At 42.8% G+C, this 461,373-nt stretch carries 400 protein-coding genes, 4 tRNA genes, 3 rRNA genes, 1 other RNA gene, 11 pseudogenes, 1 riboswitch and 2 other annotated features (2 of these 422 cut by a window edge); of the genes and pseudogenes, 266 read left to right on the forward strand and 153 right to left on the reverse strand.

Annotated features, from left to right (window positions below; translation table 11 throughout):
- On the forward strand, positions 1-283 hold the 3' portion of the coding sequence (gene orn / locus I6L24_RS06180; protein ID WP_044109923.1) for an oligoribonuclease. The gene continues 275 nt to the left of window position 1, outside the view; 283 of the gene's 558 nt are visible here — the last part of the coding sequence; its start codon lies beyond the left edge, outside the window; the stop codon is at positions 281-283.
- A 36-nt stretch (positions 284-319) separates the two neighbouring features.
- On the opposite strand, the gene I6L24_RS06185 is transcribed toward orn, so the two are convergent.
- Positions 320-571 (reverse strand): hypothetical protein, encoded by a 252-nt coding sequence (locus I6L24_RS06185; protein WP_004733081.1) that lies wholly within the window; start codon positions 569-571, stop codon positions 320-322.
- Between the two features lie 182 nt (positions 572-753).
- Between I6L24_RS06185 and I6L24_RS06190 the strand changes: the two genes are divergently transcribed.
- Positions 754-1,524, forward strand: coding sequence for a tRNA threonylcarbamoyladenosine dehydratase (locus tag I6L24_RS06190; protein WP_114542006.1), 771 nt, complete (start codon positions 754-756; stop codon positions 1,522-1,524).
- 98 nt (positions 1,525-1,622) lie between these two features.
- A complete protein-coding gene (locus I6L24_RS06195) occupies positions 1,623-3,458 on the forward strand; it encodes a tetratricopeptide repeat protein (protein ID WP_153567031.1) in 1,836 nt (611 codons plus the stop codon).
- A 67-nt stretch (positions 3,459-3,525) separates the two neighbouring features.
- Here I6L24_RS06195 and I6L24_RS06200 read toward each other — a convergent pair whose 3' ends face one another.
- The 8 genes from I6L24_RS06200 to I6L24_RS06235 all read right to left on the reverse strand — a co-directional run bounded on the left by I6L24_RS06200 (position 3,526) and on the right by I6L24_RS06235 (position 14,634).
- Complete coding sequence (locus tag I6L24_RS06200) at positions 3,526-4,944, reverse strand: efflux transporter outer membrane subunit (protein WP_153567030.1); 1,419 nt, start codon at positions 4,942-4,944, stop codon at positions 3,526-3,528.
- A 10-nt stretch (positions 4,945-4,954) separates the two neighbouring features.
- Positions 4,955-6,931: a MacB family efflux pump subunit gene (locus I6L24_RS06205; RefSeq protein ID WP_153567029.1), complete on the reverse strand. Its 1,977-nt coding sequence runs from the start codon at positions 6,929-6,931 to the stop codon at positions 4,955-4,957.
- A 2-nt stretch (positions 6,932-6,933) separates the two neighbouring features.
- Complete coding sequence (locus I6L24_RS06210; protein ID WP_216986529.1) at positions 6,934-8,295, reverse strand: MacA family efflux pump subunit; 1,362 nt, start codon at positions 8,293-8,295, stop codon at positions 6,934-6,936.
- 124 nt (positions 8,296-8,419) lie between these two features.
- Positions 8,420-9,406, reverse strand: a complete 987-nt coding sequence (gene holA / locus I6L24_RS06215; protein WP_004733070.1) for a DNA polymerase III subunit delta — start codon at positions 9,404-9,406, stop codon at positions 8,420-8,422.
- A 9-nt stretch (positions 9,407-9,415) separates the two neighbouring features.
- Positions 9,416-9,949, reverse strand: coding sequence for an LPS-assembly lipoprotein LptE (locus tag I6L24_RS06220; protein ID WP_153567027.1), 534 nt, complete (start codon positions 9,947-9,949; stop codon positions 9,416-9,418).
- Between the two features lie 207 nt (positions 9,950-10,156).
- Positions 10,157-11,389 carry a transposase gene (locus I6L24_RS06225; protein WP_004730312.1) on the reverse strand — a complete coding sequence of 411 codons (1,233 nt, stop codon included), beginning with the start codon at positions 11,387-11,389 and terminating at the stop codon, positions 10,157-10,159.
- Between the two features lie 146 nt (positions 11,390-11,535).
- The gene (gene leuS, locus I6L24_RS06230) at positions 11,536-14,157 is read right to left on the reverse strand and encodes a leucine--tRNA ligase (protein ID WP_153567167.1); all 2,622 of its coding nucleotides are present in this window, start codon (positions 14,155-14,157) and stop codon (positions 11,536-11,538) included.
- 123 nt (positions 14,158-14,280) lie between these two features.
- Positions 14,281-14,634 carry a DUF4124 domain-containing protein gene (locus I6L24_RS06235; RefSeq protein WP_153567166.1) on the reverse strand — a complete coding sequence of 118 codons (354 nt, stop codon included), beginning with the start codon at positions 14,632-14,634 and terminating at the stop codon, positions 14,281-14,283.
- A gap of 686 nt (positions 14,635-15,320) precedes the next feature.
- Here I6L24_RS06235 and I6L24_RS06240 point away from each other — a divergent pair.
- From I6L24_RS06240 to I6L24_RS06255, 4 genes are all read left to right on the forward strand, one after another.
- A complete protein-coding gene (locus I6L24_RS06240) occupies positions 15,321-17,048 on the forward strand; it encodes an acetolactate synthase 3 large subunit (RefSeq protein WP_005107884.1) in 1,728 nt (575 codons plus the stop codon).
- Positions 17,045-17,536, forward strand: a complete 492-nt coding sequence (gene ilvN, locus I6L24_RS06245) for an acetolactate synthase small subunit (RefSeq protein WP_004278369.1) — start codon at positions 17,045-17,047, stop codon at positions 17,534-17,536. Before I6L24_RS06240 ends, ilvN begins: the two co-directional genes overlap by 4 nt.
- A gap of 106 nt (positions 17,537-17,642) precedes the next feature.
- A complete protein-coding gene (gene ilvC / locus I6L24_RS06250) occupies positions 17,643-18,659 on the forward strand; it encodes a ketol-acid reductoisomerase (RefSeq protein ID WP_004278368.1) in 1,017 nt (338 codons plus the stop codon).
- A gap of 1,128 nt (positions 18,660-19,787) precedes the next feature.
- The gene (locus tag I6L24_RS06255) at positions 19,788-20,312 is read left to right on the forward strand and encodes a hypothetical protein (RefSeq protein WP_005103231.1); all 525 of its coding nucleotides are present in this window, start codon (positions 19,788-19,790) and stop codon (positions 20,310-20,312) included.
- 147 nt (positions 20,313-20,459) lie between these two features.
- Here the strand turns inward: I6L24_RS06255 and I6L24_RS06260 are convergent, their stop codons facing one another.
- Positions 20,460-21,488, reverse strand: a complete 1,029-nt coding sequence (locus I6L24_RS06260; RefSeq protein ID WP_080591875.1) for an IS701 family transposase — start codon at positions 21,486-21,488, stop codon at positions 20,460-20,462.
- Positions 21,489-21,600: 112 nt separating this feature from the next.
- On the opposite strand from I6L24_RS06260, the gene I6L24_RS06265 reads away from it, so the two are divergent.
- Entirely contained in the window at positions 21,601-22,218 is a 618-nt protein-coding gene (locus I6L24_RS06265; RefSeq protein WP_228733340.1) for a fimbrial biogenesis chaperone, read from the forward strand.
- 33 nt (positions 22,219-22,251) lie between these two features.
- Positions 22,252-22,995, forward strand: a complete 744-nt coding sequence (locus I6L24_RS06270; protein ID WP_228733341.1) for a fimbria/pilus outer membrane usher protein — start codon at positions 22,252-22,254, stop codon at positions 22,993-22,995.
- A gap of 21 nt (positions 22,996-23,016) precedes the next feature.
- Here the strand turns inward: I6L24_RS06270 and I6L24_RS06275 are convergent, their stop codons facing one another.
- The gene (locus I6L24_RS06275) at positions 23,017-23,949 is read right to left on the reverse strand and encodes an IS5 family transposase (protein ID WP_216986530.1); all 933 of its coding nucleotides are present in this window, start codon (positions 23,947-23,949) and stop codon (positions 23,017-23,019) included.
- Positions 23,950-24,004: 55 nt separating this feature from the next.
- On the opposite strand from I6L24_RS06275, the pseudogene I6L24_RS16535 reads away from it, so the two are divergent.
- Positions 24,005-24,268 (forward strand): annotated as a pseudogene (locus I6L24_RS16535) (fimbria/pilus outer membrane usher protein); the annotation flags it as partial.
- 1 nt (position 24,269) lies between these two features.
- Here the strand turns inward: I6L24_RS16535 and I6L24_RS06280 are convergent.
- A protein-coding gene (locus tag I6L24_RS06280; protein ID WP_085064288.1) for an IS5 family transposase occupies positions 24,270-25,092 on the reverse strand; the annotation gives its coding sequence in 2 pieces (ribosomal slippage) (positions 24,270-24,710 and positions 24,712-25,092; 822 coding nt in all).
- 197 nt (positions 25,093-25,289) lie between these two features.
- On the opposite strand from I6L24_RS06280, the gene I6L24_RS16540 reads away from it, so the two are divergent.
- The 17 genes from I6L24_RS16540 (at position 25,290) to I6L24_RS06360 (ending at position 40,804) form a co-directional block, all read left to right on the forward strand.
- Positions 25,290-26,120, forward strand: coding sequence for a fimbria/pilus outer membrane usher protein (locus I6L24_RS16540; protein WP_228733342.1), 831 nt, complete (start codon positions 25,290-25,292; stop codon positions 26,118-26,120).
- Positions 26,102-26,464: a hypothetical protein gene (locus I6L24_RS16545; protein WP_228733343.1), complete on the forward strand. Its 363-nt coding sequence runs from the start codon at positions 26,102-26,104 to the stop codon at positions 26,462-26,464. Before I6L24_RS16540 ends, I6L24_RS16545 begins: the two co-directional genes overlap by 19 nt.
- Before the next feature lie 12 nt (positions 26,465-26,476).
- A protein-coding gene (locus tag I6L24_RS06290; RefSeq protein ID WP_148335363.1) for an IS3 family transposase occupies positions 26,477-27,696 on the forward strand; the annotation gives its coding sequence in 2 pieces (ribosomal slippage) (positions 26,477-26,753 and positions 26,753-27,696; 1,221 coding nt in all).
- Positions 26,752-26,868, forward strand: a sequence feature (AL1L pseudoknot). Its footprint overlaps the gene before it by 117 nt.
- Before the next feature lie 140 nt (positions 27,697-27,836).
- Entirely contained in the window at positions 27,837-28,247 is a 411-nt protein-coding gene (locus I6L24_RS06295) for a hypothetical protein (RefSeq protein WP_005103244.1), read from the forward strand.
- A gap of 241 nt (positions 28,248-28,488) precedes the next feature.
- Positions 28,489-29,769 carry a glycosyltransferase family 4 protein gene (locus I6L24_RS06300; protein ID WP_005103246.1) on the forward strand — a complete coding sequence of 427 codons (1,281 nt, stop codon included), beginning with the start codon at positions 28,489-28,491 and terminating at the stop codon, positions 29,767-29,769.
- A 20-nt stretch (positions 29,770-29,789) separates the two neighbouring features.
- On the forward strand, positions 29,790-30,341 hold the full coding sequence (locus I6L24_RS06305) for a phosphatase PAP2 family protein (protein ID WP_004278361.1): 552 nt from the start codon (positions 29,790-29,792) through the stop codon (positions 30,339-30,341).
- An 87-nt stretch (positions 30,342-30,428) separates the two neighbouring features.
- The gene (gene iscX / locus I6L24_RS06310) at positions 30,429-30,629 is read left to right on the forward strand and encodes a Fe-S cluster assembly protein IscX (protein WP_004278360.1); all 201 of its coding nucleotides are present in this window, start codon (positions 30,429-30,431) and stop codon (positions 30,627-30,629) included.
- Between the two features lie 110 nt (positions 30,630-30,739).
- Positions 30,740-31,171 carry a nucleoside-diphosphate kinase gene (ndk, locus tag I6L24_RS06315; protein ID WP_004647460.1) on the forward strand — a complete coding sequence of 144 codons (432 nt, stop codon included), beginning with the start codon at positions 30,740-30,742 and terminating at the stop codon, positions 31,169-31,171.
- 122 nt (positions 31,172-31,293) lie between these two features.
- A complete protein-coding gene (rlmN, locus tag I6L24_RS06320; protein WP_004278358.1) occupies positions 31,294-32,529 on the forward strand; it encodes a 23S rRNA (adenine(2503)-C(2))-methyltransferase RlmN in 1,236 nt (411 codons plus the stop codon).
- Between the two features lie 14 nt (positions 32,530-32,543).
- Positions 32,544-33,344, forward strand: coding sequence for a type IV pilus biogenesis/stability protein PilW (gene pilW, locus I6L24_RS06325; RefSeq protein ID WP_005103248.1), 801 nt, complete (start codon positions 32,544-32,546; stop codon positions 33,342-33,344).
- Positions 33,335-34,126 carry a helix-turn-helix domain-containing protein gene (locus I6L24_RS06330; protein WP_004647463.1) on the forward strand — a complete coding sequence of 264 codons (792 nt, stop codon included), beginning with the start codon at positions 33,335-33,337 and terminating at the stop codon, positions 34,124-34,126. The genes pilW and I6L24_RS06330 overlap by 10 nt, the downstream gene beginning before the upstream one ends.
- Positions 34,127-34,149: 23 nt before the next feature.
- Positions 34,150-35,271: a flavodoxin-dependent (E)-4-hydroxy-3-methylbut-2-enyl-diphosphate synthase gene (gene ispG, locus I6L24_RS06335; RefSeq protein WP_004278355.1), complete on the forward strand. Its 1,122-nt coding sequence runs from the start codon at positions 34,150-34,152 to the stop codon at positions 35,269-35,271.
- A gap of 3 nt (positions 35,272-35,274) precedes the next feature.
- The gene (hisS, locus tag I6L24_RS06340; protein WP_005103249.1) at positions 35,275-36,570 is read left to right on the forward strand and encodes a histidine--tRNA ligase; all 1,296 of its coding nucleotides are present in this window, start codon (positions 35,275-35,277) and stop codon (positions 36,568-36,570) included.
- Positions 36,571-36,600: 30 nt separating this feature from the next.
- Positions 36,601-37,299 (forward strand): YfgM family protein, encoded by a 699-nt coding sequence (locus tag I6L24_RS06345; RefSeq protein WP_005103250.1) that lies wholly within the window; start codon positions 36,601-36,603, stop codon positions 37,297-37,299.
- A complete protein-coding gene (gene bamB / locus I6L24_RS06350; RefSeq protein WP_005103251.1) occupies positions 37,296-38,444 on the forward strand; it encodes an outer membrane protein assembly factor BamB in 1,149 nt (382 codons plus the stop codon). The genes I6L24_RS06345 and bamB overlap by 4 nt, the downstream gene beginning before the upstream one ends.
- A gap of 167 nt (positions 38,445-38,611) precedes the next feature.
- Positions 38,612-40,021 (forward strand): ribosome biogenesis GTPase Der, encoded by a 1,410-nt coding sequence (gene der, locus I6L24_RS06355; protein WP_004278348.1) that lies wholly within the window; start codon positions 38,612-38,614, stop codon positions 40,019-40,021.
- Positions 40,022-40,159: 138 nt separating this feature from the next.
- Positions 40,160-40,804 carry a 4'-phosphopantetheinyl transferase family protein gene (locus tag I6L24_RS06360; RefSeq protein WP_005103255.1) on the forward strand — a complete coding sequence of 215 codons (645 nt, stop codon included), beginning with the start codon at positions 40,160-40,162 and terminating at the stop codon, positions 40,802-40,804.
- A gap of 23 nt (positions 40,805-40,827) precedes the next feature.
- Here I6L24_RS06360 and I6L24_RS06365 read toward each other — a convergent pair whose 3' ends face one another.
- Complete coding sequence (locus I6L24_RS06365; RefSeq protein WP_005250754.1) at positions 40,828-41,598, reverse strand: SDR family oxidoreductase; 771 nt, start codon at positions 41,596-41,598, stop codon at positions 40,828-40,830.
- A gap of 89 nt (positions 41,599-41,687) precedes the next feature.
- Here I6L24_RS06365 and mazG point away from each other — a divergent pair, with 89 nt between their 5' ends.
- The 17 genes and pseudogenes from mazG (at position 41,688) to I6L24_RS06450 (ending at position 59,265) form a co-directional block, all read left to right on the forward strand.
- Positions 41,688-42,500 (forward strand): nucleoside triphosphate pyrophosphohydrolase, encoded by an 813-nt coding sequence (gene mazG / locus I6L24_RS06370; RefSeq protein WP_005103258.1) that lies wholly within the window; start codon positions 41,688-41,690, stop codon positions 42,498-42,500.
- The gene (locus tag I6L24_RS06375; protein WP_005103262.1) at positions 42,460-42,882 is read left to right on the forward strand and encodes a ComEA family DNA-binding protein; all 423 of its coding nucleotides are present in this window, start codon (positions 42,460-42,462) and stop codon (positions 42,880-42,882) included. The genes mazG and I6L24_RS06375 overlap by 41 nt, the downstream gene beginning before the upstream one ends.
- A 136-nt stretch (positions 42,883-43,018) precedes the next feature.
- A complete protein-coding gene (gene pcnB / locus I6L24_RS06380) occupies positions 43,019-44,491 on the forward strand; it encodes a polynucleotide adenylyltransferase PcnB (protein WP_004647477.1) in 1,473 nt (490 codons plus the stop codon).
- On the forward strand, positions 44,488-44,973 hold the full coding sequence (gene folK, locus I6L24_RS06385) for a 2-amino-4-hydroxy-6-hydroxymethyldihydropteridine diphosphokinase (RefSeq protein ID WP_005103266.1): 486 nt from the start codon (positions 44,488-44,490) through the stop codon (positions 44,971-44,973). The genes pcnB and folK overlap by 4 nt, the downstream gene beginning before the upstream one ends.
- A 53-nt stretch (positions 44,974-45,026) precedes the next feature.
- Entirely contained in the window at positions 45,027-45,836 is an 810-nt protein-coding gene (gene panB, locus I6L24_RS06390; protein WP_004278337.1) for a 3-methyl-2-oxobutanoate hydroxymethyltransferase, read from the forward strand.
- A gap of 1 nt (position 45,837) precedes the next feature.
- Positions 45,838-46,686, forward strand: coding sequence for a pantoate--beta-alanine ligase (gene panC / locus I6L24_RS06395; RefSeq protein ID WP_004647479.1), 849 nt, complete (start codon positions 45,838-45,840; stop codon positions 46,684-46,686).
- Positions 46,687-46,704: 18 nt separating this feature from the next.
- A complete protein-coding gene (gene rapZ / locus I6L24_RS06400) occupies positions 46,705-47,556 on the forward strand; it encodes an RNase adapter RapZ (protein ID WP_004278335.1) in 852 nt (283 codons plus the stop codon).
- Positions 47,553-47,822, forward strand: coding sequence for an HPr family phosphocarrier protein (locus I6L24_RS06405; protein WP_216986531.1), 270 nt, complete (start codon positions 47,553-47,555; stop codon positions 47,820-47,822). Before rapZ ends, I6L24_RS06405 begins: the two co-directional genes overlap by 4 nt.
- Positions 47,823-47,824: 2 nt before the next feature.
- A complete protein-coding gene (gene yjgA, locus I6L24_RS06410; protein WP_004278333.1) occupies positions 47,825-48,358 on the forward strand; it encodes a ribosome biogenesis factor YjgA in 534 nt (177 codons plus the stop codon).
- A 713-nt stretch (positions 48,359-49,071) separates the two neighbouring features.
- On the forward strand, positions 49,072-50,340 hold the full coding sequence (locus I6L24_RS06415; protein WP_004733022.1) for a sensor histidine kinase: 1,269 nt from the start codon (positions 49,072-49,074) through the stop codon (positions 50,338-50,340).
- Between the two features lie 173 nt (positions 50,341-50,513).
- Positions 50,514-51,819: pseudogene (locus I6L24_RS06420) on the forward strand (RNA-guided endonuclease InsQ/TnpB family protein).
- A gap of 94 nt (positions 51,820-51,913) precedes the next feature.
- The gene (gene glnE, locus I6L24_RS06425; RefSeq protein WP_005103272.1) at positions 51,914-54,664 is read left to right on the forward strand and encodes a bifunctional [glutamate--ammonia ligase]-adenylyl-L-tyrosine phosphorylase/[glutamate--ammonia-ligase] adenylyltransferase; all 2,751 of its coding nucleotides are present in this window, start codon (positions 51,914-51,916) and stop codon (positions 54,662-54,664) included.
- A gap of 24 nt (positions 54,665-54,688) precedes the next feature.
- Entirely contained in the window at positions 54,689-55,615 is a 927-nt protein-coding gene (locus I6L24_RS06430) for a branched-chain amino acid transaminase (protein ID WP_004278329.1), read from the forward strand.
- 128 nt (positions 55,616-55,743) lie between these two features.
- Positions 55,744-56,466, forward strand: coding sequence for a glycosyl transferase (locus I6L24_RS06435; RefSeq protein WP_004278328.1), 723 nt, complete (start codon positions 55,744-55,746; stop codon positions 56,464-56,466).
- 41 nt (positions 56,467-56,507) lie between these two features.
- Positions 56,508-57,479: a Stealth CR1 domain-containing protein gene (locus tag I6L24_RS06440; RefSeq protein WP_004278327.1), complete on the forward strand. Its 972-nt coding sequence runs from the start codon at positions 56,508-56,510 to the stop codon at positions 57,477-57,479.
- 9 nt (positions 57,480-57,488) lie between these two features.
- Complete coding sequence (locus I6L24_RS06445; RefSeq protein WP_004278326.1) at positions 57,489-58,250, forward strand: glycosyltransferase family 25 protein; 762 nt, start codon at positions 57,489-57,491, stop codon at positions 58,248-58,250.
- Positions 58,251-58,326: 76 nt separating this feature from the next.
- Positions 58,327-59,265, forward strand: a complete 939-nt coding sequence (locus tag I6L24_RS06450; protein WP_004278324.1) for a glycosyltransferase family 32 protein — start codon at positions 58,327-58,329, stop codon at positions 59,263-59,265.
- Positions 59,266-59,295: 30 nt separating this feature from the next.
- Here the strand turns inward: I6L24_RS06450 and I6L24_RS06455 are convergent, their stop codons facing one another.
- Both I6L24_RS06455 and I6L24_RS06460 read right to left on the reverse strand, forming a co-directional pair.
- Positions 59,296-60,198 carry a hypothetical protein gene (locus tag I6L24_RS06455; RefSeq protein WP_004782138.1) on the reverse strand — a complete coding sequence of 301 codons (903 nt, stop codon included), beginning with the start codon at positions 60,196-60,198 and terminating at the stop codon, positions 59,296-59,298.
- 92 nt (positions 60,199-60,290) lie between these two features.
- The gene (locus tag I6L24_RS06460; protein ID WP_004278322.1) at positions 60,291-61,190 is read right to left on the reverse strand and encodes a glycosyltransferase; all 900 of its coding nucleotides are present in this window, start codon (positions 61,188-61,190) and stop codon (positions 60,291-60,293) included.
- 288 nt (positions 61,191-61,478) lie between these two features.
- Here I6L24_RS06460 and I6L24_RS06465 point away from each other — a divergent pair, with 288 nt between their 5' ends.
- Positions 61,479-62,201, forward strand: a complete 723-nt coding sequence (locus I6L24_RS06465) for a putative nucleotide-diphospho-sugar transferase (protein ID WP_004278321.1) — start codon at positions 61,479-61,481, stop codon at positions 62,199-62,201.
- Positions 62,202-62,208: 7 nt separating this feature from the next.
- Here I6L24_RS06465 and I6L24_RS06470 read toward each other — a convergent pair whose 3' ends face one another.
- From I6L24_RS06470 to I6L24_RS06485, 4 genes are all read right to left on the reverse strand, one after another.
- The gene (locus tag I6L24_RS06470) at positions 62,209-63,072 is read right to left on the reverse strand and encodes a lysophospholipid acyltransferase family protein (RefSeq protein ID WP_004782143.1); all 864 of its coding nucleotides are present in this window, start codon (positions 63,070-63,072) and stop codon (positions 62,209-62,211) included.
- Between the two features lie 18 nt (positions 63,073-63,090).
- On the reverse strand, positions 63,091-63,312 hold the full coding sequence (locus I6L24_RS06475; RefSeq protein WP_004278319.1) for a hypothetical protein: 222 nt from the start codon (positions 63,310-63,312) through the stop codon (positions 63,091-63,093).
- A 115-nt stretch (positions 63,313-63,427) separates the two neighbouring features.
- Positions 63,428-65,212 carry an aspartate--tRNA ligase gene (aspS, locus tag I6L24_RS06480; RefSeq protein WP_005103279.1) on the reverse strand — a complete coding sequence of 595 codons (1,785 nt, stop codon included), beginning with the start codon at positions 65,210-65,212 and terminating at the stop codon, positions 63,428-63,430.
- Between the two features lie 162 nt (positions 65,213-65,374).
- Positions 65,375-66,139, reverse strand: coding sequence for a DUF4184 family protein (locus I6L24_RS06485; protein WP_216986532.1), 765 nt, complete (start codon positions 66,137-66,139; stop codon positions 65,375-65,377).
- A gap of 140 nt (positions 66,140-66,279) precedes the next feature.
- On the opposite strand from I6L24_RS06485, the gene znuD reads away from it, so the two are divergent.
- Together znuD and I6L24_RS06495 are read left to right on the forward strand one after the other, a co-directional pair.
- A complete protein-coding gene (znuD, locus tag I6L24_RS06490; RefSeq protein ID WP_216986533.1) occupies positions 66,280-68,394 on the forward strand; it encodes a zinc piracy TonB-dependent receptor ZnuD in 2,115 nt (704 codons plus the stop codon).
- A 106-nt stretch (positions 68,395-68,500) separates the two neighbouring features.
- Positions 68,501-69,964, forward strand: coding sequence for a phospholipase D-like domain-containing protein (locus I6L24_RS06495; protein ID WP_216986534.1), 1,464 nt, complete (start codon positions 68,501-68,503; stop codon positions 69,962-69,964).
- An 84-nt stretch (positions 69,965-70,048) separates the two neighbouring features.
- On the opposite strand, the gene I6L24_RS06500 is transcribed toward I6L24_RS06495, so the two are convergent.
- Positions 70,049-70,507, reverse strand: coding sequence for a hypothetical protein (locus I6L24_RS06500; RefSeq protein ID WP_004278314.1), 459 nt, complete (start codon positions 70,505-70,507; stop codon positions 70,049-70,051).
- A 179-nt stretch (positions 70,508-70,686) separates the two neighbouring features.
- On the opposite strand from I6L24_RS06500, the gene I6L24_RS06505 reads away from it, so the two are divergent.
- A complete protein-coding gene (locus tag I6L24_RS06505; RefSeq protein ID WP_216986535.1) occupies positions 70,687-71,139 on the forward strand; it encodes an RcnB family protein in 453 nt (150 codons plus the stop codon).
- A gap of 182 nt (positions 71,140-71,321) precedes the next feature.
- Here the strand turns inward: I6L24_RS06505 and I6L24_RS06510 are convergent, their stop codons facing one another.
- Both I6L24_RS06510 and I6L24_RS06515 read right to left on the reverse strand, forming a co-directional pair.
- Positions 71,322-71,819 (reverse strand): phosphate-starvation-inducible protein PsiE, encoded by a 498-nt coding sequence (locus tag I6L24_RS06510; protein WP_004647497.1) that lies wholly within the window; start codon positions 71,817-71,819, stop codon positions 71,322-71,324.
- Between the two features lie 129 nt (positions 71,820-71,948).
- The gene (locus I6L24_RS06515) at positions 71,949-72,650 is read right to left on the reverse strand and encodes an IS1 family transposase (protein WP_004282341.1); all 702 of its coding nucleotides are present in this window, start codon (positions 72,648-72,650) and stop codon (positions 71,949-71,951) included.
- Between the two features lie 139 nt (positions 72,651-72,789).
- Here I6L24_RS06515 and I6L24_RS06520 point away from each other — a divergent pair, with 139 nt between their 5' ends.
- On the forward strand, positions 72,790-72,996 hold the full coding sequence (locus I6L24_RS06520; protein ID WP_004278311.1) for a hypothetical protein: 207 nt from the start codon (positions 72,790-72,792) through the stop codon (positions 72,994-72,996).
- A 62-nt stretch (positions 72,997-73,058) separates the two neighbouring features.
- Here I6L24_RS06520 and I6L24_RS06525 read toward each other — a convergent pair whose 3' ends face one another.
- The 3 genes from I6L24_RS06525 to I6L24_RS06535 form a co-directional block, all read right to left on the reverse strand.
- Positions 73,059-74,840 carry an acyl-CoA dehydrogenase C-terminal domain-containing protein gene (locus tag I6L24_RS06525; RefSeq protein WP_216986536.1) on the reverse strand — a complete coding sequence of 594 codons (1,782 nt, stop codon included), beginning with the start codon at positions 74,838-74,840 and terminating at the stop codon, positions 73,059-73,061.
- A 168-nt stretch (positions 74,841-75,008) separates the two neighbouring features.
- A complete protein-coding gene (locus tag I6L24_RS06530) occupies positions 75,009-76,811 on the reverse strand; it encodes an acyl-CoA dehydrogenase C-terminal domain-containing protein (protein ID WP_216986537.1) in 1,803 nt (600 codons plus the stop codon).
- A gap of 301 nt (positions 76,812-77,112) precedes the next feature.
- The gene (locus I6L24_RS06535) at positions 77,113-77,718 is read right to left on the reverse strand and encodes a hypothetical protein (RefSeq protein ID WP_216986538.1); all 606 of its coding nucleotides are present in this window, start codon (positions 77,716-77,718) and stop codon (positions 77,113-77,115) included.
- A 135-nt stretch (positions 77,719-77,853) separates the two neighbouring features.
- On the opposite strand from I6L24_RS06535, the gene baeS reads away from it, so the two are divergent.
- The 3 genes from baeS (at position 77,854) to I6L24_RS06550 (ending at position 80,805) form a co-directional block, all read left to right on the forward strand.
- Positions 77,854-79,506, forward strand: coding sequence for a sensor histidine kinase efflux regulator BaeS (gene baeS, locus I6L24_RS06540; protein WP_216986539.1), 1,653 nt, complete (start codon positions 77,854-77,856; stop codon positions 79,504-79,506).
- A 13-nt stretch (positions 79,507-79,519) separates the two neighbouring features.
- Entirely contained in the window at positions 79,520-80,206 is a 687-nt protein-coding gene (locus I6L24_RS06545; protein ID WP_004278304.1) for a response regulator, read from the forward strand.
- A gap of 92 nt (positions 80,207-80,298) precedes the next feature.
- Positions 80,299-80,805 carry a GNAT family N-acetyltransferase gene (locus I6L24_RS06550; RefSeq protein WP_216986540.1) on the forward strand — a complete coding sequence of 169 codons (507 nt, stop codon included), beginning with the start codon at positions 80,299-80,301 and terminating at the stop codon, positions 80,803-80,805.
- 77 nt (positions 80,806-80,882) lie between these two features.
- Here the strand turns inward: I6L24_RS06550 and I6L24_RS06555 are convergent, their stop codons facing one another.
- The 6 genes from I6L24_RS06555 to I6L24_RS06580 form a co-directional block, all read right to left on the reverse strand.
- Positions 80,883-81,254, reverse strand: a complete 372-nt coding sequence (locus I6L24_RS06555; protein ID WP_216986541.1) for an MmcQ/YjbR family DNA-binding protein — start codon at positions 81,252-81,254, stop codon at positions 80,883-80,885.
- A gap of 76 nt (positions 81,255-81,330) precedes the next feature.
- The gene (locus tag I6L24_RS06560) at positions 81,331-82,776 is read right to left on the reverse strand and encodes a protein adenylyltransferase SelO (RefSeq protein WP_005103296.1); all 1,446 of its coding nucleotides are present in this window, start codon (positions 82,774-82,776) and stop codon (positions 81,331-81,333) included.
- Between the two features lie 132 nt (positions 82,777-82,908).
- Positions 82,909-84,075 (reverse strand): acyl-CoA desaturase, encoded by a 1,167-nt coding sequence (locus I6L24_RS06565; RefSeq protein WP_216986542.1) that lies wholly within the window; start codon positions 84,073-84,075, stop codon positions 82,909-82,911.
- Between the two features lie 440 nt (positions 84,076-84,515).
- Entirely contained in the window at positions 84,516-85,229 is a 714-nt protein-coding gene (locus I6L24_RS06570; protein WP_216986543.1) for a glycerophosphodiester phosphodiesterase, read from the reverse strand.
- A 142-nt stretch (positions 85,230-85,371) separates the two neighbouring features.
- Entirely contained in the window at positions 85,372-85,956 is a 585-nt protein-coding gene (locus I6L24_RS06575) for a cob(I)yrinic acid a,c-diamide adenosyltransferase (protein WP_216986544.1), read from the reverse strand.
- Between the two features lie 104 nt (positions 85,957-86,060).
- Positions 86,061-87,923 carry a TonB-dependent receptor plug domain-containing protein gene (locus tag I6L24_RS06580; RefSeq protein WP_216986545.1) on the reverse strand — a complete coding sequence of 621 codons (1,863 nt, stop codon included), beginning with the start codon at positions 87,921-87,923 and terminating at the stop codon, positions 86,061-86,063.
- A 36-nt stretch (positions 87,924-87,959) separates the two neighbouring features.
- Positions 87,960-88,183: riboswitch (cobalamin riboswitch) on the reverse strand.
- Positions 88,184-88,375: 192 nt separating this feature from the next.
- Here I6L24_RS06580 and I6L24_RS06585 point away from each other — a divergent pair.
- Both I6L24_RS06585 and trpB read left to right on the forward strand, forming a co-directional pair.
- Positions 88,376-89,020, forward strand: coding sequence for a phosphoribosylanthranilate isomerase (locus I6L24_RS06585; protein WP_216986546.1), 645 nt, complete (start codon positions 88,376-88,378; stop codon positions 89,018-89,020).
- The gene (gene trpB / locus I6L24_RS06590) at positions 89,001-90,245 is read left to right on the forward strand and encodes a tryptophan synthase subunit beta (protein ID WP_138743083.1); all 1,245 of its coding nucleotides are present in this window, start codon (positions 89,001-89,003) and stop codon (positions 90,243-90,245) included. The genes I6L24_RS06585 and trpB overlap by 20 nt, the downstream gene beginning before the upstream one ends.
- A 122-nt stretch (positions 90,246-90,367) precedes the next feature.
- Here trpB and I6L24_RS06595 read toward each other — a convergent pair whose 3' ends face one another.
- Positions 90,368-92,008, reverse strand: a complete 1,641-nt coding sequence (locus tag I6L24_RS06595) for an acyl-CoA synthetase (protein WP_216986547.1) — start codon at positions 92,006-92,008, stop codon at positions 90,368-90,370.
- Between the two features lie 233 nt (positions 92,009-92,241).
- On the opposite strand from I6L24_RS06595, the gene I6L24_RS06600 reads away from it, so the two are divergent.
- The 5 genes and pseudogenes from I6L24_RS06600 to I6L24_RS06620 all read left to right on the forward strand — a co-directional run bounded on the left by I6L24_RS06600 (position 92,242) and on the right by I6L24_RS06620 (position 98,741).
- A complete protein-coding gene (locus I6L24_RS06600) occupies positions 92,242-93,528 on the forward strand; it encodes a D-arabinono-1,4-lactone oxidase (protein ID WP_216986548.1) in 1,287 nt (428 codons plus the stop codon).
- Between the two features lie 10 nt (positions 93,529-93,538).
- Positions 93,539-94,708, forward strand: a pseudogene (locus I6L24_RS06605) (alanine racemase).
- A gap of 231 nt (positions 94,709-94,939) precedes the next feature.
- Positions 94,940-96,862 (forward strand): threonine--tRNA ligase, encoded by a 1,923-nt coding sequence (thrS, locus tag I6L24_RS06610; RefSeq protein WP_216986549.1) that lies wholly within the window; start codon positions 94,940-94,942, stop codon positions 96,860-96,862.
- Between the two features lie 5 nt (positions 96,863-96,867).
- The gene (gene infC / locus I6L24_RS06615; protein ID WP_071850398.1) at positions 96,868-97,419 is read left to right on the forward strand and encodes a translation initiation factor IF-3; all 552 of its coding nucleotides are present in this window, start codon (positions 96,868-96,870) and stop codon (positions 97,417-97,419) included.
- Between the two features lie 99 nt (positions 97,420-97,518).
- A protein-coding gene (locus tag I6L24_RS06620) for an IS3 family transposase (RefSeq protein WP_148335412.1) occupies positions 97,519-98,741 on the forward strand; the annotation gives its coding sequence in 2 pieces (ribosomal slippage) (positions 97,519-97,855 and positions 97,855-98,741; 1,224 coding nt in all).
- Between the two features lie 32 nt (positions 98,742-98,773).
- Here I6L24_RS06620 and I6L24_RS06625 read toward each other — a convergent pair.
- Together I6L24_RS06625 and I6L24_RS06630 are read right to left on the reverse strand one after the other, a co-directional pair.
- Entirely contained in the window at positions 98,774-99,328 is a 555-nt protein-coding gene (locus I6L24_RS06625) for a hypothetical protein (RefSeq protein WP_216986550.1), read from the reverse strand.
- 104 nt (positions 99,329-99,432) lie between these two features.
- The gene (locus tag I6L24_RS06630) at positions 99,433-99,888 is read right to left on the reverse strand and encodes an Hsp20 family protein (protein WP_004732955.1); all 456 of its coding nucleotides are present in this window, start codon (positions 99,886-99,888) and stop codon (positions 99,433-99,435) included.
- 283 nt (positions 99,889-100,171) lie between these two features.
- Between I6L24_RS06630 and I6L24_RS06635 the strand changes: the two genes are divergently transcribed.
- The 6 genes from I6L24_RS06635 to I6L24_RS06660 all read left to right on the forward strand — a co-directional run bounded on the left by I6L24_RS06635 (position 100,172) and on the right by I6L24_RS06660 (position 102,977).
- Positions 100,172-100,792 carry a glutathione S-transferase family protein gene (locus I6L24_RS06635; protein ID WP_004732952.1) on the forward strand — a complete coding sequence of 207 codons (621 nt, stop codon included), beginning with the start codon at positions 100,172-100,174 and terminating at the stop codon, positions 100,790-100,792.
- A 74-nt stretch (positions 100,793-100,866) separates the two neighbouring features.
- Positions 100,867-101,157, forward strand: coding sequence for a hypothetical protein (locus I6L24_RS06640; protein ID WP_004647523.1), 291 nt, complete (start codon positions 100,867-100,869; stop codon positions 101,155-101,157).
- A gap of 7 nt (positions 101,158-101,164) precedes the next feature.
- Positions 101,165-101,587, forward strand: coding sequence for a YqaA family protein (locus I6L24_RS06645; RefSeq protein ID WP_216986551.1), 423 nt, complete (start codon positions 101,165-101,167; stop codon positions 101,585-101,587).
- A gap of 186 nt (positions 101,588-101,773) precedes the next feature.
- Positions 101,774-101,968, forward strand: coding sequence for a 50S ribosomal protein L35 (gene rpmI, locus I6L24_RS06650; RefSeq protein WP_004278281.1), 195 nt, complete (start codon positions 101,774-101,776; stop codon positions 101,966-101,968).
- 11 nt (positions 101,969-101,979) lie between these two features.
- Complete coding sequence (gene rplT, locus I6L24_RS06655) at positions 101,980-102,339, forward strand: 50S ribosomal protein L20 (protein ID WP_004647525.1); 360 nt, start codon at positions 101,980-101,982, stop codon at positions 102,337-102,339.
- 155 nt (positions 102,340-102,494) lie between these two features.
- A complete protein-coding gene (locus I6L24_RS06660; protein ID WP_004647526.1) occupies positions 102,495-102,977 on the forward strand; it encodes a GNAT family N-acetyltransferase in 483 nt (160 codons plus the stop codon).
- 360 nt (positions 102,978-103,337) lie between these two features.
- Here I6L24_RS06660 and I6L24_RS06665 read toward each other — a convergent pair whose 3' ends face one another.
- A complete protein-coding gene (locus I6L24_RS06665) occupies positions 103,338-104,363 on the reverse strand; it encodes a hypothetical protein (protein WP_004647528.1) in 1,026 nt (341 codons plus the stop codon).
- Positions 104,364-104,522: 159 nt separating this feature from the next.
- On the opposite strand from I6L24_RS06665, the gene pheS reads away from it, so the two are divergent.
- The 3 genes from pheS (at position 104,523) to I6L24_RS06680 (ending at position 108,311) form a co-directional block, all read left to right on the forward strand.
- A complete protein-coding gene (gene pheS, locus I6L24_RS06670) occupies positions 104,523-105,503 on the forward strand; it encodes a phenylalanine--tRNA ligase subunit alpha (protein ID WP_216986552.1) in 981 nt (326 codons plus the stop codon).
- A 133-nt stretch (positions 105,504-105,636) separates the two neighbouring features.
- A complete protein-coding gene (pheT, locus tag I6L24_RS06675; RefSeq protein ID WP_153566423.1) occupies positions 105,637-108,018 on the forward strand; it encodes a phenylalanine--tRNA ligase subunit beta in 2,382 nt (793 codons plus the stop codon).
- Positions 108,015-108,311: an integration host factor subunit alpha gene (locus tag I6L24_RS06680; RefSeq protein WP_004278269.1), complete on the forward strand. Its 297-nt coding sequence runs from the start codon at positions 108,015-108,017 to the stop codon at positions 108,309-108,311. The genes pheT and I6L24_RS06680 overlap by 4 nt, the downstream gene beginning before the upstream one ends.
- A 107-nt stretch (positions 108,312-108,418) precedes the next feature.
- Here the strand turns inward: I6L24_RS06680 and I6L24_RS06685 are convergent, their stop codons facing one another.
- The 3 genes from I6L24_RS06685 to trxA all read right to left on the reverse strand — a co-directional run bounded on the left by I6L24_RS06685 (position 108,419) and on the right by trxA (position 111,025).
- The gene (locus tag I6L24_RS06685; protein WP_004647530.1) at positions 108,419-108,706 is read right to left on the reverse strand and encodes a hypothetical protein; all 288 of its coding nucleotides are present in this window, start codon (positions 108,704-108,706) and stop codon (positions 108,419-108,421) included.
- Positions 108,707-109,107: 401 nt separating this feature from the next.
- Positions 109,108-110,376, reverse strand: a complete 1,269-nt coding sequence (rho, locus tag I6L24_RS06690) for a transcription termination factor Rho (RefSeq protein WP_004278267.1) — start codon at positions 110,374-110,376, stop codon at positions 109,108-109,110.
- Positions 110,377-110,698: 322 nt separating this feature from the next.
- The gene (gene trxA / locus I6L24_RS06695) at positions 110,699-111,025 is read right to left on the reverse strand and encodes a thioredoxin (protein WP_004278266.1); all 327 of its coding nucleotides are present in this window, start codon (positions 111,023-111,025) and stop codon (positions 110,699-110,701) included.
- A gap of 259 nt (positions 111,026-111,284) precedes the next feature.
- On the opposite strand from trxA, the gene ppx reads away from it, so the two are divergent.
- Genes ppx through I6L24_RS06720 form a run of 5 tightly spaced genes read left to right on the forward strand, consistent with a single transcriptional unit; the run spans position 111,285 to position 116,404 of the window.
- Positions 111,285-112,805 carry an exopolyphosphatase gene (gene ppx, locus I6L24_RS06700; protein ID WP_216986553.1) on the forward strand — a complete coding sequence of 507 codons (1,521 nt, stop codon included), beginning with the start codon at positions 111,285-111,287 and terminating at the stop codon, positions 112,803-112,805.
- A 30-nt stretch (positions 112,806-112,835) separates the two neighbouring features.
- Positions 112,836-113,660: an acetyl-CoA carboxylase carboxyltransferase subunit alpha gene (locus tag I6L24_RS06705; RefSeq protein WP_004278263.1), complete on the forward strand. Its 825-nt coding sequence runs from the start codon at positions 112,836-112,838 to the stop codon at positions 113,658-113,660.
- On the forward strand, positions 113,597-114,973 hold the full coding sequence (gene tilS / locus I6L24_RS06710; protein ID WP_216986554.1) for a tRNA lysidine(34) synthetase TilS: 1,377 nt from the start codon (positions 113,597-113,599) through the stop codon (positions 114,971-114,973). Before I6L24_RS06705 ends, tilS begins: the two co-directional genes overlap by 64 nt.
- Before the next feature lie 2 nt (positions 114,974-114,975).
- Positions 114,976-115,815 carry a pyrroline-5-carboxylate reductase gene (gene proC / locus I6L24_RS06715; RefSeq protein WP_004647533.1) on the forward strand — a complete coding sequence of 280 codons (840 nt, stop codon included), beginning with the start codon at positions 114,976-114,978 and terminating at the stop codon, positions 115,813-115,815.
- 19 nt (positions 115,816-115,834) lie between these two features.
- The gene (locus I6L24_RS06720; protein ID WP_064094707.1) at positions 115,835-116,404 is read left to right on the forward strand and encodes a YggT family protein; all 570 of its coding nucleotides are present in this window, start codon (positions 115,835-115,837) and stop codon (positions 116,402-116,404) included.
- A 361-nt stretch (positions 116,405-116,765) separates the two neighbouring features.
- Here I6L24_RS06720 and polA read toward each other — a convergent pair whose 3' ends face one another.
- Positions 116,766-119,528: a DNA polymerase I gene (polA, locus tag I6L24_RS06725; RefSeq protein ID WP_216986555.1), complete on the reverse strand. Its 2,763-nt coding sequence runs from the start codon at positions 119,526-119,528 to the stop codon at positions 116,766-116,768.
- 161 nt (positions 119,529-119,689) lie between these two features.
- Here polA and I6L24_RS06730 point away from each other — a divergent pair, with 161 nt between their 5' ends.
- Complete coding sequence (locus tag I6L24_RS06730) at positions 119,690-122,398, forward strand: DUF2339 domain-containing protein (RefSeq protein ID WP_216986556.1); 2,709 nt, start codon at positions 119,690-119,692, stop codon at positions 122,396-122,398.
- A 46-nt stretch (positions 122,399-122,444) separates the two neighbouring features.
- On the opposite strand, the gene I6L24_RS06735 is transcribed toward I6L24_RS06730, so the two are convergent.
- Together I6L24_RS06735 and I6L24_RS06740 are read right to left on the reverse strand one after the other, a co-directional pair.
- Complete coding sequence (locus I6L24_RS06735; protein ID WP_216986557.1) at positions 122,445-123,368, reverse strand: mechanosensitive ion channel family protein; 924 nt, start codon at positions 123,366-123,368, stop codon at positions 122,445-122,447.
- A 9-nt stretch (positions 123,369-123,377) separates the two neighbouring features.
- On the reverse strand, positions 123,378-124,157 hold the full coding sequence (locus I6L24_RS06740) for a hypothetical protein (protein ID WP_216986619.1): 780 nt from the start codon (positions 124,155-124,157) through the stop codon (positions 123,378-123,380).
- 144 nt (positions 124,158-124,301) lie between these two features.
- On the opposite strand from I6L24_RS06740, the gene gspE reads away from it, so the two are divergent.
- Positions 124,302-125,789, forward strand: coding sequence for a type II secretion system ATPase GspE (gene gspE / locus I6L24_RS06745; RefSeq protein WP_216986558.1), 1,488 nt, complete (start codon positions 124,302-124,304; stop codon positions 125,787-125,789).
- A gap of 50 nt (positions 125,790-125,839) precedes the next feature.
- Here gspE and I6L24_RS06750 read toward each other — a convergent pair whose 3' ends face one another.
- From I6L24_RS06750 to I6L24_RS06775, 6 genes are all read right to left on the reverse strand, one after another.
- A complete protein-coding gene (locus tag I6L24_RS06750; RefSeq protein ID WP_216986559.1) occupies positions 125,840-126,232 on the reverse strand; it encodes a DUF4951 domain-containing protein in 393 nt (130 codons plus the stop codon).
- Between the two features lie 183 nt (positions 126,233-126,415).
- Positions 126,416-126,841, reverse strand: coding sequence for an organic hydroperoxide resistance protein (locus I6L24_RS06755; RefSeq protein WP_004732917.1), 426 nt, complete (start codon positions 126,839-126,841; stop codon positions 126,416-126,418).
- 102 nt (positions 126,842-126,943) lie between these two features.
- Complete coding sequence (locus I6L24_RS06760; RefSeq protein ID WP_216986560.1) at positions 126,944-127,771, reverse strand: carbon-nitrogen hydrolase family protein; 828 nt, start codon at positions 127,769-127,771, stop codon at positions 126,944-126,946.
- A 20-nt stretch (positions 127,772-127,791) separates the two neighbouring features.
- Positions 127,792-128,310, reverse strand: a complete 519-nt coding sequence (gene gigB / locus I6L24_RS06765; RefSeq protein ID WP_216986561.1) for an anti-anti-sigma factor GigB — start codon at positions 128,308-128,310, stop codon at positions 127,792-127,794.
- Between the two features lie 112 nt (positions 128,311-128,422).
- Entirely contained in the window at positions 128,423-129,391 is a 969-nt protein-coding gene (gene gigA, locus I6L24_RS06770; RefSeq protein WP_004732911.1) for an RsbU family protein phosphatase GigA, read from the reverse strand.
- Positions 129,392-129,494: 103 nt separating this feature from the next.
- A complete protein-coding gene (locus tag I6L24_RS06775; RefSeq protein WP_216986562.1) occupies positions 129,495-130,394 on the reverse strand; it encodes an MlaA family lipoprotein in 900 nt (299 codons plus the stop codon).
- A 541-nt stretch (positions 130,395-130,935) separates the two neighbouring features.
- Here I6L24_RS06775 and I6L24_RS06780 point away from each other — a divergent pair.
- The 12 genes from I6L24_RS06780 to hisC all read left to right on the forward strand — a co-directional run bounded on the left by I6L24_RS06780 (position 130,936) and on the right by hisC (position 143,694).
- Positions 130,936-132,473, forward strand: a 16S ribosomal RNA gene (locus I6L24_RS06780).
- Positions 132,474-132,533: 60 nt separating this feature from the next.
- Positions 132,534-132,610 (forward strand) — tRNA-Ile (locus I6L24_RS06785).
- A gap of 71 nt (positions 132,611-132,681) precedes the next feature.
- Positions 132,682-132,757, forward strand: a tRNA-Ala gene (locus tag I6L24_RS06790).
- A gap of 465 nt (positions 132,758-133,222) precedes the next feature.
- Positions 133,223-136,117: ribosomal RNA gene (locus I6L24_RS06795) — 23S ribosomal RNA — on the forward strand.
- A 218-nt stretch (positions 136,118-136,335) separates the two neighbouring features.
- Positions 136,336-136,450, forward strand: a 5S ribosomal RNA gene (gene rrf / locus I6L24_RS06800).
- Together the 16S, 23S and 5S rRNA genes with 2 tRNA genes alongside form the textbook arrangement of a ribosomal RNA operon.
- 198 nt (positions 136,451-136,648) lie before the next feature.
- Positions 136,649-138,100, forward strand: coding sequence for an RNA polymerase factor sigma-54 (locus I6L24_RS06805; RefSeq protein ID WP_004646021.1), 1,452 nt, complete (start codon positions 136,649-136,651; stop codon positions 138,098-138,100).
- A 183-nt stretch (positions 138,101-138,283) separates the two neighbouring features.
- Positions 138,284-138,616 (forward strand): ribosome hibernation-promoting factor, HPF/YfiA family, encoded by a 333-nt coding sequence (hpf, locus tag I6L24_RS06810; RefSeq protein WP_004646022.1) that lies wholly within the window; start codon positions 138,284-138,286, stop codon positions 138,614-138,616.
- Between the two features lie 133 nt (positions 138,617-138,749).
- Complete coding sequence (gene ibaG / locus I6L24_RS06815) at positions 138,750-139,001, forward strand: BolA family iron metabolism protein IbaG (protein WP_004646023.1); 252 nt, start codon at positions 138,750-138,752, stop codon at positions 138,999-139,001.
- A 7-nt stretch (positions 139,002-139,008) separates the two neighbouring features.
- Positions 139,009-140,265 (forward strand): UDP-N-acetylglucosamine 1-carboxyvinyltransferase, encoded by a 1,257-nt coding sequence (gene murA, locus I6L24_RS06820; protein WP_216986563.1) that lies wholly within the window; start codon positions 139,009-139,011, stop codon positions 140,263-140,265.
- Complete coding sequence (hisG, locus tag I6L24_RS06825; RefSeq protein ID WP_004646025.1) at positions 140,265-140,966, forward strand: ATP phosphoribosyltransferase; 702 nt, start codon at positions 140,265-140,267, stop codon at positions 140,964-140,966. Before murA ends, hisG begins: the two co-directional genes overlap by 1 nt.
- A 186-nt stretch (positions 140,967-141,152) precedes the next feature.
- Complete coding sequence (gene hisD / locus I6L24_RS06830; protein ID WP_216986564.1) at positions 141,153-142,457, forward strand: histidinol dehydrogenase; 1,305 nt, start codon at positions 141,153-141,155, stop codon at positions 142,455-142,457.
- 148 nt (positions 142,458-142,605) lie between these two features.
- Positions 142,606-143,694, forward strand: a complete 1,089-nt coding sequence (gene hisC, locus I6L24_RS06835; protein WP_216986565.1) for a histidinol-phosphate transaminase — start codon at positions 142,606-142,608, stop codon at positions 143,692-143,694.
- Positions 143,695-143,804: 110 nt separating this feature from the next.
- Here the strand turns inward: hisC and I6L24_RS06840 are convergent, their stop codons facing one another.
- The gene (locus tag I6L24_RS06840) at positions 143,805-145,136 is read right to left on the reverse strand and encodes an anthranilate synthase component I family protein (RefSeq protein WP_216986566.1); all 1,332 of its coding nucleotides are present in this window, start codon (positions 145,134-145,136) and stop codon (positions 143,805-143,807) included.
- A 259-nt stretch (positions 145,137-145,395) separates the two neighbouring features.
- Between I6L24_RS06840 and filA the strand changes: the two genes are divergently transcribed.
- The 7 genes and pseudogenes from filA to filF all read left to right on the forward strand — a co-directional run bounded on the left by filA (position 145,396) and on the right by filF (position 154,368).
- Positions 145,396-146,460, forward strand: coding sequence for a putative pilus system protein FilA (filA, locus tag I6L24_RS06845; protein WP_216986567.1), 1,065 nt, complete (start codon positions 145,396-145,398; stop codon positions 146,458-146,460).
- Positions 146,461-146,537: 77 nt separating this feature from the next.
- A pseudogene (locus tag I6L24_RS06850) lies at positions 146,538-147,303 on the forward strand (IS5-like element ISAba31 family transposase).
- 205 nt (positions 147,304-147,508) lie between these two features.
- Positions 147,509-148,342 (forward strand): putative pilus system C39 family peptidase FilB, encoded by an 834-nt coding sequence (filB, locus tag I6L24_RS06855; RefSeq protein WP_004730731.1) that lies wholly within the window; start codon positions 147,509-147,511, stop codon positions 148,340-148,342.
- 34 nt (positions 148,343-148,376) lie between these two features.
- On the forward strand, positions 148,377-149,582 hold the full coding sequence (filC, locus tag I6L24_RS06860; RefSeq protein ID WP_039901948.1) for a putative pilus system protein FilC: 1,206 nt from the start codon (positions 148,377-148,379) through the stop codon (positions 149,580-149,582).
- Between the two features lie 12 nt (positions 149,583-149,594).
- Positions 149,595-151,259, forward strand: a complete 1,665-nt coding sequence (gene filD, locus I6L24_RS06865; protein ID WP_005107779.1) for a putative pilus system OmpP1/FadL family transporter FilD — start codon at positions 149,595-149,597, stop codon at positions 151,257-151,259.
- Positions 151,260-151,266: 7 nt separating this feature from the next.
- On the forward strand, positions 151,267-152,415 hold the full coding sequence (filE, locus tag I6L24_RS06870) for a putative pilus assembly protein FilE (protein ID WP_216986569.1): 1,149 nt from the start codon (positions 151,267-151,269) through the stop codon (positions 152,413-152,415).
- A gap of 21 nt (positions 152,416-152,436) precedes the next feature.
- Positions 152,437-154,368, forward strand: a complete 1,932-nt coding sequence (filF, locus tag I6L24_RS06875) for a putative pilus system protein FilF (protein WP_004730724.1) — start codon at positions 152,437-152,439, stop codon at positions 154,366-154,368.
- 58 nt (positions 154,369-154,426) lie between these two features.
- Here filF and I6L24_RS06880 read toward each other — a convergent pair whose 3' ends face one another.
- The gene (locus I6L24_RS06880) at positions 154,427-154,975 is read right to left on the reverse strand and encodes an NUDIX hydrolase (RefSeq protein ID WP_161785319.1); all 549 of its coding nucleotides are present in this window, start codon (positions 154,973-154,975) and stop codon (positions 154,427-154,429) included.
- A 123-nt stretch (positions 154,976-155,098) separates the two neighbouring features.
- On the opposite strand from I6L24_RS06880, the gene I6L24_RS06885 reads away from it, so the two are divergent.
- The 11 genes from I6L24_RS06885 to I6L24_RS06935 all read left to right on the forward strand — a co-directional run bounded on the left by I6L24_RS06885 (position 155,099) and on the right by I6L24_RS06935 (position 164,308).
- A complete protein-coding gene (locus I6L24_RS06885) occupies positions 155,099-155,707 on the forward strand; it encodes an NUDIX hydrolase (RefSeq protein ID WP_004730721.1) in 609 nt (202 codons plus the stop codon).
- 24 nt (positions 155,708-155,731) lie between these two features.
- Positions 155,732-156,259, forward strand: coding sequence for a gamma carbonic anhydrase family protein (locus I6L24_RS06890; protein WP_171064261.1), 528 nt, complete (start codon positions 155,732-155,734; stop codon positions 156,257-156,259).
- A gap of 136 nt (positions 156,260-156,395) precedes the next feature.
- The gene (gene tsaB, locus I6L24_RS06895; protein ID WP_004730716.1) at positions 156,396-157,061 is read left to right on the forward strand and encodes a tRNA (adenosine(37)-N6)-threonylcarbamoyltransferase complex dimerization subunit type 1 TsaB; all 666 of its coding nucleotides are present in this window, start codon (positions 156,396-156,398) and stop codon (positions 157,059-157,061) included.
- 16 nt (positions 157,062-157,077) lie between these two features.
- Entirely contained in the window at positions 157,078-157,902 is an 825-nt protein-coding gene (locus tag I6L24_RS06900; protein ID WP_004279167.1) for an undecaprenyl-diphosphate phosphatase, read from the forward strand.
- The gene (locus tag I6L24_RS06905; protein WP_004730714.1) at positions 157,896-158,714 is read left to right on the forward strand and encodes a class I SAM-dependent methyltransferase; all 819 of its coding nucleotides are present in this window, start codon (positions 157,896-157,898) and stop codon (positions 158,712-158,714) included. The genes I6L24_RS06900 and I6L24_RS06905 overlap by 7 nt, the downstream gene beginning before the upstream one ends.
- Positions 158,715-158,834: 120 nt before the next feature.
- Complete coding sequence (locus tag I6L24_RS06910) at positions 158,835-160,217, forward strand: C13 family peptidase (protein WP_004730713.1); 1,383 nt, start codon at positions 158,835-158,837, stop codon at positions 160,215-160,217.
- 43 nt (positions 160,218-160,260) lie between these two features.
- Entirely contained in the window at positions 160,261-161,097 is an 837-nt protein-coding gene (gene fghA, locus I6L24_RS06915) for an S-formylglutathione hydrolase (protein WP_004730710.1), read from the forward strand.
- A gap of 120 nt (positions 161,098-161,217) precedes the next feature.
- Positions 161,218-162,315, forward strand: coding sequence for a YjgN family protein (locus I6L24_RS06920; protein ID WP_004730707.1), 1,098 nt, complete (start codon positions 161,218-161,220; stop codon positions 162,313-162,315).
- A gap of 11 nt (positions 162,316-162,326) precedes the next feature.
- Positions 162,327-162,692, forward strand: a complete 366-nt coding sequence (locus tag I6L24_RS06925; RefSeq protein WP_228733344.1) for a hypothetical protein — start codon at positions 162,327-162,329, stop codon at positions 162,690-162,692.
- A 61-nt stretch (positions 162,693-162,753) separates the two neighbouring features.
- Positions 162,754-163,505 (forward strand): IS5 family transposase gene (locus I6L24_RS06930; protein ID WP_370981754.1). Its coding sequence is split into 2 segments (ribosomal slippage): positions 162,754-162,988 and positions 162,988-163,505, totalling 753 coding nucleotides; the frame shifts between segments, so codons are not numbered across the junction.
- A 176-nt stretch (positions 163,506-163,681) separates the two neighbouring features.
- A complete protein-coding gene (locus tag I6L24_RS06935; protein WP_228129703.1) occupies positions 163,682-164,308 on the forward strand; it encodes a M48 family metallopeptidase in 627 nt (208 codons plus the stop codon).
- A gap of 44 nt (positions 164,309-164,352) precedes the next feature.
- Here I6L24_RS06935 and I6L24_RS06940 read toward each other — a convergent pair whose 3' ends face one another.
- Positions 164,353-164,631, reverse strand: a complete 279-nt coding sequence (locus tag I6L24_RS06940; protein WP_004730701.1) for a DUF2218 domain-containing protein — start codon at positions 164,629-164,631, stop codon at positions 164,353-164,355.
- 168 nt (positions 164,632-164,799) lie between these two features.
- On the opposite strand from I6L24_RS06940, the gene rpe reads away from it, so the two are divergent.
- The 5 genes from rpe to I6L24_RS06965 all read left to right on the forward strand — a co-directional run bounded on the left by rpe (position 164,800) and on the right by I6L24_RS06965 (position 169,453).
- Entirely contained in the window at positions 164,800-165,486 is a 687-nt protein-coding gene (gene rpe, locus I6L24_RS06945) for a ribulose-phosphate 3-epimerase (RefSeq protein ID WP_004730699.1), read from the forward strand.
- Positions 165,487-166,121: 635 nt separating this feature from the next.
- Positions 166,122-166,439 carry a DMT family transporter gene (locus I6L24_RS06950; protein WP_004279177.1) on the forward strand — a complete coding sequence of 106 codons (318 nt, stop codon included), beginning with the start codon at positions 166,122-166,124 and terminating at the stop codon, positions 166,437-166,439.
- Between the two features lie 73 nt (positions 166,440-166,512).
- The gene (locus tag I6L24_RS06955; RefSeq protein WP_216986570.1) at positions 166,513-166,998 is read left to right on the forward strand and encodes a methylated-DNA--[protein]-cysteine S-methyltransferase; all 486 of its coding nucleotides are present in this window, start codon (positions 166,513-166,515) and stop codon (positions 166,996-166,998) included.
- 261 nt (positions 166,999-167,259) lie between these two features.
- Entirely contained in the window at positions 167,260-168,492 is a 1,233-nt protein-coding gene (locus I6L24_RS06960) for a transposase (RefSeq protein WP_004730312.1), read from the forward strand.
- 209 nt (positions 168,493-168,701) lie between these two features.
- Positions 168,702-169,453, forward strand: a protein-coding gene (locus tag I6L24_RS06965) for an IS5 family transposase (protein WP_370981754.1) whose coding sequence is annotated in 2 segments (ribosomal slippage) — positions 168,702-168,936 and positions 168,936-169,453 — 753 coding nt in all. Because the reading frame shifts where the segments join, the coding sequence is not laid out codon by codon here.
- A 139-nt stretch (positions 169,454-169,592) separates the two neighbouring features.
- Here the strand turns inward: I6L24_RS06965 and I6L24_RS06970 are convergent.
- The 3 genes from I6L24_RS06970 to paaZ form a co-directional block, all read right to left on the reverse strand.
- A complete protein-coding gene (locus I6L24_RS06970) occupies positions 169,593-170,528 on the reverse strand; it encodes a tRNA dihydrouridine synthase (protein ID WP_004730696.1) in 936 nt (311 codons plus the stop codon).
- 185 nt (positions 170,529-170,713) lie between these two features.
- Entirely contained in the window at positions 170,714-172,153 is a 1,440-nt protein-coding gene (locus I6L24_RS06975; protein ID WP_216986571.1) for a spinster family MFS transporter, read from the reverse strand.
- Positions 172,154-172,344: 191 nt separating this feature from the next.
- Positions 172,345-174,456 carry a phenylacetic acid degradation bifunctional protein PaaZ gene (gene paaZ, locus I6L24_RS06980; protein WP_004730692.1) on the reverse strand — a complete coding sequence of 704 codons (2,112 nt, stop codon included), beginning with the start codon at positions 174,454-174,456 and terminating at the stop codon, positions 172,345-172,347.
- A gap of 262 nt (positions 174,457-174,718) precedes the next feature.
- Here paaZ and paaA point away from each other — a divergent pair, with 262 nt between their 5' ends.
- The 13 genes from paaA to I6L24_RS07045 all read left to right on the forward strand — a co-directional run bounded on the left by paaA (position 174,719) and on the right by I6L24_RS07045 (position 186,695).
- A complete protein-coding gene (paaA, locus tag I6L24_RS06985; RefSeq protein ID WP_004646055.1) occupies positions 174,719-175,663 on the forward strand; it encodes a 1,2-phenylacetyl-CoA epoxidase subunit PaaA in 945 nt (314 codons plus the stop codon).
- Positions 175,664-175,696: 33 nt separating this feature from the next.
- On the forward strand, positions 175,697-175,987 hold the full coding sequence (gene paaB / locus I6L24_RS06990) for a 1,2-phenylacetyl-CoA epoxidase subunit PaaB (RefSeq protein ID WP_004279183.1): 291 nt from the start codon (positions 175,697-175,699) through the stop codon (positions 175,985-175,987).
- 17 nt (positions 175,988-176,004) lie between these two features.
- The gene (gene paaC, locus I6L24_RS06995; protein ID WP_216986572.1) at positions 176,005-176,760 is read left to right on the forward strand and encodes a 1,2-phenylacetyl-CoA epoxidase subunit PaaC; all 756 of its coding nucleotides are present in this window, start codon (positions 176,005-176,007) and stop codon (positions 176,758-176,760) included.
- Between the two features lie 28 nt (positions 176,761-176,788).
- Positions 176,789-177,289: a 1,2-phenylacetyl-CoA epoxidase subunit PaaD gene (gene paaD, locus I6L24_RS07000; RefSeq protein ID WP_004730687.1), complete on the forward strand. Its 501-nt coding sequence runs from the start codon at positions 176,789-176,791 to the stop codon at positions 177,287-177,289.
- Positions 177,290-177,364: 75 nt separating this feature from the next.
- The gene (gene paaE, locus I6L24_RS07005) at positions 177,365-178,423 is read left to right on the forward strand and encodes a 1,2-phenylacetyl-CoA epoxidase subunit PaaE (protein WP_004730685.1); all 1,059 of its coding nucleotides are present in this window, start codon (positions 177,365-177,367) and stop codon (positions 178,421-178,423) included.
- A 42-nt stretch (positions 178,424-178,465) separates the two neighbouring features.
- Positions 178,466-179,236: an enoyl-CoA hydratase-related protein gene (locus I6L24_RS07010; RefSeq protein WP_004279187.1), complete on the forward strand. Its 771-nt coding sequence runs from the start codon at positions 178,466-178,468 to the stop codon at positions 179,234-179,236.
- Positions 179,236-180,027: a 2-(1,2-epoxy-1,2-dihydrophenyl)acetyl-CoA isomerase PaaG gene (gene paaG / locus I6L24_RS07015; RefSeq protein WP_004279188.1), complete on the forward strand. Its 792-nt coding sequence runs from the start codon at positions 179,236-179,238 to the stop codon at positions 180,025-180,027. Before I6L24_RS07010 ends, paaG begins: the two co-directional genes overlap by 1 nt.
- Positions 180,028-180,030: 3 nt before the next feature.
- Positions 180,031-181,584 (forward strand): 3-hydroxyacyl-CoA dehydrogenase, encoded by a 1,554-nt coding sequence (locus I6L24_RS07020; protein WP_216986573.1) that lies wholly within the window; start codon positions 180,031-180,033, stop codon positions 181,582-181,584.
- A gap of 11 nt (positions 181,585-181,595) precedes the next feature.
- Entirely contained in the window at positions 181,596-182,807 is a 1,212-nt protein-coding gene (gene pcaF / locus I6L24_RS07025; RefSeq protein WP_216986574.1) for a 3-oxoadipyl-CoA thiolase, read from the forward strand.
- A 60-nt stretch (positions 182,808-182,867) separates the two neighbouring features.
- Positions 182,868-184,160, forward strand: a complete 1,293-nt coding sequence (gene paaK, locus I6L24_RS07030) for a phenylacetate--CoA ligase PaaK (protein ID WP_004279191.1) — start codon at positions 182,868-182,870, stop codon at positions 184,158-184,160.
- A 63-nt stretch (positions 184,161-184,223) separates the two neighbouring features.
- On the forward strand, positions 184,224-185,162 hold the full coding sequence (gene paaX, locus I6L24_RS07035; protein WP_004279192.1) for a phenylacetic acid degradation operon negative regulatory protein PaaX: 939 nt from the start codon (positions 184,224-184,226) through the stop codon (positions 185,160-185,162).
- A gap of 31 nt (positions 185,163-185,193) precedes the next feature.
- Positions 185,194-185,802 (forward strand): DapH/DapD/GlmU-related protein, encoded by a 609-nt coding sequence (locus I6L24_RS07040; protein WP_004730677.1) that lies wholly within the window; start codon positions 185,194-185,196, stop codon positions 185,800-185,802.
- Between the two features lie 131 nt (positions 185,803-185,933).
- Positions 185,934-186,695: a class I SAM-dependent methyltransferase gene (locus tag I6L24_RS07045; RefSeq protein WP_004279194.1), complete on the forward strand. Its 762-nt coding sequence runs from the start codon at positions 185,934-185,936 to the stop codon at positions 186,693-186,695.
- Positions 186,696-186,755: 60 nt separating this feature from the next.
- Here I6L24_RS07045 and I6L24_RS07050 read toward each other — a convergent pair whose 3' ends face one another.
- Positions 186,756-187,565, reverse strand: a complete 810-nt coding sequence (locus I6L24_RS07050) for a cytochrome C assembly family protein (RefSeq protein ID WP_004730673.1) — start codon at positions 187,563-187,565, stop codon at positions 186,756-186,758.
- Between the two features lie 138 nt (positions 187,566-187,703).
- Here I6L24_RS07050 and ffh point away from each other — a divergent pair, with 138 nt between their 5' ends.
- The 3 genes from ffh (at position 187,704) to I6L24_RS07065 (ending at position 190,578) form a co-directional block, all read left to right on the forward strand.
- On the forward strand, positions 187,704-189,110 hold the full coding sequence (gene ffh / locus I6L24_RS07055) for a signal recognition particle protein (RefSeq protein ID WP_216986575.1): 1,407 nt from the start codon (positions 187,704-187,706) through the stop codon (positions 189,108-189,110).
- 151 nt (positions 189,111-189,261) lie between these two features.
- On the forward strand, positions 189,262-189,828 hold the full coding sequence (locus tag I6L24_RS07060; RefSeq protein WP_216986576.1) for an RBBP9/YdeN family alpha/beta hydrolase: 567 nt from the start codon (positions 189,262-189,264) through the stop codon (positions 189,826-189,828).
- Positions 189,829-189,972: 144 nt separating this feature from the next.
- Entirely contained in the window at positions 189,973-190,578 is a 606-nt protein-coding gene (locus I6L24_RS07065) for an RBBP9/YdeN family alpha/beta hydrolase (protein WP_004730669.1), read from the forward strand.
- Here the strand turns inward: I6L24_RS07065 and I6L24_RS07070 are convergent.
- Both I6L24_RS07070 and I6L24_RS07075 read right to left on the reverse strand, forming a co-directional pair.
- Positions 190,532-191,272 (reverse strand): type III pantothenate kinase, encoded by a 741-nt coding sequence (locus I6L24_RS07070; RefSeq protein WP_216986577.1) that lies wholly within the window; start codon positions 191,270-191,272, stop codon positions 190,532-190,534. The genes I6L24_RS07065 and I6L24_RS07070 overlap by 47 nt on opposite strands.
- Before the next feature lie 14 nt (positions 191,273-191,286).
- Positions 191,287-192,042: a biotin--[acetyl-CoA-carboxylase] ligase gene (locus I6L24_RS07075; RefSeq protein ID WP_004730665.1), complete on the reverse strand. Its 756-nt coding sequence runs from the start codon at positions 192,040-192,042 to the stop codon at positions 191,287-191,289.
- A 27-nt stretch (positions 192,043-192,069) separates the two neighbouring features.
- Here I6L24_RS07075 and I6L24_RS07080 point away from each other — a divergent pair, with 27 nt between their 5' ends.
- The 5 genes from I6L24_RS07080 to ligA all read left to right on the forward strand — a co-directional run bounded on the left by I6L24_RS07080 (position 192,070) and on the right by ligA (position 200,349).
- Positions 192,070-192,873: a sulfite exporter TauE/SafE family protein gene (locus tag I6L24_RS07080; protein WP_004730663.1), complete on the forward strand. Its 804-nt coding sequence runs from the start codon at positions 192,070-192,072 to the stop codon at positions 192,871-192,873.
- A 200-nt stretch (positions 192,874-193,073) separates the two neighbouring features.
- Positions 193,074-193,769: a GntR family transcriptional regulator gene (locus I6L24_RS07085; protein WP_004730660.1), complete on the forward strand. Its 696-nt coding sequence runs from the start codon at positions 193,074-193,076 to the stop codon at positions 193,767-193,769.
- Positions 193,770-193,780: 11 nt separating this feature from the next.
- On the forward strand, positions 193,781-197,233 hold the full coding sequence (smc, locus tag I6L24_RS07090) for a chromosome segregation protein SMC (RefSeq protein WP_216986620.1): 3,453 nt from the start codon (positions 193,781-193,783) through the stop codon (positions 197,231-197,233).
- Between the two features lies 1 nt (position 197,234).
- Entirely contained in the window at positions 197,235-198,200 is a 966-nt protein-coding gene (locus tag I6L24_RS07095; RefSeq protein WP_004730656.1) for a cell division protein ZipA C-terminal FtsZ-binding domain-containing protein, read from the forward strand.
- Between the two features lie 109 nt (positions 198,201-198,309).
- Positions 198,310-200,349: an NAD-dependent DNA ligase LigA gene (gene ligA / locus I6L24_RS07100; protein ID WP_035340924.1), complete on the forward strand. Its 2,040-nt coding sequence runs from the start codon at positions 198,310-198,312 to the stop codon at positions 200,347-200,349.
- A gap of 71 nt (positions 200,350-200,420) precedes the next feature.
- Here ligA and I6L24_RS07105 read toward each other — a convergent pair whose 3' ends face one another.
- On the reverse strand, positions 200,421-201,488 hold the full coding sequence (locus I6L24_RS07105; protein WP_004730653.1) for an SDR family oxidoreductase: 1,068 nt from the start codon (positions 201,486-201,488) through the stop codon (positions 200,421-200,423).
- 342 nt (positions 201,489-201,830) lie between these two features.
- On the opposite strand from I6L24_RS07105, the gene ftn reads away from it, so the two are divergent.
- Positions 201,831-202,295 (forward strand): heteropolymeric bacterioferritin subunit Ftn, encoded by a 465-nt coding sequence (gene ftn, locus I6L24_RS07110; protein WP_004279207.1) that lies wholly within the window; start codon positions 201,831-201,833, stop codon positions 202,293-202,295.
- Between the two features lie 55 nt (positions 202,296-202,350).
- Here ftn and I6L24_RS07115 read toward each other — a convergent pair whose 3' ends face one another.
- The 5 genes from I6L24_RS07115 to I6L24_RS07135 all read right to left on the reverse strand — a co-directional run bounded on the left by I6L24_RS07115 (position 202,351) and on the right by I6L24_RS07135 (position 207,664).
- Positions 202,351-202,767, reverse strand: coding sequence for an ExbD/TolR family protein (locus tag I6L24_RS07115; protein WP_004279208.1), 417 nt, complete (start codon positions 202,765-202,767; stop codon positions 202,351-202,353).
- 21 nt (positions 202,768-202,788) lie between these two features.
- The gene (locus I6L24_RS07120; protein ID WP_004730650.1) at positions 202,789-203,214 is read right to left on the reverse strand and encodes an ExbD/TolR family protein; all 426 of its coding nucleotides are present in this window, start codon (positions 203,212-203,214) and stop codon (positions 202,789-202,791) included.
- A gap of 16 nt (positions 203,215-203,230) precedes the next feature.
- Positions 203,231-204,115, reverse strand: coding sequence for a MotA/TolQ/ExbB proton channel family protein (locus tag I6L24_RS07125; protein WP_171260784.1), 885 nt, complete (start codon positions 204,113-204,115; stop codon positions 203,231-203,233).
- Between the two features lie 36 nt (positions 204,116-204,151).
- Positions 204,152-204,853, reverse strand: coding sequence for an energy transducer TonB (locus I6L24_RS07130; protein WP_005107731.1), 702 nt, complete (start codon positions 204,851-204,853; stop codon positions 204,152-204,154).
- 147 nt (positions 204,854-205,000) lie between these two features.
- A complete protein-coding gene (locus tag I6L24_RS07135) occupies positions 205,001-207,664 on the reverse strand; it encodes a TonB-dependent receptor (protein ID WP_071851445.1) in 2,664 nt (887 codons plus the stop codon).
- A 724-nt stretch (positions 207,665-208,388) separates the two neighbouring features.
- On the opposite strand from I6L24_RS07135, the gene I6L24_RS07140 reads away from it, so the two are divergent.
- The 6 genes from I6L24_RS07140 to I6L24_RS07165 are packed head-to-tail and all read left to right on the forward strand — an operon-like array spanning position 208,389 to position 217,855.
- Complete coding sequence (locus I6L24_RS07140) at positions 208,389-210,146, forward strand: ABC transporter substrate-binding protein (RefSeq protein WP_005107728.1); 1,758 nt, start codon at positions 208,389-208,391, stop codon at positions 210,144-210,146.
- A 22-nt stretch (positions 210,147-210,168) separates the two neighbouring features.
- Complete coding sequence (locus I6L24_RS07145) at positions 210,169-211,971, forward strand: ABC transporter substrate-binding protein (RefSeq protein ID WP_216986578.1); 1,803 nt, start codon at positions 210,169-210,171, stop codon at positions 211,969-211,971.
- Between the two features lie 20 nt (positions 211,972-211,991).
- Positions 211,992-213,998, forward strand: coding sequence for a M3 family metallopeptidase (locus I6L24_RS07150; protein WP_216986579.1), 2,007 nt, complete (start codon positions 211,992-211,994; stop codon positions 213,996-213,998).
- 12 nt (positions 213,999-214,010) lie between these two features.
- Positions 214,011-214,949 carry an ABC transporter permease gene (locus I6L24_RS07155; protein ID WP_004279216.1) on the forward strand — a complete coding sequence of 313 codons (939 nt, stop codon included), beginning with the start codon at positions 214,011-214,013 and terminating at the stop codon, positions 214,947-214,949.
- A gap of 7 nt (positions 214,950-214,956) precedes the next feature.
- Positions 214,957-216,108, forward strand: coding sequence for an ABC transporter permease (locus I6L24_RS07160; protein ID WP_004646090.1), 1,152 nt, complete (start codon positions 214,957-214,959; stop codon positions 216,106-216,108).
- A gap of 10 nt (positions 216,109-216,118) precedes the next feature.
- Complete coding sequence (locus I6L24_RS07165; RefSeq protein ID WP_138742768.1) at positions 216,119-217,855, forward strand: ABC transporter ATP-binding protein; 1,737 nt, start codon at positions 216,119-216,121, stop codon at positions 217,853-217,855.
- 54 nt (positions 217,856-217,909) lie between these two features.
- On the opposite strand, the gene rluB is transcribed toward I6L24_RS07165, so the two are convergent.
- Genes rluB through I6L24_RS07180 form a run of 3 tightly spaced genes read right to left on the reverse strand, consistent with a single transcriptional unit; the run spans position 217,910 to position 220,385 of the window.
- Complete coding sequence (gene rluB / locus I6L24_RS07170; RefSeq protein WP_005107723.1) at positions 217,910-218,962, reverse strand: 23S rRNA pseudouridine(2605) synthase RluB; 1,053 nt, start codon at positions 218,960-218,962, stop codon at positions 217,910-217,912.
- Positions 218,963-219,003: 41 nt separating this feature from the next.
- Positions 219,004-219,594, reverse strand: coding sequence for an SMC-Scp complex subunit ScpB (gene scpB, locus I6L24_RS07175; RefSeq protein WP_005104832.1), 591 nt, complete (start codon positions 219,592-219,594; stop codon positions 219,004-219,006).
- Entirely contained in the window at positions 219,591-220,385 is a 795-nt protein-coding gene (locus I6L24_RS07180) for a segregation and condensation protein A (RefSeq protein ID WP_216986580.1), read from the reverse strand. The genes scpB and I6L24_RS07180 overlap by 4 nt, the downstream gene beginning before the upstream one ends.
- Positions 220,386-220,890: 505 nt before the next feature.
- Here I6L24_RS07180 and I6L24_RS07185 point away from each other — a divergent pair.
- A complete protein-coding gene (locus I6L24_RS07185; protein WP_071851463.1) occupies positions 220,891-221,370 on the forward strand; it encodes a hypothetical protein in 480 nt (159 codons plus the stop codon).
- An 81-nt stretch (positions 221,371-221,451) separates the two neighbouring features.
- Here I6L24_RS07185 and I6L24_RS07190 read toward each other — a convergent pair whose 3' ends face one another.
- The 3 genes from I6L24_RS07190 to I6L24_RS07200 form a co-directional block, all read right to left on the reverse strand.
- On the reverse strand, positions 221,452-221,736 hold the full coding sequence (locus tag I6L24_RS07190) for a hypothetical protein (protein ID WP_216986581.1): 285 nt from the start codon (positions 221,734-221,736) through the stop codon (positions 221,452-221,454).
- Positions 221,737-221,782: 46 nt separating this feature from the next.
- Complete coding sequence (locus I6L24_RS07195; protein WP_004646095.1) at positions 221,783-222,400, reverse strand: L-threonylcarbamoyladenylate synthase; 618 nt, start codon at positions 222,398-222,400, stop codon at positions 221,783-221,785.
- An 87-nt stretch (positions 222,401-222,487) separates the two neighbouring features.
- Positions 222,488-223,150 carry an elongation factor P hydroxylase gene (locus I6L24_RS07200; protein ID WP_216986621.1) on the reverse strand — a complete coding sequence of 221 codons (663 nt, stop codon included), beginning with the start codon at positions 223,148-223,150 and terminating at the stop codon, positions 222,488-222,490.
- Between the two features lie 97 nt (positions 223,151-223,247).
- Between I6L24_RS07200 and I6L24_RS07205 the strand changes: the two genes are divergently transcribed.
- From I6L24_RS07205 to lysM, 6 genes are all read left to right on the forward strand, one after another.
- On the forward strand, positions 223,248-223,805 hold the full coding sequence (locus tag I6L24_RS07205) for a YceD family protein (protein ID WP_216986582.1): 558 nt from the start codon (positions 223,248-223,250) through the stop codon (positions 223,803-223,805).
- A gap of 77 nt (positions 223,806-223,882) precedes the next feature.
- A complete protein-coding gene (gene rpmF, locus I6L24_RS07210; protein ID WP_004279227.1) occupies positions 223,883-224,065 on the forward strand; it encodes a 50S ribosomal protein L32 in 183 nt (60 codons plus the stop codon).
- 223 nt (positions 224,066-224,288) lie between these two features.
- On the forward strand, positions 224,289-225,275 hold the full coding sequence (gene fabD / locus I6L24_RS07215; protein WP_216986583.1) for an ACP S-malonyltransferase: 987 nt from the start codon (positions 224,289-224,291) through the stop codon (positions 225,273-225,275).
- The gene (gene fabG, locus I6L24_RS07220) at positions 225,272-226,006 is read left to right on the forward strand and encodes a 3-oxoacyl-ACP reductase FabG (protein WP_004279229.1); all 735 of its coding nucleotides are present in this window, start codon (positions 225,272-225,274) and stop codon (positions 226,004-226,006) included. Before fabD ends, fabG begins: the two co-directional genes overlap by 4 nt.
- Positions 226,007-226,089: 83 nt before the next feature.
- Positions 226,090-226,326, forward strand: a complete 237-nt coding sequence (acpP, locus tag I6L24_RS07225; protein WP_004646101.1) for an acyl carrier protein — start codon at positions 226,090-226,092, stop codon at positions 226,324-226,326.
- 185 nt (positions 226,327-226,511) lie between these two features.
- Positions 226,512-227,006 (forward strand): peptidoglycan-binding protein LysM, encoded by a 495-nt coding sequence (lysM, locus tag I6L24_RS07230; protein ID WP_191112326.1) that lies wholly within the window; start codon positions 226,512-226,514, stop codon positions 227,004-227,006.
- Positions 227,007-227,093: 87 nt separating this feature from the next.
- On the opposite strand, the gene I6L24_RS07235 is transcribed toward lysM, so the two are convergent.
- A complete protein-coding gene (locus I6L24_RS07235; RefSeq protein ID WP_004646102.1) occupies positions 227,094-227,561 on the reverse strand; it encodes an Lrp/AsnC ligand binding domain-containing protein in 468 nt (155 codons plus the stop codon).
- 141 nt (positions 227,562-227,702) lie between these two features.
- Here I6L24_RS07235 and I6L24_RS07240 point away from each other — a divergent pair, with 141 nt between their 5' ends.
- The 4 genes from I6L24_RS07240 (at position 227,703) to I6L24_RS07255 (ending at position 232,120) form a co-directional block, all read left to right on the forward strand.
- Positions 227,703-228,962 (forward strand): D-amino acid dehydrogenase, encoded by a 1,260-nt coding sequence (locus tag I6L24_RS07240; protein WP_004646103.1) that lies wholly within the window; start codon positions 227,703-227,705, stop codon positions 228,960-228,962.
- Between the two features lie 34 nt (positions 228,963-228,996).
- The gene (alr, locus tag I6L24_RS07245) at positions 228,997-230,109 is read left to right on the forward strand and encodes an alanine racemase (RefSeq protein WP_216986584.1); all 1,113 of its coding nucleotides are present in this window, start codon (positions 228,997-228,999) and stop codon (positions 230,107-230,109) included.
- 48 nt (positions 230,110-230,157) lie between these two features.
- Positions 230,158-230,523 carry a RidA family protein gene (locus I6L24_RS07250; protein WP_216986585.1) on the forward strand — a complete coding sequence of 122 codons (366 nt, stop codon included), beginning with the start codon at positions 230,158-230,160 and terminating at the stop codon, positions 230,521-230,523.
- A 169-nt stretch (positions 230,524-230,692) separates the two neighbouring features.
- Positions 230,693-232,120, forward strand: a complete 1,428-nt coding sequence (locus I6L24_RS07255) for an amino acid permease (protein ID WP_004646106.1) — start codon at positions 230,693-230,695, stop codon at positions 232,118-232,120.
- Positions 232,121-232,176: 56 nt separating this feature from the next.
- Here I6L24_RS07255 and I6L24_RS07260 read toward each other — a convergent pair whose 3' ends face one another.
- Both I6L24_RS07260 and I6L24_RS07265 read right to left on the reverse strand, forming a co-directional pair.
- Entirely contained in the window at positions 232,177-232,629 is a 453-nt protein-coding gene (locus tag I6L24_RS07260; protein ID WP_004279237.1) for a CopD family protein, read from the reverse strand.
- A 23-nt stretch (positions 232,630-232,652) separates the two neighbouring features.
- Complete coding sequence (locus I6L24_RS07265) at positions 232,653-233,882, reverse strand: beta-ketoacyl synthase N-terminal-like domain-containing protein (protein ID WP_004730606.1); 1,230 nt, start codon at positions 233,880-233,882, stop codon at positions 232,653-232,655.
- 273 nt (positions 233,883-234,155) lie between these two features.
- Between I6L24_RS07265 and I6L24_RS07270 the strand changes: the two genes are divergently transcribed.
- From I6L24_RS07270 to rimI, 7 genes are all read left to right on the forward strand, one after another.
- Complete coding sequence (locus I6L24_RS07270; RefSeq protein WP_216986586.1) at positions 234,156-235,640, forward strand: EcsC family protein; 1,485 nt, start codon at positions 234,156-234,158, stop codon at positions 235,638-235,640.
- Positions 235,641-235,796: 156 nt separating this feature from the next.
- Positions 235,797-236,171 (forward strand): 30S ribosomal protein S12, encoded by a 375-nt coding sequence (gene rpsL, locus I6L24_RS07275; protein WP_002050319.1) that lies wholly within the window; start codon positions 235,797-235,799, stop codon positions 236,169-236,171.
- Between the two features lie 180 nt (positions 236,172-236,351).
- A complete protein-coding gene (gene rpsG / locus I6L24_RS07280) occupies positions 236,352-236,822 on the forward strand; it encodes a 30S ribosomal protein S7 (RefSeq protein WP_004279240.1) in 471 nt (156 codons plus the stop codon).
- Between the two features lie 128 nt (positions 236,823-236,950).
- Positions 236,951-239,086: an elongation factor G gene (gene fusA, locus I6L24_RS07285; protein ID WP_004646111.1), complete on the forward strand. Its 2,136-nt coding sequence runs from the start codon at positions 236,951-236,953 to the stop codon at positions 239,084-239,086.
- 93 nt (positions 239,087-239,179) lie between these two features.
- Positions 239,180-240,370, forward strand: a complete 1,191-nt coding sequence (gene tuf, locus I6L24_RS07290) for an elongation factor Tu (protein ID WP_004646112.1) — start codon at positions 239,180-239,182, stop codon at positions 240,368-240,370.
- 223 nt (positions 240,371-240,593) lie between these two features.
- Positions 240,594-241,475 carry a metal-dependent hydrolase gene (locus tag I6L24_RS07295; RefSeq protein ID WP_216986587.1) on the forward strand — a complete coding sequence of 294 codons (882 nt, stop codon included), beginning with the start codon at positions 240,594-240,596 and terminating at the stop codon, positions 241,473-241,475.
- A 105-nt stretch (positions 241,476-241,580) separates the two neighbouring features.
- Positions 241,581-242,039, forward strand: a complete 459-nt coding sequence (gene rimI / locus I6L24_RS07300; RefSeq protein WP_005104810.1) for a ribosomal protein S18-alanine N-acetyltransferase — start codon at positions 241,581-241,583, stop codon at positions 242,037-242,039.
- Positions 242,040-242,054: 15 nt separating this feature from the next.
- On the opposite strand, the gene I6L24_RS07305 is transcribed toward rimI, so the two are convergent.
- The 3 genes from I6L24_RS07305 to trxB all read right to left on the reverse strand — a co-directional run bounded on the left by I6L24_RS07305 (position 242,055) and on the right by trxB (position 244,678).
- Entirely contained in the window at positions 242,055-242,870 is an 816-nt protein-coding gene (locus I6L24_RS07305) for an arginyltransferase (protein ID WP_071850221.1), read from the reverse strand.
- A gap of 21 nt (positions 242,871-242,891) precedes the next feature.
- Positions 242,892-243,623 carry a leucyl/phenylalanyl-tRNA--protein transferase gene (aat, locus tag I6L24_RS07310; RefSeq protein WP_121980280.1) on the reverse strand — a complete coding sequence of 244 codons (732 nt, stop codon included), beginning with the start codon at positions 243,621-243,623 and terminating at the stop codon, positions 242,892-242,894.
- 92 nt (positions 243,624-243,715) lie between these two features.
- Positions 243,716-244,678: a thioredoxin-disulfide reductase gene (gene trxB, locus I6L24_RS07315; RefSeq protein WP_121980281.1), complete on the reverse strand. Its 963-nt coding sequence runs from the start codon at positions 244,676-244,678 to the stop codon at positions 243,716-243,718.
- A gap of 249 nt (positions 244,679-244,927) precedes the next feature.
- Between trxB and I6L24_RS07320 the strand changes: the two genes are divergently transcribed.
- On the forward strand, positions 244,928-247,987 hold the full coding sequence (locus I6L24_RS07320; protein ID WP_216986588.1) for a DNA translocase FtsK: 3,060 nt from the start codon (positions 244,928-244,930) through the stop codon (positions 247,985-247,987).
- Positions 247,988-248,048: 61 nt separating this feature from the next.
- On the opposite strand, the gene I6L24_RS07325 is transcribed toward I6L24_RS07320, so the two are convergent.
- The 6 genes from I6L24_RS07325 to I6L24_RS07350 all read right to left on the reverse strand — a co-directional run bounded on the left by I6L24_RS07325 (position 248,049) and on the right by I6L24_RS07350 (position 252,568).
- Positions 248,049-248,336: a PA4642 family protein gene (locus tag I6L24_RS07325; protein WP_004279254.1), complete on the reverse strand. Its 288-nt coding sequence runs from the start codon at positions 248,334-248,336 to the stop codon at positions 248,049-248,051.
- Between the two features lie 196 nt (positions 248,337-248,532).
- On the reverse strand, positions 248,533-248,805 hold the full coding sequence (gene minE / locus I6L24_RS07330; protein WP_004279256.1) for a cell division topological specificity factor MinE: 273 nt from the start codon (positions 248,803-248,805) through the stop codon (positions 248,533-248,535).
- Positions 248,806-248,807: 2 nt separating this feature from the next.
- Positions 248,808-249,620, reverse strand: a complete 813-nt coding sequence (gene minD / locus I6L24_RS07335; protein WP_004646120.1) for a septum site-determining protein MinD — start codon at positions 249,618-249,620, stop codon at positions 248,808-248,810.
- Between the two features lie 66 nt (positions 249,621-249,686).
- Positions 249,687-250,400, reverse strand: coding sequence for a septum site-determining protein MinC (gene minC / locus I6L24_RS07340; RefSeq protein WP_168386748.1), 714 nt, complete (start codon positions 250,398-250,400; stop codon positions 249,687-249,689).
- A 159-nt stretch (positions 250,401-250,559) separates the two neighbouring features.
- On the reverse strand, positions 250,560-251,624 hold the full coding sequence (locus I6L24_RS07345) for a preprotein translocase subunit SecA (RefSeq protein ID WP_168386749.1): 1,065 nt from the start codon (positions 251,622-251,624) through the stop codon (positions 250,560-250,562).
- 2 nt (positions 251,625-251,626) lie between these two features.
- A complete protein-coding gene (locus I6L24_RS07350; RefSeq protein ID WP_168386750.1) occupies positions 251,627-252,568 on the reverse strand; it encodes an acyltransferase in 942 nt (313 codons plus the stop codon).
- 252 nt (positions 252,569-252,820) lie between these two features.
- Here I6L24_RS07350 and I6L24_RS07355 point away from each other — a divergent pair, with 252 nt between their 5' ends.
- From I6L24_RS07355 to I6L24_RS07395, 9 genes are all read left to right on the forward strand, one after another.
- Positions 252,821-253,474: an OmpA family protein gene (locus tag I6L24_RS07355; RefSeq protein ID WP_216986589.1), complete on the forward strand. Its 654-nt coding sequence runs from the start codon at positions 252,821-252,823 to the stop codon at positions 253,472-253,474.
- Between the two features lie 137 nt (positions 253,475-253,611).
- Positions 253,612-255,651 (forward strand): UvrD-helicase domain-containing protein, encoded by a 2,040-nt coding sequence (locus I6L24_RS07360; RefSeq protein WP_004730583.1) that lies wholly within the window; start codon positions 253,612-253,614, stop codon positions 255,649-255,651.
- A gap of 47 nt (positions 255,652-255,698) precedes the next feature.
- On the forward strand, positions 255,699-256,151 hold the full coding sequence (gene dut / locus I6L24_RS07365) for a dUTP diphosphatase (protein ID WP_004646127.1): 453 nt from the start codon (positions 255,699-255,701) through the stop codon (positions 256,149-256,151).
- A 386-nt stretch (positions 256,152-256,537) separates the two neighbouring features.
- The gene (locus tag I6L24_RS07370; RefSeq protein ID WP_216986590.1) at positions 256,538-257,956 is read left to right on the forward strand and encodes a phosphomannomutase/phosphoglucomutase; all 1,419 of its coding nucleotides are present in this window, start codon (positions 256,538-256,540) and stop codon (positions 257,954-257,956) included.
- A 10-nt stretch (positions 257,957-257,966) separates the two neighbouring features.
- Complete coding sequence (gene argB / locus I6L24_RS07375) at positions 257,967-258,875, forward strand: acetylglutamate kinase (RefSeq protein WP_216986591.1); 909 nt, start codon at positions 257,967-257,969, stop codon at positions 258,873-258,875.
- Positions 258,876-259,006: 131 nt separating this feature from the next.
- Complete coding sequence (locus I6L24_RS07380) at positions 259,007-259,855, forward strand: class II glutamine amidotransferase (protein WP_005251159.1); 849 nt, start codon at positions 259,007-259,009, stop codon at positions 259,853-259,855.
- A gap of 275 nt (positions 259,856-260,130) precedes the next feature.
- A complete protein-coding gene (locus I6L24_RS07385; RefSeq protein ID WP_004646133.1) occupies positions 260,131-260,586 on the forward strand; it encodes a bacteriohemerythrin in 456 nt (151 codons plus the stop codon).
- A 143-nt stretch (positions 260,587-260,729) separates the two neighbouring features.
- A complete protein-coding gene (locus tag I6L24_RS07390; protein ID WP_216986592.1) occupies positions 260,730-261,809 on the forward strand; it encodes a hypothetical protein in 1,080 nt (359 codons plus the stop codon).
- Positions 261,809-262,141: an RnfH family protein gene (locus I6L24_RS07395; protein WP_005251162.1), complete on the forward strand. Its 333-nt coding sequence runs from the start codon at positions 261,809-261,811 to the stop codon at positions 262,139-262,141. The genes I6L24_RS07390 and I6L24_RS07395 overlap by 1 nt, the downstream gene beginning before the upstream one ends.
- Positions 262,142-262,241: 100 nt before the next feature.
- Here the strand turns inward: I6L24_RS07395 and I6L24_RS07400 are convergent, their stop codons facing one another.
- Positions 262,242-262,640 carry an outer membrane protein assembly factor BamE gene (locus tag I6L24_RS07400; protein ID WP_004730565.1) on the reverse strand — a complete coding sequence of 133 codons (399 nt, stop codon included), beginning with the start codon at positions 262,638-262,640 and terminating at the stop codon, positions 262,242-262,244.
- Between the two features lie 112 nt (positions 262,641-262,752).
- Here I6L24_RS07400 and fur point away from each other — a divergent pair, with 112 nt between their 5' ends.
- Positions 262,753-263,190: a ferric iron uptake transcriptional regulator gene (fur, locus tag I6L24_RS07405; RefSeq protein WP_004279276.1), complete on the forward strand. Its 438-nt coding sequence runs from the start codon at positions 262,753-262,755 to the stop codon at positions 263,188-263,190.
- A 67-nt stretch (positions 263,191-263,257) separates the two neighbouring features.
- Here fur and I6L24_RS07410 read toward each other — a convergent pair whose 3' ends face one another.
- Together I6L24_RS07410 and I6L24_RS07415 are read right to left on the reverse strand one after the other, a co-directional pair.
- Positions 263,258-264,379 carry a PilT/PilU family type 4a pilus ATPase gene (locus tag I6L24_RS07410; protein ID WP_004279277.1) on the reverse strand — a complete coding sequence of 374 codons (1,122 nt, stop codon included), beginning with the start codon at positions 264,377-264,379 and terminating at the stop codon, positions 263,258-263,260.
- A gap of 30 nt (positions 264,380-264,409) precedes the next feature.
- Positions 264,410-265,447 carry a type IV pilus twitching motility protein PilT gene (locus tag I6L24_RS07415; RefSeq protein ID WP_004279279.1) on the reverse strand — a complete coding sequence of 346 codons (1,038 nt, stop codon included), beginning with the start codon at positions 265,445-265,447 and terminating at the stop codon, positions 264,410-264,412.
- A 123-nt stretch (positions 265,448-265,570) separates the two neighbouring features.
- On the opposite strand from I6L24_RS07415, the gene I6L24_RS07420 reads away from it, so the two are divergent.
- On the forward strand, positions 265,571-266,260 hold the full coding sequence (locus I6L24_RS07420) for a YggS family pyridoxal phosphate-dependent enzyme (protein ID WP_164543220.1): 690 nt from the start codon (positions 265,571-265,573) through the stop codon (positions 266,258-266,260).
- A gap of 31 nt (positions 266,261-266,291) precedes the next feature.
- On the opposite strand, the gene I6L24_RS07425 is transcribed toward I6L24_RS07420, so the two are convergent.
- Genes I6L24_RS07425 through I6L24_RS07435 form a run of 3 tightly spaced genes read right to left on the reverse strand, consistent with a single transcriptional unit; the run spans position 266,292 to position 272,271 of the window.
- Positions 266,292-267,398 (reverse strand): acyltransferase family protein, encoded by a 1,107-nt coding sequence (locus I6L24_RS07425; protein ID WP_216986593.1) that lies wholly within the window; start codon positions 267,396-267,398, stop codon positions 266,292-266,294.
- A gap of 5 nt (positions 267,399-267,403) precedes the next feature.
- Complete coding sequence (locus tag I6L24_RS07430) at positions 267,404-271,009, reverse strand: AAA family ATPase (RefSeq protein ID WP_216986594.1); 3,606 nt, start codon at positions 271,007-271,009, stop codon at positions 267,404-267,406.
- Positions 271,010-271,017: 8 nt separating this feature from the next.
- Positions 271,018-272,271: an exonuclease SbcCD subunit D gene (locus I6L24_RS07435; protein ID WP_216986595.1), complete on the reverse strand. Its 1,254-nt coding sequence runs from the start codon at positions 272,269-272,271 to the stop codon at positions 271,018-271,020.
- A gap of 471 nt (positions 272,272-272,742) precedes the next feature.
- Between I6L24_RS07435 and I6L24_RS07440 the strand changes: the two genes are divergently transcribed.
- Together I6L24_RS07440 and I6L24_RS07445 are read left to right on the forward strand one after the other, a co-directional pair.
- Complete coding sequence (locus I6L24_RS07440) at positions 272,743-273,201, forward strand: ABZJ_00895 family protein (protein ID WP_004646142.1); 459 nt, start codon at positions 272,743-272,745, stop codon at positions 273,199-273,201.
- A 153-nt stretch (positions 273,202-273,354) separates the two neighbouring features.
- The gene (locus I6L24_RS07445; RefSeq protein ID WP_216986596.1) at positions 273,355-274,260 is read left to right on the forward strand and encodes a TIGR01777 family oxidoreductase; all 906 of its coding nucleotides are present in this window, start codon (positions 273,355-273,357) and stop codon (positions 274,258-274,260) included.
- On the opposite strand, the gene thiO is transcribed toward I6L24_RS07445, so the two are convergent.
- Together thiO and hemB are read right to left on the reverse strand one after the other, a co-directional pair.
- The gene (gene thiO, locus I6L24_RS07450; protein ID WP_216986597.1) at positions 274,249-275,373 is read right to left on the reverse strand and encodes a glycine oxidase ThiO; all 1,125 of its coding nucleotides are present in this window, start codon (positions 275,371-275,373) and stop codon (positions 274,249-274,251) included. The genes I6L24_RS07445 and thiO overlap by 12 nt on opposite strands.
- A gap of 15 nt (positions 275,374-275,388) precedes the next feature.
- The gene (hemB, locus tag I6L24_RS07455) at positions 275,389-276,402 is read right to left on the reverse strand and encodes a porphobilinogen synthase (protein WP_004646145.1); all 1,014 of its coding nucleotides are present in this window, start codon (positions 276,400-276,402) and stop codon (positions 275,389-275,391) included.
- Positions 276,403-276,507: 105 nt separating this feature from the next.
- Between hemB and I6L24_RS07460 the strand changes: the two genes are divergently transcribed.
- Positions 276,508-277,005, forward strand: a complete 498-nt coding sequence (locus I6L24_RS07460; RefSeq protein WP_004646146.1) for a thioesterase family protein — start codon at positions 276,508-276,510, stop codon at positions 277,003-277,005.
- A 78-nt stretch (positions 277,006-277,083) separates the two neighbouring features.
- Here the strand turns inward: I6L24_RS07460 and glpK are convergent, their stop codons facing one another.
- Positions 277,084-278,568 carry a glycerol kinase GlpK gene (glpK, locus tag I6L24_RS07465; RefSeq protein ID WP_216986598.1) on the reverse strand — a complete coding sequence of 495 codons (1,485 nt, stop codon included), beginning with the start codon at positions 278,566-278,568 and terminating at the stop codon, positions 277,084-277,086.
- Between the two features lie 130 nt (positions 278,569-278,698).
- Between glpK and ssrA the strand changes: the two genes are divergently transcribed.
- From ssrA to I6L24_RS07565, 20 genes are all read left to right on the forward strand, one after another.
- Positions 278,699-279,057: a transfer-messenger RNA gene (ssrA, locus tag I6L24_RS07470) on the forward strand.
- A gap of 182 nt (positions 279,058-279,239) precedes the next feature.
- Positions 279,240-280,376: a tyrosine-type recombinase/integrase gene (locus I6L24_RS07475; RefSeq protein ID WP_216986599.1), complete on the forward strand. Its 1,137-nt coding sequence runs from the start codon at positions 279,240-279,242 to the stop codon at positions 280,374-280,376.
- A 255-nt stretch (positions 280,377-280,631) separates the two neighbouring features.
- Entirely contained in the window at positions 280,632-283,085 is a 2,454-nt protein-coding gene (locus I6L24_RS07480; RefSeq protein WP_216986600.1) for a hypothetical protein, read from the forward strand.
- Positions 283,086-283,556: 471 nt separating this feature from the next.
- A complete protein-coding gene (locus I6L24_RS07485; RefSeq protein WP_163170356.1) occupies positions 283,557-284,426 on the forward strand; it encodes a YagK/YfjJ domain-containing protein in 870 nt (289 codons plus the stop codon).
- Positions 284,427-284,530: 104 nt separating this feature from the next.
- Positions 284,531-284,809 carry a hypothetical protein gene (locus I6L24_RS07490; protein ID WP_216986601.1) on the forward strand — a complete coding sequence of 93 codons (279 nt, stop codon included), beginning with the start codon at positions 284,531-284,533 and terminating at the stop codon, positions 284,807-284,809.
- A 22-nt stretch (positions 284,810-284,831) separates the two neighbouring features.
- Positions 284,832-285,863 (forward strand): DUF932 domain-containing protein, encoded by a 1,032-nt coding sequence (locus I6L24_RS07495; protein ID WP_216986602.1) that lies wholly within the window; start codon positions 284,832-284,834, stop codon positions 285,861-285,863.
- A gap of 198 nt (positions 285,864-286,061) precedes the next feature.
- Positions 286,062-287,120 carry a YqaJ viral recombinase family nuclease gene (locus I6L24_RS07500; protein WP_216986603.1) on the forward strand — a complete coding sequence of 353 codons (1,059 nt, stop codon included), beginning with the start codon at positions 286,062-286,064 and terminating at the stop codon, positions 287,118-287,120.
- A gap of 197 nt (positions 287,121-287,317) precedes the next feature.
- Positions 287,318-288,202: a recombination directionality factor gene (locus tag I6L24_RS07505; RefSeq protein ID WP_216985857.1), complete on the forward strand. Its 885-nt coding sequence runs from the start codon at positions 287,318-287,320 to the stop codon at positions 288,200-288,202.
- Between the two features lie 79 nt (positions 288,203-288,281).
- Complete coding sequence (locus I6L24_RS07510) at positions 288,282-288,512, forward strand: helix-turn-helix transcriptional regulator (protein WP_216985858.1); 231 nt, start codon at positions 288,282-288,284, stop codon at positions 288,510-288,512.
- A 72-nt stretch (positions 288,513-288,584) separates the two neighbouring features.
- On the forward strand, positions 288,585-289,169 hold the full coding sequence (locus tag I6L24_RS07515) for a class I SAM-dependent methyltransferase (protein WP_216985859.1): 585 nt from the start codon (positions 288,585-288,587) through the stop codon (positions 289,167-289,169).
- A complete protein-coding gene (locus tag I6L24_RS07520) occupies positions 289,162-290,178 on the forward strand; it encodes an HNH endonuclease domain-containing protein (protein WP_216985860.1) in 1,017 nt (338 codons plus the stop codon). Before I6L24_RS07515 ends, I6L24_RS07520 begins: the two co-directional genes overlap by 8 nt.
- A gap of 80 nt (positions 290,179-290,258) precedes the next feature.
- Complete coding sequence (locus I6L24_RS07525) at positions 290,259-293,474, forward strand: helicase-related protein (protein WP_228733301.1); 3,216 nt, start codon at positions 290,259-290,261, stop codon at positions 293,472-293,474.
- 14 nt (positions 293,475-293,488) lie between these two features.
- Positions 293,489-294,283, forward strand: a complete 795-nt coding sequence (locus tag I6L24_RS07530) for a DUF4391 domain-containing protein (protein WP_216985861.1) — start codon at positions 293,489-293,491, stop codon at positions 294,281-294,283.
- Between the two features lie 41 nt (positions 294,284-294,324).
- Positions 294,325-296,343, forward strand: a complete 2,019-nt coding sequence (locus I6L24_RS07535) for a site-specific DNA-methyltransferase (RefSeq protein ID WP_216985862.1) — start codon at positions 294,325-294,327, stop codon at positions 296,341-296,343.
- A gap of 11 nt (positions 296,344-296,354) precedes the next feature.
- Positions 296,355-298,214, forward strand: coding sequence for a site-specific DNA-methyltransferase (locus I6L24_RS07540; RefSeq protein WP_216985863.1), 1,860 nt, complete (start codon positions 296,355-296,357; stop codon positions 298,212-298,214).
- An 11-nt stretch (positions 298,215-298,225) separates the two neighbouring features.
- Positions 298,226-299,896: a DUF262 domain-containing protein gene (locus I6L24_RS07545; protein WP_216985864.1), complete on the forward strand. Its 1,671-nt coding sequence runs from the start codon at positions 298,226-298,228 to the stop codon at positions 299,894-299,896.
- 82 nt (positions 299,897-299,978) lie between these two features.
- Positions 299,979-300,362, forward strand: coding sequence for an IS66-like element accessory protein TnpA (gene tnpA / locus I6L24_RS07550; RefSeq protein ID WP_005094709.1), 384 nt, complete (start codon positions 299,979-299,981; stop codon positions 300,360-300,362).
- Positions 300,359-300,694, forward strand: coding sequence for an IS66 family insertion sequence element accessory protein TnpB (gene tnpB / locus I6L24_RS07555; protein WP_000618091.1), 336 nt, complete (start codon positions 300,359-300,361; stop codon positions 300,692-300,694). The genes tnpA and tnpB overlap by 4 nt, the downstream gene beginning before the upstream one ends.
- Positions 300,695-300,768: 74 nt before the next feature.
- The gene (locus tag I6L24_RS07560; protein ID WP_216985865.1) at positions 300,769-302,352 is read left to right on the forward strand and encodes an IS66-like element ISAba25 family transposase; all 1,584 of its coding nucleotides are present in this window, start codon (positions 300,769-300,771) and stop codon (positions 302,350-302,352) included.
- A 56-nt stretch (positions 302,353-302,408) separates the two neighbouring features.
- Positions 302,409-303,782, forward strand: a complete 1,374-nt coding sequence (locus I6L24_RS07565; RefSeq protein ID WP_228733302.1) for a DEAD/DEAH box helicase family protein — start codon at positions 302,409-302,411, stop codon at positions 303,780-303,782.
- A gap of 1 nt (position 303,783) precedes the next feature.
- Here I6L24_RS07565 and I6L24_RS07570 read toward each other — a convergent pair.
- A protein-coding gene (locus tag I6L24_RS07570) for an IS3 family transposase (protein ID WP_148335363.1) occupies positions 303,784-305,003 on the reverse strand; the annotation gives its coding sequence in 2 pieces (ribosomal slippage) (positions 303,784-304,727 and positions 304,727-305,003; 1,221 coding nt in all).
- Positions 304,612-304,728, reverse strand: a sequence feature (AL1L pseudoknot). It overlaps the preceding gene by 117 nt.
- A 232-nt stretch (positions 305,004-305,235) precedes the next feature.
- Between I6L24_RS07570 and I6L24_RS07575 the strand changes: the two genes are divergently transcribed.
- From I6L24_RS07575 to I6L24_RS07595, 5 genes are all read left to right on the forward strand, one after another.
- Complete coding sequence (locus I6L24_RS07575; RefSeq protein ID WP_228733303.1) at positions 305,236-306,762, forward strand: restriction endonuclease; 1,527 nt, start codon at positions 305,236-305,238, stop codon at positions 306,760-306,762.
- Positions 306,763-307,013: 251 nt separating this feature from the next.
- Entirely contained in the window at positions 307,014-308,642 is a 1,629-nt protein-coding gene (locus I6L24_RS07580) for a PspC domain-containing protein (RefSeq protein WP_216985866.1), read from the forward strand.
- 29 nt (positions 308,643-308,671) lie between these two features.
- Positions 308,672-309,622 carry a hypothetical protein gene (locus I6L24_RS07585; protein ID WP_010700367.1) on the forward strand — a complete coding sequence of 317 codons (951 nt, stop codon included), beginning with the start codon at positions 308,672-308,674 and terminating at the stop codon, positions 309,620-309,622.
- 12 nt (positions 309,623-309,634) lie between these two features.
- Positions 309,635-312,154 carry an Hsp70 family protein gene (locus I6L24_RS07590; protein ID WP_216985867.1) on the forward strand — a complete coding sequence of 840 codons (2,520 nt, stop codon included), beginning with the start codon at positions 309,635-309,637 and terminating at the stop codon, positions 312,152-312,154.
- A gap of 7 nt (positions 312,155-312,161) precedes the next feature.
- Positions 312,162-313,874, forward strand: coding sequence for an AAA family ATPase (locus I6L24_RS07595; RefSeq protein WP_005027412.1), 1,713 nt, complete (start codon positions 312,162-312,164; stop codon positions 313,872-313,874).
- A 51-nt stretch (positions 313,875-313,925) separates the two neighbouring features.
- Here the strand turns inward: I6L24_RS07595 and I6L24_RS07600 are convergent, their stop codons facing one another.
- The 5 genes and pseudogenes from I6L24_RS07600 to I6L24_RS07620 all read right to left on the reverse strand — a co-directional run bounded on the left by I6L24_RS07600 (position 313,926) and on the right by I6L24_RS07620 (position 318,552).
- A complete protein-coding gene (locus tag I6L24_RS07600; protein WP_005027410.1) occupies positions 313,926-314,273 on the reverse strand; it encodes a hypothetical protein in 348 nt (115 codons plus the stop codon).
- Positions 314,274-314,439: 166 nt separating this feature from the next.
- Positions 314,440-315,867 (reverse strand): hypothetical protein, encoded by a 1,428-nt coding sequence (locus tag I6L24_RS07605; protein WP_216985868.1) that lies wholly within the window; start codon positions 315,865-315,867, stop codon positions 314,440-314,442.
- Between the two features lie 26 nt (positions 315,868-315,893).
- On the reverse strand, positions 315,894-316,748 hold the full coding sequence (locus tag I6L24_RS07610; protein WP_005027406.1) for a hypothetical protein: 855 nt from the start codon (positions 316,746-316,748) through the stop codon (positions 315,894-315,896).
- Positions 316,749-316,980: 232 nt separating this feature from the next.
- Positions 316,981-317,712, reverse strand: coding sequence for a Fic family protein (locus I6L24_RS07615; RefSeq protein ID WP_005027404.1), 732 nt, complete (start codon positions 317,710-317,712; stop codon positions 316,981-316,983).
- Between the two features lie 162 nt (positions 317,713-317,874).
- Positions 317,875-318,552 (reverse strand): annotated as a pseudogene (locus I6L24_RS07620) (cupin domain-containing protein).
- Positions 318,553-318,751: 199 nt separating this feature from the next.
- On the opposite strand from I6L24_RS07620, the gene I6L24_RS07625 reads away from it, so the two are divergent.
- Positions 318,752-319,744: a Fic family protein gene (locus I6L24_RS07625; protein ID WP_005027395.1), complete on the forward strand. Its 993-nt coding sequence runs from the start codon at positions 318,752-318,754 to the stop codon at positions 319,742-319,744.
- Between the two features lie 331 nt (positions 319,745-320,075).
- Here the strand turns inward: I6L24_RS07625 and I6L24_RS07630 are convergent, their stop codons facing one another.
- Entirely contained in the window at positions 320,076-321,014 is a 939-nt protein-coding gene (locus I6L24_RS07630; RefSeq protein WP_216985869.1) for a LysR family transcriptional regulator, read from the reverse strand.
- 118 nt (positions 321,015-321,132) lie between these two features.
- On the opposite strand from I6L24_RS07630, the gene I6L24_RS07635 reads away from it, so the two are divergent.
- From I6L24_RS07635 to I6L24_RS07660, 7 genes are all read left to right on the forward strand, one after another.
- Positions 321,133-322,314: an MFS transporter gene (locus tag I6L24_RS07635; protein WP_216985870.1), complete on the forward strand. Its 1,182-nt coding sequence runs from the start codon at positions 321,133-321,135 to the stop codon at positions 322,312-322,314.
- A 3-nt stretch (positions 322,315-322,317) separates the two neighbouring features.
- Entirely contained in the window at positions 322,318-322,461 is a 144-nt protein-coding gene (locus I6L24_RS07640; protein ID WP_216985871.1) for a hypothetical protein, read from the forward strand.
- A 30-nt stretch (positions 322,462-322,491) separates the two neighbouring features.
- Complete coding sequence (locus I6L24_RS07645) at positions 322,492-323,523, forward strand: M81 family metallopeptidase (protein WP_228733304.1); 1,032 nt, start codon at positions 322,492-322,494, stop codon at positions 323,521-323,523.
- On the forward strand, positions 323,466-324,023 hold the full coding sequence (locus tag I6L24_RS16550; RefSeq protein WP_228733305.1) for an MlrC C-terminal domain-containing protein: 558 nt from the start codon (positions 323,466-323,468) through the stop codon (positions 324,021-324,023). The genes I6L24_RS07645 and I6L24_RS16550 overlap by 58 nt, the downstream gene beginning before the upstream one ends.
- Positions 324,024-324,354: 331 nt before the next feature.
- Positions 324,355-325,578: an efflux RND transporter periplasmic adaptor subunit gene (locus tag I6L24_RS07650; protein ID WP_216985872.1), complete on the forward strand. Its 1,224-nt coding sequence runs from the start codon at positions 324,355-324,357 to the stop codon at positions 325,576-325,578.
- On the forward strand, positions 325,575-326,798 hold the full coding sequence (locus I6L24_RS07655) for an ABC transporter permease (RefSeq protein WP_216985873.1): 1,224 nt from the start codon (positions 325,575-325,577) through the stop codon (positions 326,796-326,798). The genes I6L24_RS07650 and I6L24_RS07655 overlap by 4 nt, the downstream gene beginning before the upstream one ends.
- A complete protein-coding gene (locus tag I6L24_RS07660; protein WP_004646198.1) occupies positions 326,791-327,507 on the forward strand; it encodes an ABC transporter ATP-binding protein in 717 nt (238 codons plus the stop codon). Before I6L24_RS07655 ends, I6L24_RS07660 begins: the two co-directional genes overlap by 8 nt.
- 329 nt (positions 327,508-327,836) lie before the next feature.
- Here the strand turns inward: I6L24_RS07660 and I6L24_RS07665 are convergent, their stop codons facing one another.
- Positions 327,837-328,337, reverse strand: coding sequence for a Dps family protein (locus tag I6L24_RS07665; protein ID WP_004646199.1), 501 nt, complete (start codon positions 328,335-328,337; stop codon positions 327,837-327,839).
- A 759-nt stretch (positions 328,338-329,096) separates the two neighbouring features.
- Between I6L24_RS07665 and katE the strand changes: the two genes are divergently transcribed.
- From katE to I6L24_RS07700, 7 genes are all read left to right on the forward strand, one after another.
- Positions 329,097-331,220, forward strand: a complete 2,124-nt coding sequence (katE, locus tag I6L24_RS07670; RefSeq protein WP_216985874.1) for a catalase HPII — start codon at positions 329,097-329,099, stop codon at positions 331,218-331,220.
- Between the two features lie 71 nt (positions 331,221-331,291).
- On the forward strand, positions 331,292-331,501 hold the full coding sequence (locus tag I6L24_RS07675) for a hypothetical protein (RefSeq protein ID WP_121980087.1): 210 nt from the start codon (positions 331,292-331,294) through the stop codon (positions 331,499-331,501).
- 52 nt (positions 331,502-331,553) lie between these two features.
- The gene (locus I6L24_RS07680; RefSeq protein WP_005247036.1) at positions 331,554-332,537 is read left to right on the forward strand and encodes a hypothetical protein; all 984 of its coding nucleotides are present in this window, start codon (positions 331,554-331,556) and stop codon (positions 332,535-332,537) included.
- Positions 332,525-333,310, forward strand: coding sequence for a PIG-L deacetylase family protein (locus I6L24_RS07685; protein WP_121980081.1), 786 nt, complete (start codon positions 332,525-332,527; stop codon positions 333,308-333,310). Before I6L24_RS07680 ends, I6L24_RS07685 begins: the two co-directional genes overlap by 13 nt.
- Positions 333,300-333,914: a class I SAM-dependent DNA methyltransferase gene (locus I6L24_RS07690; protein ID WP_216985875.1), complete on the forward strand. Its 615-nt coding sequence runs from the start codon at positions 333,300-333,302 to the stop codon at positions 333,912-333,914. Before I6L24_RS07685 ends, I6L24_RS07690 begins: the two co-directional genes overlap by 11 nt.
- On the forward strand, positions 333,911-334,624 hold the full coding sequence (locus I6L24_RS07695) for a glycosyltransferase family 2 protein (protein ID WP_005247033.1): 714 nt from the start codon (positions 333,911-333,913) through the stop codon (positions 334,622-334,624). The genes I6L24_RS07690 and I6L24_RS07695 overlap by 4 nt, the downstream gene beginning before the upstream one ends.
- 205 nt (positions 334,625-334,829) lie before the next feature.
- The gene (locus tag I6L24_RS07700) at positions 334,830-336,074 is read left to right on the forward strand and encodes an MFS transporter (RefSeq protein ID WP_216985876.1); all 1,245 of its coding nucleotides are present in this window, start codon (positions 334,830-334,832) and stop codon (positions 336,072-336,074) included.
- A 25-nt stretch (positions 336,075-336,099) separates the two neighbouring features.
- Here I6L24_RS07700 and I6L24_RS07705 read toward each other — a convergent pair whose 3' ends face one another.
- From I6L24_RS07705 to I6L24_RS07715, 3 genes are all read right to left on the reverse strand, one after another.
- On the reverse strand, positions 336,100-337,533 hold the full coding sequence (locus tag I6L24_RS07705; RefSeq protein ID WP_005247031.1) for an alpha,alpha-trehalose-phosphate synthase (UDP-forming): 1,434 nt from the start codon (positions 337,531-337,533) through the stop codon (positions 336,100-336,102).
- Positions 337,490-338,371, reverse strand: a complete 882-nt coding sequence (gene otsB, locus I6L24_RS07710) for a trehalose-phosphatase (protein ID WP_114541524.1) — start codon at positions 338,369-338,371, stop codon at positions 337,490-337,492. Before otsB ends, I6L24_RS07705 begins: the two co-directional genes overlap by 44 nt.
- Before the next feature lie 1,062 nt (positions 338,372-339,433).
- Positions 339,434-339,628, reverse strand: a complete 195-nt coding sequence (locus I6L24_RS07715; protein WP_004279347.1) for a hypothetical protein — start codon at positions 339,626-339,628, stop codon at positions 339,434-339,436.
- Between the two features lie 503 nt (positions 339,629-340,131).
- Here I6L24_RS07715 and sbmA point away from each other — a divergent pair.
- The 4 genes from sbmA to I6L24_RS07735 all read left to right on the forward strand — a co-directional run bounded on the left by sbmA (position 340,132) and on the right by I6L24_RS07735 (position 344,266).
- Positions 340,132-341,325 (forward strand): peptide antibiotic transporter SbmA, encoded by a 1,194-nt coding sequence (sbmA, locus tag I6L24_RS07720; RefSeq protein WP_004279349.1) that lies wholly within the window; start codon positions 340,132-340,134, stop codon positions 341,323-341,325.
- 688 nt (positions 341,326-342,013) lie between these two features.
- Positions 342,014-342,994, forward strand: coding sequence for a hypothetical protein (locus I6L24_RS07725; RefSeq protein WP_228722556.1), 981 nt, complete (start codon positions 342,014-342,016; stop codon positions 342,992-342,994).
- Positions 342,995-343,271: 277 nt separating this feature from the next.
- On the forward strand, positions 343,272-343,793 hold the full coding sequence (locus I6L24_RS07730) for a hypothetical protein (RefSeq protein ID WP_005251208.1): 522 nt from the start codon (positions 343,272-343,274) through the stop codon (positions 343,791-343,793).
- Between the two features lie 77 nt (positions 343,794-343,870).
- Positions 343,871-344,266 (forward strand): lysozyme inhibitor LprI family protein, encoded by a 396-nt coding sequence (locus I6L24_RS07735; protein WP_004279354.1) that lies wholly within the window; start codon positions 343,871-343,873, stop codon positions 344,264-344,266.
- Positions 344,267-344,417: 151 nt separating this feature from the next.
- Here I6L24_RS07735 and I6L24_RS07740 read toward each other — a convergent pair whose 3' ends face one another.
- The 3 genes from I6L24_RS07740 to I6L24_RS07750 all read right to left on the reverse strand — a co-directional run bounded on the left by I6L24_RS07740 (position 344,418) and on the right by I6L24_RS07750 (position 346,572).
- A complete protein-coding gene (locus tag I6L24_RS07740; protein WP_005096158.1) occupies positions 344,418-345,023 on the reverse strand; it encodes a hypothetical protein in 606 nt (201 codons plus the stop codon).
- 67 nt (positions 345,024-345,090) lie between these two features.
- Positions 345,091-345,366, reverse strand: coding sequence for a hypothetical protein (locus I6L24_RS07745; protein ID WP_228733306.1), 276 nt, complete (start codon positions 345,364-345,366; stop codon positions 345,091-345,093).
- A gap of 180 nt (positions 345,367-345,546) precedes the next feature.
- Complete coding sequence (locus I6L24_RS07750) at positions 345,547-346,572, reverse strand: IS30-like element ISAba125 family transposase (protein WP_004994718.1); 1,026 nt, start codon at positions 346,570-346,572, stop codon at positions 345,547-345,549.
- A 56-nt stretch (positions 346,573-346,628) separates the two neighbouring features.
- Between I6L24_RS07750 and I6L24_RS07755 the strand changes: the two are divergent.
- The 3 genes and pseudogenes from I6L24_RS07755 to I6L24_RS07765 all read left to right on the forward strand — a co-directional run.
- Positions 346,629-346,889 (forward strand): annotated as a pseudogene (locus I6L24_RS07755) (integrase core domain-containing protein); the annotation flags it as partial.
- 81 nt (positions 346,890-346,970) lie between these two features.
- A pseudogene (locus I6L24_RS07760) lies at positions 346,971-348,128 on the forward strand (alkyl/aryl-sulfatase); the annotation flags it as partial.
- 53 nt (positions 348,129-348,181) lie between these two features.
- Entirely contained in the window at positions 348,182-349,207 is a 1,026-nt protein-coding gene (locus tag I6L24_RS07765) for an IS30-like element ISAba125 family transposase (RefSeq protein WP_010326927.1), read from the forward strand.
- A gap of 357 nt (positions 349,208-349,564) precedes the next feature.
- On the opposite strand, the pseudogene I6L24_RS07770 reads toward I6L24_RS07765, so the two are convergent.
- The 6 genes and pseudogenes from I6L24_RS07770 to gatC form a co-directional block, all read right to left on the reverse strand.
- Positions 349,565-350,365: pseudogene (locus tag I6L24_RS07770) on the reverse strand (alkyl sulfatase dimerization domain-containing protein); the annotation flags it as partial.
- A gap of 8 nt (positions 350,366-350,373) precedes the next feature.
- Positions 350,374-351,399: an IS30-like element ISAba125 family transposase gene (locus I6L24_RS07775; RefSeq protein WP_004994718.1), complete on the reverse strand. Its 1,026-nt coding sequence runs from the start codon at positions 351,397-351,399 to the stop codon at positions 350,374-350,376.
- A gap of 37 nt (positions 351,400-351,436) precedes the next feature.
- Entirely contained in the window at positions 351,437-352,021 is a 585-nt protein-coding gene (locus I6L24_RS07780; RefSeq protein ID WP_228733307.1) for a hypothetical protein, read from the reverse strand.
- 82 nt (positions 352,022-352,103) lie between these two features.
- Positions 352,104-353,585 (reverse strand): Asp-tRNA(Asn)/Glu-tRNA(Gln) amidotransferase subunit GatB, encoded by a 1,482-nt coding sequence (gene gatB, locus I6L24_RS07785; protein WP_216985877.1) that lies wholly within the window; start codon positions 353,583-353,585, stop codon positions 352,104-352,106.
- Positions 353,585-355,063 carry an Asp-tRNA(Asn)/Glu-tRNA(Gln) amidotransferase subunit GatA gene (gatA, locus tag I6L24_RS07790; RefSeq protein ID WP_216985878.1) on the reverse strand — a complete coding sequence of 493 codons (1,479 nt, stop codon included), beginning with the start codon at positions 355,061-355,063 and terminating at the stop codon, positions 353,585-353,587. Before gatA ends, gatB begins: the two co-directional genes overlap by 1 nt.
- A gap of 52 nt (positions 355,064-355,115) precedes the next feature.
- Entirely contained in the window at positions 355,116-355,430 is a 315-nt protein-coding gene (gatC, locus tag I6L24_RS07795) for an Asp-tRNA(Asn)/Glu-tRNA(Gln) amidotransferase subunit GatC (protein ID WP_005262428.1), read from the reverse strand.
- A 132-nt stretch (positions 355,431-355,562) separates the two neighbouring features.
- Here gatC and I6L24_RS07800 point away from each other — a divergent pair, with 132 nt between their 5' ends.
- The 6 genes from I6L24_RS07800 (at position 355,563) to I6L24_RS07825 (ending at position 360,314) form a co-directional block, all read left to right on the forward strand.
- Positions 355,563-356,609 carry a rod shape-determining protein gene (locus I6L24_RS07800; RefSeq protein ID WP_004279360.1) on the forward strand — a complete coding sequence of 349 codons (1,047 nt, stop codon included), beginning with the start codon at positions 355,563-355,565 and terminating at the stop codon, positions 356,607-356,609.
- 16 nt (positions 356,610-356,625) lie between these two features.
- The gene (mreC, locus tag I6L24_RS07805; RefSeq protein ID WP_004279362.1) at positions 356,626-357,483 is read left to right on the forward strand and encodes a rod shape-determining protein MreC; all 858 of its coding nucleotides are present in this window, start codon (positions 356,626-356,628) and stop codon (positions 357,481-357,483) included.
- Positions 357,470-357,961 (forward strand): rod shape-determining protein MreD, encoded by a 492-nt coding sequence (gene mreD, locus I6L24_RS07810; RefSeq protein WP_004730376.1) that lies wholly within the window; start codon positions 357,470-357,472, stop codon positions 357,959-357,961. The genes mreC and mreD overlap by 14 nt, the downstream gene beginning before the upstream one ends.
- The gene (locus tag I6L24_RS07815) at positions 357,949-358,515 is read left to right on the forward strand and encodes a Maf-like protein (RefSeq protein WP_216985879.1); all 567 of its coding nucleotides are present in this window, start codon (positions 357,949-357,951) and stop codon (positions 358,513-358,515) included. The genes mreD and I6L24_RS07815 overlap by 13 nt, the downstream gene beginning before the upstream one ends.
- A 38-nt stretch (positions 358,516-358,553) precedes the next feature.
- Positions 358,554-360,008 (forward strand): ribonuclease G, encoded by a 1,455-nt coding sequence (gene rng, locus I6L24_RS07820; RefSeq protein WP_216985880.1) that lies wholly within the window; start codon positions 358,554-358,556, stop codon positions 360,006-360,008.
- A gap of 132 nt (positions 360,009-360,140) precedes the next feature.
- Positions 360,141-360,314: a PA1571 family protein gene (locus I6L24_RS07825; RefSeq protein ID WP_004646222.1), complete on the forward strand. Its 174-nt coding sequence runs from the start codon at positions 360,141-360,143 to the stop codon at positions 360,312-360,314.
- A 208-nt stretch (positions 360,315-360,522) separates the two neighbouring features.
- Here the strand turns inward: I6L24_RS07825 and I6L24_RS07830 are convergent, their stop codons facing one another.
- Positions 360,523-361,905 (reverse strand): WS/DGAT/MGAT family O-acyltransferase, encoded by a 1,383-nt coding sequence (locus I6L24_RS07830; protein WP_216985881.1) that lies wholly within the window; start codon positions 361,903-361,905, stop codon positions 360,523-360,525.
- 172 nt (positions 361,906-362,077) lie between these two features.
- Positions 362,078-362,812, reverse strand: a complete 735-nt coding sequence (locus I6L24_RS07835; RefSeq protein WP_004783085.1) for a phosphoadenylyl-sulfate reductase — start codon at positions 362,810-362,812, stop codon at positions 362,078-362,080.
- Positions 362,813-363,020: 208 nt separating this feature from the next.
- Here I6L24_RS07835 and thrH point away from each other — a divergent pair, with 208 nt between their 5' ends.
- Positions 363,021-363,638, forward strand: coding sequence for a bifunctional phosphoserine phosphatase/homoserine phosphotransferase ThrH (gene thrH, locus I6L24_RS07840; RefSeq protein WP_004783083.1), 618 nt, complete (start codon positions 363,021-363,023; stop codon positions 363,636-363,638).
- A 70-nt stretch (positions 363,639-363,708) separates the two neighbouring features.
- On the opposite strand, the gene I6L24_RS07845 is transcribed toward thrH, so the two are convergent.
- The 4 genes from I6L24_RS07845 to I6L24_RS07860 form a co-directional block, all read right to left on the reverse strand.
- A complete protein-coding gene (locus I6L24_RS07845) occupies positions 363,709-364,926 on the reverse strand; it encodes an OmpP1/FadL family transporter (RefSeq protein WP_004783082.1) in 1,218 nt (405 codons plus the stop codon).
- Positions 364,927-365,247: 321 nt separating this feature from the next.
- The gene (locus I6L24_RS07850; RefSeq protein ID WP_216985882.1) at positions 365,248-366,576 is read right to left on the reverse strand and encodes an OmpP1/FadL family transporter; all 1,329 of its coding nucleotides are present in this window, start codon (positions 366,574-366,576) and stop codon (positions 365,248-365,250) included.
- Positions 366,577-366,913: 337 nt separating this feature from the next.
- Positions 366,914-366,989, reverse strand: a tRNA-Arg gene (locus I6L24_RS07855).
- Positions 366,990-367,077: 88 nt separating this feature from the next.
- The gene (locus tag I6L24_RS07860) at positions 367,078-368,433 is read right to left on the reverse strand and encodes an amino acid permease (protein WP_216985883.1); all 1,356 of its coding nucleotides are present in this window, start codon (positions 368,431-368,433) and stop codon (positions 367,078-367,080) included.
- A 332-nt stretch (positions 368,434-368,765) separates the two neighbouring features.
- Here I6L24_RS07860 and prpF point away from each other — a divergent pair, with 332 nt between their 5' ends.
- From prpF to I6L24_RS07875, 3 genes are all read left to right on the forward strand, one after another.
- Positions 368,766-369,956, forward strand: coding sequence for a 2-methylaconitate cis-trans isomerase PrpF (gene prpF, locus I6L24_RS07865; RefSeq protein WP_216985884.1), 1,191 nt, complete (start codon positions 368,766-368,768; stop codon positions 369,954-369,956).
- Positions 369,957-370,109: 153 nt separating this feature from the next.
- The gene (locus tag I6L24_RS07870; protein ID WP_004729973.1) at positions 370,110-370,973 is read left to right on the forward strand and encodes an IS982 family transposase; all 864 of its coding nucleotides are present in this window, start codon (positions 370,110-370,112) and stop codon (positions 370,971-370,973) included.
- A 192-nt stretch (positions 370,974-371,165) separates the two neighbouring features.
- Positions 371,166-372,074, forward strand: coding sequence for a polyprenyl synthetase family protein (locus tag I6L24_RS07875; RefSeq protein ID WP_216985885.1), 909 nt, complete (start codon positions 371,166-371,168; stop codon positions 372,072-372,074).
- A gap of 83 nt (positions 372,075-372,157) precedes the next feature.
- Here I6L24_RS07875 and putP read toward each other — a convergent pair whose 3' ends face one another.
- The 5 genes from putP to I6L24_RS07900 all read right to left on the reverse strand — a co-directional run bounded on the left by putP (position 372,158) and on the right by I6L24_RS07900 (position 376,915).
- Positions 372,158-373,648, reverse strand: a complete 1,491-nt coding sequence (gene putP / locus I6L24_RS07880; RefSeq protein WP_213686986.1) for a sodium/proline symporter PutP — start codon at positions 373,646-373,648, stop codon at positions 372,158-372,160.
- A gap of 213 nt (positions 373,649-373,861) precedes the next feature.
- On the reverse strand, positions 373,862-374,716 hold the full coding sequence (locus tag I6L24_RS07885) for an SPFH domain-containing protein (RefSeq protein ID WP_004279377.1): 855 nt from the start codon (positions 374,714-374,716) through the stop codon (positions 373,862-373,864).
- A gap of 12 nt (positions 374,717-374,728) precedes the next feature.
- Positions 374,729-375,202: an NfeD family protein gene (locus I6L24_RS07890; RefSeq protein ID WP_216985886.1), complete on the reverse strand. Its 474-nt coding sequence runs from the start codon at positions 375,200-375,202 to the stop codon at positions 374,729-374,731.
- A 102-nt stretch (positions 375,203-375,304) separates the two neighbouring features.
- Entirely contained in the window at positions 375,305-376,222 is a 918-nt protein-coding gene (locus tag I6L24_RS07895) for a patatin-like phospholipase family protein (protein ID WP_216985887.1), read from the reverse strand.
- Between the two features lie 63 nt (positions 376,223-376,285).
- Positions 376,286-376,915 carry a 1-acyl-sn-glycerol-3-phosphate acyltransferase gene (locus I6L24_RS07900; RefSeq protein ID WP_216985888.1) on the reverse strand — a complete coding sequence of 210 codons (630 nt, stop codon included), beginning with the start codon at positions 376,913-376,915 and terminating at the stop codon, positions 376,286-376,288.
- Positions 376,916-377,052: 137 nt separating this feature from the next.
- Here I6L24_RS07900 and I6L24_RS07905 point away from each other — a divergent pair, with 137 nt between their 5' ends.
- The 3 genes from I6L24_RS07905 (at position 377,053) to I6L24_RS07915 (ending at position 380,410) form a co-directional block, all read left to right on the forward strand.
- On the forward strand, positions 377,053-378,291 hold the full coding sequence (locus tag I6L24_RS07905; protein WP_216985889.1) for an MFS transporter: 1,239 nt from the start codon (positions 377,053-377,055) through the stop codon (positions 378,289-378,291).
- A 136-nt stretch (positions 378,292-378,427) separates the two neighbouring features.
- Positions 378,428-379,561, forward strand: a complete 1,134-nt coding sequence (locus I6L24_RS07910; RefSeq protein WP_004730350.1) for a porin — start codon at positions 378,428-378,430, stop codon at positions 379,559-379,561.
- A 147-nt stretch (positions 379,562-379,708) separates the two neighbouring features.
- On the forward strand, positions 379,709-380,410 hold the full coding sequence (locus tag I6L24_RS07915) for an HAD family hydrolase (protein WP_004730347.1): 702 nt from the start codon (positions 379,709-379,711) through the stop codon (positions 380,408-380,410).
- On the opposite strand, the gene I6L24_RS07920 is transcribed toward I6L24_RS07915, so the two are convergent.
- Positions 380,407-381,084, reverse strand: a complete 678-nt coding sequence (locus I6L24_RS07920) for a DUF421 domain-containing protein (RefSeq protein ID WP_004730345.1) — start codon at positions 381,082-381,084, stop codon at positions 380,407-380,409. The two genes, I6L24_RS07915 and I6L24_RS07920, sit on opposite strands and share 4 nt — an antisense overlap.
- A gap of 483 nt (positions 381,085-381,567) precedes the next feature.
- Here I6L24_RS07920 and I6L24_RS07925 point away from each other — a divergent pair, with 483 nt between their 5' ends.
- Together I6L24_RS07925 and I6L24_RS07930 are read left to right on the forward strand one after the other, a co-directional pair.
- Positions 381,568-382,254 carry a carbonic anhydrase gene (locus I6L24_RS07925; protein WP_216986623.1) on the forward strand — a complete coding sequence of 229 codons (687 nt, stop codon included), beginning with the start codon at positions 381,568-381,570 and terminating at the stop codon, positions 382,252-382,254.
- Between the two features lie 143 nt (positions 382,255-382,397).
- Positions 382,398-383,441, forward strand: a complete 1,044-nt coding sequence (locus I6L24_RS07930; protein WP_004730341.1) for a coiled-coil domain-containing protein — start codon at positions 382,398-382,400, stop codon at positions 383,439-383,441.
- A gap of 205 nt (positions 383,442-383,646) precedes the next feature.
- On the opposite strand, the gene I6L24_RS07935 is transcribed toward I6L24_RS07930, so the two are convergent.
- From I6L24_RS07935 to I6L24_RS07955, 5 genes and pseudogenes are all read right to left on the reverse strand, one after another.
- Positions 383,647-384,318, reverse strand: coding sequence for a hypothetical protein (locus I6L24_RS07935; protein ID WP_004730339.1), 672 nt, complete (start codon positions 384,316-384,318; stop codon positions 383,647-383,649).
- A 3-nt stretch (positions 384,319-384,321) separates the two neighbouring features.
- A pseudogene (locus tag I6L24_RS07940) lies at positions 384,322-385,164 on the reverse strand (AAA family ATPase); the annotation flags it as partial.
- A 6-nt stretch (positions 385,165-385,170) separates the two neighbouring features.
- Positions 385,171-386,196 (reverse strand): IS30-like element ISAba125 family transposase, encoded by a 1,026-nt coding sequence (locus I6L24_RS07945; RefSeq protein ID WP_005100823.1) that lies wholly within the window; start codon positions 386,194-386,196, stop codon positions 385,171-385,173.
- Between the two features lie 55 nt (positions 386,197-386,251).
- Positions 386,252-386,851: pseudogene (locus I6L24_RS07950) on the reverse strand (AAA family ATPase); the annotation flags it as partial.
- Positions 386,852-386,915: 64 nt separating this feature from the next.
- Positions 386,916-389,810, reverse strand: coding sequence for a valine--tRNA ligase (locus I6L24_RS07955; RefSeq protein WP_216985890.1), 2,895 nt, complete (start codon positions 389,808-389,810; stop codon positions 386,916-386,918).
- Between the two features lie 175 nt (positions 389,811-389,985).
- Here I6L24_RS07955 and I6L24_RS07960 point away from each other — a divergent pair, with 175 nt between their 5' ends.
- Together I6L24_RS07960 and I6L24_RS07965 are read left to right on the forward strand one after the other, a co-directional pair.
- Complete coding sequence (locus tag I6L24_RS07960) at positions 389,986-390,657, forward strand: hypothetical protein (RefSeq protein WP_004730329.1); 672 nt, start codon at positions 389,986-389,988, stop codon at positions 390,655-390,657.
- A 20-nt stretch (positions 390,658-390,677) separates the two neighbouring features.
- Complete coding sequence (locus I6L24_RS07965; protein WP_004730327.1) at positions 390,678-391,484, forward strand: SDR family oxidoreductase; 807 nt, start codon at positions 390,678-390,680, stop codon at positions 391,482-391,484.
- A gap of 18 nt (positions 391,485-391,502) precedes the next feature.
- Here I6L24_RS07965 and I6L24_RS07970 read toward each other — a convergent pair whose 3' ends face one another.
- Positions 391,503-392,615, reverse strand: a complete 1,113-nt coding sequence (locus tag I6L24_RS07970) for a GGDEF domain-containing protein (protein ID WP_228733308.1) — start codon at positions 392,613-392,615, stop codon at positions 391,503-391,505.
- Between the two features lie 331 nt (positions 392,616-392,946).
- Here I6L24_RS07970 and I6L24_RS07975 point away from each other — a divergent pair, with 331 nt between their 5' ends.
- Positions 392,947-394,221 (forward strand): glutaminase, encoded by a 1,275-nt coding sequence (locus I6L24_RS07975; protein WP_004730323.1) that lies wholly within the window; start codon positions 392,947-392,949, stop codon positions 394,219-394,221.
- A gap of 121 nt (positions 394,222-394,342) precedes the next feature.
- On the opposite strand, the gene dhaK is transcribed toward I6L24_RS07975, so the two are convergent.
- Positions 394,343-396,073, reverse strand: a complete 1,731-nt coding sequence (gene dhaK, locus I6L24_RS07980) for a dihydroxyacetone kinase subunit DhaK (RefSeq protein ID WP_004730321.1) — start codon at positions 396,071-396,073, stop codon at positions 394,343-394,345.
- 321 nt (positions 396,074-396,394) lie between these two features.
- Here dhaK and I6L24_RS07985 point away from each other — a divergent pair, with 321 nt between their 5' ends.
- Positions 396,395-396,757, forward strand: a complete 363-nt coding sequence (locus I6L24_RS07985) for an endonuclease domain-containing protein (RefSeq protein WP_004730319.1) — start codon at positions 396,395-396,397, stop codon at positions 396,755-396,757.
- A 92-nt stretch (positions 396,758-396,849) separates the two neighbouring features.
- On the opposite strand, the gene I6L24_RS07990 is transcribed toward I6L24_RS07985, so the two are convergent.
- Positions 396,850-397,734 (reverse strand): hypothetical protein, encoded by an 885-nt coding sequence (locus tag I6L24_RS07990; protein ID WP_004730316.1) that lies wholly within the window; start codon positions 397,732-397,734, stop codon positions 396,850-396,852.
- A gap of 198 nt (positions 397,735-397,932) precedes the next feature.
- Here I6L24_RS07990 and I6L24_RS07995 point away from each other — a divergent pair.
- Positions 397,933-399,092 (forward strand): IS3 family transposase gene (locus I6L24_RS07995; RefSeq protein ID WP_117276768.1). Its coding sequence is split into 2 segments (ribosomal slippage): positions 397,933-398,167 and positions 398,167-399,092, totalling 1,161 coding nucleotides; the frame shifts between segments, so codons are not numbered across the junction.
- Positions 399,093-399,201: 109 nt separating this feature from the next.
- Here the strand turns inward: I6L24_RS07995 and metH are convergent.
- Positions 399,202-402,888, reverse strand: coding sequence for a methionine synthase (metH, locus tag I6L24_RS08000; RefSeq protein WP_004730314.1), 3,687 nt, complete (start codon positions 402,886-402,888; stop codon positions 399,202-399,204).
- Positions 402,889-403,424: 536 nt separating this feature from the next.
- Between metH and I6L24_RS08005 the strand changes: the two genes are divergently transcribed.
- Entirely contained in the window at positions 403,425-405,044 is a 1,620-nt protein-coding gene (locus tag I6L24_RS08005; RefSeq protein WP_034435995.1) for an inorganic phosphate transporter, read from the forward strand.
- 138 nt (positions 405,045-405,182) lie between these two features.
- Here I6L24_RS08005 and I6L24_RS08010 read toward each other — a convergent pair whose 3' ends face one another.
- The 4 genes from I6L24_RS08010 to I6L24_RS08025 form a co-directional block, all read right to left on the reverse strand.
- The gene (locus tag I6L24_RS08010; protein ID WP_005100823.1) at positions 405,183-406,208 is read right to left on the reverse strand and encodes an IS30-like element ISAba125 family transposase; all 1,026 of its coding nucleotides are present in this window, start codon (positions 406,206-406,208) and stop codon (positions 405,183-405,185) included.
- Between the two features lie 239 nt (positions 406,209-406,447).
- Positions 406,448-407,680, reverse strand: a complete 1,233-nt coding sequence (locus I6L24_RS08015; RefSeq protein WP_004730312.1) for a transposase — start codon at positions 407,678-407,680, stop codon at positions 406,448-406,450.
- 262 nt (positions 407,681-407,942) lie between these two features.
- Complete coding sequence (locus I6L24_RS08020; RefSeq protein WP_004730310.1) at positions 407,943-409,484, reverse strand: hypothetical protein; 1,542 nt, start codon at positions 409,482-409,484, stop codon at positions 407,943-407,945.
- Between the two features lie 218 nt (positions 409,485-409,702).
- Positions 409,703-410,320, reverse strand: coding sequence for a rhomboid family intramembrane serine protease (locus tag I6L24_RS08025; protein WP_004646259.1), 618 nt, complete (start codon positions 410,318-410,320; stop codon positions 409,703-409,705).
- 158 nt (positions 410,321-410,478) lie between these two features.
- On the opposite strand from I6L24_RS08025, the gene nfuA reads away from it, so the two are divergent.
- Both nfuA and I6L24_RS08035 read left to right on the forward strand, forming a co-directional pair.
- On the forward strand, positions 410,479-411,117 hold the full coding sequence (nfuA, locus tag I6L24_RS08030; RefSeq protein ID WP_004279400.1) for a Fe-S biogenesis protein NfuA: 639 nt from the start codon (positions 410,479-410,481) through the stop codon (positions 411,115-411,117).
- Positions 411,118-411,309: 192 nt separating this feature from the next.
- Positions 411,310-413,373 carry a TonB-dependent receptor domain-containing protein gene (locus tag I6L24_RS08035; RefSeq protein WP_004730308.1) on the forward strand — a complete coding sequence of 688 codons (2,064 nt, stop codon included), beginning with the start codon at positions 411,310-411,312 and terminating at the stop codon, positions 413,371-413,373.
- Between the two features lie 50 nt (positions 413,374-413,423).
- Here I6L24_RS08035 and I6L24_RS08040 read toward each other — a convergent pair.
- From I6L24_RS08040 to I6L24_RS08050, 3 genes are all read right to left on the reverse strand, one after another.
- Positions 413,424-414,646 (reverse strand): IS3 family transposase gene (locus I6L24_RS08040; RefSeq protein WP_148335412.1). Its coding sequence is split into 2 segments (ribosomal slippage): positions 413,424-414,310 and positions 414,310-414,646, totalling 1,224 coding nucleotides; the frame shifts between segments, so codons are not numbered across the junction.
- An 84-nt stretch (positions 414,647-414,730) separates the two neighbouring features.
- The gene (locus I6L24_RS08045; RefSeq protein ID WP_004730306.1) at positions 414,731-415,732 is read right to left on the reverse strand and encodes a hypothetical protein; all 1,002 of its coding nucleotides are present in this window, start codon (positions 415,730-415,732) and stop codon (positions 414,731-414,733) included.
- A gap of 14 nt (positions 415,733-415,746) precedes the next feature.
- Positions 415,747-416,784, reverse strand: a complete 1,038-nt coding sequence (locus I6L24_RS08050) for an alpha/beta fold hydrolase (protein WP_216985891.1) — start codon at positions 416,782-416,784, stop codon at positions 415,747-415,749.
- A gap of 315 nt (positions 416,785-417,099) precedes the next feature.
- Between I6L24_RS08050 and I6L24_RS08055 the strand changes: the two genes are divergently transcribed.
- Entirely contained in the window at positions 417,100-417,714 is a 615-nt protein-coding gene (locus tag I6L24_RS08055; protein ID WP_004646264.1) for a carbonic anhydrase, read from the forward strand.
- Positions 417,715-417,757: 43 nt separating this feature from the next.
- On the opposite strand, the gene I6L24_RS08060 is transcribed toward I6L24_RS08055, so the two are convergent.
- On the reverse strand, positions 417,758-418,387 hold the full coding sequence (locus I6L24_RS08060) for an arylesterase (protein ID WP_004730301.1): 630 nt from the start codon (positions 418,385-418,387) through the stop codon (positions 417,758-417,760).
- 11 nt (positions 418,388-418,398) lie between these two features.
- On the opposite strand from I6L24_RS08060, the gene I6L24_RS08065 reads away from it, so the two are divergent.
- Together I6L24_RS08065 and I6L24_RS08070 are read left to right on the forward strand one after the other, a co-directional pair.
- The gene (locus I6L24_RS08065) at positions 418,399-419,124 is read left to right on the forward strand and encodes an ABC transporter ATP-binding protein (protein ID WP_004730300.1); all 726 of its coding nucleotides are present in this window, start codon (positions 418,399-418,401) and stop codon (positions 419,122-419,124) included.
- 1 nt (position 419,125) lies between these two features.
- Positions 419,126-421,618, forward strand: coding sequence for an ABC transporter permease (locus I6L24_RS08070; RefSeq protein ID WP_004730298.1), 2,493 nt, complete (start codon positions 419,126-419,128; stop codon positions 421,616-421,618).
- A 34-nt stretch (positions 421,619-421,652) separates the two neighbouring features.
- Here I6L24_RS08070 and I6L24_RS08075 read toward each other — a convergent pair whose 3' ends face one another.
- A complete protein-coding gene (locus I6L24_RS08075; RefSeq protein ID WP_004730296.1) occupies positions 421,653-422,471 on the reverse strand; it encodes a rhomboid family intramembrane serine protease in 819 nt (272 codons plus the stop codon).
- 77 nt (positions 422,472-422,548) lie between these two features.
- Here I6L24_RS08075 and mtgA point away from each other — a divergent pair, with 77 nt between their 5' ends.
- Both mtgA and ppk1 read left to right on the forward strand, forming a co-directional pair.
- Complete coding sequence (gene mtgA / locus I6L24_RS08080; protein ID WP_004279409.1) at positions 422,549-423,223, forward strand: monofunctional biosynthetic peptidoglycan transglycosylase; 675 nt, start codon at positions 422,549-422,551, stop codon at positions 423,221-423,223.
- Positions 423,224-423,335: 112 nt separating this feature from the next.
- Positions 423,336-425,417, forward strand: coding sequence for a polyphosphate kinase 1 (gene ppk1 / locus I6L24_RS08085; RefSeq protein ID WP_004730294.1), 2,082 nt, complete (start codon positions 423,336-423,338; stop codon positions 425,415-425,417).
- A gap of 57 nt (positions 425,418-425,474) precedes the next feature.
- Here ppk1 and I6L24_RS08090 read toward each other — a convergent pair whose 3' ends face one another.
- The 5 genes from I6L24_RS08090 to rubA all read right to left on the reverse strand — a co-directional run bounded on the left by I6L24_RS08090 (position 425,475) and on the right by rubA (position 429,605).
- A complete protein-coding gene (locus I6L24_RS08090) occupies positions 425,475-426,068 on the reverse strand; it encodes a response regulator transcription factor (protein WP_004730291.1) in 594 nt (197 codons plus the stop codon).
- 183 nt (positions 426,069-426,251) lie between these two features.
- A complete protein-coding gene (gene oxyR, locus I6L24_RS08095) occupies positions 426,252-427,160 on the reverse strand; it encodes a LysR family transcriptional regulator OxyR (RefSeq protein WP_004279412.1) in 909 nt (302 codons plus the stop codon).
- Positions 427,161-427,173: 13 nt separating this feature from the next.
- A complete protein-coding gene (gene estB, locus I6L24_RS08100) occupies positions 427,174-428,112 on the reverse strand; it encodes an esterase EstB (RefSeq protein ID WP_004646272.1) in 939 nt (312 codons plus the stop codon).
- 57 nt (positions 428,113-428,169) lie between these two features.
- The gene (gene rubB / locus I6L24_RS08105; protein WP_034435999.1) at positions 428,170-429,348 is read right to left on the reverse strand and encodes a rubredoxin reductase RubB; all 1,179 of its coding nucleotides are present in this window, start codon (positions 429,346-429,348) and stop codon (positions 428,170-428,172) included.
- 92 nt (positions 429,349-429,440) lie between these two features.
- Complete coding sequence (gene rubA, locus I6L24_RS08110) at positions 429,441-429,605, reverse strand: rubredoxin RubA (protein ID WP_004279415.1); 165 nt, start codon at positions 429,603-429,605, stop codon at positions 429,441-429,443.
- Between the two features lie 487 nt (positions 429,606-430,092).
- On the opposite strand from rubA, the gene I6L24_RS08115 reads away from it, so the two are divergent.
- Positions 430,093-430,635, forward strand: coding sequence for an adenine phosphoribosyltransferase (locus I6L24_RS08115; protein WP_004279416.1), 543 nt, complete (start codon positions 430,093-430,095; stop codon positions 430,633-430,635).
- 44 nt (positions 430,636-430,679) lie between these two features.
- Here I6L24_RS08115 and I6L24_RS08120 read toward each other — a convergent pair whose 3' ends face one another.
- Positions 430,680-431,174, reverse strand: a complete 495-nt coding sequence (locus I6L24_RS08120) for a YqiA/YcfP family alpha/beta fold hydrolase (protein ID WP_004730287.1) — start codon at positions 431,172-431,174, stop codon at positions 430,680-430,682.
- A 389-nt stretch (positions 431,175-431,563) separates the two neighbouring features.
- On the opposite strand from I6L24_RS08120, the gene lysS reads away from it, so the two are divergent.
- Both lysS and I6L24_RS08130 read left to right on the forward strand, forming a co-directional pair.
- Positions 431,564-433,093, forward strand: coding sequence for a lysine--tRNA ligase (gene lysS / locus I6L24_RS08125; RefSeq protein WP_004730285.1), 1,530 nt, complete (start codon positions 431,564-431,566; stop codon positions 433,091-433,093).
- A gap of 178 nt (positions 433,094-433,271) precedes the next feature.
- Entirely contained in the window at positions 433,272-434,693 is a 1,422-nt protein-coding gene (locus I6L24_RS08130; RefSeq protein ID WP_004730284.1) for a capsule assembly Wzi family protein, read from the forward strand.
- A 341-nt stretch (positions 434,694-435,034) separates the two neighbouring features.
- Here I6L24_RS08130 and trpS read toward each other — a convergent pair whose 3' ends face one another.
- On the reverse strand, positions 435,035-436,048 hold the full coding sequence (trpS, locus tag I6L24_RS08135) for a tryptophan--tRNA ligase (protein ID WP_004279419.1): 1,014 nt from the start codon (positions 436,046-436,048) through the stop codon (positions 435,035-435,037).
- A gap of 234 nt (positions 436,049-436,282) precedes the next feature.
- On the reverse strand, positions 436,283-437,146 hold the full coding sequence (locus tag I6L24_RS08140) for an IS982 family transposase (RefSeq protein ID WP_004729973.1): 864 nt from the start codon (positions 437,144-437,146) through the stop codon (positions 436,283-436,285).
- 72 nt (positions 437,147-437,218) lie between these two features.
- Between I6L24_RS08140 and I6L24_RS08145 the strand changes: the two genes are divergently transcribed.
- The 3 genes from I6L24_RS08145 to I6L24_RS08155 all read left to right on the forward strand — a co-directional run bounded on the left by I6L24_RS08145 (position 437,219) and on the right by I6L24_RS08155 (position 440,380).
- Complete coding sequence (locus tag I6L24_RS08145; RefSeq protein WP_216986624.1) at positions 437,219-438,148, forward strand: DUF808 domain-containing protein; 930 nt, start codon at positions 437,219-437,221, stop codon at positions 438,146-438,148.
- A gap of 48 nt (positions 438,149-438,196) precedes the next feature.
- Positions 438,197-439,102: a KPN_02809 family neutral zinc metallopeptidase gene (gene ypfJ, locus I6L24_RS08150; protein WP_004646279.1), complete on the forward strand. Its 906-nt coding sequence runs from the start codon at positions 438,197-438,199 to the stop codon at positions 439,100-439,102.
- Positions 439,103-439,228: 126 nt separating this feature from the next.
- Entirely contained in the window at positions 439,229-440,380 is a 1,152-nt protein-coding gene (locus tag I6L24_RS08155; RefSeq protein WP_058951619.1) for an IS4-like element ISAbe18 family transposase, read from the forward strand.
- 38 nt (positions 440,381-440,418) lie between these two features.
- On the opposite strand, the gene I6L24_RS08160 is transcribed toward I6L24_RS08155, so the two are convergent.
- Positions 440,419-440,973 carry a hypothetical protein gene (locus tag I6L24_RS08160; protein WP_004730281.1) on the reverse strand — a complete coding sequence of 185 codons (555 nt, stop codon included), beginning with the start codon at positions 440,971-440,973 and terminating at the stop codon, positions 440,419-440,421.
- Positions 440,974-441,189: 216 nt separating this feature from the next.
- Between I6L24_RS08160 and I6L24_RS08165 the strand changes: the two are divergent.
- The 5 genes and pseudogenes from I6L24_RS08165 to I6L24_RS08185 form a co-directional block, all read left to right on the forward strand.
- Positions 441,190-441,723 (forward strand): annotated as a pseudogene (locus tag I6L24_RS08165) (cation:proton antiporter domain-containing protein); the annotation flags it as partial.
- 316 nt (positions 441,724-442,039) lie between these two features.
- A complete protein-coding gene (locus tag I6L24_RS08170; protein WP_004647755.1) occupies positions 442,040-442,495 on the forward strand; it encodes a helix-turn-helix domain-containing protein in 456 nt (151 codons plus the stop codon).
- Positions 442,496-442,511: 16 nt separating this feature from the next.
- On the forward strand, positions 442,512-443,051 hold the full coding sequence (locus I6L24_RS08175) for an IS630 family transposase (protein WP_228761479.1): 540 nt from the start codon (positions 442,512-442,514) through the stop codon (positions 443,049-443,051).
- A 57-nt stretch (positions 443,052-443,108) separates the two neighbouring features.
- Positions 443,109-444,125, forward strand: coding sequence for a cation:proton antiporter (locus I6L24_RS08180; protein ID WP_262443118.1), 1,017 nt, complete (start codon positions 443,109-443,111; stop codon positions 444,123-444,125).
- A 159-nt stretch (positions 444,126-444,284) separates the two neighbouring features.
- Complete coding sequence (locus I6L24_RS08185) at positions 444,285-444,626, forward strand: MGMT family protein (protein WP_004730272.1); 342 nt, start codon at positions 444,285-444,287, stop codon at positions 444,624-444,626.
- A 43-nt stretch (positions 444,627-444,669) separates the two neighbouring features.
- On the opposite strand, the gene I6L24_RS08190 is transcribed toward I6L24_RS08185, so the two are convergent.
- Positions 444,670-445,110, reverse strand: coding sequence for a universal stress protein (locus I6L24_RS08190; RefSeq protein WP_004279425.1), 441 nt, complete (start codon positions 445,108-445,110; stop codon positions 444,670-444,672).
- Positions 445,111-445,350: 240 nt separating this feature from the next.
- On the reverse strand, positions 445,351-445,755 hold the full coding sequence (locus I6L24_RS08195) for a hypothetical protein (RefSeq protein ID WP_004730270.1): 405 nt from the start codon (positions 445,753-445,755) through the stop codon (positions 445,351-445,353).
- 175 nt (positions 445,756-445,930) lie between these two features.
- On the opposite strand from I6L24_RS08195, the gene I6L24_RS08200 reads away from it, so the two are divergent.
- Positions 445,931-446,007: transfer RNA gene (locus tag I6L24_RS08200), tRNA-Met, on the forward strand.
- A 217-nt stretch (positions 446,008-446,224) separates the two neighbouring features.
- On the opposite strand, the gene I6L24_RS08205 is transcribed toward I6L24_RS08200, so the two are convergent.
- The 3 genes from I6L24_RS08205 to gltA all read right to left on the reverse strand — a co-directional run bounded on the left by I6L24_RS08205 (position 446,225) and on the right by gltA (position 450,158).
- Positions 446,225-447,850: an NAD+ synthase gene (locus I6L24_RS08205; protein ID WP_004730268.1), complete on the reverse strand. Its 1,626-nt coding sequence runs from the start codon at positions 447,848-447,850 to the stop codon at positions 446,225-446,227.
- A gap of 373 nt (positions 447,851-448,223) precedes the next feature.
- On the reverse strand, positions 448,224-448,727 hold the full coding sequence (locus tag I6L24_RS08210) for a hypothetical protein (protein WP_004730266.1): 504 nt from the start codon (positions 448,725-448,727) through the stop codon (positions 448,224-448,226).
- 156 nt (positions 448,728-448,883) lie between these two features.
- Positions 448,884-450,158, reverse strand: a complete 1,275-nt coding sequence (gene gltA, locus I6L24_RS08215) for a citrate synthase (RefSeq protein WP_004279429.1) — start codon at positions 450,156-450,158, stop codon at positions 448,884-448,886.
- Between the two features lie 1,005 nt (positions 450,159-451,163).
- Between gltA and sdhC the strand changes: the two genes are divergently transcribed.
- The 8 genes from sdhC to sucC form a co-directional block, all read left to right on the forward strand.
- Complete coding sequence (gene sdhC, locus I6L24_RS08220; RefSeq protein WP_004279430.1) at positions 451,164-451,562, forward strand: succinate dehydrogenase, cytochrome b556 subunit; 399 nt, start codon at positions 451,164-451,166, stop codon at positions 451,560-451,562.
- The gene (gene sdhD / locus I6L24_RS08225; protein WP_004279431.1) at positions 451,562-451,927 is read left to right on the forward strand and encodes a succinate dehydrogenase, hydrophobic membrane anchor protein; all 366 of its coding nucleotides are present in this window, start codon (positions 451,562-451,564) and stop codon (positions 451,925-451,927) included. The genes sdhC and sdhD overlap by 1 nt, the downstream gene beginning before the upstream one ends.
- Positions 451,928-451,939: 12 nt before the next feature.
- On the forward strand, positions 451,940-453,838 hold the full coding sequence (locus I6L24_RS08230) for an FAD-binding protein (RefSeq protein ID WP_004646289.1): 1,899 nt from the start codon (positions 451,940-451,942) through the stop codon (positions 453,836-453,838).
- Positions 453,839-453,852: 14 nt separating this feature from the next.
- A complete protein-coding gene (locus tag I6L24_RS08235; RefSeq protein ID WP_004279433.1) occupies positions 453,853-454,563 on the forward strand; it encodes a succinate dehydrogenase iron-sulfur subunit in 711 nt (236 codons plus the stop codon).
- An 822-nt stretch (positions 454,564-455,385) separates the two neighbouring features.
- Positions 455,386-458,208, forward strand: coding sequence for a 2-oxoglutarate dehydrogenase E1 component (locus I6L24_RS08240; protein WP_004279434.1), 2,823 nt, complete (start codon positions 455,386-455,388; stop codon positions 458,206-458,208).
- A gap of 18 nt (positions 458,209-458,226) precedes the next feature.
- Complete coding sequence (gene odhB, locus I6L24_RS08245) at positions 458,227-459,441, forward strand: 2-oxoglutarate dehydrogenase complex dihydrolipoyllysine-residue succinyltransferase (protein WP_004279435.1); 1,215 nt, start codon at positions 458,227-458,229, stop codon at positions 459,439-459,441.
- 99 nt (positions 459,442-459,540) lie between these two features.
- The gene (lpdA, locus tag I6L24_RS08250) at positions 459,541-460,971 is read left to right on the forward strand and encodes a dihydrolipoyl dehydrogenase (RefSeq protein WP_005262355.1); all 1,431 of its coding nucleotides are present in this window, start codon (positions 459,541-459,543) and stop codon (positions 460,969-460,971) included.
- Between the two features lie 170 nt (positions 460,972-461,141).
- A protein-coding gene (sucC, locus tag I6L24_RS08255) for an ADP-forming succinate--CoA ligase subunit beta (protein ID WP_005262354.1) crosses the window boundary here: on the forward strand, positions 461,142-461,373 show its 5' end (the start). It continues 935 nt past the right edge of the window; the window shows 232 of its 1,167 coding nt (coding positions 1-232); it begins with the start codon at positions 461,142-461,144; its stop codon lies beyond the right edge, outside the window.

A 461,373-nucleotide genomic window follows, 5' to 3' on the forward strand; every position in this document is an offset into this window, starting at 1 on the left:
ATTCCTGAAAAAATGGGTCAATCCAAAATCTTCACCGATGTGTGGTAACTCGATCTGTCAGGATCGTCGCTTCCTGCACCGTTTGATGCCTGAACTGGAACAGTATTTCCATTACCGTAATCTGGATGTCTCTTCAGTGAAAGAACTAGCCAAACGCTGGCGCCCGGAAATCATGAGCGGTCTCAAGAAAAATGCCTCGCATCTGGCGATGGATGATATTCGCGATTCGATTGCAGAACTGAAATATTATCGTCAATATTTCTTTATCATGAATAAAGACTAAATTCCGATGAATTGAAAAGAGGCGCAAGCCTCTTTTTTATTTTACTGAACTGGATTTTTTTCTAGCGTAAAACTGCTCCATGCTTTCAAAGCCTACCCACAAGAGCAATAACATGATCAGATGATTCTGTGTTTCATAACGATCGAAAATAACCAAGCCAAATAATCCTAAAGTCATTAAACGAATGAGAATACTGAGATAATAATTTTTGTTTTTTTGGCTGATCAGAACATAAAAATAAAGCCCGATACAAAGTATGTTCAAACCCAAAAGGGTGTTAAATAGCATGACATTTCACTCCTTTTGGCCAAATGACATAGAATTAATTTGTTGATATTTTAATCAATCTCGAGTGGGTTGTCGCTCTCATCCGGTCTGAATGTCATTTAAATCGATCAAAAATTTAGTGGCGGTAAAGAAAAGCGGATTTTGTTAAAATGATCCGGTATTTTTATTGCTATAGATGACCTATGACCGACCTGCTTCAAGATGATGAATATGACCGCCGTTTTGCTGGTGTTGCCAAAATTTATGGAGAAGACAGCTTTAACCATTATGAAAAAAGTCATGTGATGGTGATTGGTATCGGGGGCGTAGGTTCATGGGCGGTAGAAGCACTGGCACGTAGTGGTGTGGGCGAGCTGACCTTGGTCGATATGGATGTGGTGGCCGCGTCTAATATTAACCGTCAGTTACCTGCCATGAGTACCACCTTGGGTCATGAAAAAATTGAAGTCATGGCCGAGCGTTGCCGCGCAATTAATCCACGCATTAAAATTAATCTGATTGATGATTACCTGACGCCTGAAAATATCAAAGAAACTTTAGCAGGTGATCCAGATTTAATCCTCGACTGTATTGACGATGTCAAAGCCAAATTTGCTCTGATGCTACATTGTCGCTTTAACAAGATTCCTTTAATTGTATCGGGCGGGGCAGGGGGTAAACTGGACCCGCTGAAAATTCGGGTCGCCGATTTATCTAAAACCGAACAGGATCCGATGCTGGCCAAATTACGTGCCCAGTTACGCAGCAAAGGCATCTGCAAAAAGCCCAAAGAAAAATTCGGCATTACTTGTGTCTATTCCATCGATAATCCATTCTCCAGTGCCGATGTCTGCGCCAGTGCCGGCTTGCGCTGTGGTGGTTATGGCTCTGCCGTGGTGGTAACTTCAAGCTTTGCCATGGTCGCTGTAGCAGAAGGCTTGAAAAAACTCGATAATAAAAGAGCAAAAGCCTGATTTAAAAAATAAAAAGCACAATCTATGTGCTTTTTTTAAACTGGCGTTTAGAATGAAAGGATTCATTCGCAGAACAAAAATAATGTTTTGGAGCAGCTATGTGGTTCTTGCTGGTACTGATTTTGGGGATAGGGGCGTTGGCGATCTGGATGTGGAAACGTCCGGATCCGGTGAAACGTGATCAGGCGAAGGCTGTACAACATGATTTATGGATTGAGCAGATTGATGCTCAACTGAAACATGCAGCACGTTTGAGTTCAGATCCGGAACATCCGAATTATGAACGTGCCTATCAGATTTATCAGGGACTGGCTCAGCAACAGGAAATTCCACAAGCCTATGTAGGTATGGGCCTAATGCATCTGCAAGGTCTAGGGCATGAGCAAAATACTGAAAAAGCCATCAGCTACCTGGACAAAGCCTTTCGCTTGGGCAGTGATGAAGCAGCCTATCATTTGGGGCAGATTCATGAAGGGGAGGCGTATCAACAGGCTGACCCGGAAAAAGCTTTGTATTGGTACCGACATGCGGTAGCACGTGGCAATCTGGATGCCCAATATCGTATTACTGAACTTTCTTCTACCGAAGGTCAGCCTCAAAACGAGATGACTGCAGAAAAACAGCGTCTGGCATTGTTAATTCAAAATGCCGGACAGGGTCATGCCAATTCGCAGTATCAGCTGGCCCAGTATTATCTGGCAGATTCAACAACCCAAGATTTAGTGCAAGGAATTCATTATCTGTTTCTGGCGGCACAGCAAGATCATTTGGCTGCCAATCAGCAAATCGCCGATGATTATGCGCATGGTCAGATTCTGCCCCAAGACCTGACGCAATCGCTGCAATTTATTAAACGTTGTATCAGTCTCGGTGACCAGAAAGGTCTCTATGATTATTATGCCGGTGTGTTACAAGGCCGTATCGATACCGACCAGCGTCAACGCGTGTTCCAGCATTTATTGCAGCAGTCCAAAGAGCATGCCGATGCACAAGCCAAGACTTTAATCGGGCTGGCTTATTTTCATGGCTGGTATGTTGATAAAAATGAAACCATGGCATTTCGTTACTGGTCGGAAGCGGCCAACAGTCAGCATGCGCCTGCATTATGCATGATTGCTGCGCTGTATTTTGAGCAGCACCTGGTGGCCAACGAACCGCAAAAAGCATTTGAGTTATATCAGGCTGCCTATCAGCTTAGTCCTGATGATGTGTCTGCACAGATGGGGCTAGCGCTGTGTTATTTAAATGGTGTCGGTACAGTAAAAGACATTGCCAAAGCCACACAAATGATTCAGAGCGCGGTACAGCACTATTGGCAGATTGTGGCTCAGTCTGAAGCAGATTTAATTTATATCGTCGGCCGGTTTTATAGTCTGGCTGAATATCCCTTACCGATACGTGATAAAGCTGTCCAGTACCTGAATCAGGCGGTTGCGAAAGGTTCGAAAGAGGCTGCATGGTTTCTGTATCAAGCCCTGTTAGGCATTTATCCTGTGTATATCAATAATGCAGAGCTGGCCAATCGTTATCTGCATCAGGCTGCGCAATTGGGTCATGCCCAGGCACAGGCAGAATTGGGCTTGAAATATCTTAAAGGCCAACAGATTGCGCAGGATATTGCCTTAGGCTTGAGCTATCTGCAAAAAGCAGCCGCTCAGCAGAATGGTGTAGCACTGAATGCTCTGGGTGAAGCATATGAACAGGGTCAAGGTGTTGAGAGCAATATTGAGCAAGCCGTACAGTATTATCAGCAGGCGGCAGCGCAGGTAAATGCGGATGCTTATAGCCATCTTGGACGTTTATATACCAAGGGAATTGGCGTGGAGCGTGATATCGGAATCGCACGGGACTGGCTGGAAAAAGGCAGTTTACTCGGACATGAGCGATCCACTGAATTATTGAAAAATGTGAATGCGTATTTGCAAATGAAATAAACTGACTCAAATCATATGAGCTAAAAAACCGCTGTCTGACAGCGGTTTTTTTATGGATCAAGCTTTGTTAAGGTAATTGTTTAATCGGGCTACCACCCAATGCCTGCATCAAGGTGACATAAGCATTGTACTGGTTCTGTCTGGTTTGCACCAAAGACAGCCGCGCATTGCGCGTAGTTTCCTGTGCATCCAGCAGGTTTTTCAACGCCACCGCACCATTACGATAACGCACTTCAGTCAAGCGTTCAGTTCTTTCTGTCAGCTCAACATTGCGTTGCTGTAATGCAACCTGCTTAGTGAGCTCAGTACGATTCGACAAGGTATTTTCCACATCAGCAAAGGCTTCATACATGGTCTGGCGATACTGGATAATGGCTTTTTCATATTCCAGCTCATTGACTTGCAGATCACGTTTCATGTCATTCCATTGCAGGAAAGGCAAAGTCAGACCAGCACCTAAAGTTGCAACCGGATTTTTCAGTGCATTGGAGAGGGACGTACTGCTGCCAATACCGGTGGTCAGATTACCGGTCAAACTAATGGATGGATAGTAGCTGGCTTTGTTGGCATCTTTATTGGCCAGTGCCTTACGCAAGCGCAGTTCAGTCGCTCGAAGGTCAGGACGACGTGACAATAAACTTGCCGGTAAGTCGGCCTGAATACTCGGCAATTGAATATTCGGTAAACGACTTGGCTCTTGAATCGCGAGCTGTTGTACCGGCATATGCAGCAATACCGCGAGTCCGGTACGTGTTTCCACACGTTGTTGTTCAATCTGGCTTAAGGTTGCCTGTTGGCTTTGAATCGCCTGTTCCGCCTGGGTTAAATCCAGACCGGATACTGCGCCGGCACGATATTGCACTCGCACCAAATCATAGGTTTTTTGCGCGGTCGCCAGATTTTGCTGTACCACGCTATAACGTTCATTCAGATAAGCCAGTTGCCAATAGAGTTGCGCCGTGGTGCCAATCAGGCTTTGAGCAGTTGCCTGCAAGTCTTCTTCAGAGGCTAAGGCCTCCCAGCGAGCGGCTTCGGTTTGATTGGCCAGTTTGCCAAACAGATCCAGTTCATAGCTTAAGCCTGGATAACCCAGAGAAATACCGGTCGAAGAATCGCCACCACCATCTAGGCTAAAACGATGGCCCGTTGAAATTCTTGCATCACCGACACGAACGCCTTGCTGGCTTTGAGCCTGTCTGGCTTGAATGCGGGCCTGTTGTAAACTGATGCCAGCCACTGCCAGGTCGGTATTCTGCGCCAATACTTCATTCACCAAATTATTTAATTGCGGATCTTTAAATAAAGTCCACCATTGATCTGCCAGAATATCGGCATGAATCTGCTGACTAAGCACCTTATTGTTTTGAAAGCTGCCCGGCATATTGATTGCAGGCTGTTCATAGGGGGTTTTCACCACTGCGGCACAACCGACCAGCGAGCTTCCCAGCAACAGGGCACTGGCAAGCTTGGTTAAATTCATTTGCATATCAGATTCCTTATTCGCGAGAGAGCGCATCGACTGGATTCAGACGAGCAGCGTTACGTGCCGGGATAAAGCCAAACACAATCCCGATCAGGCTTGAGCAGACAAAGGCCGCTACAATCGAAGTGGTTGAATACGCCATCTGGAAAGTACCGCCGGCAAAATGGGTAATTAATTGGCCAATCCCGAGGGAAAGCAGCACACCCAAAATACCACCCAAGATACAGACCAGAACGGCTTCAATCAGGAATTGCTGCAAAATATCACTTTGACGGGCACCCACCGCCATACGCACACCAATTTCCTGAGTACGTTCGGTTACCGATACCAGCATGATGTTCATGACCCCAATTCCGCCGACCACCAGTGAAATTACCGCAATTGCTGAAATCAGCAGAGTCATGGTCGCCGTGGTTTGCTGAATGGTTTCACGAATACTGTCGGCATTCTGGGTAAACACATCCTGCGCGCCATGTCGCTGTACCAGCAGATTCAGAATCGCATTTTCAGCCGCCGCACTTGGGTATTCATCCTTAATCCGCACAATGATGCTACGCACATTGGATTGCCCCAGCATACGGCTCATGACGGTGGAATACGGCAGATAGACATTCAGGCTGTCATTATTGCCCATCATGCCTTTTTGCGCGTCAATCACCCCGATAATCCGGCTCGGTACGCTCCCGAGTAAAATCACCTGACCCACCGGATTGGTGCCATCCTTAAAGAAGGTGTTTTTGGTATTGGTGTCAATGACGACATCTTGCGCCTGTTGCATGACGCTACTGCGGTCAAAAGGCTGACCGGACTGGAAAGTCATGCCACGCACGTAGAAGAAATCTTCACTGACGCCGTTGACCGTAGTTGAAGCTTCGATTTCTTTATAACGGCCGGTGACACTGCTATTCACTGATGGGCTGACGCCATCGACATACGGTTGTTCAGCTAGCGCATCGGCATCGGCCGGAATCAGGGTTTTGGACTGTGAAGATCTGGAATTATCCCCAAAGCCTCGACCCTGAAATACGGTAATGGTATTGGTCCCCAGACTGCTGATATTTTCCAGAATCTGCTTTTGTGAGCCATTACCGAGTGCCACCACCGAGACCACCGAAGCAATACCGATAATGATTCCGAGCATGGTGAGGAAAGTCCGCATGCGATGTGCATTCATGGCCAGCAAGGCCATCCGGAAGGCTTCACCGAGACGGTCAACTGCAGAACGCCATGAAGAAATCTTCTTTTGTTCACTGCGGATCAGCAGCTGTTTTTCCAGATGCTCTTCGACTTCAGGAACATTGGGCTGGTCGGAAATGATATTACCGTCTGAAATCTCGATAATCCGGGTCGCATTTTTCGCTACATTATGATCATGCGTGACCAGAATGATTGTATGACCTTTGGCATTCAGTTCACGCAAAATACGCATCACTTCAATACCGCTGTTCTTGTCCAATGCACCTGTCGGTTCATCGGCCAGAATCACGTCACCGCCATTCATTAGCGCACGGGCAATCGAAACCCGTTGCTGCTGACCACCAGAGAGCTGGCTCGGACGGTTCTGGGTTTTTTCACCCAGACCGAGATCAGTCAGAATCTTGACGGCTCGTGCATGTCGTTCAGATGAATCCGCACCGGCATAAATCGCAGGGACTTCGACATTGCCTGCTGCATTTAAATCGCCCAGCAGATGATAACGCTGAAAAATAAAGCCGAAATATTCACGGCGTAATTGCGCCAGTTCATCCGCTTCCAGTTCCCGGGTTTCACGGCCTTTGACCTTGTAGCTACCCGTGGTCGGTTTGTCCAGACAACCCAGAATGTTCATCAGGGTCGATTTACCGGAACCGGACTGACCGACAATCGCCACCAGTTCACCCGGATAAATCTCTAGATTCACCCCTTTTAAAATCTGGATCGTGCTTTCACCCGCAGGGAATTCACGAACCAGATTTTTCACCTCGAGGAGAGGCTGTTGTTGTGAATTCATGCTTACATTCTCATTGGGCCACGGCTATTGCCACCGCGTTTTGCTGCATCATTGGAGGTGTCAGAACCATCGGCAATCACCACCTGATCACCACGTTTTAAACCTTTCAGCACTTGCGCAGTCGCACGGTTATTCAAGCCGATTAATACAGGGGTTGGTTTCGCAGTACCATCGGCTTGCAAGACACGAACCATGCCACGTTGTGCTTTACCTTGCTCAATCAATGCAAGTTCTGCTTCAGACAGGTTTAGACGCGCTAGACGTTCACCGGCAGGGCGATTGCCTTGAGCCGATTCAGCTTCAGGACGTGATCCCGGACTGCCTTCACCGCGAGAACCCTCACCACGCGCTTCACCACGATTGGCACGTGGCGGACGGTTTGAACCTTGAATGGCCGCAGCAGGAATGGTCAGCACATTTTTGGCTTCATCCAGTACGATATAAACTTGTGCAGTCATATCAATACGTAATTTTCCATCTTCATTCGGTACATCGAACAATGCGTTGTAATACACCGCAGAACTTGACGATGAGCTTGAGGTATTGCTATCGGTATTAATTGAATTGGGTGCAGGCTCAACCTGACGCAGTTTGGCGTAAATCTTTTTCTCGTTATTGCCTAAGGTAGTGAAATAAACCGTTTGACCTTCTTCAACTTTCATGACATCTGCTTCAGAAATTTCAGCTTTAATGGTCATGGTGTCCAGTTTTGCCAGTTTCACAATAGTCGGCGCACTCTGGTTGGCGTTTACAGTCTGACCTTCTTCGGTCACAATCGCCACAATCGTGCCATCCATCGGCGCCACAATCTGGGTGTAACCAAGATCTTCTTTGGCAGTCGCCAGCGTCAAACGCGACTGTTCAATCTGTGCATTGATGGCGGTGATATCCGCTTGCGTCGTTTTATAGTTCGCAAATGCCGATTCCAGCTCTGAGCGAGAAGTGGCATCCTGTGCATACATGGCTTTCTGACGGTTGTATTCAGCTTCAACTTTGGCCAAATTCGCCTGTCTTACTGCAAGTTGTGCCATCTGATTTTTAATGCTGGCTTCAGCGGTTTTTAAATCATTTTCCTGACGAACGGAGTCAATCCGCGCAATCAGCTGACCTTGCTTGACCTGATCGCCCAGTTCTACATACATTTTTCTGACCTGACCCGAAACCTGCGCCCCCACGCTGACCATCTTGGTCGCTTCCAGAATACCAGTCGCCAGTACAGAGCTTTCGATATCGCCTTGGGTGACTTCAGCCGTAATATATTGCGGAGGCTGTTCTTTGGGTTTGAGGAAGTACCACCCCGCAGCGATGAGCGCAATGGCAATCACGGCGGCCATAATCAATTTCGTCGGTTTTATTTTTGGCATGATCAATATCGGTTCAAAATCAGAGAATTGTGAACGATTATAAAAGCGAAATTAGGATAAATCGTGTATTTTTTTAAACTAATAGGAATGATTATTATTTTATTTTTCGAATTTTGACAAAGACTTAGTGAAATAGGGGCTTGCCACAGATACTGGAAATCGCCTGTAGTACCAAATGCTCCGGATTTTCATGTCCGAGTCCTTTAATTGAGGCATCAATTCTTAATAATAACCCCGGCCAGGCCAGAAAAGTCTGTGGGCTGAGACGGCGCAAGGCTTGTTGATATAACCCGACTTTGGTTTTCCAGATCCCGATTTGCAAGGCATTTTGCGGTTGTTCAAACAGCTGCATCAACAGACGCATTTCCTTGCTGAGACTCCATAAAATCAGGCTCATCGGTTCACCTGAAACGACTAGATACTGAAAAATTTTGATCGACTGGGAAAGATTACCTTGTAGCAGGGCATCGCTCAAATCATAGGTGCTATAACGTGACTGATCTTGTAAACATGCATATAAATGATCAACCTGAATGATATCGACTTCAGCAAAGGTATCGCTAACCCGCATCAGGCTGTTCTTTGCTGCAAGCAGGTTGTGCTCATGATGTTGTTCCAGCCATTGCCAGGCATCATTGGCTAAACGAATGCCGAGTTTTTCAGCTTCAATACCCAGAATCTGCTGCCGGTCTTTTGGATAATTGGCCACCAGCGAAACATTCACACCATTGGCATCAATCAGCTGAAAGAAACTGGATTTCAGGCTATTACTATCCTGTTTGGGCATCACCACCAACAGCAGGTTTTGTTCATTATGCTGCAAATAGTTTTTCAGTAACTTGATTGCGCTGGCATCCGGTTTGATATTGCCATGTACTTCAATCGCCAACTGGGTTGAAAACAGCGACAAGCTGTTCAAGGCATTAAAGACGGTTTTCCAGTCGGCGACCGAACTAATGTCATAGCGTTGACGTTCAATGTCCTGCTTTTGCCAGCTGGCCCGAAAGGCATCAATTAAATTCTGTTCCAGCAAAGGCTCTTGACCATGCAAGACCCAAGCACCGCGAGCTTCATCGACACGTTTCAGGGCTTGCAGATAATCAAGTTTCATAAAGAGGTCTTATTGAGCAGGTTGCGCTGAGGTATTTTGTTTGGCTAAGGGTAAGCGGTTCGATGAAATCTGACGCGCGATCTGCTGCGCCACATCATCAATAATGACCTGATTCAGATATTTTTGTTCCTGGTCATCGGTGTTGACCGTTTCAATATCATATTGATACGTACGTGTTGCCACGACAGTGCGTGGTTCAGTGATCGGATTGCCTTGTGCATCTTCAATCCGGAAAGTCACGTTTAAACGTAACAAGGTTTCAACTAGTTTACCGTTCAGTTCCAGACGGCGAGGGGTGTAATCCAGGACACGTAACACATAAGCTTTAGGTGCATTACTTAGCTGTACGCCTGCAGCACCGAGGTAAACTGCCAGTTTCTCTTGCAGTTCTTCAGTGTTGGGCGGTAAAGACAGGCTCATGACAGAGTAAGCAACAGGTGCGGAGCTCGGATTGGTTCCTTTCAGATGAAAACCACAGCCGACTAAGCCTGCACTCAGACCACAAGTTAAAACAATTGCTGCTAAACGTTTGCCCAAATGCATGTGTTGCCCTCTATGCTTCCCGAAAGGGAATATTTGAAATCCTGAACTGGATTGTAAAGTCAAAGCCCGTTGGCTGGCAACGGGCTTTGTTTGGGAATTGTGAAATCCTTCATAAAGTTCCTTCTCCCTTTGGGAGAAGGTTAGGATGAGGGTTTATATATTTACCTCTCCCTAACCCTCTCCTGAAAGGCATAGGTATCTACACATCTATGAGATACCTAATGCCATTGTGGCTATCTCATTGAGTTCATCTATTGAATATTCCGAGAGCAGTTGAAGAGTGTTCAGTAAAATCGAAAGCCCTGCCAATAAGGCAGGTGCACTTTCCAACCTACCTCTTTTCTGCTGCCGACCTGAAAGACGGGTGAGAAATACACGAATTTTCTGATGGTGTTCATCTTCAGAACGCTGGATTCGCCAAGTTAAAACACAAGCCATACAGCTAATCAGTAACCGCCTTAAAATGGCTTCAGGTCTGGTCTGAAGCCATGCTTCAATATCATGACCTGCCTGCTTGAGCAGCTTGAAATAGCATTCAATTGTCCAGCGCCAGTAATACCAGGTCGTCATCTCTACCGTAGTAATCTCTGATGGAACATTGCTGATTAGTGACCATCTTGCGACGGTCTTATCCTGATCATCTTTCACTACGGCAACAATTAATCTGGCTTCAATCGCACTCCCTGGCTGGGGAGCAACCCGTTGGCCTGAATCGTCATTTCTCTTCGGTTTTGCTGCACGTGTTATCCGGATAGCAGTTTCTCCCACATGCAACATATGCCGGTTTCCTTTATAGGCAATCGGCTGGACCTGCTGCGTTTCTACTCGTTCTGCGGCTTCTGCAACTTTGCATGTTTTGCCCTGATGCTCAATTCGATGGCCTTCTTTCGCCCGAATCAGCCATTTAAAACCCTGGCTGCTCATTTCCCTTAGGTGGGCAATGGAGTCACCTTCACGATCAATGATATGAACACATGTTTTCTCAATGGGATATTGTTCAATCACTTTGATTTGTTCGGTAAGTGAATCTAGATGAGATTTGCGCCCAGCAGAGTGTTGACTGAATGTGGAATAGCAGCCTGAGGCATCTGATAGTGTCTGCGCCAGTGGCGCAATAGGTAGTCCCGAGGCTGCATCAACCAGCAGACTGCTTTGCAATTCATAGCCTGAATCATATTGATGGGTTCTTTGCAGGCGCTGAATTTTATGATGGTGTTTCACATACTGTAGCTGAGACCAGTCATGAACAATCAATGCATATTGATGCGGTGATGCCTTGATCTGTTCACATGCAAGATGTTCAATTGGCTGGTTTAACTGACTAAAAGAGATTTTGTCATTATTCAGGAATCGCCAGACCGCTTGTGTGGTTGCGAAACTCGACTTTTGGGCAGAAGCCAGGTCTTTGATTGCCGGAGCAAGTGAAGCAAGAGGGTTCATATTGAGCTTTACAAGGCTGTTATAGCGCTTGACAAGACGCTGATCCAGGCCAGAGATGTTAAATTGAAGAGCATGCTCTTCAATTTAACGCAAAGTTCAGGAATTGTGTAGATACCTATGCCTGAAAGGAGAGGGAATGTAAGGACTTAAACCACCAAATTCACTAATTTATTCGGTACCACAATTTCTTTCTTGGTTGGGCCAGTCAAGAATTGTTGAACTTCAGGCAATGCTTTGGCTTGAGCCAAAATATCATCTTTAGAAGCATCGACTGATACTTCTAACTTACCACGGAGTTTACCGTTGACTTGAACCACAATCGTTTGTGTATTACGTGTCAGCGCAGATTCATCTACCGCAGGGAATAAAGTTGAATTCAATTCAATCCCAAATTCGGCCAATAAAGTCTGGCTTAAATGCGGTGCAAATGGTGCAAGTAAAGTTAACAGCGTGGTAATCGATTCACGTGCAACCGCCACGTCATTGTCATCTTGGGCTTCAAATTTGTTGTTAGCATTTAAAAGTTCCATCAATGCAGCAATGGCAGTGTTAAATGCATGACGACGTTCAATATCATCACCGACTTTTTGGATGGTTTCGTGTGTCTTACGACGTAGGTCTTGCGCAGCCGTAGACAGTGCCGATTTGTCGATGTTTGCAGCAGTATTCGCTTTTTCAAGGAAACCTGTTGCTAAACGCCATACACGTTTCAGGAAGCGGTTTGCACCTTCAACACCGGCATCAGACCATTCCAGTGATTGATCAGGTGGTGCAGCAAACATCATGAATACACGTGCCGTATCTGCGCCGTACTGGTCAATAATCGATTGTGGGTCGATACCGTTATTTTTCGATTTCGACATTTTTTCCTGACCACCAACCACAACTTCCTGGCCATCTTCTTTATATTTTGCAGAAAGCACACGGCCTTTTTCGTCTTTTTCAAGTTCGATATCTGCCGGGTTAAACCAGGTTTTCTTGCCAGATTCAGCTTCACGATAGAAGGTATCTGCAAGCACCATCCCTTGCGTTAACAAGTTAGTGAATGGTTCATTGCCTTGTACCACGCCTTCATCACGCATCAATTTGTGGAAGAAGCGTGCATAAAGCAAATGCAGAATCGCGTGTTCAACACCACCGATGTATTGGTTGACAGGTAACCAAGTTTGACCCGCTTCAGGTTTTACCATGCCATCAGTAAAGTCTGGAGATGCATAACGTGCATAGTACCAAGATGATTCCACGAAGGTATCTAGCGTATCTGTTTCACGACGAGCATCGCCACCACAGCTTGGGCATGACGTTTCGTAGAATTCAGGCATTTTGTTCAACGGGTTACCTGAACCATCTGGAACAACGTCAGTCGGAAGAACCACAGGAAGCTGCTCTTCAGGTACTGGCACTTGACCACATGATGGACAGTTAATCATTGGAATTGGACAACCCCAATAACGCTGACGAGATACACCCCAGTCACGTAAACGGAATTGAACTTTAGAACTTGCCAGGCCTGTTGGTTCTAATTTCGCAAGGAACGCATCATAAGCTGCTTGAAAGTCTAAACCGTCAAATTCAGCAGAATTGACCAATTTACCCTCTTTAGAACCGTACCATTCTTGCCATTGTGTAGCATCAAAGTCTGCATCGTCTGCGCCTTTAGCAGCAATCACTTGTTTGATGGTTAAGCCATATTTATTGGCAAATTCAAAATCACGTTCGTCGTGTGCAGGTACAGCCATCACTGCGCCAGAGCCATAAGACATCAACACGTAGTTGGCAATCCAAACAGGAACTGCTTCGCCAGTGACAGGATGCTTCACAGACAGACCTGTTGCCATGCCTTTCTTTTCAGCAGTGGCAAGGTCAGCTTCAGCCACAGAACCCATACGGCATTCTTCAATAAATGCTTTAAGTTCAGCATTATTTTCCGCAGCTTTCAGCGCCATTGGATGTTCTGCTGCAACTGCAACATAAGTCACACCCATTAAGGTGTCAGCACGTGTGGTGAATACAGTAAGGCCGTCTGCGTAAATTTCAGGATTCGCTGAAGGGAAGGTAATGTCCATCCCTTGTGAACGACCAATCCAGTTACGCTGCATGGTCAGAACTTGTTGTGGCCAGCCATCTTTAAGCGTGTCCAGGTCGTCAAGTAACTCTTGCGCATAATCGGTAATGCGGAAGTAGTACATTGGAATATCACGTTTTTCCACCAATGCACCTGAACGCCAGCCGCGACCATTTTCAACCTGTTCGTTGGCAAGAACAGTCTGATCGACCGGATCCCAGTTCACTGTTGAAAGTTTACGGTAGATCAAACCTTTTTTATAAAGCTGAACAAATAACCATTGTTCCCAGCGATAGTATTCTGGGGTGCAGGTCGCAAATTCACGATCCCAATCTACTGCAAGCCCGAGTTTTTTTAACTGGTCGCGCATGTAGGCGATATTTTCGAAAGTCCATTTTGCTGGCGCAACCTGGTGTGCAATCGCTGCGTTTTCAGCAGGCAGACCGAAAGCATCCCAACCCATCGGTTGCAGGACCGTTTCACCTTTTAAGCGATGGAAACGGCTGATCACGTCACCAATCGTATAGTTACGCACATGACCCATATGCAGCTTGCCACTTGGGTAAGGGAACATCGAGAGAATATAACGACGTGGACCTTCTACTTTGTCGGCAACTTTAAAGGCTTTGCGAGATTCCCAATCCTGTTGGACTTGAGGCTCAATCGCACTGGCTTGATATTCGGAATCAATGTGAGTAGTCATAAACGTATCAGTGAATTACGGTGAAAAAAGTCTGTTGCACAGCATAGCGCAAAATGCACCTAAAAGTGAATTTTGCGCCGGCATTTCCCGAAGAAAAAACATGCTGTTCTATATGGAGCTGTCTTATAAAGCAACTGCACGGTTTTTAGATTGCTGTAAGGCTTCGTTGGCTTCACGTTGTTGCTGGTCCTGATTCACAGGAACTTGAGGGGCTTGTTGCTGTTGTTCTTGAGGTGTGTTTTCGGTTTTCACTTCAGTTTCAGCCGTTCTAGGTGATGCCGGTGCTGAATTTTTCCAGCCATAGGTGTCTACTGTGGTGGTTTTTTTCGCAGATTTCGGCGGTGGCGTCTTGGTATAATGCGTGACGCCTTTCGCATCGACCCATTTATGATACTGGATCGCGGAAGCGCTGGTGCTACAGATGCTCAAAACAACTAGGCAACTCAAACTGAAGGCGGTTAAAAAAGATATTTTCATTGTTCTTGGACCTCGGCTTGCTAGGCATGGAATACTGCAATTATTGTAGTGATATTTTCAGTAAAAATGATGGATTTTTATCTGCTTTATTCAAAGCGAGCTGCTTAAATAAGCTCAATCTAGCGTAGAAGAAATCAGAGATAAATCTTCATATACAAAATTTATTGATAAACAATTTCCTTTCATTTGATAAAAATTCATTCATTTTTTTTATATAAGACATATTAAAAATTTATAAAATTAAGCCATTAACTATATGAATTTTATTGGATTAGATGAATAGGAAAGACAGTAAATGCATGGCTATAAGCTGATATTGCTGTTAAAAACAGCAGATCTAGGCGCTATAAGCGTAGATTGTCTGTTTTTTAAACTTGACTTTAAAGCCTGAAAACACAAGAATGCTGCAATAGTTTTATATGCCTTAGATCGATCACCCTTCGACTAAGTGTCATTTCATGCAATGGGCGATTTCTCTAGCCGAGAAATTGAACAAAGCTAAGCAAAATATGTTTATCCCAACATGTTTTAGATCCCGTATTGCTCGAACAGCGAAGAGATCAGATTTTTTTCCTATTGCTTTGAAAACTATGAAATTTGTGTGCTATAACAGTGCAGACAGTTAACAAATGAAACACTGCAAATGCCTCCCATTTGTGCAGTGAATAATATTAGGGTGAATCACGTTGGAACTTCTATCTGGTGGTGAAATGCTTGTTCGCGCATTAGCGGACGAAGGCGTTGAACATGTTTTTGGATACCCAGGCGGCGCAGTTCTTCATATTTATGATGCGCTATTTCAACAAGACAGAATCAATCATTATCTCGTACGTCACGAACAGGCTGCCGGTCACATGGCCGATGCTTACTCACGCGTGACAGGCAAGACCGGTGTTGTGCTAGTGACTTCAGGTCCGGGTGCAACCAACACGGTAACGCCAATTGCAACGGCCTATATGGACTCAATCCCGATGGTGATTTTGTCAGGTCAGGTTGCGAGTCATCTGATTGGTGAAGATGCATTCCAGGAAACCGATATGGTCGGTATTTCACGTCCAATCGTGAAACATAGTTTCCAGGTGCGTCATGCCAGCGAAATTCCTGCAATTATCAAAAAAGCCTTTTATATTGCGTCTTCAGGTCGTCCAGGTCCTGTAGTGATCGATATTCCAAAGGATGCGACCAATCCTGCAGAAAAATTTGCTTACGAATACCCAGAAAAAGTGAAGATGCGTTCGTATCAACCACCGTTCCGTGGTCACTCAGGTCAAATTCGTAAAGCGATTGAAGAGCTGATCCATGCTAAACGTCCTGTGATTTACTCAGGCGGTGGTGTGGTTCAAGGCAATGCTTCAGCACAATTAACAGAATTGGCGCATTTATTGGGTTATCCAGTGACCAACACCTTGATGGGTCTTGGCGCATTCCCGGGTAATGATGAACAGTTCATCGGTATGTTGGGGATGCACGGTACTTACGAAGCCAACATGACCATGCACAATGCAGATGTAATTCTGTGTGTGGGTGCGCGTTTCGATGACCGTGTTACTAATAACCCTGCGAAATTCTGTCCGAATGCAAAAGTCATTCATATTGATATCGACCCAGCGACGATTTCAAAAACCATTATGGCGCACATTCCAATTGTCGGTGCTGTAGAGCCTGTACTGAATGAGATGTTGAACCAGTTGAAACAGCTTAATGTTTCTAAGCCAAATCCTGAAGCGATTGCGGCATGGTGGAAACAGATCAATGAATGGCGCAAGGTTCATGGTGGTCGTTTTGAGGCAGGTGTTGATGGTGTAATGAAGCCACAACAAGTGGTTCAGGCATTGGACAAAGTGACCAATGGCGAAGCGATCATTACTTCTGACGTCGGTCAGCATCAAATGTTTGGTGCGATGTATTACAAATACAAACGTCCACGTCAATGGATCAACTCAGGTGGTCTAGGCACTATGGGTGTAGGCTTGCCATATGCAATGGCTGCGAAGCTTGCATACCCGGAACAGCAAGTGGTGTGTATCACCGGTGAAGCATCGATTCAGATGTGTATCCAGGAACTGTCGACCTGTAAGCAATATGGCCTGAACGTCAAAATCCTGTGCCTGAATAACCAGTCTTTAGGGATGGTGAAGCAGTGGCAAGATATGAACTATGAAGGACGTCATTCAAGTTCTTATGTAGATTCATTACCTGACTTTGCCAAACTGATGGAAGCTTATGGTCATGTTGGCATTCAGATTAATCATGCCGATGAGCTAGAGTCTAAGCTTGCAGAAGCGATGGCAATTAACGACAAGTGCGTATTTATTAACGTTATGGTAGATCGTACCGAACACGTTTATCCGATGTTGATTGCGGGTCAATCGATGCAGGATATGTGGTTGGCTAAAGGGGAGCGCACGAAATGAGACATATTATCTCTGTACTCGTAGAAAACGAATCAGGCGCGCTTTCTCGTTTAGTGGGTTTGTTCTCACAGCGTGGCTACAACATCGAAACATTGAACGTTGCCCCGACTGAAGATCCAACACTTTCACGTTTGACATTGACCACTTATGGTGATGATCACAAGATTGAGCAAATTACCAAACAGCTTAACAAGCTGGTTGAAGTGGTGAAAGTGGTTGACCTGTCTGAAGGTGCACATATTGAGCGTGAATTGATGCTGATTAAAGTCAAAGCATTGGGTTCATCGCGTGACGAAATCAAACGTACGGCAGATATTTTCCGTGGTCAGATTGTCGATGTAACACCAACGACCTATACCATTCAAATCGCGGGTACCACTGAAAAAGTGGATGCGTTTATTGATGCACTTGCAGAACACACGATTTTAGAAGTGGTTCGTTCAGGTGTATCAGGTATCGCACGCGGCGAAAAAGTACTCACCATCTAAATTTTAAGTATTTCCTCATCTGAATAAGAAGAGGGTATCAGGCAATGTAAATTTAAGGGTCATTGCCTGATTTAACGGACAAACAAGCATTTAAGCGGAGACAGCAATGCAAATTTTTTACGATAAAGACTGTGACTTATCTATCATCCAATCTAAGAAAGTAGCGATCATTGGTTACGGTTCACAAGGCCACGCGCATGCGCTTAACCTGAAAGATTCTGGTGTTGACGTAACTGTAGGTTTACGTGCGAACTCTGCTTCTTGGAAGAAAGCTGAAAATTCAGGTCTTAAAGTTGCTGAAGTTCCTGCTGCTGTAGCACAAGCTGACGTAGTGATGATTTTGACTCCAGATGAGTTCCAATCTCAACTTTACCGTGACGTAATTGAGCCAAACATCAAGCAAGGCGCGACTTTAGCATTTGCTCATGGTTTCTCGATTCTTTATAACCAAGTTGTTCCACGTGCTGACTTAGACGTAATCATGGTTGCGCCTAAAGCTCCTGGTCACACCGTACGTTCTGAATACCAACGTGGTTCAGGTGTTCCTGACCTTATCGCGATTCACCAAGACGCTTCTGGTAATGCGCGTAACGTTGCTCTTTCTTACGCTTCAGGCGTAGGTGGCGGCCGTACAGGTATCATCGAAACTTCATTCCGTGAAGAAACTGAAACTGACCTTTTCGGTGAGCAAGCAGTTCTTTGTGGTGGTGCTGTTGAACTTGTTAAAATGGGCTTCGAAACTCTTGTTGAGGCTGGTTATGCTCCAGAAATGGCGTATTTCGAATGCCTACACGAACTTAAATTGATCGTTGACTTGATGTTCGAAGGCGGTATCGCGGACATGAACTACTCAGTGTCAAACAACGCTGAATACGGCGAATATGTAACGGGTACTGAAGTAATCAACGAACAGTCTCGTGAAGCAATGCGTAATGCGCTTAAACGTATTCAATCTGGCGAATACGCGAAGATGTTTATTCAAGAAGGTGCGTTGAACTACCCATCTATGACTGCTCGTCGTCGTCAAAATGCTGCTCATGGTATCGAAGTTACTGGTAACAAGTTACGTGCGATGATGCCTTGGATTCAAGCGAACAAAATCGTAGATAAAGAGAAAAACTAATTTCTCGAATCAATTGATTTGAATGCGAAAACCCACTTAATTTGAGTGGGTTTTTTATTTCTATGTTTACGTGGCTCAAAAATGGAAGCACTGCTTCCATTTTTTTCGTATCTTAGATTCAAGTGAACAAAACTGTAAATAAGGAAAAGAACTAAAGTTACGTGCCTTGCAAAAAAAACAGGAAAGCAGTTTTTTCTCTTTTTTTTGTAGCATGTATTCAAGCAGAATAATTCTAATCAAGAATCAAGTTGATTTTTTTAATTTAAAAATATTAATAATGAATAAATAGTTTATTAGAAGAAGGATTTCTTATTTATTAAATATGATTTCTATATAAAGAGTTATTAAGCCTAAATTCTACTAATAATCTTTTTGAGAAATTCAAGTGAGAATATCTAAATTATTTTAAGTCTTTAATTTTTAAAAATTTAAAATTTAAACTGAACTAAATAGTTGAAATGAAATAATTTATTTGTTAATTAAGTATTTATAAAGCTTATTTGAATAATAAAGTTATTTATTCGGTTATATTTAAATTAATAACTATATTTAATTTTAATAAGGAAATAATGTGAGTAATTTTTTAATAAAATTGCAAAATAAGTTTTTAAATATTTATTTTTATTTAAAAATATACAAGCCATTGTTTTAAATATTTTATTTAGAAAAAATTTAATGGTCAAAATTGAATATAATTATCGCTATGTAGTAAAAATAACGAAAAAAAACGGAATAAATCACATTTTTTTATGCACTGATAAGGAAATTGTAAGACTTTGTGAAAATTATTGTTTTAATAAAATAGATTTTAATAATTTTATTTTAATCAGTAACTTAATGTTTTTATTTTTTTAGTAAAAAATGGTAAGAATAGAGAAAACTCCAAGATGTTCGGATTTGTAATGTTATGTGATTTTATATAAGTATTTATTATATAAATAAAAAAATCTTATTTGAAACAAAAAAAATATATTGTGAATAATAACATTTTTGATTTTTTTTTAAATAATGATAATAGAATTGCCTCAGCGCTTATAACTTAAGTGCTCATAATAATAAAGAGAACTTTAATATAAGCGTAAAACTAATAGATAGACATCTTCTTTAAAAAAAGAAATGGAGAAAGACATGAAAAAAATGACTCAAGCAGCATTGGCAGCATTAGTGATGAGCTTTGGCTGTGGTTCAACATTAGTTTATGCAGATGCAGAAATTGCAGGCAAGCCAGGTCCCAAACCAACAAAACCACATAAGCCAGGAAAGCATGGATGTGGGGATAAATGTGATGGGAAAATTAAAATTAATTTGAAAGTCGATAAACATTGTGATGTAGATATGGGTGATACCGTATTAAACCTTGCTCGTTCTACAGCAGGCGGTGGTGAAGTATGGACGGATTCAACATCATTTAGTGTAGATACCAATTCATTCTTTAGAGTGAATTATGTAGCACCTACACAATTAAATGGTGCTGGAGGTTCTGTTCCAGTAACAGTCGCAACTTTGGCAAATGGTGCAAGTTATTCAACTGGAGATCTATTGGAAACTACTTCAGCTACATTTGATGTTACTGCTACTGTAGCGGGTAGTGATTATCGTGATGCACGTGCCGGTGACTATAGTAACGTATATACTTTTGCAGTAGCATTCTAAAAATTATAAATGACTTAATAGTAGGAGATGTTTAATACATCTCCTATTTTAATATTATTTTTTAATAAAAATATTAAGCTAAAATATGGGATTTTGTTATGAATGGGAAGATTTTAAGCTTTTTTATATTATAGGACTTACGCACTATTATTTATAGATTTTCTGTGGCAGCAGATGATTCTTATCGAGAATAAATTCATCAATAAAGTTCTTGATAATTGGTCTAAATAATTTCTTCTGCCAACGATATACATTTTCAAAGATCCGCTCAAACTGGTTCTTTTGTATCTCAACATAGGCCATCAAGGCTGAGAAAATATGATTCAAAATCAGCTTAGATCGTCTTACTTGAAACTTTTCAATATGACAAACCTGTTTAATTACTCGATGATATTGTTCTATTTTCCAATGACTTGAATGTAATTCATAAAAACCATCAAAGGACAATAAATCATCTTCATCTTGATGCACAATATAAAATCTCTGCTGTTCTTTTAACTGAGTCTTAAATAATTGTACAAAGCCAACATCTTTGAGCCAGACCACTTGACCCTGATGAAAATTCGGCAATAAACGGAGTTGAAACCATTGTCCTTTTTCAGGGGAAACCTTACGGTTACTGTCGACACCAAACATAAATCGAATACCATGTTTTCTTATGGTTTTTAGATTTTCAGTCGATGAATACCAACTATCACCTGTAATGAATTGAATCTTTGCACCCCAATCGAGTACTTCACTTAACATCTCCATAAAGTAATCATTCTTGGTTTTACTTTCTGACTTATCATAAATTCGAAAATTAATTGGAATATTTTTGCCATGTTGATCTGTCGCATACAAGGTAATGAGATTAATACCCTTGACGGATCGGTGGTGTTTACCTGACCAAAAATAGCTAACTAAGTCCATATGTTGACTATATGGCTTATCTAAAACAGTATCATCAATACTGACTATAAGTTTATTATTATCAATGTGTTGAATTGCTTCTTGATATAGATCGTGAGCTGTGTAGTCTTCACGCTCCAAAAAGCGATTTACACTGTCATGCGAGATATTATAAGTCTCGGCAAGTTGTGTGCAGCTAATAGAGTTTGGTTCTGTCATGAGAAAGCCCATATAAATGGGTAATGTACAAGTTGCTGTAGAAGCATGTTTAGTTCGTCTGATCACAGATACGTTATAAAGTAGTTTGAGACTTTTTTAAATCCGTCAATGCGTAAGTCCTATATTATTTCTTTGTGGTTTTTATGCATCAGCAGGAATAAAATTTACACCTGTCCAGATGAATATAGATGATTTCAAAAGGCAGAAAAGTACAACTGTAAATATTGAAAGTACGGGGATATCTACTTCCAAAATATATGAAATTAATGCATTTAAGTGGGAACAAAATGATAAAGGGGAAGATATTCTAGTAAAGGATGATACATTGTTATTTAACCCAAAAATTTTTGAATTAAAACCAGAGAGTAAACAATTGGTTCGGATGGGTTTTAGTCAATCCCCAGCAAACTTAAAAAAAGAACAAGCATGGCGAATTATTTTTGAAGAAATTACGCCTGTTGTAGATAAATCTAACTTAACTTTTCTATTTAATTTTTCTTTACCATTATTTGCTGGTAAACAAGTATCTCCTAAGCTGGATGTAAATATTCAAAAAACGAGTAATACATCTTATTTAAACATTAATAATGTGGCTGATTCTCATGCAAAGCTTATAGAAATAATTGTTTTAGATCAGAATAATAAAGAAATAGTTAAAAAAAATATAGTTCAATATATTTTAAGTGGTAAAAAGGTTGTAGTTGATCTGGGTGATATTAATGTAAATGGGAGGTTGAAGCTTAAAATAAAATTAGAGGACCAAGCAGAATATCTTGAATTTCCTATTAAAGTATAGTTATTAAATAATAAAAAGTAAAAGGATAATACTATGAGATCCACAAAAGTCCTTCTTATGATTGTATGTGGGATGGGATTGTCAAATATCAATGCAGAAATAATTCAAGGAATAACAAAGCCAGAAAACCCAGAAATACTTATCGTTAATATTTGGGTGAATGGCTTAGATTATAACACGGAAACAGTAACTTTTTTTGAGGGGGATAAGAGATTTGTTGAATGTAAGGCTTTGGAAAATATTGGAATTCGTGTAGAGAAAACACCTCGGCATACAATTAAGAAGGATTTTTGTCTTATTACTCAACCGGGAATTAAAGTCGAAGATGATTATAGTTTGCAAGCAATAAAAATATTTTTCCCTGTCGATTATTTTGTGGGAACTGACTATGATCTGCAAATAGAAATTCCTGAAAAAGCAAACTTTGGAGGTTTTGTTAATTATAATTTATTTTATAATAGAGATGATGAAGACCAAGATTTTAATACGTTTTCAGAATTTGGCATATTTAAAGATTATTGGTTATTTAAAAATGCTTTTTTATATCGAAAAGAGCCTGATGAGTTTGAAGAAAATTTGTTAAGAGTAAATAGCACTCTAGATATTGAATTTCCAGAAAAGTATTTAAGATTAACTATAGGAGATACTACAAGTACTTATAATTCATTAAATAGTTCTTTTCGTTTCGGAGGATTAAGTTTTGGAACAAATTATACAGATCGACCAGATTTTATCTACTGGAACACGGCTTTGTTGCATAAAGGTTTGAAAGGCTGAGTTCCCTTAAGCTACTCAAATTTAAGAGACAACTTGGGTATGAGGGCGACCTAATTCTGTGAATTTATTCAAGACTGCCATGCGTGCATGGATCTCATTCACCTGACTTGGAAAACTCCGCGCTGTTAATTTATCGCCTAATAATTTGATGCCATGCATCTTGGTTTCAACCAAACTTCGACGGTGATAACCAGACCACTTTTTCCAAAGCGATCTGCCTAGCCGTTTGACTGTCTTTAATAATTCGTTCCGCTCTATAGACCTCGCTTGCTGATCCTTCCAAGGCTTTGCATTCTTTCTAGGTGGAATGATCGCATGTGCATCTCGATCTAAAATGACTTGTCGGCAGTGCTTTGTGTCATAAGCACCATCTGTATAAACAGAATCAATTGGTTCATCCAAGGGAATTTGAGCAAGTAAATCTTCGAGTACTTGAGAATCACTGACATTATTTGTGGTGAGTTGTACTGCACGTATTTGCAGGGTTTTAGCATCTATAGCAATGTGAAGCTTACGCCATTGGCGACGATATTCAGCCCCATGTTTCTTGCGTTTCCATTCACCTTCACCAAGAAACTTCAAACCAGTAGAGTCTACGAGTAGATGCAGTCCATCACTACTTTTTTGATAGCTAATCGCAATATCAATATGCTTTTGTCTACGACAAAGGGTGGAATAATCCGGAGCTGTCCAATCTAATCCAGAGAGTTTAATCAGACTTTGAACAAAACCTGTGACCATACGTAAAGAGAGTCGGAATAGTAATTTGATCATTAAGCAGCATTGAATCGCTGTATCGGAGTAGGTTTGATTTCGACCTTGCTTGCCTTGTGATTGTGCATACCACTGAGTCTTTGGATCAAACCAAATGGAAATATTACCTCGGTTAATTAAGGCTCGGTTATAGGATGACCAATTGGTTGTACGGTAGATTTTAGAGGCAGGCTTATTCATTTTGAAATTATATTGCTGAATAAGCTTTTGATGCTAGGTTTGTGCAACAAAGCCCTGGAACACTCCTAACTTAACAGGAAGTGCAAGCCTACCTTCAACTGTAGACTTATTCATTAATGGTGTAAGACTTTATAGGGACTCAGTTGCTCCGGGATATTATAGCCTTCCAGCTGGAGGTGTTTTAAGTCAAGCTGGGAATGCTCAAATAGTAGTTGAAGATATTTTAGGTAATCGTACTGTAAGAAGTTTTCCTGTTTTTATTAATAGTCGATTACTTAAACCAAAACTAAATGAATATAATAGATCTCTTGCGAAAGTCGTTATTGCAAGTTCATCCGGTTTACCAGTGCAGCGATTAAGTTAATGCGTAAACCGAATCTTTTCCGTCTATTTCGATAGCGTTCACTTAGTATTCTAAATCTTTTCAATTGACTGTTAATATGTTCGATTACAACTCGTATTTTTCCAATCATTTTATTGTAATTTTTCTCAGCATCAAATAAGGGTAAATTCTTCTTTTTCTTTATTGGCATCAATAATTTAAAGCCATCTTGCTCTAACCCATAGTACCCTAAATCGGTCATAACATAGTCACAATGTTTGAATTTCTTAACTGTTTTTCTTGCCAATTTAATATCATGCTGACTGCCAGACGATATATCTACTCCTATGATTTGTTTGCTCTTCGGATGATAGATCACTTGGGCTTTTAACGTATGTTTCTTCTTTTTACCACTGTAGAACTTACTCTGATTTTTTTTTCGGGCGTTCTATTAAGCATTCTGTCGCATCAATAATTACCCAGTTAAATTGTTCGTCTGCTGTGGTAATGCTTCGTTTTGGCAGGGTAAAACGTCTTGATTTCATTAATGCATCTTCAACCTTTTTAATAGTTCGATTCACATTACTTTCAGCGATATGGTAATTTGCCGCCAATTCCAATTGGGTGTTGTAGCTCCGTAAGTAATTGAGTGTTAATAATAATTGATCCTCTATAGCTAAAGTATGAGGACGCCCTAATTTCTTTTTAAGTGATTCTGCTTCTTTTAAAACTTCGACCATTTCACTAAAAACTGCTCGAGGTACACCAACCAAGCGCTGGAATTCAGAATCTGAAAAACGATTTAATTTCTGATATTTCATGAAATCTATATTGAGGCAGTTTTTACTTTCGCAAGAGGTCTAATATCTCATTCGGTAAGCTGCGTTATAATTATGATTCTGTAGATGATGATTACCGTGACTTTTTTTCTAAGTTTTATTTCCGTCGTGGTATTAACTCTTTTACTACTTTAGGTGTCGATCTTTTATATAACCAGGATGTTAGTAATCTTGATTTATTGTGGACGCAAGGTATAAGTAAATATTTTTTAATTGATAGTGCTTTTTCAGCTAGTCAAATTAAAGATGGAGATCAAGGTTATGCTGCTAAAATTAGTCTGACTCGAAATTTAAGAAATTGGTCTGTAGGATTAAATGGTAAGTATTTCTCTGAAGAATACGAATATCTGGGAAATAATTTATATGAATCTAATCTAAAATATTCGGGGATGTTCTATTTTAATTTTTCTAATCTAAAATTTATTGATAATTTGGGTTTTAATTATATATATCAATCTTACTACAATAATAATGGATTATTAAGCGAAGACCGTAAATTTTTTGATATTAGAGCATCTAAGGCTTTAACAAATAATTTATATACTAATTTTGGTTTTTATAAGGACTATAGTGATGAGGATGATCAAGGATTTAATATTGCTCTTTATTATAATTGGGGAGCAAATAAACGAATTTCCCTAGACCATGATACGGCCGATAATGAAACAGCTTTAAGTTTTAGTCGAACCACCTCAACCCAAAATGGTTTCGATTATGTAATAGGCGTAAACCAAGCTGATGATGAACTTCATTACAATGCTTATGGGTTATGGAAAACCAGTGTTGGCAATTTGCAGCTTTCTCATGATGAATATGAGGATCGTCGCAATTCACAGCTTAGTTTTGATGGTGCTTTAGTCTGGCTAGGGAGTAAAGTAGCGCTGACTAAATATGCAGATAATGCGTTTGCACTTGTGCACGTGGATCAGCACCCAGACTTAGATATTTACCGTTCGGCTGGACTGGTGGGAGTACCAATAAAAATGGTTATATGTTCGTTCATAATCTGATTCCTTATATTCATTATGATATTTCTTTTGATCATAATCAGTTAGGCTTAGATGAAACTTTCGAACAATCTTCAAAAAAAATAATTGGACTTGAACAGCGAGGATATCGGTTAAATTTTCCTGTTCACAAAACTAAGCGTATAGCCCTTAGACTCAAAGATATTAAACAAAATAATTTATCACCAGGCTCTGAAGTGGTTGTAGAAGGCATAACTGCAGAACCTTTTTTTGTGGATAGTCAAGGAATGGTTTATTTATACCTCTTCAAAGCCGGTTCATATAGCCTCAAAGTCCAGACTCAAGGAGTGAACCGTACCGGGTTTGTCGGAGAGTCAATATTCTGAGAGACTATCCCGATGACAAAATTAAAATATACCCCTGAAATCAGAGAAAGAGCGGTTCAATTATTGATTGAATCCGAAAAAGATTATCCATCGAATTGGGCTGCGATCACCGCTATTGCTCCCAAGATAGGTTGTACTCCTGAAACACTACGTGTTTGGTATCAAAAATATTTAGATAAACTAAATCCAGTTAAAGTACAGCAGCTTTCAGACCAAGAACGTATCAAACAACTCGAACGCGAAAATAAAGAACTGCAACGCGCCAATGAGATTCTACGTAAAGCAGCCGCTTTTTTCGCCCAGGCGGAGCTCGACCGCCCACACAAATAATGGTGGATTTTATCCATAATAATAAAGAGCTGTACGGAGTCGAGGCGATTTGTAGAATTTTACCGATCGCACCCTCAACCTATTACCGGACTCTAGATCTCTGCGAAAACCCAGAACATCGAGCAAAGCGAGATCTACATGACTTGCATCATGCTGAACAAATTAAACGAATTTGGAAGGAAAGTTCAGGTCGATATGGTGTACGTAAAGTTTGGCAAAAACTGAAACGTGAAGGCTATATTATTGCACGCTGTACAGTTGCTCGATTGATGCAAAAGCTAGGTATACAAGGTGTTTGGCGAGGTAAGAATAAACAAACTACCCATAGCCGAGATGATCAAAAACGAGCAGATGACTTGGTGAAACGCAATTTTAGTGCTGATCACCCTGACCAGCTGTGGGTCGCTGACTTTACGTATATTCAAACAAATTCAGGCTGGGTCTATACCGCCTTTATTATTGATGTGTTCTCGCGAGCAATTGTTGGATGGAAAGTATCAACACGGATGAATACAGACATGGTGCTCGATGCACTGGAGCAAGCATTGCATGATCGAGGCATGCCAAAGAACGTGATTCATCATAGTGACAGAGGTGTGCAATATCTTTCCATTCGTTATACCAATCGTTTAGAAGCAGCAAATTTACGAGCATCAGTCGGTACGACCGGTGATTCATACGATAATGCTTTGGCTGAAACAGTGAATGGCTTATACAAAACAGAGGTGATTGAATATTTAAAAGCAGATTGGCAAGGTTTAGCGGATGTACAACTTGCGACATTAAATTGGGTAGATTGGTTCAATAAAGAGCGTGTACATAGTGCACTAGGTTATGTGCCACCTTTTGATTTTGAAGCAATGTACTATGATAAAATTAATCCGTTAGGTCAGGTGGCCTAACTTAAATAAAAAAGTCTCCGACAAACCCGGTACGGTTCACAGGCCAACAGTGCCAAGTTCAGTTCACACTTAATGAAAATCAATTCCAGAACTTAGATAAACAAATGCTAGAAGCAATATGCAGATAGGAGTACAAAAAAATGAAAAAACTCTTCATATTTATAACTACCTTACTAATGAGTGGAATCGCGGCAGCTCAGTATTGTTCTATTGATGGATTTACTGATTCAGAATTGCGTCTGGCAAGTTATCAACGTAGCCAAGCTGCAACCTCTTTTAATGTTTCTTGTGATAAAGGTTACTCTATCTTATTCAGTAGCCAAAACTTGATAAATCCGGATGGTACAAGTTATGTATCGAATGGTCCTTATAAATTACGAACCAAATTAAATTTAAGTGGGGCTAACAGTAATCTATGGGGGGTAAAACTTGATCAAAATTCTGGAAAAAGACAAAAATATATTATTTCTGTTCAACTAGTTGATAATCCTTATAGTGGTGTGCCTGCAGGAGACTATCAGGACCAGATCTCAGTCGATATCGATTTTTAAAAATAAAATTTTAAATATCAAAAAGCCTATAATGATAATAAATAATTGAAAATATTTGAAAGTATTGAAGGGGAGTGTGTAGTAAGTGAATATCTGTTAAACAAGCAGATATTCACTTACTTTTAAGTCGAATGGAGAAGTGGTAAGCATTGTTGTGGAGTTGTATTTAAGCTTCATGATTCATCAAATAGTCATGAGATCTTTCTATACTGGGTGAAAAATATAAGCGAATAGGTGCGAGATGCAACAAATTTCCATCTCAGAATTATTAGAGCAAAGACCTGTTATTCACAAAATCCAGTTTGATTTAAAAGAACAACGTAAACAGGCCATTCATGACAAAATAGTCCTAGAAGATCTGACACGGTCCCGTTTAAAAATTGCCATCGTTACCGAAACCTGGCCTCCTGAAATCAATGGTGTTGCCCATGCTTTATTGCAACTTTGTAAAGGATTGCAAAAACAGGGACATAAGATTTTATTAATACGTCCAGAACAACGACAAGCCTGTAACGATTTTAAACCACATAGTGAATGTCTGGTTAAAGCGCATTGCCTTCCTAAATATAGCAATTTGCAGTTTGGTAGACCGCAATTTCTAAAAATCCATCAAGCTGTTGAAACTTTTACCCCCGATATTATTCACATTGTGACCGAAGGCCCTTTAGGTTTGGTAGCTCAACAGCTTGCAAAATTCCATAAAATTCCAGTCTCTAGCGGTTTCCATTCATCATTTCAAGAATTTAGTCGGTTTTTTGATTTGGCTTTTTTGCTTAAGCCGATTCAAGGCTATTTAAGGTGGTTTCATAACAATACTGATTTGACCTGTGTCCCCAGTCGAGGTACGGCTCAAGCCTTAAATCAGTTTGGTGTAACTTGTCCCTTGGCAGTTGTGGGCAGAGGCGTCGATCCAGATACATTTTCACCAAAGTGGCGATCACCAGATTTGCGCTATGTTTGGGGAGTTTCAAACGAGACCCGGGTGATGTTGTATGTCGGACGGCTTTCTCCTGAAAAGGAAATTGACGTGCTGATCAAAACCTATTTTGTGCTGCGCCAAGTTCGTCAGCAAGATATACGTTTGGTAGTGGTTGGAGATGGGCCGGATCGCACTCGACTGCAACAACTGAATCAGGATGGCAGTATTGTTTTTACCGGTAGCTTGACAGGAGAAAAACTGTCAGCGGCGTATGCCAGTGCAGATGTATTCTGTTTTGCCAGTCAGGTTGAAACCTTTGGAAATGTGGTATTGGAAGCGATGGCCAGTGGCTTGCCAGTGATTGCTTATGATTATGCTTGTGCAAACTTGCATGTGCAGCATGGTGAAACGGGATGGTTGAGCAGACTTGGACATCAGCGGGGTTTGATTCAGCAGATGCTCGGACTGCCTGATCTGCAAAGATTACAGCAGATGGGCGCGCAAGCACGTAAAAAAGCCGAAAAAGTAGGCTGGCAATATCCGGTCCGGCAATTTGAACAGGCACTGTATTCACTGGTACAGCATCAGGAATACAGGATATAAAACAAGAAAGGAGCACCAGTGTGAAACTCCAGAATGTAAAGATTAAATTTTTAGAAATCGATTTGAAAGGCTGTGTTTATCTGAATCATTTTTCGCATTCAGTCCGTATTGCCACTTTTTTTAAAATGATTAGCCGCTTAGGAAATGGTGCATTTTGGTATTTCATGCTGATACTGGTTTGGATCATGCAAGGCTTGATCTATACCGTGCAGATTGTTTATCTGATTTTGGGAAGTACTATAGGTACTATGATTTACAAGGTGCTTAAAATCAAAACTGTACGACCACGTCCTTATCAGGTACATCAAGTGATCCGTTTGGGTGAGCATCCACTGGATCATTTCAGTTTTCCTTCCGGGCATACCTTGCATGCCGTGATGGCAACCACCGTTTTAGGTTATGTCGCACCTTTATTACTGATGCTGATGTTGCCTTTTACGGTTCTGGTCGCAGTGTCCCGAATGGTGCTGGGATTGCATTATCCAAGTGATGTGGCAGTTGGCGCAATTCTGGGTGGCATGATGGCAATTGCCATTGTCCTGACCGCGCCTTATCTGAATATTGTGCTGTAAAAATAAGTGAAAGCCGGAGCAAAGGCTCGCAGATTTTCACAGATTTGTTAAAGTACAGCATCAAAGCAATTATGGTGAGAAATAGAGATGGGTTTACGTTGGACTGACACGCTCGATATCGCGATTGAACTCTATGAAGCGCATCCAGATGTGGACCCGCAGTGGATTCGTTTTACTGATTTACATGCCTGGGTGTGTGCTTTGCCTGAGTTTGAAGATGATCCAACCAAGTCGACTGAAGGTTTGCTTGAAGCCATTCAAATGGCATGGATTGACGAGGCACGCTAAGGCCTCATCTTAAAAAAGCATTTTTTTACAGATGAAAAGCAGAAAAATGCGCATTATCTCGGTATAATGCGCCAAATTTTCATGTCAACAATTGACTTAAGGAGCCTATCATGGCTATCGAACGTACTTTATCTATCGTTAAACCAGACGCAGTTGCTAAAAACCACATCGGCGACATCTTTGCTCGTTTCGAGAAAGCTGGTCTTCAAATTGTTGCAACTAAAATGAAACATTTGACTCAAGCTGAAGCTGAAGGCTTCTATGCTGAGCACAAAGAACGTGGTTTCTTTGCTGACCTAGTTGCATTTATGACTTCTGGTCCAGTTGTTGTTTCAGTTCTTGAAGGCGAAAACGCTGTTCTTGCTCACCGTGACATCCTTGGTGCGACGAATCCTAAAGAAGCTGCTCCTGGTACTATCCGTGCAGATTTCGCTGTAAGCATCGATGAAAACGCTGCTCACGGTTCTGACTCTGTAGCATCTGCTGATCGTGAAGTTAACTACTTCTTCGCTCAAACTGAGATTGCTCCACGTACTCGTTAATTCGCAGTATTCAAGCCAGATAAGTGTTATTATACTTATCTGGTTTTTTTATTCTCTGAATAATTCTTTGCTCACATATTGAGCTTCTCCTTTCATCTTTAGACATGGTTTAGGTAATACACATGAGTACTGAAGCAGTCGCTGTATCAGCAGTTTCTGAGCCACAGCAACACACTCCATCCGCTCCAGCACAGGCAAATACTGTCGAGAAAGTGAATTTACTTGGCATGTCACGTCCGCAAATGGAAAAATTCTTTGAGGACATGGGTGAGAAGAAGTTTCGTGCCGGGCAGGTAATGAAATGGATTCACCAGTTCTTTGTGACTGATTTTGCTGAAATGACCAATATTTCCGGCAAACTGCGTGAAAAACTGGAAAAGATTTGTGAAATTAAAGCGCCTGAAGTGGTGCATAAAAACTATTCTAAAGATGGTACCCGTAAATGGGTATTCCGTGTTGGCGACGGTGAAGGTTCCCTCGTCGAAACCGTATTGATTCCTGCTGAACATCGCAGTGGTTTACGTCGCACTTTGTGTATTTCTTCACAAGTGGGCTGTGCACTGGACTGTTCATTCTGCTCAACCGGTAAACAGGGTTTCCAGCGTGATTTGACTCAAGCCGAAATTATCGGTCAGCTCTGGATGGCGAACTATTCCTATATGGAAGATGTGCCGGTACTTGAGCGTGAACGTTCAGTCACGAACGTGGTGATGATGGGCATGGGCGAGCCATTGCTCAACTACGATGCAGTATTGAATTCAATGCGTATTATGCTGGATGACTTTGCATACGGCATGTCAAAACGTCGTGTGACTTTATCGACTTCTGGTGTGGTACCAAAAATCGATCAGATGGTCAAAGATATTGACGTGGCGCTGGCTATTTCATTGCATGCGCCAAATGATGAACTGCGTAACGAGCTGGTGCCGATCAATAAAAAATATCCGCTTGAGCAGCTGATTGCTGCATGTCAGCGTTACATTGCCAAAGACGGGAATGAAAGTTCACGTAAACATGTGACGATTGAATATGTGATGTTAGATGGCGTGAATGACCATCCTGAACATGCTCAGCAAATGATTAAGCTATTGAAGAATTTGCCAAGCAAGATTAATTTGATTCCTTTTAATCCGTTCCCGCATGCGCCATATGGCCGCTCAAGCCGCAACCGGATTATTTCTTTCCAAAAAACTTTGTCTGATGCCGGTTTTGTGTGTACGATTCGTCAGACACGCGGTGATGACATTGATGCCGCGTGCGGACAGTTAGTTGGACAAGTTGCTGACCGCACCCGTCGTGCGGAACAGTGGAAAAAGAAAATTGCGCAATCGAATGAGATCATGCGCTCACAAGGATAATAAGAGGTCGCCAGTTGAGAAATCTAACATCTAAGTTTGCTTTGATTTCAACAGTATGTGTGTCTTTGGTTTTAGTCGCGTGTCAGACGCCAGATCTGGGTCAGAAAGACCCTGAAAAGGCCACCAAAGTCCGTACCCAATTGGCGGTAGAATATTTGAGAACAGGTGACCTGGATGCAGCTAAACGTGCGCTGGATCAGGCACTTGAAAGCAGTCCGCGTGATTCTCAAGCGAATATGATGATGGGCGTGCTATTGCAGCAGGAAGGTAGCAAGCTTAATCTCGAAAAAGCAGATCATTATTTCAAGCGTGCGATTTCGGCAGATCCGAAAAATGCACAGGCGCGAAATAATTACGGCACTTATTTATATCAGCTTGAACGCTATAATGATGCGATCGAGCAGTTTCAAATTGCTGGTGCCACGTTGGGTTATGATCAGCGATTCCGTGCATTGGAAAATATGGGGCGGATTTACCTGAAACTGGGTGATACAGCAAATGCTGAAAAATCATTCAAACAGGCGCTGCAAGCCAATCGCGATTCTTATATTTCAATGTTAGAGTTGGCAGAAATATTTTATTTGAACCAGCAGTTCCCGGCGGCGACACAAATGTATCAACAGTTTGTGCGTGGTGTGGGACAGAAAAATCAGGGTGCCCGTGCGCTCTGGGTCGGCATTCGCACTGCGCGTGCCGGGGGTGATCAGTTGGGTATGCAGGTATTGGTCAACCAGTTACGTGCACTTTTTCCTGAAAGCCAGGAATACCAACGTTATTTGCAATTACAGTACAGTACTGAGGCCGTATGGAAGTAAATCCTAATTCACCATCGAATCATTCGAGCGTAGCTCCAAATGCGTTAGGAAATATTCAACGTCCGGGCGAGTACTTGCGCCAGATTCGTATCAATCAGCAGCGCAATCTGGAAGATGTAGCGAAAGAGCTGAACATCCCGGTCAAAACCCTGACTGCACTGGAACAGGACGAATATAAGTCTTTGCCTGAAGCAACCTTTATCAAAGGTTATTACCGGACTTATGCCAAATTTCTGGGTGTAGATGCGTCTAGTATTATTCAGCGTTTTGATGAAATTTATACCAATGATACCGGGCTGCTGCCGAACCATGCCCTGAACAATTCTCCTATTAAAATTATGGGGAAATTGCCAGGGTCTAAGCGGGACCGCAATCGTAAGTGGTTAAAGCGCATTTTTATTACGCTGGTATTGCTGCTGATTTTGGGTGCACTGTTTGCCATGATTCAGAACTGGTCAAGTAGTAATTCACAAAATAGCAGTGAAGTCTCTGGAGTAGGCGCTTCTAATGTCGAGATTCTGAATCTGGATACAGGTGCCGCACTTTCCGGTGATCAGCTGAAACTTGATTTTAACCGTCCGACTTCGGTGCATATTGTCGACTCGGCGGGTAATGTTCTGGCAACTGGCCGTCAGGCATCGAGCTTGCAGCTGAATGGTGAAGCGCCATTCCAGATTCGTCTGGATGATGCATCGGCTGTATCACTCAGTTTAAATAATGAAAATATTTCATTGTCACCCTACACTGTGAACGGAAAAGCAGAATTCCGTTTATCACCTTAACAGATCAAGAGTAGAGCAGAACGATGATCGTAAATCCAATTAAACGTCGTCCAACACGTAAAATTCGTGTGGGTTCAGTTTATGTGGGTGGTGATGCACCAATCAGTATCCAGTCGATGACTAATACTGAAACCTGTGATGTAGCAGCTACGGTTGCACAGATTCAGCGCTGTGTAGATGCCGGTGCAGACATCATGCGGGTTTCTGTACCTACCATGGAAGCCGCGGCGGCATTTGGTGAAATTCGCAAGCAGGTCAATGTACCTTTGGTCGCCGATATTCACTTCGATTATAAAATTGCTTTGGCAGTTGCGGATTTGGGTGCAGATTGTCTGCGGATTAACCCGGGCAATATCGGTTCTGAAGCGAAAATTCGTGAAGTTGTGGCCGCAGCACGTCATAACGATATTTCCATGCGGATCGGTGTCAATGCCGGTTCACTGGAAAAAGATATTCAAAAGAAATATGGTGAGCCGACTGGCCAGGCTTTGCTTGAATCTGCGATGCGCCATATCGATATTTTAGACCGTCTGGATTTCCAGGAATTCAAAATTTCAGTCAAAGCATCGAATGTGTTCCTGACCATGGATGCGTATCGTTTGCTGTCACAGCAAATTGATAATCCGCTCCATCTGGGTGTCACAGAAGCGGGTATTTACCGTACCGGTTCGGTTAAATCTGCCATCGCTCTGGGCGGCCTGCTGATGGAAGGCATTGGGGATACCATGCGTATTTCCTTAGCTGCTGAGCCTGAAGAAGAAATTAAAATCGGTTTTGATATTCTGAAATCGCTGGGTCTGCGCTCAAACGGGATTAACTTCATTGCCTGCCCAAGCTGTTCACGTCAGGAATTTAATGTGATTTCCGTGATGCAGCAACTTGAAGAGCGTTTAGAAGATATTCGTACCCCAATGGATGTCTCGGTCATTGGCTGTAAGGTCAATGGGCCGGGCGAAGCCAAAGAAGCGGATATCGGTGTAGTGGGTGCAGCACCACGTTCACTAGTGTACCGTAATGGTGAGAAGAGCCATTTAATTGACACGAATCAATTGGTTGATGAAATCGAAACCATGGTTCGTCAACGTGTTACCGAGCTTGAAGAAGCTAAATCTAAAGAAATTATTCGTACAAGTTTTCCTGAGTAGATCATGAGTTCAATCGTCGCAATCAAAGGTTTTAATGACATTCTCCCAACGCAAACCCCAGCTTGGAGACGTCTTGAACAGCATCTATCCGGTTTGATGGATGCCTATGGCTATCAACAAATTCGTTTGCCTATCGTAGAACAGACTAATTTGTTTAAACGTTCGATCGGTGATGCAACCGATATCGTTGAAAAAGAAATGTATACCTTCCTCGACAAGGGTAATCCGCCTGAGTCGTTGACGTTACGTCCTGAAGGGACGGCGGGTTGCGTACGTGCCATGCTGGAGCATAACCTGCTGCGCGGTGCGACGCCTCGCGTCTGGTATATCGGCCCAATGTTCCGTTATGAAAAACCGCAAAAAGGCCGCTACCGTCAGTTCCACCAGTTTGGTGTGGAAACTTTTGGTGTTGCGACTCCGGACATGGACGCAGAACTGATTTTGATGACGGCGCGTCTGTGGAAACGTATGGGTGTAGCAGACAAGGTTCAGCTTGAGTTAAATACACTCGGTGAGTCGGATGAGCGTGCAGCATATCGTGCGGCACTGGTTGAATTCCTGGAGTCGCATAAAGCGGATCTGGATGAAGATTCTCAGCGCCGTCTGACCACGAATCCATTGCGTATTCTGGATTCTAAAGATGCCAAAACACAAAGCATCTTGGAAAATGCACCGAAACTTCATGATTTTATGGGTGAAGAAACGCTGGCGCATTTTGCCCAGTTACAGCAGTATTTGACTGATGCAGGCGTAAGCTTCGTGATCAATCAAAAACTGGTACGTGGTCTGGATTACTACAACAAAACTGTTTTTGAATGGACCACAACTCACTTGGGTTCACAAGGTACAGTTTGTGCCGGTGGCCGTTATGACGGTCTAGTGGGTCAACTTAAAGGAAAGGCAGATCAGTCTGTCCCTGCGGTCGGTTTTGCTATGGGGATCGAGCGTTTATTGCTTCTGCTTGAACAGGTTGAAGACAATACCCGGGCACGTGATTGTGAAGTATTCCTGGTGGCTGAACCGGCTTCTCAAGGTAAAGCTTTGGTCATTGCGGAGCAGATCCGTGATCAGCTTGAAGCAGCAGGCAGTCAGGTTCGTCTGAAAGTAGGCTCACAGGGTTCAATGAAATCGCAAATGAAAAAGGCTGATCAAGCCGGTGCTTTGTATGCGGCGATTTTGGGTGAACGTGAACTGGAAGCTCAGGCGTTTACTGTGAAAGAGCTGGCAACCGCAGAGCAATCGAATGTACCATTTACGGACTTCGTTGCATTTTTTAGTACTAAAATTTCTTCAAAATAATCGATAAAACATTAGGAAAAGGGTAATCTCATGAGCGCAATGAGTGGTGATGAACAGTTTGAAAGCTTAAAATCCTTTACGAAGAAATATGGTTCTTCGATGATTACCGGGATTTTAATTGCGCTGATTGCCTTTTTTGGATGGGAATATTGGCAGAAGAAAAACCTGGCAGAGTCGCAAATGCACACTGCCAAGGTTCAGCAGTTGATGGATGATGCACAGGCATCGAAAGGTGATGGTTTTGCCAAGCTGTCTGAAACTGCGGACAAAATTGTCAAGGAAGCGCCTGACTCAGCTCAGGCGATTCAAACCCAGTTAGTCATGGCGAAACTGGCTTATGACAAAGAAGATTATGCTGCGGCCGAGAAAGCACTACAGAAAGTTGAAAACTCGAAAGTAGATGATAAAGGCCTGGTTCAGGTGGTTAAACTTCGTCTGGCCTATGCGCAACTGGCACAGAAAAAATATGATGCTGCATTGAAAACTTTAGAAGCAGTGACTGAACCTGCATTTAAAGCAACTGCCGATGAAGCACGTGGCGATATCTATGTTGCCAAAAATGATATTGAAAATGCGAAAAAAGTATATCAAAGTGCATGGGATGCTTTGATTGAACGTAAAGAAGAACGTCAGATTTTACAAATTAAGCTCGAAAGCGTAGGCGTGTTAGTCGATGATCCAGAAATCGAACGCCCAATTATAGAAACACAAGCGGAAGAAGCTGCATGAATAGAAAATACAAAATTACCTGTGCCTTGACTGTTTTAACGCTTGCACTGGCTGGCTGTGCAGGTAAAACCACTAAAGTTCCAGAAGTAAAACCGAATCCACTTCCAAAACTGACCCAAGCCAAAACCCTGGTCCCTGTATTTTCCACCAGTGTGGCGTCAACAGATGCTGCTGATCCGTTGCGTTTACGTCTGGATGCAGACAATGGCGTGGTCTTTGCGATTGACCCGAAAGGCGAAGTGTCTGCATTTAAAGGCAAACAGCGTCTGTGGCAGAAGAAAGTCAGCAAAGACAATTTAAGTTCTGGCGTTGAAGCTGCCGAAGGTCTTGTTGTCGTCGGCAACCAGAAAGGTCAGCTGTTTGCGCTAGATCAACAAACCGGCGAGCAGAAATGGACTGCGCAATTGACGGGTGCTTTACTGGCGCCTTCACTGATTCATGCAGGGCGGGTCATTAGTGTCAGCAATGACGGCACCGTATATGCGCATGAAATTGCGACGGGTGCGCAAGTTTGGACTTATAACTTACCTAATGTACAATTCAGCCTGCGTGGCATGGCTGCACCTGTTGCATTAGATGCTCGTAATGTACTGATTGCATCTTCCAATGCTTATATCTATGCACTGGATGCCTTAAGCGGTGTGCCAAAATTACAGCGTCGTGTCGCAGTGTCGGATGGGCGTTCTGATATCCAGCGTCTGGTTGATATTGACGGGGAACCGGTCGTTGCAGGCCAGTTTGTGGTGACCACCAGTTATCAAGGTCAGGTGACTGTGCTGGATTTAGCTTCACAACAGGTGGTCTGGAGTGAAGATGCCAGCAGTATCCAGCGTCCAGAAGTTGTGGGCAATGGTGTATTTGTGGCGCAAACCGATGGCAAAATCAAAGCCTTTGAAATTACCTCGGGTCAACCGCTTTGGGAAAATGACCAGTTGCTGAATCGCAAGTTAAGTAATCCGGTGATGCTGGGTACTGATCTTGTAGTCGGTGATCTGGATGGTGTCTTGCACCTGATTGATCCGCGTACCGGACAGATTACTGGTCGTTCGAAAACCTCTGGGGAAGTACGTAGCTTACGCGTCATCGACAACCAGCTGTATGTTTCCACACGCAAGGGCGCATTAAGCATTTGGCAGAACCGTTAATTTTAACGAGCCTTATGCTAAACTAGCCACAACCGTATTTTGTGAACGCGGGGTGATTGAAAAATCAATGCCCCGTGTTTTTATTTAGGGTATTTCCCCCTTATATCTTCCTATGCTTTCTGATGTTCAGGCCACTTTGACGCCTGATATTGAATAAAGGTTACTCTATGAAACCCGTAATTGCGCTCATTGGTCGTCCGAACGTCGGAAAATCAACGCTGTTCAACCAGATTACCAAGAGCCGTGACGCATTGGTGGCAGACTTCGCAGGTCTGACACGCGACCGTAAATATGGCGATGCTACCTATCAAAATAAATCTTTCATTGTGGTCGATACTGGCGGTATTGGCGAAAATGAAGGTGGGATTGACTCCTACATGGCAGAGCAATCCAAGACTGCCATTCATGAAGCCGACATTATTATTTTTGTGGTTGATGCGCGTGCCGGACTACTGGCTTCCGATGAACAGATTGCACGTGAATTACGTACTTTAGGCAAAAAAGTCTTTCTGGTGGCCAACAAGGTTGATGGCGTACATGCTGAAGCTGCCCTGGTTGAATTCTACAAACTGGGTATGGGCGAGCCGTTACAAGTGGCAGCCAGCCATGGTCGTGGTGTTCAGCAGATGTTGGAAGACGTACTTGCTGATGTACCGGAAGATGAAAATCCGGAAGAGCATGACAAAAATACGGGTCTGCGTTTAGCGATTATTGGTCGTCCGAACGTAGGTAAATCAACGCTGGTGAACCGCTTGCTCGGTGAAGAGCGTGTGGTGGCATTTGACCAGCCGGGTACAACACGTGACTCGATTTATATTCCATTCGAGCGTGATGGCCGTCAATACACCCTGATTGATACTGCCGGGGTGCGCCGTAAAGGTAAAGTTGATGAAATGATTGAGAAATTCTCGATTGTTAAAACTTTACAGGCAATGAAAGATGCTAATGTCATTGTTGTTGTGGTTGATGCGCGTGATGGTATTGTTGAGCAGGATTTGCATTTGATTGGCTATGCACTTGAAGCGGGTCGTGCCATGGTTATTGCAGTCAATAAATGGGATAACATGACTGAATATGATCGTAAGCAATGTAAGCTTGATGTAGAGCGTCGCTTCGATTTTATTCCATGGGCCAAAGTGCATTTGATTTCTGCATTGCATGGAACGGGCGTGGGCGATCTTTATCCATCGATTCACCGTGCTTATGATTCATCTCGTTTGAAAGTATCACCAGCAAAAATCACCCAGATTTTAAATGATGCGACAGATGCCCACCAACCGCCGATGGTTCAGGGTCGTCGTATTAAAATGCGTTATGCGCATATGGGTGGACAAAATCCGCCAACGATCGTTATTCACGGAAACAAAGTGGATAAAACCCCTGCGGATTATCGTCGTTACCTGGAAAATGTGTTCCGTAAAGTGTACAAGCTTGAAGGTACACCGATTAAAATCGAGTTTAAAACTTCTGAAAACCCGTTTGAAGGCCGTAAGTCTCAAGTGGATGAGCGTGCAGCTGCACGTAAACGTCGTTATGTACAGAAGTTCAAAAAAGCCGAGAAGAAATTTAAGCGTTAATTTTATAGTTTAAATTTTTCGGATAAAAAGCCTGCGTAAAGCGGGCTTTTTGTTTTGAGAAAATAATGAATTTCTCTCCCAATAAAAGTGTAAATTCTTTTACACTCAAATCAATTGACATCTTTTTAATGGATTAATGTGGCTCGGCTGATTCAAATTCATCTGCATCAACTTTCTGATCTGACTTGTTATCAATTGTCAGACCGCAAAACCCAGGTTGCCGAACGGAAAAGCGAAGTGGCATTTTTGCGCAATCAGCTTTTATCTCAATCTTTTGAATTGTCAGTTAGTGATCAGCAGGTGGTGCGGACGAATTTTGGCAAGCCTTATTTAAAGGACTATCCGGATTTCAGTTTTAATCATAGTCATAGTCAAAATTTCTACGCCTTGGCCACGAGCAAGCAAGTTCAGAACTTAGGAATTGATATTGAAGAACTGAATCGTAAAGTCCGTTTTGAAGCTTTGGCACAACATGCCTTTCATCCCGAAGAACTTAAAAAGTGGCAAGTGCTGGATTATGATCCTGAATACTGGTTTAAAGTCTGGACCACCAAAGAAGCGGTGTTAAAGGCATCAGGCTTGGGAATCCGGATCAACCTGAATGAACTCAATACCAATATCCATCCTGAACAAAATGGCGGACGCTGCGAACATCCAGAGATTGGCGTCTATGCTTATCAAAATTATTCTGTTGCTGGCTGTATGCTCACCGTGGCCTGGCAAAGTGAGCATTCCTGCAAAGGGTTGAGATTTCCAGTGATCCAGATTCATCACACTGTCTAAAACAAAATCAATCCGAATATTTTTTATTTTCTGGAAATGAGCAGGTTACTCAGCCGATTCACAAATTGCGGACTCATTCGCGATAAATGAAATAAAAACTGGCTTTTGAAACCAACCAGATGATGCGTTGCTTGCCAGATAGAATCTTTGAGTTCTGCCAGTTTCAGAATATCTTGTGCAACATCTTCTGCTTTTAAATGTACGCCCATCTTTTTGATGCTTTCTGCCTGCATATCTTTGACCATGGCCGTACTGACGAAAAGCGGCATGACATCCAAGACTCGAATCCCATAGGGTTGCCACTCAATATCCAGACTTTCAGTCAGGCCACGCACTGCAAACTTGCTGGTGGAATAACTGCTTAAATCGGCCTGGCCATAAATCGCCGAAGCGGAAGATAGATTAATGATGCGGGCAAATGAAGATTCTTTTAAATAAGGGAAAGCGGCATGACAGCCGTTCATGACCCCTTTGACATTAATATCCAGAGTCCGGTGATGTGCATCAATAGTAGTATCTTCAAAAGGCCCTGAATATAGGATCCCGGCATTATTGACCAGAATATTGATTTCACCTGCCCAAGCTGAAAATTCGGCTAAAGCTGTTTCCCAAGAAGCATAGTCAGCTACATCGAGAAAACCGGCTTTGGCATGTTCGCCCAGTTGCTGGGCCAGTTGTTCTGCCTGTTCCACCTGAACATCATAAATGCCCACCTTGTAGCCGTGCTGGTAAAATAGGGTGGCCGTCGCGGCACCAATTCCTTGTGCTGCACCACTAATCAATATACTGTGCATGTGCCTGATCTCCTTATTGTCTTTTTTTTGAGCATAACAAGGAACTGGCAGATTGACGCGACTATTTGGTAAAAAAGAGGTTTTTGAATATGGAACAACTACTCAAGGTCATGCGTGAATTACGTGAAAAATGTCCATGGGATCAGCAGCAGACCCCCGAATCTCTGACCAAATATGCGATTGAGGAAGCTTATGAAGTCGAAGCAGCAGTCCGCTCTGGAAAAGTCGACGATGTCCGCGATGAGCTAGGTGATTTGCTGCTACAGGTGGTGTTCCAGTCGCAAATGTACAGCGAGCAGGGGGCTTTCGATTTTCAGGATGTGGTGCAGGCCATTACCGATAAACTGGTTCGCCGTCATCCGCATGTATTTCAGGCTGAACAATTTGCAAAAATGAGTCCGGAAGATGTGTCTGAGCTATGGAAAGAAATCAAACAGCAAGAAAAGCAGGGCAAGCCGCGTTCACGTCTGGATGATATTAAACATGCACCGGCTTTGGCGCAGGCTGATGAAATTCAAAAAAATGTCGCCAAAATTGGTTTTGATTTTCCGGACATGGCGGGTGCTTATGCCAAGCTGGAAGAAGAACTGGCTGAATTAAAAGAAGCGGTAGCCGGACAAAATTCCGATGAAATACAGGAAGAATTTGGCGACTGCTTATTTTCTCTGGTGAATGTTGGTCGTAAACTTGGCATCTCCAGCGAGATGGCATTATTGGGGACGATCCATAAATTCCGGACCCGCTTTGCCTTAATGGAAGATCAGGCAGAACGACAACAATTAGACCTGGAAAAGCTGTCACTGGCTGAACTTGATCAGCTCTGGGAACAGGCTAAATTAGAATTAAAACAAAGAGCAGCACATGAAAAAAATACCTTATCAAATCGGTCCAACGTGGATTAGTCTTCTTTTAAGTTGTTGGCTGGGCTTTATTTCTATCGGAACTGTGCATGCGACTGCGACCGATTATATGGAATGGAAGACCCAGCAACAGCAACATGACGCTCGCCTGAAGAAAAAAGCTGCCTCCACGGCTTCATCAGAAAGCAATCACTATCTGGCGAAGCCTGCATTATCGGCATCTTCTGCTGCTGATAAAATCAGTTTGAATAATGCAACTGTGGAGCAATTACAGCAGCTAAATGGTATTGGTCAAAAAAAGGCTGAAGCCATTATTGAACATCGGCAAAAAAACGGAAAATTCAAAAGCATTGAAGAGATCCAGCTGGTCAAAGGCATTGGGCCGGCATTGTTTGCCAAAAACAAGGCCAAATTGGCCTTGTAAGGCGACAGCATGGATCATGACTAGCTGATTGATTTGACTCGCAGGATTGACATAATCAAATTGCCCTTTAGGCGTGTAAGCGATATGATTAGCGTCATCTTAGAATTTTACGTTCAGACGTAGGAGACAGCGTCTTTTGCAAACTTTGCGCGCGTCAAAATGTGGTTTATCAACCGCTCAATTACCTTCTTATATTCTCGATGTGATTGATGCCTTAAACAAGGCAGGCTATGAAGCTTATATCGTGGGTGGTGGTGTTCGAGATCTGATGTTAGGTTTGAATCCTAAAGATTTCGATGCAGTTACCAATGCAACCCCGGCTCAGGTCAAGGAAGTTTTCGGACGACGTTGTCGAATTATCGGACGACGTTTCGAACTGGCGCATGTCTATTCAGGGCGGGAACTGGTTGAAGTGGCAACCTTTCGTGCACCACCAAAAAAAGCAGTGACCTCGGCCGCGGGAATGATTCTGCGTGATAACAACTGGGGCAGCATCGAGCAGGATTTTGCCCGTCGTGATTTCTCCATCAATGCAATGTACTACCAGCCGCGTAAAGGTATTGTGCTGGATTTCTGCAATGCAGTGGATGATATTCACAGCAAAACCTTACGCTTACTCGGCGATCCGACTTTAAGATTTGAAGAAGATCCAGTGCGGATGCTGCGAACCCTACGTTTTGCCGCCAAGCTGAACTTTAATATTGATGAAGCGATTCTGGATGTCTTTACGCCGGAAATGACCCAGTTGCTGCGTGATGTTTCTCCACATCGACTTTATGATGAATCACAGAAACTGTTTACCATGGGACACCTGAATCGTGTCTTGCCAATGCTGATCGATTTTGGGATCTGGCAGCAGTTATTTGCAGATATCAAGCCTGAAATTACGCCATTTATGGAACGCGCTGCGAAAAATACCGATCAGCGTATTTCTATCGGCAAGACCATCAACCCGGCCTTTTTCTATGCGGTATTGTTGTGGCAGCCATTCCTCGAGCGTTGTGAATTCTATCTAAATAAAGGCGTGGTAGCCGCCGAAGCTCGTGCCCAAGCTGGTCTGGACGTGTTAAAACGTCAGGCGACTCGTACCATTATTCCACGTTTTGCGGAAACCTTTATTCGTGAAGTCTGGGAAATGCAGACTCGTTTGTTGAATCCAAAACCACAGCAAATCGAGGCCTTGTCCAGCCATGCGCGTTTCCGTGCCGGCTTTGACTTTTTGCTGCTGCGTGAAAAATCAGGCGATGCAACTGCACAAGGCATGGGCAGCTGGTGGGATGCTTACCAGCAAATGAGCGGTGACGAGAAAGAACGGGCCATTAGCCAGTATAACCGTCAGCGTGCCAAGAGCCGTCGCAAGGCGAGTCAAGAAGAACATCTGGAACAGAAATTGACCCAGCAGCAAGATCTCACCGAGATTGAACCGTTGGTAAATGAACCTGAACCACGCAATCGTCGAGTGCGCAAAGCCAAGTTTGAAGACAAGGTGAAACCTCTGTCGCATGTAGCAGCCAGTGCCAGTGGTGAAATTGGCCTAGATCATCCGATTATGAAACGTAAGCGGGTGAAACGTGATCTGAGTCAGGTGGTATTTGGGCCAACACAATGATCGTGACGTATATTGGCCTGGGCAGTAACCTGGGTGATTCACGCCAGATTCTGGCAGAAGCTGTACAGAAACTGGCGACCTTGGGGCAGGTGAAAACTTCGAATCTGTATCAAAGTCCACCGATGGGACCACAGGATCAGCCGAACTATCTGAATGCAGTGGTGCAGTTAAATACCGATCTGGCCGCTTTAAGCTTGCTGGATCGTTTGCAAGCCTTTGAGCAGGACGCAGGTCGGGTACGTTTACGTCATTGGGGCGAACGTACACTGGATCTGGACTTACTAATCTACGGCAATGAGCACATTCAAAATGATCGTCTTACCGTGCCGCATGTCGGGGTGTTAGAGCGTGATTTTGTCCTGATTCCACTTCTGGATATTGATCCTGAAATACAGGTTCATGGACACAGATTAAAAGACCTGGACATCGTCAAACAGTCGACCCTTGCGGTACTCGATGACAGCAACTGGGCAAATATTTAATTTTTAAGTGATGGTAGTTTCGACAGAACTTTCAAGCATAGAGGAACATTTTCATGGTCAGTCTGAGTGATTTAAGACGCTTTAAAGCAGATGGACGCAAATTTTCATGTCTGACTTGCTATGATGCCAGTATGGCCAAAGCCATGGAAATTGCCGAAGTGGACAGCATTTTAATTGGCGATTCTCTGGGAATGTCAATTCAGGGTCGTGATTCGACTTTGCCGGTTACGGTTGCAGATATGGCTTATCATACGGCTGCGGTACGCCGTGGTAACCAGCATGCCTTTATCATGACTGACTTGCCATTTATGAGCTATGCCACCTTGAATGATGCCTTGCAAAGCTCGAAAACCGTGATGCAGGCCGGCGCGCAAATGGTCAAGATGGAAGGCGGCGCATGGTTGGCAGAAACCGTGCAAGTGCTGACACGTAACGGCATTCCGGTGTGTGTGCATTTGGGTCTTACTCCGCAGTCGGTACATGTGTTTGGCGGTTATAAGCTGCAAGCTCGTACTCGTGAAGCGGCCGATCAGCTCATTGCGGACTGTAAAGCAGTAGTAGAGGCGGGTGCTGCACTATTGTTACTCGAATGCGTACCGGCACAGCTTGGCCAGGAAATCACCGAACTGTTTCCGCAGATTCCGGTGATTGGCATTGGCGCGGGTGCAGCCACTGACGGACAAGTATTGGTGGTTCAGGATATGTTGGGCCTGACCTTTGGCCACACTGCAAAATTTGTACGTAATTTTATGCAAGAACAATCGGGTGCGACCGCCATTCTAGATGCTTTTAAAGCCTACCATGCTGCAGTTTTAGATGGATCTTTCCCGGCACCAGAACAAACTTTTCAGGTTGAATTGTAAGATGAAAACAGAAACCACTATTCAGGGCTTAGCGGCATCCTTAAATCCGGCGCGTACCAGTCGCAAGATTATCGGTTTTGTACCGACCATGGGCAATCTGCATCAGGGGCATTTAAACCTGGTGCGTGAAGCGCGTAAGTTGTGTGATGTAGTGGTGGTCAGTATCTTTGTCAATCCGATCCAGTTTGGACCCAATGAAGATTTTGATAGCTATCCGCGCACGCTTGAGCAGGACCAGCAGCTTTTGGCAGAGGTCGGTTGTGACATCGTTTTTGCGCCGACGGTTGAGCAAATGTATGGTAAAAAACCGCGTCTGACCAATATCAGTGTTTCTGACATTACCAATGATTTATGCGGTTTACAGCGTCCCGGTCATTTTGATGGTGTGGCGGTGGTGGTGACTAAATTGTTTAACATCGTACAGCCGAATTACGCCTTCTTTGGCCAGAAAGATTATCAGCAATTGGCGGTCATTCGTCAGTTTGTACAAGATCTGAATATTCCACTGGAAGTAATTGGTGTGCCGATTGCCCGTGCAGAAGATGGCCTGGCTTTAAGTTCGCGCAATGGTTATTTAAGCGAAGAGCATCGTGCAATCGCACCGGTCATTTATCAAAGCTTGCAAAAGGCTGAACAGCAATTACAGGCAGGCGTGGAACTGGATACGGTATTGGCGGAGCTTCGCCAGACTTTAACCGATGCTGGATTTGTAGTGGATTATATTGAAGCCAGAACTCCAGAATTACAAAAAATTCATACGTTTAATCAAGATCTTGTGTTATTTATAGCTGCAAAGTTGGGGAATACACGTCTGATCGATAACCTGCAGGTTAAATACACTGCCGGCTAAGATGAAAGGGTAGCATGCATGAAGCGCATTTTAATCGTCACGGGACAATCTGGTTCGGGGAAATCATCTGCATTACAGGTGCTTGAAGATCTGGGTTATTACTGTATTGATAATCTGCCTTTGGCATTGCTTCCCGAAATCGTGGCCAAACTGGACAGTGAAAATAATCTGGAACAGTTGGCGCTGGGCGTCGATGTGCGCAGTACCCGGGCAGATTTACAAGAATTTGATCATGTATTTGAGCAGCTGCAACAGCATGGTTCGGTCGATATTATCTATCTGACCACGCAGGATCAGGAGCTGATTGCCCGCTTTAGTGCTTCGCGTCGGCCGCATCCTCTGGCGTCACGCTTTAAAAGTCTGAATCAATGCATTCAGGAAGAAAAAATCCTGTTGATGCCGATTCAGTTGCGTTCTACAGTTCATATCGATACTACCGATAAAAGCGTACATGACCTGAAACATACCTTATTGTCCAAGCTGGGACAGGCCGATAACCTGATCCTGATTCTGCAATCCTTTGGTTATAAGCATGGCATTCCACTGGATGCCGATTATGTCTTTGATGTCCGGCATTTGCCAAATCCGCATTGGGAACTGGAACTGCGCAAATTTTCAGGGCTAGATCAGCCGGTGCAGGCGTTTTTACAAAAGAGCGATCAGGTCGAGGACATGTTCAATGATCTGTATCATTTTCTGGACAAGTGGTTGCCGACCTTTGCCGAAGGGCATCGTCATTATATGACCGTGTCGATAGGTTGTACCGGTGGTCAGCATCGTTCTGTTTATATTGTGGATAGACTAAAAAAAGCCCTTGAGGCAAAATGGTCTATTCAAGTCCTCCATCGAGAAATGAAGCACTGGTCATGATTGATACGACAGTTGACGTAATTAATAAATTGGGTTTACATGCACGCGCATCTGGTAAACTGATAGAAGTTACCACCAAATTTCGTTCCAGTATTCGGATTGGCAAGGCTGACAAATTGGTAGATGCCAAAAATATCATGTCATTGCTCATGCTTGGTGCAGGCAAAGGAATAACTTTACGCTTAGTGATTGAAGGAGCAGACGAGGACAAAGCCTTATCTGAAATTCAGGCACTATTTGCAGCAAAATTTTATGAGGCAGATTAATCGTGGCACGTCGACCGAACAGTTTAACTGAAGAAGATTTTGATTCTTTAGAGGGACGCGCAAGTAAGACCGAACAGAAAAAAGCAGTCCAGCGTATGGCTGCTTTAGGTGCGCAGCTTGCAGAGCTGAGCGCTAAACAAATTAAAAACCTACCCGTAGATGAGCGTTTGATTGACGCCTTACTTGATGTGCAGGCAATTAGTTCGCATGAAGCACGTCGCCGTCAATTTTCACGGATTGGTAAATTATTACGCAATGAAAATGAAACGGTAATTTTGTCTTATTTAACACCTAAACAAGGTCTTAAAAAGACAGCTCAATTACAGCGTTGGGTGGATCGAATTGTCAAAGATGGTGATCCAGCCATCAATGAATTTACCAAAACCTATAATGCGACAGAGCGTCATACCTTACGTCAACATTATCTTCGGGTACACCGTGATTTAAAGAATCAAGCACCTGAAGAAGAAGTGAATGCTTCTAAATTAAAGCTGTTTAACTATGTACAGCAAGTGGCGTTGATTTCTGACAATTAAGCAGCCATGTAAAAAGGCGGTCTTTTTTAGGCCGCTTTTTTATAGCTGTTTTGAACTGATTGGTTTGACTTGGACATGCATAGTCTATAAGTGGTCTATCTTAATATTACTATTCCAGCTTCTAAAACTGCATTGATGATAAAAAATACAAAATTTCTGCAATTAATTTGTTAATGAATGTAAAATCTTTACAATTCTCAGTGGCTTTTTTGGCCTGTTTTTAGTCAATATCCTGATATTTAAATATTTCGTAGACTGGAATTGTTAAGATAGTTTTAAAAATTAAAAAATAATTCTGAGTGTTATTAGATAGATGAGACCTGATATAAAATTTCTTTTTAATCATAAGGTCAAGTTATATAATTGAAAAATCATTAGCTTTTACTCCAAATAGAGTAAAAAGCTATAGTGGGTATTTTTTAGTCAATAGTGTGTTACAGTAAATACAAATAAACATGCTTATTTTAGGTGAGATATATTAATTTCAAATACTTATGTAGGTTTTTTTCGAATAGTAAATTTTCAAGTTATTCTTAATCAATTAAATATCAGTGCTTTGCGGTTAAGAATGTATCTGGATAGAAACAGGTTAACAAATCCTTTAACCTATAGGTGAGTTTTCATCGTTGAGTAAATATAGAATCTTTGTTATTGATTGTATGAATTTGGTCGGCAGTGTTTTCTATATTCCATAAACATTCAGAGAGGCAGACATGGAACTAAAACTGCTAGAGGTCGGTCAGAATACGGAGCAATTAAGCTCGTGCCGTATATCTCTCATTTTAGGTGTCTATACCTCCAACAACCTATTAGACACCTTTTGTAAGATCGCCCGTAAAGTTTTAAACGTTAAAACCAGTATTATCGGCTTCCACACGGAACCCTATATCTGGTACAGCTGTCCGCGCGGTTTTCGGGCCTTGCACGCCCCACAGGAAGTGAATCTGCCTGCGTATCTGCAACAGTCAGATGTCATTGACCAGACGCATCCTGCTTATACAGAATTGTCAAATTATGTGAAAGATCTCGGTGTAGCGCATCAGAGATTAGTCGCCTTTAATTTAAAATCAAGTAGCGGTGTGTCTTTTGGACAGGTCATTTTCTTTGATGATCAGACTGAACTGTTCGATCAGGACGATATTGCCACCATCAAACAATTTGCTGAAAGTTTAGTGATTCGAATTCAGCTCAATCAAGAACATACTGAGTTGAAAGAATTATACGAGCAGCAATGCGCACAAAATTTCAGTAAAACTAAATTTTTCCAGATTATTGCGCATGATCTGCGTGCACCGTTTCACGGCTTGCTCGGCTTTTCCGAAGTACTGGCACAGGAACGTGACACACTGGATGAATCCAGTATTCAGAGTATTGCGGATTATTTATATGATAATGCACAATCGACCTATAACCTGCTGGAAAGCCTGCTGACTTGGGCGATGGCAGAGGGTGGGCGCTTTGTTTATCATCCGATCAATTATGAATTGAAACAGTCCAGCAAGATTGTATGTGGTGTTCTGAAAAGTTTGGCCTTAAATAAAAAGATCGAACTGGTCGATAATATTCCTGAAGACATCAAGGTACATGCGGATATCAACATGATTACCTCTGTCTTGCAAAACCTGGTGTCGAATGCGCTTAAATTTACCCCGGTGAATCAAGGCGGTAAAGTGATTTTAGCTGTAGAGATGGAAGGCGAGCAGGTCAAGATTACGATTCAGGATACTGGCCTGGGCATGACCGAAGAACAGATGCAGAATCTGTTTAAACCGACTTTGGGTGTGAGTGTCAGAGGCACAGCTGAAGAGAAAGGGGTAGGTTTGGGTCTGGTACTCTGCAAGCGCTTTATTGACCTGAACCATGGTCAAATTGCTGTAGATTCCAAAGAGGGCCGTGGTACGACCTTTACTGTGCATTTGCCGATGGTTACCAATGATCATCAGGCGCTAGTGCTTGAAGATGTACATGCCGAGCAATCTTAAAAGGTAAATTTCAAACTAAAACATTCCCACTGAGACAAAACTCCTGCTATCTTTAGTGTGAAAGAGGACTCCACCCAACATTAGGGTGGAGGTGAATTTCACGACTTTTTTTTAGTGCAATATGATAGAATAATTTGCATTAAGTTTCTGTATCTAAATAGATTTAAGGCGAAATGAAGATCAACAAAGCGTACAAATTTAGGCTTGAGCCTAATGCGGAACAGGAGCTTGTTTTAAACAAGTTGCTTGGCTCTGCACGTTTTGTTTGGAATCAAATTTTAGCTGTTTCGTTCGAGATGCTTGCTAATAATGAGCGAATCAACAAAGTTAATTTAGTCAATAAAATTCCTGAATTACGCAAAAAACCTGAATGTGCTTTTCTAGAAAACAGCTCAAATGGCGTTTCGCTCCAACAAAAAGTTCGTGATCTTGGTGATGCTTGGGGGGAAGTTTTTTAACAAAAAGGAACAAGCTAAGTTAAAGCAAAAACCATTTAGAGCTAAGAAGCCACGATTTTTTAAATTATCCGATGGTGGTGAAGTTCAACTTAGACCACTTATGCCACGATTCAAAAAGAAATCTGATGGTTATGATTCCATTCGTATTGTTCAATTTGGCAGATATTGTTGGGTTAAAGGCAACCAAGTTAAGTTACCTAATGACATTGGCGTTGTGAAATTCAGAAAATCACAAAATATTGTGGGTGAGATTAAGAACGTCACAATCTCAAAGCATGTCGGGAAATGGTATGTGTCATTTGGTGCTGAAAACACAGTAGAAGCACCAGTCCACCCATCAAAATCAGCCGTTGGCATTGATTTAGGTGTTAAAAAGTTAATTACAACGTCTAGTGGTCAAGTATTCGACCCGATCAATAGTTTCAAGGCCAATCAAGTAAAGTTGGCTAGGCTTCAGCGCAAGCTGAGAAAGAAAAACAAGTTCAGTCAAAATTGGAAAAAGCTGAATCTCAAGATCAATACATTACACCATCATATTGCCAATATTCGGCATGACTACTTGCACAAAGTCACCACAACGCTCAGCAAAAACCACGCAATGATCGTAGTTGAGGACTTAAAAGTAGCCAATATGTCGAAGTCAGCGAAAGGCTCAATCGAGAAAAAAGGAAAGAATGTTAAAGCCAAGTCCGGCTTAAATAAATCAATCCTGGATCAAGGTTGGTCAATGCTTGTTAATATGTTGGTGTACAAACAGCAATGGCGAGGTGGTTTACTCGTTAAAGTTGACCCTAAATATACAAGTCAGACTTGTAGTTCATGTGGTCACGTTGCAAAAGAAAATAGGCTTACTCAAGCAAACTTTAGTTGTGTCGAGTGTAGCTTTGGCGAGAATGCAGATATTAATGCTTCTCGCAATATTTTGGCGGTAGGACATACCGTTTTGTCTGTGGAGGGTGGATGCGGTAAAGGTCGCCTTGCGAAGCAGAAAGCAAGTGAAATCCGTGAGGAAGTCACCTAAGAGCTTTTACTTTTAGAATCCCCCACTTGAACATCGTGAAAGTGGTGGGAGTATGTCAAAACTAAGCAGAATGTTTCAGGGGAAGAGTTGAGTGATGAATGCGGCACAATTGCAGAAAACCTTAAGAGCTAGCCAATATACCGAACAGGTATTGGCCAATCACCAGAGTTTACTGGAACAGGATTATGCAATTGATCAGTTTCAAGGCTCACTCAGTCGGGAATATATTGATCAGCTGGTGCAGCACTGCATCCTAAATATAAGCGATGAAGCAACGTGGATGCGCGCAATGCGTATTTTGCGGGCTCGATTGATGTTTCGTTGGATCTGGCAGGATGCCAATCAACTCACCGATGTCATTACCCTCACCCAAGAACTCTCCGATTTTGCCGATGCGTGCATCTGTGCGGCGAAAGATTTTGCCCGTATTCCGGTCGTTGCCAAGTATGGCCAGCCAATCGGCTATAACGGAAAAGTCCAAGATCTGATTGTCATTGCCATGGGGAAACTCGGCGCCCAAGAACTCAATCTTTCCAGTGATATCGACCTGATTTTTGCCTTCGATGAGCAGGGTGAAACTGATGGGCGTAAATGTATTGATGTGCAGCAGTTTTGCATCCTGTGGGGACAAAAACTCATTCATTTGCTGGATCAGATCACGGCGGATGGCTTTGTATTCCGCGTCGACATGCGCCTGCGTCCCTGGGGCGATGGTTCAGCACTAGCCATTAGTCATGCAGCCTTGGAAAAATATCTGAGCCAGCATGGGCGTGAATGGGAGCGTTATGCCTGGATTAAAGCGCGTATTGTCAATCCAAGTCCAGAAGGCGACGAGCTGCTGGAGATGACCCGTCCATTTGTATTTCGCAAGTACGTCGATTACAGCGCTTTTGAAGCCATGCGCGAAATGAAAGCCATGATCGAGCGCGAAGTACAGCGCCGTAATATTGAAGATGATATCAAGCTCGGAGCCGGTGGCATTCGCGAAGTCGAATTTATCGTGCAGGTGTTTCAGCTGATTTATGGCGGGGCCAAACTTGAATTGCAGGATCGGCAGTGTCTGGTGAATCTAAATCATCTGGATGATGCCGAGTTGCTGGATGAACAGGCGGTGCAGGATCTGGAAAATGCCTATTTATTCCTGCGCCGGGTTGAGCACGCGATTCAGGCACTGAATGATCAGCAAACGCAATCACTACCGACAGAGCCAGAGTTAAGGGCGCGTATAACGGACACACTTGGTTTTGCGGATTGGGACAGCTTTATGGCATATCTCAATGAAAAGCGTGACAAAGTGATGTATCAGTTTGATCATCTAATCAAGGAAAATGGCCCTGACACCTTGGTTGAAAGTTTTTCCCAGTTGGAAAAGAAACTCAAAGAAGTGTTGGATGATAATGCAAAGAATCTTGTCTATGAGTTTTGGAATGGGCATGCCTTAAAAAAATTACCGGCAAAGGCGGTACAACGTTTAAAAACCTTCTGGCCGCATTTAATTGAAGCCGTTTTACAGTCAGATGATCCTCAGGTGGCATTGGTGCGCTTGATGCCCTTAGTCGAATCAGTGATGCGCCGTACGGTATATCTGGTGATGTTAATCGAGAGTAAAGGGGCGTTGCAGCGACTGGTGAAGATGGCCACGGTCAGCCCCTGGATTTGTGAAGAACTGACCCATTATCCGGTGCTACTGGATGAATTCCTGTCGATGGATTTTGAATTGCCAAAACGTCAGGATCTGGAAGACTCTTTACGTCAGCAACTTTTACGGATTGAAATTGATCAGGTCGAAGACCAGATGCGGGTCTTGCGCCTGTTTAAAAAATCTAATGTTCTGGCCGTTGCCGCCAGTGATGTGCTGGCTGAAAGTCCTTTAATGAAAGTTTCCGATGCCTTGACCGATATTGCTGAAGTATCGGTGAATGCAGCGCTGCATCTGGCCTATCAGATTGTGGCAAAAAAGCATGGTTTTCCACTGGATGCAGAAGGGCAGCGCTGTTCAGTCGAGCATACGGCTTTTGCAGTCATTGGTTATGGTAAAGTCGGTGGAATTGAATTGGGTTATGGCTCGGATCTGGATCTGGTGTTTATTCACTATATGGGTGAACAGGCCGATACCGATGGACTTAAGCCGATCAGTGGCTTTGAATTTGCCATGCGGGTTGCACAAAAGTTTATGTCCCTCATGACCACGCAAACCTTGGATGGACGTGTATATGAAGTCGATACCCGATTGCGTCCATCGGGCGAAGCTGGGCTTTTGGTCACCAGTTTAAAAGCCTTTGAACAGTATCAGTTCAAGAGTGCCTGGCTATGGGAGCATCAGGCCTTGGTACGAGCCCGCCCGATTGCGGGTGAAATGAGCTTACGGAAAAAGTTTGAAGTCTTGCGCCGGGATATTTTGATTCAGCCCCGTGATGAAAATTATGTACGGGCAGAAGTACTGAAAATGCGTCAGAAAATGAAGGAGCATCTCGGTTCTTCCGCCGATCAAAAAAAAGATGGTATTTTTCATTTAAAACAAGATGCAGGTGGTATCGTAGACATCGAATTTATGGCACAGTATGCGGTGTTGGCTTGGAGTGGGACGAATAAAGATCTCGCCCATTTCTCCGACAATGTACGAATTCTTGAGGATGCCGCAAAATCAGGTTGCTTATCCAGCGACGATGCGACTGCTCTGATTCAAGCTTATCTCCGTGAACGCGCCGAGAGCCATCGCTTAGCCCTTGCAAATCAATCCATGCAAGTGTCTGCAAGCGACTGGCACGATACCCGAATGACCGTTTGCAAGTTATGGCAAAGACTGATTGATCCAAGTGCAGACTTTGCACTGGATAGTGAATAATTGTGAGAAATTGGAGTTTGTGGCATGAATTTGGCTGATCGTGATGGTTTCATTTGGCAAGATGGACAACTAGTTGACTGGCGTGAGGCAAAAACTCACGTATTAACACATACTTTGCATTACAGCATGGGTGTGTTTGAAGGCGTCCGAGCTTATGAAACCCCGAATGGAACGGCTATTTTCCGTCTTAAAGAACATACGAAGCGCTTGTTGAATTCTGCAAAAATTTATCAAATGAAAGTTCCATTTGATCAAGCAGCATTAGAACAGGCTCAAATTGATGTTGTTCGTGAAAACAAATTAGCGTCTTGCTATTTACGTCCAATTATTTTTATTGGTTCTGAAAAACTCGGTATCGCTGCAACTGACAATACCATTCATGCCGTAGTTGCGGCATGGAGCTGGGGTGCTTACCTCGGTGAAGAGGCGATGGCGAAGGGAATTCGCGTAAAAACGTCTTCATTTACCCACCATCATCCGAACGTGACCATGTGTAAGGCTAAAGCATCAGGTAACTACACCTTGTCGATTCTTGCGCATCAGGAAGTGGCGCATTCAGGTTATGATGAAGCAATGCTGCTCGACCCACAAGGCTATGTATGCCAAGGTTCAGGCGAAAACGTATTCCTGGTGCGTGATGGCGTGATTCATACGCCTGATATCGCAGGTGGTGCGCTGGATGGTATTACCCGTCAAACGATTATTACGATTGCTAAAGACTTGGGTTATGACGTAATTGAACGCCGTATTACCCGTGATGAGTTCTACATCGCAGATGAAGCATTCTTTACCGGCACTGCTGCAGAAGTAACACCAATCCGTGAATACGATGATCGTCAGATTGGTGAGGGTGTACGTGGTCCAATCACCACTCAAATCCAGAAAGCATATTTTGATGCAGTTCAGGGCAAAGACCCGAAATATGCACACTGGTTAACGTATGTGAAGTAATTAAGAATTTACTGATTGAAAAAACCTCTCATTTGAGAGGTTTTTTTTAACTGATGTACTTATTCTGCCGAACTTATGTCATCATATTCACCATCAAGAAGATTTTAAGATGAGCTTAGGCATACGCAATGAGTAACATCGTTATTTGTATGAAATGGGGAACCAAATACGGTTCGGAATACGTCAATCGTTTATACAATATGGTTAAACGACATACGACAGTCGACTTTAAAATGGTCTGTCTGACGGATCGTACTGAAGGCATTGATCCTGCAGTACAATGTTTCCCTATTCCACCTCTGGCATTGCCTGAAGGTGCGCCTGAGCGTGGCTGGAACAAGCTGTCCACTTTTGAGCCTGATCTGTATGGTTTGGAAGGCAATGCACTCTTCCTCGATCTTGACGTGGTGATTGTCGATAATATCGATGAGTTCTTTACCTATCCGGGTGACTTCCTGATTATTCATGACTGGAAACGTCCTTGGCGTATTACCGGTAACAGTTCGGTTTATCGGTTTAAACTGGGTGCTTTCCCAGGTCTGTTACCTTACTTCCGTGAACATTTTGATGAAATTCGTCAAAAATTCCGTAATGAGCAAGCCTATTTGTCTTGGTATGTAGACCGTGAAGGTAAACAGACGTATTGGCCAGAAAGCTGGTGCAAGAGCTATAAATATCACTGCCTGCAAAAAATTCCGATGGCTTATTTTAAGCCGCCTGTGAAGCCTGAAGGTGCCAAAATCATTGTTTTTCATGGCGAGATTAATCCGCCAGATGCAGTGAATGGTGGTGGTGGTAAATGGTATCGTTATGTGTTGCCATCGCAGTGGATTAAGGACGCTTGGCAGTAAGTTATAGAGTTTATTCAAGCTAATTGTTGATTAGAAGTATTATGGAAAAAATAGATTTTGTTATTGCGTGGGTCGATGGCAATGATGTAAAGCATCGACTTAAAAGGCAACAGTTTCAATCTACTAATATCGTAAAAGGTTCAGCAGAAGAAACTCGATTTGCTAGTAATGATGAAATCTATTTTTCAATTGCTTCAATTCTTAAATATGTTCCCTATTTTGGAACAATTTATATTATTACGGATGAACAGCAGCCTGCACATATTCATGATTTTTTCGAACAGGGATTATGTGCTCCTGAGCAGATAAAAATAATTGATCATAGAACAATATTTGCTGGTCATGAGCAATACTTGCCTACATTTAATTCTTTAAGTATTGAAACTATGCTTTGGAATATTCCAGGGTTATCAAAGTATTTTATTTATTTGAATGATGATTTCTTCTTTAATGCCTCATCTGAATTAGATGATTTTTTAGTTGGTGACCAGATAAAAGTCTATGGACATTGGGAAAATAACTCCTTAATTAAAGCAAAATTTAATCTACGTAAAGGTCTTAATAAATATTTTGGTAAACCTTTACAGCCTAAATATACAATTGCTCAAATGCTTAGTGCTGAATTATGTGGATTTAATAAATATTATGAAATTCATCATCGTCCCCATATATTGGATCGTGATGTACTACAAAATTATTTTCAAAAATACCCTACAACATTAGCTCAACAGATTAGGCATCGTTTTAGAAGTGCTTTTCAGTTTTTACCCGTAGGACTTAATAATCATTTAAAAATTCAGGCTAATGAAGCAGTTCTATACGATGATATTAATATTGCTTATTTAAAAAATGAAGCATTGCTATCTTTATTTTTAGAAAACTTAAATAATACCACTATTAAATTTGGTTGTATTCAAAGTTTGGATCAATTTGATCCAAAAGAAGCAGAAAAGGTATCTTTTGCTTTAATTGCTAAATTTAAAAACTATTTACCTCTATCTATTCAGCATTAAGAGTTAATCATGAAAGTTGTAACTTATTTAATTAATTTAGACGGAAGTGATGAGCGTCTAGCTGCAGCAACTCAGCAGCTTAATAGTGTGAGCTGGAGGTTTGAACGTTTTGCTGCTTATGATGGTCGGGGTAAAGCACTCTCTGAATTCATAAATTATAATGACGATCAAACTAATAAGGTATTAGGTCGTAGTTTAATGAATTCCGAGTTAGGTTGTTATTTAAGTCATTATGGATGCGCTGAAAAATTTTTAGCCACTGATGCAGATTATTTAGTGGTTCTGGAAGATGACCTTAAAATTAATAGTGACTTTAAGATTAAAATTGACAGCATCATTGAATATTTGCACCAACATCAAGATTTAAACTGGTATCTTATTAATATTGCTGCAAAAAAGAAAAAACTAGCAAAAGATATTACGCAAATAGGGGATATAAGTCTATGGCATGCTTTTTATTTCCCAATTCGTGGCTTAGGGTTAATCTGGTCGCGGCAGGGAGCACAGTCTTTTGTTGAGGTAGGCAAAACTATAAATATGCCGGTTGATATCTTCTTCCAGTCTTGGTTAAGTCAAAATGGCAAAGGTTTAGGGATTTGGCCACCACTAGTGAAGCCAGCAGGGGTCGATAGTGATATTTTGGGAACGGTTGCTACTCAGGGGATTTCTCGTAAAGCACTTGAAAATAGAAGCAGCTCCTATGGCTTTAAAAAGCAGAAGCGTATGTGGCGTGATCGTTATCATGCACTAAAATATCTGCTAAATTCTTAAAATTCATCGAATATCTTAATAATTGAATATTTATCATTAAAGGAATAAATCAATGAGCATGTTGGAAATAATTTAGATGAAAATATTTAAAAAAACTTATTATATGCTTAAGTTTTATATCATGTATTTTTACAAGATTAGAGGCACGAATTTAAAAATTCATAATTACGCAAATATGATTACGCTTAATCCAAAGCCAGAAGAAGTTAAAATACCTAAGCTGATTTGGCTGTATTGGGAGGGGGATGTACCATTATTTGTGGAAAAATGCATAGAAAATATAAAGCTAATAAATGCAAATTATGAGGTTCATTTTTTAACACCAACAACTGTTGATCAATTTATACAGATAGATTTTGATTCTTTAAATATTCATCTACCTCAGCATAAAGCTGATTTAATCAGATTTAAATTACTTTATGTTTATGGAGGAATCTGGTTAGATGCAAGTATTATCGTTTATGAAAATTTAGATTGGATTCAAGAGTTGGTTTCTCAAAATCAGACCGAAAGTTTTGCCTATTATCGTAAAAAAAACACTACCAATATTGATTCTCCAGTCATCGAGAATTGGCTTTTAGCAACGGCTCCTAACAATAGGTTTTTTAAAGATTGGTTTGATGAGTTGGTGAACGCCATGCAGGTTGGCCCTAAAACATATATCAATGAAATTAAACGTACTGTGCCAAATTATGAGAGAATATTTCAAAAGATTAGTAATTTAGAGTACCTGATTTCCTATGTGGTGTGTCAGGTGATTATGCTGAAAGCATTGCCTAGTATTACTTTAATTGATTGTGATCAAAATGCCTTTTACTATCAGGTAAAAAATAAATGGGTCAAAGAAAAAACATTAATTGAAATGGCAATCAATCATCATTCAGGTGAATACCCTAAATTGATTAAATTTGCCGGTAAAGAGCGTAAACATATAGGCGAATTTTATGAAAAAGGAATGTATTTTCAAGATTCACTGCTAGATTTCCATGATGATCAGAGTAAAACCTTATCTTAACGCTCTATCAGGTTGGATGATCTGAACCACTTAGAGGATGGTGTCTTGTTCGAGCGTTAATTTATTAAATGATTTGATAAGACTATGGGGTGAAAGATTATAAACAGACACTTTTTGACTTTCAAAGAAATAGGCTGCTGTTTCAAATGCCGCTATGATTGATTGGGTGTGCTGGTTTAATAAGGTAGGTTGTTTTGCATCTAAAGTTTCATAAAATCGTGGTAGGTCGAAGTTATTCATATCCACACCTGCAATATAGATATGTTGGTAATTTAATCCTGACATAATCTGTAATGCGGTATAAGCCACGGTATAGTAGTCAAATACTGTGTCATACATGTGTGTAGAAAAGCCAAAACCATTGTAGAAGTAATTACTCTTAACTTTTTCATCAACATGAATAGTGTTTCCCATAAAAAGTTCATTTTTACAGTTACTCGTGATTTCAATAATTTTAAATTGGCAACGAATCTGTTCGATTTTTACTTTTCTTAGAATATAGTCTAAGCAACGTGCGGTGGTGAAAAAATTGCATGCTGTGTCTAAAACCCGCTCAACGAGATCAAAACGATTTTGTACAAAATCATGATCAATAATGACATAGTGTTGAAAAGTGACCTCATTCAAAGCGATTGCTCCATTGACGCCAATATAGTCCAGTTTCTCATATTTAAAAAATTTATCAGGAATCTTTTTAATCGATGGTCCTGTTGCGATCAGCATACATTTTGAATGTTTATTCTTTAAGTTAAGCGTATGGTCTGCAATTAAGGTATTCCTAAAAAAAACTTGATCAATTTGACCCGATGCATTACGAACCACACGGTAAAAAGGCCAATAGCGTCTGTTGTGTTTGTAAGTACTCGGTTTTAAAAGTTTATAGGTATATTTTGTCAAATTTCGAACGAAATGGTTGAAAATTAAACCACACATATTCTTGTCTCTTTCATAGCTTATTTCTATGAGTTATATCAAGTTTATTTGAGAATAATCTAATTGATAAGATGATTCAGTTGCTTAGAGGGTTAATGATCTAAATTAAATGAATCACGCTTGGTTTTAAACTTGCTCAGGAGCCTCTTAAACCAAGGCTGGGATGTTTCTGACCGAGTAATGTTATTGCCCGAGTATTTTTTTTGAGATGCTTTGTGAAATTTTCCGTAGGGTGTAATTGTATAGTCCTCAAGTTGGTATCCGGCAGAAAGGGCTTCGTGATAGTATTGGTCAAAAAGTGTTGTCAGGTCCGCTCGGGGGTGAGGAATAATTTCGCCATCAAACCAATGTGTTGAATTATTGTGTTGAAGACGAGGAATTGAATATTTGTGACTAAACTGGGTGCCCATATCGGAATAATGCAAAATTTTAATCTCGTTGATACTTAGATTTTCACCATCGATGCAATTAAAATGATCATTATAAGCTTGAACCAATGACGGTTCTTTTTGAATTTGTCTCATCAGACTTTGATGACTGGCAGGGTTACTTTTTAATTCCTCAATTCTAGGAAGAAAATGTTTGGCCTTTTCACAATCCCAGACACAAGTGCATAAACGGGCTGAGCTTCCCCCCCCCTTGGCTGCCACAATAGCATTGGCTTCAATAGGATGTTCCCAGAGTAGTGCAAGATCATCGAGTACAATGACATCTGTATCCATGTAAATGGCTTTACCTTGAAATTGACAATACTCTGGAATAGCCCACCGAAATCCGGAAAAAGGTGTCGCCCAGTTTTCTGTTCTCCATCCTTGATTCGATTTCGGATCAGAATACCAATAGCTAGAAGGATCACGCGAAAGTTGCATCCAAATAATTTCTACAGGCTGCTGGGTATGTTTTTTAATGCTGTAGTCTAAAACCATCATTTGTTCTAAATCACAGTTGTTTGGGTCACAGCCTATAAAAATTTTGATTGTTTTGAGACTCATTTTTATCAATTATTTTGTGATATGATAATGTATATTAAAACAAAGACTATATAAAAACAAAGACTACATAAGATTTACTATGTTTTTTTATTTATTCTATTATAATTAAAACTTAAATAAAATAATCGAATTTATTTCAATGACTTCTTTGGTTTTTAAATAAATTACAATAACTTATGTGTATTATATTGTTATATAATTACGAAAAAAATTTAAAATTATAGTTTTTTATCACACTTTTATCTATGATTTTAAACTTAAATTGGTAGAAAATTAAAAGGATTCTTAATGTTGACAGTTTTTGGTTTTCATACAGATGATAAACTATATACGAAGCATGCTCAAATTTTAGCTGAATCAGCAAAAAAATTTAATATTCATATTCTATTAAAGCAATTTTCAAAAGATGACTGGCAAACCATTATTGCATTTAAGCCTGTGTTTATTTCGCAAATGCGTCGTGAAACTCATGGCCCACTTTTATTTGTTGATGCTGATGCTATAATTCTTGAGGATATCCGGCCATACTTCAATGCAATTGAAGAAGATATTGCAGTACATTACATAGATAATAAGCGTTTAATTAGTAGTACTATTTTTATAAATGACACTAAAAATGCACATTCTCTGATGGATGAATGGGAGAAGCGTATGTTGCAAAATCCAACTATTTGGGATCAGATTATTTTACAAAACTTGGTTGATGAGTGGCATGATGCAGGCCTTATTACATTAAAAAAGCTACCACCAAACTATACATTTATTTTTGATACATCTCGTAATTTATATGGGGATAAGATTCAACCTAGTATTGAACAATTACAAGCAAGTAGAGATAAGCGTTGGATACAGAAATATGAGCAAAGAAATTCAATTTATCAATGGATAATGCGTTCTTCTCTACTGTCAAAAAGTACTAAAAAGATTGTTAAACGACATAATGAAGTTAATGCACGAACAACAAAGTTAGGAATTGATATTAAGTTAACTTTAAGTGATTTAATTGAATAATTAAAATTTATTGATAAATATTACTTTCATCAATTATTTTCCTAAACCTTTTATACCCCCACAAATACTGTTCCGGAGCGACATTAATCATGCGCTCCATTTCTTTATTTAAGGTATCAACCGACAATTGTAAATCTTTAGATAAAATATCATTTGATAATTTAGTCACGTAAATATCATAGCCGGAAAAATCTTCACGTCTTAAACAACTAAGCCCAACTACTGAACATTGTGTTTTGGCTGCCAGTTTGGAAAGTAAGGTAGAAGATAGCGCATTTTGATTGTAGAAAAGTGAGTAGATACCACCACTTTCTTTAGGTACATGATCCGGCAATATTGCAGAAAAACCACCCTGTTTTAAATGCTTAAATAAAGCACGTACACCAGAATCATCTGTAGGAACCAGTGTGGCATTCAGGCGTTGCCGAGCTTCAAGCATAAAACGGTCAATATCCTGATTCTTACTGGGCTTGTACATAATTACAGGGGAGGTGTGCTGATTTACCCAGACATTTAAAAGCTCCCACGTACCAAAATGAGGCACCACTGCCAAGCAGCCATGAGGATTTTGCAAAGCTTTCAGGAAAATATCTTCGCCCTGCACATCTTGAATCAAAGACAGCGCATAGTCTGGTGATGATCCCCAAATCTTGACTGATTCTGCATACGTCATGCACTGACTTTTCAGGCTGCTTTTGGTCAAATCAGCCCGTTCAGCTTCCGAAAGTTCAGGATAGGCAGAGGCCAAGTTAATCTCGGTCACTCGGCGTGCAGAAGAATGGCTGAGATACAAAAGAGATCCAGCCAGTTGCGCAAGATTTTGAATGAATCTTAGTGGAAGCTTGGAGAAATTTTTGAGTAGGGTGTACATGGTATCCAGATGGTCAGATTATAGGTCTTTGTCCGGATTGCCCTTCAGCACCATATAAATCAAACCTACAAAAATCAGCAGGGCACCTAAAATACTGCTCAGGCAAAAATACACAATACGATCATTGGTATCGAGGTTGAACAGATTGTTGGCAAGGATATAGCGCATGAACAGCCATTGAACCACTGAAAATACAATAAGCATAATGCTGCGATTACGAACTGCAGGACGCATAGCCATTGCTAATTACCTTAGATTAAAAACTGTGGCTATTATGCCACTGTTCCAGATACGACTCAATCTTACAAAAAAAGCCCCGCACGAGGCAGAGCTTTTTCACTTAATACTTCAAGAATTATTCTTGAGATTCAGCTTTTGGTTTTTCACGTAAGCGAATACCAAGGTCACGCAGTTGATTTGATTCAACTGGAGCAGGTGCTTGCGTTAATGGACATTCAGCAGTCTTGGTTTTCGGGAATGCAATGACGTCACGAATAGAAGCACCACCAGTCATGAGCATCACCAGACGGTCAAGACCAAATGCCAAACCACCATGCGGAGGAGCACCGTAACGTAATGCATTTAATAAGAAGCTGAATTTCTCTTCTGCTTCTTCTTCGCCAATACCTAATGCTTCAAAGATCGCTTTTTGCATTTCAAGGTTATGAATACGCAGTGAACCACCACCGATTTCAGTACCGTTCAATACCATATCGTAAGCAACAGATAATGCTGCACCTGGGTTGTTCTTCACTTCTTCAACGCTTGATTTTGGTAGCGTGAATGGGTGGTGAACAGAGGTCCATTTGCCATCATCAGTTTCTTCGAACATTGGGAAATCAACAACCCAAAGTGGCGCCCACTCACAAGTTGATAATTTAAGGTCATGACCGATCTTCACACGAAGCGCGCCCATGGCATCGTTAACAACTTTCGCTTTGTCTGCACCGAAGAATACGATGTCGCCATTTTCAGCGCCAACACGTTTCAATAGATCAAGCACGATTGGCTCGATGAATTTCACGATTGGAGATTGAAGACCTTCGATACCTTTTTCAAGTTCGTTGACTTTGATGTAAGCCAAACCGCGTGCACCGTAGATGCCTACAAATTTGGTGTATTCATCAATCGCGCTACGTGGAAGTGAACCCGCACCCGGTACGCGAAGCGCAACGATACGGCCTTTAGGATCTTTTGCAGGACCTGCGAATACTTTGAACTCAACGTCTTGCATCAAGTCTGCAACGTCAACCAGTTTCAACGGAATACGCATATCTGGTTTGTCAGACGCATAGTCACGCATTGCATCGTTGTATGTCATGCGTGGGAATTTATCAAACTCTACGTTTAGAAGTTCTTTGAACATCTTCACGGTTAAAGTTTCCATTAAATCCATGATGTCATCGTCACTCATGAACGATGTTTCAACGTCGATTTGGGTGAATTCTGGCTGACGATCCGCACGCAAGTCTTCATCACGGAAACATTTCGCGATTTGGTAGTAACGATCGATACCACCCACCATCAACAACTGTTTGAACAGCTGTGGAGACTGTGGAAGTGCGTAGAAGCTACCGTTAGATACACGGCTAGGCACTAAATAGTCACGCGCGCCTTCAGGTGTTGCACGTGTCAAAATTGGTGTTTCAACGTCTAGGAAACCATTGTCTTCGAAGTAGTTACGAATCAGGTTGGTCAATTTAGAACGGAAACGTAAACGATCTAGCATTTCTGGACGACGGATGTCCAGGAAACGATATTTCAAACGAATTTCTTCAGAAATATTGGTGTTTTCGTCATTTAAAGGGAATGGCGGAGTTTCAGACTGAGCAAGAACTTCAATTTCTTTACCAAGAACTTCGATTTGACCGCTCACCATATTGGCATTTTCTGTGCCTTCATAACGGCGACGCACACGGCCTGTAATTTTTAATACAAATTCTGAACGTACTTTATCAGCAGTTGCGAATGCTTCAGGAGTATCTGGGTCAATAACCACTTGAACAAGACCATCACGGTCACGCATGTCAAGGAAGATTACACCCCCGTGGTCACGGCGACGGTGTACCCAACCGCATAATGTTACGGTTTGGTCAATTTGAGCTTCGGTTAAAGAACCGCAGTAATGAGTTCGCATCATAGCGTTAGAAATCCAACTATATGGGTTAAGGTCAGCGAATACGTAAACAGCGTACCGCTTTGAGTAAAGGTAGGATTATGCCTCTTTGGGCATGTTGTCACAAGAACTTGGGTCAAAAACAATATCATTTTAAAGTGAATAGGCGCAAAGCCAGTGCTTTGTTTAATCCATCCTGTGCTCTCTGTCTAAAAATAAAAACAGTAAACAGCCCAGACTGAAGGTGATCAGAAAGCCTTGGCTAAATTCATTGATCGAGCGACCAGTAAAATAATAGAGGTCTGATTGCCAGACTTCCGTAGAAATATAGCGCGCATAATCCCAGACAGAAAATAGGCCGGTAAATATAGAAAAGAGCAATAAGCCCCAGGCAAAGGATTTGATTTTCACACTGACTGCAAGATATTGCTGATGAGTTTTATAGTAATGCAGGCTCATCCACAGGATAAGAGGCAAGACAATCACTGAGGTGCCAATCTGTAAAATCCGGTGCAGCGGATAACTTTGTCCAAACAACTGAAAATGTTGGGCTAAGACGTCATGAAAGGCAAAAGTTCGAAAATCGACGTGGGTCAGTCCATCCCAGATTAAATGGGTAGCTGTACCGACGATCAGTGCCAGACACATTACCAGGATAAATTTTAGTGCTGAAAGGATATTGTGAATCTTTAAATCATGCTGAATACCGATGAAACGGTAAATTACGGGCCGGTAAATCAGGTACCAGACGGCACAAAAAGCCAGACCGATCCAGAGATCCGGATGAATCAGCGAAGACCATAAATGGGTGATATTAGAATTAGTATGAGTAAACAGGCGATGCAGATCGGGAACCATGCTGCCAATGGCCAGCGCAGCAACAGGGAGTCTATTTCCAGTTAAATATGAAATAGGGGGAGCAAGCACAGCATGCGATAAGGTAAAGGGCATAAAGACAATGTTTTAATGTAATCAAAAATATTCAAAGGACATTCTAATAAAATATAGCACTGATTATCGTAAAGGATTGCAAAAATAATGAAATGTTATATTATAACATTAATCCAAATTGCTGAATTTGAGCTTCGGTCATGTCCTTCCCTAAGAATCTAATAACATTGTCAATTTTTGCTGTAGTTGCGCCTACAGTATTTGCAGAGCAATCCTCATCTTCTATCCCGGTTCAGACCATGGACACTATTCAGGTGCAAGCTCATCCATTGGTGCAGACTGCGGCGGATTTCGCGGTTGCAGATCAGGTCGTGGATCAGAAAGCGCTATCTGAACGTGCTACCACCATTGGGGATGCCTTGGCAGATGAGCTGGGTGTTTATTCTAATCAATATGGTTCAGGTTCAAGCCGTCCTGTGATTCGTGGTCAAGATGGTCCACGTGTGAAAGTGTTGCAGCATGCTTCTGAAACAGCGGATGTATCCACTTTGTCTCCTGACCATGCAGTAACCGTTGATCCGATTCTGGCAAAACAGGTGGAAGTAATTCGCGGTCCATCAACCTTGCTTTATGGTGCCGGTACAGTCGGTGGTCTGGTGAATGTCACTGATCAAAAAATTCCGACCCAGATGCCTGAAGATGGTTTGGAAGGTACAGTCGGCCTGCGTTATAACTCAGGCAGTGATGAAAAACTGGCAAGTGCTGGTGTGACAGCGGGTATTGGTGAAAACTTTGCTTTGCGTGTAGAAGGCTCAAAACGTAAAGCCAATGATTATATTGCACCGGATTATTTTCATGAGCATGATGACGAATTAGAAAAAGAACGTCGTGTGGGCAATACTTTTGCTGAAGGGCAAACAGTCAATATTGGCGGATCATGGATTCATGATCGTGGTTTTGTCGGTCTGTCTTATAGCAACCGTCAGGATCAGTATGGCTTACCAGGGCATAGTCATGAATATCATGGTTGTGTTTTACATGGTGATCATTTTCATGGTTGTCCAACACCTGACCCAGATGCACCAGCCCATGAAGAGCATGGTGGACCATGGGTAGATTTAAAATCTGAACGCTATGAAGTACGCACCGAACTGGAACAGCCTTTTGCCGGTGTTGAAAAACTACGTGCACATGCCAGCATTACCGATTATGAACACAATGAACTTGAAGAAAGTGAAGTCATTAGTGACTTTAAAAGCAAAGGTTATGACGGCCGTTTAGAGTTGGTGCATGTGCCAGTTGCAGGCTGGGAAGGGGTGATTGGAACCCAGATTTCACAGCAAAAAATTAATCTTGCCGCATCAGAGCATGACCATCATGAAGATGGCGATGAGGACGATGAAGAACATCATGTTCATAGTTCAGGTGTCGTGATGCCGGACACAAAAACTGACAAATTCAGTCTTTTTGCTTTAGAGCATAAGCAACTTGGCGATGTGCATGTTGAACTTGGTGCGCGTGTCGATCATCAAAAAGTGAAAGTAGATTCGGATCAGAAAGATTATTCGGGGACTGGTGTCTCTGCATCCGCTGCTGCCAACTGGGAATTTGCACCGGACTACAAACTTTCTGTAGTGGGATCACATCAGCAGCGTTTGCCTTTAGCTCAAGAACTCTATGCTGATGGCTTGCATTTTGCGACCAATACCTATGAACTAGGTAATCCTGATCTCGATAAAGAAACTTCAAATAATCTCGAGTTAGGTCTGCATTATGAAGGGGATAAACTGGATTACCATGTGCATGTCTATCACAACTGGTTTGATGATTATATCTATGGCGAAACGGTAGCGCAAAAAGGTAATTTACGTGGCGTGCAATATACCCAGGACAAAGCCAGATTCTATGGTACAGAAGCACAAGCCGGGTATCAGATCAATGATATGTATAAGCTCAGCGTCTTTGGGGACTATGTACGTGGCAAGATTGAAGGCGAAAATGCACCACGTGTACCTGCAGGTCGCTTAGGCACCAAAGTAGAAGCAGACTTTGCCGATGGCTGGTCAGGTTTGGCTGAGTATTATCATGTCTTTAATCAGGACAAAATCGCCAGCTATGAAGATGAAACCCAAGGCTACAATATGGTGAATGTGGGCTTAAGCTATGCCAATAGCCTTGCAGATAACAATGCTTATAGGGTTTATTTCAAGGCCAACAACCTGCTCGATGATCAGGTGTATTCACATACTTCCTTCCTGTCGAATATTCCGCAGGTGGGTCGCAACTTTACTGTCGGCGTGCAGTATGATTTCTAACAGGTCTACTGAAATAATCGACCAAATCATCTAGATCTCACTGAAATCTACTTGAAAAATCATAAGATAAAACCTAGCCTGAGTATATTGGGTTAGGTTTTTTCTTATGCGTATCTTTCAACGAATTCACAATAAATTGAACTGGTCGAATCGCCGTTATGCGACTTTGATCATTAGTATGCTGGCTGTGGGTTATTTGGCTTCGGCAATCTACCACACGTATAAGCCTTTGCCGGAAGGTCTGAATTACACGGGCAAACTGCGTCATGCCGAAGTCAAGTTTCTGGCCGATCAGACTTATCTGGATGCCGAAGGAAAACAGCATTTAGATCATCGCATTTTTAATGAAATGCTGAAAATGATTGAAGAGGCCAAATCGCTGATTGTGCTGGATATGTTTTTATTTAATCAGCAAACCGGTGCATCTACGCAGCAGCATCAGGCATTGAGTCAACAACTGAGCGATGCTTTAATCAGTAAACGTCTGCTGCAGCCTGAGGTAGAAATCAAATTTATTACCGATCCGATCAATTCGGTCTATGGTGGAATTAGATCCGAGCAGTATCGGGAATTGCGTCAGCACGGTATTGATGTGATTGAAACCAATCTGACGCCGTTGCGGGCTTCCAATCCAAGCTGGTCCGGCTTCTGGTATATCTGTTGCCAGGGCATTGGCAATAATCCGGAAACAGGCTGGTTGCCGAATCCATTTGGAACAGAAAAAATTACCCTGCGCAGTTATTTTGATTTGTTTAACTTTAAAGCCAATCATCGCAAAACTATGGTGGTGGATACCGATCAAGGCTGGAAAGCACTGGTCACATCCATGAATCCGCATGATGGCAGTTCACGGCATTCCAATATTGGTTTATTGGTCTGGGGGAGCACAGCTGTGGATATTTTGAAAACAGAACTGTCTGTGGGCATGATGTCACAAGCGAATATGCCAGCCATTGTCGCTGGGGATTTTCAGGCAGAATCTACCCAGCCACAGGTGCAGGTACTGACGGAAAAAGCCATTTATGACGCAATTCTGAATCTGATCCAGACGGCAAAGAAAAATGAACAGATTGATCTGGCGATGTTTTATCTGTCTGAACGCAAGATTATTAAGAGCCTGATTGCGGCGCATGAACGCGGGGTTAAAGTTCGGGTTCTACTTGACCCAAATAAAGATGCTTTCGGTCGTGAGAAAAACGGGATTCCAAACCGGCAGGTGGCTTCGGAACTGCATAAAGCGGGTATAAATGTGCGCTGGTGTCATACCCAAGGCGAGCAATGTCATAGCAAAATGCTGATAAAACGCAATGCGCAACAAGCTGAAATGATTTTGGGCTCGGCCAATTTCACCGCACGTAATCTGAAAAACTATAATCTGGAAACCAATATGCGTCTGCTGGGTCAGTCTCAGGCCGAAGTTTTCAGGGATGCCCAGCAATATTTTGAGGGTGCATGGTCAAATCTGAATGGCCGTTCTATGAGCGTGGACTATACGCAATATGCAGAAAACTCGTTCTTTAAATATTGGCTGTATCGCTTTATGGAATGGAGCGGCTGGTCGACGTTTTGATTTTAAATCCCTCCTGACCTCCCTTTTTAAAAAGGGAGGAAAGTCCCTCTTTGAAAAAGAGGGATTTAGGGAGATTTTTTATTATCAGCTTTTTGATTCAGGATTCGGCGGAACCAGCTGATCCAGCTCTTTATCCGTTAATTGATCCAGCTCAGAAATATCGGTTTTAATTTTCCATTGCGCTTCATCATCGACCGGATTTGGTAGACGCGCTTCTAACCAGTCACAAACCACATCTGGCGGAAAATCTGCGTGATTACACTGGATCACCCAAGACAGAAAATCTTTGGCTACACCATTCATATATGGCGGTGGCGAAACTGGAAGGAACTGAGTTGGAAGACGTTCATTTTTAGAAATATAGTTCAGGACATGACCTAGCTCTTGCACAGTTTGCCAAGCCAGCGGATGATCTACATTGATCTGAAACTTAAACCACCATGCCTGTTTGCCATCTGAACCATAGCTATCAATCCGTTCTTTCTGAACACTCGGCACTTTAGAAAAATATTCATGTAAACGATCGAAATTTAAATCAGACACAGTATTCAACTCGAAACATTAAAAAAGTAATTTTAGCATAAAGCAGCAGTCTGCCGACGCGCCTGTCAGATTGAAAATAGGCAAGCGCATTACAAAAAATTGCAGCTCTGGCGGCCGTATCCATATTTTCTGCATCTATTTTGTTTAAAATATAAGCAGATTATTCGGAGGAAGCTCAAATGAGAATCGTACTATCGAGTGCAATATTCGCTGCATTGCTATTGGGAGCTTCTGCACAGAGTATGGCTGGCAATGCCTGGGTGGGTTATAGTGGTGTAGATCGATCTGTACCGAATTATCGCAGCGCCCCACGATCTTATGATCCACCACGGCAGCATTATTCGCAACGTCCGCTGCCACCAAGACCACATTACCCGCAACGACCATCACATTGGGGCTATCCACCTGCACAGAGTCAAAGTGGATTAAATATTCAGTATCAGGCACCGACCACCATTTATCAAAATTCGAATAGTTATAGCTGGGTCAATGGTGATCCGAATGTTGCCCGGATTGAAAGTTCGAGATATACGGTAATTACCGATTGGCAGCGTATCGGCTTGCCTGCACCGCCACGTGGCAGCTACTGGATTTATGAAAATGGACGCTATGTGCTGGTGCCGAATCGTTAAACTGCTCTAAATTCTGAACGGATAATTCAGTAATAAGCGTAAATAACTCAAAAAGACCAAAATAGTTCCCTCTCCTGTGAGGAGAGGGCTAGGGAGAGGTTGCTTGAGATAAATAGTCCTAAACCCTGAATGAGGCTTAAGTGTTGCTTTAAGCTGAAGTGCAAAAAAGAGGGCTTAAAAGACTATGCCAATTCATCATCTTCTGGGCGCGGTGTTTTGCCAAGGGGTAATGGCTTTTCACTATGTTTGTCACGGATCACGGATGGATAGGTCCATGAGGCATAGCGCACCACTAATATCGCAAAGGCTAGAATCAGAATTGAACCGGTAATAATCACCAGATCCATGCTGGCTTTATGCGTGTGTTGAATATCCGCAATCAGCAAACGGGTTAGTGCAGTAATGGCAATATAAATCAGGAAGCGTACCGGCATATGGTTGGTCTTAAAATAGATACCAACCATGGCACCCAGTTCCAGATAAATAAACAATAAAAGAATGTCATCAATGGTGGCGAACTGTTTGACGGTCAGAATGTCAATGACGGTATGGCCAGCGGACCAGATCACCATACAGCCAATAATAAACAGCGCAATATAATGAAAGCTTTCTACAGCAAGATTACCAAGACGGTCGAGGAGGGCTTCAAATTTTTCAATTTTCGGACGTGATTTAGACATATTATCCTCCTGATTTTTCATGTGAAATAAAAGATAGTTGTAGAATAACGTGCAAAGATCATGCACAGAATGATTGAATGAAAAATAAAGATTAAATTATTTGGTGGTGTTTCAAAAAGTATGCTGGCATTAAACGAATCCATTATTGATATAAAAGAACACTAAATCAAAGGCTTTGAAATGATTTTCAAGCTTTTTGGAGAAGTTGCAGCTTCTCCTAAAGCCTCGCCTGATTCGATGCCGTAATCGACAATTATTGCCTTCTATACCCACAGTGAAAAATTTACCAATCAACTGTTTGCATTCTTTAAAGGTCGTAACAAAGCTATCCCAATGGTCACTTGATATACATGTATAGCTTACACCTAACTGCTTCAATTTTAATTTAAGTCGTTTTGCAGTGGCTAAATCTCGGTTACCCCATACATAAGCAACAATTTCACCTGTTTCTCGATGATAGGCATAAATTAGCCATTGTTTATTTTGCTTATGACCAACAAAAGTCCAAAACTCATCTACTTCAAGGGTTTCATAATGACTTTGCTGTGCTCGAAGTTGATATTTTGATTGGCTAAGTGTCCGTAGAACTTTACCGATACTTACTCTTTCAATTTCTGCTATATCCCTGACACCACTGCCTCGCACCATGAGGTGTAATATTTTGGTTTTGATACCTGAGTGACAGCCTTGATAACTGAGAGCATGATCACCAATAAATTGACGTCTGCATATTTTACATTGGTAATTTTGCTTACCATCTACTTTTGTGCCATTTTTCTTTATACTGTCACTTAGGCAGGCTGGACACTTGATTTCTAGAGTTATTCGCATTTCTCTATTTTATCAAAATCCAACCTGCTTTTTTTCAGCATACTTTTTGAAACACCACCAATTATTTGAACTTTTGCGCTTTTTTTAGACTAAATTGCTATATTGTATGGGTGGTATATTGAATAAATAGGAGAAAAAAGTGTTAGATAAAATTCAAACAAAAATTAGCCAATTAGAAGCCGGAAAAAAATTAATCCTCGGCGTAGGCATTAAGGCTGAAGATATGCAAAAGGTGGTGGAACTCTGCGAGTCTTTAGAGTCTGAGGGGAATATCAAAATTGTGAATAAACATCTGAATCCGAAGAGCAATAATCAACCGGATACCTTGCTGATTCAAAAAGTTTAATTATTGCATTTTCATAAAAAAACGCCTGCTGAAGCAGGCGTTTTTTATTGCAGATTTTCAGCTTAAGCTTGAGTCGTGAAATAATCTTCAGAGAAGTTCATGATGACGTCAGAACCTGATTTCACTTTAGTAATGCGTAATGCCAGTTCAGGCAGAATGCGTTGCACAAAATAACGTGCCAAAGCGAGTTTGTTCTGATAGAAATCACCCTCTTTATTTTTCGCTGCATTAGCAATGCGCGCAAACATATAAGAGAAGCTCAACAGACCTACAGCGTGCAGATAGTCAACTGCGGTTGCATTCGGGAAGTCATGGCTTTCTCGTGCTGCTTCCAGAATGTACTGAGTCACCGATTCAACTTCAGTTGCTGCATCCAGTGTGGCATCTTTAATAAAGTTTAGATCCGCATCCAGACTATTGGCAAAGTCACGGATTTCAGAGATATATTCAGAGATATATTCGCCGCCACATTTAATGGTTTTGCGGCCGATCAAGTCTTGTGACTGTACACCGTTGGTGCCTTCATAGATCTGGGAAATACGTAGGTCACGGATACATTGCTCCAAGCCCCATTCACGGATATAGCCATGACCACCGAAGACCATTTGTGCATCTAGGGTCGCCTGGAATGCGGTATCCGTTAAATACGCTTTCGCGATTGGTGTTAATAGCGCAACGCGGTCATTGGCTTTTTTCACCGCTTCAGGATCAGTAGAGAATTTGGTGATATCCAGTTGCTGACCTACATAAACTGCAAAGGCACGCGAAGCTTCGTTATTGGCACGTACATTCAGCAGCATACGGCGTACATCACCATGCACCAGAATGCTATCCGCAGGTTTGCTTGGTGACTGAACGCCAGCCGCACTACGACCCTGTAAACGGTCTGTGGCATATTGCGCAGCGTTTTGATAAGCGAATTCAGAAGCACCTAGGCCTTGAATACCCATCGACAGACGTTCGTAGTTCATCATCACGAACATCGCAGCGAGACCTTCGTTTTCTTTACCAACGAGGTAACCTTTGGCACCGTCAAAGTTCATGACACAAGTCGCAGATGCCTTGATCCCCATCTTGTGTTCGATTGAACCTGGGCCGACCGGATTACGCTCGCCGATAGAACCATCTTCATTGACCAAGAATTTCGGTACGATGAACAGAGAAATACCACGAGAGCCAGCAGGGGCATCTGGGGTTTTCGCTAGAACGAGGTGAATAATATTTTCCGCCAGGTCATGATCACCACCCGTGATGAAAATCTTGGTGCCGCTGATGCTATAAGTGCCGTCTTCGTTACGTTCAGCTTTGGTTTTGATAATACCCAAATCAGTACCGGCATGTGGTTCGGTTAAGCACATGGTGCCTGACCACTCACCCGAATAAATTTTAGGTAAATAGGTTTCTTTTTGTGCTTGTGAAGCATAGCTGTTCAGCGCCATGCCCGCACCAACAGAAAGCAATGGATACAGCATGAAAGACGGGTTGGTGGCAAACAGCATTTCATCAGAAAGTACCGTTAGCATTTTCGGCATTTCCTGGCCGCCCCATTCCATATCTGCGCCCAGACCAATCCAGCCACCTTCTGCATATTGTTTGAACGCTTCTTTAAAGCCAGCAGGTGTGGTCACATTACTATTTTCAATTTTTGCGCCTTCTTCATCGCCGGTACGGTTCAGAGGAAGCATGACGTTTTGAGAAAATTTTGCCATTTCTTCAAGAATCGCTTCTGCTGTCGCAGCATCCAGATGCGCTAGATTTTCATTGGCCTGCCAGAATTGTTCTGCATTGAAGACATCGTTCAGGATGAATTTCATATCGGCAAGTGGCGCGTTATAAATTGGCATGGTGTGTCACCTGTTTATTGTTTGATTAAATGAGTTTTAATCAGTCTAAAACACTCAAAATCTGAATGTTAGACGACTAAAGGTTAATTCTGTAACTCTTTATAAAGAAAAAGGACTGCCTGTTGATTGACCGTCCTTTTTCTGAAATGTAGCTAGTCTGAGACTAACTTAGAATGCAAAGTGTTCCGCATCCAGGTTCATCAATGGCTCTACACCTGTCGCAATCACTTCAACGTGTGAACGAACGCGTGGCAGGATTTTCTTGAAGTAGAAGCGTGCTGTCGTCACTTTGGCATTGTAGAAATCAACCTCAGTGGTGCCCGCAGCCAGTTGCTCTTGAGCAACCAATGCCATACGTGCCCATAGGAAAGCTAGAGTGACATAACCAGAGAAGTACAGGTAATCGACTGCAGCCGCACCCACTTCTTCAGGGTTTTGCATCGCGCGCATACCAATCTGCATGGTCAGATCGCCCCATTCTTTGTTCAAGGCAGCCAATGGTTCAACGAATTCTTTCATTGCAGCATTGTCTTTGTGCGCTTCAGCAAATTTATGGATGATCTTGGTGAAGTCTTTCAACATTGCACCTTGCGTACCCAATACTTTACGGCCTAACAAGTCTAGTGCCTGAATTTCAGTGGTACCTTCGTACAAGCAGGCGATACGTGTATCACGTACGATCTGCTCCATACCGTGCTCAGAAATAAAGCCGTGACCACCAAATACCTGTACACCGTGTTTCGCAGCTTCAGAACCAGTTTCAGTCAGGAACGCTTTTGCGATTGGTGTCAGCAATGACAGGATGTTGTCTGCAAATTTACGGTCTGCTTCTTCTGCAGCATGTTCAACTACGTCAGCATATTGTGCTAACAGGTAAACCAGTGCACGACCACCTTCTGCATATGCTTTTTGAGTTAAAAGCATGTTACGTACCGCAGGATGCACAATGATTGGATCTGCTTCTTTTTCAGGTGCTTTAGGACCAGAAAGAGAGCGCATTGCCAGACGATCTTTTGCGTATGCAAGCGCGCCTTGGAATGAACCTTCAGATGCTGCAAGACCTTGAACTGCTGTACCGATACGTGCTGTGTTCATGAACGTGAACATGCAGTTCAAGCCGCGGTTTTCAGGTCCAATCAGGAAGCCTTTAGCATTGTCAAAGTTGATGACACAAGTCGCGTTACCATGAATACCCATCTTGTGTTCGATCGAACCACAACGTACACCGTTACGCTCGCCAATAGAACCGTCAGCATTTAGGTTGAATTTTGGCACGATGAATAATGAGATACCTTTGGTACCTTTCGGTGCACCTGGCAGGCGAGCAAGTACGATATGGATAATGTTCTCTGCCATGTCGTGTTCACCAGCAGAGATAAAGATTTTCTCGCCAGAGATTGCATAGCTACCGTCCGCTTGTGGTTCAGCTTTGGTACGGATAATACCCAGGTCAGAACCCGCATGGGATTCAGTTAAGCACATGGTACCCGTCCACTCACCTGAAACCAGTTTAGGCAGGTAAGCGTCTTTTTGTTCAGCTGAACCATGATGTTCTAAAGTACGAACCGCACCGTGAGACAGGCCAGGGTACATGCCCCATGCCCAGTTCGCAGTACCCACCATTTCAGAAATCGCGATACCTAAAGAGTTCGGTAAGCCTTGACCGCCGTATTGTTCTTCAGCAGAAAGAGAAGGGAAGCCAAGCTCGATGTATTTTTGGTACGCTTCTTTAAAGCCAGTCGGAGTCGTAACAACGCCGTCATTCCAGGTACAGCCTTCACGGTCACCGGTCTGGTTGATCGGAGACAATTCGTTTTCACAGAAGTCGGCCGCAGCTTCTAAGTACTGATCTACCAGCTCACGGCTTACGTTTTCTTGGAATGCAGGGAGATTTGCATAGTGTTGTTCAGCATTTAATAATTCATGCAACACAAATTGCATATCACGTAAAGGCGCTTTGTATTGTGGCATATCGGTTTCCTCAATACTGGTTGAACCAGCGTTATAATCTTAGATGAACTAAAACCTGTCTTCACTGACACGGTTTGGAATGATCTAATCGTGCAACAACTTCCCCTGCGGTACAAGCTTTTCGGGGTGTTTTCTTGGTGACTGTAAAGTCAAAGATTAATCTGCATGTAACATTAAATGTCTTGAGTATAAAGACTTTAGCCATATTTTATAGGAAAGGAATAGTCAACTGTATGCATGAAAGAGCACGCAATAAAAAAGCACCCGAAGGTGCTAGTCGTGAAGCCTTGATTCCTATGCATTAATAGGCAGAGGCTGTAGGCTGGAAGCGAACATGACATTTGCCATTGATGGTTTGTTCACCCATCTTGATCTGTGCAGCAGTCCCGTCTTTTTTGCCTTGACAGGCTTGCAGCATGGCTTGTTGATGTGCCTGACGTTGAGCGAGGCGCTGATCAAACTGTTTGGTCAATTCTGCACGTTTGGCATCAGTCAAGACTTCACCGTGCATCAGGCCTCTACGCATATCGGCACGCATTGGATGATGTTCAGCTTTCATGCCACGATGTTCGCCGCGATGGCTTTTCATCTCTTTATGATCTGCTTTAAAGACCATCTTGCAGGTGCCGTCTATGGTTTTATCGCCACTCTTGACCTGAATGGCTGAACCCACAGCTTTATTGTCACAAGCTTGTTGAAGCTGTTTGGCAAACTGCATGCGTTCTGCACGCTTTGCCTTAAACTGCTCACGCTGTTCAGGAGTTAGATGCTGTTTTTTGCCTTCATGATGTTTCATCATGTGGGGATGATCGTTATTTGGGACATTGCTGGTGGATTGACAGGCAGTCAACGCACCCATTGATAAAACACTGGCACTGATGAATGCTATTTTTGTCATGGTTTGCATATGATTAATCCCGTTAAAGGTCTGATTCTTTTGATCGTTAAAGATTAAACAATAAAGATGTAGAAACAATGAAGGGTTTTTTGATGCAGTGTTCGCTACAATAATGAATATAGAAGAAAAATTGAGATTTCTATTTTGAACATTCGCCGCATTCCCATTGCATTACGTCTATTTTTGACCGTGCTGTTGACCACGCTGGTCATTACCACGGTGAGTCTGGGTGTATTGCATCTGAATATGCAGCGTAATTTTGCCCGCTATGTCGCCGATGTCGAAATGCAAAAGCTGGATTATGTGATTGAAAATCTGGCAGATGTCTATGCAGTTTATCAGGACTGGGGCAATGCGATTCAGGCACAGATTCTCCAGATGGAAGGTGAAGCCGCACCGGATGATTATGACCGATTATCACGCTGGTGGCTGCGCCGTCAGTATGATATTGCCTTGCAGCAGCGTTATTTTCAGGAACAGACCCTGGCTCAAGTGGCACCGAGTATGGTGGATCCACAGTTGCCACAACGTCAGGTCAATGAAGAAGAATTACGTTTGTTAGCATCTAATTTGCCCTCCCAGTTTCAGCCTTTTGAAGGCTTGAAATTTCCGCTCAGTTCCAATCAGAATCTGTTTAGAACTGATCGCAAAAATGGTGAGCAGCCAGCACAGCAACCGACTGGCAAGAAACAGTTTATCCGGATGCCGGACCGTCTTGGCCTCAGTTCACGTCTCTCACTGTATGATGCCAAGCGTCGTTTCGTAGTGGGTGAGGCTTCAGATGAACAGATTTCTTATCGCCCGATTATGGTGAATAATCAGATTGTCGGCTATTTGGGCTTAAAACCGGTTCTGGATCAGGATGATGCCTTAAGTATCAATTTCTTCAGTAACCAGAAGCGTTATTTATTTCTGGTCTATGCACTCAGTATTTTAGCGAGTCTAATTGCTTCCCTATTATTGGCGACTTATTTCAAAAAGCCGATTCAACGTCTGCTCAATGGTACGCGTGCCTTGACTCAGGGAAATTATCAATATCAGGTTAAAGTGAACCGGAATGATGAACTGGGTGATTTATCCAATGAATTAAATGTATTGGCGGTGATTCTGGATCAGCATGAAACCTCGCGCCGTCAGTGGGTGGCAGATACCTCGCATGAATTAAAAACGCCATTGGCAGTGTTGCAGGCACAGATTGAAGCGATGCAGGATGGGATTCGTAAACCAACACCTGAACATTTTTCTTCCATGCTGGCTCAGGTGAACAGCCTGAAAAAACTGACCCAAGATCTGGCCGCGCTGGCACAGGTCGATGCCCAGCAATTGCAATTCTATTTCTCGACGGTGAATCCGTGGGAGGTTGTGCAGCAGGAACTCATTAACTTCCAGCCGAACTTTGAACAGGCTGAATTAGTGGTTACTGCAGATGGCGAAGGGACTGATTTAAATCTGGATCTAGATCGTTTTAAACAGATTGTGGCGAACTTGCTGAGTAACAGTATTCGCTATACTGAAGCAGGCGGGCAAGTGCATATTCACACCACGCAAGATGATAAAGAATGGACCTTATATGTCGATGATAGTCCGTTTGGCCTGACTGATGAACAACTGACGCGTATTGGTGAGCGTTTCTACCGTGTCGATGATTCGCGTACCCGGGCGACTGGCGGAACCGGACTGGGTTTGGCATTATCATGTAAAATTACACAGGCGCTGGGCGGCAGCTTAAGCTTTGCACATTCACCACTGGGTGGTTTACGATGCAAGCTGAGCTTTCCTAAACAAGTGAAACCATAAAGGAAATATATTGATGAAACATGTCATGCTGGTTGAAGATGAAATCGAACTTGCACAGTTGGTGCGAGACTATCTGGAAGCTGCTGGTTTTGAGGTCAGTATGTTTCATGATGGGCAGGAAGCATATAACAGTTTTACCCAGCGTAAACCGAGTCTGATGATTTTGGACTTGATGGTACCACGTATGGATGGCCTGACCATTTGCCGTAAAGTCCGTGAACAGTCGGATTTACCGATTATTATGGTGACCGCGCGTACTGAAGAAATTGACCGGGTATTGGGTCTGAATATGGGTGCTGATGATTATCTCTGTAAACCGTTTAGCCCGAAGGAACTGGTCGCGCGTGTACAGGCTGTGTTACGTCGTCTGGACCGTAAATCAGAACCGGAAAGCAATGATTTATTCCGCATGGACAAATCACAACAGCGCATCTGGTACCAGCAAAAAGCCTTGAATTTAACGCCAACTGAATTCCGTTTGCTGGAGTTATTCCTAGAACATGTCGGACAGGTATATTCACGTGCACAATTGCTGGATCATATTAATCCGGACAGTTTTGATGTGGCTGACCGTGTCATTGACAGTCATATCAAGAATTTGCGCCGTAAGATTTCAGATGCGGCTGAAACCGGCAACCGTCATGAGTGGATTCAGGCGGTGTATGGGGTCGGTTACCGTTTTGAATATCCTGAAGACTGATTAAGTTTTTAATGTTTAAGAGAAGCGAATAGGTGAGAACTTATTCGCTTTTTTTATATCTGAAAATGATAAATATAAGAGGGCTAAAAATAATGAATATCATGATTCGAGACGAGCAAATAAATGACATTCAGGCAATTGAAGAATTAACAAAAGCCGCTTTTAAAAACATTGAATATTCAAGTCATACTGAACATTTTATTATCAATGTATTAAGGGAAAATCATCAATTGACATTATCGTTAGTCGCTCTTGAAAATAATATTGTTGTTGGGCATATTGCCGTGTCTCCCGTATCAATGTCTTCGGGTGCAGCAGGGTGGTTTGGATTAGGCCCTATTTCAGTTTTGCCTCATTATCAAGGTTTAGGCATTGGTTCAAGGCTTATACATGCAGCATTGGACAGACTGAAAGCATTGAATGCAAAAGGCTGTGTGCTATTAGGCGATCCTAAGTATTATGCTCGTTTTGGTTTTCAACCCATTGCCGATTTAATTTTGGAAAATGTACTAGCTGAATATTTTCAAGCGATCAGTTTTGATGGGGCTTTTCCGAAAGCCCAGGTATTTTATGATGAAGCATTTAATGCAACTAAATAACTGACGATATATTGAATAATTCTGATAATGGATCTTAAAATTTTTATATACATCATTCCTATAAACAAGGTAAAAACCTATCGTACTGTTTTAAGTAGCTCAATTCGCTGCCGATCGACTTTTTTTAACTTTAATAGTACTAACTCATAAGAATTCAGCACTAAATCTTCAATCAAAGCTTCGTCCAGATTTTCATCCTCATAAACTGAAACCCAGTGCTGTTTATTCATATGCCAACCAGCACGAATATAGGGATAAATATCCCGCAGCATTGCACCGTGATCAGGCTCAACTTTTAAATTAATGACAGCTTTGCCTTGCAAATGAAAAGTCAGCATAAAGACTTTATCCATAACTTTAAATACATCACAACCCTCACCAAAAGGCTGAGTGACAGTGACCTCAGGCAGTTTTAAAGCAGCTTGGGCAGCAAGAGTATGTAAGGTCATAAGCTATGGATAAATCATCATAAAACTGTGAATAATGTTTAAATTATCCACAGTTTTTATTTTGGATGTGAATAAATTAAGAAGAACAGCTGACCATTACTTCTGGCACGTCACTTGGCAATGGTGCTAAATCTTCAGGCTGTTCCAGATCTGGCTGTTTCTGATAAGGCTGACTGAGTAATTTAAACAGACGGTCTACTTCAGAAAAATCATCCCGCTCTGCTAGTTCAATGGCTTTCTGTGCCATATGATTCCGCAGAATATAATGCGGATTGGCCAGTTGCATGGCGGCATCCAATTCTTCTATATCCTGGTGTTCACGGATAGATCCATATTGCGCCAGGAATGCTTCAAACTGGCGTCGGTCCAGACAATCATCTTTAATGGCTTCATAGTCTTTATTTTGCAGACGGATAAAACTCTGGGTGTAGTCCAGTTGTTCACTTTGCAAAATTCGCAGAAAGGCCATTGCGCAGTCAAAACTGTCTTTATGGAAACTTGGCAAGCCCATTTTCTGGTTTAAACCATGTTTATAATGTTCCAAGAAGGTTGGCTCATAGTGCTCCAGACATGCAGCTAAATCCTGTTTCCATTGTTCTTTGTCATAATCGGTAGGGCAGAGCGGCACCAGATTATTTAACCATTGCCATAAATTCCAATGCCCAATACTCGGCTGCTGCTGATAGGTATAACGACCTTGATAATCCGAGTGGTTATTGATCCAGTTCGGACGGAAGCGCTCCATAAAGCCATAAGGACCAAAGTCCAAAGTTGAACCGGTAATATTCAGGTTGTCAGTATTCATCACGCCATGTGCAAAACCAACCAGTTGCCATTTGGCAATCATCACCGCAGTGCGCTGAATAACTTTTGTGGCAAAGCTCAGAATCGGCTGTTCGGCTTGCAGGCATTCTGGATAATGCCATTCGATACATTTCTGGATAAATTCAGCTAGTAGATCTGGCTGATACTGATTGATCCATTCAAAATGGCCGAAACGGATATGACAGTCTGAAGTACGCAACATCATCGCGCCCGGCTCTAGCTTCTCACGCTGAATACCTTGGATTGATGAAGTAAAACCAACTGCATTACTGGATGCTACACCTAAAGCATTTAAGGCATGACCTGCCAGATACTCACGAATGACTGAACGCAGTACTGCACGACCATCGCCCATGCGTGAATAAGGGGTTGCACCAGCACCTTTTAAATGCAGGTCAATGGTCTGATTATTTTTATCCAGAATTTGCGCAATCAACAACCCGCGACCATCTCCCAACTGTCCTGCCCATTGTCCAAACTGATGACCTGCATAGACCATAGCCAAGGGTTCAAATTCAGTAAAAACTTTCTGACCACTACAAATCTCGACCCATTGCGCCTTGTCTTCATCCGACCATTGCAGTTGCTCTGCTAAAGCTGCATTAAAATGTCCGGCTTTCGCACCTTTTAACGGCAGCGGAACTTGATGGTGATAGAGGCGGGCGGGCAGTGTTTGATAGCGAGAGTTAAAATACATGGCATCAGTACAGGATTGGAATAAATTTACTATAACAAAGATAGCTGTATAAAACTGTTGTATAAGCGAGAGTTCACGTTATCTTTCGGACATAAAAAAAGCCCCAATCGGGGCTTTAGTGTTCAACAGCTTTTATTGAGAAACTGCAGATTTTTTCAAATTACGAACCAGTAGATTCAAGGTTTGACGATGATGAGAAAGACGCTGTTCAACCAGCTGGAATTCAACTTTCAGCTTGTCATCCATCTGATGGATTTTTTCAGCCATCGATGCTTTCTTGACCTGAATTTCCTGTTCTTTCAGCTTCGCCCAGTCATTTAAAGTTTGGGTAAATGCATCATATTCCTGTGCGATCTTGGTTTTTACCGCCGAGATATCTTCAGAAACATCATGGCCATATACCGCAAGATCCTGTTCAGCATATTTAAACTTCATTGCCAATTCCGCTTTTTTGATATTAAAGCTAGGAATGCGGCGCAAGTTTTTAGCTAAACCAAGTTTAGAACAAGTCCAGATCAACCATTTAGTTGGATCGTATTGCCACCATTTTACGCCGTTACGGTAATCGTATTGGAAAATGTGGTGATAGTTATGATAACCCTCACCCCAAGTTGCAATCGCGAGTACGAAGTTGTCACGTGCAGTATTTTCGTCGGTATAAGGACGATTTCCCCACATGTGGCACAGTGAGTTAATGAAGAAGGTCACATGATGGCTCAGGATTAAACGCATTAATCCACCCAGCAGCAACACGCCCCAGACATCGCCGACTGCCCAGCCAATTGGAAGTAAAATTGCAGCATGAACAGCAATCACTAAAGGAACGTAGTATTTGTCCTGAAACATTACCACTTTGTCTTTTAACAGGTCTGGCGCATTTTTATAGTTGGCAGCACCAGATGGATAATCACGTAACATCCAGCCAATATGTGCATACCAGAAGCCTTTATTGATCGAGTACGGGTCTTGATCAACATCATCGACATGGCGGTGATGGGTACGGTGACCAGATGCCCAGAATAAAATACTGTTCTGTACAGCAAATGTACCCATAATCATCAAGATGATTTTTAATGGTAAAGTGGCTTCATAAGCACGATGTGCCCACAGGCGATGGTATCCTGCTGTAATGCCGAGGCTGCTTACGCCCAGTAAAACAAACATACTGATCCAAGCGGCAGCGCTAAAATCATGGTGATACGCATACAACGGAATCGCGATCAGGGCTACAATCGGTAAAAATACCAATGCAAACACAGCAATCCAGTTGATGGGGGCTTTGGGTAAGGGAGCATTCATCTCCAACAGCACTCCTAGAACCTCGGAAGGTATAACAAAAAGCAGAAACTACTGTTGGTTTTAACAGCAGCCTATCTTGTCCATATTAGCATGTGCCCTAAGGCATCACTAGCATTATTGTACGGTTGTATTGTACTTGTCGGTAACAGAATAAGTAGGGCAGAAGTGACCATTTTGCGAGCGTAGACAGGCTCTGATTTCCGACTAAGTGACTGAGGATTATCACTCTTTCAGAAAATTGAAACCGAATGAATCGGAGGAAAATCATTGTTCATAATTTCTACAATATTATTAGGGAATTTGCAGAATATACGTGTTGGGCAACTTAAGCTCACTTTCAAATAAAATCTGATTAAGGAACATTCACACTTTCATTATTGTATTGTCGAAATGAACGGGATCAAGAAATACCGAGATCAATCAAGGCTAAGAGAGATTATTTAGAGTTGTTGTAGCATCAATTTTGGATAGTCTGTAATCATTCCCTGAATGCCCCAGTCTCGCAGCTGTTTGGCACGGGTGACATCATTGACTGTCCAGACACTGATATTCAACTCGGCAGCCTGCGTGGCCTGAATCAGGTCTTTACTGGCCAGTTCATCCATCCAGCCAATATGACAGCATCCCAGTTCCAGCGCCTGATCAATGGCATGATGTTTAACATCGGTTTCAATCAATAAACCACGTTTTAAACGTGAGTTTTGCTGTTTGAAAGCATCCAGAATTTTGGCATCAAAGCTGGTAATAATAGCTGCCTGCTCATAGCCTTGTAACTGCTGTTCGACTTCAAACGCGATTTTTTCAGCTGCTGCTTCAGATGCTACGCTTTTAATTTCGACTTCAATATGCTCGAAATTTCGAATAACATTTAAGGTTTGATCGAGCAGTGGAGTGGCTTCGATTTTATTCCATTCTGACCATTTGACTGCATGGTTATATTGGCACAGATCCTGACGGTTACACTCGTATAGATGCTTCTGCAAACCGGTGGTGCGCACAAAGTCGTCATCATGCATGATGATTAAGGCGTTGTCTTTGAGCTGACGGACATCAAACTCAACGGCGCGAATGCCGATCTCCTGAATATATTGAAAACCGCCCAAGGTATTTTCAGGGGCTTCACCACGTGCACCACGATGACCAATTATGCGCATAAGATGCTCATGAGTGGGAAAGTTAAGTTCATTTTGTGAGGGCTACGTGACAGAAGGATGACACTTTCTATTTTCGTCAGATGCTCTGTAAAATCAAGAGACATCTGACGTGTATTTTTAGATGCTAACTTGAAACATAATTTTACTTTTCGATGCTGTCATTGATATTTTTTTGCCACAGCACTTCGGAACCGCCTTCAGCGCGTTGCAGGGTGCGTGATGCTACAAATAACCAGTCCGATAAACGGTTAAGTAGTTGCAATGACGCTGCCTGAATATTTTGGTCACGGTGATGTACCGACATTACGCTGCGTTCTGCACGACGGCAGACTGCACGAGCCTGATGGGCAAAGCTGCACACCAGCGTTCCGGCAGGCAGAATAAAGTCTTTTAACATCGGCAACGCTTCATTCATGCGGTCGATATCATTTTCCAAAAACTCAATTGATACCGGTTGCACCAGATTAAAACCTGGAATACAGACTTCACCGCCCAGATCAAATAACCAGTGTTGGATCAGGCTTAAAGATTTATCCCAAGTGGCTTTATCTTCAATTGTGCTTGCTGAAATTTGTGCACGTAAAACGCCAATCACAGCATTCAGTTCATCGACATCACCCAGCGCGGTAATGCGCAAGTCATCTTTGGCTACACGTGAACCATCACCGAGTCCTGTGGTACCTGAATCGCCTGTGCGGGTGTAGATTTTGCTTAAACGGTGGCCCATATGTGTTCCTTGAATTTTTAATGAAGATAATAAAAAAGGATAATGTCGGTCATAACATTATCCATAAACTGCGCTGTTTTGAAGTTTTTGTTGTTATGCGGGTTTTAGTAGCGGAAAGTTACGCCTGCTGAAGCGAAGCGACCGCCATTAATGTACCAATCTTCTGGTGAGTTGTCCCAAGAGCTAGCAGCTTTATAGACTTCTCGATATTGCACATCGCCAATGTTCTGAATATTAGTAAATACTTTAACCGTTGGGTTAATATTCCAATAAGCATTGAAATCGACGGTTGCATAACCTGGAACTTTTACACTATTTGCGCTATTACTTGCATTTGAGTGCGAACGTGCAATTAACGACGTACTAATGCCATAGACTGGATTTTCTAATCCAGTAGTTAATGTGAATGTCTGTTTAGGTCGGTAAGCAATCTCTAAACCAGTTGCCTCATTTTCTGTTTTAACATATGCATACCCAGTTGTTAGGAATAAATCATCTTTTTTCCATTTTAGTGCAACCTCACCACCTGTGAAGTGTGCCTCATCAACATTTTGATTCCTGCTATTGCTATAGACAATTAGATTATCAACATTAGTACGATAAACAGAAAGGTTTGCGATTAAATTGTTGGTAATACCGTAATCTAAACCGAGTTCATAAGAGATGCTTTCTTCAGGTTCTAAATTCTCATTACCGCCCCATTGAGAATAGAGTTCATTCAGGGTTGGAGCACGGAACGCACTGCCAATATTGGCATAAACGCTTGCATTAGGCAGGAAATGATAGCGAATAGCACCTTGACCTACTGTGTGGCTTCCAAAAAGCTCATTGTCTTCTACACGTAGCCCAACTTGGGTGTCAAACAGTTCATTTTTAAATTGGTGTTGTAGATAATAACCTGTACTTGCTACGCTTTGATCTTGGTTTTTGATTGAACTTGTTTTGTAGTTGGCGTCATTATAAGTTGCACCAACTAAAATGTTTTGATTTGGTGTGAATTTCCATTTCAGGTTTAAATCACTTTGGTTGTTTTCAGTGTTGTACTGTGTGAAATATGATGGAACATCTTGCTTGTCTTGAACGTTTGCAAAATGAGCGCCTAAAATTAAATTTTGCAGAATATTGTAATCAACTTTTGCATTAATGACACGATTTACAAAATTACGAGGAGCTGTATTGGTAATGTAGTTATTACTGAAAATACTGGTTCCTTTATTTTCACTAATCGAAGCAGAGGCATCAATCTGATTTTCCTGGAAATAGCCTACTTTAGCATTGTAGCCTTTTTGATCGTAGCTGGCATTGTCGCTTTTATCTTGGCTTTCAAAAATGCGAGTTCCATCACTTTCTAAGCGTTGTCCACCTACTTGAGCGTAGAATCCTTGATCTGTGACTAAATCTGCTTTTAGAATGGCTTTATAAGTATTGTTTTCACCATAGATGCCAGTTAATTCTGCACCAGACTTCACAGGTTTTTTTGAAATAAGTTGAACTACACCACCAATTGCATCACTACCATATTGAACGGAAGCTGGGCCTTTCAAAATTTCAATTTGTTGAACATCCGACGTATCTAAATATGCCGGATAAAGTGGACCAAGCTCATTTTGGCTATTTAAGCGAGCACCATCTTTTAATACTAGGGTATGTACGGCTTTAGTTCCACGTAGTCCAATTTCTGAAATTTGCCCCATACCCCCGCTTTGTTTCACATAAACAGAAGGGTCTTGTTGGATTAAGTCAGATAAATTGAGAGCAGGATTCTTTTTTATCGCATTTTGATCAATTACATTAATCCGCGCAGGCACATTGCCAATTTTTTCTTCAGAACGTGTCGCGGTAACGACTAAAGTATCTAAAGATGCATTTACAACATTAGAACTGTCTTGTGCAGATACAGACGTAGAGAAACCCATTGCAAGCGCAATTGCGCCCACTAAAGCAGTAGGCTGAAAAAGAGTAGACATGACTTTGCTCCATACATTCACCCCACGTGAATGATTGAGTTAAGGGCACAACAAGCAGGTCTCCGGACTACAATGTGCCAAGCATCTTCTAATTTATGATTGCTTCGCTGTATATCCACCTTCCCATATTGTTCATACAGTGGTGTAAATCATAAGATTTAAATCGATATACGTTTCATGGTTACCGTTGCGGGGGCAGTGTTGGACTTTCACCAACTTCCCTAAAGCTCAAAGCTAGAACTCGTTGCATTTGCGCGAAGTATAAAGTCTGTTCAGCATTTAAACAACGGAAATGTAGAATAATCCGCCTGAACTTCACTCAACCTCTGAAAATTGCATTACAATGTTTCGCCCTAATATATGATTTTGTTTGTAAGAACAGATAATTTAAAAGTCACATACAGCAAGATCAGCAAAATGAAGATTGAAAATCAGGATTAGAGTTCAAAACGATGCGTACCCGTACCAAAATTTGCGGAATCACGCGAATTCAAGATATAAACAGTGTGGTACATGCGGGTGCAGATGCAATTGGCTTGGTGTTTTATCCTCCAAGTCCGCGCCATGTGAACATTGAACAAGCACAATGCTTGCTGCAAAACATTCCCGCTTATGTGCAAGTGGTCGGTTTATTTGTCAATGCAACGGCAGAAGAAATTGCCGCTGTATTGAAACAAGTACCTTTAGATATTCTGCAGTTTCATGGCGATGAAACACCGTTGCAATGTCAGCAAATAGCAGAGCAAGTTGGACGTCGATGGTACAAAGCCATTCAGGTCAAACCAGATTTAAATGTTTTGGATGCAATAAAAAGCTATCAACAAGCAGGTGCAAGCGCAGTATTATTAGACGCGTGGCATCCTGAATTGAAAGGTGGTACAGGACACAGTTTTGACTGGTCAAAATTCCCCAAACTCGATATTCCTTTAATTTTGGCGGGTGGTTTAAACCCTGAAAATATTGAAGATGCAATTCAGACGACTCAAGCCTATGCTGTTGATGTCAGTGGCGGAGTGGAGTCTGCAAAAGGTATTAAAGACCAACAACTCATAGAACGCTTTATGCAAGGAGTCCATCGTGGATCAGCAAAGTACTAGCCAGAACAGTCAGGCAGTTGACTATACCCAATTCCCGGATGAACGCGGGCATTTCGGTATTCATGGCGGACGTTTTGTGTCAGAAACACTCATGGCGGCTTTAGAAGACTTGGAAAAGCTCTATTTCCGTATGAAAGATGATGCGCAGTTTTTGGCAGAATTTGACCGTGACATGGCGTTTTACGTCGGTCGTCCGAGTCCTTTATATCATGCTGAACGATGGTCGAAAGAGTTGGGTGGCGCACAGATTTACCTGAAACGTGAAGACCTGAACCATACCGGTTCGCACAAAGTAAATAATACAATCGGTCAGGCTTTGCTGGCGAAGCTTTCCGGCAAGAAACGTATTATTGCCGAAACAGGGGCAGGCCAGCACGGTGTAGCAACGGCAACGATTGCAGCACGTTTAGGTCTTGAATGCGTAGTATTTATGGGCGCAGACGATGTAAAACGTCAGGCGATGAACGTCTACCGTATGCGTTTATTAGGTGCGACGGTTGTGCCGGTAGAAAGTGGCTCTAAAACCTTAAAAGATGCCATGAATGAAGCCATGCGTGATTGGGTGACCAATGTTGATTCAACCTATTATGTGATTGGTACTGTGGCAGGTCCACACCCATATCCACAGTTGGTTCGTGATTTCCAGTCGATCATTGGTCGTGAAGCACGCCGTCAGATTCTGGAACAGGCTGGCCGTCTGCCAGATGCACTGGTAGCATGTGTCGGTGGTGGATCCAATGCAATGGGCTTGTTCTATCCATTCCTGAACGATCAAGACGTGAAAATGTACGGCGTTGAAGCAGCAGGTCATGGGATTGAATCAGGCAAGCACTCTGCGCCGTTGAATGCCGGTCATGTCGGTGTCCTGCATGGTAACCGAACTTACCTGATGTCGGATGCACAAGGCCAGATCATCGAAACCCATTCAATTTCTGCAGGTCTGGATTATCCGGGTGTGGGTCCGGAACATAGTTTCCTGAAAGATATGTATCGCGTGAAATACGTACCGATCAATGACCAGGAAGCTTTACAGGGTTTCCGCGACTTGACCAAGATTGAAGGCATTATTCCGGCGTTAGAAAGCGCACATGCTATGGCTTATGTCACTAAACTTGCACCGACCATGGATAAAGATCAAATTATTATTGCGACGGTTTCAGGTCGTGGTGATAAAGATTTGATGACTGTGGCACGCATTGATGGCGTAGAAATGGTTGAGATGTAAGTTCCTTAAAGTCCTCTCCTTATAGGAGAGGGTTTGGGAGAGGGTAAGTTAAAAAATCGTGCTAAGTTTTCTTAGCACGATTTTTTATTGAGTAGATTTTGAAAAAATATGCCTGGATGGCGTTAAGAGAACTCACCTTGCGCACGCTCTTTGGCCCACTCACGTAAAACAAATTTCTGCAATTTTCCGGTCGAAGTTTTTGGAATTTCGGTAATCACCACATCCTTAGGCACTTTAAAACGGGCCAGATGTTCACGGCAGAATTCCATAATTTCTTCTTCCGAAGCTGTTATTCCTTCTTTGAGTTCGATAAAGGCACAAGGAACTTCCTGCCAGCGTGGATCAGGCTTTGCGACTACCGCCGCAGTCAGCACTGCCGGATGCTGATACAGCACTTCTTCCACTTCAAGAGATGAAATATTTTCCCCGCCGGAAATAATCACATCTTTGGAACGGTCGGTAATTTTTGCATAGCCATCCGGTTGGCATACCGCCAGATCCCCCGTATGGAACCAGCCACCAGCAAAGGCTTCTGCTGTCGCCTCAGGATTTTTCAGATAACCTTTCATCACGATATTGCCACGGAACATGATTTCACCCATGGTCTGACCATCATGTGGCACTTCCTGCATGGTATCCGGATCAAGCACTTTCATGCCATCTTGCAATGGATACGGGACGCCTTGACGGGAGTGCAACTGTGCCTGTTCCTGAATAGACAGATCGCTCCAGCCTGCCTGTGAAGCGCAGAGTGCAGAAGGGCCATAGGTTTCAGTCAAGCCGTAAACATGCGTGACATTAATGCCGATATTGCGCATGCCTTCAATAATTGCTGCTGGAGGTGCGGCACCCGCCACCATCACTTCGACACGATGATCAATTTTGGTCTTTTTCTCTTCAGGTGCGTTAATCAGCATTGACAAGACAATTGGTGCACCGCAGAAGTAATCGACTTTATGTTCGGCAATCAGTTTAAAGATCAGTTCAGCATCAACTTTACGCAAGCAAACGTTGGTTCCACCGTTGGCCGCCATGGTCCAGGCAAAGCACCAGCCATTACAGTGGAATAGCGGCAGTGTCCATAAATAGGTGGCACGTGGTGTCATGCCACAGGCAATAATATTACTGGCTGCGTTAATGTAGGCACCACGATGATGATAGACCACGCCTTTCGGGTTGCCGGTGGTCCCAGAAGTGTAACTTAAGCTGATGGCATCCCATTCATCTTGAGGTAAATGCCATTCAAAGTTTGCATCGCCTTGCGCAATCCAGTCTTCATATTCGATTTGGCCAATACGCTGGTCTTCACCTTCAAACTCTGCATCAGCCACATCAATCACATAAATGTCTTGTGATACCAGGGCAAGCGCTTCAGTGGCAAGTGCAGTAAATTCAGGATCAACCAATAATACTTTGCTTTCGGCATGCTCCAGCATAAAGGCAAGTGTCTTGGCATCCAGGCGGGTATTTAAGGTGTTGAGGACGGCACCTGCCATTGGTACAGCAAAATGCGCTTCGATCATGGCAGGGACGTTAGGCAGTAGAACAGACACGGTATCATTTTTACCGATGCCTAATTTTTGGAGTTGGTTGGCAAACTGACGACAACGGTTGTATTTTTCACGCCAAGTGATCCGGCGCTTACCGTGAATAATCGCGTTCTGATTTGGATAGATATAAGCTGCACGATCAAGATAGCGTAAAGGCGATAAGGCTACAAAATTCGCGGGGGTACGCGGTAATTCATCATATGCGCTAACCATTGTAAAACTCCGTTCTATATTTATTTTCATATCCTGTTGAAAAGATATGTATTTCTCAGAAATCTTGCATTTATGCTTTAGTCGAGTACGATTTTACAAATTTTAAGTATTTGAATAGTAATAAAAATATTTCACCCTGCTTAAATGTTTTGAACGCATGGGTTCCCAAGTTTGATTTTTTAGGTATTTTACTCTAATTGAATCATTAAAATAATATGAGCCAGAGAATAATAATGAAAATACAACAGGCGGATAAAATTTGGCGAAATTGGTCAGGGAGCCAGTTCAGTACTGCTCGGATTGTTCAGCCCATCCAGATCAGTGAATTACAAAGTTTAGTGAAGACCCATGCACACATTCGTGCAGTGGGTGCAGGACATTCCTTTAGCCCCTTGGCCAAGACAGATGAGGTGTTGCTTAATCTCGATCAGTTCAAAGGTGTGGTTGCCTTTGATCAAGAGAAAACACAGTGCACCGTGTACGCCGGTACGCGTTTATATGATTTGGGGAAAGATCTGACACCGATCAATCAGGCCTTAATCAATCAGGGCGATATAGACCAGCAAAGTCTGGCCGGAGCGATTTCGACTGGAACGCATGGCACGGGCATCGATTTACCTTGCATATCCGCTTTCGTGGAAGGCTTTGAATTGCTGACCGCAGATGGCGAGCTGTTGCAATGTCATCGTCAGCAGAATACCGAAATATTTCAGGCTGGACGGGTGGCATTGGGCAGCTTGGGTATATTGACCCAAATCACCCTGCAAAATCGTCCCAGATATAAACTAAAAGAACAGATTCGGCTCTGTTCATTAAAAGACATATTTACTCATATTGATCAATGGAAACATCAGCACCGGCATATTGAATTTTGGGCTTTTTTACATGCCGATCAAGTGATGCTGAAAACTCTGGATGAAACGGATGCAACCATTCAGCCGAGAACAGAGAGCTGGCCTTCGGAAGATATTTTATTGACTCTATGTTCGGAATTGACGCGACTCTTCCCAAAGACAAATCCCTATCTGCAAAAACTGCTCGGCGTATTTGTCAAACCGACTCGTTATGTAGACTGTTCATCCAGAATTTTTCCAACTCCGCGTAAAACCAGATTTAATGAAATGGAATATCAGGTTCCGGTTGAGTTTGGCTTGCAGTGTCTGGACGAGATTCTGCATGTTTTATGCAAACACCAAGTGCCGATGTTTTTCCCGATCGAGTTTCGTTATGTCAAAGGCGATGAGATCTGGCTAAGTCCTTTTTATCAGCGTGATTCGGTCTCCATTTCGATTCATCAATTTTATAAACAGGATTACCACGCGATCTTTGATCTGGTCGAGCCGATTTTACAGAAATATCAGGGACGACCGCATTGGGGCAAGTTACATAGTATGAGCGCAGCCTCGCTGCGCGAACTCTACCCGAAATGGGATAATTTCATGGTGCTACGTCAGCAATTGGATCCACAGCAAAAATGGCTGAATCCATATTTAAAAGAATTGTTTTTATCTGGGAAATGAGGAGAGGGCGATGCAATCAAATTATTTTCAGCAACTGACACAAGACTTAAAACAGCAGGGAACTGGCACACCGCAACTGATTCTGGATTTGGCGCAATATCGACATAATCTGGAGGTTGTGCAGTCGAAATTGCCTGCGCAGTTACAACCGCGCCTGGTGGTGAAATCCTTAGCCAGCATTCAGCTACTCAAACTGGCCAGTGAAAAACTAAATAGCCAGCGCTTTATGGTGTTTCATCTGCCGTATCTTTCCTGCATAAGTGCGTCATTTCCACAGGCCGATATCTTGCTGGGTAAACCGATGCCAATTCAGGCGGTAAAATCTTTTTATCAAACTTTATCTGAGCAAAATAAAATCAATGATCAAGCAAGTATCCAATGGTTGATTGATGATGTGGAACGATTAAAACAATATCTGCAACTCGCGCAAAGCTTGAATATCTGCCTGAATGTCAATATTGAAATTGATGTAGGACTGCATCGTGGCGGCGTGCAAACTCAGCAGCAATTTCTGGCTTTGCTTAAGCTGATTCAGCAACATGCAACCCATCTCAAATTAACCGGTTTAATGGGCTATGATGCCCATGTGGCCAAACTGCCGAAAATCTTAAAATCTGCGGAAAAAAGTTATCAACAATCGCAGCAATGGTATCAACATTACATCGACATCATTCGGCAGCAGTTTCCCAATTTATGGCACGAAAACCTGTGTTTTAATGGCGGTGGCAGTCCGACCTTTATGCAGCATTGCCAACACAGTGTCTGTAATGATCTGGCTTTTGGCTCGTTGCTGCTCAAGCCCGGCGATTTTGATCTGGCGAATCTGGCTGAACTGCAATGTGCACTCTGGATTGCCACACCGGTACTTAAAGTTTTGTGCTATAGCCAGTTACCTGGTCTGTAACTGCTGAATCATCTTCCGCATAAATATAAGGCGGTATTCATATACGGCGGTTATTGGCAGGCCAACTATATTTATCCAGAAAAAAGTAAGCTGCATAGTTTGTATGGACGCAGCAGTAATCAGGAAATGCTGCTGTTGCCAAAATCCTGTGAGATTGAGCGGGATGAATATGTATTTTTACGACCGACTCAAAGTGAAGCGGTGATTCCGCAATTTGCTCAGCTTTATGCCTATACTCAAGGCAAGTTCGAAGCATGGGATAACTTTAGAGAATAAAAAAAACAGTAATTTCTTGATTGATCTAAAGGCGAAGTAGTGACAAATAAATTCAAAATGCGCCAAATCGCGAATTTTCTAGGTGAAAAGGTTTAATCCTGTGGATAAGACGTGTAAAATTCGAGTCGATTTTTATTTATCCACCGTTTTTATCTTTTGAGGCTGTGCCTCGATCATAATCTCGCGGTGACATGCCCTATGGTACGGGGCATCACTCCTTAAGGATTTTTTATGCCAATTATCACTTTGCCAAATGGCGATCAAAAACAGTTTGATCAAGCCGTATCTGTGATGGACGTTGCACTGAGCATTGGTCCAGGTCTTGCGAAAAATACAGTTGCAGGTCGTGTCAACGACCGTTTGGTTGATGCGTCTGATCTCATCACTGAAGATGCAACCTTACAAATTATCACGCCTAAAGATGAAGATGGTATTCACATCATTCGTCACTCTTGCGCGCACTTGGTCGGCCATGCGGTTAAGCAATTGTTCCCAGAAGCAAAGATGGTCATTGGTCCGGTCATTGAAGAAGGCTTCTACTATGACATCTGGATGCCACGTCCATTCACTTTAGATGACATGGCTGCGATCGAAGAACGTATGAAAAAGCTCATCGATCAAGACTACGATGTCATCAAAAAAATGACACCGCGTGATGAAGTCATTGCAGAATTCACTGCGCGTGGCGAAGAATACAAATTGCGCTTGATTGCAGACATGCCTGAAGAAACGCAAATGGGCTTGTACTACCATCAGGATTATTTGGATATGTGCCGTGGTCCGCACGTACCAAACACTAAATTCCTTAAATCGTTCAAGCTGACTAAAATCTCGGGTGCTTACTGGCGCGGTGATGCGAAAAACGAACAGCTACAACGTATTTACGGTACTGCTTGGGCAGACAAAAAACAGCTTGCGGCTTATGTAAAACGTATTGAGGAAGCAGAAAAACGCGATCATCGTAAAATCGGTAAAGCGCTTGATTTGTTCCACATGCAGGAAGAAGCACCGGGTATGGTGTTCTGGCATCCGAACGGTTGGACCATTTATCAAGTGCTTGAACAATACATGCGTAAAGTTCAGCAAGACAATGGCTACGAAGAAATCCGCACACCGCAAGTGGTTGATTTCACGCTTTGGGAAAAATCAGGACATGCTGCCAACTATGCAGACAACATGTTCACCACGCATTCTGAAAACCGCAACTATGCGGTGAAGCCAATGAACTGTCCTTGTCACGTACAAGTCTTCAATCAAGGTTTGAAGTCATACCGTGATCTTCCTGTTCGTTTGGCAGAGTTCGGTTCATGTCATCGTAACGAACCATCAGGTTCATTGCACGGCATTATGCGTGTACGTGGCTTTACTCAGGATGATGCGCATATTTTCTGTACCAAAGAACAGATTGGTCCTGAAGTTGCAGACTTTATCAAATTGACACTGGATGTATACAAAGACTTTGGCTTCGAAGAAGTACAAATGAAGTTGTCGACGCGTCCTGAAAAACGTGTGGGTGATGACAAGCTTTGGGATATGGCAGAAAAATCTTTGGCAGATGCTTTGGATGCTGCAGGTCTTGAGTGGGAACTTCAACCAGGCGAAGGCGCATTCTACGGTCCGAAAATTGAATTCTCTCTGAAAGACTGCTTAGGTCGTGTCTGGCAGTGTGGTACCATTCAGTGTGACTTTAACTTGCCAGAACGTCTGGATGCGTCTTATGTCACTGAAGATAATGACCGCGATCAGCCAGTAATGTTACATCGTGCAATTCTTGGCAGCTTCGAGCGTTTTATTGGTATACTGATTGAACACTACGCAGGCTTCATGCCACCTTGGTTGGCACCAATGCAAGCGTGTGTGATGAACATTACCGATTCTCAAGCTGAGGCATGTGAGTCAGTCGTCGCAAAACTTAAAGAAAACGGTATCCGTGCAATTTCTGACTTGAGAAATGAGAAAATCGGCTTTAAGATTCGTGAACGTACATTAGAGCGTATTCCTTACTTACTGGTACTTGGGGACCGTGAAGTAGAGGAAGGTACCGTAAACGTGCGTACCCGCTCAGGAACAAATTTGGGTACTATGTCAATCGATGCTTTCGTTGACCTAGTAAAAGCAGCCGTAGCCGAACGCGGCCGGTACATTGTGGAGTAACAGCGATTAAACAGCCTGACCGTAATCAACAGGGCGGTAACAAATCAAACCGTCCTGCCTTGAATGATGAAATTCGTGCGAAAGAAGTCCGTCTTGTAGACGAAAATGGTGAGCAGAAAGGGATTGTAAGCTTAGCTGACGCCCTGCGCGCAGCAGAAAGTGTTGAGCTTGATCTTGTAGAGATCGTAGCAAACGCTGAGCCACCAGTATGTAAGATCATGGACTTCAACAAGCATTTGTTTGATCTTAAGCAAAAGCAGAAAGAAGCGAAGAAAAAACAACATCAAGTCCAGGTGAAAGAAATCAAGCTACGCCCGGGTACTGATGTTGGCGATTACAACGTAAAACTACGTGCAATCATCAAGTTCCTTGAAGAAGGTAACAAGGTGAAAATCACGCTTCGTTTCCGTGGTCGTGAAATGGCGCACCAACAGTTGGGTCTAGCTCAATTGCAAAAAATTGAAGCTGACGTGGCTGAATTCGGTACTGTTGAGCAGATGCCGAAAATGGAAGGGCGTCAAATGGGTATGCTACTTGGTCCTAAAAAGAAAAAGTAAGCACTCATTAAGCGAAAAAAGCCCTGCATATGCAGGGCTTTTTTTATTCTTTAAAATGTCCCGTCCTGAAATAAGTTTACACCTTAAGAGACTTATTTTATGGAACATAAACGAGAACAACGAGTTAAACGTACACAACGTGACTATAGCTTTGCCTTTAAAATGATGGTGGTACATGAAGTAGAAAAAGGGCAAATTACTTATAAGCAAGCTCAGGCAAAATATGGTATTCAAGGAAGATCAACTGTGCTGGTATGGTTACGCAAGCACGGACAACAGGACTGGACTTCGAATATGCCGACTTCTTCTAAACGCCAATTGACACCCCAACAACGAATCCGCCAATTAGAAAAGCAGTTAGCCGCAGAAAAGCTTAAAACTGAATTTATTCAGGATGTGATTTATCACATTGATAAAGAATGTGGGACTGATCTTGGAAAAAAGTATACCGAGCACGTTTCAAAGATTGGCAAAGCCAAAGAAGACTAAGCGTTTCACGTTATTGTCAGTGGTTGGGAATCACCCGACAAGCTTATTATCAAGCAGAAAAACGTGCTCAAATGACTGCACAAGCAACTGAACAAATACTTGAGTTGGTTATGGAATATCGCTGTCTCATGCCAAGTATCGGAACACGTAAGCTGTATTGGCTTATTAAAGGCAAATTGTTGCAACGTGGTTTAAAGTGTGGACGGGATCAGTTATTTAAAATATTGAAAGAAAATAACTTATTGATTCGCCCTAAGCGTCGCTATACAAAAACTACGGATAGCAAGCATTGGATGAAGAAGCATCCAAATTTATTAAAGGATTATTCAGCGGTGCAAGCCAATGAAGTCTTTGTTAGTGATATTACCTATGTTGAGAGTGCTGAAGGTGTGCATTATTTATCCTTGGTGACAGATGCTTATACCCGACAGATTAAAGGTTATAAGTTATCGAATGATATGCGTGCAGAGAATGTTGTGCAGGCACTACATATGGCGATGCAGCATGTGACAGATCGGGCAGCCAGGATGATTCACCATTCAGACAGAGGCTCTCAGTATTGCTCTGAGCTATATCAATCGGCATTGCGCCATTATGGGATATGTCCTTCCATGACAGATGGCAAGGACTGTTATCAGAATGCATTAGCAGAGCGAATTAATGGAATATTAAAGCAGGAGTTTTTAACCACGCGATGTCAAACCATGAAGGAGTTAGATCACTTAATTGCGGAATCTATCATGATTTACAATTGTTATAGACCGCATTTAAGTTTAAATATGAACACCCCGAATCAGATGTATGAGCAAACAAAAACCGAGCTAATTGCTTAACTCGGTTTGAAGTGGAATACTGTCAATCTATTTCAGGACAAGACAAAATTCCACGCGCTTTGTATGGCGTACATAATCTGTTGAGCTTGCTGGCGGGAAAACATCGACAGCTGAATCCGGAAAAATCCAAGACAAATTTGATTCATCAGACCGGGCTGGCACAATTTAAAATCCAAAGTGCCATCGCGTTGACTAATCACATGCGCTGGCATGTTATAGAGCCAGCGTTTGAGGTGCGCTTTGAGAGAATCATAGCGCGGATTCAGAAAACTATACTGTACGGAATGTCGTTTTAAGCACAGGCTGATGCGGAAACCGGCCAAAGTATAATAAATGGCTTGTGAGGTTATTTTGAGTTTGGTTCCCTGCATAAGCAGCGAAAGACCAAGAAAGCCGCCAATATAAATATAAAAGTCAGGAGACTCCTGCCATAAAAATAATAGTCCTTGGAAAAAACTGGAATTGCTACGCACACTGCTGAAATAAAAAATGCTGAATATTCCGACCGGATAACAAAACAGCAAATATCCCGTAGTGCGCATGATCGGGCTAGCTTGATGAAACAGGATGTTTTCTGGCACATTCATGGTTTATTTTTATGATCAGAAAGCGTATTGCCTTAATGAGCTTAGGTAATCTGTAGCCAAAAAGAAAGGCCCTTTCGGACCTTCCTTTGCGTACTTAATCAAGCTTATTCCACTGATTTTTCATCGTTTGCAATGAGCAGTTTATTGCCAATCGGGATTTGACGTGGCAATTTTTCTTCTGGAATAATGCGCTGCAAGTCGATGATCAATAAACCATTTTCATAGTCTGCCTGTTGTACCTCAATATATTCATCCAGACGTAAAGACAATTTAAATGCACGTCGCGCAATGCCTTTGTACAGGAATTCAATACTGTCATTGCTCTGGTTTTCAGGCTTGCCTAGGATGGTCAGCAACTTATTTTCCAGACGAATGTCGAGTTCTTCCTGACGAAAACCAGCAGTTGCCACCACGATGCGGTAATTATTCTCACCACGCTTTTCGATATTATACGGTGGGTAATTCGGTGCATCGCTTTGCATGGCATAGTCAATAAAGTCATTCAAGCGATCAAAGCCAATACTACGACGAAATAATGGATGAAGATTTAAGTTACTCATGATTAGAACCTTCTCACTAAAGCAAAGTTATAAAAACAAGAAAATAAGATCTGTCATGTCAGACATCAACAGCGCATAAGATTGACGCAATCCTTATGCAGAAATAAATATGTGTTTGGAGCTGAAATTTTCAAGATCAAAAAGAAAAAAATATATAAATTTTTAATAAGATTTTGATATTTATTGAAAAATAATTTTAAAATGCAGACTTGTTGTTTCTTTCTAAATCCTCTATGTTGAGTACATCGTCGCATAGTAAAAGTGCAGGGAGTATTAGAAGAAAATGATCGATTTATATTATTGGGGCACCCCCAACGGCCATAAAATTAGTATTGCTCTAGAAGAAATGGGGCTGGAATATCAAATTATTCCCATCAATATTCTGGAAAATGACCAGTTCCAGTCCGATTTTCTGGCTATTTCTCCCAATAATAAAATCCCGGCAATTGTTGATCAGGATGGGCCACATGGCCGCGCCATTTCAATTTTTGAGTCAGGTGCGATCTTGCAATATCTGGGTCGCAAAACAAGTCTGTTTTATCCAGCCGATGAAGTGAAGCGTATTCAGGTCGAACAGTGGCTGATGTGGCAAATGGGCGGTTTGGGGCCGATGCTCGGGCAAAATCATCACTTTAGCCGTTTTGCACCTGAGCGGATTGCTTATGCCACAGAGCGCTATGTCAATGAAAGCAAGCGTTTATATGGGGTGTTGAATAAACAGCTGGTCGGGCAGGAGTATGTGGCTGGCGAATACTCGATTGCAGATATGGCCATTTTCCCTTGGTTATTACGGCATGACTGGCAGCAGATCACTCTGGAAGACTATCCTGAAGTTTCCAAATATATCGATCGTTTGAATGCTCGTCCTGCGGTTCAGAAAGCGTTGGCAATACAGGTCAGTTAAGCGTCTGCCTTTATGTTAAAATAGCCTTAAGCAAATAAAGCCACCCTTACGGTGGTTTTTTATTGGATGGATATATGAACGATTTTCTTCTGAACTTTACCAAGATTGTTGAAAGTAATACCCGAATTTACTGGAGCATTCTTTTCGGCATTGCTGCATGTTTAGTGCTGTATGTTGCTGAAATTGTGCATATCGATCAGGTGATTGCTGCCCTAAATACCAAAGATCAGCAGATTTTACGTGCTGCAATTGCACCGCTCAATGAGCAGTATAAATGGGCGCGGATCATGGCGATGGTGACTGCAGTCGTTTGGTCCAGTTGGGAATATAGTAAAGCCAAGAAAAAAATGGGCTTGAGCCGTTAATGCTCTAATGAGCCTGTTTTTACTGTTTCTATCTGCCTTTGGTGCAGCGACCTTACTGCCTTTACAGTCTGAAGCTGTGCTACTGGGGCTTTTAGTGCAGGGTGAGCAGAGTGCGGTACTGTTAATTGCGGTGGCCAGTTTGGGGAATATACTGGGTTCTTGTGTGAACTGGTATCTGGGACTCAAGATTGAGCATTATAAAAATAAAAAGTGGTTTCCGGTTTCAGCAGATAAGATGCTCAAGGCGCAAAAGACCTATCAGAAATATGGTTACTGGTCTTTACTGCTGAGCTGGGTGCCTATCATTGGTGATCCGATTACCCTGATTGCGGGACTATTAAAAGAAAACCTCGTCCGTTTTCTGCTGATGGTCAGCATCGCTAAAATTGGACGTTATCTGTTTGTCTATGCGGCCTTTGCCATGTTCTAAACTTGAAAATAATTTTCCTGATCCAGTCTTGGATATTATTTCAGAGCGAAATCATTCTTTAAATTCGCTTATTGGGTGAAGATGCTTTTGTTTTAAACAAAGATGCTTTAGAATACTCGCTCCCTTACCTGCAGGTCGTTTTGTAATGGTGCAAACGAGCCGAACAGGTGTTCAAAAGAGGTTGTTATGCCTAAGATGAAAACTCGCCGTGGTGCAGCTAAACGCTTTAAAGCGACTGCTAACGGTTTTAAGCGTAAACAAGCGTTCAAACGCCACATTTTGACCAAAAAATCTGCTAAGCGTATTCGTCAATTGCGCGGCTGTGTAATGGTTCACGTAAGTGACGTTGCTTCAGTTCGTCGTATGTGCCCGTACATCTAAGGAGATTATAAATGGCTCGTGTAAAACGTGGTGTACAGGCTCATCGCCGTCACAAAAAAATTCTTGCTCGCGCTAAAGGTTACTATGGTGCTCGTTCACGCGTTTACCGCGTAGCGTTCCAGGCGGTAATCAAAGCTGGTCAATATGCTTACCGTGACCGTCGTCAGAAGAAACGTCAATTCCGCGCTTTGTGGATTGCACGTATCAACGCTGGTGCTCGTCAAAATGGTTTGTCGTACAGCCGTATGATCGCTGGCTTGAAAAAAGCTCAAGTGATTATCGACCGTCGCGTACTTGCTGACATCGCTATGCATGACGCAGTTGCGTTTGCTGCTTTAGCTTCTAAAGCTAAAGATGCATTGGCTGCATAAGTCTTTATGACTTGAAAAAAGACCGCCATTTGGTGGTCTTTTTTTATGCTTAAATAAAAGTAGTCATTTTAAATATTATTTAAAAATCAGTATTGTAAATCTTATATTTTTTAGTCATTGTGAAATTGCATAATCAAAAACAAGGCTTAAAAATAATGATTCGACTTGCCACCCAACACGATGTCTTGCCGATTGCCCAAGTGCATGTACAAAGCTGGCATGAAAGCTATCAAAATATCATTAAACCAGAGATTCTCGATAAGTTGAGTGTAGAACAAAGAGCCGCTTTGTGGCGTTCTGTGCTTGAACAGGAGAATCGACGGGTATTTGTCTATGAAGAAAATGCTCAAGTTTTGGGTTTTGCTGCTTTTAATTTTCCGGTAGATGCACCAATCAGTGAATTGAGAGCACTTTATTTGCTTCAAAATATTCAAGGTCGCGGCATTGGACGTGATTTGGTTCAATTGGGTCTGGGTTTAAGTCGAGAAAAATCCTACCAGCATATGCAATGCAGCGTATTGAACCTGAATTCCAGTCGTTATTTTTATGAAAAGACCGGCGCCTATTTTATCAGTGAAGAAGATGCCAGCGATCTCGGCGAGAATCTTAAAGACTTATGTTATCAGTGGGACATTTAATTTTTGAATACTCTGGGCAAGCTGGCTCAACGTAGAAAAATCTAAAACCTGGAAGAAGACGATGGAAAATAAATCAGCCCTTACATTGTATGGCTGATTTATCCTTTTATCTCAATATATCCATCGGTCAATTAAAAGAGCATTTCCGGGCGATCAGCAAATAACAGCTTTGGCTCATTCCGACAATGCTGAAATTTTCAGGCAGCTGCTTGACCTTAATTCCATCATAGGTTGGATGATAAAAACCCATCGCAAAAATCGTCAGCATTATTTCAAGCTGATGGCTGCGCCTGAGTATCAACATATCTAATGGATTCGGCTGAATTCTGCTAGGAAAATTCAAACTTTTCTGGCGGAACTTTAAAGCCCGAAATAGTAGCCAATCAGACAGATAATCACAGTGATTACAATTAAGGTCAGCACATTTGCAGACGAACTGGATTTGCCTGGGTCCTGAGGTTTTTCTGCTTTAGAAATTTTTGGTGAACGATCTTCAGTACTCATACCGACAAATGGGTCAGGTGCAACTTTAGGTGTTAGCTGTGCAGTTTTATAGTGGTTGGCGACTTTGCTGATGAATTTAGCACTTAAATCATCAATTTTTTGCGAAAAATGTCGCAGATTGAGTTGCTGTTCCGGGCTGAGTACTTCGCCATCTGCACGATAGGGATGTTGGATTTTAGTTTGAATAAAGTCATTTAAGGCATCTAGGCGGTACAAAGTCTGGTGAGCATAATCCGCTGAATAGTCAGTGGGAATTAAGGCCAAATGACTTTCGCTATCGACCTGAATGGCAGGCATGGTGCCGTAATAAGGCAAATTGGTATACGCCGGTTCAGTAAAATCTTGGGCAAGGCTACTTTCAAACAGTTCATGATCGGTATAGGCCTGAATATCATCCCAGTTTGGGGCTTCCAGATCGACATCAATGCGCTTGGCCAGTTTAGGATTCAGCTCATAACACCAGAATGTTTCATGGCGTAAAGGAGATTGCTGTGATTTAGGCGCTTCGTAATCATTGTCTGCGCTGTACCATTCAGGCAGTTCCTTGCCAATGATCCAGGCGGTTTTGGCTTTGGCACCATGACTGACAATAAAATGTGCCAGTGGCAGTAGCTCGACATTGGCATTCGGATTTTTCTCATCAACCAGTAAATCAGAGCGATGTAAGCTAAGGCGACGCACGCCTTGTTTTTTTAGCCCTTCCAGCCAGATCTGGAAATGCTGGGCCAACAGATGTTGTGACATCAGATCCCGAAAGGCAAACTGATGCTGATTAAAAATGGAATGTTGAATCCAACGATTGAAACTCAGGTCCTGAGTCAAATACTCATTGCCGTAAGTGACCAGGGTCAGCTGCTGTTTCCAAATTTGATCGAGTGCCATAGTGATTTGATCTGATTGATATTGTGTTTATCTTATACTTTTTATATTTAATCATGCCAATCTAATTTTCCTTAAAACGCATCTTCATCAAAGTGTCTAAAAACTGTTAGAATGTGGGGTTTTTAAAATATTTTTTAACCTGTTGCTTTGAGAGTTACTATGTCACTGGAAGCCCTGACCACTGAAGCGCTCGCTGCGATTGCAGCAGCTCAAGACCTTGCTGCACTTGATCAAGTACGAGTGCAATTTACGGGGAAAAAAAGCCAGCTCGCGGAACAATCTAAGTCGCTTGGTAAAATGGATCCTGAAGAACGTAAAGTCTTCGGCGCACAAATCCATGCTGTACGTGAAACCATTACCGCTGCATTGACATCACGTCAGGCAGAACTGCATAAAGCTGCCTTAGAACAAAAACTGGCAAGCGAAACCATTGATATTACTTTACCAGGCCGTGGCCAACAGGTGGGCAGTATCCATCCAGTGACCCAGGTGCAAGAGCGTATTTGCCAGTTCTTTACCAAGGCAGGTTTTACGGTTGCAACAGGTCCTGAAGTTGAAGATGATTATCACAACTTTGAAGCACTGAACATTCCGGGGCATCACCCGGCGCGTGCCATGCACGATACTTTCTATTTCGATGTGAACCATTTGTTGCGTACGCATACGTCTGGTGTGCAGATTCGTACCATGGAAGCACAGCAGCCACCAATCCAGATCGTGTGTCCGGGCCGTGTTTACCGTTGTGATTCGGATCAAACTCACTCGCCGATGTTCCATCAGATCGAAGGTTTATACGTGGCTGAAAATACCAGCTTTGCGGAACTGAAAGGTTTGCTGATTAACCTGCTGAACGAATTTTTCGAAAAAGATTTGAAAGTACGTTTCCGTCCATCTTATTTCCCGTTCACCGAGCCGAGTGCGGAAGTGGATATTATGGATGAACGCGGTCGCTGGTTAGAAGTATTGGGCTGCGGTATGGTGCATCCGAATGTGCTGCAAGCTGCTGGCATTGATCCTGAAAAATACAAAGGCTTTGCTTTTGGTCTGGGTGTTGAACGTTTTGCAATGCTTCGTTATGGCGTGAATGACTTACGTATGTTCTTCCAAAACGATGTGCGTTTCTTACGCCAGTTTGCTTAAAACAAATTTATACCTCTCCCTAACCTCTCCTGAACGGAGAGGGGTGTCTAGATGTGACATAGGGTTTTCCCTCTTTGGAAGAAAGTGGGAGTGAGAGGGGATTCTAGAGATTTGAATTACAGGTTTTATATCAATGAAAATTAGCGAAAATTGGCTACGCACATGGGTCAACCCAGCCATCGATAGCGATAAACTTTCTGATCAATTGACCATGTTAGGTCTTGAAGTTGATGAGCTTGCACCAGCAGCAAAACCCTTTACTGGTGTAGTGGTGGGGGAAGTTCTGACTGTAGAACAGCATCCTGATGCAGATCGCTTGCGTGTGACTACTGTCAATATCGGTTCAGGTGAGCCACTGCAAATTGTATGTGGCGCGCCAAACGTACGTGCCGGCATGAAAGCGCCAGTTGCGACCATTGGTGCAGTACTTCCGGGTGATTTCAAAATCAAGAAAGGCAAGCTTCGTGGTGTCGAGTCACAAGGCATGCTGTGCGGCGCTTCAGAAATCGATTTGGAAGATAAAATCGATGGTCTGTTAGAGCTGCCTGCAGATGCACCAGTAGGTATGAACATCCGTGAATATCTGGATCTTGATGATAACGTGATTGACATCAGCATCACACCAAACCGTGGTGACTGTTTCAGTATTCGCGGGATCGCACGTGAAATTGGTGTGATTAACCAGCTTCCGGTGACTGCGCCTGAAATTAAAGAAGTTACTGCAACTATTAGCCACGAAAAGAAAGTCGTTGTGTCAACTGAAGGCTGCCCACGTTACTTAGGTCGTGTGATCAAGAACGTCAATACCAAGGCTGTGACTCCTGTATGGATGGAGCGTGCATTGGCACGTTCAGGTATCCGTCAGCACAGCATTCTGGTCGATATTACCAACTATGTATTAATCGAGCTTGGTCAACCGCTACACGCATTTGATGGTGGTAAAGTGCAAGGTGCGGTACATGTACGTCAAGCGACGGAAGCTGAAAGGTTAGTTTTGCTCAATGAACAAGAAGTTGAACTCAACGAGAAAGTGATGGTGATTGCAGATGATGAAAAAGCATTGGCGATTGCCGGTATTATGGGTGGCTTGTCTTCAGCAGTCAGCGATGCAACCACTGAAATTTTCCTGGAATCAGCATTCTTCGCACCATTACATATTGCCGGTCGTGCGCGTAGCTTTGGTTTACATACTGATGCTTCTCAGCGTTATGAACGTGGTGTCGATTTCGAATTGCCAATGCTTGCCATGCATCGTGCATCACAATTGATTGCGGAACTTGCGGGCGGTGAGTTTGGTCCAATTACAGTTGCCGAAAATGCAGCGCTACTGCCAACACGCGATGCAATTGAGTTGAATCAAGCCCAAGTCGATCAACTGCTAGGTTATAGTGTTGACTCAGCGTTCATTACTGATGCTTTAACCCGTTTAGGTTGTGAAGTTACAGTAAAAGCAGAAGGTGAGTGGTCTGTAGTGCCGCCATCATATCGTTATGATATGGTGATTTACCAAGACTTGATTGAAGAAGTCGCTCGTATTCATGGCTATGACAATATTCAAATCAGTTTGCCTGTGATTGATGTGAAGCTGGCCAAATACCAAGATCAATTTGAATTGGGTCAACTCCGTCAAACCGCGGTAACTTTGGGTTACCAAGAGGCAATCAGTTTTAGTTTTGCAGACTTAAAACTTGAAAAGCAACTTAATTCTCATGTGAAACCTTTAGCATTAGCCAATCCAATTTCAAGTGATTTGGCGGTGATGCGTTCAACCTTGCTATCTAGTCTGATTCCTTGTGTTCAGTACAATGTCAACCGTCAGCAAAGCCGTGTACGTTTCTTCGAGCTCGGTCTGCGTTTCGACTATCAAGAAGCGAACAGTATTCATGATTTAAAACAGATTCCAACTTTTGCCCTGATTGCAACGGGTTCACGTACCCCTGAGTCTTGGCATGGCAAGGCACAGCCAATGGACTTCTTTGACTTTAAGGGCGATATAGAGGAAATTCTGGCTGCTGGTCGTGTCAAAGTGGAATATGTCCGTTCAGAGCGTAGCTGGTTGCATCCAGGACAATCCGCAGAGATTCTCGTGAATGGTCAATCAATTGGTTACTTTGGCCGTTTACATCCTTCACTTGAAGACGAACTTGATCTGGCAACCACATGGGTAGCAGAATTGGATCAAACGGCTGTTTTGCAAACTTATGTATCTAATTTTACAGAATTATCACGTTTTCCATCGGTTCGACGTGATATTGCGCTTTTAATTAGTGATAAGATTAATGTTAGCGAAATTCAGGGACTTATCGAAAAAACAGGCGGAGAGCTTTTAGACTCAACTTGGTTGTTCGATGTGTACACTGGACAAGGAGTAGAAGAAGGGAAACGCTCACTGGCATTTGCACTTCTCTGGCAGCATCCAAGCCGTACACTGGAAGATGCTGAAATTAAATCAGGTATGGATAATATCCTTCAAGTGTTAGAAAACACTTACCAAGCGACATTGAGGGCTTCATGACAGCACTAACTAAAGCAGAAATGGCTGATCATTTAAGTGAGCTCACGAGTTTAAACCGTCGTGAAGCAAAACAAATGGTTGAGTTGTTCTTCGATGAGATTAGCCAGGCGCTCATCTCAGGCGAGCAAGTAAAACTTTCGGGTTTTGGTAATTTCGAGTTGCGTGATAAGCGTCAACGTCCGGGCCGTAACCCGAAAACGGGTGAAGAGATTCCGATTTCTGCACGCCGCGTGGTCACCTTCCGTGCGGGACAGAAGTTCCGTCAACGTGTGGGAAATGAGCAGGTCAACTGATCTGCTTTTTTTAAAACCTGAAGTCACAGATTATTTGAATTTCAGTGTTTAAAATAAAAAAAAGAGAGCCAATGGCTCTCTTTTTTTGTACTGAATAATCTAGAAGATTATTGAGCAGCAGCTTCAGAAGCAGCAGTAGCATCAGCAGCAGCGTCAACAGCAACAGCAGCAGCAGCGTCAGCTTCAGCAACAGCAGCAGTTTCAGAAGCAGCAACTTCAGAAGTAGCTTCTACAGCAGCAGCGTCAGCAGCAGCTTCAGCTTCAGAAGCAGCTTCTACAGCTTCAGATGCAGCTTGGTTAGCGTCAGCAGCAGCGTCGTCAGCTTTTTTAGCACAACCAACGAAAGCTAGAGTAGTAGCAACTGCAGCAGCAATAGCGATTTTTTTGAATAACATGGCATCACTCTCTAAAAATTGAGATTAAAAAAAACCAAAGTTAGTCTGTTAAGTGCTTTTATTGTTCCTAATTGTGTTAGGGACTAACAACGCAGGAGCAGTCTAACTGGTCTGCAAATATGCTATCACTGCGCATTTTTAATTGCTACTGGCAATGATCAAAAAAGTACGGAAAAACGATAAAAAATAAGAAGTTTTTAACAGAAAATAACAATGGAATGAAACATTTAGATTGGAGAAAGGCTTGTTAAACACTTAAAAGTTATACAATTTTTAATCTGAATATTTTATTAATCAAAAACTTAAAAATAAGTTTACATAAATCAGGCTTGATTGTTTCATTCTGTAATTTATGTCAACCTAAAAAAGGCCACCGCTTAGGTGACCTTTCATTTGAAATTTTAATTTGAAGCTTTGCGTTTCATCTGATCAAAGAAATCATCATTGGTTTTGGTTTCTTTCATGCGATCCAGTAAGAATTCCATTGCCGCCAACTCATCTTGAGTATGCAACAGCTTGCGCAGAATCCAGACTTTACGCAGATTGTCTTCCGACATCAGGCGTTCTTCACGGCGAGTACCAGATTTCTTGATGTTCATTGCAGGGAATACGCGTTTTTCAGCAATACGACGATCAAGGGTAATTTCCTGGTTACCTGTACCTTTGAATTCTTCGTAAATCACTTCATCCATTTTACTACCAGTTTCAATCAGGGCAGTAGAAATGATGGTCAGTGAACCGCCTTCTTCGATATTACGTGCAGCACCAAAGAAACGTTTAGGACGTTCTAAGGCATGCGCATCCACACCACCAGTCAGTACTTTGCCTGATGAAGGGATCACGGTGTTATAGGCACGTGCCAGACGGGTAATCGAGTCAAGCAGAATCACCACATCTTTCTTGTGCTCAACCAGACGTTTTGCTTTTTCAATCACCATTTCAGCAACTTGAACGTGACGTGCAGGAGATTCATCAAAGGTAGAAGCCACGACTTCACCGCGAACCGTACGTTCCATCTCGGTCACTTCTTCTGGACGTTCATCAATCAGGAGAACGATCAGAATAACTTCAGGATTATTGCGAACGATGGACTGTGCAATGCTTTGCAGCAGCATGGTTTTACCCGCTTTCGGCGGAGCCACAATAATTGAACGCTGGCCTTTACCAATCGGGGCCACTAGGTCGATCACACGGGTGGTTAAATCTTCAGTGGTACCATTGCCTAACTCCATCACCAACTGTTCGGTCGGGAATAATGGGGTCAAGTTTTCAAACAGAATCTTGTTACGTGAATTTTCAGGTGTGTCGTAGTTAATCTGATTGACTTTAAGTAAAGCAAAATAACGTTCGCCTTCTTTCGGCGGGCGAATGGTGCCAGTAATGGTGTCGCCAGTACGGAGGTTAAAACGACGAATTTGAGAAGGGCTGACATAGATATCGTCAGGACCTGCTAAATAAGAACCTGCGGCTGAGCGTAAAAAGCCAAAACCATCTGACAAAATTTCTAGAACGCCATCACCAAAAATCTCTTCGCCATTCATTGCATGACGTTTTAAGATGGCAAAAATAATGTCTTGCTTACGGTTACGAGCCATACCTTCGAGGCCCATAAACTCGGCAATCTTGATGAGTTCGCCAATCGGTTTTTTCTTGAGTTCGGTTAAATTCATAGGTGGTCAGATAGAATCAAAGTTCTGAGGTACAGGTTAGAAAGGGAGTAACATTCGGCCGCATACCAGCATTCAAACGAAAGCAATTGAATTTGCAAAAGAACAATTCATAGATCTGTTTGAGTGTTTCAAAGAAAAATGTGGAAAACAATTTCTATTGCCGAGCGGCATCTTATGTAATGTGTCTTGTAAGAAATTGACAGGATTTAGGATCCTTTATCTCTTGAGTAGCGAATATAAGAGATAATGCCAGGTTTGTCAATTTATAGCCGAAAAAAATACGCGAGCATGAGTCGCGTATTTTTTACTAAAAATGCTGTGCTTAGATATTGTCATCAATAAATGCAGTCAGTTTAGATTTTGGTGCAGCACCGACTTGAGTCGCAACAACTTCACCATTTTTGAACATCAACAAAGCCGGGATGTTACGGATGTTGAAATTCACAGCAGTTTGTTCGCAAGAAGTTACATCAACTTTCACGATTTTAACTTTGCCTTGGTATTCATCAGCAAGCACTTCAAGTACGGGTGCAATTGCTTTACATGGTGCACACCAGCCTGCCCAAAAGTCCACCAGTACAGGAACGTCTGATTGAAGAACGTCTGCTTCGAAGTTTGCGTCAGTAGTGTTTACGATGTTGCCAGACATGGAATGTGCTCCAGATTAATATTTTAAAGATAACTAATTATTAGTATTACATAGCCATCTTTAACAATGTAGGGGAATCTGTAAATTTTCAATGCTTAATGTTATTTTGTCTAATGGATGATCACGATAGTGATGATCGTGTCTCACTATTATTCCCGATACAAAAAGAATAAGGCATTAAATTGTCGCCACAAATGGCTTTTAAATTGCATGCATGTGAATTACTCTAAGCACAATTCGTTAAAGGTTTATTTCTGGAATGTCTGACTTTTTGATTGATGAAGAATTACTTGCCGCCATCGATATGGGATCAAACAGCTTTCATTTGGCCATCGCCCGTGTAGATCATGGCGAAGTGAAGAAAGTGGCATCAATGTCAGAAAAAGTTCAGCTTGCCGCAGGACTAGATGAAAATAAGAATTTAACCGAAGCCGCCCAGCAACGCGGTTTGGCCTGTCTGGCCCGTTTTGTCGGACGTTTAGGTGCCGTTCAGCCGAACCGCTTGCGGATCGTGGCGACGAATGCTTTACGTCAAGCCAAAAATGGTCATGAATTTATCCAGAAAGCTGCAGAAATTTTACCGAAACCGATCGAAATTATCGCGGGTCGTGAAGAAGCCCGTCTGATTTATCTGGGGGTATCGCATACCATGGCCAACAGTGGTCGTCGTCTGGTGGTTGATATCGGTGGCGGTTCAACCGAGCTGATTATCGGTGAAGAATTCGAGCCGATTCATACCGAATCAGTACAAATGGGCTGTGTAGCATTTACCAAAGCTTATTTTCAGGATGGGGAAATCAGTGCCAAAGCTTTTGATAAAGCGGTCACTGCGGCGCGTAAAGAAATTTCCGGAATTGCCAATACTTATAAAGAAGCCGGTTGGGATGCTGTTGTCGGCTCGAGTGGTACTATTAAAGCCTGCCGCCAGATTTGCGTTAATATGGGCTGGAGCAATGATCGCGAACAGTTGACGCGTGAAGGCCTGGAAAAGCTCAAAGATAAACTGCTTAAATATAAATATGTCTCGGACATGGAATTCGAAGGTCTGAAAGATGACCGTCGTGCCGTCTTACCTGCTGGTATTGCCATTCTCTATGCAGTTTTTGATGTGCTGGGAATTGATCATTTGGTCTATTCTGATGGTGCACTGCGTGAAGGCGTAATGTATGACTTGCTTGGCCGTTTCAAGCACGAAGATATCCGTGATCGTTCCGTACATGCCTTGATTGGTCGATATAATGCCGATGCCAAGCAGGCTGAACGTGTGGTTCAGACCGCACAGAAACTGTTTAATGACGTGGCCAGTGAACTCGGTTTGAGTATTGAAGATAGTGACCTGTTACGTCGTGCTGCCTATCTGCATGAGATTGGTTTGGCCATCAGTCACAGTGGCTATCATCGTCATGGTGCTTATTTATTACAACACTCGGATATTGCCGGTTTCTCGCAGGTTGATCAAAATCATTTGTCACATTTGGTCGCGCACCATCGTCGTAAATTGCGCGCTGATGCCAAGATTGATGTGATGAAAGTCGGTGGATCTAAACTTTTATGGTTATGTTTGCTGCTTCGTCTGTCGGTTTTGGTCAATCACAGTCGTAGCGATGAGATGCTTCCTGCCATTGAACTCAAGGTTGAAAATGCGCAACAATGGCAACTCAGCGTGTCTGGTGATGCCAAGCAATGGCCATTGCTGGTCGCTGAACTGCACGATGAACAGCAGCAATTTAAAAATTGGGAGATTGAACTCTCGATTCAATCCGAACAGTTTGTTAATTAATACCTTTATAGGGATGAAAACGGTTAACCTATGAAAAATAAAGCAACTCCATCAAAAGCATGGGCGACAGTGCAGATTGCACGTCATCCAGAACGTCCACAATTCCTGGACTATGTGGGTGAAATATTCACTGAATTTGATGCTTTACATGGTGACCGCCTATATGGTGATGATGGTGCGATGATCGGTGGTCTGGCTCGTTTTGATGGTCAACCGGTGATGATCGTCGGTCAGCATCGTGGTCGTAGTACCCGTGAAAAATTACAGCATAATTTCGGCATGAGTAACCCGGAAGGCTATCGTAAGGCACAGCGTCTGCTCGATATGGCAGAGCGTTTCAACCTGCCAGTCTTCACCTTTATTGATACTATGGGTGCTTATCCGGGTGTCGGTGCAGAAGAACGTGGTCAGGCTGAAGCGATTGCCACCAGTCTGGCTCAGCTTTCTAACTTGAAAGTACCTGTGATTGCAACTGTACTGGGTGAAGGCGGTTCAGGGGGTGCGCTGGGTATTGGGGTGGCAGACCGTGTGGTGATGCTCTCTCACAGTATTTATTCGGTGATTTCACCCGAAGGCTGTGCCTCAATTCTATGGAAAACCGCTGAAAAAGCTGAACAGGCCAGTGAAGCCTTGGCTCTGACTGCAGAAAAATTGCAGAAAATGGGTATTGTAGAATATGTGGTGGATGAAGGTGAGGGTGCTCATTTAAATCCGGATCAGGTCATGAACAGCTTGAAAGCAGTGCTGAAAGAAGCTTTGAATGAACTGCAACCAATGGAAGCGCAAGCACGATGCGAAGCACGTTACCAACGTTTAATGAAGTTTGGCAGCGACAATTTAGGTCTGGTTTCTTAAAACAGCTGCAGGACTTTCCTGCAGAGACAAAATTTCTCATCGGATGCAGTGGCGGCGTAGATTCTATGCTGTTGCTGCATCTGATGTTTTTTTTATGCCCGGAAAAAGTTCGGGCGATTTATATCGATCATCAGTTACAAGCACTCAGCGCGGATTGGGGTGAATTCGTTGCGGATCAATGTCAGCAACTGGATATTCCCTGCACCATTCAGCCAGTCAATGTCGCCAGTGGTAATCTGGAACAGCAAGCCCGCAATTCACGTTATCAGGCCTATCGGCAACATTTGCAAGCGGATGAAATTTTGGTGTTAGCGCATCATCAGCAGGATCAGGCGGAAACCCTGATGCTGCGTCTATTGTCTGGGGCCGGCGTGGATGGTTTGGCAGCCATGAAACAGATCGATGTACGTGAAAATCTCACGATTTGGCGGCCATTGCTGGATATTTCCCGTGAGCAAATTTGCCAATGGGCATCAGAGCTGAATGTTCAGAATATTGAAGATCCGACCAATGCTGATACCCATTATGACCGAGCTTGGGCACGCCAGACCCTGTGGCCGGTATTAAGCCAACGCTATCCTAAAATGCAAGCTGCCTTGGTGCGAACCAGTGAGTTAATGCAGGATGCTCAAGACATTTTACAAGAAGTGCTGCAACAGGATTTAGCGTCTTGTGGGACTGAAACGCAGCTCGACCTTGGTAAACTTCTACAGCTTTCAAAATCACGACAACGTCAATTACTCTCTGCCTGGATGAAAGGTGCGGGACAGTATCGTCCATCCTTAGATATGGTGGAACGTTTGCAACGCGAAGTCATTCATGCCAAGCAAGATGCTCAGGCGGCATTGCATTCGCAAGGCTTTTACTATGTACGCTATCAGCAGCAATTATATCGTTTGACCGCAGAGGTCTATTTAGCCGAGCAGCAACAGGTTCAAACTAGCCCGAAAACTATAAAATTCGCTTTAAAAGACAGCGTGCAGGTTTTGTCAGGAAAATTTATCATCGCACCTGCCCAGCTAGGTTTATCTCCTGCATTATTGCAGCAACCTTTGCATTTGCAGCAGCGGCAAGGTGGCGAAAAAATTCATTTATATGGCCGTGTCGGTACCTGGCCGCTGAAAAAAGCCATTCAGGAAGCGCAAATATTTCCCTGGGCTCGGCATACTATTCAAATATTAAGCGCAGATAATGTTATGCTAGGCGTGTTTACCCCTAAAGGATTTTGGTTGGCTCAATCTGCATATTGTGAAGCAGGTGGATGGCTGCCGATGTCGGTTTCTTCAACTTTAGAACTCAACGATGAGCATTGAACATGAGTGCAGCTTTAAATTGTAATATCTGTTTTATTGGTGGCGGTAATATGGCCCAAGCCTTAATTGGCGGTCTGATTTCACGTGGTTTGCCAGCAACACGTATTACAGTTTCTGATCCGGTCGAAAAAGTCCGTGCTTTATTGGCGGAAAAAGAAATTAATGTGACCGGGGATAATAGCGCTGCAATTCAGGATGCAGATATTGTTGTGCTGGCGGTAAAACCTCAGGTTTTGGCTCAAGTGCTGCAACCTTTAAAAGGTCTGGTTAATAATAAACTGATTATTTCCATTGTTGCCGGTGCAGAAATTGCCACATTGTCAGCATTGTTGGGGACAGAGCGTATTGTCCGGGTCATGCCGAATACGCCAGCATTGGTACAGACCGGGGCACATGGTTTATATGCCAATGCATTTGTGGAAACCAGTGACCGTGAGTTGGCCAGTCAGGTTTTGGCATCAACTGGATTAACCATTTGGGTCGACTCAGAAGCACAAATTGATGCAGTCACTGCAGTCTCGGGTTCGGGGCCAGCTTACTTTTTCTATATGATGGAAAGTATGATTCGTGCGGGTAAAAATTTAGGTCTGGATGAAAAAGTTGCAACCGCACTGACTTTGCAGACCGCTTTAGGCGCGGCGCAAATGGCGATTACCAGCTCGAATACGCCGGCTGAGTTACGTAAAAATGTGACTTCTCCAAATGGGACTACACAGGCGGCACTTGAAGTCTTTGACCGCGCGCAAATTTCTCAGAATATTCAGGCAGCACTTGCTGCTGCGCAAAAACGCAGTCAGGAACTAGCTCAAGAGCTCAGTGAAAGCAGCAAATCTTCAGTTTAATTTTTAGGAAAGTTCAAGTATGGGTGCAAATTCTGCGCTAATTTTTGGCATTATCATTAACGTCGCGATTTTGCTCGTATTCTTCCGATTTTTAATGCAACTGGCAGCCGTCAGTCCCTACAATCCTGTGGTTCTTTCTACTGTGAAAGCCACTAAAATTGTAGATGTATTCGGGCGTATTTTCCCTACGATGGGCAAAGGGCGGGTTAATACTGCGGCACTGGCACTTTTGGTAGTGCTGTATTTGCTGAAAATTTTCGGCATGATGTATCTGTCTGGTGGCATGCCGAATGGTCCTGTGCATTTGCTCATTCTGACTTTTGTCACCATGATGCAGGATTTGATCCGTTTCTGTCGTTACTTGATTTTCGCTACCATTATTTTAAGCTGGGTGGTGATGTTTACCCAATCCCGTTCACCTTATATTGAAGTAGTTCAGGAACTTGCCGAGCCATTGCTGGCACCTTTCCGCCGGATTATGCCGAATATGGGCATGATTGACCTGTCTCCAATCCTGGCAATTCTGGCCTTGATTGTGATTGAAATGATCATGAACCAGGTGGCAATTGTATTGTTAACGGGTTTTTAATCTGAATGAAAAGAAAAGGACGCTGAGGCGTCCTTTTTATTTGCTCCTCCCTTTAGATAAGGGAGATTGGAAGGGATTTGTTAAACTTCCCAAACCGTGAACAAGTTTTAATCGCAGTACAAGAAGAAGATGGGATATTAACCTCTCCCTAACCCTCTCCTGGAAGGAGAGGGAACTTGGATACTCTGAACCAGTAATGCTGCTGATTTCCTAAAAATAGAAAAATATGCGTTCGAAACTTGATAGCAGAAAAGATTTTAATATCGCTGCCTGTAGATGAGGATTATAAATTAAAATCCCCTCCATCCCCTTGCGGAATATATTCCTCACCTCCTATAAGGAAGATGGGGTTAAAGGCACATTAATGCGCCTCATCCCAGTTTTTACCTTTACCCACTTCTACCACCAATGGTACAGAAATCTGCAGTACCGATTGCATCACTTCAGCCAGTTTAGGTGCCAGTTCATCGGCAATGTCTTCATCGACTTCAAATACCAGTTCATCGTGAACTTGCAGCAGCATTTTGGCCTGATCTTTTGGCAACATCTTATCAACTTCAATCATCGCCATTTTAATGATATCTGCAGCAGAACCTTGTAACGGGGCATTAATCGCAGCACGCTCCGCCGCTTTACGCACCATCATATTACGGGCATCAATATCTGGGGTATATAAACGGCGTCCGAGTAGGGTTTCAACAAAACCTTGTTCTAATGCAACCTGACGGGTACGTTGCATATAGTCATAAATGCCCGGATAACGATGGAAATACTGCTTGATATAATCCTGTGATTCCTGACGGGTAAAACCTAGCTGACGGATCAGACCAAACTCGGACATGCCGTAAAGTAGGCCGAAGTTGACGGCCTTGGCCTGACGACGCTGGTCATTGGTGACATCTTCCAAGGCAATGCCCAAAACTTCCGCAGCAGTACGGCGGTGTACATCCTGACCGTGAATAAAGGCATCTAGCAAGGCTTCATCCTGAGATAAATGAGCCATGAGACGCAATTCAATTTGTGAGTAATCGGCTGCCAGCAAAACACGACCTTCCGGTGCCACAAACGCCTTGCGGATTTGACGGCCAATTTCGGCACGAATCGGAATATTCTGTAGGTTTGGATCAGTCGATGATAAACGGCCAGTTGCAGTCAATGCCTGGTGGTAACTGGTATGCACACGGTGGGTATCAGGATTAGCCTGTTTGCATAAGCCATCGGTATAAGTGCTTTTCAGCTTGGACAAACCACGATATTCCAGAATCAGCTGGGCAATCGGATGTTCAATTTTTTCCAGTACACTTTCACTGGTACTGTATTGTCCGGTGGTGGTTTTTTTACCGCCTTTTAGCCCCAACTTTTCAAATAACACTTCACCGACCTGTTTAGGTGAGCTGACATTAAAGCTTTCATCGGCAATTTCCATGATCTGGTTTTCCAGATTGTGCATGGTATTGGAAAATTCGCCCCCAAGCTGATCCAGAAAAGCCAGATCCAGTTCGATGCCGTTTTCTTCCATTTGCGTCAGTACACGTGCGACCGGAACTTCAATATTATGCAGAATATTCACCAGTTCAGGATGTGCCTGTAATTTGCTGCTCAAGACTTCATAAAGACGATAAGTAACATGTGCATCTTCTGCAGCATAATGCGCTGCAGTTTCAAGTGGAATCTGGTTGAAGGTCTTCTGTTTGGCGCCTTTACCGGCCACCTGTTCATAAGTCGTGGTCAGATGACTCAAATACAGACGGGCCACATCATCCATGCCATGACGGGTTGCGACAGAATTCAGGACATAGGAAGCCAGCATGGTGTCGAAATACCAGCCTGCCAGATGAATGCCATGATTTTCCAGGACATGTGTATCATATTTCAGATGATGACCAATTTTCTTTACAGACTCATCTTCCAGAATTGGTTTGATCTGCGCCAAAATTACTTCACGATTCAGCTGCTCCGGTGCGCCTTCATAATCATGTGCCAAGGGAACATAATAGGCATCCTGGGCATCGAAGGCGACCGAGAAACCGACAATCTGTGCAATACGATAATCCAAACTGGTGGTTTCGGTATCAAAGGCAAAACGTTTTTCGGTACTTAGGCGCTCAAACAGTGTGTCCCAGTCCTGCTGGCTTAATACTGTGTGGTAGGTCGCTTGACCTAGCTGGTCATCACTGCTGGTTACAGACGCATGGTCTTCCAGAGGTTCTGGTGCTGTAACCGCTTTGGCGTTAATAGATTTTGCCGCCTGCTGGTAATTTGAATTATTCGGGTTGTTCGGGTGATCTAAGGACTGCAGCTGGTTACGGAATTCCAGCTCGGTGTACAAATGACGTAAGGTCTCGACATTCGGCTCACCCAGTTTTAAATCGTCATAACCAAAGTTAAGATCCAGATCGATGACAATACTGGCCAGTTGATGGTCCAGTGCAATGCCATCGACATGTTCTTTAATATTTTGACCTACTTTGCCTTTGATCTTGTCGACATTTTCTAAAATGCCACCAATCGAGCCATATTCAGTGAGCAGTTTTGCTGCAGTTTTGGCACCTACACCTGGCACGCCCATGATGCCATCTGATGCATCGCCCATCAGGGTCAGATAGTCAATAATCTGATTCGGCCAGACCCCAAACTTTTCAAACACCCCGTCGACATCCAGCGGTTTTTCTTTAAAGCTGTCTTCCAGGGTAACTTTTTCGGTCACCAGTTGTGCCATATCTTTATCGCCCGTAGAGATCAGTACCTGATGTCCCATCGCCTCGGCACGTTTGGCCAGTGTTCCGATAATGTCATCGGCTTCGGCACCCGGTAAGGTATGTAGGGGAATGCCCAAAGCGCGGATCAAGGCATGCAGATAAGGAATCTGTTCGGATAATTCCGTTGGCATGCTGGGACGATCACCTTTATAAATCGGTGACAGCTCATGCCGGAAGGTCGGTTCTGGGGTATCAAAAATTACCGCCATATGGGTCGGTTGGGTCCGGCGCATCAGTTTTTGAATAGCAGAAATCGCACCACGAATTGCATTGGTATGTAAACCGGTTGACGTGGTTAATGGTGGCAGTGCGTGAAAGGCACGAAATAAAAAGTAAGAGCCATCGACCAAGACAAATGGTGGCATGTAATCAATTCCTTATTCAAAATACAGCGCTATTGTACGTGATTTTTACCGCGCTCGCTGAGGCGAGTCTGAGTTTACAGCTTAGCGAATATCGGCTGAAGATGAAATAAGCAGCACAAGCTGTTGTATGATGGAAGGATTCAGGAAAGAGAAATATAAGAATGGCTGTAGGACGGAATGAGTTGCGCATGATCTGGCTGATTACCCTGCTGATAGCCGGGATCAGCGCCTGGTATCTGGGTTATCAGATTGTGACTTATCTGTGTGGTTTGGGGTTTATCTTTAGCGTGATGCAATATGTCACTGCGGTAGAAGCACCGCTGAATCAATTGGCCAGACAGCAGCAGATGTCCTTGGAGCAAAACTCTAAAGTTCCTTTATATATTTCTTCAATTACTGCCATTGTTGGTGGACTGGCTGAACTGGATTGGCTGATGGGGATCGGGATTACGGCCTGGGTATTCTTTTTGCTCAGGTGGCTGCAACGTCTGGAAGGGCGCTTGATACAGCTGCAATCACAATCTCTTTCTGCCGATCCCTTACAGCGATCACCGGATCGATCCGATTCTGTTCCATTGGTGAAAACCGAGTCTGCCCAAGAGGTAAACGATTCTCCTCATCTGGTAGATCAACTGCAGCGCTGGCTTTTTCAGGGGAATCCTGTCCTCAAGGTCGCAATCAGTATTTTGGTGATTGGGATTATTTTACTGCTGCGCTTTGCCACCGAGCACTGGCAACTCAGTCTGGCTGCAAAATTGGGCCTGGTTGCACTGGCAAGTGGCTGTGTAACAGGTCTGGGTTATCGCCTGATGCAAAAAAATCGGAGTTTTGCTCTGGCACTGGAAGGACTGGGTTTGGGGAGTCTGTTCCTGACCTTATTTTTTGCCTATTACAATCTGGTGATTTCCACGTTACCGTTGGCGACTTTGCTATTCCTAATAATTCTGGCCATCACTCTATATTTAAGCCTGAAACAGGAAAGCATCGAACTGGCTTTGATGGCTTTGCTGATTGCTTATCTGGCGCCGTTTACCTTACCGACCCGCGATGCTTCTGCCGTTGAGCTGATTAGCTATTATTTGCTGATCAATATCGGGGTGGCAGTGCTGAGCAGTTTCCGACCATGGAAGATTCTCAATCAAATTGCCTTTTTAGTGACGGCTGTCGTTGGCGGGATATATAGCCTGATTCATGGTTATACATATGAGCGTTATGCCATGACTGCGCTGATTCTGGCACATAGTGCACTGTTTATCTGGCTAGGTTTCCGCTTTAGCCAGTTGCTGGCACGACAGGATCTCTCACGGTTTCAGTTAAAACCGGTATTGGACTTAGCGCTGATTTTTGCTGCCCCTATTACCGCTTATATTTTTCTGTATCTGATTCATTTTAATCAGCCCAATCAAAAACTCTGGCAAGCTGGATTAAGCCTGTTCTTTGCACTGGTCTTTGCCGCTTGCTGGACACTGCTGCGCCGTAAACAAACTATCCAGCTCATTTCGCAGAGCTATCTGAGCCTGATGCTGATTTTTCTCGCCTTAGTGCCACCGATCTTATTGACAGAACAATGGACTGTGATTGGCTGGGCAGTTGAAGGTGTGCTGATTTATTTATGGGCCTTGGAAAAAAATGTCCGGGTAGCACACTATCTGAGCATGGGTTTATTGCTGATGGCCGGATTCAGCAGCCTGTATTATCTGATCGAGATTAATCCCACACCGCGAATCATTTTCTGGATTTTGAGTCTGTGCTATGTGGCAGTCGTGGTCATCAGTCAGCTTAAAAAGCAGTACCAGCAGCAGATGGATAGTCTGAGTGTCAGCTTTTTAAGCAGTTTAAGTGTTGCGGCCAGCCTGATGTTATTTGCCTTGCTGGAAGATGAATTTCCGAGTCAGCATGCCTATGTGCTGAGTTTATTTATCATCATACTGGGATATGTACTGTTCAATGAAATGATCCTGCGCAAAAATCAGGAGTGGTCCTGGTTACTGCCGAAGTGGAGCGGCATCTCGCCCTTGCTGGTCATTGCGGCGATTCTGACCCTGGATCGTAGTCAAAATGCGGTGATTGTCTGGAATAGTAGTTTTGAACGTGGAGTTTTTGCCCTTTCTACGATGCTACTAGCCATTTTGTGGCTTAGACCGTTGGCTGGCTTGCAGCTCTCCAAGGAATGGATGAGTTTTGGTGTTTTTAGCAGTCTGACTCTGGCAAGTTTATGTCTGATCCCGAACATGCCTTATCTGAGCATGATGATTTTACCTTTATTATTCTGCCTGTGGTGTTATCGACAGGATCCGCAGTCAGGCTGGCAGCAGCTTTGGCAAACCAAGAGCTGTTTATTGCTGATGGCAACTTGGCTGGTTTGTTCACAGTTATTTAGTCAGCAAGCCTTTCAGTATTACTGGCTGCCAATTCTGAATCCTTTTGATCTGATCAGTATCGCCATGTTTGCCAGCTTTATCTGGATGCTGTTACAGCAAATTAAAGTGGGACGTGATAAAGGCATGATCGCAGTTTTAATGGTACTAAGCCTGTTATGGCTTTCCAGTTATATTGTTTTAAGAGCTTTACATGTGTACCTGCAGACACCGTTTAATGAGCTGGCATTATGGAACAATGCAACAGTTCAGCTCAGTCTGACCATACTTTGGGTATTGCTGGCCTGGATTACCATGTGGACAGCAACGCTCAAAAAACTGAAACCGATGTGGATTTTAGGCGGCAGTATTCTGGTGATTGTGACCTTGAAGCTCGTACTATTTGACCTGTCACATATTGGCACCCTGACCCGGGTGATTTCATTCCTGCTGGCGGGCGGGGTGATGCTGCTGATTGCTTATATTGCACCGATGCCGGAGAAGGAGCATTGAATCCTTTCCCTAATCCTCTCCTTTAAAAGGAGAGGGAATCTAAGGGTTATTTCAGATCAGGCTCTCTTTTGAGGGCCTTTTCATTGGCATATTGATCGATTTCTTCATTTTCTACAGGACGGGAAAGTGGATGATCGACAAAGCCCATTTTTGGCACCGGAATTTCAATCTGGTTATCGACAAAGCCGTTGCGAATCCGTTCCTGCATTTCATCACGAACTTTCAGGTAGTTTTCCTGTTGGCACCACACTGCAAACAGCAGTTCAATCGAAGATTCACGGAAAGCGGTAACGGTGACTGCAGGTTTCGGGTCGGCCAGTACCAGTGGATATTTATTGGCAACGTCCAGCAGAACTTCGCGTACCTTGATAATATTTTCATGGAAATTGATCGCCAACGTAATCGGAATCCGCCGTATCGGAAATTTCGACAAGTTCTGCACCGGTGCCCGAATTAGCTGTTCATTCGGTAAACGCACATAGATATTATCTTGGGTCAAAAGTTTAACCGAGAGCAGATCAATCGAAATCACTTCGCCTTCAATGGTATGCCCACGAATCAAGGTAATCTGGATGGTATCACCGACTTCAAAAGAACCTTCACCAATCAGGAACAGGCCACTGATCAGGTTGGATGCTGATGTTTGCGAAGCGAAACCCAGTGCGACCGTTAAAATCCCGGCAGCGCCGAGGAAGACACTGAGTTTAAAACCGGCTTCCTTGAGGCTGGCCATCACAAACAACAGGAAGATAAAATAGAAAATCCCGCGGCGCCAGACCAGTTTTTGATGAGCATTAAAACGTACACCAATGGTACGAATAAAGGTATTGGAAATAAAGCGCGCAATCAGGAAACCAATAAAGCACAACACCACCGCCACCAAAACTTCGGTCAAACGATCGGTATTGATATTGGTAAATACTCCCTTCAGGCTATTGGTGACTTCGGTCGGAATATTTGAACTTGGCATCAGACGCCCTTAGAAAAATGAATCAAACATATTAAATAATGCACCTGCTGGATCACGCGGTGGATGCACATAGGCCACTTCACCAGCATTTGGTGGCGTGCGGTTTTCGACCCGAATCCGTGGTGGACGGTCCGAACTTTCATGCAAAACGCGGATTTGCGAGGTCCATAAGCGGCCGGTACTTTCACTGTAAAAAAGCGGCAGGGCAGGCACTGGCACATTCATTCGGTCAAAGCGCAATTGCTGGTTACTGGTATTGTGAAACTCAATTGGCGTGACTGCACGAAAGGCTCGCGGATGTAACTGTTTCAGTTCGGTTCTGCCATCAACTGCGGTGGCGTAGCAGATTTCCCCCGAACGGTGATTGGGTCCAAACCAGGTGTCTTTTGGCAAGATTACCGGTAAATCGAAAATCGGTTCGCGTTGACCCTCGACAAAACCGGCAATCCATAAGGGCGTGCTGATATAAAGCGTACCGCGCTGTCCAGCAGGAATATAAATCGGATCGACTGGTTTAATCACCACAGAACGGTCTGCAAGACGTGGCATCAGTTGCAATTTTTTTTGCGTGGATTTGAACATATAGCGTTCAATTTTCAGGGGTGGGGGAAAGGCAAAATTCGGATCATCAATCTGATGCCATTGCTGTTCATAATCGTATTGCACAGAAGGGCGGAAATATTCCAGTCGCCATTCCTGAATCCCTCGGGTCAGCCGAAACAGCAAGGAGCCAAACTGCCAGGCTTTAGACTGATTTATTTCAAAATTCTGTTCTCCCCACCAGCGCATTTTCGCTGTATTCGGGATTAATTCATCTTTATCTCGCGGCAATCTTGGCACCCTTTCTTGCTAAATCTTTGAAAACATACTTCACGCTGTCATATGCTTAGAGTACACTCAATTTAAATTTTTTCATCATTATTATAATCCGCGATGCAAGTACTTAAACAATTACAAATCCCATATAGCTTCGCCAAGCGCCATGGTGTGCTGTTGCGTTATGAGGGAGATCAGGCCTTTATTCTGCGTCGTGACAATACCTCGATGCTTGCATTGCAGGAAGCCCGCCGTCTGCTCGGTTATCCGGCTCATTTTCAGCTTTGTACTGAACAGGAATTTAACCAGTTACTCAGTTCCAGTTTTGCCGGAGATAGCGGCGAATCACAGCAGGTGGCTGCCGGTCTGGAAGATCATCCGGATTTACTCAGTCTGGCTGATTCGGTACCGGAAGCTGAAGACCTGATGGATCAGGAAGATGATGCGCCAATTGTACGTCTGATCAATGCGCTATTATCCGAAGCAATTCGTGTTGGGGCTTCCGATATTCATATTGAATCTTTTGAGAAAAAACTGTCGGTGCGTTTACGGGTCGATGGCCAGTTACGCGAAATTGTCCAGCCACGCCGTGAACTGGCCCCGCTTCTGGTTTCACGGATTAAAGTCATGGCCAAACTGGATATTGCCGAAAAGCGTATTCCGCAAGATGGCCGTATTTCTTTGCGTCTGGCTGGTCGTGAAGTCGATGTCCGTGTATCCACCTTGCCATCTTCTTATGGTGAACGTGTGGTGATGCGTTTGCTGGACAAGCAGGCTGGCCGTTTGAACATGACCCATTTGGGCTTGATGAATAATGACTATGATCGACTCAAGACCTTAGTACATCGCCCGCACGGGATTATTCTGGTAACCGGCCCGACCGGTTCGGGTAAAACCACCACTTTATATGCGGCACTTTCTGATCTGAATGATGGTTCCAAAAATATCCTCACGGCTGAAGATCCGATTGAATATCAGCTGGAAGGCATTGGACAAACGCAGGTCAATACCAAAGTCGATATGACTTTTGCCCGTGCGTTAAAAGCCATGTTGCGTCAGGACCCGGATGTGGTCATGGTTGGTGAGATTCGTGATCTGGAAACCGCAGAAATTGCGGTGCAGGCATCCCTGACAGGACATCTGGTGTTATCCACCTTACACACCAATACCGCGATTGGTGCGGTTACGCGCCTGAAAGATATGGGAATTGAACCATTTCTGCTGTCCAGTTCTTTAATCGGGGTAATTGCCCAACGTCTGGTGCGTACCTTGTGTCCACATTGCGCGACCTGGCATGAGGCAGATGCTTTCGAGAAGAATCTATTTGGCAATATTGAGCATCCCCAAGATTTAAGATTACCGCAACCTCAAGGCTGTGAACGTTGTGGCAATACTGGCTTTAGTGGCCGTACTGCAATTTATGAAATTGTCCCAGTCGATGATCATATGCGCCGTTTGATTCATGGCAATGCGGCTGAATATGAAATCGAAAGCTATGTACGTCAGCAGTCAGGTTCCATTCGTGATGATGGTCTGCGTAAAGTATTGGCCGGAAAAACCACGATTGAAGAAGTATTGCGAGTGACCAACGAAGCGGCGGAGTAATCTTTTAATCTATTACTTTTATTATAAGGATCGTCAGGACTTTTGGATATTTACCAGAGACTGGCGATTTTTTTCATGAGTTGTGCACGAAAAGGTCCAGTCGGATTGCCCGGATTGCGCAGAGTTTCATTTTCATAAAAGTTCCGCCAGGCTTGCGCCATTGCTAAACTCAGTCCTTCCTGTTTCATTGTTTCAACATCTGCCTGAGTAATATTGAGAAAACGGGCTTCAGCATCTTTGGGGCCAGCTCCCCAGCCAATAATCCCTTTACCAAATTCAGGCAGAATCATATTGTTGGGTGTTGCAGGAATGGGTAGGCGTTCAATTTCAGTATTGAGCAGAGATTTTATTTTCGGACGGATTTTTTCTGAGAGATAAAGATCTGCAAAAGAGGTTGTAGCAGTGAGGAGCAGGAGAGAATTCAGAAGAACTAGTTTTAACATCAATATAAATCGAATAAATGTAAATAAGAATCATTATATATAATTTCTTAAGTTTTTGCTGCAGTTTTCAAGTGGGGAAGAGAAGTAGCTTTTGACAAAAGATGAAGCGGGTAAATTTTGAAATTTATAATTGAAGTCTAGCTATCCTGAAACTTTTTTCAGGATAGCTGTTAAATAAAAAAATTAAGTAATTACGTTTAAGTTCACATCAATATTATTACGGGTCGCATTTGAGTATGGACAGACAATATGCGCAGCATCCACCAGTTTTTTTGCTTCTTCCTGATCCATGCCTTCAAGATGGATGTTTAATGTCACTTCGATCCCGAACCCGGTAGGAATCGGACCAATCCCAACATCACCTTCAATATAGGCATCTTTACTGATATTGAGCTTGTCACGATTGGCAACAAATTTCATTGCACCCAAGAAACAGGCGGAATAACCTGCGGCAAAGAGCTGTTCAGGATTGGTTCCACCGCCTGGTCCCCCCATTTCTTTAGGTACGGCCAATTGGACGTCCAGAATCTGATCGTCAGAAATGGCGCGGCCATCACGGCCCCCTGTGGCTTTGGCATGTGCGGTATAGACGGCTTTTTCTAATGACATGAGTTAAATCCCTGTTTATTTTTCGTAGAGCTTCTATGCTCGGTGATTTCACCTGAAGAATAAGCAGGGATTTTGTTATTTTATGCAAGCAAATGAAACGATTCAGGAAAGTTGAAGAAGTCTACGGTGTTGCATTAAAGGCATGGATTCACGCACTTTTTGCTGTTCATTTAAATCAAAGTCGACGGTGATGAGTTGAGTACCTTCTGCATGGATCATATTAAGAAGTTGTCCACGACTATTGGTGGCGGCTGCATGTCCCCAAGTCTGGCGTTTTTCTCCATGCCAGCCTTGTTGAGCTGCACCAAGCACCGAGCATTGGCTATCTAGAGCACGTGTTTGCAGAAGAAGCTGCCAGTGCATTTCACCTGTGGTATAGGTAAAGGCAGAAGGAGCGGTCAAGAGGTTTGCACCTTTGGCTCGTAAATTTAACGCCAGTTCCGGAAAGCGCAGGTCATAACAGACCATTAACCCAATATTGCCAAAAGGTGTTTTGGCTACGACAACATCTGTGCCGGGTTCAAAGAACTTGGATTCCTGATAACCACCGACAGCATCGCCGACTTGCACATCAAACAGGTGAATTTTGTCATAACGTGCTTCGGTCCGTTCCGGACTGATACACAGGCTAACGGTACGCACCCGGCCATCCTCAATGATTGAACCATCCGGACGATAAGGACAGGGTAATGTACCGGCAACGATCCAGGTGTCATATTCATGGGCAAGTTGTTCTAGACGTTGCTGAATCACTTCAAATTGTGCAGCAGTTTCACGCTGTTTACCTGCTGCAAAACAGACAAAGTTTTCCGGGAAAACAATCAGTTCAGCACCATTGGCCTTACTTTGTTGAATTAAAGATTCAATCTCCACGAAATTGGCATCAATTTCATTTTGAGAATTCATTTGTACAACAGAAAGTAAAGTCATAGGGTCCTCTTATAAGATGGTTATACCTGTTGCTCGGAAATTTTATCTAAATTGTCTTGCTCTTTCTGTAGCTGTTTGACTAAAGGTTCAAACATGTTCTGATTGCTTTGATTCAGTTTCATCAAGGTTTTATGTGCATCCAGAACCGTATTTAGCATATTTTGATGCGTGACATGTTCTTCCATCAGTGCACGTGTGCAGACATTTGGATCGCCACAATAATTCAGAATCACAAACACCTGGCTCAGTCCCATACTGTTGGCCAAAGTGGTAATGTCAGAATTGGTAGAAAGCATGACAGCCTGAATGTTATGTACTTGCTTGAGTTTGAGTCCTAGTTTCGCTAAAACACCGAGTACGGTACTGTCAATGAAACTAGTTTCGGTGAGATCAACGATAGCGCCAACTACGTTGTCTTGCTGTTCAATTTTGTTCAGTAATTTGTCTAGACTAATACAAGATTGGGCACGCACTTCGCCGATAAGCTTAAAAATATGCGTTCCGTTCAGACTTGCATATTCAATATGACCTGTTGACATATAAATGCCATTTGCAGAGAAGGATATTAAATTATCCCATAGGGTGTATTGATACTCAAGTGGCTGAAAGTAGTAATCAAATTAAGTGCTTATAAAGTCTGTAAATATACTGCTAATTTACGCGGATAAAGCTTAAAAAGGCGATATCGTCAGCCACATGTTCCGGAGCCTGAAAAGATTGGTTCTGCAAATGGTGTAATAATTGCGAGAATTGTTCATTTAAACCACCATCAAAGGGTTCTAATGCCCCATCCGAACAGATAATAAAGCGTGCATTGCGACTTAATACCCATTCATTTTCCTCAACTTCAAGATCTTCGGTTAAACCCAAAGGGAAACTGCTGGAAGAGAGGATTTTAGGCTCTTGATTGGGTTCAAATATAATTGGTGGTGGATAATGTCCGGCGCTAGACCATTTCAATACATGGGTTTCCAGATTAAGAATCCCGGCAATCATGGTGATGTGCTTTTCAATATTTTCCTGCATCAGCATGCCGTTCAGCTTCTTGATCAGCTCGCGCGGCGTCTTGGAGCGACCATGGAAAGCAGCCATCCAGGACGTGAGCAAACTACTGGTGACGCCATGTCCGGATACATCGGCCAAATAGAAAATCACTTCTTTGTCGCTGATTTTCCAATAATCATACCAATCCCCTGAAAGATAGGCTGAAGGCTGAAAATAGGTTTCGACCTCGTAATTGGTCAGTTCAATAGGATTCGGTAACAATTTTTTTTGTAGTTCTGCAGCAGAAGGAAGGTCACGGCTATCCTGGTTACGCTTATATTGTGCATCAATTTTTTGTAATGCTAGATCTGGATTCTCGGGAAGCTTGTTCCAGATCCAGCCGGCTAAAGCACCTTGTTCCCAGGCCTGAGCCAAAGCAGTACCTTCATTTTCTAAGGCCAGTACAATCGTAGGTAGATTCCACTTATATTTCAGATAATCATGTACATCTGCAATCGCAATAATCGTAGAGTCATACAGTTCATGATCATCCAGATAGATCATCTGAACATGCGGAAGCGTATCAAGTACTTGATCTAAGTAAGGAATATCACGAGTCGGTTGAATGAAATACATAAAAAAGTGATTCAATCCCAGGATTGGTTATAAGATGTACTATAACAAGCAAAGTATTGCTAGCGAACAGATTTTCACTAGCAATCATACATGAAGCTTAAACTTAAAGATCTTCGTTTGAAGATTCAATGTTGCTATCACTAGAAGGTGCATCATCAGAATTCTCATCTTCAAAATCATCTTCTAGGAACAGCGTATCTTGTTCTGTACCTTTCTTTTCTGCAATTGCATAATTGGTACGTTGCAAATAAATATCGCGAATCTGCGCATAGCGATCGCCAGTCAGCACCCCTTCAACGTCCAGTATTTCTGAACGGGTATCAATGGCACGCCAAAACTGATCAGTCCAGTAAAGTCCATCTTCATCTTCGAGAATGTATTTTTGTGGACGGGCCTGACTATCTACAGCAGTACCGATCACCCCACGGACAGAACTTGGACCTAAAAATGGCAACATGATATAAGGGCCAGAAGGCACCCCATAATACCCTAAAGTAATTCCAAATTTTTCCTCTTCATGGCTCAAGCCAAGGCGACGTGCTGGATCAGCCAGTCCTAAAGTCGTTAAGGTATTAATAGTAAAACGACCTAGAGATTTAGCAGCGCGGGCAGGACGACCTTGAATCAGCTGATTCACCACATTCCAAGGTTCACCCAGGTTACTGCGGAATTGGGTATAGCTGCCACGAACATCTTGAGGAACTTTTTCCACATATTGTACAGCTATGGGGCGTACCACGGTGCGGTCAATCGCATCATTAAACTGATAGATCTTTCTATTTAAGGGCTGAAAAGGATCTTTAACTTCTTCTGCCTGTGCTGCACTGGCATCAACTTTCAGTTGCGTTTGTAATTGTTGCGCTTTGGTTGAGATCTTTGTTCTAAGTGGCGTTTTTGCAGGCTCGTTTTCCAGATTTTCCACATCGGTGGCCACCTCGGCGAAAACATGTGCGCTTGAGGCTAAAGAAAATAAACATATAGATAAGTAAATAGAACGATGCATAAGGTAACCCGAGGCCTTTTCTGTGTAAGTAGCACTACTTATTAGTATGAAAATAATAAACGTTATATTCACGAATAGACATCATTTAAGCAAATTTGTATAAAAAATGAATGAAAACACACGAAAAGCTTAAAAAATATACATACAAAATGATTTTCTTGAAAAAGGTGTTGCAAGGGCTCTGAAATGCTGTAGAATGCACATCCATCGGCGGTGATGAAGATTAAAACTTCTGATAAAACAATGACTTAGTTAAGTTTGATTAAGTTCGGTTTTAGAAAGAAAGTTTAAAAATAGTTTTCATTACTGGTTGACTTTCTAGAGATAGAGAGTAATATAGCCGACCTAGCTTGCTGGTGACGAATTAGCAAGAAGATCATTAAGAGATTATGAAGAACAACTTGTGTGGATTTTTACTGGTTGATTGATCGAAATTATTTTCATTGATTGATGGTAGAAATTACTCGAAGTTTATTTGAGAAATATTTGTCAGAAAATTGATGAGCCAAGATTGGTGCCCTTTAAGGCACTACATAGTATTAAACTGAAGAGTTTGATCATGGCTCAGATTGAACGCTGGCGGCAGGCTTAACACATGCAAGTCGAGCGGGGAAAGGTAGCTTGCTACTTGACCTAGCGGCGGACGGGTGAGTAATGCTTAGGAATCTGCCTATTAGTGGGGGACAACATCTCGAAAGGGATGCTAATACCGCATACGTCCTACGGGAGAAAGCAGGGGACCTTCGGGCCTTGCGCTAATAGATGAGCCTAAGTCGGATTAGCTAGTTGGTGGGGTAAAGGCCTACCAAGGCGACGATCTGTAGCGGGTCTGAGAGGATGATCCGCCACACTGGGACTGAGACACGGCCCAGACTCCTACGGGAGGCAGCAGTGGGGAATATTGGACAATGGGGGGAACCCTGATCCAGCCATGCCGCGTGTGTGAAGAAGGCCTTTTGGTTGTAAAGCACTTTAAGCGAGGAGGAGGCTACCGAGATTAATACTCTTGGATAGTGGACGTTACTCGCAGAATAAGCACCGGCTAACTCTGTGCCAGCAGCCGCGGTAATACAGAGGGTGCAAGCGTTAATCGGATTTACTGGGCGTAAAGCGCGCGTAGGTGGCCAATTAAGTCAAATGTGAAATCCCCGAGCTTAACTTGGGAATTGCATTCGATACTGGTTGGCTAGAGTATGGGAGAGGATGGTAGAATTCCAGGTGTAGCGGTGAAATGCGTAGAGATCTGGAGGAATACCGATGGCGAAGGCAGCCATCTGGCCTAATACTGACACTGAGGTGCGAAAGCATGGGGAGCAAACAGGATTAGATACCCTGGTAGTCCATGCCGTAAACGATGTCTACTAGCCGTTGGGGCCTTTGAGGCTTTAGTGGCGCAGCTAACGCGATAAGTAGACCGCCTGGGGAGTACGGTCGCAAGACTAAAACTCAAATGAATTGACGGGGGCCCGCACAAGCGGTGGAGCATGTGGTTTAATTCGATGCAACGCGAAGAACCTTACCTGGTCTTGACATAGTAAGAACTTTCCAGAGATGGATTGGTGCCTTCGGGAACTTACATACAGGTGCTGCATGGCTGTCGTCAGCTCGTGTCGTGAGATGTTGGGTTAAGTCCCGCAACGAGCGCAACCCTTTTCCTTATTTGCCAGCGGGTTAAGCCGGGAACTTTAAGGATACTGCCAGTGACAAACTGGAGGAAGGCGGGGACGACGTCAAGTCATCATGGCCCTTACGACCAGGGCTACACACGTGCTACAATGGTCGGTACAAAGGGTTGCTACCTCGCGAGAGGATGCTAATCTCAAAAAGCCGATCGTAGTCCGGATTGGAGTCTGCAACTCGACTCCATGAAGTCGGAATCGCTAGTAATCGCGGATCAGAATGCCGCGGTGAATACGTTCCCGGGCCTTGTACACACCGCCCGTCACACCATGGGAGTTTGTTGCACCAGAAGTAGGTAGTCTAACCGCAAGGAGGACGCTTACCACGGTGTGGCAGATGACTGGGGTGAAGTCGTAACAAGGTAGCCGTAGGGGAACCTGCGGCTGGATCACCTCCTTAACGAAAGATTGACGATTGGTAAGAATCCACAACAAGTTGTTCTTCATATGATGTATCTGAGGGTCTGTAGCTCAGTTGGTTAGAGCACACGCTTGATAAGCGTGGGGTCACAAGTTCAAGTCTTGTCAGACCCACCAAATCTGACTAACGAAGCATGAAAGTGCTGAAGCAAACAGAACAGAACGATACATTGACTTATTGATAAGCTGGGGACTTAGCTTAGTTGGTAGAGCGCCTGCTTTGCACGCAGGAGGTCAGGAGTTCGACTCTCCTAGTCTCCACCAAATTTCAAGATCATAAAAGCACTGCTTTTACTTGAAATTTAAGCAAGAAGCTACGCTTCGCGCAGTATGTAAGCATACAGTGATGAAGTTGTTTAGTTCCTAAGCGATCAAGTGTTTAGATCCTAGAGATTAACAAGTACAAGCGTTATGATACGCGCACTTGATAATCTCTGTGATTTATCACAGTTTCCTGACCTGACGAAGGCTGGAAAAATCATTAACAGAATATATTTGAGTTGAAATAATTTGTTCAAACTCGTTTTAAACAACCTAGCAAGCAATTGTGAAAGTTGAATGAAATGAGTTCTAGCGAAATTAACTGAATCAAGCGTTTTGGTATATGAATCTAATTGAAGCTGTACGGTGCTTAAGTGCACAAACGCCAACTGTATGAGCGTGATGAGAGATCATCACAATCTGTTGCTTATCCCACTTGTAAGGATAAACGACTGTTTGGGGTTGTATAGTCAAGTAATTAAGTGCATGTGGTGGATGCCTTGGCAGTCAGAGGCGAAGAAAGACGTGATAGCCTGCGAAAAGCTCCGGGGAGGCGGCAAATATCCTGTGATCCGGAGATGTCTGAATGGGGAAACCCACTTACCATAAGGTAGGTATTGCAACATGAATACATAGTGTTGCAAGGCGAACGAGGGGAAGTGAAACATCTCAGTACCCTTAGGAAAAGAAATCAATTGAGATTCCCTCAGTAGCGGCGAGCGAAAGGGGAAGAGCCCATTAAGTCATATAAGTTCTAGTGGAACGCTCTGGGAAGTGCGACCGTAGACGGTGATAGTCCTGTACACGAAAGGGCTTATATGATGATGTCGAGTAGGGCGAGGCACGTGAAACCTTGTCTGAATATGGGGGGACCATCCTCCAAGGCTAAATACTCCTGACTGACCGATAGTGAACCAGTACCGTGAGGGAAAGGCGAAAAGAACCCCTGTGAGGGGAGTGAAATAGATCCTGAAACCGCATGCATACAAGCAGTGGGAGCCGGCTTAGTCCGGTGACTGCGTACCTTTTGTATAATGGGTCAGCGACTTATATTCAGTAGCGAGGTTAACCGAATAGGGGAGCCGTAGGGAAACCGAGTCTTAATAGGGCGTATAGTTGCTGGGTATAGACCCGAAACCAGGTGATCTATCCATGAGCAGGTTGAAGGTTGGGTAACACTAACTGGAGGACCGAACCCACTGTCGTTGAAAAGCCAGGGGATGACTTGTGGATAGGGGTGAAAGGCTAATCAAACTTGGTGATAGCTGGTTCTCCCCGAAAGCTATTTAGGTAGCGCCTCGGACGAATACCATTGGGGGTAGAGCACTGTTTCGGCTAGGGGGTCATCCCGACTTACCAAACCGATGCAAACTCCGAATACCAATGAGTACTATCCGGGAGACAGACTGCGGGTGCTAACGTCCGTAGTCAAGAGGAAAACAATCCAGACCGCCAGCTAAGGCCCCAAAATTATAGTTAAGTGGGAAACGATGTGGGAAGGCATAGACAGCTAGGAGGTTGGCTTAGAAGCAGCCACCCTTTAAAGAAAGCGTAATAGCTCACTAGTCGAGTCGGCCTGCGCGGAAGATGTAACGGGGCTAAAACTATATGCCGAAGCTGCGGATGCATAATTTATTATGCGTGGTAGGGGAGCGTTCTGTAAGCCGATGAAGGTGGATTGAGAAGTCTGCTGGAGGTATCAGAAGTGCGAATGCTGACGTGAGTAACGACAATGCGAGTGAAAAACTCGCACGCTGAAAGACCAAGGGTTCCAGTCCAACGTTAATCGGGGCTGGGTGAGTCGACCCCTAAGGCGAGGCCGAGAGGCGTAGTCGATGGGAAATTGGTTAATATTCCAATACTTCTGTGTAATGCGATGAGAGGACGGAGAAGGTTAAGTCAGCCTGGCGTTGGTTGTCCAGGTGGAAGGTTGTAGGCATGTATCTTAGGCAAATCCGGGGTACTCTATGCTGAGAACTGATAGCAAGCTGTACTTGTACAGTGAAGTGGCTGATACCATGCTTCCAGGAAAAGTCTCTAAGCTTCAGTTACACAGGAATCGTACCCGAAACCGACACAGGTGGTCAGGTCGAGTAGACCAAAGCGCTTGAGAGAACTCTGCTGAAGGAACTAGGCAAAATGGTACCGTAACTTCGGGAGAAGGTACGCTGTTGTCTGTGATAGGACTTGCTCCTTGAGCGGCCGACAGCCTCAGAAACCAGGCCCCTGCAACTGTTTATTAAAAACATAGCACTCTGCAAACACGAAAGTGGACGTATAGGGTGTGATGCCTGCCCGGTGCTGGAAGGTTAATTGATGGGGTTAGCGTAAGCGAAGCTCTTGATCGAAGCCCCAGTAAACGGCGGCCGTAACTATAACGGTCCTAAGGTAGCGAAATTCCTTGTCGGGTAAGTTCCGACCTGCACGAATGGCATAATGATGGGGGCGCTGTCTCCAGCAGAGACTCAGTGAAATCGAATTCGCCGTGAAGATGCGGTGTACCCGCGGCTAGACGGAAAGACCCCGTGAACCTTTACTGCAGCTTGACATTGAACTTTGATCTTACTTGTGTAGGATAGGTGGGAGGCTTTGAAGTCGCGACGCTAGTTGCGATGGAGCCGTCCTTGAAATACCACCCTGGTAATATTGAGGTTCTAACTCTGTCCCGTTATCCGGGACGAGGACCATGTCTGGTGGGTAGTTTGACTGGGGCGGTCTCCTCCTAAAGAGTAACGGAGGAGTACGAAGGTGCGCTCAGCGTGGTCGGAAATCACGCGTAGAGTATAAAGGCAAAAGCGCGCTTAACTGCGAGACCCACAAGTCGAGCAGGTACGAAAGTAGGTCTTAGTGATCCGGTGGTTCTGTATGGAAGGGCCATCGCTCAACGGATAAAAGGTACTCTGGGGATAACAGGCTGATACCGCCCAAGAGTTCATATCGACGGCGGTGTTTGGCACCTCGATGTCGGCTCATCTCATCCTGGGGCTGAAGCAGGTCCCAAGGGTATGGCTGTTCGCCATTTAAAGAGGTACGCGAGCTGGGTTTAGAACGTCGTGAGACAGTTCGGTCCCTATCTACCGTGGGCGTTGGAAATTTGAGAGGATCTGCTCCTAGTACGAGAGGACCAGAGTGGACGAACCTCTGGTGTACCGGTTGTGACGCCAGTCGCATCGCCGGGTAGCTATGTTCGGAAGGGATAACCGCTGAAAGCATCTAAGCGGGAAGCCTACCTCAAGATAAGATTTCCCCGAGACTTTATGTCTCCTAAAGAGCCGTTGAAGACTACGACGTTGATAGGTTGGATGTGGAAGCATAGTGATATGTGAAGCTGACCAATACTAATTGCTCGTGAGGCTTGACTATACAACACCCAAACAGTTGTATATAAAGCATCAATTGATTTCATATTGATCTAACGATCAGACGAAAACTTGATTTAGTTAAGCTAATCGAACAAATGAGAGTATAATTAAGCACTGCTTAGTTCTACTCGCAAGAACTCAGATATACCTGTTAATGAATTCTATTTGGTAGAAAGCAAGGCAAAACGTAAGACCTAGCAAGTATCCATAAACAGTTGTGCTGGCGACCATAGCAAGAGTGAACCACCTGATCCCTTCCCGAACTCAGAAGTGAAACCTCTTAGCGCTGATGGTAGTGTGGGGTTACCCATGTGAGAGTAAGTCATCGCCAGCTCATTATTCCAAAATCCCCCTCCGCATTAGCAGAGGGGGATTTTTTTATGCGAAAATTTAAGTATTTAAACAATTATTAGTCGCGAAAGACTAGAAATTTAAAATCCAATTTGTATGTTTTTTAGTAAATCTGTGTTATAAAAAATAAAACGGCATAAAAATTGCTTATAAAACGGGATTTTCTATTAAGGGGGTAACAATGAGATTATCAGTGGGCATAAAAATTGCGAACTCGCTGTCATTAACTCCACAATTACAGCAAGCAATTCGGCTATTACAACTTTCAAGTCTGGAATTGGAGCAAGAAGTTCAATTGCAACTTGATAGTAATCCTCTATTAGAAAAAGTTGAAGAGCAAATTACCCTTGAAAGCTTATCTACAATTGAATCAAATAATGAAAATCACGATCTAACCAATGAACTTAATGCCGATCATCTGCCTGATGACTTACCTGTAGATACCGATTGGGATGATGTCTATACCCATCAACCTACAAGTCTGGGGGCAGCCGAGTTCGAAGAGCGTGAAGATAATCGTCAAGGGCATCAGAGCCTGCAAGAATATATGCTAGAACAAATTAATCTGCTGAATTTTTCACAGGTTGATAAATTAATCGCTTATTGCATAGTCGATTCTTTGGACGACAAAGGTTTTTTAGATGCTGAGTTGAGTGAAATTACTGCATCAGTACAACATTTACTCTCTTCTATGGGGTCTGAAGAAGAAATTGAAGATGATGAGGTTGCCGTTGTATTAAAGCATATCCAGCGTTTGGATCCGGTAGGGGTAGGTTCTAGAAGCTTGGCAGAATGCCTATTAGTTCAACTTGATAATTTACCTGCGTCAACCCCTTGCCGAAATGATGCGATCAAACTTCTGCAACATTATGAATTGTTGATTACCAATGAGCTTCCTAAGCTGATCAAACAGACTGGCTTAAATCCAGAACAGTTGCGCTGTGCCGTAGATTTGCTAAAAACATTAAAACCGCATCCTGGTCTGGAATTTGAAAACAAGGAATCGGATTATCAGGTGCCAGATGTCGTGGTGATGAAAAAGAATAACTGCTGGCAAGTCAATTTAAACTCGGATGTGCTGCCAAAGTTACGCGTCAATTCTTTTTATGCCAAAATGATTCGTCGTGCAGATCAAAGCGATGATAATCAGTACCTGCGTAATCAGATGCTGGAAGCGAAGAACTTCATTAAAAGTATCGATGAGCGACATAAAACCTTATTGAAAGTCGCGACCTGTATAGTGGAACATCAGAAAATGTTTCTGGAAATTGGTGCGGAAGGCATGAAACCTCTTGTTTTAAGAGATATTGCTGAAGAAGTCGAATTGCACGAGTCGACAGTTTCGCGTGTCACCACCAATAAATATATGCTGACCCCGCGTGGTCTATTTGAACTGAAATATTTCTTCTCGAGCCATGTTGGTACAACTTCTGGAGGAGAAGCATCCTCTACCGCCATTCGTGCCAAAATCAAGAAACTGATTGCTGAGGAAAATGCCCGTAAACCTTTATCTGACAATACTATTGCCAATATGTTGAAAGAAGAAGGGATTGATGTGGCACGACGTACGGTGGCGAAATATCGTGAATCGTTACATATTCCTTCATCTTCTGAACGAAAAGTCTTGATCTGAAATTTAAAATCTGGCTATTCTAAAGATTCATTATGACAGCATAATGAATCTTTTTTCTTTTGAGGAACAGTGAAATGGTTTAATCCAGTACTTCAAATACGAATTTTTTATTTATAAGTTACTGTATTTAAATTATTTTATATTGTGACTCTTCTAATCCTAACGAAGGTGAGGGATAGAACTATGCAAATAACAATTCGTGGACATCATTTATCTATTACGCCAGCAATTGAAGAACGTATAAAAACCAAGTTTTCACAAATGACTAAACACCTGGATCAGGTAAATAGTATGCAAGTGAAACTCTCTAAAGATCATCAAATTGATAAACGCTCTCGGAAGGGCAGCAGTAATCATATCGCAGAGGCGATTATCAGATTACCGGGAATCGAGTTTTTTGCCCACGCCACTGCTGATGATATGTATACCTCAATTAAAATTTTGACGGAAAAATTAAAACGACAGATTGACCGCTATCGGGAAATGCATTTACAGCAGCATGCTTTGGCCTTATAAAGGACAAATGATAAAAAAGAGGTTTTAAAAGCCTCTTTTTTTTATATATATAATGTATGGATCCATGAATTATTTTTGCTATTTATAGTAAAATGGCTCGTTTTACACCCTTAGTCCTATAAGAGGTCTTGTGATGAATAATGAACAGCTCACTGAAATTTTAAAAGCCGCTTTTCCCGAGGCGGATGTTGCTGTGAGTGGTCAGGGCGGAAAATTCGATCTCCGTATCGTGGATGATCAATTTGAAGGTAAGCGTCCAGTTGCACGGCAACAAGCTGTTTATGCTCCTCTCAATGCCCATATTGCCAGTGGTGCAGTTCACGCAGTGACAATTCGAGCAATGACAAAAGAAGAATGGCGCAAAGCAAGCTTATTTGGAGCTTAATAAATTAATGGATAAATTTTTAATTCAGGGCGGTATCAAGCTCGAAGGTGAAGTGCGTATTTCCGGTGCGAAAAATGCAGCTCTGCCCTTATTAGCAGCAATGATTCTTGCTGAAACACCAACTACGCTCAAAAATGTTCCCAATTTGAAAGATGTGAACACATTGGTGAAGCTGATTGCCGGTCTCGGGATCACCATGAGCTATGAAGGTGATACTGTTATTGCGGATACCTCGACATTAGATAACCAGTTCGCACCGTATGAGCTCGTAAAAACTATGCGTGCTTCTATTTTGGTGCTTGGTCCATTATTGGCGCGTTATGGTAGTGCAAAAGTGTCTTTGCCAGGCGGTTGTGCGATTGGCTCCCGTCCTGTCGATCAGCATTTGAAAGCTTTAGAAGCTTTAGGTGCCGAGATTGAAGTGGAAGCTGGTTATGTACATGCCAAAGTCGATGGTCGCCTGAAAGGTGGCGAAGTCGTTTTTGATATGGTGACTGTAGGTGGAACAGAAAATATTCTGATGGCTGCCGTGTTGGCCGATGGTGTGACCACGATTCGCAATGCAGCACGTGAACCTGAGATCACTGATCTTGCGCAAATGCTGATCAAGATGGGTGCCAAGATTGAAGGTCTAGATACCGATACTTTAATTGTGACCGGTGTCGAACGTCTGCATGGCTGTGAATATGCTGTTGTTGCTGACCGGATTGAAACCGGTTCATATCTGGCAGCAGCAGCGATCACTGGCGGTCGTATCAAAACCACGCATACTGATCCGTCCCTGATGGAAGCGGTGCTGGACAAGTTTGAAGAAATGGGCGCAGAAGTGACCCGTGGTGACGACTGGATTGAACTGGATATGCTGGGTAAACGTCCGAAAGCTGTCAGCTTCCAAACCTTACCACATCCAGAATTTCCAACCGATATGCAAGCCCAGATTATGGCTGTGAATGCCATTGCTCAAGGCTTTGCGACAATTTCTGAAACGATTTTTGAAAACCGTTTCATGCATGTTCCTGAATTGGCACGTATGGGTGCCAATATTCAGGTAGAAGGTAATGATGCTGTGGTAACGGGTGTAGAAAAACTTTCTGCCGCACCCGTAATGGCAACAGATTTACGTGCTTCGTTCTCTTTGGTGCTGGCAGCACTTGCCGCTGAAGGTGAAACGCTGATTGACCGCATTTATCATATTGACCGCGGTTATGAAGATGTAGAAGCAAAGTTACAAAGTTTAGGTGCCCAAATTAAGCGAGTAAATTAATGAGCGATATGAGAAACGATGATCCAAACTTTGACGTAATGGGCAATTTTGATCATGGTTTAACTTTGGCATTAAGTAAGGGGCGTATCTTAAAAGAGACTTTACCTTTGCTAGAAACAGCAGGGATTAATCTTTTAGAAGATCCTGATAAATCTCGTAAATTGATTTTCCCGACCACGCATAAACAGGTTCGTATCTTAATTTTACGTGCTTCAGATGTACCGACTTATGTTGAAAATGGTGCAGCCGATATTGGTGTGGCCGGTAAAGATGTATTGATGGAACATGGCGCGCAAAACGTCTATGAACCATTGGATCTGAAAATTGCGGTATGTAAATTGATGACCGCCGGGAAGGTGGGGATGCAACGTCCTAAAGGTCGCTTAAAAATTGCGACCAAGTACGTGAATTTGACCCGTCAATACTATGCCAGCCTTGGCGAGCAAGTGGATGTGATCAAGCTGTATGGCTCCATGGAACTTGCACCACTGGTCGGTCTGGGTGATTACATTGTTGATGTGGTTGATACCGGTAACACCTTACGCGCCAATGGTTTAGAGCCACTTGAAGAAATTTGCAAAGTGTCTTCACGTTTAATCGTAAACAAAGCCAGCTTCAAGCGTAAGCAAGCGTTGTTAAATCCGATTCTGGCACAGCTTGAAAAAGCCGTGGAAGAACGTGAAAAGGCCAAACAGGCCTAAATTTGTTGCATAAAAAAACCGTCCTCTTAGGGCGGTTTTTTTATTCGATTGAACATAAATATGATGTGAATTCTTTCATCAATTTTACCAAAAGTTATTTCCAATAAAACTCATAGGGCTAGAGCACTATAGCTGCCGACAAAAGTCTGGAAAACAGGTAAACTAAAGCCTTCGAATTCAAACCTGATGGGTAAATTGATGCGACGTTTATCGACCCAAGATCAAAACTTCAAGCAAGCTTTTGCTGACTTGTTGGCTTTTGAAACTGTTAATGATCCTGAACTTTTAAAAACTGTAGATCAAATTATTGCTGATGTTCGTCAGCATGGTGATGCTCATGTTCTTAAACTCACTCAACAGTTCGATCGACATCCAGCGCATCAATTTTCAGATCTAGAGTTAAGCCAAGAGCAACTAAAAGCTGCCTTCGAGGGTCTAACAACTGAAGTACGCGAAGCCTTAGAACTTGCTGCATCACGCGTGCGTGAATTTCACCAGGCACAAAAACAGGACGGCTGGACCTATGTCGATGCTTTGGGGAATACGCTCGGTCAGAAAGTGACCCCATTGGATCGTGTTGGGATTTATGTACCGGGTGGTCTGGCGTCTTATCCATCTTCTGTGTTGATGAATGCGGTGCCTGCACATGTCGCAGGAGTGCCGGAAATTATTATGGTAGTGCCTGCGCCGAATGGTGATTTAAATCCATTGGTATTGGCGGCTGCATATCTGGCAGGTGTAACGCGTGTCTTTACGATTGGTGGCGCGCAAGCAGTTGCGGCATTGGCTTATGGTACCGAAACTGTCCCACCGGTTGATAAAATCACAGGTCCGGGGAACCGTTTTGTGGCGGCTGCGAAGCGAGCAGTATTTGGTCAAGTCGGGATTGATATGATTGCAGGGCCTTCTGAAATTCTGGTATATGCCGAAGGCCAAAATAATGCTGAATGGCTGGCGATGGATTTACTTTCGCAAGCTGAGCATGACACTGTGGCACAAGCCATTTTCATCACACCAGATGAACAGTTGCTAAATGCCGTTGAGCAGGCGATTGAAATGCACTTGGCAACATTACCGAAGGCGGAAATTGCCCGTACTTCGATTGCCAATCGTGGTGCTTTAGTCTTGGTAAAAGACCGTCAAGAAGCGTCAGATTTGATTAATCAGGTAGCGCCTGAGCATTTGATGTTATGTTTAGATGATGCAGAAGCAATGTCTGACAGCATTCGTCATGCAGGTGCGATCTTTATGGGGCGTTATACGCCTGAAGCCATTGGTGATTACTGTGCCGGGCCAAACCATGTCTTGCCAACTTCAGGTACTGCGCGTTTTTCATCGCCACTTGGTGTCTATGATTTCCAGAAGCGTTCAAGTCTGATTATGTGCTCACAAGAAGGTGTAAAAACTTTAGCAAAAACTGCGGATATCTTGGCGCAACAGGAAAACCTAGATGCACATGCACGTTCTGCACGTTATCGTTATCAACCATAAATAGCATTACTACCTCTCCCTGACCCTCTCCTAAAAGGAGAGGAGAATTTAAACCACAAAAATCTTGTGTCTTTATTAATGAAAATTCCTCTATTGCGCCATATATGGCTCAGGGAGAGGTTAGGAGAGGGTTTAAAGAGAATACAAAATGAATATCACAACAGAACAAATGCGTTTTTGGAGTCCTGAAGTACGTGAATTAGAACCGTATACCCCAGGCGAGCAACCAAAAATCCAGAATATTTTAAAACTTAATACCAATGAAAATCCGTATCCGCCATCGCCTAAAGTCGTTGCGGCAGTACAACAGGTATTGGCAAATTCAGCGGATGTTTTGCGTTTGTATCCAGACCCTGATGCATCAGAGTTGAAACAGGCGATCGCTAAACAACAAAATGTACCTGTAGACACTGTCTTTGTCGGCAATGGCTCAGATGAGGTTTTGGCACATATCTTTAAAGCATTTTTTGTTCAAGAACGGCCTGTACTTTATCCAGATATTACCTATAGTTTCTATCCGGTTTATAGTCAGTTTTTCGGCGTCAAAACCAAAATCTTGCCACTGAATGATGACTTTGAAATTGTTGTAAATGACTATAAACAAGCTAATGGTGGCATTATTATCACTAACCCTAATGCACCGACTAGTATTGATCTAGGCTTGGTAGTCATTGAGGAAATTCTGCAAGCCAATCCGGATTCAGTGGTGGTGATTGATGAAGCCTATGTGGATTTTGGTGCCGAATCAGCAGTCAAGCTGGTTGAAAAATATGAAAATTTAGTCGTATGTCAAACCACTTCGAAGTCACGTTCTCTTGCAGGGTTACGTGTTGGTTTCGCGATTGCCCAGCCACATTTGATTGCAGCACTTGAAGCAGTCAAAAATAGCTTTAACTCCTATCCGATGGACCGTTTTGCGATTGCTGCAGCGGTCGCTTCATTTGAAGATCAAGCCTACTTTGAAGCACAAAATGCAAAAGTGATTAAGAGTCGTGAAAAGTTGGTGTCCCAATTAAATGAGCTTGGTTTTAAAGTTTTACCATCGAGTGCCAACTTTATTTTTGCCTCATTGCCATCTAAGGATGCGGGCGAACTTGCAAGTGAGTTGCGTGAACGTGGCATTATCGTGCGTTATTTTAACAAGCCACGTATTAACCAGTTCTTAAGAATTACCATTGGTACAGATGAGCAAAATCAGCGTTTAGTCGATACGCTAAAAAATGAGATTTTGGTGTGATTAAAATCCCTCCTAGCTTCTCTTTGAAAAGGGAGGAGTTCCCTCTTTGAGTAAAGGAAGGTTAGGGTGGATTTGTAGAAAAAAGCGAATCAAATGATTCGCTTTTTTATTTATTCAGGCTGATACCAGGTATTTAACAGATCCAGCATCGCTGAAACTTTATCAAAACATTCCTGATATTCCGCATTACAATCCGAAGAAATGGTAATGCCACCACCGGCCCATAAAGAAACATCTTCTTGATATTTCTGAATAGAACGAATCAGAATGTTCCAGGAACCGGTACCATCAAAATTAAAATAACCCATTGAACCGCAATAAGCACCACGTGCTGCACCTTCCAATTCAGCAATAATCTGCATGGCCCGGATTTTAGGTGCGCCCGTAATTGAGCCACCTGGTAGGGCTGACATTAATACCTCGAAAGGATTCACACCTGCTTTTAAAGTCGCTTCTACTTCGCTCACCATATGATGTACTTGATTAAAACTTTCGATATTAAATAATTTGGGTGTTTTAACCGAACCTGTTTCCGCATACACACTTAAATCATTACGTAATAAATCCACAATCATGACATTTTCTGCTTGATCTTTTTCCGATGCTTTTAAGGTTTGTTTAGATTGTTCATCCAGCACTGGATCTGTATAGCGTGGCATGGTGCCTTTAATTGGTTTGGTGATAATTTTCCGATTTTTTTCGAAGTCAATAAATAACTCGGGTGAGCAGCTGAGTAATTCAAAATCACCAATACGCAGATAACCCGCATAGGGCGCTTCGGTTAATGTCCAGAATGCTTGGGCAGTCGCTAAAAGGGAGCCTTGGGCTCGACCTTTAAATTCTTGGGTCAGATTAATCTGATAGCAGTCACCTGCAACAATATAGTCCTGAATTTTCTGAAAAGCCTGAGTGTAGACAGATTTAGTCCAGCGTGAGCTACAAGGATTTTTTAAGTGAAATGTCGGTTGAATTTTATCTTGGTTAAGTAAGTTCTGAATATGATTGAAAATCTGTTCTGCCTGTGGATCATCACTATAGAACATCCAGCCATCAGGGGTTGGTTTAATGTAGGAAGAAAATTGACCAATAAATAAACCAGGTTGAGGACGATCTGGATAATGAATATATTGTTGAGCCGCATAATCATAGCTGATAAAACCAACATAACCTCCATGAAATCCATTCTTTTGAGGATTTTTTAATGCATCAATCACTAAATTAAATTCAGATGGGCTGGGTTGATATTGTTCAATCCCTGTTCTTTTAAAAGACTGAATTTGTGATGTCTGCGCAACAAAATATTCTTGAGCGCAGCAGGCAATAAAAGGCTGACCATTATTATTTAAATACACCAGATGATCTAATGTCTTCAATGCGGATAATAGATCTGTAACCAGACGTGATTCAAACTTTAAGGGACGATGATAGAGAGTTTCGGTCATTCAGTTATAGAGAGTTCAATATGACTCACTATTTTATATCAAGAAGTCAGGAAAATATTTTTAAATCATGAAATACCGTTTATCGGTAAGCGACAGATTGCGACCAACAACAGTTGATCAAAAACTGACTCGACGCTAATTTAAGTGGGCTAGCAAATTACTCAAGGAAAGATGCTTAAGCTGTCAGAAAATAAAAAATACAGCCTAAACACTGAGTAATTCACAACCAAAAAAAATAGTACTCTTGGGAGAGTAAACAATGAAAAAATTTACAAAATTAGTTTTAGCGACTTCAGTTGCATTTAGTGCCAATGCGATGGCGATGCAAGCAATGGATGATGCATCTCTAAGCGAAACAACAGGTCAAGACGGTTTGACAATTGGTATCGGCATCTCGAAAATTGCTATTGAAAAATTATTTATCCATGATAATGACGGTTTGAAAGATGGTTATAATTTAGTTAATCCAACTACTGGGGCCTCAACTCCTCAAACTGCAGCCGCAGGTTCGATCGTGATTCGTGGTACTAGTGATACGGCTATTACAGATGCTGATCGTGTAAATCCTACGACTACGGCACACCATGGTGTATTAATCGGTGCCAATTATGACGATAATAATGCCTATTTACTTGCATCCCGTAACCTTGCTGACTTGGTGATCGACTCTGATGCAGGTAACGGTAATCCTTTCATTAATGTTGCTGCACAAGTATCGGGCCTTGATATTAAAATTGGCCGAATTGGTGTAACTGCCTCTGGTGCAGCTGATCCAGATTCGATTCGTCGAGGTGGTGCCGGTGTTGTAAATGACATCATTAGTGGTTTAGAAGTTAAAACTGGTGTGATAAATGCCAATATTCAACTGGGTGCTGCTCCACAAGGTGCAATGATCAAGATGAATACTGTAATGGTAGGTGGTTTAGAAATTAACAACCTGGGTATTTTAGATAATTCAACAAAAAATCAACCTGTTGGTCTTTCGGGTTCTAGCCCTGTGATTACACGTGAAGCCGGTGAAATCTTTATTGAAAGTATTAAAATTGCAGATGCGGAATCTAAAGATTTAACTATTAACCAAAATATTTCAGTATTTAATGATGGTTATGTAGGTACTTCTACGGATGTGACAAAAGCAGCGCATGTTCGTATTGTAAGTAATGATACTGGGGCGAAAGACCAATACATTAAAGGTATTCATTTAGGTAACCGTAGTGCAGCTTCATCTATCGGTGACATGGAAGTACAGGGGTTACAAACCTTCTACTCTAGAACTCCTGGTAGTTATACAAAAGGTGCAATTATTACTATTTCAGGTCACTAGGGTGTGTTGACACTTTTAGCTTAAAAAAATAGCGAAGTAGTAAAATCAAATCACCAAACCCAATTTTACTATTCGCTATGCCTCGTACCATGCTGACAGATCAACACTGGCAAAAGTTGAAAGTTATTCTGCGTAATTTATCCATTCACCACAACTCAAATTTACGCAATTTTATTGAAGCTATTCTCTATAGAATTAGAACAGGCTGTCCGTGGCGAGATATTCCTTCTTGTTTTGGTCATTCCAACTCTATTTTCAAACGTTTTAATCATTGGTCAAGCAGCGGTAAGTTACTTAGATTATTCAAATTACTAGCCTCATGCCCCGATATGGAGTGGATTTTTATTGATGGCTCTCATGTACGTGCTCATCAACATTCTGCCGGCATAGCGAATCAATCTATTTCTAAAAGTGTAGGAGGAAACTCCTCAAAAATACATTTGATTGTTGATGCACATGGCAATCCTATTGATTTCATGATTACCGATGGAACCACACATGATGTTAAAGTTGCGCCTGATTTAATATCAACATTAGATTTAAAAGAGACAAAAGTGGTATGCGCAGATAAAGGCTATGATTCAGAACCACTGCGTGAACAGATCAGGAAAACAGGGACTAAAGCGAATATACCAAAGAAAACGAATAGCCAATCGAACAATGATCATATGGACTGGTATTTATATAAAATCAGGCATTTAGTTGAAAATATGTTTTGTAGATTAAAGCAATTTAGAGGAATAGCTACTCGATATGACAAGCTCAAAAGAAATTATCAAAGTTCTGTTGCCTTAGCCTGTATATTTTTATGGCTACCTTTATAGGGTTAATTATGAACAGTAAGTGTCAACAGACCCTAATCTTTATTTTAAAAAAAGCGCGTGTTTACACGCGCTTTTTTATGACTATATCACTTATCTAAAAAATAAAAAAAATACTGTATTTTTTTGAAAAAGCAGGTATCTTTCTAGTTACAGGGAAGTAGAGTGAATGCTCTATAAAAAGAAAAATAGGCACATTATGCCCATTATAAGAAAAGTTAATAATTATGTTAGAGATCGCGTTGGGCTCGGCATTGATGTATTACGCTGCCAAAGAAGCTCTGGATATCAAAAAACAGCCGAATGGTGCTGTTCACTATACTGAAGTTCTTGATTCAAGAAATGATTCTTTTGTGCGTATGCACCGTGAAGCTGTAGAAGTCAAACCTGCACTTCTGGATCAGTTTCAGGGCATTGTACGTCAGGCTTATGATTATAGTTGTGGTTCAGCAGCACTTACGACCCTCCTCAATGGTTATGTCGGTACGCAGCTGGATGAGCAGCAAGTCATGAGCGGGCTGATGAAATTCGGTGAAACGGATAAAATTGTTGAACGCCGTAGTTTTTCTCTGCTTGATATGAAGCGCTTTGTTTCAGCCTTAGGGTTGGAAAGTGGAGGCTATCGAGGAGAGTTCAAAGATTTAGTCAATCAAGATCAGCCTGCCATTGTTCCGATTTCTTATGCGGGATTTAAGCATTTTGTAGTTTATAAAGGTTATAAAAATGGCCGGGTTTATGTTGCAGATCCGGCACTTGGTAATATCAGTTTTGAGGAACGGCGTTTTCAGGATATTTGGGAAAATAACACTTTGTTCCTGATTAATGTACCTGAACAATATCGCAAAAATTTTCTAGCATTAAAAGAATCGGATATGCGCCATGTAGAAGATGCTACGATCAATCGCTATGCCTTGGTTGACATGCAGTATCCACAATTTTATATGGACAAAATTGCTGATAAAGCTTCTACGATCCGTATGGACCGTAATCGTAATACAGAGTCAGAACAATTTGGGGAATATCAACATAACTTCCTGAGACTGTATTACAAGAATAAATAAAACGAAAAACAGTAATAAAAATTAAAATGGTGAAATGGATATGAACAGTAAATGGATGAACAAGACGTTCTTGGCACTGAGCATTCAAATGGTAATGGGCGTTGCATTTGCTGCAGAAGAACCAGCACTAGGTGAATACGAAACAGTTGATGAAGAAGTTGTTGTTGAAACTGCTGCATCTGTACCGGCTCAAACCGGGCAGGTCGAAACGCAGACTGCAGAAGAATCGGAACTAGGTGGATATGAAGCAGTTGAAGAGGCTGCCGTGGAAACAGCAGCACCTGTAGAGACTCAGGCTGGCCAGGTAGTAGATGCATCTCAAGCTTTACAGCAACAAGAAGGAGATGCTACTCAGGCAGCTAACCTGGAAGAAGTATTTACGTCAAATGAACGCCAATACTCTCTGATAAAACAAGGTGAAATTTCATCATATTACGATATTGATTATACCTATTATCGAGACACTCAACTCGATATTGAAATGGCTCAGGGCCAATTGTATCAACTACGTGTTCAAGAAAATGCAACACATAGTATGACTAATACTTTTACTTTCCAATATGGTGTGAAAGATAACCTGACCTTGACTGCATCTCTACCTTTAGTGGCCAAAACTGACTTGTTAAAAGATACGTCTACTGCAGGTTTGGGCGATATTAGTTTGGGCGCTCGCTGGGAACCCTTTCCACTAAAAGCGGGTCGTCTGCCTCTGATTTTATTTGCAAATTTGTCGACCAAAACGGGTGACAGTCCTTATGAAATTAATGCTGCGACAGATCTGGCAGCAGGAAAGGGCTATTACTCTGCTGGAGTAGGTGCTAGTACGCGTAAATACATTGACCCAGTCGTATTGTTTGCATCAGTTTCTGCGAACTATGGTTTTAAAGAATCGGGCCTGAATCAGCGTCGAGGTAGCCGGATTATTGAGGAGTTTGAACCTGGTGTTAGTGGAGGCTTTGCCTTTGGTTTCGCGTATTCATTTAACTATGATGTTTCGATGACCATGTCCTATCAGCAAAGCTTTAATACTGGTGCGGAATTTAACTATAACACGGGTGAAAGTTATTCTGCTGCAGATCAGACCAGTTCTACCTTTGCAATTTCCTTAGGTGTGCGAGTCTCTCCAGAAACCATTGTTAATGGTACCGTTGGCTTAGGGCTGACTGAAGATGCACCGGATGTTTCGTTGGGACTGTCATTCCCACTTGATATTTTAGGTTTTGGTAAAAAAATCAGTTAATAGGGGTGTCGTATGAAAAACATTCGACTTAGCCCGTTATTAACAGGAATTATTCTTGCGGGCTGTTCAAGTTATACCTTTGCACAATTGGGAACCAACCTTTCAGTTGATTTACGTGCACTATCCATGGGGAATGCTGTTACTGCAGATCCTCCAGGGGTCAATGCCATCCACTTTAACCCGGCTGCACTGACTAAAATTGATGGTCTGCAAACCGAACAGCAAATCATCGTGGCTAATTTTGATATCCAGCGTGAGTTTTCAGTACCGGCTGGATATAACGTATTTGGCTATTCTGATGATCCTATTGTCTGTAATGACGGCCCTGAAGTTTCATCTGATTTGTGTACCGATTTTAAAGGGCCGGTCAAAGGTGATGTGGAATATGTCAGCCTTTATGTCCCTTTTCTGAAAAAAATGGTGGATTTAGGGGAAGGCCTTCCTTTGACTGCACCTACGATGGGGATCGCATACAATCCCCCTGGATCGAAAGCTACTTATGCGACTGCTGTTTACGCTCCGCTTATGGCAGGCTTTGGTCATGAAGATGGGAACCCGGCAAACTTTATGGGACAGCAGGTTGCTTTAGAGCGGATTACCTATCTGTCACCATCCATCGGTTATGAGGTCAATGACCAACTGTCGATTGGTGCTTCTATCGGGATGTCTTATCAAGCCATCGGGATGAAAACGGACTTACGTTTCCCGAATGAGTTGATTGGGATGTTGCGTATGATCGACGAAGTCGTGTGTACGCCGTTTAAAGAAAATTCCGACATTATTACAGATATTCTTTTGCTCGGGATCTGTAATGCGGATGAGGGGATGAACCCATTTGGCAAGTTTGGTCAAATGCAACTGGAGCTTGAGCAGAACTTAAGCCCAAGCTATAACCTGGGAATATTGTGGGAACCGCGTGAAGACTTTAGTTTTGGTATGGTGTACCAAAGTGCTGCGAAAATGCGCTTAAAAGGTAAATATCATATTGATAATGCCAAAGCTCCTCAGGAAATGATCAAAGGTTTAATGACCTCACCGACCGGCCAGATTCTGGCTGCAATTCTTGGATTTCCTACTTACATACCATCGAGTGAATCTGGTCTAGTGTCGCAGGATTTTGAATATCCGGCGCATTTTCAGGCAGGTATCAAATATAAAGTGATGCCAGATTTGCAAGTGAATTTTGATATTGGCTGGACAGATTACAAGGTCTGGGACGAATTTAAATTCGAATTTGATCGTACCATTTCAGCCCTAAAAATTGCCAAAATTTTGTCTGCCAATGTTACTGACTCAACCTTGGCTTTACCGATGGGATTTGAATCGCCGTGGAACTTTGGTATCGGGATGGAGTATTCCGCTACAGATCGTTTGAAGCTTCGGGCAGGTTATGAGCCACGGACCAGTGCTATTCCGAAAAATAAGCGTAATACCATGGTACCGATCAATGGTGCGCAGTTATTTGGTTTAGGTGTAGGTTACCGATTTGATGCAGATACTGATCTGGATCTATCAATTGGTTTCTTGCGCAGCAAAGATCAGATTCCAGCAAATACCAGTAGTTTAGCCAACCAGACAGGGGTAAATAACCTGTTATTAAACCCATATGCAGGTTTAAACGTAAAAACAGATACCAAAATTACCATTTTAGGTTTGAATTATCGCACTCGTTGGTGATGGAAAAATGATCAAGACAGGGAACGTTGGATTGACAGCGGTACTGGCATTAAGTCTGGTATCCGTGTCTTTTTATACAAGCGCTAAAGAATTTATTACGATTATTGGTCCGGATGGACGACCATTAGTCGTACCCCGTAATAATGCAGAGAAAAAAACTGAGGACAAATCTCGATTGTCGAAAACAGCAGGAATTGCAGCAGTTCATTCCACACCTGTAAAGCAAGACATAGAAAAAGTGCCAGTCGTAGAAAATAAACAAGTTAAACTTAAGCAGGATCATATTATGGTTGTACAACCAGTACAACCAGTACAACCAGTACAACCAGTACAACCAGTACAACTGCATACTGCGCAAGAAAAGATTCAGTCTAAACCACAATTAAAATCTGGATCTAAAGCTCCTCAAATTTCTGATGCTGGAACTGAATCTTCTGTTGCTAACATACACAAACCGGGATTTAGCCGGGTTGAAGGTATTGAATATGTGGATAGTGAGTATCTGGAAAATAAAGAATTTAATTTGGAAGGTAAAAAACGTTTCTATAGCATGCCCGAAGGAGTAGTAGATAAAAATATCGGAACTACTCGGATCCAGACAATTGAACGTGAAAAAGGGGTGGGACAATCTGTATTAAAATCCTTGTTTCAAACGCCAGAAGTAGATTCCGGTCCTGTAGTACTGGCTCAAAGTTATTATCGTATTTCACAGCCGGAGACCATCGAGAGCTTGGGCGAGCAGTGTTTTAATGATAAGAAAATTAAAAAAGCGAAAGAAATCAGCCTTAAAAAAGCAGTTAACCTCTGGCCACGTGCGCCTCTTAAAGCAGACGAATTTGATTTTGAAGTGGTAAAGCTTCAATCCGATATCCAGAATATTCAGATTAACTCTTATGCCTCTAGCCAGAAAAATCCAACGTATTATTGGCCTTTTGTTGTATTTTTAGACAGTCGTGGCTGTGTGCTTGAAGGGGCGGGTGGTTTTAAAAATCAGGAAGGACAGGCGAATATTATTCAACATGAGCGTATCGAAGGGATTCTCCAGATTCCTGCTCAAAGTGAATATATATTATTGACGCCTTTGGCCTCAGCAATAGATGTTGAAGACAAGATGCTGATAAATCATGGACAACTAAAATTAGTCGCCATTCGATAAGGACTATTCGAGTACAAAAAGATGAAAAATAAAATATTATTTCCATTTGCTTTAACCACACTTTTAACGGCACTGAGTGGGTGTGGTGGGGAAAGTGCCAATGTCATTCCAGAAAAAAATGATGAAGCCACGACCAATGGTACTTGTACCCCAGGTACAACTAACTGTGTGGAATGGGGGCTGGAATATCCGCTCGATGGTTTGAACTTTAACTGTAGTAGCGATACAGAAAATACCTTTATTACGTTATTTGATAGTAAAAACGGGGTTGCTTCTGGAACCTGTCAAAAGACAGATAATATTGAGTTTTATATTCAAAGTTTTGCTTCGCGCAAGATTAATTTAGGTCAAATTAAACTCAGCGATTATGCTAGTTTTAGTGCCCAGACCCAGCTGCCGCGTTTAAGTGTCATCGATATTGCAACTGGGATTACTCGACGTCCGGTAGCTGATTTGGTGCCTAATGATCCTACCGTTCAGGTGGCCATGCGTCTGGTTAAAATTCTGCAAGCTTTGGCGCTAGAAGAAGGGCGTATTATTAATCCATCTGATGTACAACCTTTGTATATTACTGAAGAGATGCGTAAAGACCTGGCGAAAACCAGTGAGAATATCAATTTGATGGATGCCGATTTGGCGACCAAAATTAAAGATTTTGTTGATATCAGCACAATTTCGGAGGAGGTGGCTTTTGCCACCGTTAAAAAACTGGTGACGATTGCTAACGCAGCCGTGTATCAGCCAGAATTTTCATTATTCTCAACTTCAGGCGTAATTGGTAGTAACCTGACGGGTTCAGATGGACTGGTGGGCTGTAATCAAAGCCCTTGTGATATTAAGAATAAGAATACTAAATATTTATTTGGCCATTTTATGCTGATTACCGATCGCCAGGGCTATACCTTTGGCAGCGGCTTACAATGGCGTGATAATGAGTTAACTCTGGCTAAAGAAAATTTATCTTCCTTAGGGGGGATTAATGCTCAACTCATCCGTAAGGTGAAACCGGTACAAATGACCGCTGATCCGCAAAGTTCATGGATTCATCCAACCAGTAAAACCATTAACACGCCTTACCGCTTGAATATTGCAAATAATGCGACTCCGCTTGAGTTGTATCAAGGCAGATTATTGAATGATTATGTGATCGCCGGTAAAGAAGCTTTCTATAAGATGGTGACTGACAAAAAATCGCTGGATACTTCCGATCAAGCCAACTTGGGGTTGTGGCGTTTGCAGGCCGATGGTGAAAACTATACGGGAAGCGTTGATCTATATAAGATTTTCCCAATTAGTTATCTGGATCGTCAGGTCTTTAAAACAGCGCAGAACGTCGCGGATGGGGAGAAATACATTTTCCCAATGTATGCCAATCTGGAATTTAAATTTACAGATACCACTGTCAGCCCAATTACTTTAGGAATCGTCATTGACAGTAATGGTGATGTACGCACTAATATGCAATCTTCCAGCAATTTAGCAACTGATCCGGTAGCAGGCTGTAAGGGTGATGTATTGGCAGATACGCTCTTAGATCATCAAAGCATACAACAATATCGCCTCGGGACTTTGGGACGTGCATTTGTGGCTGATAAAGCGGTTTCCATGCGCCTGATTTTGGCCAATGAAAAGTTTGGTAATATCAATGGCGCATTGGTAGGGGTAGACTCACGTATCCAGTCTTCACCAGATTCTAGGGATTCGATTGTGATCGGTGGTGCGCTGCTTAATTTGTCTAATGTGTTGGATACTAATGTTGGCCAGAATGGGCGTGTAACTTTCCTGAATTCGGCAGGGGATGGGGTACAATGGGCCAATACCTATGCGAGTTTTCAAAAAGTTTATAATAATAACAATGAGGGTGAAACACTGGCAGATATTAGCCTGGCAAAATTAAACGGTGGTTCAGTTGAGTTTAAGCTCGCGGATTGCTATCAAGTCAAAGCCAAATAATATTCTTTAAAAATAAAAAATCCCATCTTGGTATGGGTTTTTTTTATGGATGTTAAATTTAACCGGTATGGTCTAGACGCGTGCCTAAGGTTTCCAGATGCATTGGAAAAATATTATTTTTACGGTCTTCAAAATAATGTCTGAGAGTATGTTCTACACTCGGGAAGGCAAGTTCGGTCCAGGGAATATCTGCTTCATCAAATAAACGTGTTTCGATGGTCTCTTCACCCGCACCAAATTTTCCATCAATCAGATTGGCTTTAAATAGCACATAAATCTGACCAATACGCGGAATGTTATACATACAGTACAACTGTTCAATATCTACTTCAGCTTCGGCTTCTTCACGGGTTTCCCGTGCAGCCCCTTGCTCCATGGTTTCAAACAGTTCCATATAGCCGGCAGGTAAAGTCCATAAGCCGTAGCGCGGTTCAATGGCACGACGGCAGAGCAGTACTTTGTTTTCGAATAAGACTAAAGCGCCACAAATCACTTTCGGATTAATGTAATGAATAGAGCCGCATGAATCACATACGCTGCGAATTTGCTGATCGCCCAAAGGAATTTTAGCAGTGGTTTTATGTCCACAATTCACACAGAAGTTCATATTCATCATCAATGATAAAAGTAAGCTCAGGATAACTGAAAAAGCAAAATTTGGCATCATTTCTCTCCCGCCCCGACTAAAATCAGCTATGATGAAATTATGATCATCGTCAGGGCTGAGAGAATGGATGCATGTGAATTGACACAAAGGTTGCAGCAACGCTTACGTTTTTCCAAGCGTATCCGATCTGCGCATGCTGCCGTGTTGATTGCAATTACAGATGAAGCTGACCCGAAAGTATTGCTGACGCGCCGTTCAGCTTATTTGAATAATCATGCCGGAGAAGTCTCATTTCCGGGTGGCAAGCGCGATCCGCAAGATACCAGTAATATTGTGGTGGCTTTAAGAGAAGCCTATGAGGAAACGGCTCTCAATCCTTTTGATGTACATTTAATGGGTGATTTACCCATGCAAAAAGCCCGCAATGGCATGCTGGTCAAACCGATTGTGGGACTGATTCCTCCGCAAGTGAAGCTGATTCCACAACCGACGGAAATTGACCGGATTTTCTTTGCTTCATTGCAGCATTTGCTTGAAGTGACACCTACGCCTTATGAAGTTCGCTTTGCCCAGCAATCTTTATATTTTCCGAGTATGCGGGTAGAAAATGAAGTGGTTTGGGGCTTGACTGCACGTATGCTGATTTCTTTATTTCAATATGGGCTGGATTATAAAAAAGACTGGCCATTCTTGCTTAATTCTCCAACGTTTAAACGCTCCAATTTTTTTTAACCATTGAACAGGATTTTATCAATGTTGTACAAATTTCAGGGATATATACCTACCGCTACACATCAGCCATGGGATGGCTGGGTGGCACCAACCGCAACGGTGATTGGACAAGTTGAACTTGGACGACAAGTCAGTGTCTGGTTTGGGGCTGTAGTACGTGCAGATAACAGTAAAATTAAATTGGGTGACTTTAGTAATGTGCAGGAAAATGCAGTGTTGCATACGGATGCAGGCATTGAGATGCACATTGGTGATTATGTGACAATCGGCCATCAGGCCATGCTGCATGGTTGTACCATTGGCGATAACAGCCTGATCGGGATTCAAGCAGTCATTCTAAACAATGCCGTGATTGGGAAGAATTGTATTATTGGTGCCAATGCCTTGATTCCGGAAGGCAAGATCATTCCAGACAATTCCGTGGTGATGGGCTCACCCGGTAAAGTGGTGAAAACGCTGGATGATGACAGTATTCAAAAATTAACAATGAGCGCCATGCATTATGCCGAGCATTTTCAGAAATTTCAGGATTTGGAAGAAGTGCAACTCTAAGGCACTCTTTTAATGAGTGAATCATAAGCCTAGATTTTCTAGGCATTTTTGTATCTGTTTCGGGAAAATCTCGCGTAGCGGATATGAGTGGAGTATCATATCCGCGTTTTTTATATTCTCTGAATTAAGGTTGTGCATGAAAGTGCTGGCATTGGAGACTGCCAATGAGCAGTGTTCCGTTTCTGTAATCGATGATACTCAAGAACTATTTTTTCAGCTTGATGCGCGCGCCAAGGCACAAACGCAAACGATTCTCCCGATGATTGAACAAGGTCTGCAAGATCTTGGGCTGGCCATTGCTGATTTGACCGCGATTGCCTTTAGTCGTGGTCCGGGTTCTTTTAGCGGTGTGCGTATTAATGCTGCCGTGACTCAGGCCTTGGCTTGGTCAAATGATGTGCCGGTAATTCCGGTGTCGACTTTGCAGGCTTTGGCACAAGCAGCCTACCGCTTGCACGGTCTGACTGAAGTGTCTGCGGTATTGGATGCGCGCATGAGCGAAGTCTATATCGCGAGCTATCAAGTGGATGCACAAGGAATTATGCAACCGGTTGATGATGAGCAACTGTTAAGTTATGCAGAAGGCAGCCAAGCTGTACGCTTTACCCCGGTCGGCTCAGGCGCTGAACTGGTACAAAGCGAAACTTCAATTTATAAAGATGTGCATGCGACCGCACAGGATATCGCCAGCATTGCACGTGCAGCGGCACAAGCAGAAAACTGGGTCAGTGCAGAATTGGCATTACCCGTATATTTACGCGATAACGCGTGGAAAAAAATTCCAGAACAAGGCAAAGCATAATTAATTAGGATAAAGCATGGATCTTTTACTGCTACTCAAAGCGGCCATCATGGGTATTATCGAAGGCATTACCGAGTTTTTGCCTATTTCCAGTACCGGTCATTTGATTTTGGCATCAGAATTAATGAATTTCTGGACCAAGGAAAAGAGTGATGTATTTGTCATCGCGATCCAGATGGGGGCAATTGCTGCCGTTATTTATGAATATTGGGCACGTCTTTGGGGTGCAGCGACCGGGATTGTCAGCGGTGAACCGCAAGGTCGCCGTTTAGGCATTGGCCTGATTCTGGCTTCTATTCCGATTATATTGATTGGTCTGACTTTGGGACAAACCGTCAAACAATTACTGTTTAATGATATTGCCATTGCCATTGGTTTGATTGTCGGTGGTTTGATCATTATCTGGATTGAAAAGAATCCACCACAAGTCCGTGTGCATGAAGTTGAAGAACTCAGCATTAGAGATGCGATCTGGATTGGCCTGATTCAGGTTTTATCCTTGATACCGGGAACTTCCCGTTCAGGCGCAACCATTATCGGTGCAATGTTCCTAGGTGTGTCCCGTAAGGCAGCGACTGAATTCTCATTTTTCTTGGGTATTCCGGTCATTATCGGTGCTGGCCTGCTAGACCTTTATCAAAGCTATGATGTCTTAAATACGACTGAAGACTGGACCGTGATCGGGGTTGGGCTTCTGGTTTCCTTTATCTCGGCATTGATATTAATCCGTGCGCTGGTCGCTTACGTGGCCAAACGCGACTTTATGATCTTTGCCTGGTATCGTATTGCTTCGGGTCTGCTGATTTTATTATTTGCCTATACAGGTTGGAAATTATGGTAAGCGCGATTCGCTTATATGCCGAATCTGACGATCAAGAGAAAGCACAGCACTTTGAGGCTGTGCTTTCTTCTCGTGGGGTGCAGGTTGAGATTGAAACTGTTGAAAAACTCAATGCACGTTTTTTCCGTTTAAATCCTGAACTGGCACTCTGTGTCGATGCTGACGGACTCTGGTTATGTGCCAATGGCATGAAGATGCAACCGGACTGGCAAGCGGAAACCGGGCGTTTAAAACGTGCATCTTTAAAGTCAGAAATGATTGCACGCGCCTGTAATTTAAGTGAAAAACCAAGCTTAGTCGATGCGACTGCGGGTCTGGGACATGACAGTCTGTTGATGGCACATTTAGGTGCGCAAGTCACCCTGGTTGAACGGCATCCGATTCTGTTCACCTTGCTTGAAGATAGCCATACACGTGCCCAGTCGGATGCATTCCTGAGTCAGGTCGTGTCGCGGATTAATTTGGTCTTTTCTGATTCAGCCGATTATTTAAAACAGCAGGCCGAGCAGCAGATTGTTGATGTGGTTTATCTTGATCCAATGTTTCCGCAGCGGGATCAAAATCAGCAGGCAGTCAAAAAGCAGGCACAGGTCAAAAAACAGATGCAGCTGTTGCATATGTTATTACCTGAAGATGGTGAAATGGATCTGGGCGATAACCTTTTAGAACTGGCGCAGAAAATTGGCAAACGTGTTGTGGTCAAACGTCCGCGTCTGGCGGTATTTTTAGCCGGAAAAGAGCCAAATCATCAATGGCAAGGCGATGCTTGTCGCTTTGATGCGTATTTTCAGCATGAACTTGTAGCTGAATAGGATAATGGCTTCTTTATTAAGCAAAGATTTGTTATATATTTAAAATTAGCATTGATTAAATGCTTATCAAGCATAAACTTATTCAGCACATTAGCGAGCCACTCATCTCCTTGAAATCCTATGATCGACTTTAAACCCTCCATTAATTTTTGGCACGATTTTAAGAGCAACCAAATTGCCGGGATGTGGTTATTTCTGGGGTCGAGGCGTTCTTTACAACTGGTCCGTCCATCCATCATGCAACTGGTGTTCTGGGGGATCTTGGGTGGCTGCGCCAACAGTTTGTTTAGCTGGCTCAGTTCAGGCCGTATGGGAGATTTTAACTCTCAAGGTCTGATCAGTTATGCGCTTTGGCCTTTCATTGCCCTGATTGTCGGTATTTTTCTGTCACAGCGGGTCAATAATCCACGCTTGATGCTGGTGCCAGCCTTGTTGTGGCTGGTATTAGATACCCATATCATGCTGTTCCAGTGTCTGATCCAGTATCTGGGTGATCTGGATTATCTGCCTTATATCCTCTACGACTATATTCCAACGCTCTTTGTCATACTGTTTGTCTGGCAAAGTCTGGCAGTCGTCTGGGTCATCTCGCGTGAATTAAAATGGCCGTGGTGGGAACGTGCGCTGATTATGCTGGCGACCCTGTTTACCTTGGTGGTCTGGCAGATTTCAGTTAAAGATCAGCCCATCTGGAAAGTTGAAGAAATTCCACCGAGTTTTGCCGAAGATGCTTTCTATGCCCAGCCAACTCTGCTGAACAAAGCGCTGGAAAATATCGAATACGGTGAATTCGCACAGTCGCACTGGTATTTCATGGGGGTGGCCGGAGCGAGCTATCAGGATGTATTCCATTCTGAAGTCGAGCGGATTAAAGAACAGTTTGATACCCGTTTTGGTACTTTTGGCCGATCGATTGCCTTGGTCAATCACCCAGCGACACGTACCACCATGCCGATTGCTTCCAAAACCAGTATGGAGCTGGCATTGCGCCGTATGGGGCAGCAGATGAACCGTGAAAGTGATGTGCTGTTTTTATATATGACCTCTCACGGTTTGCCGAATGTGTTCGAAATGGAAAATGCACCGCTGGATCTGGCGCAGGTCGATCCAAAATGGTTGCGTGAAACACTGGATGCCTCCGGAATCCGCTGGCGCGTGATCGTAATCTCGGCATGTTTTTCAGGCAGTTTTGCTTCAGCCTTACAGAATGACAATACTTTGGTGATTACGGCTTCAGCAGCCGACCGTCAGTCTTTTGGCTGTTCGAATGAAGCGGATTATACCTATTTTGGTCGTGCGTTCTTTGATGAAGCCATGCGTGAAAATAGCAGCTTGCAAAGCGCTTTCGCACAGGCCACAGATACTGTAGCAAAATGGGAATCGGCTCAAGGCTTTGAGCCATCAGAACCGCAATGGGTCATCGGCAAGAATATGGAATTGATGTTGCCACAACTGGAGCAACGTTTATTTCCCCAGAACAGTACGGCAACAGCATCTCCCTAGATCAATGTCATCCACAGACCGGTTGCAATAATAAGGAATAGCCATGGAACTTATACAGAACAATAGAAGCTTTGAAGGTGAACAGCGCATTTATCGTTTTGATTCGCGCTATCTTAAATCCCCGACCAAGTTTGGCATTTTTCTGCCGCCTCAAGCTTTAGAAGGCCACAGCTGTCCTGCATTATTCTATCTGGCAGGTTTGACCTGTACTGAAGAAACCTTTGCCATCAAGGCACATGCACAGCGTCTGGCGGCACAGCTTGGCTTGATCCTGATTACACCAGATACTTCGCCGCGTGGCGAAGGTGTGGCAGAAGGCGACAACTGGGATATCGGTCAGGGTGCGGGTTTTTATATCAATGCTACCCAGGCACCATGGGCTGAACACTATCAGATGGAAAGCTTTATTGTCGATGAGCTTTACGCACTGGTCACTGAGGAATTCGTGATCCATCCCGGCAAGATCGGCATCTTTGGCCACTCTATGGGCGGTCATGGCGCATTGACTCTGGCATTTAAATATCCAGAAAAATTCAAATCTGTTTCAGCCTTTGCACCGATTTGTGCCCCGAGCCAGTGTCCTTGGGGCGACAAAGCATTCTCGAATTATCTGGGTACTGAGAAAGAGGCATGGCTCGAACATGATGCAACCGCTTTGGTTCAGGAAAAGGGCGCCTTATTTAGCGATATCCTGATTGATCAGGGTTTTTCGGATCAGTTCTATAGTCAGCTTAATCCAGCCTTGTTTCAGCAAGCTTGTGATGCCGTCAACCAGCCGCTAACTTTGCGTGAACATCAGGGCTATGATCATGGTTATTACTTTATTCAAAGTTTCGTAGATGACCATTTGCAATTCCATGCCGTGCAGTTAAATCCTTAAAGCAAGACTGCACACATCTAGCAGTACTAAAAAGATTAAAAAACCTCCAAAATGTTTTTACATTTTGGGGTTTTTTCTTTTAATATCAGGTGTATAAAAGTATAAAAAATTGGGGTCGTCATGCAGCAGACAGCAGACGGTATTCGTGTCAGTGAGCCATTATTTCCAGCTGCTTCAAGTTTTTCGACTGAAGCCACGCCTTCAGTCCGCCCCAAATATCAGCGTTATGGATTCAGATTTCATGGCAGTGCATCCGAATATTTTGGTATCTGGATGGTGAATCTGATGTTAACCATTATTACGCTTACTTTGTATAGCCCTTGGGCAAAGGCACGCCGTATGCGTTATTTCTACGGTAATACCCAATTGTTAAAACATCGCTTTGACTTCATTGCCATGCCGAGCCGGATCCTGCTGGGTCGTCTGTTTGCACTGGAGCTGTATCTGGTTACCGTTGTACTGACCAACTATTCAATCCTTGCCACCAGTTCTTTATTAATGGTCGCTGCGCTGTGTTTGCCCTGGCTCATTCGGATGACGCTGAAATTCAAGGCCCGAAATAGCAAATATGGCAATGTGCGTTTTTATTTTAATGGCAGCAACCGTGAGGCTTATAGGGTCTTATTTCTGGCCATCCTGATCAATATCTTTACTTTGCTGCTGTTTAGTCCGGTGATGATCTGGCTCTATAAACGCTATTGCTTTAATCATTTATCGATTGGTCAGCTGCAATTCAAGCTGAATATTAACTGGTCCAAGTTTATGTCTGCTATTTATCTGCCCTTGGGTCTTTGCCTGCTGGTTGGTATTGGCTGGCTTGCAGCAGTTGTATATTGGGTAAACGGGATTGGCACCAACTTGTTTAGTCTGGGTTTACTGCTGAGTTATCTGCTTTGTCTGGCGCTAGTCTGGCCGGTCATTTCTGCACGTTTATACTTCATTACCTGGAATCATGTGGAGCTCGGTCAAAGTTACTTTAAAACACGGATCACGACATGGCGTTATAGCTGGATTGTGCTGAGCAACTGGATGGTACGTGTTCTTAGTCTGGGCTTAATGACGCCTTGGACCGCCATACGTTTATATGAGTATCAGTTGAGCCATCTGGAAATCTATGTAGCAGACGACGAAACTGACCTGAAGCATATCTTGCAACCTGATCCGATTGCTTTGGCCGATGAAATCCTGGACGTATTTGATTTCGATGCGTCGCTATAGGAGTAAATGTGATGAAACGACCTGTTGAAGTTAAGTTTTATGATGGAATTCTCGCTGAAGCCAGCCGTGCCTGGATTGTGCCGGATCAGCAACAAGGAATTGCCTTGAAACTTGATGAGGATGTTCCAGCACAAGTTAGCGATGCAGATTTTTATTTTGCTTATCCGGACATGGCCTACATTGGTGGTGTCGGTGGTCGTAAACCGATTATTGAGTTGCCTGAAGAGCGTCGGATTGAGTTTTTAAGCAAAGCGCCGCATTGGCTCGGGATTAAACATAAAGATATTTATCATGCGATCTGGAAGTTTGAACGTTCACCAATCCTGATTTTCTTTTCCATGATCATCGTGATTAGTGTAGGGCGTGTCCTCATTTGAAAAATTGGTTTTAAATACTTAAAATCCTCCTTTAAGCTCTTTTGATTTCTATATTTTTTCAATGGCACGTACTCTTCTCACCGATGATATCTGGCAGCAAATTCAAGATACTATGCGATTACACGGTTGTTACTGTTCAAAGAATAGTAGAAATATCATGGAAGCGATCTTATGGAAACTGCGTACAGGCGCCACATGGCGTGATATTCCCCAAGAATTTTGTCCTTGGCAAACTGCTTACAATCGCTTTAATCGTTGGGCAAGCAAGGGATTGTGGGATAAATTTTTTTTAGATTACGAGGCGTCTTGGATCAAGAATGGGTATTCATTGACGGAAGTTACATACGCGTGCATCAACATGCAAGTGGAGCTCGGCATGGTTTCGAAAGAGCAATTGGACAATCACGTGGTGGACGAACAACAAAAATACATCTTGCAACCGACGCGAATGGATTACCGATTGATTTTAAAATCACTGGGGGTGACGTCCACGACAGTCAAGTTGCAAAACAACTGATTGATACGGTAGACGAGGCAACTTATCTCATTGCTGATAAGGGGTATGATGCTGAGCACATTAGAATATATGCCAAGAACAAGAATATGATTCCCATTATTCCATTGAGATCAAACAGTAAGAGATCGAATAAGGAATTTGATAAATATCTATATAAATTAAGACATTTAGTTGAAAATGCTTTTGCGAGATTAAAACATTTCCGTGCTATTGCAACTCGATTTGATAAACTGGCACGCAATTATAAATCTATGATTCGTATAGCCTGTATATTTATTTGGTGCAAAGCCAAATGAGGACACACCCTAGTAATTGTTATTTTAAAATGGGGGATTCCTTATAGCGCCAAACAACTGGCAAAACTTCTTCCGGAGCAGATTCTGGTTGAAGTAGGCAACCGGACAGAGCAGCAATTAATTGCCCAGACCCAGCCAAGTACACTTCGGCAGAACAGCAGACACGATTAAAAACTTTGTATGAACAAAAGATTGCCGTTGGACCACCGGCAAAGATTATTTTCCGTCAAGGCGGATCAAGCATGGGCATGAATGCCGCAGCCATCCCGAATAACACCATTATTGTGACTGATGAACTGGTGAAAATCAGCGGTACCGATGAAGAAGTCCTTGCAGTACTGGCCCATGAACAAGGCCATCTGGTACAGAAGCACAGCATGCAAAAAGTGATTTCCAATCTGGGGGCGGCGGGACTGTTTGCCTTGGTAACTGGAGATTTAAGTGATGTGGTCACCGCATCTGTAGTGGTCCTGACCGATGCCGGATATTCGCAGGCGATTGAACTGGATGCCGATGACTATGCCATGCAGCATTTGCATCAACAGCAGATTTCCAGTATTCACTTGTCTAATTTTTTGCAGCGGGTGGAAAATGCCAGAATACTGGCAGAGGAATTGCAAACCTTAAAAATGAAAAATTTCACCCTCAATATCGATGGAAAAGACCGACACCTGACAGAAACCGAACTGAAATGGATTCGCCTGATCGGGAAGTTTAAAAAATATCTGGAATCACATCCCGAACTGGATAAAAGAATTCAGCGTATTCATACCTTTAATGATCAGGCGGATCATCGTATTTAGTTTCTGATCATTGCTATGCCTTGATCATCAAGGCATTTTAGTCCCTATCTTTGCCAGTCGGCAGTCAGATGTTCCTGTCCCATACGGATCAGATGATCCAGCACGACATTTTCGAGTTTATTCAGGTCAGTAAATTCATCTGTGCTTTGAATCGTTACGGTAAGATGATCTGCCTCTGGGATCAGGTTCACTTCCGCACTTGGAAAATGAATCAGGAAATTTTGTTCGGTTTCATCAATATTAAATTTATGTTTCCAGTGATTGGCCAGGCGTTTGGCAATTCGTGAAGCTTGTTGCGTCTGGATATGGGCAATACTTTTCATCAGTCTTCTACACTATTCATCATTATCCTGCACTTTAAACCAGGCGGTGATGTCGGCATAAGCCTCAAAGCGTTACACAGCGTTTTAATCTTGCAACATCGAATCACAGTAGCCGGAGCGGATTTGATATAATGGGAAAAATCCAATTTCAACAAGCCAGGTTCTCCCATGTCCAAGCCTTATTTAATTGCCCCTTCTATTTTATCTGCTGACTTTGCCCGTTTAGGTGAAGAAGTCGAGAACGTGTTGGAAGCAGGTGCAGACGTTGTCCATTTTGATGTCATGGATAACCATTATGTGCCGAACCTGACTTTTGGTGCGGGTGTTTGCAAGGCCTTGAAAAATTATGGGATCAAGGCACCGATTGATGTGCATTTGATGGTCAAGCCGGTGGATCGCATGATCGGGGATTTCCTTGAAGCGGGTGCCGATATCATTACTTTCCATCCGGAAGCTTCTGATCATATTGACCGTTCTTTACAGTTGATTAAATCAGGTGGTGCCAAAGCGGGCTTGGTATTTAACCCAGCAACGCCACTGCATTATCTGGATTATGTACTGGATAAAGTCGATCAAATTTTGCTCATGAGCGTGAACCCGGGTTTTGGCGGACAGAAATTTATTCCAATGACTTTGGATAAATTGCGTCAGGCACGCAAACTGATTGATGCTTCAGGTCGTGATATTCGTCTGGAAGTTGATGGCGGTGTTACGCCAAGCAATATTCGTGAAATTGCCGAAGCGGGTGCCGATATGTTTGTGGCGGGTTCAGCTATTTTTAGCAAGCCGGATTATAAAGCTGTGATTGATGAAATGCGTGCGGAATTAGCGAGAGTGGGACAGGTTCAATTGTAATCGTTAAAAACTCATAAGTGCATAAATATGTGGATAACTTTATGGATAAGTGTGTAGATATCTATGTTGATAACCATATGGATATGTTGCATAAAATGTAATCGTTTGTAGCCTGATTGATTGCGATTTAGACAAAATCTGTATAAAAAGAACTCAAATTGGGTTCTTTTTTATTGCTTATAACCCTTGTGTTTGGTGGTTGTTTATTCACCATAGGTTGATAATGGAACCAGGCAAAAAGTGATCAATGTGTCGTATATTTGTGTTTCATTATGTAATTTCTCCAGACAAAGTTTAAATTTAATTGATGTGTATAACTTAATATTCTGAGTCCATTCTCATGTAATTGTTGTGAATGAATTGCCCGATTATTAGAACTATTTCTGACTTGGCATTTTCAAGATCTACCATAACCAGAGTAACCATGAATGTCGTGAGGATTTGAGTAAGGCAAAGTTAAGTTGTATCTCGATAAGTCATGTTTTGTAACACTGACCACATTGTTGGCACGCGAATTAATAAAATTTCTATATCTAGATATTGAGGAGGAACGACCTCCCTTGTGAATTACGTATCGGAATTTACAGGAAAAATCGTCAGGACGGCCTGATTCTTATATAAAAGGAGGAGGCTGCATGGCCTGGATCGTACTTATTCTTGCGGGTATTTTTGAAATCGTTTGGGCATATTCGATGAAGCTGTCTGAAGGATTTACCAGACTTACCCCAAGTATTATTACCATTGTCTTCATGGTACTGAGTTTTGCTTTACTGGCTTATGCGATGCGTACTTTGCCGCTAGGTACAGCCTATACGATCTGGACCGGGATTGGTGCAGTGGGTTCATTTCTCATCGGTATTTGGGTTTTGGGTGAACCCGCTACAGCGTTGCGTATGCTGGCTGCCGTACTCATCATTTCCGGTCTGGTGCTGATGAAAGTATCCTCTTCATAATTTGTTTCTGCTTGTCTCGGTGAACTGGGTTAATATAGAAAATGAACTCCAGCGATTGGGACAGGGCGCCATCATGAACTTAAGTTATCTCTATATGGATTCTCCCGTAGGTCAGCTGCAACTGGTCGCGAATGAAACCGCACTGGTAGCTGTGCTTTGGGACTGTGAACAGCCGAATCGGGTGAAAATGGCGACCTTGGTTGAAGATCCGCAGCATCCGGTATTGATTGAAACCAGACATCAGCTCCAAGAATATTTTGCTGGTCAGCGCAATGTTTTTGACCTGCCTTTGGACTTTGCAGGTACTGATTTTCAGAAAAAGGTTTGGCAGGCGCTACTGAATATTCCCTACGGACAGACCCGAAGCTATCGCGACATTGCTGAACAGGTGGGTAATATGAAGGCAGTACGTGCCGTGGGTGCAGCCAATGGCAAAAACCCGATTTCGATTATTGCACCCTGTCATCGGGTGATTGGTCGCAGTGGCAAGCTGGTAGGATTTGCCGGTGGTTTGGATAAAAAAGAAATCCTGTTAAATATTGAGCGGACGCATTCATAAATCTCTTTTATAAATCAAAAAATGATCGTTCTATTCATTTTAAAATGAATATTAAAAGTTCCTTCTCCCTCTGGGATAAGAAGCACTGCTTAGCAAGGAGATGAGGGGGTAAAAACCTCTCCCTCGCCCTCTCCTACAAGGCATAGGTATCTACACAATTCCTGAACTTTGCGTTAAATTGAAGAGCATGCTCTTCAATTTAACATCTCTGGCCTGGATCAGCGTCTTGTCAAGCGCTATAACAGCCTTGTAAAGCTCAATATGAACCCTCTTGCTTCACTTGCTCCGGCAATCAAAGACCTGGCTTCTGCCCAAAAGTCGAGTTTCGCAACCACACAAGCGGTCTGGCGATTCCTGAATAATGACAAAATCTCTTTTAGTCAGTTAAACCAGCCAATTGAACATCTTGCATGTGAACAGATCAAGGCATCACCGCATCAATATGCATTGATTGTTCATGACTGGTCTCAGCTACAGTATGTGAAACACCATCATAAAATTCAGCGCCTGCAAAGAACCCATCAATATGATTCAGGCTATGAATTGCAAAGCAGTCTGCTGGTTGATGCAGCCTCGGGACTACCTATTGCGCCACTGGCGCAGACACTATCAGATGCCTCAGGCTGCTATTCCACATTCAGTCAACACTCTGCTGGGCGCAAATCTCATCTAGATTCACTTACCGAACAAATCAAAGTGATTGAACAATATCCCATTGAGAAAACATGTGTTCATATCATTGATCGTGAAGGTGACTCCATTGCCCACCTAAGGGAAATGAGCAGCCAGGGTTTTAAATGGCTGATTCGGGCGAAAGAAGGCCATCGAATTGAGCATCAGGGCAAAACATGCAAAGTTGCAGAAGCCGCAGAACGAGTAGAAACGCAGCAGGTCCAGCCGATTGCCTATAAAGGAAACCGGCATATGTTGCATGTGGGAGAAACTGCTATCCGGATAACACGTGCAGCAAAACCGAAGAGAAATGACGATTCAGGCCAACGGGTTGCTCCCCAGCCAGGGAGTGCGATTGAAGCCAGATTAATTGTTGCCGTAGTGAAAGATGATCAGGATAAGACCGTCGCAAGATGGTCACTAATCAGCAATGTTCCATCAGAGATTACTACGGTAGAGATGACGACCTGGTATTACTGGCGCTGGACAATTGAATGCTATTTCAAGCTGCTCAAGCAGGCAGGTCATGATATTGAAGCATGGCTTCAGACCAGACCTGAAGCCATTTTAAGGCGGTTACTGATTAGCTGTATGGCTTGTGTTTTAACTTGGCGAATCCAGCGTTCTGAAGATGAACACCATCAGAAAATTCGTGTATTTCTCACCCGTCTTTCAGGTCGGCAGCAGAAAAGAGGTAGGTTGGAAAGTGCACCTGCCTTATTGGCAGGGCTTTCGATTTTACTGAACACTCTTCAACTGCTCTCGGAATATTCAATAGATGAACTCAATGAGATAGCCACAATGGCATTAGGTATCTCATAGATGTGTAGATACCTATGCCTACAAGGAGAGGGTATTTCCTTTGTAGTAATTATAAAAAATGATTTATGAAAGAACTTTAATATCTAAAAATTTAAAACAAATGAAAAATTAGAATATGGATGTTCTGCTAGGGCGTGTCCTCATTTGAAAAATTGGTTTTAAATACTTAAAATCCTCCTTTAAGCTCTTTTGATTTCTATATTTTTTCAATGGCACGTACTCTTCTCACCGATGATATCTGGCAGCAAATTCAAGATACTATGCGATTACACGGTTGTTACTGTTCAAAGAATAGTAGAAATATCATGGAAGCGATCTTATGGAAACTGCGTACAGGCGCCACATGGCGTGATATTCCCCAAGAATTTTGTCCTTGGCAAACTGCTTACAATCGCTTTAATCGTTGGGCAAGCAAGGGATTGTGGGATAAATTTTTTTTAGATTACGAGGCGTCTTGGATCAAGAATGGGTATTCATTGACGGAAGTTACATACGCGTGCATCAACATGCAAGTGGAGCTCGGCATGGTTTCGAAAGAGCAATTGGACAATCACGTGGTGGACGAACAACAAAAATACATCTTGCAACCGACGCGAATGGATTACCGATTGATTTTAAAATCACTGGGGGTGACGTCCACGACAGTCAAGTTGCAAAACAACTGATTGATACGGTAGACGAGGCAACTTATCTCATTGCTGATAAGGGGTATGATGCTGAGCACATTAGAATATATGCCAAGAACAAGAATATGATTCCCATTATTCCATTGAGATCAAACAGTAAGAGATCGAATAAGGAATTTGATAAATATCTATATAAATTAAGACATTTAGTTGAAAATGCTTTTGCGAGATTAAAACATTTCCGTGCTATTGCAACTCGATTTGATAAACTGGCACGCAATTATAAATCTATGATTCGTATAGCCTGTATATTTATTTGGTGCAAAGCCAAATGAGGACACACCCTAGTAGAAATTAATCTATTCATACTTTGTGATTGGATTTATTTCGAAGTGGTATTCAAAACAGCCTAAGCAGTCATAAGCTTTTACGAGCCCATAAAAAGCCTTTGAATGATTCAAAGGCTTTTTAGTGTTAAATATTTGAAGCTTTCAGTTTTTCGGTAATCTCAGCCAGAACTTTAATCCGTTTTACTTCGTCCCATAATGCTTTGGCTTCAGGATAATGTTTCGACATCATGCCGAGCCATTGCTTGTAACGACCGACCATCCCGATCTCAGTTTTGGCTGGACCGTTGATAAAACGAATTTGCAGTTGCAGCAGTTCATTCCAGTTCAGCAAAGGTGCATCCGAATTTTGACGGATACATTGAGTCAGGTCGGGTGTGGTCACCGCACCACGGCCAATCATCAGGTCTTCGCAGCCAGATTCTAGTCGACACTGTTTGGCATCGGTATTGTTCCAGATTTCACCATTGGCGATCACATTGATCTTGAGTGCTTCACGAATCGGTTGTAACTGGTCCCAGAATGCTGGCGGAGTGTAGCCATCGGCTTTGGTACGTGCATGAACGGTGACCCAGGCTGCCCCGGCATCTTCAATGGCATGCGCATTTTCCAGCATAAAATTACGGTCCATATAACCCAGACGCATTTTGGCGGAAACCGGAATATGTGCAGGAACGGCATCACGCACGGCTTTAACCAGCTCATGCACCACTTCGGGTTCATCTAGCAGGACTGAACCACCACGATGACGGTTCACGGTTTTGGCCGGACAGCCAAAATTCATGTCAATTGCCGGTGCGCCCATGGCTGCCACTTTGGCGGCATTCGCTGCTAGCATCTCCGGATTATTTCCTAAGAATTGGACATGTACCGGTATACCTGCCGCCGTCTTGCCATCATTCAACAGTTCCGGGCAGTAAGTATGATAAATATGATCGGGCAGAAGGGAATCGGTGACACGGATAAACTCGGTCACACACCAGTCAAAGCTACCTACGGATGTCAGCACATCACGCATAATCGGATCGGTTAAGCCTTCCATGGGAGCAAGCACAAGTTTCAACGGTGCACACCTGTAAATTTAAAACGGTGTTATACGTTTTTTTAGGCAGCCTGTCTAGGCTGGATCGGAATTGAATGATGAGTACCTGAAAATTGAACTTTTTGGGCTGATATAAAAAGGCCTTTAATGTGGATTAAAGGCCTTTAAAAGTGAAGCTTAGGATGATTTAGCGATATCCAGCCATTTTAATCAGCCAGTTTCTCGACTTTCATACTCTCACGATAATACTGACAGCCCTTGTACAACAGGAAGCAACCAATCAATCCGGCAATCGCATTGACGATCGAGATCGAGTTACCAACCATTAAGGTATTCTGGAAATATTTATCCGTGATTAATGCCACAGCGGTGGTTCCGATGCCTAAGGCAATCAGGTTTGAAACCAGCAGGAACTTGGCAGATACCTGTGCGCGTAGCTGGTTTGGTGTCAGCATTTGCGTAGCAGCAGCCGATGCAGGAATCGGGAAAGTGGAGAAGAACATCGCCACAAAAATCAGCGCAAATGAAAGCTGCATATTATCGACCTGAGTGAACAGCACACTCGGAATAATCAGCGCTGCACAGCCAATCGCACCGGTACGAATTGCAGCATCGCTATAGCCACGTTTCGAGAAGAAGTCGATCAGCCAGCCACAGAACAAGGCACCCGAAGTATTCGCGACTAGAATAATCGTACCGAGGATATAACCGGTTTGACTCGCATCCAGACCGAAATTACGCATGTAATAGGCAGGTGCCCAGCCCAGCAGCGAATACAACATCATGGTATAAAAAGAAAAACCAATAAAATGACAGAAGAAGGTCTTTTTATGTGTCTTGATAAAACCGATCGAGTTTTTAAAAGAGGCTTTAATGACCTGACCATCCTGACCGACTTTCATGCCCTTACGTGCAGGTTCACGCACCGTCAGTACCATGAGCAGTGCCAGCAATACGCCCGGTAGACCCACAATCATAAAGGTGAGTTGCCAGGTTTTCACTTCACCAATAAGCGGTAAAGCCACGAAGCTGACATCTTTTAGCAAGCCAATCACATAGCCGCCAATCAGGAAAGCTAAACCCGAACCAATAAAGGCACCAATCGCATATACCCCGAGTGCACGGCCTAATTTATCTTTCGGAAATAAGTCGGCAACGATTGAATAAAAGGCAGGGGAAAGCGCAGCTTCACCGGCACCCACACTCAAACGTGCAATAAACATTTGAATAAAGTTTTTACTGAGACCACAAGCCGCTGTGGCAAGACTCCAAAACGCAATCCCGGTTGCAATGATTTTAATCCGGGACTTTCGATCAGCTAGCGCGGCAATAGGAAGACCCATAATCGCATAAAATAACGAGAACGCGAGTCCTTGCAATAAGCTGAACTGGGTATCACTCAGCATTAAATCGGCTTTAATCGGCTCAATCATTAACGATAAAATTTGACGGTCTACAAATGACAAAATGTAAGCCAGCATACAGATCACCACCACATACCATTGATAGGTACTACTTTCTTTGGGCGGCTGAGTCTGTTCAGAAACAGGCGATCCTGTTTCTACAGAGGTAGGCTCAAAACTTTGATTTTCGGGTTGAAGCGTCCTTTCAACCATTTCTATGTCCAGCGATTTATCATTCATCATGCAACATCCTATGTTGATCGTTTGAGATATTTTGATACTTATAATATTGATATTATTTTTATTATGTATCGTATAATCTAATCTAGAGTTTAATTTTATTTGCGTCAATCAATTTCCATAAAAGGATACAAATAAATTTTTATAATAAAAAAAAGGAATCATAATGATTCCTTTTTTTTGAGTTTGAATTTTTAGCCACGTTCAACCAGGGTCAAAATATCATAAGTTGCGACCAGTTCATTGCGCTGATTTTTGACTTTAATATCCCAGACCACCACACCATGTGGTTTTTGTGCCGGATCGCGCAGCGCTTTCGGGGTTTTCTGCTTACAGGTCAGTTCCACTTGAAGGGTATCACCAATTTTCACAGGTTCCACAAAGCGCAAGTTGTCCATGCCATAGTTGGCAATGACTGGGCCCTGGGCGGCATCAACGAATAAACCGGCTGCGGCAGACACCACGAAATAGCCATGTGCCACACGTTCACCAAACAGCGATTCTGCTGCAGCGATCTTGTCCATATGTGCATAGAAGTGATCACCGCTCAGGCAGCCGAAATTCACCAGATCCGCTTCGGTCACGCTACGTCGTGCAGTCAGCAAACGCTCGCCGATACGCAATTCATCAAATGATTTTTTAAAAGGATGCACGCGGTCTTCAAAGACTTGAGCTCCAGCCGTCCAGCTATGGCCGACCTGAGTCATGGCATTTGGCGAGCCTTGAATCGCAGTACGTTGCATATAATGTTTGACTGCACGCAAGCCGCCGAGTTCTTCACCGCCACCGGCACGTCCCGGTCCACCATGAACCAGTAAAGGTAATGGAGAGCCATGTCCGGTACTTTCTTTGGCACTTTCAGCATCCAGAATATGGACACGACCATGCCATGGCGCAATTTTGCTGAGCAGTTGTTCAATATTTTCATCGGTATTGCGTACGATGGATGCCACCAGGCTACCTTCGCCACGTGCCACCAGGTCAGCCAGCTGAGCGAGGTCGCTATACGGCATTAAAGTCACTACAGGCCCAAAGGCTTCAATCTTATGAATATTTTCTGCCTGAGCTGGTGCTTTGCATAGCAAGACTGTCGGTGGATAGCATGCAGACTTCTCAGTATTTTGTACTTGCAGTTTAAAGTCTTGGCGCAAGTGGCTACCGAATACAATCTCTGCATCCTGGCTCAGCTGTTCAACTTTTGCCGCGACATCATGTTTCTGTTTGACGCTGGCCAAAGCACCCATCGTCACGCCTTCCTGAGCCGGATCGCCCACGACCACTTTTTTTAGTTTTGCAATCAGACGGTCTTGTACTGTATCCAATAGCTCGGCCGGCACAAAAGCACGACGAATGGCGGTACATTTCTGTCCGGCTTTGGTGGTCATTTCACGGAAAACTTCACGGACAAATAAATCAATCGTTTCATCATTGGCTTGCGCCGTCAAAATTGCACTGTTGACCGAGTCTGCTTCCATGGTGAATGGAATCGAGTAGGCATTTAAGTGTGGATGCGAACGCAGTTTTTGCCCTATTGAAGCAGAACCGGTAAAAGTGACCGTATCTTGAGGATTTAAATGATCGAATAAATCATAGATCTGTCCGCAAATGAGCTGTAGCGAGCCTTCTGGCAAGAAACCACTTTCATGAATGGCTTTGACCACAGCATGGGTCAGCTCGGCACCTTCGGTCGCCGGTTTGACAATACAGGGTACGCCTGCCAGCAGTGTCGGTGCGATTTTTTCCAGCATGCCCCAGATTGGAAAGTTAAAGGCATTGATATGCACGGCGACACCGGCTTTAGGCGTCAGAATATGCTTCGCGCCAAAACTGCCTTGCTTAGAAAGAGGAATCCAGGCATCTTCGACCAGCGCTGTTTCATCACTCAGTTCACGACGCACCAAACTCGAATAGGCATATAAGGTGCCAATTCCGCCTTCAATATCAATCCAGGCATCTTTACGGGTACAGCCGGTTGCCTTGGCAAGTTCATAAAAGTCTTCTTTACGTTCCATCAAATACTGAGCCACTTGCTTCAGGGCATTGGCACGTTGATGGAAGGTCCATGTGGCAATAGTCGCGCCTTTTTGTTTGGCATACTTCACCACGGCTTGGGTATCGATGCCCTGACTGCCGACCTGATAAACCGCTTCACCGCTAATGGCATGATAAACCGTACGTAAATCGGCTTGCGCTGTGTATTCCTGGCCGTACACCAGTGAAGATAAGCTTTTGATGGCAATAGGATTATGGGTTGATTCAGTATCTTGATAATCCGTTGTGCTTGAGCTGCTGTCTAACTCTAACATTGTAAAAACTCCATTTATGATACGTTTTGAGATGTATTTTAATTTTGATGTTTCATAATTTGTGTTGAAAAAGTGAAAATGTCAATCATAAATCTGTGTTTAAAAATGAGTAACAATAAAATAAAAAATATTAAATTATATAAAACAAATATTTATTAAAAATTAGAGATAAAAATTAAATGATACTAATAAATAGATATTGATTTTAATTACGTATCGTTTTAATTTGAGTGTATCAACACTTGGGATAAGTGAGGGAACAATGAATAACCAACAACAAATCTTCGATCAAAAGATTGAAAAGGATATTTCCATAGAGCCGAAGGACTGGATGCCGGATGCTTATCGTAAAACCTTGATTCGTCAGATCGGTCAGCACGCCCACTCTGAAGTTGTGGGTATGTTGCCAGAAGGCAACTGGATTACCCGTGCACCGACCTTGAAGCGTAAAGCCGTGCTGATGGCGAAAGTCCAGGATGAAGCCGGTCATGCCCTGTATCTGTACAGTGCTGCTGAAACCCTGGGTGCGGATCGTGACGACATGATGGATAAACTGATTGCCGGTCGCATGAAATATTCATCCATTTTTAACTATCCCACTTTGAGCTGGGCCGATGTTGCCGCGATTGGCTGGCTGGTAGATGGTGCAGCGATTGTCAATCAGGTTGCGCTGTGCCGTACGTCTTATGGTCCTTATGCCCGTGCCATGGTACGCGTCTGTAAGGAAGAAAGTTTCCATCAACGTCAGGGCTTTGAAGCCATGATGGAATTGGCCAATGGAACGCCAGAACAAAAGCAGATGGCACAGGACGCAGTGAACCGTTTCTGGTGGCCGGCACTGATGATGTTTGGTCCAAGTGATGATAATTCACCGAACAGTGCACAAAGTATGCAGTGGAAAATTAAATTATTCAGCAATGATGAGCTACGTCAGAAATTTGTCGATAACACCGTATCGCAAGTGTTGCAGCTGGGTTTAACCGTTCCAGATCCAGACCTCAAATTCAATGAAGCCACCGGACATTACGAATTTGGTGAAATCAATTGGGATGAGTTCTTTGCGATTCTTGCAGGCAAGGGACCGTGTAACCATGAGCGTATTGAAGCACGCCGCAAAGCTTGGGAAGGCGGCAAGTGGGTACGTGATTCAGCAGCAGTCTATGCGCAGAAACAGCAGCAACAGTCAGCAGCACAAAAAGTTGCTTAAAAAATAGTTTGATCAATATAAGGAAATTTGCTCATGAATAACAAAAATAACTGGTCACTTTATGAAGTATTTGTGCGTAGTAAACAGGGTCTGAGTCACCGTCATGTCGGCAGCCTGCGTGCACCAGATGAGGAAGTCGCACTACAAAATGCCCGCGATGTATATACCCGCCGCAATGAAGGGATCAGTATCTGGGTGGTGAAATCTGAATTGATTACCTCTTCCCAGCCAGATGAAAAAGCAGAATTTTTTGAACCCGCTTTGGACAAGGTTTATCGCCATCCAACCTTTTATAACATTCCAGCTGGCATCGAGCACATGTAAAGGGAAAGGTGAAGAGTATGACAAATCAAGTATTGGCAGAATTTCTTTTACATGTGGGTGACAGTCAACTGATCCTGTCCCATCGTTTGGCAGAGTGGTGCGGTCATGCACCTGAACTGGAGCTGGATATTGCCTTAGCCAATATTGGACTGGATTTATTGGGTCAGGCACGTACTGCCCTCAGTCTGGCGGGTGAAGTGGAAGGACAGGGTCGTGATGAAGACAAACTGGCTTATTTCCGTACCGAACGTGAATACCGTAATTTGCTGCTGTGTGAACAGCCGAATGGTGATTTTGCCCAGACTCTGGTGCGCCAGTGGTTGATGGATCACTACCACGCTTTATTGTTTAGCACCTTAAGTCAAAGTCAGCATGCTGAGTTGGCTGCCTTTGCAGTGAAGTCACTCAAAGAGGTGAAATATCATCAGCGTTTTTCCACCACCTGGATGGAACGCTTAAGTTTAGGTACCGCAGAAGCGCATGAAAAAAACCAGCAAGGTTTAAACCAGTTATGGCGTTTTACCGAAGAACTTTTTGTTCTGACGGCAGCTGAAAAACAACTAGTCGATAGCGGTGTCATTCCAGAGATTGAACATTTAAAAGTCCAGTGGCTGGAGACCATTACAGCCGAGCTGGCGCGATTTGAATTAAGCCTGCCAGAGCTGGGTGCTTATCGCAGTGGGGCTAAACAGGGTTTACATACAGAACATCTCGGTTTTGTTTTGGCTGAACTGCAATACATGCAGCGCTCATATCCAAACATGAACTGGTAATTCGGCACAATCACAGGGAGTGAGTCGCATGAATCTGATTCGACACGTAGAAGATCAATGTTGGGACGTTTTACAGCAGGTTTCTGATCCAGAGATTCCGGTATTGTCAGTGATTGATCTGGGTATGATTCGTGGCGTCGAGCTGAATCAGCAGGATGAAATTGTGGTGCGACTCACGCCGACCTATAGCGGCTGTCCGGCCACGGATTTATTAAAAGCAGAAATTACCCAGGCTTTTGAAGCCAATGGTTTGACGCCAGTCAAAGTCATTGTGGACCTTTCTCAAGCCTGGACCACGGACTGGATGAGTGAATCGGGCAAACACAAATTACAGCAATATGGTATTGCCCCGCCGCAAGGCCAGTCACATAGTTGTGGTACGCATGTGGCATTGACCGATGGCATCACCTGTCCACAGTGCTTAAGTCATAACAGCAAATTATTAAGTGAATTCGGTTCGACCGCCTGTAAAGCTTTATATCAATGTCGGGACTGCTTAGAAACTTTTGACTATTTCAAATGTATTTGATTGTAACGATTGCGCGGTGGGCAGGGTAAACCAATAACAAGCCTGAACACCGCCACCTAAAAGAAGGATTTTGCCATGAGCCAATTTATACCATTAACCATTAAATCGATTCAGCCACAAACCGAGCAGGCGATCTGCATTGCCTTTGATCTCGCGCCTGAGCAGTTGGATGCTTTCCAATATCAGCCGGGGCAGCACCTGACCATTCGTCATTTAACCGATGACGGCGAGCTGCGCCGCTGCTACTCGATCTGCAGTGATACTCAGGAAGACATGAGTATTGCGATTAAAAAAATTGATCAAGGTCAGTTTTCAACCTGGGCCAATGCGCATCTCAAAGCGGGCGATGTACTAGAAGTCATGCCACCGCAAGGGGTGTTCTTTCAGAAAGCCGCCAAGGCTGGTGGCCAGAATTATCTAGGATTTGCAGCAGGCAGTGGTATTACGCCGATCTTATCGATTGTAAAGTCAGTGCTGAACCGTCAAGCGGACGCAACATTCACTCTGGTATATGGCAACCGTTCCTGGAAACAGACTATGTTTTCTGAACAGATCATGGACCTGAAAGACCGTTTTAAGGAACGTCTGCAACTGGTGAATATTTTTTCACGTGAACTGAATGACAGCGAGATCTTTAATGGTCGGATCGATGCAGACAAATTGCAGCAGCTGTTTCAGGCCAATCTGATTTCAGCCGAAGCAGATCACTGTTTCGCTTGCGGTCCTGAAGAAATGATGACAGCAGTCGAAACGGTATTACCGACTTGGGGCATTCAGCGCAGTAAGATTCACACTGAACGCTTCAATACCGGTACTGCACCGAAAGCAACCGCCCAGCAGATGGAAAGCCGTAGCGAAGAACGCGTCAATATTGTTCTGGATGGTCGCGAGCTGATTGTTGAAGTCTCCAAACAGGATGACAGTATTTTAGATGCTGCGCTACGTGCCGGAGCCGACCTGCCATATGCCTGTAAGGGCGGTGTTTGTGCCACCTGTAAATGTAAGGTGTTAGAGGGACAGGTTGAAATGGCGGTGAATTACAGTCTGGAAGAAGATGAAATTCAGAAAGGCTATGTGCTCAGTTGTCAGGCACGTCCAACCACGGCCAATGTCCGACTCAGTTTTGATGAATAACAGCTGAATTTACAGCACCGCGAGCATAGCAGGAGTTCAAGGATGACCTACATTAAAACCAGCTCAACCAAGCCAGGTGTGGTACTGATCGAGCTGAATCGCCCGGAAAAGCGCAATGCCTTAAACAATGCCACCTTGCAAAACATTGCAGCCTGTCTACAGGACTTGGAAACAGATGCTGCTGTGAAAGCCGTGGTCATCACCGGAAATATGCAATGCTTTGCTGCCGGTGCTGATTTAAATGAGCTGGCGCAGTTAGATGTGGTCAGCATCCAGCAAGACCAACGCCCACTGCTCTGGAAAAAAATTGATGAATTTTCCAAGCCTTTAATCATGGCCGTAAATGGTTATGCTTTTGGTGCAGGTTTCGAGTTGGCTTTGCATGGTGACATGGTGCTGACCGGAGAAAATGCCCAGTTTGCCTTGCCTGAAATCGGTTTAGATATGTTGCCGGGTGCCGGTGGAACCCAGCGTCTGGCCCGTCTGGTCGGTCAGCAATTAACGATGCGCTGGGCCATGACTGGTGAAATGATTTCGGCACAAACAGCCTTGCAACATGGCATTAGCAGCCAGGTTTGTCCGGCAGGATTGACCGTGCAATACGCACTGGAACTGGCAGAAAAAATTGCCAAGCAGGCACCGCTGGCCATTCGTGCCATCAAGCAATCTTTAAAGTCGATTCATGAAGTGACTTTAAGTCAGGGACTGAAACTTGAACGTCAACATTTTGTCTGGCTGGCGGCGACCCAAGATCGCCAGGAAGGCATCAATGCATTTTTAGAAAAAAGAAAACCAGAATTTAGAGGTGTGTAATGGATTATCAAACAATTATTGTCGAAGAAAAAAATGCAGTGGGCTACCTGACCTTTAACCGTCCAAAACAGCTCAACAGCTTTAATGAAACCATGCATCAGGAAGTTTCCAAGGTCATCAAGGCCTGGGCTAAAGATAGCCAGATTCGTGCCGTGGTGATTTCAGCCGAAGGCCGCGGTTTCTGTGCCGGTCAGGATCTGAATGACCGTGTGGTCGATCCGAATGCCGATGCACCGGACTTAGGCCTGTCGATTGAAAAATATTACAACCCTTTGATCAAGCTGATTACTGAAATGCCAAAACCGGTGATTTGTGCCGTGAATGGAGTAGCAGCAGGGGCAGGTGCCAATATTGCCCTGGCGTGTGACATTGTGGTGGCAGCAAAATCGGCTTCCTTTATTCAGGCCTTTTGCCGTCTTGGTTTGGTGCCAGATTCAGGCGGTACCTGGTTCCTACCGCGTCTGGTCGGCCGTGCTCAGGCGATGGGCCTAGCGATGCTCGGCGATAAAATTCCGGCTGAGCGTGCAGTACAACTGGGCATGATCTGGCAGGTGGTTGAAGATGAGCAACTGCAAGCAGAAGCGAAAAAATTGGCGGAGCATCTGGCTCAGCAACCGACCTATGGTCTGTCCCTGATCAAAAAAGCCATTCATGCCGCAGCAGAAAACAATTTGGATGAGCAGCTCATTCTGGAACGTGACCTGCAACGTCTGGCTGGACGTTCAAGCGATTATAAGGAAGGTGTACAAGCCTTTATGCAGAAGCGTACCCCTGAATATAAAGGATGCTAAATCATGCAACAGATCAATTTGGAACAAGTCAAAGTTGCTGTGGTCGGTGCTGGAACCATGGGGATTGGCATTGCACAACTGGCAGCCATGCACGGGCATCCGACCTATGTGTTTGATCTCGATCGCAGCAAAGTTCAGAGTGCCTTGACTGCTTTAGAGGCGCAGCTGAGCAAGCGCGTACAAAATGGCAAAATGACCCAGCAATTGCTGGAGAGTACCTTCGCCAATCTGATTGTGGCAGAGGACATTCAGCAGCTTGCCGATGCGGGCTTAATTATTGAAGCCATTGTTGAAAAGAAAGAAGTGAAGCAAAACCTGTTTCAACAGCTGGCTGCCATTTGCCCGGAACAGACGATTTTTGCGTCTAATACTTCTTCAATTTCCATTACCGCAATTGCCTCGGCGATTCCACATCCCGAGCGAGTGATTGGTCTGCATTTCTTTAATCCGGCGCCGGTGATGAAACTGGTCGAGATTATCCGCGGACTGAAAACCTCAGCAGCGATTGCCGATGCAGTATTTGATCTGATGAAGGACTGGAACAAGGTTCCGGTGCGAGCCAAATCGACCCCCGGTTTTATCGTCAATCGTGTCGCACGACCTTATTATGCCGAGGCCTTTCGTGCCTTGCAGGAAAATGCCACCACCCCGGAACAGCTCGATTACATCATGCGCGAATGTGGCCGTTTTGCCATGGGGCCGTGTGAACTTACAGATCTGATTGGGCAGGATGTGAATTTCTCGGTCACACAAAGTGTCTATCAGGAATTTTTCTATGAGCCACGCTACCGCCCGTCCTTGATTCAAAAAGAACTGGTCGATGCCGGTTGTTATGGTCGCAAGTCCGGTCAGGGTTTTTATGATTACGCTCAGGCCAAGCCTGCACCTGTATATGAATTGCCAGTGTGTTATGCCAAGTCGCTGAATAAGCTCAAAGTCACAGTAAAAGGTGAATGGCTACATTCCTCAGTACTGATTGAACGTTTAAAACAGGCCTCTCATGTAGAGCTGAGTTTTCAGGCAGCAGAACAGAATGAAATCCTGATTGGTGACCTTTCTCTGCGATTATCGCTTGGCGAATCAGTTGAACTTACCTATCCGCATGAGCCTGTGGTGTTGATGGACTGGCATTCAGATTGGACAAATGCTCAAGCGATTCCAGTCGTTGCATCACCGGCGTGTAGTGCTGAACAGTGCCAGGCAGTGGAGCTATTCCTCATAGGTATGGATATGATACCTATTTGGTCTAAGGATCATCCCGGTCTTTATGTTATACGTAGTATTGCCATGTTGGTGAATGAAGCCTGTGAAGCGGTACTGCATGATATCGCATCAGAACAAGATATTGATTCTGCTATGAAATATGGCGTGAATTATCCTTGTGGTCCATTCGAATGGGCAGATAAAATTGGATATTACACAATTTTACAAATTTTAGAAAATATGTATCGTATTTATGGTGAAGACCGCTATGGAACTAGTATATATTTAGCAAAGAAAGCGGTGCAGGGACATGCACAGAAAACTCAGCAGCAACCATTACGCGTTGCTGGCTAAAAGGAAGAATCATGGAACAGGTTTATATTTTTGATGGAATTCGCACCTCGATCGGACGCTATGCCGGTGGACTGAGCAGCATTCGTGCTGATGATCTGGCAGCGCTACCGATTCAATATCTGAAAGATCAGCATCCTGCCTTGCCATGGGCAGAACTGGATGAAGTGATCTTGGGCTGTGCCAATCAGGCCGGTGAAGATAACCGCAACGTGGCGCGTATGGCTGCTTTACTCGCAGGGTTGCCTGAATCTGTTCCAGCGCTCACCGTGAACCGCTTATGTGCTTCAGGTCTGGATGCCATTGGACTGGGAGCCCGTGCCATCAAATCGGGTGAAGCACAATTTGTTTTGGCGGGTGGCGTAGAATCCATGAGCCGAGCGCCTTTCGTGCAATCCAAACCTACGACTGCCTTTAGCCGTACCCTTGAAATTTATGACACCACCATTGGCTGGCGTTTTATCAACCCAAAATTTAAAGCACAGTTTGGCGTTGACAGCATGCCGGAAACGGCCGAAAACGTCGCTGAAAAGTATCAGATTAGCCGTGCAGACCAGGACCTGTTTGCCTATCACAGCCAACAGAAAACCGCAGTAGCCCAGCAGAAGGGTATTTTTGCCGAAGAAATTCTGCCAGTCGAGGTTAAAGGTCCGAAGAAAAGCACTCTGACCATTTCCCAAGATGAGCATCCGCGCGCAGAGACGACGCTGGATAATCTGGCCGCCTTAAAAACCCCATTTCGTAAAGAAGGCGGCTCAGTCACCGCTGGCAATGCTTCGGGTGTTAATGACGGGGCGGCTTGCGTATTACTCGGCAATCAGCAGTTTGCTGAGCAGTATGGTTTGCGCCCGAAAGCTAAAGTGATTGGAATGGCCAGTGCCGGTGTGGAAGCCAAATATATGGGCATTGGGCCGGTGTCAGCAGTACATAAAGTCTTGAAACAAACTGGCCTGAGTCTGGAGCAGATGGATGTGATCGAGCTGAATGAAGCATTTGCAGCGCAATCGCTGGCTGTGATCCGTGAACTCGGCTTGCAAGACGATGATTCCAGAATCAACCCGAATGGCGGTGCCATCGCCTTGGGTCATCCGCTGGGTATGAGTGGCACCCGTTTGGTGATTACCGCCATGAAAGAATTAAAACGTCGTAATGGTAAATATGCACTCTGCACCATGTGTGTGGGTGTTGGTCAAGGTGTTGCACTGGTTTTAGAAAATATGGATTAAACACATCATTCAATCAATGAATTAAACCGTGGTCAGGAAGACTGCGTCAGGAGTAAGAATATGAATAACAATGCAATGGAAAAAATTGAAAAAGTATCAGTTGATGAGTTACGCAGTGTTCAGCTACAGCGTATGAAAAAGACGTTGCAACATGCTTATCAGAACAGTCCGGTTTATAAAAAGAAATTCGATGATGCTGGCGTGCATCCAGACGATTTTAACTCACTGGAAGACCTGGCGAAATTCCCGTTTACCACCAAACAGGATTTACGCGATAACTATCCGTTTGGTATGTTCGCTGTTCCACAGGAACAGATTGTACGTGTGCACGCATCTTCTGGCACCACCGGTCAGCCGACCGTAGTGGGTTATACCCAAAATGATATTAATGTCTGGTCAGACGTGGTGGCGCGTTCCCTGCGTGCAGCCGGCTTGAGCAGCAAAGATATCATCCAGGTGTCTTACGGTTATGGTCTGTTTACCGGTGGTTTAGGCGCGCATTATGGCGTTGAACGCTTGGGTGCAACCGTGATTCCAATGTCTGGCGGACAAACCGATAAACAGGCGCAACTGATTCATGACTTTAAACCGACAGCACTGATGGTCACGCCATCTTACTGCCTGAACATTATTGAAGCGCTTGAGAAGAAATTTGGCACAGCCAAAAACTGTTCGATTAAAACCGGCGTCTTTGGTGCAGAGCCATGGACCAATGAAATGCGCAAGGAAATTGAAGAGCGTCTGGGCATTGATGCCCTAGATATTTATGGTCTGTCAGAAGTCATGGGACCGGGCGTGGCGATGGAATGTCTGGAATCTAAAGATGGCCCAACCATCTGGGAAGATCATTTCTATCCTGAAATTATCCATCCGGAAACTGGCGAAGTGCTGCCAGATGGCGAACTGGGTGAACTGGTCTTTACCACCATTACTAAAGAAGGCATGCCGGTAATCCGTTACCGTACCCGTGACCTGACCCGTTTATTGCCAGGCACGGCACGCACCATGCGCCGTATGGACAAGATTGTCGGCCGTAGTGATGACATGATGATTATTCGTGGGGTCAATGTCTTCCCATCACAGATTGAAGAGCAGATTTTACAGATCCAGCAACTGATTCCGAACTATCAGATCCAGATTTGCAAACAGGGACATCTGGATACATTGCATATCCGTACCGAAATGCGTAAAGATAGCAGTGACATTATGGCGCACCAGTTGGCAACTCAGCTGAAAAGCCAGATTAAAACCATGGTCGGAATCACCGTAAGTGTCGAAGTGTTGCCTGAAGGGAGTCTGCCACGCTCTGAAGGCAAGGCACAGCGCGTGTTTGATATCCGCAAGTCTGCATGAAGTACTATTGGATGATAGCCAAATGGTCTATCATCCAGTTTCTATAAGGTAAAGTTAAACGCAATGAATCCGAAATTAAAACAAATAATTGATGACTTTATTCAAACTGAAGCACTCAGCGGAACCTCATTAATCATGACCATCTTTGGTGACTGTATTTTTCACCGGGGTGGCATTATCAGTCTGGCCAGTCTAATTCAGCTCATGGATGTCTTCGGATTTAATGAACGATCGGTACGGACTGCCGTATTTCGTCTGGTCCAAAATGGCTGGCTGATGTCTGAGAAAATTGGTCGCACCAGTTATTATCGCGTAACCGAAAGCAGCCGCCAGCGTTTTATTATGGCGGATCAAAAAATTTACAGTTTTCAGCATACCGAATGGGATCAGAAGTGGGATCTGGTGCTGCTCAGTTCAGTGGAACTGGAAAATAAACTGGTTCTGAAAAAAGAACTGGAATGGCTGGGCTTTGCCAATATCGCCACTAATGTCATGGCCTATCCGGGCTGTGATCACCAGAAACTGCAAAACCTGCTGCTGAACCTGAAAATGACCGACCAAGTCGTGGTGTTTAAGGCCGAAACCTTGCAGCTCTGGCAGGAATCCTATCCAACCGTGAAACGCATGGTTGCCACCAACTGGCCGGTGCAGGAACTGCATCAGCGCTATGAAAAATTTATTGCGGATTTCCGGGAATTCTTTCATCTGGTGGAACAGGAAGATGAGCTGGATCCGGTTCAGGCCTTTCAGTTGCGTATTTTGCTGATTCATCAATTCCGCCGGATTTTATTAAAAGATCCGAATCTGCCTTTTGAATTATTGCCATCCAACTGGCTTTCCCTGAATGCCCGTAATCTGAGCAGTAATTTATATCAAACGGTGGTTGCGGCAGGGGATGAGTTCTTTATGGAGATCGCCCGAACTTCGGAAGGTTCGATGCCGCCGGTACATCCACAATTTTATAAACGTTTTGGCGGTTTGCGACTGGAAGCCGTTAGCTAATCTAATTCTGCATTTTTAAAGGAATAAAATAATGCCGTGTTATGCCATTGATGGGGTGATTCCTGTGGTCAGCCCTCACGCTTATGTGCATCCGCAAGCCGTTCTGATCGGGGATGTAGTGATTGAAGAGGGCGTATATATCGGGCCTTTCGCTACTTTAAGAGCCGACTTCGGCGGGATTCACATCCAGAAAAATGCCAATGTTCAAGATTCCTGTACCATCCATGGCTTTCCCGGTAGCGTCACGCTGGTCGAAGAGTATGGCCATATCGGACACGGCGCGATTTTACATGGCTGTATCATTCGTAAAAATGTACTGGTCGGCATGAACAGCGTGATTCTTGATGAAGCCGAGATTGGTGAAAATACCATTGTTGGTGCTAATAGTACGGTTAAAGCCAAGGCCCAAATTCCGGAAAATTCATTGGTACTCGGTAGTCCAGCACGGGTCATCCGTCCCCTGGACACCAAAGAAATTGCTTGGAAAAGCAAAGGGACACAAGAATATATTCAGCTGACAGAGCGCTGTCTTTCCTCAATGCAGGAGGTCAGTCCTTTAACAGAAGTCTCCAAAGACCGGCTCAGTTACAAAGCGTTTAAGGCAGATTATCAGATCAAGCAGAATAGCTTGAATGACTAAGTTAAGAACATGATTCTATTAAATAGATGAATTCTGCATTTTAAAAACAGGAAGTAACTGAAACCAAATTCCAACTGCATTCCCTGACCGTCTATTTAGACTGAAATAAAACTGGTCTGGAAAGCATATATATGGAAAATAGGGAATTTAAAGATCATTTCTCCCAGCAGTCACAGGACTATGCTTTGTTTCGTCCGCATTATCCGGATGCATTGGGAAAGCTATTGGCAGAGCTGTCACCAGGTACTAAATTGGCTGTAGATGTCGGCTGTGGTTCTGGACAGCTTTCAGAAGTTTTGGCGAATTACTTTGATCAGGTGCTTGCTATTGATGCGAGTGCTGAACAGCTTGCCCAAGCCAAACCGCATCCAAAAATTCAGTATGGTCAGGCACTCGCTGAAAAGATTCCGTGTGCTGACCAGAGTGTTGATCTGATTTCGGTGGCTCAAGCAGCGCATTGGCTCGATCTGGAAAAATTTTACGCAGAAGTTCGCCGGATTGCTAAACCCAATGCCATTCTGGCTTTAATTAGCTATGGCGTATTCAGTGTGGATGAGCCCCATCTGAATCATTATTTTAAGCATTTTTATGAAGTCACGCTTGCACCGTACTGGCCACCTGAACGTCGCCATGTAGATGAAGGATATAAAAATTTACCATTTCCATTTCAGGAAATTGCGACTCAGCCACCGGTATTGCAGGTTGAATGGAATTTTTATCAGTTAATTGGTTATATGAGTACTTGGTCAGCCGTGAAAGCAGCAACTCAAGCACTCGGACATAATCCATTAAATGTACTGGCAGATGCCTTATTGCCAGAATGGGAAGATCCAGAATTGCCCAGAGTCATTCGCTGGCCATTATCAGTGCGTGCGGGGCGTATAATCGTTTAAAAAAATATTAGAGCTAGAATCTGTTTATTGAACAATGAATTGAATATTCACGGCTCAGAATTATCGCCCTAGAATCATTTCCAGCACAAATTTAGAACCAATAAAACCCAGTGCCAGCAAGCCAAAACCGAGTAGGGTAAAGCGCACAGCTTTTTGGCCACGCCAGCCAAACTTCCAGTGTCCAATTAATAGTGAACCGTAAACAAGCCAGGAAATGATACTGAACGCCGTTTTATGTGCCAGATGCTGAGCAAAGAAATTGTCGATAGTAAAAAAGCCAAAGCCCAAAGCGAGGGTAAGTAAAACAAAACCGGTCATCAGCATATCAAACAGCAATGATTCCATGTCTTGATAAGAGGGTAGCAAACTGACCCAAACGCGGCGTTTTTGCTTCTTTTTCAGCTCACGATCCTGAAAGCGTAAAATTACGGCCTGAATAGTCGCCATGAGCAATACCGCATAAGCAGACAAAGACAGGATAATATGAATATCCAGACCCAAAGAGTTTTGTGTGATGATTTTTGCAGGCTGAGTAAACGCAAAGCCAAGAATTAATCCGGTCGCAGCCACCGGAATCCCGATCAGGTTCAGGGCAATAATTGGACGATAAGTACTGTAAATAATGCTGAGTAACAGCATCAGACCAGAGGTAAAGGAAAACAGGGCAAAGACATCATAATTGATGCCCAGCGGGGTATGCATATCGCCATATAAAACCAGCGCATGCAAGCCCAGTCCAAGCAGTGCGGTTAGCGAGACAAACCATTGATTAGGAGCACGTTTAGACATTAAATGAATGAACAGATACCAGAAGGAAGCGGTGTAAGCGACTAATGCTAAGATCGTATAAACCAAGGGGAGGCTAACCATGTCAAACCTTTTTAAGGGTGATGAATATTCATTTATATAAATTCGCTGCGAACTACAGTATCCTATAGCATTCTATGCATAAATTTTCTATTTTAAGAAACAATTTTTTGCTCATGGCTATTTTAAGCGGATTTTGCAATGTTTGATACCTTAACAGAACGACTCACGCAGAGTTTAAGAAATGTTACTGGCTCAGGGCAGCTAACCGAAGACAATATTAAAGATACGTTACGTGAAGTGCGTATGGCGCTTCTTGAGGCCGATGTTGCGTTACCTGTAACTCGTGAATTCATCGCGAAAGTTAAGGAAGAAGCATTAGGCCAGGAAGTGATGACTCAGTTATCTCCTGGGCAGGCTTTTGTCAAAATCGTTCATGACGAATTGACCAAAATGATGGGCGAGGCCAATGAAAGCCTCGACCTCACTGCAAAACCACCTGTGGTTGTCCTGCTGGCAGGCCTGCAGGGTGCAGGTAAAACAACAACTGCAGCGAAACTTGCACGCTTCTTACAAGAACGTCAAAAGAAAAAAGTCGCGATGGTCTCTGCCGATGTGTATCGTCCGGCTGCGATCAAACAGCTACAGACTGTCGCGGGTGAAGTCGGTGCGATTTTCCTGGAATCTAGCGCAGACGAAAAACCGATTACGATTGTGAATCGCGCGATTGAACAGGCAAAAATCCAGTTTGCCGATGTGCTGATTGTCGATACGGCAGGTCGTTTGCATATCGATGATGACATGATGGGTGAAATCAAAGAGCTGCATGCAGCGATTAACCCGACTGAAACCCTGTTCGTGGTCGATGCCATGACCGGTCAGGATGCGGCAAACACCGCCAAAGCATTTAATGATGCCTTGCCTTTAACTGGTGTGATCCTGACCAAAACTGATGGTGATGCGCGCGGTGGTGCAGCGCTTTCAGTACGCGCGATTACCGGCAAGCCAATCAAATTCTTGGGTATGGGTGAGAAACTCGATGCCTTGGAGCCATTCCATCCTGAGCGTGTTGCACAGCGTATTCTCGGTATGGGTGATGTACTTTCTTTGGTCGAAGAACTTGAACGCAAGGTCGACAAAGAAAAAGCCGAAAAAATGGCGAAAAAACTGCAAAAAGGCGGCAGCTTCAACTTTGAAGACATGCTGATGCAGTTTGAGCAGATGAACAAGATGGGCGGCATGATGGGCTTCCTGGACAAACTTCCTGGCATGAGCAATGCCGGTCTGCAAGATGCGTTGGCGCAAGCCAATCCTGAAAAGCAGGTCAAGAAAATGGAAGCGATTATCCAGTCGATGACCCTGAAAGAGCGCCGTAATCCAGACTTGATGAACCCAAGCCGTAAAAAACGTATCGCAGCAGGTTGTGGTATGGAAGTGGCAGAAGTCAACAAGCTGATCAAGCAACATGCCCAAATGGCCAAGATGATGAAAAAATTTGCCAATCCATCCGGTATGGCAAAAATGATGAAGTCATTTGGCGGTTTGCAGAAACAGTTTGGTGGCGGCGGTGGTATGGGTCCATTGTTCGGCGGCAACGACAAGAAATAAGTTTTATTTTAAAAAAAGGCGCAATATGCGCCTTTTTTTATTGCGAATAAATAGTCAAACCGGTTTAAACAAAACAACATTTACTTACCCAAAATAAAAATCCGATCAGGCAGACTCAGGAGCATGAGCACAAAATAAAGAGAAATTTCAAATGAACCAAGTAATTGTCGTACATGGTTATACTGCAAGCCCGGAAGAAAACTGGTACCCATGGATTCAGGAAAAAGCCCAACAGGAAAATGTCAGTTTAAAAGTCCTCCGGCTGGATCCATCAACTACACCGACACTGGACACCTGGGATCAGCAAATGCGTGAACAGATTGATGCAATTGACGAGGACAGTATCTTTATCGCACATAGTTTGGGGACTGTGGCCGCATTGCATTACTTATCCAGAGAATTAAAACAGCAGAAGATTCAGCAACTGGTACTGATCGCAGGATTTAATGGCCGGCTGGGTCGTCTGGATGAAGTGAACCCTTTTATTGATGCCTCTAATATCGATTTCGATTTGCTGAAACAGCAGATTGCAGAGCGTGTGGTGATCTACTCTGAAGGCGATGATCGGGTTGCGCCTGAATTTAGTCTGCAACAGGCAGACAGTCTGGATGCAATTGTGGTGAATGCCAAGCATCATGGGCATTTTATTGATTCTCAAGGTTGTACTGATCTGCCGGAGCTCTGGAAAGTGATCGAGCCGTATCTGATTAAATGTTAAATTTAGGCATGTTATTGTATTCGCTAAATTTTAAAATTTAACATGAGATGGCGTTCAAAAAGAGACTTGAATTCCATCTCCAGACTGGTTAAAACTTATTTTTTGTCGACGCAATTTGCGTTCAATGATAATAAGTAAATCACTATGAAAAATATAATAAAGAAAGTCTATATCGTGCCGGATTATCAGGCGACCTCCAATGATCACTGGTATCCTTGGCTGAGTCGCCAGCTTAAAAATGCCGGTTTTGAGTCCAAGCGGATTATGCTGGCCAACCCTTTTCAGCCTGATTTAGAAGAGTGGCAGCAGAATCTGAAACTGCACATTCCGCAGATGGATGAACATACCTTTTTAGTTGCACATGGCCTGAGTTGCGTCAGTGTTTTAAACTTTTTACAGGAACATTATATTCAGCAGCAACGCAAGATCGGCGGCATTATTCTGGTCTCGGCCTTTGATACGCCCTTGGTGGCCTGGTCAGAACTGAATAAAATACTGCAGGCCGTCCGGCTCGATTTGAAAAACTTACCCTATAGCTATAAACGTGCGGTGATGCTGATCTCCAGTAATGATCCCTATGTGCCTGCACCGATTTCCTTGCGTTTAGCACATAGCCTGAATGCACAAATTTTTGAGATCAAAAAAGCTGGACATTTTAACAAGGCTGATGGTTTTGCCGAATTCCCCCAATTGCTGGATATTATCAAACAGTGTCTGGCAAATGAGCTGCAAAATGCTGCAGGCCTTTAAGCAAGAGATCAGGTTCAATCCGGGGCTGGTACTGAGCGAGATGCTGCGCAAATAGCGGGGCATCTCCACCAGTTAAAACCAGCTGTGCTGGAAAATCATGTAGTACTTTCTCAATCGTGCTCAGCAGACCAAGTAGGATGCCATGATGGACAGCATCGATGGTATTGCGTCCAGGATTGAGTTCAGAAAAAGCGGCATCCGGAATTTTAATGCCTTTGGTATTCTGAATTAGGGAATCACGTTGCAAGTACAGATTCGGCAGAATAAAACCACCCAAATGTTGTTGTCCTTGCGCCAAATCAATGGTCAGTGCCGTACCACAACTAATTACACAGTAATTTTCATGCGCTTGAGTCGCAACAGCAAGTACCTGTAACCAGCGGTCAATCCCCAGCTGAGAAGGTTCATCATAACCACAGATCAGACCTGCATATTCTGCCTGTACTTGAGCAAAAATCACTGGAATATGCAGGCTTTCTAAAATGCTGAGAATGCGCTCATTATTGATTTTATCTTGCACACAGGATAGACCTACCTGATGCAAGCCCAGCGCTTTGAAATGCTGGATCAGGCCAAGTAACAAATCAGCAGGAGACTGTAAATGTAATTCCGCTGCCTGTTCAATAATCTGATCATGCTCGGTAATCCAGTATTTAAGCCGGGTATTGCCGATATCCAACCATAATTTTTTCATTGCTGTATGCCTGTTCATCTACCATTTTTAAGGCGGAGCTGTCCCTGATAAAAGGTCTGGATTCCCTGATCGGTCAAAATCTTGACCGCACCATCGTCCTGAATCCCGAGAAAAGTACCGGAATATTGCCCTTGCACATCGGTAAATTCAACCGTTTGTTGCATAAATGCAGCCGATCGATTAAAACGCGCCGCCAGATTCTGACTGCCATAATTAAACCATTGCCCGGCTTGCTGAATCGCCAGATATAACTGGGCAATCAGTTCGACTCTTGAGGTATGCGATAATCCCAACTCGTTCAAGGAGCTAACCTGCTGATCTGGAAGTTCAGTGGGCAGAGGATCGATATTTAAACCGACACCGACCACCACCTGTGTGGATGAAATCGGCTCGACCAGAATACCACCCCATTTTCCGTGCAGGCTATACAGGTCATTCGGCCATTTTACTTGTAATTTTAGCCCTTGCAGACTGGGCATTTGCAGGATATTTAACGCAATTTCCAGCGCCAGACGACCATCGATGGGTTTTTGTGTATGCAGCAATGTGCTTAAATAGATGTTCCCTTCAGGTGATATCCACTGACGTTGACGCTGTCCACGGCCTTGGGTCTGCACATGACTGCACACCAGAACCTGCTGTACCCCCTTCGTTGCCAATTCGCGCACATCATCATTGGTCGATCTGGTAATCGGTTTGATGAGTAATACTTCCGGGAGTTGGCCTGCATCGCTTAATCGTTGTTGCAGTTCACGAGTTTCTACATCCATTTGAATCTAAACGTGGTAAATATCGTTATGGAGTTAATCATATATTTATTGATTGGTGCAATTGCCGGATTCACCGCAGGCCTGTTTGGGGTCGGTGGTGGTTTGATTATTGTGCCGATCCTGTACATTGTTTTTACCCAGCTCCAGTACGATCCCAGCGTGATTATGCATATGGCGGTGGGTACTTCCCTGGCAACAATTATTGTGACTTCTATCAGTTCGGTGATGGCACATCATCAACGAGGGGCTGTACTATGGCCCGTATTTCGTAATCTGGCGCCAGGTCTGGTCATTGGCTCTTTCCTGGGTGCGGGGATTGCCGATTATTTATCTGGTCAGGGTTTGCAGTTGTTGATCGGTTTCTTTGCGGTCTGGGTGGCATTTAGAATGTTCAGGGGAGCACATATTCAGATCGATCCGAATCAAAAATTGCCTTCAACCCCGGTACAAATTGCTGCAGGTGGTGGAATCGGTGTGGCATCAGCGATCTTTGGGATTGGTGGGGGAAGTCTGACCGTTCCATTTCTGAATCGCTGTGGGATCGTGATGCAAAAGGCAGTAGCGACCTCTGCGGCTTGTGGATTACCGATTGCAGTCGCAGGTGCGTTGGGGTTTATCTGGTTCGGTAAACAGGCGCAGGTCACCGTGCCAAATACCATTGGCTATATTCATATTTATGCCTTTATTGGTATCAGCATGATGAGTTTTTTCACGGCCAAGCTGGGGGCAAAAGTGGCACATCTGCTTTCACCGGCCGTATTAAAAAAATGTTTTGCTGCACTACTGACTACCGTCGGCCTGTATTTTATTTATCAAGGTTTTATGGCCTGATTTAAACCTTTTAGGTTGGACTGATGTACCGTATTAGGAGAATAGATGACTATTCTCCTTTTTTATGAGCCTAAGTTGGCTATATAGACATAAGATTGTCTGACAATGTCAAAGTATTTATGGATAAAAACCCGTTTAATAGCCACATAGTCCAAATAAAGGGCTAAACCAGTATCCATAAAAATAAAGACAGGAACGGTATGCCATTAGAACAAGCGCAGAGTTTGTCTGAGCAGATTGCCAAGCACATTAGCGAACAGATTATCCGCGGTGAACTGGTCGAAGGCGAACGTATACAGGAGCTCAGGATTGCCTCGGAGCTTGATGTCAGTCGGGGTTCGGTTCGTGAAGCCCTGCTTTTGCTGGAACGCACCCAGCTGATTGAAATTTTCCCGCGCCGGGGAGCGATTGTCTCGGAAATGTCCGCCTTGCAGGTGCGTGCCTTATTTGACATGACCTCGTTATTGCTCGGGCAGATGGTGCATCGTATGGCGGAAACCTGGCGGGTGCATGAAGCTGAGCGCATTCAGCTATTATTAGAGCAATTGGAAGCAGAAACCCGCCAAGGACACACTGAAAAGTTTTATGATCTGATCTTTCAGGGCATGGCCCAGCAGCATGAGATGGTCGGGAATCCTTATCTGATGCGCTACTATCAGGAACTGCTGCCTTCTTTGCGTCGGAGCTATTTTCTGACCCTGAATATTTCCAGACGCGAGTTACAGGAATCTTTTGACTTATTTAAACTGGTCACTGAAGCAATTTTGATACGAAAAAGCCATCAGGCCACTTTATTTATGGAAGATTTTTGTCGACACTTGCGCAACCTTGTGTTGGAATCTCTGACACGGATGAAACAAATTGAACTCGCGTGGGCCAGACGCTCACGACGTTAAATCAGGACATTATGCGTTTAAGCAGTTTAAAACTTTCAGGCTTTAAATCTTTTGCCGACAGTACCACTTTACATTTTAAAGATAATCGTACTGCGGTCGTGGGACCGAATGGTTGTGGTAAATCCAACGTCATTGATGCCATACGCTGGGTCATGGGCGAGTCCAGTGCGCGTCAGTTGCGTGGTGGCAGCATGCAGGATGTCATCTTTACCGGAACTGCCAAGCGTAAACCGGTGGGCATGGCCAGTGTAGAACTGCGCTTTGACAATACCTATGGCAAGCTGGGCGGTGCTTATAATGCCTATAACGAACTGGCGGTACGCCGTCAGGTCAACCGCGATGGCAAGTCCGAATATTTCCTGAATGGCAGCAAATGCCGTCGTCGTGATATTACCGATATTTTCCTGGGTACCGGTCTTGGTCCGCGTTCCTATGCGATTATCGAGCAGGGCATGATCAACCGTCTGGTCGATGCCAAGCCCGATGAAATGCGGGTCTATATTGAAGAAGCGGCCGGAGTGTCGCGCTATCAGGCGCGTCGCCGTGAAACCATGCTGCATCTGGATCACACCACACAAAACCTGTCGCGTCTGGAAGATATCGCCTCCGAACTGAAATCTCAGCTAAAAACCCTGAAACGTCAGTCGGAAAGTGCGATTCAATATAAAGAACTGGAAGGGCAGATCCGTACCATCAAGATCGAAATTCTGTCTTTTCAATGTGAGCAAAGCCAGCGCTTACAGCAAGAATATACCCTTGAGATGAATACGCTCGGGGAAAACTTTAAGCTGGTACGTTCCAAACTGACCACCGTTGAACATGATTTGGGCAGCACCAGTGAACTGTTCCAGCGTCTGATTCAGCAATCCACCCCTTTGCAAAGCGAATGGCAACAGGCTGAGAAAAAACTGGCTGAACTGGAAATGACCCTGCAACAAAAGCAGTCTTTGCTGGAGCAGAATTCCACCAGTCTGGTCAAACTGGAACAGCAAAAAGCCCAGACTAAAGAGCGTTTGCAGTTGATTGAACTGCAACTCGAAACCTTGCAGCAGCAATTTGAAGATCAACAGGCACAATTGCAACAGCAAGATGGCCAGACTCAGACGCATAGTCAGAATCTGAGTGAGCTCAAATCCCAGCAGAGTTCAGTAGCAGCGCAATTCGCACAGATTAAAACTCAGGTCGAACAGCAGCAACAGCGTAAATTACAAATGCTGGCTCAAAGCGAGCAACTGGCAAAGAATATTGAACGGATTGAACAGCAGAAACAGACGCTCCAACAGCAAAATGCACAGATCCAGCAACAGGCGCAGCAAGATGAGCTGGTGCAGTATCAGGCAGACAAAGCCCAGGCTGAACAGCAAATCGTTGGCTATGAAATTCAATTAACAGATTTAAGAACTCAATTCGAGCAGATTCAGGAAGAGCAGGCGAGTCGTCAACAACAGCTGATGCAGCTCAAATCTGAAATTCAGGTCCTGCATTCAGAAAAGAAAAACCTGAGCCAATTACTGACCAAAGCCAACCCAAATGCTAAGAGTGATGCGGTCCAGTTGATGCATGTGCTTAAGCTCAATGATGCAGGCAAAGGACATGCCAGCCTGATCGAAAAGTTTCTGGCCAAGTGGCTGTCTGCCCAGATTCTGGCAGAGGGCGAGCACTTCCTTGAAGATCGTGCACGTCAGTTAAAACAACAGGCTGTTCAGGATAAAATTCAGATTGCCAATACGATGTGTCTGGCCGACTGGATTGAATCTCCGCATTATTCACTGTGGCAGCAAGTTGGAGTCGTAGATACATTAGCACAAGCATTACCGCTTCAAACTGACCTATTACAAGGCCAGACATTACTGAGTTTGGATGGCTATCAGGTTGGGTCAGACTGGGTCATTGCGCTGGACTATGATGAAGCCAGTCAGGCCGGACAAGGTGCATTGAGTCATCGAATCCGTCTGGATGAAATCGAGCAGCAGCTTGCGGAACTTGAACCTAAGTTTATGCAGCTGGAGCAGCAGTTACCTGAATTCGCCGATCAGGTTAAAGCTTTGCAAAACCAGATTCAGAGTATCAGTGAGCAGCACAAGCATACCCAAAAGCAGCTGCAGCAACTCGATATTCACATTGCCAAAGTACAAAGTAGCGCTCATGCTTTCGCCTTGCAAAAGCAGCAATTACAGCATCAGTTACAACAACTGGATGAGCAGCTTGAAGAAGATGCCATGCAGAAAGATGATCTGGAAATTGACCTGCATGCCTTGAATATCAAGCTGGAACAGGCGCTACCAAATTATAAAACCCTGCAATTCCAGCTTGAAGAATTGAGCGCTCAGTTGGATGACTCACAGCAGCTCAGTCAGCAAGCGCAGCAGGAACTGGAAGTGCTGCGCCGGCAAAATGTGCAAAGCCAGCAGCAGATCGAATTGCTGGAAAAAGATCAGGTATTCCTAAAAGAACAGTCTCAACAAATTACTGCACAAATCGAGCAGGCCAAAAAGTTTGTCGATCCGGTACAGCTGGAATTACCTGCTTTACAGAGCCAGTTCAATGAACAGGCGCAGATCACTGAAAAACTGCAAAAGACTTGGGCCGACTGGCAGATTGAATTAAATCAGGTGCAGAGCAAACAGCAGCACTTGACCGAACAGCGTCACAGCTTCCAGCAGCAGGATGAAAAACTTCGCACTACACTGGAAGAAAAACGTCTGGCTTGGCAGGCAGCCAAATCTGATTTGCAGCATTATTCTGAACAACTGAAAGAATTGAATAGTGAAGTAATTTCCGGGCTGGATATTGATGTTAAAGCACATCAGGCGAAACTGGAAAAAGCTCAGGCTCAGTTTGATAAACTCGGTGCAGTCAATCTGGCGGCTTCTGAAGAATATGAAGAACTGTCAAAACGTTATGAGGAACTGAGTCACCAGATGCAGGATCTGGAAAATACGGTTGAACAGCTACAGGCTGCGATGAAAAGTATTGATCAGGAAACCCGTAAACTGTTTATGCACACGTTTGATCAGGTCAATGCTGAGCTACAAAACCTGTTCCCGAAAGTGTTTGAAGGTGGTGAGGCGAGTTTAAGCCTTGAAGATGGCTGGCAGTCGGGGGTAAAACTGATGGCCCGACCACCGGGTAAACGAAACAGCTCATTGGCCTTACTCTCTGGTGGAGAAAAGGCCTTAACTGCATTAGCATTGGTATTCGCGATTTTTCGCTTAAATCCGGCACCATTTTGCGTATTGGATGAAGTCGATGCACCCCTGGATGATGCTAATGTGGGACGCTTTTGTAATTTAGTCAAAGAGCTTTCTGAACACGTGCAATTTATTTATATTACCCATAACAAACTTGCAATGATGATGGCGACTGATCTTTTAGGTGTAACCATGCCTGAACCGGGAACATCAAAATTAGTGACAGTTAATTTGGAACAGGCAAAAGAATACGGCCTAGCTGCGGAGGTATAATATGGAAATCACCACCATTATCGGGATTGTTATCGCAATTGTGATTATGCTGTTTGGTATAAGAATGCTGTTCAAAAAACCTGTGGAGGCTGTACCTTCACTGGATGCCAACCTGCATATCGACCCGGATAGCCAGACCCCGATCATTCCAAGGCATGTACGTTCTCAGTTGGCACAACAGGATGTCGAATCTGATCGTATCGAGCCAAGCTTGGGTATAGATGAACCGGCTCCTGAAAAGCCTTCCGCCTTTCGCAAGGCTGAATCAACTCCGGTTGAGCCAAAAGCAGTCGAAACTCCTGTAGCTGCCCCGTCAACAGAAGCTGAAGTAGTGGAAAAGTCGGTAGTCACGGCAGCAGATGTTCAACAGGTAGAAGCGGAACAGAAGAATAGCCAGATTGAAACCAAGGAAGAAATGCCTGAATTCAGCCTGAACAGCAACATCGAAAAAGCAGAAATTTCTGAATTTAATGATGAAAGTAGTATTCTGGATGCACATCTGCATGAGCAAAAAATAGTGGATGAAGAAAGTGCTTTGTCCAATGCTGAAACCATTATTTCTTTGCATATCTATCCGCAAGGCCGTGTACTTTCAGGTGATAAAACCCTGAAAGTTTTACTAAAATATGGCCTGCGTTATGGCGAATTGGCCTGTTTCCACCGTTATAGTGAAGACGGTTCAAAACTGCTGTTCTCGGTATTGCAAATGACCGATACTGGAATGGAAGGCTTTGATCTGGAAACCCTATCAACTCAGGAAGTGAAAGGTCTGGCATTCTTCCTGGCTTTACCGCATAGCGATGTACAAAATGCGTTTGATACCATGGACAGTATTTCACGTCTGATTGCCCGTGAAGTGGATGGTCTGGTCTATGACCAGAACCAGCAGGAATTTACTCCACAATTACGTGAATTCTGGCGCCATCAGGCCATTGATTATCGTGCTGGACAAGGTACGGTAGTTTAAGGCTGCTTTGTTCAATCTCCAAGTTGAATCTGTAGACTGCAATTTTTATAATAGCCAAAAGCTGAATATTCTACAGGGCGGATTTTCCGCCCTTTTTTATGGTGAAATTATGACCCAAGATGCTACTGTCATTGCGCAAATGCGTCAACTGATTCAACTGCTTGCCAAGCATAACCATGCTTATTATGTGATGGATCAACCGAGCATTGAAGACAGTGAATATGATCAGCTCTTTCATCAGCTCAAAGCCTTAGAACAACAATATCCTGACCTGATCCAGTCCGATAGCCCAACCGATAAAGTGGGTGGACAGGCGCTTTCAAAATTTGTGACCGTAACACACGCCGTGCCGATGCTGTCATTAGGCAATGTCTTTAATCAGGAAGATCTGCTGGCTTTTGCCCGCCGTATTGAAGAACGTTTGCCAAATCAAAAAATTGAATATGATGTGGAACTGAAATTTGATGGTCTGGCCATTTCACTCTGGTATGAGCATGGCGTATTGACGCGTGGGGTGACACGCGGCGATGGGGAAACCGGTGAAGACATCACCCAGAATGTCAGAACCATTCGCAACCTGCCGAAACTTTTATCTCCGGTGAATGGCATCATTCCCGATTTGTTGGAAGTCCGCGGCGAAGTGTTGATGCCGAAATCCGGTTTTGAAAAATTGAATGCTGCCAATGCCGCCAAAGGTGAAAAGACCTTTGCTAATCCGCGTAATGCTGCGGCAGGAAGTTTGCGTCAGCTGGACCCGAATATTGCTGCCTCGCGGCCATTGGCTTTTTATGCTTATGGGATTGCTCAGTGCGTGCCGCATCATGGACAAACCACTATGTCCGCCAGTCTGGAATGGTTACATCAGTTCGGTTTTGCGGTTGGCGAGCGTCACTTTATCTGTGACAGTATTCAGGACGTGCAAAAGGTCTACGAACAGATCATTGATGAGCGTGCCAGTCTCAGTGTCGAAATCGATGGTATGGTGATCAAGGTCAATGACCTGAAACAGCAACAACAGCTTGGTTTCCTGAGCCGTGAACCGCGTTGGGCCACCGCCTATAAATTTCCGGCAGTTGCAGCACTGACCACAGTAGAAAATATTAACTGGCAAGTGGGTCGTACTGGAACATTGACGCCGGTTGCGCGTTTAAATCCAGTTGCTGTCGGTGGAGTAACAGTTTCCAATGTGACGCTGCATAATATTGGCGAAATTCACCGTCTGGATGTACGTATTGGTGATACCGTCAGTGTTTATCGTAGTGGCGATGTAATTCCTAAGGTGGAAAAAGTCTGGCCGGAATTTCGCCCGGTTGATGCAGTTGAAGTGCATTTACCTGAACAATGTCCAGTCTGTGATTCACCCGTGGTCATGCCGGAAGGCGAAGCCTTGGCACGCTGTTCGGGCGGACTATATTGTGCCGCGCAGCGTATTGAAGCCATTCGTCACTTTGTCTCACGTAAAGCCATGGATATTGAAGGCTTGGGTGACCGTTGGGCAGAATCGTTGCTGCATCTGAATCTTCTCAAAGATGTATCAGATATTTACCATCTGCATGAACATCGTGAGACTTTGCTAGGTATTGAAAAGATGGGGGCCAAATCGGTTCAGAATCTTTTAGATGCTATCGAAAACAGCAAGAAAACTACACTGGCTGCTTTTATCTATGCTCTCGGTATTCGTGGGGTGGGTGAAACCACGGCGCGGATGCTGGCCAATACTTTCCAGACGCTGGAGGCATTACGCAATGCTGATATTGAAGCATTAAAGAAAACACCAGATGTCGGTGATATTACTGCGGAATGGATTCTGGATTTCTTCCAGGCGCCACATAATCTGGAAGTTTTGGATCGTTTACTGGCTGCCGGTATTCACTGGGATGCACCGATTGCACCGACCCGTCAGCCATTGAACGGCGAAAGCTGGGTGGTTACCGGAACTTTAAGCAGTATGGGACGGGATGATGCCACCCAGTTATTGCAAGCCTTAGGTGCGCGAGTCAGTGGCAGTGTGTCTAGTAAAACCAAATGTGTGGTTGCAGGTGAAAAAGCTGGCTCAAAACTGGATAAAGCAGAAAAACTGGGTATTCCAGTGATCAATGAACAACAGTTTATTGGCTTGATGCAGGATTATGGTCAGCTTGAGGCCTAAATCTCTGGATATTTCATGAAAGAATAAGAGTTAAAAAAGCCACCTTCGGGTGGCTTTTTCGCATAGAAAGATTAAGGAATATATTTTTTCACGACACCATCATCGAGCAGCTGCTGGAAATGTTCCACCAGACTTTCTTTCACCGGACGATACTCAATACCGAGCTCATCTTTACTTTTCTGGGCATTAAAGAAAATTGGATAACCCATATTCAGTTCTACAAATTTGCGGCTAAAACCTGCTACAGGCCCGAACATTTTGAAGGCTGCCTTCGGCAATTGATTGCGCGGGAACGGAAACTTATTGCCAAAATGTGCCCGCAGAATTTGGCCCATTTCCAGCAGGCTCAAGCTTTCACTACAAATGATATAACGACCGTGCGCTTGCGGATTAAACGCAGCACGGATATGCGCTTCAGCAACATCCTGAACATCGACCACGCCATTCCACATCGGTGGAACGCCAAGTAAAGTCATACCATTGGCAAACTGTTGCAGGACTTCCACACTACCGGATTGGGTATTTGGGGTTAAGGATTGACCAAAAACCAGTGCCGGATTGATACAGACCAGATCCCAGCGATCCTGTGCTTCAGCCATTTCCCAGGCTTTGCGCTCTGCCATGACTTTGGAATAAGGATAAGGCTGATGTGTGGCCGAACTGGTGGTATTCCAGTGGGATTCATCAAAACTGTTATTCTCAGTTTGTAGAATATCAATGGCATCGCCATAAGTGGATGCGATACTCGATGTCACGATCACGCGTTTCACTGATTCAGTCTGATTGACACTATTCAGTACATTTTCAGTGCCTAACACCGCAGGTTCGATAATATCTTTGACTGCATCTTTATAGTTGGTGACCACAAAAGGTGAGGCCATATGAAAGACAATTTCACAACCTTGCATCGCCTGATCAAAAGAACCTGGGCTTAATAAATTGGCCTGAAATAACTTGAGAGTTCCCGGTGTGCTGTCGGCAATTTTTTCTAAATGGGCAAAGCTTTTACTTTTATTTAGGTCACGTACCGTGGCATGTACAGTATAGCCTTGCGTGAGTAATTTCTGGATGACCCAGCTGGCAATATAACCCGATGCACCGGTAACCAGAACAGGCGCTGTTGTTTGTGGATGTGTCATATCGGCACCGTTGTTGTTTTAAATTTGTGTGAATGATAAGCGAAATTTAAGCATGAAGTACGCCAATGCAGTGATGTTTATACAAAAAGAATGAATCTGTCTGGTCAAAATTAAGATTTACAAATTTTAACGCATGTGTTTATTCGCCAGTTTTAGGTTATTGCCAAGCGTAATGAAAGTGCAAAGTGTTGTTTTATAAATGGGATTTCATTAAGAACAAAGTGTAAATGCAAGTACTTCTCATTTTAATTATATAAAAATCAAATATTTAACCATGGTTAAGCTTTGCAAATTCAATTGCTTTTCGCCATAATAGCAAAATACAGGTAGGGAGTTATTCAAATGCGCGGAAATCCAGAAGTCGTAGATTATTTAAATATGTTGATCGGTGGCGAACTGGCTGCTCGTGACCAATACTTGATTCACTCTCGTATGTATGAAGATTGGGGATTGACCAAAATCTTTGAACGTATCGATCACGAAATGCAAGAAGAGTCCCAGCATGCGGATGCGATTATCCGTCGTGTTCTGTTCCTTGAAGGAACGCCAAACATGCAGCGCGATGACGTTGAGATTGGCGAGGATGTGGTGAGCTGCCTGAAAGCCGATCTAAAACTTGAATATCATGTGCGGGAAAAACTGGCGCAGGGCATCAAACTGTGCGAAGAGAAAGGTGACTATATCAGCCGTGATATGTTACGCCAGCAAATGTCGGATACCGAAGAAGACCATACTTACTGGTTAGAAAAACAATTGCGCTTAATCGAACTGATTGGTCTGCAAAATTATATTCAGTCACAGATGTAAAACCGGATGAATAAAAAACCCAGCACATGCTGGGTTTTTTATATCTTGAAAATACTTAGTTGTTGTTACTCATAATGCCAATTTTTTTGACCTCCAGCCTTTGAGCTGCCGCCATGACCATAGCGATATGTTTATATTCAGTGGCACGATCCGCCTTGATTTTAATCTGATCCTGATCCGCTTTTTGCGCTACTGTCTTGAATAAGTTTTCCAGAGCTTGGGTATTTGCTACCGGCTGTTCATTCCAGAAAATCTTACCTTGTGCATCCAGACGTAATTCCACCAGCTCAGGCGGTTTTTCATCGGTTACAGGAGGCGTTCCATTCGGTAGATCGATATTAATCGAGTTATTCGGCAAAGGAATTGTGATAATAAACATAATCAGCAAGACCAGCATGACATCAATCAGTGGCGTCATGTTGACATCTAACATCACATCATCATCTTGATTTGAACCAACATTCATACCCATAAACTTAATCCCTCTTTGTGCTTAAGGTGTAGCGGGCGGAGTGGTGACAAAAGCAATTTTGCCGATACCGGCCTGTTGGGTGGTACTAATCACCTGATCAATTGCTTCATAAGGCGTTATCTGATCACCACGGATATGCACTTCAGGCTGAGGTCGCTTTTGAGCTTCTGCCTGTAATCGGCTCAGTAAAACCGTCTTATCCGGGATATAAGACTCATTCCAGAAAATATCGCCGGTTTTATTGACGGCCAGCTGAACATTTTCTGGCTTGGTTTCATACGGGACATTACGTTCTTCTGGCAGATCGACTGGTACGGTATGAATGGCAACCGGTACAGTAATCAGGAAGATAATGAGCAGAACCAGCATAATATCAACCAAAGGTGTGGTATTAATGGTTCCAATTACCTCATCATCGCTGTCGTTTGAATTGACCATCATTCCCATGGCTGATACCTCACTCTTACTTCACGTCACGATTAACAGGATTGTTGGTCGTAATTTCGCCGCTGAGTAATACTGCGTGTAAATCAGAACCAAAGGTACGTACTTCTTCCATGACCGCTTTATTACGGCGAGTCAACCAGTTGTAGCCGAGTACCGCAGGAACTGCGACTGCCAGACCGATCGCTGTCATGATCAGTGCTTCACCCACTGGACCTGCTACTTTATCAATCGAAGCCTGACCAGAAACACCAATCGCGGTAAGTGCGTGATAGATACCCCAAACCGTACCAAACAGGCCAACAAAGGGCGCAGTAGAACCTACTGTCGCAAGGAAGGCCAGGCCACCACTCAGATGGTTCTGGATTTTGTCGATCGCACGGGAAATTGAGATAGTGACCCAGGTATTGAAATCAATACGCTCAAGTAGTGTACCGCCATGATTTTTAGTTGATTTAATCCCTTTTTCCGCAATAAAACGGTAGACGCTGGCTTCGTCCAGATTCTCGGTTGCATTATCTAGAGAAGATGATTCCCAGAATTGGTGTTCAGCTTCCTTGGCTTGCTTACGGATCTTACTTTGCTGTAAACATTTGCTGATCATGATGTACCAGGTACCGATCGACATAATGACCAGAATGAACAGGGTGACTTTAGATACCATGTCACCTTCTTTCCACATGGCTTCCAGACCATAAGGATTGTGAGCAGGTTCTTCAGCCGCAGCAGGTGCTGGAGGCGTCGGTTCAGCCGCTGTCGCTGGTGTTGCCGCTGTATCCGTTACGGTACTGGTTGGCGTAGCAGACGGTTCGGCAAAAACTGCTTGCAGGGGCAATAAAGTGCTCATGGCAATTACACCGGCAGCAGTCATGTTTTTTAAAGGTTTTAGTGATTTTTTCATCATAGATCTCCTGATTTTTTTCTTTATCTGTTGTATCTGTTAGTCAAGGACAAATTCATAGGGAATGTCATACCAAGATTCTTGCGGCTCGCCATTTTTCATTGCTGGCTTGAAAGTACATAAACTGAAGGCCTTGGATGCTGCACGATCCAGCGCACGACTACCGCTCGACTTTTTCACTTTGGCATCCTGGACCTTGCCGGTGGTATTTACATATACAGAGATCAAGACTTCACCTTGTTCTTCATTCATTAGTGCATCACGTGGATAGTCTGGGCGTTTACAACCTGCTTCACCTTGTGAAACACCACGAGTGACACCAGCGGGTGGAGGGGCTGGTGCTGGAGCGGCTGCGACTACTGGAGCCGGTGCTGCTATCGGACTTGGTGAAGGATTCGCTGCAACGGGAGTAGGCACTGCAACAGTTGTCGGTTGGGTTGGCGTTGGAAGTGTTTTCTGTACAGGAACGACTTTTTCAACCGGTTTCACCTCAGGCACTTGTGCCACTTTTTCCACGATTTTTGGTGGTTCAGGTGGTGTTTCTTTTGGTGGCTCAGGTTCAGGCGGCTTAATATCTTGAATAATCATTAGCTCAACCGGCTGTTCCGTCGGTTTAATAATGTCTTTTGCCATACCAGCCATGAGTACCAGGCCAACCAGGATATGCAAAAAAACAACGACCCCAATACCAGTCAGTTTTTTGGCGGAGTTTTTTTCTAAGTCTTCAAACTTTGTGCCCATCATGACTCCTAGAATTTAAGACAAACAGGAAATAGTGCACTGATGAGAATTTTTTTTGATTACAGGCAGCATTATTTTTTGTTTGGCTAAAATTAAACGGGGAAAACCGCAAACACCGCTTGGCAGCAGTGTTTGCGAAGTAATTAATTAAAAGAATTTATAGGTACCACGTAAGAAGTAAGCGCGGCCTGTTGGATCGCTATAACGTGGGTCATAACCGTATTGGAAGTTATCCATTACGTCAGAGGCAGGTGGTTCTGCATCGAACATATTTTTAATACCGGCAGTTAGCTCCAGATTTTTAAATCCTTTGTAAGTGCCAGAAATGTTGTATACGGTGTAGTCAGCAACATCGCGTTCTTCTGAATAGTCTTCATAACCACGAACGAACTGTTGTTCAAACACCATTCTCCAGTTTTCATAAGACCAGTTCACGTTTGCAGTATGTTTCCAGCGAACCACTGCTGGGTCATCATAAACACCGACATAACCTTCCCACTCGCCGCCTGGTTCACTTTGGTAATCCATTTTGATCACATAAGTACCGTCAATACCAAAACCGAAGCGGCCAGTTGCCGTCATTGGAGAAAGATAGTTCAAACTCAAATCAATACCTTGGGTTTTCAAGCCACCGGAGTTAATCAAGTTAGTTGAGATATGATCGATACGACCTTCTGCATTACGAACAAAGTATTGAGCATACTTTTCTGGATCACCAAAAATTGATGCTTCACCAATCGTTCCCACTAAGTTTTCAATTTCGATATTGTAGTAATCGGCAGTGAAAACTAAGTTTTTGATCGGTTCAAAGACAAAACCAGCCATGTAAGATGTTGACTCTTCTGGACCTAGTTCAGAATTGCCGCCTTGTGTACGGATAAACTGGGTATTACATTCAGTTTGGTATCTGGTTTCAGTTGGTGTACCACCCGGGCAAAGAATCGGGTCATTATATCTTGCACCAGTCCAAGTTCTGACCGAAGGAGCATTGACCTCATATAAGCTTGGTGCACGGAAACCAGTACTGTAAGAAGTACGGAACATGAGTTCTTTAGCTGGTTCCCAACGTAAAGCCACTTTAGGATTAAAGGTGTCACCAAAATCGCTATAGTCATCATAACGAGCAGCTAACTGTAATTCCAGGTTGGTCAATAAAGGTACTTGGAGTTCAGTAAATACTGCACTAATGTCACGATCGCCTGAGCTTTTTGGTTTATTTGGATCAATACCACTGCCTGGAACTTGAGCAACAATTTCAGAATTTACAGTTGCTTCCCAGTCTTGTTTGGAGAAACTGCCACCGAGTGCAAAACCGACATCACCTGCAGGCAGTGTGTAGATTGGACGACTCACGGTAAAGTCAATTGTAGTGGATTCTAAAGATGCCTGATTGGTATCGCCTTTGACATCAAAAGTGTTCCATAAGCCGGCATTGGCTGCTGCTTGTGGGCCAAATGGGTTTAAAGTTCCATTATCAAGTGCAGCCTGAACTCTACTGCGGTTTAAATAACCACTTACGAAACTGTCAGTCGCATCACTTTTTGCATAAGTAACACCACCATTCATATCCCAACCGTATGCTTCACCTTCAATCCCTGCAAAGATACGGTTCGATTCGTTAATTGACTTAGAAACACGGTTACCGCCTTGTGAACGTAGATACAGTTGTAATGTGTTAGTCGCCAAGCCATCAACTGCTGGAGTAATACCTTTGCCAGGGTAATATTGACTGGCATAAGGCAAGGTCACACTACGACTATAAACATCAGGCGCAATTGAAGTGGTTACTTCATCACGTGCATAGATATACTCACCAATCGCATTAAAGTTATCTGACAATTTGAAAGTTGCGCGACCTAACGCAGAAAGATTCTCTTGTTCAGGCACAATACCAATAACAGTTTGGGTATTTAAATAACAGAAACCATCTTCAGCAACAGTATCTTTGGTATTTAAACAATTATCCCCATAAGGGTTACCCAAAATACCTGTGATAGGATCGTAGAAGTTTGCAGGGAAAGCATTTGCTGAACTGCCATCAATTCCTAATTCAGGAAGTACCCCACCACGGCGGCTGACTTTACGGTCTTTTGCCCAAATCGTATCTTGTTTTCGGTAATCGATCACACCGTAGACATTAAAACCTTGTTCATCTAGATCGCCATATCCCCCAAAAAGCGAAACGTCAATTTTTTCGCCGCCTTTTTCTTCAGGAATTTGACCACCTAAAGTAATGCCCACGCCTTCATATTGCTTTTTCGTAATAAAGTTGATTACACCACCCACTGCATCTGCACCATAGACTGCAGATGCGCCGTCACGTAAGACTTCAATGCGCTCTACCAATGCGAGAGGGATGTTGTTTAAGTTGGTTGAATCGGTACCAAATGCACTGCTTGCAACACGGCGACCATTAATTAAAACTAAAGTTTTATCCGAACCAAGACCACGTAAATTTGCTGTTGAACCACTGGTATTACTGGCACCGACATTTTGTGCTGTGACATAACTTGCTTGGTTGGCACTGACTTTCATCAATGCTTCTTCTACAGTGGTTACCCCCTGATTCACCAGATCTTCACCTTTAATAATCGTGATTGGTGAGGCGCTTTGTGCAGCTACTCCTTTAATAGATGAACCTGTCACTGTCACTTTTTGAACCTTGGTAGGTTGAGCGGCAGAGTTTTCTGGTTCATCGGCTGCATGTGCCAAAGACAAGCACATCATACTTAAGCTGAGTGCGCTTAACTTGAGTAGTCTTTTGCTGACGGTTGGAGCCCCCATAGATCCGACCAATTTATTTTTTTTCATCGTAAATTTCACCCTTTTGTTATGTGAAGTAGTGCTGGGTTGATCTAAGCAAGGCGGATGCCAACTTATAAAATTTTATATTTTTATATTTTTAAATTATTGAAAAATATTGATTTAATTGAATGAGGTTTGAATTTATCGAGCGATACTGAAGAAAAATTAAGAAGTCTGTGTATCGAATCTGAAGAAAGAAGGAAGTGAGACCCCTGTCAAAGCAATAAATAAATATTTAATGAATAAGAAAGGAATCTAAAACTGAAAGAGAAATTGAATAAAGTTTAATCATGGTGCATAATTTTTACATAAAATATACAATAATTTAATAAGATAATAATTATATATTTCATTTGCTTATGTGTGTATTTTCTTGGGTTGAAACAGTGGGAGGATGCAATAATATGAAACAGGTCTGGTTTATTTTTGTGCAGACTAGGCTTGAAGCTAGATTTTAAGAATAAACATTAAATTAATGATTCATGGAAAATATTATGTTATTGATAATGTTTTAAATGATTAATAAAAATAAGCTTTTTTGAGTTAATAACAGGAAAAAAACGTTATTTTTTGAGGATGGCATGAAATTCGCTTTGTTCAGTTTATTCCATCTGTCCAGCTTTGACCCATCCATTGAAGCAAATATGGGATGATGTGTTAAAGACTTCCTATAGCAATTAAAACTTCAAGATCAAGAATAGGTACAAATTTGAAATCATCATTTTTCAGTATGACAATTTTGGCCTTGGCCATGACTACGGGGCAAACCTCCTGGGCAAAATCATCTGCACATCCGGATAAAGTTTTAAACTTGGCTTTCGAAGCACCTGATGATGGTTTTGATATGGTCAAAACCTATAATTTTTATAGTGGTAGCGTTGCTGAAGCTATTTTTGAGCCTTTATTGCGTTATGACTATCTGGCGCGGCCTGCAATCTTGGCTCCAAATACAGCTGAATCTTTACCCAAGGTTGAGCAGGATGGCAAAGTTTATACCTTTAAAGTCAAGCCAGGAATTTATTTCAGTGATGATCCGGCATTTCAGGGCAAAAAGCGTGAACTGGTGGCGCGTGATTATATCTACTCCATGCAAAGGATCATGGATCCCAAAAATCATTCTCCTTCTTTTTCTTTTATTGAGGGGAAAATCCTTGGGGCAGATCAGGTCATCCAGCAGGCTAAAAAAACTGGCAAGTTCAACTACGATGCAGCTATTCCCGGTTTAAAAGCACTAGATAAATATACCTTACAAATTACCCTGACCCGTTCCGATCTGAATTTTCCATATATTCTGGCCTATGTGGCTTTTAGTGGTACCGCACGGGAGGTGATCGAACATTATGGTCATCGGGCAGGTCAGCATCCGGTTGGAACAGGGGCTTATCAGTTACACAAATATGTGCCGCGTAGCCGTATTGAACTGACCGCTAACCCGAATTATCGTGGTTTTGTCTGGAACTTTAAGGGCGATGGTTCCGAGTGGGATCAACGTATTGTCAAAGCCATGCAAGGCAAGCAGATGCCGCAAATTGGCAAGGTCAAAATCAGTATTATTGAAGAGGAACAGTCTCGCTGGTTGGCTTTAAAGTCTGGACAACTGGACTATGACAAACTCACTGCGAGCGGCGCCGAACAGGCACTGGAAAATAAGCAGCTGAAAAGTGAATACAAGAAAAAAGGCATCCTGCATTATCCGAATAAAGAACCGGAAATTACCTATACCATCATGAATATGCGTGATCCGTTAATTGGTGGGAATTCACTGGAAAAAATTGCCTTACGTCGTGCTCTCGCCTTGTCCTATAACCAGAAAGAAGCTATCCAGCAGTTGTACAAAGGTCATGCCGATAAAGCTGAAATGATTTTGCCAGAGGGCGTGGGTGGACATGACCCGACGTATAAAAGCAGTATTGCTTATAACCCATTACTGGCCAATAAACTGCTTGACCGCTTTGGCTATAAGAAAGGCGCTGATGGTTACCGAACCTTGCCTGATGGCAAACCTTTGACACTAAAAATGAATTCAACCAGCTCAAGCTCTTCGGTGATTTCTGCAGAGTTATGGAAAAAGAATCTGGATGCGATCGGGGTGCGAATTGAGTTCAAGGTTAGTAATTTTGCTGACAATCTAAAAGAAGCCACCCAATGCAAACATATGATGTGGGGGGGAGCCTGGATTGCGGACTATCCGGAAGGGGAAAACTTTGCCCAGTTACTGTATGGGCCAAATGCGCAGCAAGGCAACCTGAGTTGCTATACCTCAAAAGCCTACGACGCATTGTACCAGACCGCGATGAAACTGCCGCCGCAGCAGCGGACGCCATATTATGAGCAGATGAACCGTCAGATGGAGGCCGATAATCCATGGATTCTGCACAATACCCGTATACGCAACTGGTTGATTCATCCGCATGTACAGGGCTTTAAGGCCCATCCGGTGACCAGAGCAGTTTGGCAATATATGGATATTGAACCTGTTAAAAAATAACTTGAGAAGATTAAGAACCAGTATGAATGTGAATAAAAATACTTTAAAAAAACTGGCCAGTGGGGTGTTAGTGGCCGGTTTGATGATGGCAGGGAGTGCATCGACATGGGCCAGCAATCCTGCCAACCCGAATAAGGTTTTAAAAACAGTATTTCTGGCAGCTGAAACCGGTTTTGATCCGGGTTATATCCAGGACCGTTATTCAGCCAAAATTAATGCCGCGATTTTTGAAACCTTATTTACCTATGATTATCTGGCCTCGCCAGCAAAATTAGTGCCATTGACTGCGGTCAGTCTGCCTCAAGTCAGTGCGGATGGCCTGACTTATACCATCAAAATCAAAAAGGGTATTTATTTTGCCAATGATCCGGTCTTTGGCGGTAAAAAACGTGAACTGACTTCGTATGACTATGCTTATAGCTTGAAACGTCTACTGGACCCAAAGCTGCATTCACCGAACAGCTGGTTGCTGGATGGCCGAATTAAAGGGCTGGACGCATGGATGGCCCTAACCAAAAAGAATGGCAAAGCCTATGAAAATCCGTTTGAAGGTATTCAGACCCCAGACCGCTATACCTTGGTATTAAAGCTGAATAATCCGGATCAGAACTTTCCGATGTTGCTGGCACATGGGCCTGCCGCTGCAGTGGCTCGTGAAGTGATTGAAAAATATAAAGATAAGGCGGGTTGGGTCATGAATAGGCCAGTGGGAACTGGCCCTTACGTGCTCAGCCGTTGGACACCAGGCTCACGGATTATCTTAAAACCAAATCCAGCTTATCGTGGTTTTGTCTGGGACTTTAAAGCCAGTGGTGCAGAAGATCAGGCCATTGTAAAAGCCATGCAGGGCAAAAAAATGCCTCAAATCGGCACTATTGATGTGCGTGTTATTGAAGAAGCGCAATCACGGATGCTGGCATTTAAGAAAAATGAACTGGACTTGCTCGAAATTGAGGGTGATATCGTCGTTCAGGCCCTCGATGGCGATAAATTAAAGCCTGAGCTGGCTCAGCAGGGGGTGAAGCTGTCACGTATTTTAGAGCCCTCCATTAGTTACCATTACTGGAATATGCAAAACCCGGTCGTGGGTGGTTTCGCGCCAGAAAAAATTGCCTTACGTCGTGCCATGGCGATGGCATTTTCTGTGGAAAACATGATCAATGTATTACTTAAGGGAGATGGAGCAAAACTGCACATGCCTATTCCCCCAGGAGTAGCAGGCTATTCACCGTCCTATAAAAGCAGTATTCCCTATTCAGTCAAAGCAGCCAATATGTTGCTCGACCGCTATAACTACAAGATCGGTGCAGATGGCTGGCGCAAGACGCCTGAAGGGAAACCTCTGGTGATTGAACTGATTACTGGGAATACCAGTCGGGGCCAGCAACAGGGTGAGTTCTGGAAAAAGACCCTGGACAGTATCCATATTCAGCTGACCAGTAAGGCCATGCCATTCGCTGAAGGCATCAAGCTGGAAAAGCAATGTAAAACCATGTTCAAGAGTTCTGCATGGATTGCCGATTATCCAGATGCTGACAACTTTATGCAGTTGTTCTATGGCAAGAATGTCAATGTCACCAACAATGCCTGTTTCAAGCATCCTGAGTTTGACCGTCTTTACGAGCAAACCCAGAGCATGCCGCCAGGTCCGGAGCGTGATCTGCTCTATCGCAAAATGACCCGGATTCTGGAAGTCAACATGCCGACCCTGATGCTCTATAGCACCTACCGTAATGTCTTGACCCAACCCCAAATTATTGGACATAAGTCCCATCCGATTCTGTCTTCAGAATGGATGTATATCGATATTAATACGAAAAAGTAAGAAAAAATCTGGAGATGAATATGAAATCAAAATCTTTAAAATTAAGTACCTTATGTTTAATGATGATGGGGGGATATCAAGGTTTAGCGGCAGATACCCAAGTACAGCTGCTGCCATTGTTCAAGGCTGCAGAAATTCCGTCTTTATGTGATGCCAGTCTGGCTTCCATGCAAAAAGATATCCAGATATTTGAAAATAAGAAAATTAAAAATAAAGCCAAGGCCGGGCCTTATCTGGCTGAATGGGATGAATTGCATGCCAAAGCCCGTGATTTCGGTGCTGCAGTAGGATTGTACAGTAATGTCGATCCGGATCCTGCATTGCGTCAGGCAGCCGATGACTGTGAACTTAAAATCAGCAAATACCAGACCACTCTGTATCAGAATCCGAAACTGTATGCCCAGTTCAAGAAACTGAAAGCCAGTGATCCGATTGATCAGAAATTTTTAGAAGATATTCTGGAGCAGTTTGAGAACACCGGGGTACAACTCAGTGCAGAAAAACAGAAACGACTGAAAGAAATTATTGAAGAAAGTACCAAACTGGGGCAGGACTTTTCCAAAAATGTGCGGGATAACCCTGAAAAAGTTGAATTTACTCCAGCTGAAATGAAAGGCCTGCCAGAAAGTTACATCGCAAATTTAAAGAAAAATGAAAAGGGCAATTATCTGCTCGGCTTTGATTATCCGGAATACCAGCCTTTTATGGAGCTGGCAGAAAGTGATGAAGCACGCAAACGTTACCAGACCGCTTACACGCGTCGCGGGACCGAACAAAATCTGCAATTCATGAAAAAAGCCATTGATCTGCGTTATGAAATGGCACAACTTTTTGACAAGGAAAGCTATGCCCATTCTGCGCTTGAATTCCGCATGGCCAAAACTCCGGAAGCAGTGAACGGTTTTCTGGATGAGGTTTATGCCAAAGTTGCACCTCTAGAAAAGCAGGATGTAGAACAATTACGCCAGTTCAAGGCTGAAACTTTAAAAGTTCCAGTAGAGAAAGCAGAAATTACACGCTGGAATCAGGGTTACTGGAGTGAAAAACTGCGTCAGGCCAAATACAAGGTAGACCAGGAAAAATTGCGGGATTATTTCCCGACAGAAGCATCGCAAAAATGGTTATTCGCTATTTCTTCGGAACTCTATGGCATTGAGTTCAAGCCGGTGAAAGTCAAGGCCTGGCATGATGAAGTGGAATATTATGCGGTACATGACAAGGCTACGGGCGAATTCCTGGGTGGATTATATGTCGATAAATACCCGCGTGAAGGCAAATATGGGCATGCAGCTGTCTGGGGAGCTTATGGTGGCAGTACCCTGAATCAGCGTCGTCCGGTATCGGTACTGGTGACCAATTTTAACCGTAAGGGCTTGAACAGCAACGAACTGGAAACCTTTGTGCATGAAATGGGGCATGCCTTGCACGGGATTCTATCGAAAACCCGTTATACGGAACAGTCTGGTACCTCGGTAGAGCGTGACTTTGTAGAAGCGCCGTCACAGATGTATGAAGAGTGGGCACGCCGTCTGGAAACCTTGTCAAAAGTAGCAGATTACTGTGAGCCGGCATGTCCTCGGGTGGATGCTGCCATGACCGAGCGCTTAAAGAATGTGAAGAATTACGGCCGAGGCCTGCATTATGCCCGTCAGGCTTTATATGCCCAATATGATATGGCCCTGCATGGTAAAGATGCAAAAAACATTGAGCCTTTAAAACTCTGGCAGGATATGGAAGGTAAAACCGCCTTGGGTTATGTCAACGGTCAGCAGTTCCCGGGACAGTTCGGACATCTGATGGGCGGCTATCAGGCAGGTTACTACAGCTATATGTGGTCTGAGGTCATTGCCCTGGATATGCTTTCATCCTTTGGTGATCAGCTGATGGACAAGAAAGTCGGTGCGCATTATCGTAATACGGTCCTGGCGCAAGGCGGACAAAAGCATGGCGAGCAAATGGTGAAAGACTTCTTGGGTCGTGATCCAGACAGCAAAGCTTTCTTTAATGAAATCTCTGGAAAAAATTAAGGAAGGCAAGCGATGCTGGCATATATTATTCGACGGCTTTGGCAAATGATCCCGACCATGCTCGGGGTGATTTTGCTGATTTTCCTGCTGTTTAACTGGGTAGGTGGAGACCCTGCCTATATTCTGGCCGGTAAAATGGCCAATGCGGAACAGATTGAGAACATCCGTCAGCAACTGGGTGTGGATCAACCGTATTACGTACAACTCTGGATCTTTATCAAGCAGATTTTAACCTTTGATTATGGGGTGAGCTGGAGTACCGGGGAGTCAGTGGCACAGATTATCACCACCCGTTTGGGACCCTCACTGACCATTCTGATTCCCCTGACCATTCTGCAAACCATTATTTCTATCATTCTGGCTTTGGGTGTGGCTTCGGTTCGTGGTTCTTTGACAGATCGCATGATCATGATGCTGTGTACGATCGGTATGTCGATCAGTATTCTGGTATATATCATCGTGTTCCAGTATTTCCTGGCTTATGAACTGAGCTGGTTCCCGGTACAGGGCTGGAGTGATAATTTCGCTGATAATCTTTTCAAATATGCCTTGTTACCTGTGCTGATTATGTTGGTGGTCAGTATTGCACCAACACTACGCCTGTATCGTAGTTTTGTACTGGATGAAGTCAATCAGGACTATGTGCGTACTGCGCGTGCCAAAGGCCTGGGTGAAAACCGTATCATGGGCGTGCATGTCCTGCGCAATGCCTCCATTCCGATTATTACCGATGTCATGGCAGGACTTCCGGCACTGCTGATCGGTGCTTTCCTGATTGAGCGTTTTTTTGGTATTCCGGGAATTGGCCGTGAAGTCATTATTGCAGTAGAACGTTCCGATTTTCCGGTGATTAAAGCGATTACGGTCTATGTCGCTGCTGCGACCATGATATTCAACCTGATTGCCGATCTGATCTATAAATGGGTCGATCCGCGTGTACAGTTGAAGTAGGTGAATTATGCTGAGTGCGATATTTAAAAAAGAACAAGCGGCTGAAGCAGCACCTGAATCGGCTTCAACAGGATTATGGCAACTGGCCATGCGCCGTTTGAAACGTGACCGGATTGCCATGTTTTCTCTGTATGTGGTGCTGTTTTATCTGCTGCTGCTGGTACTGTCAATGAGCGGCCTAATTGCCAAAGACTGGAATAAAGAAGTGGCGGTCAGCTATGCACCGCCGAGTTTTATCAGTGCAGCGCCAGTTCCGGCTGTATCTGATACAGAGCAGGGTGCAGAATCTGTACCTCTACCAGTCAATCCAGTTGATCCTTTAAAAGATGTCATTGCTGAATTGAATGCTGAAATTGCTGCTGAGCAGGGTGCTGGTGCAGGCATCGATTATTATGGAGTGGTCGATCCGCTGGCAGAAGACATGAAGGCCATTAATCAGGAGCTCGGCGGCCAGCTGATGGATGAAAGTGGGGAACTCAAGCAAAGTCTGGTCTTCGGCGCCGATAAATGGGGACAGGATGTTTTACAGAAAACCATCAAGGGGGCTGAAACCTCGATTCTGGTTGGACTGATTGCAGCCTTTGTCGCTGTACTGATTGGAACTGCACTGGGTGCAATAGCAGGTTACTTTGGTGGCTGGGTCGATGATCTTCTCAACTGGTTTTATAATATCTTTACTTCGATTCCCTATCTGTTGCTGGTTTTGGCGATTGCCGCAGTGTTACAACAAAAAGGTATTTTATCAATCATCCTGATTTTAGGTCTGACTGGCTGGACCGGGGTCTTCCGTTTGGTTCGTGCCGAATACATGAAACATACGGCACGTGAATATGTGCTGGCTGCCAAGGCGATTGGCGTGAGCAATATGCGTCGTATGTTTGTCCATATTTTTCCCAATGTCAGCCATATTGCCCTAGTACAGATGTCTATTTTGGTGGTGGCATTTATCAAGTCTGAAGTCATTTTGAGCTTTCTTGGTTTCGGTGTGCCTATCGGGGTAGTGTCATGGGGCAGTATGCTAAATGAAGCGCAAAGCGAGCTGATTTTGGGTAAATGGTGGCAACTGGCGGCAGCCTCAATCGCCATGGCGGTATTGGTGACTGCTTTCTCGATGTTTACCGATGCACTCCGTGATGCATTAGATCCAAAACTGAAATAGGAGCGCAACGATGTCTGAAATCAATCCAAGCACAGCACCTGCGTTACTTCGCGTAGAAAATCTGCGAGTCAGTTTTAAAGGTGAAAATAAAGAATATATTGAGACCGTAAAAGGGGTTTCTTTCGAGATTCCGGCTAATACCACGGTTGCACTGGTAGGTGAATCGGGGAGTGGCAAGTCGGTTACTTCCCTCGCCACTATGGGCCTGCTTCCGGCAGAAAGCGCACGTATTTCAGAAGATAGCCAGATCATCTTTGAAGGGAAAAACCTGCTCAAGCTTAAAACCCGTGAAATGCGCCAGATGTGCGGCAAAGACATTGCCATGATTTTTCAGGAGCCGATGTCTTCGCTAAATCCGGTATTTACGGTAGGCATGCAGATTGCAGAAATCCTGCAACTACATTTGGGCATGAATAAAAAACAGGCACGTCAACGTACTCTGGAACTGCTCAAAGAAGTGGGTATCCCTACGCCAGAAACTAAAATCGATGCCTATCCGGGGCAGCTTTCCGGTGGACAGCAACAACGGGTCATGATTGCCATGGCCATTGCCTGTGAACCTAAACTGTTGATTGCAGATGAACCGACCACAGCTCTGGATGTGACTATTCAAAAGCAGATTCTGGACTTGCTGGAATCGCTGCGGCAACGTCGCCAGATGTCGATGCTGTTTATTACCCATGATCTGGCATTGGTTGGTGAAATTGCTGATCAGGTGATTGTAATGCGTCATGGGGAAATCCGTGAACAGGGTCCGGTTCGGGAGGTGCTGGACCGGCCTCAAGACATGTATACCAAAGCCTTGTTACACTGCCGTCCACAATTGTCGCAACGTCCGTTACGTTTGCCGATGATCAGCGATTTTATGAAACAGGATGGCTCAACCTGGCTAGAAGATATCCGTCTGAATACTCAGCTTCCGCAACGTTCACGTGGGCTAAAGGGTGGAGAGGAAATTATTCTGGATGTACGGGATCTGAAGAAATCTTTTTATAGTCGTAAAGGACTGTTTGGCAAAGATGAATTTCAGGCAGTAAAAGGAGTTTCTTTCCAGCTGGCCAAAGGAAAAACCTTGGGGCTGGTCGGGGAGTCCGGTTCGGGTAAAACCACCATCGGTTTATTACTGATGCGTCTGCAACAGGCTACAGGTGGTAAGGCACTGTTTCAGGGGCGGGATATTTTGGACATGTCGGAAAAGGAATTTACCCAGTATCAACGTAAAATCCAGATCATTTTTCAGAATCCCTATGCTTCGCTGAATCCACGTTTTACTGTTGGACAAATCCTGATGGAACCGATGCAGATTCATAAAATTGGTCAGGATGATGCAGAGCGCAAACAAATGGCCTTGGATCTGTTGGAGCGGGTCAGCTTGCCTGCACAGGCTTTTTATCGTTACCCGCATGAGTTTTCAGGTGGTCAGCGTCAGCGAATTGCGATTGCACGTTGCCTGACCTTAAAACCCGAGATTTTGATCTGCGATGAATCGGTCTCGGCACTGGATGTCTCAGTACAGGCGCAGGTGCTGAATTTACTGCAAGATTTGCAGGATGAATTCGGACTCAGCTATATCTTTATTTCACATGATTTGTCGGTAGTGAAATATATTTCAGATCAGATCATGGTGCTGAATCATGGTGAATTGGTGGAAATCGCCAATTCAGATGAATTGTATCAATCTCCACAGCATGAATATACCAAGCGTTTAATCGGTGCTATCCCGCAAGGGATTCCACAAAGTGCCTGATGCATAAGGCATAAAAAAGTCAGGCAATGTGCCTGACTTTTTTATTTATCTTAATTAAAACTTTTTAAAGCCTTTGTTGACGCCATATGGACGGCGCGGCGCATTTTCATCACGCTCTTCACGGCGGCCGAAACCTTGATCAGGACGGTTTTCACGACGTACAAACTGAGTGCCATTCTGGTTTTCAGCTCTGTCACGACGACCATAAGCATTGTCATCACGACGCTCACGGCCAGTATTATTTTGTGGTTGCTCATCACTGTCACGACGTTGCTGACGCAAGAAACCGCCACGGCGCGCAGCCATCGGTTTGTCTTGCATACGCTCGTTACGGCGTTTCGCCATACCAAACAAGCCTGTACCTTGACGTGGCTTCAATTCCACAGCTTTGGTCAGGTTGTCGATATCGTTTTTATCCAGTTCAATCCAGCGACCGGTACGCAGTTCGCGTGGCAAAATCACAGTACCATAACGGGTACGCAGTAGACGGCTGACTTTCAGGCCTTGTGATTCAAAGATACGACGTACTTCACGGTTACGACCTTCTTTCACCACGACCTGGAACCAACGGTTGATCCCGTCACCGCCCAGTTCAGAGAAAGATTCGAATTTTGCCGGACCATCGTCTAGCACCACGCCTTTAAGCATGTTGTTACGAATTTGTGGCGTTACTTCACCCATGACACGAACTGCATATTCACGTTCGATTTCATTCGATGGGTGCATCAAGCGATTCGCAAGTTCACCATCATTTGTGAACAAGAGTAGACCGGTGGAGTTAATATCCAGACGACCGACCATCACCCAGCGATCGCCCGGAATAGCAGGCAGCTGTTCAAACACGGTCGGACGGTTTTCAGGATCGCTACGTGAGCAGATCTCGCCTTCAGGCTTGTAATAGATAATGACACGACGACGGATTTCGTCTTCAATCTGGAAGGCAACTTTACGACCATCGATGCGAAGCTCATCACCTGGTTCGATTCGTTCACCCACTTGGGCAATTTGCCCGTTGACACTTACACGACCCGCGGCAATGACTTCTTCCATATAACGGCGAGAACCCAAACCAACGCGTGCAAGCACCTTTTGTAACTTTTCACTCATGACAGCATAACCTTAGAAATAATTATCAACAGTTCACCTATTTATGACTTCGGTGCATTCGCATCGAGGGCCATAAAAGCTTCCTTGGCATCCTGCAGGGGAGGCAATTGGCCCAAACTATTCAGGCCAAACGCATTTAAAAATTGTGGCGTTGTCATTAACAACGCAGGTCTTCCAGGGAGTTCACGAAATCCAGACTCTTTAATCCAGTTCCAGTCAAACAGCGTACGCAAGTTTTGACTGTTATTCGTGACACCACGAATTTGTTCAATATCCGCTCGGGTCACTGGCTGGTGATAAGCAATCACCGCAAGCGTCTCTAGTAATGAAGGCGACAAGCGAGCCGGTCGCTCAGGCCAGGTCTGTGCAATAATATTACGATATTTTGCACGCACTTGAAAACGATAACCTTGTGCTGTTTCAATCAGTTCGATTGAACGGCCATGCATCAGCATGGAAAGTTGTTGTAAATACTGACGTAATTCCTGCTTGCTATAGCGATCTTGAAAAGCTTCTTTCAGACGAGCCAATGAAACCGCAGAGTCGCTGGCAAAAATAATGGCTTCAAGCTGCATTAATACTTCATGCAGATTATCTTCTGCAGATAACAGCGTATTTTGATCGAGTGTCATTGACTGGCTCCTTGAATTGCGAGCGGGGCTTCAATACCTGTAGCAATAATCTGAATTTTTTGTTGTCGGGTCAGTTCCAGCACCGCCATAAAGGTTACCACCATACCCATACGGCCTTGGCTCGGTTTTAACAAGTCCTTAAAGCTGAGTATTGCGCCAGTTTCAATACAACTTTCAATATAGGCAATACGTTCTTCCAGCAGTACCGGTTCCTGTTGCACCTGATGAATCACCGGTTCAGGACGGTTAAATATACAAAGCAAGGCATCACGCAATAAATCGCTTGAATAGCCTTCATTCGGCTGCTGGATTTCGCCCAAACTGACGTTGGTGGTGAAAGTGTCACGTTCCAGAATCGGCATCTGGCCCAGACGTTCTGCTGCCTGTTTAATTCTTAAATAATTTTCTAAACGGTCAATCAGTTCTTGTTTTGGATCCTGTTCAATCGCAGCCAGGCTTTTCGGTTTTGGTAATAGCAAACGCGATTTGAGATCTGCCAGTAAGGCTGCCATCACCATATAATCGGCCGTCAGCTCGATGTTCAGGGATTTCATCGCGTCCATATAAGACAAATACTGTGCTGCAATCGGCGCGATATCGACCTGTAACAGGTCAAAACCGTTTTTTTGAATCAGGTAAATTAAAAAGTCGAGTGGGCCTTCAAAATGTTCTAATAAGATTTCAAATGCCGCTGGAGGAATGTACAGATCCTCTGGAATTGTATCCTGCCATTCATCCAGAACCCGAATGTGTGGAGCAGATTCCATAGTGTTATGGATAATTTGAGTCATTACAATTATAGGCCACGCGAATTTTCAAAGGCATGCAAAGGCTTGATTTTCGGTATCTGATCGAAAGAAAAGCACAGGATTAAGCGTTGTCATTGTACTGGAAAAGTAACTTTAAATAAATTAAATAAGCCGTCAAAGCCATAAAAACTTAAAAAAATAATGGAATTTATCTACGATTTAAAAATAGCAACGAGAAAAATGACAAAACATAGCTGGAAATGCTACGGTGATTTTTAGGTTAAATTGGTTCTCAGAATTAAGCGTATCTGGTAGATGATGTCAGTTGATTCACTTAAAAAACTCGTTCAATACAGTGATTCTCATCAAAAGAGGAAAATAAGCTAGCTGGCAGATATTGAATGATTTTTAAACGGATTTCCCATTAAAAAACATAAAATTAATAAGTATTAATAAAATATTTCCCTATAATTTTTGGTCAAAAATACCGTTATACTCTCGAAAAATAGTCAAGAATCACAAAAATCAATAAAAAGGTGAAGAAAGCATGCCACTTATTCTGGTTGTTATTGGGATGATCGCATTTGGGGGATTTTGGGCTTATCCCAAATATCAGATTATGCAGCTGGAGGATGAAGCGCGTACGGGGCTGAAATCAGGCGGATTTTCAGCGTTTGCGGAACAGGCCCGACCTGTCATGCAGGCTATGAAAATGGATTTTAGTGTACTGGACCAATATCCTAATATCCGTTTTTACATGCGGCATATGGCCTATGAGGGCGACCAGCTGGATGAGCGGATTAAACTGGATATGCAAGCCATGTCTTGTGAGTCGATCAATTCCTTTAAAGTCATGGAACCCAAGGCACGCACAGCGATGCTGAATGTACTGGAAGAAGATCAGATTATTTTTCATGTGTATCTGAAAAATAAACTGGGTGAAGAGCTCATGCATCATGAGCAGAAGCTATCGCAATGTCCAAATTTCATTGCGGTTCGTCATTATGAGCGTAGCTCAGATTCCTAGACTATTTTTGGCAAACACTACATACCTGGCGAATTGAAAAGAATAGAACTGCAACATCTCACCATATGCTGTTTTAGATTTTCATGGAGAGGAATGGCTGTATTCCTTGGTCGCAAACTCAATGATACGTTGGCAAGTCTCTGCCAGGCATACGTTCTGGTTGGAGTAGATCTGCAACAACTGTCTCACTAGAGCCAACGTCAGGAAAAATTGGTACTCAGTATGATTAATATTTACAGTGGGATAGGGAGAAGGATGTGCTTCGACCATGACTGCCTTGGATTGCAGTGTCCAAGGCAGTTCTGCATAGATTAGATCCTGTACAGAAAATTCATGCTGATTCAGCAGGAGATAAAATAAATCCATTCATTTTGACTCCTTCAATGTTTGTGGAGAAATTCTCAGACCTCATTTATTCAAAGGCGCTGACATCTCCCATACCACGACGAATCACTTCTGGATGATCACCCGATAAATCTACAATAGAAGTCGTGCTCAACGTGCCTAAACCACTATCTACAAAAACATCAATGCGTTTGCCCAGCTGCATTTCAATATCATAAGGATCATCGAGTGGGTCAGTCTGACCCGGTAAAATCAGGGTAGAGGTCAACAACGGCTCACCGAGTTCTTTGAGCAGCATCTGACACACCGGATTATTTGGAATGCGCAGGCCAATAGTTTTCTTTTTGGGATGCATCAACCGACGCGGGACTTCACTGGTTGCAGGTAAAATAAAGGTCGTGATGGCCGGTGTATTATTTTTCAGCAAACGGTACATGGCATTGTCCACCTTGGCATAAGTGGCAATATCGGACAAATCACAGCACAGAATCGCATATTGATGCTTTGGGCCCAGACCACGAATTTGCGCAATCCGCTCCATGGCACTCTTGTTCCCAATCTGGCAACCAATCGCATAGGCTGCATCAGTGGGATAGACCACCACATCACCCGCACGGATACGTTCCACTGCCTGACTGATTAAGCGGGGTTGCGGATTGTCTGGGTGTACGCGTAAATGCAGCATAGAGACTACTCCAAGCTTGGGCTGATGGTTTATTATGTGGCGCTTAGGCAAGATCTGGCAATCATAAAAAAGGTAGATTTGTGTAATTTAATCAAGTATTTCACGTATAAATTCATCAGATTGTAAACTTTTGCCACCTCTGATGCAGATACAGATACATTGGATAAAGCGCGCTGCATCACGTGGAAGTTTGGCTGTACCATTAAAATAAGCCTGAACTTGAGCGTAGACATTATCTTTAAAGCTGGCGCCATCACCGCCATCGCCAGTCAGGTTATCCAAAGAAACCCGGAATTTACGGCCAAAAGCCTGGGCAAACATCCACTCAATTGCCTGTGGCTTGATTTCGACCTGTTCAAACAAAGTCTGCTGTTCTCGGGTACGGCCATCCGGCGCATACCAGTAACCCAGATCAGGCAACAGGCGGCGTTTATCTCCGGCAATGGTCCAGTGGCTGATTTCATGCAGGGCACTATTAAAAAAACCATGCGCAAACTGGATCCGAGCAGGACTGTTTGTAGTTGCAGGGAAATATTCTGGTTCAAATTCGCCGCGCACTAAAGTGACATTTAAATGGGAAAACCAGTGATTAAAGTGTAAGATGAGCCAGTCCACCTGCTGCGCTTCTGACGATAAATTCGCCCATGGCGAGAGTTGCACTTGTTGTGTTGAACTGTCAGAATCAAGGCTTGGAATTGTGCTAACGAGTGATGAAATATTCACTTCTGTTTGCGGCTGCAACAGATGCATGACTTGAGTTACCCAAATGGTCTGTCGAAATAAGTACAAAATTGTATCTTAATCTTTGACAGAGTACTGATGAATTTGTAGAATTGCCGCCTTAATTATGTCAGCAAATACCTTTCCGGCACAGATTGAGCCGTTTAAATGGGCTGAACAGGGCTTTAAATGGTCAGGTAAACTGCCTTTATCCCGCTTTGTTCGTATCGCTCGTGAAGCTGTTGGATCAATTGATGATCAATTGATTAACATAGACTGTAAGCTATCAATGGATGCCTATCATCGTATTGCATGGCTAGATGGTCACGTTGAAACAAAAGTTCCTATGGAATGCCAGCGTTGTCTGGAAACTGTAGAAATTGAACTGGTTTCATCGTTCCATTTGGCACTTGTGGATGATGAGTCACTGATAGAGCGCTTGGATGAGGATGCTGATTTCATCGTCCTAGGTGAAAGTGAAGCAACGACCAAAGGTGATTATGATGCACCAGCGACCGCTGATTTACTCGCGCTGATAGAAGATGAACTGTTATTGTTGATGCCGTTGTCGCCTAAACATGAGTTTTGTGAACATAAGCATCAACCTGCCGTAGAAGAAGTGGCTGAAGAAAAACGGGACAACCCGTTTGAAGTTTTGGCTGCTTTGAAGGGTAAACTTAACTAATTTTTGTGTTATACTATTGTGTATAAGACAATCGAATTTGTTCTGATCCATTTTTTCGATCTTTGTAAGGAGCCATCATGGCCGTTCAGCAAAACCGTAAAAGTCGCTCTCGCCGTGACATGCGCCGTTCACATGACGCTTTAACCGAGAATGCATTAACTGTAGACCAAGCTACTGGCGAGACTCATCGTCGTCACCACGTATCTAAAGATGGTATCTACCGTGGTCGTCAATTATTCGCTAAAGCATCTGCTGAATAATTGGTGATGTATTAAGCGTCAAGCTTAGTAGAAAAAATGGGAGCATTTAGCTCCCTTTTTTTTGTCTTTGATTTTTAGTGGTATCGGTTTTTTGTTGTATTTGGCAATTACCGCCAGCAAAATTACATGCTAAATTGCGCTCCACAATGATTTAGGTGGTCTTATTGGTCAGTCTTCTTGTTAGGATTGAAGAAGCACACCTCTTGAATGAAAGGATTTTATTATGTCTGCTACACCACTCGAACAAGCAGCACCCGCAACAAAAACTGCATTTGTGTTTCCGGGTCAGGGCTCACAAAAAGCCGGTATGCTGGCTGAGCTTGCAGAACAGTTTGCGAGTATTCGCGAGACATTTGCAGAAGCATCTGAAGCCGTCAGTTTTGATCTGTGGCAGATTGCGCAAACTGGCGAAGGTCTGGATCAAACTGAATTTACCCAGCCGGTATTGCTGACTGCAAGTATTGCCTTATGGCGCGTGTGGTTGGAATCTGGCGGTGTAGCACCGAAATATCTGGCAGGCCATTCACTGGGTGAATATAGCGCACTGGTCGCATCGGGTGCTTTAAGCCTGGGTGATGCTGTGAAGCTGGTGAACCTGCGTGGCAAACTCATGCAGACTGCAGTACCTCAGGGTGTAGGCGCGATGGCTGCCATTTTGGGTCTGGACGATGCCAAAGTGATTGAGCTGTGTGCACAAGCAACTGCAGCAGGCGAAGGCTCTGTCGAAGCAGCGAACTATAATGCGCAAGGGCAAGTAGTCGTTGCAGGCAATAAAGATCGCGTTGAAGCAGTGATGGCATTGGCCAAAGAAAACGGCGGAAAAGCCATTGCATTGCCAGTATCGGTTCCATCGCATTGTTCATTAATGAAACCTGCTGCTGAACAGTTTGCTCCGGCATTGGAACAAACCGCCATTGAGCTACCACGCATTCCTGTATTACAAAATGTAGGCGCGCAAGCGGCAACCAGTGTAGATGAATTGCGTCAGGCGTTGACCGCGCAACTTTATGAGTCGGTACAATGGACTAAAACCTTACAATTCCTTCAAGATGAAGGTGTTGAGTACATCGTAGAATGTGGTCCGGGTAATGTATTGACCAACTTGGCGAAACGCTTGCCGAATATTCAAAAAGCACTTCCACTGGACAGTCAATCTCGTCTGGAAGATGCATTAAACACCGTATTGGCGGCAGAAGGGAAAAGTGCATGACACAGGAACGTAAAGTTGCTCTGGTAACAGGTGCAAGTCGTGGTATTGGTGCTGCGATCGCACAACAGTTGATTCAAGACGGTTATTTTGTCATAGGTACTGCAACGTCTGAAGCAGGTGCGGAAAAATTATCTGCACAGTTTGCTGAAAATGGTGCTGGAAGAGTACTAGATGTACGTGACGGTGCAGCGATTGATGGGCTGGTAACGGACATCGAACAGAACTATGGTCCAGTCCTTGCGTTGGTCAATAATGCCGGTATTACCAAAGACAATTTGCTGCTGCGTATGTCTGAAGATGACTGGGATGATATTTTAAATATTCACCTGAAAGCAGTTTACCGTTTGTCTAAGCGCGTACTTAAAGGCATGACCAAGGCGCGTTTCGGTCGCATCATCAACATCAGTTCTGTGGTGGCACACTTTGCCAACCCGGGTCAGGCCAACTATTCTGCTGCCAAAGCAGGTATTGAAGCATTTAGCCGTAGCCTTGCCAAAGAAATGGGTAGCCGTCAGATTACCGTAAACTCGGTAGCACCAGGTTTTATTGCGACTGAAATGACTGAGCAGCTAAGCGAAGAAATTCGTAAAAAGATGACTGAGCAGGTGGCATTAAACCGTTTAGGTGATCCGCAGGATATCGCAAATGCCGTAAGTTTCTTGGCTTCGGATAAAGCCAGTTACATTACTGGTACAGTTATGCATGTAAATGGGGGCTTATACATGAGCTAAGCTCAAGTATAAACTTTCCAAATTTTTTAGATTCAATTAAACTAACGGCATTAAAAACGCCACAAGCAATGAGGAGAATTCCTGTGAGCGATATCGAACAACGTGTTAAGCAAGCAGTTGCAGAACAACTTGGTATCAAAATCGAAGAGATTAAAAACGAAGCATCTTTCATGGATGACTTAGGTGCAGATTCTCTAGATCTAGTTGAACTTGTTATGTCTTTCGAAAATGATTTCGACATCACGATTCCTGATGAAGATTCTAACGAAATCACAACTGTTCAATCTGCAATTGACTACGTTTCTAAGAAACTAGGTTAATCGCCGATTTCAGCTTTGCTGAACATAAAGACCACCCTAGAGGTGGTTTTTTTGTGTCTGCTTTTCACATGAATGGAGGTTTTACAATTCATTACCTTTCTGTCACCAATGACTAACTATCTCTCTAGAGTTTTCATTATAAAAATAAGAGTGATGTGACATTAACAACAAGAATGGAGTCCGCTATGGGTCTTTTTGATTTTGTAAAAGGTATCGGTAAGAAGAATACAGCTGCTGCGGAACCACAGGCTGCACCTACAACGACAACGCCGGCTGCAGCACAACCTGCGGAGCCTTCTGCTCAGGAAGTGGCAAATAAATTACTCGGCCATGTGAAAAGTCTGGGCCTTCCGATCACTGGTTTATCCATCAGTTATAATTCAGCCTCGGATCTGGCCACGGTCAGAGGTCAGGTGCAAAGTCAGGCCGATCGTGAAAAAATTATTCTGGCGGTGGGGAATATTGATCATGTGGCCAAAGTGGATGATCAGCTTACGGTCAGCAGCCCTGAACCGGAAAGCAAATTCTATACGGTAAAATCGGGGGATAGCTTGTCAAAAATCTCGAAAGAATTTTATGGTGATGCCAATCAGTACAATAAGATCTTTGAGGCCAATCGCCCATTGCTCAAAGATGCTGATGATATTTTCCCGGGACAGGTACTCCGTATTCCTGCTTAAGGTTTAATAAGTCCAATCAATGTTCAATCTCAAAGCCCCGTTTGGGGCTTTGTTGTTTTTGCTGGTAGCTTTAGAAATTCAAAATCATTAAATACCCAAGTCCAGATATAAACTTTCTTTGACTTCTTCCATCACTACATAACTATGTGAAGATGCAGAAGCGGGCAGTTTTTTCAGTAAATCCCCCAGTAAACGGCGATAAGCACTCATTTCTTTTAAACGTGCTTTGACCAGATAATCAAAATCACCGGAAATTAAATGGCATTCCAGGACTTCTGGAATCTCAGTCAGATTACGAGCCACCTGATCAAAGACATCTCCTGATTTGGCGGAGAGTTTGATTTCCAGAAAAACCAGCAGGTTGCGCTCCAGCATTTCCGGATTTAAACGGGCGTAATAGCCCATGATAATGCCTTCGCGCTCTAGCCGTTTTACCCGTTCTGAACAGGGCGTGGTCGATAGATTGACGCGTGCTGCAAGTTCGCTAATGGCAATCCGGCCATCGCGTTGCAGGATATCCAGAATCATGCGGTCAATGCGGTCTAATTTGCGCATCAATATTTCCCTCTTTTTTTTTAATTCTGCCCGAAAAAATATTTATTCCACTGAATATACAGTCTGAATATAGTGAATTTAACTATTAAAGCAAAAATATACTAGTGAAATAAACTGAAAAGATGTTTGAGGGTTAAGGTAATGCGCGTATTGGTTTTAGGTAGTGGTGTGATTGGTGTGGCAAGCGCTTACTATCTGGCGCAGCAGGGAGCAACCGTGACTGTGTTGGATCGTCAGGCAGGTCCGGCGCAAGAAACCAGCTTCGGTAATGCCGGGCAGATTTCTCCAGGATATTCGACCCCTTGGGCTGCACCAGGTATTCCATTTAAGGCAGTCAAATGGATGTTTCAGCATCATGCACCGTTGGCGATTAATGTCGATGGCAGCTTGTGGCAATTGCAGTGGATGGCACAAATGCTGAAAAACTGTAATGCCCAGCATTATGCAGTCAATAAAGAACGGATGGTGCGTGTGGCTGAATACAGCCGTGACTGTTTGCGTAATTTGCGTCGCGATATTGGCATCTCTTATGAGAACCGCTCGAAAGGCACTTTGCAGATTTTCCGTAAAGATGCGCAGCTGGATGCGGTGCAGCGCGATATCGAGGTTCTGAAAGAAACCGGAGTGGAGTTTGAACTGCTGGACCGCGATGGACTGGCGCGTGTAGAACCGGCATTGGCACAGGCTAAAGATAAACTGGTGGGTGGTCTGCATTTACCCAATGATGAGACGGGTGACTGCTATCTGTTTACCAATGCTTTGGCAGAGCATGCCAAAGGGATGGGTGTAGAGTTTAAGTTTAATCAAAACGTTGAAAAGCTGATTGTAGAAGGTGACCAGATCAAAGGTGTTCTGGTGAATGGTCAGGTGCTCACGGCAGATAAATATGTGCTGGCCTTTGGTAGTTATTCACGTGATTTCCTCAAACCGCTTGAACTGAATTTACCGGTCTATCCGGTGAAAGGTTATTCACTGACCATTCCGATTTTAGATCCGGCCTATGCACCACAATCTACAGTACTGGATGAAACCTATAAAATTGCGATTACCCGTTTCGACCAGCGCATCCGCGTAGGGGGAATGGCTGAACTGAGCGGTTTTAACTTGGGTCTGAATGAAGACCGTCGTGGCACGTTGGAAATGGTGACCCGTGATTTATTCCCGGGGGGTGACATGAATCAGGCCAGCTTCTGGACAGGCCTGCGTCCAATGACCCCGGACAGTACGCCAATTATTGGGAAAACCCGTTTTAAAAACCTGTTCCTGAATACTGGACATGGCACGCTGGGTTGGACCATGGCCTGCGGTTCAGGGAAATTAATCAGCGATCTGGTTTTGGCACGTGATCCTGAAATTAGTACCGAAGGATTGTCATTGGCGCGCTATCACCAGGCGGCTTAAGACTATCTGAGGCGGAATATTCAAGGAGGAATGTATGCCACGTCCCATTACTGCAATTATCCATCAACAGGCGCTTGCGCATAATTTAAGTGTGGCGCGCCAATGTATGCCCAATAGTCAGGTATTTGCCGTGGTCAAGGCCAATGCCTATGGGCACGGGATTGAACGTGTCTATGCTGGACTTGAAGGTGCAGACGGTTTTGCCTTTCTGGATATTGAAGAGGGCGCGCGGCTACGTGCGCTGGGATGCAAGAAGCCGCTAATGTTGCTCGAAGGTATTTTCGCTTTTGAGGATTTATTTGCATGTGTGAAGCATGAAATGAGCTTTGCCATTCATTCCCGACATCAAGTGCAATGGCTGAAACAGTTTGCCGAAATAGCGCCGGATGCACAGTTTGATGTGTATTTGAAAATGAACAGCGGCATGAACCGTCTGGGTTTCGAGCCGCAGCAATATGCAGATATCTGGCAGGAGCTGCAACAGCTGAACACTGTCCGTTCCATTACCCATATGACCCATTTCTCCGATGCGGATGGTCAGCGTTTTGGCGTGGACGGGATTCAGTATCAAAACCTGATTTTTAGCCAGTCCATTCAGGGGCTTGAAGGTAAAATCTCGCTCAGTAACAGTGCAGCCATTCTGCGGCATCATCAAACCCTTCATTCCGATATCGTACGTAGCGGCATCATGCTGTATGGCAGTTCACCGGATTATCCAACACACACGATTCTAGACTGGAATCTGCAACCGAGCATGAGCTTACGCAGTGAAATTATCGCCATTCAAACGATCCAGACAGGTCAGAGCATTGGCTATGGTTCCAAATTTATTGCCACACAGGATATGCGGATCGGCATTGTGGCCTGTGGCTATGCCGATGGCTATCAACGTCTATCGGCGACCGGTACGCCTGTGCTGGTCGATTCAATGAAAACACACACATTGGGTCGGGTCAGTATGGATATGCTGGCCGTAGATCTGACTGCACTGCCGCAGACGAATGTCGGTAGTGAAGTGGTACTTTGGGGCCAATCTTCCCAAGGTGTGGTTTTGCCGATTGATGAAGTGGCGGCCAGTTCAGGCACCATCGGCTATGAGCTGATGTGTGCGGTGACCGCTCGGGTTCATTTCCAGATTGACGCTTAAATTTTTAATTTAAATTTTATTTAAATATCCCAAACAAGGAATATCAGCATGACACAGGCAAATACAGCCATTCAGCGACTCAACAGCAATCAAATCATGAGTGCGGTGACGATTCATCAGCAAACCGTGTATCTATCGGGTCAGGTGCCGAATAGCACGGATATGGATGTACGCGGCCAAACACTGGAAGTCTTTGCAAAAATTGAGGAATTGCTTGCATTGGCCAATACTGATAAAAGCCAGCTGCTTTCTGCACAACTGTTCGTGAAAAATCTGGATGATTTTCAAACTGTGAATCAGCTTTGGGTGGAATGGTTACAAGGTCATGGCACGCCGGCACGTGCCACGATTCAGGCAGATTTGGTTAATCCGGACTGGCTGATTGAAATTGCAGTCATTGCAGCTCAAGCTTAATTTAATTTTTAATGTTGAAATCTCCCATGCAATGATTTAAGTCGTTTTAGTGCAGTAAATCTCACTGAACAGCGCAGTAAAAAGTATGAAAATGTCATAATAAGCGTTCGAGGACTGAACGTTGTAAATTCAGCTTGATGCTGTTGTAAAGATTAAAAAGGATGTAAAAATGAAAACCACCCCGGGCACAGAAGACGTAAAATCGTCGCCGCATGAGTTGCAACGAAAACTCTCTAACCGACATTTGCAGTTAATCGCCATTGGTGGCTGTATCGGTACTGGCCTGTTTATGGGATCGGGAAAAACCATCTCCCTGGCAGGCCCTTCAATTTTGATCATTTATATGATCATTGGTGGCATGTTCTTCTTCCTGATGCGTGCGTTGGGTGAAATGCTGTTGTCCAATCTGCATTACAAATCTTTTATTGATATGGCCCATGACCTGATCGGGCCGGGTGCTGGCTATTATATTGGCTGGTCGTACTGGCTGGGTTGGGTGCTGGTAGGGATTGCCGATCTCGCGGCGATTATTAACTATTTGAGTTTCTGGCTGCCCGAAGGCATGGCCTTTACCCCGATGGGGCAGGCGATGATTAGTATTGGCTGTGTGCTGTTTATTCTCGCGATTAACCTAGTCACGGTAAAACTGTTTGGTGAGATTGAATTCTGGTTTGCACTGATCAAGATTTTAGCTATTCTCGGTTTGATCTTTGTCGGTGGTTATATGGTGTTTAGCGGTTTTCAGGCACCGAGTGGCGCCGTCGCCAGCTTTAGTAATGTCTGGGCACATGGTGGTTTATTTCCCAAAGGCTTTACCGGTTTTCTGGCAGGCTTCCAGATTGCCATGTTTGCCTTTGTCGGGGTGGAACTGCTCGGCACCATGGCGGCAGAAACAAAAGATCCGGAAAAGAATTTACCCAAAGCGGTCAACGCCATTCCTACACGGATCATTCTGTTCTATGTATTGTCATTGCTGATGATCATGTCGGTCACACCGTGGCATCTGATTCCTGCGGATCAAAGTCCTTTTGTGAGTTTGTTTCTGTATGCCGGTATTCCAACTTCAGCCATTATCATGAACCTGGTGGTGTTGTCGTCAGTGATGTCCTCTATGAACAGTGGCGTATTCTCGACCAGCCGTATGTTGTTTGGTCTGGCACGTGACGGACAAGCACCTCAAGCTTTGGCGCGGTTATCTAGCAGAGCTGTACCAGCCACAGGGTTATTTTTCTCCTGTGCTTTTATTATGTTGGGGGCAGCATTTCAGTATTTTGTACCAAACACCATGGAAGCTTTTACTCTGGCAAGTTCGCTGTGTGTGATCCTGTTTATTAGTATCTGGAGCATCATCATGGTGTGCTACATCCGTTACCGTAAGCAGCAACCGCAAAAACATGTGGCTTCGACCTTTAAAATGCCGGGTGGGGTATGGATGTCTTATGTGGTATTAGCATTCTTGTTGTTCGCCTTGATTATTCTAAGCTTGGAACCTGATACTCTAAAAGCTCTGATGATCAGTCCTTTATGGTTGATTATTCTGGCAGTGACCTATCGTTTGCTGTATAAGCCGCGTATGCGTCAGCGTGGTAATCCTTAAATATTCAGACATAAAAAATCCCCGACTGATCGGGGATTTTTTATTTAGCAGGTGAATTAGAAAGTAGGTTTAACTACGACTAAAATCACCACTGCAAATAAGATCAGGGTTGGCATCTCATTAAAATAACGCCAAAACTTGTGTGACTTGTAATGTGCATTATCAATCAGCTTCTTGCGGTAATAACCACACACCAGATGGTAAATCACCAATAAGCCGACCAGGCCGACTTTAAGGTAAAACCATAAGGCTTCATGATAGTGACGCGTTGCATCACCCCAATCCACCAGAAAGTGCGCTGTAATCAAGGTAGCCAGCATGGCTGGCCACATGATGCCACGGTACAGCTTGCGTTCCATGACTTCAAAGCGTTGATGACTGACGGCATCTTCGCTCATGGCATGATAAACATATAACCGTGGCAAGTAGAACAAAGCCGCGAACCAGCAAACCACCGCAATAATATGTAATGCTTTTACCCACAAGAAAGCATCAGAAGGAGCATCCATCAAGTCACCCTAAACTGGGCAGCTTAGCCTTCCCACTTTTTGAAAATGAGACAAGCATTTACGCCGCCGAAACCGAAACTGTTACTCATCACAGTATTCAATTTTGCGTCACGTTTTTCAAGCACGATATCAAACGGTTTCGCGCCTTCATCCAGCTCGGTCACGTTGATGTTTGGCGCAATAAAGTCATTTTGCATCATCAGAACTGAATAAATCGCTTCCTGAACACCAGCAGCACCCAGACTGTGACCTGTCATTGACTTGGTTGAGCTTAGTGGCGGAACCTGACCTTCACCGAAAGCACGTTCCATTGCTTTAAGTTCTGTGATGTCACCCGCTGGAGTAGAAGTACCATGTGTATTTACATAGTCAATTTTATCGACACCGTGTTGTTTTGCTTCTTCTAAAGCCATCAGTACACAACGCGTTGCACCTTCACCAGATGGTGCAACCATGTCGGCACCATCCGAGTTAGCTGCATAGCCTACGACTTCGGCAAGAATGTTGGCACCACGCGCTTGCGCATGTTCCAAAGACTCAAGGATTACAAAACCACCACCACCGGCAATCACGAAACCGTCACGGTCTGCAGAATAAGGGCGTGATGCTGTTTCAGGGCTGTCGTTGTATTTAGAGCAAAGTGCGCCCATCGCATCAAACAACAAGCTTTGTGACCAGTGATCTTCTTCACCGCCACCTGCCAGCATTAAATCTTGTTTGCCGAGTTGAATCAGGTTGTAGGCATAACCAATCGCATCCGCAGAAGTTGCACATGCACTAGTAATGGTATGTGCTACACCTTGTAATTTGAATGCAACGCCAACGTTAGCCGTAATGGTGTTGGTCATATTACGTGGTACAAAGAAAGGACCGACTTTACGCGCACCTTTGGTTTGCAATAATTCGTTCATTTCAATAACGGAAGCAGTTGAACCGCCACCTGAACCACCCGCGATACCATAACGTGGGTTGCCAGCTAGATCTTCAACCTTTAAACCTGCATGTTCAACTGCAGCAAGAGCTGAGTTGTACGCATACATTGCACATACGCCCATAAAGCGTTTCAGTTTGCGGTCGATCCCGTCGAAATCCTGCTCGGCTGCAGCACTGACATGACTTTTGAAATTGAGTTCAGCATAAGTCGGATTAAAACGTGTTCCTGAAATCCCGTTTTGTAAAGAATGGTTTACATCCTCTAATGTATTACCAATACATGAGTTAATACCCATGCCAGTGATGACAACACGTTTCATCTACAGATCCTTATAGTTTGCTCTATGCCCAGCGGCAGATATCTGGGTTTTAAAATCGCCCAATCCAGCGCCTAGCCTTATTTCATGATGGGGAACATGATAGCAGAAAGACTTTTGAAATCTTATGGCAAATGTTATGCCGTGTGACAGTCGGTTGAGTTTGTGAGTCGGCGTGTTGGGGTTTTACTAAATGAAACAGAATAAAGTTGAGATAAATGCTGACTACACCTAGTATTTATACCAAATACAAGCACATGAATGCTGAGGTAAAAAATGGTAAATGCTAATAATAAACAATCTAATGGTCTGATTTCGAATGCCTTTGGAGTGGCGAAAAAGTTCAGTTCAACCGGATTGGATTTATTGAATCATGTTGCGCCGGATTCGGTGACTAAAGCGCTGAAGCCTTCTAACTCCGATCAGGTGATTGATGGTTCGGCGAAGACGAAAAGCGCTTTTTCAGCTAAAAAATATGATAATCCTCAGCAAATGCTTCGCGAGCATCTTCCAAATGTATCGCGCCAACTTCTCGGACGCCGTTTTAATACCGTGAATAATGTCGCGCATTTTGTCTCTCCCGATCTGACCGAAAAAGTGTCTAACTACTTTTATGACCGTCTGAATCAATTCAGTAATCAAACCAGTTCGGTGGATGCCATCCTGAGTGAAGCGGGAGCGAAAGATTTAGAGGAATTGACTCAGGACGTCGATCGATCCAAGCGAATTTCACAGGCTTTAGGTGAACAAAACAAATGGATTGCAACGGTGCAGGGTGCAGTAAGTGGTGCTTCAGGAATGCTTGGCACCGCGATTGATATTCCCGCTTCTTTACTGATGGCATTGCGTACCATCTATCAAGTCGGTCGCTCTTATGGTTTTGACCTGAGCAAAGAAGATGATCAAGAAATCGTCCAGCATATCTTTAGACAGATCGACCTGAGCCTGATTGCGGAAAAACAGACCTTATTATTAGGTTTAAAAGCTTTAAGTAATACACTTAAAACTCATGATATCTCGCAGTTACAAGCCATGCTAGGTTCTGATAATGATGTCAGCGCCATCAAGCAATGGTTAAGTCGTCATGAGGGAGAGGCTAAATGGGAATGGATGAATCATCTGCCAAAAATTTCGATTCTGGAGCGATTAACCAAACTGACGCCTCTGGCGAGTGCTGGTATTGGTGCTGTATATAGCCATCGTTTTGTCGAGGATGTAAATCAGAAAGCTCAGGAAGCATTCTCGCATGCACGCCAATACCTGATTCAGCATCAGGATTCGCAATTGTCTCCTTATGCTGCCTATGAAAAAGCAGTCAGTTTGTTGCAACAGGCAACTCCGAAACTCCTAAATGGTGTCTCTCACGAAGTTGAGCTTCCGAAAGATAAGCCGATCATGGATAAAGATATTGCGATTGAGGGCAATAACACGATTACCCAAGTCAAGCTGGTCAAAAAAGAGCAGAATGATCTAAGCTCTGAAGAAGCAGAAGTGAAGAAAGATGAAAAGGTGAGTGAAGGGCTGGAAGCGCTTAACGATGAGTTGGTTGAACCTGCGGTAGATAAGCAGTCGCAACAACCCGCTTTAACCAAAACTTCATTTGATCCGGAAATCGAAGCTGAACTGCATCCAGAAGCTGCTGACGAGGCAGAAGCTGCTACAGAGACTTCACAGCAGGGCGTAGACGATCAAGAAAATTCGAAAACTGAATCTGAAGCTCAAGATGTGACTAAAAAAGTCAGTAAAAATTCAAAAAAATAAGCGAATTTTGAAGGTAAATAAAAGCAGGCAAATGTCGTGAGAAACGGTATTTGCTTGGCTTGAGTAGGTTGACCAATTTTGCATCTTGAATTACAATTGCATGCCCTCAAAAAGTAGTAGTTTTTTGGGGCTTTTTATTAACGGGAGAATTGCCAAATGGCAACAACAAATCAGTTGATCCGCAAGGGTCGTACGACTTTAGTTGAAAAATCTAAAGTTCCTGCGTTGAAGGCTTGTCCACAGCGCCGTGGTGTTTGTACACGTGTTTACACAACTACACCTAAAAAACCTAACTCAGCAATGCGTAAAGTTTGCCGTGTTCGCTTAACTTCAGGTTTCGAAGTTTCTAGCTACATCGGTGGTGAAGGCCATAACCTACAAGAGCACAGTGTTGTTCTTATCCGTGGTGGTCGTGTTAAAGACTTACCAGGTGTACGTTACCATACCGTTCGTGGTTCTTTAGACTGTGCTGGTGTTAAAGATCGTAACCAGTCTCGTTCTAAATACGGTACTAAACGTCCTAAGAAATAATTCGTTAAGAATTAAATTTTAAGAACGTAGAACCGCAATCCTTTATCGTCTCGCTTGTCTGATTTCTGCATTAATTTTGTGAAAATTCCAAGCGACGTATAGTAAGGCCAGCGAGTAGTACATGACACTTTGTACTCATGCTGGATAAACCTGAAGTGTCATCTTTATAGGTAGTTTAAAATGCCAAGACGTCGCGTAGTCGCTGCTCGTGAAATCCTTCCGGATCCTAAGTTCAGCAGCCAAACAATCGCTAAATTCATGAACCACGTAATGCAAGATGGTAAAAAATCTATTGCTGAAAGTATCGTTTACGGTGCTTTAGACCGCGTTCAAGAAAAATCTAAAGTAGACCCAGTTGAATTTTTCGAGACTACTCTTGAAAAAGTTCGTCCTATGGTCGAAGTAAAAGCACGCCGTGTTGGTGGTGCTACATACCAAGTTCCTATGGAAGTACGCCCATCCCGTCGTACTGCTCTAGCGATGCGTTGGTTAGTAGATGCTGCTGCTAAGCGTTCTGAAAAAACTATGGCTTTACGTCTTGCTGGCGAGTTGCTTGATGCATCTGAAGGCAAAGGCGCTGCGGTTAAGAAACGTGAAGATGTGCACCGTATGGCTGAAGCCAACAAAGCATTCTCTCACTACCGTTTCTAAGCAGATAAAACAGGCCCTATTCAGGAGAGTGATAAGACCGTCATGGTTTTGTCACCAAAGCGCTTTAAGTTGCTATGCAGCTTAAAGCGTCCTGTTTTAAACAACAAAATTTAGGAATGCTAGAAATCATGGCACGTCAAACCCCAATTTCTCGTTATCGTAACATTGGTATTTCTGCGCACATTGATGCGGGTAAAACCACAACTACAGAACGTATTCTGTTCTACACAGGTGTATCTCACAAAATTGGTGAAGTACACGATGGTGCAGCAACAATGGACTGGATGGAGCAAGAGCAAGAACGTGGTATTACCATTACTTCTGCTGCTACGACTACATTCTGGTCAGGTATGTCTAAACAGTTCCCTGAACACCGTATCAACGTAATTGATACACCGGGACACGTTGACTTCACAATTGAAGTTGAACGTTCTATGCGTGTTCTTGATGGTGCGTGCATGGTTTACTGTGCTGTAGGTGGTGTACAACCTCAGTCTGAAACTGTATGGCGTCAAGCGAACAAATACCAAGTGCCTCGTTTAGCATTCGTGAACAAGATGGACCGTACTGGTGCCAACTTCTTCCGTGTTGTTGAACAAATGAAAACACGTTTAGGTGCATCTCCAGTACCTGTAGTAATCCCTGTTGGCGCTGAAGAAAACTTCCAAGGCGTAATCGACTTGATCGAAATGAAAGCGATCATTTGGGACGAAGCTTCACAAGGTATGAAGTTTGAATACGGTGAAATCCCGGCTGAACTTCAAGAAACTGCTGAAGAATGGCGTACAAACATGGTTGAAGCTGCTGCTGAAGCTTCTGAAGAGTTAATGGATGAATACCTGAACAATGGCGATTTGACTAAAGAACAAATCGTTGCTGGTCTACGTGTCCAAACTTTGGCTTGTCAAATTCAACCAATGCTTTGTGGTACAGCATTCAAAAACAAAGGTGTTCAACGTATGTTGGACGCAGTAATTGAATTCTTACCGTCGCCTACAGAAGTTAAAGCGATTGAAGGTGTTCTTGACGATAAGGCTGAAACTAAAGCGATTCGTGAAGCATCTGACGAAGCTCCGTTCTCTGCACTTGCGTTCAAAATCATGAACGACAAATTCGTAGGTAACTTAACTTTCGTACGTGTTTACTCTGGTGTTCTTAAACAAGGTGATTCTGTTTATAACCCAGTTAAATCTAAACGTGAACGTATCGGCCGTATCGTGCAAATGCACGCGAACGATCGTCAAGACGTTGAAGAAATTCGTGCGGGTGATATCGCTGCGTGTGTAGGTCTTAAAGACGTAACTACAGGTGATACACTTTGTGATGAGAAAAATGTCATCACACTTGAGCGTATGGAATTCCCAGAGCCAGTAATTGCATTGGCTGTTGAACCAAAAACTAAAGCTGACCAAGAAAAAATGTCAATTGCTTTAGGTCGTTTGGCTAAGGAAGATCCATCATTCCGCGTTCGTACTGATGAAGAGTCAGGTCAAACAATCATCGCTGGTATGGGTGAACTTCACCTTGACATTATTGTTGACCGTATGAAGCGTGAATTCGGTGTTGAAGCAAACATTGGTAAACCAATGGTTTCTTACCGTGAAACGATCAAAAAGTCAGTTGAGCAAGAAGGTAAATTCGTTCGTCAAACTGGTGGTAAAGGTAAATTTGGTCACGTATACGTACGTTTAGAGCCAATGGATGCTGATGCTGGTAAAGACTACGAGTTCGTTGAAGAAGTTGTTGGTGGTGTAGTTCCTAAAGAATTCTTCGGTGCTGTGGATAAAGGTATCCAAGAGCGTATGAAGAATGGTGTCCTTGCTGGTTACCCAGTAGTTGGCATTAAAGCTACATTGTTTGACGGTTCTTACCACGATGTCGATTCGGACGAATTATCGTTCAAGATGGCTGGTTCTTATGCCTTCCGTGACGGTTTCATGAAAGCAGATCCTGTTCTTCTTGAACCTATCATGAAAGTTGAAGTAGAAACTCCAGAAGACTACATGGGCGATATCATGGGTGACTTAAACCGTCGTCGTGGTATGGTTCAAGGTATGGATGACTTGCCTGGTGGTACTAAAGCAATTAAAGCTGAGGTTCCACTTGCTGAGATGTTTGGTTACGCGACTCAAATGCGTTCTATGTCTCAAGGCCGTGCAACATACTCTATGGAATTTGCTAAATATGCTGAAACTCCACGTAACGTGGCTGAAGGCATCATTTCTAAATTCCAGTCTGGCGGTAAAAAAGGTGACGACGAGTAATCTTTCGATTACTATAAGCCCAAACTAATTCATAGTTAAAAACCAAGTGCTCATGCAGTGATCCTGCATGAGTAGTTTAAAAAGGAAGATCTCATGGCTAAGGCTAAGTTTGAACGTAATAAGCCACACGTTAACGTGGGCACAATTGGTCACGTTGACCATGGTAAAACAACTTTAACAGCTGCAATTGCAACTGTATGTGCGAAGAAATTCGGTGGCGAAGCGAAAGACTACGCTGCAATCGACTCTGCACCAGAAGAAAAAGCACGTGGTATTACAATTAATACTTCACACGTAGAATACGATTCTCCAACTCGTCACTACGCTCACGTAGACTGCCCGGGTCACGCCGATTATGTTAAAAACATGATTACTGGTGCTGCTCAGATGGACGGCGCGATCCTTGTATGTGCTGCGACTGATGGTCCTATGCCACAGACTCGTGAACACATCCTGCTTTCTCGTCAGGTAGGTGTACCTTACATCGTTGTATTCTTGAACAAATGCGACCTTGTAGATGACGAAGAGCTTCTTGAACTAGTTGAAATGGAAGTTCGTGAACTTCTTTCTACTTACGACTTCCCGGGTGATGACACTCCAGTAATCCGTGGTTCTGCTCTTCTTGCGCTTAACGGTGATGACAGCCAATACGGCGAGCCAGCGGTAGTTGCGCTTGTTGAAGCACTTGACTCTTACATTCCAGAGCCAGAGCGTGCGATCGATCTTCCATTCCTTATGCCAATTGAAGACGTATTCTCAATCTCTGGTCGTGGTACAGTAGTAACTGGCCGTGTAGAGACTGGTATCGTTAAAGTAGGTGAGTCTGTAGAAATCGTTGGTATCCGTGATACTCAAACTACTACAGTAACCGGCGTAGAAATGTTCCGTAAGCTTCTTGACGAAGGTCGTGCGGGCGAGAACTGTGGTGTTCTTCTTCGTGGTACTAAGCGTGAAGACGTACAACGTGGTCAAGTATTGACTAAACCAGGTGCGATCAAGCCACACACTAAATTCGATGCGGAAGTATATGTACTTTCTAAAGAAGAAGGTGGTCGTCACACTCCATTCCTTAACGGTTACCGTCCACAGTTCTACTTCCGTACTACGGACGTAACTGGTGCGATCGCGCTTAAAGAAGGCGTGGAAATGGTTATGCCTGGTGACAACGTTGAGATGTCAGTAGAGCTAATCCACCCGATCGCAATGGACCCAGGTCTACGTTTTGCGATCCGTGAAGGTGGTCGTACAGTTGGTGCTGGTGTAGTTGCTAAAGTAACTGCATAATCGCTGATTGTGTAAGAAAAGCGCCTCTTTGAGGCGCTTTTTTTTGATTCAAACTTTTATAAAACTAAAAATAAATTGTCTGACAATGATTTCAAAAGCTGTCCTTATCTGATATCGGCTTGACCTAAACTGCACTTATGTAAAAAAAATTACCACGTAATATACAGATAAGAATATGAATATTACATTTTTGGGCCTGGGTTGGGCTGATGGGAGTGGTCACATGAATGCGAAAGTAAATATTACCAATCGTGCGGGTGCTAGTTTTCCGGTTCGTCGCATGAACTTTGATTTTGATGCTGTACCGGAATATTGGATGAATGGTTCAGCAGGTCTCACTCATTTTATGACCGCATTATCTGCGCTATTTCCAGCAGGTGAAAAGTTTTTTATAGATTCAGTCCGCGCGGTACGTAACCATCCTGCAATTGCCAATAATGAAGCATTACAAAAAGAAATTTCTGCTTTTATTGGTCAGGAAGCCATGCATACTCACGAGCATATCGGCTTTAATGCTTCTGCGCAAAAACATGGGCATGATGTCGAGACGCTTGATCGTTATACCGATAAAGTCATTCAAACGACACGTAAAGTCATGGCTAAACTGGGTAAGCCTGTGGGAATTACCCAAGAAATGGTAGATTTGACTGTAACTACGGCACTTGAGCATTTCACTGCAACCATTGCCTCACAGCTTTTGACCAATAGCCACATTCAGGAATTGATGACAGATGAAACCATGAAAACCATGTGGTTATGGCATGCTATCGAGGAAAATGAACATAAGGCAGTTGCACATGATGTCTTTGAAGGAGTTTTTGGCAAAGGCCTAAAAGCCTATGCACTGCGTACTTCATCCTTGGTCATCGCAATGGCAACCTTATTTGTGGTGCAAAGCTATTTCCTCGCCCGTTTGCTTAAACAGGATCAGCAGTTTAATCTTGAGTCCTTAAAAGCCATTTATACCTATGCCTATAGTCCTTCTAAAGGTGTCATTACGGGTATGGCGAAAGAAATGCTGATGTATTTTAAACCGGGATTCCATCCGAATGATCATTATACAGATCAACTGTTGGCGACCTGGAAAGCCAAATTGGGTCTGTGACAGAACTGAAGATTGGAGAGCGACTAAAATCGCTCTTTTTTTTGCTCGATTTTTTGGATGAAGTTTCTATAATGCGGAGGTTGATTCTATATAAGATGAACGAAGATGATTCGTTTAATGCAAGCAGCGGATGTAGAAGTCGTTGCAAAGATTGAAAAATCAGTTCAATCACATCCCTGGACTTTAAAACAGTTCGAAGATGCTGTAACGGCTTATCAAAGTACCGTGATTGAAGTGCAAGGGCAGGTGGCCGGATTTTGTATTTTACAACCAGTGCTGGATGAAGCCAATTTATTGCTCATGGCAATTGATCCGGCACAGCAAGGTCAGGGCTTGGGCTATCAGTTGCTGGAGGCTTCAGTGGCGATGCTAAAAAATAATCCGGTGCAGATTTTCCTGGAAGTGCGCGAGAGTAATCTGGCTGCGATCAAGCTGTATGAAAAATCAGGCTTTCATCAGATTGATCTGCGCAAGAATTATTATCCTAACAGTAACGGAAGCCGTGAACATGCCATCATTATGGTAAAAGCATGTACGGATGATTTTGCTAGTCTATTTAAATAATACAAACTGACGACCTTATTTAATAATCTGGTGATTCCATCCGCTGGGTAAGGTCGTCATTAATGAGTTTCCCAATTGCTGAATCTCCGTGGCACTCAATGCATGATTTAAACGTCGCCATTGTCCATCGATCAAGAGTTCCAGTGGCAGATACTGAGATTTGTAATTCATCTTGTTGGAATGTGGCACCCAATAACCCAGATAGATAAATTGTAAGCCCAGCTTTTGTGCATGTTCAATCTGTTTCAAGATTGCAAAAGCACCGAGTGAACGACGATTTTCATCCGGATCAAAGAAGGTATAAACGGCAGAGATGCCATCATCCAGCAGGTCGCAAGTGGAAACGCTGATTAGACGCTCACCTTGCCATAATTCTAGAAAGAAGCTGTCGGTGCAGCTTTGCAATAAAAATTTTTCGAACTGATCCCGGGTGGGTGGGAACATATCGCCATCTGCGTGGCGTTCATTGATATAGCGTTCATACAGCGCATAATGTAGGTCCCCGGCGTGCTCTGGACTGGTAATTTTTATCACCAGATCCTGATTACGTTTCCAGGCTTTTTTTTGTGAACTGTTCATGCGGAATTCAGCAACAGGCACACGCGAAGACAGACATTGACGACACAAATGACATTCGGGGCGATACACGAAATCACCACTGCGACGGAAACCGGTACGTGACAGTTCCGATAAAGTGACTACATCAATTCGATGTGCGGGATCCAGAAAAACCATGCGCGCCGACTTGTTGGGCAGATAGCTGCAATCATGCGGCGGCGTAATATAATACTGTAAATCGTTCAGTAGGGCCTTTGGCTGATAAGAGTTCATAACAACTACCCTCTGTTATTTTCATTCACTTAAGCGCGCGTTTTGCGCTATTGTTTTACTTGAAAATACACCTTCCTGATACTTTTTCCAATCAATCGCAGGCTTTTTTACAATATCTTGTAAAGAATTAAGATAGGCTTGGCGAGAAAGTGTGCAGGCACCCAGGCTTAAAAGATGATCGTTGACCAGTTGGCAGTCGATCCAGGGTAGTTTATTTTCCTGTCCAATCAGCATTAAAGTATAGAAAGCCATTTTAGAAACATCGGTTTGCGTACTAAACATGGATTCACCAAAACAGCCTTGACCGATGGTCACACCATAAAGTCCACCGACGACGCGATCTTCATCCCAGACCTCAATGCTATAACCATATCCTGCGTCGAACATGTCACAATAGCCTGCGATAATATCTTCACTGATCCAGGTGTCGTCTGCATAAGCACGCGGCAATGAACAGGAACGAATCACCCTTTCAAAAGCATGATTGATTGTAATTTTATAGTCCTGCTTTTTCATATTGCGTAGCAGGGATTTGCTTGGATGATAATCTTCGGGGCGAATAATGCAGCGTGGTTCCGGACTCCACCAGCAAATTGGATCACCTTCTGAAAACCATGGAAATAATCCATGTGTATAGGCTTCATAAAGTGTAGAAGGGGAGAGGTCGGCACCAATACAAATCAGTCCTTCACCTTCAGGATCAACCTCGACCGGATTGGGAAAAATGAATTCTGAGGGAGGAAGTAAAGACATGGCAAACCCGACATAAATCTATAGATAAATCATCATCTCATTCTAGCAATAAAAAAGCCGCCCATAATGGACGGCTTTTTTATTCTTGCTGCTTAGTCTAGTTTGCCCATCGCATCAAGATATTTTTCCGCATCAAGCGCAGCCATACAGCCTGAACCCGCAGAAGTAATGGCCTGACGGTAAATGCTGTCCGCAATGTCACCGGCTGCAAATACACCCGGTACCGAAGTTTGGGTTGCATTACCTGCAGTACCACTTTGCACCTGGATATAACCATCACGAAGCTCTAACTGGCCTTCGAACATGGCGCTATTTGGCTTATGACCAATCGCCACAAACATACCCGTCACATCAACGTTTTGAGTAGAGTCATCTTGAGTTGATTTAAGACGAACCGAGGTCACGCCAGATTGTGCATCGCCTAGAACTTCATCGACCTGATGGTTCCAGATAATGCTGATCTTGCCTTCTTTTTCTTTGGCAAATAAATGATCTTGCAAGATCTTTTCAGAACGTAGTGAATCACGACGGTGAACCAGAGTCACGTGAGAAGCAATATTAGATAGATACAACGCTTCTTCAACAGCGGTATTGCCACCACCTACGACCATAACTTTCTGGTTTTTATAGAAGAAACCATCACAGGTTGCGCAAGCACTGACACCTTGACCCATATAGGCTGCTTCAGATTCCAGACCGAGGTATTGGGCAGTTGCACCGGTACAGATAATCAGGGCATCACAGGTGAATTCTTCCATATCGCCTTTTAATACGAACGGGCGCTGGCTAAGATCCACTTCATTGATATGGTCATACACGATTTCAGTGCCAAAACGCTCTGCATGTGCCTGCATACGTTCCATCAATGCTGGACCAGTCAAACCTTCGGGATCACCCGGCCAGTTATCGACGTCAGTCGTCGTGGTCAGCTGACCGCCCAGTTGCAAGCCTGCAATCAGGGTGGGTTTCAAGTTTGCACGCGCTGCATATACTGCTGCGCTATAGCCTGCAGGGCCAGAACCTAAAATAATCAGTCGTGAGTGACGTGCGCTCATCAGCTGTATCCTTTTTTATTTAGAAATTTATTGAATTATACGTGAAACTGTATAACAGTGGTGTGAGATTAAAGTCGATATTATTGATCATTGAAATCGATTTGGGCTATATAGCATAAGTAACATTGTGCTTGCACAATAGTGCATCTTTTTTCACAGAACAGGTGCATAATATGTATTTTATTGCGTCGCTTTTTTCAAGCATTGAAGCAAAAGAATATTCATGAAGAATTGGTTACAGGACAGTATATGACAGCGGTGTCGAGTGCCTATGCACAGCGCTTAGTAATGACATTATTTTTAGTCTCATTTGGGATTTATCTGTTTCTTGCAACAGTGACCTATACGCCATTTGATCCGGGGTGGATGCATATCTCCAGTGATACGCAGACCGTTTCGAATGCCAGTGGGGTAGCGGGTGCCTGGATTGCAGACCTTTTGTTTGGCTTCCTTGGCTGGGCAAGTCTGCTGATCCCTGTCTATCTGTTTATGGAAGCGATTCAGGTCTGGTGGCCGCGTAGCTTCCTGAACCGGCCATTTCGCTATTCTGCGCAATTCTTCCTGTTGCTGACCACCTCAGCGCTGTTGTTTCTATTTTGGCAAGTCCCTGCTGATACGCTGGATAATTCTTCCGGCGGTATTATTGGCTATGAATTAGGCCAGAGTCTGGAACAACTGCTGACAGTATACGGTGCAGCATTCTTCCTGCTGGTGCTTTGGGTGGTGCTATTTACCTTGGCGTTTGGGGTGAAATGGAACAAGACCTGGAGCAGCCTCAAAGCAACCCCTGCTTATTTACAAGACCTGTTCTACCGCAATGTGCCTGAAGGCATGTCTGATTTTGACCGGACTGCACCTGTCGCCAAAAAAGAGCCAGTCATTAGTGCAAAAAAAGTAGCGGTTGCAGTAACACCTGCGCCTGAGCATCAACTGGTAGAAATAGATCCGGTGGTGCGCGATCAGGTGGCTGAACGCTTATTTGATGATTTTGCCGATAAAGAATCACAACAACCGCAGTTTTATGAGGATATTCCTGAGGCTGAGCAGCAGGCTCCTGAGCCAGTCGAGACATTTAAGCAAGTACAGCAAGTGCCTCAACAGCCGGATCGTGTGGTAGCGACAGGCGAGGTGTGGCGTGCCTTACATTCAAATGAAGATCAGCGCCATAAACAGGATATTGATGCCTTACTCAAAGCAGCCGAAGAAGAACAGCTTAATTCTCCAGTCTCACATATAACCGCTCCTCAACCTGTTTCAGCACAGACTCATGCTCACACCAGAACCGCATCGGCTCCACATACAGGCCTGGACTGGGATGATGATGAAATCTTTGATGAACTTCTGGCTGCAGTTCCGCAAGGCAAAACTGCGACCGATGTGCATAGTCCATTCAATACAGCGCCAGCCGAAAAGACGGCAAGAATTGTAGAAGACATGACCAATGTTGCACCTGTCATGGCGTCTATAACAACGGCACATGTCGTGAAAAATAGCGCATTACAGGCCGATCTAGATGACCTGGGTGATTTACTGATTGAAGAAGATGAGCCAAGCCAACCAGTACGTGCATCAAGCTATGCCCAATCTTCTGCTTTTGTTCAGGCACCAATTCAGCATCAGGGTATAGAGCAACCAGTATCTCCTCCTTCTGCAACTCATGCAGCAGTACGCGAGGCTTTATCTAAAGAAGAATTTGTAGAAGCCTGGCAAGAAACGGCTGGTAAACCACAAGATGAAGACGAGTTTGATTTTGATGCTCCTTTAACTGATGCTTCAGGCCGTCCGATGTCACGTGCCATGCAGGTGGTGGAGCGCCGCAAAGATTTATCACCGCTTCCAGGGCTAGATTTACTCGATGAAGTCGATCCGAATAAAAAAGTGAATTTTACCGAAGAGCAGCTGGCGCGTTTATCTGAGCTGCTTGAAATCAAGCTGCAAGAATTTAATGTCAAAGCTAAAGTGGTAGAAGCACAGCCAGGCCCAGTCGTAACACGTTTTGAACTGGATCTGGCACCAGGGGTAAAAGCCTCTAAAGTGACGAATATTTCGCGTGATCTGGCACGTTCGATGTCGATGGCATCGGTGCGTGTGGTTGAGGTCATTCCGGGCAAGCCGTATATCGGAATTGAAGTACCAAACAGTACCCGTGAAATGGTCCGTTTGATCGAACTTTTGAGCATTCCAGCTTTCACTGATCCGAATAGCATCCTTTCCATGGCAATGGGTAAGGATATTTCCGGTAATCCGGTGATTGCGGATCTGGGTAAAGCGCCGCATATGCTGGTGGCAGGAACCACAGGTTCCGGTAAATCGGTGGCGGTCAACTCGATGATTTTATCGATGTTGCTGAAATATACCCCAGATGAATTGCGTTTAATTCTGATCGATCCGAAGCAGCTGGAACTGGCGAACTATAATGATATTCCGCATTTGTTGACGCCTGTGGTCACCGATATGAAAGATGCTGTCAGCGCATTGAACTGGTGTGTCAATGAGATGGAACGTCGTTATAAACTGATGTCTTTCCTGAAAATCCGTAAACTGAGCGACTATAACCGCAAGGTGGAAGAGGCGATTGCCAATGGTGAAGACCTGATCGATCCAACCTGGAAAGCCAGCGATTCAGTCGTGGGTGAACGTGCGCCGAGGTTAACGCCGTTGCCTTCAATTGTGATTGTCGCGGATGAGTTCGCGGATATGATCATGCAGGTCGGTAAGAAAGCTGAAGAGATGATTACCCGTCTGGCACAAAAATCACGTGCTGCTGGTATTCACCTGTTGCTTGCGACCCAACGTCCATCGGTGGACGTGATCACCGGTTTGATCAAAGCCAATATTCCAACACGTGTCGCGCTACGGGTTAACTCCAAGATCGACTCGCGTACTATTCTGGATGCGGGTGGTGCAGAGGACTTGCTCGGTCACGGCGACATGCTATTCCTCGGCCCGGGTAAAATCGAACCTGAGCGTGTACATGGTGCCTTTATTGCCGATGACGAAGTCAACCGGATCTGCGATGCATGGCGTGAACGTGGTTCACCAAATTATGTCGACGAGATCCTGACACCATTTGATGAAGAACCATCCAGCCGTGGTTTTGAAGATGGTGGTGAGGGCAGTTCAGACCGTGATGCACTGTATGACCAGTGTGTAGCTTTTGTTTTGGAAACCCGTAAGGCTTCTACTTCATCCTTGCAACGTAAATTCAGTCTGGGCTATAACCGTGCTGCACGGATCATTGACCAGATGGAAGAAAACGGCATTGTCAGCGGTATGGGTGCCAATGGTAAACGCGAGATTCTGGTTTAATTTCAGTCTACCTTCAATAAAAAAGCCTGCTTTCAAAGCAGGCTTTTTTATGTATTTTGACTCAGGCAAATTTTGCCAATACATCCAGAAACTCGGCACTTTGACGCGGGAAAGTGGCAATCACGTCATGAATCCGTTGTCCTTCCGGATTGGTTGCATTGACATCACGGCCATCAGCGACAAATTTCGTCAACAGGCGTTCATAATCGAATGGACGCATATGCTTGAAAGCATGATAGAGCACGTGAAAATCAGCATTAACACCTGCAGGAGGAAGCTGATTCAAGTAGGCAAATACACGCTCATCTGACCATTCTTCGTTAAAGGTCGCTGGTTGAGATAATGCCATCGCAATTTCCTTGATCTAATGTAGTTTTTTCGGCATGAAAAAAGGCAAAATATGAGACTAGATTAGCAAAGCACTGCTTTGCCTAGTCGCAAGACTTGAAGCTATGCTTCAAGTGGGCGGAATATAGCTAAACTACTATTTCTACCACTCTCATATTTTGCCTTGAATCAATTTACTTGACCAATCAAAAATCAGATTATCGTTCTTCAGGTAAATTGATATTCATTTCAAGCATTTCAATATTGGCTTCAGAACGGACCTGCATTTGAATATGCTGTTCATCGACACCGCGAACATAACGATTGACCACTTGCATGATTTCAGTCTTCATCTGGTCAATTTTGTCCTGGCTCAAGCGACGACCCAAGCCTTGTTCGGATGCAACGATCACTTTCAAACGGTCTTTAGCAGTCCGTGCGCTTGATGGTTTATCCTCGCCACTAAAAAGTTTACTCCAGAATCCTGCCATGTCTACGCTCCAAATAGTCGTGCTAACCAGCCCTTAGGTTTTACCTCGATATGACGGTAAGGACGCTCTTCGCCAAGGAAACGCGCAACCAGATCATCATAGGCCTGACCTGCAGAAGCTTCAGTGAAAAGAATCACCGGCTTACCTTCATTCGATGCCTGTAAAACGCTTGGACACTCAGGAATAACGCCCAAGGTCGGTACACGTAAAATATCCTTAGAAATATCATCAATCGTTAGCATTTCCTGTTTATCGGCACGTTCCGGATTGAAACGGGTAATACACAGATGCTTACGAATGCGACCTTCGTTTTGTTCTACTTTTTTAGTTTTACTGTCGAGCATACCAATGATACGGTCAGAGTCACGTACTGAAGAAATCTCAGGGTTGGTCACAATGATGGCTTCATCCGCATGATACATGGCCAAAATAGCACCACGCTCAATACCGGCAGGCGAATCACAGATAATATAATCAAATTCCTGCGAAAGCTCATCCATTACACGAGCAACACCTTCATCGGTTAAGGCATCTTTATCACGTGTTTGTGATGCAGGTAAAATATATAAATTTTCAATATCTTTATCGCGAATCAGTGCTTGTTGTAATCGTGCTTCGTTATTTAAAACATTCACAAAATCATAAACTACACGGCGTTCACAGCCCATAATCAAATCAAGGTTACGTAAACCTACATCAAAATCAATAACAACAGTTTTGTGACCACGTAGGGCTAAACCTGTTGCAAAAGATGCACTTGTTGTAGTTTTACCTACACCACCTTTGCCTGACGTTACGACAACAATTTTCGCCACCGAATCCACTCCTGTTATGGTTCAAATCCCCTGTTTAAAATGGGGTTTTTGGTGTTTATTTATACATTAAAATTGTAGAGCTTCAAATACAAGCTCTAGTTGATCATTCAAGTAAATATGCACAGACTTTTTAACTACATGCGGTGGAATGTCATCCGCCACACAATAGGTTCCTGCAATTGAAATCAGTTCAGCTTCGAGGCTATGACAGAAAATACGTGCTGCAGTATTACCACCCGCACCTGCAATGACCCGGCCACGTGCGCTGCCATAGACATGAATATTGCCTGAAGCAATCACTTCTGAACCACTGTTGATGCCGGCATTAATAATAATGTCGCCATTATGCTGCACGATACATTGGCCGGTACGCAGAATTTCATCATGATATGAGGTGATATGCGCAACGATCGGGGCAGTAGGCGCTTGATCATCATTCACCGCTGTAGGTTCTGGTTTAACTTCCACCACCTGTTCTTTGGTGGCTTTAATTTCTTCTAACTGGCGATCAGGTGGCAGTACCGGGAACTGAATGGCGCGCGCCTGATCTCCAAGTAAGCCTTCAGTAACAGCCATAGGCTGTACATCCAGACTGATTAACAGTTGGATCAGCGCAATGAGTTCCTGTTCAACTGAACTTTCAATGACTGCCAAAGTGCCGGGTGGAAATGCTGCTTGTAATTTTGGGCTAAGTTGCTGGCGGATTGCATCATGATCATTGGTATCTAGGCTAATGCGTATCGCATTGACCATTCTGCCTTTTATCCGTATATCAGCCATAATTCTTCCTTAAATACTTCTGACCTGCTGGTTTTGTGTCGAAGCAATGTTGTAAATAGTGCAAATCCTAGAACAAATTGCAGTAATTCTCTAGCGATCTCAGTTATTTTTTTATGCGAACAGAACCGGACGGATTGATCTGATTCTGTACTTTAAACTTTACTTATCTATTGAGCTCTGATTTTGCTCATGTTCTTCTAAAATCTGTTGCCATTGTTTGACTTTCACCTGTTTCCGGATTGCTTCAAGTGTTTCAAAAACAGCCGATTCGACCAATTTATCAATATGTGGATTATGTTCAATCTGAATCTGGCTGATTTTATCTGAAATTAGGGCAAAAGTCGGATTTTCTTTTTGACCTGTGTGGGTAAATGGTTCAATCAGTCCTTGCGTAATATTTTCTCCCAAGCGTTGACCAATACTTTGAATTTGCTGTTCAATCCGGCTGCCAACAATTGGAATCAAACGTAATAATTGGGTTAGTTCTGGAGTATCTTCAATCGCCTGATTCACTACTTGCCCTACATTTTTAGCGATCATGGAACGTTGTGCCTGTAATTCCTTGCCTAAAGATTCCTGCAAGATATCTGCCAAGGCAATCGCCAGTAATTTACGGTGATGTTCCACCAAATCATCAATTAACTGTTTATGTGATGTGCTCGTGGTCAGTTCACGCTTAATACCGTCCAGTACGGTCAGTACCACCCGGCTAGAAAGCTCTTCCATTAGCATGTTGTAATAAAAGTTACCTTGGCGATACCAGCGGTTAGGAATTACTTTATAACCATGGCTATGCAGGTTGTAGCCAATCGCGACCGCACGCAGCAGGCGCAGGAAACGTAGTTGAGGGATAATGGATAAAATTTCATACCAGTGCACAAAAGGGAAGAACCACCAGCGTCGATGATGACGCAGAACAATCGCGATGACCCAGCGTGCCAGTAATTCACAGACCAAGAAGGTGGTAAACCAGCCCTCGGTAATAATGACCCAAGGGCGTAAATCACTTTTATAAAACTGCAACACTTCGGGTAAACGAATGAAGTCAAACAACCACTGACCAAAATCGCTCATTAAAATGGCGTTGGCACTGAGACAGAACAGATTGATGACGATCAAAACCATCATGAAAATGTCGTAAATCAGTGCAATTTTCCAGCCCCAGGTTCCTTTACGAACAAATTTAAATGAGCTGGACGTAATGTCCGGGTTGTCGTTCTTCATAATTACTCGGTTACAGATCCGACCGGGGCTTGGGCAAAGTTCTGCTGCATTTGTGCGATGAGCTGATCTTTTTCAGTCCAGATTTGATCAATCCATTTTTGAAAACGTGCACGATATTCAGCATCATCTTCATAATTGCCGCCCAGTACCCAGTCTGGAATATCAATTTTTCTTAAATTTACCGCAATACGTGGCACTTCACCTAACCAGAATTCACCATAGCCCGGAATACCGTCAGGATAAACAATGGTCATGTCGACCAGCGCATCAATTTTATCGCCGAGAATACTCAGTGCCAATGCCAGACCACCGGCTTTAGGTTTCAGTAAATGTGTATAGGGAGACTGCTGCTGATCATGCTTTTCTTGGGTAAAACGCGTGCCTTCCAGATAATTTAACAGGGTAAAAGGCTGACTGATCAGCTGTTCACAAGATTTGCGTGCTTCTTCCATATCCCGGTATTTCAGCGCAGGATTTTTGGCAATCTGTTCCTTGCTATGCCGCTTCATCATCGGGAAGCCTAAGATTTTAAAGGCCTGACCCACAAAAGGAATAAAAATAAGCTCCCATTTGGTAAAGAAACGCGTCAGGGGCATACGGCTCAGACCGAAGTACTGGTTGACCGTGGTATCGACCCAGCTTTGATGATTACAGGTCATCAAATAACGGCCCTGCATATTCAAATCCAGTGATTCATCTACACTGATTTGCCATTCGGTATTTTTCAGCACATGCTCAATCAGCCAATTATTGACCCCTAACCAGCTGTTGGTAATCTTGATATTGGTTTCATCCACTTTTGCGGATTTTTTAAAAAGTTTGGTTAAACCCAAGGCCAGCACCGGGGGACCATGAAAAAAAGTACTGCCCGTCATGACGGATGTGACCGTCAGGCCACGCGCCAGTTTTTTTAAAGTCGGTTGCTTGTTGCTATTCGATGACATATCCAAACAGTCCCCACAGATTAATCACTTAAATTTTTTCATATTTTGAGTAATATAGAGACAGTTAGGCAAATAAAAAAGCCTAAACAGGAAACTATGAAGATATTGTGACGAACTACTTGGTTTTAGTTACATATAAACATTACAAAATATTACTAAACGATTTATTATTAACAAAAATTCAATGGTTAGCCCATTCAATTTAAATCATTATCTCGCTTAACAACAAAGCATACAACAAGGAGTCATGCGATGCGTGCACTAGTCATTTCAGCAGCTGTAGCAGGGGCCGTAGCACTTACAGGTTGTCAATCAACTGGTAATAACATCGGTGGTGTGGAATATGATAAAGCTGCTCTAGGTACTTTAAGTGGTGCTGCAGCAGGTTACGGTGTTTCTAAAGGCAATGCGAATACCAGCCGTCAAAATAACCGTGCAGCAGCGATTGGTGCTGTTGTTGGTGGTGCAGCGGGTGTGTATCTTGATAACAAAGAGAAAAAATTACGTCAAGCAACAGCGGGTACGGGCGTAGACGTTAACCGTAATGCAGATGGTTCGATTAACCTTGTGATGCCAGGCAGCATTACATTTGATACCAACAAATCAAATATCAAACCAAACTTCTATGGCACTTTAAACAAAGTGGCGCAAGTATTAACTGAAGATAACAAGAGCGGTATCCTTGTAACTGGTTATACAGACAGCACGGGTAATGACTCAATTAACTTGCCATTGTCTCAAGCACGCGCAAACTCTGTAGCGACTTACTTGGCAGGCCAAGGTGTTTCACGTACACGTATTAATGCTCAAGGTTTAGGTTCAGCGAACCCAATTGCAGACAATACAACTGCCGCAGGTAAAGAGCAAAACCGTCGTGTAGAAATCGCGGTATATGCAGTTCAATAATTCTTGAACGCTTAAGAAAAAACCACCTTCGGGTGGTTTTTTTATATCTGAATATTGATCTGATTAATCGTATTTTAAATTAGGCAACTGACGCAGAGATGACTATAATCGGAGCCGAATCTAGAAGAGGAAGCCATATGTCACTCGCCAGTCAGTTAAATGACAAGCAACTTGAAGCCATGAAATACACTCAAGGACCCTTGTTAGTACTTGCAGGAGCGGGTTCAGGCAAGACTTCAGTGATCACGCGAAAAATCGCGTATTTAGTCAAGCATTGCGGGATTCCCGCACATCGTATTACTGCGATGACTTTTACCAACAAGGCAGCACGTGAGATGAAAGAGCGTGTCAGCAAATTGTTGACGCGTGAAGAAAGTAAAGGCGTTTCAGTTTCGACCTTCCATACTTTTGGCCTGAATATGCTGCGCCTGGAGTTGAAACATACCCCACTGAAAAATAATTTCTCGATTCTGGATGCTGACGACTGTAAACGCATTCTGATGGATCTGATGCAGCGTGACAATTTATCCGGTGCAGAAAGCAAAGAACTGATTGCCAAAGCCATGAAAATGATCTCGGACTGGAAAAATGATCTGATTCCACCCGAGCAGGCACATACTACCTGTGAAACTGCCGAAGATGTGCAGTTTGCGCATTTATATCAATTATATGAACGTAATTTACGCGCTTATAACGCCGTGGATTTTGATGACCTGATTGTGATGCCGACGCGCTTGTTGCAGGAAAATGCTGAAGTCCGTGACAAATGGCAAAACCGGGTACGTTATTTGCTGGTGGATGAATATCAGGATACCAACACAGCACAGTATATTCTGGTGAAATTACTGGTTGGTGTGATGGGACAGTTCACCGCCGTAGGCGATGATGATCAGTCGATTTATGCCTGGCGTGGGGCTAAACCGGAAAATATGGCTTTGTTGCAGCAGGATTTTCCTAATCTGAAAGTGATCAAACTGGAACAGAATTATCGTTCGACCAGTCGTATTCTCAAAGCAGCCAACACCGTGATTGGTAATAATCCGCATATTTTTGATAAAAAACTCTGGTCGGACAAAGGCCATGGTGAAGTGATCCGTGTGATTACCTGCCGCAATGATGATGACGAAGCAGAACGCGTGGTCAAAGACCTGATCACGCATAAATTGATGAACGGTAAAAGCTGGAAAGATTATGCGGTGTTGTACCGCGGCAATTTCCAGGCGCGTATCTTAGAAACCCATCTACGTCAGATGCAGATTCCGTATAAATTATCTGGCGGACAGTCCTTCTTCGCACGTGCCGAAATCAAGGACATGATGAGCTATTTACGCTTGATCATTAACCCTGAAGATGACAGTGCATTTTTACGAATTATCAATACGCCAAAAAGGGCAATTGGTCCGGTAACGCTGGAAAAGCTCGGTCTATTTGCTCAGGAAAATAATCTGTCGCTTCTGGCTGCGGCTGCGGATCAGCGTCTGACCATGGCGATTCCGAAAAAGGCCACGACTCAATTGGCTGAGTTTGCCGATTTTATTGAGGGTTTTACCCGCAATTTACTGGATGATGATGAACCAGTGCCAATTATCCGCCAGATGATGATTGAAGCCGGTTATATCGATTACATCAAGGAAACTGCAGCCACACCAGCGCAGGAAAAGACCAAGCTCGACAATATCGAAGTGCTCTATAGCAGCATTCAAAGCCTGATTAACCGCGCTGAAGATGTTGATGAAAAAAATATTGAAAGTGTGATTCGTAAAATGGTGCTGCTGGACATGCTCGAGCAGCAGCAGGAAGAAGAGGACACCGATAAAGTCAATTTATTGACTTTGCATGCGTCTAAAGGTCTGGAATTTCCTTATGTCTATCTGATCGGGCTGGAAGAAGAAATTCTGCCACATAAAAACTCGATCGCTGCAGAAACGGTCGAAGAGGAACGCCGTCTGATGTATGTGGGGATTACCCGTGCACGTCAGGGACTGACCATTACTCTGGCAGAACAGCGCAAGGCCGGTGGGCAGATGAAGCAAATGACCCCAAGCCGTTTCCTGGATGAATTACCAGAAGATGAGCTGGAATGGTTAGGCCGCAAGAAAAAGCTGGCCGGTAACATCGATCCAAAATTACAAGCCCAACATTATCTTGATAATTTGCGTAATCTTATCAAACGATAAGGTACAAGACTTGCTCTTATTTTAAATGAAACAACAGGAATGAATACATGAAAGTTCAGGTGAAAGTCCTTGACTCGCGTCTTGGTCAGGAATGGCCATTACCGACTTATGCTACGACAGGTTCAGCGGGGCTGGATTTGCGTGCGTGTGTTGCAGAAACCACAATCATTGAACCAGGCCAAACGGTTTTGGTAAAAACTGGTTTAGCAATCTATATTGAAGATCCTGCATTTGCTGGTCTGATCTTGCCACGTTCGGGTTTGGGCCATAAACATGGGATCGTGTTGGGTAACCTGGTCGGTTTAATTGATTCTGATTATCAGGGTGAATTGATGGTATCCGTTTGGAACCGTAGTCAGACGGCATTCAGCTTAGAGCCAGGTGAACGTTTGGCGCAGTATGTGTTGGTTCCTGTGGTACAAGCTGAATTCGATCTGGTGAATGAATTCGAAGCGACTGAACGCGGTGCTGGCGGTTTTGGTCATACGGGTAAAAACTAAGTTTTAATAATGGCTTACATTCATTAACTGGATGTAAGCCATTTTTAGTTGATTAGATTAAATATTAAAAAAAATGAGTTGGTTGAAATATATTTAAAAAATAAAACCTTATTTTTCGGCCAAGTAGAATTATTTAAATCTAAAATTTATGTAATGATCAAATGTCTAATTAGATGAAACTCAAAATAAATATAATTGAATAATCATTGTTTAATTACAAGAACCCTATAATTCTAAAGTTGTAGATTATATTTTTATAATTGATTGTTACATTGAAATCGTTTAAAAATAGCAGGTCTTAAAACAAAAACAAATGTTTAAAGTCATTATGATGAAATCATCATTTTAAATCTCCTTATTTTAACGAATAGTGAAAAGACAGTTTTATGGGATCTATGAATCATCCATTCCCCATGCATATCTTTCGTGCCTATGACATACGCGGTAAAGTCAGTCTATTAGGTGCCGGGATCATTGATGCAATTGCCCACGGTTTAGCCCAGCAGTATCAGACTGCGGGACAGACACGTGTCGCCATTGGTTATGATGCACGCATCAGTAGTCCGGCTTTTGCCGACACGATTGCCCGTATTTTTAAAGATTATTCGCTAGAAGCCACTATTGTAGGTTGTTGTTCCAGCCCAATGCTATATTTCACCGCACGCCAGTTTGATGGTAATGGCATTATGGTCACTGCCAGTCATAATCCTAAAGAAGATAATGGGATTAAATGGATTATTGATGGTGAACCACCTTGTCCTGAGATGATTCAACAGGTGGCCCAACTGGCAAAGTCACATTGCGATAGCCAGCTAATTACTTTAGCTGAACTGCCGCATCAGATTATTCCAGAGTTTTGCCTGCAGTATCAGCAGGGAATATTAGAAGATATTCAATTAAAGCGCTCATTTAAAGTGATTCTGGATGGTCTGCATGGCTCAGCCGGACGTTGTGCTGACTTGGTACTCAGAAAAATGGGCTGTGAAGTGATTGCTTTACGTTGCGAGGCGAATGGACATTTTCCGGATCATGCGCCGGATCCTTCGCAAGACAAACATCTTGAGACTTTACGTCAAACCGTCATGCAACAGCAGGCTGATCTCGGTATTGCCTTGGACGGTGATGGCGATCGCCTGGTTCTGATTGATGAACATGGTCAGATTATCACTGCCGATCAATTATTATGCCTGTTTGCCGAAATTTGCCTAAGCGATTCAGCGCCACGCCAATTTGTTTATGATGTGAAATGTTCGACTCTGGTTCGCGATACAGTGCAACGTCTGGGCGGGGAACCGGTGATGATTCGTACCGGCAGTTCATTTCTCAGAACCTATCTGAACCAGTCTCAGCAGCAGGCCATTTTTGGTGGGGAATATGCCGGACATTATGTCTTTAATGATGGTCGCGGCTGGGGCTATGATGATGGCCTCTATGCAGCGCTCCGAGTCATGGAATATCTCGACCAAACGGAGCAAACTCTCGCGCAGGCCTTAGCAGCTTATCCAAAACGACATGGTACTGAAGATCTTTATATTTCAACGCGCCAAGTGCGTCCTGTTGAGCTTTTAAACTTCGTTGAACAACAATCCGCAAGAATTAATGCGCAAATCAGTAAAATTGATGGCATACGTCTTGATTTTGAGGATGGTTTTGGCATCATTCGAGCATCCAATACAGGTGAGTATTTCACGGTGCGCTTTGATGCCAATAATGCTCAAGGTCTGAATGAAATTCGTCATCTGTTTGTAGCCATGTTGCGTGACCGTTATCCAGAGATCGCTCAAGACATTTTAGATGCTCAATAAGGAGAGGCGAATGCCAAATCAACAAACAGGCATCGACAAAGCACAGATTTTGACAGAAGCTTTGCCGTATATTCAACGCTTTGCGGGTAAAACCCTGGTGGTAAAATACGGCGGTAATGCGATGACCGATCCTGAGCTGGAAAGTTCATTTGCACGTGATATCGTATTATTAAAAACAGTCGGTATTAATCCGATCGTGGTGCATGGCGGTGGCCCGCAAGTCGATTCCATGCTGAAACAGCTGGGCCGCGAATCTGAGCGTATCGACGGCATGCGCGTGACTGATCCTGCGACCATGGAAGTGGTCGAGATGGTACTCGGTGGTAGCGTCAACAAATCTATCGTGAACCTGATCAACCAGCATGGTGGCCGTGCGATTGGTCTTACCGGTAAAGACGGTAACCTGATCCGTGCGCAAAAACTGCTAATGGAAAAAGTAGCTGAAGATGGGTCGGTTCAGCAAATTGATCTGGGTCTGGTCGGTGAAGTTGTTGGTGTGAAAACCGATGTTCTGGAAATGTTCACCAGTAGTGATTTTATTCCAGTCATTGCCCCGCTAGGTGTCGATGAAGCGGGCAATACCTATAATATCAATGCGGATCTGGTCGCTGGTAAAGTCGCTGAAGCCCTAGGTGCAGAAAAACTGATTCTGCTGACCAATATCACGGGTGTGCTGGATGAAAATAAAAACCTGCTGACTGGTCTGACTACTCAGGAAGTCGATCGTCTGATCGAAACTGGCGTAATCTATGGCGGCATGATTCCAAAAGTAGGTTGTGCGCTGGATGCGGTAAAAGGCGGTGTCGTGAGTGCACATATCGTGGATGGTCGTGTACCACATGCCAGCTTACTGGAAATTTTCACCGATCATGGTGTTGGTACTCTCATTACCAACCGTGCCAATCCGCATCGCTCATAATCCATTTTTTGCCAAAAAGAGTCTCAATAGAGGCTCTTTTTTATTTGAGGTTATCATAGTCAGATATTTGAAATGACAGGGACAGTCATGCACAATAAGCTTCTAAGTAAATAGAGAGCTGAAACCAGACCATGTGCCAACTGCTCGGAATGAATTGTGCCACCCCGACGGATATTACTTTTTCCTTCCGCGGATTTTCCCAGCGGGCGGGCATTACCTCTGATCATGCGGATGGTTTCGGGATTGCTTTTTTTGAAGATAAAGCCTGCCGTCTGTTTGTTGATAACCAGTCTGCGGTTGAGTCGCCGATTGCCGAGCTGGTGCGTAATTATCCGATCAAATCACGTAATGTGATTGCCCATATCCGTAAAGCCACTCAAGGCAAAATTAATCTGGAAAACTCGCATCCTTTTAGCCGTGAACTTTGGGGGCGGCAGTGGATTTTTGCCCATAATGGCGATTTGCATGATTATTTTCCTGAACTGTCAGGGCGCTTTACCCCAGTCGGCAATACCGACAGTGAGCGTGCCTTCTGCTATCTGCTCGATCAACTGGTGAAACGCTTTGGCTATCATGAGCCGAAACTGGATCAGGTTTTCGATCTTCTAGCTGAAATTTCACCTGCAATTGCCGAGCATGGCACCTTTAATTTCTGCCTTTCGAATGGTCAGGCGCTGTTTAGCTATGCGATTACCAAACTCCACTGGCTAGTACGTGAATACCCGTTTAGACCGGCTCAGCTGATTGATATTGACGTCGAAGTGGACTTTAGTCAGGTTACGACCCCTGAAGATCGCGTGGCAGTGATTACTACCGAACCATTGACCCAGAATGAAGAATGGACTGCTTTCCAGCCGGGTGAAATGATCCTGTTTCAGCATGGGGAAAAAGTGCGTTCTCAGTTGACGCATGTGGATCGTCTGGAACGTGAGCGTCTTGATCCTTCCTTAAAACGCATCACGCGAGCTGATCAATATTGAAATGCGATTAAAGACGGAGTTTAAACTCCGTTTTTTTATATTTAAAAAATAAGAAAAAATCTAAGAATAAATAAAGGTTTATTGCGGATTTTGGTTAATTAATATCTTAGCCTTTTACTCAGGATAAATTATTTTTAATTATATATAACAGAAACTTAAAATGAAAAAGCCGGATTTAGGCGGAAAGCCGACTAATTTGCTTCATTTTTATTTGAATCAATACGCTATATGCTCATTTTCACGTTATAAGTCCTTAATATTTATAGGTGGTCGTAATGAAAATGAAATGGGTCCCAGACTATAATACTGGTATCGATGTGATTGACGATCAGCACAAACGAATTCTCGATTATATCAACGAAATTGATGGAATCGATGCCAATACCGAACGTGCCCGTATTAAACAGATTCTTGACAATATTATTGATTATACCCAGTCGCATTTCACCTTTGAGGAATCTCTTCAGGAAGAAGCCGGCTATAAATATCGGGTACCGCATAAACGTGTGCATGACCTGTTTATTAAGAAAATTGAATCATATCGTGACCGTTTTGAACTGGGGCAGTCGATTGAACATGAACTGCACGAAGTATTATCGAAATGGCTGATTAACCATATCCAGCACGATGACGCCGATTATGTCGGTGCCGTGAAAGAAAATATGATGGGGATCATCAAGGAAAAAGAAAAGAAAACCGGTAAAAACTGGTTCGCTCGGTTTTTCTCATAATAAAATATCTAAAGAGATAACAAGAATTACAATTTAATTATAATTTTGGCGCAGCAAATCACTGTCATGGTGGTTTGCTTTTTGTTTTTGATTTTCACCGCTTCACAAGGCAAAATAGCGCTAGATTTTTATAGGAATGCATCATGCAGGACAATGCTATGTCAAAATGGTTATCGCCGCTGATGGCTTTCTGTTTATCGTTTATTATCATCGCGACGCTCGCACCGATAACCGGTATCCAGATTGATCGTCAGCTGGATTTCTGGATGCTCTGGTTAGCCACCATGCTGATTCTGGCACTTCCAGTCTGCTACTTGGAAATTGCTTTGGCCAAGCGCTCTAGAACAACGCCATTACAGGCGCTGTCAACGCTGACCCGTGAAGCGGATGCGTCACAGAAATGGCGTATTGTCGGCTGGTTAAGTGTGATTTTTATTCCGTTTCTGGCAGGTGCAATGCTGAACAATGCCAGTAATGTTCTGGCGGTTGCTGCACTTGATCTTGCACCGAACCTTTTGTTGATCGGATTGACAATAGTAGCGTTGGCCCTGTCACTGCTACCGCGTCAAATTTTATTGGCTGTTACAACGATTGGGGTGCTCGCATCTCTGGTTCTGGCCAATATAATGGGAACTGCACTACCTGCATGGCAAGTCACGCCAGTCGAATTCTCGGAATGGGGCAATGCCACGGTATTAGCGCTGGTGGCAAGTGGTCTGGGCATGGGCTTGTACTGGCAGTCTAGCCTGAGCGCTGTACAACAACAGGATGTCGCCAGCAAGACGGTATTGCCGATCTGGATTGCGCAGCTCGTTGCTGTCATTGCATTTGCTTTCTTTGCTGTGCAAGCGCAAATCCCTGCATTCACCTTGGTCGCAGCGATGGTGGCAGCTGCCGCATTAATTTTGCAAATGGCACGTGAACAGTTACAGCAACGTCAGCTTCATCCTGCGATTCAATGGGCGATTGTGGCGGCGGTTACGCTGATCTGGGCTATTCCAAATCTAAGCCCAATTTTCAATGTGGTCTTGCTCGTCTGGGGCTTATTGATTTGTTTGATCTATGCATTATTTGCCGGCTGGATCATGAAGATCAGTCATTTGCGTAAATCAATGAATTTCAGCTCTGAAGCGTTTTATAACATCTGGCGTATTGCAGTACGTGTAGTGTTACCGGTCGGGATTATTCTGGCAATCATTGCTGTCTTAGGACAATTCATCTGATGAGTGAGGCGATGATCTGGGTGGCGTATGCGACGCCAGAAAAACAATTTCATCTAGCCGTGCCATTTCAGTCCGGCATGACAGCATTGGATGCGATTGAGCAAAGTGGAATCCGTGAGCAGGTCGAATTGCCTGAACCGTTATCTCTGGGCATTTTTGGCGTGCGCTTGCAAGATCATCAGCAGCAACTGGCAGCAGGTGATCGGGTGGAAATTTATCGGCCACTGACCATCAATCCTAAAGACATCCGACGTAAACGCGCCGAGAAAAATCCTGTGGGTCGTTATGCCAGAGGCAATCTTTTAAGAAAGCTGAAACCATCTTCCGAATAGAAAGCGGCTTGAATGAGCAGTAGCCTCAATGATCTGCTCAATCAATCAGCTTAATCAAAAAAGCCCCTGATGATTCAGGGGCTTTTTCATGAGAAACCGACTATAGTGGAGGAGCATTTAAAATTGCTTCTTTTGATCCTGGTAAGCCAGGTTGAGATTCTGGAATTGTATCCAGACCTTCAACGCGTTCCACGATACCAGACTGGTTAAAGTAGATTTTCAAATGCTGGCCTTGGGCTGCCGGGATCTTGGCTTTTTTAGCGTAGGTTCCTGGGGTATAGTTATAGATGTAGTCCCAACGTAAAGGATTCAGTGGATCGCTTACTGTTGGACTGCCCAGTAAGAAACGCACCTGTTGATGGCTCATTCCCACCTGAATTTTAGCGGCTTGTGCTTGGGTTAAAGGGGTTCCTTGTGGAATATCTACTTTATAAACACCTAATGTCGAACAGCCGACGAGCAATGAAGTGACGAATAACGTCAACATGATTTTTTGCATTTTGCTAAACTATCCCAAATTAATTATGATGCATTTGATCCAAGGATAGATCATACTGCATCTAAACTTTGTTGCATATTCCAACTTTGATTTTGTTGAGAGACCTTTTTACATGACTATTTCAAACCAAGATTTACGAAAAGCTGGACTGAAAGTTACCCTTCCACGAATTAAAATATTAGAATTACTAGAAAATTCAAAACAACATCATTTAAGTGCGGAAGATATTTACAAGACTTTACTCGATCAGGGCGAAGATGTAGGTTTAGCAACTGTGTATCGTGTGTTAACGCAATTTGAAGCAGCGGGCATCATCGAACGTCATAATTTTGAAAATAATCATTCCGTTTTCGAGATCATGCAGGAAGATCACCACGATCACCTGGTCTGTTTGAATTGCAGCAAAGTCGTTGAATTCATCAATGATACGATTGAAAAAGAGCAGCATGATGTTGCTGAAAAATTTGGTTTTGAATTAACCGGTCACTCTCTGAATCTGTATGGCTACTGCGATGCGCCGGCCTGTCAGGAAGTGTTTCGTAAAAAATAATTTGCACTCCGGTTGAAACAAAAAAACAGGCTTCTTGAAGCCTGTTTTTTTTATGCCTTCAAGATGATCAGGACTGACCATCAAAGGTAATGTTGGAATGCGCACGTAATAAGTGACTACCACCTTCTTCTGACAGCTTGATTTGCAGACGCAGGTCGTTTGGTGAATCTGCATGTTTCAGTGCATCTTTATAGCTGATCTGTTTGGCTTTATACAGATCATACAGCGCCTGATCGAAGGTCTGCATGCCCAGTTCACGGGAACGCTTCATCAGATCCTTGATCTCATGCACATCACCTTTACGAATCAAGTCGGCAATCAGTGGTGAGTTAATCAGAATCTCAATCGCTGCACGGCGACCATTACCATCGATGGTTGGAATCAGTTGCTGTGCCACAATGGCTTTCATGTTCAGGGACAAGTCCATGAACAGCTGATTATGTCGGTCTGCTTCGAAGAAATGGATAATCCGGTCAATCGCCTGGTTGGCGTTGTTGGCGTGCAGGGTAGCAAAGACCAGATGACCGGTTTCGGCAAAGGCAATCGCATAATCCATGGTTTCACGTGAACGGATCTCACCGATCAGAATCACGTCTGGTGCCTGACGCAGGGTATTTTTCAGGGCAATTTCAAATGAATCCGTATCGATGCCGACTTCACGCTGGGTGATAATACAGCCCTTATGCTGGTGAATAAATTCGATCGGATCTTCAATGGTAATGATATGACCTTTGGAATTTTCATTACGATAACCGACCAAAGACGCCAGCGAGGTTGATTTACCGGTACCCGTTGCCCCGACAAAAATAATGATGCCACGTTTGGTCATCGCCAGTTCTTTTAGAATCGGCGGTAACTTGAGTTCATCCATCGTGGGAATAACAGTTTCAATCCGACGCAGCACCATCCCCGGTTGATCGCGTTGCTGAAAAGCACTGACACGGAAGCGGGCACTTTTATCCGGCGTGCTGATGGCAAAGTTACATTCACGACTGTCAGCAAATTCTTTACGCTGCTTTTCGGTCATGATGGAATGGAGCAGTTGTCCTACTGCCGCACCGGGTAATTTTACTGAGCCAATCGGTAAAATCTGCCCATTAATCTTGATGGACGGTTCGACATCGGCAGTAATGAACAGATCCGATGCTTTTTTCTCCACCATATAATCGAGTAAGCCGTTAAAATCCATGTATATAAACCCCAATACAATTCAATTTTTTTATAAAAATGCTTCTGGCTGTTTGGCTGCAGTACGTGCAACTTGCGGGCTGATCAAACCTTTGGACACCAGTGTTTTCAGGGTCTGGTCCAGTGTGGTCATGCCATAGTTGGCGCCTGTCTGAATTGCTGAGTACATTTGTGCGACTTTGTTTTCACGGATCAGGTTACGGATCGCAGGAATACCGATCATGATTTCATGCGCCGCCACACGCCCACCGCCATTTTTCTTCAGTAGAGCCTGTGAAACTACGGCTTGTAGGGATTCAGACAACATGGCGCGTACCATGTCTTTTTCTTCAGCAGGGAATACGTCGATCACACGGTCAATGGTTTTGGCCGCTGAGGTGGTATGCAGGGTGCCAAATACTAAGTGACCGGTTTCTGCTGCAGTTAACGCCAGACGAATGGTTTCAAGGTCACGCATCTCACCGACCAGAATAATGTCCGGATCTTCACGCAGTGCTGAACGTAGCGCTTCATTAAAGCCATGCGTATCACGATGCACTTCACGCTGGTTGATCAGGCATTTTTTCGACTGATGCACAAATTCGATTGGGTCTTCGACTGTTAAAATATGGTCATAGCGGTTGTCATTAATATAGTCCAGCATCGCCGCCAAGGTGGTTGATTTACCCGAACCGGTAGGACCTGTCACCAGTACCAGACCACGTGGATATTCACAGATGTCTTTAAAAATCTGTCCCATGCCCAGATCTTCAAGGGTCAGGACTTTAGATGGAATGGTACGGAATACCGCACCGGCACCGCGGTTCTGGTTAAATGCGTTGACACGGAAACGCGCCACGCCAGGCACTTCAAAAGAAAAGTCAGTTTCCAGATTTTCTTCAAAATCACGGCGCTGTTTATCGTTCATGATGTCATAAACGAGTTTATGCACTTCTTTATGTTCTAATGCTGGAAGGTTGATGCGACGAACCTCTCCATCGACACGAATCATTGGCGGTAAGCCCGCAGACAAGTGTAAATCCGACGCACCATTTTTAGCAGAAAATGCCAACAATTCTGTGATATCCATAAGGTCCCCGAGTTCATTAAAATGTTAATTATTTTGATAGAATAATAAGGCTTTCCCACAGCTTAACCAACACTTAGTTCATGGGCAAGGGAAAAAAAGATGAATGAAATGAGAACCCCATCAATGAATATGTTGCAACAGTCACGAAATCAGGTCTTAGTGCAAATTGAAACTGCCTGTATTCAGGCCGGCCGCGAAGCAGATGCGGTGCAACTGCTTGCCGTTTCCAAGACCCAGCCGAGTAGCGTGCTGGCAGAGATGTATCAGGCAGGGCAACGTGCTTTTGGTGAAAACTATTTGCAGGAAGCACTGGAAAAAATCACGGCACTGAAAGAGCTGGAGATTGAATGGCATTTTATTGGTCATGTGCAGCGCAACAAAACCAAGGCTCTGGCGGAAAATTTTGCCTGGGTACATGGAGTCGATCGCCTGATTATTGCCGAGCGTTTATCAAATCAGCGTGGAGATAATCAGTCCGCACTGAATATCTGTATTCAGGTGAATATTGATGGCCAGGATACCAAAGATGGCTGCCAGCCGGAAGAAGTCGCAGAACTAGTGGCACAAATCAGCCAACTGCCGAATGTACGTTTACGTGGCCTGATGGTGATTCCTGCACCGAATAATCCTCAAGCCTTTGCTGATGCCAAAGTTTTATTTGATGCAGTCAAAGTTCAGCATGCACACCCTGAAGATTGGGATACTTTAAGTATGGGCATGTCTGGGGATATGACCGAAGCGATTGCTGCGGGTTCTACCATGGTTCGTGTTGGCACAGCCCTATTTGGTGCACGGCCTAAAAAAGATGTATAAACTACTAATGTCAGTTTTTTGCAGCAAAGCGTTATCGCAGGGTATTGGATAACGCTTTTTTTCTGGCTGGTTCGAGCCATTTGGCCATTAACCAGGCAAAAACTATTAAGCTGCACATGCTGGCAAGCAAAGCTAAAATTGCTCCGCCCAGACCATAGGCCAAAGTTGCCGGAATACACCCCAAAATAAATAAAAGTAATGGGAAATGGGTGACATACAAGGTATAGGAAAAGTCTGCGGATTGAACCCAGACCGGATGATAATGACTGCGTCGATGCTGGAGCTGTACCAGCCAGCAGCTAAAGGCCAGACCCACACAGAAATTAAAAGGGGCAAAATTCGCAGCGCGGTATTGCTGGGCCTCATCAATCACCTGAAACTGGTAAGCATCAAAACAGGCGATTAGAAATGCCAAGCCGAATAGGGCTAATTTGACTGATTGTAAGCGGTTTAAAAAACGTAGCTGGATATATCGAAATGAACAAGCAAAGGCAGTGAGCCAGACCAGAAAATAAATAAAAAACTGGATGTTCAGTACTGATAGTATAGCCAGAACCATAAAAAACCCGATTTTGGCGATTTCCGAATTTTTTAAAAAAGGTAAGAATCCGGCCAGCACATAAAACCACACTTCATAGCTCAGACTCCAGAGCGCAGCATTGGCTGAAACCGTTGGCGTCACAAAGCCATTCAAAAATAGCAGCGAGCCAACAAACTCCATCATGTCTATACTATAGTCAGTCCGGATCATCATGCCAAAACTGTGTTGAAAAGCATGCGTGTGGCTGGTAAATAATAGTGGAGCAAGCAGATATAAAACCAGGGTCAACCCCATGGCAAACAGAAAGGGCGGTAAAATTCTGCGGCCACGCTGTCGGGCATAATGGTGCAGATTGAACTGACCATGCTGATGAATGTTGTACTGGATTGAATAGCCGATCAGATAGCCACTTAAGGCAAAGAAAATCATGACTGCAGCCTGCCCAAGCAGGCGTATCCATGAATAAATGCTGGTATCGAAAGGCCCAATAAATGCCTGAAAGCAGTGACTGAATAACACCACAATGGCACTGATACCCCGTAGGCTCTCAAGCTGTAGGCTGAAATAGTGCGAGAGCGTATTCGGGGCAGTGTTCATGATCCTTAGCCTATAATCTGAATGGTACTTGCACCTGCACCAACCGGTTTGACCTGAATCTGTACCGGAATACGTTCATGCATTTCCTGCACATGCGAGATTAATACAACTTTACGACCCTGACTTTGTAAATGATCCAGTGCATTCATCACCATATGTAACGAAGCAGGATCTAGCGTACCAAAACCTTCATCAATAAACAGTGATTCCAGTTTCATGGAGCCGGAGGCCATATTGGCAATCGCCAAAGCCAAAGCCAATGAAACCAGGAAGGTTTCACCCCCCGATAGGGACAGCACAGGGCGGACTTCACTATTCATGTCCAGATCAATAATCGCCAGACTCAGGCTATCCGGAATACGGTGTAACTGATAGCGGGGTGCCAACGGTTGCAACTGCTGATTTGCATATTCCACCAGAATATCCAGATGATGTTCCTGGGCAATTTTCTGGAATTTGGTACCTTCCTTATGTCCGATCAGATCGTAAATACGACCCCAACGGTATTCTTCAGCTTTGATCTGCTCAATTTGCTGCTGATATTTGGCATAGGTGTTTTGATTATTGGCATTCATACGCAGTTTGGCATCAGTTTCATTGAGTACTTCCTGCTGCATTATTTTTTCCTGATGCAGCATGCCAAGCTTTTGTTCAATTTCCTCAAATTCATGTTCTGGCTGTAGTTTTAAATGGGCCTGATATTGTTCTTGCAGTAATTGCCAGGCTGTTCTGGCATTTTCGAGTGCCTGTTTCTGGTTGGCCAGATCTTGACGAATCCGTTGATGGCTGCTCAGATCAATACTGAGCCATTGTTCAATTTGAGCTACCGTCACTTGCGGATGTGCTGCTTGCCATGCCTGAATATCTTGCTGATATTGAGCCAATTGCCGATCGATCTGCTGAAGTTGACTGATAAATTCTTGCAGTTTTAAGTGGGTTTGATGCCACTGTTTTTCGGCCTGCGCCGTGCATTGACGCTGTTGTTCTAAAGCCTGCTCTAAGGTCTTGGCTTGTAGATCTAGTGCATCACGCCATTCTGCAGCGACACGATAGACTTGTCCTGCATGCTCTTTGGTCAGTTCAGCCAGTTGTTGACGCAGGTCTTTGCCTTGCTGAATCAACTGCTCTACAGACTGGCTCAATTGAGCAAAATTTTGCTGTTCCAATTGTAGTTGATACTGGCTCTTTTCCAATATCTGCTGCTGTTGATGCAGGTCAGATTCCAGCTGCTTTTGTACTGCCAAGTGCTGCATGCGGTGCTCTACTTGTCGTTGCAACTGAGGTAAGCAGAGCATAGGTGGCTGCGACTGGTACTGCTCGGGCAGTATGCTTAAAACTGGGTGTATCAGCTGGTCGAGTTGCTGACGTTGCTGTAGAGCCAGTTGTAATTGGTGCAATTGCTGTTGTTGTTGACGCCATTGTTGTAATTGTTGCTGGAGCTGTTGTTCCTGCTGTTGTGACAGTTCTAGCTGCTGGACCAGGCTTTGAGTGTGATTCGCCAGCAACTGGGTAAATATAGGAAGATCATTGTGCTGCTCGGTAACCACTTCCAGTTTAAGTAGTTGAGATTTACAGTCAGCAGAGGATTGTTGAATCTGGTTTTGCAGGATCTGGCAACGCTGTTGCTGTTGCTCAATTACTGTTTGTGCTTTGGATATTTCAATGCGTTGCTGCTGCTGAGATTGCAGTTGCTGATCAAGCTGCTGTTTTGCCTGCCGTAACTGTTGCTCCTGTAACTGGCTCAGGCTCTGTTCCAGATGTTCATGGGCGGTATCGACAAAAGGATGGGCCATACTCCCACAGACCATGCATGGCTCATCCGGTTTTAACTGGGCACGAAGATCCTGCACACTTTGCGCATGCAATAAACGTTGCTGGGCAAGTATTTGTTCCAGGTGTTCATATGCCTGTTGTTCAGCCTGAATCTGCTGATGCAGTGCCTGTTCGGCCTCTTGCTGCATTTTTAGTTGCTGCTGTTGGCTATTTACAGCAGATTGCAGTTGTTCAAATTCTTGTGATTGTTGAACGATCTGTTGCACCTGCTGTTGCAGCAGGTCGAGCTGACGCTGTTTCGCTTGGCGTTGCTGACGCATTTCCTGAATGGTTTTGAGCTGCTCTTCCAGCTGTTCCAGACTATGATGCTGTTGTATCCACTGGTTCAGATTTTCTGAAAGTGCTGTAACGGTTTTTTCCAGTTCAGGCAAAGGCTGCTTCAGGCTGTCCGGATTCTGTTGCTGCAGTTGCTGATACTGACGCATAAAGTCTTGTATGCGTTGCAAGGTACTTTGCGGCTCCAGATCGAACACATTTAAAAAGCCAGATTCAGCCAATTGTTGTGCAACCTTTTCTTGCCGAGCTTGTAGCTGATTCAAAGTCTGTTGTTGCTGTCGCAGTTGTTCTTCTAAAGGCTGTAGACGAAGGGTTTGAAACTGGCTTTGCTCTGCATGCAGTTTTTTGTACCGCTCTGATACCGTATCAATTGCATGATCCAGCCTTAAACCTGCCTCCAGATGCGGTTTCAGGTTTGCCAAGTGTTGCTGAAACTGGTGCTGCTGTTGTTGTAAGGCTGTAAGTTTGGCTTCTTCTGCTACAAAGCTCTGTTTGAGCGTTTCAAATTCCAGCGTAAATTGGGTGTGCTGGTGCTGAATCTGCTCTTTTTGAGGGGCTAGACGGGTACGACTCACAAACTGATCCCGAATCGACTGGAATTCATCCAGCTGCTCCAGTAGCTGTTGCTGTCCTGCAGATTTATTTACTGCATCTTGCTGTACTTCGTAGACTTCTTTTTTGGCATGGACTTCTGCATAGAGTTTATGTCGGTCCAGATGCCATTGTTTCTCATTTTCTAGCAGTTTTTCTGATTGCTGCAAATTCTGAAGTTGCAAAGACAAAGAGTTCTGCTGCTGTTGTAAAGCGCTGATGTCTTCTTCAGACAGAATTTCAATATGCCCGATCAGCTTTTCCAGATCGTTGCGCTTGTTTTTGACTTCGCTGAATTTCTCTGCAGCTTTCTGACTAACTAGACTGAAAATCTGCGAATTGGTGAGATATTCCAGTAAATCTGCACGCTCATTATCTTTGGCTTTTAAAAATGCGCCGACTTCCGACTGTGCGAGCAACACTGCGCGGGTAAACTGCTCAAAACTTAAGCCCACCAGTTTTTCAATGAGCGGGGTGACTTCCGATATTTTTTGCGTCAGTGTCGTGTCGTCATCCAGACATTTGACGTAGCGGTCTACTTTTAGATTGCCATCGACTTTCTGGCGTGCCCGTTTAATTTCCCAGCGTGCCATATAGCGTTTGCTGTCGAGTGCAATAAATTCCAGTTCGGCAAAACCATGCACGCAGCCACGGCGCAGAATATTCTTGGAATCCTTGATGGAAACATCCTGACCGCCAGCATCTTTCAAGCTGCCTGTCGCACCTTTTAAACGTGGAATTTCATTGTAAAGCGCCAGGCACATGGCATCGAGCAGGGTAGATTTTCCGGCACCAGTTTTGCCGGTGATGGCAATCAGGCCGGCATGAGCCAAAGGACTCGATTCAAAATCAATATGATGGGTGCCGGTGAGGGAGGCCAGATTATTAAGACTTAGACGTAAAATTTTCATGGCCGATCCTAGGCTTGTTGTTTTTGTGCAAGTTCGTGTTGGGCTTCATTCAGTAATTCCTGAAAATCCCGTTGTACCGAGTGATCCTGCTCATAGCCCATTTTTTTCCAGATATTGAAAAATAGCGATTCCGGAGTAGGGGGTGCCAGATCAATTTTAGACTGGCTTGAACTAAGGTCGACCTGTTGCTGGTAAATCCGGCTGATGCGCAGCAGTCGGTAACGGTTAGCAGGTAGGGCCTGTTCTATTTGCTGACGCAGATCTACCGGAGGCGGCGCATCGGTCGTGTATTCCACCTCCAGAAAATGCCGTGCAGAAAGCTGCTCGATTTCTCCGGCAGGCAAGGCCTGAATTGTAGTGATTAAATTTTCCAGCTTTTCACGAATGCGGAACAGCTCGACAGTACGCGGAATGCTTAAGGCATCGTACTGAAAGCGGTTTTCCGGGTTTTGTTCGGGATCAATCCTGACTTCAACTATTTGATGCTTATAATTAATCTCACTAAATGACAGCGGAATCGGAGAGCCACTATAGCGAATATGCGGCTGACCGACCTTTTGCGGTTTATGCAAATGCCCCAGCGCGACATAATCAATCACGTCATCAAATAGCGCCGTCGACAGCGCCTCTTCATTGCCAACAATAATCGGACGTTCAGAGTCGGACGTCTCACCACCTTGCATGTGCGCATGTGACATTAAAATCAGTGCCTGATGTGGCTGTTTGCGGGCTTTGGCTTCGGCAATCAGTTGTTGATGCAGATAACTGATCGCGTTCTGGCTATTGCTGGTATGTTCATTTAGTCCGGTAATTTCGGCACTGCGTAAATAGGGCAGGGTCAGACACCAGGCGATGATATTTTTATCCCGATCATAAATAGGAATAAGCAGCCGATCCAGATTCAGGGTATTTTCTGCAGTGCGGCCTACGATTCCCACTGCTTTGGCATTAAATTTGGCCAGCAAGGGTTCAACCTGCTCAATCCGGTAACCGGAATCATGATTGCCTGCAATCATCAGGGTCTGCATATGTGGCGCCAGATCGTGGGCATCGGCCAGAAACTGGTATAGCTGTCTTTGCGCACTGGAAGCGGGATTGATCACATCAAAAATATCGCCGGCAATCAGCAAGGCATGCGGTTGCTTTGCTTTAATTTGCTCAAGTAGCCAAGTCAAAAACTGCGCATGTTCAAATTCACGGTCATGGTTATGGAAAAATTGTCCCAGATGCCAATCGGAAGTGTGAAGAAAATGAACCGCCATGTAATGAACCCCTAATATCTGCCTTGCTACTATAGGAAAAAGCACAGGTAAAAATCTACTTGAAAACGATATTTCAGCGAATTGTTTGTGATGTGGGGGCTGAATTTATTTTGATCAGTATGAAAATAAGCAAAGGATTACAACTAAATCATCAGATATCGAAGGCTCTGCAAGCTATCAGATTTTAAAAAAATAAGGATTTTAAAAAAATAAAAACCGACGATTCGAGTGATGATGAAATCGTCGGTCAAATTTGTGTTACATGAAGATTTTGGCTGCTATTCAAAATTTCCCTGTACACTGGACTTATTGCTTTAGCTCTAAAGGTCAGCAAAAATTCGTGGATGCCAGTCCAAATTTTTGTACCTTGTACCCTATATAACGTCACCTTGTAGTGGATGGTTGACAATAAAATGAAAAAAAACCTGATTTTTTTTATACTAGCTTGTTGAAGATCACTGAGTCATGCATATGTTGCCGCTAAGTCGTTATTTTATCTGGTTTTTCGTTATATGTTTTATTTTTACCTGTATTTGCGGTGTACTGGCAGCCTTGCTGCCGATGGGCATGGGTGCAGTCTTGACGATTGTTCCCTATCTGGTGGCCATGATTTGGGTGCTTTTTAAATTTCTAAAACAGCAAAAACGTGCGCCGACCCAGGCAGAGCGTAAAAAATTCACGCTCGGTTTTAGCCTGATTTATTGGGGCTATAATTTATTATTTCTTTTGCTCGGTATTGTGATCGCCACCCGTTCCAATCCGAATGCCTGGCAGGACTTTCTGCTGTATCTACAGCAACCACAGTTTATGAGCATTGTGCTGATCATGTTCCTGATGATCGCAATTCCACTATATCTACTGACGTACTGGTTTTATGGCAAGCAGGCCCAGCGTATGGCAGAGAAAATGTTTGGCCATTCGCCTCAGTGAATATAGATGAATCATTTTGTGACCCGATCTTCATAAATTAATTGAATGATGAAAGATACAAATTCTCCACTACAAAGATCTTCTTGGTTTAAAAAGCTGAAGATGAGTGGCGTATAATTTAAACCAAGAAAATAATAAGGCGAAGAATGACTAATGTATAAACCTGTAGTGCTGGTGACGGGAGCGAGTGGTTTTATTGGCAGTCATCTCGTGCATTTTTTACTGGAACGGGATTATCGGGTGATTGGTCTGACCCGTCAGAAAAATAAACGTGAACCACATCCGGACTTCCACTGGATTAACCAGCTGGAAGAATTAAAACAGCATCAGATTGATTATGTGGTCAATCTGGCTGGCGAAAGCATCGGTCAAGGCCGTTGGACGGCAGCGCGTAAAAAGAAATTGCTGGATAGCCGTTTAGATAGCACCAAACGGTTATTTGATTATTTAGAAAAAAATCAGCTTAGACCGAAACGGATTATTTCAACATCGGCCGTTGGTTATTATGGCATTGATCCGACAGAGCGCTGGGAACAGGTCTGCACGGAGCAAAGTCCGCCACAAGATATTTTTATGTCTGAACTTTGTGCGAAGTGGGAGCAGCTGGCTTTATCCTATACTAACCAGAACACCAAGATTGTTCGCTTTGCGGTGGTGTTTGGTAAAGGTGGCGGGATTCTTCCGCAGATGCTATTGCCGATTAAATTGAATCTGTTCGGACGGATTGGTCATGGACGCCAGCCAGTGACTTGGGTGCATCTAGGGGATGTGCTGCGTGCGATTGAATTCTTGATACTTGAGGATACAGCCGAGCAGATCTTTAATGTGGTCGCGCCAGAAAAAAGTAGTCAGGCCCAGTTTGCACGAACTGCGGCCCAGATTCTGAAGCGCAAACCCTTACTTCCACTACCCGCATGCAGTCTGAAAATGATGCTGGGAGAACAGTCACAACTGGTCTTAAACGGTCAGTATGTACAGTCCAAAGCCTTGCAGGAGGCTGGATTCCAGTTTCATTATCCAACTCTGAAAGAAGCACTGGATAATATCCTAAAGCACTAAACGACTGGGCTCTAATAAACGGACAGGATCATAAGGAGCTGGATCAACGATTGGCATTTGTTTAAGGATGAGTTGAGCGAGTAGTTTGCCTGATGCCGGCCCCATGCATAAACCATTCCGGAAATGTCCAAAATTGGTCCAGGCATTATGTAGCTTGGGAATTTTGCCAATATAGGGAATACCATCGGGTGAGCTGGGTCTTAATCCGGCCCATTGCTTGACCAGCGGAAAATCTGCCAGTTCCGGTACCATCTCGATACACGCCTGTAAAATATCCTGCCGGATTTCACTAGAAGGCGAGGTGTCAAAACCGACCTGACGCATACTGGAACCACATAAAACATGTCCATCCTGACGTGGAATCAGGTACATCACCTTATGCATGCACATGGTCGGCAGCCAGTTTTCTGGCGTTTTAAACAGCAGCATCTGGCCCTGAACCGGCTGTACCGGAATTTCCAAACCAAGTTGCTGTGACCAGTGTTGCGACCATGCTCCGGTTGTGAACACATATTGATCTGCCTGAAAAACCTGGCTATGTTCATCTGAGATACTTTTTACACAGCCTTGCTGAATATTGAGCCGAGTGATTTTACAGTCTTCTTGCCAGGTGACACGAGGATGCTGCTTCAAATAGTGAATGATCGACTGTAATAACCGTGGATTACGGATATTCGCCAGTTCAGGGAAATAAATCGCCTGCTTGAATTTGCTCTGATTAATTCTTGGATTGATCTGTTGCAGTTTAGCCTGATCAAGCAATTCTGCCTGTTGCTGCGGATCCTGATGTGTTTTGGCATAACTTAAACCGATTTCAAAATCGGATTCATCAAAAATCAGCATACCTGTTTGATGAATCTGGAAATCGATGCCAGTGAAAGGTTGCAGTTTTTGATTCCAGTCCTGATACATGGGTTTGGCATGTCGAGCCAGAGCATTTACAGCAGCGGGATAACGCCACGGATACATCGGGGAAAGGATTCCTCCTCCAGCCCAGGATGCAGCCTGTCCGGCGGCCTGTTGATCAAAAAGGGTAACAGAACATCCCTGTTCAAGCAGTTCCAGCGCCGACATCAAACCGGTGATGCCAGCGCCGACAATGGCAATATGCATTGCGCCGAAATCCTTTTACTTCATGTCTTTCAGTTTAAGCGCAGCTTCTTCAGCAAAATAGGTCCAGATACCATCTGCACCGGCACGACGACAGCTCATCAATGATTCTAAAATGACGCTATCAGATAACCAGCCATTTTGAATTGCCGCAGCCAGCATCGCGTATTCGCCACTGACCTGATAGACAAAGGTTGGTACGCCAAAAGTGTCTTTGACTTCGCGGACGATATCCAGATAAGGCATGCCCGGTTTAACAATCACCATGTCTGCACCTTCCTGAATATCCAGCGCAATTTCATGCAGGGCTTCAGCACGGTTACCGACATCCATCTGGTAATTGTATTTATTGCCGCCTTTTAAGTTGCTGGCAGAACCGACTGCATCACGGAACGGGCCATAGAAACTTGATGCATATTTGGCTGAATAGGCCATGATCGAAGTATAGATATGACCATTTTGCTCAAAGGCCTGACGAATCGCACCGATCCGGCCATCCATCATGTCACTTGGAGCAAATACATCTGCACCGGCTTCGGCATGGCTCAAGCCCTGTTTAATCAGGCACTCGACCGTTTCATCATTTAAGACATAACCGTTCTCATCAATAATGCCATCCTGACCATGCGTGGTATACGGGTCTAATGCGCCGTCAGTAATCAGCACCATTTCTGGCAGTTCTTTTTTCAATAAACGTAAGGTGTTTTGCACCAGACCATCTTCACGCCATGCGGCTTCTGCAGTCAGGCTTTTATCTTCTTGTGGGGTGACGGGGAATAGCGCCAGTTTATTGACACCGAGTTCCAGCAGACGTTCTGATTTTTTTAACAACAAGTCCGCTGACAGGCGCTGGATATTCGGCATACTTGGAATATCTTGGGTCTGGTTTTGTCCTGGCAGGACAAATACTGGATAAATGAGATGATCTGCCGCGAGATGGGTTTCACGAACCATCGAACGTAAATGTTCATTTTTACGAATACGACGCATGCGAGTTGCAGGAAACGCGGGACGATTGAACGTATAAGTCATAAAAATCTCAGTAATCAGTATTAAACTAGGCCTCTATTGTAGCCCTAACTCAAATTTTTGGGCATAAATTAGCGGTTTTTTATTGTGGTGGATTCGGGCAGAGTGATGAGTAAGACAGAGAGAAACTGGACGGGTAATATACATCTGGGCTCGAAAGTGGATATTGATGTAGTCCTGAACCAGCTGGTACATGCTTTTAATAGCTCTCCTTTTTTTAAGCATAACGGCATGACCATGCGGGTGGTCGAGGGCCAGATTGAGGCCTATGTAGAAATGCAGGATTTCATGATTGGTAATGTGGCTTTCCAGATTCTGCATGGCGGTCTGGCTGCAACTGTACTGGATAGTGTCGGTGGTATTGTGGCCATGGGCGAGCTGTATAAAAAAGCTGAACCGGAAACGATTGCAGATACCATTAAAAAAGTATCGCGTCTGGCGACGGTCGATATGCGGGTGGATTATCTGGCGCCTGGACGTGGCAAATATTTTATCGCGCGTGCAGAAACCTTACGTTTGGGGCGTAAGGGCTGCACCATGCGCATGACCATGGTCAATGATGAAGATAAGGCGATTGCAACAGCGATTGCTTCTTATGCCTATTAATGAAATCGTGAACTGAGGGAGTTAAAAGCACTGTTTAACAGTGCTTTTTTATGATGATCAAATATGAACCTAGAGGATTTAGAGATCAGATTTAGCCCGTTTCAAGGCATTTTGCCATTTGGCTAAATGCATTTCTCTTTCGTCATTTTGCATTTTGGGTTCAAAAGCACGGTCCAGCTGCCAGGACTGGGAAATTTCATCCAGGTTTGAAAATACGCCAGCTTTTAATCCGGCCATAGCGGCCGCGCCCCAAGCAGTAGCTTCCAGCATTTTCGGACGCAGTACCGGTACATTCAGAATATCGGCCTGAAATTGCATCAGCATGTCATTGCTGCTGGCACCACCATCAACCCGCAGTTCTTTAAGAGGATGTGCAATATCAGATTGCATCGCACTGAGCACATCCGATACCTGAAAGGCGATTGATTCTAATGCGGCACGAGCGATATGCGCTTTGGTCGTACCGCGTGACATGCCACAGAGTAAGGCACGTGCTTCACTATCCCAATGCGGCGCGCCCAGTCCGGTAAATGCGGGAACCAGAACCACGCCGTCACTATGCTCGACCTGATGCGCCAGTTTTTCCACATCACTGCTTTTTTGAATAATTCCGAGGCCATCGCGTAACCATTGCACTACAGCACCAGCCATAAATACGCTGCCTTCGAGCGCATAGGTAGTTTGGCCCTGGGCTTGCCAGGCGAGAGTAGAAAGCAGCTTGTTCTGGCTAAGCTGAATGTTATGTCCGGTATTGAACAGCATAAAGCAGCCAGTACCATAGGTGTTTTTAGCACTGCCCACCTCAAAACAGGACTGGCCAAAGAGTGCAGACTGCTGATCCCCCAAAATTCCGGTAATGGGAATATTGGCCCCCAGTAAGCCAGAAGCCGTGTCAGCGACATAACAGTCAGAAGAGATAATTTTCGGTAAGATCGAAACCGGGATATTAAACAGCTCGAGTAGCTCTTCATCCCACGATTGTTGCTGCAGATTCATTAACATGGTACGAGAAGCGTTACTGGCTTCAATGACGTGCTCTGCACCTTGGGTCAGATTCCAGATCAGCCAGCTATCGATAGTGCCAAATGCCACATGGCCCTGTTCAGCAAGTGCCCGTACCCCCTCGACATGCTCTAAAAACCAGACCAGTTTTCCCGCACTAAAATAAGGATCAATCCGTAGGCCGGTTTTTTGCTGAATTTTGGACATCAGGCCTTGTTCAATCAGCCGGTTACACCAGTCAGATGTACGACGGTCCTGCCAGACGATTGCCGGAGCGAGCGGTTTGCCGTTTCTACGATCCCAGACTACGGTCGTTTCGCGCTGGTTAGTCAGGCCAAGGGCTTTAATATCTTTTGCCAGAATACCTGCAGTCGCCAAAGCTTGTTGTACCACGGCAATCTGTGAGCTCCAGATTTCTTGAGCATCCTGTTCCACCCAGCCCGAATGTGGGGTGTGGATATGCGTTTCACGTTGAGCCGTTGCCTGAACTTGTCCATGTTCATTAAAAATAATGGCCCGACTTGACGTAGTTCCCTGATCTAGTGCCAGTAAATAGCTCATAATTTTTCTGTTATTTGGCTTGAAAAGTAAAATATTAGCGCAATAATGTAATTAAGCGCATCAAGTTGTGTAAATGTTCAGAAAATACATCGTAATTTTTGACATTTATGCTATGATTGCCTTGTACTTTGGGGGTGTTTCTGGCTTCGACGCTGGTGATGAAACTCATAGATGCATGCCGAGAGCGCATTTTCTCTCGTAAATCAAATTTGCATTTTTTAGTCGCAAACGACGAATCATACGCTCTAGCTGCCTAAGGGCAGCTTGTCCGCCTCTCCGAATACTTGTGGTTAGAGAGTCCGACTGAAGCGCACGCACACAAGTCCGTATAAAGCCAAGCCTCGGGGCTTTGTACTAAATTAAGAGGATCGCGATTTGTACCCTGTTCGTCGGGTCACAAAGAGTTAAAACAATAGACGATATCTAAGCATGTAGTATTCTCGAGCGTAGTGCTGGCGGACGCGGGTTCAACTCCCGCCACCTCCACCAAAATTCTTTCCGAAGTAATCCATCGGAATCTAAAAAAGCCTTTAAACTCAATGTTTAAAGGCTTTTTTTTATGCCTGTTTGTCCGATAGCGTCTGATCCCATTTGACCCCATATTTGCTCTTTGTGGGTAAATATTGGGAAAATTTACCCAGAAATTAATACATCAATTATGGGTAATCGATATGCCACTTACAGATACTGAATGTAGAAAAGCACAGCCGAAAGACAAACAGTATCGTCTTTCGGATTCACATGGTTTATCCCTCATCATTACCACCAAAGGTCAAAAATATTGGAATGTACGCGTCACTGTCCATGGTGAACGTAAGTCTGAATCGCTTGGTCCATATCCAGATTTAAGCTTAAAAAAGGCAAGGGAGCTTGCATATGAGCTTAAGCATCGATTCTCACGTTCAGTGCTGCATGAAGAATTAAAGCCATATTTCAAAGAAGTTGCAGAAGATTGGTTCAATAATCAAAAAGAAACCTGGTCATCCAAACATATTAGTAATGTTAGAGCTTCATTGGATGAGCTTTATATTGCTCTTGCTAATAAGCGTATTAACCAGATTCAGGCTCCTGAGATTCTGCAGATTATTAAGAAGATTGAAGCTAGAGGCTCGCTTGAAATTGCAAAACGTACCTTATCTCGTTGCGGCATGGTCATGAAGTATGCCATTGCGCATGGCTATCGTTATGATAATCCGGCAGGTGATCTGGTTTATGCTCTCAAGAATAAAAGAGTCAAAAATTTGGCTTCGCTTACTGCCTCTGAAATGCCTGAATTTTTAAGAAAGGTAAGAGCTTACCCAAGTGATGCTCAAACACATCATGCCATTATTCTGATCATGCTGACAGGTGTTCGGGTTAGTGAATTGCTGCAAGCACGCTGGGAAGAATTTGACCTGGAAGGGCGTAAGTGGGATATCCCTGAAGAGCGGATGAAGAACCGTCTTCCACATCGTGTACCGTTGACGGACATGATGATTGCCGAGCTTCAGGCTTTGAGACTTACCCATAATCAGGAACTGTTATTTCCACATCGTTTAAATAACAAAGAACCTATGCGTAGCGAATCTATTTTGGCCGTGATCAAGCGTTCGGGCTATGCAGGTCGGATGACCACACATGGTTTTAGATCGCTATTCAGTACAGTCGTAAACGAATCAAATCTGTTTAATCCAGATGCCATTGAGCGCCAGCTTGCTCATGTGCCTCAAAATAGAATTCGCTCGGCCTATAACCGAGCACAATACTGGGATGAGCGGGTGAGATTGATGGAGTGGTATGAGGGGGAAGTGAAGGATTGGCTGAATTAAATGACTAGAAAAATCACAAAAACCACGCTAAAAAGCGTGGTTTTTTTTTCATCGTTATAGCTGAAACCTGAGTACGTATAATGTCCTAATAGTTCTTGAATAGGGGGGTAAAATTTTATAATCTAGGGTTTAAAAGTATGTAAATAGGGTATAACAGTTTTTATTTTATTTAGATAGGAGAAAGAAAGCTTGAAAAATAAGGGTTGGAAGTGTTAATTTTTAACTATTATCTAAAAGTACTAGAAGATTCTAATCATGAATGAGTCAAACTTTCAACTTTTTAGGGAGCTTCCTGAAATTGGGCAATTAGAAAAACTGAGTGATAAAGAAATTTTTGGATTTTTGAAACGTTACTATACGGATAGCTATCGGCATTCAATTACTCAAAATAGGAAAATTCATAAAGGCATATTTCGGGAAACTATCGAAACTTTAGAAAGACTGTATGAGCGTTTAGAGTTAGTTGAAAAATTTATTGGTTATAAGAAAGTAGATTGGGAAGATGCCTGCCTTTCAAAAAATGAGGTGAGAAAAAAGCAGATAGTTGATTTTTATAATGGTCTAGTAGTAGATGTTGCACTTATGAAATTAGCAACTCCATATTACAAGTTGCCAGAAAAAATTCATGCTTTCATTAATTTTTTAGATAAAGAAGGATCATGTATCTTCAGAAGTGAGATTCAATCTGACAAGTGGAAAGTTGAAGACTTTCCTCATGAGGACGCCTTTGAAACGATTGATCAATATAAGCAGTATTTAAAAGAGCAAAAAAACTACAAATTTAATTTCGATCAAGATAAAGGCGATGAGATTGCGCGTGAAATTTTGGATGTGCTACATGGCGCTAAGAAGATTAGACAAGCGCTTGTGTTGGTAAAATTTCAGGTACAAGATTTCTCTGATAGGGAGATTGAAAATCTAACTCAAACTAGTCAAGTAGATCATAGATTAGCTACAACTTCGGTCGAAAGAAAAACACACTTGTTAGTAAATGAGTTAAATTATCTTGAGCTAGGAACCCATTTACCTTGGTTATCTATCCTTAAAAAAGGTGAGATAGAGCTTAATGGTGAAGTTCGATTAATGTTTGGATTTATTCTAGACAGTTCGACACATCAAATAGATACCAATCAAATCAAGGAGTCATTACACCGTGAGTTAGATAAATTTTTTTATGGTAGTAAGATTGCTGCTTTTGTTCGGTCGGAAATTATTGCTATTGATCAAATTCTTGATCACTTAGGTGTAAAAGAAATAAAAGAATTCAAACTCCCTAATCGAAAAAAATTAGCTCTCATGTTGAAGTGGTTTGTGGGATTGTTTTATGGAATGGAAAAGATTATTAGTCCTGATAATTACACGTTCGAGAGTGAATTAGTTGATACGCCTATAAGTCTAATTACAAGAAAAGCTGATTGTCGTTTAAAAGATCGAAATGATAAGAGAAAGTCAAAAAGACAAGAAAAGGATGATCTAGAGAAAAAACCATATGATTTTAATTCAATCTGGGATGATGCCAGTTTAGTTAAACGTGCTCCAGAATATGCGAAGTCTATACACAAATTTTATGAGATGCTGAAATATTTTGATGAGTTGGATGCACAGCAAATAAAACTATTGCAAAGGGTTAATTTGTTCCTGGCCTATTTGGAGCATACATATATTGACAGTTTATCAACTTCTCTATCGATCAACCAAGATCCCTCTAAATGGCCCTGTGCAGCTAGGATGTATTTAGCCTTATTGGATAACGAAATTGATATTAATTTTTCTATATGGGCATCTAATTGGACTCTCTACAATACTTTTTCGCTTCCGTTAAGTTTAAATAATTCATCATTAACGTATGACTTACACGATATAAATCTGGCGGAAGTAACAAATCTAATAGCGCCAGAGCTAAAGCTAATCAAACAGCGCCATATCTCAATTCCCCGAAGCAGATTAGCTTATATGGAAATGTTAGTGCAAAAAAACACGAGATCAGCACAGTGTTATTTAAAGACAAGTTTTAAAGAGAATACGATTTTATTACGCTTTAAAATTGATAATAGCCAAAGTCGATTAGATATCAATACCTTGAAGACAATTGTTACTCAATTTTTTAAGAAAGCGAAACGTGCACCAAAGAGTATAGGGGCGTATTTAGACGCTTATATCGGATATTTTGTTTTTAAACATGGCAGTTATTCTATTGACTGTACAGCTATTTGTTACCTTCGTTCGGACGTTGTTCCTGATGAGGTAAAATTAAAATTTAAGGATTATTGGGGTGAATTTACTAAGAGGTACAATGCCAAAAAGATAATTGATAGAAATTTGCCGGACTTGAACATAATCCCTACATTATGGTTTAAAGAAGGTGAATCGGACTATTTAGTTGTGAATAAAGAAGATAAACGGCTTATTTCCCAGGTGAGAAATGATCTAGTGAACTTCTATACTACGTATGAATATTTCCATAAATATAAAAGCACAAGCCATCGCAATCAAAAAAGACCAGAGCTATTTTTGAGGGGTAGAATTAAAGAAGCTATACCTAAAAAAACAGATGAAAAGAATACTCCACAAGATGAAGTGAGTACGCCTGAAAATGAAAAAAGCGTAAATGAAATCAATGAAAATTCATCTCAAGAGGGGGCGAATATGCGGGCTGATATTCAAGAGAGTAGGGGAGAAAGACTAGCACGGTTACTACTACCTCTATAGTAAGTTAGTCTGATAAATACCTGATATCACGCCTGCTTTTAGACAAAAAAGTCATTGCTTCACCATCTGATGAGAAAATCTATATACGAATTAGGAACATATCTGCGAAGTACTATTCAGTTAAATTTCTGCGTTTGTCTTCCTAACTACTTACCGCATAACTTTTTTTTATCCAAAGATATCAGTAATGGATTAATAATTAATAGATTTAGCAAATTTGATCATTGGAGACTACTCAATTAGGTGAGTATCAGAAGGGAAATCTATAGGCCATAGCTCAATCTTTGCAGGTTAATTAAGATTATTAAATACAATTAAATACAACTAATTAAATACAACTAAATATATCTATATGGAGACTAATCATTAGACTATTCATAGAGTTGTATACCTGACTAGATTCAACCTAAAAATTATATTCATACAGTTTAACCCTCTCATATGGAGCTATTTCCAGATTGAGTATTGAACATGAGTAAGCCAATTAATGAATCTAAACTAACCATCCAACTTGAAGTCGTCACTGAGCTATGGATTAGAGCTCATCGTAGACCGCATGATTTCTATTTAGAATTTGCTGAGCTTCTGACGGAATTAGATCAAGTGTACATACGGTCTTACGACTACTTCGGATATATCAATGCATGGTGTAATTGGTTGGAAGAGAATGACATTGCGGGTCTAAGGTTAGATGAACTCATTGAAGAGCTTAAAAGAAAATCATTTGCTGAGTATCAGCGATATTTTAAGAGTTATCAATCTGAACATCGAAGAGCTTTAAGACGTCATCGTGAAAATGAGACACGGAATATTCGATCACTAGAAAGGAAAGCTAGGAATGCTGTAGAGCGTTATTCAAAGACCGAGGTTGTTCGTATTGATTTGGGATACATTAAAAAATATCAACACTTGATCAATATTGCTGATTTTTATGAGGATATGAAAGAGCTAAGAGCACAGATGAGCAAGCGGGAAAAGCCATTTAATGACCTGATAGATTTTGGTTGGGCCTTAGAGCAAGGAGTAGATAAGGGTTATCATTGTCATTTGGTACTGTTTTTTAATGGGCACGTTAAGCAGGATGGATGGGGTATTGCTCATCAAGTCGGAAAGGAATGGAAGAAAATCACAGGCAAGTTAGGATCATTTTTTAACTGTCATGATCCTGAACAGATCCAAGAGTACACAGAGTTGGGTATTTTAGGTATTGGTCGAATTCACAGAAATAATCCTACTGAAGTGGAAAAGATGATTAATGCTGTACGCTATTTAGTACGGCCTGAAAAAGATGCGCAACATCTGCGTGTGAAATGCAAAGCAAAGATGCGGACATTTCAATGATTTGAAAATAATCTCAGATATACATTATCTAGATGAAAACGAGTTTTTTAACTTTGCAAGGCTTGCCAATCGGTGAGCCTTTGTCATTTCTAGAGGTATATATTATGAGTTTAAATTGTCCTTATTGTTTTTCGGATCAGGTTATTCAAGTGGTTAATCAGCAGGTGAGTGGATCTGATTCTACAGGTATAGCAGCATCTGCTTCGTTTGCCACCATCGGTGCATCTATTTCAAAGGGTTTACCTTTACCTGTATCACCACTGCTTGGCGGGCTTGCAGGTGCGGTCATTGGTGGTCTATTTAGCAGCATGTTTGATGAGCCGAAAAAGCCGATCACCCTGACCTATTACCATTGCAATCAATGTCAGCAGAATTTTCGTTGAATCGTCATAGGAGATAAGAACGATGGCACATCAAATCGAACAAATCGCCTATGTTGGCGAAACCCCTTGGCATGGTCTGGGTAATCAGCTGAGTCCGAATCAACCACTCGAAGTTTGGGCACAGCAAGCTGGGATGGACTGGCGGATTGAATCCTCGAACGTCAGCTATATGGCACAGAATGAACGTGGTCAGAGCATCATCATGCCATTTGAAGAGCAGCGTGTCTTGTATCGTTCAGATACCCATGCACCTTTATCTGTGGTTAGTCAGCGTTATCAGGAAGTTCAGCCTAAAGAGATTCTGGAGTTCTACCGGGATCTGACTGAGCAGTCTGGCTTTGAGTTAGAAACCGCAGGGGTTTTGAAAGGTGGGAAGAAATTCTGGGCTTTGGCACGTACTGGGCAAAGCACTGCATTAAAGGGTAAGGATGTCAGTAATGGTTATATCTTGCTGGCTACTGCGTGTGATGGCACCTTGGCAACGACAGCACAGTTCACTAGTATCCGAGTGGTCTGTAACAACACTTTAGCCATTGCTCTACGTGGGCAGAGCAGTAGTGCAGGTGTGGTAAAGGTTCCGCATAGTACCAAGTTTGATGCAGAGAAAGTGAAACAGCAATTGGGTATTTCAGTGCGTGCATGGGATGAGCACATGTATGAGATGAAACAGCTCACACAGCGTAAGGTGAGTCAGCAGGAGGCCAAAGCTTATTTTGATGCCGTATTCAACAACAGCACCATGTCAATTTCCGATCCTGAAGAAAACATCATTCAGTTCTATCGTAATGTCGCACAGCAAGTTCAGGAGAAAAAGCCTGAACCCAATGGTCGTGCCATGAATAAAGCTTTAGAGATGTTTAATGGCCAAGGTCGTGGTGCTGACCTGTCATCCGCCAAAGACACTGCTTATGGCTTACTGTGTTCCATCACAGAATTTGTGGATCATGAACGACGTGCCATGAGTACAGATCACCGTCTTGATTCAGCTTGGTTCGGTGCGGGTGCTGGTGTGAAACAACGAGGATTGGAGCAAGCACTTGCTTTGATCGCCTGAAATGAACTGACTCACTTATGTCGAAATCAAGTCACCCCAAACAAATGCTAGTCATAGCACTCATGTAACTCTCTCTATTTACTACTCACAATCAATAATCTGAATCAGCATGCATATCGCCATACCCGACCTCGTGTCGGGTATGGCTTTTTTATGCACTTCTTTTTTACAAAAACTGAAATTTATAAGGATAGAACCATGAATCAAATCGCACCGATTTCAAATCAGACTGTACAGGCAGGTGTTCAAACTGCATTAAATCCATTAACTACACCTAAACGAGCTAGTTCTGCAAAACGCTTAGTCAACACCAAAGATATGGCGTATCAAGATTGGCTTGAAGTTCGTAAACAAGGCATTGGCAGCAGTGATGCAGCAACAGCATGTGGCTTAAATCCCTACATGTCCATGTTAGAGCTTTGGCTGATCAAAACAGGTCGTCAGACTCAATCCATTGAAGATGAAAGTTCAGGTGTAGCACCGCTGTATTGGGGCAAACAGCTCGAACCTTTAGTGGCTGAGTATTACAGCATGCACACCAATAATAAAGTTCGTCGAGTCAATGCTGTATTACAGCACCCTGATCCTGATAAGCATTTCATGTTAGCAAACTTGGATTACTCTGTTGTAGGAAGCGACGAAGTTCAGATTCTTGAATGCAAAACAGCAGGTGAGCATGGAGCAAAATTGTGGCGTGATGGTGTGCCTTTATACGTGCTGTGTCAGGTACAACATCAACTGGCGGTGACTGGTAAACAGGCAGCGCATGTTTGTGTCTTGATCTGTGGGCATGAAACCAAGATCTTCAAAGTGACACGATCAGAATCCGTGATTGAACATATTGTTCAAGCAGAACGATATTTCTGGGAATGCGTGGAAAAGGATACACCACCATCCGTGGATGCAAGTGAATCCGCAGCTAAAGCGATTCAACAACTTTATCCAGCGCATGTACCTTTAACCGTAGAGGATCTCTCGCAAAATGAAAATGCCAATTTGATGTTCGACAAGCTCATCAAAATGAAAGAAGAGATTCAGCATCAGCAGGAACGTTTTGATCAGCTTAAACATGAAATTCAGATGATGATGCAAGACAAGGAAAGGGCAGTCTTTGCAAATGGCTCAGTAGTCTGGAAGAAAGCGAAGGACTCCATCAGTCTCAACACCAAGGTATTGCTTCAGCACCAGCCTGAACTCATCGAGCTTTATCCACTTGAAAAGCAGGGCAGTCGTCGATTTAACATCTATACCGACTAAGCCCTATTTACACAGCACCAAATCAAAAATTCACAAAAATCGCTCCCCGCTCTCTACCCTTCGGTAGAGAGCAAATCGGTCGCGATCTCTGTAGCACTTTATCTGGCTCTACATTCTTTGGGTAACTTATTTGGTCCTTGTTCCGACCTACATAGATAGACCCAAATTTGTAAGGTAATACATTAAGGAATATCAATATGATTAAAGGTTTAGCAATTACTCCTCCAATACTCGGACGGATCAGTATTGGTCGGATGGTTGAAAAGAATGGCAAACGCCTACCGGAAAAGGATGACCAGTTCACTATTACGTCCCAGATTCAAAGCAAAGAAGGCTGGGTCAAACATCCATTAGATGATCAGCTTCGAGCTAATATTCCCAATCAAAAGCTACGCTCAATCCCCGTCAGAATGATTTTTAATGATCCTGATTTGAGCTTGCGCGCTGAATACACCTTATTTGACCGACAGACCGGACGGCCTGTGTGTGTCGGTAATGGAGAAACCTGCCAGCGTTTAACCAATCAAGGCGTAGAGCAGCATCCCTGTCCATCCCCTGATTTATGTCCATTGGCTCAAGGTGGCAACTGCAAACCTTATGGACGTTTACATGTGAACCTGGATGAATCAGATGAGTTTGGCACCTTCATCTTTAGAACTACAGGCTTTAACAGTATCCGGACTTTGGCTGCACGGCTGAGTTATTACCAAGCAGCTTCAGGAGGTTTATTGTCTTGTCTGCCTTTGCAACTGACTTTAAGAGGAAAAAGCACCACGCAAAGCTATCGTCAGCCGGTCTACTACGTGGATCTGACTTTAAGGGAGGGTATTAGCCTGAATGAAGCCATTATTCAGGCGAAGCAAATTGATGAACAGAGCAAGCAGGCGGGGTTTTATCAGGAAGCTTTAGACTTTACCGCAAGGAAGGGTTTTGGGAATGGAAGGATGGATGTGGATATGGAGGAAGGCTTGGAGGTAATTGAGGAGTTTTATCAGCCTGTTGAAGGCCTGCAGATTGAGGAAAATCAGACTGAATTTAATATTCAGCAGGGATTGAAAGGATCAGTGACGGCTTTGAATTAAATCGAATAGGGTAAAACCTTACGAGATTGCCGTATCTCATGAGCGAGTTGCTCGAAATCATGAGATAGGAGTAAACATCATGAATGCCTTTGTAGGTCAGACTTTTCAGATGAACCAATTTATTAGCATCAAACAAGTCGTAAATTTTGTTGGTGTGGGGCGTTCCACCATCTATGAAATGATGGATGAGAACTCACCTTATTATGATCCTACTTTTCCGAAGAAAGTAAAAATCACCAAGAACCGTATCGGCTGGTCAGCTTATGAGATCCATCAATGGATGGAAAATAAGTTGGCGAGCCGTGAATAGAAAGGGAGCAAAAGCTCCCTTATTTTTTTGTTTTCTTGTAGACTAAAATGTCTTTTAGCCTAAGTGTCTGTAATGAAAACAATAGACTACTACAATAAATATGCAGAAGAATTTACAGCTTCAACTTTCAAGGTTGAAATGGAAAGCCTTTACGTACCATTTTTAAGGTATTTACCGGAACAAGCATCTATTTTGGATTTGGGCTGTGGTTCAGGACGAGATACTTTGGCTTTTAAAGATAAAGGCTATCAAGTTGAGGCAATAGATTATTCTGCTGAGCTGGTTAAGAAGGCCAAGGAGCTGACCGGCATTGAAGTACGTCAACAAAGTTTCTATGAATTAAATGACAGTGAAAAGTACGATGGTATTTGGGCCTGTGCTTCCCTTTTACACTGTGACAGAGATCGTTTACCTGAAGTGATGGGGCGCATATTCAAAGCACTAAAGCCAAATGGTGTATGTTACATGTCTTTTAAATATGGCAATACAGACCGTGAGAAAGACAGGCGTAGCTTTACTGATTTAGATGAAGCGCAAGCTCGAGAATTAGTGGATCAGTTGGAGGGGGTTAAGGTATTACAACAATGGAAAACCGTAGATAAACGCCCTGATCGTGATGAAGAATGGCTGAATGTACTTTGGAAAAAACATGCCTGATTTTATTCCTACAGCGCAGGAGCAGCTTAAGTTCCTTAAAAATATTCAGCTGATTTTACAGTCAGGTAGTTTTAGCAGTACCTATAAATTTGCGTTACTGATTAGCCTTAGCCGATTGGCTATTGAAAAAGGTGAAGACTCAGGCCAGAGCCTATCACTTGAGTATACAGAGATTGCTGAAAAGTTTATTGAGTTGTATTGGAAGCAGGCTGTGCCATATACCTTTAATGATCAAGGGCAGCTGATCTTGAATCAAAACAATGGTAAGCAGGCAGCTATTTTGAAGCGGATAATTGAGCATAGAAAAAATTATTCATCACTTGGGGTGTTAAGGCGAGATTGTTTGGTATGGTTGACGCTACTTAACGAGGTAAAAAGCACTATTAAAAAAATGCCTGTAACTTTCCTACAGAACATTAATGGTCAAAATTTTGAGTTTTTATATCAGCTAGATCAGTGTGGAAAGCAACTCATTCTTCTTCCTAAAGTCATGTATTGCTTGCGACAGTTTAGTGAAATTATTGAAGAGCTATGTCAGAAACGATGGATTGACTATATTCGTAAGAATAGTAGCAATTCACCAATCTTGAATAAATTGCCAAACCTTGAACAATTTATGTTTGAGCCGAGTCGGAACCAGTTAAATGCGGTAGCGAATGTGTTGGTCGAGCTACAAGATTGCCAATGTTTCTATTGCAATAAACCGATGAGACAAGGCAATTATGCAGTCGATCATTTTATCCCCTGGTCAATGTATCCATCGGATACAGGCCATAACTTTGTGTTGGCGGATTCAAGTTGTAATTCGAAGAAAAGTAATTTGCTCGCATCAGATGAGTTTTTACATAAGTGGCGGGAGAGGAATGAAGAACAGGATTTAATTATTGTGGATCGAATTTCTGTACTGGGGTTCCTGACAGATAAGGAGCGATCGCATAAGGTAGGTGATTGGGCTTATAGGCAAGCTAAGGAAAATGGTTATGTTACATGGAATGCCAAAAATAGCTAAAGTCTTATAAGTTTAAAGCTTAAATGTAATTAATATAAACATAATGAAAGAGTTATTTTAAATAATCAATGGGGGGAATCGTGATTTTAATTGATAATAAGACTGAAACGGTAAGTGAAAAGCTGAAGGAAATTGATAGTAAAGATGCTACCTTATCGATGCAGTCAAGTAAATTCACGATCTATGCCTTTGATGCTTTAAGAAAAGAATTATCTGCTATTAAAAAATCAAGAATACTTCTCTCCCAGTCACATGAGGATATGCAATCATTAGTAGGTTGTGAAAAAGATACTGTACTGATAAATCGACTAGATCAAAAAAGAATGGCCCTGAACTGTTTTGATTGGATTAATAAGAATCATGTGGAAATAGCTACCAATCTGCGTGCTCCTGAATCTAATAACATTATTTGTATTCAAAAAGAAGAAGCTATATCTGCGATTTATGGAGATGCTTCTTTTAGTCCAGAGGGGTTGGGTGAAATAACTCCACTAAAACAGCAAATGATTACTTATACGGATGATGCTGAACTTGCTCATCGAGTCTTAGAATGGTTTAGAAATCTGTGGGATGATGAAGAAAACCTAATTAATATTAAAAAAGAAATTGTCCAAAAAATTGAAAATTTAGCAAAAGATCAATCTCTAGAATATATCTACCTACTGACGTTATTTAATATTTTTAACAATTTTCTAGGTGATCTTGATCAAGAAAAATTATTGAGAAGTAAGACCGGCTTTAAGGATTCAATTGTCTGGAGTAAGCTTTTTAAATTCCAAAAGGATGGTGTCGTTGGGGCAATTGAAAAGCTTGAAAAATTTAATGGTTGTATCATTGCTGATAGTGTAGGGCTTGGTAAAACATTCGAAGCTTTAGCTGTAATTAAGTATTATGAATTACGTAATGATCGCGTTTTGGTTCTATGTCCTAAAAAATTACGTGATAACTGGACGATGTACACCATTAACGATAAACGCAATATCTTAGCTGAAGATCGCTTCAATTATGACGTTTTAAACCATACAGATCTGACACGCACAAAAGGCTTTTCTAGTGAAATTAACTTAGAAACCTTGAATTGGGCGAACTATGATCTTGTAGTGATTGATGAATCACATAATTTTAGAAATACACCGACGAAAGTGACTGGCAATAGTCGATACGAAAAATTATTAAATGATGTGCTGAGAGCTGGTGTTAAGACAAAAGTATTGATGCTTTCAGCAACGCCAGTAAATAACAGAATGAACGATTTGAAAAATCAAATTGCATTCATTACAGAAGGGCGTGATGTTGCTTTTATAGATCAGGGCATTAAGAGTATAGAAAGGACTTTAATGCTGGCTCAGAAGCAGTTCAATCAATGGGTGAAACTACCAGTCGATGAGCGAACGACTGCAAATTTGCTAGACAGTATGAGCTTTGGTTATTTTAAGCTTTTAGATATTGTCACGATTGCTCGCTCGAGAAAGCATATCGAAAAATATTATGGTGTTGAGGATATCGGTAAATTTCCTGAACGTCTAAAACCTAAAAATATTTATGCTGATTTAGATCTTAAAGAAGAATTTCCACCACTTAAAGAAGTGAATAAAACAATACGACGACTGACTTTGGCGGGATACTCGCCCCTGAAGTATGTCAGAAATGATAAAAAAGAAGAATATTCTCGTAAATATGATAAAGCTGTTGGGGGCGGTAAAGGGGTCTTTAAGCAGATTGACCGTGAAGAAAGCTTAATTCATTTAATGCGCGTTAATTTATTAAAGCGTATGGAAAGCTCGATTCATTCGTTTACGCTTACTGTTTCAAAGTTAGTTAATCAAGTGACAGGTCTTTTGGATAAAATTGATAAACTACAACAGAGTGATATTGAGGCTTTAAATATCGAAGACATCCAAGATATAGAGTTTGAGTCTGCTGAGCTTGAACCTTACATGATTGGTAATAAAACGAAAGTTCTTTTGAAAGATATGGATTTGATCCGCTTTAAGCAAGATTTGACAGCAGATCAAATATTCTTAACCTCTATCTTGCAGACTGCACAAGAAATTGATATTTCAAGAGATGCGAAGCTTCAAAAGCTCAAACAGGAAATCCTATTTAAAATCCAAAATCCTATTAATGCAGACAACAAAAAGTTAATCGTATTTACTGCTTTTGCAGATACTGCTAATTACCTTTATAAAGAGCTCTCATCTTGGGCGCTAAGTACCTTAGGGATTCACAGTGGTCTAATTACTGGCAGTGGAACGAATAAAACAACGCTAAAAAGTTTAGGAACGGATCTCAATACCTTGCTTACAACCTTTTCCCCAATATCGAAAGAACGCAATAAAACCAATATTTCTGAGACAGATGAACTAGATTTACTTATCGCAACTGACTGTATTAGTGAAGGACAAAACTTACAAGATTGTGACACCTTGATTAACTATGATATTCATTGGAATCCAGTCAGAATTATTCAACGATTTGGACGTATTGATCGTTTGGGCTCTAAGAACTCACAAATACAATTAATTAATTTCTGGCCCAATATGGAATTGGATGAATACATCAATCTTGAAGCGAAAGTTTCAGGACGTATGGTGTTATTAGATATTTCAGCAACGGGTGAAGAAAATGTGATTGATCCAAATAATGTTGAAATGAATGATTTGGAATACAGAAAAAAGCAATTACAGCAACTTAAAGATGCAGTCGTCGATTTAGAAGATATGGCAGGTGGGATTTCACTTACTGATTTAACGTTAAATGATTTCCGCTTAGATCTATCGAATTATCTGAATACGCCAAATAACTTACAAACGTTAGAGGAAATGCCTTTTGGATTGTTCTCAGCTATATCCCTTCGACAATTTAAAGAGAGCTATGATATTCCGAAAGGAATTATTTTCTGCTTGAAAAGTTTAAAAACAGGGAAAGATGCTTTGCAAATTAGTGACCACTATCCTTTGCATCCTTACTTTTTAGTGCATGTTAGTTTTGATTTAGACATTGTTCATCAATATACACAACTCAAGCAGATTCTAGATATTTTTAAATTAGCATCTTTAGCTAAAGTTCAAGTCGATCAAACGGCGTACCAACAGGTCAATTTAATGACTAAACAGGGACAGGATACGACTTTATTTAAAAAAATGCTGGTCAAAGCAATTGAGAGTATAGAAGGGAAAAGTGAGGAGAAAGGAATCGAAAGCTTATTCCATAAAGGGGGTACTGTGCTATCAGCCTCAGGTAGTCAAAACCTGGAAGATTTTACAGTGGTGTCCTATTTGGTTATTACGGATTAAGAGGGGGAATAAAAATGAGTTTACTCGATGATTTTTTGAATCAGTTAAATATCCCTGAAAAATGCAAAGTAGATAAGACCGTCTTTAAGAAACTATTTGAACAGGCAAATGATGGTCATAAAAATATTTTAGATGCAAAAGATAGAGAATGTTTAAAAAAGGATATATCCAAAATTACGTGGTTATATAGTTTTAAACCGAGCACGCTCAACATTCCTGTGTACCAAACTGAAATTCGTGAATATTTAGAAGTCGCGGTCTTACTGGTGGAAGTCGAGGATAAAAAGAACATAGAAAGGATTCAGCAGTTTTTTAATCGTTGTATTCCTTATCCATTAGTGATCTTATTTCATTTTAAAAATGAAGAAGAGGATTGCCTCAGTTTTGGTGTAATCCATAAGCGTACCAATCAGTCTGATAATGAAAAATGGGTACTTGAAGAAAGTATCATTTCATCTTGGCTGAATTCAGCACAATTGTCGGTAGTGGAGCAGAAATTTTTAGAAAGCATGCAACTATCTCAGTTATCATTCCAAAGCTTTTATCATTTTTATGATTCGATAAAAGCACGCCTAATTGCCTTACAATGTGCAAGATATAGTGGCTCTTTTGAGCTTTCATCACAGGATGATCATCTCTCCACAGAGAGTCGTGCGAGTGCTTTGAAAAATTTAATTGAATTGGAAAAAAGACAAGTAGAAATCTCCAATAAATTAAAGAAAGAAAAGCAGCTAGGTCGACAGGTTGAGCTTAATGTTCAGCTACATAAGCTGAAAGATGAAATTCAGTCGATTGTTCGTTGTATATAGATTTCGAGTCATCCCAATTTTTAAACTTTGAAGTAATGGTTATGCAGAAAATAAGTCTTGAAGAAAACCAAAGTGAAAATTTGGTTCAGCAAAATATTGAACATCTAAAGCAGATTTTTCCTGAAGTTTTCTCTGAAGGTAAAGTCAATTTTGATACTTTACGTCAGCTTTTGGGTGACAAACAGGTTTTGGATGAAGGTGAAGAAAAGTATGGCTTGAACTGGCATGGGAAAAAGAAAGCCCGTCAAGCGGCATTGATACCTTCACTTGGAACATTATTACCGTGCCCTGAAGACAGTGTGGATTGGGATAACACGCAAAATTTATTTATTGAAGGTGATAATTTAGAAGTGTTAAAACTTCTGCAAAAGAGTTATACCAATAAAGTTAAACTTATCTATATTGATCCTCCCTACAACACTGGTAGTGAGTTTATTTATCCAGATAATTTTCAAGAAAATTTAGATACTTATCTTCTTTATACAGGGCAAAAAGATGAAGAAGGTAACACTTTAACATCAGCGAAAGAAAAAGCGGGTCGTAAGCATTCTAATTGGTTGAATATGATGTATTCACGCCTTTTATTGGCGAGATCTCTTTTAAAGGATGATGGCGTTTTAGTAATTTCTATTGATGAAAATGAGCATGTCAATTTAGTCAAAATTGCACAAGAAATTTTTGGTGAAGAAAACTACTGTGGAGAGATTGTTTGGAAAAATAGTAGTAAAAATGATCAAGATTATATTTCTATACAGCATGAATATTTTGTTTTTTTCACAAAAAATAAATCGGTAAATAAGGGTGAATGGCTTGAGAAAAAAGAGGGCATTGATGAAATTTATAAAGCTTTCGAAAAATTCAAAAATGAGCATGGTAGTGATTGGAAAGCAATCCATCAAGCAGCTTTAGATTGGTATAAGAATTTTCCTGACTCTAATCCGATTATCGATAGTAAGCACTACAGTTGGATGGATGAAAAGGGCGTTTATTTCCCTGACAATATTTCAGGACCAAATGTTGGACAATATGTATATGAGGTTGAACATCCTGTAACTAAGAAGAATGTTAAAAAACCTTCTAGAGGTTGGTTCTGTCCGAAATCTACAATGGATGAGCTAATTGCAAGTGGGGGAGTGCATTTTGGTATAGATGAAACGACAGTACCTTGTTTAAAAACGTATTTGAAAAATACTGAGATGAAAAGTCTAACAAGTTTGCGTTTCAAAGATGGTCGTGTTGCATCTAAAAGATTAAGAGCTTTATTTGGTGAAAATATATTTACTAATCCCAAAGATGAAGAATTATTGGTAGATTTTTTTAAAGCATTAAATATAAAGGAAAATGATGTTGTTTTAGATTTCTTTGCGGGTTCTGGAACGACAGGACATGCTGTAATGCTTCATAATGTTCTGAATGCTCATCGAGTGAAATATATTCTAGTGCAGTTGCCTGAAAGTCTAGAAGCTATGGCTAAGACGGCAACAGGTTTATCCAAGAAGATTATTCTTAATTCGATTAAGTATTTAAATGAACGCTCTCTTCCACTGAATATATGTGAAATTACTAAATTAAGATTAAAGCTAGTTAAAGAAAAGCTAGAAGAAACAGATGTAGATCAGTTATTAGATTTAGGCTTCAAAGTTTTTAAACTTGCTCAATCCAATATCCAACCTTGGAATCCTGATCCTACTGATTTAGAGGTAACACTTTTAGAGAGTGAAAATCACCTAATCGAAGGTCGCACAGAACAAGACATTCTGTATGAACTACTACTGAAGCGAGGTATTGATCTCGCAACACCAATTGCAGAACGTAAAGCTGGTGAAAAAACTGTTTATAGCATTGGCTATGGGGCGACGTTTGCATGTTTGGATGAAAATATTCAAGCAGGTGATATCGAGTCTATTGCTCAAATCATCATCGATTGGTATCAAGAATTAGCGCCTGGCAATAAACCACATATTTTCTTCCGAGACAGTGCTTTTGAAAATGATGTAGTGAAAACCAATATCGCCGCTATTCTCCAACAAAATGGCTTAGACCACGTACGTAGTTTATAAGGGAAAACTCTGTGAAAGTTACATTGCAAGACGGTCAGTCTTTAGATATTCAACAAGAAAATATTGAAGCACTTCAACAGTTGTTTCCTGAGCTAGTACGAGATGGAAAAGTCAATTTTGATGTATTTCTTCATGTCTTTGGGGACTTAGGTGTTCTTGAAGAAGGTGAAGAAAAGTTTGGATTAAATTGGCACGGCAAGAAAAAAGCCCGTCAAAATGCCTTTACACCGTCACTTGGTACTTTACTGCCATGTCCACATGAAAGTGTGGATTGGGATACGACTCAAAATCTATTTATTGAAGGTGATAACTTAGAGGTCTTAAAACTTCTTCAAAAGAGTTATGCCAATTCTGTGAGTGTTATATATATCGATCCACCATACAACACTGGACATGGTCTTATATATCCAGATAATTTTGTGGAAAGTTTAGATAATTATTTAATTTTTACAAATCAAAAGAGCGAGGGGATTACTACTACTTCAGCAACTGAGAAAAGTGGTAGAAAGCATTCAACTTGGCTAAGTATGATGTACCCAAGATTAACTCTATCAAAGAGTTTGCTTGGTACAAATGGTGTTATTTTTATCTCCATTGATGATGGAGAATATGGTCATCTTAAATTAATTATGGATGAAATTTTTGGTGAAGAGAATTTCATCGGTTGTTTTGTTTGGAAATCGAGAGTAAGTGAAGATACAAGAGCAAAAACAGGTCTTTCTTCAGATCATGAATATATTGTTTGCTACAGAAAAAATGATGGAGTTTCTTTAAGGGGTACTGAGAAAGATCTTAATAAATTTAGTAATCCCGATAATGATTCTAGAGGTAATTGGCGTAGTGCTGATATGACAGGATTAGCCACAAAAGATAAAAGACCGAATCTGCATTATGATCTGATAAATCCTGAAACTGGTATAAATTATGGGTGCCCACCAAAAGGTTGGAGATTCGATAAAAATACAATGGCTGTAAAAATTAAAGAAAAAAGAATTTTATGGCCTGAGAGCTTAACAGGGCGTCCAAGACAAAAATTATTTTTGAATGAAATGGATAGTATATATAAAAATATTTCCTCAGTAATTCAGAATGTTTCTACTGCAGATGGTACTCGTGAAATAAATTCTATTTTTAAAGAAGATGGTGTTTTCGATTTTCCTAAACCAACTAGATTAATAGAAAATTTTATTGAACAAATTGAAGACCCAGAAGCAATTATTTTGGACTTCTTTGCTGGTTCGGGCACTACAGCTCAAGCCGTAATGAATGTAAATGCTAAAAATAAAAGTCGTCGAAGATTTATCGCTGTACAATTGCCAGAACCGTGTGAACCTAATTCTGTAGCTTATAAATTAGGATTCAATAGTATTGCTGAGATTACTAAACAAAGAATTACTGTTAGTGGAGAAAATATAAAAAAAGAATTTTCCTTTATCGATTCAGGATTTAAAGTTTTTAAATTAGCCCAATCAAATATTCAGCCTTGGAATGTGCATACAGATGATTTAGAAAATACTTTGGATTTAAACGAAGATCATCTGATCGAAGGTCGTACTGAGTTAGACGTGCTTTATGAGCTACTATTAAAGCGTGGTATTGATTTAGCAACACCAATTGAAAAACGCGAAATTAATTCAAAAACACTGTATAGCATTGGCTATGGTGCAGTCTTTGCGTGTTTAGATGATTCTATTTTAGCTACTGATTTGGATGTCATCACATCTGCCATTATTGAATGGCATAAAGAATTAGCCCCTTCAAATGACACTCATATTTTCTTTAAAGACAGCGCATTCCAAGATGATGTTGTAAAAACCAATCTCGCGGCGATTCTAGAACAGAATGGCTTAAAGCATGTACGCAGTCTGTAAGGGGAGACACCATGAGTAAAAAAATTAGTGGTGCAGAGTACCCACTAGCGAAAATCTTTAGTTCGGACTTTCAGTATGTCATTCCATCTTACCAACGTCCCTATACGTGGGAAGAACAGCATGCTTCAGTACTTTTTGATGATCTCTATAACTTCTTCCAAACTGAAAAAGAAGATGAGTACTTCCTTGGTAGTATTGTTTTAATCAAACAAGAAGGAAAACCTTATGCTGAAGTCATTGATGGTCAGCAACGTTTAACCACACTTACAATACTATTTGCGGTGTTTGCTGCTTTAGATCAAGGTGGGATCAATAGTCAGCTTTATAAATATATTTTTGAACCTGGTAATGAATTTGAAGGGATCAATCCACAGCCTCGTTTAACCTTACGTGAGCGAGATAAAGATTACTTTAAAAAATATGTTCAAGAGTTAAATTTTGAAGCGCTCTTCAAACTTGATAATGAACAATTAGAAAATGAAGCCAAGTTACATATTAAGCAAAATAGTAAAGTGCTGTATGACAAAGTAAAAACGACTTTTGATCATGATGCACAAAGCCTAAAAGAGTTTATTAAGTTTCTTGTTCAAAGATGTTTTATTGTTGCTGTAACCACGCCAAGCCAGAATACAGCTTTTCGAGTGTTCTCAGTAATGAATAGTCGTGGCTTAGATTTACAGCCAACGGATATTATTAAAGCTGATGTGATTGGTGCATTGAGCGCAGAAACTGACAGAGAAGTTTATAGTAAAAAATGGGAAGACCTTGAAGAAAGTATTGGTCGAGAGGATTTTAATAATCTATTTAGCCATATACGTATGATTTTTTCTAAAGAAAAAGCAAAACGTAATCTTTTAGAAGAGTTTAAAGGCTATGTCTTATCGATTATTACTGATCCAAAGGTTTTCGTAGATCAAATATTAGATCCTTATGTCGATGCGTATGACATTGTAAAAACGAGTTCATACACTGCAACAGCTAATGCTGAAAAGATCAATAATCATTTGAAGTGGCTGAACCGAATTGATAATTCAGATTGGGTACCAGCCGCAATTCAGTTCGTGATTCAAAATAAAAGTGATTCAGAATATATGTTGTGGTTCTTCGAGAAGTTAGAGCGACTTGCTGCTTATATGCATATCTGTGGGCTAAATATTAATGAGCGAATTGAGCGCTATAAATTAGTTTTACTTGCATTAGAACAAGAGCATTCTTTAGCTGCACCTGTAAGTACGGTTGAATTGAGCAATGATGAAAAGATTCAAATGTTGAATGTACTTCAGAGTGATATTTATAGCCTAACAGCTCGCCGTCGTAATCACATTATTTTGAGATTAGATTCGTTCTTATCTGATGGTGCAGCAACCTATGATTCATCCATCTTAACCATTGAGCATGTCCTTCCTCAAACAGTGCATGAGGGAAGTGAATGGTCAAACTTATGGCCAGATGAAGATGTGAGAAAAGCATGGACGCATAAATTAGCGAATTTGGTTCCTCTGAATAAGCGTCGTAATTCGAAAGCTCAAAATTATGATTTTGATAAGAAAAAGACAGCTTATTTTGCAGGTACTAAGGCAGTATCATCTTATGTCTTAACGACTCAAGTACTCAATGAGCCCCAATGGACGCCGGACGTCATTCTAAAAAGACAAGATGCTCTGCTTAACGTATTTAAGTAAGCGTCCGCTGAACACACCTTATGAATTCGTCCTATAAGCCTTAATTTAGTCCCCACTTAAAAACAAGTGGGGACTAAAATTTATGACTACAAATCACCAGACATCCATCGCATCTCTTGCGAAAAAACGAAGAACATACAGTGCTGAATTTAAACAGCAGATCGTTCAGGCTTGTAAAGCACCGGACGTTTCAATTGCTTCGGTCGCTTTGCAACATGGATTGAATACAAATCTCGTATCCAAATGGATTCGCTTAATTGATGCTAAGCCAGGGAATGATCGCTCACCACTACCGAATAAACCTGCATTTATTGCCTTATCCTGCTCTGCACCATTAGATCCTACTCCTACTGACATGTTAACGGTTCAAATTACTTTACCCCACTCAAAAGCAGAAATTGGCTTGAAATGGCAAGTATCAAAAATATCTGCTTTAGCAGAATTACTCAAGGCACTGGCAACATGATCCGTATCGATGAAATCTGGTTGTCTACCCAGCCCATGGACATGCGAGCAGGAATGGATACGACCATGGCTCAGGTGGTGAGAGCCTTTGGCTACATCAAACCGCATTGTGCTTACCTGTTCTGTAATAAACGTGGCCATCGCATGAAAGTACTGGTGCATGATGGACTGGGGATCTGGCTGTGTGCCCGGCGGCTGGAACAGGGCAAATTTCACTGGGCTCAAGTTCACCAAGGTGAAACCGTGGCCCTCAGCCCGGAACAGTTACAGGCACTGATCCAAGGTTTGCCCTGGCAGCGCATTGGACGACAGCAGGTGGTGACGATGCTTTAAACCAGGCTCGACCATTCTGCTATTCTCCAAACGTTCTATTTCATTCTTCTCATGACCTCAGGCATACTGCGGTCATGAATACGCTGCCTGACTTAAGCCAACTGACCCATGAACAACTGCTGGAATTCACCAGGCAGTTGGCGCTGCAGCATCAGTCTCTAGCACAATCAAACCAACAATTGGATGCCAAAGTTCAACATCTTTCTATTCTCAATCAAAAATACGAGCATGAACTGGCGCTGTTTAAAAAGCACAAATTCGCCCAAAAGAATGAACACTTAACGGCAAAACAAATCCATCTGTGGGATGAAGCGGTTGAAGAAGATATTGCCGCGGTTGATCTAGAACTGGAACGGCTAAATGCAGATAAAACCAATGCAGCGACACAGAAAGCCAAAACCAATAAACCTAAACGTCGACCACTGCCAGATCATCTACACACCATCCGTATTGAGCATGAACCTGCATCAACCCAATGTGCTTGTGGCTGCCAACTCCGTCGTATCGGCGAAGATGTCAGTGAAAAACTGCATTTCAGACCGGCACAGTTCTATAAGGAACAGCATGTGCGTGGTAAATGGGTCTGTGATCAGTGTGACACTCTAACTCAGCAAGCGATGCCCGCCTATGTGATTGATAAAGGCATTGCTTCACCTGAATTGCTCAGCCATGTGCTGGTATCGAAGTATGCCGATCATTTGCCGCTGTACCGTCAGCGCCTGATCTATCAGCGGGCTGGCATTGATCTGTCCAGATCCACTTTATCTGACTGGATAGGTCGCTGCGGTGTAGAACTGGAACCTCTGGCCAATGCCTTAAAAGAGGTGGTGCTGCAACAGCGGGTGCTGCATGCAGATGAAACACCGGTCACCATCATGCGGATGGGTGAGAATAATAAAAAACCGAAGAAAGGTTATGTCTGGGCCTATGCCACCACACAGTATAATCCAGTTCAGGCGGTGATCTATGACTTTCAGGATAGTCGTTCAGGCCAGCATGCTGAAGAGTTCTTGAAAGGCTGGCAGGGCAATCTAGTCTGTGATGATTACAGTGGTTATAAAGCACGCTTTAAATCAGGCCAGGTCATTGAGGTGGGCTGCATGGCCCATGCACGTCGTAAATTCCATGAACTGCATGTGACCGGGAAAAGTCAGGTCGCTGAACAGGCCTTAGTGCTGATTCAGAAACTGTATGCGATAGAAGCAGAACTCAGGAAAAAGACCGATGGTACAGCGGAAGACCGCCGCGAATACCGACAACAGCATAGTCAACCAGTGATGCAACAACTATATGAATGGCTCAACCAACATCAACTGACGGTACCATCGAGTTCTCCAACCGCCAAGGCGATCAATTACACTCTGAAGCGTTGGCCAGCCTTAAGCCGCTATCTGGATGATGGCAATTTACCTATAGATAATAATTGGGTTGAGAATCAGATGCGCCCCTGGGCGTTGGGACGTAAGAACTGGCTGTTTGCTGGCTCGCTGCGCAGCGGCCAACGAGCTGCCAATATCATGACTTTAATCCAGTCAGCAAAGCTGAATGGCTTGGATCCGTATGCCTATTTAAGTGATGTGCTGAAAAGGCTGCCGACACATAAAGTGACCCAGATTGAAGAGTTACTGCCACACTGCTGGAAACCTAAATCGAATTAAAAATTGGTATGGGATTCAGCGGACGCTTACGTATTTAAAGAAAATTGGGGGCTATAATGGCGACGATGAAATTACAGTTTGAAGATAATCTAGATTATCAACGTGCAGCAATTGATGCGGTAGTGAACTTATTTAAAGGACAGGAAATTACACGTAGTGAATTCTCTGTGACTTACCGTAATAATGATGATGTGAACTTAGCATTATTTGAAGATACTCAGCTCGGTATCGGGAACAGAAAACTTTTATTAGATGAAGAGATTGGGGGCAATCTTAAAAGCATTCAACTTAAAAATGGACTCAAACCTGTTGAAAGTCTAGCGAGTAATGATTTTACCGTAGAGATGGAAACGGGTACAGGAAAGACTTACGTTTATTTACGTACCATATTTGAGCTGAATAAAGAATATGGTTTTACCAAATTTATCATTGTTGTGCCTTCGATCGCCATCAAAGAAGGTGTCTATAAAACCTTACAAATTACACAAGAACATTTTGAAGGTTTATATCCTAAATCCAAAGGGTATGAATATTTCCTCTACGATTCAAACAAACCAGGTCAAGTAAGAAACTTTGCCACGAGTTCTAATATTCAAATCATGGTCACCACAGTTGGTGCAATCAACAAAAAAGACATTAACAACTTATATAAGCCAAGCGAAGATTTCAATGATGAAAAGCCAATTGATTTTATTCAGGCAACTCATCCAATCATTATCGTTGATGAGCCACAAAGTGTGGATGGTGGCTTAAACGGTGCTGGTAAAAAAGCATTAGATGCAATGAATCCGCTATGTACTTTACGTTATTCAGCGACACATGTTGATAAGTTTAATATGGTGTATCGTCTGGATGCTGTAGATGCCTATGAAAAAGGCTTGGTGAAGCAGATTGAAGTAGCATCTTTAGAAGTTGATAGTGGCTATAACAAACCTTACATAAAACTTATATCTACTCATAATAAAAATGGCTCAATTTCTGCGAAAGTTGAACTTGATATTCAAAGTGGTAAAAATATAAAACGTCAAGTATTAACAGTTGAGGATGGAGAACCTTTAGAAGATGCGACCAATCGTACAATCTATGCAAATATGCAAATTGGTACGATTACATGTGGTAAATATGAATCGATAGAAGTTAAAGGCGCAGGTTACGACCGTGTTTTGACACCTGGTGAAAATATCGGTGGCTTAGATCCCGATGATCAGAAACGCTTAATGATTCGTCGTACCATCCAAGAGCATTTTGAAAAGGAATTGCGCTTTGCTGCGAATGGTCAAAAGATTAAAGTCTTGAGTTTATTTTTTATTGATAGTGTAGAGCATTATCGTCAATACGATGAAAGCGGTAACATTGTTAAAGGCAAATATGCCTTGATGTTTGAGGAAGAATTGAACCGTACCGGGTTTGTCGGAGACTTTTTTATTTAAGTTAGGCCACCTGACCTAACGGATTAATTTTATCATAGTACATTGCTTCAAAATCAAAAGGTGGCACATAACCTAGTGCACTATGTACACGCTCTTTATTGAACCAATCTACCCAATTTAATGTCGCAAGTTGTACATCCGCTAAACCTTGCCAATCTGCTTTTAAATATTCAATCACCTCTGTTTTGTATAAGCCATTCACTGTTTCAGCCAAAGCATTATCGTATGAATCACCGGTCGTACCGACTGATGCTCGTAAATTTGCTGCTTCTAAACGATTGGTATAACGAATGGAAAGATATTGCACACCTCTGTCACTATGATGAATCACGTTCTTTGGCATGCCTCGATCATGCAATGCTTGCTCCAGTGCATCGAGCACCATGTCTGTATTCATCCGTGTTGATACTTTCCATCCAACAATTGCTCGCGAGAACACATCAATAATAAAGGCGGTATAGACCCAGCCTGAATTTGTTTGAATATACGTAAAGTCAGCGACCCACAGCTGGTCAGGGTGATCAGCACTAAAATTGCGTTTCACCAAGTCATCTGCTCGTTTTTGATCATCTCGGCTATGGGTAGTTTGTTTATTCTTACCTCGCCAAACACCTTGTATACCTAGCTTTTGCATCAATCGAGCAACTGTACAGCGTGCAATAATATAGCCTTCACGTTTCAGTTTTTGCCAAACTTTACGTACACCATATCGACCTGAACTTTCCTTCCAAATTCGTTTAATTTGTTCAGCATGATGCAAGTCATGTAGATCTCGCTTTGCTCGATGTTCTGGGTTTTCGCAGAGATCTAGAGTCCGGTAATAGGTTGAGGGTGCGATCGGTAAAATTCTACAAATCGCCTCGACTCCGTACAGCTCTTTATTATTATGGATAAAATCCACCATTATTTGTGTGGGCGGTCGAGCTCCGCCTGGGCGAAAAAAGCGGCTGCTTTACGTAGAATCTCATTGGCGCGTTGCAGTTCTTTATTTTCGCGTTCGAGTTGTTTGATACGTTCTTGGTCTGAAAGCTGCTGTACTTTAACTGGATTTAGTTTATCTAAATATTTTTGATACCAAACACGTAGTGTTTCAGGAGTACAACCTATCTTGGGAGCAATAGCGGTGATCGCAGCCCAATTCGATGGATAATCTTTTTCGGATTCAATCAATAATTGAACCGCTCTTTCTCTGATTTCAGGGGTATATTTTAATTTTGTCATCGGGATAGTCTCTCAGAATATTGACTCTCCGACAAACCCGGTACGGTTCAAATATCAAAAACTTGCTAAGTCACCGAAGTTCAATAGTCTATTTAATGAAATTGATGTAAGTACGGATGCAAGTAAAGTACACAATGGATATTTCTCAATCGATAAAAAAGGAAAATCAGTTAATACTGCTGAAAATAATCAGGCTGGAAGAGAAGATTCGGAACGTGCCTATAATTTGATTATGAGGGAAAAAGAAGAATTACTAAGCTTTGGCAATAAGCTTAAGTTTATCTTCTCACACTCTGCGCTAAAAGAAGGTTGGGATAATCCTAACGTTTTCCAAATCTGTACGTTAAGAGATATGGGAACTGAACGTGAACGTAGACAAACGATTGGTCGTGGCTTAAGACTATGTGTAGATCAAAGTGGAACTCGAATTAGAGGCCGTGATTATGGTCTGAATACACTGACAGTCATCGCAACAGAAAGTTATGAGCAATTTGCAGAAAATCTACAACGTGAAATTGAAGCTGATACTGGCATCCGTTTTGGAATTGTAGAAACACATCAATTTGCTACGATTCAAACTGTCAATACAGAAGGTGAAGTTGTACTACTTGGCATTGAAGACTCTGAAGCGATTTGGGATTTCCTGAAAGATTCCAAATTTATTGATGGCAAAGGGAAAATTCAAGACTCGTTAAGAACGCATTTGAAAGACGATGCTTTCAAATTAAATGATGGAATACTTGAGAACTTTAAAACCAATTATGGAGATCTACAATCTAAGGAGATTGAGGCAAGCGTTACCAAGTTACTTAAAAAACTTGCTGGTCGTTTAGATGTTAAAAATGCAGATGAACGTACTACTATTGCGACGAGAAAAGCAATGCTAGAATCAGAAGAATTTAAAGAACTTTGGGATCGAATTAAATTTAAAACAACTTATCGAGTTGATTTTGATAACGAAAAATTAATTAAAGACTGTGCGGAAGCAATCTTAGCTTGTCCACCTATCACTAAGACAAGGGCTCAATTTAGAAAAGCAGAGTTAGAGATCAGTAAGGGTGGAGTTCAAGCAAATGAGACATCAAAATCTGGCTTTACAACGGTTCATGAAACCAATATCGATCTACCTGATATCTTAACTGATTTGCAGGACAGAACCCAGCTCACTCGTAAAAGTATTGTTCGTATCTTAAAAGAGAGCAAACGTCTAGGAGACTTCAAGCGAAATCCACAGCAGTTCATGGATTATTGCGCTGAAGCCATTATTAGATCGAAACGTTTGGCACTAGTCGATGGTATCAAATATACGAAGGTGGGTAATGAACATTATTACGCACAAGAGTTATTTGAGCAGACAGAATTGAGCGGATATCTTAAAGATATGGTTGAATCACAAAGGTCTGTGTATACACATGTGATCTATGACTCAGTAGGAGTGGAACGAAACTTTGCACTTGATCTAGAAAATAATGAAAAGATCAATGTATATGCAAAATTACCTTCTTGGTTCAAGGTACCAACACCGTTAGGAACTTATAACCCTGACTGGGCAATTGTTGTTGAGGATGAAGGAGAAGAAAAACTTTTCTTCGTTGTAGAGACAAAATCGAGTACTTGGTGGGATGATCTACGTCATCATGAAGGGGCTAAGATCAAGTGTGGTGAACAGCATTTTACTGCATTAGCAGCAGATATACATAAACCTGCTCACTACATAAAGGCTAAAGATGTAGATGGTTTCATGGCTTATATAGATTAAATATCAAAAAAGAGAGTGGTATTACCACTCTCTTTTTTTTTGGGGTAAGTTTCGGGTAATTCAGAGATATGGGGAAAGCTAAGCATTCATACGTGAAATACTTTTTTGTGAGTTCAACTGCCACCATCGCTACAGATATTTCTACTTTAAGTTTTAAATTAACTTAAAGTAGAAATATCCATTAATAAATTGTTGTTTTTATGTAGAAATGTGATTAAATTACAAAAAATTAAATATTAGTAGAGGGTAGCTTGCAGTTCGTAATTAATAATCCTTACCGTATTTTGGGGCTTACTGCAAATGCTTCATCAAGAGAAGTAGCAAAAAGAGTAGCTGATTTAGAAACATTTGCTGAGTTTGGTAAGCCAAAAAAATATTCCCTTGATCTAACTGAAATAGCACCTCTTACAAGAACAGTAGATACGATTCAGCAAGCTGCGAAAGATATAGAAAATGATACTGACAAATTGGTATACGCTTTCTTCTGGTTTGCAAAAGTTGATAGTGTTGATGAATTAGCAATTGAATGTATTGAAAACAATCAAGTTCAAAAAGCTTTCGAAATATGGGATCAGCAAATTAGTAAAAATGAAAATGATGCTAAATTTTCATGGCGACTTAATCGAGCTGTTATTTCATTATTTTGGTGCCAAGGTTCAAATTTTGATACTGACAATTTTGAATCAGCGTTGAAAGATTTAGGATATTTAACAGATGACCATTTTCAGGATGTTCAAGGATTTATATTTGGGGAAAGTAATTTAAAAATTGATATAGAACAAATAAATAAAAAAATTATAGATGAGATTCTTAAATTCATAAGTAATTTAGAAGAGCAACCTTATGGTGCATATGGTATTGGCCTATTACATGAGTTTTGGACATTTTCAACAAGTGCACAAGACTATGTACAGACAAAGTTATTTGCACTTTGTATTAATCAGATAGAAACTGCGATCCAAAAGAGTCAGCAGTTGAGGGATACTGAAAATTCAAGTTCTATAAATCAATATAATGGTTTGAAAGAAGTTGAAGACCTGATTTATGAAATAGATGAATTTTCGGAAAATTATAAAATACAAAATATTCTTAATGAGTATGTAGAAGAGGTTAGAAAGTGTTCCCTATATGCAAATAATAAGCTAGATAATCGTGATTTAGCCTATGATTTAATTACATGGGCAGAACAATTACCATCTTATGGACAGGTTGCTGAAGAGGTAAAGGTAAATAAAGAACAACTAATAGATTTAATTGAAAATGATAAATTTTCAAAAAACTACTCATCTATCGCTGAGTATATGGAAAGAGACATTAATTCAATCGAAGATGCTAGAAAAATTTTAAATATCTTTAAACAAGAATTAAAACAGATAGATATACATGATGACATGTATTACAAAGTATCTTCTTATTGTGTGACGAAAATTTTGAACTTTTTAATTGATGAATTTAATGATGCACATAATAGATTGGAAAACCACCAAGATATAGCATATTTCCTGAGTGTGGCTAAGCCTGTATGTAGCTTAATGGAAATAATGAGAACGTTCGAACTTGTGCCTGAGGTGGAGGATCGAGTTGAACGGAATTATAAAAATATTAAAGAACAGATTGAAGAGTTTGAAAATATTATTAATAAATTCGTGAAAACCCAAAATAATCATCAATATGAACCATCATCCTATCAAGAGCCTGGGTTTTATAAGTCAGATAAAGATATTGTATTTAGTGGGGCACTAGGTGGTTTAGCTGAACTTTGGGGATGGAATGCTGGTTTTCTAAGAATTTTGTTTGTTGTAGTTAGCGTATTTACATCTATTTGGCCAGGTGTAATTGCATATATCGTACTTAATATGATCATGCCTAAAAGAAATTAAGGTTTGAGTATTTAAAAATGAAGAATTCAATGAAAAGAATAGCTGTACTTATAGTATTGGGTGGGATGTTAGGGCATGCTTCAGCAGCATCTAATGAGCAAATTCCACAGGATATACGTGTTAAATTTGGCGAGCTTGAAAATTTAAACAAGCAGGCATTAGAACAAATTAATCAGATAAAAGCAGAGAGTCTTAAACAGCAAAAAGCATTAATTTCAAAAATTACTGAGCAGGATGAACAACACCAGCTGCAAATTAAAACTCTGAATGATGATTTAAAAATTCTAGAAACTAAGTTGCAGGATAGTATAAAAGCACATACACAAACTGTTGAAGAATTAAATCAACTTAATAAATCAACGGCTGAAACTACTGCCACGATCAATGACAGTATTGCTACTCGAACAATCATTGTACTGATCGGGTTACTTTTAGCATTAGGTTTGATTGCCACAAGTTACTTATTACTCAGAAAAAAACAAGCGAAATCGACCGAGGATTTGTCATCTCAAGTGAAACTTGCATTGGATAATGTGCGTCAGACTGAAGAAAATATTGTGAAGTCTGATATTCAACTTGCTGACCGCTTACATGAAGTTTTAATTCAGCTTAAAGAACAAGCCAAAGTTACACCTGTGGTTCAACAGAATAGCGAACTGGATCATAGTCTACCTCTAAAATTGGCTGACGAAATTCATCGTATGCGTAAACGTCTTGCAGCATTGCCTGAAGATACTAAAGGGTTGAAGCCACTCAGTAAGTCATTAGAACGGTTAGAAGATGAGTTATCTGAACAAGGCTATGAAATTATTGACCACACAGGTATGGAATTTAGTGAGAATTTATCAATCCAATCACGTTTCATACCAAGTGATGAGTTAGAACAAGGACAAAGTATTATCTCTAAAGTTGTTACACCACAAGTGAATTTTAATGGGGTAATGATTCGTATGGCAGATGTAGAAGTTAGTGTAGGTTAAGGAACTATAAAAATGCGTCAAAAAATTGATTACGGTATTGATTTAGGAACGACAAATTCAGCAATTGCTCGTATGGAGGATGGTGAAGCATTAATATATAAAAGTGATGATAATCAGATGGATACTACTTCATCTATCGTTGCATTCAATAAAAAACAAACCCTTTTTGTAGGATTGAGTGCAAAAAATGCTTTAGATAAAGAAGCGACTTCTAATTTCAAAAATCGTAAGCAAGTAGATCCAAATGGTTACCAAGAATTTAAAAGAACCATGGGGACAGACCACGAATATAATTTTTCAAATATGCAACGGTCTTATACTTCCGAGGAATTGTCTGCTGAGGTCTTGAAAAAACTGAAAGGTTATATTCGTGATGAGGATATAAATTCTGCAGTAATTACTGTACCTGCAATGTTTAGGCAGAGTCAGTTAGATGCAACACAACGTGCAGCTGAGTTGGCTGGTCTAAAATATTGTGAGTTATTACAAGAGCCAATTGCAGCTTCAATTGCTTATGGAATGAAAGTTAATAATACTAATGGGTATTGGTTGGTCTTCGACTTCGGTGGAGGAACCTTTGATGCGGCATTAATGCATGTTGACGAAGGCATTATGAAAGTCGTGGATACTGAAGGAGATAACCATCTTGGCGGTAAAAATTTAGATAATGCAATTGTCGATCAGTTATTAATTCCAGAATTAGAAAAACAATGTGAATTAAGTGATACGCTTGAAAATGAAAGTACTAAAAAACTCCTTCAAGAAGCATTAAAAAAATATGCGGAACAAACTAAAATTTCATTATCTTCTAAAGAAAAAATAAAATGTGATATTGATGATTTAGGTGATGATGATGATGGGGAAGAAATTTTAGCTGACTTTGTAATTAGCTTAGAGCAGTATGAAAAAGTGGTTAGTCCAATTTTTCAACGTGCCATTGATATTGTTAAAGATGTATTAAAACGTAATAATTTAAGTGGCCGTGATCTAGAGTCACTCATCCTTGTTGGAGGCCCAACCTTCCAACAGACTTTGCGTCGAATGTTAAAAGAGCAAATTACAGAAAAGGTTGATACAAGTATTGACCCGATGACAGCAGTGGCAAAAGGTGCTGCATTATTTGCCTCTACAAAAGATATTCCAAGAGATCTACAAAAACGTGATAGTTCAAAAGCACAATTAAGCCTGAAATATCCGGAAACCACTGTAGAAACGCATGAAAATTTAGGTATTCGCATTAATCGTGATCAGTCTACAGCTAATTTACCGGATACGTTTACTTTAGAAATTATTCGTGGTGATAGTGGTTGGTCTTCTGGGAAAGTGATCGTTGAAGGTGATGTAGAAATTATAGAACTCATGTTAAATGAGGGTAAGACCAACCAATTTAACATTAAATTATCTGGACCTGATGGTTCAAATATACCGTGTGAACCAAGTTCAATTACCATCATTCAAGGGATGAAAATTGCTAATGCAACTCTACCTTATAGTGTTGGGATTGAAGTCTATGACACAGTGGATAACAAACAGGGTGTTTATCCACTTGCAGGATTAGAAAAAAATAAAACGTTACCTGCTAAGGGTAAAGGTTCTTTCAAGACCATGAAAGATATTCGACCTGGTGTTAAGGAAGATCAACTTTTGATACCAATTTATGAATTGAGTCGAGGGAATGCAGGATCTAGAGCAATTTTAAATACATTCTTCGGTAAATTTGCTATCACGGGTCAAGATATTTCAGGTTTTCTTCCTGCGGGTAGTGAGGTGGAAGTAACCTTAAATATTGATGCTTCACGCCGAGGAAAATTATCGGTTTACCTTCCGTCATTAGATGAAAGTTTTGATATTGTGATTGAGCCGACAATTGAAAAAGACGTGAAGAAAGAAGAATTACAGAAAGAGATTGTTCAGGCAAAAGCAACAGCACAACGCCTTGCAAATGAAGGTAACAGTGTTGCAGAGAAACAGCTCGAACAGTTAGATGAAGTAGAACAAGTTCTGAATTATCGTGGTCATGAACGCTCAAGTAAGGAAGAAGTGAAAGCTAAACTTCAAGAGTCTTTGATTGAGTTAGATAAGCAAGAAGAAGCTGGCGAGTGGCCAAAAGTAAAGCAAGAGCTTCAAGATACGCTTAATGACCTAATCATGCAAAATAAGCGTTACGGTAATACTCAGACGAATCGTCTTGTTGAAGAGTCTGAAGAGCATGTCCGTAAAGTGATGGCTGCCAAAGATATTCAATCTGCAAAGAAGTTAGAGGGTCAATTGTCTTCTATGGCATTTGAGCTACAAGGACAAGATATTAGTTTCTGGGTAGGTGCTATCTATTATCTCGATGAAAGTTTTGATGAAATTAAATGGACAAACCGTACAGAAGCATATCGTGGTGTACAAAACCTCAAACAATTGCTTAATATGAATCCTAATAAAGATCGTCTTGAGCAGGCTGTCTGGGAAGTTGTGCAATTGATGAGCCCTGAAAGTAAAGCAGCTATGCAAAATGTTAATAATGACCTATTGAGACGTTAAGAAGAAAATGAAACGAGTCGGTACATTTCCTAAAAAATCTGTAATCCAAGACCAATATCAAGTTCAGATTTACTTAGGTGAACATGATTGTTGTGAAGTGTATCGAGTCGTGGATTTAAACTCTCATGAGCTTAAGCTGATGAAAGTTATTCAAAATAATTTTCTAGCCAATATTGATATTGATTTATTAAAAGAAAATTTGTATCAAGCATCTTTGTTCGTACATCCAAATTTGATGATACAGTCTGAATTAAAAAACTTTATAAGTGATGGGGTTAAGTATTATTACTTTTTAAATGATTATCTTAAAGGCGAATCACTTGAAAATTTAGCAGAGCGAAAATTAAAACTCACAGTTACGGAAAGTTTAGATATTTTATTACCGATTTTAGAGGCATTGGAATATTTGGGCCATCACAAGAAGATTCACAAATTCATAGATCCGAGTTATATATACTTGGATTACAGCTCAGAAAAAAAACAAAGTTTTTTATGTTTGGTTAAAGTAAATCAATTTTTTGATGGTTCAAAGAAAAGTATAGCTTTAGCATATCAATCCAGTGCCAATAATATTAAAGAATGTGATGCAGAAGGTGATCTTTTTGCATGGATGGTCGTTTTATACAAGTGTATTACTGGTGTGCATCCTTGGAATTATGATATTGACTGGGAAGAGCAAACAGCTAATATTATAAAAAAACGGATAGTGATACATCGTATGAGTTATCCATCTACGCCTTTATCTTTTTATAAAAAAATATATGAAAAAGCGGATGATATATTTGGTTGTATTTTAGATGGCGACCAAATAAAAGCAAAACTAAGTATAAATGCTCTTAAATCCAATTTGCTGACAGTATTTGATTCATCTTGGAACGATTGGGACTCCAAAGCACATAAGAATCTTACATTAGAAAAGAATTCGAAAAAATCTAATGAAAATAATACATCTAGAAAAGGCTTAGAAAAAGTTGCAGGTATGAGTGACCTGAAAAAACAATTGGATGTGGATGTTATACAATCGCTAAGGCAAATTGAAAAATATCAAAAATATGGTATTGAGCCATTAAATGGGATACTGTTATATGGTCCACCTGGTTGTGGTAAGACATTTATTGCGAGATGTTTAGCTGAAGAAATAGGTTATTCATATTTTGAAATAAAACCTTCAGATTTAGCTAGTGTTTATATACACGGAACTCAAGAAAAAATTGCAAAATTATTCAAGGAAGCTGAACAGGAAAAACCTTCATTAATTTTTATTGATGAGATAGATGCTGTGTTACCAAATAGGAATGAGGGTAATTTGAATCACCATCATCTAAGTGAGGTCAATGAATTTTTAGCGCAAATTTCAAATTGTAATGAGAAAGGAATTATTATTATTGGAGCAACAAATCGACCTAAAGCGATAGACTCAGCAATGTTAAGAACAGGTCGATTAGAAAAACATATTTATATAGGTTTCCCGGACTTTAATGCTCGTCTAGATATGCTAAAACAGTATATCGAAAATAGACCATTTTCTGAGGATTTAGATCTTTTTAATGTAGCTATTTTAACGGTTGGTTACACTTCTAGTGATCTTAAATATATAGTAAATGAGACTGCTAAAATGGCATTGAAAAAAGATAGCAAAATTACGGATGAATTTTTTAAAGAGGTTATTGAAAAGTATAAACCATCTGTAAAAAATGATGATAGTTTCAGTCAGTTTTAAGAACAAATAATGGATAGTTTATAATAACAAACTATCCATTATTACTAAAAATTATTTTAATAGCCCATCAATACTTTCTCTAAGTCGATCAACACTGCGACCTTCTTCGAGACTGATTTTTTCACGTAGTCTTGTGAGAGCCCGTTTCGCATCTTCATCATTTCTTAATAGTTCACGAGCTTTGTATTGATTTTGGTTGTTCAAGGCGGCTAAAGCCAAAGCTCGGTTACTTGCATTACTGCGTTCTGACGTATTATTTTGCTTATAGAAATCAATAAGTCTACTTTCTGATGCGCGCTCCATTTTTTCCCATTGTTCAAGTTGCTTTTTTGTTACAGCATCAGTCATCGCTTTTCCTGCAGCCTTACCTGCACTTACTAAAGCATCAAAAAACCCCATAATTACTCCTAATTTTGTAGTTAATAAAATTTTATTTTTTAATAAAATTATTCACTTAATTTAACTTTAGATACCATTTTAATCAAGCAATTTGATTGAAAATTATTTATTAAACTCTGGGTTTTTATTTGCTTTAGTTCATTTACTTTACAGATGTCCAATTGTTTTAGTCAAACAAAAAACTTCGTAAATCATCTTCATTTTTCAATATCTTAGATTCCTCTACTCCATGAGCACGAGCCAATATAATACTGGACTCTATAATTGAAATATTAGTATTTAAGTCAAATGCTTTACTTCTTAAATCAGCAATTTTTTCAAATTCAGTATTAATTTTATTTATGACATTTATATAAACTTCATCAACCTTAGCTAAAAAAAGTTGCATGGAAGCTTCCATCTTCTGTGCTAGCTTCTTATCTTCGCCTAATAAAATTTCACATACAAACTTTCCTGCGATTGAACCAATGACGGCACCTAAGACCGGTATAGGGATGAATGTTTGTCCTGCTAGCGCAGCAAGACCAACACCTGCACTATCAGCACAAACAAAAATTGAATTCATTTGAAATTCTTCAAAAGTTAACTTCCCTTGGTAAAAGTCATGTACTAATGAGCTTACCCCTTTTGATGCACTAACAAATGCACCAGCTAGGGGAGCAGCTAACCCCGCACAATTAGTTAAACCATAAACTGCAGCACCAGTCACACCCGCTAATGCAGATGCTTTAGCTGTGTCTAATCCAACTTCTTTCCAATCTTCTTTAGTCAGCTCACCCTTAAATAAATTTTTTCCTTCATTTTTATATTTAAGATATAAAGAGGAACTTAGGGCAATAGCACCACCGACAGCTGCAGCAGTTCCAGCTGCTTTTAGCCCTTCTGTTAAGTTGGCTTGATGTTTATCGTGAATAATATCCTTCAATTTTTCATTTTGTTGTTCGAGGTCAGCACTATGCTTATTTAATGTTTCATGCACTTGACCTTGTTGAACTTCAGCATAATCAGATACTCCAGGACGAACCACCTCATTAAATGGCTGTCCAGACTTGGTTTGGATTTCTTCAATTTTTGCTTGAATAGAATTGATTGTCTTTTGACTTAAACCTTCAATAGATTCACCGCGATGAATTTTAGAAATCAATTCATAGTGATCTTTTGGAATATGATAATAAGATCTGTCACGACCGAAGTTTTCATATTTGTCCATATGCTTGAGTACATGTTCAAGATTATTGCCCAAACCGTTAATAAATTTTGATTGAACCTGAATTCCATCAATCAAATAATCTTCGGGCGCAGTGCGTCCCACCCCCTCAAAGGTCGCTCTAACAGTATCACCTGCAAGAGCATCTCTTGCATTGCGAATACCAACTTCAACATGTTCGGCAATTTCTCCATGTTTAGTAAGATCGCTACCTAAAATATTTTTAGGTGTGCCAATAAATTCTCGGACTTGATCAACATGCTTCATTGAATTAATTAAACATTGATCCTGCAGATTAAGTTGAGTAATTTTATCTTGTAGTCGAGCAACATTAATGCCATCGACTATGGCACTAGAAATCTGGTCTTGTACTGAAGTTGTTTGCATTAATATTGCCTGATGATTTAATTAAATTAGAGTTCAACTTTCTTTTTCATAAGTAAACATAAGCTCTCTACATGATTTTTCAGTGAAATCATAAGTGCCTTCTGACCACTATCCAGTTGACTATAATCAAGTGTGATAAGTGTTGAATCTAATGTACTTAATTGGGATTGCATCCCCACAATATGCTTTTGGGTCTCTTCCGCAAGTTTTTCTATTTCTAAAGATGCTGCTCTAAACTGTCTATTTAGAACTTCGATTTCCTTTCTTTTTTCATCAGCTTCTTTAGCGATTTTCTCATTTCTACTGCGTGCAAAAAGTGCACTTCCGACTAATGCCGTACCGCCAATTGCCCAGCCTACTGGTCCTGCAAGTGCTAATAAGGCATTGCCTGCAACCATACCACCACCACCTGCAGCAAGAGCACCTCCACCTAACCAAGCTAAGGCAGCATTAGTAGCTGCTGCCCCTCCTAAAGCAGAAATAGCGGTACCTGTAGATGCTGTCCCAAAAGTAGTAGCAATTGCCATAGCTGCGGTTGGGGCGAAAGCTACAACACCAGCCCCAGCAGCTACTCCAGCTCCAGCAGTACCGCCAGCCTGTATATCAATTTGACGTGCGTTTTCCTTAATCTTATCGAGAATATCGTTAAAAACTTTAAATTCAGCTTTATATTCACTGAATGTTTTATCAAACTCTTTAGGTTTATTGGCGATACCACTAAAAAGTGCTTCGATTCTAGTAATAATGTTATGACCATCATTTTTACGAAGATTCATTAATTTTTCAGACTGTAATCCTACTTTTTGTCCTAGGTGTTCATAAGCGCTTTTTGTGGCTTCAAATTGAGCAATAGCATTTTTTTTTAAATCGCCATTTAACATTTTTCCCTCTTACATATTTATGTATTTTGTGTGTAATGTATCATGTATGTTATTATTTTTAGTAAAAATGTAATCTGATATTTTTGAATAATTTTTCAATATTCACATTTCGAGTTGTTGACAATAAGTTTATGAATTACAAGGTTAATTAAAATTCATTAGGGGTAAAGTGAATACTTTACCCCTATATTTGATATTGTTGTATAAGATACATTACAAGCTAATTTTTATTTTAAAGATTTAAAACAACTTGATACGGTTTAAACCCTTCTAGTACAGCAGCGGAGACTAATTGTATAAACGCTTCGGTCTTCCCATATGCCATCCACTGATCCAAAGCCTCATAGTAAGCCAAACGATTTTCTACTGTAATCACACAAGGCGGATAGCCTGCTTTTAATAGTTCAAGATTCATCAAAAGACGTGACGTGAGACCATTGCCGTCAATGAATGGATGAATGCCAACAAAATCAGCATGTACTTTGGCTGCACGTTCAATTGGATGTAGCTTATGTGCTTCACTATTATACCAGTCTACTAATTGAGCCATCTTGTCATTTAATAACGTGTAATCAGGCGGGGTAGACGTAGCACCTGATATCAGGACATTTTGCTGACGATAACGTCCAGCATTATCATCATCAATATTCTTTAAGATAAGCTGATGGATATTACGAATTTGCCATTCAGAAAAAGGCTCCTCTTTCCGAATGATATCTTCAACATAGTAAATTGCATTTCTATGGTTGATCGCTTCGAAGTGTTCTCTTAATGCTTTTCCACCAACAGTAATACCTTCGAGTACTACTTTTGTTTCTAGCAGGGTGAGGGTATTACCTTCAATTGCATTGGAATGATAGGTCCAGCGGATAATAAGATCTTCTTGTAAATTTTTGACAATTGAGGGAGAGAGAGGGCGATGTTGATCTAATTTTTTCTTTAAATCATCAATAGTTTCAAACATAACCTTATCCCTGAATTTGTCTTAGTCGATCATACATGAAAAAATAAAGATCAGAAATGTAGTGATATATCATTACATTTTGTATGAGTTTTAAAATTGGTAAGTGGACTGCTCCAAGTATTCTAGACACGAGACAGCTTCATTTCGGAAACACATTATTGTTCATTTCACCCACGCATCTATGGCATGTTGTAGATGACCAGTTTTGACATAAAGCGTTGCGCCTGATGGACCTGCCTGAAATTTAGCAGCACTATTGAGGGGAAGACGGACCCACGAACCTGCTGGATATATTTCAGTGCCGCAAAATAATTGACCTTTAATAATGAACAATTCAATCCCTTGTTCTGATTTCTCTACGAAAATTTGATCAGGTTCTAGCTTTTCTAAATAGGTCTGCTCATGTTCAGATTGAAATAGCGGGCATATCATCCGACGTTGGGTAAGCTTCTAATTCGCTAAGTCATTGGTGTTAATCCGGGTTGGTTCTCTCTCATGTTCAGTCATTTGCATCAGTTTCACAAAGATTAAACAACCTGCTTTACTGGAAACCCGATGAGTTGAATGATGGAGGTTACGTAAATACCAGCCTACCGGATAATCATCTTCAGCATTCTCGGTAAAAATGCCTGACAAGATGAGGACTTCTTCACCCAAAGGATGCTGATGTTCAGGAAAGGCAGATTCTGGCGCGTATTTCACAAGACTAGTTGCACGTGCTTTCTCATTGCCAATACGATCAAGCATCATTCTATCGACTTCACCTCCTGGAGATTTCACCCAATGGTAATCCTCTGGCTTGATGATGACGGGCTGTGAGAAGTCGGCATGAATAAACATAATGCTGTCCTGTAATGAAAAAACCTACGTATTTTAACGAGAATGCATAGGTTTATTTTAAAAGAAATAGCGATGAGTTATCTCACTGTTTCAGAAAAGATAAGCAGGTTAATAGCAGATATTACTCATTAAGCTATGCAATATTAATATTTTAGAGTTTAATCAACTGTGCTTTGTTTTTACATCAATGAGGAATGGCATGAGATATCAACCGCCTTATACGATCACCTCTAGAATTATTCACTTGATTGCACAAATTAGTGAATCAATAGGGCGTTTGACTGCATTAACCCAAATTCAAGATAGCCTTAAATTGCGAAAAGCAAATCGTATCCGAACGATTCAAGGGTCTTTAGCGATCGAAGGGAATACCTTGAGTACAGAGCAAATCACAGCGATCCTGAATGGCAAGACCATTATCGCGCCACCTAAAGAAGTTCAAGAAGTCCGTAATGCCCTAAAAGCATATGAAGAAATTCAAAATTGGAACCCTGATCAAGAAACACATTTGCTGAAAGCACATCAAATATTGATGACAGGACTGATTGATGAAATTGGACAGTATCGTCATGGCGGTGTTGGTGTGATGTCAGGGGATCGGGTCGTGCATATGGCTCCGCCTGCAAATCAAGTCCAGCGTTTAATGAGAGAGTTATTACAGTGGTTGGCTGAAGGCAATGAGCACCCATTGATTCAGAGTTCAGTATTTCATTATGAGTTTGAGTTTATACATCCATTTGCTGATGGCAATGGGCGTATGGGACGTTTATGGCAAACTTTAATCTTAAGCCAGTGGAATCCAATTTTTCTCAATATCCCTGTAGAAAGCTTGATTTATCAAAACCAAAAAGCTTATTACGATGCATTGCAAGCGAGCACAGATCGCTCAGATTCAGCACCTTTTATTGAGTTTATTTTGCAGATGATTTTAGATGCAATACTCAGTTCTGATGCCAGCGATCAAGATACCGCTCAAGCTAGCGTACAAGTTAGCGATCAAGTTAAACGTCTCGTCCAGAAGATGGAGCAGAAGGAATATAGCTTAGCTGAGCTTATGGCTCTATTAGACTTGTCCCATCGAGCAACATTCCAAAAAAATTATTTAACTCCAGCATTAGAAGCCGGTGTGATTGAACGCACCTTTCCTGATAAGCCTAAGAGTCCTAAGCAAAAGTACAAATTAAAAAATTGAACTATACTGAGGTTGATGTGATTATTAATATCATAATGAGCTAATTGAAATGTTATAACATTGCATTTATTTTTAGGTGTAATTTTCTGCTATAATGCCGTACGCCACTTCAAATCCTGAATTCGGATTTGAACAAGATTTTAAAGTGATTCAATGCACTAAATCTAATTTGGGTCAAAATTGGGTCAATGAATATTTATATTTGTAAAATTATGTTTAAAATGAATGGGTTGGGTTTTGAGTTCAATTGACGCCACCTCCACCAAAATTCTTGTTATAAATCAGCCGCTTATTTAAGTGGCTTTTTTATTGCCTAAATTTTATAAGCAATTTAAAAGAGCAAATCAAAACTAGAACGAATACGCTCAATTAATAAATGTTTCGACTCTGACAAATGGGTATTTTTGCGGACCTTCAATTGGGTCTGAGCCGTGTTGCACAGCTCGGAATCAATAGTTAAGGCAACGGCCTGACCTTCTTTAACCGCATCTGCGATATCTGCATAGCGCATGGCGGAAATCCCATGTCCAGCCACCACATAATTTTTTAAGGCATAAATAGAATTGGTGGTCAGACCAATATTCAGGTTCACTTGTAAGCGCACCATTTCACTGTCGAGTAGCTGACGGAAACCATGCCCTACGGGCATTAAGGCAAATTTATAGTCTGAAATTTCGGAAAGACAAATGCGATGCTTGAGCTTGGCAAGAGGATGACCGGCAGGAACAGCCAGAATAAAAGGTTCTGTTTTATGGGCAATGGTGCTGATGTCTATATGAAATGGAGGATTATACGCCAGTCCAATATGCGCCAGGCTGTCCACAATATGTCGTACCACATGCTGGGCACTCATTAATTCTAACTGGATTTCAAGATTTGGATATTTATAATGCACATGTCGAAGTACATCATAAATCATGTGTTGCATATAACTTTCACTTGAAACAATGTTCACTTTGCCGAGTTGAGAAGATTGCAGCTGAAATAAACTATCAAATAATTCATTTTCACGATTTTTATTTTCCTTGAAATACTCAAGTACCAGATAGGCGGCTTCAGTCGGAATAATATGCCGACCCTTACTTTTGAACAGGTTTATTTTTAATTCTGATTCAAAGAGTTGAATTTGTCGGCTCATGGCGGACTGTTCAATATTCAGGATATCTGCCGCTTTGCGCATCGAGCCAAACATCATCACCGTATAGAAATAACGCAAACGCTTTTTATTGATTCCGTTCAGTGGCGCAAGGAATTGCAAGTTTCTGTCCATAAAAACTCTGATGCTTTTAAAGCATCAGTATGCTAAATAAATTACATTGTTATCAAGTCAGGAGCATGCTTACATGGATTTTGAACAATAAGAAGATCTAGATAAAAAGGAGTTTTAGATGGATTTAATAACTTCCCGTCAACAACGGTTAGACCAGATTTACAAGAAAGTAAGCTGGCGGCTACTGCCATTTTTATTGCTGTGTTATTTCTTTGCTTATCTGGACCGGATCAATATCGGATTTGCCAAGTTACAAATGCAGCAGGAGCTGGGCTTTAACGATGCAATTTATGGCATGGCAGCCGGCATATTCTTTTTAGTTTATGTGCTGTTTGAAGTACCAACCAACCTGTATTTTGAAAAAGTCGGCGCCAGAAAAACCATTACCCGCATCATGATTTTGTGGGGCCTGACCTCCATGTCGATGCTATTTGTCACCACCCCGCAGATGTTCTATGTCTTGCGCTTTTTACTAGGTGTATTCGAAGCCGGTTTTGCCCCAGGCATGATTTTCTATCTGACCTATTGGTATTCTGGTGCACGCATGGCACGCGTGATGGCGATTGTCATGCTGGCCGGGCCACTGGCTGGCATGTTAGGTGCGCCGTTATCGACACAAATTATGAGTACTTTTCATCAGATTTATAATCTTTCTGGCTGGCAATGGTTATTTTTATTAGAAGCTGTGCCAACCGTGCTATTGGGTTGCGTAGCGTACTTTTATTTAACCGATCATCCTTCACAAGCAAAATGGCTGTCTCAAGAGGACAAAGCCTTATTGGTGAAAGAAATTTCCCAACATCAGTCTGCCACTGGTCATAGTAATTTTAAAGCGGTATTAAAGGATCCCTGGATTTATTTCATGGCCTTGGCCTACTTCACCATTATCTGTGGGATCTATGCGATTGGCTTCTGGCTACCATCTTTACTGAAGTCGGGCGGTATCCAGAATTTGCAGATGATTGGCTGGCTGGTGGCGATTCCATATTTATGCGGCGCAATTTTCATGATCATTTTTGCCCGCAGCTCGGACAAATGGCAGGAACGGAAATGGCATTGTGTAGTGCCTACGGTATTGGCCGGAGTCAGCTTGATATTGTCGGTGATCAGTGCGAATTTCCTGCTGTCCTTTATTGCGATCTGTACCGCAACGGCCTTCATGTTTAGTGCCTATACCATTTTCTGGTCGATTCCATCGAAATACTTAAGCGGTAGTGCGGCAGCAGGCGGAATTGCCTTAATTAACAGTATTGGATTACTCGGTGGTTTTGTCAGTCCAAATATTATGGGCATGGCGTAGTCAATGACCGGTTCCATGCTGGCAGGCTGGTTCACGATTGCTGTGATCATGATGCTCGGAGGCACTTTCCTGATTTATACCTTCAGACTGAAAAAGCAAGCTGCGCCTCAGCAAACAACACACACTGCTCTAATCGTCGATAAATAATCAATACGTAGCTTAGGAAGGATTCAAGATATGAAGAAAATCATCATTGCAGGCTTTCAACATGAAACCAATACCTTTGCCCCGACCAAAGCAAGCTACGTCGATTTTGTCCAGGGTGGGGGATTTCCGCCGCTCAGCCGCGGCGCAGATGTCCTGAAATTTTGGGAACAGAACATTCCGATTGGCGGTTTTATTCAACAAGCAGAACAATTCGGGTATCAACTTTTACCGGTGATCTGGGCTGGAACTTCACCTTCAGCGCATGTAGAGCAGGACACTTACCAGCAGATCTGTAATGAAATTATTGCAAGCATCCAGCAGCATCCGGCAGATGCGGTGTATCTGGATCTGCATGGCGCCATGGTCAGTGAACAGGTGGATGATGGCGAAGGCGAATTGTTAAGACGGGTTCGTGAAGCAGTCGGGCCGGACATTCCGGTGATTGCCAGTCTGGACTTCCATGCCAATGTCACGCAGGCAATGTTTGCCCATAGTGATGCATTGATTTGCTATCATCGGACCTATCCGCATGTAGATATGGCCCAAACCGGACAACGCTGTGCCCAAGTGCTGTATCAAATATTCCAGGGTAAAAAGCTACACAAGAAAATGTATAAGCTACCGTTTTTGATTGCGCTGAATGCACAATGTACCGAGTTGGAACCTACCCAGTCTTGTATGAATTTACTTGAACAGCTAGAGCAAAATAATTCTGTCCAGATGAATTTTACGCCGGGTTTTCCAGCGGCAGACTTTGCCGAATGTGGTGGTTGTATCTGGGGTTATAGTGAAAATGCTGAGCAGTTAGATCAGGCCATGCAAGACTATATCGCCTATGTGCTGCAACAAGAAGCGCATTGGAATATGGATTTCTTATCACCGGATCATGCCGTGCAGCAGGCGCTACAATTATACCAACAGCATCATTCGACCAGACCCGTGGTGATTGCAGATACTCAGGATAATCCGATCCGGGAGCCAGTGGTGATTCGAATACAACCGGGATGTTATCGGCGCTACATCGGCATCAGGTTAAAAATGCATTGCTTGGCCTCATCGTAGATCCCGTGGTAGTACGGCAAGCCTATCAGCTTGAGCTTGGTCAGTATTTTTATGCGAAACTGGGTGGAACATCGGGTATTGCGGGGGATGCTCCATTTAGCGCTGAATTTAAAATCAAAGCCTATAGCGATGGAAAATTCAGCTATGGCGGGCCCATGATGCATGACGTTGAGGCGGATATTGGCCCGAGTGTATTACTAGAAATAGATGGTATTGAAATTGCAGTCAGTTCCTACAAAGCCCAGTTGCTCGATCGTAATATGTTTAGAATTTTTGGTGTTGTGCCTCAAGATAAATCGATCATCGTGGTGAAAAGCTCGGTACATTTTCGTGCAGATTTTCAGGACATGGCTGCTGCCATTTTAGTCGCGAAAGCGCCTGGAGCCATGAAAGCAGACCCGAATGACCTGCCTTGGCAAAAGATTGATCCTGATAGACGACTCGTGCCGATGGGCGAAAGTCTGGCGCAACGTGATCAGCCATTGCGTCGTACTGTTTAACATTTAACTAATATCCAATTAACACCCAAGCGATTGAACAGGCGAGCTCTATCACGATCAAGCCTGTTTTTTTTGATCACATCTTCATTTCCTTAAACTCAATATAATTTTCTGGCACCTGATCCCGCGTCTGAATCTGCCAAAGATGGACTAGTCTGATATCAAACAGGGCTAGCTAAAAAAAGCGGACAGGAATTCAATATTCTTTTCAAACTCAACAAAATACCTATAATTCCAATTAGAAACTTGTTGTAAATTAAACCTTAGGAGAAAAACAAATACAGTTTTGACTTTCTTATTTTAAATTAGAACAATCAACCGGAGATTCTCATTGCGCGCTGCCCGCTATAAAATTTTGCTCATTATCGTATTGCTACTGGCAGTAGGGTTTGCTCTATTTCGTTGGTGGCAGGGGCCAGTGGTGCCTAGTTATACGCTGAGTGCCATGCCGCTGGTACAAAATGTTGTTGCGACCGGACGTGTTGCGACAGTTTCACGTGCCCAGGTAGGCAGTGAAATTAGTGGTGTGGTTCTGCAACGTCTGGTGCAGGAAGGCGATCAGGTTAAACCGGGTGATCTGCTGGTGGTATTGAAATCGGATGAATTGCTGGCCCAAGTCAGACAGGCCGAGCTGGCATTGACCGAATTGGCAAGCAGCCGACGGCCACAGGCTGCAGCAGAACTGGCCAGTGCCAAAGCCCAACTGGAGCAAGCCAGCCGAGAAGCTACACGTCGATGTAATGCAGAAGCCGGTATCCTGTCGAGGGAAGAAGTCGAACAGGCTGTGGAAGCAGAAAGAGTCGCGCGCAATAATTATGAGACAGCTCGGGTAAAAGCAGCCGCATTGGCTGCGGGTCAAGTCGAAGAAGCGTCGCTTCGGGAGCAGCTTGCAGTGGCACAGGCTCAACTGGCCAAAACCAAGATTCGGGCTGCGGTCGCCGGCACAGTACTGACACGCGATGTCGAGCCGGGTGATCTGGTTCAGCCGGGACAAACTTTATTTACCATTGCGTTAACAGGGAATACAGAAATCCGGGTACCGCTAGATGAGCGGAATTTACCGCAACTCGCCTTGCAGCAAAATGCGACCGTCATTAGCGATGCCTATCCGGATCAGTCTTTCCCAGCTCGGATCAATTTTATTGCGCCAAGTATTGACCCACAGCGCGGTACAGTAGAGGTCAGGTTAACTGTCAACCCCGTACCTGATTTTCTGCGTCAGGACATGACGGTATCGGTGAATGTCGAGACGGCCAAACGAACACGGGCACTGGCTATTCCGAATGATGCTTTAAGCAGTATCAAAGGAGATAAAGCTGTGGTCTTAATGGTACGTGCTGGAAAAGTACAGCGTCAGCAGATTACTTTGGGCTTGCGTGGCCTGGCCATGTCAGAAGTGAAAACCGGGCTGAGCGAGGGTGATCAGGTGCTGGCAGATGCCGAATCTTCATTGGAGGATGGCACCAGAGTTCGCTTAAAACCACAACAGAGTTCATTACAGAATTCTGCTGATATGGCCAATAGTAAAAATGAATTACCGGTGAACTTCGATTGAAAAATTTATTCGGGCGGCTCTGGATCGAATGGAAAATCGCGGTCAGTTTTTTGCGTGAGGGTTGCGCGCAGTCCATCATGATCACCATCGGGGTTGCTGTGGGCGTAGCGGTGATCGTCTTTATCACCGCGTTGATTCAGGGGCTGCAAGCCAATATTGTCGAACGTACCTTAGGTACACAGGCGCATATTCGCCTGTTGTCACCGGATGAAGTCAACCGGATTGTGTCACCTCCCGCCGGAACAGTGCAATTATTGCAGGAAGATAAGCGGGCGCAGCGCCTGCGTTCAATCAACAATTGGCAACAGATTACCGAAACACTGGACCAGTTACCTGTACTGACCGCTGTCTCGCCGGTGGTGTCTGGCCCTGCCTTTGTACAACGGGGTGATGCGATTGAATCCGTGGCCTTGGTCGGAATGAATTTGGAGCGTTATCAGCAGATCATTCCATTAAAAGAATATTTAACCAGTGGCCATTTGCGGGTTGGCGCGGATGAGGTACTGATCGGCAGTCAATTGGCCAAAGACCTCGGTGTTCAGGTCGGTAGCAAGTTGCGGCTAGATACTGGCCAACAAAATAGTGCTTTGGTGAATATTGCTGGTATTTTTGAGCTGGGCGTGCGCGAACTGGATGCGCGTTATGTTTATCTGGATCTTAAGCAGGCGCAGTCCTTACTCGGTCTGCCAGGCGGGGTAACGGTGATTGACCTGACCATTGCCAATATTTTTGAGGCAGACCAGGTTGCCGCACAAGTCGGACGCCTGACCTCATTAAAAGCCGAAAGCTGGATTGAAACCAATGCACAATTGATGAATGCCATTACTGCACAAAGCCTGTCCACCAATATGATCATTGTCTTTGTCGCAATTTCAGTGGCTTTCGGGATTGCCAGCGTCATGTCCGTCAGTGTGGTGCAGCGCACCCGGGAAATTGGTATTTTGCGGGCGACGGGTGCAACCCAATCGCAAATCCTGAGAGTTTTTCTGTTTCAGGGTGCAATCTTTGGCTTGCTCGGTTCAGTGCTGGGCAGCATAGTCAGTTATGGTCTGGTATGGGTATTTAATAATTTTGGGCCGGGATTATTCTATATTCCAATTTCGATTGAACTGGTGATTTTGGCGCTATTGTTGGCGACATTAACAGGCGTACTGGCTGCAGCGGTGCCATCACGCCGGGCAGCAGCACTCGACCCGGTGGAGGCGATTCGTCATGTCTGAGCAATCTCAGGAAGTTCTGCGTCTGGAAGCGCTGCGAAAATCTTATAATATTGGACAGCCCAATGAGGTTGAGGTCTTGCATGGCATTGACCTGCGCATTGATCGCAACGACTTTGCTGCACTTATTGGCCCTTCCGGTTCTGGAAAAAGTACCTTACTGAATATTCTGGGACTGCTAGATAAACCAACGAGTGGCGAGCTGTATTTGTTGGGACAACCTACCAGTGCGATGGATGATACCGGCCGTACGGCGCTGCGCGGCAACAGCATCGGATTTGTATTTCAGTTTCACCATCTGATTCAGGCATTTAGTGCACTGGATAATATTCTCATGCCTTTAATGATGGCGCATGGCAAACCGAATCAGCAGGCAATGCAACGCGCACGTGATTTACTAGCGGCAGTGGGACTGGAAAAATTTGCCGAGCGTAAACCGAATGAATTGTCCGGAGGACAGCAGCAGCGGGTGGCCATTGCTCGGGCCTTGATTACTGAGCCGGCATTATTATTGGCCGATGAACCGACAGGTAATCTGGATACCCAGACCGCGGCTGATATGTTTGAACTGTTTCGTAAAGTGCATCGTGAACGCGACTGCGCCGTACTTTTAGTCACGCATGATCCGCGCCTGTCTGCCACTTGTGATCGTACCATCAATCTGGTCGATGGCCGGATTGAAAGTGATTCGAGCAATTCTCCTCAAGATTAAGCTGTACTGTAAGGAGCCAGGAGGGCTAATTTTTTGAAGCGATCGAAAAGATATTTCAGATTTATAGCTTTCAAAAAATGATAGCCATATATGAGATTGAAATAATCTGTAAACAATCTGTTTGTTAAAAAAGGATGTATGCGATTGCCTACATCCTTAAATTTTGATGGTTTAATTTTAATGATCCTGACTTTTAGCTTGATCTAATCATTGAGTGCCGATAAATCCCTCTAATATAAACGTCAGGATGAAGCCGAACTTTAATGGCACTACCGCAAGTTTCCATTTCATCCTGTGAATAAGCCTGATTTCAAAGATTCGATCCGATTTTATTGTTCCAGATTGCTTCTCAGCATCCAGGCAGTTTTTTCGTGTACTTCCAGTCTTTGCGTGAGAATGTCAGCGGTCGGCTGATCATTGGCTTCTTCAATGATCGAAAAAATACTTCTGGCGGTACGTGCCACAGTTTCATGTGCATCTACCAGTAAACGTATCATTTCTTCGGCTTTAGGCACACCTTCGACTTCTTTAATGGAGGTGAGTTTTACAAACTGTTTATAAGTGCCGGGTGCTGCAAAACCTAGAGCACGAATACGTTCAGCAATGATGTCCAACGCATTCCATTGCTCGGTATATTGAGTCATAAACATGTTGTGCAGGCTGTTGAACTGGGGGCCGGTGACATTCCAGTGGAAATTATGGGTCATCAAATACAGGGTATAACTGTCTGCTAAAAGTCTGGATAAACCATCGACAATTTTGGCGCGATCATCATGCGAAATCCCGATATCAATTTTCATTGCTTTAGATTCTTTTTTAGAAGAGGCCATGCTCTTACTCCTTCAAACTTAACGCGATACGGTGTATTAAAATAAAGTCGGATGTATCTGAAGCCCGAGCCAAGAGATGAAATGATCTCTATGACTTTGTATTTGATCTAACAGGCTAAGAGATTTAAGTGGTTATAAGTTATAGATATTAGATCAATATAAAGGCAGGAAGTTTAGTCATTATGTATAAGCAGGACGCGGGATTGTAACTATTTAAATCTGTCAAATTTTGACTATACTTCAGCGGTAGCACGTTAATTTCTCATAGCAAATTGAACTTCTAAAAAGTCCTAATCATTTCAGGATTGAAACATCGTTTTGGGTTATGACGCTTATTTGTGAGCAAGATCACATATCACCATACTGAATCTTTATTTCGAAATATCTCTGTGAAATTTTAATATTTTATTTTAAATAAATAACTTAGATAAAAATTTAAATCATAAATAAACCCGAAATTTATAAAAAATAACACAATGCTGCCTTAATTAAACAAGGCACTACAAACAATAATAAATCTCTTTCTCAAATGCAGTTATGTTAGGACACAGGCGAAACCAATAACAATATTCCCAGAAAAGCAAAAATGCTTCGAGTCAGCATATTCAGAAGAAATGTGAGGCTGATACAGGATCGGCTGTAGCAGATTGACTTGCGGGATGATTTTGATTCGGTAAGCCATGCAATATATAAGCTCAAGCGACTTTGAGATAGACCAAAAATATCTGAACTAAACTCAAGCTCAGCAAGGAATACATCATGAAAATTAAGGCCAATAGCCCCGCGACTGGTAAAGACGGTTTAGACAAACAAAATACCAATAAAAAAAGTGAACAGCTCGACGCATATCGCAGTGATGCGACCGAACAGGCACTCACTACCAATCAAGGGGTTAAAATTTCCGATAACCAGAACAGTCTCAAGGCAGGCGTTCGCGGTGCGACCTTGATCGAAGATTTTATTCTCCGGGAAAAAATTACCCATTTTGACCATGAGCGAATTCCAGAACGTATTGTGCATGCCCGCGGTGTCGGCGCACATGGCTATTTTGAGGCTTATCCGGGGAATGAAAAACTGACCAAGGCAGGCTTCCTGACCAATACCAGTGTGCAAACGCCAGTATTTGTGCGTTTTTCTACCGTACAGGGACCACGTGGTTCAGCAGATACGGTACGTGATATCCGTGGTTTTGCCACCAAGTTTTATACGGATGAAGGTAACTTCGATCTGGTAGCGAATGATGCGCCGGTATTCTTTATCCAGGATGGGATCAAGTTCCCGGATTTTGTACATGCAGTCAAACCTGAACCTCAGACCGAGATTCCTACCGGTGCATCTGCACATGATACTTTCTGGGATTTTGTTTCTTTAGTGCCTGAATCTGCACATGCGGTGATGTGGGCCATGTCGGATCGGGGTATTCCGCGTAATTTAAGAGCCATTCAGGGCTTTGGTGTGCATACTTTCCGTTTTATCAATGCCGAGAATAAAGCGGTTTTTGTGAAATTCCACTGGACCCCAAAACAGGGTCTCGCCCAACTGGTCTGGGATGAAGCACAAAAACTGGCGGGTAAAGATCCGGATTTCCATCGTCGTGACTTATATGAAGCGATTGCTTCCGGTAACTATCCGGAATGGGAACTGGGTGTACAGGTCGTTCCAGAAGAAGATGAAATGAAATATGACTTTGACTTGCTGGATCCAACCAAGATTATTCCGGAAGAACTGGTACCAGTGACGCCGATTGGCAAAATGGTACTGAACCGTAATGTAGATTATTTCTTCGGTGAAACCGAGCAGGTGGCCTTCTGTCCGGGACATATTGTGCCAGGACTGGATTTTACCAATGATCCGTTATTACAAGCACGCCTGTTTTCCTATACCGATACCCAGCTTAGCCGTTTAGGTGGTCCAAATTTCCACCAGATTCCAATCAACAAGCCGGTTTGTCCATTCCACAATAACCAGCGTGATGGTTTACACCAGCGTATTGTGCATACTGGTCAAGCCAGTTATGAGCCGAACTCGATTGACAATAACTGGCCGGCTGAAACCCCACCAGCAGCACAAGGCGGTGGCTTTGAAAGTTATCAGGAACGTATTGATGGGCACAAGATCCGTCAGCGTAGCGAATCATTCAGCGATCACTTTAGTCAGGCCCGTCTTTTTTACCGAAGCCAGGCACCACATGAGCAAAAGCATATTGTCGATGCCTATGTCTTTGAGCTGAGCAAGGTGGAGCGCAAATATATTCGTGAGCGTGAAGTTCTGGAAGTGCTCTGCAATATCGATCTGGACTTGGCACAGCAGGTTGCTGATCAATTGGGTATTGAAATTCCGGCAGAGAAAAAAGCAGCAAAATTGCCGGATGTGCAGATTTCACCACGCTTATCTTTCGAGGCATTTAAACCTGAAGATATTAAGGCACGCAAAATTGCGCTACTGGTGCACGACAAGGCCAATGAGGCCAGTATCAAAGCTGTTCAAGCCTGGGCAGAATCGGAAGGAGCTGTGGTCGATGTACTGACCCCAAAACCGGGTCCGGTACTGGGTCAGAAAGGCGAGGTAATTCCTTCTGATGGTATGCAAAAAGCCGAGCCATCCATCGCCTATGATGCTGTGGTGATTGCTGACGGTGACAATTACGATGTGGTAATGAAAGACGGCGTGGCAACTCATTATCTGCTAGAAGCCTACAAACATTTAAAACCGATTGTGTTCCTGGGCGATAAAGGCAAGCTGATTGAGGATCTGCGCTTGGTTAGCGATGAAGGAACTCTGGCAAACGGAAAGTTTGAAGCAGTACAAGATAGCTTCAAGACTTTGATTCTGAACCATCGTGTCTGGGCGCGTGAAGCGATTGCGGAAGCAATTCCTGCCTAAACGATCCAATTTATATTTTAGAGGATAGAGGCTCCGGCTTCTATCCTCATGGTTTCAAAATGGATGAAGAGATGGTAAGACTGGATGTCAAAAATTTGTTGGCTCAAGCACAACAAGCCAAATGGAGCAGAGAACAGGACATTTATCTCATTGAACATAATCATTTGCCTTTAGCTGAACTAATGCAGCAACTCTGTTTCAATGAAGAAGAGATTAATGCACGGCGTAAGGTACTAGGGCTGACCACACGTTTAAAACAAATGCGCAAGCTTTCTCATTAACTGACTTTAAAAACACAACAACATTATCCGTATTTTATGAGGAACCGCATGCATGAACCTCGGTTCAATATTACAAAGATTTGAAAATTCTCCTCTGGAGCTACAAGAAAAAATTCAGCACACTTTAATGGAACTGGTGGCGATTTCCGAACAGGTGCCTTATCCCGCTTCCGGAGCGACCTTAAAACGCTGGCAGATACTCAGCCAGGTTTCAGCCAGCAATCTGAGTCTGGGTAAACTCTATGAATCGCATTTAGATGCTTTAGCTATTCTGCATGAACTGAATATTCCGGTAGAACAAAAAGGCTTATGGGCAGTATGGGCAGCAGAAGGTGGCCCCAAACCTTTAACATTGCAAGCAGGAAAGCTAAGCGGAATTAAGCCTTGGTGTTCTGCATCGGTCTGGGTGCAACACGGTCTGCTGACTCACCGTGATGAGCAGCAATATTCACAATTACTGATTCTAGATTTGTCGCAAGAAGGCATTCAGCATCATCAGGATGCCTGGCAGGCAGTGGGCATGCAGCATACCTTGACTGCCCGGCTGGAACTGGATCATGTTGAGGTGGAAAAAGTCGCAGCTCCAAATGCCTATCTGGATCGGCCCGGATTCTGGCATGGCGCCGCAGGTGTGGCCGCGTGCTGGTATGGCGCAACCGTGCGTTTGGCTGAATATTTAAGACAGGCAGTATTGTTAAAACCGCATGCCTATAAGGCCATGTATCTCGGTGAAATTAGTCGGGAGCTTTTAGCGACACAGTCCTTATTTTATCAAGTTGCTGCATTGATTGATCAGCAACCGCAACACGCACATGAGTTAAAGATTCGTAGCCTACGTGCTCAGGTGGAAGCGACTGCCTTAAATGTACTAACTCATGTAGGTAAGGCACTTGGTGCTGGGCCGTATTGTGAGCATCCGCATTTCGCTCGGCTTGCAGCAGATCTTCCGGTATTTATTCGTCAAAGTCATGCTGCATTTGACTTGGAGCGGATTGGCGAGCTGACTGCACAGGAGGAACAATTATGGACGTTATAAGACATGAGATTGTAGGGGATCGTGTCATCCATGGTGAAGGCACAAGACTTGAAGAATGGCGTTCCTGTCAGATCTTGCAACAGATGCCGGAATTTGATATTCCTAAGGTTATTCCTCTAGATGCCAGAGTCTGCATCATTGCCCCTCATCCTGATGATGAAATTTTGGGCTGTGGAGGCCTGATTCAGCGTCTGGACAAACTTGGCTATCAGATCATACTTTTTGCCGTTACCAATGGGACAGCCAGTCATCCCGGCTCTAGTCTGTATACTCCCGAAGAGTTGAACCAGATTCGTCCTGCTGAAACGCGAGCAGCTTTAGAAGCGTTACCTTTAAAACAGAATATCTTGCGGATCGCTTTAGATATTCAAGATGGCAAGGTGGCCGAACAGCGGGATGTGTTGCAACAGCATCTGCAATCTTATCTGCAACCAAATGATGTGTTAATTAGCACATTTGTTCATGATGGACATCCAGATCATGAAATTACGGGGCAGGTCACACAGCAGCTGGCCACTGAACTTCATTTGCCCTGTATTCAGGTCTTGATTTGGGCATGGCATTGGGCAACACCTGGAGATACCAGAATTCCCTGGACCGTCGCTCATCAACTCAAATTAACTGAGGAAGAATTACAATATAAGTCTCGAGCTGCGCGGTGTTTTAAGAGCCAGATCGAGCTTGATCCGACGATAGATCAATCACCGATTCTGCCAGAGCAGGCATTACAACGTATTTTACAGCCCTGGGAGGTGTATCTGTATGAACAGTAAAGCAGCCTATGATCAAGAATATTTCGATGCCTTATATGTACTGAATCAGGGAGATCCCTGGCAATATGAACAGCGTTGGTATGAACAGCGCAAACGGCAGATTTGTCTGGCGATCTTGCCGCACTTGCAGTTTGACTCCGCGATTGAGATTGGTTGCAGTAATGGCATCTTTAGTCAGGAACTGGCGCGGCGGACAAATAGCTTAATGTGTCTGGATGCCAATAATACTGCGATCCATTTGGCGCAGCAGCGTTTACAAGCTTATCCGCATGTACAGGTGTTACAGCGGATCGTGCCAGATGATTTGCCCGAACAGAAATTTCAGCTCATTGTCGTCAGTGAGATTTTATATTATTTGAACCCGATTGCTCTGCAACAGGTGCTGACATGGCTGCATACTGCACTGGAACCGGGCGGATGTATCTTGAGTTGTCATTGGCGCGCGCCAATCTCGGGATTTAGCCTAAATGGTGAAGATGTCCATCAGTATCTCAAAGCGCATTTAAACTATTCCCATCGTTTAAGTTTGCAGGATTCCGATTTTTTGATAGATCTCTGGCTGAATTCAGCGCAATCCGTAGCAGAGCAGGAGGGCTTAAGATGAAAAAAATCGGTGTGGTGATTCCGGCCTGTAATGAAGAAGCCTATATTGAACGCTGTCTGTTAGCCTTAAAATCAGCACAAACTTATTTTTTTCAATATTTTAAAACAATAGAAAATCTTCCTGAAATCCAGATTCTCGTGGTCTTGGACCATTGTACTGATAGCACCGCCGTTAAAGTTCAGCAAATGGGCATTCCGGCTATGAGCTGCGACTTCCGAAATGTCGGTAAGGCACGCCATTTGGGGATTCAGCAAATGATCGAGCAGGGCTGTGACTGGATTTGCTGTACCGATGCCGATTCATTCGTACAATGTGACTGGTTTCAGATGATGTTACAGCATCAACCCACCGATGCGATTTGTGGTGTGGTCGAGCTGGATCAATGGGATCATTTAAGCCGGAAAACCCGTCAGGCTTATCTCCGACATTATCAGGACAGCATGGGACATCGGCATGTTCATGGCGCAAACCTGTGTTTTAAAGCTTCGGCTTATATACAGGTCAATGGGTTTCAGCAACTGGACTGTCATGAAGATGTCGATTTCATCCGTCGTCTAGAAAAAGCTGACGCGCAGATTGTCTGGTCGAATCAGCTGAGAGTCACTACCAGCAGTCGTCTTAGCTCAAAAATTGCTGCAGGTTTTGCCCATTTTCTGCAAAAACTTGAGCTTAAGCAGGCCGCGAAAAAACCGATCAGCCTGTGCAAATAAAAGCATAAAACTATAAATTTTATACAATCAGACACTTGTAAAAAATCTTAAAATTCGTGTCTAAAAACTATTCCATTTAAATTTATTCTGTTTATAATTCACGCAAATTCAGCCCCGCAAACTTATACATTCTAGCTATAAGTCTGTGGGGTTTTTCTATGGATGAACGGTAATGGATGCCTGAGCCTTCTTTTTTGGTAATACAATGTTCAATCAAACACTGCTTTCTCGAATTCAGTCTCCATCACCATATCTATGGCAGAAAATAGCGACTGCGTTGTGCTTCTTTAGCCTGGGCTTTAGTACTGCGGCTTGGGCACCCTTAATTCCATATGCACAGCAGCGTCTGTTATTGAATCATGCTGATTTTGGCTTGTTATTGCTGTGTGCCGGAATCGGTTCAATGCTGGCGATGCCACTGGCTGGCCGACTGGCCAATACCTTAGGTTGCCGTGCTGTTTTAGCCGTAATTCTCAGTGCATTTTTGTTCATTCTGCCTGCTCTGGCTTATAGTCCGAATCATTTAATGATGGCCATCAGCCTGTTTTTCTTTGGTGCCAGTGCCGGTGCTTTGGGCGTGACTGTCAATATTCAGGCTGCACAGATTGAGAAAAAACTTGGTAAAAGTTTAATGTCGGGTTTTCATGGCGTGTGTAGTTTAGGTGGTCTGGCAGGCGTACTGGGCATGACCATGTTAATGGGACTTGGCTTGGCGCCTTTAACCGGTGCGGTGATTGTCAGTGTAATTTTGCTGCTTATTGCCTTATTCGCTGTTCCTTTAAGTTTGGGTGCTGAGCCAAAAACAGCGGTAGAAGACACATCATCAGAACAGCCAGTGAAAAAAGCAGCACCGACCTGGGCGATTTTAGGCATTGGTCTGATCTGTTTTGTGGCTTTTCTGTCAGAAGGTGCAGCTATGGACTGGAGTGGTATTTATCTTGCTACTGAGTTCAGCCTGCCTGCGGCGCAAACCGGTTTAGCTTATAGTTTCTTTGCGGGTTTGATGGTACTAGGACGTTTTAGCGGTCACCTGATTATTCAGCAGTTTGGTGAAAAAAATACGATTCTGTTAAGTGCACTCTTGGCGGCAACCGGTTTATTAACCGTGGTTTTTGCCCCAGTCTGGCAAGTGGTGTTGGTCGGCTATGCGATTTTAGGTTTAGGTAGTGCCAACATTGTACCGCTGATGTTTTCTCGTGCAGGACGCCAAAAAACTTTGTCTTCACATGTGGCATTGTCTTATGTATCGGTATTTGCTTATACAGGTTCGTTGATTGGGCCAGCATTGGTCGGCTTTGGTAGTGAAATCATCGGATTGAGCTTAGTATTTAGCGTCATTGCGATTGGTCTATTGAGTATTGTGATTTTAAATCATCTCACTGCAGACCCAAGCGAAGTACAACAAAGCGAAGAGATTGTGGCTCCTCTTCAAAATGAAACACCAGCTTAATGCTGGTGTTTTTTTACTTAAAAATTTAGGCATGTACACTGAACTGGTTTGAAGCTCCTGCAGCCACCGGACGATAGATCCGCAGGCTTTGTGAGTTTTTCAGGTCAGTGATAAACTGATCACGCCAGCGAATAATATCGAAATTTTTCAAGCCTTGGCTTAAATAACGATAGCGCTCTAAACGTTCTGATTTAGACATGCGCAGCGCCTTCTTCAAAGCTTTAGCCATACTGTCATGCTCATAAGGATCGACCAGTAAGGCTTCTTTCATTTGTTCAGCAGCACCGGCATATTTAGATAGAATCAAGACACCCGGATCTAAAGGATCCTGTGCAGCAATATATTCCTTGGCGACCAGATTCATACCATCCCGGATCGAATTTACCCAGCAAATATCTGCCTTACGATACAGTTGCATCAAGGCCTCATGGCCCAAAGTATCATAGCTGCAATCGAAGGGTAACCAGTCCGCTGTGCCATGCTGGCTATTGAGTTCATGCACAGCAGCTTTAAATTGCGTATACAGGTTCTTATAGGTCTTTACATCCAGTCGGCATGGACAGGCAATTTGTAATTGCTGGAATTGATTTTTAAACTCCGGTTGATCTTCTAGCAAGCTCTGCAACGATCCGATTTTTTCCAATAAGCCTTTACTATAATCAATCCGGTCAACTGAAATGATGGTTTTATAAGGCTGCACTGTATCCAGATCAAAGGGAAGCTTTTCCAGATGGGTATCTGAGGCCTGATTCTGTAGTTGCACAGGATGCACACCAATCGGATAGCATTTCACATGAATCTTTCGAGATTGATAATTCAGGATTTCATTGTGACGATGCTGCACTTTTAAGGTCTGTTCAAGGAAATTTAAACAGTTTTCCTGATCGCGAGAGGTCTGCAAACCCAGTACATCGTAGTTGGCCAAATGATGTGCCAGATCGCGATGGGCGGGTAAAGTCTGCCAGAGCCTTAGTTCAGGAAAGGGAATATGCAGGAAAAAGCCAATACGGTTACGCATGCCCAGTTTACGGCAATAATGCGCCACGCTTAAAAAATGATAATCATGGATCCAGATAATATCATGTGGAGATGCTACCTGTTTCAGGTGCTTGGCAAAGCGTAAATTGACATCCTGATAGATCTTAAAATCCTGCGGCTGATAATCTACAAGTTGATGCTGATCGTGCATCAGCGGCCACAATGCATTGTTGGCAAAACCACAATAAAAGCCTTGATATTGGGATTCAGTCAATGGACTCGTGTGATATTCAACATTTTGATGCTTCAGGATTTGAAACTTCTGCTCTTTCGTCTGGTCAACTCGGGATCCATTCCAGCCAACCCAGATACCGCCTATATCCTGCAAAGCATCCTGCAATGCCACCGCTAATCCACCTGCCTGTGTATTGTCTGACTTAGGTAGATTTACACGATTTGATAACACTATGAGTTTCGACATGTAATTTCTCCAATAATAATTGTTGTTGTGCTTTCAGTATTTCTAAAAATTCTGCTAGAAAAGCCTGTACTTGAGTCACGTTTTCGAGGCGATGTTGTGCCACGGTGTTGCCTGTACCGACTTTGATAGAGCAGCCTTTGAATGTGTTGATGACTTGAAAACCGGCTTCGTCGGTCAGGTCATCTCCGATAAAAATGGGGTAATGATCACTTAAGTGATATTGCTGAATGATTTGCTGGATGGCTGAACCTTTATTTGCCCCTTTGGGCACCAGTTCGAATACAAACTTTCCAGCCTTAAGTTCAAAATCCTGAAAATGAGTAAGACAATTCAAGGCAAATGCATGCACTTGATGCTCTAAATAGGGATGTTCACGAAAATGCAGGGCGACTGAATAGTCTTTAATTTCTATTCGAGTCTGAGGAATATTATTACTATGTTCTGTAATATAATTTTTTAATAATTCAAACTGTTCAGGATTTAAATCAATTAACTTGCTTAAACGCGATTGATAGCTTAATTCCAGACCGTGAGAACCGGCAATATTCCAGTCAAATGGATAAATAATTTTTTGGGCTTGTGCAATTGAGCGACCGGTCACTAATATTAGCTGAATATATTGTTGTAACTCTTTTAAGGTATTTAAGGTTCCGCTCTTAATTATACTTTTTGCTGGATCTGGGTGGAATTCAGAAATGGTTCCATCAATATCAAGAAATAAAACAAGTTTGTGAGAATAAATAATAGGTTTGAGCTGATTTAAAATCACTTGAGGTAATATATAAGAAGATGTAGCAAGTGAATCTTCTAGGTCTTGATCTTCTTTGAGAATCGACATAAATACTACCTAAACCTCTGAAATTAAATTGATTTAAAAGTTAAAACTACCTGAATGTTCATTGATCTGAGTAAATTTATAACATATTTCATTTAACAGACTGGCTTTAAGTGCAGAAACGAAACACTTTTAACAAGTACAGTTACTTTGTAAGATTTAGAAATATTTTGGTAGAAATCCAGTATTGTTAATAAATTTTAAAAATAAATTATAAGGATTTTATATTTTAAAGTTTTCTTGGATTGATTGTTTTTCAGGGTTTTAGATAATAAGATTTATTATTTAATCGTTATTTTTGAATGTGTATTTTGTAATTAATTTTTCAGAATATAGTATTTATTATTAATTTGTATTTTATTTTTTAAATATATGGGGAGATGTAATTTTGAGATATTTTTAAATATAATAATTTAAATAAATTTATAAATTGGGCATATATAATTAAAATTTTTAGCTTAAGTTTATGAAAGTTAATAATTTTTAAGATTGGCTAAGCTGTCTTAAAAGGAAAAAATACTAGAATTGTCTAGAGGGAAATTTCGTATTATTAAATTTTCCCGGGACTAATTGGAGAGCTATACAATTTAAACAGCCTCTTAATTTAGCATCTCAGATTATTTTTTAATTCTTATTGGTAAATTTTATCAGAGGATAAAAAATCGAAGAAAGACGAACTCCAGTTCTATTACTGAACTCTGAAAATAACTTGAATATTCTTTTTTTGAATCGAAGCGTAGGTATTAGATGAAGTTGAACTAAACAGAGAGAAGAGATGTAAGGGTGGTATTGCAAAGACAGAGCAGATACAAAAGACGGAAAAACAGATCATCAGTGATCTTACATAGGTTACAAAACTAAGTGATGTTTCAATTAAAAGAAATTTTTCTACCCAAATGGATGAGCCAATTTAAAATCAGAAAGTGAGGATAGAAGAGGAAAGAAATAGTTTTTTGAAAAAATAATAAAAGAGCAATCAAAGTGGAGAGAAGCTAAGGGTCGTATCATATAAGTTAAGAAACCAAACTCAGATACAACCCATCTATTTGCATAAGAGAAAAATACTCAGATTTCTCGCCACACTTCATTTTTGTCTTTTAAAGGAATGGTAAAGTTAAAGTCATCATCATTACTGACCAGAAGACTGGTTGGAGTCTGCATGACCACTTTCAGAACAGTACCGGCTTCAAAAATAATAGGGTCGCAGTTTTCTTTTTGTAGAGTCACCGGTTTAAGTAATTCAATTACTGAACTTTCCATAGTTTTTTCCAAAATAAGATTACTTTTCGATAATTAAATCATAGCATGATTTTTAAAAATTTAACTGTTTCTTCAAAAACTGAGAACTTGATCAATGACTTATTCAAATAGGGAGAAGTGCTCTATTTAGATAAAAGATACCTAGAAGACATGCAGTATGCCTGATTTTCACCCTATTCTCGCAGTGCTCGGAAGCATAAAGCTCTTTTACATAAACCCGACAGATAACAGGCATAAAAAAGTCTATCAAAATAACGAAAGATCAAAAACATGATGATTTTTCTGTTTTTTGGTATCGCTCTACTGAATGATAAAAATCGAGAATATAAGGAAAATCATAACGCAGAGCTGAATGATAAAAATAAGTTTCTAGAGACTCGATATCCTTCTATCCTTTTTTACACTAAATTGAAAATTAATGCTTTATAACAGTAAAAATCTAAAATAAGAATAAACTAGGCGTCATTTGGATGACCAAGAGACATAAGGAGAACTGGGTCGGTATGTTTAAGTCATTTTTCCCGCAACCCGTCTGGTTTTTTAGCAGCCTGATTTTATGGTTTATCATTAATCTTGTGCTTTGGCATAGTGGCGGATCAGGATGGGGAACCTATCTGGGTTTTCCTGAAAATTATTTTGATGAAAAGCTTACAATCGGTATCGGGCGTTTCTGGTCAGCTCAATTCATCTGGTTTTATCTCTGGTATTTCATGGCAACTACGATATTTGCGCTGTTCTGGCAATGGAAAGCCGGACACCGATGGCAGCGCTGGTCGGTCTGGGGCTCGGCATTTATTCTGTTTAATATCTGGTTCGGGGTACAGGTCAATGTCGTATTAAATGAATGGTATAGCCCGTTTTATGATCAGATTCAACAAATGCTCACGAAGGGTGGTGGGGATGTTTCATTGCTGTATCAAGGCGCATTAACCTTTATTTATATTGCGATGGTTTATGTCACTTTAGCGGTATTTAACCTGTTTTTTGTCAGTCATTATGTCTTCCGCTGGCGTACCGCGATGAATGATTATTACACCGCACATTGGGAGCAGTTACGTCATATTGAAGGTGCATCACAACGTATCCAGGAAGATACCATGCGCTTTGCCAAAACCACGGAGCAGTTAAGTGTTTCCTTGATTGAAGCGCTGATGTTGCTGATGGCATTCCTGCCGATCTTATATCAGCTCTCTAGTCATGTGAAAGTTTTACCAATTGTAGGGGAAATACCGCATGCTTTAATGTGGGCCTCGATTGGTTGGGCGGTATTGGGTACGGTCATTTTAATGGTCGTGGGAATGAAATTGCCCGGACTGGAGTTCAATAACCAGAAAGTTGAGGCAGCCTATCGTAAAGAGCTGGTCTATGGCGAAGACTATGCTGATCGCGCACATCCGCTGACATTACAAGAACTGTTTAGCCGGGTACGCTGGAATTATTTCCGGTTGTATTTTCACTATGCTTATTTCAACATGGTTCGGATCTGGTACTTGCAGTTAGACAATATTTACGGATTATTTATTCTGTTTCCAAGTATTGCAGCAGGGGCAATTACTCTTGGTTTGATGATGCAAATCCTGAATGTATTTGGCAAAGTGCGGGAATCTTTCCAGTATCTGATTCTGTCTTGGCCGACGATTATTGAACTGATGTCGATCTATAAACGCTTAAAAGCATTTGAATCACATATTGATTAATTTTTTCTCATATTATTATCCTGCTTTATCAGCCAAACAGTTTTAGGTTTGGCTTTTTTTAGGGCGAGTTAATTTACAAAATCCAATGGAAAATATCGATCTGACCGTTGGTCAGATGACTTGGGTAAATCGTGTCAGAACCTCCCAATATTGGGGTATTCAGATATTTTTTTCTTGTCTAAAATCCTAAGGGCCAGCCAAGATGGCGTTTAATTTCCGGTGGTTTGACGTATAAAAATAACAAATGTACGTTGAGGAAATTATTCTTATGCTGATCTTGTTCAGGCAATGTTATAGCGGATAAAAGGTAAATTTATTACCCATTATAATAAAGGTCTGTAGCGTTCCCTGAATAAGCCGCCGGAGAAGGACTCACCGCTTTCTTCGGTTTTTTATGTGTTTTTTCTATCTTTTTCTTGAGTCCTGAATGGAATTGTTTATTATTTGAACTGATTTAAAAATGATACTTGTGTCAATTTTTATCACATGAAGCTTGGCATAATCAGCAAAGTTGAAGCTGATATGTGCCTTTTTACCGTTTAAATATTATATTTATCAATATCTTGTGTTTGTTGTTTTGTGCTATTTAAGCTATGTTATACGGGATTTTGGGGTTGAGATATTTGCTGTGAAGCTAAAAGTAATAATTCTAATAATAGGGGCAGCAGCTTTAGCTGGATGTAATAGCGTGAATCGGTTGAAATCAGAGGTTTTACATCCTTTTGCCAGTCCGGAAGAACTAATTGCCAAACGGGCTTTGAATCAACGTGATGGTAGTGCAAAAGATTATGTTTATCTTTGGGGACAAGCTCAGAAAAATAACACGACTCAGGCCATGTATCCGCGTTCGATACTGACGCAATATTGTCATGAACAGGGCGGTAAATTTTCCCTGCTGTATAAAAGTAATTTTAGTGCCGTGGCAGATGTTGCCCAGCGTAAACGCCTGAGTGCCAATCGGGGTGTTGTACAAGGTAGCGGTGCCTATCAGTGTCGTATGGATGACCTGACTGAAAGCTGGATTGTCTCGATTGAACCAACTTCTGAACGACAAGTTGATAAATCTAGCCAGACGCGTAGTGTTCGACTACTCACCCAGGTCATGAGCCCTTCTCAAGCAAAAAACTTTTATCGTCCAACTAAAGCCAGGGTTGCTGTGGAGAAAACCACCCCTGCATTGATAAAAACCATGACTCCTCCTAAGACTCCTGTCGCAAAGACGACAAATGAACTGAAGGAATCAGCACGTAAAGAGCTGGAGAGGAAAGAATTAGAGCGAAAGGAATTAGAAAGAAAAGAGCTTGAGAAAAAAGAAGCAGAAAAAAAGCAGCTAGCAGCGGCATCAGCTCGAGCTACAATAGCAGAAACACCGCAACAACATCAGATGAAGATTTATGTGGCAGCGCGACGTGATATTAATAGTGGCAAGAATCTGAATAATGCCTGTAACAACGCCCAGCGTGCCTATAACTACGGTAAATTGCAGGGCACTGAGGGAACACGTGTCTATACTGAATCAGGGATGTTGGTTGCACGCTGTCTGAACAGTATTCCGGTCTATGCCAGCCGTTTCCCAAATGCTAAAGCGCAATCCAAGCGGATTTTGCAGAATTTGGCCAATAATTATAATCATGCCGGAGCCAAGAATATGCTCAGGCAGGTGAAGTAGGACTATTTTTTCCTTCTTAATCCATCCTCTTTCGAGCATCCTTAAAATACATTCTGAGGATGCTTTCACTCGCCTTTTTTTTAAAGTGGCGTCTTAAAAAATGCTGAACAGAGACGGGGATTTCTAATCTCAAACTCACATTTACACTCAATACACCTAATCAGATATCGGTCTTTTGCCCGTGGCTTGTGTATTGCCATAAATTACAGAGTAATAACACGGGCAAGGTGCGAGTCTATGATACAAAGTAGCTGATTGTTAAAAAAGAGATTCGCTTATGTCACGCCAAACTGAGGTTATCCGTCGCAGATTTACAGCTAAAATTCGGTGGGGATTAATGGCAATGGCCTTGATGGCTACCACCCAAATGGCTATTGCGGGGCCAACCGTCGAGCAGCTGAGTAACTGTCTGGTGAAATCCACCACGGCAGCAGATAAAACAACGGTGCTGCAATGGACCTTTGTTGCCTTATCTGCACATCCGGAATTGAAGAAATTCAGTAATGTGAATGAAGCACAAAGAACCCAGCTGGATAAAAATTTAGCCCAAGTATTGCAGCGTATATTGGTAGAGCAATGTTCTGCACAGACCAAAGCGGTAATTGCTGCGGAAGGCGTACAAGCGGTGGGTGACAGTTTTCAGGAACTTGGACGGATTACCGGTGAGGAAATTTTAGAAAATCCTGAAGTGAAAAGTCAGCTTAAAGGTGTGCTGCGTTATGTGGATTTAAATAAACTGGTGGTCACTTTCTTGACACCGGATGTGTGGAATAAGTTGGGTGAGTTAAGAGGGAAATAACTGATTGAATGCATGCGTGCCAGGGTTCAATTATGGTATTTATTATGAATAACATAAATGAAAAGATAGGGGTTGTTATGTTCAAACGCACTGCTTTATTGGGTTTAAGTATGTTTATACTTCCTCCTGCGCTGTACGCAGGGGACAATGATTTGAGTCGGCAATACTCAAATTGTATGGATCGCTCAGGTGGCGTTACTGTAAATATGCTGGATTGTATTGCGGCCGAAACAGATCGCCAAGATACACGGTTAAATAATGCCTATAAACAGACGATGGCATCGCTGAATGCAAACCGTAAAAAACAGCTTCAAGAGGTTCAGCGTCTCTGGATTCGCTATCGTGATGCCAATTGCGATTTTTATGCCGACCCGAATGGAGGGACGATTGCAACTGTAAATAGCAATAGTTGTTACATGGAAGCGACTGCCGCACGTGCGACTGAATTAGAAAATTTAAGAGAAGAGTATTAATTTAAAAAAATCCTCTCCCTAGCCCTCATCCTTTCTTGCGCTTCATTTTAAAGCAGTGCTTTAAAACTTGCTCAGGAGAGGGAACCACGCGTATCAATTGATGACGTGGCAAGTCCTCCTTTGAAAAAGGGGGATTTGGGGGGATTAATGATTACAATAAATCAGGATAAAATTTCTCAAATTCTTTATTCACAGCTTCACCACGCAGCAAATAGCCTTTGGGTTGAATATAACTATAAATTTCGCGTGCAGGTTGTTCATGCCAGCCAATATTAAAAGCACAGAGTTTTGGGAAAAATTGCAGGTGGCTATAGTTCAGATTGTTATGAATCCAATACGCCAATTGTTGCCAGCTACTTTGGTCTTTCTCATAAAGTTCTAAAAATGATGGAATGACAATACAAGCCGTTGCCCCATAACCTTTTGCATCAGGATAGTCCCAAATATGACTGGAAAAGTTTTTCTCGTTCGTTGCGCAGTTATGTCCTTTTTCATTGCCGAGTTGGTTCACGCTTGGAGAGCGATAAGCTGAACGAATCGCAATACGTCCAAACTTGTCTTGGAGTGGCTCTAACAATTGTTGGCAAAGTTCTGTACCTGTACGGATTGCAATGTCAGGATGATCGGGGAAGTTGGGTACACCGTACCAGTTGGCGATTTCGCTATAGAGGAAGTCACGCATAAATAAAGACTTTGAAAGCTGAATACGTCCTAAGTCTTCGAGTTTGGCGATAGAGGATACTTTTTTGATGGTCATATTGAGATTTTTTATATGTTGGAAGAAAAAGACTCTTTAATAATTAAAAGAGTCTAATTTAATAATATTACTTAGAATCTGCTTCGAGTTCTAATTTTGACTTTATATATTTCGCTGTATTTTCTAGACTAGGATAAATAGTACGAAGGTTAACTTTTAGCTGATCTAGCTCTTTTAAAATGGAGCTTTTGTTAGCTGATTTAATTCTAATCCGTTTTATCTTAAAGACATCATTGCCATCTTCAGGCAGGCTTGCATCTAATCCGAAAAGTAAAAAAGAGCCTGCTTGAGCTATAATCCTATCCTGTGTTAATCGTCCCTTAACACATAAAACCTTGTTCAAATCAGAAATTTTAATCTTAGGTTCAAAGTATGGCTTTTCTTGTCTAATAAAATGAATGTAACTAGCATATGCTTCATTGTTCTCGTAGTCTGTGGACTTGAAAGCCTTTCTAGGAGGAGTTTCTGATTCACATTGCTCTATGAGTTTAATTAATTCTTTTTTTTGTGATTCTGGGCGAATTCAAACATGAGGTGCGACAGTTTCAAAAGCCATATGATAATCAACAAGCTGAGCAAATTTCTCTAATGGTGTAAGCCAATCTAACGCCTTTCTAGGACGAGTATTCAGTGACATGGCAACTTGATTTAAATAATGCTGATCTGCCTGATTTAAATCAATCCCTTTAGGTAAATATTGCCTAATTAAACCATTCATATTTTCGCATGTGCCTTTTTGCCAAGGTGAATGTGGGTCACAGAAATATACATCTATGCCTAAATCTTCTTCGAGTATTTTATGTTCTGACATCTCGCGTCCACGGTCATAGGTCAACGTTTTACGCAGTTCTGCAGGTAAATATTTCAGAGCTTCAGTTAAAGCCTTGCGCACTGATTCTGCCTTTGCATCAGGTAATGTTGCCAAGATACAGAGCCGTGTATTTCGTTCAATAAGTGTTGCTATCGAACTTTTATTGTCTTTACCTTTAATTAAATCAGCTTCCCAATGACCCGGTATTTTTCTTTCTTGAACTTCGGCTGGGCGCTCATGAATAGTTTTAATATCCTGTAATATAGAATCTTTTTTAGGTTCACCGTTAGCTTTTCGCTTTTTATTTTCATGACGCAGACAGGATAATAAGTCTTTTTTCAACTCACCCTTTGGTAATGCTCGTATCGTTGAATAAATCGTTGTATGGCTTACATTCATTGTTTGATCCAAATCAGGAAATGTCTTTAAACGCTTTGCTATTTGCTGAGGAGACCATAAACAACGGATCGCTTCAACAATAAATTTCCAGAGGATTGAATCGATTTTGAGTTTTCTGTGACCACGTCTACGTCTAGCGAAGGTGTTATCAGAAGCATATCGAGCTTGATAAACGTCATTGATGCTATTTCTTTTAAGCTCACGATAGATCGTACTAGGATGTCTTTTAATGAGTTCAGCAAATTTTCTGGCTGAAAAGCCTTCTTTTCTTGACTCAAGCATTAATGCAGTACGATCTTCAAAGTTAAGATGATGGTATGACAATTTTATATACTCCATAAACTCTTTAAATTAATTAGGTGGTTTATGTCGCACTTCAAGTTTTACTCTGCCATGTATTGAAATCAAATGACATCCAAATCAGCATGGATGGTAAAGGTCGATGGGTTGATAATGTGATGGTTGAACGATTATGGCGGAGCGTTAAATATGAAGAGGTGTATCTCAAAGCCTACAGCAATGTTTTGGATGCGAAGAAGCAATTAAACGCATATTTTGAATTTTATAATTTGAAACGACCTCATTCGAGTCTGGACAAAATGACTCCAGATGAGTTTTACTATGACCAGCTACCACAACAAAATAAGGTAGCTTAACTAGAGCAGAGTATCACTTATAAATAAGCTTTTAGTTGTTCAAACATGTGGGACCACCTCTATTTAAAAAAAGGAAAGAAGATGAAAATTAAGTTTTTAACAGTTTCATTGATGCTTATTCTGCCATTTTCTGTTTTTGCAGCAAATACTGTAGTAGAAAAAGCGGTCATTGAATCAAATAATACATATAAGGCGAAGTATAACTTAGAGGATATGACTGAGTTTAATCAGGCTCAAAAGGGCTTTATTGCCAAGCCAACAGGTCAAATTAAAAGTGAGAAAGGCAATGTTATCTGGGATTTTGATGCATTTAGTTTTTTACAAGATCAAGCACCAAATACCGTTAATCCCACTCTATGGCGACAAGCAAAATTAAACAACAATGTTGGGCTATTTAAAGTAACAGATCGAGTTTGGCAAATTCGTGGTTTTGATTTGGCAAATATGACCATCATTCAGGGTGATACTGGCTGGATTATTGTGGATACATTAACCTCTAAAGAAACGGCTGAAGCAGCACTTAAATTTGCTAGACAGCATTTAGGTGAGCAAAAAATTTCAGCCATTATCTTTACCCATAGCCATATCGATCATTTTGGTGGTGCATTAGGCGTTCTTTCTAGCGAAGAAATTAACGCTAGAAAAACTCCAATTATTGCGCCAAAAGGCTTTATGGAAGAAGCGACCAGTGAAAATGTGATGGCAGGTTCAGCCATGATACGTCGTGCGACTTATATGTATGGAACTTTTCTACCTAAAAATGCGGAAGGATTGGTGGATACAGGTTTAGGTAAGGCTGTTGCTGTGGGAAAAATGGGCATCCTTGAGCCTACACAACTGATCACTCAACCAGAACAGAAAATGACGGTTGATGGCTTGGATTTTGTGTTTTATAACGTGCCGGGTTCAGAAGCACCAGCAGAATTAACGTTCTCTATCCCATCATTGAAACTTTATAACGGCGCAGAAATTCTATCTCATACCATGCATAATCTTTATACCCTTCGGGGTGCTAAAGTCCGTGATGCCTTAAAATGGGTGGGCTATCTAGACCAAGCAATGCAGCATGCCAAAGCATCCGATGTATTGATTGCACAGCATCATTGGCCTGTCTGGGGCAATGACAATATTCAAGATTTTATTAAAACCCAGCGAGATGTTTATAAGTTCACGCATGATCAGACGGTGAGATATATGAACTCTGGTTTTAATGGCGCTGAAATTGCCGAAAAAATTAAGGCAGAGTAAAACTTGAAGTGCGACATAAACCACCTAATTAATTTAAAGGGTTTATGGAGTATATAAAATTGTCATACCATCATCTTAACTTTGAAGATCGTACTGCATTAATGCTTGAGTCAAGAAAAGAAGGCTTTTCAGCCAGAAAATTTGCTGAACTCATTAAAAGACATCCTAGTACGATCTATCGTGAGCTTAAAAGAAATAGCATCAATGACGTTTATCAAGCTCGATATGCTTCTGATAACACCTTCGCTAGACGTAGACGTGGTCACAGAAAACTCAAAATCGATTCAATCCTCTGGAAATTTATTGTTGAAGCGATCCGTTGTTTATGGTCTCCTCAGCAAATAGCAAAGCGTTTAAAGACATTTCCTGATTTGGATCAAACAATGAATGTAAGCCATACAACGATTTATTCAACGATACGCGCATTACCAAAGGGTGAGTTGAAAAAAGACTTATTATCCTGTCTGCGTCATGAAAATAAAAAGCGAAAAGCTAACGGTGAACCTAAAAAAGATTCTATATTACAGGATATTAAAACTATTCATGAGCGCCCAGCCGAAGTTCAAGAAAGAAAAATACCGGGTCATTGGGAAGCTGATTTAATTAAAGGTAAAGACAATAAAAGTTCGATAGCAACACTTATTGAACGAAATACACGGCTCTGTATCTTGGCAACATTACCTGATGCAAAGGCAGAATCAGTGCGCAAGGCTTTAACTGAAGCTCTGAAATATTTACCTGCAGAACTGCGTAAAACGTTGACCTATGACCGTGGACGCGAGATGGCAGAACATAAAATACTTGAAGAAGATTTAGGCATAGATGTATATTTCTGTGACCCACATTCACCCTGGCAAAAAGGCACATGCGAAAATATGAATGGTTTAATTAGGCAATATTTACCTAAAGGGATTGATTTAAATCAGGCAGATCAGCATTATTTAAATCAAGTTGCCATGTCACTGAATACTCGTCCTAGAAAAGCGTTAGATTGGCTTACACCATTAGAGAAATTTGCTCAGCTTGTTGATTATCATAAGACTTTTCAAACTGTCGCACCTCATGTTTGAATTCGCCCTAATATAAAAGCTTATTTTCAATAAAAAACACATCATAATACCCCCTTGCCTTTTAACCACAAAAATATTGAAGTTATTATTTAGAAGCAATTAATAGAAAAATAAACAAATCTTTTTTAAACAAGCTACTAATAAAAATATCTCCATCGAAAATAAAGTATAAAAATTCAAAAACCATTTAATAAAGTATCAATAGAGTTAAAATACATATAGCTTACTTTTAATTTTAAAGAGGAATACAAGAAATAATTTCTTGTATTCCTGTTATAAGATTGGGAGAACCAAGTTGATAATTTCACCCATTTCTTTGGATCTATTAATTTAAGTTTCGACTTTACTTATTTGAGCTTAGCCATTTGGTCGAGTCACAATCGGGAAAATTGAATCTGGACGTTTAAACATTGCAAAGAATTTTCCAATTTTCAGTGGATTACCTTTGACTTTACTGTCTTTAGAAAGCAGGACTTTTACCCCTTCTATTTGACCTGTAATCATTTTTAGATATAAGGGCTTGGTTAAGGTTAATGTAGGGCAATCCAATGCCAAATCTTTACTTTCATCATAACGCTTAAACTGCATGACTGAGTTTTCAACCCATAATGAAAAATGCTCTTTGGTATCCGACAAAACCAGATTGATACACTGGTTTTCATTTTTTAAATTTTCCACATCTAAATTTGTCGCCATAGCTTCAAGAAATCTTTCAGTTGGTGTATGAATCAATAAATCACTCGGATCAGAAGTATTTTGTAGGGGTACATTATTTTGTAGCTCTTGAGCGCCCACCAAAAAGAAATTACGCCAAGTTGAAGCCTCAGCAGCATAGCCCAATTGACGATAAGTATTCGCCAATAAGTCTTTTGCTTGTTGGTTTTGAGGGTTATTCAACACAATATGTTTTAAAATCTCGGCAGCCCATCTATAGTCAGCTTGAGCGTAGGCATCCCGCGCATTTTTCAATGCATTGTTCTCCCCACCTGCTAACTCAATATATTTTTTTGCAACAGCTTTAGGGGGTAATGGATCTAAATTGGAAGGATGGGCATCGAACCATCCCATATAATATTGGTATACTGCTTTTACATTATGTTTTAGGGTTCCATAATAGCCATGAGCATATAGTTTTTGATCAAGTGCCGCTGGAAGCTTAGGCGAATTCAAACATGAGGTGCGACAGTTTCAAAAGCCATATGATAATCAACAAGCTGAGCAAATTTCTCTAATGGTGTAAGCCAATCTAACGCCTTTCTAGGACGAGTATTCAGTGACATGGCAACTTGATTTAAATAATGCTGATCTGCCTGATTTAAATCAATCCCTTTAGGTAAATATTGCCTAATTAAACCATTCATATTTTCGCATGTGCCTTTTTGCCAAGGTGAATGTGGGTCACAGAAATATACATCTATGCCTAAATCTTCTTCGAGTATTTTATGTTCTGACATCTCGCGTCCACGGTCATAGGTCAACGTTTTACGCAGTTCTGCAGGTAAATATTTCAGAGCTTCAGTTAAAGCCTTGCGCACTGATTCTGCCTTTGCATCAGGTAATGTTGCCAAGATACAGAGCCGTGTATTTCGTTCAATAAGTGTTGCTATCGAACTTTTATTGTCTTTACCTTTAATTAAATCAGCTTCCCAATGACCCGGTATTTTTCTTTCTTGAACTTCGGCTGGGCGCTCATGAATAGTTTTAATATCCTGTAATATAGAATCTTTTTTAGGTTCACCGTTAGCTTTTCGCTTTTTATTTTCATGACGCAGACAGGATAATAAGTCTTTTTTCAACTCACCCTTTGGTAATGCTCGTATCGTTGAATAAATCGTTGTATGGCTTACATTCATTGTTTGATCCAAATCAGGAAATGTCTTTAAACGCTTTGCTATTTGCTGAGGAGACCATAAACAACGGATCGCTTCAACAATAAATTTCCAGAGGATTGAATCGATTTTGAGTTTTCTGTGACCACGTCTACGTCTAGCGAAGGTGTTATCAGAAGCATATCGAGCTTGATAAACGTCATTGATGCTATTTCTTTTAAGCTCACGATAGATCGTACTAGGATGTCTTTTAATGAGTTCAGCAAATTTTCTGGCTGAAAAGCCTTCTTTTCTTGACTCAAGCATTAATGCAGTACGATCTTCAAAGTTAAGATGATGGTATGACAATTTTATATACTCCATAAACCCTTTAAATTAATTAGGTGGTTTATGTCGCACTTCAAGTTTTACTCTGCCGAGAGATATATTGAGGTAATGGAAGAGGGTCATTATAGGTGGGAAATAAATTTATGTAAGTGCTGTTGTTGAATATTTGGAAATGGGGATTATTCGCTGATAGAGCAAAGATATCTCCTGATTTTAAAGCCCAATGATTTCTATATTCTTCTAATCCTTCAAATTTTAAATATTCTTTAATTGTGTTTAAATAAAAATCAAAATCCTTATTTTTTTGTTTCCAAGTTTCCTTAGTATCTTCATCTGTGTATGTGATATCTTCTCTAGTTTGAATATTTATAGAATGTAATTTATTAAATTCAACAACTATATTTTGTTCTTCAGAATAATATGTAATGTTTAAAATTTTACCTAATGAAATTTCTTTTTCAAAACGCTCCATAGTAACTAGAGCAGGGTATTTTTTGAGTAAATCTAATTTTTCTTGGGTTAATGTTTTATATAAAATACGAATATCTTCATCTGTATATTCTAGGAAACGACTCGAATGAAAATTAATTTGATATATTTCATCATTCTGAGTAATTTGATGTTCATTGCTAACTTGTAATATATTGAAAAAACTCATTTATAAAGATAATCCTTGAAATTATAAAAACCCCGCACTAAGCGAGGTTTTTATCTCATGAAAATAACTAATTAGTCAATTATCAACCAATCAATTTCTTCATTAATTCATTGACTTGTGCAGGGTTGGCTTTACCTTTTGCAGCTTTCATTACTTGACCCACAAGACCGTTAAAGGCTTTCTCTTTACCAGACTTATATTCCTCAACCATCTTCTCGTTGGCAGCAAGCACTTCCTTAATAATCGCTTCAATTGCGCCTGTATCAGTTTCCTGTTTCAAGCCTTTTTCCGCAATAATTTCGTCCGCAGATTTGCCTTCGTCCCACATAAAGCCGAATACTTGCTTCGCGATTTTACCGTTAATCGTGTTATCCACAATACGCGCGATCATACCGCCAAGTTTTTCCGCAGATACAGGAGAATCCGCCAAATCTAAGCCTGCTTTGTTTAGCGCCCCTGAGAATTCGCCCATCACCCAGTTTGCAGACACTTTACCTTGTGCAGCGCCGCCAGCAGCAGCGACAACTTCTTCGTAAAACTCTGACATTTCACGTGTAAGCGTTAAAACGTGTGCATCGTACTCAGTCACACCAAAGTCCGCCACGAAACGTGCACGGCGTGCAGCAGGAAGCTCAGGCATGGTTGCTTTAATGGCTTCGATTTGCTCATCAGCAATCACCACAGGCAACAAGTCTGGGTCAGGGAAGTAGCGGTAATCGTTCGCTTCTTCTTTAGAACGCATTGAACGCGTTTCCATCTTTACAGGGTCGAACAGACGCGTTTCCTGATCAATGGTGCCATCCCAGTCCAGAATTTCCATTTGACGTTCAATTTCAACATTGATCGCTTGTTCAATGAAACGGAATGAGTTCAGGTTTTTCAATTCACAACGTGTACCAAACGGTTGACCCGGACGACGTAAAGATACATTACAGTCACAGCGGAACGAACCCTCCGCCATGTTACCGTCAGAAATACCTAACCAGCGCACTAAAGTGTGAATTGCCTTGATATAAGCAACCGCTTCTTCAACCGAACGCATATCCGGTTCAGAAACGATTTCAAGCAGCGGCGTACCAGCACGGTTCAAGTCGATGCCTGACATACCTTCGAACTGATCATGAATCGATTTACCCGCATCTTCTTCGAGATGCGCACGGGTTACGCCAATGCGTTTAACCGTGCCATCTTCAAGCTGGATGTCGATATGACCCAAGCCCACAATCGGGTTGTCCATCTGGCTGATCTGGTAGCCTTTTGGAGAGTCCGGATAGAAGTAGTTTTTACGCGCAAATACAGACGCCTGATCGATGTAAGCATCGATGCCCAAACCAAAGCGAATCGCAAGATCAACCACTTCTTTGTTTAATACCGGTAATACGCCCGGCATAGCCAAATCAACCAGGCTGGCTTGCGTGTTTGGATCATTACCGAAAACAGTCGATGAACCTGAAAAAATTTTGGTATTGGTGGCAAGCTGAGTGTGAATCTCGATACCAATAACGACTTCCCAACCATCAATCAGGTTGGATTTTGGTTTAGCCGATTTTTGAGCTTGAGCCATTATGCGTTCTCCTCAGCAATTGCAGCGCGTTTTGTATGCCAATCGGTGGCCTGTTGATACTGGTGTACCACAGACAACAATTGAGATTCTGACCAGTAATTACCAATCAGCTGTAAGCCAACTGGCAAGTTATTTTGGTCAAAACCGACAGGCGCGTTAATCGCAGGAAGACCTGCCAGATTTACCGCAAGCGTATAAATATCGCCCAGGTACATTTCAACTGGCGTTAAATCTGCACCAATTTTATAGGCAGTCGTTGGCGCAGAAGGTGCTGCAATGACATCGACCGATTCAAATGCTTTAAGGAAATCTTGCTGGATCAGGCGACGTACTTTCTGTGCTTTTACATAGTAAGCATCGTAATAACCTGCAGACAGGGCATACGTACCAATCAGGATACGGCGTTGCACTTCTGCACCAAAACCTTCTGAACGTGAACGCTTGTACAGGTCCATCAGGTCCACAGGATTTTCTGCGCGATAGCCATAACGTACGCCATCAAAACGTGATAGGTTCGAAGAAGCTTCGGCAGGTGCGATCAGGTAATAAGTCGGAACATAGCTTTCAGTCATGTTGAGGTCGATCTCAACAAGCGTAGCGCCCATCTCTTCTAACTTTTTAAGTGATTCTTCGACACGTGCTTTTACGTCTGCATCCAGACCTTCCACATTGAAATATTGCTTTGGAATACCAATACGCAAACCTTTTACTGAGGTAGCGTTCAGATTTGCCACATAGTCATCAACGTCTTTGTCCATTGAGGTTGAATCCTTGGCATCATGACCTGCCATCACATTCATCAGGTAAGCACAGTCTTCCGCCGAACGCGCCATCGGACCGCCTTGATCCAGTGATGAGGCATAAGCAATCATACCGAAACGCGATACACGGCCATAGGTCGGTTTAAGGCCGGTGAGGCCACAGAATGACGCAGGTTGGCGAATAGAACCACCGGTATCAGTACCAGTTGCAAATGGTGCTAAATCCGCTGCCACAGCTGCTGCAGAGCCACCAGAAGAGCCGCCAGGGACATGACCCAGGTTCCAAGGGTTAGCCGTTGCGCCGCAATATGAGTTCTCAGAGGTTGAACCCATCGCGAATTCGTCCATGTTCACTTTACCTAAAGTGACCAGGCCCGCAGCTTTGCCTTTCGCTACTACGGTTGCATCGTAAGGAGAGATAAAATTGTCCAGCATTTTTGAACCGGCAGTGGTCTTGATGCCTTGGGTACAGAAAATGTCTTTGTGGGCAACTGGCACACCAGTCAGGGCAGAGGCATTGCCAGCTTTGATTGCAGCATCGGCAGCATCAGCTTCAGCTAATGCCTGTTCAGCAGTTACCGTCACATAAGCCTTGACCTGTACATCAATTTTTGCGATGCGCTTTAAGTAGTGTTCAGTCAATTCGCGAGATGAAAACTGGGCATTTGCCAGACCTTCACTAAGTTCACGAATGGATAAGCGATGTAAATCTGTCATGAGAAATAATTCTTTACGTTTAATTTAATAAAAAGAATGAACTGGGTAGTAATTACTCAATCACGCGCGGTACGAGGTACAAGCCATCCTGAACAGCTGGTGCAACTGCTTGGTATTGCTCACGATGATTGGTTTCGGTAACCACATCATCACGTAGCGGCTGAGGGTGGTCGAAAGGGCTTTTCAGGGGTTCAATACCGTCGGTATTGATGCCTTTCAGGGTTTCCATCATGCCTAAAATTTTATTTAAACTTTGAGCATATTCAGCAGATTGCGTATCATTGAGAGATAACCTTGCAAGGTTGGCAATAGCTGAAACTGTTTCTGCACTTAAATCTGCAGAATGCTGTGCATCCGATGTAGACATAATATTACCTAATCAGTATTAAAAAAATTCAAATTATCATGCGTTATGATAAGCGATTGACTTGTCCAAATCATCACATTTAGTTAAAGTGGCGACCTTGCGTCCATATAAAGTTTAACTGAGAACGTCCCCGTGATTCTAAAACGACTAATAGGCTTGTTTTCGCCCGATCTTGCCATTGATTTAGGTACAGCAAATACACTTATTTATGCGCCAGGACGAGGCATTATATTAAATGAACCAACGGTTGTAGCCATCCGTCATAGTGGTTCACATAAAATTGTTGCGGCAGTCGGTCTTGAAGCGAAGCAAATGCTAGGTCGTACCCCAGCCAATATCTCAGCGATCCGTCCGATGAAAGATGGTGTGATTGCGGATTTTGAAGTCACTGAGACCATGCTGAATCAGTTTATTCGCAAAGTACATGAAAACCGTTTATTTACTCCGGCACCGCGTGTGGTGGTTTGCGTGCCATGTAAATCGACTCTGGTTGAGCGCCGTGCCATTCGTGAAGCCGTGTTTAATGCGGGCGCACGTGATGTACGTTTAATCGAAGAGCCAATGGCAGCAGCGATTGGTGCAGGGATGCCAGTCGAGCAGGCTTGTGGTTCGATGGTGGTTGATGTGGGCGGTGGTACTACTGAAATTGCGATTATCTCGCTGCAAGGTTGTGTTTATGCAGATTCTTTACGTATCGGCGGTGATGTCTTTGATGAGCAGATCATTAACTATGTGCGTAAAGCGCATGGCTGTGTGATCGGCGAAACCACGGCTGAAGTAATCAAAAAAGAAGTGGGTATGGCGTTGCCAGATGAAGGTGCTAAACCGCTTGAAATTGAAGTTCGTGGCCGTAACCTCGCAGAAGGTGTGCCTCGCGCAATCGTGGTTAATTCTGACGAAGTCACCCAAGCGATTTCTGATCCATTACAAAACATCGTGTCTGCGGTGAAATCTGCTTTAGAACATACCCCTCCTGAGCTTTCTTCGGACATCGCTGAACGTGGTATCGTGTTAACTGGTGGTGGTGCATTACTGCGTAACCTGGACAAGCTGCTTGCCAAAGAAACTGGCCTGCCGGTGGTGGTGGCAGAAGATCCACTGTCTTGTGTGACACGTGGTGGCGGCAAGGTACTCGAATTTTTCGACAACCCAAATCATGACATGTTATTCGTAGGCTAAGAAAAGGATCCGGCGGGTGCAAGCACATCTGTTTTCTCGACAACCGCCATCTTTTCGCTCTTTTATCATTGCATTGGTAACATGCTTGGTGGTGCTTTTCTTTGATTGGCGCATGCCGCATGTTGTTCAACCTGCAAGGGATGTCCTGTACGCTGCTTATAATCCTATTTATGCGGTGGCCAGCTATCCGGTATTGTCGCGAGAGTGGTTGAATCAACAAACCAAGTCTGAAGCTCAATTGCGTCGGGAAAATACCGCGATGCAGGCCGAGCTGTTACAGGCACAGGTACGCTTACAAAAAATCTCTGAACTTTCTGCTGAAAATACACGTTTGCGCGGTCTATTGGACACGCCGCTGATCATTGATGGGCGTATTGAAATTGCCGAAGTGATTGGTACCGATGCCGATCCATTACGGCATATTATCGTGATCAACCGGGGTTCAAATAACGAGCTGAAAGTCGGGCAAACGGTACTGGATGACAAGGGTATCATGGGACAGATTATCAATGTCTATCCGCATAGTAGCCGGGTCATGCTGTTGTCCGATAAAGAACATTCACTGTCAGTGCGCCTGGAACATACCGGTATGCGTGCCATTGTTTCGGGCACAGGTGATCTGGGACGTTTAAAAATGGAATATGTACCGACCAGTGCCAATATCAAGGTCGGTGAAAAAGTCTATAGTTCGGGCTTGGGACAACATTTCCCGGCAGGTTATCTGGTGGGGCAGGTATCTAAAGTACAACGCCATAATTCTGGTGAATTTGCCCAGATTGATGTGACGCCTGCGGCTCAGCTGGCCGGTGGACATCATGTGGTGGTGTTATTTTCCGATTCATTAGCGATGGAGCAACCGCATGTCAATCGCTAAGATGAAATCCAGAAAGCATCGTGATCCTTTAATGGCTATTGTCATTTCGGTGATTGTAGCTTCTATTTTAATGGTCTATCCACTTTCCTATAATCTCTCGGGCTGGCGTCCGCTGTTTATGCTGATGATCATGCTCTTCTGGGTGTTATGTCAGCCAACCTGGTGCGGGATCTGGTTTGCCTTTGGTACGGGTATTTTTATTGATCTGCTGCTGGATGCACCTTTGGGTCTGAATGCGCTGAGCTTTATCATTATTGCCTTTTTAGCTCGCTTTCTGACCCGTGAACGCCGTATCCTGACCTTTAATAATCTCTGGGTGATTATGGGGCTGGCGATTGTCGCATATCTGCTGATGATCTTTTTTACCCAGATTATAGCTGGCGTGCAATTTTCTTATGCACGGCACTGGATTCCGATGCTGACCAGTATTCTGGTTTGGCCTGCTATTTATTATATGCTCAAAAAATGGCGCATATAATTCTAGCTTCGAGCTCACCCCGGCGTCGTGAGTTATTGCAACAACTCGGGCTGAGCTTCGATATTTACAGTCCCGAGATCGACGAATCTGTACAAGCAGGCGAGTCGGTCGCAGCCTATGTTGAACGTCTGGCACGTGCCAAAGCCGATGCCGTGGCCGAGCGTTATCCAGATGCCATCATTATCGCTGCGGATACCAGTCTGGGGGTGGATCAGGAGATTTTGGGCAAGCCTGAATCCAAACAACATGCGATTGAAATGTGGACAAAAATCTCCGGTCGGTGGCATGATGTCTATAGCGGTGTCTGTGTTCGTACAAAGCATGAAAAATACAGTATAGTGGTACGCACACAGGTCGAATTTCAAATCCTGAACGCCACAGATATGGAAAATTACTGGGCGACAGGTGAGCCACTCGGTAAAGCCGGGGCTTATGCGATTCAAGGAATTGCAGCACGTTATATTCCAAAAATGCAGGGCAGTTATTCCAATGTGGTGGGCTTGCCCTTATATGAGACAGTACAGTTATTACAGACGGTTAAGGCACTAAATTAACTGCTGAAAAGAATTCTTATAATGTTTTGAGTGTAGTTATGTCTGACGAGTTGTTGATTAACGTCACGCCGATGGAATGTCGGGTCGCGTTAATTGAAAACGGCACGGTCAATGAACTGTTTGTCGAGCGTACGGCCAAGCGTGGTCTGGTAGGAAATGTCTATAAAGGAAAAGTGGTGCGGGTCTTACCCGGCATGCAGGCTGCTTTCGTGGATATCGGACTTTCTCGCACTGCGTTTTTACATATCAATGATATGGTCTGGCCACGCAATCAACCGACGCCGAATGTCTTTGAGCTGCTTCAACCTGGACAAATCCTCACGGTTCAAGTGATGAAAGATATGCTCGGTACCAAAGGTGCGCGCCTGTCTACCGATCTCTCTATTCCTTCGCGTTATTTGGTGCTGATGCCATATGGTAATCATATCGGGGTATCACAACGGATTGAGTCTGAGGAAGAGCGCAATCGCTTGCGTTCCATCATTGAGCGGATTCAGGCAGAACATAAGCTGCCAGGTTCAGTGATTGTACGTACTGCAGCAGAAGGGATTGAAGAAGAAGCCATCGCACAGGATATGGCTTATCTGGCCAAGCTTTGGGAATATATCCAGCGTAAGCAAAAGATTATTGCAGTACCTTCTTTGATCTTTGAAGAGTTGCCTTTGCCGCAACGGGTGATTCGTGATCTGGCCAATGAAGAAACCGCCAAAATTTACGTCGATTCACGTGAAATTCATGCCAAGTTACAGGAATTTGTCGAAGAATTTGTCCCGAACATGAAAGACCGTTTGCTGCATTATCCGGGCGAGCGGCCAATTTTTGACTTGTATAATGTCGAAGAAGACCTGCAAAAGGCATTGCAAACTCGCGTCGCATTGAAGTCTGGCGGTTATCTGATGATTGACCAGACTGAAGCCATGGCCACAATTGATGTCAATACCGGTTCTTATGTTGGTGGCCGTTCGTTGGAAGATACGGTTTTTAAAACCAATATGGAAGCGACGGATGTTATCGCGCGTCAGTTACGTCTGCGTAATCTCGGCGGCATTATTATCATCGACTTCATTGATATGCAGGAAGCGCAGCATCGTGAAGAAGTGATGAAACAGTTTGAGCGCATGCTAGAACGTGACCATGCCAAAACCAAGATTACTCAGGTGTCGGAACTGGGCTTGGTGGAAATGACCCGGAAACGCACCCGTGAATCGCTGGAACATCTGCTCTGTGAATCTTGTCCGACCTGTCAGGGACGTGGTTATGTCAAAACAGCCGAGTCAGTATGTTACGAAATATTCAGGGAAATTCTGCGTTATGCCCGTGCTTATGAGTCACAGAGTGGCTTTACTGTCGTCGCGCATCCTGCTGTCATTGATCGGTTATTGACGGCAGAAGCGCCTGCAGTCGCTGATCTAGAACATTTCATTAATCGCGTGATTAAGTTCCAAGTAGAAAATCTGTATACGCAAGAGCAATACGATATCATTCTCAGCTGAAATTGTAACAGAATATCGTTAAACACTTGTTACATCTGAAATTTTACAATCGGGCCTTTATTTACAATACTAGATACATGAATTAGCCAAAGCCGTTTCTCCCAGTTTCAGGCTTAGCAAAAGGAGTGTGTGATGAGTATGAGTAAAGCAGTAATCCATAAAGGCCTAAAACACGTATTAGAACCAAAGACTGTACATGCAGGATATATCGTCGATGAGCGCGGTAATGAAGTTCAGATTACCGCGAGCATGATCCGTAATGTCTGCCATCAATTATTACAACAGTGCCGTACCATTAAAAGCTGATTGCATTTGTGCATTGTTTCTAACTTATCAAAAAGTGATTTGGATAGACGTTTAAATAGAGAAGTCATCCAAAATTTCTAAAATAATTTAAAAAGATTTCCAAAAATAAAGAAAAGGGACCAGATCGGTCCCTTTATTCTGTGCTCTAAGACTGGCAAAAATGATCAGCATCTTTGGCAGTCCATCTATCTTATTTATTCATCCGCGGCTAGCTTACCGCCCGTAACTTTGGGACAGGTTCGCCATCTACAATAAGTTCAAAACGTTGAATTTCTTCTTCCAGATGTGTCAGCAAGTTCTGCATTTTCGGCAGGGCATTACGACATGCAGTTAAGCCGACTTCCAGTTTGTCTAGATAGCTGGTCATGGTGATATTCAAGGCCTGACCATCCAGTACGATAGAAGCCGGATAAAGTGCTTCAAGACGTGCACCATTCCAGTAAAGGGGCTCTTGTGGTCCAGGTACATTGGAAATAATCACGTTAAATGCCTGACGTGTCGGCATTAAACCGGATGCAATATTCAGACCTGCGGCACCATAGACAAAGGCGCTATAGTTCAAGATTTGATTGGCATTCATACGTTTAAAGCGCTCTTTGGCACTCAGTACACTACGGCGTACGATCTTGAGACGTTCCAGCGGATCTTCTTTATGTGTGCCCAGATTGGCCAGAATCATGGTAATACGGTTGGATATATCTGAATCGTCACTACGAACCGAAGCTGGAACCATGGCGATTAACGGTTTTTTCGGTAAGGCATTTTGCGATAATAAATATTCACGTAATGCACCTGAACAAATGGCCAGTACGATATCATTAATGGTCACGCCCAACGCTTTGGAAATATGACGTAAACGTGAAAATTCGAAAGACTGTGCGGCAAAGCGACGTGAAGCACTGACGCGTTGATTCAGAATACTGCTTGGTGCCTGGAAGCTGGACACATAATCGGGATTACGTCCCATATCCTTCATGACAGTTTGCGACAGTTCATAAGCAACTCGTGGCGCACATTCCAGTTGCCCCTTAATGGTCTGCAGGACATTTTTAAACCTGTTAACTTTAGGTGCTTTAAGGCGTTTGGCACGTGGCCCTTCCACACACCATGGCGGTACAATACTCTTGGCATGGGGGTCAAATGAAAGTGATTTTTCGACCAGACGCATGCCAGCGATTCCATCCACCATGGCATGGTGAATCTTGAAGTACATGGCAAAACGGTTGCCTTCAATGCCTTCAATAATATGACAGGTCCATAAAGGTTTAGCGCGGTCAATCAGTGCGCTGTGTTCTTGGGAAATATAAGTCAGCAGCTCGCGGATACGCCCAGGTTTCGGTAAGGCAATATGACGAAAATGATGATCTAAATCAAACTCTTCATCTTCATCCCAAAATAAACCGTTTAAATAGTTATTAAATGGAGGAATCGGTGAGGATTTGGAATTGCGAATATCAGTCACCAGATCCCGGATAAAAGAGGCTGGTGCATTGTCAGGAATTTGAAACAAAAATAACCCGCCTACATGCATAGGCTGCTGCCGTTTCTCTAAAGACAAAAAAATAAAGTCAATCGGATGTAATGGACGCATAGCGTAGATTGCCTCACTGCATTTTCTTCAGCTGCTCATGTATAAGCAACCTTGTTAGAATTATTGGTATCACATTACAAAGTATAGCGATTTTGTCGCATAAAGGTACTGATTTTTCTGTAGCCGATTGGTTCACAAAAAAACCACCCGACGAACGGATGGTTTTTTAAGATTATTTTTTCAAGTTCCCGGCATGCAAGCCACATTCTTTATGGGTGGCTTCTTCCCACCACCAGCGTCCTTCACGTTCATGCTGATTTGGCAGCACAGGACGGGTACAAGGTTCACAGCCAATGGAGATAAAACCTTTTTCATGTAGTGGGTTGTATGGAATTTCCATCATTCGGATATAATTCCACACATCTGCACTAGACCAGTTGGCAAGGGGATTATATTTAATCAGCTGTTTGCCTGGACCAGAAAAACCTTCATCAGATTGAACCACCGGAATGTCATTCCGTGTTCCCGGGCTTTGGTCTTTACGCTGACCGGTAATCCAGCCATCTAAAGTTGCCAGTTTTTTGCGTAAAGGTTGCACCTTGCGGATTCCGCAACATTCCTGATGGCCGTCACGGTAAAAACTGAACAAACCTTTTTCAGTCGTCAGTTGTTGAATCTCCTCTGTTTCCGGGAAGCAGATTTCGATATCAATATTATAGTGCTGACGAACCTTTTCAATAAATTGATAAGTCTCAGCATGCAGACGCCCTGTATCCAGGCTAAATACCCGGAAAGGTTTACCTAAATTGGATGCCATATCAATCAGTACGACATCTTCTGCACCGGAAAATGAAATGGCAATTTCGCCTTCCTGGTCGAGAGCAAGCGCTAAAATTTCACTTGGTGATTTATCTGCATATTCAGATGCGAGCGCATCTACCATAGCAATAGTGGGGATTTTGGTCATATGAGTCCTGGCGACATAGGCTTGGAAATGACGTGGCCTATATGAATTTATTTCAGATTTATTCTATTTTAATAGAAATGCCCAAAGCTACTTATCACTAAAAAATAAATACTTATGAAAAAAACAGATTTAAAAAAGAACAGTGCAAAATCTTTTTCTTCAGCTATGATAGGGCAAAATTTTTTCAATACAACTGAGGGGATGCTTCATGGAAGTCGTATGTCTAGATCTAGAGGGCGTTTTGGTTCCAGAAATCTGGATCAATTTTGCTAAAAAAACAGGTATTAAAGAGCTCGAAGCAACGACACGTGATATTCCTGACTATGATGTGTTGATGACCCAGCGTTTGAATATTTTAAAACAGCATGGTTTGGGTCTAAATGATATCCAGGCTGTGATTGCGGATATGGGGCCATTTGAAGGCGCCAAGGAATTTGTAGAATGGGTAAGTACTCATTTTCAGCTGATTATTCTGTCTGACACTTTCTATGAATTTGCTCATCCTTTAATGAAGCAACTAGGCTGGCCAACGATTTTCTGTCATAAGCTGGAAACTGATGAAGAGGGCATGATCACTGCTTATAAACTTCGCCAGCCAGATCAGAAGCGTCAGGCAGTGAAAGCATTACACGGTCTGAATTTCCGTGTGATTGCAGCCGGTGATTCATATAACGATACGACAATGCTGGGTGAAGCAGATCATGGCTTCCTGTTCGACGCACCAGAGAATGTGATTGCAGAATTCCCGCAATTCCCGCCAATTTATGGTTATGACGCATTGAAAGAAGCAATCCGTAATGCATCGGTACGTAATATTCCAGCTTAATTTTTAAGTTTGAAATTAAAAAAAGGCACCAAAGGGTGCCTTTTTTTATTAGAGTAAAACTCTTTATTGCTTAGAAACGGTAGCCGATTTTTAGGCCATAACCCATGGCATGGTTGTCTTCAAAATCACCTACAATAGTACCGCCAGTTTGTGCTTGGGCATCGCCTAACCAGAAATATTTTACGCCAGCCTGAATAAAGTAATTCTCAGCAGGGCTATATTGAGCACCTAAGCCTACATTCCAGTAACCTTCAGTTGGACCTAAAGTCGTTACAGGGTTGCCTGCACCTGAGTCATAACCTACAGAAGCTGAACCTGACCATTTATTATTGAATTTGCGACCTACACCGACTGTTGCTGACCATTGATCATTAGAGTAATCGATCAGATTTTGTGCTTTTCCTTTTGCCAAGGCTGAAGCTTGAGCGAGTAAAGATGGTGTTACAGCAAATTGATCCCAATGAACCCAACGAAGATTTGCAAAAGCAATAGTATTTTGAGCGACACCTGATTGCAGATCAATATTTACCGACTGAGGTGTAACCGCCTCTACAGTACTTTCTCTTTCACCTAAAGTCGCCAATAATGGTTTTGCTGGACTTAAAGGATGACCTGCATCAGGAAGTTGTTGTCCTAAAAGAGCTAAATCAGACTGTTCAGAAGATTTTGCTTTATGCTTAATTTCTGAACGATAGGTAACAGAAGCTTTTAATGCAATTTCAGGAATTTGATAAGCAAATCCAGCAAGCCATCCAAAGGCTTCTTCTTGTTTAAGCTGAATGTTATAGCCACTTAATAAAGAATAAGCACCCCCCCGTAATTTAATATCAGCCTCAACAGTTTGCCACACTGGACCAGCATAGAAATTCCAGTTTTCTGTAGGTTGATAACCAATGAGGGCAGTTAAATTATGTGTGTCAACATCAACTGATGTACCTTCTACACCATTACCAAAAGAACCAGCAGTTTCAGCGTATGTTGCATCTGCTCCAAAAGGTTGATCATAGATCAAGCCTAAAGAAATTTTGTCTGTTGCTTGAACTTTAATTGCAGCAGAGGGGAAATAGTAATCTTCCCCCATGTCGTTAATTTTTTCACCTTCAAAAGCAGATACTTTAGATGTCCCTTTCACAGTTGGATCAAGAACAGAAATTCCTGCTTCTGCATAGTTACCAGGTTGTAAAAAAGCCTGAATAGACTGGCCTGAACGGTCTAAACCGGCAGCGAACACGAGAGAAGTAGGCAGGCTAGAAAGAAGAATAGCGATAGAGATTGGCTTAAGCTTCATGGCTCATCCTTGACAATGTTGCATAAATATTAATAAAAGTTGTGGAAAAGTAACACAAATTTAAAAAGAGTAAATGCTCCACTTCGTCCAAGAAATTAACTATGGCGGTTATAAAAAATGATTGCTTAGAGTATTTATACTATATTTTTTTGATTAACTTAATGAAAATAAACAAATAATAATTTTTATCAAAATATATTAAAAACAAAATTTAGGCAAAATTTGATTGGTGATAAAAGCATCGAATAGTATACGGGTGTATAAAAATATAAATGAGACAATAAAAACCACCCGAAGGTGGTTTTTATTAACTAACAGGAATTAGAAGCGATAGCCCATTTTTAAGCCATAACCTAAAGCATGGTTATCTTCAAATTGTGCCACAGAGTTTCCTGTACCAAACATTGATGCAGGTTGAGCTTTAGCATCACCTAACCAGAAGTACTTCACACCACCAGCGATAAAGTAGTTTGCAGCAGGTGAGAATTGCAGACCTAGGCCAACATTCCAGTAACCTTCAGTTGGACCTAAAGTTGAAACAGGGTTGCCTGCACCTGAATCCCAACCTACAGAGACATTACCTGCCCATTTTTCATTAAATTTACGGCCTACACCTACAGTAGCTGACCATTGATCATCTGTATAACCCACTAAGTCAAAACCATTTGGATTATCTGGGGTTAAGCCTGCGGCACCTAAAGCTTCTGAAACTGTACCAAACTGTTCAGGACGAATTGAAAAATCTTCCCAGTTTACCCAGCGCACATTAGCAAAAGCGACTGTGTCAGCCATGATACCAGTTTGGAAATCAAGGTTTACAGATTGTGGAGTTGTAATTTTAGTAGTAGTGTTTTCGTTATATACCGCACCTGGCCCAGGAACTAAACCAGTTAAAACTAAGCTTGTACCATATTCATTGGTTGCTAATTCATGATCGATTTCAGAACGATAAGTTAATGATGCTTTTAATGCAATTTCAGGAATTTGGTAAGCTAAACCTGCAATCCAGCCTACTGCAGAATCTTCTTTCATATCTGCATTATATTGGCCTAATGCAATAGTAGAACCGTATGCGGTACCACGTAGTTGAACATTCCCTTTAACGGTCTGATATACCGCACCACCATATAGATTCCAGTTTTCAGTTGGTTGGAAGCCTACTAGGAATGTTAAATTTTCGGTTGTAACTTCTACTTCAGTTGCTTCTTGGCCGTTATGGAATAAGCCTTGTCCAGCAAATAATGCAGCTGGAAGACCCAAACCTGCTAATGCTGGGTTTGCTCCAGCATCACCAACTGAATAGGCCGCATCAGCACCAAAAGGTTGATCATATAAAAGACCCACTGATAAATTATCAGCTACTTGAAACTTTAATGCTGCACTTGGGAAGTAATAATCTTCGCCCATGTCTGATAGAGAGGTATTCTCAAGACCAGCTAATGCTGCAGGAATAGCAGGGTTAGGAGTATAGCCTGCATTAGCTTTACCAGATACAGATGGATCTAATACAGAAATACCAGCCTCAAAGTAATTACCTGGTTGTAAAAACGCTGCGATAGATTGACCTGAGCGATCTAAAGCTGCTGCAAATGCACCCGTCATTGGTACAGTTGCGAGAATCATTGAAGTAGTTAATGTTTTTAATTTCATTTACGTCTTTCCTTGAGGTACAAATTTATATCTGGCGTTGTTGTTTGCACTTATTAAATTCTTGGAGATTTCGGGTATTTATCCGCAATCATTTGTTACTCCATGTGACAAAAATAGCACAATTAAAATAAGAGTAAATGCTCTAGAAAAAACTAATTAGTCTAAAAAAGCATCAAAATAGAGTTTTTACACCAAAAAATAGCCTCATTTTGAAATAAGTATTTGAAAGTAAAAGAAATAAAATAATGAAGAAAAAATGATTTTTTGTATAAAAAATATTCTAAAAATATGAAGATTAACGCTAATTTTTTGAAGTATAGATCACATTTTGAAAGGATGGTGCGCCCTGCGGGACTCGAACCCACGTCGGTCGCTTAGGAGGCAACTGCTCTATTCAGTTAAGCTAAGGGCGCGAAAAGAAGGCTATTGTACTGTAAAAAATACAAAAAAAAGTTATTGCCGAAGCAATAACTTTTAAGGACTCATAGCTACAGGAGTTGTCTAGATATTTTTAGGCTTAAGTAACTTAAACAGACCAAACATAACTACAATCCAAAGCGGGATCATCAAAATAGATTCCTGGAATCCTTGCGTCCACATGATGTAAAGAATCGTAAGAATAAAACCAAGAACCAGAATATTGCCCGCCGGAGACCATAGCGCAGGGAAAGAAGTCTTCTGTCCCAGCTTTTTCATGCTTTGAATAAACTTAAGATGGGTCAGGGTAATCATGGCCCAGTTCAATACCAGTGCACCGACTACGATGTAAATCAGATGGCTTAAGGCATCTTCAGGCACGAAGTAGTTAAGTAGCACACAGCCGAAAATCAGCACGGCAGAGAACAATACAGCAGGAATTGGCGTACCTTGCTTATTCACTTTCATGAAGACTTTAGGTGCATTTCCTTGTTGAGCCAGACCGTAGAGCATCCGGCTGTTGGCATACATACCACTGTTATACACAGACAGTGCTGCTGTCAGGATAATAAAGTTCAGTAAGTGTGCTGCCCAGTCAATGCCAAGCTGGCTGAAAATCATCACGAAAGGACTTTTGTCCAGACCCCCAAGCTCAAGCTGATTCCAAGGCACGAGTGATAACAGAATGGTCAAGGCGCCGACATAGAAAATCAGAATACGGAAAACCACCTGATTAATGGCTTTCGGAATGGTTTTTTCCGGATTTTCAGCTTCTGCCGCTGCCATACCGATCAGTTCAATACCACCGAAGGCAAACATCAGGAAGGCCAGCATGTAGAACAGACCTTCAAAACCATTCGGAAAGAAACCGCCCGCGGTCCAAAGATTGCTAAAAGATGCGCCTGAAGAAGCATCAGCAGTCAGGATCAGATACAAGCCAAAGACAATCATCGAGATGACCGCAGTCACTTTAATGATAGAAAGCCAGAATTCCGATTCACCGTAGAATTTCACATTGCCGAGGTTGACCAGTGTAATCACGATAAAGAAAAACAGTACCGATGCCCAAGCTGGAATATGCGGCCACCAGTAGTTGATATATTTCGCAACCGCAGTAAGTTCGGTCATGGCTACCAGGATATACAGAATCCAGTAGTTCCAACCCGCAAGGAAACCGGGGAATTTGCCCCAGTATTTATAAGCAAAATGGCTGAATGAACCTGCGACAGGTTCATGAACAATCATCTCACCCAATTGACGCATGATTAAAAATGCAATCAGGCCCCCAATGGCATAGCCTAAAATAATAGAAGGACCCGCAGATTGGATCACCTGTGCGGAACCTAAGAATAAGCCTGTGCCAATTGCACCGCCCATGGCGATCAACTGAATATGACGGTTCTTTAAGCCACGCTGAAGTTGTGAAGACTCGTTATTCAAAGTGTTCAGCCCGACAATGGAAAATGATAAGTGGCTGATTGTAATTGATCAGACTAAAGAAGCCTAGTCCATCCTAAGAATGAAATATTGTTGGAGGAATAATAAAAAATATTCATATAAATAACTGAAATAAAATATAAATGAATCAATATATTAATTTTATTGAAACTGTTACTGATGAGTTCTCTATTTTCTTGGATAAAATACAAATGCCGTTTTTTTATACTAAGGTCTGGCAGTCAAGCAGTTCTGCTTTCAACATACTATACTTTGAATATAAATATTGAATAACCCGTACGAAAACAAAGACAAGTCAAAGGATGAAATAATTCATGAGTTTTGCCGCCCAAATCAAGATTCCTGCAACCTATATGCGTGGAGGCACCAGTAAAGGTGTTTTCTTTAAGCTGGATGACCTACCTGCGCAAGCACAACAGCCTGGCCGGATTCGTGATCAGCTTTTGCTGCGCGTGATTGGTAGCCCAGATCCATACGGGAAACAGATCGATGGTATGGGGGGTGCCAGTTCCAGCACCAGTAAAACGGTGATCCTGTCAAAAAGCCAACACGCTGATCATGATGTCGATTATTTATTTGGTCAGGTGTCGATTGACCGTCCTTTTGTGGACTGGAGTGGCAACTGTGGCAATCTGACCGCGGCAGTAGGTGCATTTGCCATTTCCAATGGTCTGGTCGATGCCGAACGTATTCCTGAAAATGGGTTGTGCACAGTACGCATCTGGCAGGCCAATATTCAGAAAACCATTATTGCACATGTGCCGATGCAGAATGGACAGGTGCAGGAGCTGGGTGATTTCGAACTGGATGGCGTAACCTTTCCTGCGGCCGAAGTGCAGATCGAGTTTCTGGATCCAGCCGATGACGATGCTGAAGGTGGTTCGATGTTTCCGACAGGCAATCTGGTCGATACTTTGGAAGTGCCCAATATTGGCAGCTTCGAAGTGACCATGATTAATGCCGGCATTCCAACCGTATTTTTAAATGCGGGAGATCTCGGCTATAAGGGCACAGAGCTTCAGGATCATATCAATAATGACGTGGCAGCCCTGACAAAATTTGAGACAATTCGTGCCTATGCGGCGAAGCAGATGGGACTGATTCAGGATATTGCCGAAGCCGTAACCCGACAACACACGCCAAAAATTGCCTTTGTTGCACCACCGAGTAGCTATACCTCTTCAAGTGGCAAGACCGTCACTGAATCGGATACCGATATTCTGGTTCGTGCCTTGTCTATGGGTAAATTACATCATGCCATGATGGGTACCGCTGCTGTCGCAATTGGTACAGCGGCTGCCATTCCCGGAACCTTGGTAAATCGGGTTGCAGGTGGAGTAGAGCGTGAAGCGGTACGTTTTGGGCATCCTTCCGGGACGTTGAGAGTCGGTGCACAAGCAAGTTTTGAAAATGGTGAGTGGAAAGTGAAGAAAGCGATAATGAGCCGGAGTGCCCGCGTGTTGATGGAAGGCTGGGTGCGCGTACCAGAAGATGTTCTCGTTTAAATGCCGTGCATACATTTAGCCTAAAAAAACCACCGATTCTACGGTGGTTTTTTTATTGTACCTGAGTTCGACATAAAAAATAAATAAAAAAAAGCCTTAGCATCTGTAATATCTTGGTTACGAAGACAAAACATTTCAGAGCAAGGCTTTTTCATGGACTATATTACCGAATTATTTTGTATCTTGGATGATTTCTGCAAAAAGTTTAATGAATCTTTAGAGAAAGCTCTAATTTCTGATCAAAAAACAACAATGAAAAAGTCAGCTTTAAGCTTGTCTGAAGTCATGACCATTGTCATTTTATTTCATAAATCCGGGTTTAGATTTTTCAAATATTTTTATTGTCATATGATCATCCCATTTTGGAAATCAGCTTTTCCCAAGCTTCTTAGTTACAATCGTTTTATTGAAATTATGCCGCGTTGTTTGCAAGCTTTGAGTAGTTTCTTCCATCAAGTTAAAGGAGAAGATACCGGAATTTGTATTATTGATTCGACTAAATTGGTCGTTTGCCATAATCTTAGAATTAAAAGACATCGTGTATTTAAAGGCTTAGCTGGTCGTGGTAAAAGTAGCACAGGTTGGTTTTATGGATTTAAAGTCCATATTGTTATCAACAACTTGGGTGAAATTATTAATCTCAAGATTACATCGGGAAGTGTTCATGATGTTGCTGTACTTGAATCTTTAACCCAAGAGTTAAAAGGTATTTTACTGGGCGATAAAGGCTATCTGAGTAAAGCAAAAACTGAAGCTTTAGCAGCAAGGGGGCTCAGACTATTAACCCCGTCACGCAAGAATATGAAAAATAAACCCATCCAAACTGAAGAAGAAAAACAATTGCTTTGCAGAAGAGGATTGATCGAAACAGTGAATGATCAGTTAAAAAACTTACATCAAATTGACCATTCACGTCATCGTTCGGTGAATAACTTTATGGTGAATATTATGGCTGCTATAGTGGCTTATTGCTTAAATCCAAATAAGCCAACTTTCCAAAACTTGCTAAAAAGCTAAAATATTTCATCGAACTCAGGTTATTGTTTAAAATCTCTGCCTTGCTTATTTGATGTTGAATAGCAAATTTCAGCAGAACAATTCAATTTATGGCTGAAAATTCAAGGCATTTCTAGGTACAATGCCTGATCAACGTACAGGCATTTATTCGCTTGTCATTTTATTTTTCTGGACTACGTATTCGAGGCGAATGTGTCATCTATCACTGACGTATCAACCCATGCACTCACTCAAGCACAACACCGCATTCAACAGGATTTATTGACCGCTCTGGAAGCCTTTGCTATTCCGGAACCTTTAAGGTCGGCAGTCCATCATGCTGTGATGCTGGGTGGCAAGCGGGTACGTCCAGCGCTATGCTATGCCACCGCTGCATTAAAGCCTAACCAGAATAGTGCCGCAGTGCGCCGTGCAGCGGTTGCGATCGAGTTTATTCACTGCTATTCATTGGCTCATGATGATCTGCCATGTATGGACAATGATTTGCTGCGCCGTGGCCAGCCGACATGTCATGTGGCTTATGGAGAAGATACCGCGCTTTTGGCAGGTGATATCCTGCAATCGATGGCTTTTGAAATTTTGGGTAGCCGTCTGTTTGATCAGGGGCCAGCGGTAGAAGCTTCCATTGTACTGAAGCAGATGCAGATTCTGGCAACCGCTTCTTCGAAAATGGTGAATGGTCAGGTTTTAGATTTGCAGTCTGAAGGCAAGAAAATCGATCAGCAAGCACTGGAAAATATTCATCGCAATAAAACCGGTGCTTTGATTAGTGCCGCGATCATGATGGCGGCGGTGACTATTTTTGAGGGTACCGATCTGGCCATTCCTAAATTACGTGAGTTTGGACAGGCGATTGGTCTGGCCTTTCAGGTACAGGATGATATTTTGGATATTATTTCCGATACCGACGTGTTGGGGAAAACTGCAGGTAAAGATGAACAAGTTGAAAAATCAACCTATCCGGCATTGATGGGTCTGGAGCAGGCCAAGGCCTATGCCCAGCAATTACATGATCAGGCGATCAATGCCTTGAACCATTTTGAAGGTCAGGCGGAAGAGTTGAGGAAAATTACCCAGTTCTTGCTCACGCGCAAAAGCTGATTGAAAAATTATTTTTCTAAAAAAGTTTAAAGAAACCGCATAAAAAAAGAGGACTTGAAGTCCTCTTTTTAGTTGATACAGAATTATTTGCTTTCGTTATACAGGCGTTCAGCTTCTTCAAAGCGATCGGTAATTTCTGCTGTTGGTGCTTTACCCATCAGGCTCACCACCACAATCGCCAGCATTGAACAGATAAAACCAGGAACGATTTCATACAGGCCAGTGTCAGCAAACAGGTTCTTCCAGAAAATAACGACGACTGCACCCACGATCATACCGGCCAAAGCACCATTCAAAGTCATGCGTTTCCAGAACAATGACAGGATAATCAGCGGGCCAAAAGCGGCACCAAAACCTGCCCAGGCATAAGCCACCAGACCAAGTACTTTGGATTCAGGATTGCCCGCCATCCAGATTGCCAGCAAGGCAATCAGCAGTACCATCAAACGGCCCACCCAGACCAGTTCTTTTTGCGAGGCATTTTTACGCAGGAAAGATTTATAGAAGTCTTCTGTCAAGGTGCTTGAACAGACCAATAACTGACAGCTTAAAGTACTCATTACTGCGGCAAGAATCGCCGCCAGAACTACACCTGCAATCCATGGGTTAAACAGGATTTTGGTCAGTTCCATAAATACGGTTTCAGGATTGGCATTCACCACGCTTGCCAGTTCTGGATGCTGCTGGAAATAAGCAATACCGAAGAAGCCGGCTGCGACTGCACCGCCCAGACACAGAATCATCCAGGTCATGCCAATACGACGTGCATTTGGAATGGATTTGACTGAATCTGCAGCCATGAAGCGCACCAGAATATGCGGCTGGCCAAAGTAACCCAGACCCCAAGCCAAGAGCGAGATAATCGCAACAAGACTGAGATCACCCAGAATATTCATTGCTTGAGGACGAGCAGCCTCCAGTGCCAAAGTCACCTGGGACATATCCGAGAACGCCATTAACGTTACGATTGGTGTCAGCAACAGGGCAAAGATCATCAGCCCCGCCTGAATGGTATCGGTCCAGCTCACAGCCAGGAAGCCACCAATAAACACATAGCTGATGGTGGCAATGGCACTGATCCAGAGCGCGGTGCTATAAGACATGTCAAACATGCTTTCGAACAGACGCGCACCTGCGACCATGCCCGAAGCACAGTAAATCGCAAAGAAAATCAGAATCACGAAAGCCGAAACAATACGCAGGATTTTCTTCTGGTCGTTAAAACGATTCGAGAAATAATCCGGCAGGGTCAGGGCATTGTGCTGAACTTCGGTATGCACCCGCAGACGGCCAGCAACCAGCAACCAGTTGAGCCAGGCACCAATAATCAGACCGATGGCAATCCACATTTCAGACAGGCCGGAAAGATAAATCGCACCGGGCAGACCCATCAGGAGCCAGCCACTCATGTCGGAAGCCCCTGCAGAAAGTGCAGTTACGAAACTCCCTAAACGTCGGCCCCCTAAGATGTAATCGGAAAAGTTGCTTGTCGCGCGATAAGCCATCAGGCCAATCACCACCATTGCGACAATATAGAAAAGAAAAGTAATTAAGGTTGGATTTAGGGAGCTCATACGGTATCCATTTTTAAGTTGGACAGTAGATCGAAACAAGGAATAAGATAGTTGCGAAAAGCTTTAATCCGAAAGCCAGGCAACATCAAATCCAGTAGATTTCAAAAATAAACGCGAAATTTAACCATAAATTCACATTTTTTGCTGAGATTTTCTTGCGCGAATAAAAATAGGCAACCCTCGGGCTGCCTATGTATAAAGTCAAAAGATAAATTAGTTAGGGCGACCCATAACACCGCGGATCGTATTTAACACATCGGCTGGAAGGACCACGGTCTTGGCATTTGGCGATTTGGCCATATCCTGCATGGCTTTAATATACTGTTCACCCAGTAAATAGGCGACCGGAATTTCATTATCACCAATGGCGGAAGTCACCATGTCAATTGCACGTTGTGAAGACTCAGCCAGTACCACTTGTGCTTCGGCATCACGACGTGAGGCTTCCAGACGGCCATCAGCTTCCAGAATGGCGGCCTGTTTTTCACCGTCAGCTTTGGTGACGGTTGCACGACGCTGACGTTCAGCAGCGGCCTGTTCTTCCATCGCAGTCTGCATGGTAATTGATGGCTTAATATCCTGAATTTCCACAGTCTTTAGGGTAATTCCCCAGTCCGAGATATCATCGGAAATACTGGATTTCAAGCGTGCCTTGATATGGTCACGTGAAGACAGGGCATCATCCAGATCCATTTCACCGACAATCGAACGCAGTGAAGTCTGTACCAGGTTCTGAATCGCCCAGGAATAGTTTTCAATCCCGTACACTGCTTTTTCTGGCGTAGTCAGGTTGATATAGGCCACGGCATTCATCAGCAAAACCGCGTTATCACGGGTAATCACTTCCTGTGAGGGAATATCCAGAACGATATCTTTAGTTGTGACTTTATAGGCGACTTCATCGACATAAGGAATGACAAAATTCAGGCCCGGATTTAGGGTGGTATGGTATTTACCCAGACGCTGTACGATCCATTTGTAGCCTTGCGGCACAATCCGCACACCTTTAAAAATGGTAATCGCAACAAAGGCCAGAAACGCGATAACAATGATAGAACCACCAGACATAGCTTATTCACCTTATTGATTTTGATAATTCGTGCTGTGAGGTTGTACGACCAGGTCATTACCCAGAATATCCACGACGCGAACGCGGTCTCCGACCTGAACTGAGTCCAGAGTTCGGCATTCCCATTCATCCGAACCTAAAACTGGCATCGGAAAGCGCACCCGGATTTGCCCATGATCCAGATTAGTCTGAATCACCATGCCCACCTGACCAATGGTCGCTTCACGCGATAGACCGGCTTTGGTCTTATCAATGGAAAGTGGCTTGATAAACTTAAACCAGAGCAGCGTACACAGAACAGAAAGTACGATCCAGGTCAGGAGCTGGGTCGTCAGTCCCATCATCGGGAACATCCAGTACAGGACGCCAACCATGATGGCACCGATCCCGAACCACAGGGCAGCAAATGCGGGCAGTAGTAATTCCGATAGAATCAGAAGGATGCCTAATACAAACCAGTGCCAAGGTTCAAGAACTAATTCCATATCGTGACCTATATCGCTAAGTATTTAATTAATCATCATCTTTATATGATTGATCTTCAATGTAGCAGATGCGGCCGCAGATGAATATAAAAAATTCATGCATCAAAATTTTGCCGGACGTGGCGGTTTAAATGCCGCGGGAGACTGCTTGAAGTTGCTAATGGCTTTTTCAATAGTACGGATTTTCAGCTGAGCGGCCTTTTCACCTTCAAGAATGGTGGCATTGCTGGCTTTCAAGTCCAAAGTACCGATATGCCCAACTTTGGGCTGAATCACCACAGTGGCCTGACTCAACTCTTCATTAATACTTTGCTGTCCCATAATGTTCAGGGTCTGATCCAGTACACCCCACATATTCAAGGCTTTATTACCATCCGGACGGGCAGAAATATCCACGGCAATCACAATATCTGCTCCCATATCTTTGGCGGTCTTGACCGGAATCGGACTGACCAGACCGCCATCGACATATTTGGTGCCGCCAATCACTGCAGGTACAAACACATTTGGGATACTGCAGGACGCTCGGACCGCCTGTCCGGCATTGCCTTTAATAAAATCTGCCTTGCGTCCAGTGTCCAGACGGGTCGCTACCGCAGCAAAACGTATCGGGAATTGCTCAATCGGTTTGTTCGCTACATTCTTGTTGACGAAATCCTGCAGTTTTTGTCCGGCAATAATCCCTTGTCGATTTAAAGTTAGGTCACGGATATCCGACTCTTTAAAATTCAGGGCAATCTGCTGTAACTGATAAGGCGATTTGCCACTGGCATACAGGCTACCGACAAAACTGCCGGCACTGGTACCGGTGACGATTTTCGGTTTGATGCCGTGTGATTCGAGCACTTTAATGACGCCAATATGGGCAAAACCTTTGGCACCGCCGCCACCGAGGGCAATGGCGACGACAGGTTCACGGGCTTTTAATGGCGTGGCAGGCGTAGGTGTTTTAGTGGCTTTGTCACAGGCTGCAAGACTGAAACCAAGGCAGCCAATTAAGGCATAACGGGCTAATTTCATTATAAAAACTGGTGATTAAATCAACAAAATTCAGGCTATCACATCAAAAAAAGCCGTATTTGCCTAGTCTTTTTTCAAAAGCTTTTGTAACGGCTTGGCCACCCAGTCCGGATTTTTGGCCGAGAATTTACCTTGATAATGCTGATAAATCTGTTCCAGATCGTATTCATAATCACCGGTCAGATGGTAGACGCCCAGGATATGAATGGTCTTGATATCATAATCAAAGGAAAACATCACAATCGGCAAATGGGCCGCCTTGGCAATATGATAAAAACCGCTTCGAATTTTTTCTGGTGCCTTACGTGAACCTTCCGGTGCCATACCGACCCAGATCTGCTGCGATTTTTCAATGATGTCTACAATCTGTCGGGTATGTCCTTGTGGGCTATCTCGGACGACAGGAACCACACCAATCCATTCCAGAACCGGTTTTAGCGGTGTACGAAACAGACTGTCTTTACCGAAAATCGTAATCTGAATACCGAGACCAAGCAGGGCGTTAAAACCCAGCCATGCATCAATATTGGAAGTGTGCGGGGAAATAATCGCGACTGCTTTAGGTAGGTCTGGAAATTCGCCTTCTAGACGCCAGCCCTGTGCCAAAAAAAGCTGCCTGAAAAAAGTCCGGCTCAGCTTGCTGCCGCGGGCTGGTACATGCGGCGGGAGTTGGGGGAAACGTATTTGGGCCATTGCTTTTGTCCCTTCCTGAAACTAATTTTTCTTTATTTTTTATTATATTAGACTGTTGTAAAATCCGGATCATTGGCAAAATGTATAGCATCTTAAATGCTGGTGATGCATTTTCACCTTAAGGACTTGGCCTGCATATGCGGAATATCTATATCTTACTGTTTTCGCTGTATTGGGCACAGGGGCTTCCGGTCGGGTTTATGACGCATGCCTTGCCAGTCATTCTGCGAGCTGAAGGGGTATCGCTGGCGCATATCGGGGGCTTTGGTCTGTTAATGCTGCCTTGGTCGATTAAAATATTCTGGGCACCTTTAGTTGATCGGCATGGATCGAGCGCCAAAGGTCATTACCGTAGCTGGATTATTCCCTTGCAATGGCTGTCAGTTGCTGTATTGATTGGGCTCTCATTTCTACCGATTCAGGCCTTGAATCAGCCGCTGTATTTAGCACTGTTTTTTATCACGCTTTTGCTGATGAATGGTATTGGGGCCACGCAGGATATTGCCACCGATGCATTAGCGGTGAACATTCTGGATCATGAGCAACAGCATTGGGGCAATACCTTTCAGGTCATCGGTTCACGACTGGGATTCATTGTCGGAGGCGGGGCCATATTATGGCTGCTGGATCTGCTGCAATGGCAAAGTACCTTTCTGTTGCTGGCGGCTCTGGTCTTTCTTAATACTTTACCCATTTTATTTTTTAGAGAATCTCAGCATTCAAAAATTATCACGCCAGCTGATAAAGGACCTGCACTCAGCAATATAAAAACCTATTTTCAATACTTCTGGTCAGATTTAAGCTTGGCGAGGTGGCTTCTGGTTTTACTGAGCTTTAAAATCGCCGATGGTTTATCCGGGCCTTTATTAAAACCTTTAATGGTGGATCTCAGGCTGAGCTTTAGCCAGATTGGCCTTTATGTCACCATGCTGGGAGCCTTGGCTGCCTTGATTGGAGCAGGACTGGCGGGCTGGTGTCTGAAGTACTGGTCTCGCAGCTCGAGTTTGATCGTTTTCTCAATTCTAAAAATATTAAGCTTAATGGCCTATGCCTGGCTGGCTGCGCAGTACGAAGCTCAAAACAAAGTACAAAACTGGATGATATATCTGATCAATGCGGCCGAAGACATGATTTCTACCATGCTCTTGGTGGTCATGTTGACCTTGGTCATGCAATACAGTCGCAAGCATCTGGCAGGGACAGATTTCACCTTCCAGGTGGCGCTGATGGCCACGGTGAGTGGGGGACTTTATAGCCTGAGTGGCATTTTGGGAGATACTTTAGGCTATCAAAATTATCTGAATCTGATCGTGATCGTAGCAATTATGTGTTTAATTCCAATTTTCCGATGGATGAAAGTTGCAAAAAAAGTATAAAATTTCTAAATAATCAACTATTTGGTTAAATGTTAGCCTAAAGTACTAAATAGAATATATAAATATTAATTTAATAATTTTGTAATATAAGCGCCGTGTGTATTATTTGTTACAAAATAAATTAAGGATATTTTTGATGAAAACTAAGTTAGCAACAGCAATTGCATTCAGCCTTTTGGCAGGGACAACTTTTGCAGCACCAACTTTCTATGGTGAGATTGATGCGTCAGTAGATTACTTACCTGAAGATAATGCCAATGGTAATCGTGATGTTGTGGAAGTAAACAGCAACAATTCATTTCTTGGTTTAAAAGGCGATGAAAAACTGACTGACCGTTTAAGCGCACTTTATCAAGCTGAATTCACTTTCTATACAGATGATGGTGAAAATGTATCTGCGACGGATGATGACGCATTTGTTCCAAGAAATATTTTTGTAGGTATTAAAGATGCAAAACTTGGTACATTAAAAGTGGGTAAAATTGATACTCCTGTAAAACAGCTATCTTCAGTAGTAGATACTTTTAACAACTATATTGATAATAAAGCAGATATGGCAGGTATTTTTACCGGTGAAAATCGTGTTGATAATGTAGTTGTTTATGAGTCACCAGCGTTCGCAGTTGCAGGTGGTAAGTTAAATGCTAATTTATTGCTAGCAACAGGTGAAGCAGATGGTATTGATAAGTCAAAAGGTGGTGTGAAAGTTGCGGGCCGTGGTTTAGGCGATGCTTTCTCTACTTCTCTTATTTATGATAATAAAAAAGTAGTGGCCGGTCTTGGTTATGATAAAGCGATTCCATCTAACTTCGCAGGTCGTGGCTTCGTAAATGCTTCTACTCCAGAAGTAACAGGTGGAGTAGCAGGTAGTGCGTTTGCTGCTGCAAATACGATTCGTGCGATTGGTCGTGTAAATTTGGATAGTGGTTTAGCACTTAAAGCATTATACCAAACATCAGAAGTTGAAGATGTTGCAGGTAATGACGCTGCAGCAGCATTTATTGATGATCAACAAGCTTGGTTAATTGGAGCTGAATACAATCTGTCAACAGCAAAAGCATGGACAGTAAAAGGTCAATATAGTCAAAGTACAACCGAATTTACTACTGCCAAAGCTGATTATGAAGCTCAACAAATTCTAGTTGGTGCAGACTATGCATTCAGCAAGCAGGTGAAAGCATATGGTTATGCGGGCTACCTAATGTTAGAACAAGGTTCAAATGAAACGGATCAGCCAGTTGTAGGTACAGGTGTTGAATACAAATTCTAATTTAGATTTTGTACTCTAAGAAAAGGCGATGCTTTGGCATCGCTTTTTTTATGCTTAAAACAACAAAACTTAGCAATTTTATGTCTGATCTAACAAGTTTCGGACTGTTAACATGATTGAAAGTTTCAGCACTTCGTTTTAAAAATTATGCCTATTCAAGCTGTTTTATTTGACCTCGACAATACCTTGACCCATCGTGATCTGACGACACAAGCCTATAGCCGTTATCTGGCAGAATATTATGCGCCAGCATTGAAACAGGTCGAGTCTGACAAAATTATCGAGATTGTAAGACGCATCGATAATGGCGGTTATCCTAAAAAGGAATTGCTGACGCATGGCAGTATCGGAGCTTCGGCTGCCTATGCATTGTTACAGGAACTAAGCTGGTTAAATCCTCCCAGCATAGATGAACTAGCCCAATTCTGGTTTAGCCAGTTTGGCCGTTGCGCCGTAGAAATGCCGGCAGCAGAGCAAGTATTAACGCAGCTGAAAGATGAGGGTTATCAGCTTGCGGTTGTTTCCAATGGCGGACATGACACCCGTTTAAATACGATTCGGGGCCTAGGCATTGAAAATTATTTTGATGAGATCATCAGTTCGGGGTTGGTGGGTTTTAACAAACCACAGCCGGAAATATTCCAGATCACTGCAGAGCGTCTAGGCGTGCAGCCTGCACAGTGCCTGTATATTGGCGACCATCCCATTAATGATGTACAAGGAGCTACAGAGGCCGGAATGCATGCATTATGGATGCAAGGCTTTCATGCCGATGCCGAACATATCCGATATAAAATTCAGCAACTGCCGGAAATTTTTGCCCATTTGCAGTTATTAAATCGTGCTTAAGTAATTCTTAAACAGTCAATCGTTTCGGCCCATTGCGAAGAATCACAGCGCGGACATTGCTGGTCGGCATGTGAAAGGGTTTGTACCTGTCCACAGTAAATGCAAGCATATAATTGCCCGGCCTTGACCTGTTGGACTATAGAGCAGGTTTTAGGGAAAAGTGGCAGCCCAGGCCGAACCTCATCCGATTTGAAGAACAGGATACTGAACTTACCGTCAGTTTCCAGTAAACCGGTGCGTACCTGACCCAGATGCTCTACGCCTTGCTGGCGCATTTCGGCAAAGAATTCATCATGTGACATCTTACCTTTTTTAATTTCTTCAACGACCAGCACGCCATCTTCTACGATATAAATCGGTTTACCTTCCAGTAGGTCTTCAAACCACTGATATTTCATCATGAGCCAGGTGGTCAGGCGGTACATGATAATAATCACCGACATCACCAGAACTGCCTGAATCAGGGGAATATCTTCAGTAAACATCGGGTCGCCGGCAATCGAACCCAAGCTCAAAATGATAGCGACTTCGAAGATGGAAAGCTGACGTACCCCGCGTTTTCCGGTCAGGCGCAGAAACAGGATAATCATCGTGTACATCAGGGCACAACGCAGCAAAATTTCTGCGGTAAACTCCCAGGTGGTGTCATTTATAAATATGGTCGCCCAGTCCATTTAAATTCTTTATCCTCATTTTTCTCTTTGGCTCGAGTCTAGCAATATCAGTATTTTATTTGCTGCTGTGTTTATGTAAGTTTATGAATAAAGGTAGATTCTATTTAAAAAAGAAGCTTGAACTTAAAAATCTAGCTATTTGATCTATTGAAAATAAGATAGAGATTTCATGTAAATAATGCATAAAAAATCAGCAGATTAAATTTGAAGAAGATCACATTCTTTTTTGGCTGTTTTTAAATCTATAAAAGTATTATCCATTTGAAATTTATCAATATAAATTCAGAATAACTTATTTTGAATACCTGGGAGTATTTAGAAATTTGTAAGCAAATCACTTCATCTTTATAAAAATCTGTAGTTTGTGGCCTGAAAAATAGAGTGATTACACTACTTTAATAAACTGTTTTTAAATTAGAAATTGTGATTTTGACTTCCAACAAGGGATGTATTGTGAAAAGAATATTCACGCTTTTAACGGTTATGGGTTTAAGTACAGCGGTCTGGGCAGATGCGGATTGGGATTATACTCAGCCTGAGCAATGGTCGACTTTGAGCCAGAAATATTCGGCCTGTAATGGTCTGAACCAGTCACCGATCAATATTGAGCGAACAGTGAAAGCAGAACTGGAACCGCTCAAGTTCAGCTATAACACCATGATTCATGCGATCGAAAATAAAGGTCATACCGTTCAGGTGGATTTTGCGCAAGGTGGTGAATTGCAGCTGGATGGCGATACCTTTGTACTGAAGCAGTTTCATTTGCATAGTCCGAGTGAAAACCTGATTAAAGGCAAAAGCTATCCACTGGAAATCCATTTTGTCCATGCCAATGCCAAAGGTGAGCTGGCTGTCGTGGGGATGATGTTCGAGCAGGGTGCAGAAAGCCAGATGCTCAAACGCATGTGGAACCGTTTGCCAAAAAAGAAGGTTGAGAAAGTGGTTTTGAAAACGCCACAAAATGTGAATCAGATGTTGCCTAAGAATCTGGATTATTATCGCTTTAGCGGCTCGCTGACCACACCACCGTGTTCGGAAGGGGTACGCTGGCTGATCCTGAAAGATATTCAACAGGCTTCTGCCAAGCAGATTTCGGAATTTGCCAAACTGATGGGCCATCCAAATAACCGACCGGTGCAGTCCCTGAATGGTCGTGTAGTGCTGGAATAATCAATATGAGAGCGAAAAAGCAGACTTTGGTCTGCTTTTTTTAATTCTGATACAAATTTTGAAAGGGCACACTGAAAAGGACTTTGTGACGAAAGCTGAAAGATTTAATATGGATATTATTTCTTCTTTGACCTTCTCCTGCCATGCTCTTTGACTTAAAAACCATGATTCAGCCATTCACAGCGCTTTCGCCACAGCAGAAGAAGCTGGATCATCTGATTGATAAAATCGAGCAACAGAAACAGGAATTACACCAATGGCAACAGGCTGAAGAAGATCTGCAGCAATATACCCATAAAACCTTCATGCCAGTTTACCATGAATTGCATGGCGTACTGTTCAAGCAGCTGGAACAGCTCTGGAAGCACCTGCAGGAAACCACATTTTCCAAGGCAGAACTGGTGGTGCTGGATGAAAAGATTCAATACCTTGCAAATTATCTAAAAGACTCTCAGGCAATGTCGGTGCAACAAGCCCATAAAGTGAATGAAATCTTCGCTTACTATCAGCAACGTGCCGAACATGCCCAATTCAGAAAAAGTCAAAAGAAAGTAAATGAACTCGAAACATTCTTTAAGAGTGAGAATCCCTCAGATCTTGCAGATGCAGAAGTATTTGAAGAATGGGAATCAGATCATTTTCAGCAGGCACGTGAGCAAGCCAGATTAAAACGCCAGCAGGAAAAACAGGAGCAGGCAGCAGCGATGGCAGAGCAGTCATTGAAAACCGTATATTTAAAAATTGCTGCCATCATTCACCCTGACCGTGAAGTGAATGATGTCAAAAAAATCAAGAAAACTGAATTATTGCAACGTGCCAATGAGGCTTATGCGGAGCAGGACCTGTTTACGTTACTGAGAATGCAACTACAGATTGAGCAAGATCAGGAATTTTCACAAAAAGGTTTAAGCGCAGAGCAACTCAAGTTTTATCAACTGGCTTTGGAGGCACAGGGCCAGAAATTAAAAGAACAGATCGATGCCTTGATCAATAGACTGGTCTGGTCATCGAAAACCAGAATTGCAGTGAAAAAAGCGAAAGGGAAAGTTCAAATTGCTGACCTGTATAAGCAGATTGATGAAGATACTGCCACTATAAAACAGCAGATTAAAGTAGAAAAAGAACGCCTGATGTATATCAAGAAGGTGAGAGGGTTAGAGATGTTTTTAAGACATGGGATGCTTTAACTTAATTAGAATTACCTCTCCCTTGCGCACTCAGAATATATTCTGAGGATACTCATCACTTGCGCTTCGTTTTAAAGCAGTGCTTTAAAAATTGCTCAGGAGAGGGAACTCTATTATTAAATTTATGCAAATACAAAATCAAATACTATTACTCCCTCTCCCTTTGGGATGAGAAGCACTGCTTCGCAAGGGGGGTGAGGGGAAACTAAAAAACATTACCTACAACTCTTGATAAATCAGCATCCCGTGTAATTGCCCATTTCCAAAAAGCAGAGAAAGGGAAATCAGGGCTGCACATTACCTTTAGTTCATTCACAAGTTTGTGTTTGGTTATCTGTGTCAAAGGTCGTTTTGGGTATAATAAGTTAAATCTTATATTTAATAACTGCGTTTGATATTTTTGTATATCCCTAATTAATGAGTGCCTACTAATTTTTCTTAGTGATGTATTAGTTTCATTAAAACATCTATCAAGAAGTTGAATAGTACTTTCAATTTCTAAAGAGGTTGGTAAGTTACCTAACTCTACTATCACTTTATGATTTTCATTATTAATTGCAGGGCAATGCAATTCAATTGCTTGTGATACATCAATAGATTGGCAACAATCTAAAATATTTATATGTGTATCGCCTTTAATACTATTACATCTTACACAGGCATAAAAAAGATTATGCCAGTCAAATTTTTTGGTACTGTCACCTAGATGTGGGTCACGATGTTCGATATTTACATCAGGAAATCCCTGTCTCTCGCATAGATAACATTTTGCAAAGAATATATCTTGAAGTTCTTCAACTACATCAGATGCACGATAATCCTTTGTAGAGGTGCTTAAACTTTTAGGGAAAGTAGGTGGTCTTATAACTGAAAACATGAATTAATGACCCTCATGTTTCAATTTCGCAAGCTTATTTTTTGCGACCATATACTGAAGTTGCAACTCAACGGATAGTTTTGCAAAGTCTTTATTAAATTCATCTAATAAGCCTTGAATTGTATTCAGGTCTTGAATTGAGTCTTCTGAGTTTATGAACTGTAAAAGTTGATCAGATAGCTGTTTTAGATTTTCATTATCATCTTTAACATGGAAAAGTTCTTTAATAATTGATTCATGTGAATAAAGACTCAAATCTTCCTCAAAGAATTCACCACTGGAAATATCATAAATTACCGTGTCATTATCAGTGGATGTAATCACAAAAGGCGAATGGGTGCTCACAATAAATTGGACTTTGGGAAATGCTTTTATCAAAAAAGGCAAAACTTTCTTTTGCAGAGAGATGTGAAGATGAACGTCTATTTCATCAATTATCGCTATACCAGAAAGATCTATTGGCTTAATATTTTTTAGCTGTGCTTCCATTAAAAGAGAAGCATATATTTTAAATATAGCTTTAAAGCCAGAAGATAGAGAGTCAAAAGTAAAAAAAGATTGCTTTTGACTGTCTACAAGTAAAACCTGATCACTCTGATGGTTGAATGAGATTCTAATATCAGGATTTTCTAATATGAATTTCAGATCTTTTTCTACTTTTTTAAACCAATGAAGTAGTTTTGAAGCTTCCCGTTTAAGTTCCTGTAACTTCGGTTGCTGTTCGGAAAATTGGATGAGCTGCGATTTTTTCGAAATTAAATATGCTTCTAATGCCTCTTCAATATTATCCCGATTTTTATTTAAACGATAATCTTCATAGTCTTTGAAGACTTTCATAATTAGTCGGCGAATTCAAACATGAGGTGCGACAGTTTGAAAAGTCTTATGATAATCAACAAGCTGAGCAAATTTCTCTAATGGTGTAAGCCAATCTAACGCTTTTCTAGGACGAGTATTCAGTGACATGGCAACTTGATTTAAATAATGCTGATCTGCCTGATTTAAATCAATCCCTTTAGGTAAATATTGCCTAATTAAACCATTCATATTTTCGCATGTGCCTTTTTGCCAGGGTGAATGTGGGTCACAGAAATATACATCTATGCCTAAATCTTCTTCAAGTATTTTATGTTCTGCCATCTCGCGTCCACGGTCATAGGTCAACGTTTTACGCAGTTCTGCAGGTAAATATTTCAGAGCTTCAGTTAAAGCCTTGCGCACTGATTCTGCCTTTGCATCAGGTAATGTTGCCAAGATACAGAGCCGTGTATTTCGTTCAATAAGTGTTGCTATCGAACTTTTATTGTCTTTACCTTTAATTAAATCAGCTTCCCAATGACCCGGTATTTTTCTTTCTTGAACTTCGGCTGGGCGCTCATGAATAGTTTTAATATCCTGTAATATAGAATCTTTTTTAGGTTCACCGTTAGCTTTTCGCTTTTTATTTTCATGACGCAGACAGGATAATAAGTCTTTTTTCAACTCACCCTTTGGTAATGCTCGTATCGTTGAATAAATCGTTGTATGGCTTACATTCATTGTTTGATCCAAATCAGGAAATGTCTTTAAACGCTTTGCTATTTGCTGAGGAGACCATAAACAACGGATCGCTTCAACAATAAATTTCCAGAGGATTGAATCGATTTTGAGTTTTCTGTGACCACGTCTACGTCTAGCGAAGGTGTTATCAGAAGCATATTGAGCTTGATAAACGTCATTGATGCTATTTCTTTTAAGCTCACGATAGATCGTACTAGGATGTCTTTTAATGAGTTCAGCAAATTTTCTGGCTGAAAAGCCTTCTTTTCTTGACTCAAGCATTAATGCAGTACGATCTTCAAAGTTAAGATGATGGTATGACAATTTTATATACTCCATAAACCCTTTAAATTAATTAGGTGGTTTATGTCGCACTTCAAGTTTTACTCTGCCGTCTATCATTTTTTACTCTAGATGCATCAAAAACAAAGACTTGATCTTTACTAAAATTATTAGGTGAAATTTTAAATAGTTCAGATACCTTATAGTACTGATCAATTGAGATTGTAAGACGGTTTATAAACTCTATGACATATTCAGGATTATTATAATAATAGTATTCTTCACTTATCTTATTTGGGTTGATTTCCTCTCTATGTGATTTTTTTAAATCTTCATTTGTATTAATTATATAACTCTTAGCATTCTTTCTGAATACCTCAACTTTTTGTAAAAGAATCTTGTAAAGTTGAGATAAATTTTTTCGAAATTCATGTTCATTGAAATTATGATTTTTTAAATCATAATAAATCTTGATTTCATTATTCTTTAAGTCTAGTGACTTAGGAAAGTTGTCTATACCATATTTAATATCTTTAAGTAGATTTTCACGCTCTAAATCTTGATATTCAGAATATCGATTATTTATTAGATTATCTTCTAATTGTCTTAGAAAACGAGTCTTTCCAGATCCATTTTTACCTGTAATTATTAAATTTCTTTCTTTTAACTCAATTTTTTTACTCTGATAATATAAGAAACTGATTTTGTTCATAATAAAAATAAAGGGCTGAATAATCAGCCCTTTATACTACAAATTAGATCAAACTAACAACACATTAAAGCGCCGCAATCTGCTCCATATTCGCTTTAATCTTCGCTAATTGATCAGCAAACTCAGCAAGTTTTACTTTCTCGCCTTCAACTACAGCCGCAGGTGCTTTCGCCACAAAACCTTCATTACCAAGTTTAGTGGCAATTTGATCATGTTGCTTTTGAGCCTTGTCCAAGTCTTTTTGTAGACGACCCAATTCCGCTTTAGGGTCAATTAAGCCCTTCATTGGAACGTATACAGATACGTGACCAACGACAGAAGACGATGACAATGGTGGTTGTTCGCCATCAGCAAGGAAGGTGATGCTTTCAACTTTTGCCAATGCTTTAAATAATGCTTCAATACGAGTGATCTGCGCTTTTTCAGCTTCAGTCGTGTTTTGAAGAAGAACAGGCAATAAACGTGCATTACCTAGACCCATCTCACCACGGATGTTACGAACCGCACCAATCAAACCTTGAAGCCATTGCATATCTGCTTCAGCCTGGTCATTCATCAATGACTCATCCGCAGTCGGGTACTGCGCAAGCATGATGGTTTCGCCAGCGATGCCAAGTTTAGGTGCAAGCGTTTGCCAAATTTCTTCAGTCAAGTAAGGCATTAACGGATGAGCAAGACGTAAAGATGCTTCCATCACCGCAAGCAATACACGGCGAACTTCAGCTTTACGCTCTTCAGATACGTTTTCATCATTCAGAACAGGCTTAGTCAGTTCGACATACCAGTCACAGTATTCATTCCAGATGAATTCGTAAATCGCTTGCGCAGCCAGGTCTAAACGATAGGTTGCAAATGCAGTTTGTACCGCAGCAGTCGCTTTTTGTAGACGGCTGACGATCCACTGTTCAGGCAATTCCCAAAGATCAGGACGAGCCGTTTGACCAACCGTTTGACCTTCGACATTCATCATCACGAAACGCGTTGCGTTCCAGATTTTGTTGGCAAAGTTACGGTAACCTTCAACACGTTTCATATCGAACTTAATGTCACGACCGGTGTTTGCAAGCGCGCAGAATGTGAAACGAACTGCATCCGTACCGTAAGATTGAATACCTTCAGGGAATTCTTTACGCGTTGATTTTTCAATCTTCGCTGCCTGTTTCGGGTTCATCAAACCCGTGGTACGTTTTTGTACCAGTGTTTCAAGCTCCACACCGTCAATCAAGTCTAATGGGTCAAGCACGTTACCTTTAGATTTAGACATCTTCTGACCTTCGCCATCACGTACCAAACCGTGAACGTACACAGTTTTAAATGGCACTTGTGGCGTACCATCTTCATTCTTCATGAAGTGCATGGTCAGCATGATCATGCGGGCAACCCAGAAGAAGATGATGTCAAAACCAGTGACAAGCACATCAGTCGGGTGGAAGGTATTTAAGAAGTAGTTGGCTTTGTCTTTCGCTTCGTCGCCAGTCCAACCTAAGGTTGAGAATGTCCAAAGACCTGAAGAGAACCATGTATCCAATACGTCTTCGTCTTGGTTTAATTGAACATCGGCAGGGATGTTGTTTTTCGCCCGAACTTCAGCTTCATCACGGCCAACATATACATTGCCTTCCGCATCGTACCAAGCAGGGATACGGTGACCCCACCACAATTGACGCGAGATACACCAGTCTTGAATGTTGTTCATCCACGCCATGTACATGTTGTTGTACTGTTCAGGCACAAACTTAATGCGACCATCCTGCACCGCTTCAATCGCAGGTTTCGCAAGTGGCGCAATTTTTACATACCATTGGTCAGTCAGTAATGGCTCAACGATCACGCCTGAACGGTCACCGCGAGGTGGTTTTAATGTATAAGGTTGAATCTGGTCTAACCAGCCTTCAGCTTCAGCCTGTTCAACGATCTTCTTACGTGCCTCAAAACGTTCTAAACCAATGTAATCTGCAGGCGCAGGAATGGTTTTAGAAATCTGTTCGCCCGCTTTTGCGATGTATTCAAATTCAGCAAGAACTTCAGCATTTTTGTTGAAGATGTTGATGATTGGCAATTCGCAACGTTTACCCACTTCATAGTCATTGAAGTCGTGTGCAGGGGTGATTTTTACACAGCCTGTACCAAATTCTTTGTCTACATATTCGTCTTTAACGATTGGAACTGCACGACCAGTGATTGGCAGGATGATGTTTTTACCCACTAAGTCCGCATAGCGTTCATCATCGAGCGCAACAGCAACCGCGGTATCACCTAACAATGTTTCAGGACGTGTTGTAGCTACTACGATGTGATCTTTACCATCATGCGTGCGCAATGATTTGTCTTCAAAGAAGTATTTGAAGTGCCAGAGTGAACCTGCTTCTTCTTTATCAGACTCAACTTCCAGGTCAGAAAGGGCAGTTTGCAGTTTTGGATCCCAGTTCACCAGACGTTTGCCGCGGTAGATCAGGCCTTCTTCGTGAAGTTTTACAAACACTTCTTTTACTGCGTTTGATAAACCATCATCCATCGTGAAGCGTTCACGTGACCAGTCTACAGATGAGCCTAGACGACGAATTTGACGGGTAATGTTGCCGCCAGATTGTTCTTTCCATTCCCATACTTTTTCGATGAACTTTTCACGACCCAAGTCGTGACGGCTAACCCCTTGTGCACCCAACTGACGCTCTACAACCATTTGTGTTGCAATACCTGCGTGGTCAGTACCCGGTTGCCAAAGCGTATTTTTACCAGACATACGGTTAAAACGGGTTAAGGCATCCATGATGGCATTGTTAAAACCATGACCCATGTGCAGGCTACCCGTGACGTTTGGTGGCGGAATCATGATACAGAAAGATTCGCCTTTTTCAGACGGCTTAAAGTAGCCACGCTCTTCCCAAGTTTGGTACCATTTTTTCTCGATCTCGGTCGGATCGTAGGTTGTCGCGATATTTTGCGCTGAGTCAGTCATAGTCTAAACAGATCAAAAGTGAATGAAAAATTGGATCTATTGTAGCAAAAAAAATAGTGCATGCGGCAGCTTAACCAAATGCAAACTTTAGCCAATTGGCATGTATAGCAACTCATCGTATGATAGATTGATAAAAAAACGCGACTCATCGCAGCATATCAAAAAGGATAATAAGATGAGCTATAACATTTCCCTGAAGCTTCAACCCGAAACCCATCAGCGCTTTAAAGACCTTCATTCCAGATTAAATGCCGGCGAGCGAGACAGTCTTGCCAGACCCTTAGGTGAAAATCTGGCCGATATGGCCTGTGAAATTATTGACCAGATTTTTGGTCAGGTGGTGCAGTTGGCCAATTCACCGGACAGCGAGTCCGAAAAAGTGATTCAGCAGATTATGCATAACACCCGTAAATATATGCCGTGGTCGGTTTCATTGTTTGGCAATGAGCGGCTGATGCCTATGGTGAACTATTTGCATCGCATGACCTATGAGCATCAAGGCGATGCCTTCGTCCGATATCCGGTGGAAAAATTACTGGTGATGGAGTTGCTCGGTTGTATTGATCAGATGAAAAATGGTAATCATCAATATGTATCACCCGCTTTAAAAGCCTTTACCCAGGTGGTCGATCAAGGGGTGACGCATTTAATCCGTGAACCGAAAAAAATATTGAAATTTAATGTGCTGGTAGATAAAACCTTGAATGGGGTGATTCATTTAACCACCCAGTTAGGCTATAAACGTTTTGACAAGCTCGGTAGCATCTATGATGCCGATACGATGAGTTATTATTTTGAGCATTTGCTGGCATTTCTGGAAGATGAAATGCAGCACCATATTCATTAAAACAAGGGAAAGAGGATTTCATGGCGAAAGTTGAAGACTTAAATGGAAAAGTGGTCTGGATTACCGGCGCATCTTCAGGGATTGGCAAGGCGATTGCCCAGCAATGTGCTGAACTCGGAGCCCAGGTGGTACTGACTGCACGCCGGCATGCAGAACTGGAAAATGTTCGCCAAAGTCTCACCAATGCAGATCAGCATATTTCAGTCATTGCCGATATCACAGATGAAAGTCAGGTTCGTCATGCTTATGAACAGGTTTTGCAACAAAAAGGCCGGATCGACTGGCTGATTAATAATGCTGGGCTGAGTCAACGTGCTTTGATTCAGGACACCACCATGCAGACTGAACGTGCCATTATGGAAGTCGATTACTTCTCTCAGGTGTTTCTCACCAAAATGGTATTATCGACCTTTCTGGCACAAAAATCTGGTCGTATCGTGTTTATTTCCAGTGTGGCAGGTTTGCTCGGCACCCAGTATCGCGCTTCCTATTCCGCAGCCAAAGCAGCGATTCATATGTGGGCCAACAGCTTGCGTGCTGAAGTCGCAGATCAGGGTGTGCATGTCTCGGTGATTTTCCCGGGCTTTGTTCAAACCAATGTCTCGCTTAATGCTTTAAATGGGGAAGGCAAACCGCAAGCCAAGCAAGATGAAGCGATTGAAAATGGTCTGTCGGCAGAAGATTTTGCCCGTCAAAGCGTACAAGCCTTGCAGTGTGGCGAAGAATATATCGTGATTGGTGGCAAGAAAGAAAAACTTGGCGTGCTGGTTTCACGTATTTCACCCAAGGTGCTATACAAAATGATTCGCAAAACCAAGGTCAAATAATTTAAAGCCTGATCAAATTCAGGCAATTTTCTCTTGAGCGAATTGAACCTGATTACGGCCCATCTGTTTGGCCTGATACATGGCATGATTAGGCGCTAAAGTGGCTTCTTTAATCTGATTAGGATGATTGAAGAAGCTGACTCCGATACTGATGGTTAAATAAATATGCTGCTGTTCATGATGTAATGGGGTTTCTTTAAGCTGCAACCGGATCCGTTCAGCAATTTTAAAGGCGGCATCTTTTTGAATGTCATGCAAGACGAGCAGAAACTCTTCACCACCAATACGTGACACTTGGTCTTTGTCCCGAATATTGGCTTTAAATATCTGACTGATATGTTGTAAAACCAGATCACCGACCTGATGTCCATAACGATCATTAACTGCTTTGAAATGATCTAAATCTGCCATCAAAACTGCATGCTGTAAGGCAGGATTAGGATCTATTTTTTGAATATAAGCTTCAAAGCCACGGCGGTTTAATAATCCGGTCAGCGGGTCGTGATGGCGCTCCCGTTGCAACTTTCGCACCAGATCCAAAATTGCACAGCCAATGAATAAACCTAAAAAGATCAGATCAATCAGGAGCAGCTGTGTAAATGCCCATGCGGGTTCGTAATGGGCGACAAACCCCTGATCCTCAAGCAAAACAGAGAACAGCAAAGCACGTCCCATGATGATGAACGTGGTCGCGAAGGTAAAAATTTTCAGGTAACTGTCGATACGTAAGCGTGTGCTCGTTCGAATAAAGGCAAGCGGGCGGTGCAAATAAATTGCCGCAGTAATGCTACCAATAATCAGCAAACGGGCAGTCTGGTCAGCAGTCACGTGGGTAAAGTAGTAAATGCCAAACGCACCCAAGGCAATCAGGTAAATATAGTTCGGCCATTCATAGTCGATTTTTAAACGCTCATAAATGGCTTTGCTGTGAAAGGTACAGGACAAAAAATAAAGAGCAGCAATGAAACTGGATATTTCCACCAAAACTGATGCCGATAAAACGGTATTGAGTAATATCGTCACGCCAATCAGAATCAGTGCATAAGCATAAGATCTTAAATAATTAGGTAAGCCTTTATAATCGGAAATACTCAGCGTGATGATCCCCAGGCTCGACATGATGCTGGGCACGAGTAGACTGTAAAAATTCAAATCCGGGATCAGCATGTTAGATTATAATGTGAGCAGGTGTGTGAATAATATCATTTATTGCGATGAAAAATATAAATAAAATTGACAATCAAACTGATCGAAATGGCCTATAGAACTGCTTGATATTTTATAAAAATCAAAAAAATAATATCAAAATGCCTCTCACACCTGATGATCATTGAGCTGAAAAGACATTCGTTTTAGTCCAAATCGATGGACGTATTTATAAAATGCTACCAATTTGGACTTGTAGTTTTATCCTTAAAACTTAAGGTGGAAAACAGGATAAAAATATAAAGGATCTATCTGAATGAAAACCCCGGTGCCCGATTATCTCCAGCATGTATTAACGGTCTGTCATGATAATGATCAGGGCGCTTTGGCTGACTATATCCCTGAACTGGCAGCGGTAGATCCAAATAAGTTCGCTTTGGCGCTGACTACGGTGGATGGCACGATTTATTCCACGGGAGATGATGAAACCGAATTTACCATGCAGTCGATGTCCAAGCCTTTTGCTTATGCACTGGCATTGCAGCATTTGGGTATCAGCGCTGTGCTGGAAAAGGTGGGCGTTGAACCTTCAGGGGAGGCCTTTAATCAGATTTCACTGGATAAAGAAACCAATCTTCCGAAAAATCCAATGATTAACTCGGGTGCGATCACCACGCATTCTTTGATTCCGGTACAAAAAGGCATTTCACGTGCGGAATGCTTGCGCCGTTTTTTAAGTGAACTAGCAGGCCGTCAACTGGAATTCGACAAGCAGGTGTATAAGTCTGAAGTCAAAACTGCATTCCGGAACCTGTCGATTGGTTACATGCTGCGAACTGTAGGTGTGCTGGATTCGGATCCTGTGGAAATCGTAAATGGATATATCAAGCAATGTGCGATTAAAGTGACGGTCAAAGATCTGGCAAATATCTGCAGTGTGCTCGCCAATGGCGGTGTTCAGGCCAAAACTGGCAAACAGTTGTTAGAGCGTGATGTGGTGCGCCAAGTGCTCAGTGTGATGATGACCTGTGGCATGTATGATGCGGCGGGTGACTGGCTGACGACGGTGGGCATTCCTGCCAAAAGTGGTGTATCTGGGGGAATTATCGGGGTATTGCCTGGGCAGGTAGGAATTGTGGTTTTTTCTCCTAAAATTGATGAGCATGGGCATAGTGTACGTGGTGTGGATATCTTCGAGCGTTTGTCGCGTGACATGGGCTTGCATCTGATGGAAGGGACGCCATCGGCACAGACCATTTTGCAAAGTCGTTATACTGTAGGTAAGAACAATGACATTGTCGTGTATGAGCTGCGCGGTGTATTGCAATTTACAGAATCCGAAATGTTGCTACGGATTTTGCAGGATGAGCCAGACGCTCAAACACGTATAGTCATAGACCTGACCAATTTGACTCTGATTCATGATGTGGGTGCACGCATGTTATTTGAAGGTGTCAAACGTTTACAAGCGAATGGGCACAAAGTGGTGGTCATTGACTCAGAAGGCGTATTGGGTGAGGAACAGGTGAAAGGCAATAAGCGGGTAGTGGTGACAGAAGAGTTAGAGCGCTATTTAGAGAAGTTTAGTTAAGCCATACTTATAGGGATGAGTATGCCTTTCATTATTTGTGCTTTTAAACTTACTCAGTAGAGGAAATGAAATATAAAAAAGCCCCGAACAGTGTCGAGGCTCTTTTCAAATCTTGAAAAGTTTATTTAATATGCTCGGCAATGTCCGTAAAGATCACGCCTAAGCCATGTGCACCAGCATCTGGATAACCTAAGCTACGATCACCGACTGTACCGGCACGGCCCATACGCGCTACGATGTCTTTGGTAGATTCTGCACCTTTTACCGCAGCCTCTGCACCCAAGACAAAGTTTTCTTTAAACGTCTTGTCGGTATTGGCTGACCAAGAGTCTGCGCAAGGTGCAAGTGCATCAATCAGGGTTTTATCACCGACCACAGCACCACGACCAAATGAACGCTCACCTGTCACTTGAATACCTTTGACTGTGGCTTGAAGCATGTTGGCAAAATCTGCCACAGTTAATATCGTTTTACCTTGAATGGCTTTACTTGCTGCACGGAAAGCAGAACCCCAAATAGGCCCTGATGCACCGCCACAGTGTTCCATAATAATCATGGAACTGTTTAGCAAGAATTCATCCATGTGCTGTGCTTGAATCAGGCTTTGCCATTCGCGTTTCAGCTGTTTAAAACCTTTGGCAACACTCATACCAAAATCACCATCGCCTGCATGGGCATCCAGCTCGCAGAATGGCACTTCATTTTTGATAATACAGGCTGCCATCACATCGACCACATAACGCATATTTTCTATCGTGAATTGCTCATTCTGAATTTCAGCATGTTCAGCTTGGGTTTCAACTTCGGTATTGGCGGTTTGTTTTACTGCTGCATCTTGTGCTGCAAATTCAAATGGTAGAGTAGGCGAGCCGTCAAGCTTAAAGGCAGGGGTATTGGCTTCTGCATCCAGATAGATTTTCAGTTCATCATCCACAGCAAGCAATGAAACCGATGCACCATTCATGTCGATACTAGTCATGTAGTTGCCAACGAATGTGCGGTAAATCTTGATACCTTTACGCGCCAAATGTTCGCATACATCATTGTTAAACACATACAGTTCTTGCATTGGTGTTGAACCAAAGCCGTTGACCAGAACTGCAACTTCTTGCATGTCAGGACGGTCAAGGAATAAGTCATCGACCATACGTTGTGCCATTTCTTTCGATGGCAGAATTTTTTCACGACGAATGCCCGGTTCACCGTGGATACCGACGCCGTATTCCATTTCATCATCGGCTAGGGTAAAGGTCGGTGTACCTTTCGCAGGAACGGTACATGAGCTATAGGCAAAACCAAGGCTAATCACGTTATCTGCCGCTTTTTGTGCCACAGCTTTGACTTCCGCAAGCTCTAAACCTTTTGAGGCTGCTGCTCCTGCAATTTTGTGCACGAAGATGGTACCAGCAACACCACGACGACCGACAGTATAGAGGCTGTCTTTTACTGCGATATCATCCGCCACTTTGACGTAGTCGACCTTGATGCCATCTTCCGCAGCCAATGCAGCACCATTCTGGAAATTCATCATATCGCCAGAATAGTTCTTGATGATCATGAGCACGCCTTTGTCTGTTGCGACATGTTGCAGTGCTTTATAGACCTGAATTTGAGATGGCGATGCGAATACGTCACCACATACGGCAGCATCTAACATGCCAGTACCGACAAAGCCTGCATGTGCAGGTTCGTGACCACTGCCACCGCCACTGATTAGTGAGACGTTATTGTGTTTTTCTTTACGTGAAATGATTTTATGCGATTCGGTAAATTGTAATTCAGGATGGGCAAGGACAAAGCCTTTGCACATTTCGACAACCAGGTTTTCAGGGTTGTTGAGGAGTTTTTTCATGGAGGAGGGCCTTCACGTATTCTGGGAGAGATCTAAAGTCTTATTATTATGGAAATGTTTGAAATTTGCTGACTTAAAAATGTAAAAACGAGCGATTTTAGATTGATGGGTTAGAAAAGGGGCGATTCTAATCCCCCCTAAATCCCCCTTTTACAAAGGGGGACTTTTCTTCGTTTTTATGAGGCAATAGAATTCGAGTAACTCCTTCCTTTGAAAAGGGGGGACTTGTCATGTGATTAAATAAATTTTGTGACACTTCCTCCCTGTTTAAAGGGTGAGAAGCAATGCTTCGCAAGGAGGGATTAAAAAAAGAGAATAATAATGAAACCCTATAATAAAAATTTAAAACAAGCTTCGCGGGATTTACGCAATAACATGACCGATGCTGAAAAGCTGTTATGGTCACGGCTGCGGAACAAGCAAATTTTAGGTTTGCAGTTTTATAGGCAAAAGCCGATTTTGAATTACATCGTGGATTTTTACTGTCCTGCTATGAATTTGGTGATTGAGTGCGATGGCAGTCAGCACTTTACAAATGAAGGCTTAGAAGCGGATCGAGTCCGAGATGAAGCTTTGGCACATTTGAGTCTACGTGTTTTGAGATTTGATAATGGGCAGGTGATGGGGCAGATTGATGATGTAGTGGAAGTGATTTATCAATTTATTCGACAAGAATCTCCCTAAATCCCTCTTTAATAAAGAGGGACTTCACGCGAATTTTATGATGGTTTGGGATTCGTGATGTTCCTCCCTTTTTAAAGGGAGGTTAGGAGGGATTATTTAAATATTTCATCACCAAAAATATTATAGTCATGCATCATTGCTTCAAAAGATTTTGAATCGGCAGTTTTATCGAGATTATCTAAAGCAGCTTTTTCTACTTTCTCTTCTTGCTCATCAGACATAGTGTTTCTTTTTTCTTGTATTTCTAATGCTTTATTTCTCATGTACCCGAGCAAATATTCAGGCATTACTAGATTTGATGGTCTAGAAACCCCATGTTTTAATGAAACGCGACTTGCTCTCATTTTTGATGAGAGATTAGAACTCACAATTCCTAAAATTAGAAAAGTAGGAAGTTTAGTAAATAGATATATATCATTATCTCCTTGTAAGACATCTATACCAATACTTCGAAGAAAATATCTGTTTATATTGCTTGGTAAGTTTAATGATTTGGGAGGAGTATTAATTTCGGATAAGGGGAAGATATGCTGTTCGTATTGATGCAAATTATCTTGTTTACCTAAAAGGAAATTTCTTAAGTTAAGTTCAGCGAGATTAATTTGATCTATAAAATACTCGCTTTCGTCTTCAAAATTAGAATTCTTATTTTTTATGTAGATTAATGTTCTCCATGAAAGGGATGCACAGAATTTTGCTAACCAATCTTTATATTCGGTAACATAATTTTTTTGGTCTAAAAACGGTATGAACATTTTTTCAGAAAATTGTTTTTCCCAACTTGAAAAAAGAAGCTCACAATCGTTACATAAGAGGTAATCCTTAATAATATCTTGTTGTCTTTTGTTAATATTATCTATGTTCCGAAGATATCCGGTAGCACTAGTCTTTTTTAGCCATTTCCCAACAAATTTTGGGATAAAATGACTCTCTTGTAATTCTTTTGCCTCGTGGCAAAGCGAACATCTATTCTTCATTTTTAGTATATGTAATTTTTGAGAATTTGAACAATATCCACTAATTTTTATTATTAATCAATTAATCCCTCCCAACCTCCCTTTAGAAAAGGGAGGAGTTGTCACGTAATCCATTTGATACGCGATGATCCTAGACAAAATAATGGACAGCACGTCCCTCTAAAGATAACGTAACTTTAATCTTTGGAGATTCAAGAAATGGCTAAACGTTTTAGTCCCGAATTTAAACAGCAAGCGATTGATTATGCACTTTCAAACTCACACGAGTCTGTAGCTGCAATCGCCCAGAAATTAGGTGTGGGTTATTCAACATTAGATAAATGGATTCGTGAAACCAATCCGGCAGGTTCAAGCAAACGTCAACTTTCACCAGAACAACAGCGGATCGTGGAATTAGAGAAAGAAGTCAAACAGCTCAAGGAAGCCAATGACATCTTAAAAAAAGCGCATGTGTACTTTCTAACAGATCATGCCAAGAAAAGTACACGGTAATTCAAGATCTAGATATGAATGAAGTCACCGTATCTTCTGCCTGTAAATACCTAGGTGTCAGCACTTCAGGCTATTATGCCTGGCGAAAACGTCAAGCCAATACGGCACAGAAATATAATGACTTAAAAGCCGTATATTGGCAGCATCATGCACGATTGGGTGCACCTTCATTAGTACATGACATGCATGATTTAGGTTACAACATGAGCGAACGTACTATTGGAAGGATGCTAAAAAAGCTTGGTTTACGTAGCAGGATTGCGCGTAAATACAAGCATACGACTGATTCAACCCATCGTTTGCCTACAGCACCCAACTTGTTGGATCGCCAATTTACAGTTACTCAGCCTAATAAAGTCTGGACAACAGACATTACCTATATCCGCACTAAAGAAGGTTGGTTGTATTTATGTGTGATGCTAGATTTATTTAGCCGTCGTATCGTGGGGTGGCAAACCAGCCATCGAATAGACCGCCAGTTGGTGTGTGATACGTTTAACTATGCAATGGCTCGTCAGGGTTATCCAACTGGTGTTATGGTTCATTCGGACCAAGGCTCACAGTACTGTAGTCGTGATTTTAGAGCGCTGTTACTGAAAAATGATTGTACTCAGAGTATGTCTAGACGTGGAAACTGTTGGGATAATGCAGTGACTGAAAGCTTCTTTCATACATTAAAAGGTCATGTGGTACATGGCAGTGTGTTTTCGACTCGAAAAGAGGCGAATGCGGTCTTGTTTGATTATATTGAGATTTATTACAATCGGGTCAGAAGGCATTCTGCAAACGGCTGGTTAAGTCCAGAAGCCTTTGAACAGAAATATTTCAAGAATTTAGAGGGATCGATTGTCCACGATACTGTCTAGGATCACGAAAGTCCCTCTTTCTTAAAGAGGGATTTAGGGAGATTAAAAATCTAAAAACAAAAAAATCCCCTCAATCGAGGGGTTTTTTTATATCGAAACTAGAGAATTCTTAAACCACAGAATCATCCAGATTTGGCGCTAACCAACGTTTCGCTTCATCCAAAGTCCAGCCTTTACGCTTCGCATAATCTTCCAACTGGTCGCCAGAGATTTTACCTACGTTAAAGTATTCAGTTTCAGGGTTTGCATAATAGAAACCGCTGACTGATGAAGGTGGCCACATCGCAAAGCTCGAAGTCAGGTAAGTACCCATCTTCTCTGTCGTACCTAACCAGTCAAACAATGATGCTTTTTCAGAATGCTCAGGACAAGCAGGGTAGCCAGGTGCAGGACGAATACCCACATACTTCTCTTTAATCAAATCTTCATTCGACAATTGTTCATCTGCTTGGTAGCCCCAGAACTCTTTACGAATACGCTCATGTAAATGCTCGGCAAATGCTTCAGCAAAACGGTCACCCAAAGCCTGAACCATAATTGCGCTATAATCATCGCCTTTGGCTTTATATTCTTGTGAAAGCTCTTCGGCACCGAAAATCGACACGGTAAAGCCGCCCAAATAATCCTGAGCCACATCTTTCGGTGCAATAAAGTCCGCCAAAGAATAGTTGGCTCTACCTGTCACCTTGTCAGATTGCTGACGAAGGTGCTCAAAAGTATGGGTCACGTTGCCATTTTCATCTGCAACCGCAACTGTATCTGCTGCCACACGGTTGGCAGGATAGATCTTGAATGTTGCACGGGCATCAAAGCGTTTATTCTCGATAATATCTTTGAGCATGGCTTGAGCTTGTTCAAACAAATCACGCGCTGCTTCACCCACCACTTCATCTTCAAGGATTTTCGGGAATTTACCTGCCAGGCTCCAGGAAATAAAGAACGGCGTCCAGTCAAAATATTCCACCAAGGTTTCAAGCGGATAATTGGTGAATGTTTCTGAACCAATAAAGTTTGGTTTAACCGGTGCATTCTTGTCAAAGTCGATCTTGAAGCCATTTTCAACCGACTTTTGATAAGACAATTTCGCCGCTTTCGGTTGTTTGTTCGCAAGACGGGTACGAATTTTTTCATAATCCGCTGCATAGTCAGCCAGCAATTTTGGCTTCATCTCAGGAGAGAGCAACTGCGTTGCTACACCCACGGCACGTGAAGCATCTGCGGTGTAAAGCACGCCATCATTATGATATTGCGGTGAGATTTTCACTGCGGTATGCGCTTTAGAAGTCGTCGCACCACCAATCATTAACGGAATGTTAAAGCCTTTGCGCTGCATTTCTTTGGCAACAAAGACCATTTCATCCAGAGACGGCGTGATCAGACCAGACAAACCGATGATATCGACTTTTTCATCAATCGCAGTTTGTAGAATTTTCTCACATGGTACCATCACGCCCAGATCCACGATGTCATAACCATTACAGCCTAATACTACGCCAACGATGTTTTTACCGATGTCGTGTACGTCGCCTTTCACCGTAGCCAGCAGGATTTTACCTTTTGCTTCGGCTTGGGTTTTCTCAGCTTCAATGAACGGGTTCAACCACGCTACAGCCTGTTTCATCACGCGTGCAGATTTGACTACTTGTGGCAAGAACATTTTACCGGCACCGAACAGATCGCCGACTACGTTCATACCCGCCATCAATGGACCTTCAATCACATCCAGTGGACGTGTAGAGTTTAAACGCGCTTCTTCAGTATCTTGATCGATATAAGTCGTGATGCCTTTTACCAATGCATATTCAAGACGTTTTTCAACAGACTCATTACGCCATTCCAGATTTTCTTCGGCTTTTTGCGTACCACTTTGACCACGGTATTTTTCAGCAACAGCAAGCAGTTTTTCGGTTGCTTCCTGACCGCTTTTACCCTGGTTCTGGTTTAAAACAACATCTTCAACCGCTTCTTTCAATTCTTTATCGATGTCATCGTAAATCGCCATCTGACCGGCATTTACAATACCCATAGTCATGCCTTGCTGAATGGCATGGTACAGGAACACCGAGTGAATCGCTTCACGTACCGGTTCGTTACCACGGAACGAGAACGATACGTTCGACACACCACCAGAAATCATCGCATTTGGCAGGTTCTGTTTAATCCAGCCAGTCGCTTCAATAAAGTCCACGCCATAGTTGTTGTGTTCTTCAATACCGGTCGCAATCGCAAAGACGTTCGGGTCAAAGATGATATCTTCAGACGGGAAGCCTACTTCATTCACCAGAACATCATATGAACGCTTACAGATTTCTTTTTTACGCGCAGCTGTATCGGCCTGACCATCTTCATCAAATGCCATCACGATGACCGCGGCACCATATTGACGGCAGAGGCGGGCACGTTCGACAAACTCGTCATGACCTTCTTTCAGGGAAATCGAGTTCACCACGGCTTTACCTTGCACACATTTCAGGCCCGCTTCGATAATCTCCCATTTAGAAGAATCCAGCATGATTGGCACACGTGAAATATCCGGCTCAGAAGCAATCAGATTCAGGAAATGCACCATCGCACCTTGCGAATCGAGCATGCCTTCATCCATGTTGATGTCGATGATCTGTGCACCGGCTTCAACCTGTTGACGGGCAACATCAAGCGCTTCGGCGAAGTTTTCTTCACGAATCAGACGCAGGAATTTTTTTGAACCGGTGACGTTGGTACGTTCACCAACGTTCACGAACAGTGAATCTTTGGTGATGTTAAATGGCTCTAAACCGCTTAAACGGCAAGCCGGTTCAATTTCAGGAATTTGACGAGGGGTAATGCCTGCAACAGCATTTGCAATCGCGCGGATATGATCCGGCGTAGTACCACAGCACCCACCGGTAATATTAATTAAGCCACTTTCTGCAAATTCTTTAATGAAGGCCGCAGTTTCTTCCGGCGTTTCATCATAACCACCGAAGGCATTTGGCAAGCCAGCGTTTGGATGCGCTGAAACAAAGGTATCGGCAACATCAGACACGGTTTTAACGTGTGGACGCATCGCATCTGCGCCAAGTGCACAGTTAAAGCCGATAGATAACGGCTCTGCATGACGCATTGAGTTCCAGAAGGCTTCTGCAGTTTGACCAGTCAATGTACGACCTGATGCATCCGTGATCGTACCTGAAATCATGATTGGCAGTTCATAGCCTAATTCTTTAAAGACTTCTTTTACTGCAAAGATGGCAGCTTTGGCATTTAAAGTATCGAACACAGTTTCGATCAGGATGATGTCTGCACCACCTTCGATCAAGGCCTTGGTCGATTCAATATAGTCAACTTTGAGTGCATCAAAAGTGATGTTACGGAACGCCGGATCATTCACGTTTGGAGAAATAGAAGTGGTACGCGATGTCGGACCAATCACACCTGCCACAAAGCGTGGTTTTTCAGGCGTTGAATATTTGGCACAGGCTTCTTTGGCCAGACGCGCTGCTTCACGGTTAATTTCAGGAACCAGATCTTCCATGTGGTAATCCGACATTGAAACACGGGTACCGTTAAAGGTATTGGTTTCAATAATATCGGCGCCAGCTTCCAAGTAAGCTTCATGAATGCCTTGAATGATTTGTGGTTGAGTCAGCACCAGCAAATCATTATTGCCTTTGAGATCATAGGCCCAGTCAGCAAAACGCTCACCACGATAATCGGCTTCTTCCAGTTTATGGCGCTGGATCATGGTACCCATCGCACCATCGATAATTAAAATTCTTTTGGCAAGAAGTTCTTTTAAAGTGGTAAGTGTAGACATTCAAACTTTCTCAGCAGAAATCAAAAAAAACGACGCTAATCTTAGCAGATTAGTTGGCTGATTTCTGCTGAGATTGCTCAGAATGATGGATAAGCATGATATGAAAATTTGATAAGTCATCTAGAAAAACAACAAGTTTTAACATGCGGATCAGAAAATAATGCAATCTCGAATCTGATTCGATGCCTTACAGACAAGAAACAGGATCAGAAAATTAAGCTGATGCTTTCATTCATGAAATTGTCATATTGATGGCTTATGCTGTGCAAATGAAACTTTTGCTCTGCTTGATGACAGGTAGGGCATGAATCGTTTTGGTAGCAAAATATGTGCGGTTGCTAAGCTTAAATAAGCTGGAATACTCTCTTAAGTAATTGATTTATAAAATCAAAATCTAGTGTTTTAGTCGGAATTAAACAGGACGAATAGCAGCAAGAAAATCCAAATAATTGCTTCATATGACAGCAGTTTGTCATATAATTGTCACAATTTAACTGAACAATATGGGGATTCTTGAATCCTCTATTCCTGCTTGCATGAATCCTAATCAAACTCCCGTAGATTCAGCACACGGGTCGGCTTCCCAAAAGTCGACCAATGTTCATGTGCCAACACCGAAATTCTTTATGCCGGTGTTCCTGACTCTTATTATCACTACGCTGATTTATATCGGCTTCCAGTTGTCTGCAGATTTAGCGCATGTACCGGCCTTGGGCTTGTATTCAGTTATTTTGTTAGCGACGGCACTTTTTATTGCGTTGAGCTTTGAGTTCGTCAATGGCTTTCACGATACCGCCAATGCTGTGGCCACAGTCATTTATACCAATGCACTTTCAGCTCCTGTCGCAGTGATGTGGGCCGGCTTCTGTAACTTCCTTGGGGTTATGGTGGCCAGTGGTGCGGTCGCTTACGGCATTATTGCGTTATTGCCGGTCGAGCTGATCATGAATGTCGGCTCCGGAGCAGGCTTTGCCATGGTCTTTGCCATGCTGATCGCGGCTATTCTCTGGAATCTGGGAACCTGGTTCCTCGGTATTCCAGCATCCAGTTCACATACCCTGATCGGTTCGATTCTGGGTGTGGGCATCATGAACTATATTCTGAATGCCGGTACTGGCGCTTCAGGTATAGACATGGAGCAGGTGATGAAAGTCGGTAAGGCGCTGTTATTCTCGCCTTTAATCGGTTTTGCATTTGCTGCGATTGTGTTCCTGCTGGTGAAAAAAATCTTCAAGCGTCAACTGGAACTGTTTCAGCCACCTGAAGGTAACAAGCCACCACCACCATTGATTCGTGCCATGCTGATCTTTACCTGTACTGGGGTGAGCTTTGCCCATGGTTCAAATGACGGTCAAAAAGGTATGGGTCTGATCATGTTAATCCTGATCGGCTGTGTGCCGTTGGCGTACTCGCTGAACAAAAATCTGGATGTACAACATATTCAGTCTTTTGGTCAGTTATCTGCACAAACAGCGGATGTGATCTATCCAAATCATCAGGATATTCCGGATGAACAAGCTCGTGATGTGATCACCAAGTACATTCAGACCAAGGAAATTACCCCTGAAGTCGTGCCTGCATTGGCAAGCTTGACGGATCATCTGGGTGAGAAAGTCGGTAGCTATACCAGCATTAAGGATGTTCCTGAAGCTCAAGTATCTGAATTCCGTAATGACATGTATCTGAGCACTACAGCATTTAAGCGTCTGGATAAAGCAGAAGCTTTACCGGCAATGAGTGCTGCGCAGGAAAAAACAGTGGATGAATACCGTGACAATCTGGATTCATTCCTGCAATACATCCCGACCTGGGTAAAAGTGGCGACAGCCTTGGCACTTGGTCTGGGTACGATGGTCGGCTGGAAGCGTATTGTCGTGACGGTTGGTGAGCGTATTGGTAAACAGCATATGACTTATGGTCAGGGTATGTCTGCCGAACTTGTGGCAATGTCAACTATTGCAGCGGCAGATGGCTTTGGTATGCCGGTATCAACCACCCATGTATTGAACTCTGCAGTAGCAGGTACCATGGTGGCGAACAAGTCAGGTCTGAACTTCCAGATGGTGAAAACTATTCTGTCTGCCTGGATCTTTACTTTACCAGCAACGATCTGTTTGTCAGGTACTTTGTACTGGTTGCTTCTTAAAGTCTTCTAGGACTTTTTAAGGTAAAAACGCTGCTTTGGCAGCGTTTTTTTATGGGTGGAAGAAAAATTAAGGATGTAAAAGAGGAATCTAAATTACGATTAAGGCGACAGGGATGTCGCCGTTAGGCTGTGATATAGGGAGGCGAATTCAAACATGAGGTGCGACAGTTTGAAAAGTCTTATGATAATCAACAAGCTGAGCAAATTTCTCTAATGGTGTAAGCCAATCTAACGCTTTTCTAGGACGAGTATTCAGTGACATGGCAACTTGATTTAAATAATGCTGATCTGCCTGATTTAAATCAATCCCTTTAGGTAAATATTGCCTAATTAAACCATTCATATTTTCGCATGTGCCTTTTTGCCAGGGTGAATGTGGGTCACAGAAATATACATCTATGCCTAAATCTTCTTCAAGTATTTTATGTTCTGCCATCTCGCGTCCACGGTCATAGGTCAACGTTTTACGCAGTTCTGCAGGTAAATATTTCAGAGCTTCAGTTAAAGCCTTGCGCACTGATTCTGCCTTTGCATCAGGTAATGTTGCCAAGATACAGAGCCGTGTATTTCGTTCAATAAGTGTTGCTATCGAACTTTTATTGTCTTTACCTTTAATTAAATCAGCTTCCCAATGACCCGGTATTTTTCTTTCTTGAACTTCGGCTGGGCGCTCATGAATAGTTTTAATATCCTGTAATATAGAATCTTTTTTAGGTTCACCGTTAGCTTTTCGCTTTTTATTTTCATGACGCAGACAGGATAATAAGTCTTTTTTCAACTCACCCTTTGGTAATGCTCGTATCGTTGAATAAATCGTTGTATGGCTTACATTCATTGTTTGATCCAAATCAGGAAATGTCTTTAAACGCTTTGCTATTTGCTGAGGAGACCATAAACAACGGATCGCTTCAACAATAAATTTCCAGAGGATTGAATCGATTTTGAGTTTTCTGTGACCACGTCTACGTCTAGCGAAGGTGTTATCAGAAGCATATTGAGCTTGATAAACGTCATTGATGCTATTTCTTTTAAGCTCACGATAGATCGTACTAGGATGTCTTTTAATGAGTTCAGCAAATTTTCTGGCTGAAAAGCCTTCTTTTCTTGACTCAAGCATTAATGCAGTACGATCTTCAAAGTTAAGATGATGGTATGACAATTTTATATACTCCATAAACCCTTTAAATTAATTAGGTGGTTTATGTCGCACTTCAAGTTTTACTCTGCCGGACATATCATCAGCTTAACAAAAGATTTTTGTTACTTTTGATCTTTCAAAAGTAAAGAAAAAAAGAAGCTATAAAATAGATCAACTTAAATCTGCCCAAAGCACATTCATAAGAATTTGAATGATTGAAAGCCCAAATTAACCTCTCCTTAACCCTCTCCTAGAAGGCATAGGTATCTACACATCTATGAGATACCTAATGCCATTGTGGCTATCTCATTGAGTTCATCTATTGAATATTCCGAGAGCAGTTGAAGAGTGTTCAGTAAAATCGAAAGCCCTGCCAATAAGGCAGGTGCACTTTCCAACCTACCTCTTTTCTGCTGCCGACCTGAAAGACGGGTGAGAAATACACGAATTTTCTGATGGTGTTCATCTTCAGAACGCTGGATTCGCCAAGTTAAAACACAAGCCATACAGCTAATCAGTAACCGCCTTAAAATGGCTTCAGGTCTGGTCTGAAGCCATGCTTCAATATCATGACCTGCCTGCTTGAGCAGCTTGAAATAGCATTCAATTGTCCAGCGCCAGTAATACCAGGTCGTCATCTCTACCGTAGTAATCTCTGATGGAACATTGCTGATTAGTGACCATCTTGCGACGGTCTTATCCTGATCATCTTTCACTACGGCAACAATTAATCTGGCTTCAATCGCACTCCCTGGCTGGGGAGCAACCCGTTGGCCTGAATCGTCATTTCTCTTCGGTTTTGCTGCACGTGTTATCCGGATAGCAGTTTCTCCCACATGCAACATATGCCGGTTTCCTTTATAGGCAATCGGCTGGACCTGCTGCGTTTCTACTCGTTCTGCGGCTTCTGCAACTTTGCATGTTTTGCCCTGATGCTCAATTCGATGGCCTTCTTTCGCCCGAATCAGCCATTTAAAACCCTGGCTGCTCATTTCCCTTAGGTGGGCAATGGAGTCACCTTCACGATCAATGATATGAACACATGTTTTCTCAATGGGATATTGTTCAATCACTTTGATTTGTTCGGTAAGTGAATCTAGATGAGATTTGCGCCCAGCAGAGTGTTGACTGAATGTGGAATAGCAGCCTGAGGCATCTGATAGTGTCTGCGCCAGTGGCGCAATAGGTAGTCCCGAGGCTGCATCAACCAGCAGACTGCTTTGCAATTCATAGCCTGAATCATATTGATGGGTTCTTTGCAGGCGCTGAATTTTATGATGGTGTTTCACATACTGTAGCTGAGACCAGTCATGAACAATCAATGCATATTGATGCGGTGATGCCTTGATCTGTTCACATGCAAGATGTTCAATTGGCTGGTTTAACTGACTAAAAGAGATTTTGTCATTATTCAGGAATCGCCAGACCGCTTGTGTGGTTGCGAAACTCGACTTTTGGGCAGAAGCCAGGTCTTTGATTGCCGGAGCAAGTGAAGCAAGAGGGTTCATATTGAGCTTTACAAGGCTGTTATAGCGCTTGACAAGACGCTGATCCAGGCCAGAGATGTTAAATTGAAGAGCATGCTCTTCAATTTAACGCAAAGTTCAGGAATTGTGTAGATACCTATGCCTAGAAGGAGAGGGAACGCCCATTTTCAATTAAAGTTCTCTCTGCTTTAGGGATGAGCAGCACTGCTACGCAACGAGGGGAGAACTTTAAAAATAACGATTACCTTTCTTATGGAAAAATTGGATGAAGATAATAAAAAAATTACTTCTTCAACTTACTCAATAATCCTTTTGGCAACTTCTCTGTCGCAAAACCATATAGTGCAGCAAAAGGTAGTGCGGTACGTGCCAGATAGGCCACTCGCCACAAACCACCATGATTCGCGCCATGCATCATTAATTCAAGCGGATGGTTCAGCTTCACTTCAGGATTGGCCACCGATTCTGGATTGCGAAGGTCATGAATCCACAGTGCAGCCATAATTGCATTGGTGGTTTCAGGTGCAAAGGCTTCAACATCAAACAGGCTGGCGCCGTTGAACGCTGCTTTTAATAGCGGATTTTTGGTCACGGAATAGGTCGTAGTAGAAGGGGCAATATTGATGCTGACCCGCTGACCTTGAGCACGAGCTAAGGTAGCACGCCATTGCTGAATGCGTTTTGCCAGCGCATAGTTCGGGCCTTGTTCAACCACCAGACAGTCACAAATACCATACGCCTGATCACCAGACTGAATCAGTTCATGCGCATTTTTCTGGAAAAAGTGTTTGCGGCTTAAAGCTGAAACCCCTTTAGAAAGGATCGTCTGTACCTTAGAGCGTTCAGTATATTTTACTTTAGAGGCTTCGATTACTTCACTCGGCACCGCATAAACATCGGTCGGCGTACACATGTACATCAGACTGGTATTGGCTTTTTGCTGACTAACATAGTGCATGATGGCATCCATGGTCATGGAGACGCGGACATGCTTTTCACCATCCAGATAAGCAATTGCAGCCAGATCTAGGTCCTGCTCAAACTGTAATAGCCATGTGGCAATTTCAGGAATCTGGGTGAGCAAATTTGCGCCCAGTTTTTCTTTTAAAATGTCAAGTGAAGTATCAGCAGGTAAGTCTTCAATACAAGGTGCATACAGTGTGGCATTGCCTTGGCTAATGGTATCGATAATCTTGCTCCATACCCGGGTGTTTGGCAGATCAATCGCCACAATGTTGGCTTTCCATTTCGTCAGCCAGGTCAAAGGGCCGGCTTCAGATGCGGCACCAAACAGCACCGCCGTCCGATCTGACAAGTCAAACCATTCAGGATGTACCACACATTCACGCAGGGCATTGGCATGACTGGTTTCCACGATGCCTTGGCTTTCCCAGCGCTCAATCTGCTCCAATAAGGCATCACCTTGCAGCTTTTGACCGTGGTAAGGCACATACCATTCTGGTACAGCTTTACTGCTACCTGTGAGTTTGAATGTATGTAGTTGTTCAGCGGGCAGAGTTAAGGCATCTTGCAATACATACTTTTGACCATCACGATAAAATTCAAAAGTCTGATGGGCCTTTGCTAATCCATCTTCGGCAATTTTCAAGCTGGCTTCAGGAGAACTCAGTCCCTGTTCGACCAGTTGCTTAAAATGCACGGTATATTTTTTGCGCCAGTTTTTTTCTGATTGTGCCTGTTGCGAACTGAGAGGGGCGACATTGGCTAAGGCGGCTGCGATGATCGCGCGTCCTGCTTTGGAGCTACTTGGTTTTTGTTGCTGAGACTGAAGAGGAAATTGAAGACCGTCTGGTGTAGTGGACATGCAAAATATCTCGAGAATGACAGTAATTAATATACAGATGTATACATTATCGCTGCAAAATTCAGTCCAAGATTGGCATTAAGTGACATCATCACTTTCTAATATATTACGAGATGTTTCAAACGAATAAGGGAGCAGCAGCTCTCTTATTCGTTTTCAGCAGAAATATGAGGCTTAACTCATATGTAGCTTTATTCCTTCAGTATTTAAAAAACTGATTAAAACGGAACCTGCATCAGTTTATTCAGGAAATGCGGAATCAGGCGTGGCTCCAGAATAATCGTCATGACCACCCCGTAAGCCGCTCCCCATAAATGCGCGCTATGATTAATGTTGCTATTGCCTTTTTTGCCTGACCAGATGCTATAGGCTACATACAGCACAGCAAAAATAATGGCAGGAACCGGAATGAAGAACACAAAAATTAATTTCCAAGGTTCAAACAGGATATAGGCAAACAGTACAGCCGACACTGCACCGGAAGCGCCGAGACTAGCCCAGCGGGCATCATTTTTATGCTTCAGGTAACTGGGTAGAATCGCTGCGATCAGGCCACCGAGGTAAAACAGGATAAAACCCAGGTCATATAGGTATTGACGATAAAAGCTTTCAATCACGCTGCCAAAAAAGAACAGGGTAATCATGTTGAACAGCAGATGTGCCCCATCCGCATGGATAAAGCCATGAGTAATAAAGCGATCATATTGTCCACGTTGCAGTGCCGGTGGCCAGAAAATCAGGCGATTCATCACCGTCTCTTTGGAGAAAGCAATAAATGACACAATACAGGTGATCAGAATAATAGTAACGGTATGATTAAAAGGTAAATCAAGCATATAAATGATTCTAATGGTGCCTATTTGCCAATTATCATGCCATTAAAATGGAGCTAAAGTTGTACTTTTATAATAAATCCGACAATTTTAGTTGATTTTTAAAAATTACCCCGCATCTTCAGTTAAAATGGCCGCTTGAGCTTGAGGAAATTATTGTTATGTCGACTGAGAACAGCAGCACTCCAGTTGTTGGTGAAATTCCCAACTTATTGATTACACCAACAGCACAAGAGTATTTAAAGGATCTACTGGATAAACAGAACACCCCGGGTATTGGTGTGCGTGTTTTTGTAGAGCATCCGGGTACTCCTCGCGCTGAATGTTGCATGGCCTATAGTGCACCTGATGAAGTTGTACCGACAGATTATAAGCAGGAATATCCTGATTTCCCTGCTTTTATCGACTCGCCATCAATTCCGTATTTACTCGATGCCGTGATTGATTACAACAAAGACCGTTTTGGCGGTCAGTTGACTTTCCGTGCACCGAACTCCAAAGTGCCACGCGTAGGTCCAGATGCATCAGTAGAAGAGCGTATTACCTATGTATTACAGTCTGAAATTAACCCGGGTCTGGCAGGCCATGGCGGTAACTGTGCACTGGTTGAAGTTAAAGAAGACCCTGAAAAAGGTTTAACCGCTGTACTTAAATTTGGTGGTGGTTGCCAGGGCTGTTCAGCGATTGATATCACTTTGAAACAAGGTGTTGAAACCACATTAAAACAACATGTACCAGAGTTAATGCATGTCGTTGATGAAACGGATCATAGTCAGTCTGAAGGTGCGTATATGAAATAAGCTGTTCTATATAACAGTTTATTTATCGCATTTTAAAAACCTCGAAATTTCGAGGTTTTTTTATTTCTGGATTAAAAACAAGTGAATGTTAATGATAATAATTATCAATAGTAATTGCATTCAATTGAAAAGCTGTTACACTTCGCAACCGAATAAACATGATCTCTTCATAAATATTGGGGCGCGCAAGGTATGAATAACCCATTCTTAAAAACAACTTTGGCATTTGCTGTATTTACAGCTATGGCGGGAAATACATCTGCAGTAGAAGCTGTTGTTCCACAGGCGGAAGCGACTAAATTGCAAACGATTGTGGTGACCGCAACAGGTTATGAGCAAGATTTGGCTAAAGCACCAGCTTCCATTACCGTGATTGATCGTGAAGAATTAGATAAACGTGAATATAACGACATTACTGATGTACTGCGTAATACGCCCGGGGTAGTGGTTTCAGGTGCAGGTTCTGCACAGACCATCAGTATTCGTGGTATGAGTTCAAACTATACTTTGTTTCTGGTCGATGGTAAGCGTCAGTACGGCAAGGATGTCAATCCGAATGGAGACGATGGAGGTTTTGAGAAAAATATTCTGCCACCTATTTCAGCAATTGAACGTATTGAAGTGATCCGTGGTCCAGCTTCTACACTTTATGGTACAGATGCCATGGGCGGTGTAGTGAATATTATTACCAAAAAAGTGTCGGATGAATGGTCTGGCAATGTTGAATTGGGAACCACGATTCAGGACAGTAGCCGTTCAGGTGATATTAAAAATGCTTCTGCATATCTTGCTGGTCCTTTAATTGCAGATAAGCTTGGTTTGCAACTGGCAGTCAATAAGCAGGAACGTAATGAAGACCGTTATGTTGGCGGTTTTCGTGGCACGGAACGTGAAAGCTTAAATTCACGCCTGACTTATGCCATTAATGATGATCATGATGTACAAGTTGAAGCTAATTTCGTGCAGCAGGAATCAACTACGTCTGTAGGGGAAACGGTAGCACCTGCTCAAGGTGCTGCAGATTCGTTTTCGCGCAATTATCGTAATGTTTATTCATTAACCCATAATGGCCGTTATAGCGATAACTTAGACAGTTCATCATATATTCAATATGAAAATTCAAAAAATCCGGATCGAGGCAATACGGAACTGGGTACCAAAGGAATTACCTTGGATACCTGGACTGCTAACAGTCAATGGAATTTGTTATTGGGTGACCATACTTTATCATTTGGTGGATATTTTAAAGATGAAAAGCTCGAAGATAAAGCCACTAACCGTAATCCGAATTCACCTGAGTTTAGTGAATTGACGCGATGGTCTGCTGCAGCATTCTTGGAAGATACCTGGAGCATGACAGATCGTTTCGATTTAACAGCCGGCCTACGTTATGACCATGATGAAAACTATAGTGGTCATTTATCACCACGTCTGTATGGGGTGTACGCTGTAAATGATAATTTTGTGGTAAAAGGCGGTGTAGCTACAGGTTATAAACAACCTGATATTCGTGCAGCCACTGAAGGTTTCTATAGTGTTACCGGTGGTAGCGGTTCACCCTTAGCAACAGGGCGTGGCATCATTCGTGCGAATCCGGATTTAGAACCTGAATCGAGTCTATCTACTGAACTGGGCTTCAACTGGAAAAATGATTATATCAATACATCGCTGACTGGCTTTATCACTAAATATGAAGACCGTATAACAGAAGTTCGTGCCTGCGAAACCGATACTGATGGCACCACAACAAACCGCAATAATTGGCAGAATTGGAAATGTTTCGAAGGAGATATTCCATTTTACTTTATTAGTGAACGGATCAACGTGGATGAAGCAGAAATTCGTGGTGTAGAAGCAACGGTAGAAGCCAGTCTGAATGATTACACGACATTGACTGCTAACTATACCTATACCGATTCAGAGTTTAAATCGGGTGCTTTTAAAGGCCAGCCACTGAACCAGATGCCAGAACACATGTTTAATATTGGTGTGGATTATGAGCTAAATGATGCACTCAATGTATGGAGCCGCTTGCACCACCGTTCTGAAACCTCTGCTTACTTGAGCCGTACATCTATGGCTCAGCCAAACCCAGGTTACCAATTTGTAGATGTCGGCTTTAACTATAAATTCAGTCCGAATCTAACAGGTAAATTTGGTGTCTATAACCTACTGGATGAAAAAGCTGAAGATATTGATGGTGATCAACTATTGGATGGTCGTCGTTACGGTATCAGTCTGAATGCAAAATTCTAAGCAAATGTCTTGTCCTGAAATAGATTGACAGTATTCCACTTCAAACCGAGTTAAGCAATTAGCTCGGTTTTTGTTTGCTCATACATCTGATTCGGGGTGTTCATATTTAAACTTAAATGCGGTCTATAACAATTGTAAATCATGATAGATTCCGCAATTAAGTGATCTAACTCCTTCATGGTTTGACATCGCGTGGTTAAAAACTCCTGCTTTAATATTCCATTAATTCGCTCTGCTAATGCATTCTGATAACAGTCCTTGCCATCTGTCATGGAAGGACATATCCCATAATGGCGCAATGCCGATTGATATAGCTCAGAGCAATACTGAGAGCCTCTGTCTGAATGGTGAATCATCCTGGCTGCCCGATCTGTCACATGCTGCATCGCCATATGTAGTGCCTGCACAACATTCTCTGCACGCATATCATTCGATAACTTATAACCTTTAATCTGTCGGGTATAAGCATCTGTCACCAAGGATAAATAATGCACACCTTCAGCACTCTCAACATAGGTAATATCACTAACAAAGACTTCATTGGCTTGCACCGCTGAATAATCCTTTAATAAATTTGGATGCTTCTTCATCCAATGCTTGCTATCCGTAGTTTTTGTATAGCGACGCTTAGGGCGAATCAATAAGTTATTTTCTTTCAATATTTTAAATAACTGATCCCGTCCACACTTTAAACCACGTTGCAACAATTTGCCTTTAATAAGCCAATACAGCTTACGTGTTCCGATACTTGGCATGAGACAGCGATATTCCATAACCAACTCAAGTATTTGTTCAGTTGCTTGTGCAGTCATTTGAGCACGTTTTTCTGCTTGATAATAAGCTTGTCGGGTGATTCCCAACCACTGACAATAACGTGAAACGCTTAGTCTTCTTTGGCTTTGCCAATCTTTGAAACGTGCTCGGTATACTTTTTTCCAAGATCAGTCCCACATTCTTTATCAATGTGATAAATCACATCCTGAATAAATTCAGTTTTAAGCTTTTCTGCGGCTAACTGCTTTTCTAATTGGCGGATTCGTTGTTGGGGTGTCAATTGGCGTTTAGAAGAAGTCGGCATATTCGAAGTCCAGTCCTGTTGTCCGTGCTTGCGTAACCATACCAGCACAGTTGATCTTCCTTGAATACCATATTTTGCCTGAGCTTGCTTATAAGTAATTTGCCCTTTTTCTACTTCATGTACCACCATCATTTTAAAGGCAAAGCTATAGTCACGTTGTGTACGTTTAACTCGTTGTTCTCGTTTATGTTCCATAAAATAAGTCTCTTAAGGTGTAAACTTATTTCAGGACGGGACAAAATGAAAATATAAAAAGCCGCTTTATAGCGGCTTTTTTATTTAAATCTTAAGAATTTTCAAAGTATCTTCATGATAATAAAATTGTTCCAGATATTTGCGTGCACGCTCACGTAAATGGCCTTGAGAAACCATCTGCTGGATTACCGGACTGAGCAGTTGCTGCAATTCATTCTGAATTAGCGCTTCATCAATATTCAGATCACGTAATAACTGATCAAAGGTATGTTCCTGATTGCGGACATACCAGGTATGAATTCCGTCATGCACTTGCTGCTGCAGATAGTCTGTCTGACGTATATGATCCCAGATATCATGACCTAAGCCGACCGTCTGATTCAGGTCCTGCAGCTCAATATAATTCTTCAAGACCGATACTGGCATGTCTTTGATTTTATGCCAGAGATTGGCCTGAAAATGATAGAGTTTTTCATCGTCAAAATGCTGGTTCAGCACATGCTCACTCATCTGGCTGAGCTTTAGAATGTTCTTTTGCAGATAACGTGCAATGGTGCTATCGAGGTTGGTATCGGTAACATTTTCCAGTACCGATTTGCCCATTTTCATAAAGCGGGAAACCCCGGGTACGCTTTTGGCAATCATGGAGTTATCCAGATAATCCTGAATGGAATGCTGGATCAATTGGGTAATCATGGCGGAAAATGCCGGATTATTCACTATGGTTTTAATCAGACGCTGCCGATGGCCACTTTTACTGGCCACATACTGGGCGATCTTGTCTACGGTCAGTACTGGAATCAGATCGGCAATCGTGGTGGAATCATTGGTCGGATGCACCAGGGCAAAACGGATATGCTCGGCAATCTGTTCAATCAGAAAGCTGCTGGCGGCAGTACCCAGAATCTGTTTTTGTAAAAGCTGGTTGATCAGTTCACAACTCCACAGCTCTTTCAGCGTCTGTTTACGTAGCCACAAATAAAATGCATGAAACTCGCTTTGAATCGTTTCAGATTGAGAAAATGCCTGATCGAGAAAATCAAGTTGAGCATCGATCAACTGCTCAATCATCGGGTGTTTCTGCATAGCATCTCTGAAACTTAATTTAAAGGAATGAGTTTATCAGCAAGCGGGTTTTTTAGGGTCTGCGTCTTGGCCAGAAAAGGCAAATAATGTTGTGCAACCTGTTTTTCTGCTTCAAGAATCGGCATATGCCCGACATTATTTAAAATCACTGGCTTCTCGGCACGTTTCAGCAGGGCATGTAGCTCTTTGACTACTTCGACATTAATGATCCGATCCTGTCTGCCCCATAAAATCAAGGTGGGTGCTTCAACCGTACGCATCAGGCGGGCAAAGGTTTCCGGTGTATAAATCCGATTTAGCATCACCACCTGATCAATCGATTTGCTGGTTTGTTCAGCGCGTGAAATCAACAGTTTTTCCTGTGCATGCCGTAACTGATAAGGAATCACTGGCGGATTCTGCATCAGCTGTTTGGAAACATCTTGCAGATCACCGGGTTTGCTGACGATCAGGTCTTTTAAGGCTTGAGGATCTTTGGTATAGGGAGTATTCCCCATTTTGTAAAGACCAGCACTATTGATTAAAAAAAGACTTTGCGTATCGAAAGGATATTGTGAAGCATACACCGTAGCAATCGATCCACCCAGAGAGTGCCCAGCAATATGTAAATTCTCGTCCACATTTAAGGTTTCAATAAATAGACGTAATTGGGAGGTCACATTGGGCACAGAAACATCAAAATTGTCCGGAACTTTGGTGTCACCGTTGCTCGGCAGATCCGGAATAATGACATGATAATAGGGCGTCAGAAACTGGGCGACCTGGTTCCAGTTGTCGCGCGTGCCTGCCAGACCATGAATCAGTAGAATAGATGGTTTGTTCTTGGCACCGCCTTCGCTATAGCTCCAGGTGACCTCGCCAATTTTGAGGGTCTTGGATTTGAGACCGGCAAGGCTGCGTTCTTGCAACAGATGCTGCTGCAAGACTTTGGCAGATGTTTCATTTTTCTGGCTAAACAGTATTTGAGCATGTGTCAGGCCCGGTAATGCCATGCTTAAGGCAACCAAGCCTGAACAAATCATTTTCGAGCGCAATTTTATTATTTTCTTCATTGGCCATTCCCCAAAACAAACCCAGTGAGCAAATTGCTCAATCAAAATACTTCCATGTTATAAATTTGCAATTTTCATTCAAATAAAAACATTATTCTTCATTCTATTTTAAATCAATCTTTGCGCTTGTCACCCATTAGTTTTTTGCTAGGTTGCATTAAATGACTGGAAAATGTGATGTATTACGCATAAATTCCCTGCAGAAATGAAATTAGATAAATGCTAAAAATTTAATCAGCTAAGATTTTTTGCAAGTGACATTCAAAAAAACTGGCAGTAAGATATTGCAACTAAAACCATCGGTGATAGAAAAGAATGCTCACAGCTCAAGAAGCTTTAGAACGTCTTAGACAGGGTAACCAACGTTTTGTCAGTGGCGATACCACGCATCCAAAACAACTTAGCCACCAACAGCGCGCAGAAATGGCAGAGGATCAGAATCCGTTTGCGATTGTCTTGGGATGTTCAGATTCGCGCGTTCCAGCCGAAATGGTTTTTGATCAGGGTCTCGGTGACCTTTTTGTGATTCGTGTTGCAGGTAATATTGTTGCACCTTCACAGGTCGGCAGTGTTGAATTTGCCGCGGCACGTTATGATTGCGCGATTGTGGTGGTGTTAGGTCACAGTCACTGTGGTGCGATTAAAGCCACTATTGATACTTTAATGTGTCCGGATTGCCCGCCATCGGCAAACCTGATGTCGATTGTGAACCGCGTACGTCCTTCTGTTGAAACCTTAATGCAGACTGAACTGAAAAATGACTTGGCAAAATTATCCAAGCATGCAGTACGTTCCAACGTATTTGCTTCGGTGAATCAGTTGCGTCATGGTTCGGCCGTTCTGGAAAACCTGATTGGACAAGGAAAATTAAAAGTCGTGGGTGCTGAATATTCACTGGAAACTGGTGAAGTGACCTTCTTTGATTTCTAATCACGATTCATCTAAATACATTCTAAAATAAGTTAAAGGCGCTTTATAAAGCGCCTTTAATGTATGGATAAGCATTATTTAACAGGATCGTCTGTGCTTTGGCATTTGGGTGAATCAGATCCTTTTGCATCAGGGTTTTATTACCGGCGACACCTTGCATAAAGAAAGGCAATAACTTCACCTTATATTGCTGACTCACCACTTTATAATTATTTTCAAAAGCCTTGCTATAGGCCTGCCCGTAATTAGGCGGCATTTTCATGCCAAATACAATGACCTTAGCCTTGGCTTTCTGGCTCTGCTGAATCAGACTGGCTAAATTTTTTTGAATCATTTGTGGTGGTTGTCCACGCAAGCCATCATTGCCACCTAACTCAATGACCACAAGGTCTGGACGATGCGTCTGCAGCAATTTTGGCAGTCTGGCCAGTGCTCCGCTGGTGGTTTCGCCACTGACACTTGCATTGACCACTTTATGCTGTTTCGGATACTGTTGCTCTAAACGCTTTTGTAATAAATGTACCCAACCTTGCTGGGGCTGGATACCATAACCTGCACTTAAACTATCACCTAAAATCATAATCGTCTTTGCTGAGACCCCAAGAGGTAACAGGCACAGACTGAGCACAAAAAAGTAAGGCAATAGCCGAGTTTTCTGATTAAGATCTTTCATATAGGACACGTATGATTCAAAGCAGCAACGATTCGACCATCATGCCACAGGCTATTATTTCTGCCCAGAAATTGACACAAAAGATACAACTTTCACAAAAACAACTCACCATTTTTGAGGATCTTGATCTGGATATTCAGGCCGGAGAACAAGTGGCTATTACCGGTCGTTCCGGTTCCGGAAAATCCACATTACTGGGTATTCTAGCGACACTGGATCAGGCAAGTTCAGGTCAGCTTATGGTCTGTGGTGAATTGGTGTCAAGTCTGGATGAAGAACAGCGTGCACTGGTGCGTTTGAAAAATATCGGCTTTGTATTTCAGTCTTTTCAGCTGTTGCCGCATCTGACTGCACTTGAAAATGTGATGCTGCCACTGCGCCTGCAACCCGATTTTAAATATGCAGAAGCCGAGCAAAAAGCCTTGGCACTACTGCATAAAGTAGGGCTGGATCGACAGGCGCAGCAAACCCCAAAAGTATTGTCCGGGGGGGAGCAGCAACGTGTAGCCATCGCTCGTGCACTGGTTAGTGAACCAAAAATCATTTTTGCCGATGAACCCACGGGTAACCTCGACGGCGAAACTGCCAAAGAAATTGAACAACTACTCTTTCAACTGAATCGGGAACTGGGGACGACTTTGGTGCTGGTCACGCATGACCGCAAATTGGCGCAGCAGTGTCAGCGGCATTTTGAACTGCTGAATGGCGAGCTGATTGAACATCCGAATGGAGGATGAAATGAATCCATTATTTCGTCCTTTACTGACGCAAAGCTTTAAAACGACCGGGATTTATCTACTGATTATTGCCTTAACGCTGGCGATCAGTGCGACTACTGCACTCAAGTTTAGTAACGAGCAAATCCAAAATGCAGTCGCCTTACAGGCAGCAGAAATGCTGGCTGGTGATCTGGTGCTTTCAGATAATGAGCCTTTGCCAAAGCAGTGGCGTGATCAGGCCAAGCAGCTGGATTTAAAGCAGTCAGAAGTCACTTTCTTTAGCAGTATGGCCTATACCGATGCGCAGTTTGTGATGGTCAATGTCAAAGCCATAGATCAGGCTTTTCCTTTGCGTGGTGAACTGCGGGTGCAACCGGCAAAAAAATCGATTCAGTCTGGTGAAATCTGGCTCAGTCCACGAGCCATGGATTTGCTCAAAGTCAAACTGGGGGATCAGCTCAATATTGCCGATGCGGCGTTTAAAGTCACCGCCAAGATTGAACAGGACTCCAATCAGGAACTTGGATTTTCCGGATTTTCGCCGACCGTAATTATTTCCCAGGCAGATGTCGCACGAACCAATGCGATTCAGGTAGGGAGCCGGATTGAATATCGCTTACTCATGGCTGGCCGTCCAGACGATACCCACCAATATGAAGCCTTATTCAAGCAGCAGGTCAAGTCAGCAAACGGCTCGGCTGAAACGCCAGCGGAAGTGCAAGGGCAGGAGTTTGAGGAGCAAAGCAGTCTCAGGTTACGCAATGCCAGTGAAGGCAATACCCGCTTGATGAAGCCAATCGCCAATCTGGACACTTTCCTGCAACTGGCCAATATTCTGACCATTCTATTATGCGGGATTGCCATAGCCTTAACCGCACAGCGTTATGTGCAGCAGAATCAGGATCATATTGCCTTGATGCGTTGTATCGGTGCCACCAAGCAGCAGATTCTGTCGGCTTATCTGGCTTTACTCGGGATGGTGCTGTTAATTGCGATGCTAATTGGTACCGTGGTCGGGATCAGTCTGGGTTATGGACTGTTGCAATTGATGTTGCAGCTGATTCCAAATTTGCAGATTGAATTTTCAGCCCTGGCAATGTTGCTCGGACCATTGCCAGTCGCGATGCTGACCAGTGCCGTGGTGTTACTCGGCTTTGTCATGCCAAGCTTGTTGCAATTGCTGAATACCCCGCCAATTCGGGTGATCCGCCAGCAGGAAAAATCAGTGCAATCCATGCTGTGGATGCTGCTGACTGGAACGCTCAGCCTGATTATTTTTAGTGTGATTTTGACTGAAAACTTGCTGCTGACCGCCTGGGTGATTGGCGCGATTATTGTGTTATGTGCGGTGCTGTATCTGACGGTATGGGGGATGTTGAAACTGCTGCGGAATATGAAGTTGAATCTGTCAGCCTATGTACGCACACCTTCTCAGACTGCTTTGCAGATTACGGCTTTAGCCTTGGGCTTGAGCCTGATTACAGTATTGGCAGTCTTGCGTACTGATCTGCTGGATCGCTGGCAGCAACAGTTACCGGAAGGTACGCCGAACCAGTTTGTTTATGGTTTACCGCCTTTTGATATGCCAGACCTGAAAGCTCAACTTGAGCAGAATGGCTGGAAAAGCACGCCACTGTATCCAAATGTCCGTGGGCGTCTGGTCGCCAAAAATGATCAGCCTTTTGCCGAGGAACTGGTGAAAAGCAGCAATACCTTAAGACGTGAACTGAATCTGACCCAGTCAAATAGCTATCCACAAGATAATGTGATTGTCAGTGGTGACGCGGTATTAAAACAAGTCGGCACCGTATCGGTCGAAGCCAATACTGCGGAAGAGCTAGGGATCAAGATCGGAGATAAACTCAGTTTCAGTCTGCCAGAAGGGATACTGGAAGCTAAAGTCGTTAATCTAAGAACCGTCGAATGGGAAAGTTTTAGCCCGAATTTCTTCTTTATCTTTGCACCGAATAGCATGGATGCCAATGCCGGCAGTTATCTGGGCAGTTTTTATGTCCCGGAAACAGATAAAGGCAAACTGGTCCCTGTGATCCAGCAATTTTCCAACACGGTGTTTATTGATGTCAGCCTGATTCTGGAAGAGATCAAACGCATTGTGAATGTGCTGGTGCAAATCGTGACCATTCTGGCAGTACTGGTCAGCATTTCCGGTTTTCTGGTACTGATGGCCTGTCTGAACCTGTTGATGGATGAGCGCAAACGTGAAGTGGCTTTGCTTCGATCATTCGGTAGTTCCAAGCAGAAACTGAAAACCATGATGAGTCTGGAAATTGGTTTTATTGGGCTGTTTGCCGGAATAGTTTCCTGCCTGTTTGCCGAAGTGATCAGTGCGATTGCCAGTTATAAAATGGATTTAATGATTCAGCCGCATTGGGAAATCTGGATTATCTTGCCGATCTTTATGACCACTTTATGTGCGCTGATTGGCCGTTATCGCCTGAGTTATCTGTCAGAGATTCCACCCTTACAAAGCTTGCGTGAGATGAATCAATAAGATTCATCTCCGTGATTTTTAAACTGGCTGAGAGTTAAAGTTTTAGTTGCTGTTGCATCATTTCCAGAATCTCTTGCCACAGTGGGCGAATGGGTTCAATCAAGGCCAAGTTATGTTGATAAAGCAGCACACAAAGGCCGAAACCAATCAGCAAGGCAATCAGATTGAACAGGTGACTACGCTGCATTTTTTGACCGATGTACCATAACAAGGTGAGAAAAGCCCCCATCAGCATGCCGCCAATATGTGCGGCATTGTTAATTCCGCTGATCATAAAGCCCAGCGCGAGGTTTAGACCCATCACCATCACCAGGGTTTTTTTATCCAGGATAAAACGTTGCTGTGGCAGCATCGGCAATAAGGCCAGCACCGTCAGTGAAGCCCCGAGTCCCATCACGGCACCGGATGCGCCGGCACTGACTGCAGGCAATAAATCGGGATTGGCCACACCGCCTTCAATCAGGTTATAGCTGTCTTGAATATTCATATAGCCACTGAGCAGGCTGCCCATTAATCCGGCACACACATACAGGCCAATAAAATACATCCGGCCAAACAGTTGTTCGGCAACACTACCAAAAATATACAAGGCCCACATATTCAACATCAGGTGAATCAGGCCAAAATGAAAAAACATGCTGCTAAACAAGCGCATGGGTTCCGCTAAATAGGTTAAAGGTGCATAATCGGCACCCCAGAGAATAGCGTCTCGGGTACTCGGCTGGCTAACATCCATGCCATGCATGGCTTGCCAGCCAAATAATCCAACATTGATCCCGATTAAAATGGCGGTGATCCACCAGAGATGCATTTCAAGTTTGCGATGTTCGACAGGGGGAGAGTATTCAGACATGCTATTTTTTTGCTGTGATTGTATATTTCGAATAAGCTTAACACGAAAAATTAAATTTTCAGGAGTAACGCACTGACATGAAAGCCTTTCTGATCCGCACGATGCTCGTCATCGTCAGTGTGATTCTGCTGGTTCAATTGTGGATCTTTGCCAGTCTGGCCTGGTGGCGAACCAATCCGGTGAACACCACCATGATGATGCGGATTGATTACTGGACAGAACCTTCCAAAGCGATTCAGCATCAGTGGCGTCCCTATGACGAAATCAGCCTGAATCTGAAACGTGCCATCGTCACTGCGGAAGATGGAAAATTTATTCATCACCATGGTTTTGACTGGGACGGAATTCAAACTGCGCTGAATAAAAACAGAAATCAGGGCCGTGTAGTGGCCGGTGGTTCGACAATCTCCCAGCAATTGGCGAAAAACCTGTTCCTCGTCAACAAGCGTTCATTTGTGCGTAAAGGTCAGGAGGCGGTCGCGACCTGGATGATGGAACGCATGTGGTCGAAAGAACGGATTCTGGAAGTCTATTTAAACTCGATCGAGTTCGGAGACAATATTTACGGCGTTGAAGCGGCGGCCAAACATTATTTTGGTAAAACCGCGCAAAGCCTGACCCGGGATCAGGCCATCTTTCTGGCTGCCATTTTGACCAATCCGAAATATTTCCAGGATCATCGCAATTCCTCTGCATTAAATGCACGTAAACGGATGATTCAACGCTATATGCGTTATGCAGAATTACCCTAATTGATGATTTGAAGAGAAAGCCCAATTATTTGGGCTTTTTTTTATGAAATTGTCATCAATTTGAAGCATACTTGGAGCGATAAGCACAATTTTAAATCCGCATAGGTTTGATATGAATACGGCAGCCAGCACAACTTCAGCACAGCCCGAATATACATATAATGATCGTTATATTAATCGCGAACTGTCTATCCTAGACTTCCATTTACGTGTCCTGGAACAGGCTGTCGATCCTTTACATCCATTGCTCGAACGCATGAATTTCCTGTTGATTTTCTCGCGTAATCTGGATGAGTTTTTTGAAATCCGGGTTGCTGGGATGATGGAACAGCTGGATCTGGATAATGAAAGCCGCAGTCCAGATGGCTTGACTCCAAAGCAGGTTTTAGAACAGATTTCTAAGACTGCACATGCTGCCATTGAACGTCAATACCGTATTTTAAATGAAGAAATTTTGCCAAAACTGCGTGAGGAAGATATTTGCTTCTTGCGCCGTGGTGAATTGACCCCAGCACAATCTGCCTGGGTGAAAAAATATTTTCAGGAGCAGGTGGCGCCGGTTCTCACTCCAATTAGCCTGGACCCAGCACATCCATTCCCGAGACTGGTGAATAAATCACTGAACTTTATTGTCACGCTGGAAGGGAAAGATGCTTTTGGCCGTCAGATTGATCTGGCTGTGGTACCTGCACCGCGTTCTCTACCACGCGTGGTACGTTTACCGGATGAACTGACCGATGGAAAAGAACATCATGTAATGCTGTCGGCGATTATTCATGAGCATGTTTCTGACCTGTTCCCGGGGATGACAGCGACTGGCTGTTATCAGTTCCGTGTCACCCGAAATGCCGATTTGGCCTTGAATGAAGATGTGGAAGATCTGGCCAAGGCACTCAAAGGTGAACTCAGTTCACGCCGGTTTGGTCGTGCGGTACGTCTGGAAGTAACGGAAAACTGCCCACAGCATATTTATGAATATCTGCTGAATGAATTTGATCTGGATGAAGATCAGCTTTATAAAGTTGCAGGCCCGGTCAATCTGGCACGTTTGCTGTCTAACTTTAAGCGTCCACATTTACGCTATGACTCGCATACGCCGGTTATTCCCAAAGTACTGAAAAAATCTGAAAATATTTTTAGTGCAATGCAGAAACAGGATATCTTGCTGCATCATCCGTTTGAATCTTTTGCACCGGTCATTTCATTATTACGTGAAGCGGCACGTGATCCACAAGTGTTGGCGATCAAACAGACCTTATATCGTAGCGGACCGGATTCTGAAATTGTCCAAGTGTTGGCAGAGGCTGCCCGCAATGGCAAGGAAGTCACCGCAGTGATTGAATTGCGTGCGCGTTTCGATGAAGAATCCAATATTGCAGTGGCCAATGTCTTGCAGGAAGCGGGAGCAGTCGTGGTCTACGGTATTGTCGGTTACAAGACTCACGCCAAGATGATTCTGGTGGTGCGCCGGGAAAATAACAAACTGGTGCGCTATGTGCATCTGGGCACCGGTAATTATCATGCCGGCAATGCGCGAATCTATACCGATTACGGCCTGTTAACGACGGATAAAGATCTGTGTGAAGATGTGCATCGTATTTTTCAGGAACTGACCGGTATGGGGAAAATGGCCAAGCTGAAAAAGCTGCTGCATGCGCCGTTTACCTTACATGCCCAGTTACTGAACTATATTGATAATGAAATTGCCTATGCTCAGGCAGGGAAACCGGCGCAGATTATTGTCAAAGTCAATGCGCTGACCGAAATGCAGTTGATTAACAAACTCTATGAAGCCTCTCAAGCCGGGGTACAAATTGATCTGATTATTCGCTCGATTTGCAGTTTGCGTCCGGGGTTGCCGGGTCTGTCGGAAAACATTCGGGTGCGTTCAATTGTTGGACGTTTTCTGGAACATACCCGCGTGTATTATTTCAGCAATAATGGCAATTCTCGTATTTACTGCTCAAGTGCAGACTGGATGGATCGTAACCTGTTTAATCGGGTCGAGGCCTGTTTCCCGGTCGAAGATGAAGCCTTGAAAAAACGCATCTATCAACAGGGTCTGTTGAATTACCTGAAAGATAATCAGCAATCCTGGTTATTGCAAGGTGATGGTACCTGGCTGCGGGCACAGCCAAAAGAAGGTGAAAAACCGCATAATGCACAACGTATTCTGTTAGAGCTGTTTAAATAAGTTTAGGCATTTAAAGAGGCTGAATATTCAGCCTCTTTTTTATTCCGAATATAGAATTTAGCTGTTTAAGCTGAGTCTGACTAGTTTTCGATAGATGTGTTTGACTCGGCTATATATCTGATAGTCCTTCATCTCGAGCTGGTTTTGTCGTTCGGCCTGCAATGTATACTGACTTATTACTTTTAGTAACTGCAATTCAGCGAAGTCGAGACAGGTTTTAGCGCTGGGCTGGTGCAGGATATAGTCTGCCAATTCAGTATGAATGTAGGCTCCACCGTGCAAGATAATTTTCAGACTTTCAGCGAACTGGGGTAATGAATCATGATGCTGTATATAGCTATCAGCGCCGGACAACAAGGCTGAATAAATGAGTGCTGTGGAATTCGTATTGAATATGGCAATAACAGGTGTATCTGGGCTTTGCTGTTTCAGCTGACGGATCAAACTGATCTCTGAAGTTGTTGCTGCATGATAAAGAATCAGGTTGGGCAGATGTTCAGTAATCATAGACTGTGCAGACAACATATTGTCCGCATACAGCAGCATATCTGGCTGATAGCCCAGTTGCAGCAGTACGGTCTGGATTTTTAACAGGTCGAGTCCAGTTGGTGAACGAATCACTAAAACTGGTGCAGGCAAAAGGCTAGCCAATAAAACGCGATCCTGTAGATGCTGATAGAGAGCTATACTGTGAATCAGGCAGATGAAAATGCCTATCCCAAAGAATAGTAATTTAGCTGAAATGTAGAGATTCTAAGTTTCTAGGCGGACTGGATGCATTCAATTCAAGATATAAAAAAGGAGCAACATGTGCTCCTTTTTATTATCTATAGATCAGGCAGCATCGTGCTGAGTGATTTTCTGGAAAATCTGTAATAGCACATCAAACTCGCTTTGCAGCGGTGTGCTTTTACGGGTTACCAATGCCAGGGTACGACTTGGGGCTGAATCGATCGCTTTTACCTGAATCTCAGGATTGCCTTTAATCATATTGGTATGGATCGCAATTTCAGGCAGCAGGGTAAAGCCCAGATTTGCAGACACCATTTCGATTAAAGTCGGCAGTGAGCTGGCTTTTAAACGGTGATCATTTTTACGCTCACCAATCGGGCAGGCACTCAAGGCATGATCACGCAGGCAATGACCTTCTTCAAGTAACATCAGGCGAGACAGATCCAGATCTTCTAAAGAGTTTGCTTGTGCAGCATGCTGATCAGATTTTTGGTAAACCAGATACAGATTCTCTTTGGCAATTTCAGCAACTTTCAGACCACGGGTGTCGAAAGGCAATGCCAAAGCCACCATATCCAGGTTGCCATGTTCCAGCTTTTCTACAATCTTTTCACTTTGCGCTTCATGCAGATGCAACTGGATTTTTGGTAATTGCTTATGCACTTCATCCAGCAGCTGGGACAATAGGAAAGGTGCAATTGTTGGAATGACGCCGAGATGTAGATCACCGGTTAAAGGTTCACTCATCTCACGACTTAAACGCATTAGGTCCTGAGCATCGGCCAGTAGAACACGTGCGCGTGCAACCACTTGTTCACCAAGAGGCGTTAAACGAACATTCTGGCGGTCGCGTTCAACAAGTACGCCACCGAGTAAACGCTCCAGCTCCATGATGCCGCCAGACAAGGTTGACTGGGTGACAAAGGAGCGGCGAGCAGCTTCTGTAAAGTGTAGCGTCTCTGACAGTGTTACGAGGTATGACAGCTGTCTTAGGGATGGTAATGCAGCCATAGTGTCCTAATGTTTATGATTTAAAATGATCAGCAAATAATTCGCTAAGATATGGAATAAAATGCGGTGGGATATCATGCCCCATTCCATCAATTAATTCAAATTTAGCCCCTGAAATTGCTTTCGCAACAGCCTTGCCATGGCTAGGAGGCAGCAATCGATCTCGAGAACCATGGACCACCAGGGTTTCTTGTTTGATTTGCTTGTCCAGTTGCAGCAATGAGCCTGTACATAATATTGCTAAAAACTGTTGAAGTACACCAGCAGGATAGTAACTTCGCTTATATAATTTACGGGCGGTCTGCACCGCTTCCAGATGATTGACATAACCTGGTGAGCCGATGATCTTAAACAGTTTCAAACTATGATCAACAATGCCATCTTCATCTGTTGAAGCCGGTTTGTCAATCAAACTAAAGAGTTGCTTAGGGAAGGGCGGTGGCAACATCGGCTGGTTATTACTGGTAAACAGTAAGCCCAGTTTTTTGACTTTGTCCGGATAACGCGCGGCCAGAATCTGGGCAATCATACCGCCCATCGAAGCACCCAGCACATAGACTTGTTCCAGCTGCATTTTTTCAATCAACAGACTGACATCTTCAGCCATATCGTAAAGATCATAAGGTGCACCCTGATTACCCAGACCCAGTACAAAACGGCTCATCATTTTCAGGGTATTCAGGCGTGGACCTTTGTGATGGACTTTTGAAGACAGGCCAATATCACGATTATCAAAACGGATGATGTGATAACCATTGTCAATCAGTGATTTGCAGAAAAAGTCAGGCCAGTACAGCATTTGCCCACCCAGCCCCATAATCAGCAAAATGGTGGGATGTTCCGGATTTCCACCAACCTCGACATGTAGCTGGATCCCATTGCCAAGATCGACCTTGGTTTCATGCATGAACGAGGTATAAGGGGAAAGATTAAACTGTGCTGCGCTGTACATAGTCGCTGTCCTAATTAAAGGATATTTCGTTTAAAAAATATCCTTGCTATTAAACCTCTAAACCGCAGCAGGAATCAAGTCAGGAACCTGTTTGGTCAAGGCCAGACGCTGTTTGGCTGCAGTGGCGCCCAAAAGCACGAAACCACGTAAGGTGCCGTTAGCATCGAGCGCTTTAGCCAGCATGCCATCGTCAAACTCTTCAGTTTCCCAGGTGACATCAACATCAACTGGTGCAGGTAATACCGTTAAAGGTGCAGCAGGCGTTTTGACTGCCACTGGCATAGCCGGATAATGTACAGCGGTATGTTCACCGTTTAAGGTTTTTGCCAAAGCGCGGGCTTGTTGCATGATCGGCATGACATAAGGCAATAAAGTTCCATTGACCTCGGCACAGTCACCTACAGCATAGATGTCGGCTTGGTTGGTTTCCAGTTGTGCGGTGGTCAAAACTCCGCGACTGGTATGTACGTCTGCCTGTTTCGCCAAAGAAATATTCGGCTGTAAGCCCACCGCAGACAACACTACATCAGCGACCAAAGACTGACCGTTGGCCAGCGTGACCAGATAATCCCCATTGTCCGCACGAGAGACTTTTTCGACTGTTGTGCCCAAGACAAAGTGAATGCCGGTTTCTTCAAGATTCTTCTGGAATGCAGTAGCAACATGTTCTGGCAATAAACGGCCAAGCGGCTGAGGCGCTAAATCAATGACGGTAACCTGATGATCGGTATTTTGCAGGTCATTGGCAAATTCACAGCCGATCAGGCCTGCACCTAAAATCACTACACGTTTGTCTTCACGTGCTGCCAGGTTGTTACGGAAAGCTTTATAGTCACTTAAATTGTTGACGACATGAATGTCATCGCTAGCGTCCCCGGCAATCGCCAGACGTACCGGATTGGCACCGATGGCTAATACCAGTTTGCTATAATGTTGCGTACTTTCCTGGCCATCTTTTTCCAAAACCAACTGATGATCTTCCGGATGAATCGCCTTGACCCAGGTATGCTGTTCAATGCGCATATTCAGCTGTGCTGACATTTTAGCCGCATCGCCTAATGGAATTTGTTCAGGCGCTTTATTGCCAGCCAAAGCATTGGAGAGCGTCGGTTTGGCGTAATTGACCGCATCATCCGCACAGATCATCAGCAATTCATGTTCTGGATTGAGTTTACGAAATTCACGTGCTACGGCATAACCCGCCATACCTGAACCAATAATGACGATAGGATGCATAGTTGTTTCCATATGGTAGAGCTCCATGCTGTATAAATGATAGAAGGGCATAAAAAAAGACCATAATGGATATGGCCTTTAACTGGACGTGATTAGACTTCGATCATTTCGAAATCGACTTTAGACACGCCGCAATCTGGACAGGTCCAGTCATCGGGGATATCTTCCCATTTGGTGCCCGCCACGATCCCGTCTTGAGGCCAACCTTCTGCCTCGTCATAAATCCATCCACATACGATGCATTGAAACTTTCTCATGTAACTCTCCAAAACTGAGCAACTGTAGGCGTCAGCTTAAAATCCATAAAAGGCAAGACTCTAAAAGAATATGACTTTTTAACAGTGAACATATTTGGCTAAATTTTTACGCAGTTCTATTCAGAAAGTAAAGTGAATAAAAGCTTAATCAGCGAAATTAGCAGCAGAATAGACGACACATTCCTCATTTATCTGAAAATCACGCCAATCAGCTTTTCTGGCGCAGGCGATTAAAGGATCAAAAGCTGAGGATGGCAAAAATGAGCGTTTATCTTGTGGGATAGACCAAAGTCGTGCAGTAAAAACTTGAGTTTTTAGGTAATTTAGAATCAGTAAAGTCTGGATTAAATATTTTTAAAATAAATCAATATAATAAAATCAATATCTTGTCATTAAATGTCGGGTTTTTATTAGGCAGCTTGGCTTGTCCGCTCTACTCAAATAGGTTTAAAATTCCCATATTCCTTTTCTTTTTTTAAGATCTCCCATGAGCAATTTGTCTACTTCTTTGTGGTCTCACATTCGTACGGTCCAAGATTTTCCAAAACCAGGAATTTGCTTCTTTGATTTGACCCCACTTTTCATGAGCAATATTGGTCCATTGACTGACGCTTTGATTGCCAGCATTCCTGCTGACAAACTGGCAGAAGTAGAAAGCTTTATTGCGGTTGAAGCGCGTGGTTTTGTGTTGGCAAGCTTGTTGGCACAACGTACAGGCAAAGGCTTATTGTTGGTGCGTAAAGCAGGTAAATTGCCACCTCCAGTGGTCGGTGTGGGTTATAGCCTGGAATATGGTCTGGATCGTTTAGAAATGTCTGCGGAAGTTCAGTCCCAGAAAGTAATTATTGTGGATGATGTTCTGGCAAGTGGCGGAACCTTAAAAGCAGTGAATGAACTGGCTCAAAAATGTCAACATGAAGTACTTGGTGCAAGTATCTTCCTTGATCTTCCTGACCTGCATGCTGAATTAGGCCTGGATATCTGGTCAGTATTGGATGACAAATCTCAGCCTGAAGCGGCAGTTGCTTAAGTCATAATTTTTTGTAAAAAAAGCCCCGAAATTGTGGGGCTTTTTTATTGCCTGATAAAATGATCTTCGATTTCCTGAATCAGCGTATTAATTTGCTCAGGATGTTCCAGACGATGATGGCCGCCATCAACTGCCTGAATTTGCATATAGTCTTCAAGTTGTGTCTGAACCGCATGCATATCCAGAATTTCATCGCCCAGTTCAAGATAGGCAAATTGAGGAATGTCATGCTGTAAATCGTGATGCCCAATCGGCGGATAATCATCGCGGAAGTTAGGCTGCAAAATGGGATTGGCCACTACACAGGGAATTTGATACGCCTGTGACATTTTCAGTGCCCAATAACCGCCAAGACTGTGGCCGACCAGAATATCTGGTTTGATGGTTTCAATCATCTCATGATAAAACTCGGCGACCGAACTATAGCTCAGATTTCGGTAATCGACATCGATACAGTACTTGTGTACCACATCAATGGCATGGAACTTGGTGGATTCTCTGGAGGAATCTAAGCCATGTATAAACAAAATCTTAGACATAGTACATTACTCATTTTTATGGGATATGCCATATTGGTTATTTGTTGATTGGCACATCATCTTGAAGCTGAGTGTCATTGTAGAACGTCTGGGTATACAAGGCAGTTAGCTATTGGTCTAAGCCGGAGTTTTGCAGTGCAATGAATTTATATAAGACTTGTCTGGTTTAGACTTTAATCCCAACTGAGAGCAGCTGGGTGCTGCAATAAGTTTGAAGAAAGGGAATTTAAAAGAGTGAAAGACGGGCTGAACCGAATGGTGTAAATAGCAAGATAGTGGATTTTTCCAAAGAAAAGCCGGTTCCTGAGAGTGTTTGCGCTACGATTTGAGAAGGATTTCTGCTATTCTATGCAACTTCTATTTTTTAACTAATCTTATTCGAGGCAGAGATGACGCAAAATAACGCTCAATCGACTTCTGAACAAATCATTTCCGAAAACGATTTAATTGCACAGCGTCATGCCAAGTTAAAGCAAATCGAAGCTCAGGCACAAGAAACAGGTAAGAGCCCATGGCCGAATACCTTTAAGCGTGAGCATTATGCCCAGGATTTACAAGACCAGTTCGCTGATAAATCTAAAGAAGAAATTGAAGCAGGCGAAAAGGTCTACGTCAAAGTTGCCGGTCGTGTGATGTTGAACCGTGGTTCATTTATCGTGATCCAGGACATGACAGGTCGTATCCAGCTGTATGTGGCGCGTAAAGAACTCGCTGAAGATGTGCTGGCTACCATTAAAGGTCTGGACCTTGGCGATATCATCGCAGTCGAAGGTTATATCGGCCGTTCGGGTAAAGGCGATTTGTATGTACACATCGAACATTTTGAATTACTGACCAAATCATTACGTCCGCTTCCAGACAAGTTCCATGGTTTGAACGATACTGAAGTAAAGTATCGTAAACGTTATCTAGATCTGATTGTTAACGAAGAAACACGTAAAACTTTTGAGATTCGTGCCAAAGTCGTAGCGGGTATCCGTGCCTTCCTGACTGAAAAGCGTTATATGGAAGTTGAAACGCCAATGATGCATGTGATTCCAGGCGGTGCATCGGCACGTCCTTTCGAAACACATCATAATGCACTGGACATGTCGCTGTTCTTGCGTATTGCGCCAGAGCTTTACTTAAAGCGTTTGGTGGTCGGCGGTTTTGAACGTGTGTTTGAAATTAACCGTAACTTCCGTAACGAAGGTGTTTCTACCCGTCACAACCCTGAATTCACCATGATCGAATTCTATCAGGCTTATGCAGATTACAAAGACTTGATGGAATTGACCGAGCAAATGCTGGAGCGTCTGGCGATTGATATCTTGGGTACGACTGACGTGCCTTATGGCGATGAAGTATATAGCTTCAAAGGGCCATTCAAGAAAATTTCAATGTTCGATGCGATTCTGGAAAATAACCCGCAATTTACTCCTGAAAATGTCAATGACCGGGAGTTCCTGGCAAAATTCCTTCAGGAAGAATTGAAAGAGCAAGTGAAGCCAGGTTTTGGTCTGGGCAAACTGCAAACCATGGTATTTGAAGAAACCGTAGAAACCAAATTGCGTCAGCCGACGTTCATTACAGAATATCCAGCAGAAACTTCTCCATTGGCACGCCGTAATGATCACAATCCACACATTACTGACCGTTTTGAATTCTTCATCGGCGGTCGTGAACTGGCAAATGGCTTCTCGGAGCTAAATGATCCAATCGATCAGGCTGAACGTTTCCAGGCACAGGTTGCTGAAAAAGATGCTGGTGATGATGAAGCCATGCATTACGATGCAGACTTTGTCGAAGCTCTGGAATACGGTCTTCCTCCAACAGCAGGTGAGGGTATTGGTATTGACCGTCTGGTGATGATCTTTGCCAATGCAGCAAGTATCCGCGATGTGATCTTGTTCCCGCATATGCGTCATAAAAATGCTTAAATGCTGAATTAAAAATAACCCACCATTGTGTGGGTTATTTTTTGTCGATACATCTGAAAGCTTGAGTAAAAAACAACAGTTTAATCGTTGAAAATTAACATAGGAGCGATTATGGTGAAGCAGAAAATAAACTTGAGAATATTCATCCCATGTTGCTAAAAAAACATTATTGAGTGTATTGCTGACTACGCTTGCGCTTCCTGCTTTTGCTCAGGGTCTGGTTCTAAATGATGCAAATTTGCGTGCTGATCTGAACTGGTTAAACCAGCAAGGGGTTATTCAAATCAGTACCTCAACCTGGCCACTGAGTGGGGATGAAATTCAACGAGCCTTATCAAATGCGCAGATCAGCAATACTGTACAGCAGCGTGTAATCGATTCGGTTCTGGCTAAACTAAAGGCAGATAATCAACAGCTAAAATTGGGTGTATTTGCAGAAACCGATCAAAAAAATATTCCACAGGCTTTCGGGGATCAGCAAAAAGCACAATATCAGGCAGCTTTAGAGTTTAATGCTGGCAGTGCGAATTGGGATGCCAAGATCAGGGTGAATGCTGAAAAAGATCCACAAATTGATAATGATCAGGATGTAAATCTTGAAGGTTCTTATCTGGCAGGAAAACTTTGGAATCAATGGTTGATTGCTGGGCAGATTCCAACTTACTGGGGCCCAAGCCATGATGGCAGCTTGATTCGTGGTGATGCCAGTCGTCCAGTCTATGGCTTTACAGTTCAACGTGCAGAACAGACAGCATTTGAAAATAAATGGTTATCTTGGATTGGGCCGTGGCAATATCAGGCTTTTGCCGGTCAACTCGATGACTATAGTGCAGTTCCAGACGCCAAATTGATTGGTTTGCGTGTTACAGCACAGCCTTTACCTTATTTAGAGCTTGGTGCCTCGCGTGCGATTCAGTGGGGTGGGGAAGGACGACCTGAAAGTTTAAGTTCGCTGTGGGATGCTTTTGTGGGTAGTAAAGATAATGGGGGTACAGGTGAACCAGACCCATCTAACCAGATTGCCGGCTTCGATGCGCGGTTAAATTTATTTTCTCTTACCCAAATTCCGGTAGGTCTATATGCTCAATATGTAGGAGAGGATGAGGCTGGGGGCTTACCTGCAAAAAAAATGTATTTGGCTGGAATTGACTATTCTTCCACTGTAAAAAATATGCCATATCAGCTCTACACAGAATGGGTAGATACCCGTACTAATGGCAAGGTTCAAGGTATTTCCTATAACCATACGAATTATACCGATGGATTTTATCAGCATGGTTATCCTTTAGCACATGCTTTAGGTGGTGATGCGCAGATGATTTCCGTGGGTGGAGACATTCGTATTGATTTTATGAACCGCTTATCGGGTCGTATACTTTTTGCTGATGTGAATCAATCGGAACGAGCCGCCGTTAATAATGCTGCTTTTGCTTTTAATGATGAGATTAAAGCACTGGATTTGACCTGGTCACATTATATCCGTCCAGAAATGCCGCTTAAAATTAATGCATGGGTCGGTGATTCAAAGGTAAATGGTCGAGATAGCGGAGTTTCTTTAGGTATCGAAATACCATTAGAAAAAGGCTTGTTCAGTTATTAATTCTTAGCCATGATTAAATCCTGCTTAAACGCAGGATTTTTTTAGCATTTTGAAAAACTATAAACAAAAAAAACGCAATGATTGGGGTTGTCATTGCGTAGAAAAAGGAATGTCTTTCAAAATACTTCATTAACTGTGGAGAGAGTTAAATCTGATTCCTTACTGAATACAATCATAATAGGATGCATTCTCATATGACTCATCAGTATTCATGTTAATACATGTTAAATAAGGTTAAAACTATGAAGATTATGTGGGGATATTTGCATCATTTTTGCGCAATTTTAGCTTAAACAAAAAAGCTCTTCATCAGAAGAGCTTTTAAGAGCAATTTTTTCTAATTAAAAATGGAATACACCGAGGCCAGATTTAACTTCATCCAGTGTCGCCTGGGTAATATCGCGACATTTATCCGTACCGGTTTTCAGGATATCCATGATGTAATCGGGATCTTTAGCCAGTTCAATACGACGCTCACGAATTGGGCCGATCAATTCTTTTAAAATACTTTCCAGACGTTTTTTCACTGTACCATCGCCTAAACCACCACGACGATAATGGGCTTTGAGCTCTTCCAGCTCTTCTTTATTTGGGTCAAAGGCATCTAGATAAGTAAATACCACATTGCCTTCGACCTGACCTGGATCTTCAATACGCAGATGATTCGGATCGGTATACATTGCATTGACGGCTTTCTTAATATCTTTATCTGTCGCATCCAGCACAATGGTATTGCCCAAAGATTTCGACATTTTTGCTTTACCATCAAAACCAGGTAGGCGACCAACATTGGAAAGAAGTGCCTTACATTCTGGTAGCAGGTCATGACCAATTTGACGGTTTAAACGACGCACGATTTCGTTGGTCTGTTCGATCATTGGAATTTGATCTTCACCCACAGGAACAACCGTTGCCTTAAATGCTGTAATGTCAGCAGCTTGAGCCACCGGGTAGCACAAGAAGCCGGCTGGAATATCACGCTCAAAACCACGCATCTGGATTTCAGATTTAATGGTCGGGTTACGCTCAAGACGTGAAACAGTCACAAAGTTGAGATATAGCATGGTCAGTTCATTTAAGGCAGGTAAGCATGACTGAACACAAATTGTGGTTTTAGTTGGATCAATACCGACAGCCAGATAATCCGTCGCCACTTCAATAATGTTACGACGTACTTTTTCAAAATTGTCCGCATTATCAGTTAGGGCTTGAGCATCGGCGAGTAACAAGTGTTGATGGTGAGAATCTTGCAGACCTACACGAGAGCGTAATGAACCCACAAAGTGGCCGAGGTGGAGTTGTCCGGTAGGACGGTCGCCCGTCAAGATCACTGGACGATTATCTTGATTACTCATTATCTATTCCAAAGGGTAGTCAGTACTACAGCTGTATTTTAACGAATGGCAACATTGTACGGCATTCTGTTTTTGATTGTCAGCCAGAAAAAAAGCTGTCGTAAAAAAATCTTATAAATTAAACAAGTGAATACAATATTTTTAAGAATTTTGATTAAACTATCTGGAAAGAAGATAAGGATAATAAGTATGGCGAGCAGTTTATTACTATTAACCTGAGTTCGATGAAATATTTTAGCTTTTTAGCAAGTTTTGGAAAGTTGGCTTATTTGGATTTAAGCAATAAGCCACTATAGCAGCCATAATATTCACCATAAAGTTATTCACCGAACGATGACGTGAATGGTCAATTTGATGTAAGTTTTTTAACTGATCATTCACTGTTTCGATCAATCCTCTTCTGCAAAGCAATTGTTTTTCTTCTTCAGTTTGGATGGGTTTATTTTTCATATTCTTGCGTGACGGGGTTAATAGTCTGAGCCCCCTTGCTGCTAAAGCTTCAGTTTTTGCTTTACTCAGATAGCCTTTATCGCCCAGTAAAATACCTTTTAACTCTTGGGTTAAAGATTCAAGTACAGCAACATCATGAACACTTCCCGATGTAATCTTGAGATTAATAATTTCACCCAAGTTGTTGATAACAATATGGACTTTAAATCCATAAAACCAACCTGTGCTACTTTTACCACGACCAGCTAAGCCTTTAAATACACGATGTCTTTTAATTCTAAGATTATGGCAAACGACCAATTTAGTCGAATCAATAATACAAATTCCGGTATCTTCTCCTTTAACTTGATGGAAGAAACTACTCAAAGCTTGCAAACAACGCGGCATAATTTCAATAAAACGATTGTAACTAAGAAGCTTGGGAAAAGCTGATTTCCAAAATGGGATGATCATATGACAATAAAAATATTTGAAAAATCTAAACCCGGATTTATGAAATAAAATGACAATGGTCATGACTTCAGACAAGCTTAAAGCTGACTTTTTCATTGTTGTTTTTTGATCAGAAATTAGAGCTTTCTCTAAAGATTCATTAAACTTTTTGCAGAAATCATCCAAGATACAAAATAATTCGGTAATATAGTCCATGAAAAAGCCTTGCTCTGAAATGTTTTGTCTTCGTAACCAAGATATTACAGATGCTAAGGCTTTTTTTTATTTATTTTTTATGTCGAACTCAGGTTATTATTAGATGATATTGCTACTGTTCTGGATGATGTCGCTGTCATGAGCAAAATGGCAGCAAAAAAAACAGCAGGCGTCCTTGGTGATGATCTGGCTTTAAATGCGCAGCAAGTGACAGGTGTGCGGGCTGATCGTGAATTACCGGTGGTCTGGAAAGTTGCCAAAGGTTCTTTTGTTAATAAACTGATTTTGGTGCCGCTGGCATTATTAATCAGCTTTATTGCAGGCTGGCTGATTAATCCCTTGTTGGTGCTGGGTGGTTTGTTCCTATGTTATGAAGGCGTGGAAAAAATTATTCATACCTTGCATACACCGAAGGCCAAGGACGCGGAACAGGCGCGTGAGCAATTGATTCATACAGAAATGGATTTGCACCAGTTTGAAAATGAAAAAGTCAAAGGTGCTATTCGCACTGACTTTATCCTGTCTGCTGAAATTATCGTGATTACTTTGGGAACGGTCGCCGCAGCCTCGATGCTGACCAAAGTGACTGTTTTAAGCCTGATCGCGGTGGTGATGACCATTGGTGTTTATGGTTTTGTTGCGCTGATTGTCAAACTGGATGATATCGGTCTGCATCTGACTGAACAGCAGTCCGATTTTAAACAAAAAATAGGACGTGGCTTGTTGGCATTTGCCCCGATCTTAATGAAAATTCTCTCCATTGTTGGGACCGCTGCGATGTTTCTGGTGGGCGGTGGAATTATTAACCATGCAATTCCTTTTATTCATCACTTTACTGAAGACAGTGTTGCTTATGTGCAGGATATTCCCAGCATTGGCAACATTGTGGGTGCTGTTACGCCGACCTTGATTAATTTCGCTGTAGGAATTTTAGCGGGTCTGCTGGTCATGCTGGTCATCAGCCTGATTAAGAAAATCTGGCCTAAATCATCAAAAGCTTAAGGTGTGGAAATATCTGGATATTAAGCAGATTAAGAAAAGGAAAAGACTATGCGTTGGAAAGGTCGTCGTGTCAGTAGCAATGTAGAAGACCGTCGCGGTGGTGGTGCCAAAGCTGGCGGAATCAGTATTGTTGGATTGATTGTGGCCTTTGTGGCCTGGAAGTTTTTCGGTGTCGATCCACAACAGGCTTATCAAACCACCAAGCAGGTCACTCAGGGGGTATCGGGTGCGGCAGAAACACGTGGCCTGGAAAATCCCACGCCAGAACAGCAGGAGTCGATTGATTTTGTTGGAACTGTATTGGCAGATACTGAAGATACCTGGAATCAGGTGTTTCAGCAGCAGTTAAATCAGCAGTATGTCCCACCGAAACTGGTGTTGTTTAACGGCATCGTGAATTCTGGTTGTGGTACGGCTCAGGCGGCGATGGGGCCTTTCTACTGCCCGACAGACCAGAAAGTGTATATCGATACGGCATTCTTTAAAGATATGCGCAGTCAAATGGGCATTACTGGAGAACAGAATGCCACCGAACTTTCCCGTAATGATCAGGCGGGGGATTTTGCGCTGGCCTATGTCGTGGCCCATGAAGTGGGGCATCATATCCAGACGATTTTAGGTATTTCTTCTCAAGTACAGCAAGCACGTCAGCAAGCAAGCGAAGTGCAAAGTAATCAGCTTTCAGTGCGTCAGGAATTGCAGGCAGACTGTCTGGCCGGCGTCTGGGCTTACCATAATCATGAGCGAACCCAATTTTTGGAACAGGGCGATGTGCAGGAAGCGATGGATGCCGCTCATAAAATTGGCGATGACTATTTGCAGAAACGTGCCCGCGGGCAGGTGGTGCCGGACAGCTTTACTCATGGCAGCAGCGCGCAGCGGGTACAATGGTTTAATACCGGCTTGAAATCCGGTCAGGTTGCGAATTGTGATACCTTTAATCAAAATATTTAAATGACTTCGATAAAAAAAGGAGCAGATGCCACTGCTGTCCCATAGTTTGCTTTAAATAAAAAAACCTGAGTCCTAACAGTTAAAATATGAGTGCAAACAAACACTTTAACGACCAGGATTCAGGTTTTGTCACATCAGAATACCGTATTTCATGAGCTAATTAAACCTGTTGTGCGACAGGATTTTGAACAACTTGCTAAAGTACACCATGTTGGACAGAAATTTAGAGCGGCTTCCCGGTGGGATCAGTTTATTGCCATATTGATGTCTCAATTCTCTTGTAGGCAAAGTCTGAGAGATATTCAATCCAATTTGGAGTGCCAACAGGAAAAGCTAAGTCATCTCGGAGCAAAGTCTATTCCCCGAAGCACGCTGGCACGAATCAATGAGCAGCAGCCTGCTGCCTTGTATCAACAGCTATTTTACAAGTTGCTTAAATACTATGAACACTCAAAAGTAGCTCATAAATTTCGCTTTAAGAATCCCTTGTATTCCTTGGATGCCAGTCATATTGACCTGTCGCTTTCCTTATGTGAATGGGCCAAAGTTCACGACTCAAAAGCCAGCATGAAACTCAGTATAGGATTGAATCACAGCAATGATATTCCTGAGTTTGTTGCAGTTGAAAATGGCAAAGAAAATGACATGGTACAAGGCCGCAAATTCCAGTTTCCTGCTGGCAGCATTGTAGTTTTTGATAAAGGCTATGTCGATTACCAATGGTATGCAAATCTGACTGCTCAAAACATTGGATTTGTCACACGTTTTAGGCCTAAATCTGTGTATCAGGTGATCCAGCAACATCCAGTGCTTGAATCCAAAGGTATTCTAAAAGATGAAACCATTCAGCTGAATAGCGCACATGCCCTAAAAAGAAAAGCCCCAGTGTTAAGAAGAATTGAATATAGAGATCAGCAAAGTGGCAAGCACTTTAGCTTTCTCAGCAATAACTTTCATTTAGCCGCCTCCACCATTGCAGCGATTTACAAAGACCGCTGGAAAGTTGAGCTGTTCTTTAAGGCGATTAAGCAGAATCTCAAATTAAAGGCGTTTCTAGGCCGCAGCAGGAACGCAATTCAGACACAAATCTGGATTGCGATGATCGCCTATTTATTGGTGAGTTTCGCTCAACATTTAGGAAAAACAGGTTGGACAGTTCAACGTTTACTCAGAATAATTCAAGTGAATTTGTTTGAAAGAAGAACTTTAAAAGCTTTATTTTCACCCGATAAAATACCCATAAAACAAGAGGAAGCTCATTTGAGCTTCCTCTTGTGAAAAATTGTGGGACAGCAATGGAGCAGATGCTCCTTTTTTTATTTATGCAGAAAACGCCGGAAATTTCTTAATATCTTGATACTGACGAATAATGCAGCCAAAGCAAACAGTGCAATTGCAAAGACCGTATATTTGAGGTTGCTCATGTCATTTTGATAAAACTGCTGAATATCTTGTTTGTTATATTCTAAAGCAGTTGCTTTGCCAGTCCGGCTATCTCTGAACTGGATTTTTTCAATATAGAAGAGATTTCCCGCTTTAATTAAGTCAACGCTCTGGATTTGTCGGGTATGCGATTGATTGTCTTCATCGCTACATAAAGCGCTGTAATGCTCACAATTGATTTTGGCCACATAACCATTTCCTGCAATCAGAATAAAAATGGCATTGTCCGGTCGCTGGTTATTGGACACCAATACATACTGCTCCCCGGTTGAACTTTGTAAGGGAATGCTGGTGGCTTGCTGATAATGCTGTTCTGCTTGCAGAATTTCCTGAATTTTAGCAAAGCAGGTAAAACATAAGGACAACGTGATCAGAAAAATCACGCTGGCAAAACAGAGACGAAAAATGGTTTTGACAGTTTGATGCATGGGAGAAAAATTCAAAATAGAATGATGGGAAAGCAAAAGCCGAGTGCTGATCTGTATGTTAAATCATCATTCGAAAATACTGAAAAGAAACTTAACTCAATTCGATAAAAAAGCGGACTAAACTTGTTTTGCCAGAATACCTTGCTATTTAAATCTCTATTTTAACAACGCCTCTCGGCGCATAGTGCTCCATATCGCCCGATTTTAGGAAACCGAATGGGAAATTTCTTTTTTCTTCAGCTACTCACGGTGGTCTTTGCTCTGTCTATTGCCACGACCATGTTTAATAAGCGCGTTTTAGGCTTTCCGCAAGCGATCGGTGTCCCTATTGTCTCTGCAATCTTTGTTTTCATTTTGCAGTGGGGCGCCAGTTTACTGCATGGTAATCCATTCTTTAGCATCAATATTGACAATATCGAGCAGGCTGTTCGTCACGTCGATTTCTATGACTTTCTGATCAATGGTGTGATCTGTTTTATCCTGACTTCATCTGCGCTGAAGTTTAAGGTCTCAGATTTGCGTAACCACTGGCGGCCGATCAGTATTTTGGCTGGTCTGGCTTTGGTGTTCTGTGCAGTGTTCTTTGGTGTGGTGTTGTATGGTTATCAGTTCCTGATTGGTAAACATGTTGACCTGCTGGTTTTGCTCTTGCTAGGGGCGGCCTTGGGCGCCACAGATCCGATCGGCATCAAAGGCGTATTGAGTTCGGTTCGCGCACCGCATCATTTGATTGTCAAGCTTGAAGGTGAGTACACTATAATTAGTAATATGGAATTTTCGATAAAGCATTGAAATACATTGGGATATTGAATCGTATTTAAAATTCCATATTTCTATACTTTTTATTGATAAAATCAGCATAAAAACAATAATAAATTCCATATTTTATGCTAATTGCATATTTTTATCTTAATGGATATACCGTGCTGTTTGGCCGTTGATAGTAATTCTTCTCCTACTTGGATAGTAAGTGGCACTTAACTATGTTAGAGGTGGTCCCACTTCTTAAGTTGACAAAAATAACTAATGATGCGAAAAGGTTTTTTTAGTTAACAGATGTTCACACATGCCTAGAATTGTTTCTGTACCACTTAGTTTAGAACAGCGAGAACGACTCATTTTTCTGGTCAAGCATGCAAAACATTGGCGTGAAAGGCAACGTGCCCAAACTATTCTCTGGCTTTCCGAAGGTAAAAGTGTTGCGGAAGTTGCCACTCTACAAGAACGTATCCCAGAAACCATAAGGCTACAACGCCGACGTTGGGAATTGTATGAGTTTGAATCGATTAAAGAAGGTCATCGCTCAGGTCGACCCAATACATTGATCTCAGACTATCAGGCGAAAATCCTAGATTGGGTCAATACAAGTCCACTCAATGCAGAACAAATCCGAGTCAAACTACATGAAGAATACGAAGTGTCCGTGTCTGTTGAAACCATTCGTAAGTTTTTACGTGATTCAGGTATGGTCTTCAAGCGTACCCGTCATAGCTTGAAAAAAAAGAGATCCGATTGCATTTGAACAAGCAACACAGCAGATTGAAGAATTACGAGAGCAAGCGGCACGTGGTGAAATTATATTAGGTTATGTTGATGAAACAGGATTTTCATCTACACCTGATAACCGCTATGCGTGGACAAAGATAGGTGATGTTCATGCGGTTGATGCAATAAGATTAAAACGAGTTAATGTCATGGGGTGTTTGCTTTCAACGGGGAAACTGGTGACAAGCTGTTTACAAGAGTCAGTGACAAGTACTTGGTTTTATGCCTATTTAACTGGAATAGCTCAACGAGTAAAACAGACATATAACCTTCCATTGGTTCTTATTGTTGATAATGCCTCGATTCATAGAAGTAAAAAGATGGCTGATTACAGAGAGCTACTTAAAACTAACTTTTCGACGAATCTGTATTTTATTCCAGCTTATAGCCCTGAGTTAAATCGAATCGAGATGGTATGGAAGCAGATGAAATATTATTGGCGAGATTTTCAAGTCATGACAGCTGACAAAATAGAGCAATGGGTGGAGAAAGTATCAAACCAATTCGGAAAAGAATACATGTTTACTTTTTAATGGATACTTATAACGATCTTCTACCAACATAAGTAATTAACTTTGTAATAATTCCATATTTATAATTCTACAGTAAAATTCCATATTGGTAAATGTAGAGTAGGCGAATCACTGTTTAATGATGCAATGTGTATTGCCTTATTTATGACCTTGCTCAATGTTCTGCAAGGTGAAAACTTTACGGTACTGGCAGTGCTGCAAACCTTGCTTTATGAAATTGTCGTGGCGGTGCTGATTGGTCTCGGATTCGGTTTTGCGATCTTGCGGATTTTGCGCGGTAAGCATGAAATGGAATCTCTGATTTTGACCACGGCCTTGCTGGCTTGTGGTTCCTATCTGGTGGCTTTGCTGGCACATGCTTCCGCGCCAATTGCCTGTGTGATTGGTGGTTTGATTGTTGGCAATAAATGGAAAGAAATCCTGGCAGATGCTGAAATTGGTGACGTTAATCATTTCTGGCATACGGTTGAGGGAATTATCAATTCATTCCTGTTTACCCTGATTGGTCTAGAATTGTTTATTCTGGACTTGAGTACCAGTCTGGTTCTGGGCGGAATGGTGGCTTTTGTGATTCTACATCTGGCCCGTTTTGCAGCCAACTATCTGGCCTTTGCCATGTTCCCAAAAGTCAGCAAGAAAAGCTATAACGGCAGTTTGACCATCCTGTCTTGGGGCGGAGTACGGGGCGGGATTTCTTTGGCCTTAATTCTGGCGGTCGCCAATGTTCCTCAGCTGGAAGCCTATAGCAGTATTCTGGTGGGCTATACCTTTATTGTAGTGCTATTGTCCGGTGTGGTATGTGGCTTGGGCCTGCCTGCGGTGATGAATGCGTTTTATTATAATCCCAATGAAGAGACGCAGGGCTTTAAAGGCTGGTATCAACGCATGTGTCATAAAATGAATCGTAAGGGTTTTCGCTATATTGTTGGAGAAGATGCCAAAGGAAATGAGACTATTACTATCTTTCAGCCAGAAATTCTGATTGATCAGAAAGATGCAGAGGGCGTTGCCACGGTGCATCATCCAGATAAAGTTCAGGAAGTAAAAAGACTGGAAAATCCGGATAATTTCTAAAGATAAAACTTAGAAGATCAAGAGACTGTTAGATTGGTTTTTATAGTGAGATGAGAGCTTGAATCAGCGTATTTCATCAGGCTTAATCACTCTCCTATAGCTTTTTTACTGGGGGTGAATTGTGATTTTTGATTTAAATAAGCTATTAATGAGATGAAAATGACCCAGACAAGTTCAGCCAGTCAGGAAATGGCAGAAATGATTTTGGCTGTGGTCAATCAGATTCCGTATGCCAAAGTCGCCACCTACGGACAGATTGCTAGACTGGCAGGTTTACCCAAACATGCGCGATTGGTCGGACGGGTATTAAGTCATCTAGATTCGGACACTGATATTCCTTGGTATCGGGTGATCAATGCCCAGGCGAAAATCAGTGTGAAGCAACTGGACGAACATGGCCAGAATATCCAGCAGCAAAAACTCATGCAGGAAGGAATTTTTCTTAAAGGTGATCGCTTGGATTTAAAACGCTATCAATGGGATGGTCTGGTCAAGATATAAAAAAAATCCCCACTTGGTGAAAAGTGGGGATTTTAAACATAACTTAGTTGCGAATCACCATTACTGGGATATCCGCTTGGCCGAGAATGCTTTGCGCTACGCTGCCAAGGAACAGCTTTTTGAAGCCCGTGCGACCATGGGAACCAATCACGATCAGGTCAGAATTTAAATCTTTAGCTGCTTTGACAATCTCGCTATAAATTACCTGACCCTCAAGGAGCTGTGTATCCACTTCAACACCGGCACCAGAGAATTTTGCTTTGGCTTCATCCAGCGTTTTCAGGATGGAAGTACGGGCACGTTCAATCAGGTCATTGGTTTGTGCCGCAGAGATATATTCCGCAGCGATATAAGGGTCCAGTGCCAGCACTTGAACCACTGTGACTTTACTGTTAAATGCTTTGGCAATTTCTACAGCTTTATCCACTGCAGCATACGATGTTTCTGAACCGTCAACAGGTACTAAAATATGTTCAAAAGGCATTAGAATTCTCCTGAGGGGAATTTAGAGTTATAAAATTATGACGCGTTAAACCGGGTACGAATAGTTGTTTATACTTTGATCATAGCCTGTATTGTATAAAAATAAAACCAAGTAAATACATAGGTATAATGTCTAATAGATTAAAAAATGAAGCACCTGTTTAGAGCTATTTAATTGGGTGATTTATTTAGCCTAAGTTAATAATTTATATGTAATTAATGTGATAGCCTAAGACAGTGATTAATCACATCGAATAGAGGTCGGGTCTAATTTTATTTGCGGTGACAGCTGTTCATAGCGATTTAAAATTGTTTGAGTTTCACCTGCATAAATTTTTTGCTGTAGCTGCCGGATTTTATGTTCTGTCACATGTAAACGCGCACAATGTAATGCAATCTGATTTTCCCGGGTTACCGCCAGTCGTTGGCTCTGATCATATTCCGGATAGCGCTCGATTTTCTGCTGTGCTCTGCTGAGTTGTGCCAAAGACCTTTTCTGCTGCATGCTCATCAGTTGCTGCTGATTAATCCACTGTGCCACATCACGTCTGACGCCATTATAATCTACGAAAATAGGCGAGATGGTCTGGCAGGCACTCAGACTTGAAAGGCCAATGAGTAAAATAAATATTTTGATTTTATACATCTAATGATTCCTCGAAGAATTAAATGGTGCTATGAATGCGTGAATTACATACTAAAAAACCCTTTTTTGTTTAAAATTTAAAAGTTTATTCCGTATTTGCATAAAGACTGAACATTTGTTTTTTAAAATGCTTGACGATAGAAGCTGAAATTACGATAATGCGCACACAGTTTACGGCTATGTAGCTCAGTTGGTTAGAGCACCGCACTCATAATGCGGGGGTCACAAGTTCAAGTCTCGTCATAGCCACCATTTTAAAAGACCAAGCTCTCAGCTTGGTCTCTTTTTTTGTCTTTTAAAAAGCACTGCAAACTACAAAAAAATATTTGAAGCATCCACTAATTTTTAGTTTCCACAAAACATTATTTTTCCTTCTTGATGTTGGGGCTATTCTTCATTTTACTGCCGCATAAAAAAATCGCCCAAGCATTCCTTGGGCGATTCTGATTTACATCATTGAGAGCAGAATTTAGCTACCTGCTTTCCAGCCATTCACAATTGGATAACGACGCTCACGGCCATAAGAGCGTGAGCTGATACGTGGTCCAATGGCACCTTGGCGGCGCTTGTACTCATTGATATCAACCAGACGAATCACTTTTTTCACGACTTCAGCATCAAAGCCTTTGGCAATGATATCGTCTTGACTCATATCTTCTTCAATATAAGAGTACAAGATCGCATCTAGAATGTCATAGGCAGGTAAAGAGTCTTGATCGACCTGATCTGGACGCAGTTCTGCTGAAGGTGGACGGGTAATCACACGTTCCGGAATCACTGGAGTTTCTGAAATGCTGTTACGATATTTCGCCAGTTCAAACACAATGGTTTTATACACATCTTTCAGAACTGCATAACCACCGACCATATCGCCATACAGGGTGCAATAACCGACAGCTAGTTCAGACTTATTACCGGTTGCCAGCACCAGATTACCGAATTTGTTAGATAGGGCCATCAATAAGGTGCCCCGTGAACGTGCTTGCAGGTTTTCCTCGGTAGCATCGACTGGAGCGTTGCCAAAGAACGGGAATAGCACCTGCATAAAGCCGCTTACCACTGGATTGATTTCGGCAATACCGAAAGTCACGCCCATATTTTTGGCTTGAGCCGCTGCATCTTCCACACTGATTTGTGCGGTATAGGTATAAGGCATCATCACAGCTTGAACTTTGTCTGCGCCAAGCGCATCTACAGCAATCGCTAGGGTCAGGGCAGAGTCAATGCCGCCAGACAGTCCCAGAATCACACCTGGGAAGCCAGAACGCTGTACATAATCACGTGTAGCCATGACCAGGCTTTGATAAATCTCAGCCATGGTGTCTAAAGCAGGTGCAATTGCACCTTTGCTGAATTGCAGTTGTTCAGCATTAAATTCTGCAATTGCCAGATTTTCCTGGAAAGTTGGTGCCTGTAAAGCCACCTCGCCAGATTTGTTGAGCACAAAACTGGTACCGTCAAAGATCAGATCATCTTGGCCACCGACCTGGTTACAGTACACCAGATTGATATTTAGCTGTTTGACCAAGGCCGCCATGGTTTCAATGCGATGTTGTGGTTTACCCACTTCATATGGCGATGCATTCAGTACCAAAGCTGTGTCGATATTCAATTTTGCCAGTTGCTGAACAGTGGCTAAAGACCAGACATCTTCACAGATCAGTACGCCAAATTTATGTCCAAGATACTCAAAAACCAGATGCTGATGACCTTCGCCAAAATAACGCTTTTCATCAAATACGCCATAGTTTGGCAACACTTGCTTGTTATAAACACCCAGTACTTCGCCATCTTTCATGACAGCAGCCGAGTTATAACGCTGACCATCTTCAGTTTGATTAACAAAACCAAAGACCATGACAATATCTTTTACTTCAGTCAGTTTTTCAAAAGCCGCTTTGGTGCGTTTCACCAGGCTCGGGCGAATTAATAAGTCTTCTGCAGGGTAGCCCAGCGTTGAAAGTTCAGGAAAGATAATCAGATCCGCTTTATCTTTTTTAGCCTGATTGGCCAGATCAATCATTTTTTGCGTATTTGCATCCAGATTGCCCACATGTGGAGAGAATTGAGCAATCGCAATTTTAAAACTTTTCATTCCAAGTAAATCCTATTCCTATAGGTTGATACACTAAATTACTGATTTTTATAATTCTAATTATTCAGTTGAGTGCACTTCGATATTCATAAAATGCCAAATGGCTTAAATAAAAAAACTTTTTATCGCATGATCATTGAATCTTAATCTGCGATGCAAAATAATCATACCGGCCTATTTTATCGAAATTTTATCGATAAGCTAGAGTTGATTTAGCAGAACAGGCATTGAGTGAAAAAAGTTATTATATAAAATTAGAAAATATGCTGATTTTTTATGCATCTAGGCTTATGTAGATTTAAAGACTGAAATCTAAATTTTGGCTTTTAAAATATGCCTTAGCTATATTGTTTGGAATTAAACTGATTAAATATCATCTGTTTATTTTTGGATTTAAAATAATATTCGGAATTTTTTTTAGAAAAATATCCCGGGCAATATCGCCTTGTTGTTCAATATTGTAGGTTGAAAATGATTTGTTGGGATTAAATTGATATTTGTACGGATTATATTTTCCCAAGCTGAGAAAATAAGCACTTTGTAAAAATGCCCCTTTTAAAAGCACATTGATCCGGCATTGATGTTGATAAATATGCGCCATCTCATGAATAAATAGTGCCTGATAAGATAAACTCTCGCGCGAATAATCTTCGCGATAATTTAAATTGCGTACATGGATGTAGCCACTGGGCGCCATAATGACATGTGTGGATTGCCAGGGCAGGTAGGGGTGATTCATGATTTTAACGCGGGAATAGTCGATCAGGTTGCCAAATACTTGTTGGGAAATTTTGATTTCACCAGACGTTAAACTGCGGCACTTAAACTGTTCAAAACGAACCAGTCTCAAAATAAAGGGCAGAAAATACAACAGCATTCAATATACATCCTATTTTTAGGTGACTTAATCCGTGAATATGATTTTGATATATTCATTTTAAAACGTTTCAGGTCAATTTTTTGTAGGCTTTTGTCAGCACTAAAAAAACCACCCAAGAGGGTGGTTTTTTTGAGTCTTTCGACGCGGTTCGAATTAACGAACGATATCGCGTTGAACTTCGCCAGTATAAAGCTGACGAGGACGACCGATCTTGTAAGGACCGCTGTGCATTTCTAACCAGTGGCTGATCCAGCCAACAGTACGTGCAAGCGCGAAGATTACAGTAAACATTTCAGTCGGGATACCAATCGCTTTAAGGATGATACCTGAGTAGAAGTCTACGTTCGGGTAAAGGTTACGCTTGATGAAGTATTCGTCAGAAAGCGCGATACGTTCAAGTTCCATAGCCAATGCAAGCTGTGGATCATTGATGCCAAGTGCACCAAGAACTTCGTCACAAGTTTCTTTCATTACTTTCGCACGTGGATCGAAGTTTTTGTAAACTCGGTGACCGAAGCCCATTAGTTTAACTTCTTTAGTTTTTACTTTTTCCATGAAGCCAGCAACGTTTTCTACAGTGCCGATTTCGTCAAGCATCTTAAGAACAGCTTCGTTCGCGCCGCCGTGAGCAGGGCCCCAAAGTGCAGAGATACCAGCAGCGATACATGCATACGGATTCGCACCGGTAGAACCAGCTAAACGTACTGTAGATGTAGACGCATTTTGTTCGTGGTCAGCATGAAGCGTGAAGATACGGTCCATTGCTTTTGCAAGAATTGGATCAACTTTATAATCACGGTCTGCAGGAGTAGCAAACATCATGTGCAGGAAGTTTTCTGCATAACCAAGGTCGTTACGTGGGTAAACGAATGGTTGACCGATGGTGTACTTGTAGCTCCAAGCCGCCAGCGTAGGAATCTTCGCGATTAAACGAATTGCAGTGATTTCACGGTGGTTCACATCTTCGATGTCAAGGTTGTTGTGATAGAACGCAGACAACGCACCAACCACACCTACCATGATCGCCATAGGATGCGCATCACGACGGAAACCATTGTAGAAACGGCTAACTTGATCGTGAACCATTGTATGGTTACGTACTTTAGCGTCAAATTCTTCTTTTTGCTCAGCAGTTGGAAGTTCGCCATTTAACAATAAATAGCAAGTTTCCAAGTAATCAGCTTTAGTCGCCAATTGATCGATTGGGTAGCCACGGTGTAAAAGTACACCTTTGTTGCCATCGATGAACGTGATTTTAGACTCGCACGCAGCTGTCGCCATAAAACCAGGATCAAAAGTAAAGTGACCTGCAGCCAACACATCTTTAACGTCGATTACATCTGGGCCCAATGTGCCGCTGTAAATTGGTAGTTCAATTTCTTTGCCATCAAGCTGTAAAACGGCTTTCTTGCCAGTTGCTTCAGACATTCAATAGATCTCCTGTCCTGGTGAATGTATATCCGCTTTGTCTATCAATCTTTTAATGCACAAAACGGACGGATCAAAAATTTGCTATAAGATTAGTGAGTACTGAAATTTTGTCAATTATACTTATGGATGAAAAATGACGGCCGCACAGCGGTTTAGTCATATTCGCTCAGTATAAAAAGTTCAGTAAAATCACAGCATCAAACCTCTATAATAAGTCAAATTGATGCAGAGGTGCAGAAAAAAATAGACTGCTTGGGGCATTTGTAAGCGTTTTTTCCTAGCAAGAAATGCGGGTGAAAATGGTGAGAGATTAAGGTGAGCATGCTTAAAACTATATAAATCTCATAACTTACATCGTTTTTACCAAGTTGAATTTCAGAGGTAGAATTATAAATAAAAGCAATTAATTGAATTTTGAATCCGGTTCAATTGATTAAAAAGTAGCTTAATAAATGGCCAACTTTGCAGCAAAGGGAGGCAGTATAAAAATAAATGAATGATTTTTTGAATCTAAATGCTTCAAATTGATTGAAAAACCCATCATCTGATGCACTAAGTCGCTATTTAACATCAGGTTATCTGAATCACTGTGCTGCTGCTGAATTGGGGCAAGTGGTCTGTTAAATATAGGCGCTTGATTTAAATCTGAATTAAAAAGAGATTTAAATAATATTTGTGATGGAACTGTGCGTCTTTAGTCTAAAACTCAAACATGGTCCTGCAGGCTTAAAACCGAGTGAATTGATCATCTTAATTATTTAAAAACAATCATATAAATAGGAATTGAAAGGGCGGAATAATATATTAAGCCCGACTTATTGTTGTTAATGATTCTTATTTAATAGTTTTTTATCCAAAAAGCCAAATTCAGCCGTTTGTATTTTAATAGTTCACGTTTTATAATTCAGTGTCGTTTTGATTTTAGGCATGTATTTGCCTGAGAATGCCAGCTTTCCTTCGAATTAATTCCAACAAACTCCGGATGGAGTTTTTACTTACAGGATGCCCGCTGTGAAAAGCAACAGACCTGTCAATTTGTCCATGGGTCAAGTTTTAGAAGTAAACTTAAAATCACCCGTGGCTATTGCATCAATTCTACACCGTCTTTCAGGTGTTATCGTATTCTTACTCGTACCGGTCCTTCTATGGATTTTAGACAAGTCATTGTCTTCGCCTGAAGGTTTTGCGCAAGTTCAAGAAATCTTTAACGGTTTCATTGTCCGCTTTATTGTATGGGTATTTGTCGCCGGCATGATTTTTCACTTTATTGCGGGTGTTAAGCATTTACTTGCTGACATTGGCGTTGCTGAAGAACTAGAAAGTGGCCGTGTTGCATCTACTATCGCATTAATCTTGTCTGCAATCGGTATTGTTGCAGCATTTGTATGGATCGTACTCTAATGAAAAGCGCTACTGGTTTAACAGGTTCAGGTTCTCGCGATTGGTTTCTTCAACGTGTCAGTGCTGTAGTTCTAGCTGTTTATACCGTTGTTGTACTGGGTTGGATTCTACTGAATGGTGGTTTCAACTTTGAACAGTGGTACGGCTTTATGATGACAGTTCCAATGAAGATCATGTCTTTATTGGCGGTCTTATCTCTTGTTGCACACGCATGGATCGGCATGTGGCAGGTATTCACGGATTATGTGACTACTCGTCAAATGGGTCCTTCAGCTTCAGGTTTACGCCTTGTACTGACTTCAGCAGTGATCATTGCTGTACTTGCATATGCAATCTGGGCGATCCAGATTTTTTGGGCGAATTGATAGGAAACAATCATGGGCGCTATAAACCCTAAAGAAGATTACACAAATATTCCGCACGAAACTTTCGACGCTGTCATCGTTGGTGGTGGTGGTTCAGGTATGCGTGCGTCTTACCAACTTGCTCAAGCTGGTTTGAAAGTTGCGGTTCTGACTAAAGTATTCCCAACTCGTTCGCACACTGTTGCAGCGCAGGGTGGTATTGGTGCATCTCTTGGTAACATGCAAGAAGATAACTGGCACTACCACTTCTACGACACTGTAAAAGGTTCGGACTGGTTAGGTGACCAGGATGCAATCGAGTTCATGACTCGTGAAGCGCCTCAAGTGGTTTATGAACTTGAACACCTGGGTATGCCATTCGACCGTAATGCTGATGGTACAATTTACCAACGTCCATTCGGTGGTCACTCAGCAAACTACGGTGAAAAAGCTGTGCCACGTGCATGCGCTGCTGCCGATCGTACCGGTCACGCACTTCTTCACACGCTTTATCAAAGCAACGTGAAAATGGGCACTCAATTCTTCGTTGAATGGATTGCGCTTGACCTGATCCGTAACGAAAAAGGCGACGTTCTTGGTGTTACAGCAATTGATCAGGAAACTGGTAAAATTGCAGTATTCCAAGCAAAAGCGACTTTGTTCGCTACTGGTGGTGCTGGTCGTGTGTACCGTGCATCTACAAATGCTTATATCAACACTGGTGACGGTCTTGGTATGGCTGCTCGTGCAGGTATTCCATTACAAGATATGGAATTCTGGCAATTCCACCCAACGGGTGTTGCGGGCGCAGGCGTATTGTTGACTGAAGGTTGTCGTGGTGAAGGTGCAATCCTTCGTAACAAAGACGGCGAACCCTTCATGGAACGTTATGCACCAACTTTGAAAGACTTGGCGCCACGTGACTTCGTATCACGTTCTATGGACCAAGAGATCAAAGAAGGTCGTGGTTGTGGTCCTAAAGGCGATTACATCCTGCTTGATATGACGCACCTAGGTGCGGATACGATCATGAAACGTCTTCCATCTGTATTCGAGATTGGCAAGAAATTCGCGAACGTTGACATCACTAAAGAGCCAATTCCTGTAGTACCAACAATCCATTACCAAATGGGTGGTATTCCAACGAATATTCATGGTCAGGTGGTTGTTCCTGAGTCTCGTGAAACTGAAGCGCTTGTTGCTAACTACAACAAAGACACCGATGTTTACTCTACAAATGCCGAAGGTCGTGACTTTGCTAAGCCAGTAAAAGGCTTCTATGCAATCGGTGAATGTTCATGTGTGTCTGTACATGGTGCGAACCGTTTAGGTACGAACTCATTGCTTGACTTGGTTGTATTTGGTAAGGCTGCTGGTCAACATATCATTGAATATGTGACTAAACAGCACGATGGCGAATATGAGCCGCTTCCAACAACTGTGCTTCAAGAAACTGTTGAACGTATTCGTAAACTTGACGAATCGACTACCGGTGAGAATGCTCAAGACGTTGCTGATGCAATCCGTGATATCGTTCAAGACCACGCTGGTGTATTCCGTACATCTGCGCTTCTGGACGAAGGTGTGAAGCAGATTCTTGCAATTGAACCGCGCGTACGCAACATTCACTTGAAAGACAAATCTAAAGTATTTAACACTGCACGTATTGAAGCACTTGAAGTTGAAAACTTGTATGAAGTTGCGAAAGCAACGCTTATTTCAGCTGCAGCGCGTAAAGAATGCCGTGGTGCACATACGGTTGTAGACTTTGAAGAGTCTCCAGACCATGCTGAATACCCATATGGTCGTCGTGATGATGAGTGGATGAAGCACACTTTATGGTTCTCTGCAGACAACCGTCTAGAGTATAAGCCAGTTCGTTACCGTCCATTGTCGGTTGACGCGATTCCACCTAAACCACGTACATTCTAATCAGGAGAATTCAGATGAGTAGAGGTACTCGTACATTTCATATCTACCGCTACGATCCTGACAAGGATAAAGCACCGTACATGCAAACTTTTAAGCTGGAACTGACTGACAAGCACCGTATGTTGCTTGACGCACTTCTCGCATTAAAAGTACAGGACGAAACTTTAACGTTCCGTCGTTCATGTCGTGAAGGTATTTGTGGTTCTGATGGCGTGAACATCAATGGTAAAAACGGTTTGGCGTGTCTTTGGAACCTGAACGATTTACCAAATGAAATTACTGTTCGTCCATTGCCTGGTCTTCCTGTAGTGAAAGACTTGGTGGTTGACATGAACCAGTTCTATGATCAGTACAACAAGATCCATCCATTCTTGATCAACAACCAGCCTGCGCCTCCTAAGGAACGTTTACAGTCTCCTGAAGAGCGTGAGCATCTTGATGGTCTATATGAATGTATTCTATGTGCATGCTGTTCAACTTCATGCCCGTCATTCTGGTGGAACCCGGACAAGTTCTTGGGTCCTTCAGCATTGTTGAACGCTTACCGCTTCATTATTGACTCGCGTGATACGGGAACACAAGAGCGTTTGGCTCGTCTAGACGACCCGTTCTCATTGTTCCGTTGTAAAGGCATTATGAACTGTGTATCTGTATGTCCTAAAGGCTTGAACCCAACTAAAGCAATCGGTCACATCCGTAATATGCTTTTAGATATGGCAGGCTAATAGGCTGCTCTTCGCAGTTTAGAAAAAAGCACACCTTCAGGTGTGCTTTTTTTATGCAAACTATTGGAAAAATTAAAAAATCATAGGATAAAAATAAAGATACTATACTTAAAATGTATAAAGTTGAGTGAAACAGTCAGGAAAAGGGTAATGGCTTTGAGTGCCATATAAGAAGAACATGTGATTATTTTGGGTATTTATGATTTTTAGATGTAAAACTGACCTGAAAAATAGCAAGAACGATGTTATTATATAACGGAAATTTAAGGGGGGAGTGGATTGAAAGGTTTGCTCTCTTTTTATTTATCGGAAATGCTTAGGACTTAAGTCTACATTGAATCTATTTTTGAGATAAAGCACCATATATTAGAGTAAAATATCTGAACTGTATTTAGCCAATTTATGGAAGGTATGTGTCAAAAAAATCAATTGAAAAGTTGAGAACATGTTAGCATTTAGCCCATGACTATGTTTAAAAAATGCCACGCCAGGTACATTTTTTAAACACTGCATAATCAGGGACTGGTATATAAAAGGTAGACCCGAGTCGCTTTAGAAAAAATCTTTGTTAATGCTTGCTTTTTTCTAAGTCGATTTGCAAAAAATTGCCCGGTTTCGATCGGGTATTCAATGAGTGATGATGCCGCTGAGGGGCGTTATTGTTCATTAAACATATCAAGATTTTCTTGGTGTGGTGATAACGCCTCATGGCTTATGCCTTATGGGGGACTAGTATCATATTACCAATTTGATGCTAATAATCCTGGGTTTTGCTTAAAAAGCATCCTGAAAATGTTTTTGCAATAGGAAATGGGTCCACAAATGCAAGAAGTTGCTGACGCTCTGCGTCTTGACACTGAACTTTCCGCTGATAGTGCAGCGTATATTGAAGAACTTTATGAGCAGTATCTGACTGCTCCAGACTCAGTGGGTGCTGACTGGAGAGCGTACTTCGATAAATTCCCAAAAGGTGATCAACCACACAGTAATGTACGTGAGCAATTCCTACTTTTAGGTCGCAATTCAAGCCGTATTCAGCCTATTGTTCAGTCGACAGTCAGCTCAGAGCATGAACGTCGTCAAATTGGCGTGCTACAGCTGATTGCTGCGTACCGTAACCGTGGCCACCAGAAAGCAAAACTGGATCCATTAGGTTTGGCGAAGCGTGAAGTTGTGCCTGATCTAGATCTGGCTGCGCATGGTTTGACTCAGTCTGACTTAGACACAGTATTCAATACTGGTAACCTGGCGATCGGTAAAGAAGAAGCGACTTTGGCTGAAATGGTTCAGTCAATGGAAGCCACTTACTGTGGTTCAATCGGTGCTGAATACATGCACATCGTGGACACCAAAGAAAAACGTTGGATTCAACAACGTCTAGAAAGTGCACGCGGTCAATATGGCTTCAATGCTGATCAAAAGAAACATGTCCTTGAGCGTTTAACTGCAGCTGAAGGCCTAGAAAAATATCTTGGTAATAAATTCGTTGGTGCCAAACGTTTCGGCGTTGAAGGTGGTGAAGCATTCATCCCGATGGTCAACGAAATTATTCAGCGTGCAGGTTCTGTAGGCTGTAAAGAAGTTGTGATCGGTATGCCTCACCGTGGCCGTTTAAACCTTCTTGTTAACATCATGGGTAAGAACCCGGCTGACCTGTTTGGTGAGTTCGAAGGTAAATCTATTCATAAGAAAGGTTCTGGTGACGTTAAGTATCACCAAGGCTTCTCTTCAAACGTCATGACTCCGGGTGGCGAAGTTCACTTGGCATTGGCATTTAACCCGTCACACCTTGAAATCGTTGGTCCTGTGGTTGAAGGTTCGGTACGTGCACGTCAAGTACGTCGTAAAGACATTGGCGGCGATGACGTATTGCCATTAATTGTACACGGTGATGCTGCATTTGCAGGTCAGGGCGTCAACCAGGAAACTTTCCAGATGTCACAAACTCGCGGTTATACCGTGGGTGGTACAGTGCACATTGTGATTAACAACCAGGTTGGTTTCACGACATCTGATCCACGTGACGCGCGTTCTACTGAATACTGTACTGACATCGCAAAAATGATTCAGGCACCGATCTTCCATGTCAATGGTGATGATCCTGAAGCTGTGGTGTTCATTTCACAATTGGCACATGATTTCCGTCATACGTTCCGTAAAGACGTTGTGATTGACATGTTCTGCTACCGTCGTCGTGGTCATAACGAAGCGGATGAGCCAGCTGCAACTCAACCAATGATGTATCAAGTGATCAACAAGAAAGCGACTACGCGTACGCTTTATGCGGATCAACTGGTGCAACAGGGTGTTCTTGATCGTGCAAGTGCAGATCAGATGGTTGAAAACTACCGTGCAGACCTGGAAGCGGGTAATCACGTTGCCAATGCACTGGTACTTGAACCAAACAAAAAAATGTTTGTGGATTGGACTCCTTACTTAGGTCATGAGTACACAGACGAGTGGGATACAACTTTCCCAATCGAACGTCTAAAAGAGCTTGGCAAGAAAATGCGTGAGCTTCCTGAAGGCTTCGTGATGCAGCGTCAAGTTGCAAAAGTAATTGATGACCGTCTGAAAATGCAAACGGGTGAAATGCCTCTGAACTGGGGTGCTGCTGAAACTCTGGCGTATGCAACTGTACTAGATGATGGTTACTTGCTTCGTTTAACGGGTGAAGACGTAGGTCGTGGTACTTTCTCACACCGTCATGCAAAACTGCATAATCAGGTAGATGGTTCAACTTATCTTCCACTGTGTAACCTGAAAGAAAACCAGCCGCGTACTGCAATCTATGACTCTTTGTTGTCAGAAATGGCTGTATTGGCATTTGAATATGGTTATGCGACGACTCTTCCTAAGAGTTTGATCATCTGGGAAGCACAATTCGGTGACTTCGCAAACTGTGCACAGGTTGTCATTGACCAGTTCATCTCATCTGGTGAAACCAAATGGGAGCGTGTATGTGGCTTAACTATGCTTCTTCCACACGGTTTTGAAGGTCAAGGTCCAGAACATTCATCTGCACGTTTGGAACGTTTCTTGCAGCTATGTGCTGAAGACAACATGCAAGTCATCACACCGACTACGCCTGCGCAGATTTTCCACGCATTACGTCGTCAAGCGATTCGTCCAATCCGTAAGCCATTGATTGTTACTTCGCCGAAATCTTTACTTCGTCACAAGCTTGCTGTATCTAGCCTTGAAGAGCTTGCAAACGGTACATTCCAAACCGTGATTGATGAAGTAGACAACATCAACAAGTCAGATGTAACCCGTCTGGTTCTGTGTGGTGGTAAGGTGTATTACGACCTAGTTGAAAAACGTCGTGAAAAAGAATTGAACAACACTGCAATTGTACGTATTGAACAATTATATCCATACCCAGAAAAACGCCTGGCAGAAGTGCTTGCGCAATATCCAAACGTTAAAGAACTTGTTTGGGCGCAAGAAGAACCGAAGAACCAAGGCGCTTGGTTGTTCATCGCACCGCGTCTATATGACGACGTGATGAAAGCGGGTAAACAAGTACGTATTAGCTATGCAGGCCGTGAAGCTTCTGCTGCACCGGCATGTGGTTCACCATATTTGCATGCAAAACAACAAGCTCAGCTCATCAACGACGCGCTTGCGATCGACGCTGAATAATCCAGGAGATTCTAAGTAATGGCAACCGAAATTAAAGCACCGGTATTCCCAGAGTCAGTTGCGGACGGTACGATCGCAACTTGGCACAAACAACCAGGTGAAGCAGTGTCACGTGATGAAGTGATCTGCGATATTGAGACTGATAAAGTTGTTTTAGAAGTTGTTGCTCCTGCAGACGGTACACTTGCATCTATTATTAAAGGTGAAGGCGATACTGTTCTTTCAGCTGAAGTCATTGCACAGTTTGAAGAAGGTGCTGTTTCTGGCGCTACGCAAACTCAAGCAGTTCAGTCTGAAGAGAAAGTTGAACAAGCTGCTGCGCAAACTGAAGCTGGTAATGCACCGATCGTTGAACGTCAACAAGTACAGGATCAGGCTCCAGCAGTGCGTAAAGCATTGACTGAATCTGGTGTTGCAGCTGCTGACGTTGCAGGTACAGGCCGTGGCGGTCGCATCACGAAAGAAGATGTGGCAAATCATCAGGCGAAACCGGCAGCACCTGCAGCGCAACCATTAAGCGTTGCAGTGGGCGAGCGTATCGAAAAACGTGTTCCTATGACTCGTCTTCGTAAGCGTGTTGCTGAACGTTTACTTGCAGCGACTCAAGAAACTGCAATGTTGACGACGTTCAACGAAGTGAACATGAAACCAATCATGGAAATGCGTGCTCAATACAAAGATGCATTCGAGAAGCGTCACGGTGCGCGTCTTGGCTTCATGTCATTCTTCGTTAAAGCAGCAACTGAAGCACTTAAACGCTATCCAGCGGTAAATGCTTCAATTGATGGCGATGACATCGTGTATCACGGTTACTACGACATTGGTGTTGCAGTTTCATCTGAACGTGGTCTAGTGGTTCCTGTACTTCGTGATACAGACCGCATGAACTATGCTGAAGTTGAAAATGGCATCCGTGCATATGCTGGCAAGGCACGTGACGGTAAGCTGGGCATCGAAGACATGACTGGCGGTACATTCACTATTACTAATGGTGGTACTTTTGGTTCATTGCTTTCTACACCAATTCTAAATACGCCACAAACTGCGATTCTGGGTATGCATAAAATCCAGGAACGTCCGATGGCGGTGAATGGTCAAGTAGAAATCTTGCCAATGATGTACCTTGCACTGTCTTATGACCACCGTTTAATCGATGGTAAAGAAGCAGTCGGTTTCCTTGTAACAATCAAAGAATTGTTAGAAGAGCCAGCGCGTCTGATCCTTGATCTGTAATTTATTCATTAAAAATCTCCCCTAACCCCTCTTTAAAAAGAGGGGAAGATCCCCCTTTGGAAAAGGGGGATTAATAAGGGGGATTAGTTGGAGATAAACATGTCTCAATTCGATTTAGTCGTAATTGGTGGTGGCCCGGGCGGCTACGAAGCAGCAATTCGTGCAGCTCAACTTGGTTTTAAAGTTGCGTGTATCGAAAAACGTATTCATAAAGGTAAACCATCTTTAGGTGGTACTTGCTTAAACGTCGGTTGTATCCCGTCTAAAGCTTTACTTGATTCTTCACATCGTTATGAAGATACAGTTCAACATCTAGATGACCATGGTATTACGACTGGTGAAGTTAAATTCGATCTTTCTAAAATGCTGGCTCGTAAAGACAAAGTTGTAGATCAATTGACTGGCGGTATCGATCAGTTACTTAAAGGTAATGGCATCGAGTGGTTAAAAGGTACGGGTAAACTGCTTGCAGGTAAAAAAGTAGAATTTGTTTCTCACGAAGGTGAAACTCAAGTTTTAGAGCCTAAATATGTGATTCTTGCGACGGGTTCTGTACCAGTAAATATTCCAGTGGCTCCTGTAGATCAAGACTTAATTGTTGATTCTACTGGCGCGCTTGAATTCCCAGAAGTACCTAAGCGTTTAGGTGTAATTGGTGCGGGCGTGATCGGTCTTGAGCTTGGTTCTGTATGGCGTCGTCTTGGTGCTGAAGTTGTTGTATTTGAAGCAATGGATGCATTCTTACCAATGGCTGATAAAGCATTGGCAAAAGACTTCCAAAAACTGTTGACTAAGCAAGGTATGGATATCCGTATCGGTGCAAAAGTTGCAGGTACTGAAATCAATGGTCGTGAAGTAACGGTTAAATATAACCAAGCTGGTGAAGACAAAACTGAAACTTTCGATAAATTGATCGTTTGTGTCGGTCGTCGCGCATATGCTGAAGGTTTATTGGCTGATGATTCAGGCATTAAATTGACTGAACGCGGTTTGGTTGAAGTCAACGATTGGTGTGCAACTTCAGTTGAAGGCGTATACGCAATTGGTGACTTGGTACGTGGTCCAATGCTTGCGCATAAAGCAATGGAAGAAGGCGTAATGGCGGTTGAGCGTATTCACGGTCATGCTGCACAAGTGAACTATGACACCATTGTTTCTGTAATTTACACACATCCGGAAGCGGCGTGGGTAGGTTTAACAGAACAGCAAGCGACTGAAAAAGGTCACGAAGTTAAAACGGGTCAATTCGGTTTTGCTGTGAACGGTCGTGCTTTAGCTGCGGGTGAAGGTGCCGGTTTCGTGAAGTTTGTTGCTGATGCAAAAACGGATCGTTTACTCGGTATGCACGTGATTGGACCTGCTGCGTCTGATATCGTTCACCAAGGTATGATCGCGCTTGAGTTTGTATCTTCAGTTGAAGATCTTCAGTTGATGACTTTCGGTCACCCGACATTCTCTGAAGTGGTACATGAAGCTGCACTTGCAGTTGATGGTCGTGCGATTCACGCGATCCAACGTAAGCGTAAGTAATTTGAAAAAAGAGCGACTTAGGTCGCTCTTTTTACATTTCATGGTTGTTTTTATTGGAACAATCATCTAAAAATAAAGATAACGATTTTAAGAAATGCTGGTACTGCTTTGACGGACGTCTGGGTGCTAGTGGGTTATAACAAGGCAAAGAAGTAATAAAAGGTTATTCAATGAATTTACATGAGTATCAAGCAAAAGCGCTATTAAAAAAATATGGTATGCCTGTGCAGGAAGGAATACTTGCCACCAATGCCGATGAAACGGTGCATGCTTTCGAGCAGCTGGGTGGAAAGTTCGCAGTATTGAAAGCACAGGTGCATGCGGGTGGCCGGGGTAAGGCTGGTGGGGTAAAAGTGGTGAAATCGGCTGCCGAGGCTGCTGAATATGCCAATCAGATTATTG

This window comes from Acinetobacter lwoffii (genome assembly GCF_019048525.1).
Classification (GTDB): Bacteria; Pseudomonadota; Gammaproteobacteria; order Pseudomonadales; family Moraxellaceae; genus Acinetobacter; species Acinetobacter lwoffii_K.

Bases quoted from the DNA above. Each gene is read 5' to 3' on its own strand.
- I6L24_RS06185 (WP_004733081.1), bottom strand. From the start codon at position 571: ATGCTATTTAACACCCTTTTGGGTTTGAACATACTTTGTATCGGGCTT.
- I6L24_RS06190 (WP_114542006.1), top strand. From the start codon at position 754: ATGACCGACCTGCTTCAAGATGATGAATATGACCGCCGTTTTGCTGGT.
- I6L24_RS06195 (WP_153567031.1), top strand. From the start codon at position 1,623: ATGTGGTTCTTGCTGGTACTGATTTTGGGGATAGGGGCGTTGGCGATC.
- I6L24_RS06200 (WP_153567030.1), bottom strand. From the start codon at position 4,944: ATGCAAATGAATTTAACCAAGCTTGCCAGTGCCCTGTTGCTGGGAAGC.
- I6L24_RS06205 (WP_153567029.1), bottom strand. From the start codon at position 6,931: ATGAATTCACAACAACAGCCTCTCCTCGAGGTGAAAAATCTGGTTCGT.
- I6L24_RS06210 (WP_216986529.1), bottom strand. From the start codon at position 8,295: ATGCCAAAAATAAAACCGACGAAATTGATTATGGCCGCCGTGATTGCC.
- holA (WP_004733070.1), bottom strand. From the start codon at position 9,406: ATGAAACTTGATTATCTGCAAGCCCTGAAACGTGTCGATGAAGCTCGC.
- I6L24_RS06220 (WP_153567027.1), bottom strand. From the start codon at position 9,949: ATGCATTTGGGCAAACGTTTAGCAGCAATTGTTTTAACTTGTGGTCTG.
- I6L24_RS06225 (WP_004730312.1), bottom strand. From the start codon at position 11,389: ATGAACCCTCTTGCTTCACTTGCTCCGGCAATCAAAGACCTGGCTTCT.
- leuS (WP_153567167.1), bottom strand. From the start codon at position 14,157: ATGACTACTCACATTGATTCCGAATATCAAGCCAGTGCGATTGAGCCT.
- I6L24_RS06235 (WP_153567166.1), bottom strand. From the start codon at position 14,634: ATGAAAATATCTTTTTTAACCGCCTTCAGTTTGAGTTGCCTAGTTGTT.
- ilvN (WP_004278369.1), top strand. From the start codon at position 17,045: ATGAGACATATTATCTCTGTACTCGTAGAAAACGAATCAGGCGCGCTT.
- ilvC (WP_004278368.1), top strand. From the start codon at position 17,643: ATGCAAATTTTTTACGATAAAGACTGTGACTTATCTATCATCCAATCT.
- I6L24_RS06255 (WP_005103231.1), top strand. From the start codon at position 19,788: ATGAAAAAAATGACTCAAGCAGCATTGGCAGCATTAGTGATGAGCTTT.
- I6L24_RS06265 (WP_228733340.1), top strand. From the start codon at position 21,601: ATGAATATAGATGATTTCAAAAGGCAGAAAAGTACAACTGTAAATATT.
- I6L24_RS06270 (WP_228733341.1), top strand. From the start codon at position 22,252: ATGAGATCCACAAAAGTCCTTCTTATGATTGTATGTGGGATGGGATTG.
- I6L24_RS06275 (WP_216986530.1), bottom strand. From the start codon at position 23,949: ATGAATAAGCCTGCCTCTAAAATCTACCGTACAACCAATTGGTCATCC.
- I6L24_RS16545 (WP_228733343.1), top strand. From the start codon at position 26,102: ATGTTCGTTCATAATCTGATTCCTTATATTCATTATGATATTTCTTTT.
- I6L24_RS06295 (WP_005103244.1), top strand. From the start codon at position 27,837: ATGAAAAAACTCTTCATATTTATAACTACCTTACTAATGAGTGGAATC.
- I6L24_RS06300 (WP_005103246.1), top strand. From the start codon at position 28,489: ATGCAACAAATTTCCATCTCAGAATTATTAGAGCAAAGACCTGTTATT.
- iscX (WP_004278360.1), top strand. From the start codon at position 30,429: ATGGGTTTACGTTGGACTGACACGCTCGATATCGCGATTGAACTCTAT.
- ndk (WP_004647460.1), top strand. From the start codon at position 30,740: ATGGCTATCGAACGTACTTTATCTATCGTTAAACCAGACGCAGTTGCT.
- rlmN (WP_004278358.1), top strand. From the start codon at position 31,294: ATGAGTACTGAAGCAGTCGCTGTATCAGCAGTTTCTGAGCCACAGCAA.
- I6L24_RS06330 (WP_004647463.1), top strand. From the start codon at position 33,335: ATGGAAGTAAATCCTAATTCACCATCGAATCATTCGAGCGTAGCTCCA.
- ispG (WP_004278355.1), top strand. From the start codon at position 34,150: ATGATCGTAAATCCAATTAAACGTCGTCCAACACGTAAAATTCGTGTG.
- hisS (WP_005103249.1), top strand. From the start codon at position 35,275: ATGAGTTCAATCGTCGCAATCAAAGGTTTTAATGACATTCTCCCAACG.
- I6L24_RS06345 (WP_005103250.1), top strand. From the start codon at position 36,601: ATGAGCGCAATGAGTGGTGATGAACAGTTTGAAAGCTTAAAATCCTTT.
- bamB (WP_005103251.1), top strand. From the start codon at position 37,296: ATGAATAGAAAATACAAAATTACCTGTGCCTTGACTGTTTTAACGCTT.
- der (WP_004278348.1), top strand. From the start codon at position 38,612: ATGAAACCCGTAATTGCGCTCATTGGTCGTCCGAACGTCGGAAAATCA.
- I6L24_RS06365 (WP_005250754.1), bottom strand. From the start codon at position 41,598: ATGCACAGTATATTGATTAGTGGTGCAGCACAAGGAATTGGTGCCGCG.
- mazG (WP_005103258.1), top strand. From the start codon at position 41,688: ATGGAACAACTACTCAAGGTCATGCGTGAATTACGTGAAAAATGTCCA.
- I6L24_RS06375 (WP_005103262.1), top strand. From the start codon at position 42,460: ATGAAAAAAATACCTTATCAAATCGGTCCAACGTGGATTAGTCTTCTT.
- folK (WP_005103266.1), top strand. From the start codon at position 44,488: ATGATCGTGACGTATATTGGCCTGGGCAGTAACCTGGGTGATTCACGC.
- panB (WP_004278337.1), top strand. From the start codon at position 45,027: ATGGTCAGTCTGAGTGATTTAAGACGCTTTAAAGCAGATGGACGCAAA.
- panC (WP_004647479.1), top strand. From the start codon at position 45,838: ATGAAAACAGAAACCACTATTCAGGGCTTAGCGGCATCCTTAAATCCG.
- rapZ (WP_004278335.1), top strand. From the start codon at position 46,705: ATGAAGCGCATTTTAATCGTCACGGGACAATCTGGTTCGGGGAAATCA.
- I6L24_RS06405 (WP_216986531.1), top strand. From the start codon at position 47,553: ATGATTGATACGACAGTTGACGTAATTAATAAATTGGGTTTACATGCA.
- I6L24_RS06415 (WP_004733022.1), top strand. From the start codon at position 49,072: ATGGAACTAAAACTGCTAGAGGTCGGTCAGAATACGGAGCAATTAAGC.
- glnE (WP_005103272.1), top strand. From the start codon at position 51,914: ATGAATGCGGCACAATTGCAGAAAACCTTAAGAGCTAGCCAATATACC.
- I6L24_RS06430 (WP_004278329.1), top strand. From the start codon at position 54,689: ATGAATTTGGCTGATCGTGATGGTTTCATTTGGCAAGATGGACAACTA.
- I6L24_RS06435 (WP_004278328.1), top strand. From the start codon at position 55,744: ATGAGTAACATCGTTATTTGTATGAAATGGGGAACCAAATACGGTTCG.
- I6L24_RS06440 (WP_004278327.1), top strand. From the start codon at position 56,508: ATGGAAAAAATAGATTTTGTTATTGCGTGGGTCGATGGCAATGATGTA.
- I6L24_RS06445 (WP_004278326.1), top strand. From the start codon at position 57,489: ATGAAAGTTGTAACTTATTTAATTAATTTAGACGGAAGTGATGAGCGT.
- I6L24_RS06450 (WP_004278324.1), top strand. From the start codon at position 58,327: ATGAAAATATTTAAAAAAACTTATTATATGCTTAAGTTTTATATCATG.
- I6L24_RS06455 (WP_004782138.1), bottom strand. From the start codon at position 60,198: ATGTGTGGTTTAATTTTCAACCATTTCGTTCGAAATTTGACAAAATAT.
- I6L24_RS06460 (WP_004278322.1), bottom strand. From the start codon at position 61,190: ATGAGTCTCAAAACAATCAAAATTTTTATAGGCTGTGACCCAAACAAC.
- I6L24_RS06465 (WP_004278321.1), top strand. From the start codon at position 61,479: ATGTTGACAGTTTTTGGTTTTCATACAGATGATAAACTATATACGAAG.
- I6L24_RS06470 (WP_004782143.1), bottom strand. From the start codon at position 63,072: ATGTACACCCTACTCAAAAATTTCTCCAAGCTTCCACTAAGATTCATT.
- I6L24_RS06475 (WP_004278319.1), bottom strand. From the start codon at position 63,312: ATGGCTATGCGTCCTGCAGTTCGTAATCGCAGCATTATGCTTATTGTA.
- aspS (WP_005103279.1), bottom strand. From the start codon at position 65,212: ATGATGCGAACTCATTACTGCGGTTCTTTAACCGAAGCTCAAATTGAC.
- I6L24_RS06485 (WP_216986532.1), bottom strand. From the start codon at position 66,139: ATGCCCTTTACCTTATCGCATGCTGTGCTTGCTCCCCCTATTTCATAT.
- znuD (WP_216986533.1), top strand. From the start codon at position 66,280: ATGTCCTTCCCTAAGAATCTAATAACATTGTCAATTTTTGCTGTAGTT.
- I6L24_RS06495 (WP_216986534.1), top strand. From the start codon at position 68,501: ATGCGTATCTTTCAACGAATTCACAATAAATTGAACTGGTCGAATCGC.
- I6L24_RS06505 (WP_216986535.1), top strand. From the start codon at position 70,687: ATGAGAATCGTACTATCGAGTGCAATATTCGCTGCATTGCTATTGGGA.
- I6L24_RS06510 (WP_004647497.1), bottom strand. From the start codon at position 71,819: ATGTCTAAATCACGTCCGAAAATTGAAAAATTTGAAGCCCTCCTCGAC.
- I6L24_RS06515 (WP_004282341.1), bottom strand. From the start codon at position 72,650: ATGCGAATAACTCTAGAAATCAAGTGTCCAGCCTGCCTAAGTGACAGT.
- I6L24_RS06525 (WP_216986536.1), bottom strand. From the start codon at position 74,840: ATGCCAATTTATAACGCGCCACTTGCCGATATGAAATTCATCCTGAAC.
- I6L24_RS06530 (WP_216986537.1), bottom strand. From the start codon at position 76,811: ATGCCACAATACAAAGCGCCTTTACGTGATATGCAATTTGTGTTGCAT.
- I6L24_RS06535 (WP_216986538.1), bottom strand. From the start codon at position 77,718: ATGCAAACCATGACAAAAATAGCATTCATCAGTGCCAGTGTTTTATCA.
- I6L24_RS06545 (WP_004278304.1), top strand. From the start codon at position 79,520: ATGAAACATGTCATGCTGGTTGAAGATGAAATCGAACTTGCACAGTTG.
- I6L24_RS06550 (WP_216986540.1), top strand. From the start codon at position 80,299: ATGAATATCATGATTCGAGACGAGCAAATAAATGACATTCAGGCAATT.
- I6L24_RS06555 (WP_216986541.1), bottom strand. From the start codon at position 81,254: ATGACCTTACATACTCTTGCTGCCCAAGCTGCTTTAAAACTGCCTGAG.
- I6L24_RS06560 (WP_005103296.1), bottom strand. From the start codon at position 82,776: ATGTATTTTAACTCTCGCTATCAAACACTGCCCGCCCGCCTCTATCAC.
- I6L24_RS06565 (WP_216986542.1), bottom strand. From the start codon at position 84,075: ATGAATGCTCCCTTACCCAAAGCCCCCATCAACTGGATTGCTGTGTTT.
- I6L24_RS06570 (WP_216986543.1), bottom strand. From the start codon at position 85,229: ATGCGCATAATTGGTCATCGTGGTGCACGTGGTGAAGCCCCTGAAAAT.
- I6L24_RS06575 (WP_216986544.1), bottom strand. From the start codon at position 85,956: ATGGGCCACCGTTTAAGCAAAATCTACACCCGCACAGGCGATTCAGGT.
- I6L24_RS06580 (WP_216986545.1), bottom strand. From the start codon at position 87,923: ATGTCTACTCTTTTTCAGCCTACTGCTTTAGTGGGCGCAATTGCGCTT.
- I6L24_RS06585 (WP_216986546.1), top strand. From the start codon at position 88,376: ATGCGTACCCGTACCAAAATTTGCGGAATCACGCGAATTCAAGATATA.
- I6L24_RS06595 (WP_216986547.1), bottom strand. From the start codon at position 92,008: ATGGTTAGCGCATATGATGAATTACCGCGTACCCCCGCGAATTTTGTA.
- I6L24_RS06600 (WP_216986548.1), top strand. From the start codon at position 92,242: ATGAAAATACAACAGGCGGATAAAATTTGGCGAAATTGGTCAGGGAGC.
- thrS (WP_216986549.1), top strand. From the start codon at position 94,940: ATGCCAATTATCACTTTGCCAAATGGCGATCAAAAACAGTTTGATCAA.
- I6L24_RS06625 (WP_216986550.1), bottom strand. From the start codon at position 99,328: ATGAATGTGCCAGAAAACATCCTGTTTCATCAAGCTAGCCCGATCATG.
- I6L24_RS06630 (WP_004732955.1), bottom strand. From the start codon at position 99,888: ATGAGTAACTTAAATCTTCATCCATTATTTCGTCGTAGTATTGGCTTT.
- I6L24_RS06635 (WP_004732952.1), top strand. From the start codon at position 100,172: ATGATCGATTTATATTATTGGGGCACCCCCAACGGCCATAAAATTAGT.
- I6L24_RS06640 (WP_004647523.1), top strand. From the start codon at position 100,867: ATGAACGATTTTCTTCTGAACTTTACCAAGATTGTTGAAAGTAATACC.
- I6L24_RS06645 (WP_216986551.1), top strand. From the start codon at position 101,165: ATGAGCCTGTTTTTACTGTTTCTATCTGCCTTTGGTGCAGCGACCTTA.
- rpmI (WP_004278281.1), top strand. From the start codon at position 101,774: ATGCCTAAGATGAAAACTCGCCGTGGTGCAGCTAAACGCTTTAAAGCG.
- rplT (WP_004647525.1), top strand. From the start codon at position 101,980: ATGGCTCGTGTAAAACGTGGTGTACAGGCTCATCGCCGTCACAAAAAA.
- I6L24_RS06660 (WP_004647526.1), top strand. From the start codon at position 102,495: ATGATTCGACTTGCCACCCAACACGATGTCTTGCCGATTGCCCAAGTG.
- I6L24_RS06665 (WP_004647528.1), bottom strand. From the start codon at position 104,363: ATGGCACTCGATCAAATTTGGAAACAGCAGCTGACCCTGGTCACTTAC.
- pheS (WP_216986552.1), top strand. From the start codon at position 104,523: ATGTCACTGGAAGCCCTGACCACTGAAGCGCTCGCTGCGATTGCAGCA.
- pheT (WP_153566423.1), top strand. From the start codon at position 105,637: ATGAAAATTAGCGAAAATTGGCTACGCACATGGGTCAACCCAGCCATC.
- I6L24_RS06680 (WP_004278269.1), top strand. From the start codon at position 108,015: ATGACAGCACTAACTAAAGCAGAAATGGCTGATCATTTAAGTGAGCTC.
- I6L24_RS06685 (WP_004647530.1), bottom strand. From the start codon at position 108,706: ATGTTATTCAAAAAAATCGCTATTGCTGCTGCAGTTGCTACTACTCTA.
- rho (WP_004278267.1), bottom strand. From the start codon at position 110,376: ATGAATTTAACCGAACTCAAGAAAAAACCGATTGGCGAACTCATCAAG.
- trxA (WP_004278266.1), bottom strand. From the start codon at position 111,025: ATGTCTGGCAACATCGTAAACACTACTGACGCAAACTTCGAAGCAGAC.
- ppx (WP_216986553.1), top strand. From the start codon at position 111,285: ATGTCTGACTTTTTGATTGATGAAGAATTACTTGCCGCCATCGATATG.
- I6L24_RS06705 (WP_004278263.1), top strand. From the start codon at position 112,836: ATGAAAAATAAAGCAACTCCATCAAAAGCATGGGCGACAGTGCAGATT.
- tilS (WP_216986554.1), top strand. From the start codon at position 113,597: ATGCGAAGCACGTTACCAACGTTTAATGAAGTTTGGCAGCGACAATTT.
- proC (WP_004647533.1), top strand. From the start codon at position 114,976: ATGAGTGCAGCTTTAAATTGTAATATCTGTTTTATTGGTGGCGGTAAT.
- I6L24_RS06720 (WP_064094707.1), top strand. From the start codon at position 115,835: ATGGGTGCAAATTCTGCGCTAATTTTTGGCATTATCATTAACGTCGCG.
- polA (WP_216986555.1), bottom strand. From the start codon at position 119,528: ATGCCACCATTTGTCTTGGTCGATGGCTCTTACTTTTTATTTCGTGCC.
- I6L24_RS06730 (WP_216986556.1), top strand. From the start codon at position 119,690: ATGGCTGTAGGACGGAATGAGTTGCGCATGATCTGGCTGATTACCCTG.
- I6L24_RS06735 (WP_216986557.1), bottom strand. From the start codon at position 123,368: ATGCCAAGTTCAAATATTCCGACCGAAGTCACCAATAGCCTGAAGGGA.
- I6L24_RS06740 (WP_216986619.1), bottom strand. From the start codon at position 124,157: ATGCGCTGGTGGGGAGAACAGAATTTTGAAATAAATCAGTCTAAAGCC.
- gspE (WP_216986558.1), top strand. From the start codon at position 124,302: ATGCAAGTACTTAAACAATTACAAATCCCATATAGCTTCGCCAAGCGC.
- I6L24_RS06750 (WP_216986559.1), bottom strand. From the start codon at position 126,232: ATGTTAAAACTAGTTCTTCTGAATTCTCTCCTGCTCCTCACTGCTACA.
- I6L24_RS06755 (WP_004732917.1), bottom strand. From the start codon at position 126,841: ATGTCATTAGAAAAAGCCGTCTATACCGCACATGCCAAAGCCACAGGG.
- I6L24_RS06760 (WP_216986560.1), bottom strand. From the start codon at position 127,771: ATGACTTTACTTTCTGTTGTACAAATGAATTCTCAAAATGAAATTGAT.
- gigB (WP_216986561.1), bottom strand. From the start codon at position 128,310: ATGTCAACAGGTCATATTGAATATGCAAGTCTGAACGGAACGCATATT.
- gigA (WP_004732911.1), bottom strand. From the start codon at position 129,391: ATGTATTTCATTCAACCGACTCGTGATATTCCTTACTTAGATCAAGTA.
- I6L24_RS06775 (WP_216986562.1), bottom strand. From the start codon at position 130,394: ATGCATCGTTCTATTTACTTATCTATATGTTTATTTTCTTTAGCCTCA.
- I6L24_RS06805 (WP_004646021.1), top strand. From the start codon at position 136,649: ATGAGATTATCAGTGGGCATAAAAATTGCGAACTCGCTGTCATTAACT.
- hpf (WP_004646022.1), top strand. From the start codon at position 138,284: ATGCAAATAACAATTCGTGGACATCATTTATCTATTACGCCAGCAATT.
- ibaG (WP_004646023.1), top strand. From the start codon at position 138,750: ATGAATAATGAACAGCTCACTGAAATTTTAAAAGCCGCTTTTCCCGAG.
- murA (WP_216986563.1), top strand. From the start codon at position 139,009: ATGGATAAATTTTTAATTCAGGGCGGTATCAAGCTCGAAGGTGAAGTG.
- hisG (WP_004646025.1), top strand. From the start codon at position 140,265: ATGAGCGATATGAGAAACGATGATCCAAACTTTGACGTAATGGGCAAT.
- hisD (WP_216986564.1), top strand. From the start codon at position 141,153: ATGGGTAAATTGATGCGACGTTTATCGACCCAAGATCAAAACTTCAAG.
- hisC (WP_216986565.1), top strand. From the start codon at position 142,606: ATGAATATCACAACAGAACAAATGCGTTTTTGGAGTCCTGAAGTACGT.
- I6L24_RS06840 (WP_216986566.1), bottom strand. From the start codon at position 145,136: ATGACCGAAACTCTCTATCATCGTCCCTTAAAGTTTGAATCACGTCTG.
- filA (WP_216986567.1), top strand. From the start codon at position 145,396: ATGAAAAAATTTACAAAATTAGTTTTAGCGACTTCAGTTGCATTTAGT.
- filB (WP_004730731.1), top strand. From the start codon at position 147,509: ATGTTAGAGATCGCGTTGGGCTCGGCATTGATGTATTACGCTGCCAAA.
- filC (WP_039901948.1), top strand. From the start codon at position 148,377: ATGGATATGAACAGTAAATGGATGAACAAGACGTTCTTGGCACTGAGC.
- filD (WP_005107779.1), top strand. From the start codon at position 149,595: ATGAAAAACATTCGACTTAGCCCGTTATTAACAGGAATTATTCTTGCG.
- filE (WP_216986569.1), top strand. From the start codon at position 151,267: ATGATCAAGACAGGGAACGTTGGATTGACAGCGGTACTGGCATTAAGT.
- filF (WP_004730724.1), top strand. From the start codon at position 152,437: ATGAAAAATAAAATATTATTTCCATTTGCTTTAACCACACTTTTAACG.
- I6L24_RS06880 (WP_161785319.1), bottom strand. From the start codon at position 154,975: ATGAACTTCTGTGTGAATTGTGGACATAAAACCACTGCTAAAATTCCT.
- I6L24_RS06885 (WP_004730721.1), top strand. From the start codon at position 155,099: ATGGATGCATGTGAATTGACACAAAGGTTGCAGCAACGCTTACGTTTT.
- tsaB (WP_004730716.1), top strand. From the start codon at position 156,396: ATGAAAGTGCTGGCATTGGAGACTGCCAATGAGCAGTGTTCCGTTTCT.
- I6L24_RS06900 (WP_004279167.1), top strand. From the start codon at position 157,078: ATGGATCTTTTACTGCTACTCAAAGCGGCCATCATGGGTATTATCGAA.
- I6L24_RS06905 (WP_004730714.1), top strand. From the start codon at position 157,896: ATGGTAAGCGCGATTCGCTTATATGCCGAATCTGACGATCAAGAGAAA.
- I6L24_RS06910 (WP_004730713.1), top strand. From the start codon at position 158,835: ATGATCGACTTTAAACCCTCCATTAATTTTTGGCACGATTTTAAGAGC.
- fghA (WP_004730710.1), top strand. From the start codon at position 160,261: ATGGAACTTATACAGAACAATAGAAGCTTTGAAGGTGAACAGCGCATT.
- I6L24_RS06920 (WP_004730707.1), top strand. From the start codon at position 161,218: ATGCAGCAGACAGCAGACGGTATTCGTGTCAGTGAGCCATTATTTCCA.
- I6L24_RS06925 (WP_228733344.1), top strand. From the start codon at position 162,327: ATGAAACGACCTGTTGAAGTTAAGTTTTATGATGGAATTCTCGCTGAA.
- I6L24_RS06940 (WP_004730701.1), bottom strand. From the start codon at position 164,631: ATGAAAAGTATTGCCCATATCCAGACGCAACAAGCTTCACGAATTGCC.
- rpe (WP_004730699.1), top strand. From the start codon at position 164,800: ATGTCCAAGCCTTATTTAATTGCCCCTTCTATTTTATCTGCTGACTTT.
- I6L24_RS06950 (WP_004279177.1), top strand. From the start codon at position 166,122: ATGGCCTGGATCGTACTTATTCTTGCGGGTATTTTTGAAATCGTTTGG.
- I6L24_RS06955 (WP_216986570.1), top strand. From the start codon at position 166,513: ATGAACTTAAGTTATCTCTATATGGATTCTCCCGTAGGTCAGCTGCAA.
- I6L24_RS06960 (WP_004730312.1), top strand. From the start codon at position 167,260: ATGAACCCTCTTGCTTCACTTGCTCCGGCAATCAAAGACCTGGCTTCT.
- I6L24_RS06975 (WP_216986571.1), bottom strand. From the start codon at position 172,153: ATGATGAATGATAAATCGCTGGACATAGAAATGGTTGAAAGGACGCTT.
- paaZ (WP_004730692.1), bottom strand. From the start codon at position 174,456: ATGTTAGAGTTAGACAGCAGCTCAAGCACAACGGATTATCAAGATACT.
- paaA (WP_004646055.1), top strand. From the start codon at position 174,719: ATGAATAACCAACAACAAATCTTCGATCAAAAGATTGAAAAGGATATT.
- paaB (WP_004279183.1), top strand. From the start codon at position 175,697: ATGAATAACAAAAATAACTGGTCACTTTATGAAGTATTTGTGCGTAGT.
- paaC (WP_216986572.1), top strand. From the start codon at position 176,005: ATGACAAATCAAGTATTGGCAGAATTTCTTTTACATGTGGGTGACAGT.
- paaD (WP_004730687.1), top strand. From the start codon at position 176,789: ATGAATCTGATTCGACACGTAGAAGATCAATGTTGGGACGTTTTACAG.
- paaE (WP_004730685.1), top strand. From the start codon at position 177,365: ATGAGCCAATTTATACCATTAACCATTAAATCGATTCAGCCACAAACC.
- I6L24_RS07010 (WP_004279187.1), top strand. From the start codon at position 178,466: ATGACCTACATTAAAACCAGCTCAACCAAGCCAGGTGTGGTACTGATC.
- paaG (WP_004279188.1), top strand. From the start codon at position 179,236: ATGGATTATCAAACAATTATTGTCGAAGAAAAAAATGCAGTGGGCTAC.
- I6L24_RS07020 (WP_216986573.1), top strand. From the start codon at position 180,031: ATGCAACAGATCAATTTGGAACAAGTCAAAGTTGCTGTGGTCGGTGCT.
- pcaF (WP_216986574.1), top strand. From the start codon at position 181,596: ATGGAACAGGTTTATATTTTTGATGGAATTCGCACCTCGATCGGACGC.
- paaK (WP_004279191.1), top strand. From the start codon at position 182,868: ATGAATAACAATGCAATGGAAAAAATTGAAAAAGTATCAGTTGATGAG.
- paaX (WP_004279192.1), top strand. From the start codon at position 184,224: ATGAATCCGAAATTAAAACAAATAATTGATGACTTTATTCAAACTGAA.
- I6L24_RS07040 (WP_004730677.1), top strand. From the start codon at position 185,194: ATGCCGTGTTATGCCATTGATGGGGTGATTCCTGTGGTCAGCCCTCAC.
- I6L24_RS07045 (WP_004279194.1), top strand. From the start codon at position 185,934: ATGGAAAATAGGGAATTTAAAGATCATTTCTCCCAGCAGTCACAGGAC.
- I6L24_RS07050 (WP_004730673.1), bottom strand. From the start codon at position 187,565: ATGGTTAGCCTCCCCTTGGTTTATACGATCTTAGCATTAGTCGCTTAC.
- ffh (WP_216986575.1), top strand. From the start codon at position 187,704: ATGTTTGATACCTTAACAGAACGACTCACGCAGAGTTTAAGAAATGTT.
- I6L24_RS07060 (WP_216986576.1), top strand. From the start codon at position 189,262: ATGAACCAAGTAATTGTCGTACATGGTTATACTGCAAGCCCGGAAGAA.
- I6L24_RS07065 (WP_004730669.1), top strand. From the start codon at position 189,973: ATGAAAAATATAATAAAGAAAGTCTATATCGTGCCGGATTATCAGGCG.
- I6L24_RS07070 (WP_216986577.1), bottom strand. From the start codon at position 191,272: ATGAAAAAATTATGGTTGGATATCGGCAATACCCGGCTTAAATACTGG.
- I6L24_RS07075 (WP_004730665.1), bottom strand. From the start codon at position 192,042: ATGGATGTAGAAACTCGTGAACTGCAACAACGATTAAGCGATGCAGGC.
- I6L24_RS07080 (WP_004730663.1), top strand. From the start codon at position 192,070: ATGGAGTTAATCATATATTTATTGATTGGTGCAATTGCCGGATTCACC.
- I6L24_RS07085 (WP_004730660.1), top strand. From the start codon at position 193,074: ATGCCATTAGAACAAGCGCAGAGTTTGTCTGAGCAGATTGCCAAGCAC.
- smc (WP_216986620.1), top strand. From the start codon at position 193,781: ATGCGTTTAAGCAGTTTAAAACTTTCAGGCTTTAAATCTTTTGCCGAC.
- I6L24_RS07095 (WP_004730656.1), top strand. From the start codon at position 197,235: ATGGAAATCACCACCATTATCGGGATTGTTATCGCAATTGTGATTATG.
- ligA (WP_035340924.1), top strand. From the start codon at position 198,310: ATGACCCAAGATGCTACTGTCATTGCGCAAATGCGTCAACTGATTCAA.
- I6L24_RS07105 (WP_004730653.1), bottom strand. From the start codon at position 201,488: ATGACACATCCACAAACAACAGCGCCTGTTCTGGTTACCGGTGCATCG.
- ftn (WP_004279207.1), top strand. From the start codon at position 201,831: ATGCGCGGAAATCCAGAAGTCGTAGATTATTTAAATATGTTGATCGGT.
- I6L24_RS07115 (WP_004279208.1), bottom strand. From the start codon at position 202,767: ATGGGTATGAATGTTGGTTCAAATCAAGATGATGATGTGATGTTAGAT.
- I6L24_RS07120 (WP_004730650.1), bottom strand. From the start codon at position 203,214: ATGGGAATGATGGTCAATTCAAACGACAGCGATGATGAGGTAATTGGA.
- I6L24_RS07125 (WP_171260784.1), bottom strand. From the start codon at position 204,115: ATGATGAAAAAATCACTAAAACCTTTAAAAAACATGACTGCTGCCGGT.
- I6L24_RS07130 (WP_005107731.1), bottom strand. From the start codon at position 204,853: ATGGGCACAAAGTTTGAAGACTTAGAAAAAAACTCCGCCAAAAAACTG.
- I6L24_RS07135 (WP_071851445.1), bottom strand. From the start codon at position 207,664: ATGAAAAAAAATAAATTGGTCGGATCTATGGGGGCTCCAACCGTCAGC.
- I6L24_RS07140 (WP_005107728.1), top strand. From the start codon at position 208,389: ATGACAATTTTGGCCTTGGCCATGACTACGGGGCAAACCTCCTGGGCA.
- I6L24_RS07145 (WP_216986578.1), top strand. From the start codon at position 210,169: ATGAATGTGAATAAAAATACTTTAAAAAAACTGGCCAGTGGGGTGTTA.
- I6L24_RS07150 (WP_216986579.1), top strand. From the start codon at position 211,992: ATGAAATCAAAATCTTTAAAATTAAGTACCTTATGTTTAATGATGATG.
- I6L24_RS07155 (WP_004279216.1), top strand. From the start codon at position 214,011: ATGCTGGCATATATTATTCGACGGCTTTGGCAAATGATCCCGACCATG.
- I6L24_RS07160 (WP_004646090.1), top strand. From the start codon at position 214,957: ATGCTGAGTGCGATATTTAAAAAAGAACAAGCGGCTGAAGCAGCACCT.
- I6L24_RS07165 (WP_138742768.1), top strand. From the start codon at position 216,119: ATGTCTGAAATCAATCCAAGCACAGCACCTGCGTTACTTCGCGTAGAA.
- rluB (WP_005107723.1), bottom strand. From the start codon at position 218,962: ATGAGTGAAAAGTTACAAAAGGTGCTTGCACGCGTTGGTTTGGGTTCT.
- scpB (WP_005104832.1), bottom strand. From the start codon at position 219,594: ATGACACTCGATCAAAATACGCTGTTATCTGCAGAAGATAATCTGCAT.
- I6L24_RS07180 (WP_216986580.1), bottom strand. From the start codon at position 220,385: ATGACTCAAATTATCCATAACACTATGGAATCTGCTCCACACATTCGG.
- I6L24_RS07185 (WP_071851463.1), top strand. From the start codon at position 220,891: ATGCCACTTATTCTGGTTGTTATTGGGATGATCGCATTTGGGGGATTT.
- I6L24_RS07190 (WP_216986581.1), bottom strand. From the start codon at position 221,736: ATGGATTTATTTTATCTCCTGCTGAATCAGCATGAATTTTCTGTACAG.
- I6L24_RS07195 (WP_004646095.1), bottom strand. From the start codon at position 222,400: ATGCTGCATTTACGCGTACACCCAGACAATCCGCAACCCCGCTTAATC.
- I6L24_RS07200 (WP_216986621.1), bottom strand. From the start codon at position 223,150: ATGCATCTGTTGCAGCCGCAAACAGAAGTGAATATTTCATCACTCGTT.
- I6L24_RS07205 (WP_216986582.1), top strand. From the start codon at position 223,248: ATGTCAGCAAATACCTTTCCGGCACAGATTGAGCCGTTTAAATGGGCT.
- rpmF (WP_004279227.1), top strand. From the start codon at position 223,883: ATGGCCGTTCAGCAAAACCGTAAAAGTCGCTCTCGCCGTGACATGCGC.
- fabD (WP_216986583.1), top strand. From the start codon at position 224,289: ATGTCTGCTACACCACTCGAACAAGCAGCACCCGCAACAAAAACTGCA.
- fabG (WP_004279229.1), top strand. From the start codon at position 225,272: ATGACACAGGAACGTAAAGTTGCTCTGGTAACAGGTGCAAGTCGTGGT.
- lysM (WP_191112326.1), top strand. From the start codon at position 226,512: ATGGGTCTTTTTGATTTTGTAAAAGGTATCGGTAAGAAGAATACAGCT.
- I6L24_RS07235 (WP_004646102.1), bottom strand. From the start codon at position 227,561: ATGCGCAAATTAGACCGCATTGACCGCATGATTCTGGATATCCTGCAA.
- I6L24_RS07240 (WP_004646103.1), top strand. From the start codon at position 227,703: ATGCGCGTATTGGTTTTAGGTAGTGGTGTGATTGGTGTGGCAAGCGCT.
- alr (WP_216986584.1), top strand. From the start codon at position 228,997: ATGCCACGTCCCATTACTGCAATTATCCATCAACAGGCGCTTGCGCAT.
- I6L24_RS07250 (WP_216986585.1), top strand. From the start codon at position 230,158: ATGACACAGGCAAATACAGCCATTCAGCGACTCAACAGCAATCAAATC.
- I6L24_RS07255 (WP_004646106.1), top strand. From the start codon at position 230,693: ATGAAAACCACCCCGGGCACAGAAGACGTAAAATCGTCGCCGCATGAG.
- I6L24_RS07260 (WP_004279237.1), bottom strand. From the start codon at position 232,629: ATGGATGCTCCTTCTGATGCTTTCTTGTGGGTAAAAGCATTACATATT.
- I6L24_RS07265 (WP_004730606.1), bottom strand. From the start codon at position 233,882: ATGAAACGTGTTGTCATCACTGGCATGGGTATTAACTCATGTATTGGT.
- I6L24_RS07270 (WP_216986586.1), top strand. From the start codon at position 234,156: ATGGTAAATGCTAATAATAAACAATCTAATGGTCTGATTTCGAATGCC.
- rpsL (WP_002050319.1), top strand. From the start codon at position 235,797: ATGGCAACAACAAATCAGTTGATCCGCAAGGGTCGTACGACTTTAGTT.
- rpsG (WP_004279240.1), top strand. From the start codon at position 236,352: ATGCCAAGACGTCGCGTAGTCGCTGCTCGTGAAATCCTTCCGGATCCT.
- fusA (WP_004646111.1), top strand. From the start codon at position 236,951: ATGGCACGTCAAACCCCAATTTCTCGTTATCGTAACATTGGTATTTCT.
- tuf (WP_004646112.1), top strand. From the start codon at position 239,180: ATGGCTAAGGCTAAGTTTGAACGTAATAAGCCACACGTTAACGTGGGC.
- I6L24_RS07295 (WP_216986587.1), top strand. From the start codon at position 240,594: ATGAATGCGAAAGTAAATATTACCAATCGTGCGGGTGCTAGTTTTCCG.
- rimI (WP_005104810.1), top strand. From the start codon at position 241,581: ATGATTCGTTTAATGCAAGCAGCGGATGTAGAAGTCGTTGCAAAGATT.
- I6L24_RS07305 (WP_071850221.1), bottom strand. From the start codon at position 242,870: ATGAACTCTTATCAGCCAAAGGCCCTACTGAACGATTTACAGTATTAT.
- aat (WP_121980280.1), bottom strand. From the start codon at position 243,623: ATGTCTTTACTTCCTCCCTCAGAATTCATTTTTCCCAATCCGGTCGAG.
- trxB (WP_121980281.1), bottom strand. From the start codon at position 244,678: ATGAGCGCACGTCACTCACGACTGATTATTTTAGGTTCTGGCCCTGCA.
- I6L24_RS07320 (WP_216986588.1), top strand. From the start codon at position 244,928: ATGACAGCGGTGTCGAGTGCCTATGCACAGCGCTTAGTAATGACATTA.
- I6L24_RS07325 (WP_004279254.1), bottom strand. From the start codon at position 248,336: ATGGCATTATCTCAACCAGCGACCTTTAACGAAGAATGGTCAGATGAG.
- minE (WP_004279256.1), bottom strand. From the start codon at position 248,805: ATGGCAGGATTCTGGAGTAAACTTTTTAGTGGCGAGGATAAACCATCA.
- minC (WP_168386748.1), bottom strand. From the start codon at position 250,400: ATGGCTGATATACGGATAAAAGGCAGAATGGTCAATGCGATACGCATT.
- I6L24_RS07345 (WP_168386749.1), bottom strand. From the start codon at position 251,624: ATGAAGAACGACAACCCGGACATTACGTCCAGCTCATTTAAATTTGTT.
- I6L24_RS07350 (WP_168386750.1), bottom strand. From the start codon at position 252,568: ATGTCATCGAATAGCAACAAGCAACCGACTTTAAAAAAACTGGCGCGT.
- I6L24_RS07355 (WP_216986589.1), top strand. From the start codon at position 252,821: ATGCGTGCACTAGTCATTTCAGCAGCTGTAGCAGGGGCCGTAGCACTT.
- I6L24_RS07360 (WP_004730583.1), top strand. From the start codon at position 253,612: ATGTCACTCGCCAGTCAGTTAAATGACAAGCAACTTGAAGCCATGAAA.
- dut (WP_004646127.1), top strand. From the start codon at position 255,699: ATGAAAGTTCAGGTGAAAGTCCTTGACTCGCGTCTTGGTCAGGAATGG.
- I6L24_RS07370 (WP_216986590.1), top strand. From the start codon at position 256,538: ATGGGATCTATGAATCATCCATTCCCCATGCATATCTTTCGTGCCTAT.
- argB (WP_216986591.1), top strand. From the start codon at position 257,967: ATGCCAAATCAACAAACAGGCATCGACAAAGCACAGATTTTGACAGAA.
- I6L24_RS07380 (WP_005251159.1), top strand. From the start codon at position 259,007: ATGTGCCAACTGCTCGGAATGAATTGTGCCACCCCGACGGATATTACT.
- I6L24_RS07385 (WP_004646133.1), top strand. From the start codon at position 260,131: ATGAAAATGAAATGGGTCCCAGACTATAATACTGGTATCGATGTGATT.
- I6L24_RS07390 (WP_216986592.1), top strand. From the start codon at position 260,730: ATGCAGGACAATGCTATGTCAAAATGGTTATCGCCGCTGATGGCTTTC.
- I6L24_RS07395 (WP_005251162.1), top strand. From the start codon at position 261,809: ATGAGTGAGGCGATGATCTGGGTGGCGTATGCGACGCCAGAAAAACAA.
- I6L24_RS07400 (WP_004730565.1), bottom strand. From the start codon at position 262,640: ATGCAAAAAATCATGTTGACGTTATTCGTCACTTCATTGCTCGTCGGC.
- fur (WP_004279276.1), top strand. From the start codon at position 262,753: ATGACTATTTCAAACCAAGATTTACGAAAAGCTGGACTGAAAGTTACC.
- I6L24_RS07410 (WP_004279277.1), bottom strand. From the start codon at position 264,379: ATGGATTTTAACGGCTTACTCGATTATATGGTGGAGAAAAAAGCATCG.
- I6L24_RS07415 (WP_004279279.1), bottom strand. From the start codon at position 265,447: ATGGATATCACAGAATTGTTGGCATTTTCTGCTAAAAATGGTGCGTCG.
- I6L24_RS07420 (WP_164543220.1), top strand. From the start codon at position 265,571: ATGAATATGTTGCAACAGTCACGAAATCAGGTCTTAGTGCAAATTGAA.
- I6L24_RS07425 (WP_216986593.1), bottom strand. From the start codon at position 267,398: ATGAACACTGCCCCGAATACGCTCTCGCACTATTTCAGCCTACAGCTT.
- I6L24_RS07430 (WP_216986594.1), bottom strand. From the start codon at position 271,009: ATGAAAATTTTACGTCTAAGTCTTAATAATCTGGCCTCCCTCACCGGC.
- I6L24_RS07435 (WP_216986595.1), bottom strand. From the start codon at position 272,271: ATGGCGGTTCATTTTCTTCACACTTCCGATTGGCATCTGGGACAATTT.
- I6L24_RS07440 (WP_004646142.1), top strand. From the start codon at position 272,743: ATGTTGCCGCTAAGTCGTTATTTTATCTGGTTTTTCGTTATATGTTTT.
- I6L24_RS07445 (WP_216986596.1), top strand. From the start codon at position 273,355: ATGTATAAACCTGTAGTGCTGGTGACGGGAGCGAGTGGTTTTATTGGC.
- thiO (WP_216986597.1), bottom strand. From the start codon at position 275,373: ATGCATATTGCCATTGTCGGCGCTGGCATCACCGGTTTGATGTCGGCG.
- hemB (WP_004646145.1), bottom strand. From the start codon at position 276,402: ATGACTTATACGTTCAATCGTCCCGCGTTTCCTGCAACTCGCATGCGT.
- I6L24_RS07460 (WP_004646146.1), top strand. From the start codon at position 276,508: ATGAGTAAGACAGAGAGAAACTGGACGGGTAATATACATCTGGGCTCG.
- glpK (WP_216986598.1), bottom strand. From the start codon at position 278,568: ATGAGCTATTTACTGGCACTAGATCAGGGAACTACGTCAAGTCGGGCC.
- I6L24_RS07475 (WP_216986599.1), top strand. From the start codon at position 279,240: ATGCCACTTACAGATACTGAATGTAGAAAAGCACAGCCGAAAGACAAA.
- I6L24_RS07480 (WP_216986600.1), top strand. From the start codon at position 280,632: ATGAATGAGTCAAACTTTCAACTTTTTAGGGAGCTTCCTGAAATTGGG.
- I6L24_RS07485 (WP_163170356.1), top strand. From the start codon at position 283,557: ATGAGTAAGCCAATTAATGAATCTAAACTAACCATCCAACTTGAAGTC.
- I6L24_RS07490 (WP_216986601.1), top strand. From the start codon at position 284,531: ATGAGTTTAAATTGTCCTTATTGTTTTTCGGATCAGGTTATTCAAGTG.
- I6L24_RS07495 (WP_216986602.1), top strand. From the start codon at position 284,832: ATGGCACATCAAATCGAACAAATCGCCTATGTTGGCGAAACCCCTTGG.
- I6L24_RS07500 (WP_216986603.1), top strand. From the start codon at position 286,062: ATGAATCAAATCGCACCGATTTCAAATCAGACTGTACAGGCAGGTGTT.
- I6L24_RS07505 (WP_216985857.1), top strand. From the start codon at position 287,318: ATGATTAAAGGTTTAGCAATTACTCCTCCAATACTCGGACGGATCAGT.
- I6L24_RS07510 (WP_216985858.1), top strand. From the start codon at position 288,282: ATGAATGCCTTTGTAGGTCAGACTTTTCAGATGAACCAATTTATTAGC.
- I6L24_RS07515 (WP_216985859.1), top strand. From the start codon at position 288,585: ATGAAAACAATAGACTACTACAATAAATATGCAGAAGAATTTACAGCT.
- I6L24_RS07520 (WP_216985860.1), top strand. From the start codon at position 289,162: ATGCCTGATTTTATTCCTACAGCGCAGGAGCAGCTTAAGTTCCTTAAA.
- I6L24_RS07530 (WP_216985861.1), top strand. From the start codon at position 293,489: ATGAGTTTACTCGATGATTTTTTGAATCAGTTAAATATCCCTGAAAAA.
- I6L24_RS07535 (WP_216985862.1), top strand. From the start codon at position 294,325: ATGCAGAAAATAAGTCTTGAAGAAAACCAAAGTGAAAATTTGGTTCAG.
- I6L24_RS07545 (WP_216985864.1), top strand. From the start codon at position 298,226: ATGAGTAAAAAAATTAGTGGTGCAGAGTACCCACTAGCGAAAATCTTT.
- tnpA (WP_005094709.1), top strand. From the start codon at position 299,979: ATGACTACAAATCACCAGACATCCATCGCATCTCTTGCGAAAAAACGA.
- tnpB (WP_000618091.1), top strand. From the start codon at position 300,359: ATGATCCGTATCGATGAAATCTGGTTGTCTACCCAGCCCATGGACATG.
- I6L24_RS07560 (WP_216985865.1), top strand. From the start codon at position 300,769: ATGAATACGCTGCCTGACTTAAGCCAACTGACCCATGAACAACTGCTG.
- I6L24_RS07565 (WP_228733302.1), top strand. From the start codon at position 302,409: ATGGCGACGATGAAATTACAGTTTGAAGATAATCTAGATTATCAACGT.
- I6L24_RS07575 (WP_228733303.1), top strand. From the start codon at position 305,236: ATGAGGGAAAAAGAAGAATTACTAAGCTTTGGCAATAAGCTTAAGTTT.
- I6L24_RS07585 (WP_010700367.1), top strand. From the start codon at position 308,672: ATGAAAAGAATAGCTGTACTTATAGTATTGGGTGGGATGTTAGGGCAT.
- I6L24_RS07590 (WP_216985867.1), top strand. From the start codon at position 309,635: ATGCGTCAAAAAATTGATTACGGTATTGATTTAGGAACGACAAATTCA.
- I6L24_RS07595 (WP_005027412.1), top strand. From the start codon at position 312,162: ATGAAACGAGTCGGTACATTTCCTAAAAAATCTGTAATCCAAGACCAA.
- I6L24_RS07600 (WP_005027410.1), bottom strand. From the start codon at position 314,273: ATGGGGTTTTTTGATGCTTTAGTAAGTGCAGGTAAGGCTGCAGGAAAA.
- I6L24_RS07605 (WP_216985868.1), bottom strand. From the start codon at position 315,867: ATGCAAACAACTTCAGTACAAGACCAGATTTCTAGTGCCATAGTCGAT.
- I6L24_RS07610 (WP_005027406.1), bottom strand. From the start codon at position 316,748: ATGTTAAATGGCGATTTAAAAAAAAATGCTATTGCTCAATTTGAAGCC.
- I6L24_RS07615 (WP_005027404.1), bottom strand. From the start codon at position 317,712: ATGTTTGAAACTATTGATGATTTAAAGAAAAAATTAGATCAACATCGC.
- I6L24_RS07625 (WP_005027395.1), top strand. From the start codon at position 318,752: ATGAGATATCAACCGCCTTATACGATCACCTCTAGAATTATTCACTTG.
- I6L24_RS07630 (WP_216985869.1), bottom strand. From the start codon at position 321,014: ATGGACAGAAACTTGCAATTCCTTGCGCCACTGAACGGAATCAATAAA.
- I6L24_RS07635 (WP_216985870.1), top strand. From the start codon at position 321,133: ATGGATTTAATAACTTCCCGTCAACAACGGTTAGACCAGATTTACAAG.
- I6L24_RS07640 (WP_216985871.1), top strand. From the start codon at position 322,318: ATGACCGGTTCCATGCTGGCAGGCTGGTTCACGATTGCTGTGATCATG.
- I6L24_RS07645 (WP_228733304.1), top strand. From the start codon at position 322,492: ATGAAGAAAATCATCATTGCAGGCTTTCAACATGAAACCAATACCTTT.
- I6L24_RS16550 (WP_228733305.1), top strand. From the start codon at position 323,466: ATGTTATCGGCGCTACATCGGCATCAGGTTAAAAATGCATTGCTTGGC.
- I6L24_RS07660 (WP_004646198.1), top strand. From the start codon at position 326,791: ATGTCTGAGCAATCTCAGGAAGTTCTGCGTCTGGAAGCGCTGCGAAAA.
- I6L24_RS07665 (WP_004646199.1), bottom strand. From the start codon at position 328,337: ATGGCCTCTTCTAAAAAAGAATCTAAAGCAATGAAAATTGATATCGGG.
- katE (WP_216985874.1), top strand. From the start codon at position 329,097: ATGAAAATTAAGGCCAATAGCCCCGCGACTGGTAAAGACGGTTTAGAC.
- I6L24_RS07675 (WP_121980087.1), top strand. From the start codon at position 331,292: ATGGTAAGACTGGATGTCAAAAATTTGTTGGCTCAAGCACAACAAGCC.
- I6L24_RS07680 (WP_005247036.1), top strand. From the start codon at position 331,554: ATGAACCTCGGTTCAATATTACAAAGATTTGAAAATTCTCCTCTGGAG.
- I6L24_RS07685 (WP_121980081.1), top strand. From the start codon at position 332,525: ATGGACGTTATAAGACATGAGATTGTAGGGGATCGTGTCATCCATGGT.
- I6L24_RS07690 (WP_216985875.1), top strand. From the start codon at position 333,300: ATGAACAGTAAAGCAGCCTATGATCAAGAATATTTCGATGCCTTATAT.
- I6L24_RS07695 (WP_005247033.1), top strand. From the start codon at position 333,911: ATGAAAAAAATCGGTGTGGTGATTCCGGCCTGTAATGAAGAAGCCTAT.
- I6L24_RS07700 (WP_216985876.1), top strand. From the start codon at position 334,830: ATGTTCAATCAAACACTGCTTTCTCGAATTCAGTCTCCATCACCATAT.
- I6L24_RS07705 (WP_005247031.1), bottom strand. From the start codon at position 337,533: ATGTCGAAACTCATAGTGTTATCAAATCGTGTAAATCTACCTAAGTCA.
- otsB (WP_114541524.1), bottom strand. From the start codon at position 338,371: ATGTCGATTCTCAAAGAAGATCAAGACCTAGAAGATTCACTTGCTACA.
- I6L24_RS07715 (WP_004279347.1), bottom strand. From the start codon at position 339,628: ATGGAAAGTTCAGTAATTGAATTACTTAAACCGGTGACTCTACAAAAA.
- sbmA (WP_004279349.1), top strand. From the start codon at position 340,132: ATGTTTAAGTCATTTTTCCCGCAACCCGTCTGGTTTTTTAGCAGCCTG.
- I6L24_RS07730 (WP_005251208.1), top strand. From the start codon at position 343,272: ATGTCACGCCAAACTGAGGTTATCCGTCGCAGATTTACAGCTAAAATT.
- I6L24_RS07735 (WP_004279354.1), top strand. From the start codon at position 343,871: ATGTTCAAACGCACTGCTTTATTGGGTTTAAGTATGTTTATACTTCCT.
- I6L24_RS07740 (WP_005096158.1), bottom strand. From the start codon at position 345,023: ATGACCATCAAAAAAGTATCCTCTATCGCCAAACTCGAAGACTTAGGA.
- I6L24_RS07750 (WP_004994718.1), bottom strand. From the start codon at position 346,572: ATGGAGTATATAAAATTGTCATACCATCATCTTAACTTTGAAGATCGT.
- I6L24_RS07765 (WP_010326927.1), top strand. From the start codon at position 348,182: ATGGAGTATATAAAATTGTCATACCATCATCTTAACTTTGAAGATCGT.
- I6L24_RS07775 (WP_004994718.1), bottom strand. From the start codon at position 351,399: ATGGAGTATATAAAATTGTCATACCATCATCTTAACTTTGAAGATCGT.
- I6L24_RS07780 (WP_228733307.1), bottom strand. From the start codon at position 352,021: ATGAGTTTTTTCAATATATTACAAGTTAGCAATGAACATCAAATTACT.
- gatB (WP_216985877.1), bottom strand. From the start codon at position 353,585: ATGGCTCAAGCTCAAAAATCGGCTAAACCAAAATCCAACCTGATTGAT.
- gatA (WP_216985878.1), bottom strand. From the start codon at position 355,063: ATGACAGATTTACATCGCTTATCCATTCGTGAACTTAGTGAAGGTCTG.
- gatC (WP_005262428.1), bottom strand. From the start codon at position 355,430: ATGTCTACATCGGATGCACAGCATTCTGCAGATTTAAGTGCAGAAACA.
- mreD (WP_004730376.1), top strand. From the start codon at position 357,470: ATGTCAATCGCTAAGATGAAATCCAGAAAGCATCGTGATCCTTTAATG.
- I6L24_RS07815 (WP_216985879.1), top strand. From the start codon at position 357,949: ATGGCGCATATAATTCTAGCTTCGAGCTCACCCCGGCGTCGTGAGTTA.
- rng (WP_216985880.1), top strand. From the start codon at position 358,554: ATGTCTGACGAGTTGTTGATTAACGTCACGCCGATGGAATGTCGGGTC.
- I6L24_RS07825 (WP_004646222.1), top strand. From the start codon at position 360,141: ATGAGTATGAGTAAAGCAGTAATCCATAAAGGCCTAAAACACGTATTA.
- I6L24_RS07830 (WP_216985881.1), bottom strand. From the start codon at position 361,905: ATGCGTCCATTACATCCGATTGACTTTATTTTTTTGTCTTTAGAGAAA.
- I6L24_RS07835 (WP_004783085.1), bottom strand. From the start codon at position 362,812: ATGACCAAAATCCCCACTATTGCTATGGTAGATGCGCTCGCATCTGAA.
- thrH (WP_004783083.1), top strand. From the start codon at position 363,021: ATGGAAGTCGTATGTCTAGATCTAGAGGGCGTTTTGGTTCCAGAAATC.
- I6L24_RS07845 (WP_004783082.1), bottom strand. From the start codon at position 364,926: ATGAAGCTTAAGCCAATCTCTATCGCTATTCTTCTTTCTAGCCTGCCT.
- I6L24_RS07850 (WP_216985882.1), bottom strand. From the start codon at position 366,576: ATGAAATTAAAAACATTAACTACTTCAATGATTCTCGCAACTGTACCA.
- prpF (WP_216985884.1), top strand. From the start codon at position 368,766: ATGAGTTTTGCCGCCCAAATCAAGATTCCTGCAACCTATATGCGTGGA.
- I6L24_RS07870 (WP_004729973.1), top strand. From the start codon at position 370,110: ATGGACTATATTACCGAATTATTTTGTATCTTGGATGATTTCTGCAAA.
- putP (WP_213686986.1), bottom strand. From the start codon at position 373,648: ATGAGCTCCCTAAATCCAACCTTAATTACTTTTCTTTTCTATATTGTC.
- I6L24_RS07885 (WP_004279377.1), bottom strand. From the start codon at position 374,716: ATGTCTGGTGGTTCTATCATTGTTATCGCGTTTCTGGCCTTTGTTGCG.
- I6L24_RS07890 (WP_216985886.1), bottom strand. From the start codon at position 375,202: ATGGAATTAGTTCTTGAACCTTGGCACTGGTTTGTATTAGGCATCCTT.
- I6L24_RS07895 (WP_216985887.1), bottom strand. From the start codon at position 376,222: ATGAAATTAGCCCGTTATGCCTTAATTGGCTGCCTTGGTTTCAGTCTT.
- I6L24_RS07900 (WP_216985888.1), bottom strand. From the start codon at position 376,915: ATGGCCCAAATACGTTTCCCCCAACTCCCGCCGCATGTACCAGCCCGC.
- I6L24_RS07905 (WP_216985889.1), top strand. From the start codon at position 377,053: ATGCGGAATATCTATATCTTACTGTTTTCGCTGTATTGGGCACAGGGG.
- I6L24_RS07910 (WP_004730350.1), top strand. From the start codon at position 378,428: ATGAAAACTAAGTTAGCAACAGCAATTGCATTCAGCCTTTTGGCAGGG.
- I6L24_RS07915 (WP_004730347.1), top strand. From the start codon at position 379,709: ATGCCTATTCAAGCTGTTTTATTTGACCTCGACAATACCTTGACCCAT.
- I6L24_RS07920 (WP_004730345.1), bottom strand. From the start codon at position 381,084: ATGGACTGGGCGACCATATTTATAAATGACACCACCTGGGAGTTTACC.
- I6L24_RS07925 (WP_216986623.1), top strand. From the start codon at position 381,568: ATGGGTTTAAGTACAGCGGTCTGGGCAGATGCGGATTGGGATTATACT.
- I6L24_RS07930 (WP_004730341.1), top strand. From the start codon at position 382,398: ATGCTCTTTGACTTAAAAACCATGATTCAGCCATTCACAGCGCTTTCG.
- I6L24_RS07935 (WP_004730339.1), bottom strand. From the start codon at position 384,318: ATGTTTTCAGTTATAAGACCACCTACTTTCCCTAAAAGTTTAAGCACC.
- I6L24_RS07945 (WP_005100823.1), bottom strand. From the start codon at position 386,196: ATGGAGTATATAAAATTGTCATACCATCATCTTAACTTTGAAGATCGT.
- I6L24_RS07955 (WP_216985890.1), bottom strand. From the start codon at position 389,810: ATGACTGACTCAGCGCAAAATATCGCGACAACCTACGATCCGACCGAG.
- I6L24_RS07960 (WP_004730329.1), top strand. From the start codon at position 389,986: ATGAGCTATAACATTTCCCTGAAGCTTCAACCCGAAACCCATCAGCGC.
- I6L24_RS07965 (WP_004730327.1), top strand. From the start codon at position 390,678: ATGGCGAAAGTTGAAGACTTAAATGGAAAAGTGGTCTGGATTACCGGC.
- I6L24_RS07975 (WP_004730323.1), top strand. From the start codon at position 392,947: ATGAAAACCCCGGTGCCCGATTATCTCCAGCATGTATTAACGGTCTGT.
- dhaK (WP_004730321.1), bottom strand. From the start codon at position 396,073: ATGAAAAAACTCCTCAACAACCCTGAAAACCTGGTTGTCGAAATGTGC.
- I6L24_RS07985 (WP_004730319.1), top strand. From the start codon at position 396,395: ATGAAACCCTATAATAAAAATTTAAAACAAGCTTCGCGGGATTTACGC.
- I6L24_RS07990 (WP_004730316.1), bottom strand. From the start codon at position 397,734: ATGAAGAATAGATGTTCGCTTTGCCACGAGGCAAAAGAATTACAAGAG.
- metH (WP_004730314.1), bottom strand. From the start codon at position 402,888: ATGTCTACACTTACCACTTTAAAAGAACTTCTTGCCAAAAGAATTTTA.
- I6L24_RS08005 (WP_034435995.1), top strand. From the start codon at position 403,425: ATGAATCCTAATCAAACTCCCGTAGATTCAGCACACGGGTCGGCTTCC.
- I6L24_RS08010 (WP_005100823.1), bottom strand. From the start codon at position 406,208: ATGGAGTATATAAAATTGTCATACCATCATCTTAACTTTGAAGATCGT.
- I6L24_RS08015 (WP_004730312.1), bottom strand. From the start codon at position 407,680: ATGAACCCTCTTGCTTCACTTGCTCCGGCAATCAAAGACCTGGCTTCT.
- I6L24_RS08020 (WP_004730310.1), bottom strand. From the start codon at position 409,484: ATGTCCACTACACCAGACGGTCTTCAATTTCCTCTTCAGTCTCAGCAA.
- I6L24_RS08025 (WP_004646259.1), bottom strand. From the start codon at position 410,320: ATGCTTGATTTACCTTTTAATCATACCGTTACTATTATTCTGATCACC.
- nfuA (WP_004279400.1), top strand. From the start codon at position 410,479: ATGTCGACTGAGAACAGCAGCACTCCAGTTGTTGGTGAAATTCCCAAC.
- I6L24_RS08035 (WP_004730308.1), top strand. From the start codon at position 411,310: ATGAATAACCCATTCTTAAAAACAACTTTGGCATTTGCTGTATTTACA.
- I6L24_RS08045 (WP_004730306.1), bottom strand. From the start codon at position 415,732: ATGCAGAAACACCCGATGATTGAGCAGTTGATCGATGCTCAACTTGAT.
- I6L24_RS08050 (WP_216985891.1), bottom strand. From the start codon at position 416,784: ATGAAGAAAATAATAAAATTGCGCTCGAAAATGATTTGTTCAGGCTTG.
- I6L24_RS08055 (WP_004646264.1), top strand. From the start codon at position 417,100: ATGCTCACAGCTCAAGAAGCTTTAGAACGTCTTAGACAGGGTAACCAA.
- I6L24_RS08060 (WP_004730301.1), bottom strand. From the start codon at position 418,387: ATGAAAGATCTTAATCAGAAAACTCGGCTATTGCCTTACTTTTTTGTG.
- I6L24_RS08065 (WP_004730300.1), top strand. From the start codon at position 418,399: ATGATTCAAAGCAGCAACGATTCGACCATCATGCCACAGGCTATTATT.
- I6L24_RS08070 (WP_004730298.1), top strand. From the start codon at position 419,126: ATGAATCCATTATTTCGTCCTTTACTGACGCAAAGCTTTAAAACGACC.
- I6L24_RS08075 (WP_004730296.1), bottom strand. From the start codon at position 422,471: ATGTCTGAATACTCTCCCCCTGTCGAACATCGCAAACTTGAAATGCAT.
- mtgA (WP_004279409.1), top strand. From the start codon at position 422,549: ATGAAAGCCTTTCTGATCCGCACGATGCTCGTCATCGTCAGTGTGATT.
- ppk1 (WP_004730294.1), top strand. From the start codon at position 423,336: ATGAATACGGCAGCCAGCACAACTTCAGCACAGCCCGAATATACATAT.
- oxyR (WP_004279412.1), bottom strand. From the start codon at position 427,160: ATGGCTGCATTACCATCCCTAAGACAGCTGTCATACCTCGTAACACTG.
- estB (WP_004646272.1), bottom strand. From the start codon at position 428,112: ATGTACAGCGCAGCACAGTTTAATCTTTCCCCTTATACCTCGTTCATG.
- rubB (WP_034435999.1), bottom strand. From the start codon at position 429,348: ATGCATCCTATCGTCATTATTGGTTCAGGTATGGCGGGTTATGCCGTA.
- rubA (WP_004279415.1), bottom strand. From the start codon at position 429,605: ATGAGAAAGTTTCAATGCATCGTATGTGGATGGATTTATGACGAGGCA.
- I6L24_RS08115 (WP_004279416.1), top strand. From the start codon at position 430,093: ATGAGCAATTTGTCTACTTCTTTGTGGTCTCACATTCGTACGGTCCAA.
- I6L24_RS08120 (WP_004730287.1), bottom strand. From the start codon at position 431,174: ATGTCTAAGATTTTGTTTATACATGGCTTAGATTCCTCCAGAGAATCC.
- lysS (WP_004730285.1), top strand. From the start codon at position 431,564: ATGACGCAAAATAACGCTCAATCGACTTCTGAACAAATCATTTCCGAA.
- trpS (WP_004279419.1), bottom strand. From the start codon at position 436,048: ATGAGTAATCAAGATAATCGTCCAGTGATCTTGACGGGCGACCGTCCT.
- I6L24_RS08140 (WP_004729973.1), bottom strand. From the start codon at position 437,146: ATGGACTATATTACCGAATTATTTTGTATCTTGGATGATTTCTGCAAA.
- ypfJ (WP_004646279.1), top strand. From the start codon at position 438,197: ATGCGTTGGAAAGGTCGTCGTGTCAGTAGCAATGTAGAAGACCGTCGC.
- I6L24_RS08160 (WP_004730281.1), bottom strand. From the start codon at position 440,973: ATGCATCAAACTGTCAAAACCATTTTTCGTCTCTGTTTTGCCAGCGTG.
- I6L24_RS08170 (WP_004647755.1), top strand. From the start codon at position 442,040: ATGCCTAGAATTGTTTCTGTACCACTTAGTTTAGAACAGCGAGAACGA.
- I6L24_RS08185 (WP_004730272.1), top strand. From the start codon at position 444,285: ATGACCCAGACAAGTTCAGCCAGTCAGGAAATGGCAGAAATGATTTTG.
- I6L24_RS08190 (WP_004279425.1), bottom strand. From the start codon at position 445,110: ATGCCTTTTGAACATATTTTAGTACCTGTTGACGGTTCAGAAACATCG.
- I6L24_RS08195 (WP_004730270.1), bottom strand. From the start codon at position 445,755: ATGTATAAAATCAAAATATTTATTTTACTCATTGGCCTTTCAAGTCTG.
- I6L24_RS08205 (WP_004730268.1), bottom strand. From the start codon at position 447,850: ATGAAAAGTTTTAAAATTGCGATTGCTCAATTCTCTCCACATGTGGGC.
- I6L24_RS08210 (WP_004730266.1), bottom strand. From the start codon at position 448,727: ATGCTGTTGTATTTTCTGCCCTTTATTTTGAGACTGGTTCGTTTTGAA.
- gltA (WP_004279429.1), bottom strand. From the start codon at position 450,158: ATGTCTGAAGCAACTGGCAAGAAAGCCGTTTTACAGCTTGATGGCAAA.
- sdhC (WP_004279430.1), top strand. From the start codon at position 451,164: ATGCCCGCTGTGAAAAGCAACAGACCTGTCAATTTGTCCATGGGTCAA.
- sdhD (WP_004279431.1), top strand. From the start codon at position 451,562: ATGAAAAGCGCTACTGGTTTAACAGGTTCAGGTTCTCGCGATTGGTTT.
- I6L24_RS08230 (WP_004646289.1), top strand. From the start codon at position 451,940: ATGGGCGCTATAAACCCTAAAGAAGATTACACAAATATTCCGCACGAA.
- I6L24_RS08235 (WP_004279433.1), top strand. From the start codon at position 453,853: ATGAGTAGAGGTACTCGTACATTTCATATCTACCGCTACGATCCTGAC.
- I6L24_RS08240 (WP_004279434.1), top strand. From the start codon at position 455,386: ATGCAAGAAGTTGCTGACGCTCTGCGTCTTGACACTGAACTTTCCGCT.
- odhB (WP_004279435.1), top strand. From the start codon at position 458,227: ATGGCAACCGAAATTAAAGCACCGGTATTCCCAGAGTCAGTTGCGGAC.
- lpdA (WP_005262355.1), top strand. From the start codon at position 459,541: ATGTCTCAATTCGATTTAGTCGTAATTGGTGGTGGCCCGGGCGGCTAC.